We start from the raw sequence: 449,090 nt of genomic DNA, 5'->3' as shown, positions 1-449,090 counted from the left end.
CCCTAGAGGCTGCCGGCAACCTCTACGTCATGCTAATGCATGATCCCGGCCTTCTCCAGAACAAAGCATAGTCATCGACACGAGGGGACGGTGTTTTGCTTGAAGGCTCCTGGCTCCGCTGCTAGCCTTCCATCCCTCTCCTCGCGGAAGGAAGACGCTGATGCTCCGCCTTGCGCCGGCGCTTCTGCTGTTGGGTCTGGCCGTGGCGATGCCGCTGGCCGGAGCGTCGGCGCAGGAACGCGCCCGGCAGCGCAGCCCGGCCCCTGCCACCGCGCGTCTTTCCTTCATCGGTCTCGCCGACAAGGCGCAGGTTCCCGCCAAGCTCACGGTGCGGTTCGCGATCACCGGCATGGAGGTCGTCCCGGCGGGGCAGGCGGCGCGCAATGGCGGGCATCACCACCTGCTGATCGACACCGAATTGCCGCCGCTCGACCAGCCGATCCCCAGCGACTTCAACCATATCCATTTCGGCGGCGGCCAGACCGAGGCCGAGATCGCGCTGACGCCGGGCAAGCACACGCTGCAACTGCTCTTCGCCGACCACAATCACGTGCCTCATGATCCGCCTGTCATGTCCGAGCGCATCACGGTCGAGGTTCCGGCGGCGGCGCCTGAGAAGCCGCGCTCGGCTGCCGCGCCCGGCGCGCGTGTCTTCTTCATCGACCTGCAGGACGGCGCGACGATCCCGAGCCACGCCAGGATCCGCTTTGGGGCGGAAGGCATCACGGTGACGCCGGCCGGGACCGCCAGCCCGAATGGCGGCCACCACCATCTCCTCGTCGATACCGAATTGCCGGCGCTCGATCGCGAGATCCCCAGCGATTTCAACCATCTGCATTTCGGGCGCGGGCAGACCGAGGCCGAGCTCTCGCTGCCGCCCGGCGAACACACGCTGCAATTGCTGATGGGCGATCACGAGCATGTGCCGCACGATCCTCCCGTGATGTCGGCGCGTATCCGGGTCCGCGTCGTCGCCGATGGGCAACCCGTTGTTGCTGCGCAGCCGGCGCCGCATGCCCATGGCGCTGGCGCTGCCCGCACGCCGTCGCCCAACGATGCGGCTGTCTATTTCGTTTATCCGCGGGATGGCGACCGGATCTACCCGACATCGACCATCCGCTTCGGCCTGCGCAATATGGGCGTGGCGCCGGCTGGCGTCGCCAAGCCGAATACCGGCCATCACCATCTGCTGGTCGACGTCGGGCCGCCTTCCTTCGATGCACCGATTCCGGCCGATCTCAACCATATCCATCTCGGCGGCGGCCAGACCGAGTACAAGCTGACCCTGCCGAACGGGCGGCACACGTTGCAACTCCTGCTCGCCGACGAGAACCATCTGCCACATGATCCGCCGGTGATCTCGGAGCGCATCACGGTGATCGTGGCGCCGGGCGGGCCGAACGCGAGGAGGCGCCGGTGATGTCGCGAGCCCGCATCGCAGCCGCCGGCCTTTTCGCGCTGGCAGCGTGGCAGGGCCTTCCCGCGGAAGCCGTCGCGCAGACGCCCGCGCGCCAACCCGCGCCGCCGGGCGCGCAGGTCTATTTCCACTATCCGATCGATGGCCTGAGCGTGCCCGAGCGCTTCACTGTGCGGATCGGCCTGCGCGGCATGGGCGTCGCGCCGGCTGGCGTCAACCACGCGCGGACCGGCCATCACCACCTGCTGATCGACACCGAGCCCGGACCGCCGGACCAGCCGATCCCGTCCGACTACAACCATATCCATCTGGGCAACGGCCAGACCGAGGTGGTGGTGACCCTGCCCAAGGGCCGGCACACGCTGCAATTGCTGCTCGGCGACTACACCCATACGCCGCATGATCCGCCCGTGATGTCGCCGAAGATCACGATCAATGTCCGCTAGCTGGGGGGCTTTCGTCTGAAGATGGCCTGGTTACGCGTCCTGATCGCCGTCGTGCTGCTGCCGATGCTGGCCGCTTCCGGGCTTGCCCAGCAGCCGAGCGAGGTCGCGCGTGTCGCACTCGTCATCGCCAACGAAGCCTATCCGGAGGCGCCGATGGCGGGCGCCGCCCAGCGGGGTCGCGCCGTCGCGCAGGTGTTGAGCGCCGGCGGCTTCGATGTCGTCTCGGTCGAGAATGCCGACCGCAACGCCTTGCGGCAGGCGATCGCCAGCTTCGCGAGCAAGCTCCGGCGCGGTGCGCAGGCCGTGGTGTTCTATAGCGGCCATGCCATTCAGGAGCGGAACCGCAATTTCTTGCTGTCGGTGCAGAACGGCGCTGAGGGCGCGGTCGATCTCGACGAGATCGTCGATCCGCTGATCGTCGCCCGGCCGGCGAGCGCGCTGATCTTCCTCGATGCCGGCCGCGACAATCCCTGGCAAGGCAAGGCCAAGGGGCTCCTGCCGCTCGAACCGATGGAGGGGATCGCGGTGCTGTTCCCGACGGCGCCGGGCAAGCCGCTGCCGGGCGGTCCCGACCGCGCCGTCGAGGCCTGGCTCAAGGCGATCCGGACGCCGGGGCTGGAGATGGCGCAGGCGCTGAAGCAGGTGCGGGACACGGTTTCGCGCGAAACCCGGCGCAGCCAGCAGGTCTGGCTCTCGGCGGAGCCGCCGAAGGGGCTCGTCGTCACGCCGGTCTTTCAGCCGGTCGCCGTGGCGCTCGGCAGCCGCGCCGTCATCCCGCCGCCGCAGACGCCGGGCGTAACCCAGGATGCGGCCTATGATCTCGCCTTCTGGGAATCGATCCGCAACAGCCGGAACGCGGCGGAGTACCGCGCCTATCTCGATGCCTTTCCGAACGGGCGCTTCGCTTCGCTGGCCCGGGCCCGCGAGCAGGAATATCGCGCCGGCCCGGTTGCACCTGCTGCCACAGCCGTTGCAATCGCCACCCCGCCGGCATCGCCCCAGCCAGCAGGCGCGCCGCAGCGCGACTGCACAGGCTGCCCGGAGCTGGTCGCGATCCCAGCCGGCAGCTTCCAGATGGGCTCGAACGATCTCTACGAATTCGAGAAGCCGGTGCATCCAGTGACCGTCCGCGGCTTCTATCTCGGCGCCCGCGAGGTGACCTTCGAGGAGTGGGATCTCTGCGTCGACCAGGGCGGCTGCAATTACCGGCCGGATGATCGCGGGCTCGGCCGCGGCAAGCGGCCGGTCACCGACATCCACTGGAACGATGCCAATGCCTATCTTACCTGGCTCTCGGCCCGGACCGGCAAGCCTTATCGCCTGCCGACCGAAAGCGAGTGGGAATACGCGGCGCGCGCCGGCACGACGACGACCTACCCTTGGGGCCAGACGCTGGTGAAGGAGCGGGCGAACTGCCTCGGCTGCAACGACCAGAAGCGCGGCAGCGCCACTCCGGCCGGCCAGTTCCCTCCCAACGCGTTCGGCCTCTACGACATGGCCGGCAACGCCGCCGAATGGGTCGCCGATTGCTGGAGCGAGAATTATCGCAGCGCGCCCCGCGATGGCAGCGCCTATACGGTCGCGAATTGCCGCGAGCGCGTGCTGCGTGGCGGCTCGTTCAACAACGATCCGCGCTATCTGCGCTCGGCCGCGCGCTTCAAATACGAGCCCGATGTGCGCTTCTACACCAACGGCTTCCGCGTCGCGCGTGACCGATAGGCCTGTCCGTTCCACCTCGAATTGCAAGAGCGTCGTGTTCGCGCGGTCATCGACTCCTACGCTCGCATGCGCAGCGGCCTCTTAATCGGCGGCGAGCCTGACCTGCGGACTGAAGACGTTCGTCTTCACCAGCCATCCTTGACGTCGCAGTTCGCGTCTTGCCATCGCGGATGCGTCTGCCGATATCCAGATTTCCTTCCTGATCCGAGAATTGCTGCTGCTCGCCAGTGCGGTACCGAGCTGCGAGAGCTGAGCCGCGTTTTCCGATGTCCAGGCAAGGTCGTCGGCTGTGAACAGAGCCACTCTCCTGTTCGCGCCGACCGAAATGACCGGAATGCGTTCGACGATTTCCACGCCACTGATACCGTCGTTGCCAAAGGGACGTGCCGAGAGATAGGCGAGCGTCTGCAGCGCCGTGAAGGCGTCCACTCTTGTTTCGCTTGACGCGACGAAGGAGGCGAGCGCCTCGAGGCCCGGTGCGCCCGACATGCCGCTCAGGAAACCCACCGTCCGTGTCTTTTCGGTCGGCGTGAGTTTGTCGCTCAGCAGCAATCGTTGGATCGTGTCCTCCGGGATGTTCAGCTTTTCCAAGCGCTCGCGGTTGACCGCCGCCGTTTCATCCGGCGGCATGTCGAGCGTTCCGAGGCCCGAAAAGACGGTACCCGCTCCGCCGGGAACGAAGCCAAGTGCACGGTTGACGCCGAAGGATCCAGCGGCCGAGTAGGATGCGACCTTGTTGAGTTCGCGCGAGAGCGGGATGAAATGAGTGTAGGGATCGACGCGCAATGCCTCGGCCAGACGCCGCTTCTCTTTCGGTCTGTCGACGAACTTCTCAAACAAGTTCTCGTTCTCGCGCTCCGGCCGTCGCTTCTCTGGCTTGCCGAAGGTGGTGACGAATTCGCCAGCGTCGGACAGGGTACGCCGCACCGAACCGACCCGCCGGGAAACGTTGCTGTATGTTCCTTGCGCGCCGCCGATCGGGTCCCTCACCGTATTGACGACACCTCGGATCGGGCTGAGGACGGCTTTGCCGGCGGCGTGCACGAATTCCCCTGACAAAGACTGTTTCTTGAGCGCGTCCAGGGCGACGAGCTCCCGGAGATGATTGCGTGCGAGATCGTCGCCGGTCACCGGGTAGGTGCCGAACTCCGTGGCAAAGACGTAGGTGTTGTATCGTCCGTCGCTTCTGGCGTCGCTTTCTACGGTGTAACCGGGGCCTGTCTGGAGCGTTCCCAGAACAGCGGTTGCAGGCTTGGCTCGCGGTTGTTCGTGCTGGCCCGTCGTCCTGCCGGATGGAAGCGCAGCGGCCGCCGATGTCACCGGGGCATAGTCGAAGACCTGTCCGGGAGCGTTGCTCTGGGCGCAGCCTGCGAGAAGCGTGAGCAGCGCGACCGATCCGACGCTGCCAATCCTGGCACGGGCCGCGACCGCGGATAGGCCAGCGCAATGGAAGCCGCTCGCGAGCTGCGTTGCTTGGGCCGTTTGAAGGAGGCCGCCGGGGCAACTCTTTGCATTGCGCGACCGGCGCACTGAACGTTGGAAAAGTATCGGCGGGACAGTCATTCGACCTCGCAATAAGACACATTTATGCATCTGCACGAGTTCTTGGCCAGATAAGACGCAATAACGCATCTTATCTGCCGATCGCGAATGCTTCGTGCCGCCCCGTCGCTTTCGATGGTTCCATGATTCGCAAGGGTTCGCGTCAATAAAATGGCAGGACGTGTGGACGATGCGGGCCCCTAGCCGGCGCTGTTCGGCGCCCCTCGGGTAGAAGCCGGAGCGCTGCGATTGCCAGCACGACGAGCCCGTGCAGCGCCGAATTTCGATATCGCGCGCAGCCAAGAAGGCTACCGCCCGTCAGACCCGGTTAGGTTGTTTTGTGTTATTTGGTTCTATTTTTCTCAGCTAAGTAGTATTCAGAAAGTTATGTCGATAATTTGATCATAAATGTATATATTACTTAACGATTCATGCGGATAAATGTATTTGTAATATCAAAATCGAGAATCTGGATTTGTATGAGATATTGATATTTATATTGCCTCGGTGATCGCGGGTGCCCTCGGTTATGCCTGTGACTCTACGCCGATGCGGATCCACAAAACGCAACCGGTTGCGCGTTTGAGCGGTTCGAAGATCTCCACTCTCGTCTCCGTGCCATTCCGGGATCGCTGCGTGTTTTCACGCCGCGCGTGCTGCGTCCACGCTCGCGCAATTGCGCCAAGACCTCCCGGACATCCCGACCCCACCAGGATTATTCCGAGAGCGGCGTGCCGTAACGGCATGTTGCCGCGTTTCTAGAGGCAGCTGTCCACTCGCGAAAGCGGTTTGCGACGGCCAGGAGGGCTTGCACTCGATCGAGGCCTGGCATGCAAGAACCCATTCTCAAACGGCCCGCCGTCCTGTTGGGATCGGCGTCCTCGGGAGGAACGATCGCGGCCGTGCGCCACCTCGCCGGCTACGGCATCGGCGCCAATGTCATCGTCGATCACCGCTTCTGCCCGGCCGGATGGTCGCGCCATGTCGGGCGCCGCTATGCGGCGCCGGTCGAAAGCGACAGCATGCGCTATCTCGACCGGCTGCTCGCGATCGGAAAGTCCGACCCTGGTCAGGTGCTGCTGCCGACCTCCGACGAGCTGGTCTGGCTTTACAGTTCAAACGCGCCGCTCCTCGCGCGCTATTTCCGGCTGTACCAGCCGCCGATCGAGACGATCAGGCGCATCCTCGACAAGGCGCTGCTCGAACAGGCCGCAACGAGCGCCGGTGTTGCTGTCCTGCCGAGCTGGGATCCCCAGAACCTGGACGAGCTTGCCGAATGGGCGCCGCACCTTCCTTATCCGGTCCTGATCAAGCCGCGGACCCATGTCCATCGCCTGCGCAACGACAAGGGCGTCGTCGTGCATTCGGCGGAAGAGCTCCTCGCGGAATATCCACGCTTCCTCGCCCGCGAGCGGTACCGCTTCGATGAAACGCCGCGCGAGCCCGGCTCGGTGCGGCCGGTGATCCAGAAGTTCGTCGAGATCGGGCGCGAAGGCGTGGTTTCCATCTCCGGCTTCATCGGGCGGAGCGCGGATGTGTTCGTGACCCGGCGCTCGACCAAGATCCTCCAGCGGTCACGGCCGGTGGGGGTCGGCGTGTGCTACGAGTCGCGCCCGGCCGACCCCGCATTGTCGCAGGCTGTCCATCGCCTGTGCCGCGAGCTCGACTATTTCGGACTGTTCGAGGTCGAGTTCATCCTGCACGACGGCGCCTGGGCGATCATCGATTTCAATCCGCGCCTGTTCAACCAGATCGGCCTCGATCTGCGCCGCGGGCTGCCTCTGCCGCTGCTGGCCTATCTGGACGCGCTCGGCGAAGCCGAAGCCCTTCGAAGCCTCGCGGCCGAGGCGCAAGATGAGAACCCGGCCGAGAAGGTCGTCTTCTGCGACAACTTCACCCTTCATGCGATCCTTCTGGCGCAGACGCTCTGCATGCGGGCGCGCCTCGGGGATCTCGCGCATTGGCGCAGCTGGGCGCGGCAGAACCGCGCGCATATGGTCCATTTCGCCTCCGATCCCAGCGACCCCATGCCGGGCATCGTCCATATTCTGTCCGAGCTCTATCTCGGATTTCGGGCGGCGCCGCGGTTCGTGCGGACCATGCTTCCGTCTTCTCCCCTGGTCGCGCGCGGGCTTTGACGATGAGCAAGCAACTCGTGGCGATCATCGGCGGCGGACCTTACGGGCTCTCGCTTGCGAGCCATCTCGCGGCCCGCAATGTCCCGCACCGGATCTTCGGCCAACCCATGGCCTTCTGGAGCCAGATCGCCCGCGCCGGATCCCGGCGCTACCTTAAATCCTATTGCTTCGGGACGAACATCTCGTCGCCGCAACCGGGCTCGACCTTCGCCGATTACAACGAGCCGCGAGGCCTGGAGACGTTCGAGCCCTGCTCCATCGCGAATTTCGCCGAATACGGCCTTTGGTTCCAGGCACGGCATGTCGATTGGATCGAGCCCGTCGATGTCGCGAATGTCTCCCGGCGGGGACAGGGTTACCTCCTGACGCTCAGCAATGGTGACGCGGTCGAGGCATCGGATGTCATCGTCGCCACGGGGCTGGCGAACTTCGCAAAGATGCCGCACGCCTTGCGAGCGCTGCCCGGCGCCCTCGCCACGCATACTGCCAGGGTCGAGAGCTTCGCCGCTTTCCAGGGTCTCGAGGTCGCCGTCCTCGGCTCCGGCCAGTCCTCCCTCGAAGCGGCCGCGCTGCTCCATGAAGCCGGCGCGTCGCCGCGCTTGCTGATCCGCAAGCCGTCCACTCTTTGGATGACCCGCGGGAGCCGCACACCGACGCTCTGGCAGCGGATCCGCTGGCCGGTCTCGGCGCTGGGCGGCAGTCCGAAAGCATGGGCCCTGACGCAGTTGCCCGGCGCGTTCCATCGGCTGCCGGCCTGCGGGCGCGCGCTCTTCCTCAGGAATTTCCTGCCGCCCGAGGGCGCATGGTGGCTGCGCGAGCGGGTCGAGGCGCTCGTGCCGGTCGAATACGATACCAGCGCGGTCGCGGGGCAGGCGATCGGCAATCGTGTGTCGCTGCGCTTGCGGGGCGCGGACAAGCAGGATCGCGAATTGCTCGTCGACCGGGTGATCGCTGGCACCGGCTACGAGGTGAATGTCGAGCGCATCCCGTTTCTGGCGCCCGAATTGCGCAGCGCCATTGCCCGGCAAGGCTGCGCGCCACGGCTCGATGCATCCTTCCAGTCTTCCGTCCGGGGGCTGCGCTTCGCCGGTCCGGCATCGTCGATGAGCTTCGGCCCGGTGTTCCGCTTCGTCGCCGGGGCCGAGTACACCGCGCGCACGATCGCGGCGGCCTTGTCCCGAACGGCCATGGTCCGCACATGAACGCCGCGGGCCTGCCGCTCATCGTCCTGCCGGGCGCGAGCGGCCACGCGCCGGATTGCTCACCATTCTGCGCCCAGCCGTCGGACCGGGATCGCGTCATCGCGCTGCGCTATCCAGGCTGGCGGAATTCCGTCGATGCCGGCCTCACCGGAGAGGCCCTGGTCGACGCCTTCGCGGCGGAGATCATGGAACGCGTCCCGCAGATGCCGGTCGTGCTGCTCGGCGTCTCGATCGGCGGCCATTTCGCCTATGCGACCGCACTCCGTCTCGAGAGCCTTGGGCGTACCGTCGCGGGTTTGTGCATCATCGATTCCGGGAGCATCACGGCGGCACGATCGGCGCAATGGAAGGCACGCCTCGCCTCCCACGCGGCCGATCTTCTGCGGCGCGGGCGCCCGGGCGCGCTGGTGCTTCACGCCCGACATCTCGCTTGGCGCGGCCTGTTTCGCCTCGCCGGAGATGGATTGCCCGTGCTCGCGCGCGAGCACGCCGCGCCGCTTCATCGGATCGGCACGATCGATCCGGCATTCGCGGAAGAGCTGAGCATGCGGCTCCGGATCCGCATGACCGCGGCATGGATGCGCAACCTCGACGACCGCACCACGTCTCTGCACGCGCCGGCGGCTCTGCTGCGAACTGCAGCGATGGCAGCGAATGACGGTCTTTGGCGCAAGCGTTGCCCCGAGCTTCGCATCATCGATCTTCCCGGCAACCATGAGACGCTGTTCGAGGCCGAGAACGCCGCCGCGTTGCGCGCCGCCTTTCTCGCGGCGACCGCGGAGTGGAACGACGCCGATCACGCACTTCATTGATGCGTCGGAGTTGGAGTATCGCAGTCGTTTATAGAAATATTGGCGTGTATTTCTCTATAATACCGAAATTATACTTAGAATTTACCAGTTGATGATTTCCTTGAGGTCGCTGTGGGCGACGATTCGTGAGAATTATACGCGATAACGCATGGATATAGTTTCGTTATCGTATCCGATGGGCGCGCGGCGATCTATGCCGCCCGGTCCGCGAATCTTCGCGCGGCGGCCGCGAGCAGGCCCGCTCCCAGCAAGGCCGAAGCGATCGAGGCCGCAAAGACCGCGATCTTGGCTGCGGCGAAGTCGCCCGGATCGGCAAAGGCCTGGCCGGCGATGAAGAGCGACATGGTGAAGCCGATGCCGGCGAGCGCGCTTGCTCCGGCGAGCTGGAGCCAGGAATATTCGGCGGGCTTGAGCGCGACGCCGAGGCGGACGGCGAGGGCGGCGGCTCCGAGCATGCCGAGCGGCTTGCCGAGGACCAGCCCAGCCGCGATCGCGAGCACCAGCATCCCGCGTCCCTCGAGGACGTCCGGCGCGATGACGACGCCGGCATTGGCCAGGGCGAAGAGCGGCAGGACGAGATAGCTCGACCGGGCGCCGGCGTGGCGCAGCAGCCGGTCGGCCGGCGATTCCAGACGGTCATGGATCGCGTCGAGCGCGCGCAGGGCGGGGGTCGATGGGCCGTGCCGCAGCACCTCGCCGCCATGGGCCGCTTCGCCCAGCATGATCGAGTTGGCCTGCGCCGTGAGGGCGGCGAGATTGGCCGGCGGCCGGGTCGGGATGAACAGCGCCAGCACGACGCCGGCGAGCGTCGCGTGCAGCCCCCCGGCATGGACGCAGGCCCAGAGCGCGAGGCCGATCAGCGCATAGGGCGCGACGCGATAGACATGCGCGCGGTTGAGGGCGGCAAGCCCGCCGGTCAGGACGAGTGCGGCGATCAGGTAGCCGAGCTGGAGCTTGCCCGAATAGAACAGCGCGACCACGACGATCGCCCCGATGTCGTCGACGATGGCGGCGGCGGTGAGGAAGATGCGCAGCTCGATCGGCACCCGCGAGCCCATCATGACGATGATGGCGATGGCGAAGGCGGTGTCGGTCGCCATCGGCACGCCCCAGCCATGGGACCAGGGCCCGCCTGGCAGGACGAGGATGTACAGCAATGCCGGGACGACCATGCCGCCGATCGCGCCGGCGATGGGGAGTGCGGCGGAACGCCGCCCGGCGAGGTGGCCGACGGTGAACTCGCGCTTGATCTCCAGGCCGACGACCAGGAAGAAGATCGTGAGCAGGCCGTCATTCACCCAGTGCTGGAGCGACATGCCGAAGCGGGCATCGCCGAAAGAGAGCGCCGCCTCGCGATGCCAGAAGGCCTCGAAGCCGTGCCCCAGCGGCGAATTCGTCAGCGCGATGGCGAGGACGGTCGCGAGCAGCAGCAGGATGCCGGCCGAAGGGCCCCAGCTCGCGAAATCGAGCGCGGCGGTGCGGAAGCGATGGCCGAGCGTCCCCAGCATCGCATCGAGGAAGGAACTCTCGTCCCAGGGGCCGTCATAGCGGCGCTCGTTGATGAAGAATGTCGGGGTGAAGCGCACGCCGCTGGCATGGGAGCTCTCGATGTCGGATTCGACGCGGGCGGCGGCCTGCTGCGCCTCCTGCGCGGCTTGATCGGGAGCCTGCTCGGCGAGGCCGAGATCGCGGGCGACCGCCTCGAGATCGTCCTCGGTCAGCACCTGCGAGCGCGTCATCAGCTTGACATGCGCGTCCCAGAACTGCTCGGCGGTCCGGGCGCGTTCGACGAGCTCTGCGGCGCGCAGCGCGATGTCGCTGTCGGTCAGCGGCCGGTGACGGAAGACATAGCGCACGCGTTCGCCGAGCTGGTCGCGGATCTCGGCGATGCGCTCATTGGCGGCCCGGCAATGGGGGCAGGCGTAGCTGCCATATTCGACGAGCGTGATCTGCGCGCGGCCGGGGCCGAGGACGTGATCGGCTGCATCGTCGACCGGGCGGTCCAGACGGTTGGCAATCGCGGCCTGCGACATTCCTGTGATTCCCTTTGTCCGGCGGGGCGTTCGACCAGACACCAGCATCGGCTGTCCGAGGCAAGCGCTTCCCGGCCATGGTAGCCACAGCATCCGGCGCGCGTCAGCCATCGGGGCTCGCAGATGCGCGATACCTGCCGGATCGAGCCGATGCGCGCTGTGGAGAGAATGTGGACTCCCGCTGGCTGCGCCAGGGACGATTTACACTCCGTTAACCATTCCCTCGATACACCGAAGCAACCGAAAATTTACCAAGATGACCGACGTGTTAACTCAACCCCGGCCTATCCGCCTCAAGGGGCGGTCCTATCTCGCGCTGACGCTGACCCCGGAGCAGCCCTTCGAGGACTGGCTGGCTCGGCTCGACGATCTGGCCTCCCGCTCCGCCGGCTTCTTCCTGCGGCGACCCGTGGTGCTCGACGTTTCCGGCCTGGAGATCGACCGCGCTGAGTTGCGGGAGCTCGTCGGCAAGCTCGGCTCACGGCAGGTACGGATCATGGGGATCGAGGGCGCGTCTCCGTCGCTGCTCGGCTCGGACCTGCCGCCTGCCATGGCCGATGGGCGCCCCACCTCGGATTTCGAGGCCCCGGTCGCAGCCGAGAGCCCCAAGGCCGATGCCGTCGCCAGCAGCGAGCCGGTCGCGCCGCAGCTGCCGAAAGCCGTGCCGTCCATTATCGTCACGCAGCCGGTGCGCTCGGGGCAGTCGCTGGTCTTCCTGGAAGGCGACGTGACCGTCATCGGCTCGGTCGCATCGGGAGCGGAGATCGTCGCGGGCGGCTCGGTCCATGTCTACGGCACCCTGCGCGGACGGGCGATGGCGGGCACGATGGGCAACGGCGCGGCACGCATCTTCTGCCGCAAGCTCGAGGCGGAGCTGATCGCCATCGACGGCTACTACAAGACGGCGGAGGACATGGAGCCCGGGCTCCGCGGCAAATCCGTCCAGATCTGGCTCGAGAACGAAGCGTTCAAGGTCGAAGCGCTCGCCTGAGCCGCAGGCATCAACATTCAAAGGAGCGGTCAATGGGCAAGGTCATCGTGGTCACATCGGGCAAGGGCGGCGTCGGTAAGACGACCTCCTCCGCCGCGCTGGGCGCTGCACTCGCACAGGGCGGCGAGAAGGTCGTCGTGATCGATTTCGACGTCGGCCTGCGCAATCTCGACCTCGTCATGGGCGCCGAAAGGCGCGTGGTCTACGACATCGTCAACGTCATCCAGGGCGAGGCCAAGCTGACGCAGGCGCTGATCCGCGACAAACGGGTCGAGACGCTCTATCTGCTGCCGGCCTCGCAGACGCGCGACAAGGACAATCTGACGGCCGAGGGCGTCGCGGCGGTGATCGGCGCGCTGAAGCAGAGCTTCGACTGGGTCATCTGCGACAGCCCGGCCGGCATCGAGCGCGGGGCGACGCTGGCCATGCGCCATGCGGACATCGCCATCGTCGTGACCAATCCGGAAGTCTCATCGGTGCGCGATTCCGACCGCATCATCGGCCTGCTCGACTCCAAGACGCTGAGGGCCGAGAACGGCGAGCGCGTCGAGAAGCACCTGCTGCTCACCCGCTACGACCCCGCCCGCGCCGAGCGCGGCGACATGCTCAAGGTGGATGACGTCCTCGAGATCCTGTCGATCCCGCTGCTGGGCATCATCCCGGAGAGCATGGACGTGCTGCGCGCCTCCAATATCGGCTCGCCCGTCACGCTTGCCGACGACCGCAGCGCCCCGGCTATCGCCTATTTCGAGGCCGTGCGCCGGCTCAAGGGTGAAAGCCTGCCGGTCGCGATCCCCGGCGAGAAGCGAGGCTTCTTCGGCAAGTTCTTCGGAAGGAAAGCGGCATGAATCTGCTCCGTCTTTTCTCCCGCTCGCCATCGGCTCCGGCAGCTCGCGAGCGACTGCAGGTCCTGCTGGCGCATGAGCGCGCCGCCGTCGGCGATTCCGACCTCGTCACCAAGCTGCGGGATGAAATCCTGCGCGCCATCTCGAAGCACATGCAGGTGGATGACGAGAAGGTCACGGTCAGGATGGAGCGCGGCGCCCAGGTCTCGACGCTGGCCGTCGACATCGAGATCCCGTTCGACGCGGGCAAGAAGGCGGCCTGAGGGCCGCCTTTCACACATCGCGCTGTGGGGTCCTTTCAGGCGACGACGAAGCCGTGGGCGAAGGGGTCGCGATCGTCGATGAAGATGGTGTTGTAGCCGGTCATCCGGGCCCAGCCGGCGACGGAGGGGATGATGGCCTCGCGGTTCGCCACCGTCGCCGCCGCCTCGACGCGGCCCTTGAACAGCGATCCGATGATCGATTCGTGCACGAACTCGTCGCCGACCTTGAGCTTCCCCTTGGCGGCGAGCTGCGCCATGCGGGCCGAGGTGCCGGTGCCGCAGGGCGAACGGTCGATCGCCTTCTCGCCGTAGAACACGGCGTTGCGGGCATGGGCTTCCGGCCTGGTCGCCTGGCCGGTCCACAGGATGTGGCGGAGGCCCGTGATCTCGGGGTGTTCCGGGTGGACGAACTCGTATTTGGCGTTGAGCGCGGCGCGCAGCCTCGGTGACCAGCCGACCAACTCGCCGGCGGTGTGGTCGGCGATGTCGCGGAAGTTCTTCTGCGGATCGACGATGGCGTAGAAATTGCCGCCATAGGCGATGTCGACGACGATCTCGCCAAGGCCTTCGACATCCACGGTCAGTCCCTCGGCATGGAGGAAGCCCGGCACATTGGTCAGGCGGACTTCCTCGACGAAGCGGCCCTCCTGGCGATAGCTGATATCGACCTTGCCTGCGGGGGCGTCGATCGAGAGCCTGCCAGGCTCGCGCGGGGTGATCAGCCCGTTCTCGATGCCCATGGTGATCGTGCCGATGGTGCCGTGGCCGCACATCGGCAGGCAGCCCGAGGTTTCGATGAAGAGCACGGCGACGTCGCAATCGGGCCGGGTCGGCGGGTAGAGGATCGAGCCCGACATCATGTCGTGGCCGCGCGGCTCGAACATCAGACCGGTGCGGATCCAGTCGAACTCGCGCATGAAATGGGCGCGCTTCTCGAGCATGTTCGCGCCCTCCAGCAGCGGGCCGCCGCCGGAAACGAGGCGCACCGGATTGCCGCAGGTATGGCCGTCGATGCAGGAGAAGGTATGGCTGGCCATGGGATACGCCTCTCAGAAGCGCTGCGGGGAGAAGGGGGTGATGTCGACGGCGGTTGGCCGGTCTGTCAACAGGTCAGCGACGAGCCGGGCGGTGCCGGCCGATTGCGTCAGGCCGAGATGGCCATGGCCGAAGGCATAGACCACGCGGGCTGAGGCCCGCGCCCGGCCGATCGCCGGCAGGCTGTCCGGCAGCGAGGGGCGGAAGCCCATCCATTGCACACCGCCCTCGGGGTTGAGGCCCGGCAGGAAGGTTCGGGCCTTGGCCAGCATCGCCTCCGAACGGCGGAAATTCGGCGGCAAATCCAATCCGCCGAGCTCGACGGCGCCGCCGACGCGGATGCCGGTCGAAAGCTGGGAGACGACGAAGCCGTGGCCGCCGAAGGTGATCTGCGTGCGCAGGTCGAAGGCGCCGGAGGGCAGGGTGGTGTTGTAGCCGCGCTCGGTTTCGAGCGGGATGCGCTCGCCGAGGCTGCGGGCAATGCGGTGGGAGAAGGCGCCGGCGGCGAGGACGACCTTCGCGGCCTGACGGTGGATACCGTCACGGGCGCGGATTTCGATGCCGTCGCCCTGCGGCGCCAGACCCACGACGTCCAGCCGCTCGATCGTGCCGCCCTTGCGCTGGAAATGCTCGGCCAGAGCGAGCGTGTAGAGCTTGGGATCGGCGATCGAATACCAGCCCGGCGTGAAGGTGCCGTGGCTGAAGCGCGGTGCGAGGCCGGGCTGGATGTCGGCGATGCCGGCGGCATCGAGGTGGCGGAATTCGATACCGTGCGCCTCGCGGGCGCGCCAGCCGGGGAGGGAGGCCTTGAGCTCGGCTTCGCCCTCATAGACCTGGAGATTGCCGTCCTTGCGCAGCATGCCGAGCGTGCCGCTCTCGCGCAGGAAGGCTTCGAGCTCGGCTTTGGACAGGTCCATCAACGCGGTCTGCGCGGTCGTGGAATGCGCGACGCGGGCGGGCGCGCAGGCTCGCCAGAAGCGGAACATCCAGGGTGCGATCCGCAGCGCATAGGCCGGTGGCACCGAGAGCGGCCCGAGCGGGTCGAGCAGCCATTGCGGCGCCTTGCGCAGAATGCCGGGCGAGGCGAGCGGCAGGATGTCGGTGAAGGCGAAGGCGCCGGCATTGCCGGCCGAGGCGCCTGCCGCCGGTCCCTCGCGATCCAGCACGACGACGGAGAGGCCGCGCCCCTGCGCCGCGATCGCGGCGGAGAGGCCGACCACGCCGGCGCCTATGACGATGACATCGGGAGCGGCCATCGGGTGGGCGCTGCCGTCAGGCGGCGTGCTTCCGCGCGGCGCCCGGCTGCTTCGACCAATCCGCATACCAGGCGTCGAAGAGCTTGAGTTGCGTCTCGGCATAGCCGCGCTGGCTGTCGCTCAACGCATCGGTTTCGTTGAAGTGCAGCGCGTATTCCGCATCGCCCTTCAGCACCATCATGTGCTTGAAGAAGAGGACGAGGTCCGGGCCTTCGTCGAAAGAGGAGAGCACGGTCAGCGCCTGCTCCAGCTCCAGCGCGAGCCGGCGCGCCTCGGCATCGCCCTTGGCGGCGGCTTCGGACAGCTTGCAGAGATGGATCACCTCCTTCGGCAGCACATTGCCGATGCCGGTGATCGCGCCGGTGGCGCCGCAGTTCACATAGCCGTGGAAGACGGCGGTATCGACGCCGATCATCAGCGAGACGCCGTCATCGCGGCTGGTGATGTTCTCGGCCGCGTATCGCATGTCGGCCGGGCCGCCGAATTCCTTGAAGCCGACGAGGTTGGGATGCTCGGCGCGGAGCGCAAAGAACAGCTCGGCGCGGGTGGCGAAGCCGTAATAGGGGCTGTTGTAGATCACCGCCGGCAGGTCGGTGGCAGCGGTGAGGATCGCCTTGAAATGAGCCTTCTGGGCGGCGATGACCGAACCGCGCGAGAGCACGCGCGGGATTACCATCAGGCCCTGGGCGCCGACCTTCTGGGCATGGGCGGCATGGGCGACGGCGGAGGCGGTGTTGACCGCGCCCGTGCCGACGATGACCGGGATGCCGGCCTTCACCAGACGCTCGACGCCTTCCATGCGCTGGGCGTCGGTGAGCAGCGGCCAATCACCCATCGAGCCGCAATAGACGACCGCGGACATGCCCGCGGCGATGAGCTCCTTGCCCTTGCGCACCAGCGCGTCGAAATCGGGCGTGCGGTCCGCCTTGCAGGGCGTCATCAGCGCGGGGATCACGCCGGAGAAAATCTTGGCCTTCATCTCGATCTCCTTCTGGCTGCCGGTCGGCGGAGGCTCGCGCCGCGTCGGGGCGCCTGTCCATGCCCCTTCCTAGCATCTTGCATATTATTTGTCGACAAGAATTCCGCCGAGTGTTCTAGAGCGGGATTTCGAGTCGTTTCTCGCCGACCATAAGCTTCTGAATTTGCTCGACGATCTGCTCGGCATGGGCCTTGCCGAGACGCTCCGCCGCTGCCGTGTCGCGCGCGACGATCGCGGCGATCATCGCCTCGTGCTCATCGACGAATTGCTGCGGCAGCCGGTCGTCATAGGATTGGTAGTAGAGCCTGAGGAAGCGGCGGCCCTCGTCGAGGAGGCGGCTGAACAGGCTGTTGAAATAGGGGTTGCGGCCGGCTTCCGCGATCGCGGCATGGAAGGCGGCGTTGGTCGCGATCATCGCCAGCGCATCCTGTGCCGCGACGGCGGCGGCGAACTCGGCCTGCCGGGCGCGGATCGCCTCCAGATCGGCGGGCCGGTGGTTCTGGGCGGCGAGCTGGGTCGTGACCCGATACATCAGCGTCAGCGCGTCGAAGAAGGGCGCCATGTTGAGGAAGTCGAGATTTGCCACCATGGTCGAGCGGTTCGGCAGCGTGTCGATCAATCCTTCGCCGGCCAGCCGCACCAGCGCCTCGCGGATCGGCGTGCGCGACATCTGGAAGCGCTCGGCGAGCTGCACCTCGTCGATCGGGCTGCCCGGCGGCAGGACGAGGTCGAGGATCTCGTCGCGCAGCAGGTCGTAGACGACTTTGACGCCCGAGCCGCGCTTGCGCTCCGGGGCGGGGGCTGGTGTCTTCGTCGCGCTCATCCACAGTCCTCTTGCGGGCCCTCTTGTCGACAAGAGGCATACGGGTGGGATGGCGGCGGATCAATCGGCGCGGCGAGGGCATCGGACCCTGCTCACAGGGTGAGGTCCGCGGCATGCCGGGCAAAGGCGGCGGCGAGGCGCCCGGTTTCGGCTGCGTTGTCGGCGGAAGCGTTGCCGGCCCGGGCGCGCGCCGCGATGCCCTCGAAGATCACGGCCCAGCGGAACAGGGCGAAGGCGAGGTGGAAGGGCTGCAGCGTCTGGCCGTGGCGGGCTTCGGCTGCATAGAGGGAGGTGAAGCCAGCGAGATCGGGCAGGCCGAGCGCTGCGAGATCGAGCCCTTCGATGCCGCCATACTCGTCCGGCCGCGACAGCCAGGCGATGGCGGAATGGGCGAGGTCGGCGAGCGGGTGGCCGAGCGTCGAGAGTTCCCAGTCGAGCAGGGCGACGATGCGCGGTTCGGTCGGATGGAACATGGCATTGCCGATGCGATAGTCGCCATGGACGAGGCTGACGGTCTCGTCGGCCGGGATATGCTCCGGCAGCCAGGCACGGAGCCGGTCGATATGGGCGTCGTCGCGGCTGCGGGACAATTCCCATTGCCGGCCCCAGCGCGCGATCTGGCGGGCGAAGTAATTGCCGGGCTTGCCGTAATCGGCGAGACCCACCGCCGCGACATCGACATTGTGCAGCGCCGCCAGCGTGGTCGCGAGCGAGGCGTACATCGCGCTGCGCTCTGCGGGGGAAAGGCCGGGCAAAGTGCAGTCGTGGAAGACGCGGCCCTCGACCTTCTCCATCAGGTAGAAGGGCGTGCCGAGGATGGTGCGATCGTCGCAATAGAGCAGAGCGGGGGGCACCGGCACATCGGTTTGGGCGAGCGCGCTGATCACGCGATATTCGCGGTCGATGGCGTGAGCTGAAGGCAGAAGATCGCCCGGCGGCTGCTTGCGCAGCACCAGCGCGCGCTCGTCATAGGTGACGAAGAAGGTCGGGTTGGATTGGCCGCCGCTGATCTGTTGCAGCCGCATGGGGCCGGACAGCCCCTCCACGGCACCGCGCAGGAAGCGGTCGAGGATGGCGGCGTCGAAGCCGGGATCTGGCTGTCCGGCGGGAGCGGTCATGCGCCAGCGACCGGCCAACGCCAGAAGGCGTCGCCTTCCTTGTCGAGGAAGCGATTGAGGACCATCTGGTGGACCTCGTCGGCGCCGTCGACCAGCCGTGCCTGGCGGGCGTAGCGGTAGATCCATTCGAGGACGGTGTCCTTGGAATAGCCGCGCGCGCCGTTGATCTGGATCGCCATGTCTGCTGCCTCATGCAACGTGTTGGCGGCCTGAACCTTGGCCATCGAGACCTCCTTGCGCGCCTGCCCGCCACGGTCGAGCTCCCAGGCCGCCTTCATCACCAGGAGGCGGCCGATCTCGATCGCCATGGCGGTGCGGCCGAGCTTGAGCTGGATGCTTTCACGGTCGGCGAGGCGGATGCCGAAGCCCTCGCGCGTCGCGGCATAGGCGCGGGCGATCTCGACGCTGCGCTTGGCGAGGCCGAGCCAGCGCATGCAATGGGTCAGGCGGGCGGGGCCGAGCCGGATCTGCGTGACCTTGAAGCCGTCGCCCTCGCCCATCAGCACATCCTCGGCCGGGACGCGCAGACCGTCGAAGGCGATCTCGCAATGGCCGCCATGCTCTTCGGGCCCCATGATCGGGATGCGGCGGACGATCTCCCAGCCGGGCTGGTCGCGGTGGAAGAGGAAGGCGGTCAGGCCGCGGCGCGGATCGTCGGAGGTGCGGGCGATGACGATCAGATGCGCCGCCTCTTCCGCGCCGGTGATGAACCATTTGCGGCCGTAGAGCTTCCAGGAGCCATCGGCCTGCTTCTCGGCTCGGGTGCGGATCATGGTCGGATCGGAGCCGCCGCCGGGATGCGGCTCAGTCATGGCGAAGGCCGAGCGGACCTCGCCGGCCACGATCGGTGCGAGCCAGCGGCGCTTCTGGTCGGGCGTCGCCACCGCTTCCAGCACCATCATGTTGCCGTCGTCGGGCGCGGCCGAGTTGAACACGACCGGGCCGAAGATCGAGCGGTTCATTTCCTCGTAGCAGACCGCCATGCCGACGCGCCCGACACCGAGCCCACCCGTCTCCGGCTTGAGCTGAAGGCACCAGAGCCCGGCTGCGCGGGCTTTCGCCCGCAGTTCCGCCAGCGCCGGCAAGGCGATGTTCTCATGCGCGTCCCAGCTCGCGGGATCGGCCTCGCGCGGGATGATCTCGCTCTCGACGAAGGCCGCGATCCGCTGCCTCAGATCCTCGAGCTCCGGTGAAATCGTGAAATCCATCGTCGGTCCAGGCTGATGAGGGAGGGAGAGGCGGCAGGCCGCTAGGCGCTCTCGCCAGCCGTGAGATAGGCGGCGAGGCCCGCTGTCGAGGAATCATGCCTGGCGCCGGGCGCCTTGCCCTCGATCACCGGCAGCAACGCCGTCGCCAGCTCCTTGCCGAGTTCGACGCCCCATTGGTCGAAGGCGTTGATGTCCCAGATCGCCGCCTCGACGAAGACGCGGTGCTCGAACAGCGCGACGATCCGGCCGAGCGCGAAGGGATCGAGTTTGCGATAGGCGATGGTCAGCGAGGGACGATTGCCGGGGAAGACCATATGCGGGGCGAGCGCTTCCAGCTTTTCGGGAGCAAGGCCCCGTTTGGCGAGCTGCGCCTTCGTCTCGTCGAGCGTGCGGCCTTTCATCAGGGCTTCGCTCTGGGCGAGACAATTGGCGATCAGCAGGCGCTGATGGTGGGCGAGGTCGGGATGATGGCCCTCGGCCGCGATCAGGAACTCGCAAGGCACGACGTCGGTGCCTTGGTGGATGAGCTGGTAGAAGGCGTGCTGGCCGTTGGTGCCGGGCTCGCCCCAGACCACGGGGCCGGTCGGTCGCTCCACCGGCGTGCCGTCCTTGCGCACGCGCTTGCCGTTCGATTCCATGTCGAGCTGCTGGAGATAGGCGGGCAGCCGGACGAGGTGCTGGTCGTAAGGCAGGATGGCGCGGGAGGGATAGCCGCAGACGTCGCGATGCCACAGGCCGATCAGGCCCATGAGGACAGGCAGGTTCTTGTCGAGCGGCGCGGTGCGGAAATGCTCGTCGACCGCATGGGCCCCGGCCAGGAAGGCGCGGAAGTTCTCCGACCCGATCGCGATCATCACCGGCAGGCCGATCGCCGACCAGACCGAATAGCGGCCGCCGACCCAGTCCCAGAAGCCGAAGACGCGTTCCGGCTGGATGCCGAAGGCGGCGACCTTGTCGAGTGCGGTCGAGACCGCGGCGAAATGGGCGCCGACCGCCGCCTCGCCGAGCGCGCCGGCCAGCCATTTGCGCGCGGTGGCGGCGTTGGTCATGGTCTCGACGGTGGTGAAGGTCTTGGACGCCACGATCACCAGCGTCCGCGCCGGATCGAGCTTCGCGATCGTGTCGGCGATATGGGCGCCGTCGACATTGGAGACGTAGTGCAGGCGCGGGCCGTCATGATAGGGCGCCAGCGCCGCCGTCGCCATCACCGGCCCGAGATCGGAGCCGCCGATGCCGATGTTCACGACATCGGTGAAGCGCCCGCCATCGGCGGCGGCGATGCTGCCGTCGCGCACGCCCTCGGCGAAGGCGAAGAGACGGTCCAGTGTCGCACGCACCTCGGGCATCACGTCGATGCCGTCGACCAGGATCGGGCGGTCCGACAGGTTGCGCAGCGCGACATGCAGCACGGCGCGGTTTTCCGTGGTGTTGATCGCGGTGCCGGCGAACATGGCGTCTCGCTTGGCCTCGACCTCCGCGGTCTGCGCGAGCTTCAGGAGAAGAGCCAAGGCGTCCGGGGTGACCGAGGTCTTGGAATAGTCCAGCAGCAGATCGTCGAGCCGGGCCGAGAAGGCGGCGAAGCGCTCAGCGTCCTCGGCGAAAAAAGCGCGCAGATGGCGTCCTTTCGTCGCGTCGCGGCAGGCCGCCAACGCGCTCCAGATCTCTTCCAACCGCTTCGGCATAGTCGATGCTCCGTTCGTCATGCGCAGGACCATACGACAAGAGCGGCCCGTGCCGACACCTCGACTTGCAACCTTGCCATGCATGGCGGTTTCCGGTCGGCTTCCGCGGCGTGCCCCGCATGCGCCCGGCCGCAAAAAATTCTGCTGACCGGCAACCGAGATCGGTTATTCCTCGGTGTCGTTCGAGGCGGCTGGGCAGCCGGCCGCCACGGATGCCTCAACCGGAGCCGCCGCCTTGAATCCTGTCGCCTTCTCCCGCAACGCGGCGGTTGCCGTCATCACGCTCGACAGTCCTCCGGTGAACGCGCTCGGCGCGGCGGTCCGGGCAGGGCTGGTCGAGGCGATCGGGCGAGCCAATGCGGATGAGGCGGTCAGCGCGATCGTGATCGCGGCGGCGGGCAAGGCCTTCATCGCCGGCGCGGATATCAGCGAGTTCGGCAAGCCGCCGGTGCCGCCGTTCCTGCCCGATGTGCTCGACACGATCGAGCGTTCGCCGAAGCCGGTCGTTGCCGCGATCCAGGGCGTGGCGCTCGGCGGCGGGCTCGAGGTCGCGCTCGCCTGCCATGCTCGGGTCGCCCTGCCGTCAGCGCAGCTCGGCCTGCCCGAAATCAAGCTCGGCCTCATTCCCGGCGCGGGTGGCACGCAGCGCCTGCCGCGGCTGATCGGCGCGGCAAAGGCGTTTCCGATGATGCTCTCGGGTGACCCGACCCCGGCGGGGCGCGGGCTCGAATGGGGGCTGCTCGACGAGGTGGTGTCGAGCGATCTCCTCGCCACGGCGATCCGCGTCGCCGAAGGGCTCGCCGGGGAGGGGCGCCGCCCCGTCACCAGCGCTGCCGTCGACAAGCTCACCGAAGCCGACCGCGCCGCTTTCGAGGTTCAGGCGAAAGACGCGCTGCGCAAGGCGGGCGAGATGCCGAATGTGCCGGCGCTGGTCGAGGCGGTCCGCAACGTCTTCCTGCTGCCGTTCGAGGAGGGATTGGCGGCCGAGCGCAAGCTGTTCCTCGCGCTCGTTGACGACCCGCGCTCGAAGGCTCTGCGCCATGTCTTCTTCGCCGAGCGCGAGATCGCGAAGGTGCCGGGCATCGGGCCCGAGGTGAAGCCGCGCCCCATCGCCAGCGCCGCCGTGATCGGCGCGGGCACGATGGGCGGCGGCATCGCCATGTGCTTCGCCAATGCCGGCATCCCGGTGACGCTGATCGAGACGGCGCAGGCACCGCTCGACAACGGCGTGAACCGCATCGCCGCGATCTACGATATCTCCGTCCAGCGCGGTTCGCTGACGCCGGAGGCGCGGGCGGCGCGGCTGGCGCTGATCAAGCCCGTGGTCGGTCTCGCCGGGGCGGCTGGAGCCGATATCGTGGTCGAGGCGGCTTTCGAGGAGATGGGCGTCAAGCAGCAGATCTTCGGCGAGCTCGACAAGGTGGCCAAGCCCGGCGCGATCCTGGCCAGCAACACCTCCTATCTCGACGTGCCCACCATCGCGGCCGCGACGAAACGCCCGCAGGACGTGCTCGGCATGCATTTCTTCAGCCCGGCCAATGTGATGAAGCTGCTTGAAGTGGTCAGGCCGAAGGGCGTGGCGGACGATGCGATCGCGACTGCCGTCGCGCTCGGGCGCAAGCTCGGCAAGGTGCCTGTCGTCGTCGGAAACGGCTTCGGCTTCGTCGGCAACCGGATGCTGGAGCAGCGCACGCGCGCGGCCGAGCGTTTGCTCGTCGCGGGCGCGTTGCCCTACGAGGTCGACCAGGCGCTGGTCGATTTCGGCTTCAAGATGGGCCCCTTCGCCATGGCCGATCTCGCCGGCAACGATATCGGCTGGCGCTCGCGCAAGGCGCGGGGCCTGAAGGCTCCCGTCGCGGATGCGATCTGCGAGGCCGGCTGGTTCGGGCAGAAGACCGGGCGCGGCTATTATCTCTACCCGCAGAGCGCGCGCGCCGGCCAGCGCTGCCCGGAGGTCGAGGCGCTGATCCAGCGCATCTCGGCCGAGCAGGGCGTGACGCGCCGGGCCTTCTCGCAGGCGGAGATCCTGGCACGGCTGCTCGACCCGATGGTGAACGAGGGCGCGCGTATCCTCGAAGAAGGCATTGCGGCGCGGCCGGGCGACATCGATGTCGTCTGGATCAACGGCTACAACTGGCCGGCCTGGCGCGGCGGGCCGATGTACTGGGCCGACGGCGTCGGGCTCGACGCGATCGCCAAGCGGTTGGAAGCCCAGGCGGCCGAGAGCGGCGACAAGGCGTTGGAGCCGGCACCGCTGCTCAGGCGCCTCGCGGCCGAAGGCAAGGGATTCGCCAGCCTCGATAACGCGGCTGGCTGAAGCCTCCCACTCTGGAATGGCCATGCGCAGCGCTGTCGAAAACCCGCCGGCCGGCTATTGACCCTCCCGTCGCGAAGGAACAGAAGGGGCCGTTTGCGAACTTGACAGGTGCCTCGTCTCACGCCGCGCGCGGCGAACGATGGCGCTCAGACCGGAGAAATCGACGCCATGGCCAATCTGTTCACCGCCGCCGACCGGTCGGTCCTCGCGCGCGAAGCGGCCAAGATGTTCCTCGAAATCAATGCGGTCCATTTCTACAAGGACAAGCCCTTCGTCTTCACCTCCGGCTGGGCAAGCCCGGTCTATACCGACTCGCGCAAGATCATCTCCTATCCGCGCCTGCGCTCGGCGCTGATGGATTTCGCCGCCTCGACCATCGTGCGCGATATCGGCTACGAATCGATCGACAATATCGCCGGTGGCGAGACCGCCGGCATTCCCTTCGCCGCCTGGATCGCTGAACGGCTGATGCTGCCGATGCAGTATGTCCGCAAGAAGCCGAAGGGCTTCGGGCGCAATGCCCAGATCGAGGGCGAGGTCGTGGTCGGCGCGCGCACGCTGCTGGTCGAAGATCTCGCGACGGACGGGCGCAGCAAGGTCAATTTCTGCCAGGCGCTGCGCGATGCCGGCGCCGTCGTCGATCATTGCTTCGTGCTGTTCTACTACGACATCTTCCCGAAGAGCCGCGAGCTCATGGCCGAGATCGGCGTGAACCTGCACTATCTGACGACCTGGTGGGACGTGCTGGCGGTCGCCAAGGAGAGCGGCCATTTCGAGCCGAAGGTGCTGGCCGAGGTCGAGAGCTTCCTGAACGACCCGGCGAGCTGGTCGGCCAGGCATGGCGGCATCTCCGAGTTCGGCCAGGAGAAGTCGGCCTGACGCGGATGGAGCCGGGCAAGCCACTGCGCCTCGATGCCGGCCGCCGCGTTTTGCACGACGGGACCGGGCGCTGCTTCGATCCGGCGGCCCGCATCTGGGGCGCCGGGGCCGGGGTTTCCGACGATGTGGCGATCTCTCCCACCGAGGCCCTGCGCTGGCTGCAGCGGGAGAGCGGCAAGGCCGTGCGTGTCCCCGTCGCGGTGATCGGGACGCGGACGCCGACCGCATCGCAAGATGCCATGGCGGAGCATATGGGCGCCCTGCTCGCCGGGCACGGAGTCACGGTGCTCTGCGGCGGCCGCTCGGGCGTGATGGAGGCGGTCTGCCGCGGCGTCGACGGAGCCGGAGGATTGTCGATCGGTTTGCTGCCTGACGACGAGCCGGAAGCGGCCAATCCTTACGTCACCGTGCCATTGGCGACCGGCATCGGCGTGGCGCGCAATGCGCTGATCGCGCGGGCGGCCTTCTGTCTCGTCGCTATCGGCGGCGGCTACGGCACCCTGTCGGAAATCGCCTTCGCGCTTCAGTTCAAGCGGCCGGTCTTCCTGCTCGATGGGGCGCCGGCGGTCGAAGGCGCGATGCGCTGCGCCGATGCCGAGGAGGCGCTTGCGCAGGTCGCGCGGGTTTTTCTCGCGCTCTGAGGTGAACGGCATATCGCCCGGTTGACGCGGCAGCCGGTGCCGCTCCACCCTCCGGCGCGATGCTTCGTGCCGGGCCTTCTGTTCCCGGCGGGGGCGGATGAGCGGATGGAGATCATGGCTGCAGCTTCCCCGACGGTGGTTTTCGATGTGGGCAACGTGCTGATCCGGTGGGATCCGCGCCTGCTCTACCGGGACCTGATTCCCGATCCGGAGCGGCTCGACTGGTTCATGCAGAATGTCTGCACCGCCGCCTGGAACATCGAGCAGGATCGCGGCCGCTCCTGGGAAGAGGCGGTGGCGTTGCTGGTGGCTGAGCACCCGGAATGGGAGCGCGAGATCAGGGCCTATGACGAGCGCTGGCATGAGACCGTACCCGGCATCATCGAGGACAGCGTCGCGACGCTGAAGGAGCTGAAGGCGCGCGGCGACAAGGTCTACGCCGTCACCAATTTCTCGCGTGAGAAATGGGCGGAGAGCCTGATCCGCTTCCCCTTCCTGCAATCCTTCGACGGGGTCGTGGTCTCGGCGCATGAGCGGCTGATCAAGCCGGACCCGGCGATCTTCCATGTGCTGCTGGAGCGCTACGGCCTCGCTGCCGGTGACTGCATCTTCGTCGACGACAGCGCCAAGAACATCGCCGCCGCCGACGGTGTCGGCATGCGGACGGTGCATTTCGTCGAGCCGATCGATCTGCGCGCAGCGCTGCGGGAGCGCGGATTGGCGCTCTGACCGTCGCGACAAAATTTTCGGGAGGAACGCATGGGCGATGGGCAAGCGAAGGGGCGCGGCATCGCCGGCGGCCTCACCAATTACGGCGACCCGGAGTTCGCCGCCTATCTGCGACGCTCCTTCGCGCGTTCGATGGGCTATTCCGACGAGGCGCTGGCGCGGCCGATCGTCGGCATCGCCAACACCTATAGCGGCTTCAACAACTGCCACCGCCACTTCCCGGAATTGCTGGAGGCGGTAAAGCGCGGCGTGCTGATGGCCGGCGGCTTGCCGCTGGAATTCCCGACGATCTCGCTGGGCGAGGTCTTCCTCAATCCGACCAGCCTCAAATTCCGCAATTTGATGGCGATGGACACCGAGGAGATGATCCGCGCCCAGCCGATCGACGCCGTGGTGCTGATGGGCGGCTGCGATAAGACCGTGCCGGCGCAGCTCATGGCGGCGCTCTCCGCCAATGTGCCGACGGTGCAGCTCGTCGGCGGGCCGATGTCGACCGGGCGCCATCGCGGCGAGCGTCTCGGCGCCTGCACCGATTGCCGCCGCTTCTGGGCGCGCTACCGCGCCAGCGAGATCGACGCCGCCGAGATCGAGGCCGTCGAGGGGCGGCTCGCCACCACCGCGGGCACTTGCGCGGTGATGGGAACGGCGAGCACGATGGCCTGCATCGCCGAGACCCTGGGGCTGGCGCTGCCGCGCTCGGCGGCGATCCCGGCCGTTCATGCCGATCGGCTGCGCTGCGCCGAGGAGAGCGGCCGGCGGGCGGTGGAACTGATCGGCACCCAGACGCTGCGGCCGCGCCAGATCGTCACTGAAAAGGCGATCGAGAATGCCTGGCGGGTGCTGCTGGCGATCTCGGGCTCGACCAACGCCGTCATCCATCTGACCGCCGTCGCGCGGCGCGCCGGGGTCAAGGTCGACCTCGACCGCCTCAACCGACTCTCGGACGAGACGCCGGTGCTGGTCAATCTGAAGCCGGTCGGCGCCAATTACATGGAGGACTTCTTCGCGGCCGGCGGCGTGCCGGCGGTCCTGCGCGAATTGCGCGACCTGCTGCATCTCGATGCGCTGAGCGTCACCGGCAAGACGCTGGGCGAGCTCATCGATGCGCCGCTGGTCGAGGCGCTCGATCGCGGCGTCATCCGGTCGCGAGCGGAGCCGGTCGATCCCGATGGCGGCCTCGTCGCGGTTTTCGGGACACTGGCGCCGCGCGGCGCGATCGTGAAGCGGGCGGCGGCCGAGAAGCGCCTGCTGGAGCATGAAGGTCGCGCCGTCGTCTTCGCCTCGCTGGAGGATCTCGCGGCCCGGATCGACGATCCCGACCTCGATGTCGAGCCCGATGACGTGCTGGTGCTGCAGAATGCCGGGCCGCGCAGCAGCGCGGCGATGCCGGAAGCCGGCTATCTGCCGATTCCGCGCAAGCTCGCGGCGCGCGGCGTCAAGGACATGGTCCGCATCTCGGATGCGCGCATGTCCGGCACCGCCTATGGCGCCATCGTCCTGCATGTCGCGCCGGAAGCGGCTGTCGGCGGGCCGCTCGCGCTGGTGCGCAATGGCGACCGGATCAGGCTCAGCGTTTCCGAGAGGCGGCTCGACCTGCTGGTCGGCGAGGCGGAGCTGACGGTGCGGCGCACGGCACGGCCGCCTGCGGGCGAGGTCGAACGGCGCGGCTACGACAAGCTCTATGACAGCCATGTGCTGCAAGCGGACGAGGGCGTCGATTTCGATTTCTGCTGAGGAGGTCGTCAGAGCCGGATCGTCGCGGCGTCGGGCAGGCCGGTAGTATTGTGGCTCGACATCACGACGATGCGGTCGTCGAGACGCTCGACGAGGCGTGCCAGGATGCGCTGCCCCTGATCGGCGCGCAGATGCTCGGTCGGCTCGTCGAGCAGGATAAGCGGCTTCGTCGAAAGCCAGGCGCGGGCGAGGTTGAGCCGCTGCGCCTCGCCGAGCGAGAGCATGTCCTGCGCGATCCAGCCGTCCAGACCGCCGGCGGCATCGATGCGATCGGCCAACTCGACGGCTTCGAGCGCCTGCCAGAGCTCTTCGTCGGGGAGGGCGGGTGCGAAGAGATTGGCCCGCACCGTGTCCGTGAGGATCGCGGCGTCATGCGGGCAGAACATCGCCATCCTGCGCCGGTCCTCGGCCGATAGCGGGCCGGTCTCGCTCTCCATGCTGTCCTGCCCGATCCAGCCGGCGATCTGCTTGAGCAGGCTGGTCTTGCCGGCACCGCTCGCGCCGGTGAGGATCGTCGGCCGACCGGCCGTCAGCGCGAGCGTGAGCCTGGCGCCGAGCGGGTGCCCGTCCGGGGCGCGGCGCTGCATCGACGTGTGGAGGGCTGTGAGCCCTGCCGGTGACCGTGTCGGAGAGTGCGCCGGTTGCGTCGCTGTGCCGATCCAGCGCTCGATCTCCGCCTTCGCGGCCCGGCGGCGCAAGGCGGCGACGACCATGCGCGAGGGGCCTTGTGCCGTCTCGGCGAGCGCGATCCAGGAAAAGGCGAGGAAGGCCGGGATCAGCAGAGCCTCGCCCCGCGCGCCGGCGAACCAGGCCGCGGCGAAGATGCTGACGCCAGCGACGGGGCCAAGCAGCGAGGCCAGCGCATCGAGGCCGGCCTGAGCGAGCCGCAGGGCGCGCTGGGCTTCCTCGGCTTGCGAGAAGCGGCCGAGCGCATCGGAGCAGCGGCCGGCCCAGGCTTTTTCCGCTTGCAGCGGGACGGCCGAGGTCAGGGCCGCCCCGAATTGCTGCGCGGCCTGGCGCCGCAACAGGCGGGTTTGCGCCCATGAGGTGGCACCGGCTTGCGCGAGCCGATGCGCCATGGTGGCGAGCGCGCAGAGCAACGCGATGATGGGGATGAGAGCCAGCGGCGCGACGAAAGCGGTCGCGATCAAGGCGCCGATCAGGCCGGCGGCGAGGAGAAGGGCCGGGAGATCGGCCCGCAGCCGGGCGAAGTCGAGATCCTCGACATCGTCGAGATAGTCGGCGAGACGCGCCTGATCGGCGAGCTGCCAGCCGGCACCGCGCACGGTCGGGGCCGCGGCCATCGCCTCGAACAATCCGACCCGATGCGTCGTCTGGTCCACCAGCGCCGCGTGGTGGCCGGTGAGGCGCTCGCCATAGCGTGCGGCCGTCCGGCCGACCGCGAAGAGGCGCACCAGGGCTCCGGGGATATGGAAATTGAAGCTGTAGGCGGCGCTTGTGAGCCCCGCAATGGCGACCGAGCCGAGGAACCAGGCCGACAGCCCGCCCAGCAGGACACCGCATAGCAGCGCCGCGGAGGCAAGCATCCCGGCATAGCGCCACAGCTTGCGAGCGGCGGCGCCGCGCGTTGCCGCGTTGTCCCTCATGCCGCTTCCTCCAGAGAGGCGGTCGCATCGAGCGCGATGCGCCGATCGGCCAGCGCGATCAGCTCGGGGTCGTGGCTCGCGACGATGACGAGCCGGCTGTTCGCCATGTCGAGCAGGGCGCGGCGCACCGCATCGGCCGTCGCCGGGTCGAGCTTGGCGGTCGGCTCGTCGGCGATGACCGTGCGCTGGCTGACGAGCGCGCGGGCGAGCGCAATCCGCAGCCTCTGGCCGCCGGAGAGATTGGCGCCGCCCTCGCCGATACGGGCCGCAAGGCCGCCGGGCAGCAAGGCGTCGTCGAGCAGGCCGACGCTGGCTGCCGCCGCGCGCAGGCGGGTCGGGCAGGGGGCGTCGAGCCCGTTGCCGATGGCCTCGGCCAAGGTGCCGGTCGCGACGAAGCTGTCGGTCGCGACCCAGACGCAGCCCTGCGGCATTGTCCATGGCGAAGGCGTCGGCCCCGCCTCGATGCCGGCGAGCCGGCGCAGCAAGGTCGATTTACCGACCCCGCTTGGACCGGAGATGACGAGGAGGCCGCTGGGCGGCATCGTCATTTTCGACAATGCCCGTTCGACTGCCGGCAGGGCTGGCGCGGGAGCAGGTTCGGCGTCGAGCAGGTGGTCGAGCGCGGCCGCGGCGGCGAGCCCCTCGGCCTTGGCGTGGTACTGCTCGGAAAAGCGGCGGAAGGGCGCGAAATAGTCCGGTGCGATCATCAGGATGAAGAGGCTCTGCCAGAGTTCGAGACCGGAGAAGCCGGGAATCGTGGCGAGGCCGAGATGGCCGAGGCCGAGGAAGACGGCGAGCATCGCGATCGAGAGCGAGGCGAAGAAGTCGATCAGCCCGGCATTGATGAAGGCGATGCGCAGCACGCCCATGGTCTTGGCCGTATAGGCGTCGAGGCGGATGGCGAGCTTGGCCTCCTCCCCTGCCAGCGCATCGTTGGCGAGGATGGTCGGGAGCGTGCGGATGCGGTCGGCGAACTGGCCGGCGAGATGGCTGAAGGCCTTCTCCTGGGCGTCGGCGCGGCTGCGGATGGTTTCGCCGACCAGCGCGAAGAACAGGATCATCACCGGCGTCAGGACGAGAACGAGCAAGGCCGCCTGCCAGGAGACGACGGCGAGCGCGACCGCCGCCATGAGCGGACCGATCGCCATCATCAGGCTGGCGGCGCGGTGACCGATGACGAGGCTCGCCACCGCCTCGGGATGGCGCTGGAGGCCGACCGTGACGCTGCCGGCCGCGAGCGCGCGCACCCGGCCTGCCGGCATGGCTTGCAGCCTTCCGATGGCGTCGTTGCGCAGTGCCGTCGAAACCTCCGTCTCGGCCCGTGCCTGCGCGCGATCGGCCATCAGCCCGGCGACAGCAGCGCCCGGCACGGAGATCGCCAGCGCGATCAGGAGCGAGCCCTCGAATGGCTGCTCCATGATCAGCCTGCCGAAGAGCACGGCCATCGACGCCGCGGCGGCGAGGCGCAGCGCGGTGCGGGCGAGCTGCCAGCCGAGCAGGCGGCCGAGCCCTGCGCTGCCGAGACGCCGCGCCCGGGCGAGCGCCGCGAAGGCGTCATGGCTTCCGCCGCGACGGTCAGGCCGGTCTTCCGCTGTGACGGGCTGCTCCATGTCCCTTCTCTCGCATGACGCGGCGCATGCTCGCTTGATCCAGATCAAGAGGCTCGACGGCGAGCGCGGCTACAAGAGAGCGTCCCGAAAGGATGATGCCATGGTCGATCCGCTCCTCGTCGATTTATCCCGCCTGCAGTTCGCGCTGACGGCCCTCTATCATTTCCTCTTCGTGCCGCTGACGCTCGGCCTCTCCATCCTGATCGCGATGATGGAGACGGTCTATGTCATGACCCGCCGGCCGATCTGGCGCGACATGACGAAGTTCTGGGGCGTGCTGTTCGGCATCAACTTCGCGCTCGGCGTCGCGACCGGCATCACCATGGAATTCCAGTTCGGGATGAACTGGGCCTATTACTCGCATTATGTCGGCGACGTGTTCGGGGCGCCGCTGGCGATCGAAGGGCTGATGGCCTTCTTCCTCGAGGCGACCTTCGTCGGCCTGTTCTTCTTCGGCTGGGACAGGCTCTCGCCGCGCGCCCATCTGATCGTGACCTGGCTGATGGCGCTGGGCACGAACTTCTCGGCGCTGTGGATCCTCATCGCCAATGGCTGGATGCAGAACCCGGTCGGCGCCGCCTTCAACCCCGACACGATGCGCATGGAAGTCACCGACTTCATGGCGGTGATCTTCAACCCCGTCGCGCAGGCGAAGTTCGTGCACACCGTCTCGGCCGGCTATGTCTGCGCCGCCACCTTCGTGCTCGGCGTCTCCGGCTGGTACATGCTGCGTGGTCGGCATGTGCAGCTCGCCAAGCGCTCCTTCGTCATCGCCTCGGCCTTCGGCCTCGCCTCGGCGCTCTCGGTCATCGTGCTCGGCGACGAGAGCGGCTATGCGCTTACCGACAACCAGAAGATGAAGCTCGCCGCGATCGAGGCGATGTGGGAGACCGAGCCGGCGCCGGCCTCCTTCACCGCCATCGGCATCCCCAGCCTTACCGATCGCAAGACCCATTTCGCCATCCATATCCCCTGGGTGATGGGGCTTATCGGCACGCGCTCGGTCGACACGCCGATCCCCGGCATCAACGAGCTGGTGCAGCGGGCCGAGGCGCGCATTCGCGACGGGCTCGTCGCCTATGACGCGCTGGAGAAGATGAAGGCGGACCGCAATGACGGCGTCGCCCGCGCGGCCTTCAAGGCCTCCTCGCATGATCTCGGCTACGCGCTGCTGTTGAAGCAGTTCGTCGCGGATCCACGGCAGGCGACCGAGCAGCACATCAAGGACGCCGCCTGGTCGACCGTGCCGGGCGTGCCCTGGCTGTTCTTCGGTTTCCGCCTGATGGTGCTGTGCGCCTTCATCCTGCTCGGCGTCTTCGCGGTCTCGCTCTGGCACACCATCCGCGAGTCGGAAGCGCCGCGCTGGCTGTTCCGCATGGCGCTGCTGGCGATGCCGCTGCCCTGGATCGCGATCGAGGTCGGCTGGTTCGTCGCCGAGTTCGGACGCCAACCCTGGATCATCGAGGGCGTGCTGCCGACCTTCCTCGCGACCTCCGAGCTCGGCGTCTACAACCTGCTGCTCACGATCGCCGGCTTCACCCTGCTCTACGGCACGCTCGCCGTCATCGAGGTCAAGCTGATGCTCGCCGCCATCCGCAAAGGGCCCGATGTCGCCGATATGGTCGAGGGGCTGCGGCCGAGGCGACCGGGGCAGCCGGGGCCGCACGCCGTCGCGCCCTATCCCGCCGAGTGACCGGACGCCAAGCCAAGGATCACGATGATGATCGACTTTCTCTTCTCCTATGAAACGCTGCGGCTGGTCTGGTGGGTGCTGCTCGGCGTCCTGCTGATCGGGTTCGCCGTGATGGACGGCTTCGACATGGGCGTGGGCACGCTCCTGCCCTTCGTCGCGAAGGAAGACATCGAGCGGCGGGTGGCGATCAACACGATCGGCCCGGTCTGGGAGGGCAACCAAGTCTGGTTCATCCTGGGCGGCGGCGCGATCTTCGCGGCCTGGCCGGCGCTCTACGCGATGAGCTTCTCGGGCTTCTACCTCGCGATGTTCCTGGTGCTGTGCGCGCTTATCCTCAGGCCCGTCGGCTTCAAATACCGCTCCAAGAAGCCCGATCCGGCCTGGCGCGAGCGTTGGGACTGGGCGCTGTTCATCGGCGGCGCGGTTCCCTCGCTGATCTTCGGCGTCGCGGTCGGCAACACGCTGCAGGGCGTGCCCTTCCATTTCACGCCGGATCTGCGACCGATCTACGAGGGCAATCTCTTCGGCCTGCTCAATCCGCTCGCCTTGTATTGCGGGCTGGTCTCGCTGGCGATGCTGACGATGCATGGCGCGGCGTGGCTGACCTTCAAGGCCGACGGGGCCGTCGCCGGCCGGGCCCGCGATTTCGGCACGATGGCGGCGTTCCTGACGGCCCTGCTGTTCGCGGGCGGCGGGGTGCTGGTCTGGCTCGGGCTGCTCGGCGGCTATCGCGTGACCACGCCGATCGTCTGGGACGGGCCGTCGAATCCGCTGCTCAAGACCGTCGTCGCCGATCCCGCCGCCTGGCTTGCGAATTTCCGGGCGCATCCCGCGCTCTGGGCGGTGCCGGCGCTCGGCGTCGCGGCGCCGCTGCTGGCGGCGATCGGCTTCCGGGCGCGGTGGGAGGGGCTGACCTTCCTCGCCTCCAAGCTCGGTGTCGCCATGATCGTGGCGACGGTCGGCGTCGCGATGTTCCCGATCCTGCTGCCCTCGAGCAGCAATCCCGGCCATTCGCTCGCGGTGTTCGATGCCTCGTCGAGCCGCGCCACGCTGCGCAACATGCTGCTGGCGACGGTGATTTTCATGCCGCTGATCCTGGCCTACACCGCCTGGGTCTACAGCGTATTGTGGGGCAAGGTCACCGAGAAGAGCGTCGAGGACGCCGGCCATTCGGCCTATTGATCCGGACAGGAGTGAACGCGCCATGTGGTATTTCGCCTGGATTCTCGGCCTCGGCCTCGCCGCCTCCGTCGGCATCCTGAACGCGCTGTGGTACGAACTGCGCACCGTGCGTGAGGAGCCGGCGAAGGCAACCGTGCCGCTGCCGACGCCCTGACCGGCGGGCCGGCCATGGCGCGGCATGCAGCCAGCGGCGGCGGACAGAGCGGGGCCGGCTTCGTCCCGCATATCGACATGGCGCGCGGCCATGCGCGGATGCTGGAAATCTGCGATGCGCTGGAGCAGCTCGCCGACGACCTGCCCTCCCATGTCGACCGGCTGCGCTGCCTGATGCTGGGGAACAGTCTGGTGCCGCTCATCGACGCCTGCCACCGCTTCGAGGAGCGCTCGGTCTTTCCGGCTTTCGCGACGTCGCGGCGCAGCGCCGGGATCGTGAACCGGCTTAGGGCCGAGCATGTGCAGGATCGCTGTGCCGCCGAGGATCTCAGCGAAGCGCTGCTGGCCTATGGCAATGGCCGGCCGATCGCGAATCCGGAGGCCTTCGGCTACATGCTGCGGGCGCTGTTCGATTCGATGCGCCGGCACATCGCCTTCGAGCAGGACTGCATCCTGTCGGCGCTGCCCGGGCCGGATGGGCGCTGAGGCGCGCGACCGTCCGGTCAATCCCCCGAAGAGGCGGCGAGCTTGCGGATGTCGTCGAGGATGACGTGGCGGTTGTGCTCGATGCTGATCGCGCCCTCGGTGCGCAGGCGCGTGAATTGTCGGCTGACGGTCTCGATGGTCAGCCCGAGGAAATCGGCGATCTCGGCCCGCGACAGCGGCAGGTCGAAGGCGACGGCGCGCTGCCCCGGCTGCATCGTCGGGTCGATATTGCGCGCGATCATCAGCAGGAAGCTCGCGACCTTCTCCGCGGCGGTCTTGCGGCCGAGCGTCACCATCCAGTCCCGCGCCTGATCGAGCTCCTTCAGGGTCTGCTGCAGCAGGCGATGCTCCAGATCGGGCTGCGCCACCATCATCCGCTCGACGGCCGCGCGCGGGAAGGAGCAGAGCTCGACATCGGTCGCGGCCTCGGCGGTGAGCGTGCTCTCGGTCCGGAAGGGCCTGCCGACGAAATCCGGCGCGAATTGCAGGCCGACGATCTGCTGCCGGCCGTCGGAGAGCATCTTCGTCAGCTTCACCACGCCGGACAGGACGTTCGCGTAGCTCTCGACGTTCTCGGCCTCGCCGATCAGCTCGGCACCCTGCTCGGCTCTTCGCTTCGAGGAGGATTTCGCCAGCTGGGTGAGCTGCTCGGCCGTCAGCGAGCCGCAGATGCCGCGGTGGCGCGCCTCGCAGGAGGCGCAAAGGACCGGAAAGCCGGTTGTATGAATGTCTTCGCGCACGGTGAAGTACCTTATCCCGATCCGCGCTGCGCGGCCAACTCGGCAGGCCGTCCACGATGCCGCAGGATGAGACCCATCGTTATGACACCGGGGAAAACTCTCTCGATCCGCCGCGCACGGCACGGGTTTCCTGGCGCGGGGCCGGGCCGCTATGCTCAACCATCGGCCTCAGGATCAATTTCAGGATCATCCCGGACGTGACGATGCCCCGCCCTGTTCCGCTGAACGGTCGAATCAAGCTGCGCCATCTGGTGTGCTTCCTGGAGGTGGCCCGGCTGAAGAGCGTGGTGAAGGCGGCCGCTCTGCTTGGATTGAGCCAGCCGGCCATCTCCAAGACGGTTCAGGAGCTGGAGGACGCGCTCGGGGTTTCGCTGTTCGAGCAGAACCGCCGGCCGATGATGCTGACCGGGCCGGGGGAGGTCTTCCTGCGCTATGCCGGATCGAGCGTGACGGCGCTCAGGCAAGGCATCAGCATGGTCGGGCGCGACGGCGCCAATACGGATATCGCCTTCTCCGTCGGGGCGCTGCCGACGGTTTCGGCGCATATGCTGCCGCGCGCGCTCGCGCAGGTCATGGAGCGCCATGGCGCGATGCGCCCGCGTGTCGTGACCGGGCCGAACGACGTGCTGATGTCCCAGCTCAGGCTAGGCGATCTCGATCTCGTCATCGGCCGCATGGCGGACCCGGAGACGATGCGGGGCTTCGCCTTCGAGCATCTCTATTCCGAGCGGATCGCACTGGTGGTCGGTCCGCACCACCCGCTGCTGGCATCCTCGCCTTTCGACATCGCCGAGGTCGCCCGCCATCAATGGCTGCTGCCGCCGCCCGGCTCGGTGATCAGTTCCACGGTGGAGCGCTATCTCGTCGCCCATGCGCTGGAGCCGGCCGCCGGGGTGATCGAGACGGTCTCGGACGCCTTCGCGCGCAATTATCTGCGCCTGACCGACGGAATCTGGTTCATCTCGGAAGGCGTCGTCGCGGAGGATGTCAGGACGGGCTGGCTGTCCGTGCTGCCGGCCGATACGGGCGATACCTTCGGCCCGGTCGGCCTGACGACGCGGACCGATACGGCATTGCCGCTGCCGGCGCAGCTTCTGGCCGCGGCGCTGCGGGAGCTCGTGGCGCAGCGGGCCATGGACACGGCCCCGCACGGTTGAGTGCGACCACAAGCGGGGTTGCCCTCGCCGGCCCGGACCCTATATCGGCGCGGTGACCATGCCCGATAGCCTCATGTCCGATACGCCGATCCAGAGCCGCTCCTTCCGTTTTCCCGGAGTGCTGAACTCCAGCGAACTGCTCGTCGCCGAAGCGGTCCATGCCCGCGCCTGGGCGTCGCTCGACCATGACGGACGGCTGGATCCGGAGCTGGAAACCGATGCCAAGGCCCGTCTCGGGCGGATCGTGCTGCGCCTCATCGGCGCGCCGCCTGCTTCCGTCACGGACCTCGCCACCGCGGCCGTCGAGGAATTCAAGGCGACCCGCCCGACCGGCCCCGAAGCGTAGAGCCGGCCGAGCCGAATCGACTCAGTGAGCGGCCATGTCGAGCGGCGGCTCGACATCATCCGTGATCGGATTGGCGAAGGGATTGCCCGCGCGGAAGCTGGCGAACTCATCCTTCGCGGCCTTGAGCAGGGCCGGATCGTTCAGCACGTCCTGGGCGACGCCGGCCATGGCCTTGGCCGCGAGGGCAAGGCCCTTATGCGCCGCCGGCGCCAGGCCTTGCGCGACAAGCTGCCAGGAATGGCCGGGCGTGCCGACCGCATAGCAGGCGGTGCGGCACTGGACGGTGGGGACGACCCAGCTCACCGTGCCGACATCGGTGGAGCCGACGAAGGAATCGCTGCCGGAGCCGAGCGGGTAGATCTCGTCGCTCAGCGATTCGCCCGCCTTCGGCTTCAAGCCGAAGCGGGCATAGGAGGAGGCGATATCCTCGCCATTGAGGGTCTTCTGGAACTTTGCCGCGAAAGCCTGATCGGCCGCGTCGAAGCCGGGCCCGCCCAGCGCCTGCAGATTGGCATGCATCGCTTCCTCGAGCGGGCGGTTGCCGACGAGATTGGCGTCGCCCGAAAGCTGCTTGGCTGCGACCTGCGTCTCCGTCATCAGCGCGGCGCCCTCGGCGATCTTCTTCACGCGGGCGACGAGGCTCCACATCTCCGACAGGTTGGCGGCCCGGATGAGCTGGCGTGTCGTCGCCGTCGCCTGCACCACGTTCGGCGCGATGCCGCCGGCGTTGATGATGGCGTAGTGCACGCGGGCCGTCGATGGCATGTGCTCGCGCATGTAGTTGACGCCGATATGCATCAATTCGACCGCATCGAGCGCCGAGCGGCCGAGATGGGGCGCGGCGGCGGCGTGCGAGGCCCGTCCGGTGAAGGTGAACTCGACCTCGACGCAGGCCAGCGAGAACGGCCGGTTGACCCCGGTGAAGGAGGCCGGGTGCCAGCACAGGGCGATGTCGACATCGTCGAAGGCGCCGGCGCGGACCATGAAGCCCTTGGCGGAGCCGCCTTCCTCGGCGGGGCAGCCATAATAGCGCACCCGGCCCTTGAACCCGTTGGCCGCGAGATAGTCCTTGACCGCGGCGGCCGCGAGCAGCGAGGCGGAACCCAGCATGTTGTGGCCGCAGCCATGGCCATTGCCGCCCTTCTGAACCGGCGTCTCGCTCGCGATGCCGGCCTCCTGGCTCAGGCCCGGCAGGGCATCGTACTCGCCCATGATCGCGATGACCGGGCCGTCCTCTCCCGCTTCGCCGATCAGCGCGGTCGGGATGCCGGCGACATTCTCGGTGATGCGGAAGCCTTCGCGCTCCAGCATGGCGCGGTGCTCGGCGGCGGAACGGACCTCCTGATAATTGAGCTCGGGCATGTGCCAGATGCGGTCGGACAACGCGAAATAGCCCGGCGCCTTGTCGTCCACGCGCTGCCAGACTTCCTTGCTGTTGCTCATCGGAGTTCCTGTTCCCGGATGTAAGTCATCTTTGATATTGGCGCCAATTTCTCGCATAAGGGTCATGGCGCGACAAGCCGAGCCGGATGCGGGGCGGCCGATCGAACGGTGCATGGGGCGACGATGTCTGAGAGCGAGCTGAGCGGTGGGGCCGTTCGCGGCAAGAATCGCGGCAAGAGCGCGAAGGCGCGTGCGGAGCGTCACGAAGCCCTGGCGAATCTCCTCGCGGCGGAGATCCAGTCCGGTGCGCTTTCCCCCGGCCAATGGCTCAAGCAGATCGACATCGAGGAACGCCATGGAGCCAAGCGCATGGATGTCCGCCGGGCGCTCGACCGGCTGGTGCAGAAGCGGCTGGTCGTGCATCTGCCCAATCGCGGCTACCACGTCTTCAAGCCGGATGGGCGGCTGGCGCAGGAGATCCGGGCCGTGCGGGTCATCCTGGAAACCAGCGCGGTTGACGGCATCGTGGCGCGGGCGCGGGAAGAGGATATCGCGCAGGCGATGCGGCTGGCGCGGCACTTCGAGGCGCTGCTGCTGAACGGCACGGCCATCGACCTGCACGATGCGAACATCGCCTTCCACGAGCATCTGCTCGGGCTGTGCGGCAATCTCGAACTGGCGGCGCTGGTGAAGGAGCTGCGCGGGCGCATCTCCTCGGCCGTGGCCGGGCAATGGCAGAAGCGCAGCCGCATCGAGCAGTCGAACCGCGAACATCTGGCGATGGTCGAGGCGCTGGCCGCGCGCGACACGGAGGCGCTGCGGCGGCTGGTGGGGGAGCATATCCAGCAGAGCGCGGAATAGGCGCGGGATTCCGCCGATGGCTCATCGGTCCGATTTCGAACGCAAGCGTCATTCTCTTCGGCCGCCGCTGGCATCTGGAGATTGAAGTTTAGATTTGATCGAATTCAGTTTCCTTGCCGAAAAGACACATGGCGAGATCTTGTTGGGGGCGTGGTGCATCGGGTTTTGACGCTGCCCGGGTGCCTTGCTACCTGTCGTTCCAGGCCCTCTTGCTGAACTGAGCCGTCATGAATCTTTCTTGCCGCCTGACCTTGGTTTCCTCCGCAGCGCTTCTGATCTCGGCGCTTTGGTTCGGCATCGGGCCGCTGCAAGCGCAGGAAGAGCCCTCTGCCGCGCCTGCGGCGCCTACGGTCCCGCGCCAGGCTCCCAGGCCAGCCGCGCCGGCACGGCCGGTGGCCAAGCCCGCCACTCCGGCTCCTTCCGCGCAAGGGGCGCCAGCCGTCACGCAGCCCGCGACGCAGGCCGCGACGCTGCCCAACGGCGCCAGCGCCATCAACGAGACCTATGGCGACTGGACGGTCGATTGCCGCATCCTCAACGGCCAGCGGCTCTGCGTGCTCAGCCAGTCGCAAGGCAACAGCCAGACAGGCCAGCGCGTCTTCGCCATCGAATTGCGCACGCCGCGCGAGGGCCGGGCGGAAGGCACGATCCTGATGCCGTTCGGCATGAAGCTCGACAATGGCGCGGTGCTGCGGCTCGACGACAAGAATCTGGGTCAGGGCCTGCGCTTCTCGACCTGTCTGGCGCAGGGCTGCCTCCTGCCGATCTCCTTCCCGACGGTCGCGACCGATGCGATGAAGACGGGCAAGACGCTGACGGTGGCGGCGCTCAACCTCTCCACCAGCGAGCCGGCTTCCTTCAATGTGTCGCTCAACGGCTTTGCCGCGGCGCTCGACCGCATCGCCCAGATCGATCGATAGCCGGCATTCGGCTCACAGGAGCAGATTGGCAGCTTCCGGCTTTCATGCCGCCTCGATTGGCGGAATCCGCCAAGTCGGGCGGGCCTGTCGCTGAAAATTGGTTCGCTTAGCCAGAGGCTTCGATGCATGATCGGAGTTCTGGGGAGTTCGAGCCAATCATGACGACCGATCCGCGCCTGCCGTTTCTCGCCGAGCTGGAGAGGAAGATCCTCTGGCTGGCCTCATGGACGATCCACAACGCCAATCATCTGCGCGACAACGGCGACGGCATGAAGGTCGGTGGGCATCAGGCCTCCTCGGCTTCGCTCGCCACGATCATGACCGCGCTCTACATGGCGGCGCTACGCCCGCAGGACCGGGTCGCGGTGAAGCCGCATGCCTCGCCGATCTTCCACGCCATCAACTATCTGATGGGGCTTCAGACGCGCGAGAAGCTGGAGAATTTCCGCGGCTACAAAGGCGCGCAGAGCTATCCGTCCCGCACCAAGGACATCGACGACGTCGATTTCTCGACCGGATCGGTCGGCCTCGGCGTCGCGCAGACGCTGTTCTCCTCGCTGACGCAGGATTACGTGAAGGCGCATGGCTGGGCGAAGGATCGCCCCGAAGGCCGCATGGTCTCGCTGATCGGCGATGCCGAGCTCGACGAGGGCAACATCTTCGAGGCCCTGATGGAGGGCTGGAAGCACGGGTTGCGCAACACCTGGTGGATCATCGACTACAACCGCCAGTCGCTCGACGCCGTCATCCGCGAGGGGCTCTACGACCGCTTCGAGACGATGTTCCGCAATTTCGGCTGGGACGTTGTCACGCTGAAATACGGCTCGCTGCAGCAGGCGGCCTTCAAGGAGAAGGGCGGCGAGCGGCTGAAGGCCTGGATCGATTCCTGCCCGAACCAGCTCTATTCAGCCCTGACCTTCCAGGGCGGTGCGGCCTGGCGCAAGCGGCTGATGGACGATCTCGGCGATCAGGGGCCGGTGACGAAGCTGATCGAGAAGCGTTCCGACGCGGAGCTCTCGAAGCTGATGTGCAATCTCGGCGGCCATGATCTGCCGTCGCTGTTGGAAGCCTTCGAGAGCATCGACCATGACAGGCCGGTCTGCTTCCTCGCCTATACGGTGAAAGGCTTTGGCCTGCCGCTCGCTGGCCACAAGGACAATCATGCCGGGCTGATGACCAAGGAGCAGCTCGACGGCTTCCGCAAGGCCAACGATATCCGCCCCGGCCATGAATGGGATTTGTTCGAGGGGCTCGACCTGCCCGAGAGCGAGATCCGGGCGTTCCTCGACAAGGTGCCGTTCTTCTCGCAGGGGCGGCGGCGCTTCTCGGCCGCGAAACTGCCGGTTCCGGAGAAGCTGGAGGCCGGCATCCAGGCCACGATGTCCACCCAGATGGGCTTCGGCAAGGTGCTCGACGATCTCGCCAAGACGGGTGGCCCGCTTGCCGACCGCATCGTGACGACGGCGCCGGACGTCACCGTCTCGACCAATCTCGGCCCCTGGGTGAACCGGCGCGGGCTCTTCGCCAAGGCCTCGATGGCGGACACCTTCAAGGACGAGCGCATTCCCTCGATGCAGAAATGGGAATTCTCGCAGAGCGGCCAGCATATCGAGCTGGGCATCGCCGAGATGAACCTGTTCATCAACCTGTCGGCGCTCGGCCTGTCGCATTCGATCTTCGGCGAGCGATTGATCCCGATCGGCACGCTCTACGATCCCTTCATCTCGCGCGGGCTCGATGCGCTGAACTATGCCTGCTACCAGGATGCGCGCTTCATGGTGGTGGCGACGCCGTCGGGCGTGACGCTGGCGCCGGAAGGCGGGGCGCATCAATCGATCGCGACGCCATTGATCGGCATGAGCCAGGACGGGCTCTGCGCCTTCGAGCCCGCCTTCGTCGACGAACTCGCGGTGATGATGCGCTGGTCCTTCGACTACATGCAGCGCGATGGCGAGGGCGATCCGGACGAGAGCACCTGGTTGCGCGACGAGACCGGCGGCTCGGTCTATCTCAGGCTCTCGACCCGACAGGTCGAGCAGCCGAGCCGGACGATGACGCCGGAGCTGGAGCGCGAGATCATCGACGGCGCCTACTGGCTGCGTAAGCCCGGTCCGAACGCCTCGGTCGTCATCGCCTATACCGGTGCGGTGGCACCCGAGGCGATTGAGGCGGTGGGGCTGCTCAGCGAGGACCGGCGCGATGTCGGCCTGCTCGCCATCACCTCGGCCGATCGGCTCAATGCCGGCTGGCAGGCGGCGGAGCGGGCGCGCCAGCGCGGCAACCACGCGGCGACAAGCCATATCGAGCGGCTGCTCGGAGAGCTGTCGCGGGATTGCGGCATCGTCTCGGTGCTGGACGGGCATCCGGCGACTTTGGCCTGGCTCGGCAGCGTGCATGGCCATCGGCAAAAGGCGCTCGGCGTCGAGCATTTCGGCCAGACCGGCACGGTCGCCGATCTCTACCGGCATTTCGGCATCGACGCGAACGCGATCGTGCACGCGGCGAATGCGGCCGCGCCGGGGCGGCCGGTGCGCTATCTCAAGGCGCTGCCCTGACAGGAATGCGTCATGGTCGGGCTTGGCCCGACCATCTCGGAAACCAGAAGACACTGGTCAGGTGATGTTCGGGTCAAGCCCGAGCATCACGACGATTGGTCCGCTCAGAAGCGGGGCGTCTCGATCGTATTGGCGAAGGGATTTGCGCCGGAGCCGACACGGCCGGGCAGGGTGCTCTCGCCATAGAGCGAGCCGGTGTTCACATAGACCGGCGCCGCCGCGAAGTGCTGGCTGGCATAGTTGTTCATCGAGCCGACCGGCACGACGTTCCCGGCGTCGAAATAGCTGCGCTTCTGGACGATGATGCGCAGCGGCTCGCGGCGGCTCTGGGCCTCGGCGATGCCCGCCATGACGGTCGACGCCGCCAGTGCGATGGTGAGGGCAGTGGCAACGCGCTTGAACGACATCATGACGGCGATCTCCGGGAGTGGCGCTACCCACCCGATGTAAGCATGCTGAACACGAAGCAAAGCCTAGCGCCTGCCTGTTAACAATATTGTTAGCATGGCGGCCGCTGCGCGGATTCAACGCTTCCGGCGCGTGGCCTTTGGGCGGACCGGTCGCGCGGGCGGCGTGGCTTTCGCCGGTTCGGCCGTCGCCGTCTTCACGCGCAGGGCCGGCACGGAGCCGTCGGTGTCGAGCCAGGACGCCTTGCGGCCCGCCGTGGCGAGGAAAGGCGTTGCGCAGGCCGCGTCGCGCTTGAGCTCGCTTTTCGTGAAAGACTGGCGCAGTTCCTCGTTGCCTGCGGCATTGGCGAGGTCGAGGCGGTCGATCAGGCAGGTGAGCTGACGCCGGTCAGCCGGCTTGCCGCCAGCGCACCACCAGCCGCTCATCGCGAAGCCTGTTTCGGCGCCGGTGGAACGGAAGGCGAGGCAATTACGGCTGGTATTGCCGTCGTCGAGGAGGACGTCGGCCGTTTCGAGCGGGCCGAAGCGTGTCGGGATCGCAGCCGGCGCGCTGCTGCGCCCGACCGAGAGGGAACGCAGCGCGGCCTCGCGGACGAGATCGATCGTGAAGGGTCGCGTGCTGGCCATGTCGAGCGGCCCGGTGCGCAGGCGCAGGACGAGATGCGGCCCGGCTTCCGCGAAGGCGGCGAAGGTCATGACATCCTCGCGGCGCCCATCCTCCGTGCGCTGGGCCTCATAGGCCGGCGTCGCACGCCCGAGCTCAGGGGAGCTGAGGTGGAACATCGCGATCGGCCGCGGAATCGCCATCCAGTTCGCGGGGCCGGGGCGGTCGGAACGGGTCGCGGCCGGGCGCGACAGCTCAGAAGGCGTCCGATCGATCGTGAGGCTGGCAAGTTGGGGCTGGTCCTCATCCTTGGCCGACAGGCCGGTGATGAGCGCGGCTGTCAGGCCGAGGCCGGCCAGCGCGGCAGCACTGCGCCAGAGCAGGGCGCCGGCGAAGCCGAGGCCGCGGCGTGGCGCGAGGCGGCGCATGCCTTGCCAGAAGGCACGAGCGAAGCGCTCGCCGTGATCGGCGGCGCTGATCAGACCGGGAACGAGATCGAGACTCTTGAGACGTGCCGCGAGCATGTGAGCCCAATCGCGCGCCGTCGCGAGACCGGGCCGCATCCGCGCGAGCCCCTCCCGGACCGCCTTTTCCGCCATGCTTGAAACCAGACGCAACCCGTCACTCCCGCGCGGCATCGCCGCCCCTGCACCATCCCAGCCCGTGCCGAGCTTGCCCGTGGGGAGTCGCCCGGCGGTTACCGAGCGGGCGGAATCGACCGGCAGCGTGAACAGGCGGTCAAGAAGCAGGGTTAACGGGCGGGCGGCCGAACCGGGCAGGAGTGGGAGGGAGATTGACTTTTCGACGCAACGGGTGTTCTCACGGGTCTCGGCGCATCCTCGCGCCGCCTGCGAAGTTTGCAGCCCTTTGGGATTGGTTCCGTGACTGTCGGCCTGACGACGAAACACACGACCAAAACGACGACCGGGAAAGCCGGTACGTCGCGCTGACGCTTCGCCTCGGTTCCGGGTCCATCTCCCCCCGGCGGGGGCAGATCGCCGAACCAGCCCGAAGACCGGGCGGGTCGGCTCCCAAAGGGAGATCCGAACCGATCTATCCGCAAAGGATCATATCAATGAGCTTCAAGGTCGCAGTGGTCGGGGCTACCGGCAATGTGGGCCGCGAGATGCTGGACATCCTGGCCGAGCGCGCTTTTCCCGTCGGCGAGGTGGTGGCGCTGGCCTCATCCCGCTCCATCGGCACCGAGGTCTCCTTCGGCGACAAGACGCTGAAGTGCCGGGCGCTGGAGCATTACGACTTCTCCGACACGGATATCTGCCTGATGTCGGCCGGCGGCGACGTTTCCAAGGAATGGTCGCCGAAGATCGGTGCGCAGGGCGCGGTGGTGATCGACAACTCCTCCGCCTGGCGCATGCATCCGGATGTGCCGCTGATCGTGCCGGAAGTGAACGCCGCCGCAGCAGCCGGCTTCACCAAGATGAACATCATCGCGAACCCGAACTGCTCGACCGCGCAACTCGTCGTGGCGCTGAAGCCGCTGCATGACAAGTTCGGCGTCAAGCGCGTGGTCGTCTCGACCTACCAGTCGGTGTCCGGGGCCGGCAAGGAGGGCATGGACGAGCTCTTCAACCAGACCCGCGCGGTGTTCTCGGCCGGCGAGGTCCTCACCAAGAAGTTCCCCAAGCGCATCTCCTTCAACCTCATCCCGCAGATCGACGTCTTCATGGAGGACGGCTTCACCAAGGAAGAGTGGAAGATGATGGTCGAGACCAAGAAGATCCTCGACCCGAAGATCAAGCTGACCGCGACCTGCGTGCGCGTGCCGGTCTTCATCGGCCATTCCGAGAGCGTCAACATCGAATGCGAGAAGCCGGTCACCGTCGACGAGGCGCGCGAGGTGCTGCGCACGGCGCCGGGCATCCTCGTCATCGACAAGCACGAGCCCGGCGGCTACATCACCCCGCATGAGGCGGCCGGCGAGGATGCGACCTATATCTCGCGCATCCGCGAGGATGCGACCGTCGAGAACGGCCTCGCCTTCTGGTGCGTCTCCGACAATCTGCGCAAGGGCGCGGCGCTGAACGCGATCCAGATCGCCGAGGTGCTGGTCAACCGCAAGCTGATCCAGCCGCGCAAGCAGGCGGCCTGACCGGCGCGGCCGCGTTCTTCGGGTGGTTTCCAAGGCGGGCTTCGGCCCGCCTTTTTGCTGCCAATCGTCATTCCGGGCGACCGAAGGGAGACCCGGAATCCATCGTAGAGCACGGAACTTTACGATGGATTCCGGATCGGTGCCGCTTCGCGGCTTGTCCGGAATGACGGTGATGTCGCTGCCGATCGAGGACCGGCGTCTGAAACCGACACTGCATAAGGCGCCTGTGATCTTTGCGCAGCGACGCGGCTCTCAAATCGATTAGACTATGGTTCCCCTCGCGATTTTCCGCCCTGTGCCCAGCCCCATTCCGCCCGGACCTGCTTCCGAAACCGCGCATCCGACCTCAGCCGGATCGCTGCGGCACGACAATGCCCTGCTCGGCATCGGCATCATGCTGCTGGCGACGGTCTTCCTGTCGGCCGGCGATGCGGCCTCGAAATATCTCGCGGCGAGCGTGCCGGCGCTGCATATCGTCTGGCTGCGTTACGCCACCTCGGCGCTCATCTTGCTCGCGATCATCGGCTTCCAGCGCGGCAAGATCTCGTTGCGGACGCGCCGGCCGGGCCTGCAATTGCTGCGCGGGATCGGGCTGATCGGCTCGTCGATCTTCTTCGTCTCGTCCCTGAAATACCTCAAGATCGCCGATGCGACGGCAACCAGCTTCGTCGCGCCGCTCTTCGTCACCGCCCTATCGATCCCGCTGCTCGGCGAAAGCGTCGGCTGGCGGCGCTGGCTCGCCACGATCGTCGGGTTGATCGGCGTGCTGATCGTGGTCAGGCCGGGCGGCAGCGGCTTCCAGCTCGCCTCGCTGCTGCCGGTGGTCTCGTCGCTGAGCTGGGCGTTTGCCCTCATCGTGACGAGGATGATGAGCGGAACCGAGAATCCGATCGCGACGATCACCTATTCGACCGTGTTCGGTGCGATCGTCTCGAGCCTGCTGCTCCCGGTGCACTGGGTCGAGCCGAATTGGACGATCGCGCTGGTCGGCCTCTTTATCGGCGCCGTCTCGACGGCGGGGCACTGGCTGGTGATCGTCGCCTTCCGCTATGCGGCGGCCTCGCTGCTCGCACCCTTCTCCTATATCCAGCTCTTCTGGGCCGCGCTCTTCGGCTTCCTGTTGTTCGCGGCGTTGCCGGACCTGTGGACCTGGGTTGGGGCTGCTGTCATCGCGGGCTCGGGCCTCTACACCGCCCATCGCGAGCGGATTCGGGCGCGGCAGGTCACGGCTGGTAACCAAGGCTCGCGATAGGGCGGCCGCTCCGCCTTTGGAGGAATGGCATTGCGGCCGAGTTGCTGTAGGGTGACGTTACGCCAACCGGCGCCCTTTTTTGCCAGGATCCCCCTATGCCGATGCATCTCGCACGCGCGGTTCTCGCCGCGAGCCTCCTCCTGCTGCCGGGGCTTGCGAGCGCCAAGACCTATTCGATCCCCGATCCCAATCCCGTCGCGGTCATCACGATGCCGGACGATTGGGAATCCACAGAGATCGACAAGGGTGTCGAATCGACGTCCGACGACGAGGCGGTCTACGTCTCGGTCGAGGTGACGGAGCTGAAGGACGCCGCACAGGCCATCGCCGAAGCGGTCACCTGGCTGAAGAGCAAGGGCGTCGTCGTCGATCCCGCGACGCAAGAGAAGAAGCCGTTCTCCAACAATGGCATGGAAGGCGTCCAGGTGCAGTGGACCGGCAAGGACGAAGACGGTCCCACCCATGTCAGCCTGACCCTGCTGCAGGTCACCGAGACCAAGGGCCTCGTCGTGACCTACTGGGCCTCTCCCGAAGGCGAGAAGGAGAACCTCAAGGAGCTCGCCTCGATCATCGACAGCCTGAAGGGCCTCAAATAGAGCGTAACGGCCGGCGCGCGGCAGGCTGTGCGCTGGCCGCGCGGGCGTAACGCGCCATGAACATCGTGACCGCCTCACTGACGATGCGGTGCACCTCCTCGTCGCTCGGGGGCGTCTGGATGGCGTTGAACAGACGCGGCCGCGTCAGGGTCGACTGGCAGAGATCAAGGAACTGCATCGCGGCAAGTTGGGTATCCTCGATGTCGAGCTTGCCCTCGCCGACCATGCGGTCGAGATATCGCGCGATCATGTTCGCGCCCGTTAGGGGACCGTTCTCGTAGAATTCCCGACCGAGATCCGGCATCCGCTCGGCGACGCCGATAACGATGCGATGGGCGCTGACCGCGAATTCCTGGTTGATCATGCGCACGAGGCATTGGCCGAAATTCTGCAGCGCGCGCGCCGGCTCTGGATCCTCGTTCAGGGCCGCGATGGCGCCACGCTTCTGGGCCTCGCGCTCGCGCTCGATCAGCGCGACGAAGAGATGTTCCTTGTCCTCGAAATAGACATAGAGCGTGCCCTTCGAGACATTGGCGGCGATGGCGATGTCGCTCATGCTGGCGGCGTCGAAGCCACGGGCCGTGAAGACCTGATAGGCGCCGTCGAGAATCTGGCGCCGCTTCTCGGGGTCGGTCCCGGCAACGCGTCGATTGCGCCGGTCCACCTTAACCTCCGGCTTGGAGTTCTCTGCCATGCTTCTCCGCCGGGCGGTCCGGCCATGCAATGCTGCTTTGCAAAAATAATCGAACCAATCAGTTCGATTTCACTTGATATGCATCATCACTGGCGCTATTTCAACCGCAATCGAACCAATCGGTTCGAATTGTTCTCATCAGGATAGCTCATGTCCGCCGAGATCACAGAACAGCGCCGGGACCGCCTCAAGCTGGTCGACCCGGCCCTGGAGACGGCACAGCCCACCGAGGCGCGCCAGCCCGTCGAAACCGCACCGGCCGCTCCTGTCGAGGCCGCGCAGCCGGCTTCGAAGCGCAATACCGTCCGCCGCGCCGGGCTGATCCTGCTCGCCGGCGTCGTACTCGGTGCCGGCCTCTGGTACGGCATCGACTGGTGGCGCAACGGCCGCTTCATCGTCTCCACCGACGACGCCTATGTCGGCGCGGAGATGGCGACGGTGTCGGCCAAGCTCTCGGCCAATGTCGCCAAGGTTTCGGTGCTGCAGAACCAGGAAGTGAAGGCCGGGCAGTCGCTCGTCACGCTCGATGACGGCGACCAGCGCATCGCGCTCGCCGCCGCGCAGGCGAAGACGGCGACCGCGCAGGCCACGCTCGGGCGCATCGACAGCCAGATCGAGGCCGGCCGCGCCAGCCTGCTGCAGGCCAAGGCGCAGCAGAACTCGGCCCAGGCCGGCGTGACCCGCACGGCGGCCGATTTCGATCGCGCCAAGAGCCTCGCGGCCAAGTCCTATGGCTCGCAGGCGACGCTCGATGCCGCGACGGCGGCGCGCGACCAGGCCCAGGCGGCGCTGGTCAGCGCCAATGCCGGCGTCACCGCCGCGGAAGCGAACATCAAGGTGCTGGAGGCGCAGCGCGTCGAGGCCGCAAGGCAGATCGACGAGCTCAAGGTGGCCGAGGACAAGGCCGCCCGCGACCTGACCTTCATGAAGATCGACGCGCCGATCGACGGCCTCGTCGCCAACACCAATGTCCAGCTCGGCGACCTCGTCGGCGCCGGCAAGCGGCTGATGTCGATCGTCCCGCTCGATCAGGTCTATGTCGACGCCAACTTCAAGGAGACCCAGATCGGTCCGCTGAAGATCGGCGACAAGGCGAGCGTCACGGTCGATGCGCTGCCGGGGCAGGTCTTCCACGGCACGGTCAGCGGCATCGCCGGCGGCACGGGCTCGGTCTTCACGCTGCTGCCGCCCGACAACGCGACCGGCAATTTCACCAAGGTCGTCCAGCGCGTGCCGGTGCGCATCGCGCTCGACCGGGAATCGACGGGCAAGCATGTGCTGCGCCCCGGCATGTCGGTCATCGTGTCCATCGATCCGCGTCCCGCCGGCCAGCGCTGACGCTGCAAGGAGGCCGTCATGGCCACCGCGACCCTGAACGCGCCGGCGGGTGCCCCGCCGGCCTCGGACGCCATCCCGCTACGCCGGATCTTCGCCTTCATCGCGATGGTCTTCGGCATGTTCATGGCGATCCTGGACATCCAGATCGTCTCGGCCTCGCTGGCGGAGATCCAGGCCGGACTCTCGGCGTCCTCGGATGAGATCGCCTGGGTGCAGACGGCCTATCTGATCGCGGAAGTGATCATGATCCCGCTCTCGGGCTATCTCAGCCGCGCCCTGTCGACGCGGGTGTTCTTCTCCATCGCGGCCGCCGGCTTCACGATCTCCAGCGTGCTCTGCGCCCAGGCCTCCTCGATCAACGAGATGATCCTGTGGCGCGCCGTGCAGGGCTTCATCGGCGGCGGCATGATCCCCGGCGTCTTCGCGGCCGCCTTCACGATCTTCCCGCCCTCCAAGCGGCCGATCGTCTCGCCGATCATCGGCCTCGTGGCGACGCTGGCGCCGACCATCGGGCCGACCGTCGGCGGCTATCTCAGCCATGCCTTCTCCTGGCACTGGCTGTTCCTCGTCAATGTCGTCCCCGGCATCGCCGTCACCATCGCGGCCTGGACGCTGATCGACTTCGACAAGCCGGATCGCGGCCTGCTGAAGCGCTTCGACTGGCTGGGCCTCGCCGGCATGGCCGCCTTCCTCGGCAGCCTCGAATATGTGCTCGAGGAAGGCACGCGGCTCGACTGGTTCGAGAGCCACGAGATCGTCTTCTTCTCGGTGGTCATGGTCTTCGGCGCGGTGCTGTTCTTCTGGCGTGCGCTGACGCGCGACGATCCCCTGGTCGATCTCTATGCCTTCCGGAACCGCAACTTCGCCTTCGGCTCGCTGTTCTCCTTCTGCATGGGCATCGGCCTTTACGGGCTGACCTATCTCTACCCGGTCTATCTCGGGCGCATCCGCGGCTATGACGCGCTGATGATCGGCGAAACCATGTTCGTCACGGGACTGGCCATGTTCCTGACGGCGCCGATCGCCGGCCGGCTCTCGGCCAAGCTCGATCCGCGCATCATGATGATCATCGGGTTCAGCGCCTTCGCCCTCGGAACCTGGATCGTTTCGCACATCACCGCGGATTGGGACTTCTACGAGCTGCTGCTGCCGCAGATCCTGCGCGGCTGCGGGCTGATGCTGTGCATGGTGCCGATCAACAACGTCGCGCTCGGCACCTTGCCGCCGCAGCAGCTCAAGAACGCCTCCGGGCTCTACAACCTGACCCGCAATCTCGGCGGCGCGGTCGGGCTCGCCGTCATCAACACCATGCTGAACACGCGCACCGACGTGCACATCACCCGGCTGCACGAATGGGTCGCGGCCGGGCGGCAGGTCGCCGAAGAGGCACTGGCGAACACGGCGCAGCGCTTCGGCGACTTCGGCGATGCCGCCAATACGATGGCTCTGGCCCTGCTCAACCAGCGTGCCCACAAGCAGGCGCTGATCATGGCGTTCGGCGACGTCTTCCTCGGGCTGACGGCGATCTTCGCCTGCCTCGTGGTGTTGTCGCTGTTCCTCAGCAAGCCGAAACCGGCACCGACCGGCGCGGGCGGCGGGCACTGAGCCTGCGATCCCGCCCGCTGGACCTCCTGGAATCGTTTCCGTCATGATCCCCAGTTTCGAACGCGTCTTCGGCCGCCTGCTGCGGCCTATCCGGGGCCATGACGCGGACCTGCTTTGCAACGATCCGCGCCTTGCCGTCGCGGCCGGGACGATGCAGCTGACCAGCCCGGCCTTTGCCGAGGGCGGCGATATCCCGAGCCGATATGCCGGGCGCGGGGTCGGCGAGAATGTGTCGCCGCCGCTGGCCTGGAGCGGCGTCCCGGCCGAGACGGTGGAACTCGTCCTCGTCATGCAGGATCCGGACGCACCGCTGCCGCGGCCGGTGACGCATCTCATCGCGACGGACATCGCCGTCGACAGCGAAGGCGTGGAGGAGGGCATGCTCCGGCCCGAGACGAATCCGCAGATCGCCTTCCTGCCGGGTTCGCTCGGCCGCATCGGCTATGAGGGGCCGCGGCCGATCCGCGGCCATGGCCCGCACCGCTATGTCTTCCAGCTCTTCGCCCTGGCACGAGTCCTGCCCGCTCTCGATGACGTGATGCTTCCCGAGCTGGCATCGGGGATGGCGGGATGGGTGCTGGCGCGCGCGGTTCTGACCGGAATTTTCGAGCTCATCTAGGCGGATTGCAGCCGCGGATGGCGGTGGACGGAGCGGTGCTGCAGCGGAATGTCGCAAACCGCGCGATTGACATTGCGATGCCGGCAAGGCAAATATGGCAGTAATATCAGTAGTTTAGATGTTTTCTAAACTGCGAGGCCGCAAGGCCCCATGGTGGAAGGCGTTTCGATGAGCGTTCTGGTGAGCAAGGATCGGGAGCAGGCTGTCGCGGCGGAGCATATCCCGTGGCCGCAGAAAAGCCCGGCCTCCTGCCCGATCAGCGCGGTGAAGGCGCGCCTGCGTATGGCGGGTCTTCGCCCGACGCGGCAGCGCATGGCGTTGGGCTGGCTGCTCTTCGCCAAGGGCGACCGCCATGTCAGCGCCGAGATGCTCTATGAGGAGGCGATCCGCGCCCGCGAGCCGCTGTCCCTCGCCACGGTCTACAACACGCTGCGCCAGTTCTCGGAAGCCGGGCTGCTGCGCCAGGTTTCGGTGTCCGGCCCCAAGACCTTCTTCGACACCAATGTCTCGGAGCACCACCACTTCTACAACGAGGACGACGAGACGGTCACCGACATCCCCGGCTCGACGATCCATGTCTCGGGCCTGCCGGATGCGCCGGAGGGCATGATGATCGCCTCGGTCGAGGTCATCGTCCGGCTGCGCAGCGCGGATGGCGAAGAGGTCACGACGACGAAGCGGGTGGCGGGCCATCACGCGTGATCGTCTGTTCCTGCAACGTCATTTCGTGCCGGCAGATCAAGGGCACCGTCGGCGCTGACGGCAGCGGGCCGCGGACGGCCGGCGAGGCGTATGACTGCCTCGGTTGCAGCCCCGATTGCGGGCGTTGCGCGCGCGCGGTCCGTGCGATCCTGGCCGAGGCCCATGCCGCATGCGCGACGCAGTGCGGCAGTTGCGCCAGCCGCGAGATCGCGTGCGCCGTCCATGTCAGCGTGGGCCGCATGCTGGACGGCATCGCGCCGTCAGAGGATGTCTCGCAGGCCGCGTAAGCGACGCGCTGCCGGGATCGGGCGGCGTTGGATGATTGCAGCCGCCTTCGTTTTCCCTCTTTCCTTCCCGGATGCACCTCTCTACATTAGTATCATTCTAATGTAGATTGCGAGGAGCGACGCCATGAAGGGCGACAAGAAGGTCATCGAATATCTCAACAAGGGGCTGCGCTCGGAGCTCACCGCGATCAACCAGTACTGGCTGCATTACCGGATGCTCGACAATTGGGGGCTGAAGGAGATGGCCAAGACCTGGAAGAAGGAGTCGATCGAGGAAATGGTCCATGCCGACCGCTTCGTCGACCGCATCCTCTTCCTCGAGGGCTTCCCGAACCTCCAGACGCTCGACCAGCTCCGCATCGGCGAGACCGTCACCGAGGTCATCGAATGCGACCTCAAGGCCGAGATCGAGGCGCGGAAGCTCTATCAGGAAGCGGCCAAATATTGCCGCGAGGTCGGCGATTTCCCGTCCGAGGATCTGTTCAAGGCCCTGATGAAGGATGAGGAAGGCCATATCGACTTCCTCGAGACGCAGCTCGACCTGATCAGCCGCATCGGCCTGGAACTCTACACCCAGAAGCATATCGGCGGCCTCGAAGGCGACGATCACGCGCATTGATCGAGGTGCTGCCTGCGTGGCACGCCGTCATGCTTGGGCTTGATCCGAGCATCTCAGGAACGAAAAGCGTTCGATCCTGCACGAGATTCTCGGGTCGCCGCCATGCGGCGCCCGAGAATGACGAGCCCGGTTGATCATGATCCAACAAAAAAGGCCCGCCATTGGCGGGCCTTCGTCTTTTGCGGCAGAAGCCGTCTCAGATGAAGCTGATGTTCGCGGCCTCCGGCCCCTTCCGGCCGGCACGGATCGAGAAGCGCACGCGCTGGCCGTCCATCGGCGGCTGCAGGCCGCTGCGGCTCAGCGAGGAGACATGCAGGAAGACGTCCGGGCCGCCCTTATCGGGAGCGATGAAGCCGAAACCGCGATCCGAGTTGAAGAATTTCACGGCGCCGTCATAGGGGCCTTCGACCGGTCCGCTGTCGCGATCCTGGAAACCGCCACCGCCATTGCGGTCCTGAAAGCCGCCGCCGCGGGGACCGCGGTCCTGGTAGCCGCCACCGAAATCGTCGCGCGGCGGACGCGCGCCGAAGCCACCGCCGCGCGGCGCGGGCGCCGCCGTCTGGGTCGCCGTCGACGGGTCGATCTCGTGGACTGCAACCACCTGCAGCCCCCGGCGGCCTTCACCGAGGTCGGCGACGATGGTTGCGCCGGGGAGCAGATCCTGCTGGTCCAGCGGGCCGATCGCCGAGATGTGCAGGAAAACGTCGGCAGAACCATCGGCCGGCGAGGCGAAACCGAACCCCTTCTCAGGGTCGAACCATTTGACTTTGGCTTCGATATTTTCGTGCGTGACGAAAGGCTGGGCAGCAGGAGGCTTGCGACGATCGAACATGGGGCTTCAGATATGAGTGACCGGGAGCACACAACTTAGCTCATGCCGGGCGCGCCGTCATCGGGGTCAGTGTGAAATTATCGCACGACAATTTCGGGGGTTATAGTGCTTTTTTTCGCGGCATCCCCAAGCTGATGAGGCCGCTTGCTATGCATCAAGGGCATGGGTTTTCGGCATTTTCGCCTGTTTCTTCGGGGGTTACGGCGAAAATGCCGCAGGTCTGCCTCTTGCAATCGCCGCATTCAGACGCGATCTGAGGCCGCGGATGCAATAACAAGTCGATAGATCACCGTCGCCGCGTCCTGTCGGATGCGCGACGCTTCAGGGAAGAACGCCTCCTGTTCGATCGCGCCTCAGGGCGCTGTTCGGGAGATGATAATGGCTCGATCAACACAAGCTCGCGGCAAGGCCGGCCGCGGGGAAATTCGCCGGCTCTGGCTGGCAGAACGCGATCTCTTCAGGGAGCATCTGCTCAGGCTCGATCCGCTGACGCGCCAGCAGCGCTTCGGCACGGCCGTGAACGATGCCTTCCTCGAGAATTATGCCACGACGACCTTTGGGGTCGGCGGGCTGGTCTATGCCTATGTCGAGGACGGGGTGGTCCGCGGCGCGGCCGAGTTGCGCGGTCTCGACGACATCGTCGCGCAGACAGGTGAGGCCGCCTTCAGCGTGGAGACGGGCTGGCGTCGTGCCGGTATCGGCGGCCAGCTGTTCTCGCGGCTGATCACGGCGGCCCGCAATCGCGGGATCAGGACGCTCTACATGACCTGCCTGCCGGAGAACGCGGCGATGAGGCGGCTCGCGCAGAAGTTCGAGGCCGATCTGGCCGGCGGCTACGCCGATATCGAGGGCGTGATCGCGACCGGCGGTCCGACACCCTTCACCATCCTGGACGAAGCCTTCGACAATGCGAAGGGCTTCGCGACGCTTGCCCTGTCGCTCCAGAAGACCTTCTGGCCGACGCGGATCCTGGCTCGCGCCTTCGGCGCCTGACGAGCGCTGCCCTCAGCGGTTGAGCGAGAGGGCGGCGCCCGATTTCGTCACGGCGCCGTCTAGCGCGTTGCCGCCCGAGGCGCGCAGCCGCGCCGCGACCGTGCCGCCTTGCTGGTAGAGATAGACCTCGCCGTCGCGATAGTCCCAGGCGGTGATCTTCTGCAGATCGCGATTGGCGCAGCCCGACGAGCTGGCGCGGTAGAGATCGAGGGTCGGCGAGCTCGAAAGCTGGACGCGGCAGGTGCCGCCGGTGGCCTCGCGCGCGGTCCAGCTCCCGATCACGTTGTCACGCGTCGCGGCCGGGCGGGCCGGGGCGGAGGGCGCCGGACCGAGGCCCGCAACCTGGTTGTTGCCGGGAGCGACCGGCGCGGGCGCCGGCTGGCCGGCGGGCGGCAGGCCCTGGCCCTGTGGCGTTCCGGCATTGGGATCGAAGAACGGATCCTGCGGCGGCGGCAGACCGGCGCCCGCCCCCGGCGGCGGGGCAGCGGCGGTCGGATAGCCGCCGGGCGGCGGCAGCGGCTCGGAGGTGATGGGGGCCGAGGTGACCGGCGGCGCGGAGGGCAGGGCCGGCTGATTGTAGGAAGGCGGATTCATCACCGGTCCGGAGAAGCGCTGGGAGCCGGCACAGGCCGTCAGGGCGAGGAGCGGGAGGAGTGCGGTCGCCTTCAGCGCCGGGATGGCGGTTTTCGTCGTCGTCATGCGGCGCGGTTCCGATTCCGATCAATCTTACGTGGCGTCAATATCATAGAGGCATAATGAACGCGGCATGAGCATGGTTTAGCTCAGCCGGGCCCGCTTGCGAACCCGCGAAGTCCGATCTGGTTCCGCTGTCACGCCAAAGGCATAGTGCGGCCTTCCCGGAAGGACCCGTCATGACGCCGCTCACACCTGCCAGCATCGCTGCTCCCTTCGCCCGCTACAGCCACGGCATGGAAGTGCCGGCGGGCTGGCGCCTCGTCGTCTGCTCGGGGCAACTCGGCGTCGCGGCGGATGGGAGCGTGCCCGAGGATGCGCGCGCGCAGGCCGATCTCTGCTTCGCCAACATCGCCGCGATCCTCGCCGAGGCGCGGATGACGCTCGCCGATATCGTGCGGATCAATGCCTATGTCACCGACCGCGCCCATATGAAGGGCTATATGGATTCGCGCGACGCCCATGCCGGCGCGCCGCCGCCGGCCTCGACCCTGATGATCGTCTCGGGCTTCACCCGGCCGGAGTTCAAGGTCGAGATCGAGGTGATCGCGGCCGCGCCCTGAGACGCGACCGCGCTGCGGTTCAGCCCGCCTTGCGCTTGTTCTGGCGATTGGCGACGAGGTCGTCGACCACGGCGGGGTCGGCCAGCGTCGAGGTGTCGCCGAGCGCGCCATGCTCGTCCTCGGCGATCTTGCGCAGGATGCGGCGCATGATCTTGCCGGAGCGGGTCTTGGGCAGGCCCGGCGCGAACTGGATCAGGTCCGGCGAGGCGATCGGGCCGATCTCCTTACGGACATGGGCGACGAGGTCCTTGCGCAGATCCTCGGACGGCTTCTCGCCCGCCATCAGCGTGACATAGGCGTAGATGCCCTGGCCCTTGATGTCGTGCGGGTAGCCGACGACCGCCGCCTCCGAGACGGCGGGGTGCGCGACCAGCGCCGATTCGACTTCCGCCGTGCCCATGCGGTGGCCGGAGACGTTGATGACGTCGTCGACGCGGCCGGTGATCCAGTAATAGCCGTCGGCGTCGCGCCGGCAGCCGTCGCCGGTGAAGTACTTGTTCGGATAGGTCGCGAAATAAGTCTCCTCGAAGCGCTTATGGTCGCCATAGACCGTGCGCATCTGGCCGGGCCAGCTTTCGGCGATGACGAGATTGCCCTCGCAGGCGCCGGTCAGCACCTTGCCTTCGGCGTCGACGATCTGGGGCTCGACGCCGAAGAAGGGCCGCGTCGCCGAGCCGGGCTTGAGGGCGGTGGCGCCGGGCAGCGGCGTGATCAGGATGCCGCCGGTCTCGGTCTGCCACCAGGTATCGACGATCGGGCAGCGGCGCTCGCCGACGACGCGATGGTACCATTCCCAGGCCTCGGGATTGATCGGCTCGCCGACCGAGCCGAGCAGGCGCAGCGACTTGCGCTTGGTCTTCTTCACCGGCTCCTCGCCGGCGCCCATCAGCGAGCGGATCGCGGTCGGGGCGGTGTAGAAGGTGTTGACCTTGTGCTTGTCGATGACCTCCCAGAAGCGCGAGATCGTCGGATAGGTCGGGATGCCCTCGAACATCAGCGTCGTCGCGCCGTTGGCGAGCGGCCCGTAGAGGATGTAGCTGTGGCCCGTCACCCAGCCGACATCGGCGGTGCACCAGTAAATGTCGCCGTCATGGTAGTCGAAGACGTACTGATGGGTGATCGAGGTGTAGACGAGATAGCCGGCGGTGGTGTGGAGCACGCCCTTCGGCTTGCCGGTCGAGCCCGAGGTGTAGAGAATGAAGAGAGGGTCCTCCGCCTTCATTTCGACCGGCGGGCAATGGGTCGAGACCTTCTCCGCCTCCTCGTGATACCAGACGTCGCGGCCTTCCTTCATGGTGACATGGCCGCCGGTGCGCTTGACGACGATGACGGTGCCGATGCCACCCTTCACCTTGTCGTCGGCGGCGTCGACATTCTTCTTGAGCGGCACGGCGCGGCCGCCGCGCAGGCCTTCGTCGGCGGTGATGACGACCTTGGAATCGGCATCCTCGATGCGGTTCGAGAGGGAATCCGGCGAGAAGCCGCCGAAGACCACCGAATGGACGGCGCCGATGCGCGCGCAGGCGAGCATCGCATAGGCCGCCTCCGGGATCATCGGCAGGTAGATGGTGACGCGGTCGCCCTTCTTGACGCCATGCGCCTTCAGCACGTTGGCGAATTTGCAGACTTCGGCGTGGAGCTGGCCGTAGCTGATCTTCTTCGATTCGGAGGGGTCGTCGCCTTCCCAGATGATCGCGGTCTGTTTGGCGCGCGTGGCAAGGTGCCGATCGACGCAGTTATAGGCGACGTTGGTGGTGCCGTCCTCGTACCATTTGATCGAGACCTTGCCCGGCTTGTAGCTGACGTTGCGGACCTTGCTGAACGGCTTGAACCAGTCGATCCGCTTGCCCTGCTCGGCCCAGAACTTGTCGGGATCCTTGACCGATGCCGCGTACATTTTCTTGTACTTAGCGTCGTTGGCCCAGGCCTTCTTCGCCCAGGCGGCGGGCACGTCGTAGATGATCTCGGTCATTGGCAGGCATCTCCCCGGACAGGGTTCTTTGTCGCGTTCCCGTGTCCGCCTGCCGGCGGGCGCGGTCCCGCTTCGTTTGAATTGGGCGCATCATAGGGTGCGTGTGCGGCGCGGCAAGCGCTTCGCGCTCGCACTTTCGTGTCACAGACTTTCGGCGATGTCGGCCTTGGGTCCGGATCGGTTCAGAGCCCGCCCATCTTGCAGACGAGGTCCCATTCCTCATCCGTCACCGGCTGGACCGAGAGGCGGAAGGAGGTGACGAGCGACATCTTGGCGAGCTTCGGCTCTTCCTTGACGGCGGCGAGCGTCACCGGCCTGGGCAGCGGCTTCACCGCCTTGAAGTCGACCAGCACCCAGGGCGGGCCGGCGGCCTCCCAGGGGTAGGCCTCGCGGATGACCTCGACGATGCCGACCACCTCGAGGCCTTCGTTGGAGTGGTAGAAGAAGACCTGCTCGCCCTTCTTCATGGCCATCAGGTTGAGCTTGGCGGTGTGGTTCTTCACCCCGTCCCAATGCGTGCCCTTGGCGCCGGCCTTGACCTGGTCGTCCCAGGACCAGACCGAGGGTTCGGATTTGATCAGCCAGTGAGCCATCAGGCCTCGTCCTCCTTCAACGGCACGGGCGGCTTGGAGGCCGCTTCGCCCTGTTCGTTCCAGAACCGCACCATCTCGCGCGTCAGCGCGGCGTAATCCTTCGGGTCGAGCTCGACCCGGACCTCGCCCTCGCCGAAAGGCAGGATCAGCACGAAGCGATGCGTGCCCTCGGCCTTTCGCCGGCGATGCTGGATGACGGGCGTGGCGATGCGGCCGGCCAACGGCACCGGGCCGCTTTCGGCGACGAGCTCGGAGCCGGTCGTCTTCCTGACCTCCGCGATGCCGCGCGCGATGCGCTTGCCGAGATCGTTGAGCTCTCCCGCCATGGCTTCCTCCGTCATTCCGCCCTGAGCGGCCGGGCGAGCAGCGCCGCCACGGCTTCACGCACGCCGATCCTGCCCGCGATGACCGCCGCGACGGCCTCGGCGATCGGCATCTCCTTGCCCTCCCGCCGCGCCATCTCGGCAAGGACGGGGGCGGTGAAGGCGCCTTCCGCGAGCTTGCCGCCGGCGGCTTCAGCCGGGCTCCTGCCCTGGCCCAGCGCCAGACCATAGGCGAAATTGCGCGATTGCGGCGAGGCGCAGCTCAGCACCACGTCGCCCAATCCCGAAAGGCCCATCAGCGTCTCGGGATCGGCGCCATGCGCCTCGCCGAAGCGGCGCAGTTCGGCGAAACCGCGCGCCACCAGCGCGGCGCGGGCGCTCTCGCCGAAGCCGAGCCCGATGGCGATGCCGGCGGCGATGGCGAGCACGTTCTTGGCCGCGCCGCCGATCTCGACGCCGCGCGGATCGCCCGAATGATAGATGCGGAAAGCGGGCGAGCTCAGCGCCTCGGCGAGGCTGCGCGCCAGCGCGGGATCGGCAGCGGCGAGCGTCACCGCGGTCGGCAGGCCGTGCCCGATATCGGTGGCGAAGCTCGGGCCGGAGAGGATGGCGGTCGGGGCTTGCGGCCAGCTTCCGGCGATGATCTCGGTCGGGAACAGCCCGCTCGCCTGCTCGATGCCCTTGGCGGCCGAGATCACCGGCGCGCCGGCGGGCAATGCGGTTGCCATCGCGGTGCAGGCCGCGCGCAGGTTCTGGGTCGGCACGGCGACGACCAGCGCGTCGCAGGAAGCGAGATCGGCCAGCGTCGAAGTGGCGCGGATTGCTTCGGGCAGATCGATGCCGGGCAGGCGTGGGGCCTGCCGCGTCGCGCGAATCGCCTCGACCGTCGCGGTGTCGCGCGCCCAGAGGAGTACCTCGCGGCCGGCGCGATGGGCGGCGAGCGCCAGCGCGGCGCCATAGGAGCCGGCGCCGACGACGCCGACCGTCGCGAAGCCCGGATTCTGACTCATGCGGCGGTCGCGGGCTTGGCCGCGAGTTCGTCGAGCGGCCAGCGCGGACGGGCGACGGCCGACATGTCGTCGACGAGGCCGAGCCGCAGCCGCTCCAGCCCGGCCCATGCGATCATCGCGCCATTGTCGCCGCACAGCGCCAGCGGCGGGGCGACCATCGGCAGGCCGGCCTCGGTGGCCAGCCGCGTCAGCCCGCTGCGGATTGCCTGGTTGGCCGCGACGCCGCCGGCGACGACCAGCGTCGTGGGCGTGATGCCGGCCTCGCGGCAGGCGCGCAGGCCGGCGCGGGTCCGGTCGACCATGACGTCGACGATCGCGGCCTGGAAGGAGGCACAGAGATCGGCGACGTCGTTGTGGGAGAGCGGCGCGATGCGTTCGGCGACGAGGCGCACGGCCGTCTTGAGGCCGGAGAGCGAGAAATCCGGCGTCGGCCGGCCCTGCAGCGGGCGCGGGAAGTCGAAGCGTTCGGGGTCGCCCTTCGCCGCCTCGCGCTCGACCGAGGGGCCGCCGGGATAGGACAGGGCCAGCATCTTGGCGATCTTGTCGAAAGCCTCGCCGACCGCGTCGTCGATGGTGCCGCCGAGCTTGAGATAATCGCCGACGCCGCGCACGGCGAGCAATTGGGTATGGCCGCCGGAGACGAGCAGCAGGAGATAGGGAAAGGCGAGATCGTCGGTGAGGCGTGCCGTCAGCGCATGGGCCTCGAGATGGTTGACGGCGATGAAGGGCTTGCTCGTCGCCAGTGCGATCGCCTTGCCGGCAGTGAGGCCGACCATGACGCCGCCGACCAGGCCGGGACCGGCGGCGGCGGCGACGGCGTCGATATCGCCGGGCTTGAGGTCGGCATGGGCGAAGGCGCGCGCGATGATGCGATCGATCGCCTCGACATGGGCGCGCGCCGCGATCTCCGGCACGACGCCGCCATAGGCGGCATGCGCCGCGATCTGGCTCAGCACCTCGTTGGACAGGATCCTGCTCTCGCCCGAACGCTCGATGGAGACGATCGCCGCTGCCGTTTCGTCGCAGGTCGTCTCTATCCCTAGAACACGCATGATCGGTCGACTTGTCCCGCGGAATGGAGGATCAGGTGATGAAGCTTCGCGGCTGGCGGTGGCCCGCCGGCAATTCCTTCGTATAGTGCGTGCCATGGCCCAAGGCCAAGGGCAATGCAGCGGGTGCCGTCAGCGGGTCCGTGGCGCCGGAAAGAAAAAGGAGAGGGAATGGCCGGCATCATCGTTCCGCCTCAATACGCCCTGATCGCCTTGGCCGATGCCGTTCGCGGTTCGGCCTGTGACCGGTGGTTGCCTCGCTAGAGCGCCGCGCGTCCTGCGGGACGCGATGACGGTGGTCTATGTATTTGTTATCGCATGGGATTGTTCCGGAAGCTGGATTCCGCGTTTCGGTCCGATGCCATAGGAGCTGCGAATGCGCGTCTTCGTCTTCCGACCCCGCCCCGATGCCGACCGGACGGCGCAGGCGATCGCCGCCCATGGCTTCGAGCCGCTGGTCGCGCCGCTGTTCGAGGTGGTCAGGCTGCCGGGGGAGGCACCGGCCGGCGATTTCGCCGCCATCGTCCTGACCAGCGGCAATGCCGTTCCCGTGCTCGCTGAGGGACCTGAGGGCTGGCGCGACCTGCCGGTGTTCACCGTCGGCGCCCGCACGGCGGCGAAGGTCCGTGAGGCCGGCCTCGACGACGCCCGCAGTGCCGATGGCGACCGCAACGACCTGATCGAGCTGATCACGCGGACGGTGCCGGCGCCGGCGCGGCTGCTGCTGATCCTCGGCCGCGACCGCAAGGAGGACGTACCACAGCGGCTGAAGGACGCAGGCTACGACATCACGCTCTGGGAGGCTTATGCCGCCGAGCCTGTCTCGGTATTGCCGGAGGACACGCAGGCCGCGCTGCGGCACGGCCGGGCCGACGCCGCCCTGCATTATTCGGCGCGCGGGGCGCGGACTTTCCTGAGCCTCGCGCAAGCGGCCGGCGTCGGCGCGGAAGCGCTCGAGCTCACCCATGTCGCGCTCTCGGCCGATGTCGCCTCGCCCTTGATTTCGGCCGGCGCCAGTACTGTGCTCGTCGCCGAGCATCCCGAGGAGGCCGCGATGCTGGCGGCGCTGGAGGAGGTTTCCCGGCGGCAGAAGCCGGACGGGTCGGCGCAGGCGGAGCCGCGCGGCAGCCTGAAGCGCACGCCGCCGACGATAGACCTCAAGGCGCAGCCGGAAGCCGATGTGGCTGAGGCCGCACCCGCGCGGCCCTCGCCGGAAGCGGTGGCGCCCACCGAGGCCTTGCCGCAGGAATTCTCGCCGCCGCCTCCTGAGCCGCCGCGGACCGCGGCCGCCGCGCCGGTCGCGAAGGCGACGATGCCCTGGCCGGCTTTGGCCATTGCAGGCGTCGTCGGCGGCGTTCTCGGCGCGGGGCTGATGCTCTACGCACTGCGGGCGAGCAGCCCGGCCGTCACGCCCGAACAGCTCGCCGATCTGAGTGGGCGGGTCGACGGGCTTCAGGCCTCCGTCACCGCCGCCGACCGCAAGGCCGGCACCGCCGGGGATGCCGCGGCGAAGGCAGGCTCGGAACTGCAAGCGCTTTCGGGCAGGATCGGCTCGCTTGCCAAGGCGCCAGCGGCCGATACGGGCGCCCTCACGGAGCAACTCCAGCGTACCGAGGCGGCGCTCGCCGCCACAAGCGAGCGGTTCGACAAGCTCACCGGGCGGGTCTCCGCCATCGAGACGCAGGCGAAGGCCGCTCCCACTGCGAATCCGGAGGGGATGGCGGCGGCGCGAATCGTGCTGGCCGAGCGGGTCCAGCGGGCTCTGGCGGCCGGGCGCTCCTTCGGGAGCGACGTCGCCGCCCTGGTCAAGGCCGGCGTCCCGCAGGCCGATGTCGCCGCTCTCTCCGCTGTCGCGGCATCGGGGGCGGCGACGCGGGAGGCGCTGCTGGCGGGCTTCCGCACGCATGGCGCGATGTTCCAGCGCGAAGTCACGCCGCAATCGGATAGCTGGACGGACAAGCTGATCGGTTTGACGAGCCGCATCGTCACGGTCCGTCCGGTCGGCGACAACGGCTCGAATGATCCCGCCACGCTGCCGCTGCGGCTGGAGAGCGCGGTTGCGGCCGGCGACATGCCGAAGGCGGCGGCGCTCTGGGGCCAATTACCCGAGCCGGCGCGTCGCGCCAGCGCGGAATTCGGCGCCGATCTGCAAAAGCGGGCGGCGGCGGATGCAGCCATCGCCAAAATCGCGCAGGATGCGGTCGCAGCGCTTGGCGCCGCCGGCTGACGGAGGATAGAGAGGTCCATGGTTCGCGTTCTCGTCTACCTCGCCGTCTTCGCCTGCCTTGCCTTCGGCGCGGTATGGCTCGCCGATCGGCCGGGCGAAATCTCGGTGATCTGGCAGGGCTACCGCATCGACACCAGCGTCGCGATCGGCGCGATCGGCGTGGTCCTGCTCGCCTTCCTGGTGTTGCTGGCCTGGGCCATCATCCGCTTCGTCTTCGGCCTGCCTTCCGCCTTCAGCCTCTCCTCGCGGGCGCGGCGCCGGGCACGCGGCTTCGAGGCCGTTTCGCGCGGCATGGTCGCGATCGGCGCGGGCGATCCCGTCGCGGCCGGACGTTATACCGGCGAGGCGCGCCGCTTCGTGCCGAACGAGCCGCTGACCTTGCTGCTGGAGGCGCAGACGGCGCAGCTCACCGGCAATCGCGCTCACGCAGAGGCCGCCTTCAAGGCGATGCTGGACCGCTCGGAGACGCGGGTGCTCGGCCTGCGCGGGCTCTTCGTCGAGGCCAAGCGCCGCGGCGACATGGCGGCGGCGCGCGCCTTCGCCGACGATGCCGTGCGCCGCTCGCCCTCGCTCGCCTGGGCGAACGATGCGCTGCTCGATTTCCACACCAATGCCGGCGACTGGCAGGCGGCACGCACCGCCGTCGAGCGTCGTGCGGCCCTGCGCCTCGCGGACAAGGCGGAGGCGCGCCGGCAGCGCGCCGTGCTGCTTGCGGCCGAAGCGCTGGAAGCCCGCGACAAGGAGCCGGAGCGGGCGCTCGCCGCGGCGCTGGAAGCGGTGAAGCTCGCGCCGGCGCTGACCCCGGCGGCGGCGCTTGCCGGCCGGATGTTGGCCGAGCGTGGTGATGTGCGCAAGGCGTCGAAGCTGCTGGAGGCGGCCTGGCGGGAGGCGCCGCATCCCGATGTCGCGGCGGCCTATCTCGATGTCCGCCTCGGCGACAGCGCACTCGACCGGCTGAATCGCGCCATGACGCTGTCGAAGCTTCGCCCGGCCGACCCGGAAAGCGTACTGGTGTTGGCCGGCGCGGCCATTCAGGCGCGCGAGTTCCAGAAGGCGCGCGACACGCTGAAGCCTCTGCTCGCGGGTGGGGCCTCGGTGCGGGCCTGCCTGCTGATGGCGGAGCTGGAAGAGGCCGAACATGGCGCCGCCGGCAGGGTGCGCGAGTGGCTGGGGCGGGCAACGCGCGCACCGCATGACGCGGCCTGGGTGGCGGACGGGCTCGTCTCCGATCACTGGATGCCGGTCTCGCCGATCACCGGGCGGCTCGACGCCTTCGTCTGGACGGTGCCACCAGCGACGCTCGGCAGCCCGCCGCAGGCGCTGGACGACGTGCTCGCGGATCTCGACGATTCGACCAAGCTGATCGAGGTGAAGCCGGAGAGCGTCACCGTCGTCGAGCCGGCTGCGGTCGTGGTGTCCGCACCGCCGAAGGAGGAGCCGAAGCCCGCTCCTGCGGTTCCGGTCGAGGCCAAGGTCGAGATCAAGAGCGAGCCGGCTGTGAAGCCGGAGCCGGAAGCACAGCCCGCTCCGGTGCCGAAGCCTGCCGGGGCGGCCAACTCTACGGCCTCCGCGGCCCATGGCGCTGTGGCCCGTGAAGCGGTGCCGCCGAAGCCGGTGATCTTCCCCGTTCCGCACGCGCCCGACGATCCCGGGCCGGATGAGGAGCCGCCGGGCGAACCGAAGAAGAGCGGTTTCCGCCTGTTCGGCTGAGCGGGGCCTTCCCTTCTCCCCTTGCGGGAGAAGGTGGCAGCGCGCAGCGCTGACGGATGAGGGGTCGGGCGCCCCCTTGCTCCAGCCTTCTCCCGCGAGGGGAGAGGAGGCAGGTTGCGGTTCGCTCGTGCCTCGCCTTCCTGAGACGATACCGGGTCAAGCCCTGGCATGACGATGGGTGTTCGCGGAAAAGGCGTGCGGCCGGCCGTCATGCACCTTATAGCGACGGCATGGATTGTGATCAGGACGGCCAGAGCGGCCAGGACAACGGCATGGTGACCCTGCAGGTCGGGGCGGAGCAGGCGGGCCTTCGGCTCGACAAGGCGCTCGCCATGCTTGCCGGCGAGATTTCGCGGGCGCGGCTGCAGCAGGTGATCAAGGAAGGCGGTGTCGGCCTCAACGGAACCCCCGTCAGCGATGGCAGCCGCAAGGTGGCCGAAGGCGACGCCATCACCCTGGTGATGCCGGAGGCGAAGCCGCCCGATCCGGTCGGGCAGGACATCCCGCTCGACGTCGTCTACGAGGACGAGCACCTGATCGTGATCGACAAGCCGGCGGGGCTCGTCGTGCACCCTGCGGGAGGGCATGAGGACGGCACGCTCGTCAATGCGCTGATCGCCCATTGCGGCGAGAGCCTTTCCGGCATCGGCGGGGTCAGGCGGCCGGGCATCGTCCACCGGCTCGACAAGGATACCAGCGGCCTGCTCGTCGTCGCCAAGAACGACCGTGCGCATCAGAAGCTCGCCAAGCAGTTCGCCGACCATGGCCGTACCGGGCCGCTGCAGCGTGCCTATCTCGCCATGGTCTGGGGCACGCCGCGCCTGCGCGAGGGCACGATCGACGCCCCGCTCGAGCGCTCCAACCGCAATCGTGAAAAAATGGCGGTGGTGAAGGAGGGGCGCGGCCGCGAGGCGATCACGCATATTCGCCTGATCGAGCGCTACCCGCCGCTTCTGAAGGGGCTCGACGAGACCGAGCCGCTGGCGAGCCTGATCGAATGCCGGCTCGAAACCGGGCGCACGCATCAGATTCGCGTGCATATGAGTCATATCGGCCATCCGCTTCTGGGCGACCAGCTCTACGGTTCCGGTTTCGCGACCAAGGCGGTGCGCTTGCCGGAGGAGGCGCGCGAGGCCCTGGCGGCGCTCGGACGGCAGGCGCTGCATGCGGCGGTGCTCGGTTTCGCGCATCCGGCGACGGGCGAGGAGATGCTGTTCGAATCCGATCCGCCCGAGGATTTTGCGAAACTGCAAACAGCGCTCGCGAGGCTGTGAGCCAATCGGGCGTTCCTGCCACCTTTCCGCCAGAGTGAGTTCGCATATACTGGGGTTGTCGGATGCGGATGGCCAAGGGGGCGCCGCACGCAATCGATCCCGCCGAACTCCCGACCGGTTTCTGCGTTGGATCAATTCGCATTGTCCGAAACCTGCGCGAAGGTTGATCGCGCGGTGGGCCCGCCGCACAGCGGGGGCCTCGACGAGGAGACACGCGCATGGCGAGTGCTTCGCTGCCTGTCCTGTCCGCCGAGGGTGGACTCTCACGTTATCTCGATGAAATCCGCAAGTTCCCGATGCTGGAACCGAGCGAGGAATACATGCTGGCCAAGCGCTGGCGCGAGCATGGCGACCGCGACGCGGCGCATAAGCTCGTCACCTCGCATTTGCGCCTCGTCGCCAAGATCGCCATGGGCTATCGCGGCTACGGCCTGCCGATCGGCGAAGTCGTGTCCGAGGGCAATGTCGGCCTGATGCAGGCGGTCAAGCGCTTCGAGCCCGAGAAGGGCTTCAGGCTCGCGACCTATGCGATGTGGTGGATCAAGGCCTCGATCCAGGAATACATCCTGCGCTCCTGGTCGCTGGTGAAGATGGGCACCACGGCCAATCAGAAGAAGCTGTTCTTCAACCTGCGCAAGGCCAAGAGCAAGATCGCGGCGCTGGGCGAGGGCGATCTGCGCCCCGATCAGGTCAAGCAGATCGCGACCAAGCTCGGCGTCAACGAGCAGGACGTGGTCGAGATGAACCGCCGCCTCGGCGGCGACGCTTCGCTCAACACCCCGCTGCGCGAGGATGGCGAAGGCGAATGGCAGGACTGGCTGGTCGACGATTCCGAGAGCCAGGAGCGGCGCCTCGCCGATTCGGAGGAGGCCAGCAACCGCCATACGGCGCTGCACGAGGCGCTGGAGGTGCTGAATCCGCGCGAGCGGCGCATCTTCGAGGCGCGCCGCCTCGCCGAGGATCCGATCACGCTGGAGGAGCTCTCCGAGGAGTTCGGGGTGTCGCGCGAGCGCGTCCGCCAGATCGAGGTCCGTGCCTTCGAGAAGGTGCAGGACGCGGTGAAGAAGGCGATCACCCGCATCGAGGCACCGCGCGCGGCGTTGCCGGCGGCGTGACCGCGATCATCGACGTCGAGAGAATTTAAAAAGGGGCACTTCGGCGCCCCTTTTCATTTGCTCGACATTTTCAACGAGCACCTGGCTGCGGCTCGGCAAGCTTCTGCCGGAGAAGGCGTTGACCCCTCCGCTTCCCGAGATGGTCGGGTCGAGCCCGACCATGACGAGGGGAGGCGCGCCGCCTCAATACAGCGGCTGCAGCGGCTTCAGCGGCAGGCGGATCGGGCCGAGGAAGACGCGGCCCTCCCGCAGCGAGACCGGCGGCAGCGGCGTGAGGCCGGGAGCCGTGGCGGCGGCGCTGCCGCCGCGCCCGCCCAGCAGGCCGCCGAGCCCGCCCAGCAGATTGCCGACGCGGACGCCGCCGATCTGCTGGATGCCCGCAGCGGCCAGTTGCAGATCGCCGCCGACATGGTGGGTCGGGTCGAGCAGCAATTGCCCGCTGCCGTCGATGCGGGCCGCGCCCTTGGTCGTGGCGAGGCGCGTGATGTCGAGGACGCCGTTGGCGTTACGCCAGGCTTCGAGCGCATCGGGATTGAAGCCCTGGCGGAAGGCCTCTGACTGGGTCAGCGTCGCCTGCAGGTCGATCGTGCCGGCATCGGTCGTGCCGAGCAGGGCATCGATCACCGGCAGCACGGTCCCCTTGGCGGAGAGCGCGATATCGACGGCCTGATCGGTTGCCGGGCGGTCCGGATTGCGGCGCAGATGCGTTTCCAGCGAAGCGGCGCGCCAATTCTCGGCGGCCTGCCCCGGCGTGGTGAGGGTGGCGTTCGGCTCCGCCGCGACCAGCGCGAAGCGCTGCGGATCGCGCCAGGCCAGGCTGGCGTCGAGCTGCTTCCAGGTGATGTCGAGGCTGCGGCCTTCCGGCAGGGAGACGCGGGCGGGGCTGGTCGCTTCGAGGATGACGAGGCCCGGCGAATAGATTTGCCCGACAGCCAGCGCCGGGCCGGTCTCGACCCGCACGGCATCGCCCCAGCGCGTCGAGGTCAGGGCGAGCGAATCGCAGCGGACCTCGATGCGGAAGGGAAAGCCGCGAACGGTCCGGTTGTTGCAGGTCCAGCTCCGGCCGCGCTCGGCCTCCTTGGCGAGAGCCTTGTCGATCTCGGCGACGGTGCGGCCATGGACATAGAACCAGAAGCCCGACCAGGCCGCCGCCAGCACGACGAGGAGGCCGAAGGGGGCATAGAGCCAGAAGCGGCTCTGGCGGCGCGTCGGGGAGAGGTCGGTCATGCGGCAGGCGTTCCTTGCGCGAAGGCGGGCCGATTGTTAGCTCGCCAGAACGGCGGATGCCAGAGTGGCGGATGCCCGCCACCAAGCAGGCCGGCATGGCCAAATGATGAGACGGCGATGACGAGCGAAAGCGATGCGGCGGATCTCTGGGTCTTCGGCTACGGGTCGCTGATCTGGCGGCCGGGATTCGCCTTTGCGGAAAGCGTTCCGGCGAAGCTCCATGGCTATCACCGCTCGCTTTGCGTCTTCTCGCATGTCCATCGCGGCACGCCGGACCGGCCGGGCCTCGTGCTCGGGCTCGATCGCGGCGGGGTGTGCCGGGGATTGGCGTTCCGGGTCGAGGCCGGCCGGGCGGAGGAGACGGTCGCCTATCTCAGGGCGCGCGAGCAGGCGACGGCGGTCTATCTCGAGCGCCGTGTTCCGTTGCGGCTGGACGATGGCCGGCGGGTCGAGGGGCTGGTCTATGTCGCGGACCGCCATCACCTGCAATATGCCGGCAAGCTGCCGCCCGCCGCCTTGCTGAAGCTGGTTCGCCAGGGGCGCGGCCAGTCGGGCGAGAATCCCGATTATGTGCTGCAGACCCATGAGCATCTGCGCAAGATGGGGGTCTATGATCCCGTGCTCGCCGCGCTGGCGCAGGAGCTGGCGCCGGGCCTCCACGCGACGCATCCGCCGGTGAAGGGCTGATCGCCACGCCATGCGCCCGCAACCGGGCACTGTGGGACGGGCGTCCCCGCCGATTTGTTAGGGGTGCGCATCATCATTCCGGGTCTAGCCCGGAATGACGATGCGTTTCCATGCGATGCGCGGCGCGGAACCGGCTCAGGCGCCCTTCAGGCGGGCGTTGCACTGGCTGTAATAGCCGCCGCCCTTCTGGATCCATTTCAGGCCGCCATTGCCATTGGTGGCCTTGTTGGCGTTGTACTGGTCGTCGCAGGTCTTGAAGCGCTGCTTGCCGGCCGAGAGCTGCGAATATTTCGGATCGACCTTGCTCGGGAACACGGCGTTGCCGGCCGGGGCGGGGGCCGCCATCGGCTTCGGCGCTGCCGGTGCGGCGGCGGTCGTGGCGGCGGGTTTCGGCGCGGCCGGAGCGGGCGCCGTCGTGGCTGCCGGGGCGGAGGCAGGGGCCGCGGTGGCGCTGTCGCCGCATTGCGTCTTGCGGAAGTCGTTCCAGGACTGGCCGTTGAGCGCGTTGCCCGTTTTGGCCGCCTGATACTTGGTGCTGCATTCCTTCATCGTCAGCGCGAGCGCCGGCGTCGAAGCCTGGATCATGAACCCGCCGGCGAGCGCGAGAAGGCCGGCAGCAAGCGCGAATCTGGTCTGTGTCATGATGATCCTCCCCCGTATGGGGTGCTTGTCGATGCCGCTGCGGCCGGACGGATCATTCCGGGCGGTCGGGCAGCAAGGATGAGGCTAGTCCCGCGAAGATGAACTGTCGCTGACGATTTTGGCCGGATTTCGGCCATGTTTCGTAAGGTAAACCCGCGCCGCATTGCCGCCGAAGATTGCGGCCCGCTCGGCGTCCGAGAGCGTCGCGGTGAGACGTTCGGCGGCTGCGAGCCATTCGGCGTAGGGCGCGCGCAGCGTCGCGACCGGCCAGTCGCTGCCCCAGAGCAGGCGTTCCGGCCCGAAACAGGCGAGGAGATGCGCCACCGCAGGCGCCAGCGTCGCGTCCGTCCAGTCCGGCCCGGCTTCGGTGACGAGGCCGGAGAGCTTGCAGACCGTGTTCGGCCTTGCAGCCAGCTTGGCGATGCCGTCGCGCCAGGCGGCAAGGTCGGCGCCGGCCACGCCTGTTGATGTGAGATCAGGTTTGGCGCCGTGGTCGATGACGACGGGAAGCTCCTTCTCGCGCTCCAGCAGGGCAAGCAGTGCCGGGATCTGCGGCAGCTTCACCAGCGCGTCGAAGACGAGATTGTGCTCGCGCAGTGCCGCGAAGGCGGGGGCGAGATCCGGCCGGGCGAGCCAGTGCGGATCGGGAATATCCTGCGCCATGGGTCTGAGGCCCACCAGCAGCGGGTCGGCGGCCAGCGCGGTGATGCGGGCGGGGGCGTCGGGCGCCGCGAAATCGGCCCAGCCGACGACGCCGGCGATGAAGGGCGTGGCGGCTGCGGTTTCGAGCAGGAAGCGCGTTTCCGCCTCGCTCGGCGCGGCCTGGACGAGGATGGTGGCATCGATGTCGTGGGTGGCCAAAAGCGGTGCGAGATCGGCCGGGGCGAAGTCGCGGTGGATGGCCTCGAGCGCGGGCGTGAGCCAGCCATAGTCGCCGCGGTCGAGCCGCCAGAGATGCTGGTGGGAATCGATGCGCGGCGGGACAGGCGGCTTGCTGGGAGAGGGGCTCGTCATGCGCGTCGCCATGCGGATCCTGGGCTCTGCGGCGGCAGCGTTCGGCCGGCGCGGTCCCCTATGTGCACGCCAACATGTTAGCTTGCAACCGGCTTGAAAGCAGATTAGCGTCCTGCCCGGGTCGCTGTCGCGGCGGAGCCCAAAAGCTTGCCGCGACGGAGACGAAAGCCCGAAAATGGGCCGCCTGCAAGTGGGCGAAATACCGTTTCACAGGTCCTGGGGAGGACGCCGATGACCGACAGCATTCTCAAGCCGACTCGCCGTGCGCTGTTGCGCGGCGCCGCCGCGACCGGCGCGGGCGTCATCGCCGCGCCGCTGGTGCTGCGCGAGGCGCGTGCGCAGGCGCCGTTCAACTGGAAGCGCTTCTCCGGCCAGTCGATCGACGTGCTCTTGGTCAAGAACCCCCGCTCCGAGCTGATGCAGGCGGCGGAGAAGGAATTCACCGAGCTGACCGGCATCAAGGTCTCCTCCGAGCAGGTGCCGGAGCAGCAGCAGCGCCAGAAGGCGGTGATCGAGTTCGCATCGGGCAAGCCGAGCTTCGACGTCAGCGGCATCTCGCTGCATGTGCAGAAGCGCATGGCGGCCAAGGGCAAGTGGTTCGAGAACCTCGACCCCTACATCAAGGACGCCTCGCTGACGGCGCCGGATTTCGACTTCGCCGATTTCGGCGCCGGGCCGGTCGCCTATGCCCGGCAGGCCGACGGCTCGCTCGATACCGTGCCGTTCTTCGTCGATTACTGGATCGTCTACTACAACAAGGAACTCTTCGACGCGAAGGGCGTCGCCTATCCGAAGTCGATGGACGAGATGTTCATCGTCGCGCAGAAGCTGCACGATCCCGCCAAGGGCATCGCCGGCTTCGTCTCGCGCGGGCTGAAGAACGCCAATGTCCCGGTCTGGACATCGCTGATGCTCGGCCAGGGCTCGGAGACGACCTCGCCCGACGGCAAGCTGCTCACCGACACGCCGGAGGCGATCTGGGCCGGCGAGCTCTACAAGAAGCTCAACAAGGAGACCGGGCCGGTGGGTTCGGTCGGCTTCAACTGGAACGAGTGCCAGACCACTTTCATGCAGGGGCGGGCGGCGATGTGGCTCGACGGCGTCGGCTTCGCCACGCCGCTGGAGGACCCGTCGAAGTCGCGCATCGTCGGCAAGGTCGGCTACGGCATCACCCCGCCGGGGCCGAAGGCGCATCACGCCGGCATGTTCGCCGACGGCATGGGCATCTCGCGCGGCTCCTCGAAGAAGGAGGCGGCCTGGCTCTATGTGCAGTTCATGACCAACAAGAAGAACCAGATCGCCATGCTGAAGGCCGGCGCCGGCGCGCCCGGACGCTCCTCGGCCTATCTCGACACCGAGACGATCCAGCAGTCGAAGTTCGGCAAGCAGTATTTCGATTGCCTGCTCGGCTCGGCCAAGATCGCCCGGGCCGGCCTGCCGCAGATCGTGCCGGTGACCGAGTTCCGCGACGTCTTCGGCGTGGGTCTGACCAACATGATCGGCGGGGCCGATGTCGCGAGCGAGCTCAAGAAGGCGACGGAAACCTTCGCCCCGGTGCTGGCCAAGAGCGAGCTGGGGTGAGCGCAAGAGGCGTCATGGCCGGGCTTGACCCGGCCATCTCGTCACCAATGCACACTCTCGAAGAGGTGCTCGGGTCAAGCCCGGGCATGACGGTTCCAGACGCATGACCAGTACATCCCTGCCAGCCAATCTCGCCAGCGCGGCGCCCGCGACCTCCACAACGTCGCAGGATTTCACGCCGCGCTACTGGCTGTTCTCGTTGCCGGCGGTGCTGGTGATCGCGGCGGTGATCGTGTTCCCGTGGCTGTTCACGCTGTTCATGTCCACGCAGGACTGGAAGATCGGCGGCGGCGCGGAGTTCGTCGGCCTCGGCAACTTTGTCGAACTGGCCAGGGACCAGCGCTTCCTCGAATCGATGGGGCACACGGCCTATTTCACGATCCTCGCGGTGGTGCTCCCGATCGTGTTCGGCACGGCGGCGGCGCTGGTGTTCCATCGCGAATTTCCCTTTCGCGGGCTACTGCGCACGATCTTCGTGATGCCGATGATGGCGACGCCGGTCGCGGTCGCGCTGGTCTGGACGATGATGTTCCACCCGCAGCTCGGCGTGCTGAATTACCTGCTTTCGCTGTTCGGCATCGGCCCCTCGGCCTGGGTCTACGATCCCGCGACGGTGATCCCGACGCTGGTGATGGTCGAGGTCTGGCACTGGACGCCGCTCGTCATGCTGATCGTGCTCGGCGGTCTCGCCGGGCTGCCACGCGAACCCTATGAATCCGCGCTGATCGACGGCGCCAATGACTGGCACATGTTCCGGCACATCACGCTGCCGCTGGTCTGGCCCTTCATCATGGTGGCGATCGTGATCCGCACCATCGATGCGCTGAAGGCCTTCGACACGATCTTCGTGATCACCCAGGGCGGGCCGGGCACGGCGTCGGAGACGCTGAACATCTTCCTCTATCTGCAGGCCTTCCAGTTCTACAAGATCGGCTACGCGTCCTCGGTCGTGGTGATCTTCTTCGTCATCATCATCATGCTCTCGCTGTTGCTGCTCTATGCGCGGCAGAAGTCGAAGTGGAACGCGTGATGGGCCGCTTCGCCAAAAAGCTCGGCTTCTGGGCCTCGGTCTTCGTGCTGGTGTCGCCGGCGGTGCTGGTCTTCCTCTGGATGATCTCGCTGTCGCTCAAGAACGAGCTCGACAACACCGCCTTCCCGCCGGTCTTCATCCCGGATCCGCCGACGCTGAAGAACTATGTCGACGTCTTCGCGCAGAACAATTTCGGGCTCTATCTCTGGAACTCGATCCTGGTCACGGGCGGTGCGGTGCTGCTCGGCCTCATCGTCGGCGTGCCCGCGGGCTATGGCATCGCACGCGGCAAGGCGCATAAATTCGCGATCCTGATCCTGATCGCGCGGATGACGCCGGCCTTGTCCTATCTCATCCCGCTCTTCCTGCTCTTTCAGATCACGGGACTGGTAGGCACGATCACGGCGCTGGTCATCACCCATCTCGTCATCACCATCCCGATCATCGTCTGGATCATGATCGGCTACTTTGAGAACATCCCGATGGAGCTGGAGGACGCCTCGCGCATCGACGGTGCCACGAGCTGGCAGGCCTTCCGCCATGTCGCGCTGCCGCTGGCGAAGCCGGGCATCGTCGTCGGCGGCATCCTCGCCTTCATCTTCTCCTGGAACAACTTCATCTTCTCGGTGGTGCTCGGCGGCAAGGCGAGCCGCACCCTGCCTTCGGCTGTCTACAACTCCCTGACCTTCGAGCAGATCTCCTGGGGCCCGCTGGCAGCGGCGGCGCTGCTGGTGACCCTGCCGGTGCTCCTGGTGACCGTGATCGCGCAGCGCCAGATCGTCGCGGGATTGTCGGCCGGAGGCCTCAAGGACGGCTAGCCGGAACCATCGCAAGGACGCTGCGGAGCCCTTGCGAGTCGATCTGTCTTCGTACTAACATGTCAGTCACTGTTCAGCTCTGAAAGTTCCCTCCATGGCCTCCGAAAAGACCCGCTTCGGCCTTTCCTGCGCGATCACGACCCCGATGCGGGAGGGCGGCGGCATCGACCTGCCGCGCCTCGTCCGCCATGCCAAGCATGTGCTCGCGCAGGGCTGCGACTCGGTCACGCTGTTCGGCACCACGGGCGAGGGTGCGGCGCTCGGCCTGCCGGCGCGGACCGCGATGATGGGCGCGCTGATCGGCGCAGGGATCGATCCGGCCAAGCAGATCTATGCCGGTATTGCCGCGGCCTCGATGCAGGAGGCGGTGGAGCAGTCCAGGCTCGCGCTCGATGCCGGGGCGAAGGGGCTGCTGGTCGCGCCGCCCTTCTACTTCAAGGGCGTCAGCGACGAAGGGCTCTATGTCTGGTTCTCGCAGTTCTTCGAGAAGCTGGGCGCTTCGGCCCGCAATGTCATCCTCTACCACATCCCGTCGGTGACGGCGGTCGAGATCAGCGTCGGGCTGGTGCAGCGGCTGAAGACGGCCTTCCCCGGGCTCGTTGCCGGCGTCAAGGATTCCTCCGGCGACTATGCCAACACCGAGGCGCTGCTGAAGGCGCATGGCGAGCTCGCCATTCTCGTCGGCGACGAGCGCCAGCTCGCGAGGGCGGTGCGCAACGGTGCGCAGGGCTCGATCTGCGGCGTCGCCAATCTGGTGCCGGCATTGTTGCGACCGATGGTCTACGAGGGCAAGGACAGCCCGGTGGTGAATGCGCTCGTCGACGAGATCTGCTCCTATCCGGTGCTGGCGGCGGTGAAGGCGCTGACGGGTCATGTCCATGGCGATCCGGGCTATGGGGCAATGCGCCCGCCGCTGGAAGCACTGGACGAGGCCACCCGCAAGCGGCTCTTTGCAGCCTTCGATTCGATCACGCAGGCGAAAGCCGCCTGAAGGAGGCGGCCCGAGGGAGGGACATGTGACCCAGCCGGAGCAGGAACCGCGCGAAGGCGAGCCGCTGAAGCTGAGGGAGCGCGCCTATGCCTCCTTCACCGAGCGGCTGCTGGCGCGCGAGATCAAGCCCGGCCAGTTCGTGACCCAGCGCGAGCTCGTGGCGATGACCGGCTTTCCGCTCGGCGCCATTCGCGAGCTGATTCCGCGTCTCGAAGCCGAGGGGTTGATCAAGACCGTGCCGCAGCGCGGCATGCAGGTCGCCCATGTCGACCTGAACCTGATCCGCAACGCCTTCCAGTTCCGGCTCTTCCTCGAGAAGGAGGCGACGGCGCTCTATGCGCAGAACGCGACCGACGCCGAGATCGCCGAGCAGCGGGCCCGGCACGAGGCGATCGTCGCCCGAGCCGAGGCCGGCGGCGACGAGCGGCTGATCGAGGATGCCGAGGACATCGACCGGCTGATGCACGAGGCGATCATCGACCATCTCGACAACGAGATCGTTGCCCAAGCCTTCCGGGTCACCTGGCTCAAGATCCGGCTGATCCGGCAATACGAGACCCGCATCCACAACAGCATCATCATCCCGGTGATGCAGGACCATCTCGCCATCATCGCGGCGATCGAGACGCGCGATCCCGAGCGCGCCGCTGCGGCGATGGCCACCCATATCGGCAACGCCCGGACGCGGGCGATGCAATACTGAGAGCGAAGACCATAACGAGCCGGAACACCGGCCGCCTCCGGAGGAAACAGAGATGATCAAGCAGAGCAGACGCGATTTCCTGGCCGCCGCTGCCGCAGGCTCGGCAGCCATCGCCGCCCCCTCGATCCTGCGGGCGCAGGCCCTCGTCCTGCGCTGGGCCGACGGCCAGCCGGCGACCCACCCCTCGCCGCAGAGCGCGGTGAAGGCCGGCGCCGAGATCAAGGAAAAGACAAGCGGGCGCATCGATGTGCAGTCCTTCCCGAACGGGCAGCTCGGCTCGTCGCGGGACATGGTCGAGTCGGTCGCATCGGGCGCGCTGACCATGGTGACGGAAGGCGCGGCGCAGCTCGGCCAGTTCGTGCCGCAGCTCTCGATCATCGAGGCGCCCTATATCTGGAAGGACGCGGCGCATATGACGCGGGCGCTGAAATCCCCGCTGATCGACGAGCTCAACAAGGCGCTGGTCGAGAAGCGCGGCATGCGCATGATCGGCGTCAATTATTATGGCGTGCGCCACCTCACCAGCGGCAAGAAGCCGATCAACTCCGTCGAGGACATGAAGGGCTTCAAGCTGCGCGTGCCGGAGGTCGACACCTTCCGCGCCATGGCCGAGGCCTGGGGCGCACGGCCGACGCCGCTGAACTTCTCCGAGCTCTACCTCGCGCTGTCGCAGGGCGCGGTCGACGGGCAGGAGAACCCGCTCCCGACCATCGCCTCGGCCAAGTTGGCGGAGGTGCAGAAATACCTCGTGCTGACGGCGCACATCATCACGCCGCGCCTCGTGATCGTGAACGAGGCCGCCTGGCAGAAGATCCCGCAGGCCGATCGCGCCGTCATCGTCGCCGCCGTCGACAAAGCCGCGGCCTGGCAGGACAACGAGATCCTGGAGCAGGAGAAGAGCCTGGCTGAGAGCCTCGGCAAGCAGGGCATGACGGTGACGACGCCGGACAACGAGGCTTTCCGCAAGCCGGTGCTGGCAACGGTCCCGGCCAAGTTCGAGAGCAAATGGGGCAAGGGGCTCTGGGATCGCATCCAGGCGCTGTGACCTTTCCCTGTGCTCAGCCCTCATCCTGAGGAGCCGCGAAGCGGCGTCTCGAAGGATGTTCCCGGAGACTCCGGAACCAACTGGACCATCCTTCGAGACGCGCTCCTTAGGAGCGCTCATCAGGACGAGGGCTGAGCTCGGGCTTCCAGGTATCGAGAAAAGGCAATCCGCATGACGCTCTGGCCCAGGCTGTTCGACCGGGTGATGGAGGTGATCGCCGCGATTCTCCTCGTTGCGCTCTTGGTCACGGTGTCGCTCGGCATCGTCACCCGCGCCGTCGGCGAGCCGCTGATCTGGACCGACGAGGTCTCGCGTTTCCTGATGCTGTGGGTCGCGGTCGTGGGCTGGATCCTTGCCAGCCGGCGGCGCGCCCATATCCGTATCCGCTTCTTCCACGACATGCTGCCGGCGCGGGGATGGCGCTCGGCGGAAGCGCTCATGCAGCTCGCCATGGTCGTCTTCGGCGGCCTGACCGTCTGGTATTCCATCCATCTCGTGCAGGCCAATTACGATCTCGAGGCGACGACCGTGCCGCTCTCGATGGGGCTGCTCTACGCGCCGATGGTGCTGGCCGGCATCGTGACCGTGCTGCAGGGCCTCACGGAATTCGTCGGCAACCTCATGAACTGGCGGACCTCTCCCTATGAGCCGGTCGCGGCGACGCTGCAGGAGCCGGCCGAATGAGCGCGCTGATCTTCAAGATCTCGGCCGTCTGGCTGCTGTCGATCCTGGCGGGCTTCCCGCTCTTCGCCTCGATGGGGCTCGCCGCCTTCGCCTTCGTGCTGATCGGCGAACTCTCGGCCTCGATCGTGCCGCAGAAGATGGCGCAGGCGATGAACTCCTTCCCGATCGTCGCGGCGCCGCTCTTCATCCTGATGGGCAACATCCTCGCGGCGGCGCGCATCACCGACCGCATCGTCGCTTTCGCGACCTCGGTGATCGGCTGGCTGCGCGGCGGTTATGCCCATGCCTCGATCCTGACCAGCATGATCTTCGCCGGCATGGTCGGCTCGGCGGTGGCGGATGCGGCGGGTTCGGGCGCCATCGAGATCCGCGCCATGCAGAAAGCCGGCTACCGGCCGGAGACGGCGGCGGCGATCACCGCCGCGGCGGCGACGATCGGGCCGATCATCCCGCCTTCGCTGCCGATGGTGATCTACGGCGTCACGGCGGATGTCTCGATCGGGCGGCTGTTCATCGGCGGCGTCATCCCCGGCATCCTGATGGGCTTGTCGCTGATGGTGATGGTGATGTTCATCGCCAAGCGACAGGGCTTCCGGAAGGAAGGGTTCAAGGGCTTCCGCGAGATCGGCCGCAGCTTCCTGAACGGCTTCTTCGCGCTGATGACGCCGCCGATCATCCTGGGCGGCATGTTCTCGGGCCTCGTCACGCCGACGGAAGCGGCGGCCGTCGCCTGCCTCTACGCGCTCTTCCTCGGCTTCTTCGTCTACCGAACGCTGGAGGTGAAGCAGCTCTGGCCGATCCTGATCGACACGGTCGAGACGATGGGGCTCGTCGCCGTGCTGGTGATGGCCGCGGGCGCTCTCGGCTGGTGCATGTCGATCTCGCGCGTGCCGCAGACGCTGACGCCGCTGATCGTCGAGACGATCGCGCATCCGCTCGTCTTCCTGCTGGTCTGCAACCTCATCCTGCTCGTCGTCGGCTGCTTCATGGAGGCGTTGGCGGCGATGCTGATCCTGATCCCGATCCTGGTGCCGGCGGCGAACAGCTTTGGCATCGACCCGGTTCAGTTCGGCATCATCATGATCCTGAACCTGATCCTGGGGACGATCCATCCGCCGATCGGCGTCGTGCTCTTCGTGGTGACGCGCATCGCCAACGTCTCCTTCGAGGCGATGTCGAAGGCGATCCTGCCCTGGCTCGTGCCGCTGCTGGTGGTGCTGGCCGCGATCACGCTCTGGCCGCCGCTGACGACCTGGCTGCCGAACCATATCATGGGGCCGTGAGGTCGGGCCGATGCGCTAGCCCGCCGTTTCCGCCTGGGGCATCAGGTCGAGCAGGGCCGCGCGGCGGCTGGCGCCGTCCTCCGCGAGGAGATGGACGTGGATCTCCTTCGCGCCAGCCTCGGAGACGGCGCGCTGCCAGCGTGCCAGCGCCGCCTCGACGCCGAAGGGACCGGAATCGCGGGCCGCGATGATCTGCCGCTCGGCCGAGACGGCGAGCAGCACCGCATCGGTGAAGCTCAGGGGATGGGTGTCGTCGGCGGCGAAGACCGAGGCGACATAGCGCCGGCCCGAGCGGCCGCGCCAGGCGGTGAAGCGACGCTCGCTCAGCGCAGCCGTGCTGCGCAACGGCATCTCGCGGGCCACTGTCTCCGGCGCCGGGGCCGGTTCATCGAACAGGTCCGGGGTGAAGCGATAGGCGAGGGCAGCCATATTCGTTCCTCCTGCAATAGGAACAAAATGGGAACGCTGTGGGGATAAGTCAACCGGGCCCGGTTTGGGCGAGATGATGCTGCTGTCAGGATATGTCAGGAGTTCGCGAGTGGATCCAGGCCGCGGGCGGCCAACTCGGCGCGGCCCTGGGCGAGCAGCCGGTCGCTGGCCGTCTCGATGCGCTCCTGCAATTCGTGCTGGAAGCTCGTCTTGTCGAGGCCCGGCATGATCGGCGGCAGGATCTCCAGCCGGATCGTCCCCGGGCGCCGCAGAAACTGGCGGCGCGGCCAATACAGACCCGAATTCACCGCGACGGGCAGGCAGGGCACACCCATCTCGGCATAGAGATGGGCGACGCCGAATTTGTAGGCCGGCGGCGCGCCGGGCGGCCGGCGGGTTCCCTCCGGAAAGATCAGGAGCTGGCGGCCCTTCTGGCCCAGCTCGATCTTGGCGAGGCGCGTGACGTCCTTGAGCGCGCGGGCGCGGGCGCCGCGATCGACCGGGATCATCCTGAGCTTGGCGAGGCACCAGCCGAAGACCGGGATGCGCATCAGTTCCCGCTTCAGGATGAAGACCGGGTCCGGAAAGAGGGTGAAGAGGGTAAAGGTCTCCCAGAAGGACTGGTGCTTGGCGGCGACCATCAACCCGCCTTCGGGAATGTTCTCGCGCCCGATGATCTCGTAGCGCGTGCCGGCGACGACGCGCATCAGCCAGAGCGAGCTGTGCGACCAGGCCGCGGCGACGTTCCGAAGCACCGCCTGCGGCAGCAGCAGCGCCGGCAACACCACGAAGATCAGCCAGAGGATGAGATTGGCATAGAACAGGACGTTGAAGGCGAGCGAGCGCAGGATCAGCATGGGCCCGCAATGAGCCCGAGACGCGGCGCCGGTCAAGCGCTTCCCGGACCGCGCTCGAAAACTTCTCGAGTCCTCATCCGGAGGCGCCATTTCGCCGGAAGCGACGTCTCGGAACAGAGCGCGAAACGTCAGCCTGCCGGCTCAGCCGTCGCGGTGGGTGGCCCCGCGCAGATGCGAGCGCCTTTCGGCCTCCGGGCCCAGGACTTCGGCCGGCTTCGGCGAGACCGGCTTGCGGCCGCCGATGATGACCGAAAGCCGGGAATATTCCGGGTCGTCCTCGACGAAGCTGCGCAGCCGCGCCACGAGATATTTGACGTATTCCGGGGCGAGCAGCCTGATCGTCGACCAGCGGTACCACCAGCCCGCGGTGTCGAGCTGATCGGTGACGACGGGATGGGCGATGAAACGCAGGCCCGGCATGGCATGGGAAAACTCGGCCAGGGTGCGCGGCATGTGATAGTTCGACGTCACCACCAGCAGCGAGCGGAAGCCGTGCCGGCGCACCCAGCGGCGGGTCTCGATCGCGTTGCCGATGGTATTGCGCGCGCGGTAGTCGAGATCGACGCAGCAGGCGAGCAGGTCACGCGATGCCGGGTTGAGCCGGGCGAGCTCCTCGCGGCTGGTCTTCTCGTTGACGCCGCTGATGAGGAGGCGCGCGCCGCGATCGGCTCCGAGCAGGCCGATGGCGTCGCCGATGCGCTGCGAGCCGCCGGTGACGACGACGATCGCATCGGTCTGCGGTGTCGCGACCGGCTCACGGGCCTCGATCCCGGCCGCGAAGCGGGCATAGCCGCAGACGAAAAGGACCGCACCGAGGGTGGTGGTCGCGATGGCCGCGAGCGCCAGGATACGACGACGCGACAGCCCGCCGCGCGAAACGGACGTCACCGTAGCGCCCACCGCGAGATGGTCGTTGCTGCTGCCAATCATGGCCATGGCGCGAACCTAACCGGCCAATCGGGCATAACGGCGGCACGAGGCAAATTGTCGTTGCGCCGCGTCGTCATGCCAGCACCTTCAGGTAATGGCGCACGGTGAAGCGCGAGACGAGCCCGGCGATGGCGGCGACGACCAGGGCGACGAGCACGACCGCGGCATAGCCGGCCCAGCCGATCTCGAAGGCGCCGAACAGGGCCTGCAACTGCTCCGCCTCCGGCGCCGTCGACCAGAAGGACGAGACGAAGCCCAGAAGCGCGATCGCGACGATGGCGGCGAGGCCGCCCATCGCGCCGCCGCGCAGGCCGAGCCGGATGAAGCGGCTCTGGAACTCGCGCGCGATGAAATCGTCGCCGGCGCCGACGAAATGCAGCACCTCGACGCTTTCGCGGCTGCCCGCCATGGCGCCCCGCGTCGCGAAGGCGACGGCCAGTGCCGCCGCCGTCAGCACGAGCAGCACGATGACGAAGCCGGAGACGATGATCGTGCTCGCCATCGCCGAAAGCCGCCTGATCCAGACCCGGTGATCGTCGAGGATCGCCGTCGACACCTCGTTGCGCAGGGCCGGGCCGAAGCGGGCGATGTCGGGAGAGGCGCCGGGCTTGAGCTTCAGCACGATGAGCCGGGGCACCGGCAATTCGACGAGGTCGAGGCCGGTGCCGAGCCAGGGTTCGAGCAGCTTGTCGGATTCCGCCTTGGGCACGGCACGCACGCTCTCGATGCCGTCGAGCGCCTGGGCCATCGCCACGGCCTTGGCGACGTCTTCCTCGATGTTGCGGCGCGCCTCCGGGCGGATCTGGATGGTCATCTCGTCGGAGACGGCACCGCGCCACTGGTCGGAGGCGCGCGCGGCGAGCACGGCCGCCCCGGCGCTCAGCGCGGCGAGAAAGGTCAGGATCGCGATCACGGCCATCAGCGCGCGGCCGGCCACCGTGTCGACCGGCACGAGCGGCTGGCCGCGCCGGAGATTGGTCGGCAGGGCCTTCTCCTCGCGTGCCTCGTGGTCGTATTCGATGGCTTCAGGCATCGACATGCAGATGCCCGTCGGCCAGGACGAGACGCGGCGCGTCGTAGATGTCCATGAGGTTGAGGTCGTGGGTCGCGATGATCACGGCGGTGCCGAGCTGCTGCAACTCCATGAACAGGCGCAGCAGGCGGCGGCCGAGGCCGGGATCGACATTGCCGGTCGGCTCGTCGGCCAGGAGCAGCTCGGGCCGCGCGATCAGGGCGCGGGCGATGGCCGCGCGCTGCTTCTCGCCGCCGGAGAGAACCGCCGGCACGGCATGCATGCGCTCGCCGAGGCCGACCCAGCGCAGAAGCTCGACGACCTCGGCGCGATAGCTCGCCTCTTCCTTGCCGAGCACGCGCAGCGGCAGCGCGACATTCTCGTAGACGGTGAGATGGTCGAGCAGGCGGAAATCCTGGAAGACTACGCCCATGCGGCGGCGGAAGGCCGTCAGCGTCGATCCGTCGAGGCGCGAGACATCCTGCCCGAAAAGGTTGACGAGGCCGCGCGTCGGCTTCAGCGCCATCAGGATGAGGCGCATCAGCGTCGTCTTGCCGGCGCCGGACGGCCCGGTCAGATACTGGAACGAGCGCGGCGCAATGCTGAAGTTGATGTCCTTCAGCACCTCCGGGCCCATGCCGTAACGCAGGCCGACATTCTCGAAACGAACCAAGCCGTCTTCCTCGTCCCATAGCGCACGGCCGGCAGAAATCCCGGCCGGCGCAGCAATGCTATATCGTAAGCGGCGGCGCACCGAGCCGCTGCGCACGCCTCAACATGCCCCCAAGATTCTTCACGCGACGTTAACCATAAATCGCGTCAATGAAGCCGGTTGCCTCGGTTGGCCGAAGCAATGCTTCGCCGTGGCTTGCCGCCGGCGAAAGGCCCGGAAAGACTCGGTGCCGACTGCCGGTGCCGTTCATCGCAGGAAACCACGCTGCCTTCATGCTGATCGTCTGTCCCTCCTGCGCCAGTCAGTATGAGCTCGACGCGGCCAAACTGGGGCCGGGCGGGCGCAAGGTGCGCTGCGCCCAATGCAAGACGCTGTGGCATGTCGATGCGGCGAGCGAGATGCCGCCGGCGCCGAGCGTCGAGGAGACGCAGGCCCTGCTGGCCGAGGAGCTGGAGCGAGCAGCCGCGATCGAGGCGGAGATCGCCGCAGTCGTTGCCGAGGACGCCACGGCGGGCGAGGCGGGCGTGCCTGAGGAGGAGCCGCCGCCGGTCGTGCCGCCGGAAACCCGTCCTTCGGCGGGATACAGGGCGCGCTTCGGCAAAGCCGTGGTCGTGGGGCGCAAGGGGCTCGCGCTGCCCGCCGTCGCGGCGCTGGCCGGCGTCACGCTCCTGGCCGGACTGGCCTGGCAACGCAATCTCGTGGTTCAGGCCGCGCCGCAGCTCGCAGGTCTGTTCGAGCGGATCGGCCTGCCGGTGAATGTCCGGGGCCTGAGCTTGACGGCCGTCGAGAGCGGCTTGATCGACGATGGGCAAAGCCGTTTCCTCGTCGTCGAGGGCGACGTCACCAATATCGCGAAAGGCAGGACCAAGGTGCCGCCGATCCAGGTTTCGGTAAAGGACGAGGCCGGGCAGACCCTCTATAGCTGGACCACGGAGCCGCCGCGCGGCGTGCTGGAGCCGGCCGAGCTGATGCGCTTCCGCGCAAGGCTGGCGTCCCCGCCGGAAAAGGGGCGCTCGGTGCAGGTGCGCTTCACTTCCACGGCGGGCACGGCCAATATCGCGAGCGCGCATTAATCTTGCAACGATGCCCCCGCCCTGCGGTTTGCGGCGGCCCGAACGTACGATATCAACCCGCCGCGAACGTTCTCGGCGCAAGCCCTGCGCGGGAACCTTCGCGGCCATAAGTCACGAAAGCAGGAGTCATTATGCCGGAACGGCGGATCAGGGTGCTCTATGACGAGGCTGCGATCGCGCAGCGCAATGCGGAGATCGCGCAGGCGGTCGCCGACAGCCAGCCGAAGGACTTGCTCGTCGTCGCCGTCCTCAAGGGCAGCTTCATGTTTGCCGCCGATCTGATCCGCGCCATGCATCGTGTCGGCCTCGCGCCCCAGGTCGAGTTCATCCACCTGTCGAGCTACCGGACGGGGACCGTCTCCACCGGCCAGGTCGAAATCCTGCGCGACGTGCAGAGCGAGGTGCGCGGGCGCGACGTGCTGCTGGTCGACGACATCCTCGAATCCGGCCGCACGCTCGCCTTCGCCAAGGATCTGCTGGCGGCGCGCGGCGCCCGCTCGGTCTCGACCGCCGTGTTGCTGGAGAAGCCGAACAAGCGTGCCGTCAACATCGTGGCTGATCATGTCGGCTTCGAATGTCCGGATTATTTCGTCGTGGGCTACGGCATGGATGTCGCCCATTCCTATCGGCAACTGCCCTTCGTCGGCGTCATCGAAACCGAGGATCAGGCCGGTCTGCCAGGCATCTGAGGAACTGCCATGTCGCGTATTCTGGTCGTCGATGACGAGGAGCCGTTGCGCGCGCTGGTCGCGCGCGGGCTCGGCATGGATGGTCACACCTGCATCACCGCTGCGGACGGAGCCGAGGCGCTCGACATCCTCATCGCCGAGCAGGGCCATTTCGACCTGCTGCTGACCGATATCCGCATGCCGCTGATGGACGGCATTGCGCTGGCGCTCGCCGCCAAGCAGCAGTTCCCGGAGCTGACCATCATGCTGATGACCGGCTATGCCGAGCAGCGCGAGCGGGCGAAGAGCCTCGAGGCGATCGTGGAGGAGGTGATGACGAAACCCTTCACCATTGCCGAGCTGCGCGCCACGGTGCTGAAGGTGATCGAGCGTTCGATCGGGTAGGCGAGCGTCTTAACGACTGTCCTATGAGGTGCGCCTCGGCAGCGGGGAGGCGCGACGTTCCTGTGGGCCTTTCCGCAGCGGGCCGACCACTTCGCGCATGGCGACATAGGTGTAGAACGACGCGACATTGGGATCGTCGTGGAAGACCTCGCGGGCAAAGGCGGCATAGGCTTCCATGCTCTCCACCTGGAGGTGGAGGACGAAATCGGCGCCTCCGGTCACATAGGATGCCTGCCTGATCTCGGGGCGCGAACCCAGCTTGCGCGCGAATGCGTCGGCGAGCTGCGAGCCCTGCACCAGCGAGACCAGCACATGGATCGTGACGGGCACGCCGAGCACGGCCGGGCTCACGACCGAGACGTCCGCGGTGATGATCTTCTCCGCCCGCAGCCGGCGTAACCGACGCAGCACGGCGCTTTGCGACAGCCCGACCCGTTCGGCTAGGATGCGCGCCGGGGTCTGGTTGTCGCGCTGCATTTCCTCCAGCAGCGCATGATCGAAGCGGTCGAGATCGGCGATTTTCGTCACGTTGGATCCTTTGATGACGAAAATAGTCGTATGCCGGCGAAAAACGCCAATTAAAATTACGATCGCGCGCTAGAGTGTGGTCAGCCGTCGATATAGGCGAGAGCGCCGCGCAAAGCAGGAAGGCCCGGAGAGACAATGAGCACGAAGAGCTGGAGCCCGCGGAGCCTCACGGCGCAGGCCATGGGGAAGATCGATCCCGTCACCAAGGCTGTGGTGCCGCCGATCCATGTCGCGACGACCTATATCCGCGACGAGGACAACGGCTATTCGACCGGCTTCATCTACGGGCGGCCGGACAATGAGACGACACGCGAGGCCGAAAGCCTGCTCGCGATGCTGGAGGAGGCGAAGGGCGGGGCGCTGCTGTTCGGTTCGGGCTCTGCGGCGGCGACGGCCGTGTTCCTGGCGCTCTCGCCCGGCGACCATGTCGTCGCCTCCAAGGTGATGTACTGGGCGCTGCGCAACTGGCTGATGACCGAGGCGAAGCGCTGGGGCCTGAATGTCGAGTTCGTCGAGACCGACGATCTCGCCGCGCTGAAGGCCGCCGTGAAGCCCGGCGTGACCAAGCTCATCTGGGCCGAGACGCCCTCCAACCCGCTCTGGACAATCACCGACATCGCCGCCGTCGCCGAGATCGCGCGCAAGGCCGGGGCCAAGCTCGCGGTCGATTCGACCTGCGCCTCGCCGGTGCATACGCGGCCGCTGACGCTCGGCGCCGACATCGTCATGCATTCGGCGACGAAGGTGCTGAACGGCCATTCCGATGTCATCGCCGGCGCGCTCTGCGCCCGCGAGGATGATGAATTCTGGAACCGCATCAAGACGGTGCGGAGGGGGCAGGGCGGCATCCTCGGGCCGTTCGAGGCCTATCTGCTGATGCGCGGCATGCGCACGCTCCATGTCCGGCAGGAGCGCCAGTCGGCTTCGGCCATGGCGCTGGCGCAGCGGCTTTCGGCGCATCCGCTGGTGGCGCGCGTGCTCTATCCCGGCCTGCCACAGCATCCCGGCCACGACATCGCGGCGCGGCAGATGGAGAACGGCTTCGGCTTCATGCTCTCGGTCCAGGTCACGGGCGGCGAACAGGCGGCGATCCGGACGGCGGCGCATGTCGAGCTCTACAAGCGGGCGACCTCGCTTGGCGGCGTCGAGAGCCTGATCGAGCATCGCGCCTCGATCGAGGGCGCCGGCTCGCCTTGCCCGACAGACCTGCTCAGGCTGTCGACCGGCATCGAGGATGTCGAGGATCTCTACGCCGATTTCGACCAGGCGCTGAAGGCGGGGCACGGTTGAGCGGCTACCGCCTGCCGTCATGGTCGGGCCTGACCCGACCATCTCTGAAACCAGCTTTCTGGTCACGAGATTATCGGGTCTGCGCTTCGCTTCGCCCGAGAATGACGCGTGCGCCAGGGGATCACACCCAAATCCCTTTTGCCTTTTCCAGATAGCGCGCCCGTTCCGCCAACCCGTTGCGGCCGCCATTGATCAACTTCGTCACGGCGGCGACGTCGTCGGCGTCGGCGGCATTGTTGATCGCGCGCTCGCTCCAATAGGCGAAGGCAACGAGGAGCGAGATGTCCGGCTCCTTGGCGCGCTCCGGCTCGGCTTCGAGGTCGATGCCGATGATCTCTCCGAAGCGGCGGTAATTGGCGCGACCGGTGAGCTGGAAGATACTGCGGCCGTGATAGCGGATGCCGTCGCCGGCCTGGGTGTTGCCGAGGTCCTGCCGGCCCTCATAGCGCAGGAAATAGCTCGCGCCGCCATATTCCTCCAGCGTGCGGAAGCCGTCGGTCTCATGGGCGGCCTGGGCGAGGAAGTGGCATAGACGCAGCCGCGTCGAGACATCGTGCTCGCGGGCGAGAGCGTCGAAGCGCAGGGCAATACCGTTGACGATATGCGCCTTGCCGTTCGGGGCGAGGCGCAGAAGACGCTCGCGGGTGACGGCGAGTTCGGGTTGCGGCGATGTCCCGGAGATGTATGCGACGATGCCTCTGAGCGACATGGCTGGCCTCCTGCAAAGGAGGCCATCATCGCGTGGCGGTGCATCGCGGGGATAAGTTGCCGGGAGCGTCCGGCCCGAGATCAGCCGCCGACGGCGGTGTATTCGGTCTCGATCGAGGAGGCATGGGCCTCGTGGTCGAAGCCGTAGATGTGGATCGAGATCGCCTCGCCCGGCCCGAAATTGCGCATCCGGTGGATATTCGGTCCCGAGGGCAGCATGCAGGCGACATAGCCGGGCTGCCGCTGCTGTTCCTCGGTCGGGACGGCGCGGCTGGCGTCGATGGCGCGATACCAGGTCTCGGTGACGACGCCCGAGACGACGCCGAAGCAGCAGGAGCAGTGGTGATCATGGATTGAGGTCGCGGAGCCCTCGCCCCAGACGATCGCCCAGATGCTGACATTCTCGTCGCCGGCGAGCAGGTTGCGGGCGTAACAGCCGGGCTTACGCTCGAGCGGCAGGCGCTGGATCAGATCGGGCATGGCGACGAGCTCGCGCAGTACATCGCGGGCCGCCGCGAGATAGTCCCGCGAGAGCGTTCCCTCGTCGCTACGCAGGCTGCGAAGCACCGCGCCCTGCCGCTCCGCGCTCAGAAAACCCTGCATCCCGTCACCCTCTCGATCCGACCAGGAGAATGGTACCGGGAGAGGGCGGGCAGCGGTTTGCAGAGATCGAGAATTTTTTGCTCTTATCGAAATTTTGTACCCTTGATTTCAGAAAATGTGGAAAAATAAACCCGGTGTATGCTTCGCTTAAGAAGCTGGTTCCGAATCTGCTGAGGGCATATGGCCAAGCTCGATGCTTTCGACCTGCGCATTCTCGCGCGTTTGCAGGAGGATGCGAGCCTGCCGCTGGCGGAGCTGGCGGAGTCGGTCGGGCTTTCGCCCTCGCCATGCTGGCGGCGGGTGCAGAAGCTGGAGGAGGGCGGATACATCAAGCGCCGCGTCGCGCTGCTCGACCGGGAAAAGCTCAATGCCGGCGTCACCGTCTTCATCGCGGTCAGGACGGCGCGGCATTCGATGGAATGGCTGGAACGCTTCCATTCCGCCGTCCAGGACCTGCCGGAGATCGTCGATTTCTACCGGATGAGCGGGGAGATCGACTATCTGCTCAAGGCCTGCGTCTCCGATATCGCCGCCTATGACGCGCTCTACAAGAAGCTGATCTCGCGCATCGATCTCTCCGATGTGACCTCGATGTTCGCCATGGAGGAGCTGAAGTCGACGACAGCGGTCCCGCTGGGATTCGCGCTGCCGGGACATTGAGGGTCGGACCGGTTCGCGGAAAGCGGATGCGTGGCATGTCACAGCACTGAGACAGCTTGGCGCTACCTCCCGCGCGGGCCGTCCCAGGAGATCATGAACATGTCGAACCCGGTTCCTCAGACCAGCCGCCGTGCGCTGTTGCTCGGCCTCGGGGCCGCCGCGCTGGCGGGGCCGGTTCTTGCGCGTTCGCTGCCGGCATTGCCGACATCGAACCTCGGGGCGGATACGGGCTACTGGCAGGCCGTGCGCGGCCTCTACAGCGTCACGCCCGACATGGTGAACCTCGAGAACGGCTATTGGGGCATCATGGCGGAGCCGGTGAAGGCGGAATACAAGCGCCTGACCGATTTCGTGAATTTCGAGAACACGGTCTATGCCCGGACCAAGATCGGGGCGGATCTCGACAATGTTCGGACTCCGCTCGCGGAGTTTCTCGGCGTCGCGCGTGAGGAGATCGCGCTGTCGCGTGGCGCGACCGAGGCGCTGCAAGCCTTGATCTCGGGCTACAACAAGCTGAAGCCCGGCGACACCGTGCTCTATGCCGATCTCGACTACGATTCGATGCAGTATGCGATGAACTGGCTGAAGGATCGGCGCGGTGTCGCGGTGGCGAAGTTCGACATTCCGGAACCCGCGACGCGCCAGGCCGTGCTCGACGCCTATGACGCTGCCCTGAAAGCGAATCCGAAGACCAAGCTTCTCCTGCTGACCCATGTCAGCCACCGCACCGGCCTGATGATGCCGGTGAAGGAGATCGCGGCCATGGCCAAGGCGCGCGGCGCCGACGTCATCCTCGACGCGGCCCATAGCTGGGGCCAGATCGACTTCCAGGCCAAGGATCTGGGCGTCGATTTCATCGGCTTCAACCTGCACAAGTGGATCGGAGCCCCGCTCGGCGTCGGCATGATCTACATCGCCCGGGAGCGCCTCGCCGATATCGACCCCTATATGGCCGACGAGGATTTCAAGGCCGACGACATCCGCTCGCGCCTGCATACGGGCACGCCGAACTTCGCCGCTCAGCTCACCGTTCCGGCGGCGCTCGCCCTGCACCGGGAGATCGGGCCGCAGGCCAAGGAAGCGCGCTACCGCCATCTGCGCAATTACTGGGTCGCTAAGGCGCGCGAGCTCAAGGGCGTCGAAATCCAGACGCCGGACGATCCGAGCATGGTCGCCGGCATCACCTCCTTCGCGCTGACCGGCAAGCGCTCGCCCGCCGACACCAACGCAATCGTCGCGGCGCTGCGCGACCGGCACAAGGTGATGACGGTGCGTCGCGGCGGCGTCGCCAAGGGCAACACGATCCGCATCTCGCCGGCGCCCTACATCATGGAAGCCGATCTCGACAGGTTCGTCGCGGCGCTGGCGGTGGTGTCCGGCAATCGGGCTGGCTGACGTCGGACCTTTCCTCTGCCGTCATGGTCGGGCTTGTCCCGACCATCCACGGAGAGCCGTGTTCAAGACGTGGATGCTCGCCACAAGGGCGAGCATGATGCTGAGCCCGGATCAGGCCTTCGTGACCTTCTGGTAGTCCTTCACGTCCGAGAAGGTGATGTCGGGCGCGCGCTCGGCATCGTATTTCAGCGTGAACTGGCTCGACGCCATGAAGACCGGGTCGCCGTCGAGGTCATCGGCCATGGCCGAGGGCTTGTGGCCGACGAACTTGGCCAGCGCGACCTTGTCCTCCGAGGAGACCCAGCGCGCGATCGAGAACTGGCAGGGCTCGAAATCGACGGGGAGCGAGTATTCCGCGTCCATGCGCTCCTTGAGCACGTCGAGCTGAAGCGCGCCGACGACGCCGACAATGGCGGGCGCGCCGTCATGCGGTAGGAAGAGCTGGACGACGCCTTCCTCGGCCATCTGCTGCAGCGCCTCGCGCAGCTTCTTGGCCTTCATCGCGTCCTTCAATTTGACGCGGCGCAGGATTTCCGGGGCGAAGCTCGGCACGCCCTTGAAGACGATGTCCTCGCCCTCGGTCAGCGTGTCGCCGATGCGCAAGGTGCCGTGGTTCGGCAAGCCGACGATGTCGCCGGCGAAAGCCTCCTCGGCGATCGAGCGGTCGCGGGCGAAGAAGAATTGCGGGGCGTTGAGCGGCATCGGCTTGCCGGTGCGGACCAGCTTGGCCTTCATGCCGCGCGACAGCTTGCCCGAGCAGATGCGCATGAAGGCGATGCGGTCGCGGTGGTTCGGATCCATGTTCGCCTGGATCTTGAAGACGAAGCCGGTCATCTTCGGCTCGTCCGCCTCGATCGGGCGCTTGTCGGATGCTTGCGCGCGCGGGCTCGGGGCATAGGCGCCGAGCGCGTCGATCAGGTCGCGCACGCCGTAGTCACGGAGCGCCGCGCCGAAATAGAGCGGCGTCAGATGGCCCTCGCGGAAGGCCTGGAGATCGAAGGGCTTCAGCCCCTCGGCGGCCAGGAAGACCTCCTCGCGCCAGGTCTCGGCGGCGCCATGCGGCAGCAGCTCGTCGAAGAGCGGATCGTCCCAGCCGGAGACCTGGCGGTCCTCGGCGCGCTCGTCGCCCTTCTGGTTGCGGCGGAAGGTATTGGCCTTGAGATCGTAGGTGCCGACGAATTCGCGGCCGCGGCCGACCGGCCAGGTCATCGGCGCGACGTCGAGCGCCAGCGTCGTCTCGATCTCGTTGATCAGGTCGAAGGGATCGCGCGTCTCGCGGTCGACCTTGTTGATGAAGGTGACGATCGGGATGTCGCGGAGACGGCAGACCTCGAACAGCTTCTTGGTGCGGTCCTCGATGCCCTTGGCGGCGTCGATCACCATGACGGCGGCGTCGACGGCGGTCAGCGTGCGATAGGTGTCTTCCGAGAAGTCCTCGTGGCCTGGCGTATCGAGCAGGTTGAAGACGTGGCCGCCGTACTCGAAGGTCATCACCGAGGTGACGACCGAGATGCCGCGCTGGCGCTCGATCTTCATCCAGTCCGAGGAGGTCTGGCGGCGGCCCTGCTTGGCGCGCACCTCGCCGGCGAGCTGAATGGCGCCGCCGAAATAGAGCAGCTTCTCGGTGAGCGTCGTTTTGCCCGCGTCCGGGTGCGAGATGATGGCGAAGGTGCGCCGGCGCGCGTGCGGCGCCTCGGCCGCCGGGGCCTGAAGGGTCGAAAGATCGGTCATGGCCGGTTTGAAGACAGGATGAGGCGGGCGAAGTCAATCATTCTCGCCGCGCCGTGGCGGCGCGTGCCGAATTCCGCGCCGCTCACGGCTCCGTGAGGATTGCCGACCGCTTTGTGAGCGGAACAACCGCCATTCCCGCCGCATTCTCCCCTTCGACTTCCGTCGTACGACTCTTCATGCCAGCCGAGGGGACCGGAATGCCCGCAGCCGTCAAGGCCGAGCCGCAGCCGAGCTTGTCCGTATTCGATGCCGTGACGATCATGGTCGGCATCGTCGTCGGCATCGGCATCTTCAAGACGCCGGCCGTGGTCGCCGCGAATGTCGGCAGCGAGGCGGCCTTCATCGGCGTCTGGATCATGGGCGGCGTGGCGACGCTGATCGGTGCGCTCTGCTATGCCGAGCTCGCCGCCGCGCATCCTCACGCCGGCGGCGAATATCATTTCCTCGCCCGTGCCTATGGCCGCTCCGTCGCGATGTTGTTCGGCTGGGCGCGCGGCGCCGTGATCCAGACCGGGGCGATCGCGGCGGTCGCCTTCGTACTCGGCGACTACGCCGCGCAGGTCGCGCCGATCGGACCGATGGGACCGGCGCTCTATGCCGCGCTTTCGGTGGTGGCGCTGACGGCGCTCAACGTCATCGGCACGGTGCAGAGCAAGAGGTTGCAGATCCTCATGACCTTCATCGAGGTCGGGGCGCTCGCCGCCATCATCCTGCTCGGCCTGTGCTTCGGCGGCGATGCTCCGGCGCAGCCGGCTGCCCCTGCGCCCGGGACGGCGGCGATCGGCCTCGCCATGGTCTTCGTGCTCCTGACCTATGGCGGCTGGAACGAGGCGGCCTATCTTTCGGGCGAGCTGGAGAACCCGGCGCGCAACATGGCGCGCGTGCTGGCCATCGGCACGGCGATCCTCGTCGCGATCTACGTGCTCGCCAATCTCGCCTTGCTCGCGATCCTCGGCCTCGACGGCCTGCGGACTTCGGAGGCGGTGGCGGCTGATATGATGCGGCAGGTGGCCGGCGAGCCGGGCGCCGTGATCGTCAGCCTCGCCATCGTCGTCGCCGCGCTCTCGACGCTCAACGCCACCATTTTCACGGGCGCGCGGGTTTATTTCGCCATGGCGCGGGATCTCACCCTGCTGCCGCGCGTCGGGGAATGGGACGAGCGCGGCCGCGCCCCGGCGAACGGGCTCCTGCTGCAAGGTGCCGTCGCACTGCTGCTCGTCGGTTTCGGCGCGGCGAGCCGGGACGGCTTCCAGTCCATGGTCGACTACAGCGCGCCGGTGTTCTGGGCCTTCCTGCTGCTGGTTGGCGCAGCGCTGCCGATCCTGCGCTGGCGCGAGCCCAAGCGGAATCTGCCGTTCCGTGTGCCGCTCTACCCGCTGACGCCGATCCTGTTCTGTCTGGGCTGCGCCTACATGCTGCATGCCAGCCTCGCCTATACCGGCAGCGGCGCGCTGGTGGGGCTCGCGGTGGTGCTCGCGGGCCTGCCGCTCCTGCTGTTCCGGCGCAAGCAGGGGGATGAGGGGGAGGTCATTCCCGGCGCCGCGAGGCCAGCAGCGGCCGAGTGAGTGCGCCCCATCAAGCCCAACCCGTCACGTTTCGCCCACCGACGCTTTCGACAACGGAGACAGATGATGAAGAGGCTTCACATTCTAGCCACCGCTTGCGCCCTCGGCTTGCTCGCGCCTGCGGCACCTTACGCCCAGCCCGTGCAGGCCACGCAGAATCCGGCTGCCGCTCCCGACTACGTGCCGCGTTCGGGCCAGGCCGGGAAGGACGTCGTCTGGGTGCCGACCCAGCAGGCGCTGGTCGACAGCATGCTGAACATGGCCAAGGTGACGAAGGACGACTATCTGATCGATCTCGGCTCGGGCGATGGGCGCACCGTCATCACCGCCGCCAAGCGCGGCGTGCGAGCCATGGGCATCGAATACAATCCCGACATGGTGACGCTGTCGCAGCGCAACGCCGAGGCGGAGGGCGTGACCGACAGGGCGCGGTTCGTCCGGGGCGACATCTTCGAATCGGACTTCTCGCAGGCGACGGTGCTGACGCTGTTCCTGCTGCCTGAACTCAACCTCAAGCTCCGGCCGACCATCCTCGACATGAAGCCCGGCACGCGGGTCGTCTCGAACACCTTCACCATGGACGATTGGGAGCCGGACCAGAGCGTCGTGCTGGCCGAGAACTGCTCGAGCTTCTGCCGCGCCTATCACTGGATCGTGCCCGCCAAGGTCGCCGGCACATGGCGGCTCGGCGATGGCGAACTCAGGCTCTCGCAGAGCTTCCAGATGCTGTCGGGCACGCTGACGCGCAACGGCAAGTCCGTGCCGATCTCCGAGGCCAAGATGACGGGCAGCGAGATCAGCTTCCTGGCGGACGGGCAGCGCTATACAGGCCGCGTCGAGGAAAATCGCATGATCGGACGGGCTGAAGGCGGCGGTCAGGACTGGCTGGCGACGCGCTCTAGCACTTGACCGTGCAGGAGACCCTGCCGGCTCAGTTCTTGAGCCGGTAGCCGGTCCTGAAGATCCAGCCGACGATGCCGATGCAGAGCACGAGGAAGAAGAGCGTCATGCCCAGACTCACGCCGAGGCTGACGTCGGCGATCCCGTAGAAGCTCCAGCGGAAGCCACTGATCAGATAGACCACGGGGTTGAACAGCGTCACCTTCTGCCAGAAGGGCGGCAGCATCGCGATCGAGTAGAAGGAGCCGCCCAGGAAAGCCAGCGGCGTCACGATCAGCAGGGGTATGACCTGCAATTTCTCGAAGCCATCGGCCCAGATGCCGATGATGAAGCCGAACAGGCTGAAGGTCGTCGCCGTCAGCACGAGGAAAAGCAGCATCATCGCCGGATGCTCGATGCGCAGCGGCACGAAGAAGGTGGCCGTCAGCAGGATGATCAGCCCGAGCAGCATCGATTTCGATGCGGCTGCGCCGACATAGCCGATCACCGCCTCCCACCAGGCGACGGGGGCGGAGAGCAATTCGTAGATCGTGCCGGTAAATTTCGGGAAATAGATCGCGAAGGACGCATTGGCGATGCTCTGCGTCAGCAGGGACATCATGATCAGGCCGGGCACGATGAAGGCGCCATAGGGTACGCCGTCGATCGATTGCATGCGCGAGCCGATAGCGCCGCCGAAGACGACGAAATAGAGCGCGGTCGAGAGCACCGGCGAGACGATGCTCTGCGAGGGGGTGCGCCATGTCCGCGCCATCTCGAAGCGGTAGATCGCGGCAATGGCGCGGAAGTTGAGGCGCATGCCGGCCTCGGCGTCGCGGTTCGTCGTGACAGTGGTCATGCGCGCTCCCTCACCAGGCTGACGAAGATGTCTTCGAGCGAACTTTGGCTGGTGCTGAGGTCGCGGAAGCGGATGCCCGCCTCGGCGAGGCCCTGCAGCAAGGTGGTGATGCCGGTTCGCTCGGCCTGGGTGTCGTAGGTGTAGACGAGCTCGTCGCCGGCGGGCGACAGGCTGAGATTGAAGGCGGCGAGCGTGGCAGGAACGGCCTCGATCGGCTGCTGGAGCTGAAGGCTGAGCTGTTTCTTGCCGAGCTTGCGCATCAGCTCCGCCTTTTCCTCGACGAGGATGATCTCGCCCTTGGAGATGACGCCGATGCGGTCGGCCATCTCCTCCGCCTCCTCGATGTAATGCGTCGTCAGGATGATGGTGACGCCGGATTCCTTGAGCCGGCGCACCATCTGCCACATGTCCTGCCTGAGCTCGACATCGACGCCGGCGGTCGGCTCGTCGAGGAAGAGGATGCGCGGCTCATGGGCGAGCGCCTTGGCGATGAGCACGCGCCGCTTCATGCCGCCGGAGAGCCGGCGGATCTGCGTGTCCTTCTTGTCCCAGAGCGACAGCTCCTTGAGAATCCGCTCGATGAAGGCCGGGTCCTTCGGCTTGCCGAACAGGCCGCGGCTGAAGCTCACCGTGCTCCAGACCGTCTCGAAGGCGTCGGTGGTCAATTCCTGCGGCACGAGGCCGATGGTCGCGCGGGCGGCGCGATAGTCGCGGATGATGTCGTAGCCGTCGGCGAGGACGGTGCCGGTGCTGGGCTTGACCAGCCCGCAGATGATGCTGATCAGCGTCGTCTTGCCGGCGCCGTTGGGGCCGAGCAGGGCGAAGATCTCGCCGCGCCTGATCTCCAGATCGACGGATTTGAGCGCGCTGAAGCCGGTCGCATAGGTCTTGGAGAGCCCGGAGACCGAGATGATCGGGGATGTCGAGGACATGAGCATGGCCGCCATATAGGCCTGTTCGTCGCCGGTTGCGATGGCTGACAGGGCTGGAGACGCGCGAATTCCTGCCAAGGTGTGGCGGCAACGATCATGCAAAGGGCCGGGCGCGAGGCCCGGCCCTGCACGTTCCTCGGTTCGTTCGAGGCTATTTCATGAAGAACCACAACAGGATGATGATCGGGATGGGAACCCCGACGAGCCACAGGATGATCGAACGCATGGACAGCCCCTTTTGGGAAAGGATGATGCTGTGCCAACGCCTTTTGTGGCGTGAAAGTTCCTACTCGCCGGTGCCGGGTGGCGGCGTGAAGGCATCGGCGCTCGGATGCCAGAGGGGCCTATAACCTTGTCTCAACACGGCGAGCGTGGCCGGAGGCGTCAGGACGGTCACGATTCCCGCCGGGCGGTCGCAGCGCGCGGCATAGCCGGCCGGCGCCCAGAGCAGGGCGGAGCCGCCGCGCAGCGCCAGGAATTCCCTTCCGTTCTCGGCGAGCAGCATCGCGCCGTCCGGCAGATTCTCCACCGGCAGGCGATGCGTGCGCTTGCCCCGGCCGTCGCGGCGCTCGCCGTCGAGAATGCGATCGATCTCCGGGAAGAACGGCGTCTGCGTCATGCCGAGGCCGCTCACCAGTGCTGCGCGATAGGCGAGGGCGTCGTGCCGCCGGCATTCCATGCAGGGGCGGTGGCCAGCGGCGAAGGCAGTGACCTCATCGCAGAAGAAGAGGTCGGTGTAGCCGGGACCCCAGACCTGATGCCGGCGCCCCTTGAAGGACAGCACGCAGCAGATCCACTGGCGGCTGGCCTGGATGCGACGCGGCAGGGCTTGCGTCCGCGGATCGTGGAAGCGCCCGCCGCGATTACCGAACAGGGTGCCGCGGGCCGGATCGGCAAAGAGCGCGCCGTCGGGCCTGACGCGATTGGGCAGGGGCATGAGACCTTCCGAGCGAGGTGATAACCCTAACCACGGTAACGACCGCCGCGACAGGCTGAGACAGCAATGGCCCGCGTCACTCCTCCTTGAAGCCGTAATCGGGAATGCCCTGCTCGTTGCCGTAGTACTTGTACGGCAGGAATTTGCCCGACATGCCGATCTTGACCCGGTCTCCCTTCGGATTGGGCTCGCGCTCGAACGAGATGTTGAAATCGATCGCGGACATGATCCCGTCGCCGAATTCCTCCTCGATCAGCGCCTTCCAGGCCGGCCCGTTGACCATCACCATCTCGTAGAAGCGGTAGATCAGCGGGTCGGTCGGCGGCATCGGCGTGCCGGTGCCGCGATAGGGCACCTCGTTGAGCATGCGCTTTTCGTTTTCGGACAGGCCGAACAGCGCGGCCGCGCGCTCGGCCAGCGGCCGGACCAGCTTCATCTGGCCAAGCAGCGCGCCGACCACCAGCACCTCGGACATGCCGCCGATCTCGTCGGTGATGTATTTCCAGCTCCAGCCCTTCTCGCGCTTGATGTCGAGAATCTTCTCGGTCAGCTCTTCGCGCTTCATCGTCACCCTCTCCGGACACCTTGACCGCCAGAGCTCAGGCAAGGATCGGGCCGGTGCCCGGATGACGCAGGGTTTCGTCGATCGCGGCAGGATCGTCTTAACGTTATGATGAAGTAGGGTTCGCGCACTAAGGCATTTGAAGTTTTTTTCTCGGCATCTGGAGGCTGAAAAGCGACGCAGGAAATCCCGGCACGACGATGAGTTCCTATATTCCTCTGATCCTGTTCACGGTGCTGACCAATGCGGCGGCGCAACTCATGCTCAAGCGCGGCATGAGCAGTTTCGGCTCCTTCGACATCGCCGGCGACGGGATCGTCGCCACGGTTTTCCGGGTCGTCTTCAACCCGTTCGTCTTCGCGGGCCTGTGCACCTTCGTCGTCAGCATGGCCTCGCATCTGGTCGTGCTGTCCAAGGTGCAGATCAGCTACGCCTACCCGTTCCTGAGCCTCGCCTATGTCGTGGTCGCGGCCTATGCCTATTTCGCCTTCCATGAGGATCTGAGCCCGAGCCGCATCGCCGGGATCGGCTTCATCGTCATCGGCACCATCTTCATCGCACAAAGCTGAGGGGTACCATGGACCTGATCGTTCGCCTGTTCCTGCGCCTCGGCGCCCTGTTCGAGCCGCGGCCCGAGACCATGCTGACGCCGGTTCCCGTGCCGGTGCGGGTTCGTCCGGCGCCCCGGTCGCGCCGATAGGAGCCGGTCATGAAGCATATCATCATCGGCGGCGACGGCTTCGTCGGCTCGCGCCTGGCGGCTGATCTTGCGGCGATGGGCGAGGACGTCCTCGTCGCCGACATCCACAAGAGCAGCCATGCGCATTACGCCAAGGTGCCCTTCGTCCAGATCGACGTGACCAAGGCGGAGAGCGTGGACACGATCCCGCTCTCGCCTGAAGACGTGGTCTACAACCTCTCGGCCAAGATGCTCTCGCCGATTGTCACGCGGGCCGAGCGACACGATTTCTTCTGGCCGGTCAATTTTCACGGCACGCAGAACATCCTGAGCTGGATGGAGAAGCGCGGCGCCGACCGGCTGGTGCATTTCACCACGGACATGATCTACGGTCATTCGGTCACGGTGCCGCAGGACGAGACCCATCCGGCGCATCCGCTCGGCGAATATGGCGAGAGCAAGCTCGCGACCGAGCGGCTCGCCGAGGAATACCGCGCCAAGGGCTTCAAGATCCCGATCTTCCGGCCGCGCCTGATCATCGGGCCCGGCCGGCTCGGCATCCTGGTGAAGCTGTTCAAGCTGATCGACCTCAACCTGCCGGTGCCGATGATCGGCTCGGGGCGTAATCCCTACCAGTTCATCTCGGTGTTCGACTGCGCCAGCGCCTGTGTCTGCGCCTGGAAGGCGGGCTTCCCGAACGAGGCCTATAATCTCGGCTCCGACGAGCCGCCGCCGGTGAAGAAGCTGCTCGGCGACCTGATCAAGCATGCCGGCTCGAAATCGATCCTGCTGCCGACGCCGGCCTCGCTGGTGAAGCTCACGCTCGATGCGCTCGACGCGGTGAACATGCCGATCATGGATCCCGAGCAATACAAGATCGCCGACGAGATCTGTATTCTCGACACGTCCAAGGCCAAGCGCGAGCTCGGCTGGCACCCGCAATACCGCGACGAGGATATGCTGCTCGCCGCCTATACCGAGTATCGCAAGGGCAAGGACGCCCACAAACAGGCGCAGAGGAGCCTCGCCGCATGAGCATGCCCGCTTTCAGCCAGGAGGATGCGCCGGTGAGCGGAGCGCGCCCGCAACTCATCAGCGTCGAGGCTGCCAAGCAGCTCGACGCCGCCCAGGTGAAGGATTTCTTCGCCGCCCACATCAACCCCGGCCAGCTTCATTTCCTCAAGCTGCTCGGCTTCGACAAGATCCTCGTCGATCGCGCCGAGGGCCTGCACTACATCACCAGGGACGGCCGGAAGATCCTCGATTTCTTCGGCGGCTTTTGCTCGGTTGCCTTCGGCCACAACCATCCGCGCATCATCGCGGCCCGGCAGAAGTTCCAGGACGAGAACCGCCATGAGATCTGCATGGCGTTCATGTCGCAATATGCGGCGGCGCTGGCGAAAAACCTCGCCACCATCGCGCCGGGCGATCTCGACATGGTCTTCCTCGGCTCGACCGGCTCGGAGGCGATGGAGGCGGCGCTGAAGGTCGCCGAGCAGGCGCAGGGTCCGGGCAAGTCCAAGATCCTGCATGCGGCGAACTCCTTCCACGGCAAGACCAAGGGCGTGCTCTCGGTCACCGATTCGACGCTCTACCAGTCGCAGTTCAAGCTGGTCGAGAACCGCGTCAAGGTGCCCTTCGGCGACATCCATGCGGTCCGGCAGGCGCTGGAGAACGACCCCTCGATCGGCATCGTCGTGATGGAGACGATCCAGGGCGGCGGCGGCATCGTCGAGGCGCCGGAGGGTTTCTGGCGCGAGTTGCGCGCGCTCTGCGACAAGCACGGCGTGCTCTGGGTCGCCGACGAGGTGCAGTGCGGGCTTGGCCGCACCGGTCAGTTCTTCGCCTTCGAGCGCGACGGGGTGGTGCCGGATGTGACCGCGCTCGCCAAGGCGCTCGGCGGCTCCAAGGCGGCGATGGGCGCGATGATTGCCCGTCGCGAGATCTACATGAAGGCCTATGGCAAGCCGAAGACCGCGCTGATCCATGCGCAGGCGACTTTCGGCGGCATGGGCGAGGCCTGCGTCTCCGCCATCGAGGCCCTCAACGTCCTCTATGACGAGGATCTGATGGGCAATGCGAAGCGGCAGGGCGACTATCTGATCGAGCGCCTGAACGGCCTGCGAGCGAAATACCCGACGCTGCTCAAGGAAATCCGTGGGCGCGGGCTGATGATCGGCATCGAGTTCCAGGACATCAGCGAGACCATGCCTTTCGGGGTCAAGCACATGGTCGCACTGCTCGACGACAAGCTGAAAGGCTCGCTCTGCGGCTTCGTCGGCGCGCTCTTGCTGAAGGAGCACGACGTGCTCGTCGCCTTCACCGAATACAACCGCAACGTCATCCGGCTCGAGCCGCCCTTGATCGTCACGCGCGAGCAGTGCGATCAGTTCCTCGCGGCGTTCGAGGATGTGCTGTCGCGCGGCGTCACCGGCATCGTCACCGGCTACCTGCGCAAGGTCGCTGCTGCCAAGGGCTGAGCGCCCCGATCGACCCGCAACAAAAAAAGAGGCCGGCGTGAGCCGGCCTTTTGAGTCTGGGGTCTCGAAACAGGGGCGTCCAGGGAAGCTCAGTAGTAGCCGCAGACCCGGCGGTAGCCGATGACGTTGCCCCAGCGGTCGAAGCGCTCGACCAGGTCGCAGGAGCGAACGGGGGCAGGAGCGTCATAGTAGCCGTAGCCATAGGCGGGGCGGGTGGCGCCGGCGATGATCGCGCCTGCGGCGAGCGCGCCGACCACACCGGCTCCGACGCCCCAGCCATAGCCCCGGTGCCAGCGCGGGCGCGCTTCGGCGCCGGACGCGATCAAGGTGGTGGCCAGGGTCACGGCCGCGAGGGTCGCGGTCAGCGTCTTGCGGAACGTGGTCATGCTCGTCTCTCCCGATCGTTGCGAGAGCGAAGGTCTCGCTCTTCATGCTCATTGGTCGCAGGGAGGAGCGGGGAGGTTCAAAGGCGGTGACGATTATTTTCGCGCGGCCTCAGCCGTCGCTGACGCGCCGCCAGAAATCCGAGGAGAAGCCCGGATCGATATGGGTGGCGAAATCGCGCCATTGCGGAAAGGAGGCCTGGAAGGTCGCCGCCGACATGCGGGCATCCTTGTAGGGGTTCACCCGGCCCCCGGCCTCGATCGCGATCCGGTCCAATTCCCTCAGCAGCGCCTCGGTCCGGGCGCCGCGATTGGGGAAATCGAGCGTCAGCGTCGCGCCCGGGATCGGGAAGGACATCAGCCCCGGCGAGCGCTTGGCGCCGAAGAGCTTGAGCACGGTCAGGAACGAGGCCTCGCCGGCAGCGAGCGTCCGGCTCAGCATCTCCTCGACGGCGCGGCGGGCGCCGGCCATCGGCACGGCGCATTGGAACTGCCTCAGGCCCTGCGGGCCATAGGCGCGGTTCCAGTCGCGGATCCGGTCGAGCGGGTAGAAGAACGGCCGATAAGGCACACGCCGCGGCGCCGCCCCGCGCGGCTGGCTGTGACGATAGAGCCAGTTGAAGGCACTGAGCGTCACCCGGTTGATCAGGGGAAAGGGCGGTTCGATCGGAAAGCGCAGGCTGCGGCCGGGCTGTGGCGGCAGGAAGCCGAAATCGGGCGCATGGTTGGCGCGGAAGAAGACGCCGCGGCCGAAATGCCGGCCGCTCGCGAGGGCGTCGATCCAGGCCACGGTGTAGTCATGCGTCGAGTCGGATTCGGCCGCCAGTCCGAAGAAGCCGTCGAGGCTGTCGAAATGCAGGACCTCCTGCTCCATCGCGGCCGAGCGGATCGGCATGAGCTGGAGCGTCACCTGCGTGATGAGCCCGGTCAGCCCGAAGCCTCCGATGGTGGCGGCGAAGAGATCGGCATTCATGTCCGGCGCGCAAAGGATGCGCTGGCCGTCGGAGCGCATCAGCTCGAAGGCGCGGACATGGCAGCCGAAGGTGCCGGCGGCATGATGGTTCTTGCCATGGACGTCGTTGGCGAGTGCGCCGCCGATGGTCACGAAGCTCGTTCCGGGCGTGACGCAGGGGAACCAGCCGGCCGGAACCACGATATCGAGCAGGCGGTCGAGCAGGAGTCCCGCGCCGCAGGTCAGCAGACCGGTTTCCCGGTCGAAGGTCTGCACGTTGGCGAGCGAACGCGCGTCGATCAGCGAGCCCCGGCTGTTCAGGCAGGAATCGCCATAGGAGCGGCCATTGCCGTAGGCGAGGACGGGGCGGCGAAAGCGATCGGGCCGCTCGATCCAGTCCGCCGCATCGACGATCTCGCTGCCCTGTGCCGAGAGCCCGCCCCAGGAGCGATACGCACCGCGGGGGACGGTCATGGCAGGATCGTCGCCAGGACCATGATGGCGATGACGACGAGGCCCATGAGCTGGCTGCGCCAGTCGCGGATCATGAAGACCAGCGGATCGTCGGGCATGCCGCCGCGGCGGGCCATGAACCAGATACGCGCCATCTGGTAGAGGACGATCGGGCAGAGCAGCCAGATCAGCTCGGGGTGGCGGTAGAGCTGTTTCACATTGGCGCTGTCGACATAGAGCGCCATGATCAGCGCACAAGTGCAGCCCGAGGCCATGCCGAGCTGCGAGAGCGCCTCGATATCCTCGACCTGATAGCCGCGCCCGGCCTTTTTCAGGCCGGACTGGTCCGCGGTGATGCGCAATTCGGCATAGCGCTTCACCAGCGCGAGGCTGAGGAAGAGGAACATCGAGAAGGCCAATAGCCAGGACGAGATCGGGACGGCCGCGGCCGCGTTGCCGGCCAGGATGCGCAGCGTGTGCATCGCCGCCAGGCCGAGAACGTCGACCAGCAGCCTGCGCTTGAGAAAGAGGAGATAGGTCAGCGCCAGGAAGAGATAGGCCAGCAGCGCCAGCATGAAGCTCTGTGGCTGCGGCACGAGAAGGACGGTCGAGAACGCAGCGAGCAGGAGCACGGGCGCCGCGGCATAGGCCTGGGCGGTGGTGATCTCGCCGGCGGCGAGGGGGCGCTTGCGCTTGGTCGGATGCAGGCGATCCGCCTCGACATCCTTGATGTCGTTGAGGAGATAGATCGCGGAGGCGATCAGGCTGAAGGCGATGAAGGCGACGACGCCGTGCCAGAGGGCCGCCGGGTCGAAGACATCGTGATTAAGCAGGATCGGGACAAAGACGAGCCCGTTCTTGAGCCAGTGATGGGGGCGCATGGCCCGGATCATGGCGGACGCAGACATGTTCGGGCTCCCAGCGCTCCTGCGACATGCGCTGCTTCCCGCCGTACGGGGCAGCAACGGCCGGTTGTACCGGCGCCGGGGTTTTGAGCGGAAAACTCCTAAGCTGACGTGCATGAGCCGCAAAAACGGGCAATGAATTCAACGCCATGCTTAACAGGCGGCTTCCACGATCGCGGAAACCGGCTCCGGAGGCGAAGCCGGCTCCGGGGCATCGGGCACGGACGCTGCCGCCCATGCCCGTCATTCGTTACGCCGCGGGCGCGCGCAGCCGCCGCCGAGCGAAGCGAGGTCGGCTCAGACCTTCGCGGCGCTCGCGGCGGCGTCGATATTGGCGACGAGCTCGGCGTCGAGCCCGAGAGAGCCGGCCAGACCCGCCAGGAAGTCCTTCTCGGCGGGCGTATCCGGATTGATGGCGATGCGTGCGGCCGTATAGATCTGCGCCGCCATCTCCGGTGATGTGGCGGCATCGGCGAGCTGATCGATCGAGGCGGGCTTGGCCATCTCCTTCGTCAGCCAGTCATGCGCTTCGGCATCGAGCCCGGCGTCCTTGAGGCCGCCGAGGATGGCGCCGCGCTCCTGCGCATCGATGTTGCCGTCGGCCGCCGCGGCGGCGATCATGGCGCGAATGAGGGTGAGGGCCGTCGCCTCCGTGGCGGCCTGCGGCTCAAAGCCGCTGCCGGCGGGCGCGGGCAGGATCTGCTGATGATTGCCGTCGAGGAGCGGCTTGCCGGCCTGGTAATTCTGGTAGGCCCTGTAGGCGAGGCCGCCGATAAGGGCCATGCCGCCGAGCTTGGCGGCCGACGCCGCGACCGAGCGGCCAGCGCCGGTGCCGAAGACGAGAGCGCCGAGGCCACCCAGAACGGCGGTCGCCAGGGCCGGATTGCTGGTGAGGACGCCCTTGGCCTGCGCGAGCAACTCGTCGGGCGTCCGTCCGCCGGTGGCGCGGCCGAGCGCATCCGAGGCGCCCTGCTGCACGCCCGTCTGGCGTGCGGCGTCGCCGAGCCCTTGCGTGGCCTGGGTGAGGATCTGACCGGCGAGGCCGCCGAGCCCGCCCGAGCGCTGAACCTGCTCCGCCAGCCCGCCGAGCACGCCGCTAAGACCGCCCTGCTGGCCCGTCTGCCCGGCAGCCTGGCTGCCGGCGTTGACCAGCGCATCGAGCAGCGATTTGGCGTTGAACATGTCGGTTCTCCCTGACGATTTCGGCTAGGCGCGGATGCGGCCGGTCGGATCAGCCATGCAAAGACGGCCTGACGAAGGCAGGAGTTTGCACAGCTTCGCGCTCAAGTCATCGGCAGCGGCAACAGGCCCGGCTCCTTCAGCGTTTCGAGGGCGATCTCGGAGCGCACGCGGGCCACGCTCTCATGCGGCATCAGCACTTCGTTCACGAGTCGGGCGAGCTCCTTGAGATCGCCGACGGCGACCTTGAGCAGGTAGTCGGCCTCGCCCGTCAGCGCATGGGCTTCGAGGATCGCCGGGGTCAGACGCACGAGATCGCGGAAGCGACGGGCATTGTCGCGGGAATGGGTGTCGAGCGCGACATGGATGAAGACGATGACGCCGAGGCCGACCGCCGAGGGATCGAGCGCCGCGCGATAGCCCTGGATCACGCCCTCCTGCTCGAGCCGCTGGCGGCGGCGCGAGACCTGGCTCGCGGACAGGCCGACCCGCTCCGCCAGAGCCGCGTTGGTCAGGGACGCATCCTGCTGCAAGGCATCGAGCAGGCGCCAGTCGAATGCGTCGAGAGCGGTCATTTCGTGCGGCCTTCTCGCTTTGAATGCGAGTATCGTGCGTCATTTTCGGATTTGCAATTGAGTTTGCACGCCACATGCCGCCGGGTCGCGCGATCATGGCGATCATCTCGAGGAGGAGATCGCTATGGGACCGTTTCCGCATGATGCCGCGCCGCCTGAAATCTCCGAGGCGAATCCGATGGGCACCGATGGCTTCGAGTTCGTCGAGTTCGCGCATCCGGAGCCGGAAAAGCTCGGCGCGCTGTTCGAGACGATGGGTTTCGTGCCGGTCGCGCGCCACCGCTCGAAGCGCGTGACGCTCTACCGGCAGGGTGACGTGAATTTCGTCGTCAATGCCGAGCCGAATTCCTTCGCGCAGGATTTCGCCGCTGCGCATGGGCCTTGCGCCTGCGCGATGGCCTTCCGCGTCGTCGATGCGAAGCAGGCCTTCGATCGCGCCGTCTCGCTCGGCGCCGAGCCCTATGTGAGCAGGATCGGCCCCGGCGAGCTCGCCATTCCGGCGGTGAAAGGCATCGGCGGCTCGCTGCTCTATTTCGTCGATCGCTATGGCGAGAAGGGCTCGATCTGGGATGTCGATTTCGAATGGATCGGCGAGAAGAACCCACATCCCGAGCCGGCGGGGCTGTATTATCTCGATCACCTCACCCACAACGTCCATCGTGGCCGCATGGACCATTGGGCCGGCTGGTACGGCAAGCTCTTCAATTTCCGCGAGATTCGCTTCTTCAACATCGAGGGCAAGCTGACCGGCCTGATCTCGCGGGCGCTGACCTCGCCTTGCGGCAAGATCCGCATCCCGATCAACGAATCCCTCGACGACAGGAGCCAGATCGAAGAATACCTGCGCCAGTACAAGGGCGAGGGCATCCAGCATGTCGCCATGGGCTCGCGCGACATCTATGCCAGCGTCGAGGCCCTGCGCGGCAACGGCTTGCCGTTCATGCCCTCGCCGCCCGCGACCTATTACGAGAAGGTCGATGCCCGCGTGCCGAACCATGGCGAGCCGGTCGAGCGGCTCAAGGCCAACGGCATCTTGATCGATGGCGAGGGGGCAGTGGCGCTTGGCGAGAAGGCGGGCCGGATGAGCAAGGTCCTGCTGCAGATATTCTCCGGCACGGTGCTCGGGCCGATCTTCTTCGAGTTCATCGAGCGCAAGGGCGATGACGGCTTCGGCGAGGGCAACTTCCGGGCCCTGTTCGAATCGATCGAGGAGGACCAGGTCCGGCGCGGTGTATTGAAGCCGGCTACCGCGGCCGAATGACGCCGTCGGCCGTCGCCGTCAGGGCGCGAGCTTGCGCATCAGCAGCGGCGCGCCGATGGCGGGGTCCTTGCGCCACTGGCCGTTCTCGAAGACGAGCTCGGTGCCGTGGCCCCGGCGGGCGACGAGCGACAGCCGCCCGCCGGCATAGCGCCAGCCGACGGGGTCGAAGATGGTGAGGCCGACATCCTGGCAGGAGCCCTCGAAGGCGGTGCCGCCCTGCTGCCCGCCTGCGGCCGGGGCCGAGAGCACGAGGCGGCAGGCCTCGCGGTTCTGCTGGCGCATCAGGATGTAGCGGCCGGGGACCGTCTCGGGCGCGGGTGCCTGGGCCGGATCGACCGTCGTCTGCCGTTGCGCGGCTTCGGATGCAGCTGCGGCGGCGCCCTGCGGGGCACGGGCGGCGAGGCGCGGATGCCCCTTCCCGGAGAGGCGATAGCCCTTGCCGTCGCTGCCTTTGCCCTCCACCCCGGTTTCGGCGGAGCCGCCCTGAAAGCTCAACACGGCCTTGCCGCCGGCGTCGAGCAGTTGCGGCTGGCCGCTCGCATTCAGCGTCCAGGCCGTCGCGCTGTCCAGGATGGGCAGGGCGCGGCGGCAGGTCGCGGGGAAGCGCAACTGGCGGCCGTTTGCGGTCGCTTCCGTGCCGAAGGTGAGGGTGCAGCGGCGCGGCGCGTCGGCGAGTTCGAGCTCCCAGGCGCCGAGCCAGCGCCGGATCGCGTCCGGAGCCTTGTCGGCGCCACGCGGAAGCGGCGCCGACTGGGCGGCGGCCGGCAAGCTGCCGGCGCCGAGAAGGAGAAGCGGCAGCAGCCGGCGAATCAGGCCTTTTTCCATGGTGTCTCCGGCACGGGCGTCAGCGGACCCTTGCCATCGAACCATGAAACCATGTTGTCGACCAGAAGCTGGCCCATCGCCTCGCGGGTGTGGACGGAGGCCGAGCCGACATGGGGCAGCAGCACGGCATGCTCGATGGCGATCAGCTCTGCGGGCACACGCGGCTCATCCTCGAAGACGTCGAGGCCGGCGGAGAGGATGGTCCTCTCCTTGAGCGCCTTGATCAGCGCCTGCTCGTCGACGACCGTGCCACGTCCGACATTGACCAGGATGCCATTGGGACCCAGTGCCTTCAGCACCTCGGCGTTGATGATGTGGTGGGTCGAGGCGCCGCCCGGCGCGACCGAGATCAGCGTGTCGACATCGGCGGCCATGTCGACCAGCGAGGGATAGTAGGGATAGGACACGTCCGGCTGGCGCGAGCGGCCGTGATAGACGACCGGCAGGCCGAAGGCCTCGACGCGTTGCGCCACCGCCTTGCCGATGCGGCCGAGGCCGACGATGCCGACCTTGCGGCCGCGCAGCGAGGTGGTGAGCGGGTAATTGCCCTTGAGCCACTTGCCCTCGCGCAGATAGCGATCGACCTGCGGGAGCTGGCGGACCGTGGCGATCAGCAGGCCTATGGCGAGGTCGGCGACCTCGTCGGTCAGCACGTCGGGCGTGTTGGTGACGACGAGGCCGCGCCGGCCGGCTTCGGCCGCGTCGACATGGTCGTAGCCGACGCCGAAGCTGGAGATGACCTCGAGCTTGGGCAGCGCGTCGAACAGCGCGCCGTCGACCCGGTTGTGGCCGCCGCCCGCGGCGACCCCGCGCACGCGATCCGCGACCTCGCGCAGCAGGCCGGCGCGGTCGGCCGCCTTCCACAATTCGTGGACGGTGAAGTGCTGCTTGAGCTGATCGGCGGCATGGGCGATCAGCGGGCCGGTCTGGATGATCTCGGTGCGGTCGGAGGCTGGCATCGTCGTCTGGTCCATCTCTGCGTTGATTCGTGTCTTGTGAATCGATTAAATTCGAATTTAGCCGCCGGGTACCCCTCGGACGGCCTGTGATCGGGCTGTCAGCGTCACGCCGTATCGGCGGGGCTGTTATTTAGTATGCTTTATTCGGGTGATTTTGTCGGGTTCGGCCTGGCTGACATTCACCGATGCCAGCGTCGTGTTCAAGCTGTCGATGACCAGTCCCGCCATGCGCACGGCGGCGAGATCGCCATCGCGCTCGACGATCGCGGCGAGGATGTTCTCGTGATCGGGAAGGGAGGCGATGAAGGCCTCGTCGACGCCTTTCTTCAGCACGAGCGACCATTGCAGGGTGGCGATGACCGCGCTCGACAGGCATTGCAGCGGAGCGTTCTGCGAGGCCGCGAAGATGGCCTCGTGAAAGGCGAGATCGCCGCGCACGCAAGCATCCGAATAGGGCGGATTGTCGATCATGGCCCGCAACGCGGCCTCGATGCGGGCGATGTCGGCGGCGGTGCGGCGCTGGGCCGCCAGCCGCGCCACGCTGGGCTCGACGAATCGGCGTAACTCGAAGAGATCACGGATGAATTTCTCGTTCGGGTCGGCCTCGAAATGCCAGGCCAGGACATCGGTGTCGAGCAGGTTCCAGCGGTCGCGCGGGGCGGCGCGCGTGCCGCTTTTCGGACGTGCTTCGACGAGCCCCTTGGCGGTGAGCACCTTGACCGCTTCGCGATAGGCCGTGCGCGAAACCGAGATGTCGGCGCGCAGGTCGTCCTCGTTGGGCAGGAGCTCGCCCGCGCCGATCCGGCCGCTGATGATCGCGACCGCCAGCCTCTGGGCAACCTGGCCGAAAAGCCTGTCGGGATTGAGCGTCGTCGGCCGCGAGAAATCGCGCATCCGCATCGATCGACCCGTCCTCTCGCTCTGTGCCAATCGCGTTTCCCCTGAACTCGGTTCGACCTGTGTCGCGCTTGACAGCTTTCCGGCTATCGTATGACTTTATCGCAGACGCATGGGGACACAACCGCTCAGGAGAGGCGGGGCCATATGCATCAATCGGTCACAAGAAGCCGATAGGCGACAGCGATGCTCGCGCAGTTGCGAGGATCAAGGGAACGGAAGCAGGGAAGAAAACATGGCATCTGTCCAGATTGCCGACGTGCGCAAGGCCTATGGCTCGACGCAGGTCATCCACGGCGTGGACATCGATATCGACGATGGCGAGTTCGTCATTCTCGTCGGGCCGTCGGGCTGCGGGAAGTCGACGCTGCTGCGCATGATCGCGGGGCTGGAGAACATCTCCGGCGGCGAGATCCGCATCGGCCCCAAGGTGGTGAACGACGTTCCGCCGAAGGAGCGCGACATCGCCATGGTGTTCCAGAACTATGCGCTCTATCCACATATGACGGTCGCCGACAACATGGCCTTCTCGATGAAGCTCCGGAAGGCGCCGAAGGCCGAGATCGAGGAGCGCGTCAGCAAGGCCGCGCAGATCCTGGGCCTCGGCAATCTGCTCGAGCGCTACCCGCGCCAGCTCTCAGGCGGCCAGCGCCAGCGCGTCGCCATGGGGCGCGCGATCGTGCGCGACCCGCAGGTGTTCCTGTTCGACGAGCCGCTCTCCAACCTCGATGCCAAGCTGCGCGTGCAGATGCGCACCGAGATCAAGGAGCTGCACCAGCGCCTGAAGACCACGACCGTCTATGTCACGCACGACCAGATCGAGGCCATGACCATGGCCGACAAGATCGTCGTGATGCATGACGGCATCATCGAGCAGATGGGCGCGCCGCTCGACCTTTACGACAAGCCCGCCAATCTGTTCGTCGCGGCCTTCATCGGCTCGCCCTCGATGAACCTGCTCAAGGGCAAGATCCTGGCGTCGGGCTTCGAGACGGAGGGTGGGGTGGTCTGGCCGGTCGGTCAGCATCCGGCCGATTCGAACGGCAAGGCCGCCGTGTTCGGCATCCGCCCGGAGCATATCCATCTCGATGCCAACGGGCTTGAGGCGGAGGTCGTGGTGATCGAGCCGATGGGCTCGGAGACCCAGGTGGTGGTCCGCTGCGGCGGGCAGAACCTGACCTGCGTGTTCCGCGAGCGCATCACGGCCAAGCCGGGCGAGACTATCCGCATCACGCCCGACACCAGCGTGACCCATCTCTTCGACGCGGCCACCGGCAAGCGTCTTTAGAGGCAATCGCGCGCGGGCCCGTCGCCCGGGCCGCGCGCGGGCGCAGTTTTACGGCGACAATCATGCATGACGAGGGTCCGATGCAGGCCCTCGCGGCTTTTCACGGAGGGAATATCATCATGAGCATTTCGAGACGTGACGTATTGATCGGCGGCGCCGGGCTTGCCGCGGGGGCGAGCCTGCCGCTGGCACCGGCGATCGCGCAGGCCAAGATCGAGCAGGGCGCGACGCTGCGCGTGCTGCGCCCCACCAAGTTCGTCGATCCCGACCAGGCGATCTTCAACGAGAATACCGAAGCCTTCACCAAGGCGACCGGCGTGCCGGTGCGCGTCGACTATGCCGGCTGGGAGGATCTGCGCCCGCAGACGGCGGTGACCGCCAATACCGGCGCCGGCCCCGATGTCGTGGTCGGCTGGGCCGACGATCCGCACATCTTCTCCGACAAGCTGATCGACCTGACCGATATCGCCGAGGATCTCGGCAAGAAATATGGCGGCTGGTACCCGATCGCCGAGAAATACGGCAAGAAGGACAAGACCAACCAGTGGGTTTCGATCCCGATGGGCGCGTCGGGCGCACCGGCGGTCTATCGTGAATCCTGGGTCAAGGAAGCGGGCTTCGATACCTTCCCGAAGGATCTCGACGGTTTCCTCAAGCTCTGCCGCAAGCTCAAGGAAAACGGCCACCCTGCCGGCTTCGCGCTCGGCAATGCGGTGGGCGACGGCAACGCCTACTGCAACTGGCTCGTCTGGACCCATGGCGGCTACATGGTCGACGAGAACAACAAGGTCGCGATCAACTCGAAGGAGACGATCGAGGCGCTGAAATACGCCAAGGCGCTCTATGAGACCTTCATCCCCGGCACGCTCTCCTGGCTCGACATCAGCAACAACAAGGCGCTGACGGCGGGCGAGATCGGCGTCACCCAGAACGGCGTCTCGCTCTATTTCTCGATCAAGAATTCGAAGGACGAGAAGACCGCCGCCATCGGCAAGGACCTGAACCACGCGACCATGCCGGTCGGTCCGCTCGGGCGGCCGTCGGAGCCGGCGCTGATCATCAACGCCATGGCGTTCAAGCACACCAAATTCCCGAACGCGGCCAAGGAATATCTCCGCTTCATGATGGAGAAGGAGCAGTACGACAAGTGGCTGACCGGCTGCTACGGCTACTGGACCCAGCCGCTGAAGGGCTATGCCGAGAGCAAGGTGTGGTCGAGCGACCCCAAGATCGTGGTCTATCGCGACACCTGGGAGCGGGCGCTGTGGAGCGGCTACAAGGGCTCGATCAACGAGGCCGCCGGCACGGTCAACGCCGAATACGTCGTCGTCCAGATGGTCGCCTCGGTCTGCGCCGGTCAGGCGACGCCTGAGGAGGCGGCGGCGGAAGCCGAGCGCCGCGCCAAGCGCTACTACCGGACCTGAGCCGGAAGCCTTACGGCCGCCGGTTCGTCCGGCGGCCGATGCGAGATCGTCGCGCATCCGATCGGACGCAACAACGATGATCTCCTGATGTGTTGTCGCATCCGGTTGTTCCGAAAGATGGGTTCCCCTTTTCGGTCCGATGCCGTAGCCGACCCCAACGCGAGAGCGCCATGGCCGTAGCTGCCGCCGAATTGCGAACCGTCCACAGCCTGCAGCAAAACTGGCTGGTGCGTCTGTTCGACTACAAGCCTTTCCTGGTCTTCCTCTGCCTGCTGCCCGCGGCCGGGTTCCTGCTCGTCTTCCTGAGCTATCCGCTGGGCCTGGGCATCTGGCTCGCCTTCACCGATACGCGCATCGGCCGGGTCGGCCATTTCATCGGTTTCGAGAACTTCCAGTCGCTCTGGTACGACCGGGTCTTCATCACCTCGGTCTGGAACACGATGCTCTATACGGGCGTGGCGACCATTGGGAAATTCGCGCTCGGCCTGTGGCTGGCGCTGCTGCTCAACAACCACCTGCCGATGAAGTCGCTGCTCAGGGCGATCATCCTGATTCCCTGGATCGTGCCCACGGTGCTCTCGGCGATCGCCTTCTGGTGGATCTACGATCCGCAGTTCTCGATCATTTCCTATGTGCTGGTCGACGTGCTCGGCTGGCGCGACAGCTATATCGACTTTCTCGGCCAGCCCTGGCCGGCGCGTTTTTCGCTGATCGCGGCGAATATCTGGCGCGGCATCCCCTTCGTCGCGATCTCGCTGCTCGCCGGCCTGCAAACCATCTCGCCGTCGCTCTACGAGGCGGCGATGCTGGACGGTGCCAATGCCTGGCAACGCTTCCGGCACGTGACCTTCCCGATGCTGATGCCGATCCTGGCGATCGTGCTGACCTTCTCGGTGCTGTTCACCTTCACCGATTTCCAGCTCGTCTACGCCATCACACGCGGCGGGCCGGTGAACGCCACGCATCTGATGGCGACGCTCGCCTTCCAGCGCGGCATCCCGGGTGGCCAGCTCGGCGAGGGCGCGGCGATCGCGGTGGCGATGATCCCGTTCCTCGTGATGGCGACGCTGTTCAGCTATTTCGGCCTGTCCCGGCGCAAATGGCAGCAGGGGGAAGAGAATGACTGATCAAACCCTCAGTGCGCGTCCGCATCTCAAGGACAAGGAGCGCGAAGGCGTTATCGACTGGTCGTCCGGCCCGCGGCGCCTCCTCACGCTCTACCTGCCGCTGTCGCTTTTCCTCCTCGTGCTGCTGTTCCCGTTCTACTGGATGGCGATCACGGCGATCAAACCGAACGCCGAGCTGCTCGACTACAAGAACAACAACCCGTTCTGGGTGAAGTCGCCGACGCTCGAGAACATCAACAGGCTGCTGTTCCAGACCGATTATCCGCAATGGCTCTGGACCACGATGATGGTCGCGGCGGTGGCGACGGCGCTCTCGCTGTTCTCCAGCGTGCTCGCCGCCTATGCGATCCAGCGGCTTAGGTTCAAGGGCTCGCAATATGTCGGCCTGGCGATCTATCTCGCCTATCTCGTGCCGCCCTCGATCCTGTTCATTCCGCTGGCGACGCTGATTTTCCAGTTCGGCCTGTTCGACTCGCCGCTGGCGCTGATCCTGACCTACCCGACCTTCCTGATCCCGTTCTGCACCTGGCTCCTGATCGGCTATTTCAAGTCGATCCCCTACGAGCTCGAGGAATGCGCGATGATCGACGGGGCGACGCGGCTGCAGACGTTGTGGCGCATCACCTTGCCGCTCGCCATGCCCGGCCTGATCTCGGCCGGCATCTTCGCCTTCACCCTGTCCTGGAACGAGTTCATCTATGCGCTCGCCTTCATCCAGTCTGCGGAGAAGAAGACGGTGCCGGTCGCGGTGCTGACCCAGCTCGTCGAGGGCGACGTCTATCACTGGGGCTCGTTGATGGCCGGCGCGCTGCTGGGCTCGATTCCCGTGGCGATCCTCTACTCCTTCTTCGTCGACTACTACGTGGCGTCGATGACGGGTGCGGTGAAGGAATGAGGCCGATGCGCCGGCGCCGCTTGTCCGGCGCCGGGCATCCGCGCTCAACTCATGGTGCTGCATGCGTGGCATGCGAGCTCCGAGAAAGTACCTGACTTATGCCAGACACGCCGATTTCCAGCATCGCCTTCATCGGGCTTGGCGCGATGGGTGCGCCGATGGCCGAGAACCTGGTCAAGCGGCAGTTCCGGGTCACCGGCTTCGACATGCGGGAGGCGGCGCGCGACGCGCTGGCTGCAGCTGGCGGACAGGCTGCCCCAAATGCGGCCGAGGCGGCCAAGGGCGCCGATGCACTGGTGCTGATGGTGGTCAATGCCGCGCAGGCGCGCGCGGTGCTCTTCGAAGCCGGGGCGCTCGCGGCGCTGGCGCCGGACGCCACGGTGATCCTGATGGCGACCTGTCCGCCGGGCGAGGCCGAGGCGATCGCGGCGGAGGTCGCGAAGACCGGCCGGCATTTCATCGACGCGCCGGTCTCCGGCGGCGTCAAAGGCGCGCAGGGCGGGACGCTGACCATCATGGTCGGCGCGGCGCCGGAGAGTTTCGCACGGGCAAAGCCGGTGCTCGATGCGCTCGGCGACAAGGTCTTCCATGTCGGCGAGAAGCCGGGGCAGGGCGCGACGGTGAAGACCGTCAACCAGCTCCTCTGCGGCGTGCATATCGCGGTGGCGGCGGAGGCGCTGTCGCTGGCTGAGAAGGCCGGCATCGACGGGCGGCTGCTGTTCGAGATCATGGGCGGCTCGGCGGCATCCTCCTGGATGCTCAGGGATCGCGGTCCGCGCATGCAGGAACCCGACCCGGTCGTCGCCAGCGCCGTCGACATCTTCGTCAAGGATCTCGGCATCGTGCTCGATGCCGGGCGCGCGGCGAAGGTCGCGCTGCCGCTGGCGGCATCGGCCCATCAGATGTTCCTCGCGGCCTCGGGGCTGGGCCATGGCGGGCGCGACGATTCGCAGGTCGTGCGGGCCTATCGCGCCCTCAACGCCAAGCCCGCGAACGATGCCTGAAGGCTCAGCGGGGCGGACAGGTCGTCCCGCGCAGGACGAGTTCGGGCGTCAGCAGCAGGCGCTGCTGCGGCGCGGCGGGCTCGGCGATGCGGCGCAGCAGGAATTCCGCCGATTTGGCGCCCATCTGGTTCTGGAAATTGTGGATCGTGGTGAGCGCGGGAAACCATTGGGCCGCCTCCTTCACGTCGTCGCAGCCGACGATGGAGAAGTCGACGCCGGCCTCGCGTCCGCGATGGCGCAGGCCGAGCATCGCGCCGAAGGCCGAGAGGTCGTTCATGCAGATGGCGGCGGTCGGCGGTGCGGGAGCGTCGAGCACCTGCTGGATGCCCTTGAGCCCGTTCTCGCGCGTGCCGTAGGCGAAATAGATCAGCGCGGGGTCGATCGACAGGCCATGAGCCGTCAGGCCCTCGCGATAGGCGTGATAGCGGTTGCGCCCGGTCGAGATGCTCTCATTGGCGCAGAGGAAGGCGATCCGGCGGTGGCCGAGCCCGATCAGATGCTCCATCGCCTGGAGGATGCCATGGCGGTCGTCCGCGCCGACGAAATCGAGGCCGAGCCCCGGCACTTCGCGCGAGAGCTGCACGATGGGCACGCCCGCATCGACGAGGTGGCGCAGGCTGTCGGCCGTGCTGCCGCCCGCCGGGCAGAGGATCATCCCGTCGGGCCTGTACTCGGCCAGGGAGTTCAGCACGCGCTCCTGCCGCTCAAGATCCTCGGCATAGGTGCCGAGCAGGATCGAGCGGCCATAGGCTGCCGTGGCTCCGTCGATCGCCGCCAGAAGCTCGGCGAAATACGGATTGGTGATGTCGTGAAAGCCGACGCCGATGATGTTGGTGCGGTCGGTGCGGAGCGCCGCGGCACTGCGGTTGTAGCTGTAGCCCATCTGGCGCGCGATCTCGCGCACGCGGCCGCGCGTCGCCTCGGCGACCAGCGGCGAATCCCGCAGGGCCAGCGAGACCGTCGCCGTCGAGACCGACAGATGGTCGGCGATGATCTGAAGAGTGACGCGGCTGCGGCCGGCGGGGGGCGTGGGGCTTGGCGGGGACGGGCCGTCGGCGTTCATCAGGGGTCCAGGTCAAGGGCTGGCCTCGTCAAGCGTCCCGAAGCCAGTCGTTTCGTCGATATCTCTGCCGTTCGCATACTCATACAGACAAGCAGGAGAATATGAAAATGAGCGCTGGCAAGGAAGCGATCGGCTTTATCGGCGTCGGGCTGATGGGCCAGGGCATGGCCGCCAATCTGGTCGCGAAGGGCTTCTCCCTGACCGTGATGGGTCACCGCAACCGCAAGCCGGTCGAGGATCTCGTTGCGGCCGGCGCCGTCGAGGCGAAGACGCCGGCGGAGCTGGCGGCGCGCTCGGACATCATCTTCCTGTGTGTCACCGGCTCGGCGCAGGTCGAGGAGGTGCTCAAGGGCGAGAGCGGCATCATCGCCGGGGCGAAGCCCGGCACGATCGTGGTCGATTGCTCGACCTCCGATCCGACCGTCACGGTCCGGCTCGCCGCCGAGCTCGAGGCCAAGGGGTTGCACCTTGCCGATGCGCCGCTCGGCGGCACGCCGGCCCAGGCCGCGCAGGGCCAGCTCTCGGCGATGATCGGCGCCGCGCCCGAGGTGTTCGCCCGGATCAGGCCGGCCTGCGAGGCCTGGGCGCAGAAGATCGTCCATCTCGGTCCGGTCGGCGACGGGCACAAGATGAAGCTGATCAACAACTTCCTCTCGATGGGCTATGCCGCGATCTATGCCGAGGCGCTGACGCTCAGTCAGAAGATCGGCATCACGCCGCAGACCTTCGACAGTGTGATCCGGGGCAGCCGGATGGATTGCGGCTTCTACCAGACCTTCATGCAATATGTGCTGGAGCGCGACCGCGACGCGCACAAATTCACCCTCGTCAACGCGTTGAAGGATGTGCGCTATCTGGAAGGCGTCGCCAATGCGGCCGGCGTCGCGAACCCGATCGGCAATGCCGTGAAGAACAGCTACGCCACCGCCGTCGCCGGCGGGCGGGGCGGGGATTACGTGCCGATGATCTCGGACTGGATCGCGGAACTCAACGGCGTCTCGCTCGCCGCGAAGGGGTGACGCTTCAGGGGTTTGCCAGCAGCCGCGAGAGGCTGTCGGAGAGGCCGGTGCTGCCGACGGGGGCGGGGAGGGCGAAATCGCCGCTCTGCGGTTTCGCCGGCGGCTCTCGCAGCGTTTCGAGCAGCATCGTCACTCCGGCCTCGGCCGAGCAGATCACCGGCACGGAGACATGCGGCTGGACGCGCGCGGCAAGGCCGGCGAGCCCGGCTCCGCCGAGGATGACGGCGCCGGCACCGTCACGCGCCACGGTCCGGTTGCAGGCTTCCGCGAGCAGGGTGACAGAGCCGTCGGGATCGCGCGCGATGTCGGCGCCGGTCGGCGCCACGGTCTCGACCGCGGCGAGCCGGCCAGCAAGCCCGAGCGAGCCGAGGAACTCCCGCAGCATCGGCCCCCAGCGCTCGCCGCCGGTCACGATCGAGAAGCGTTCCGCCTGCCGGGCCGCGAGCCGGCTCGATGCCTCCGCCATGCCGATCACGGGCACGCGCGCCAGCTCCTTGAGGGCGAGGAGGCCGGGATCGCCGAAGCAGGCGAGATAGACGCCGTCGCAATCCGCGCCGTGCTCGGCGAAGGCGTCGAGCGCCGCATGGGCCGCGATGGCGGCGGCGCTGCGGCTGGCGATGTATTGCGCGCCGAAGCGGCCCGTGACCGGGACGAGCGTCGTCTCCGGCGGCAGATGCGGCTGGATAGCCCGCACGACCAGCGCCGTCATCTCCGGCATCGTATTCGGGTTGATGAGGAGGAGGCGCATCTGGGCTTTCGGGGAAGCGTCGAGAGGAGGCAAGGCGGGCTGCTCGCAGCCCCGGTGAGCTCAAGCGCCGGCACCATAATGCGGATCCAGGCGGCCGTCAGCTCAGCCGTGGCCGTGGCCTGCCCCTTGGGGCGATGATGCGCCTAGAAGCGATCGGCCGCGAAGGGCTTGAGATCGCAGAAGGGTGGGGTGCCGGTCATCGCTTCCGCCAGAAGCCGACCGGTGGCCGGACCCAAGGTGAAGCCGTGATGAGCGTGGCCGAATGCAAACCACAGGCTGCGATGCCGGGGAGCCCGGCCGATGATCGGCAGCATGTCGGGCAGGCAAGGGCGCGCGCCGCGCCAGGGCTCGGCATCGAGACGCTGGCCGAGCGGCATGATCCGCCGTGCGATCTTCTCCGCGCGATCGAGCTGCCAAGTGTCCGACGGCTCGTCGCGGCCGGCCAGCTCGATGCCGGTGGTCAGGCGAATGCCGCGCTGCATCCGGCTCAGAACGAAACCCGCCTGCGCATCGCAGAGCGGATATTGCGGCGCCGATTCGTCCGCGGCGGCGTAATGCATATGATAGCCGCGCTTGAAGCCGAGCGGGAAACGGTAGCCGAAGCCTTTACAGACATCGCCTGACCAGGGCCCCAGCGCGACGACGACCTCGGAGCCCCGCCAGGTTCCGGCATTGGTTGGGAGGTGCCATTCCGCGCCTTCCTGACGCAAGGCGAACGCATCCGCCTTCGCCAGCGCGCCGCCGCGCGCGGAGAAGAGTTCGGCATAGGCGCGCGTCACCGCGCCGGGATCGCGGACCGTCACCGGATCGCGCCAATGCACGGCGCCGGCTGCGGCATCGGGCAGCAAGGCAGGCTCCAGGCTGCGCAGGGCCTCACGCTGGAGCACGTCATAAGCAAGCCCGTAGCCACTCAGCTCTGCCGCCGTTCGAACCGCCTGGGCGAGGGCGCGCGGGTCGCGATAGAGCTCGATCCAGCCCTCGCTCCGCATCAGCGCCTCCGTGCCGGCGGCTTTCGTCCAGTGCCGGTGCTCGTCGATGCTGCGCTCGATCAGGGGCAGGACGGCGCGGCCCAGCCTGTCGAGTCGGTCCGGCGCCGAGTTCCACCAGTAGCGCGCCAGCCAGGGCGCCATCCGCAGCAATGTCGCCGGCCGGTAGCGCACGGCGATGGAGCGGTTCGAGGCGAAGGCGGCGAGTGTCGCGAGATCGCGGGGAAAGGCATAGGGAACGACGGAAGAGCGCTCGATCAGCCCGGCATTGCCATGACTGGTTTCGGCTCCCGGCTCGCCGCGATCGACCAGCAGGACGGTGCGGCCGCGCTCCTGCAGATGCAGGGCGGTGCTGACGCCGATGATGCCGGCTCCGAGCACGATGACATCGGCCTGTCCTGTCGCCATCGCCATCGCCAGTCGAATCCGTCCCCGAAGCCCATGTTCGGGGCATAGCCGAGCCCTAATTGAATCGTCTTTGCAAGCCGTTCACCGACATCAAGATGCGCGAGGCGACCGCCTTCGCCGTCAACCGGAAGGAGATCCTGACCAGCCTCTCTGGCGGCAATCTCCTCGCGGCTAATATGTGGGGGGCGTGATGGCGCTGACGATCTCGCTCGGCTCGTCGGCTGCATTGCGGAAGCGGTGCGGTTCGCGGCTGTCGAAATAATAACCATCGCCGGGGTGCAGGATCGCCGTCCGGCCCGAGACGGTCACCTCGACCGCGCCGCGGATGACGAGGCCGCCCTCCTGGGCCGAATGAAAGAAGGCCTCGCCCGTATCGGCCCCGGGAGCGTAGGTTTCATGCAGCATCAGCATCGAGCGGTTGGGGAATCCGGTCCCGATCACGCGGTAGGAAATGGCGTCCGCACGACCGATTTCCGCCATCTCCGCAGCTCGGCAGAACGGATTTGGCGGCGACATCGCATTAAAATCCAGGAAAAAGCCCGATAGGGTCGTGCCGAGCGCGTCGAGCACCGCATGCAGCGTGTCGAGGGACGGGCTGATCAGGTCCCGCTCGATCAGCGAAATCGAAGAGTGGGACACGCCCGAGCGCAGGGCGACGGCGCGCACGCTGAGCTTGCGGCGCTGGCGCAGCTCCCTCAACCGGTCGCCGATTTTCATGGAAGGCCTCCTTCATGCGGGCGCCGCATCTGAGCGCAATTGGTGATTATCTTCAACACACCCAGGTGCCCTCCTTGCGTCGCTGCCATGCGGCGGGGAAGCTTGCCGCCCATTCCCGCCCACTGGAACACGCCGCATGCCCAACTCCGCCCCCGCCCTGGACGCCCGGATCACGCGCATCAAGGCCCCCCAGCGCAGCGCCTGGAGCGACAACACTCCCGTCGAGACCACGGTGAAGGCCGTTCTGGATCGTGTGCGGCGCGATGGCGACGACGCTCTGCGGCATTATTCACGCGAGTTCGACAAGCTCGATATCGAGGCTTTCGAGATCACGCCGGCGGAGCGCGCCGCTGCGCTCGACGGGCTCGAGAAGCAGACCCGTGCCGATACGGAATTCGCCATCGAGCGTGTGCGGGCCTTCGCCGAGGCGCAGCGCAAGACGCTGCTTCCCCTGGAGATCGAGGCGCTGCCGGGGCTGCATCTCGGCCATCGCATCATTCCGATCGCGCGCATCGGCGCCTATGTGCCGGGCGGACGCTATCCGCTGCTCTCGGCGCCGATCATGACGATCGTGCCGGCCAAGGTCGCCGGCTGCGACGAGGTCGTCGCCTGCCTGCCCCCGGGAGCGCATCCGGCGATGATCGCGGGCTGTCACCTTTCAGGCGCCGACCGGATCTTCCGCGTCGGCGGCGCGCAGGCGATCGCCGCCATGGCCTTCGGCACCGAAAGCATCCCCGCGGTCGACAAGATCGTCGGCCCGGGAAACGCCTATGTGAACGAGGCCAAGCGGCAGGTCTTCGGCCTGGTCGGCATCGATCAGCTCGCCGGGCCGAGCGAGATCTTCGTCGTCGCCGACGAGACCGGCGATGCGGTGACGATCGCGGTCGATCTGCTGGCACAGGCGGAGCATGACGTGCGCACCCGCGTCGGCCTGATCACCACGGATCGCGGCCTGGCGGAGAAGGTGCTCGTCGAGATCGAGCGCCAGCTCGGCAACCTCTCGACGGCGCCGGTCGCCGCCGCGGCCTGGCGCGACTATGGCGAGATCGCCGTTTGTGCCGACGAGGCGACGATGCTGGCCTATTCCGACCAGATCGCCGCCGAGCATCTGGAGGTGCATACGCGCGATGCGCATGCAACGGCCGCGAAGCTGCGCAATTACGGCTCGATCTTCATCGGCGTTGCCGCGAGCGTGGTCTATTCGGACAAATGCTGCGGCACGAACCACACGCTGCCGACCATGGCGGCCGGGCGCTATACCGGCGGCCTCTGGGTCGGCTCCTACCTCAAGACCTGCACGCATCAATGGCTGGACGAGCGTGGCGTCGCGGCCGTGGCCCCGCCGGCCATGCGCCAGAGCGCCAGCGAGGGGCTCGAAGGGCACCGCCGCGCGGCGGCGCTGCGTCTGGCGCCCGCGCAATTGTTGAGCGAGATCGGCGCCTGATCAGCAAGAAGATTTCCGTAGCGTGAGGCTGCGAAGCGAGGTCCAATACGGGCAAGGTAGCCGGCATTCCGCGAGGGGCGGAGCAGCCGGATCAGAACGGGAGAAGACCATGACATCGTTGAAGGCCCTATTCGCAGGCTCGACGCTCGCGGCTGGACTGATGCTCGCCGGCCTCGGCACGGCGGCTGCCCGCGACCTCACCGTCGTCTCCTGGGGCGGCAACTACCAGGACGCGCAGCGCAAGATCTACTTCAAGCCCTTCGCCGAGAAGACCGGCAAGCCGGTGCTCGACGAATCCTGGGATGGCGGCGTCGGCGTCGTCCAGGCGAAGGTGAAGGCGGGGACGCCGAACTGGGACGCCGTGCAGGTCGAGGCCGACGAGCTCGCCATCGGCTGCGCCGACGGCCTCTACGAAAAGCTCGACTGGAACAAGCTCGGCGGCAAGGACAAGTTCCTGCCGAGCGCCGTCAGCGATTGCGGCGTCGGGGCGATCGTCTGGTCGACGCTCTTGTCCTACGATTCCGAGAAGCTGAAGACCGCGCCGACCTCCTGGGCGGATTTCTGGGACACCAAGAAGTTCCCGGGCAAGAGGGCCCTGCGTCGCGGGCCGAAATATGCGCTCGAATTCGCGCTGATCGCCGATGGCGTCGCGCCGAAGGACGTCTACAAGGTGCTGCGCGACAAGGGCGGCGTCGACCGCGCCTTCAAGAAGCTCGACGAAATCAAGTCCGATATCGTCTGGTGGGAGTCGGGCGCGCAGCCGCTGCAACTGCTGAAATCCGGGCAGGTCGTGATGACCTCGGCCTATAACGGCCGCATCAGCGGCATCAACAAGACCGAGGGCACCAAGTTCAAGACCGTCTGGCCGGGCAGCATCTACGCGGTCGATAGCTGGGTGATCCTGAAGGGCAGCCCGAACAAGGACCAGGCGATGGATTTCATCGCTTTCGCCAGCCTGCCGGAAAACCAGTCCAAGCTGCCGCAGGACATCGCCTACGGCCTGCCCAACAAGGCCGCCGCGGCCGCCGTCCCGGCCGACCTCGCCGCGGACCTGCCGACCGCGCCGCAGAATCTCGAGAATGCGATCGCGATCGACGTCGACTACTGGAACGACAACATTGAAGACCTGACCAAGCGCTTCAACGCCTGGGTCGGCAAGTAGGTCGGCAAGCGGATCGGCGAGCGGGGCGGCCAGCAGCCGTCTCCGCTTCGCCGTGCTTCATGCAGAGAGCCCCCGGGCGCGCCACGTGCGTCCGAGGTCGCTCCAGCCGATCGCCCGGTGTGGCATCGTCCTTGCGAAGGGCTCCTCGCCGCGGCCAAGACGGCTTCGCCTCATCCGTCACGAGAAGATTGATCCTTTGCGAGATTCGAATCCGTTCATTCATTTCGAGGCCATCAGCAAGGTATTCGGCACGGTCACGGTGGTCGATTCGCTCGACTTCCATGTCGCGCAGGGCGAGTTCGTCAGCCTTCTCGGCCCTTCGGGCTCGGGCAAGACGACACTTCTGATGATGCTCGCCGGCTTCGAGACCCCCACCGGCGGGAGCATCCATGTCGATGGGCGGCGTGTCGAGCATCTGCCGCCGCACAAGCGCGAGATGGGCGTGGTCTTCCAGAACTATGCCCTGTTCCCGCATATGACGATCGCCGAGAATGTCGGCTTTCCGCTCAAGATGCGCGGCGTCGCCCGGGCCGAGCGCGAGGCAAGGGTGAAGCGCGCGCTCGAGCTGGTGCGCCTCGGCCATCTCGCCGACCGCAAGCCCTCGCAGCTCTCCGGCGGCCAGCAGCAGCGCATCGCTTTGTCCCGCGCCCTCGTCTACGAGCCCAAGGTCGTGCTGATGGATGAGCCGCTGAGCGCGCTCGACAAGCAATTGCGCGAGCATATGCAGCTCGAGATCCGCGCCTTGCATCGTGAACTCGGGCTGACGGTCATCTTCGTCACGCATGATCAGGGCGAGGCGCTGACCATGTCGGACCGTGTCGCCGTGCTCAACCGCGGCAAGATCGAGCAGTTCGATACGCCGTCGGGCCTCTATGACAGGCCGCGGACACGCTTCGTCGCCGAGTTCATCGGGGAGACGAACCTGCTCGCCGGGCGTGTCTCGCAGCGCCAGGGCGAGACCGCGACGATCCTGCTCGCATCCGGTGCGCGCGTGACCTGCGACAGCGCGGCGGCCTTCGAGACCGGCCACGACGTGATGATCTCGGTTCGTCCGGAAATGCTGCATCTCGTGCAGGATGCCGCCGCTGCCAACGCCTTGCCGGTGACGATCGAGGACCATGTCTATCATGGCGATCACATTCGCCTGCACCTCGCCTGCGGCGAGAGCCGGCTCGTCGCCCGGGCCGGGCGACGCGATGCGGCGCCGCCGATCGGCAGCAAGGCATTCGCCAGCTTCGCCCAGGGCGATTGCTCCCTGGTGGCGCCATGAGCGCGCGCCTCAAAGCCCTGCTGCTGATCCTGCCGCTGGTGATCTTCCTCGGCCTGTTCTTCCTCTGGCCGCTCTGGATGATGGTTTCGACTGCGGTGCAGGGCGGCACCGTGCGCCTGGCCTTCCCCCAGACGGCGATCGCGATCGCGAGCTGGGACGGCAGCGGCCCGCCGCCGGCCCCGCTGCAGGCGGCGCTCGTCCGGGATTTGCGGGCCGATACGCCGCAGGAGCGCTTCGGCGATGCCGTGCGGACGCTCAACAGTCAGCAGGCCGGCTTCCGCACGCTTCTCCCGCGCACGGCGCGTGCGGTGCGGGAGAGCGGCGAAACCGATGCGATCGATCTTCAGGCCGTCGATCCGCGCTGGAGCGATCAGGGCTATTGGCTGGCGCTGAAGCGCAGCATGCCGGCCTATACCGACGCCAACCTGCTGGCGGCGGTCGACCTCAAGCGCAATGACGAGGCGCGGATCGAGCCGGTCGAGCCCGATTTCGCCGTCAACCGCGCGATCATGCTGCGCACCTTCACCATCGCGACACAGGTCACGCTGCTTTGCGCCGCGATCGGGCTGCCCTTCGCGATGCTGGCGGCGAGCGTGACGGGCTGGAAGCGCAATGCGCTGCTCATCGCCGTGCTGCTGCCGCTATGGACGTCGTTGCTGGTGCGCACGGCGGCCTGGCTGATCCTGCTGCAGGATAACGGGCTCATCAACCAGATGCTGCGGGCGATCGGGCTGATCGATTCCCCGCTTGCGCTCATCTACAACCGCACCGGCGTGCTGATCGCGATGACGCATGTGCTGCTGCCGCTGATGGTGCTGCCGATCTATGCCAGCCTGATCGCGATCCCGCGCAATCTGATGCCGGCCGCCGCGGCGCTGGGCGCCGCGCCGCTGCAGGCCTTTCGCCACGTCCTGCTGCCGCTCGCCATGCCGGGCCTGCTCTCGGGCTCGTTGCTCGTCTTCATGGTGGCGCTCGGCTACTACATCACCCCGGCCCTGACCGGCGGAGCGGGTGATCAGATGATCAGCTCGGTCATCGCCTTCTACGCCACCGGAACGGCGAATTGGGGGATGGCGGGTGCGCTCGGCCTGTTCCTGCTGGTGCCGACGACCGTGCTCTACATCGTCTACAACCGGCTCTCGCGCACGCCGCTGGTGCCGGCATGAGCGTCGCCGCGGTTCGTCCGGGCGGCGCGGCCTTCAACGCGCTGCGGCTCGCCTTCGGGGCTCTGGCTGTCGCCTTCCTGCTGCTGCCGCTGGTCGCAATCCTCCCGCTGGCCTTCACCGACAGCGTCTTCCTCGTCTATCCGATCAGCGGCCCCTCGATGCGCTGGTTCGGGGCGCTGGCGGAAAGCCAGGCCTGGACCCGCGCGATCGTCAATTCGCTGATCATCGGTACGGGCGCGACCGTCGTCGCGACGGTGATCGGGACGTTGGCGGCGCTCGGCCTGAGGCGTGAGCTCGTGCCCTTTTCGGGGCTGCTGCGCTCGATCTTTCTGCTGCCGATGGTGGTGCCGGCGGTCGTGCTCGGCGTCGGCATGCAGATCCTCTATGCCCGCATGGGGCTGGCCTCGAGCTATCTCGGGGTGATCATCGCGCATGCCGTGCTGTGCGTGCCCTTCGTCCTCGTCAATGTCTCGGGCTCGCTCGCCAGCATGGACCCGGCGCTGGAGCGCGCGGCGGCCAGTCTCGGCGCCTCCCCGGTCGATGTTTTCCGGAATGTGACCCTGCCGCTGGCCATGCCGGGCATCCTCACCGGCGCGGTCTTCGCCTTCGCCACCTCGCTCGACGAGGTGGTGATCACGCTGTTCGTCGCCGGCCCCAACCAGACGACGCTCGCCCGACAGATGTTCTCCTCCCTGCGCGAGAACATCAGCCCGGCCATCGCCGCAGCCGCCTTCATCATCATGATCCTCACCTTCCTCCTCCTCCTCGCAGTGAAGGGAGCTGTGCTTGTCCAGGCACTGCGCCGGAAGCGGGGCATCGAGGGCAGCTAGGAGTGTGGCCTGCGGCGTGATCGTGCGGATGCAGGTTGCGAACCGGGTTCACGCTTTTCAGCGGCGAAGCCAGGTGCGGGATCATGGAGAGCCGAACTCCACAAGCTCCGTGAAGTGGCCTGCCGCCGGTTTCGTGGACATGTGGTTAGGCTAATCTCACCTTCTTTTCGAACTCGACCGGGCTGATGTAGCCGATGGTCGAGTGCCTACGAACAGCGTTGTAGAACCGTTCGATGTAATCGAACACGTCGGCACGAGCATCGTCGCGTGTCCGGTAAACCCTGCCTCTGATCCGCTCTGTGTTCAGCGATGAGACCCGAAGGGCCGCGCGAAGCAGCGAACAAGCTCTCCATCGCGGCATTGTCCCAGACATTGCCGGAGCGGCTCATCGAGCAGGTGACGCCGTTGTCGGCCATGAGCTTCTGGAACGGCTCGCTGGCGTACTGGCTGCCCTGATCCGAATGGTGCAGCAGGGCATCAGGCTTTCCCCGGCGCCAGATCGCCATCATCAGCGCATCGGTCACGAGCCCGGCGGTCATCTCGGCTTTCATCGACCAGCCCACCACCCGGCGGGAGAAGAGGTCGATGACGGCTGCAACGTAGAGCCAACCCTCCGCGGTCCATATGTAGGTGAAGTCCGCGATCCAGCGCTGGTTCGGACGCTCGGCATGGAACTCCCGGCCGAGCCTATTCGGCGCGATGGTCGATCGCTGGCCATCAACCCCGGGCAGGCTGCGCCGACGCGGCCTGGCACGCAAAGCCTGGGCACGCATCAGCCGCTCGATGCGATGCAGGCCGCAATCGACGCCTTCCGCCAGCACGTCCCGCCAGACACGCCTGGCACCATAGGTCCGATCCGAACCAGTTGCCGATCTCCTCGTCGTCGCGTGCACGCCGGCTCGGTGATCGGTTGAGCCAGGCATGGAAGCCCGAGCGCGACACATCCAGCGCTTCGCAAAGCCATGCCACCGGCCAGATCCCCCGGTGCTTCGCAATGAACGTGAACCTCATGTCACGTCCTTCGCGAAGTAGGCTGCGGCCTTTTTTTAGGATGTCGCGCTCCGCCTTGAGCTTGGCCACCTCTCGCCGCAGCTTCTCGATCTCAAGCTGCTCCGGCTTCATCTGACCATGGCCTGGAAAAGCCTGAGCAGGATCGGCAGAAAAGAGCTTCACCCATTTGCGAAGCTGGTTCTCATGGACATCCAAATCCCGAGACGCCTGCGCCACACTCACTCCGCGATCCTTGATCAGGCGCACCGCCTCGATCTTGAGCTCACGCCCAAACTGTCTTCGCCGCATACGCCACCTCCGGTTTCATGAAACACCCAATCTCGGTGCCCACGAAACCGGCTGCAGGCCACCTCGTTTCACCTGGCGTCCGCTGAGTGCGGCAATAAGTGGCGTAGCGCGGCGCCCTCCAAAGGGCCCCGGCGAATCTTGGCGAGTTTGGATGCGACGGCATCCGGCGAAGCATCGTCCTCCGCCCTGAACGCACGCCGCAGCCAACCGGTCCTTGCCAATATGCTGTTACTCCGACCCACGCTCGAAAGAGCGCGAACGCACCGCGATAATCGCAATCGCGCTGATCGCGCAGCAGAGCATCAGATAGGCGACGACCAAGATCGGCTTGCCGCCGGCTTGCGCGACCAGCGCCGAGGCGATGAAGGGCGTGGGCCCGGCAATGAGCAAGCTGTTCAACTCGCGCGTCATCGCGATGCCGGAGAAGCGGTAGCGCGTCGGGAACAGGTTCGCGAGGAACGCGCCCTGGGCGCTGGCGAGCCCGGCGAAGCCGATGCCATATCCGATGCTGAGCGCGATCGAGGCGAGCACGACATTCTTCGTATCGAGCAGCGCGAACATCGGGAATGCGTAGAGGAAAACAAAAATCGCGCCAAAGAGATAGACTCGCGCATGGCCGACACGATCGGCAAGCGCCCCCATCGGCGGTGTCAGGACGATGCCTGTGAGCGTCGCAATCATCACCGCGGTCAGCGAATCCGTGCGGCTCATATGGAGCGTATTGGTCATGTAGCTGAGGCTGAAGGCGCTCAGGATATAGGCGTTGGCATTGTGGCCGGTGACCGACAGGAAGCCGAAGAGCAGCTCCTTCGGGCTTTTGGTGATCAACTCACCAAGCGGGACGCGCGCCTCGTGGCGCTTCTCGGCGGCCCTTTCCATCGCCGCGACATATTCCGGGGTCTCGTCGAGGTTCTTCCGGATATAGAGCGCGACGAAGAACAGCAGCGCCGAGATTAGGAAGGGTACGCGCCAGGCCCAGCCGAACAGCGTCTCCTCCGGCAGATAGGACACCAGCAGGAACATCAGCGTCGCGAGCATAATGCCGACCACCGTCGCGGCCTGGAGATAGGCGGTATAGTAGCCCTTGCGCTCCGGCGGCACATATTCCGCGACCAAGGTCACCGCTCCGGCATATTCCGCACCGGCCCCGAAGCCCTGGAGCAAGCGCAGGATGACGAGGAGGACCGGAGCCCAGAGACCGGCCTGCGCATAGGTCGGCAACAATCCCATGGCCACGGTCGACGCGCCCATCAGCGCGATCGTGAAGATGAGAGCGGGCTTGCGTCCAAACCGGTCTCCCATATGCGAGATCAGCACGCCACCAAGCGGCCGGCTGAAGAAGCCGACGGCGAAGGTCGCGAAAGCCGCCAACACGCCTGCGGATTCCGAGAACTGGGGAAAGAACAGCTTGTTGATGATCAAGCCGGCAGCGGCTCCGTAAAGCGCATAGTCGAACCATTCGATGATGGTCCCGATCGTCGCTGCCGCGACCGCGCGTCGGATATTGGTTTGCTCGGCCGGGGCACGGCCTGCCGCGATTGATATCGTCATTTGGGGTTCCCTCAATATTGTTGTTGAGATTGGCTAAGCTGCTTCGAATGACTTCAGGTGACGGTTTCCGGCATTACGAACCCGAACCGCCTCGCGCTCTCGGCAAGTCCCGCGACAATTCCTGCCGAGAGCAGGACGCCATCGCTTCGCTGCCAATCCCGCCGTGCGAGCGCCCGAGAGCCGGGCAAATCCACATGATCGAAGCCGGGTCGCGGCGCCGATGCGCGGCAAAGGCCGACGAGCGCTTCGACCTGTCGATCAAAGTCATCAGCTCCGCCGAAGGCGGACGGATCGATTACGAGGATGAACACCGCCGCGCTCCAACCGTCGCCACCCTCGGCCCGCCCGCGCCCGCAGAGACAGCCGGTCAGGAGCTCGACGATGAGCCCGATCGAGAAGCCTTTGTGCCCGGCCTCCAGGCCGCCGAGCGGCAGGATCGAGCCCGGCGGATCAGCAGCGATGACATTCGGATCGACGGTCGACCGTCCCTGAGCATCCATTAGAAAGGGATGCGGCAGCGGCTCGCCGCGCTGGCGAAACGCTGCGACGCCGCCATTGGTCATCAGCGCCGTCGACATGTCGATCAGGATCGGCCCCCCGGGCGCCTGCGCGCCGAAAGCGATCGGATTGGAGGTCAGCGCCGGCGTCACCCCGCCGAAGGGCGCGACGCTGCTGTGGCCGGGATCGGTCAGCGTGAGCAGCATCATGCAGCCGGCATCGACGGCTGGTTGGAGATAGGCGCCGAGGCAGGCGGTGTGGTGGCTGCGCTGAATGGCTACCGCGCCGAGGCCGAAACGCTTCGCCCGTTCGATAGCCGCAGCGGTGGCGCGGCGCGCCAGCCAGGGACCGGGCAACTTGCGCCCGTCCCAGGTCAGGCATGCCCCGAAATCGTTGAGAACTTTCGGGTCGCCCGCGACCATCAAGCCGCCTGTTTCGATCTCGCGCAGATAAAGCGGCAGCAAGGCAAGGCCATGCGTCGACTTGCCGAACAAATCGCCCTCGACCAGCACCTCCGCCACGTCGGCGGCCTTGTCGGCCGGCATACCGGCGCGTTCCAGCAGGCCGCGTGCGAGGGCGACGAGGTCGTCGGCGCGGTAGCGGCTGCCCGTCGTGCTCGCGGGCTTCTGCGATGAGGCCTCACTCATGCGTTGTCCTCCTGTTCCCGCCCGCTTGTTCTTCTGTTTCGGGCGTGTGCCGGTCAGATGGTCCAGCCACCGTCGATGATGTGAGCCTGCCCGGTGGTGTAGGTGGCGCCGGCGAGATAGACGACGAGATCGGCGATCTCCTGCGGCGTGCCGATGCGGCCGATCGGTTGGCGGGCAACGAAGGCAGCGCGCGCCGCCTCGTAGTCGCCTTGCGTGCTCAAGCGCTGCTGCAAGGACGGGCTTTCGACCGTGCCGGGGCAGATCGCGTTGCAGCGGATGCCTTGCGCGACATAGTCGGCTGCGATCGACTTGGTCAGGCCGATCACAGCCGCCTTGGTCACGCCATAGGCGAAGCGGTTCGGCACGCCCTTCACGCTGGAGGCGACCGAGGCCATGTTGACGATGCAACCGGCCTTGCGTTCGAGCATGCCGGGCAGCGCGGCCTTGATCGTGCGCGTCATAGCCTTGACGTTGAGGTCGTAGGCGAAATCGAGATCGGCCTCGCTCGCCTCCAGCACCGTGCCATTCTGGACGATGCCGGCGCAGTTGAAGAGCACGTCGACCCGGCCGATCTCGGCGAAGCAGGCGGCGACGGCCGCTGCATCGAGCACGTCGAGCCTGCGGCGCTGCAATTGTGGCCCGGCCTCGATCCCGGCCAGCGCCGCCTCGTTGATATCCGTCGCCCAGACGATGGCGCCCTCGCGGCCGAAGGCTTCGGCGGTCGCCCGACCGATGCCCTGCCCCGCGGCGGTTATGACGACGACCTGTCCGTTGAGCGCACCCATCTCAGGCTCCCGCCTTCAGGCCCGGTGCCGTGCCATGGCTCTTGCGGTGGACGATGGTCTTGTCGAGCGCCTCCCAGTCCCAGTCGATGCCGAGGCCCGGCTTGTCGGAGGGGATCGCCTTGCCGTTCTCGATCCGGATTGGCGAGGAGGTCACGAGGTCGAGCTGCGGGATGTATTCGAGCCAGCGGCTGTTCGGCACGGCGCAGCACAGGCCGAGATGGATCTCCATCAGGAAGTGCGGGCAGACCGGCACATTGAAGGCCTCGGCCATATGCGCGACCTTGAGCCAGGGCGTGATGCCGCCGATACGGCCTACATCGACCTGCACGATCGAGCAGGCGCCGGCTTCGAGATAGTCCTTGAACTGCGAGAGCGAATACATCGATTCGCCGACCGCGATCGGCACCGTCGTTGACTGCGAGAGCCGGCGATGCGCGCCGACATCATCAGCATGGATCGGCTCCTCGAACCAGGCGACGTCCAACTTCTCATAGTGCCGCGCACGGCGGATGGCCTCGTCAAGCGAGAGGCCCTGATTGGCATCGGTCATCACCTCCCAATCCCAGCCGACCTTGTCGCGCACGGCGGAAAGGCGCTTCACGTCTTCGGCGACATGCGGGCGGCCGACCTTGACCTTGGTCCCGCCGAAGCCGCGCTCCTTGGCCTTGAGCGCCTCCTCGACCAGCTCGGACTGCTCCATATGGAGCCAGCCGCCCTCGGTATAGTAGAGGTCGATCGCGTTCTTGGCACCGCCGGCGATGCGGTGCAGCGGCAGTCCGGCCTTGCGCGCGCGTAAATCCCAGAGCGCCGTGTCGATCGCGGCCAACGCGATCGAGGTGATGGCGCCGACTGTCGTGGCATGCACGCGGAAGAACAGGCTGCGCCAGATCCCCTCGATCTCGTCGGCGTCGCGGCCGATCAGGACCGGTGCGAGATGGTCATCGATCAGCTTACTGACCGACGAGCCGCCTGTACCAATGGTGTAGCTGTAGCCCGTGCCGGTCACCCCATCCGCATCGGTTATGCGGACCATCGGCGTCTCCTGCAGCTCGAAGCTCTGCACGGCGTCGGTGCGCTTGACCTTCGGCTTCAGGTCAGCCTGCAACACTTCGATGGATACGATCTTGGCCACTATCGGCTCCCTTTTCTAATTGTCGCTCGGCATTGCGTTGCCGCTCTTGTTGCGGCGGGCCTGCTATCGGCCGCCGGTCACAAGCTCTTGCCGTAACGCTCCATGCTGGCGGGCAGTGGCGTCGTGCCTGCTCCCGGCTGCTGGGGCAGCGCGTAAATGCCGCTCTCGACTCTGATAGGTTCCTGAAAGTGATCTTTGATCCACGGGATGTACTCGAGGATCGTCGCGGCCGGATGCCAGTAAGAGAGATGGACATGGACCTGGCTCATCTCGCCGGCATGAGGCACCACCGGCAGACGATGCGCATGAGCGAGATCCGCGACCTGGATGTATTCAGTGATGCCGGCGAGCCGGGTCACATCGGGCTGGACAAAGGTCAGGGCGCCGGCTGTCAGGAATGCCCTGAAGGCGTCCAGCGTGTAGAGCTGCTCGCCGAGCGCGACGGGGATCGAGGTGGAGCGGGCAAGCGCCGCATGACCCGCAACATCGTCATACCAAAGCGGCTCCTCGAACCAAAAAATGTCGAGCGGCTCAGCCTGCGCGCAGAAGCGCAGGCAGGTTGGCAGATCCCATTTGCCGTTTCCGTCGACCGCCACGCGGATGCCGGGTCCGATCGCCTTGCGCACGGCCGAGAGACGCTCAATGTCGACAGAGAGGTCGTCATGTCCGACCTTGATCTTGATGCGCGTGAAACCGTCGACCTCGACAGCCTTCCTCGCGCCCGAGATCAGGGCTTCCTTCGAGAAGGACAGCCAGCCGATATCCGTGTTGTAGGCCTCTAGTTTCTTGATGTTCTGGCCACCGAGGAATTTCCACAGCGGCAGGCCTGCTTTCTTTGCCGCAAGGTCCCACAAGGCGACATCGATGGCGGCCAGTGCCAGATGGGTGATCCCGGCCCGCCCGACCCATTGAAGCGCCGGATAGCGTGCGAGCTTCGTCCAGAGTCGCGAGCGGTCATTCGCATCCTCGCCGATCAGCAGCGGTGCATAGGAGGTCGCTATGCAGGAGGTGATCAGCCGGTCGGATTCGAGATGCGCATGCGTGCCCGTGAAGCCATAGCCTTCCAGGCCGTCGTCGGTGCGGATGCGGGCGCCGACCACGCCCCAATGGGTGATGTTGTGGGTCGAATCGGAGATCGAGCTTTCCGTCAGAGGTAAGTGCAGGATGAATGGTTCTACGGCGACGATCTTCATCGGCTGGGGGCCTTCCGGTTCCTGAAAAATGGGGAGGGGGCGCAGCATCTCACGCGTCAGCGCAGGGGCTGTGCGAGGCAGCTGCGAGACTGCTCGTGGCGCGGCACGCGAAGAGTTCGGCGAGCGGCGCGCCCTCAACGATCGCGCCCGCATCCATGAAGACGCCGCCATCGGCGATTTGCCGAGCGAAGCCCTTTTCGTGGGCGACGCAGATTATCGTCATGCCGTCGCCGGGGAGCGGTCGAGGGCCGAGTGTCGCTCGCCGCTGCCAACACGACGATCGACACCGTCTTGTATCTGGAGCGCATCACACGTCTCGGCCGTTGCCCGAAGGCTTGCGAGTGCAACTCGGTCTGCAAGCTCGCTTGTCATTGTCGTCCTCCCTCACGAGGCGTGACGTTACTCAGCACGACGGAAATGTAAAATAAAAAATTTTCTATTTTTTAGATTGCACTCCCAGAGAGATTGCGCGATGATGGCGCGCATGAGCTCAGTCGTTCGCGCCACCTTGTCCGATCAGGCCTATGAGGAACTGCGAGCGCGCATCCTCTCGGGGGTACTACCGGGCGGGAGGCGACTTCTCCCCGAGGAGCTGGCGCTTAACCTTGCGATCAGCCAAACCCCCATCAAGGAAGCGCTGCTGCGGCTGGAGGCCGATGGTCTTGTCGTCTCGCCGATGCGCAAAGGGGCGGTCGTGCGCCAATTCACGCGCGCCGACGTCGAGGAGCTCTACGAAGCGCGCATGTTGATCGAGTTGAACGCTGTCGGCCAGATCTTCGAAAAGGGACCGATTGCGCCCGAGCTGATCACCGATCTGTCACGCTGCCTCGACGCCCACGAATTCTATGCGCGGCGCGGTACGCTTGACGACATCACTACCGCCCTCGTCCACGATCGCAAGTTCCACAGCGCGCTGATGACGGCGGCCGGCAACCAAATGATCTGCGAATGGCACCAGCGCATTCTCGGACAGACCCATACCGTGTTCGTCTATCTTGCCGGCAATTACAGCCGCTCGGCCGACGAACACCGCGACATTCTCGATGCGCTGAAGGCCGGTTCGTCCGACCAGACGCGAGAAGCTTTACGCCGACATCTCCTGCACAGCCACGACAACGCCTTGGACAATGTCCGGCGCTCAGGACTGGCCGAAATAAAGGGGCCTTGAACAGGCCGCGTGCACTCTGTTGCACATCCGGGAGAAGCGAGGAGGTCTCCGGGCTTTGCTGGCACTCTCTCGCGCTTTGCCGTGGCCGCCGTCAGCGCCCTTGAGACCATTTCGGGTTTTCGAAAGAGCGTTTCTCGGGATCATCGCAGCCACTCAGGAGCGCAGATGAGACAACCCCGAAGGACCGCGTCATCGATCCAGGCCGCGAAGGCATCATCATGAGACCGAAGAATTAGGAGAAGTTCAGCTTCGGAAACTGGTTGAAGGGAGCAGCGCCTTAGCAACAAGCTCCCTACCGCCCTCGTCAACAAGCTGCCTCGCATCAGCTGGAGCTCCCTGCGCAATGACTGGTTGCTCGATACGCGCGGGAGCGTCCGCTACGGGTTTCGTCATCAGCCGGCAGCGTCGCGCCAAATGCCGACATTGGGCGGTTGCCCGAAAGCAGCCCTTGCGCATTGTAGCGGCATATCCTCACCCAGCCTCTTCCCGCACGAGACGATGCATGGCGCCCCTCATGGCCTGTTGAATGCCTGTTTCAACGCCTGCGTCAGGCTGGAGACATATGCATCGAGGAATTGCTTACCCTTGTCCGCGGTCGCCGCTATCGCGGTGTTAAGCACGCCATCGGAAGGAACGGCTTCGGTATCGTAGGGCCAGAGCTCATAGCCGGGTACGCGGGAGGGGGCATGTTCGACGAGGCGGTCCATATGGACGAGGTCCGGGCGCAGATGCAGCATCATCGACGTTTCCATGATGCCGGCGTGTTCGAGATCCCAGTCGATCTGCGTCGTGCCGAAGATGGCGCTCGCGGTTTCTGCCGGCAGGAACTGCCAGTACCCGACATTGAGGATACGAAGCCCTTCCGCCAGACGCGCATTCTCGCGATAGGCGAGATCGCAACCTTCGCTGACATGCCAGAGATTCTCGGTATGGCCGACGATGAATGCGATCTTGCGAACGCCATGCCTGACGAACTCGCGCGTCAGATCTTTGACTTGCGCAATCAGGCTCGCCGCATCGAGGCTCGTCGTCCCCGGGAAATGCTGTCCGCCGCCGGAGCGAGGCATCGACTTGTAGCCATAGGCAATTGGCGGGGCGACGAGATGGCCTCCGCTCGCGGCAACGCCTTCGCAGACCGCCGCCGGCAGGATGACATCGACCGAGAGCGGTAGATGCGGGCCGTGCTGCTCGGTCGCTCCGACGGGGATCAGCAGGATCGGATCCTGCGCAATCGCGTCGCGATACTCGAACCAGGTCATCTCGGTCATGCGAAAGCTAGTCACGTCGTTCCCTCATGCGCTGGCGGGCTGTCATTGTTCGAGGAGATAGGCGTTTGCCGGTTGCCAACCGGCAAACAGCGCCTCGCCATGGCTCGGCGCGAGCTGCTCGAACTGATGCAGCGGCAACTGGGCCCGCAGACTGCGATCATCGCCTGCGTCGAGATGGACGACCACCACCGAACCGACGAACTGCTCGCCGACCACGCGCACCGGCACGACGTTCGGCAGTTCCGGGCGCTGGCGCGACAGCGCCAGGAAATCGGCGCCGATCACCAGCTCGACCTTGCGCCCCGGTGTCAGGTCGCTGCTGCGAGGAAGCTGCAGGATACCGAAGCCGGACTCGATCATCGCGCCGCCGCCATCGCTGCGAACCTTGCCGGAAATGATGTTGTTGGTGCCGATGAACTCCGCCACGAAACGGTTCGCCGGTTTGCGGAAGATCTCTCGCGGCGCGCCGACCTGCTGGATCGTGCCGCCGTTCATGATCACCACCCGGTCGGCCATCGCAAAGGCTTCCGACTGGCTGTGGGTGACATAACAGAAGGTGATGCCGAGCTGCTTCTGCAACTGGATCAACTCGGCTTGCATCTTCACCACCAGATGGGCGTCGAGCGCGCTCAGGGGCTCGTCCAACAGCAGCAACTCGGGCTCGAGCACGAGCGAGCGAGCGAGGGCGACCCGCTGGCGCTGCCCGCCCGATAATTGCGTGACGGGGCGCGTCGCGAAGGCTCCGAGACCGAGGCGTTCGAGCCAGCTATCGGCCTTTGCGCGCCGGGTTGCGGCGTCGACGCCCCGCATCTTGAGGCCGAACTCGACGTTCTGGCGGACGTTGAGAAAGGGGAAAAGAGCCAAGCTCTGCCAGACCAGCGGGGTCTGTCGCTGCCAGGGATCGACATGGTTCAACACCTTGTCGCGCAGCCGGATCTCCCCTGCGGTCGGAACTTCGAGCCCGGCGATCATGCGCAGCGTCGTCGTCTTACCGCAGCCGCTGGGGCCCATGATGGCGATGAACTCGCCGGATTCGACGACCAGATCGATCGACTTGACCGCGACGAAGCCGCCATAGTCCTTTTCAACCTTGTCGAGAACGAGCAGGGGCGAGTTCATCAGGTATCGCTTTTGTTCGGGGAAAGGGGGGAGCCCTCTGGACGGTCTCCGGCCCGACGCCAGGAGAATAAGGCCAGCGCCACCAGCGCCAGAACGATGGTGACGAAGAAGACGATGCTGCCGATGGCGTTGACCCGAGGGCTGACCTCACGCTGCAGCAAGACCAGGATGCGCACCGGCAGCGTCTCGTTGAATCCGGAAACGAACCAAGCCATCGCGAATTCATCGAAGGAGACGGCCATCGTCAGGAAGAAGGCCGCCAGGATGGACGGCAGCGCGAAGGGCAAGATGACATGCCGTAGCGCCTGTGTCTGGCCGGCCCCGAGATTCCAGGCGGCGGCTTCGAGGTCGGGATCCATCTGCGACAGGCGCAGGCGTATCAGCGCCATGGCGAAGGGCGCGCAATAGATCACGTGGGCGATGATGACTGAGTGCAGGCCGCCCGCGAGCGAGAGCTGGCTTTGGTAGACGAGCATGGCTAGGCCGAGGATCATCACCGGCACGTTGGGCGGCAGCATCGCCAGCGCGACATAGACCGCCTTGCCGGTGAAATTGTAGCGATAGTCGGTATAGGCGGCGCTGAAGCCGAGAACTGTCGCGATCGCCGCCGAACACACGGCCACGATCAGGCTGTTGCCAAGTCCCGACCGGATGGACGGCTCCGTCAGCACCGCCGCGTACCAATCCGTGCTGAACCCCTGCCAGGGCAGGCTTGGAAAGCGTCCCGCATTGAAGGAGAACACGAAGCTGGAGAGGATCGGCGCCAGGATGAAGGCGATCATCAGCCCGACATAGCCGAGCAGCGCCCAGCCGATGAGGCGGTTGGTCATCGTCCCACTCCCTGCTTTCCATAGGCGAGCTTGAGCGCGCCCAGCCCGGCCGCCAGCAGCGTCACGACCATGACCATGGCGACGACCGAGGCGCGCGGCCAATCGGACCCCGAACGCACCGTATCAACCATGAAGTTGCTGAGCACGGGCGGCTTGCTGCCGCCGAGGAGCGTCGGGCTGACGAAATCCCCGAAGGACAGGACGAAGGCAAAGGTGGCGGCCAGGACGAGCCCGACCTTGGCTGAGGGGATGACGACCGCGAACACCGTGCGCAGGCGGCCGCACCCCAGATTATGCGCGGCCTCGATCAGGCGTCGATCGACATTGGACAGGCTGATGAGCTGGATCAGCAGCACCAGCGGGAAACACAACGTCACATAGCCGATCATCGTGCCGAAGAGGTTATTGTACATGCGAAAGGGGCCGAGCCCGACGCTGCCGAGCGCGAGATTGATCAGGCCCTGATCGGTGAGAAGGATCTTCCAGGAATAGATGCGCACCAGATAGCTGGTGAAATACGGCGTGATCAGCAGGAAGACGACGACGCGCCGCAAGCCCGCCGAGGCTCGATAGGCGAGGTAGAACGCTCCCGGAAAGCTCACAAGACTCGTGATGAGCGCGGCCAGGAGGCCGTAGAGCAGCGTCCTTAGATAGATGTCCCAGAAATAGCCGGTCGAGAGCACCTTGCTCCAGTTTGCGAAGGTGAAATCGGGGGACAGCGTGAAGTTTCGGACGCTCCAGAACGTCATCATGACGAGGAAGCCGAGTGGCACAACGAACAGGAGCACCTGGCAGATCAGCATCGGAGCGCCCAGAGCGATCCCGAACACGCTTATTCCGCCGCTGGCGCGGCCGTTGCGGGGCGCGTCGCCTGGCATTGTCTTGAATTCCCGTATGCAAGGACAGAGATCCCGGCGGCAGGGCAACTGCCGCCGGGCGGGCTGATGATCAGGCGTTCTTGAACCGGGTCCAGACGTCCGTCCACTCCTCGATGGACTGCTGCACCGGCAGGCCACGGATCTGGATCTTGCCCTCGGTGATTTCGGTCATCACGTTGCGCGTATCGAGGCGATGTTCCAGCAGATCGGCCATCTTGGGGTCGGTCTTGTTGAGCAGCTCCCAGGCGGCCTTGTTCGGCATCGACGCGACATAGGACGATTTCGTCGCCGTCTGCACCTGCCCCTCGGGGGAGGCACGGTACTGCAGGAACTTGACCGCGAGATCCTTTTTCCGCGACGAGGAGACGATCGACAGCGACTCCGTCCATTGCACCGCGCCTTCATCGGGAATGGAGGCGGTGATCGGCACGCCGTTCTTCTGCAGGAGGATCGCCGCCCAGGCGCCGACGCCCGGCATGACCCAGGCCTCGCCATTGGTCAGCGAAGAGAAGACGGACGACCACGGGCCGATCCCTGACATCTGCGGCGACAGCGACAGCAGGCTCTGGCTGAGCTTCTGGAACTGCGCCTTGTCCAAATTGGAGGGCGGCTTGTTGCCGTCATACATGCTCAGGCACGACATGTTCGGAAGGTACCAATCGTACATGCCGACCTTCTTGGCGACCTTCTTGTCCCAGAGAATCTTGTAGGACTTGGCCTCCTCGGCGGAGAGCTTGGTGTTGTTGTACACCAGACCGAGATAGCCGAAGCTGTTCATCAGCGAGTAGAGCTTGCCGTCCTTCCAGTGCGTCGGGAATTTCTGGAACTGCGGCCAGAAGTCATTCAGCGGATATTGCACCGGATCGAGCGCATCGATCTTTCCGGCCTGCGCCAGCATGGTGACGTATTCGGCATCGGTCAGGACCACGTCGAAGGTTCCGGGCGGAGAGGATTGCAGCAACGCCAGCATCTCCTCGCCGCCGGTATATTCCTTGGCCTGGACCTTGACGTTGTATTTCTTCTCGAATGCGCCGACGACCTCCGGACCGGCGTGGCCGGGCCAGCTCAGCAGGTTTAGGACCTGATCATCAGCAGCCATGACCGGCCCGAGGGACGCGGCAGCCGAAGCACCGAAGCCGAGAGCGGCGCCGGTCCGGATGAAGGAGCGGCGCGAAATCTGATGATTGAAGAAGCCACGCCCTTCGAATTTGTTCATTGTCTTGATCCCCTCTTACAAGCAACCGATTGTTGTTATCGCGGCTTTTCGCCGTTCTTGAGCGCGACCAGGCAGAGCAGTTCGAACAGCATCTGGGCGGCGACCTGGGCGGTATTGCTGGTCGCGTCATATTGGGGGGCGACCTCGACGACGTCGGCGCCTATGATGTCGAGTCCGGCAAAGCCGCGCAGAAGCTGCAAGGCCTCCCGCGGCAGCAATCCGCCGACCTCGGGCGTCCCCGTGCCCGGCGCAAATGCAGGGTCGAGACTGTCGACGTCGAAGGTGATGTAGGTCGGACCGGTGCCGACGATCTCCCGAGCCCTTGCGATCACCGCCGGAATGCCCTGCTCGACGAGCTCTTCGGTGTGGATGACGGTCATGCCCGAAGCGTAGGAGAACTCCCAGAGATATTCGGCTCCGCCGCGGATGCCGATCTGGACCGTCCGCCGAGGATCCAGGACGCCGGCCAGGACGGCCTCGCGGAACGGGCCGCCATGATGGAATTTCGAGCCCTCGTAAGGGCCGGCGGTGTCGCAATGCGCATCGATCTGGATCATCCCGACCGGCCGCTCCGCGCCCAGCGCCTTGAGGATGGAACCGGTCATCGAATGGTCTCCGCCGACCGAAAGCGGGATTGCCCGTGTTTTCGACACCATTCGATAGCAGGCTTGGATATCGGCATGGCACTCGGCCAAGTCGAAGCGACTGCGCATCGGCACGTCGCCGACATCAGCGACGGCGAGCGAACCCATGGGGGCCAGCCCCAGGATATGCTCGTAAGGACCGACGCGGTCGATAGCCCTAACCGCGCGTGGTCCGAAGCGGGCGCCATTGCGGTTCGTCACACCGAGGTCCATCGGCACCCCGATCAGCGCCACGTCCAGAGTTTCGAGAACTTCCGGCTTCAGGCCATTGGCGATGAAGGGCGCAGCCAGAAGCGTCGCGGGATCGGCGAAGGGCCATTTGCGGCCGTCCGAATCGCGAAAGATTTGCCGCGCGACGTCCCGGAAATGCGGATCGAACATGTCTCCGCCACCGGCACTGCCATAGCGCGTCCGCAAGTCTTCCAAATCGAGAACATCAATGGGCATGATCGTCGCTTGTCGTCAGGGTTCTGTTGCGCTGGAACGGAGTTCGCAAGAGCAACGAACTATCTTCCCGGACGGTGGCATTGCGGCTCTGACCCGCATAGCCTCAAAAGGCTGGTGGCGATATAACGAAAACTGAACGCGGCAGCGCCGGCTCCAAAAAACGATACGACCGGGCATGAGCATGTAATTGCCAGAAAACCAAGGGATTTCGAGCTTGCGAGCCGAGGTTCGATATAATGATATGTGAACGATGAATCTTGACCCCTATCTCCTGCGTGCCTTTTTAACCGCTGCCGAAATAGGCACGGTCAACGGTGCGGCGAACGCTCTGAACCGCACTCAAGCCGCCGTGAGCATGCAGATTCGCAAGCTGGAGGATATCCTCGGGAAAGGTTTGTTCGAGCGATCTTCCCGTGGTTTGACCCTCACCGCGGACGGCCAGCTTTTCGCCAGCTATGCGCGTGAGATGGTCGCCCTCAATGAGGAGGTGCGGCGACGGTTTCAGGGCAACGAGATCGAAGGACGGGTGAGGCTCGGCGTCGTCGAGGATTTCGCGGCGACACGGCTGATCCAGATCCTCAAGGCGTTCCGCGACCAGAACCCGCGGATCGACATCGACATCATCGTCGAACCCAACCGCCGCCTCGCTACCCTGTTCGAGACCGACAAACTCGATGTGACGATCTGCGATGTTTCTCAGATCGCTCGGAAGCCGATCCTGGTCTGGAACGAGGAGCTGCATTGGATCGCCCGTTCGGATCTCGTTTTGCCCGCCGATGCGCCGCTGCCGGTTATCATGTTCGAGGAATCTTGCCCGTGGCGCGCGCCGACGATGGCCGCTCTGGCCGGCCTCAAACGACGATGGAGCGTCGTCTGCGAAGCATCGACGCTGGTTGCGATGATCACCGCCGTGCGTGTCGGAATCGGCATCGGACCAATGATCGCTGCGACGGTCCCCAATGACTGCCGAGTCCTGGATAGCTCGGGCTCGTTTCCTCGGTCTCCCTTTATCGATGTCGGTCTATACGCTCATTCTGCAGCTTCCAGCGAAGCTTCCTATCTCGCTGACTTCATCGCGCGAAATAGTCGCCTGAGAAAATTTTGATGTTTTCGACCGGTCGCGGCTATGCACGTTCCTTTGCGCCACGAGCGGACATTGCGATGTTTCCGGAAACTAGACCTTCAAAGACATAGATCCTGGACCGACGTTGCGGCCTACGGTCGTGCTCGGGCGGTTGGCCGCGATTTGGACGCATCGCTGGCCGACCCACAGTGTCGCTGCGCCCATGGAAGACGCAGTCCCTTCCGCTAGAAAATGCTCTGGCTTGGGCGGTGCTGGTTGGATTGCACCGCCCACAGACATTAGAAAATCGAATTCTACGGCCTGATGGTGGCGCAATTCGAAATGCTGGCGTCTACAGGCGATGTTTGTGGCGTGGCATCAGGGCAGGGGCCGATTGAAGAAGCTTCATCGTTTTCCCGCTTCTCCGCGGCAGATATCGCTGATGATGCCGTGCCGTTTCAGGTTACTACAATCGGGTCGCTCTCGGCGCTGACCCGCCCGAACAGATCGCGCGCCCGCACACGGTAGAAGCCGGCCGCGGCTCCGGGATGCAGGTATACGCTCGACAGCAAGCCAACCGGATTGATCACCTGCCAGGGCCCCTCTTCGTGCGCGCTCAAGAGCACGTCGAAAAGCTGGATGCCCTCATAAGCTGCCGGCTCCCAGAACAGGACGCGATTGCCGCCGTTCAAGCCACCGAAATGGCTGATCTTGAGCGCGGAGGGCGCGGCGGGAACGGCATCGTCCCGCCGCACAAGCGCTACCAGCGCCACAGAGGGCAGCGGCATGTCGAGCTTGAATGCATGCCCGGCAACGGTTCTGCCGATCTGGAGATGCTCGACCGCCAGGGCGGGTTCCTGCGCCAAGCGCATCGCTTCGAGCTCAGCCGCGTTCGGCAGGTCGGGCGCGCCGAGATCCTCCCAGACGGTGAAGGGATCGCCCTTGCCATGGGCGATGCGGAAGCTGGCGAGCGCATAGGCGCCGGGCTGCAATCCGGAAAAGGCAAGCTCCACCGCGCTCTCGCCGGACTGCCAGATGCGGTCGACGCTGTTGTAGAGGAGCACGCTGGCGCCGGAGGGTTCTGCGGCGCTTCCGAGAGCGGTCGCGATCGCGCCGAGGCCGTTGCGGTCGGGATCGAGCCCCTGGCCGTCGAGCGCGAAGCGACGCTCGCTCAGCAGGCCGAGCAATTCCATGACGCTGAGCGCCGGCTTCTTGACGAGGTCGAACGGCTCGGGCTCGATGCGGCGTGCTTCCAGCGCGGCGATGTCGGTCTTGTGCTCGGACTGGGCCGCGCGCACCGGACGCTTGCCGAAATAGGTCAGATGCGTGCGGTGGCCCCAATGGCCGACGAAGCCGTTATCGTTGCTGAGCACCTCGTAATCGACGCCTTCGCCATCGATCATCAGGCGCTGGTGCTGGTCGATGATCTTGGCGGCGAGCCCGGCGAAATAGGGCATGCCGTGCCAGGTATGGTAGAGATGCCAGCCGATCTGCGGGTCGCATTCGTCATTGACGAAAGGCAGGTTGGCGAAGCGCGGATGATGCTCGCGGATATAGTCGACCGCCATCATCTCGTGCCGGATGATCGAGAGGCTGTTCGGCGTCAGATCCTCGGCATGTTTCTTCGCCCCCTTCTCATGCACAGAGATGAAATCGAGCCGCACGCCGGTCTCGCCGGTGAAGAGATTGGTGCCGGTGTCGCAATGGGCGAGGAAGCTCTTGAAGATCGGCGGGATGCGTCGGGCCACGCCGGGGCCGCCGAGCCGGAGCTTGGGATCGACCGCCTTCAGCGCTTCCGAACAGGCGTCGTAATAGTTGTTGAAGCCGGTCTCGCCGCCGAGCTTCCACCAGATGTCCGGCTCGTTCCAGGTCTCGAAATACCACTGGCGCAATTCCTCGGCGCCATAGCGGGCGCGATAACGCTCGGCCATCTCGCCCATGAAGTCGCGCCAGTGATGCGCCTGCGCGACGTCGTTGAAGTCGGTGTAGATGTAGGAGGGATTGCCCATCAGCTCGAAGAAGGGCCGGATGCGATGCTCCAGCATGACGTCGAGCGCCGCATCGAGCCGCGACCAGTCGTATTTGCCGAAGGCGGAGGCGGTGACGAGGTCGAGCATGTAATGCACGCGCATGTATTCGATGCCGCGATTGGGTACGCCGCCGACATAGGCGAGCGTCTGCCGCATCTCCGGCTCCAGCAGCAGTTCGGCGGGCGAGAAGCCCGTGCTGTGCCAGAAGCGCCGGAAAGGTTTGGTCGGAGCCGAGAGGTCGACATGGATGCGGGTCTTGTCGGGCATGACGGGTCCTTCGCTGAGGAGCAGGAGCGAGAAAATTGCCGGCTAAATTGATGGGGTGATTTACTTGAACTTGTCGCGCATCGACTGGATGCCGGGGATCGCGGACATCAGATGGGCATGGCGGTCGTCGAAATGCTGGACGAGCCCGCGCTGCGTCTTCCCGACCAGGATGGTGAAGATGTAGCAGCGGTGGCCGGGCGAGGTGACGGTCGGGTGATAGCCACGATCGACCAGGATCGTGTCTCGATCCTGCACCATGAAACATTCGGACCGGCCGTCGGCATAGATGATCTGGGCGCCGAAGCCGGTGCCGGGCTCGTAGCGGTAGTGGTAGAGCTCGTCATGAGCCGTCTCGCCCTGCCGATCGTCGTCGTGCTTGTGCGGCGGATAGCCGGACCAGCAGCCGGGGTCGGCATAGAGCTCGCTGACCAGGAGATTGCCGGCGCGACCTTGGCCGTTCTGGCCGAGGATATGGAAGATGCGGCGGCGGCTATGGGTGTCGGGCGAGCCGACATCGACCATCGCGACCTCGTCCGGCGCGATACGGAAGGGTTTCAGCCCCTCATCGTCGCAGAGCCCGCCGGCCACGGCGACCTCGACGGGGCCAGTGGCGTTCTCCAGCCGGACCGCGCTGCCCGGCGGGGCATAGACCGAATCCGCCTCGCCCGACCAGATGTCGCGCCGCTTGCCAACGGCCGCGAAGCGTTCGCCGTCGACGACGATGTCGACCGTGCCGGACAGCACGACATAGACGCTCTCATGCCGCGGCAGGTTCTGCTCGATCGTTTCGCCCGGCGGCAATCGCAGCAGGTTGAAATGGACATGCGGCAGGGCCGGATCGTCCGAGACGATGGCGTGGTTGGCGTTGTCGCGGGCGCGGATGTGCTTAGGCATGGGTAGCTTGTCCGGTCTGGATGGCGTCGACGCCGCGCAGCGTGAGCGTCTCGGCGTGATGGCAGGCGACGCTGCGGTCGCCGAGATCGCGCAAGGGCGGCTGCGTGGTGCGGCAGGTCTCGGTGGCGAAGCGGCAGCGTGGGTGGAAGGCGCAGCCGCTCGGGCGGTTCGCGGGATCGGCGACCTCGCCCGACAGGCGAATGCGGCGGTTCTGCCGGCGATGGGCGGGGTCGGGGATCGGCAGGGCCGAGAGCAAGGCCTCGGTGTAGGGGTGCAAGGGCCTGGCGAAGAGCGCCTCGGAGCTCGCGATCTCGACGACCTGGCCGACATACATCACGACGACGCGGTCGCAGATATACTCGATCACGCTGAGGTCGTGGCTGACGAAGAGATAGGTCAGGCCGAACTCCTCCTGCAGGTCGCGCAGCAGGTTGAGCGTCTGCGCCCGGACGCTGACGTCGAGCGCCGAGACGGCCTCGTCGAGCACGACGAGGCGGGGATGGGTCGCCAGCGCCCGGGCGATGCCGACGCGCTGGCGCTCGCCGCCGGAGAAGGCGTGTGGGTAGCGCCGGGCGTATTCCGGTCGCAGGCCGACCTTGGCGAGCAATTCGCGGACCTTGGCCTCGATCTCGCCCGACGGCACCAGCCGGTTGACCTTCAGCACCTCGCCGACGATGTCGCGGACCTGCAGGCGCGGATTGAGCGAGGATTGCGGGTCCTGGAAGACGATGCGCAGATCGGTGCAATAGGCGAGCCGCTCATCCTCCGAGAGCCGGTCGAGATCGACGGCGCCGCCATCCTTGCGGCGATAGCGCATGGTGCCGGCTGTCGGCTGGTGGATGCCGAGCAGCAGGCGCGTCACCGTCGACTTGCCGCAGCCGGATTCGCCGACGAGGCCGAGCGTCTCGCCTTGCCGGATCGCGAAGGAGACATCCTCGACCGCGCGGACCGGATTGGCGGCCTTGCGCTGGAACAGCGTCCGGCGCGGCGGAAACAGCTTGGTCAGCCCGCGCACTTCGAGCAGCACGTCGGGAGCAAGCGAAGTGGGATCAGCCATGACGGGCGCCCTCCATGGCAGATGGCTGGCGCGCGAGGATGCAGCGCACGTCCCGCCGGGGGCTGATCGAGACCGTGCCGGGATCGGCGACGTCGCAGACGCCCTTGAGCGCTGCGTCGCAGCGCGGGTGGAAGTCGCAGCCCGACGGCCGGTCGAAAGGCGAGGGCACCATGCCGCGGATGGCGGCGAGGCGCGTGCCGCGCCCGGCGCCGAGCCTGGGCACGGAATTCAGCAACGCCCGCGTATAGGGATGGCGCGGATCGGCGAAGATCTCCTCGACCGTGCCGCGCTCGACGATCTTGCCGAGATACATCACCGCGACATCGTCGGCGATCTCGGCGACCACGCCGAGATCATGGGTGATGAACAGGATCGAGAGGCCGTCCTCGCGCTGTAATTCCTGCAGCAGGTCGATGATGTTGGCCTGGGTGGTGACGTCGAGCGCGGTGGTCGGCTCGTCGGCGATGAGGAGGCGTGGCCGGCAGGACAAAGCGAGCGCGATGCAGACGCGCTGGCGCATGCCGCCGGAAAACTCGAACGGGTAGTTGTTCAGCCGCTCCGCCGGCTTGGGGATGCCGACCCGGCCGAGCATCTCGACGGCGCGCGCCTCGGCCGTCTTCTTCGAGAGGTTGAGGTGCCGACGGATCACCGGAACGAGCTGCTGGCCGATGGTGTGGACCGGCGAGAGCGCCGCCATCGGCTCCTGCGAGATCAGCGAGATCTCCTTGCCGCGCAAGGCGCGGATCCGGCGGCCACGGGGATCGAGCGCGGTGACGTCGAGAGCCTCGCCGTCGCTGCCGGAATAGATGATGCTGCCGGCTGCGATGCGCCCGCTCGGCGGCAGCAGGCTCATCAGCGCCCGCCCGGTGACGCTCTTGCCCGAGCCGGACTCGCCGACGATGCAGAGGGTGCGCCCGCGCGGCACGTCGAAGGTGACGCCGTCGACCGCACGCACCAGCCCGTCATCGGTGCCGATCTGGACCTTGAGGTCACGGACGGTGACGAGCGGTGGCGCCGCTCCATCCTCCGGCGCCGGTCTTCCGTGGAAACCGGGCTCAAGCATAGGGATCGGCCGCATCGCGAATTCCGTCACCGAGGAAGTTGAGGGCGAGCACCGTGACGACCACCGCGGCGCCCGGCGCAAGCAGCCAGGGCGCCGTGGTCAGGGCCATGATGCTCTGTGCGTCCTTGAGCAGCACGCCCCAGCTCACCACCGGCTCCTTCAGCCCGATGCCGAGGAAGGACAGCGCCGTCTCGGCCAGGATCATGCTGGGGATCGCCAGCGTCACCGAGGCGACGATATGGCTGGTGAAGGAGGGCACCATGTGCCGCCAGATGACGCGCTGGCGCGAGCAGCCGTCGAGCCGCGCCGCCAGCACGAAATCCTCGGTCCTGAGCGACAGGAAACGGCCGCGCACGACGCGCGCCAGATCCGTCCAGCCGATCAGCGAAAGGATGATGGTGATCCAGAGATAGACCAGCAGCGGGTCCACGCTCGCCGGCACCGCGGCGGCGAGCCCCATCCAGAGCGGGATGGTCGGGATCGATTTCAGGAAGTCGATGCAGCGCTGGACGACCTCGTCGATCCAGCCGCCGTAATAGCCGGAGATGCCGCCGAGCAGCAGGCCGAGGAAGAGGCTGACCGCGACGCCGACGAGGCCGATCGACATCGAGATGCGTGCTCCGTGGATGGTGCGCGACAGCACGTCCCGCCCGAGCCTGTCGGCGCCCCAGAGATACATCGGCTGGGACGGGTCGGCCGGGCCGATCAGGTGCCGGTCCCAGGGGATCAGCCCGAAGAGCTTGTAGGGTTCGCCCTGGGCGAAGAAGACGATCGGATTGACCGATTTCTCGTCGACCACGAAGCTCCGCTTCAGCGCCACCGGATCGAAGCTCATCCGGTAGCCGTTGACATACATGAAGTGCGTCTCGCCGGACGCATCCGTGCCGAAGAACTTCAGGGCCTGCGGCGGCCCGTAGGTGAAGCGGGCGTTGTAGGTGTCGGGCGAGAAGGGGGCGATGAACTCGGCGAGCAGCGCGACGAGATAGATGCCGAGCACCACGAAGAGACTGGCATGGGCCAGCCGGTGCCGGCGGAAGCGGCGGAAGATCAGCCGCCACTGGCTCGCTTCGGCCAGCCGGCGGCCAGCCGGGGCAACGGTTTCCGGAACGGTGGGCGCGGCGATATCGGTCATGCGCGCACCTCAGGCGTAACGCACGCGCGGATCGAGCCACGCGAGCAGGATGTCGGAGATCAGGGTGCCAATCACGGTGAGCGCGCTCAGCATCAGGATGAAGCTGCCGGCGAGGTACATGTCCTGCGCCAGCAGCGCCGAGAGCAGCAGCGGGCCCGCGGTCGGCAAGCTCATCACCACCGAGGTCACGATCGCGCCCGAGACGAGGTTCGGCAGCACCCAGCCGATGGTCGAGACGAAGGGGTTGAGGGCGACCCTGACCGGGTATTTGAACAGCAGTTCCATCTCGCCGAGCCCGTTGGCGCGGGCGGTCTGGACATAGGGTTTGTAGAGCTCGTCGATCAGATTGGCGCGCATGACGCGGATCAGCGCCGCCGTGCCATGGGTCGCCAGCACGAAGACCGGCAGCCATAAGTGCATCGCGAGATCGCCGACCTTGGCCAGATTCCAGGGCGCGTTGACATATTGCGGCGAGAACAGCCCGCTGACGCTCATGCCGAAATAGCGCGAGAACACGTACATCAGCGCCAGGGCCAGCAGGAAGCTCGGCACGGCGAGGCCGAGGAAGCCGAGGAAGGTCACGACATAGTCGAGCCAGGAATAGCGGCGGACCGCGCTGTAGATGCCGATCGGCAGGGCGACGAGCCAGGTGACGATCAGGGTGATGCCGGAGAGCAGGACGGTGAGGCCGAAACGGTCCCACATCAATTCGGAGACCGGCTTGTTCCATTCGAAGGATTCGCCGAAATCGCCGCGGAACAGGATGCCGGAGATCCAGAGCCAGTATTGCACATACCAGGGCTGATCGAGCCCGTAGCGCAGCTTGAGCGCAGCCAGCGTGTCGTTGTCGAGCGAGCCGCCCTGCTCGGCGAATTTGGCGCTGAACGAGGTCAGGAAATCGCCTGGCGGCAACTGGATGACCAGGAAGGCGACGACCGACACGGCGGCCAGCGTGGCCAGCGTATAGACGAGCCGTCTCAGCATGTAGCGGAGCATCTCGAGCCTCCGGTGCAATCGGGCGGGGCGAATGGCCAGGAGCGGAGGCTCCGGGCCAGATGACGATAGCTGGAGCTATTCGTAGAAATACTGTTCCGGATTGGTCGGGCCCGGCGTCATGTAGAAGAACGTGTCCGGCATCAGGTCAGGCACGTTGCGCATGTTGTTCTTCACGACGCCGTAATTATCGGCGTCCATATTCGTGCCGATCACGTAGAACTGGTCACGGGCGATCGCGAGGATCTTCTTCATGACCTCGATCTGGCCGGCGGTGCCAGGCGTCTTCTGCATCTGGACGTAGAGCGCCTGCTGCTGCTTGGCTGCCTCCGGCGGCTCCTCGGCGTTGGGATCTTTCGGGTTCTGGAAATAGATCCCCCAGGCCGAGGCAAAGGCCGCCTGGTTCTCGTAAGGGAAGTACCATTTCGGGTCGAGGATGCCGAGGAAGTCGTAGCCGCCGCCGCCGATCCAGACCATCGCATCGTGCTCATTGGCGAGCATGCGGGCGAAGGCGAAGGATTCCTCGACGGTCTTCACCTGCATCTCGATGCCGACCGCGGCCCAGTATTTCTTGATCAGCTCGAGCGCGTCGATTTGGTAGCGGCGCGAGGTCGCGGCATCGACGGCGAAGGAGATGCGCTTGCCATCCGGCCCGAGCCTGAATTTCTGCGCGTCGCGCTTGGCGAAGCCCGCCTTGTCGAGCAGCGCGTTGGCGGTTTTCGGATCGAACTTGGTGTACTGCGTGGCCATCTGCTCGTCGTAGAGCGCGGTGCCCGGGCGCGGGGCCGCCTGATAGGGCTGCGACTGGCCGGCATAGATCAGGTCGTTGATCTCGTCGCGGTTGATGGCGAGCGAGAGCGCGACACGGAAGTCCTTGTTGCGGAAGACCTCGCGCAGCACCGGGTTCTTGCTGGTTTGATTGAGCGAGATGCACATCGCGTTCGACCAGGCCGGCTGCGCCTTGAACAGGCGGTAGCCGCTACGCTGGCGGTTCTGGGCCAGCACGATGCGCGTCTCCAGCCCGTTGAGGCGCTGGTTCTGCATGTCGAGCTCGCCATTGATCGCCTTGAGTACGATCGCCTGCTGGTCGCCCATGATGTCGAAGGTGACGCGGTCGATATAGGGCAGTTGCCGCCCCTCCGGATCGACCTTGAAGTAATAGGGATTACGCTCCAGCACGACCTGCGTCGTGCCGCCATAGGGCACGGTGAGCTTCCACGGGTCGAGCACGGGCCGGCCGGTGTCGCGCCAGCGGCCGGGGAAGCTGGTCTTGTTGAGGAAGAGGGCGGCCCAGTTCGCCGCCTTGGCTTCCGCGACCAGCTTGTCGACGCCGTCCGGATTATACGTCTTGTGAAACTGCTTGAGGTAATGCGCCGGCGCCGCGGCGAGGATGTCGGACCCGAACGTCGTCGCCATGTTCTCCAGCAGCATGCCGTTGGGACCGGTGAAGCGGAAGCGGACGGTGTCGTCGTCGATCTTCTCGACGATGACGGGGTCGCTGCCGCTGCGCAGCCAACGCGGCACCGACGGCGTCAGCTCCTTGTTCATCAGCACGTCCCGGTACCAGAACAGGATGTCGTCGGCGGTGAACGGCGCGCCGTCCGACCAGCGCGTGCCCTTGCGCAGATGGAAGACATATTCGGTGCCGTCCGGCTTGACGTCGATCTTTTCGGCAACATCGGGCTCGACCGCAGTCCAGTCCCGGTTCCAGCGAACGAGGCGTGTGTAGCCGACCGAGCGCTCGATCAGCGAGTCGCTGCCGCCCATCAGGGCCTGGCGCCAGGTGCCGCCATATTTGCCGGCCTTCTCGACCGGGCTGAGCACCAGCGGCTTCTCGGGCAGGCGCTGCTCGACCGGCGGCAGCTTGCCGCCCTTGACCAGCTCGGAGAGGCTCGGCGCCTCCTTGTAGTCGGTCGCCCCGGCCGCTCCCGAGAGGGTCAGAATGAGGGACAGCGCAACGCCACGCAGGGCGCGCCTAGGGAAAACTGCCATCGTCTCCTCCACTGCGCCTTCTGCTCGGTGGCGGGCGCTATGAAGCTACGTTATCGTTATCTCAATCGAAGCGTCAAGCCTGCTTGCACCGATTGACGCATGGTGTCGCTTTGCGGCGTTTCGGCACATTCATGCGGAAAAATCTTATGCTTTTGGCGAAAGAGAAGTCTCTGGAAAAAGATATCGTTATCGTGAGATAAGACGACATGGACATGAAACCCACCTTGCGGTCGCCGACGATCATCGATGTCGCCACGGCGGCCGGCGTCTCGCCGATGACCGTGTCGCGCGTGCTCAACGGCCGTGGCGGCGCCGGCGAGGAAACACGCCAGCGCGTGCTGGAAACGGCCCAGGCGCTGAATTACCGCCCCAACGCTTTCGCCCAAAGCCTGAAGAGCGATCGCTCGCATACGGTGGGCATCGTGGTGCCGGATATCGTCAACCCGTTCTTTCCCGAGATCATCCGCGGCGCCGAGCTTGTGGCGCGGCCGGCCGGTTACACGCTGCTGTCCTGCAACGTGATCGAGGATCCGGAGCGCGAGGAGGAGGTGCTCAGGACGCTGCTCGACAAGCGCGTCGACGGGGTCATCATCTGCAGCGCCCGCCTCGACGAGGAGCGGCTCCTGCGCGCGATCGCGCCGCACCGGGCCGTGGTGCTGATCAACCGCACGGCCGCCAAGCGCCATGCCGGCACCATCGAGGTCGATTATCGTGCCGGTGTCGAGGCCGCCGTAGCGCAGCTTGTCGCCCAGGGGCGGCGGCGCTTCGGCTTTGCGGCCGGACTGGCTTCGTCGCATGGCGGGCGCAAGCGGCGGGAGGGCATCGAGGCGGCTTTGGCGCGCCATGGCCTCTCCCTCGCCTTCGACATGCCCTGCTCACCGGACCTGCAGGGCGGGGCCGACATCGCCGCCCGACTCCTGCCCGAGGCCGGGCAGCTCGACGCCATCATCTGCTACAACGATCTGATCGCGCTCGGGCTGATGAAGCCACTCGAGCGTGCGGGCGTCAAAGTGCCGGACGATATTGCCATCGTCGGCTGCGACGACATTCCGGCAGCGTCGCTGGTCTCTCCGGCCCTGACCACGCTGAGGATCGCCAAACAGGACCTGGGCGAGATGGCGATGCAGATGCTGCTCGACCGGATCGCCGGCCGCAACGCCCAGCAAGGCATCGTCATCGAACCCGACCTGATCTGGCGGGCGACGACACCGACCCTATGAAGACCCTTGAGGATGAGAACGCCCGCCTCAAGAAGCTGCTGGCCGAACAGCTGCTCGACAACGCGATCCTGAAGGGTGTCGCCGCAAAAAAATGGTGACGCCCGATGCGAACGGAAGGCGGTGGCTCATGCCTGCACGGTGCACGCAGTGAGCCAGCGTCGGGCGTGCCTGGCCTTGACGATCGACCGCTCGACGGTGCGCTACACGAGCGCCCGCCCGGACGATGCCCTGTTGTGCGAGGCGATGAAGGCCGTGGCGGAAGAGCGCCGGCGGTTCGGCTGTCGCAGGATCCACATCATGCTGGACCGTCAGGGCATCGTGATGAACCAGAAGAAGCTGCAGCGGCTCTATCGCGAGGAGAAGCTGCAGGTGCGCCGGCGCGGCGGCCGGGTCCTTGCCGTCGCTAGGCAAGGCGCAAGAGCTTCCCGCCCTTTGGTTCGATCCAGAGTTGAAGGCCGCCGCCATCCGAGAGCTTCACAGTGGTCTCCTGCGGCTTGGCGTTCCGAATTGCGACGTCTGTCAGCGGCATGTGTTAGCCTGAAAAAGTCAGCCTGTTGGCCTTGGCGCTCCAAAAGGCCAACAATTCTTGCGGTTATCAACGAAAGCGGGGGAAGCCCAGTGAACACCGGCTCGTTGATATTGCGAGATTTTCTCAGGAAGGCGAAGGCTGACGAACCTTGGCGAATAAGCTTTTGGTGCCCCTGGCCGGGATCGAACCAGCACTCCTTGCGGAACTCGATTTTGAGTCGAGCGCGTCTACCAATTCCGCCACAGGGGCCCCGACGGGCCGGCGGACTATAGCGATCGATCGATACCGGTCAATCGCCGCGGCGACGCAGCCGAGAGGTTTTTCGGTCCCGGCGCAAGATGGCGATGTTTCGGCCTGCCGAAGCCGTTGCGTCACCGGCCGACGCATGCTCTAGAGCCGGATGATTTCAGAGGGCACCACAAGGCGATCCCATCCGAAATCTGAATCCGTCTCTCACCAGGGAGTTAGAGCAGGATTATCGCGAAAAAACCGGTTCCCGCTTTTTCGCATCCTGCTCCAGAGCCGCCATGCTGAAGCGCCTCTACGAATGGACCATGTCGCTCGCCGCCCGCCCCCGGGCCGAGCTGTGGCTCGCGGTCGTCGCTTTCGTCGAAAGCTCGTTCTTCCTGATCCCGGCCGATGTGCTGTTCGTGCCGATGGCGCTGGCGCGGCCGATGCGGGCCTATCGGCTGGCCTTCATCGCGACGCTGTTCTCGGTGCTGGGCGGCATCATGGGCTACGCCATCGGCTATTATGCCTTCGAGGCGCTGGCGAAGCCGGTGCTCGCCTTCTACGGCAAGCTCGATGCCTTCGACACTCTGCGCGCCTGCGCCGGCCCCGACACGACGCTGATCCTGCTGACGACCTCGGGGCTGGCCCATCTGCCGCCGATCAAGGTGGTGACGATCCTGGCCGGCGCGGTCCATATCGGGCTGACCTTCTTCGTCGTCTCCTGCATCCTTGCCCGCGGGGCGCGCTTCTTTGCGCTCGCCTTCCTGCTTAGGCGCTATGGCGACACGATCCGCCACTTCATCGAACGTCGCCTGAAAGTGATCGCCGTCGTCGCGGCCGCCGTGCTGATTCTGCTTTATTTCGGCCTCAAGCTGGTCGCAGGGTCGGGACAGCTTCTGTCCTGCTGAGCCGACGCCCATGACCAGTTCCACTTTCGAGACCGTCCCCGACCGGAGCCGGATGCTGACGCCGCTGCGGCTCATCGGCGCGATCGGCCTCATCAGCGCCGCGCTGATCGCCGGTGCCTGGTATTTCCAGCTCGTGCTCGGGCTGGTGCCGTGCAAGCTCTGCCTTGAACAGCGCGTGCCGCATTACGCCGCCATCGGCCTCGCGCTCGCGGCGCTGTTGCTGGCCCGCTCAGCGCGGCTGCAATGGCTGGCGCTGCTGGCGCTGGCGGTGCTGATGGCCTGGAGCGCCGGGCTCGGCGTCTATCATTCCGGCGTGGAATGGGGCTGGTTCCTGGGGCCGAGCGATTGCGGTGGCGGCTCTTCCGCTGCGGCCGGCGTCCAGGACTTCATGAAGCAGTTGCAGAGCGTGCGCGTGGTCTCCTGCGGCGAGGCGGCGTGGCGCTTTCTCGGCCTGTCGCTTGCTGGCTGGAACGCCGTGGTTTCGGCCGGGCTCTTCCTGCTCGCGGTCTTCGGGCTGACGCGACGCGCCCAGATCGCGGGTCCGGCGCGGTAGCCTCTTTTCCGAAAACCACTTTCCGCTTTTCGGGCCGGGCTCTAGAGCATTTCCGCGTTTCTCTGAAACGCGGAAATGCTCTAGCTCCTTGTTTTTCTGCATTTTCTTCACGCGAACCGGCATCCACTTCGCTCGAAAATGCTCTAGCGAAAGAAGGTCCAGAGCAGGCTCTCGCTCAGTTCCTTGAGCGCCTCGACCGCGTCCGGCCGTTCGCGCGCGACGGCCGCGATCAGCGCATCCGCCAGGGCAAAGACCGCGGTCGGCGAATTGGGCAGGAGATGGCTGCGGGCGGGGGCGAAGAGCGTGACGTCGGCGATCGGCGTCAATGGCGAGGTCGGGCTGTCGGTGAGCGCGAGCACCCGGGCGCCGCGCTTCTTGGCGAAGCTCGCGAGATCCAGGGTCGCGCGGGAGTAGCGCGGCACCGAGATCGCCACGACGAGATCGTCGGGGCCCGCCGACATCATGTGCCGGATGGCGCGCTCAGGCCCGGTGCGGGATGAGGCGAAGATGACATTGGCGTCGAGATAGAGCGCCAGCCCGTCCTCGAGGAAGGACGCGACATGGTGGCTCGCGCCGGACGCCGCGATGAAGACGCGCGGCGCCTTCAGCAGCAGTTCCACCGCCCGCGTCACGGCGTCTTCCGAGAGCCCGTCGCGCGCTGCCTGGAGGTTTCCGGCCTGATCGGCAAGCGCGGTCGCGAAGGTGGCGAAGCTCGAGCCGGCCTCGGCGCGGGCGCCGGCGAAGCTGTCGACCGGGGCATGGGCGAATTTCAGCGCCGCCGAGAGCGCGCCGCGAAACTCGCCATAGCCGCCATAGCCGAGCGCCCGGACGAAGCGCGTCACCGTGGCGTTGGAGGTGCCGCTGCCTTCCGCCAGCCCCTCGATGGTCATGGTGGCGACGTCGAGCGGATGCTGCAGCACGAAATCGGCCGCACGGCGATGGCCGCTGCTGAGCGACGGGTAGATCTGCGCGATCCGGTTCGAGAGATCCGTCGACGGCTTCAAGCCCTGGGACATGTGCCTCCGACCGGTTGACGTTCAAAAATTTTCATGTTTGCTACTCGACGAAAATAAACCTGTCAAAACGACAAGCGGGAGCGGTTATCGTCATGCGCACATCCTTGTTCCGCGCGGCCCTTGCGGTTGCGTGCCTGTCCACCACGGCGGTCTCCGCGCAAACCCTGCGCATTGCGCTGGCCTCCGAGCCGACGGCTGTCGATCCGCATTATCACGACCTCACGCCGAACAATGCGCTGGCGCAGCATATCTTCGATTCGCTCGTCAGCCAGGACGCGCAGCAGAAGCTGCATCCGAGCCTCGCGGCTTCGTGGGAGAACGACGGCAAGAACCGCTGGACCTTCAAGCTGCGCGACGGCGTGAAATTCTCCAACGGCAAGCCCTTCACGTCCGAGGATGTGGTCTTCACCTTCTGCCGCACGCTGAAGAACGAGACCAAGGTCTCGGATTCCTTCGCAGACGTCACCGGCAATTTCGCGGCCGTCGAGGCGCCCGATCCGCAGACGCTGGTGATCACCACCACCAATCCCGAGCCGCTGCTGCCGAACCTGCTTTCGGCGCTCCCCATCCTCTCGGCCTCCATCGTCGAGCACGGCCCGATCAGCTACGACGTCGCCAAGAACTGCGGCGTCACCGGTGCTTGGCCGACGGTCAGCGGCTTCAATGACGGCACGCTCGCCATCGGGACCGGCCCCTACAAGCTCAAGTCCTATGTGCGGGGATCGGCGATCGAGCTCGAGCGCAACCCGAGCTATTGGGGCAAGGCCGAGCCCTGGGCGACGGTCCGCCTGCTGCCGGTGACCAATGCCGGCCCGCGTCTCGCCGGGCTGCTCGCTGGCGACTATGACGTGATCGAGAACCCGGCGGCGCGCGACCTCGGCCGGATCAAGGACGACAAGCGCTTCGGCCATGTCATCACGCCCTCGACGCGCGTCGTCTATTTCCAGCTCGACGTCGCCCGCGACCAGAGCCCCTTCGTCAAGTCGGAGGACGGCAAGAACCCGCTCAAGGACCTGCGCGTCCGCAAGGCGATGTCGCTGGCCATCGACCGCGACGCCATCGTCAAGCGCATCATGGACGGCGCGGCCGAGCCGGCCTACCAGTACCTGCCGACCGGCATGTTCGGCACGCAGGCCAAGCCGGAGAAGCTGGCCTATGACCCGGCGCAAGCGAAGAAGCTGCTGGCCGAAGCCGGCTATGCCAAGGGCTTCCAGCTCACGCTCTCGACCACCAACGACCGCTACATCAACGACAGCCAGATCACCCAGGCCGTCGCGCAGTACCTGACCCAGGTCGGGATCAAGGCCGAGGTCGATGCGATGACGCGGGCGATCTACTTCCCGCGCCGCGCCAAGAAGGAATTCTCGGTCGCGATCGGCGGCTGGGGCTCCGGCACCGGCGAGGCGGCCTCCTTCCTGCGGCAGTGGCCGCCGACCCCGAACGAGGCCAAGACGCTCGGCGGCTCGAATTATGGCGGCTACAAGAACGACCAGTTCGACAAGGTCATCCGCGAGGCCGTCACCACGCTCGACGACGCCAAGCGCGACCAGCTCCTGCAGGAAGCCGGCAAGCTCGTCCTCGCCGACTACGCCTTCATCCCGATCCATTTCGAGAGCGGCATCTGGGCCTTCAAGTCCGAGCTCGACGTCACGGGCCGCGCCGACCAGTACATGCTGGCGATGTCGGTCAAGCCGAAGGCCAAGTAAGCCGCCGGCCGACAGGCCATCGACAAGCCGGGCCGCCTCTTTCAGGGCGGCCCGCGAACCATTGAGCGGAGCCGGTCGAGCATCATGACCGCCTATGTCCTGCAGCGACTGATCCAGAGCGTGCTCGTGCTGCTCGCGGTCTCGGTCGTGGTGTTCTTCGCCGTCTACGGTATCGGCGACCCCGTCGAACTGCTCGTCTCGCCATCGGCCAGCGCGGCCGAGCGCGAGGCGCTGGTCCGGCGCCTTGGCCTCGACCTGCCGGTCTGGCAGCAATATTTCGTCTTCATGGGCAATGCGCTCAAGGGCGATCTCGGCCGTTCTTTCGTGCATGGCGTGCCGGCGATCGAGCTCATTCTCGGGCGCCTGCCGGCGACCTTCGAACTCGTCCTGCTCTCTATGACGCTGGCCATCGTCACCGGCGTGCCGCTCGGGCTCTATGCCGGGCTCGACCAGGACAGCCGGCCCTCGCGCATCATCATGGGCGCCACCGTCCTCGGCTTCTCGCTGCCGAGCTTCTGGAAGGGCATGATGCTGATCCTGCTCTTCGCGGTGGTCCTTCACTGGCTGCCGACGGCCGGGCGCGGCGAGACGGTCTCGGTCCTGGGCATCCGGACCAGCCTCGTGACCTGGGACGGGCTCGTCCATCTCGCCTTGCCCGCGATCAACCTCGCCATTCCCCAGATCGCGCTGATGACCCGCCTCGTCGCGGCCGGCACGAGCGAGGCGATGACGCAGGACTACGTCAAATATGCCCGCGCCAAGGGCGTCAGACCGCGCCGCGTCGTCGGGCGGCACGTGCTGCGCAACATCCTGATCCCGGTCGTCACCGTCGTCGGCATCGAGTTCGGCAGTCTCGTCGCCTTCTCGACCATCACCGAGACGGTCTTCGCCTGGCCCGGCATGGGCAAGCTCCTGATCGACTCGGTCTACCAGCTCGATCGGCCGGTGGTCGTCGCCTATGTGCTCTTGGCGACGCTGCTCTTCGTCACCGTGAACTTCCTCGTCGACATCCTCTATGCCGCGCTCGATCCGCGTGTGAAGCTGACCGGAGAGATGGCATGAGCGCCCCAGCGAAAGCTCCCGCCGTCCCGGCCTATGCCGACACGCCGCTGCGCGAGAAGGTGCTGCGCCGCATCCGCAGCCGGCCGACGACGCGCGGCGCCGCGATCCTGCTCGGCATCATGGTTGCGCTGGCCCTGCTCGCCCCGGTCATCGCGCCGCAGAACCCGCATGACCTCGCCTCGCTCAGCGTGATGGACAACCGCCTGCCGCCGGGGGATGCCGGCATGAACGGCATGACCTATTGGCTCGGCACGGATTCGCAGGGCCGCGACATGCTGAGCGCGATCCTCTACGGACTACGCACCAGCCTGATGGTCGGACTCATCGCGACGCTGGGCGCGCTCTTCATCGGTATCTCGGCCGGGCTCGTGGCGGCGCAGTTCGGCGGTGTGGTCGATGCCGTGATCATGCGCGTCGTCGATTTCATGCTCGGCTTCCCCTCGATTCTGATCGCGCTCGTGCTGCTCGCCTCGATCGGGCGCGGGGTCGACAAGGTCATCCTCGCCATCGTCCTGGTGCAATGGGCGCAATATGCCCGGCTGATGCGCGCCTCCGCCTTGGTCGAGCGGCGCAAGGAATATATCGAGGCCGCGCTCAATTTCGGCCTGCCGACCCGGCACATCATGATCGCGCATCTGCTGCCGAACTCGGTCGGCTCGGTGCTGGTCGTCGCCTCGATCAGCATCGCTGGGGCGATCACGCTGGAGGCGACGCTCTCCTTCCTCGGCGTCGGCGTGCCGGTGACGCAGCCTTCGCTCGGCCTGCTCATCGCCAATGGCTTCGAGTTCCTGCTCTCCGGCGAATACTGGATCGCGGTCTTCCCCGGTATCGCGCTGGTGCTGCTGATCGGCTCGCTCAACCTCGTCGGCGACCGGCTGCGCCGCAGCTTCAACGTGCGCTCATGAGTGAACCCTTGCTCGATGTCCGCGGCTTGCGGACCGTCTTCCACGCGCTCGACGGCGCCTGGCCCGCCGTCGACGGCGTCGATCTCAGCGTCTCGCGCGGCGAGGTGCTAGGCTTGGTCGGCGAATCCGGCTCCGGCAAGTCCGTGACCGGCTTCTCGCTGGTGCGCCTGATCGATCCGCCGGGCGAGATCGTCGCCGGCACGGTGAGCTTCGGCGGCGAGGATCTGCGTGCGGCTTCCGAGGAGCGTCTGCGGAGCCTCCGCGGCGACCGCATCGCCATGATCTTCCAGGACCCGCTGATGACGCTGAACCCGGTGCTCAGCATCGGCGAGCAGATGAGCGAGGCGATTCTGGAGCATCGCGATTGCAGCCGCGAGGAAGCGCTCAGTGAAGCCGCCAAGGCGCTCGCCCGCGTCGGCATCTCCTCGCCGGAAGCGCGGCTCAAGCAATTCCCGCACGAATTCTCCGGCGGCATGCGCCAGCGCGTCGCGATCGCGACCGCTTTGCTCAATGCGCCCGACCTGATCATCGCCGACGAGCCGACGACGGCGCTCGACGTCACCATCCAGAGCCAAATCCTGTTCGAGGTGCAGAAGCTCGCCCGCGAGACCGGGACGGCGGTGCTCTGGATCACGCATGACCTCGCCGTGGTGGCCGAGCTCGCTGACCGGGTGGCGGTGATGTATGCCGGCCGCGTCGTTGAGATTGGGCCGGTCGACGAAGTGCTCGATGCACCGCGCCATCCCTATACGCTCGGCCTGCTCCATTCCTCGGCCGCCAACGTTCTGCCTGGCGAGCGGCTGAACCAGATCGACGGCGTCGCGCCGCGCATCGACGCCCGCCCGAGCGGCTGCCCGTTCCGCCCGCGCTGCCCGCGCGTCCAGCCGGTCTGTGCCATCAGTGACCCCGAGACGACAGGCGAGGGGGCGCATCGCTTCCGCTGCCACAATCCGGTGCCGGTGGGAGAAGCGGCATGAGTGCCCCGACCAGCGCCCAGAGCGACGCCCCGATCATCGAGCTCAAGGGCATCACCAAGCATTTCCGCCGCAAGCCGACGCTGGCGGAGCGCATCCTGATGGCGACCGGGCGCGGCAAGGCGCCACCGGTGCTGCGCGCCGTCGACGGCATCGATCTCAGCGTCAAGCGCGGCGAGGTGCTCGGCCTCGTCGGGGAATCCGGCTGTGGCAAGTCCACGCTGGCGCGTGTCGTCACCGGCATCCTGAAGCCGACGACCGGCGAGGTCGTTTACGAGCAACGGCCGGTGGTGGGGCTCAAGGGCAAGGAGCGGCTCGATTTCCTGCTGAAGGTCCAGATGATCTTCCAGGACCCTTACGCTTCGCTCGACCCGCGCATGAAGGTCAGCCGCATCGTCGGCGAGGCGCTCAGCGTTCACAAGCTGCTGCCGAAGGCGGAGATCGATGGGGCGGTCGACCAGGCGTTGAGCGAGGTCGGGCTCGATCTCGCCTATCGCGAGCGCTATCCGCACCAGTTCTCGGGCGGACAGCGCCAGCGTATCGGCATCGCGCGAGCTCTTGCCGTGAAGCCGGATTTCCTGGTCTGCGACGAGCCGGTCTCGGCGCTCGACGTCTCGATCCAGGCGCAGGTCATCAACCTGTTCATGGATGTGCGCGAACGCCATGGCCTGACCTATCTCTTCGTCAGCCATGATCTCGGCCTCGTCCGCCATATCAGCGACCGCGTCGCGATCATGTATCTCGGCCGCATCGTCGAGGTCGGCACGGCGGCTGAGATCTTCGCCGAGCCGGCGCATCCCTATAGCGCAGCGCTGATCGCGGCGATTCCGTCAGCAGCGCGGCGCAAGCGCGCCTTCCAGCCGCTCAAGGGTGAGTTGCCCTCGCCATTGGCGCCGCCGCCGGGCTGTCCGTTCCATCCGCGCTGCGAGCAGGCCATGCCCGTCTGCCGCGAAGTCCGGCCGAAGCTCATCGAGATCGCGCCCGGCCGCAGCGCCGCCTGCCATCTGCACAAGGCTCCGGAGGCCGCATGATCACCACCACCCTCAACCCGGCGGTCGGCCGGGGCGAGCTGCCCTTCGTCGATGGCTTCCATCCCGGCCGGCCACTCGTGGTGAACTTCTATCGGCCGGCGGGTCACCGGCCGAACGATCCGGTCATCGTCGTGCAGCACGGCATGCTGCGCAATGGCGACGATTACCGCGATTTCTGGATCGATGCGGCCGAGAAGCACAACCTGCTGATCGTCGCGCCGACCTTTCCCGACGAGGCGTTCCCCAAGGCCGAGAGCTACAATAACGGTCTTGTCGTTTCGGAGGACGGGACCATCGCTCCGCGCGGGCAGTGGCTCTACACCGTGCCGGAACGCGTGCTCGACGCGCTGCGTGCCGGCGGCGCGATCGACAGCCCCGTCATCCGCATCTTCGGCCATTCGGCCGGCGGCCAGTTCGTGCATCGCATGCTGGCGATCGAGGGCGGCGAGCTCTTCGCGGCGGCGATGGCCTCCAATCCGGGCTGGTACACTTTGCCCACACTGGAACGCCGCTTCCCGGAAGGGCTCGGCGGGCTCGGGCTCGACCGGGAGGCGCTGGCGCGCTGGCTCGCCTATCCGATGATCCTCTTCGCCGGCGATCAGGACATCGTCACCGACGACCCCAACCTGCCGGCGCAGCCCGAGGCGCTGGCGCAGGGACCGCATCGCTACGGCCGCGCCCATTTCATGCTGGACTTCGCGCGGGCCGAAGCCGCGCGGCTCGGCACCGCCTGCAACTGGAGCCTCATCACGGTGGCAGGTGTCGGCCATGACGGGGCTGCGATGTCGCGCGCGGCCGCGGCCTACTGGTTCGAGGGCCGGATACCGGAAGTCGAAGAACTGAAGCCTCAAGGCGCGGTGGCCTGAGCCTTCGGGTCGGTAGAGCCGGGCGCCTCGGTGCCCGGCCGTCGCGAGCGCCGGGCGATGTCGGCCTCTACGGCTCTGGTCTCGCCAATGCGACGGAATCGCGCAGGACGAGCTCGAAGGGCATGATCTTGCGGATGGGTCCGGGGACCTTCCCCTCGATCAGGTCGATCAGGATGAGCGCAAGCTCCTCGCCTGCGCTGCGGATCGAGGTCGCTGTCGCCGTCAGCGACGGCACGAAGTCGGCCGCGCTGAAGCCTCTGACGCCGTCGTCGTGGCACACCACCGATACGTCGATGCCGACCTTCAGCCCGTGCTCGCCCAGGGCGCGATAGACGCCGCGCGCCTGGAAAACCGAACCGCACAGGAAGGCGGTCGGCCGTTTCGCATCGGAAAGCCGACGCATCGCGGTCTCGTAGCCCGTCGCTTCGGTCATCGAGACGAACTCGATCGCATCCGGCGGCGGGGTCAGCCCGCGCGCGGCGAAGGCACGCCGGAAGCTCGCCGCGCGCGCCGCGACATAGCGGAACTGCGCGAGGCCGTTGATCGCGACGATGTGCCGATGCCCGTAATCGAGGAGCAGGGTCGTCAGGCGCTCGAAGGCGTTGTCATTGTCCGTGTCGACGAAGGAATAGGGCTCCTCCACCTCGCTGCGCCCATGCACGACGAAGGGCAGGCGAAGCTCGTTCAGCAGGGCGATGCGGGGATCGTCGACAAGGGGGCGCGTGATGATGATGCCGTCGACCGCCTTCGACGAGGCGAGCCGGCGCAGGACGGCGGCCTCGTCGCCCTGGAAAGGAGACAGCAGCAAATTGTAGTTGCGGCTGGTGATGGCGGTCGAGATGCCCGCCAGCACATCGACGAAATTGGTCTCGGGCAGTTGCAGGCGCTCGAGCGGAAAGGACAGCCCGATCGTCTCGGCCCGGCCGAGCGCGAGGCTGCGGGCACGCGCATTCGGCCGATAGCCGGCCGCCTCGGCCGCCGAGACGACGCGCAGGCGGGTCGTCTCGGGAATGCCGGGATGGGCCCGCAAGGCGCGGCTCACGGTGGATTGCGACAGACCGAGCTGCAGGGCGAGCGTCTTCAGATCGGCGGCATTCTTGTGCAAGCGCTTGCTTTCATCATGCGGCAAGGTGTCAGTCGCTTGCCGGGTACTTGCCAGAAATAGCCCATATCAGGGCCGGTTGACAAATCCACGCATCTCCGTAGCATGCAAGCGCTTGCATAATACACTGGCAAACAGTGATGCTCCCGGGAGGATGCCCCAGATGAATTTCATGAAGGTCGCCCGCCGATCGTTTCTGGCCTCTGCGCTGGCGCTCGGCGTCTTCGCCGCCGGCTCCGGCCGCGCGCAGGCCGTCGAGATCCAGTACTGGCAATACGTCTTCGACACCCGCGTCCAGGCGATGACTGAGCTGATCAAGCAGTTCGAGGCCGAGAACCCCGGCATCACCGTCAAGCAGGTCACCTTCCCCTATGCCGACTACCAGACGCGCCTGATCGCGGCCAAGGCGGCCGGGCGCGGCCCGGAGGTGATGCAGCTCTTCTATGGCTGGCTCGACACCTTCATCGCCGGCAAGCTGGTCCAGCCGCTGCCGCAGACGGCCTTCAAGAATGCCGAGATCGAGCGCGATTTCTTCCCGATCGTCTCGGCGATGAAGCGCGGCGACCAGTATTACGGCTTGCCGACGGCCGTGCGCTCCATGGCCTTGTTCTACAACAAGGACCTGTTCCAGAAGGCCGGCCTCGACCCGGAAAAGCCGCCGCGGACGCTGGACGAGTTCGTCGCGGCCGCCAAGGCGATCGCCAAGCGCGACGCGGCCGGGAATTTCCAGCAGGTCGGCATCGCGCTCGACATCGCCCGGCAGGACCATAACTGGTGGCGCGAGATCCTGGTGCGCCAGTATGGCGGCGAATCCTATTCCGCCGATGGCAGCAAGGTCGCCTACAACACCGAGGCCGGAGAAAAGGCGCTCGCCTTCTACACCGGCCTGCAGAAGGTGCACCGTGTCGGCCAGGAGAGCTTCATGGACGAGGGCCAGGCGGCCTTCCGTGCGGGCCTCGCCGGCATGGTGGTGGACGGCACCTTCCGCGTCGCCTCCTACAAGACGATCCAGAGCTTCAAATGGGGCGTGGTCGAGCTGCCGACCCACGACGGCAAGAAGGCCAATTTCGGCAGCTATTTCGCCAATGCCATCGGCGCTTCGGCGGCGGGCGAGAAGCTCGCGGCGGCCGAGAAGTTCATGGCCTTCATCTCCTCCGAGAAGGCGATGAACATCTGGCTGGAGAAGGTCGGCGAATTGCCGGCCCGGCGCGTCGTCGCGCTGACGGAGGCCAATATCAAGGACCCGATCTACGGCCCCTTCATCCGCGGGCTCGACTATGCGGCGACGCCGCCGATGGTCGACGAGGCGGCCCAGCGCCAGGTCTCGATCGACATGATCAACGCCGTGCTGCTGAAGGACACGCCGATCAAGGACGCGCTGAATGCGGCGGCCACGCGTGAGCAGGCCATCCTCGACAAGTTCAAGGCCAAATAAGAGGCCCGCGCATGTCCGTGACATTATCGCCCCGGAGCGCCGGCGCCAGCGGGGTCTGGGCGCGGCTGTCGATTTCGACGAAGCAGATCGTCTGGGCCTGGACCTTCCTCGCCCTGCCGGTGCTGTTCTTCGCCATCGTCCGCTTCTACCCGACGCTGGAAGGCTTCTACCTGTCGACGACCGACTGGGATTTGCTGAACGAGGCGCGCTTCGTCGGCCTCGACAATTATCGCAAGCTCTTCGCCGATCCGGTGTTCTGGCAGGTTTTCCGCAACACCTTCGCCTATCTCGTCTTCGGCACGCCGATCGCGATCCTGCTCTCCTTCGCCATCGCCTATTATCTCGACCGGGTGACCTTCCTGCACGGGCTGATCCGGGCGCTCTACTTCCTGCCCTATCTCACGACGGCGGCGGCGATGGCCTGGGTCTGGCGCTGGTTCTACCAGCCGCCGCCGATCGGCGTGATCAACAGCATTCTCGGCTCCGTCGGCATCCCGGCCCAGCCCTTCCTGCGCTCGATCGACCAGGCGCTGCCGGCGATCATGCTGACCGCGATCTGGGCGCATCTCGGCTTCCAGATCATCATCTTCATGGCGGGTCTGCGCGCCATTCCGACGAGCTATTACGAGGCGGCGCGCATCGACGGGCTGGGGGAGGGGGCGATCCTGACCCGCATCACCATCCCGCTCCTGAAGCCGACCACCGTCTTCCTGGTCGTGTTCTCGTCGATCGGCTTCCTGCGGATCTTCGACCAGGTCTACAACATGACCAGCAACGACCCCGGCGGGCCGCTCAACTCGACCAAGCCGCTGGTGCTGATGATCTACCAGACGGCCTTTTCCTCCTACCAGATGGGCTATGCCGCGGCCCAGACCGTCGTGCTGTTCGTGATCCTGTTCTCGATTTCGATGGCGCAGCTCTGGATCCTGAGGAGCCGCTGAGATGAGCGAGAGCGCAAAGCCCTCCTACGCCTATGGCAGCACCATCCGCCCCGGCCGGATCGTCGCCTGGACGATCCTCTTCCTCGGCGGCATCGTCATGATGACGCCGCTGCTCTTCATGTTCTCGACATCGCTCAAGACGGCCGGCCATGTCTACGATCTGCGGCTGATCCCCGAGCAGCCGACGCTCGCCAACTACGTCAAGGTCCTGTCCGACGGGCGCTTCGTCCGCTGGTTCCTGAACTCGACGCTGATCGCGACGATCGTCACGCTGTCCTGTCTGTTCTTCGACAGCCTCGTCGCCTACACGCTGGCGAAATTCGACTTTCCCGGCCGCCGCCTGGTTTTCCTGGCGATCCTGTCGACGCTGATGATCCCGACCGAGATGCTGGTCATTCCCTGGTATCTGATGGCGAGCAAGCTCGGCTGGATCGACACCTATTGGGGCATCATGTTCCCGGGGCTGGTCACCGCCTTCGGCGTCTTCCTGATGCGGCAATTCTTCGAGACGGTGCCGAACGATTTCCTCGAGGCGGCCCGCGTCGATGGCCTCAACGAATTCGCGATCTGGTGGAAGGTGGCGCTGCCGCTGGTCACGCCCGCGCTCTCGGCACTGGCGATCTTCACCTTCCTCGGCAATTGGACAGCCTTCTTCTGGCCGCTGATCGTCACCACTGACCCGTCGCTCTACACGCTGCCGGTCGGCCTTTCGAGTTTCGCCGTCGAGCAGTCGATCCAGTGGGAGTTGATCATGACGGGGGCGGCGCTCGCCACCATCCCGACGCTGGCGATCTTCCTGTTCTTCCAACGCTACATCGTACGCGGCGTCATGCTCGCCGGGGTCAAAGGCTAGGCTATGGGTTCCTTACAGACCAACGACCGATCGCGCTTTCCCGATCCGGTCTATCGCGAGACCGTGCTGAGGCCGCTCTTCGACGGCGCGCGCCACCACCATGCCGGGGCGCTGCGCCGGATCGACCGCGCCCATCTCGTCATGCTGGTCGAAACCGGCATTCTCGACGCCGGCCAGGGCGCGGCGATCGCCCGCGCGCTGCTGGCGATGGAGCGCGAGATCGACCCCGCCGCGCTCGCCTATGGCGGGGATGTCGAGGATTACTTCTTCTACATGGAGCGCGAGTTGAAGGCGCGCGCCGGGACCGATATCGGCGGGCGGCTGCACACGGCGCGCTCGCGCAACGACATCGACCACACCTTCCTCAAGCTCGACCTGCTGCCGCGCATCGACCGGCTGCTCGCGGCCTGCCGACAATTGCTGGCGGCGCTGATCGAGACCGCCACGCGCGACCGCGACGTGCTGATCGTCGCCTATACCCATGGCCAGCCGGCCCAGCCGACGACCTATGGGCATTATCTCGCAGCGATCATCGAGATCCTGATCCGCGACATCGAGCGGATCGAGGCCGCGCGCGGCATCGTCGATCTCTGCCCGCTCGGCGCGGCCGCGATCACCACTTCGGGCTTTCCGATCGACCGGCAGCGCGTGGCCGACCTTCTCGGCTTTGCCGCGCCACTGCAGAACTCCTATTCCTGCATCGCCGCGACCGACTACCTGACCTCGATCTACAGCGCGGTCTCGCTGCTGTTCCTGCATCTTGGCCGGCCGGTCCAGGATTTCCAGTTCTGGTCGAGCTTCGAGGTCGGGCAGCTCTATCTGCCGAACGCCTTCGTGCAGATCTCCTCGATCATGCCGCAGAAGCGCAATCCGGTGCCGTTCGAGCATCTGCGCCATCTCTCGGGCCAGGCGGTTGGGCGTGCCCGTGCCGTGGTCGACGTGATGCACAACACCCCCTTCACCGACATGACCGACAGCGAGTCCGAGACCCATGAGATGGGTTATCAGGCGATCGATGTCGGGCTTCGCGTCCTCGACCTGCTGACCGCGACGATCCGCGCCGGGCAGATCGACCCGGACCGGGTCGCGGTCAATCTCAGCCGCTCCTGCGCCACGATCACCGAGCTTGCCGACTGGCTGGTGCGCAGCGAGGGGCTGTCCTTCCGGCTCGGCCACGAGATTGCCGCCGATGTCGCCCGGGCCGTCGTGGCCATGGCCGGCGATTTGCCGACCGACGGCTATCCGGCCTTCACCACGGCTTTCGAGCACCATGTCGGGCGCAAGCCGGCGGCGGATGCGGCCGAATTCGCCCGGATGGTCTCGCCGGAGCATTTCGTCGCGGTTCGCGACCGCTTCGGCGGCCCGGCGCCGGCAGCGCTCGATGCCGCCTTTGCCGGCTATCGCGAGGCGCTCGATGGATTCGACCGGCACGCGACGGACATCGCCCAACGGCAAAGCGCCGCGGCCGCCGAGCTCGAACGCCGCGTTCACGAGATCGCAAAGGGTGGATGATGGCACGCATCGAGCTGGAGCAGATCGTCAAGCGCTATGGCAGCATCACCACGGTCCACGGCATCGACCTGACGATCGATGACGGCGAGTTCGTCGTGCTCGTCGGCCCCTCGGGCTGCGGCAAGTCGACGACGCTGCGCATGATCGCCGGGCTGGAGGCGATTTCGGGCGGGACGCTGCGCATCGGCGGGCAGGTGGTCAATGACCGCGAGCCCAAGCACCGCAACATCGCGATGGTCTTCCAGAACTACGCGATCTACCCGCATCTGACCGTGGCGCAGAATATCGGCTTCGGGCTCTACACCTCCAAGCTCTCCAAGGCCGAGAAGCAGGCCCGGATCCGCGAGACGGCGAAGACCCTGAGCCTGGAGCCCTATCTCGAACGGCGCCCCGCCGCGCTCTCCGGCGGGCAGCGGCAGCGCGTGGCGATCGGCCGGGCGATGGTGCGCGATCCCGTCGCCTTCCTCTTCGACGAGCCGCTCTCGAACCTCGACGCCCAGCTGCGCGGCCAGATGCGGCTGGAGATCAAGCAGCTCCACCAGCGGCTCGGCAGCACCATCGTCTTCGTCACCCATGATCAGGTCGAGGCGATGTCGCTTGCCGACCGGATCGTCGTGATGCGCGACGGCCGCATCCTGCAGGTCGGCGCGCCGATGGATCTCTACAACCGGCCGGCGGACATCTTCACCGCGCGCTTCATCGGCACGCCGGAGATGAACATGATCGACGGGATTGTCGCCGACGGCCATGTGGAGCTGGAGGCCAATGCCGCTGCCGTCGATCTTTCCGGCCTCGGCGGCTTGCCGCGCGGTGTCGAGGCCGGCCAGCCCATCGTTCTCGGCGTCAGGCCGCAGGAGCTGCATCTGCTTACCGGCGGGCGCGGCGACCTCCCCATTCGGATCGAAGGCAGGGTCCGGGTGGCCGAGCCGCACGGCTCCGAAACCTTCGTCCTGCTCGACTTGCCGGCCGGCCAGCTGGTTGCCCGCGCGCCCTCGACGGTCTCGTTCAAGCCCGGCGATGCGGTCGCCTTCGGGGCCGAGGCGAACAGCCTGCGGGTCTTCGACAAGCGGACGGAGAAGCTCGTCAACTGAGCCCGCGCAGACCGACGCCAGCGAGGCATTGGCCGTTCCGCCGCCGTTGCCGGCCTCATGGATTTCGCAGGAATCCACCCCATATGGATTCCACGGAGTTCTGAGCGTGAGACTCGCGCGGGTGGCCCTTTTCGCGGCGGCCGTCGCGGCCGCGGCGATCCTCTCCTCCTTCTCTCCCGCGCAAACGGTGGCGGGCAGGGTCGCTTTGAGTGTCGCGATCGACGGCGCCATCGGTCCGGCAAGCTCCCGCCAGCTCAAGCGGGCGCTGAACGTCGCTGCCGAGCGGAAGGTCGCGGTCCTCATCCTGCAGTTGAACACGCCGGGCGGGCTGGTCACCTCGATGCGCGAGATGATCGCCGACATCCTGGCCTCTCCCGTTCCCGTCATCGGCTATGTCGCTCCGGCGGGGGGCCATGCGGCGAGCGCCGGCACCTACATCCTCTACGCCACCCATGTCGCGGCGATGGCACCCGGCACCAATCTCGGGGCCGCCACCCCGGTGCAGATCGGCGGGCTGCCCTCGCTTCCCGGCGGCGAGAAGGATAACGGCCCGGGCGGCATCGGGAAGGACACCGGCGCGCGGGCGCCCGTCGATGCCATGACGACCAAGGTCACCAATGACGCGGTCGCGCTGATCCGCTCGCTTGCCGAGTTGCGCGGGCGCAATGGCGACTGGGGCGAAAAGGCCGTGCGCGAGGGGGCGAGCCTCTCGGCCAGCGCAGCGCTCGATCAGCGTGTCATCGACTTCGTCGCCCGCGACACGGCCGAACTCCTGCAACTGGCCGATGGCCGCACCGTCGAGGTGGCCGGCAAGAAGGAGGTTCTGGCCACGAAGGGCCTGGCCGTCGAGACGCTGGAGCCCGGCTGGTTCATCCGGCTTCTCGCCGTCATCACCAACCCGAACACCGCCGTCATCCTCATGCTGGTCGGCTTCTATGGCCTCGTCTTCGAATTCGTCAGCCCCGGCGCGGTGGCGCCCGGTGTCGTCGGAGCCATCTGCCTCGTGCTCGGCCTCTACGCGCTCGATCAGCTGCCGATCAACTATACCGGGCTGGCCCTGATGCTGCTCGGCGTTGCCTTCCTCATCATCGAGACCTTCAATCCGACGGTCGTGCTGGGGCTCGGCGGCGCAGCCGCCTTCCTGCTCGGCTCCACCATGCTGCTTCAGACCGAAGGGCCGGGCTTCGGCGTGTCCTGGGCCGTCATCGGCCCCGCCGCTGCGCTCAGCCTGGCACTCGCCCTGCTTGCCGGAACCTATTTCTGGACGGCGCGTCGCAATCCGCCGCGCATCGGCGGCGAGGCCATGCGCGGCCTTGCCGTGGACGTCCTCGACTGGAACGGCGGCGAGGGCCATGTGCTGGCGCTCGGCGAACGCTGGCGGGCGAAGGCCGACGAGCCCATCGCACCGGGGGGCAGCGCGGAGGTGACCGCCGTCAGCGGCCTCGTGCTGACAGTGCGGCGGCGCGATGCGGCAAATGACGGAGCAAAGCGATGATCGTCAGTTATGTGGCCTATCTGATCATAGCGCTGCTGGCAGCGCTGTTCCTGTCGGCTGCGATCCGCATCCTGAGGGAATATGAGCGCGGCGTGGTCTTCACGCTCGGCCGCTTCACCGGGGTCAAGGGGCCGGGCCTCATCATCCTCGTCCCGTTCGTCCAGCAGATGGTGCGCGTGGACCTGCGCGTCGTGGTGCAGGACGTGCCGCCGCAGGATGTCATCTCGCGCGACAACGTCTCGGTGAAGGTCAATGCAGTGCTCTATTTCCGCATTGTCGATGCCGAGCGCGCGATCATCCAGGTCGAGGATTTCATGACGGCCACCAACCAGCTGGCGCAGACGACTTTGCGCTCGGTGCTCGGCAAGCATGAGCTCGACGAGATGCTGGCTGAGCGCGACAGGCTCAACAGCGACATCCAGGAGATTCTCGACCAGCGCACCGATGCCTGGGGCATCAAGGTCTCCAATGTCGAGATCAAGCATGTCGATCTCAACGAGAGCATGGTCCGCGCCATCGCCAAGCAGGCCGAGGCGGAGCGGCTGCGGCGGGCCAAGGTGATCAACGCCGATGGCGAGCAGCAGGCGGCGGCAAAGCTGGTCGAGGCGGGACGCATGCTGGCGGCCGAGCCGCAAGCCATGCAACTGCGCTATTTCGAAGCCCTGCACGACATCGCCGGCGAGCGCACCTCGACGGTGGTGTTCCCCTTGCCGATGGATTTGCTGAGGCAGTTCCTGCAGCAGCCGGGCGATGATGGAGGGGCGCGATGAAGGATGCGGCTTACGGCTCCAGCTCGGAATCCCAGTAGAGATAGTCGAGCCAGCTCTCATGCAGGTAGTTCGGCGGGAAGAGCTTGCCGTTGCGATGGAGGTCGTTGACCGTCGGCGCATAGGGCTTCTGGGCCGGGAACATCTCGACATAGGCCGGCATCTTGTCGCCCTTGCGCAGGTTGCAGGGCGAGCAGGCCGCGACGACGTTCTCCCAGGTGGTGAGCCCGCCCTTCGAGCGCGGCACGACATGGTCGAAGGTCAGCTCGTCGCGCGTGCCGCAATATTGGCAGGCGAAGCGGTCACGCAGGAAGACGTTGAAGCGGGTGAAGGCCGGTGTCCGCGATGGCTTGATGTAGCTCTTCAGCGAGACGACCGAGGGCAGCCGCATGTCGAAGCTCGGACTGCGGACCACCGTATCGTATTCCGAGACGATGTTGACGCGGTCCATGAAGACCGCCTTGATCGCGTCCTGCCAGCTCCAGAGAGATAGCGGATAGTAGCTCAGTGGCCGAAAATCGGCATTGAGGACGAGAGCCGGACAGCCGTCCGGCGACGCCATCGGATGCATCACATGCGCCGTCAAACCCGTCGCACCTCCGCTTCGTCAGCGGGACGAATCCCGCCTGACGATCAATGTAAGCGCGAGACGACAGGAATGTGAAGGAACTTGTTGCGGGTGCGACATGCCTGCGCGTGACCGAGAGGCATTTCCCCTCGCCATGGCGGGCAGGGAAACCCGCCATCTTCGCGGCGCAGGAGGTGCCGCAAGGCTCGCTCAGCGGGTCGGGACGGGTTTCTCGCCGCGATAATCGTAGAATCCGCGCTTGGTCTTGCGGCCGAGCCAGCCGGCCTCGACATATTTCACCAACAGCGGGCAGGGGCGATATTTCGAGTCGGCGAGACCGTCATGCAGCACCTGCATCACCGACAGACAGGTGTCGAGGCCGATAAAGTCGGCGAGCTGGAGCGGCCCCATCGGATGGTTGGCGCCGAGCCGCATGGCGACGTCGATCGCCTCGACCGAGCCGACGCCCTCATAGAGCGTGTAGACGGCTTCGTTGATCATCGGCAGCAGGATGCGGTTGACGATGAAGGCCGGGAAATCCTCCGACACCGAAGCCGTCTTGTGCAGCTTGCCGACGAAGTCCTTGGCGAGCTCGAAAGTGCCGTCATCGGTGGCGATGCCGCGAATCAGCTCGACGAGCTGCATCAGCGGCACCGGGTTCATGAAATGAATGCCGATGAAGTGCTCGGGCCGGTCGGTCGCGGCCGCGAGCCGGGTGATCGAGATCGAGGAGGTGTTGGAGGCCAGGATCGCCTTCGGCCGCAAATGCGGACAGACGGCGGTGAAGATCTTGCGCTTGACCTCCTCGTTCTCGGTCGCGGCCTCGATGACGAGGTCGCACTCGCCGAGATTCTCCAGCCCCGGGGCCGCCTCGATCCGGCCGATGGCCGCGCGGCGCTCGTCCTCGGCAAGCGCGCCTTTCATCACCTGACGCGCCATGTTGCCGTCGATCGTCGCCAGCGCCGCATTGATGCGCTCCTCGGCGAGGTCGTGCAGCTTCACGTCGAACCCGGCCACCGCCGCCACATGGGCGATGCCGTTGCCCATCTGGCCCGCCCCGATGATGCCGATCTTCCTGATCGCCTGGTCCGACATGATCCGATCCCGATATCTTTCCCGCTCCCCGCGGGAGCGAACGGGCCGCCCATGGGGGCGGCCCGGCACGTTCAGTCCAAGTCTTACTTGCCGGCCTTGCCGAGTTCGGCGTCGAGCTCCGGCAGGACGGTGAAGAGGTCGCCGACGAGGCCGTAATCGGCGATCTGGAAGATCGGCGCCTCCTCGTCCTTGTTGATGGCGACGATGACCTTGCTATCCTTCATGCCGGCGAGATGCTGGATCGCGCCGGAAATGCCGACCGCGATGTAGAGCTCGGGCGCGACCACCTTGCCGGTCTGGCCGACCTGCCAGTCGTTGGGGGCGTAGCCGGCATCGACCGCGGCGCGCGAGGCGCCCATCGCGGCGCCGAGCTTGTCGGCGACGGGCTCGATCACCTTGGTGAAATTCTCGGCCGAAGCCAGCGCCCGCCCGCCCGAGATGATGATCTTGGCCGAGGCCAGCTCCGGACGGTCGGACTTGGCGACCTCCTCGCCCTTGAAGGACGAGTTGCCGGGGTTCTCGGCGGCCGAGACGCTCTCGACGGCAGCCGAGCCGCCTTCTCCGGCCGCCTGGAAGGAGGCGGTGCGGATCGTGAGCAGCTTCTTCGCGTCGGCGGATTGTACTGTCTGGATGGCGTTGCCGGCATAGACCGGGCGCTCGAAGGTGTCGGGCGAGACGACCTTGGTGACGTCCGAGACCTGCATCACGTCGAGCAGGGCGGCGACGCGCGGCAGCACGTTCTTGCCGGTGGTGGTGGAGGGGGCGACGATGGCGTCGTAGGCGCCTGCCAGCTTGACGATCAGCGCGGCCAGCGGCTCGGCCAGCGCGCGGCCGTAGGCCGCGTCGTCGGCGAGCAGCACCTTCTCGACGCCCGCGAGCTTCGCAGCCGCATCGGCCGCGGCCTTGGCGCCCTCACCGGCGACGAGGATATGGACGGGTGCGCCGAGCTGGGCGGCGGCGGTCAGCGCCTTGGCGGTGGCGTCCTTGACGGAAACGTTGTCGTGTTCGGCGATCAGCAGCGTGGTCATCAGATCACCCCGGCGGTCTTGAGTTTGGAGACGAGTTCGGCGGCATTGGCCACCTTGATGCCGGCGGAGCGGCCGGCCGGCTCCTCGGTCTTCAGCACCTTCAGGCGCGGCGAAACATCGACGCCAAGCGTCTCGGCCGAGGTCTCGTCGAGCGGCTTCTTCTTCGCCTTCATGATGTTGGGCAGCGAGGCGTAACGCGGCTCGTTCAGGCGCAGATCCGTGGTGACGATCGCCGGCAGCTTGAGCTGGACCGTCTGCAGGCCGCCATCGACCTCGCGGGTGACGTCGACCGAGCCGTCGCCGACCACGACCTTCGAGGCGAAGGTGCCCTGCGGCCAGCCGAGCAGCGCGGCGAGCATCTGGCCGGTCTGGTTGGCGTCATCGTCGATCGCCTGCTTGCCGAGGATGACGAGGCCGGGGGCCTCCTGCTCGACCACTTTCTTCAGGAGCTTGGCCACCGCCAGCGGCTCGACCAGCCCATCGACCTTCACGAGGATGCCGCGGTCGGCGCCCATGGCCAGGCCCGTGCGGATCGTCTCGGCGGCTTGAGCCGGGCCGATCGAAACCACGATCACCTCGGTCGCCTTGCCGGCTTCCTTCAGGCGCAGCGCCTCTTCGACGGCGATCTCGTCGAACGGGTTCATCGACATCTTGACGTTCGCAAGCTCGACGCCAGACCCATCCGCCTTCACGCGGATCTTCACGTTGTAATCAACAACCCGCTTCACGGGCACCAAGATCTTCATCGTCAGATCACCGTTCAGAAGAAATGCGCCTTGCGCCGCGCCGCCGGAGAGAGCGGGATGGCGGCATCGCGGCCTTCGGCTGGAATGCGGTCGGACCGTAGCGATGGGCATTTGCGCTTGTCAACGCCGTCAGCCGGCGCAATCCGGGCGGAATCGAAGCCGGGACGGGCAGTGTCATGGCTGCGCGGCCCGACGCCCGAACAGGGTGACGCCGCGGCGGATGAACAGGGGCGTCAGCGCCGCTCCGGTGGCGAGCCCGCCGAGATGGGCCCACCAGCCGATATTGCCTTGCGGATCGAACCAGGCCGAGGCGGCTTGGAAGACGATCCAGCCACCGAGCGTATAGACGGCCGGGACGTGGACCGGGATCCATTTGAAGGCGAGACCCCAGATCCGAACGCGCGGATAAAGCATCAGATAGGCGGCGATGACGCCCGAGATCGCGCCGGATGCGCCGACCAGCGGCTGCTCCGAATCCGGATAGACCAGCGCGTGCGCGAGCGAGCCGCCGAGCCCGCAGAGGAAGAAGAAGGCGAGGAAGCGGGCATGGCCCATCGCGTCCTCGACATTGTCGCCGAAGACCCAGAGGAACAGCATGTTGCCGATGAGATGTGCGAAGCTGGCATGGAGCAGGATGTTGCTGAAGGGGGTCAGCCAGGCCGGCGCGTGAACCAGCCCTTCCGGCAGTACGGCCGTGCCGAACAGCACCGAGGGGATCATCCCGAAGCCGGCCATCATGGCGATGTCGCTCTCCTGATGCGGCCAGTACCGGAGCGCGATCTGGATCACCGTGCAGGCCGCGACCAGCCCGTAGGTGATGAAGGCTGAGCGGGTGAAGCGCAGCGGCACGCCATCATAGATCGGGACGAACATGGCCGGCTCTAGCGGTTCTGTCCGGGAATCCAGAGAACGTCGCCACCGGCCTTCGCATTGAGGAAGCGGGATGCAACGAACAGGAAATCCGAGAGCCGGTTGATGTATTTAAGGGCCGGGCCCGAGACCGCCTCGCCCTCGATGGCGGCGAGCTCCGCCATCAGGCGTTCGGCCCGGCGGCTGACGGTGCGGGCGAGATGCAGATGCGTTGCCGCAGGCGTGCCGCCCGGCAGCACGAAGGAACGCAGCGGCGCCAACGTCCCGTTAAGCTGGTCGATCTCGTTTTCGAGCCGGTCGACCTGGGACTGCACGATGCGCAGCGGCTCGAAGGTGAGGGGCTTGTCGGTCTCCGGCGTCGAGAGATCCGCGCCGAGATCGAAGAGGTCGTTGCTGATGCGGCCGAGCATCGCGTCGACCTCGGCATCCTCGGCTGCGGCATGAAGCCGCGCCAGGCCGATGCAAGCATTGGTCTCGTCGACGGTGCCGTAGGCCGCGACCCGCAGGTCGAATTTCGGGCGGCGCGGGCCGGATGTCAGGCCGGTGGTGCCGTCGTCGCCGGTGCGGGTGTAGATGCGGTTGAGCTTGACCATGCACCGCTTATAGCGCGGCGCGGGTTCGACGGAAGCAGGCTCTTCGCCGCCCCGTCCTCATCCTGATGTCAGAAGGTGTAGCCGAGCTTGGCGCCGATATTGGCCGGGCCGCGCGGCGACGCCGTGCCGGGCTGGCTTGAGCAGCCCGCCGTGCTGAAATGCTCGAGCGTCGTGACGAGGTTCCAGCGATCGGACAGGCGGAAGCCGAGCGCCGCCGCCTCGCGCGTGCCGGCGTTGCAGCCGAGGCTCAGGCGATTTTCCGGGATGATCGCTCCGGTCTTGCCGTCATGGACCGCCGCCGCGAGGCTCGCTTCGACGAAGATGTCCTTGCTGATGTCAAAGGTCCAGGCCGCGCCGGCATAGGCGTAGCGGGTGCCGTTGAGGTTCACGCTGGAGCCGATGTTGAAGCGCGGGATGAAGGCGGCGGCGATGCGGTCGCTGAGCGGGACGAGGCGCGGCGACAGGACCTCGCCGGCGATATTGGCCAATCCGCCCTCGCGGCCGCCCGGATTCGCGAGGCCTCCGCCGATGCGCGCCTCCCAGGCGGGAGCGGGCGGTTCCGCGGCGGGCGCGTAGCTCGACACGGCCGGCGACAGTGATCTCGATTGTGCCCAGCCCGGCGAGCTGAGCAGGCAACCGGCAACAAGAAGCAACGCGACGCGAACCATGATCACCGGCGGAGAAGGGAAACTGGCGTTAGTGAAGCGCACACACTCGTGTTCGGATTGTGGCAAAGCCCTTCCTGAAGGCCTCGATCCACAGCGCCTTCGATTCGGAAAGTCAAATTGATTCAAATGTTTGCAACATCGTGGCCAATCACGGCCCGCTGCGCCACCAGAGCACGAAGACGACGATGACGATGGCAAGGAACTGAAGCTGGACGCGCAGTTGCATCAGCTTCTGCGAGGTGTTGGCGCTGCCGCCGCGCATCATGTTGATCAGGCCGAGCAGCAGCACCACCGCAACGGCACCGACGGCGATGGGGACGAGCGAATTCGAGAGCGTCATGACTGAGGCTTAATCCGCCGACCGGCACTTTGCCAGCATCGAGATGGCTGCCGCGGTGGTTGCAAGATGTCGCAGCTCAGCTCAAGGCCACGCTCGGCGCCAGGGCACGCGTCCGCACCGGCGAGGAGAGGTTCTCGGCGAGCGCGCGACAGATCGCGGGCAGGCCGTCGAGCAGATCGGGCACGAAGGCCTGTGACGGCGGCAGCCGCTTCGGCAGGGCGTGGAGCGCTGCCGCCATGACCATGGGGTCGCGTACACCGTCGCCGTCCTGGGCGGGGTCGGCCAGGACGTCGATCAGCCCCAGCTCCTCGGCGCGATGGGCGCGGATCGCCTGTTCCAGCCGCGGCCGGACTCGCGGCACGACGAGCGCCGGCTTGTCGAAGGACAGGATCTCGCAAAAGGTGTTGTAGCCGCCCATGGCGACGACGCAGTGGGCGCGGTTCATCAGCAGTTCGAGGCGCGGCTCGAAGCCGAGCCCTTCGAGCTTGGGATTGCGCGCGATGCGCTCGGCGAAATCCTTGCGCTTCTCGCGGGACATGAACGGACCGAAGACGATCAGCGCCGGCAGCGCGATCGTCGGGTCCGCCTCATAGGCCGAGATCACCCAGTCGATGACACCGGCACCGTCGCCGCCGCCGCCGGGCGTGACGAGGATGAAGGGCTGCTTGGTGATGCGCGGATAGCGGTTGGGCGGCATGGGCGAGGGCACCGCGCGCTTGAGATAGCCGAGATAGCGGGTCTTGGCCGAGAAGCGCTGTTGATCCGGCAGGCCGGCGAGCGGCTCGTAGACGCTCTCCAGCCCATAGACGAAGACGTCGTCATAGATGGTGTCGAGCGCTTCCAGCGCACCGCTGTGGCGCCATTCCTCGAGCAGCTTGCCTGGCTCGTCGAGCACGTCGCGCAGGCCGAGCACGATACGGGCGCCGCGCCGGCGCAGGATGTCGAGCGCGGGCTTGAGCTCGCCGCGCAGGCCGACGGGCTCCTTGTCGACGATCACGACGTCCGGATCGAAGGAGAGCACCGTCTGCTTGATGATGTCGGTGCGCAGGCGGATCGTGTCGTCGAGCTCGAGATTGAGGTGATGCGGGCCGTAATGGCCGTCGCTCTGCTTCTCGACGCCGGGGATGCGGACATAGTCGACGCCGTCGCCGAACTGGAAGCTCGAGATCACCGAGGAACCCGAGACGATGATGACCGAGATGTGCGGAAAGCTCGCGACCAGCGCGTTGGCGATGGCGCGGCAACGCCGGATATGGCCCAGCCCGAAGGTGTCGTGGCTGTAGATCAGCACACGCGGGGCGTGGGAACTGCGCGGGCTCCGTTCGGGGCCCACCAGATCAATGACATTGGACGACATGGGAACGCCGGCCTCCACAACGGGTCAGACGACTTCCTGGCGGGGCCGAGCACACCAGACAGCCATGCTGCAGCATGGTTGTACCCACCTATAGCGTGGCGCCGAGGGCGATCCAAGCCTGCCTGACCGAGGGAGATGCCGCTTTTTTCATGCCGTGCCGCCCCGGCCTATCAGGCTGCGCGGATCGGCGAGCGCGACGGCAGAGTGGCTGTCCGCCAGCGCAAGCAGGTCGCTGAGAAAAGCCCAGGCGGTTTCGTCGTGATCGCGATGGTGCAGGAGGAGGCCGAGCGTGTCGGGCCCTTGCGGCCGCCCGCGCCATTCCATCAGCAGATCCACGATTTCGGCGATCAATCCGGCGGGATTCCGGCCGATGCGCCCGCCATGCCAGTCCATCACGTCGATATGGGTGTTGAGGAGTTGAGGCCCGCCATCGGGGCCGTTGCGATGATCGCGGAAGCAGGACAGCGCCGTGAAGCCGAGCTCCGGCAGGCGGGCAGCATGGCCCGGATCGATGCGGTTCCAGGGTGGCACGAAGACCGGCAGGATGGCCTCGCCCAGCACGTCGCGCAGGCGCAACGAGGCTTTCACGATCTCGGTATCGACAGCCTCTGGCGCGCGATCCGGCCCGAATTCGGATTTCTTCGCCCCGGCGGGGGCATGGTTGCGATGCCAGCAGCCGTGCTGGCAGGGCAGGAGCGCCGGGCTGTCGCGCAGGCTCCCGGCAAGGGCGGTTTCCGCCAGCATGGGGATGACGGCGAGCAGGACCGGCACATGGAAGCGCTCGGCACAGGTTGCGAGCCGGTCGAGCGCGGCGCTGGGACCGACGGCGTCGTCATCGCGCAGCCAGAGCCGGAGTTGCCGGCCGGCGGCGTGCCAGTGGTCAAGTTCCTCGATGAGGGGAGACCAGAGGGCGGCGCTCATGGAGCCTCCCTTCCGGTCGCGGCGCGGCGCTTCAGGCTGCGGTTGCGGCAGGCGATGGCGAGGCCCGCCGCCAGCCTTTCGGCGGCCCGCTCCGTGGTGCGCTCGGTCAGCACGAAGCGACGCGCCTGCGCCCCCATGGCAGCGCGCCTGGCGCCGTCGCGCAACAGGGCCGAGAGCGTGGCGGCGAAGGCGGCCTCGTCGCCTTCCGGCACCAGCAGGGCGGTTTTCTCGGCCTCGACGGTGGTCGAGACGCCGCCGCTGTCGAAGGCGACGACCGGCAGTCCTGTCGCCTGCGCTTCGAGATAGACCAGCCCGTAAGCCTCGCGCATGCCCGGCCAGACGAAGACGTCATGAGCCGCGAGCTCGGCCAGCGCCCGTTCGCGGTCCAGCAAGCCGAGCCAGGCGATGCGCCCGGCGGGCAAGCCGGCGAAAGCCCGTTCGATCTCGCCGCGCTTGCGCCCGTCGCCGATGACGCTGAGGCTCCAGTCCTCGTCGCGGATGCGTTCGAGAATGCGGGCCAGCGCGAGATAGCTGTTCAGCTTGGTGCCCTCGCGCATCATCGCGATGGTCACGAGGCGCGGCGCGCCGCTGCGGGCGATGTGCCGGGGCGGCTCGCGGTCGAAGGCGACGAAGGGCGGCAGCGGCAGGAGCGCGGTCCCTTCCTGGCGCCAGGGCTCGAGCCCTTGCCGGTCGCGGTCGGTGAAGAAGAAATGCGTGTCGGCGGCCTCGAGCCCATGGCGCACGAGCGCCGTGTGGCGTGCCCATTCGCCTTGGGCGCGCTGCGCGGCGTCGCTTGCTTCGGCCGTGACATAGGGGATGCCGAGCGCGGCCGCGATCTCCGGGCCGAGCAGGTCCGGGGCGCGATAGTAGTTGTGGTAGGTGAACCAGAGATCGGGGGGCTCGGCCGCCCCGTCCCGCCAGGAGGTGAGCAGGCGCTCGCGCAATCCGGCGGCGTCGGCTTCGAGCCGGGCGAGGGCGGTCGCGTCTGAACCGGCCAGATAGCCCCGTCCCGCCTTCACCGGCTCGACGACATGGCCGAGCGAGCGCAGGGCCGCGACGAGCTGGCGCGCCATGCGGCGGTCGCCGGAGACGCCGTCATCGTCGTACAGGTTGAGCGGAGTGTGGAAAGCGATGCGCAAAGTCGGTTCGCAGGCGGCGTGGCGATGTCTCAGCGATAAGGATCGGCCGCGTCGCGCAGGCCGTCGCCGAGGAAGTTGAAGGCAAGGATGATCACGATCACCGGGATGACCGGATAGAGCAGCCAGGGATAGAGCGCCACCACATTGATGTTCTGGGCCTCGTTCAGCATCACGCCCCAGCTCGTGATCGGGGGCCGCAAGCCCAGGCCGAGGAAGGAGAGCGCCGTTTCGCCGAGGATGGTGCGGGGGATGGTGATCGTCGCCGAGGCGATGAGATGGCTCATGAAGCCCGGCACCAGATGCAGCGCGATGATGCGCCGCGGCCGCGCGCCCATGAGCTGGGCGGCAACGACATAATCCTCCTCGCGCAGAGAGAGCAGCTTGGAGCGCACCGAGCGGGCGAGCCCCGTCCAGTCCATCAGGCCGAGGATCACGGTGATGCCGAAATAGACCACCACCGGGCTCCAGGACGGCGGCATGATCGAGGCCAGCGCCAGCCAGAGCGGGATATGCGGCAGCGACTGCACGATCTCGATGATGCGCTGGACAACGAGGTCGACCCGGCCGCCATAGTAGCCGGCGATGCCGCCGATGATGACGCCGAGCACGAAGGAGATGCTGACGCCGATCAGGCCGATCGAGAGCGAGATGCGTCCGCCATAGAGGATGCGGGAGAGCATGTCGCGGCCGAGCCGGTCCGAGCCGAGCCAGAAGAAGGTGCCGCCCTCCGGCGGGCAGACGAGGTGCAGATTGCCCGGCACGAGCCCCCAGAAGCTGTAGCTGTCGCCGCGGCAGAAGAAGCGCAGCTTCTCCGGCCGTTCGCGATCCTCGGCATATTCGCGCTTCAGGTTCTCCATGTTGAGATGGAGCTTGAAGGGATAGACGAAGGGGCCGACGAACGCGCCCTCGTGGAAGAGGCGGACCTGCTGGCCGGGCGCGCGGATGAAATCCGTGTTGCGCGTGCTGTAGTGATAGGGCGCAAGGAACTCGGCGAAGGCCGCCATCGCATAGATCACGAAGATGAGGACGGCCGAGATCACCGCGAGCCTGTGCTTGCGGAACTTCCACCACATCAACTGCCATTGCGAGGCGAGATAGACCCGCTCCTGCTCGGCGGTCATCTCCTCGGTGGCATAGGGCTCGAACGGGGCCGTCGAGACCGCATGCGGCAGCGGCGCGCCCTCGGGCGGCAGATCCTTGAGCGAGTTCGCGGTCACTTCGTTGCAGCCCCCTGCAAGCGAATGCGCGGATCGAGGATGGCCAGCGCGATGTCCGAGATCAGCACGCCAATCACGGTGAGGAAGGAGAGGAACATCAGGAAGGAGCCGGCGAGATACATGTCCTGGCTCTGCAGGGCGCGGATCAACAGCGGGCCCGTCGTCTGCAGCGACAGCACGATCGCCACGACCTCCGCGCCCGAGACGATCGAGGGCAGGATGTCGCCGATATCGGAGATGAAGAAATTGAGCGACATGCGCAACGGGTATTTGCGCAGCGCCTTGCCCGGCGGCAGGCCCTTGGCGCGGGCGGTGGTGTAGTACTGCTTCTGCAATTCGTCGAGCAGGTTGGCGCGCAGCGCCCGGATCATGCCCGCGGTGCCGCCGGCACCGATGATGATGACCGGGATCCAGAGATGCTCCAGCACCGATCTGAGCTTCGCCCAGCTCATCGGCTGGTTGAGATATTGCGGATCGACGAGACCGCCGATCGAGAGGCCGAACCAGAGATTGGCGAAGTACATGAAGACGAGCGCCAGCAGGAAGTGCGGCACGGCAAGCCCGATCAGGCCGAGGAAGGTCAGGCCGTAATCGCCCCAGCTATATTGATGCGTCGCGGAATAGATCCCGATCGGGAAGGCCACGATCCAGGTGAACAGGATCGTGGCGAAGGAGACGATCATCGTCAGCAGGAGCCGGTCGCCGACGATCTCCCGCACCGGGCGCTGGTATTCGAAGGAATAGCCCATATCGCCGTGGAGCAGGCCCGCGACCCACCAGGCATAGCGCTCCACCGGGGGCCTGTCGAAGCCGTACTCCTTCTTCAGGAACTCGATGCGGCTCATATCGGCCTTCTCGCCCTGCGCCTGCATCTCGGCGGCGAGGGTCTCGAAATAATCGCCTTCGGGCAGGTTGATCACGGTGAAGATCAGCGCGCTGGTGACCAGCAGCGTCGGGATCATGATCAGGATGCGCTTGAAGATGTAGCGAAAGAGCACCGCTCAGCCCTCGCCGTCTTTCTTTCTACGAAACCAGAAGGTGTCTGGCATGTAGCGGCCGAGGAAGGCCCCGGGCTCGAAGCTGTAAAGCCCGTGATCGGGAACGTTGTTGAGGTCGCGCGACACCACGATGGGCTGCAGCGTGCTGTTGATGACGCCGATGGTGAAGAGCTGCTCGGCGTTGATCCGCAGCATCTTCTGCCAGATTTCGCGGCGCTGCGCCGTCGTCACGCTCATCCGCCATTCGTTGTAGAGCCTGACGAGCTCGTTCGCCTCGGGGAGCGACGGGCGCTCGCCTTCGCGGCCATTGGTCTCGATGAACTGGCCCCAGCGCGGCCACTGGAACTGGGCGGTGGAGGTCGGGGCGAGCGCGTCCGGCTCCATCTCCGGCGTGACCAGCGCGTTGTCCATGCCGGCCCAGGCCGACATGATCGTCTGCCCGGCGACGATGCGACGCCGGAAGACGTCACGCTGGCTCGAGCGCGGATAGATCTTGATGCCGACATCGAGAAAGTTCTGCTTCAGCAGGTCGAGGATGTCGGTCTCCTCGGTGTTCTCGCCTGCGGTCTCGATGGTGAATTCGAGCCGTCTCCCGTCGGGCAGGAGGCGCACGCCGTCATCGTCCCGCTTGGTCAGGCCGATCTCGTCGAGGAGCTGGTTGGCGAGGCCGGGATCGTGCTGGATCCAGAGCGAGGCGAGGGCCGGGTCGTAGAGCGGGCTTTCCGGCAAGGCCGTGTTGCCGCTTTCGCGGGCGAGGCCGAAGAAGATCACCTTGTTGACGTCGGTCCGGCTGATCGCGACCGAGATCGCCCGCCGGTAGCGGACGTCGCGGTTGAGGTCGCGCCAGACGGGGTCGATGGCGTTGAGATTGGGCAGCAGCGCGAAATAGGCGCCCTCGGCCCGTTTCCAGAGCTTGACCTCGAAATTCATCCGCTTCGAGGCTTCCTTGAGGAAGGTGTAGTTGTCGAAGCGGATGTAGCGCACCTGCAGGTCGGCCTCGCCGGCCGCGGCCTTGGCCGGGATGAGCGCGCTCGTCCCGATCGTCATCGTCACCTCGTCGGCATAGGGCAATTGCCGGCCGTTCTCGTCGATGCGGTGGAAATAGGCGTTGCGCTCGAAAACGAACTGCTCGGCGGGCAGGGGCGTGGTGTTGCGCCAGGGCTCGAGGGTCGGAAGCTTGGGGTTCTCGGGCCGGTACATGCGGGAGTTGCGCTCGTGCAGGGCGCCCCAGTCGCGAACCCGGTTCTCCTTGATCTTCGCGGCGAGCTCCTGCTTCAGCGCGTGGCGCTCGTGGAATTGCCGCAGATATTGCGAGGGCATGAAGATATAGGTCGGCTGGGCGGCGGCCAGAGCCGGCAGGAAGATCGGGTTGGGCGCCTTCCAGCTATAGCGGACCTCGGTCTCGCTCACGATCTCGAAGACCGGCGGTTCGCCCGCCGAGAACAGCGCCTGAGGCGGCCCGCCCGGCGACAGGCGCTTGTTGTTGGCGACATCCTCCCACCAGTAGCGGAAATCCTCGCTCGTCAGCGGTGATCCGTCCGACCAGCAATGCCCGGGCCGCAGGCGCAGCGTGAAGATGCGCCCCTCATCGACGTTGAAGCTCTCCAGCACGTCGGGGACGAGCTCGAGCTTGTCGTCGTAGACGACCAGGCGCGTATAGCCATAGAGCGTCATCATGCGCAGGTCGCGCTGGTCGCCCATCAGCAGGCGGATATTGCCACGGTGCCGGCCGGCCCTGCGCCCGAGGCTCGCCATGTCGATGACGCGCGGAACGTCCGGAATCCGGTCGCCGACCGGGGGCAGCGCGCCGGCCGCCACGCGGTCGGCGAAGAACGGGCTGTCGATCGCGGCAGGGGTCTGGGCGGCGGGAGCCTGGGCAGAGGAAGGCTGGACGGGAGGCTGCTCGGGCGCGGCGCGCAAGGCGCGCGGCAGGCCGAGGCCGGCGGCGGTGGCCGTTCCCAGAAGCAGCGCCGAGCGGCGCGTCGGAGGAAGGCGGCGCTTCGTCACGACACCAGCTCCTTCACATCGGCATTCGGCCGCGCCAGCACATAATGGCCGTCGCCGAGGGCCAGGTGCGTGAGCTCGCGGTCGTCCGCCCCGTGCTTGAAGGCGCTGCCCCAGCCGCTATCGTCCGAGGCGCCGCCGGGCGCGGCCAGCTTGAAGTCGAGCTTGCGGTCGAGATCGGCGAAGGGCACCGAGCGCAGCAGCGCCTTGGTGTAGGGATGGACGGGCCGGGTGAACAGCGTGTGGCGCGGCGCGAGCTCGACGATGCGGCCGTTGGCCATCACCGCGATGCGGTCGGCCATGTAGTTCACGACCGCGAGGTTGTGCGAGATGAACAGGAAGGTCAGGCCGCGCTCGGCCTGCAGGTCCTTCAGCAGGTTGAGGATCTGCGCCTGGACTGAGACGTCGAGCGCCGAGACCGGCTCGTCGCAGATGATGAGGTCGGGATCGAGCGCGAGCGCGCGGGCGATGCCGATGCGCTGGCGCTGTCCGCCGGAGAAGGAATGCGGATAGCGGTTGAGGAAGCGGGTATCGAGGCCGACATCCTGCATCAGCGCCTTGACCCGCTCGGCCTGTCCGGGCGCCTCGCCGCGCTCGTGGATGACCAGCGGCTCGCGCAGGATGCTCTTCACGGTCATGCGCGGCGAGAGCGACGAGACCGGGTCCTGGAAGATCATCTGGACGCGCGGGCGGAAAGCGCGCAGCGCCTCGCCCTCGAGTGCCAGCACATCGGTCCGCCGATGGCCGTCATCGAAGATCACCTCGCCGGAATCGGCGGTGACGGCGCGCATGACGATCTTGCTGACGGTGGTCTTGCCGCAGCCGCTCTCGCCGACGAGGCCGAGGCATTCGCCGCGGCGGATATCGAAGCCGACATCGTTGACCGCCTTGACGACGGAAAGGCTGCCCTTGCCGAAGAAGCCGCGCGAGCCGGTGACATAGGTCTTGTTCAGGTTGCGCACGCGCAGGAGCGGAGCCGCATCGGCGGCCGGCGCGGGCGCTGGCTTCGCCGCGGCGGGCGGACGGGCCCGGGCCTCGCGCAGGGCCACGAGCCGCTCGCCCTCCTGCATGTCGAAATGCGGCGAGGCTTTCAGCAGCGCCTTCAGATAGGGGTGGCGCGGGCGCCTGAAGATGTCCTCGACCTGGCCGCGCTCCATGATCTCGCCGTGGAAGATGACGACGACCTCGTCGGCCATGTTGGCGACGACGCCGAGATCGTGGGTGATCAGCAGGATCGCCATGCCCATCTCGGCCTGGAGATCGCGCATCAGGTCGAGGACCTGCGCCTGGATGGTGACGTCGAGCGCGGTGGTCGGCTCGTCGGCGATGAGCAGCGCCGGCTGGCAGATCAGCGCCATCGCCAGCATGGCACGCTGGCGCAGGCCGCCGGACAATTCGAAGGGGTAGAGCCCGGAGGCGCGATGCGGGTTCTTGAAGCCGACGCGCTTGAGCATCGCCTCGATCAGCTCGCGCGCCTGCGCCTTCGGCATCGGGCGGTGCAGGAGCAGGGCTTCCTCGATCTGGTTGCCGATGGTGTGGACCGGCGAGAGCGAGGACATCGGCTCCTGAAAGATCATGCCGATGCGGCCGCCGCGCAGCGCGCGGATGCCCGGGCCTTCCCGCGGCAGGGCGGCGATGTCGATCACGGCGTCGGGCGCGAGCGGGTCGCGGAACAGGATCTCGCCGCCGGTGACGGAGCCCGCGCGCGGCAGAAGCCCCATGATCGCCTGCGAGATCACCGATTTGCCTGAGCCGGATTCGCCGACCAGCGCGACCGTCTTGCCGGCGGGAACACGCAGGCCGACGCCCTTCACCACGTCGCGGGCGAGGCCGTGGACTGTGAAACCGATACGCAGATCGCTGACGCGAAGAATGTCCATGAACCGAACTTGTACTTCCCCTCGGGAGGTCCTTACCCTCACCTGACGTCACTAGACGTCGAAAGTTCCGTCTTGCCAATGGCTTTCGGCAGGCCGGATCACTCGGACGGACATTGGCCGGCGCGGATGACATCGCTGCAACGCGGGCCGCGGCGGAAATCGTCGTAGCTGATGCTCCAGGGCTGTACGTTCGGGGCGCGATAGGGACCGAATTTGAAATATTGATTACGGTCGAGGCCTGGTGCCGCGTGCCCGATGTGGCCTTTGACCGTGACGATCGGGATGCCGTCGGCCAGAATCTCGATATGGCCGTCGCCGGACGGGCCGGGCTGCGAGCGGACCACGAAATCGATCCAGCCTTTCTGGGCCGCAGGCAGGTCGGCATGGCGCGTCACCCGGATTCCGGGGGCGCAGGCGCCGAAATAGGAGGGATATTCCTCCGGCACCGAGCCGCTTTCGATGGCGACCAGCGCCCGTGTCTGGTGGACCTGCGGTCGGCTGAGCACGCGCGCCTCTCCGGGCAGGCAGCCTTGCGGGCGCTGCGGGCCGCCGATCGGATAGGATTCGACCAGGTCGGTCTCGACGGTGAAGCCGAGACGGCCCCGGTAGAGCCGCAGAGCCAGGAAGGGCGAGAAGTCGCCCTGCGCGTCGCGCAGGATCTCGCGCTTCCACTGCGCCATCACATATCTGCGATCATCCTGCGGCAGCGGATCGTTCAGCCGCATGGCGAAGCCGTACCAGACGGTCCGCGAGTAGGGGGCGAGAACCTCCGGGCGCTCCCAGACTTCGGCGCGCTCGCTGCATGCCTTGGCGCGCGGATCGCAGGACGGCATCGCCGTCAGGGTCAGCTCGCCCCGCCCGCGCAAGGGCGAGCGCGTGCCGAAAACAACCTGCCCGCCACGCTGTTCGGGGTTGTCCTTGTAGAAAAGGCCGCCTTCGGGCGCGAAACCGCGCTGCTCGAAGCCATCGGTCAGGACGAGGTCGGCCGGATCGGTCGGGGGTGTCGTCGCAGCGGGCTGCGCCGCCGAGAGCAGGAGCAGCGACAGCAACGCCGCGCGCCCGAGCCGATGCCTGACGGCAAGATCGCCCATATATCCCCCCGCATGCGACCGGCCCCGTCGCCGATCCACGCTTTCGCCGCTAACCGACGCACATTGTACAGCACCGCGTACTAACCATATATGGACACCCGCGGGGTGCGGTCTGCGGGGCATAATACAATCGGGCGCGTGTCCGCGCCGAACAGGATCGTCTCCTTTGGAGCCCAACCTTTTCCGCTACATCTGGCAGAAGAGTCGCGGCGAGCAGATCGTCGTCCTGGCGATCATCCTCGTGTCGATCCCGTTCAACTGGGCTTCGTTCGACGTTCCCAAGCGCATCGTCAACGACGCGATCCAGGGCGGCGCCTTCAAGGGCGGCCACACCACCGCGACCCTGATGGACCTCACGCTGCGCCTGCCGTCCTGGCTGGGCGGCGCCAGCGTCAAGCTGTTCGAGGGCTTCCAGGTCGGGCAGCTCGGCCTGCTGATCGGGCTTTCCAGCTATTTCCTGCTGCTCGTCCTGATCAACGGCGCCTTCAAATACGTCATCAACGTGCGCAAGGGCATCCTCGGCGAGCGCATGCTGCGGCGCATGCGCTACGACCTCTTCAGCCAGCTCATGCGCTTCCGGCCGGAGGATATCCGGGCGGTCAAGCCGGCCGAGATCGCGAGCATGATCAAGGACGAGGTCGAGCCGGTCGGCAGCTTCGTCGGCGACGCCTTCATCCAGCCGGTCTTCCTGCTCAGCCAGGCACTGACGGCGCTCGTCTTCATCATGGCGCAGAGCTTCTGGCTGGGCTCGATCGCGCTGCTGATCGTTCTGGCGCAGGCGATCATCATCCCGATCCTGCGGCGCGAGCAGCTTCGGCTCGGGCGCCAGCGGCAGATCGTCTCGCGCCAGCTCGCCGGGCGCATCGGCGAGATCGTCGATGCCGGTCCGATGATCCAGGCGCATGGCGCGACGGCCTATGTCCAGTCCGACATCGCCGGGCGGCTCGGGCGTCTCTTCGACATCCGCTACGCGCTCTACAAGCGCAAATTCGCGGTCAAGTTCCTGAACAACCTGCTGGCTCAGGTCACGCCGTTCTTCTTCTACGCGATCGGCGGCTATTTCGCGTTGCAGGGGCGGCTCGACATCGGCCAGCTCGTCGCCGTGATCGCCGCCTATCGCGACCTGCCACCGCCGATCAAGGAACTGATCGACTGGGACCAGCAGCGCAACGACGTCACCATCAAATACGATCAGGTCATCTCGCAGTTCAACAGCGACGACACGCTGGTGCTCGACGAGGAGAAGGCGGTGGCGCCGCTGCCGGCGACCGGCGAGGTCCAGGTCGAGGCGCTGCAATTGCTCGACAATCGCGGCCAGCCCCTGCTGACGCCGCTCTCCTTCGGCGTGCCACGCCCCGGCATCGTCGCGGTCGTCGGGCCCCATGGCGGCGGCAAGGATGTGCTCGGGCGCATCCTCGGCCGCCAGGCCACCAACTATACCGGCCGCGTCCTGATCGACGGGGAGCCGCTCGCGGCCATGTCGGTCGAGCGTGCGAGCCACATTATCGGCTATGCCGGCGACGAGGCCGAGATCATCGCGGGGTCGATGCGCGACAACATCCTGCTGCCGCTGCAGCGGCACCGCCCGGCCCTGAAGCCGGTGGGTGCGGTCACGCCGGCCGAGCATCGCCACTTCGTCGAGGCGATACGCTCGGGCAATTCGCCCTTTCCGTTCGAGGCGGACTGGACCGATTACGACGGCGCGGGCCTGGGCGACCGGGGCGCGCTCGCCAAGCGGGTGCGCGAGCTCCTCGACGTGCTGGGCTGCACCGAGGACGTCTACAGCCTCGGCCTTGGCGGCAAGGTGATGCCGCCGCTCAGCGAGGAGGGGACGCAGCGCTTGATCGAGGCGCGTCGCGCGGTCGCCCACGAGCTCGCGCGCACCGATCTCGGCGAGCTGATCGAGCCCTTCGTCGCCGATCGCTACAACGCCAATGCGAGCGTGGCGGAAAACCTGATCTTCGGGACGCGGACGACGCCGCGCTTCGACAATGCGACCTTGCTGTTCGAGCCCTATGCCCATGCGATCCTGAAGGCGGAGGCCTTGATCGAGCCGCTGGCGGAGATCGGGGCGCGGATCGTCGCGACCGTGGTCGAAATCTTCGCAGGGCTGCCGCAGGGCCACGCGCTGTTCGAGCGCTATTCCTTCGGGGCCAATTTCGAGCTGGAGCGGCTGGGCGAGCTTTCGGATATCCTGGCGAAGCAGGACATGCGCTCGCCGCTCGATCAGGAGAGCGAGCGCGATCTCGTCGCGCTTGCACTCGGCTATATCGAGCCCAAGCACAGGCTGAACCTGATCGACCAGCGCCTGCAAAGGCGGATTCTGCGGGCCCGCGCCAGCTTCCGCAAGCATCTGCCGGCCAATGCGGTGGACGATGTCGATTTCTACGACCCTGACAAGGTGATGTTCGGCGCCAGCGTGCGCGACAACCTGCTGTTCGGCCGTATCGGCTACGGGGTGGTCGATGCCGAGCGCAAGGTCGCCGATGTGGTCCATCGGGCGCTGTCGCGCGCCGGGCTCGAGGGCGCGCTCTATCGCCTGGGGCTCGACACGGAAAGCGGCATCCGGGGGCGTTATCTGCCGGCGCGGCTGCGCCAGGCGATCCCGCTGATGCAGGCCCTGATCAAGGCGCCGCAGATCGCGGTGCTCGACGTCACCGGGCTTTTGGCGATATCGGACGATCCCGCCGGCATCGTCGCCCGCCTGCGCGGCTATTGCAGCGGCATGACGCTGTTTCTTCTTGTGGGAGATGCTAATCTGGTCGAGGACGTTCCGTTGCGGGTGGTCTTCCACGGCTCGACCGGCTCGGTCGAGGCCGGAGCCTTGCCGGAGGCGGCGAACGATGCCGGCCGGCAGCCGCCTCGCTTCGAGGACGTCCAGCGGATGGAGGTACGGTCATGACGCTCGAAACCGATATCGCCTGCCTGCGTGAACTGCCGCTGTTCCGCGAGCTGCCGCCGTCCCGCCTCAAGCTCGTGGCGCTGATGGGCGAGCGGCTGAGCTTTCCCGCCGGAACGCTGCTCGTCCGCGACCAGGACCGGCCCGACGGGGTCTATGTCATCCTCCGGGGTGAAGTTGAGTTCTCGCAGAAGCGCGAGGACGGCGGCGGCCGCCGCTTCCAGAAGGAGGCGGGCAGCATCATCGGCGACGTCTCGCTGCTGAGCGGCAAGCGCTTCCTCGGCAAGGTCACGGCCGGCTCCGACGTGCTGGCCCTGCGGATCCCGAAGGATCTGTTCTTCGAGCTGCTGCAGACCGTGCCGGAGTTCAGCCTTGCCATCTGCCGGGATCTGGCCGACCGCGTGGCGCGCCTGGCAAACGTCCTGCTGCACGAGGACGAACCGGTTTTATGAAGCAGGCCAGCATATGAGTTTGCCACAGATCGCCGGCGCCAGGCGGGCAGCCATGGACGCCGGCATGCAGCAGGTATCGTCCTGGAGCCGCGACATCCGCCTGGTTTCCGGGCTGATCCTGCTGGCTTTCGCGACCACGCATTTCATCAATCACGCCGTCGGCATCTTCGGGCTGCAGGCCATGGAGGCGGTGCAGAACTGGCGTTACTGGCTCTGGCACACCTGGCCCGGCACGGTGGCGCTCTACGGTTCTTTCATCGTCCATCCGCTCTTCGCACTGGTGCGGGTCGCGCAGCGCCGAACCTTCAAGATGCCGGTCCGGGAGATGCTCCAGATCGCGCTCGGCCTCGCGATCCCGCTGCTGCTCGTCGATCACATCATCAGCACGCGGGTGATGGGGGCCTATTTCCAGGTCGACGAGAGCTATCATTCGATGCTGCGGCGGCTGTGGCCGCGCCTGGCCCTGTCGCAGTCCCTCCTGCTTCTGCTGGTCTGGACGCATGGGATGATCGGGATCCATTTCCTGCTGCGCTCGCGGGACAGCTACCGGCACTGGCGCGACGTCTTCCTGCTGGCGGCGATCCTGGTACCGCTGCTGGCGCTGATCGGCTTCGCGGTCGGCGCACGCGAGGCGCTGCAGATGGCGCTGCCGCCCGAGCGGATCAGCCAGGCGCAGGAGTCGATGTTCGACTTCAACGTGACCTGGGCGAAGGGGCTGTTCTACGGCCTCGTCGGCTCTTTCGTGCTGTTCGTCGGCGCGCGCGAGATCAGGGTGCGGACCACGCGGCAGATCACGATGCGCTTCGTCGGGCACGGCACGCGGCGATTGGCTCCGGGCCCGACCGTGCTGGAGATGTTCCGCCGTTTCGGCATTCCCCATGCGGCGCTCTGCGGCGGCAGGGCGCGCTGCGCCACCTGCCGCGTCTTGGTGATCGACGGCGCGGACACCCTGCCGCCGCCGACGGCCAACGAGGCCAAGCTGCTGCGGCGAATCTCGGCGCCCGATCGCGTCAGGTTGGCATGCCAGATCCGGCCGCGCGACGATCTCCAGGTCCAGATCCTGCTCGCCTCGCGCCTCAACGCCGCGCCGGGGCGCGGCCTCGAGCCGGACGCGACCATGGGCAAGCGCGACCTGACCGTGGTGGTGGCGGATCTCAGGGCCTTCTCCGCCCTGTCTGAGCGGCAATTGCCGCAGGAGCTCATCGGCCTGCTGAATCGCTTCTTCGACGAGATGGGCCAGGCGATCACCGCCCATGAGGGGCGCATCGACGCCTTCTATGGCGACGGCTTCATGGCGGTTTTCGGCCTGGAGGGCTCGCAGGCCAGGGCCGCGCAGGCGGCGATCGCGGCCGCGGCCGACATCGTGCGCGCCGTCGAGGCGCTCAACCGCGAGTTCGGCGCCGCGCTGCCTTTGCCGCTCAGGATCGGCATCGGCATTCACACCGGCAACGCCATCACCGGCGCGGTCGGGAACGACAATCTCGGCCGGCGCGAGATCACGGTCGGCGAGACGGTGATGATCGCGAGCCAGCTCGAATCGGCGACGCGCCGGGTGCTCTCCGATGTCGTCGTCTCGGAGGACACCATCCGGGCGAGCGGGCGCAGCTATGCCGGCACGACCGCTCTCAAGATCGCGATCAAGGGGCGCGAGAAGCCCCTCATCGCCTATGGCTTCGCCAGCGCGCCCGAGATCGCCAAGCGCAAGCGGGAGAGCGCGGCCGTTGCGGCGGCCCCGTCGGGCGCCACGGCCGGCGGCGAGGTGGCTGCGGTCGCAGAGGCAGGACCGGAGGGGGCTTCCGACGCTGCGCCCCCGAAGCCGCCCGCGCCCTGAGCCTGCCGGCTCGGGCTTTCGCGCCCCCTATCCATGGGTCATGACCGCCTCTATGGTCCGCCCGCCCTCATCCTATCCGAACGAACCATGACGCCAGAACCGCCCGTCGAGGCTTTCCACGACCTGCTGAAGGGCATGGCGGCCCTGTCGGGCAACCGTATCGTCGGCGACATCGCCCGGCTCTACGGCAAGGGCGCGCCGCCCGACCTCTCGATCGCCTGCAACCACAAGCAGATCGCCTCGAAGCAGTGGCTGGTCGAGGCCCTGGCCGAGACCTTGCCCAGGCCCGATGGCCCGGTCTGGGTGCTCGGCGCCTGGTATGGCGTGCTCGGCGCGCTGCTGCTCGACGACGACCGGCTCGATATCGGGCAGGTCGTCAGCCTCGACATTGATCCCACCTGCGCTCCGGTGGCCGAGACGCTGAACCATCGCCATGTCGCCACCGGCCGCTTCCGGGCCGTGACCGCGGATATGACGGAGCTGGATTTCGCCGCGCTTTCGCCGGCACCGGGGCTCGTCGTCAACACGAGCTGCGAGCATCTCGACGACGTGCCGGGCTGGCTTGCAAGCTTGCCGGCCGGGCTGCCGCTGCTGCTGCAGTCGAACGACTATTATCGGGAGCCCGACCATCGCAGCTGCGTGCCTTCGCTCGACGCCTTTCGCGAGCAGGCGGGATTGGCGGAGATCTGCTTCGCCGGAGCGCGGCCGACGAAGAACTACACCCGCTTCATGCTGATCGGCCGGCGATGAGCCGTTCTGCTCCGCCGCGCATCGCGATCGCGATGAAAGGTTATCCGCGCCTGTCGGAAACCTTCATCGCGCAGGAGCTGCTGGGATTGCAGCAGCGCGACGTCCCCTTCGAGATCTGGTCGCTGCGCCACCCGACCGATGCTGACCGGCATCTGATGCACAAGCAGATCACGGCACCGCTGCGCTATCTGCCGGAATATCTGCATGACGAGTGGGCGCGCGTGGCGCGCGGCATCCTTGCCGCGCTGCGGCGGCGGGGGCTGGTGCGACTGCTGCCGGTCTTCCTGCGCGATCTCGCCCGCGACCGCACGCGCAACCGCTGGCGCCGCTTCGGCCAGGCCTGCGTCATGGCGCGGGAATTGCCGGCCGATATCCGGCATCTGCATGTGCATTATCTGCACACACCGGCCTCGGTCATCCGCTACGCGGCGATGCTTCGGGGCCTGAGCTGGTCCTTCTCCGCTCATGCCAAGGACATCTGGACGACGCCCGACTGGGAGAAGCGCGAGAAGATCGCTGATGCCGCCTGGGGCGTCACCTGCACGCAGGATGGGCATGGCGAGCTGGAGCGGCTCTCCGATCCGCCCGGCAAGGTCGCATTGGTCTATCACGGGCTGGACCTCGCGCGCTTTCCAGCGCCCGTCGCCCGTTCGGTGCGTGATGGATCGGATGCGGCCGATCCGGTGCGTTTCGTCACGGTCGGGCGCGCCGTCGCCAAGAAAGGCTTCGACGATCTGCTGAACGCGTTGGCACGACTGCCCCGCCTGCTGCAGTGGCGGCTGACCCATATCGGCGGCGGCGAGATGCTGAAGGCGCTCAAGGAACAGGCGCGGGCGCTTGGCCTCGCGGACCGGATCAGCTGGGCGGGGCCGAAGGCGCAAGGCGAGGTGATCGCCGCCTTGCAGGAGGCGGACATCTTCGTGCTGCCTTCCAAACAGGCGGGAGATGGCGACCGCGACGGCCTGCCCAATGTCGTGATGGAGGCGGCGAGCCAGAAGCTGCCGATCGTCGCGACCGATTTCGCCGGCATTCCCGAATTCGTGCGGCCGGGCGTCGAAGGGCTGCTCGTGCCGCCCGGCGATGTCGATGGATTGGCGATGGCGCTGGCCGAGCTCGCCGGCTCGCCGGAGAAGCGCGCGGTGTTGGGGGAGGCCGCTTTCCTGCGATTGACGACATCCTTCTCGGCTGCCGCCGGGCTGGACCGGATCGCCGGCATGCTGCGGGCCTCGTCGGGCGAGGGCGCATGAGCGGTACGGTCCTGATTGTCGTCACGCATCTGCTCGGCAGCGGGCATCTGGTGCGGGCGGCGCATCTGGCCCGGGCGCTGGTGCGCGGCGGCTTCGCGGTGACGCTCGCCAGCGGCGGCATGACGCTGCGGTCGATGGAGGGGGAGCCCTTCGCTTTCGTGCAATTGCCGCCGGTCAGGACCGAGGGCGTCGATTTCCGCAGCTTGCTCGATGAGGCGGGGCGGCCAGTCGAGGCCGGGCGGATGGCCGCGCGCATCGCCATGCTGGAAGCGCTGGCGGCGCGTTTGCGGCCGGACGTCGTCATCACCGAGCATTTCCCCTTCGGCCGGCGGCAACTGGCGGAGGAGTTCCTGGCTGCGATTGCGGCCGCGAAGGCGGCGAACTCGGCTGCTCTGGTACTGGCCTCGGTGCGGGACGTGCTGGTGACGCCCAAGCCCACGCGCATCGCCGAGGCGCATGAGCGTATCGCAGGGCTGTTCGATGCCGTGCTGGTCCATGGCGAGGACGATTTCCTGCCGCTGGATCGATCCTGGCCGGTCGATGCCGGGCTCAGGGCCAAGCTGCGCTATACGGGCTATCTCGCGGACAGGCCGAAGCCTGCTCCAAGCATCCTTCGAGACGCCATCTCCGGCGAAATGGCTCCTCAGGATGAAGGCCTGGAGGGGAGGGGCGAAATCGTCGTCTCCGGCGGCGGTTCGGCTGCGGCCATGCCGCTGTTCGAGCTTGCTCTCGCCGCCGCGCGTTTGGGGCCGGCGACGCGGCGTTGGCGCATTCTCGTCGGGCGCGGCGTGTCGGAGGAGGCGTTCGGGCGCCTGATGGCCGGGGCGCCGGACCATGCCATCGTCGAACGCGCGCGGCCCGATTTCCCCGCTTTGCTCGCCGGCTGCGCGCTGTCGATCAGCCAGGCCGGCTACAACACTGTGCTCGATCTGATCGCGGCGCGGAGGCCGGCCATCGTCGTGCCTTTCGATGCGGGGGCGGAGACGGAGCAGGCTGTCCGGGCCGAGGCGCTGGAACGGGCCGGGCTTGCCCTGTGCCTGCGGCTGTCGGGCGCCGAGCCATTGACGGCCGAGGGGCTGGCTCGCGCCGTCGAGACGCAGATCGGGCGCCCCGTTCCGGCCGGCGGGTTTCGGCCCGATGACGGAGGACGCGCCGTCGCGGCGGTGAAACGGCTGCTGCGGGAGCGGCGTTGAGATGTCCGGGACACTGAGCCGGCATGCCCTTTGCGAGGGCTGGGGTGCAGCTTTGCGAATTGCCGCTTCCGGTCTTTCGCTCTAATGAGGGATGATCCGCCTCCCTCCTCGGTCGGCACTGGGTAACCGGCAACTTCCGGTCAAGGCCCTGCGCCCGGAGACACGATGATGACGACGACGACCGCGCCCGGATTGCCCGACATGAAACTGTCGGTGCGCCAGACCTTCGGGATCGACACAGACCTCGAGGTGCCGGCCTTTTCGGTAGCCGATCCGCATGTGCCGGATTTCGACCCGGATTACCGTTTTGATCGCGACACCACGATCGCGATCCTCGCCGGCTTCGCGCATAACCGCCGCGTCATGATCTCGGGCTATCACGGCACCGGCAAGTCGACCCATATCGAGCAGGTCGCCGCCCGGCTGAACTGGCCCTGCGTGCGCGTCAACCTCGACAGCCATGTCTCGCGCCTCGACCTCGTCGGCAAGGACGCGATCGTGCTGAAGGAGGGCAAGCAGATCACGGAGTTCCAGGACGGCATCCTGCCCTGGGCGCTGCAGAACAACATCGCGCTCGTCTTCGACGAGTACGATGCCGGCCGCCCGGACGTGATGTTCGTGATCCAGCGCGTACTGGAGCAATCCGGCAAGCTCACCCTGCTCGACCAGAAGCGCGTCATCCGCCCGCATGGGGCGTTCCGGCTGTTCGCCACCGCCAATACGGTCGGGCTCGGCGACACGTCCGGCCTCTATCACGGCACGCAGCAGATCAACCAGGGCCAGATGGACCGCTGGTCGATCGTGACCACGCTGAACTACCTGCCTCATGACAACGAGGTCGCGATCGTGCTCGCCAAGTCGAAGCACTACCAGAAGAGCCCGGAGGGCAAGGACATCGTCAACAAGATGGTCCGCGTCGCCGATCTCACCCGCAACGCCTTCATGAACGGCGATCTCTCGACCGTGATGAGCCCGCGTACCGTCATCACCTGGGCCGAGAACGCGGCGATCTTCGGCGATATCGGCTTCGCCTTCCGCGTCACCTTCCTGAACAAGTGCGACGAGATGGAGCGCACGCTGGTGGCCGAGTTCTTCCAGCGCTCCTTCGGCAAGGAACTGCCCGAGAGCGCCGCGAACGTGGTGCTGAGCTAACGAGAGGACGCGCGCCATGGCGCAGTATCAGGGAAGCTGCCACTGCGGGCGGGTCGCCTACGAGGTCGAGGCCGATCTCGGGCAGACGCTCACCTGCAACTGCTCCTACTGCCAGCGCCGTGGCTCGATTCTCGCGTTCTCGCCCGCGAGCTCATTTGCCCTGACCAAGGGCGAGGATGCGCTGACCGAGTACCGCTTCCATACGCAGAAGATCCAGCATCTGTTCTGCGAGAGCTGCGGCATCGAATCCTTTGCCAAGGCGAATGGGCCCGACGGCACGCCGATGGTCGCGGTGAATGTGCGCTGCCTCGTCGGCGTCGAGCCGACCGAATTGTCGCCGACGGCCTATGACGGGCGCTCGCGCTAGGGGGAGCGATGGTCGCGATCACGGTCGAGCCCGAGCAGGACGAGACGCGTGCCGCGGTGTTGCGCGGCCTGAGCGCCCATAATCAGTCGAGGGTCGGCCCGCGCAACGGCAAGCCGCTGACGATTAGCCTGCGCGATGCGGATGGCGCGATCCTCGGTGGGCTGGTCGGCGAGCTGAAGTGGGAATGGCTCCATGTCGACCTGTTCTGGATCGACGAAAGCCAGCGCGGTGCGGGACAGGGCGCGGCCATCATGGCCGAGGCCGAGCAGCGGGCGAGGGATTATGGCGCACATGGCGTCTATCTCTCGACGATGAGCATCCAGGCTCCTGATTTCTACCCCAAGCTGGGCTATCGCGAGTGCGGTCGGATGGAGAACTATCCGGTGGCCGGTCAAACGCTGCATCATTTCACGAAGGCGCTATGAGCATCTCGAACCGCAAGCCCGGAACGCCGAAGGAAGCCCCGGCCGAGCCGCTGAAGCGGGCGATTTCCGGTGCGATGAAGGCCATCGCGCGCAAGCCGGAGATGGAAATCGTCTTCGCCGCCGACAAGCCTTCTCTGGTCGGCGAGCGGGCACGCCTGCCCGAGCCGCCGCGCAAGCTGACGGCCGGCGATGTCGCGGTGTTGCGCGGGCACGCCGATTCGATGGCGTTGCGCCTCGCCTGCCATGATGCTGCGATCCACCGCCGCGCCGCGCCGGAGGGCGATGCGGCGCGCGCCGTCTTCGACGCGGTCGAGCAGGCGCGGGTCGAGTGCATCGGCGCGCGGCGCATGTCCGGCATGGCCGGCAACATCTCCGCGATGCTGGAGGACCGCTATCACCGCGGCGGGCGCTATGAGGAGATCACCGACCGGGCCGATGCGCCGCTCGAGGATGCGGTGGCGCTCATGGTGCGCGAGCGGCTGACGGGGCTGAAGCCGCCCAAGGCGGCCGAAAAGATCGTCGAGCTCTGGCGCGAGCAGATCGAGGCCAAGGCCGGGGACGATCTCGACCGGCTGTCGAAGACCATCGAGGACCAGCGCGGCTTCGCCCGCACGGTGCGCGACATGTTGGCGGCGCTCGACATGGCCGACCAGAGCGCGCAGGGCGACGAATCCGAGGAGGACGAGGACAATCAGGATCAGTCCTCCGAGGATCAGCAGCAGCAGGAAGGCGAGTCCGACCAGGAGAGCGGCTCCGACCGCTCCGAGGTCGAGGTCAGCGAGGATGCGACCGAGGAATTGCAGGAGGGCGCCTCCGAATCATCCGACGCGCCGGCGGGCGACTGGGAGGAGGAGGACGAGAACTCCGAATCCGAGGAGGCCGGCGAGGCGCCACGCCCGCGCGAAGGCAAGAATGACGGCCGCCTGGCGACGGACTACAAGGCCTATACGGTCAAGTTCGACGAGATCGTCACGGCCGAGGAGCTCTGCGACGCCGAGGAGCTGACCCGCCTGCGCGCCTATCTCGACAAGCAGCTCGCGCATTTGCAGGGCGTCGTCGCGAGGCTTGCAAACCGGCTGCAGCGCCGCCTGATGGCGCAGCAGAACCGTTCTTGGCAGTTCGACCTGGAGGAGGGTGCGCTCGACCCGGCTAGGCTGCCGCGCATCATCATCGACCCGTTCCAGCCGCTCTCCTTCCGGCAGGAATCGGATGTGAATTTCCGCGACACGGTCGTCACGCTGCTGATCGACAATTCCGGCTCGATGCGCGGCCGGCCGATCACGGTCGCGGCGACCTGCGCCGACATCCTGGCGCGGACGCTGGAGCGCTGCGGCGTCAAGGTCGAATTGCTCGGCTTCACCACGCGCGCCTGGAAGGGCGGGTTGTCGCGCGAGGCCTGGCTGCAATCGGGCAAGCCGGCCAATCCGGGCCGCCTGAACGATCTCAGGCACATCATCTACAAGGCCGCCGATGCGCCCTGGCGCCGTGCCCGCAAGAACCTCGGGCTGATGATGCGCGAGGGGCTGCTCAAGGAGAATATCGACGGCGAGGCGCTGGACTGGGCACATAAGCGCCTGCTCGGCCGGCCCGAGCAGCGCAAGATCCTGATGGTGATCTCGGACGGCGCGCCGGTCGATGATTCCACGCTGTCGGTCAATGCCGGCAACTATCTGGAGCGGCATCTGCGCCATGTCATCGCCGAGATCGAGACGCGCTCGCCGGTCGAGCTGATCGCCATCGGCATCGGCCATGACGTCACGCGCTATTACCGCCGCGCCGTCACCATCGTCGATGCCGAGGAGCTCGGCGGTGTCATGACCGAGAAGCTCGCAGAGCTGTTCGAGGAAGATGGCCCGGCTTCCGGATCCGCTTCCGGCTCGCGCCGCCTGCACTGATGCGCCTTAGCCGTCGTGGCCTGCTGGCAGGGCTGGGTTCGCTCGCGCTGCCACCGGCGGCGCAAGCGATCGAGCAGAATCGCTTTTCCGTCGAGATCGGCGCGCGGCGCATCGCCGCCTTCGAGCCGCGCAGCCCGGAGAAGCGGCGCTTCGGCGCCTTGCAGTTTCGCGGCGGGCTCGTGCTGTCCTGCAGCCATCCGCGCTTCGGCGGGTTCTCCGGGCTGTGGCGTTCCGTCGATGGGCGCGAACTCGTTTCGGTCAGTGATCGCGGCTATTGGCTGACGGCGAAGGTCGCCTCGGACGCTGGGCGGCCGGTCGGGCTGGGGAGCGCCGAGATGGCACCCATCCTCGGCGCCTCGGGGCGGCCGCTGGCGCGCACGCGCTCCTTCGACACGGAGAGCCTCGCGATTGCCGGTGGCGTCGCCTATGTCGGCGTCGAGCGCACGCATGAGGTGCTGCGCTTCGACTGGGCCGGGGAGGGCGTCGAGGCGCGGGCGCGCTCGCTGCCGGTGCCGCCCGAGGTCAAGCGCCTGCCGAGCAACCGCAGCCTGGAGGCGGTCGGCGTGGTGCCGGCGGGGCCGCTTGCCGGCACCGTGGTCGCGATCGCCGAGCGCTCCGGCCGCGAGAACGAGCCGACGCTGGGGGTGATCCTGAGCCCCGGCCGGCCGGGGCTGTTCAAGGTCGTGCGCCATGACGGCTACGACATCACCGATCTCGCCTTCCTGCCCTCCGGCGACATGCTGGTGCTGGAGCGCTGGTACAGGCCGTGGCGTGGCGTCGGCATGCGGATCCGGCGAATCGCCGGGCGCGACCTCAAGCCCGGCGCGCTGCTCGACGGGCCCTACCTGATCGAGGCCGATCTCGGTTTTGAGATCGACAATATGGAAGGGCTCTCTGTCCATCTGGATCAGGGGCGGACGATTCTCACCCTGATCTCGGACGATAATTTCTCGATCCTGCAGCGCACGCTGCTGCTGGAATTCGAGCTGGTCGCATAGTGGGCGTCATGGTCGGGCTTGACCCGACCATCTCTTGCCGAATGAAGTTCCGATGCCTTCTCGTCCCGAGATTCTCGGGTCTGCACTACGCTTCGCCCGAGAATGACGCCTCATTCGCCAACGAAAAAAGCGGCCTTGCGGCCGCTTCGTTCAAACCCGAGATGAAAACCCGCTCAGTTGGCAGCGAGCTTCTTCTCGAGGTCGCGCTTCAGGCCGAGAGCGCCGACCGAGAGGTCGTCGGCCGCAGCCTTGAGCAGGAAGGCGTCGAGGCCGCCGCGATGCTCGACCGAACGCAGGGCGTTGGCCGAGATGCGCAGGCGCACCGAACGACCGAGCGCGTCCGACTGCAGCGTCACATTGACGAGGTTCGGGCGGAAGACGGTCTTCGTCTTGCGGTTCGAGTGGCTGACGAGGTGGCCGCTCTGGGTGGCTTTCCCGGTCAGTTCGCAACGGCGGGCCATGGCAATCGTTCCTTGCATCCCCGGTTCGCTCAAATAAAAATGCCGACACGCGACGTGCCGGCCATCGAGCACCGGAAGTCAAATTGAGTTGGCGGTTCCATAGCCAAGGCTGTGAGCCACGTCAAGAAAAACTCCAAGCACCGCGATGGCAATCCATCAGCGTTAAGGGATCGTAAAGCGCCGGGCCGGATGCTTTCATCGGAAAGCTGCCCGAGGGCGGCGCTGCGGTCACGATTCGGACCGATTCACAATGCATGTCGCGGCATGATCGCGCCGCTCCGGAGGAACTGGATGAAGCCCGCCGTCGCATCGTCCCTGGCAGGTCTGATCCTCTCGATCTCTTTCGCCACCGCGGCGGTGGAGGCGGCGTCGCTCGACGCCAGATACGATGTCTCGCTGCTCGGCATCACCTTCGGCAAGGCCGGCCTGAGCGGCAGCATCGACGGCGCCAACTACAAGCTCGACCTCGTCGCCAAGCTGACCGGCGTGGTCGGCGGGGTGACCGGCGGCCGCGGCTCGGGCGCCGCGACGGGGGCGCTCGTCGGCGGCAAGCTCTCGCCCAAGACCTTCGCTGTGAGCGCGGCCAACTCCAGCGAGAGCCGCACCGTGCGGATGGCGCTCGCCGACAACAGCGTCGCCGGCATCGACATCGAGCCGCCGATCGACGAGAAGCCGGATCGCGTGCCGCTGACCGATGGCAACAAGCGCAACATCGTCGACCCGCTCAGCGCTTTCATCATGCCGGTCAACGGCAAGGGTAAGGACGCCTGCAACCGCACCCTGCCGATCTTCGACGGCGCGGCGCGCTACGACATCAAGCTCTCGAGCGCGGGCACCCGCCACGTCAAGCTCGACGGCTATAGCGGGCCGGTCTCGATCTGCCAGGCGCGCTATGTCCCCATCGCCGGCCACCGGGCGCTCCGGCCCAGCACCAAGTTCATGGCCGAGAACAAGGATATCACCACCTGGCTCGCGCCCGTGGCGGGCACCGATGTGATGGTGCCGGTGCGCATCTCGGTGAAGACGATGATTGGCACGGCGGTGATCGAGGCGTCGAGCTTCAAGGTCGACCCGGGCGTGACGGCGAGCGCGGCTCGGAACTGACGGGATCTGCCGTCGTGCTCGGGCTTGACCCGAGCATCTCTGAAACAAGAGCCTTCCCGTCATGAGATTCTCGGGTCGAAGCCGTGCTTCGCCCGAGAATGACGCCCGGCAGCAAGCCTTCAATGCGCCGCCGACTTCGAGAACAGGTTGATCACCATGACACCGGCGACGATCAGCGCCATGCCGCCGAGCGCGGGCAGGTCGAGCTTCTGGTCGAAAAGCACCAGCGCGATCAGGCTGATCAGCACGATCCCGACGCCCGACCAGATCGCATAGGCGATGCCGACGGGGATCGTCCGCAGGCACAGCGACAGGAAATAAAACGCGCAGAAGAAGGCCGCGACGGTGATCAGAGACGGCACCAGCCGCGTGAACTCGTTCGAGGCCTTCAGCGCCGAGGTGCCGATCACCTCGCTGACGATGGCGATGGCCAGGTAGAGATAGCTCATGCGGTCACGGCGTTCGTCCGGCGTTCCGAGGGAGCGCGGGACGCGCCGCGGTCATCCTCGAAAACCGGCCGGAAGAAGGAGCGCTCATAGCTGACGATGAAGCGGTCCTTTTCGTTCATCGCGAAGGCGGCCTGACATTCCGGGTCCGTGGCTGCGCGCTCGCGATACTCTTCATAGGCTGCGAGCGACGGGAAACTGAACATCGCCAGCGCGACGTTGGAGGTTCCTTCCGACGGCATGAAATAGCCGTGATGCACGCCGCCGAACTTCTCGACGAGCCGGATCCAGAGCTTGCCATAGGCCTCGAAGGCCGGAAGCTGATAGGGATCGACGATATAGCGCAGATGGCAGGTTATCATGCTCAGGCCACCTGCCGGCTTTCGAGGAAAGCGCGCATCCGTTCCAGCGCCTTCTCGATGTTCTCCAGCGAGTTGGCATAGGAGAGGCGGATATAGCCCTCGCCATGGACGCCAAAATCCGGGCCGCCGATGGTGGCGACGCCGGCATCCTCCAGCAGGGCGGAGGCGAGCTTCTTCGCTTTCCAGCCGGTCCTGGAGACGTTCGGGAAGGCGTAGAAGGCGCCCTTCGGTACGGCGCAGGAGACGCCGGGCAGGCCGTTCAGCCCCTTCACCACCGCCTTCCGGCGCCTGTCGAACTCGGCCACCATGGCGTGGACGGCATCCTGCGGGCCGGTCAGCGCCGCCAGCCCCGCCCATTGCGCGGGGGCGTTGACGCAGGAATGCGAGTTGACCGCGAGCTTGCGGGCGTTGTCGTAGAGCGGCTTCGGCCAGACCGAGTAGCCCAGCCGCCAGCCGGTCATGGCGTAGGTCTTCGACCAGCCGTTGAGCAGGATCAGCCGGTCGCGGATCTCGGGATAGCTGAGCAGGCAGACGTGGCTTTCGCCGTCATAGACCATCTGGTCGTAGATCTCGTCCGACATGACCGCGACGTCGGGAAACTTCGCCAGGCCTGCGACGAGCTTGTCGACCTCGCTCTTGGGCGTGACGCCGCCGGTCGGGTTGGCCGGCGAATTGACGATGAGCAGGCGCGTCCTCGGCGTGATCAGCGAGAGCGTCTCCTCGGCGGAGAAGGCGAAGCCGTTCTCCTCGCGGACCGGCACCGGGATCGGCGTCGCGCCAGTGTATTCGATCATCGAGCGGTAGATCGGGAAGCCGGGGTCGGGATACAGAATTTCCGCGCCGGGCTCGCCGAACATCAGGATCGCCATGAACATGGTGACCTTGCCGCCGGGCACGATCATCACGTTCTCCGGCGAGACCTCCACGGAAAAGCGCTTGTGCAGATCGGCAGCGACGGCCTCGCGCAGCGGCAGGATGCCATTCGCCGGGGTGTAGCCGTGATGGCCGTCGCGCAGCGCCTTCACCGCCGCCTCGACGATATGCTCCGGCGTCGCGAAATCGGGCTGGCCGATGCCGAGATTGATGATGTCCTTGCCCTGCCGCTGCAGTTCCGTCGCCCGTGCCAGCACGGCGAAGGCGTTCTCCTCGCCGATTCGGGCGAAGGCGGGGGCGACATGGAGGGTCATGATGGCCTCGGGCGTGATCGTTTCCGGCGGCCTGCTTGCCAGCGGCCTTAGGCCACAGTCTTCGCCGGAAAGGGCGCTGCGATGCAAGCCCGCGCGGTCGGTCGCGCCCCGACCATGCAAGGCGCGCATGAAAAATAGTATGATTTATCGTGACGGGCCCTCTTGCGGGCGAAGGGGCCGGACCGGATAATCGTCAAATCATTCTAAGAAAAGGCGCTGCCGCAAGGCCTTGACGGCAGCGCGGGAGAGGAGCGTTCGATGGCAAAGACCCCGGAGAGCAATGTGCCGCGGCAGGACCGCCCGGTGGCGGTTGCGAAGCGCAAGGCAAAGCGGCGCATCAAACCGGAACAGCTCCGCTCGAAAGCCTGGTTCGATAACCCCGCCAATGCCGACATGACCGCGCTCTATATCGAGCGCACCATGAATTTCGGCCTGTCGCGCGAGGAGTTGCAGTCCGGCCGGCCGATCATCGGCATCGCCCAGACCGGCTCCGACATCGCCCCGTGCAACCGGCATCATCTCGAGCTCGCCCCGCGCATCCGCGACGGCATTCGCGAGATGGGCGGCGTTCCCTTCGAGTTCCCGATCCATCCGATCCAGGAAACCTGCAAGCGCCCGACCGCCTCGCTCGACCGCAACCTGCAATATCTCTCGCTCGTCGAGATCCTCTACGGCTATCCGCTCGATGCCGTGGTGCTGACCACCGGCTGCGACAAGACCACACCGGCGCAGATCATGGCTGCCGCGACGGTCGACATCCCTGCGATCGCGCTGCCGGGCGGGCCGATGCTGAACGGCTCCTTCCGCGGTGAGCGCACCGGCTCGGGCACCATCGTCTGGAAGGCGCGCCAGATGATGGCCGCCGGCGAGATCGACTATAAGGGCTTCGTCGACCTGGTCGCGTCGTCGGCACCGTCGGCCGGCCACTGCAACACCATGGGCACGGCCTCGACGATGAACGCGCTGGCCGAGGCGATGGGCATGACGCTGCCCGGCGCTGCCGCGATCCCCGCGCCCTACCGCGACCGCTACGAGATGGCCTATCTCACCGGCAAGCGCATCGTCGAGATGGTCTGGGAGGATCTGAAGCCTTCGGACATCCTGACCCGCGAGGCCTTCGAGAACACCATCGTCATCAACTCGGCGATCGGTGGCTCGACCAATGCGCCGATCCACGTCAACGCCATCGCCAAGCATATCGGCGTCAAGCTCGACAACGAGGACTGGACGAAGATCGGCTACGACACGCCGCTGCTGGTCAACATGCAGCCGGCCGGCGAATATCTCGGCGAGGATTATTACCGCGCCGGCGGCCTGCCGGCAGTGATCGCGGAGCTGCTCGCCAAGGGCAAGCTCAAGCCCGCCATCACCGCGAATGGCCGCACCCATGAGGAGAACTGCGCCGGGGCCTTCTCGGGCGATCGCGAGGTCATCAAGACCTATGACGCGCCGATGAAGAAGGAGGCTGGCTTCCTCAACCTCTCCGGCAACCTGTTCGACTCGGCGATCATGAAGACCAGCGTGATCACGCCGGAATTCCGCAAGCGCTATCTGGAGAACCCGAAGGACCCGATGGCCTTCGAGGGCCGCGCCATCGTCTTCGACGGGCCGGAGGACTACCACCACCGCATCGACGATCCGGCGCTCGCCATCGACGAGCACTGCATCCTGTTCATCCGCGGCGTGGGGCCGATCGGTTACCCCGGCGCGGCGGAGGTCGTGAACATGCGGCCGCCGGATTATCTCATCAAGAAGGGCGTCACCGCGCTCGCCTGCGTCGGCGACGGGCGCCAGTCCGGCACCTCGGGCTCGCCCTCGATCCTCAACGCCTCGCCGGAAGCGGCGACGGGCGGCGGGCTCGCGCTCCTCAAGATGGGGGACAAGGTCCGCATCGACCTGAAGAAGCGGACGGCCGACATCCTCATCTCCGAGGCGGAACTGGCCGAGCGCAAGGCCGCGTTCAAGGCGGCGGGCGGCTACAAATATCCGAAGAGCCAGACGCCCTGGCAGGAGATCCAGCGCAAGATCGTCGATGAGCTCTCCGAGGGCATGGTGCTGAAACCGGCGGTCAAGTACCAGAAGATCAACAAGAAATTCGGTATTCCGCGCGACAATCATTGAGCGAGGCGCCACAGGCGCCGTCATGCTCGGGCGAAGACCCGAGCATCTCTCGACGAAGAGGCTCCAGTGCCTGCTCCGGTCAGAGTTTCTCGGGTCGCTGCTTCGCATCGCCCGAGAATGACGGACCAGGTGGCATTCGCCGCGCGCAACGGCCCCCGCCTGCCAATGCGCGCGGATGGGGCTGACAAACGGGCCGGCGCTCGACACTATGCCAGCCCGCAGCTCCCGCTGATCTGAAACGATTTAAAATGAGCTATTCCCCGCAGGTCGAAACTTTCCGCAAGCTGCATGAGAGCGGCTGCTTCGTGATGCCCAACCCCTGGGATCTCGGCTCGGCGCGCTGGCTGCGCGGGCAGGGATTCAAGGCGCTGGCTTCGACCAGCGCGGGCTTCGCCTTCACGCAAGCGCGGGCCGATCAGGATGTGCCGCGCGACATGATGCTCGCCCATCTCGCCGAATTGGTGAAGGCGGTGCCGGACCTGCCGGTCAATGCCGATTTCGAGAACGGCTATGCCGATACGCCCGATGGCGTCGGGGCCAACGTCAAGCTCTGCGTCGCGACCGGCGTCGCCGGGCTCTCGATCGAGGATGCCACGGGCCGCGAGGCAGAGCCGCTCTATCCGTTCGAGCTTGCGGTCGCGCGGGTGAAGGCGGCGCGCAAGGCGATCGACGAGACCGGCTCGGGCGTGCTGCTGACGGCGCGCGCCGAATGCTTCCTGACCGGCCATCCCGAGCCGCTGAAGGAAGCGGTGCGCCGCATCGAGGCCTATGCGGCGGCGGGCGCCGACGTGCTCTACGCGCCGGGCCCGAAGACGACCGACGACATCCGCACGATCGTCGATGCGGCCGGCGGCAAGCCGGTCAATGCGCTGGTCTATGGCGATTTCGGGCTAACCGTCTCCGATATCGCGGCGGCCGGTGCGCGGCGTATCTCGATCGGCGGCGCGCTGGCGCGGGCGGCCTGGGCCGCCTTCATCGAGGCGACGCGGCTGATCGCCGAGGAGGGCAGCTTCAAGGGCTTCGCCAATAATGGCCCCTCGGCGCCGCTCAATCCCTTCTTCCGTGGGGATCTCGAGGCGCGTTCGTGAGCGGCGTGCTGCTGATCGCGCCGGAGTGGCTTGGCCATAGCGGGCTCTGGCAGATCGACGCCAAGGGCAAGCGCAAGGCTGTCGATGCCGAGGATATTGGATTGTCGGAGAAGCTTGCCGACCGGCTCGAAGCCTGGATGGATTCCTTCGACGCGATCTATGACGAAGACGACGAGGCGGCCTCCGATTTCCCAAGCGAGGTCGAGCGGTTGGCCTGGGAGGCCGAAGGGCACGCCATCGCGGATGCGATCGCACGCGAGCTGGGCGCGGGCTGGGACATCCGGCAGGATTTGACCGGCTGGCGGGAAAAGGGAAAGTCATGACCTCGTTGCAGAACTGGAAGCCCGTGCCGTTCCCGCCGGCGAAGGTGCTGGAAGGGCGCTATTGCCGGCTGGAGCCGCTCGACGTCGGCAGGCATCTCGACGACATCTGGGCCGCGACGACCGGCCACGATCAGATCTGGGACTGGCTGCCGGCCGCGCCGCCGAAGAGCAAGGACGAATACCGCGCTTTGCTCGAATCGATGGTAGCGAAAGCCGGCATCGTGCCGCTCGCGGTGATCGACAAGGCCGATGGCAAGGCCAAGGGCCATCTCTGGATCATGGAGATCCGCCCCGAGCAAGGCGTCTTCGAAGTCGGCTGGATCACCTATTCGCCGGCGCTGCAGCGTACGCGGGTGGCGACGGAAGCGATCTATCTCGTCGGCGATTACGGCTTCTCGCTCGGCTATCGCCGCTATGAATGGAAGTGCAACAATCTGAACGAGCCCTCGAAGCGCGCGGCTTTGCGCTTCGGCTTCCAGTATGAGGGGCTGTTCCGCCAGCACATGGTGGTGAAGGGCGCGAACCGGGATACGGCCTGGTTCTCCATCATCGATTCCGAGTGGCCGGCGCGTGCGCGCGCTTTCCAGGCCTGGCTCGCGCCCGACAATTTCGATGCGCAGGGCCAGCAGAAGGCGTCGCTCACCGATCTCGCCAAGGTCCAGGCCTGACGATGACGCCGCGCCGCGCCGCGCCTGCCGATATTCCGGCGATCGTCGCGCTGACGGAGGCAGCCTATCTGCCGAACGAGGCGATCATCGGCGTGCCCTCGCTGCCGCGCCTCGCGGACTATCACGAGGTGCTGGCCAAGCACGAGGTCTGGCTGCTCGATGGCGAAGCGGGGCTCGATGCCGCGCTGGTGCTGGAGATCGAGCCGGAGGATTTCACGATCTGGAGCATTGCGGTTTCGCCGCAGGCCGCGGGCCGCAAGCTCGGCGCGGCGCTGATGAACTTTGCCGAGGAGCGGGCGAAGGTGCTCGGCTACGCCTCGATCCATCTCTATACGCACGCGAAGCTCAGCCAGCGCATCGGTTGGTATGAGCGTCTCGGTTTCACCATCACGCATCATGAGGACATGGCCGACCGGCGCCTCACCCATATGCGCAAGACATTTTCCAAAGCCGGCTAAAAAGAGGACGAAGGCATGGCGGGTCGTTTGAAGGGCAAGGTCGCGGTGGTCACCGCTGCGGGGCAGGGCATTGGCCGTGCGATCGCCGAGGCCTTCGTGGCGGAAGGCGCCACGGTCTGGGCGACGGACAAGGACGTCACCCTGCTCGAAGGCATTCCGAAGGCGAAGAAGCGCAAGCTCGACGTGCTTTCGACCAAGGCCGTCAACGCCTTCGCCGAGAAGGTCGGGCCGATCGACATCCTCGTCAACGCTGCCGGCTTCGTCCATCATGGCACGGTGCTCGACACCGACGACAAGGCCTGGGACTTCTCCTTCGACCTCAACGTCAAGGCGATGCACCGCACGATCCAGGCTTTCCTCCCGGGCATGCTGGCCAAGGGCGCAGGCTCGATCGTCAACATCGCCTCCGGCGCCGGCTCGGTGCGCGGCATCCCGAACCGCTATGCCTATGGCGCGACCAAGGCGGCCGTGATCGGGCTGACCAAGGCCGTCGCGGCCGACTTCATCAAGAAGGGCATCCGCTCGAATGCGATCTGCCCGGGGACGATCCAGTCGCCCTCGCTCGACCAGCGCATCAAGGATCTGGCAGCGGCGACCAACGTCACCGAGGCTGCGGCGCGGCAGGCCTTCATCGATCGCCAGCCGATGGGCCGGCTCGGCACGGCCGAGGAGATCGCCTGGCTCGCGGTCTATCTCGCCTCCGACGAAGCGAGCTACACCACCGGCCAGATCCACCTCGCCGATGGCGGCTTCGCGCTCTGACGCGCACACAAAAACTCAAGGGAGGTCAGGGTGCATATCCTCGTTCTCGGCGGCGCCGGCATGGTCGGGCGCAAATTCATCGAGCGGCTGGCGCGCGATGGCGGGCTGGGCGGCAAGCCGGTCACCCGCGTGACGGCGCAGGACGTCGTGCCGGCCTCACCGCCGCCGGCTGCGCCCTTCGATTTCGAGGCGGTGGTCTCCGATCTGTCGGTCGAGGGCGCGGCCGAGACGCTGATCGCGACGCGGCCCGAATTGATCGTCCATCTTGCGGCGATCGTCTCCGGCGAGGCGGAGGCCGATTTCGACAAGGGTTATCGGATCAATCTCGACGGCACGCGCTACCTGTTCGAGGCGATCCGTCGAATCGAGGGCTATACGCCGCGCCTCGTCTTCACCTCCTCCGTCGCGGTGTTCGGTGCGCCCTTCCACGACAAGATCGAGGATGAGTTCTTCACCACGCCGCTGACCAGCTACGGCACGCAGAAGGCGATCGGCGAGCTTCTGCTCTGCGACTATTCGCGGCGCGGCTTCTTCGACGGCATCGGCATCCGCCTGCCGACGATCTGCGTGAGGCCGGGCAAGCCGAACAAGGCGGCCTCGGGCTTCTTTTCCAACATCATCCGCGAGCCCCTGAACGGCGAGGAGGCCGTGCTGCCGGTCTCCGACCAGGTGCGGCACTGGCACGCCTCGCCCCGTTCGGCCGTCGGCTTCCTCGTCCATGCCGCGACGATGGACACCACGGCAATCGGCCCGCGCCGGGCGCTGACCATGCCGGGCTATTCCTGCACCGTTGCCGAGCAGATCGAGACGCTGCGCAAGGTTGCGGGCGAGAACGTCGTGAAGCGGATCAAGCGGGTGCCTGATCCGGTGATCGATGGGATCGTCGCCGGCTGGCCGCGCAATTTCGACCCCCAGCGCGCGCTGGCGCTCGGCTTCAAGGCGGAGTCGAATTTCGAGGAGATCATCCGCGTGCATATCGAGGACGAACTGCACGGGACCTTCGTGAAGTGACTTTGCCGGCCTCAGGGCCGTTAGCATCACGCTTCCATCTGCGGCACGCCCGGCCTTGAGCCGGGCGTGTTCTTTTTCAGGCTCCGGCGCGCTCAGGCCGCACAGGTCTCGCTCTGCGACTGCTGGAGCCGTGCCGGAAGCTCCGGCTCCGTATCGGCGGATGTCCTGGCCTCGAGCTCGGGCGCATGGGCCCAGCCGGTGGCGCCCCAGCTCTTCAGCGCCGCCCAGGTCGAGCGGTCGAGCCGGAACTGCTCGCAAGGGAACAGCCCGCCCCGCGCCGGCAGCGACTTGAGGAAGGAGCCCTCCGGCCGGAAGCCGGACTTCTCCAGCACCCGCCGCGAAGCCGGATTGATGACGCGGGTATCGGCCTCGATCGCCGGCACGTCGACCAGCGAGAACAAGGTGTCGATCAGCCCCTGCACCGCCTCCGTCGCGTAGCCCTTGCCCCAATGCTGGGTGCCGAGCCAGTAGCCGATGAAGGGCGTGCCCGAGGCCTGCCGGTGCGCGCCGATCATGCCGATCAATTCGTTGGGCTTCGCGCGCGGGGTGACCGCCAGCACGAGGTGCTCGCCCAGCGCATTGCCCTTGCGCATCGCGAAGATGAAGGGCTCGACCGCCTCGGGCGGGTAGGGATGCGGGATATTGGCCGTCATCTCCGCCACGGCCTTCTCACCGGCCTGGCGCAGGATGGCGGCGGCGTCCGCCATACGCGGCCAGCGCAGCCAGAGACGGCGGGTCTCGAGCCGGAAGACGTCGTCGCGGGTCAGTTCGGGGAACATTCTCGTCTCTCCGTCGGCGCAAACGAAAAAAGGGAGCTGGGACTTCGGTCCCATCTCCCCTTCGCTGACCTTCGGGAGACCCATTTCGGGCCTTCAACCCTTGATCCGTTCGGTTCGATGGAACCGGCGGATCGAGAGAATTCCCTATCCGCCTTTTACTCTGCGGCCTCTTGGGCCGGGACTACGTTCACGAAAGCTCGGCCGAGTTTCGTCGTGAATCGGACGCGGCCATTCGTCGTCGCAAAGAGGGTATGGTCTTTGCCCATGCCAACGTTCGCGCCGGCATGCCACTTGGTGCCGCGCTGACGAATAATGATGTTGCCGGCAACGACGGCCTGATCGCCGAAGCGCTTCACGCCGAGTCGCTTGCTTTCGGAATCGCGGCCGTTACGCGACGAGCCGCCTGCCTTTTTGTGAGCCATAACGCCCTACCTCAAAACTTCTCGTGTCTCTCTAACCCGAATCGGCGGCGAAAGCCACCCGGTTCGGATACGAAATGCCGGAGCACCATTCTGTCAGGAGCGACAGGCCGAGGACGTAAGCCTTCGGCGATGGCGATCCGGCGTGGATATCGACGCCGGGAAACCCGGTCTCAGGCCTCGGACGCCTCGTCCTTGGCCTTCTTGGCAGGGGCCTTCTTGGCCGCGGCCTTCTTCGGCTTCTCGGCATCCTCGCCGGCCTCGGCCTTGGCGGCCTTCGGAGCAGCCTTCGCCTTGGCGGCGACCGGAGCAGCGGCGGCGGCATCGCCCTTCTTCATCTCCGGCTGCTTGCCGCCGGTGAGGATGTCGGTGATGCGGATGACGGTCAGCTCGGCGCGGAAGCCGCGCTTGCGCTTCGAGTTCTGGCGGCGGCGCTTCTTGAAGGCGATGACCTTCTCGCCACGGGCCTGCTCGACGATCTCACCGACGACGGTGATCTCGGAGAGGGCCTTGGCGTCGAGCGTGGTCTTCTCACCTTCGGTGAGCATCAGCACGGAGCCGAAAGCGACGGTGTCGCCCGGGTTGCCCTCGATCTTGGCAGCGGTGATCTTGTCGTTGGCGGCGACGCGGAACTGCTTCCCGCCGGTCTTGATGACTGCGAACATTTTGTCCTCCATGTTCGGCCCCGCCCTGTCACGGCCTCCGGACTGGAAGCGCATGCGGGACGGCTTTTTGGCAGTCGATTGCGTGGTCTGGTTTGCTCTTGCCGGCATGCGACGCAGCGCACATGCCAAAAGAGATCGGGCGCGGGTTTCCCCACGCCGGACGGTGCTCGATAGTCGGGCTCTCCGCGAAGGTCAAGCGAAAGCGGCGGGGGACGGTCGATTTCTCCCGCCCGGGAGGCTTGCCCCTCGGGCGTGGCTTGTGTAGTAAGCGCCTCGCTTCGACCGATAGCGACCGCGGACAGGTGGCAGAGTGGTTGAATGCACCGCACTCGAAATGCGGCATACCTGCAAGGGTATCGGGGGTTCAAATCCCTCCCTGTCCGCCATCATCCCGCCAAGGGATTGAGACCATCGATATCACCGCGCCTGACCTGATCCGTTCCCGGCTTGCGCTGGGAAAGTGGGCGAAAGCCCGCAAAGGTTGACGCAATCATCATGCGTGCGCGCCGACCGCGTCCTCGTTCTTTTTCAGCACGCCGAACGACGCATGCAGCAGCTCTCCTCAGGCCGGCGCGGAATGCGCTTCGGCGCCAAATGGGACAACATTTAGGAAGCGGGAATGGCCAAGCGTACGAAATCCAAAGCTCTCGATACCGAGTTCACGATGTTCGATGTCATCTATGAGGATGGGTCGAGAACCTCCAACCGACGCGTTCCGACAGCGCTGCTCGGGGGGCTCGATGGCGATGAGCCGGCCAAGGCGGCAATCCTGGAGCAGGACCAGATCATCTCCGAGAAGTCGGGCAAGCCGCCCTTGGCGATCGCGACCCTCGTCCGGTCGACGAAGGCAGCGGCCGAGCCAGAGAAGCGCAAGGATGACCGCAAGAAGCGCAGTGCGTGATCGGCGAGGAGTTGGATAGGCCAGCAGATGCCGGCGAATCGCCACCGGCCGCAGAGAGGATGTGCGGAGTCGGTTTTTCTTTCCGCCGGTCCATTGGAAGAAGCCGAGGCCGGAATTGAGCCGCCCTGGGTTCGCCGGAGGTGCCAACTTCTGAGAGACTGGGGCTATGAGACCCCAGGGCCCGCTTCCTATGCCAGCGGAGGGCCTATCGCTGGAGCTTCGCGGTGATTGGCGCGGATTCTGGCGCGGTGTTCCCAACAAACGAAAGCCCCGTCTCGTGGGGAAACGGGGTTTGCACAATTATGTAAATTTGGTTGCCGGGCCTGAAACCACCGACAGTTGCCTCAAGTGCTTTCTCGAAAGAGATCCCCGCTTCCGCGCAGCGCCAATTGCAGACATTGGGCTTTTGCCTGGAAGCGGACATCACCAATCGGTAACAATGAAGGCTTGAGGATGAGCCGCGCTGCCCTGGGAAGGTTCGTGGCAGAGGTCCTCTTTCCAGCTCTCGAACCGATCTTGCCAGATCGTTTCAAGATTTAGCGGCGCGCTCGCCCCAAAAAACTAGATTTTTCTGCGAGGAATGGCGGTCGCATAGGTGTTCAGCGAGAGCAGGTGGCGGTCGGCGCGATGAAGCGCAGCGAGCGCCGCATTGCGATCCTTGTTGGCCAGCAATCCGCAGAGCACCTCGGAGATCGCCAGCGCCGGTGCCAGCGTGTGGAAGAAGCTCTGGCTCTCGGTGGAGCAGAGGATGGCCTGATCGGCGATGCCGACCAGCGGCGAAACCTCGCTGTCGGTGATCGCGATGATGCCGAGCCCCTTTTCGCGAGCGAGCTCGGCGAGCTCCAGGCTGTGGCGCGCGTAAGGATTGATCGAGATGGCGAGCAGCACGTCCTCGGCGTCGGCTCGGATCAACCCGTCGCCCACCGTGTCGGCCGGCCCGTCGAGATGGATCGTCTTCTCCCCGAGCAGCGCCATCACATAGTGGAAATGCCAGGCGACCGAATGGCAGGAGCGCAGGCCCAGCACATAGATCCGGCGCGCCTGCGCCAGCCGGTCGGCCGCCGCCGAGAGACGTTCCAGCGAGGCCGGTTCCGACAGGCGCGCGATCTGGGCGGCGAGCCCTTGCAGCATGCGCCGCGACAATTGCGCGGCAGCCATGTCCTGCTCGCTCTCGTCGGTCTTCATCGCGCGTGCCGCGAAGCCGTCGACGCGGAAGCGGATCGCCTCGGCATGATGGGCGCGGATATCGTCATAACCGGCGAGGCCCAGGAACTTCGCGAGCCGCGTCATCGTCGAGGGCTGCACACCGGCATTGCGCGCCAGCTCGCGCATCGAGACCAGCGCCACCTCCTGCGGATGCTCGATGATGTAACGCGCCGCCTGCTGCAATTGCGGGGACATGGCGTCGAAGAGGCTGACGATGCGCTCGCGCAAGGGATCCGCCTGCAACATTTGAATCGCACCCTCTTTGCCCCGTCGCGACCATTCCCGCGCGCCGGTCGGATTTCAAACGGTTTCTCGGCTTTCCCTCAGCCTTTGAGGGCGTTGCGCTGGACTGTTCCGTCGCGAGAGTTTTAGCGTCAATCGTTTCCGATTTGTATCATATAAAACAAATGTTGCATCACTCGATGAGGCGTGTCATGAGGCTGCGCGTCGCGGCGGCCTGTCCGCGCCAATCCGGGAAGCTTGAGATGACCAGGATTCTCCATCGCTCGATCGGCGGCCGGTTGCCGCAAGCGGTTGCGGGGCAGGGCGTCACGATCACCGACGCGGATGGCCGCAGCTATATCGACGGATCGGGCGGCGCCGCCGTCTCCTGTCTTGGCCACGGCCATCCCGAGGTCATGGCGGCGATGCGCGCGCAGATGGACCGCATCGCCTACGCCCATACTTCCTTCTTCACCACCGATGTCGCCGAGGAGCTGGCCGAGCGCCTGGTCGGGCTGGCGCCGGAGGGGCTCGATTACGTCTATCTCGTCTCCGGCGGCTCCGAGGCCGTCGAGGCCGCCATGAAGATGGCGCGGCAGTATTTCGTCGAGATCGGCCAGCCACAGCGCCGCCATTTCATCGCGCGCCGGCAGAGCTATCACGGCAATACGCTGGGCGCGCTTGCCGCCGGCGGCAATGCCTGGCGGCGGGCGCAGTTCCAGCCGATCCTGCCGCAGACCCACCATGTCTCGCCCTGCTACGCCTATCGCGGCCAGAAGGCCGGCGAGACGCCGGAAGCCTATGCCGCCCGTCTTGCCGACGAGCTGGAGGCCAAGATCCTCGAGCTCGGCGCGGAAGAGGTCATCGCCTTCATCGCCGAGCCGGTGGTTGGCGCGACGCTCGGCGCTGTCGGGCCGGTCGCGGACTACTTCGCCCGCATCCGCCGCATCTGCGACAAATATGGCGTCCTGCTGATCCTCGACGAGGTGATGTGCGGCATGGGCCGCACCGGCACGATGTTCGCCTGCGAGCAGGAGGGCATCTCGCCCGATCTCGTCACCATCGCCAAGGGGCTGGGGGGCGGCTACCAGCCGATCGGCGCGGTGCTGCTCTCGGACAGGATCTACCGCGCCTTCGCCGAAGGTTCCGGCCTGTTCCAGCACGGCCACACCTATATCTGCCATCCGATGGCGGCGGCGGCGGCCAACAAGGTCGTTGAGCTGATCTCGCAGCCGGAGATGCTGGAAAACGTCCGCCTGATGGGCGAGCGCCTTCAGGCCGGGCTCGATGCACGGCTGGGCCAGTCTCCCCATGTCGGTGATATCCGCGGCCGCGGCCTGTTCCGAGGCATCGAGATCGTTGCTGACAAGGAGACCAAGACGCCCTTCGCCCCGGCGCTGAAGGTGCATGCCCGGATCAAGAAGGAGGCGATGGCGCGCGGCCTGATGAGCTACCCGATGGGCGGCACAATCGACGGGCGGATCGGCGATCATGTCCTGCTGGCGCCGCCCTATATCATCACGCCCGAGGAAATCGATCTGATCGTCGAGCGGATCGGCGGCGCGATCGACGCGGCGGTCAGGGTCTGACCGCTGCCATGGCGTTCCGCATCGCCTTCGCCGGCTTCAATCTCGAATCGGTCACGGCCGTTCCGCAGATCGTGGAGCTGGCGGAGTTCGAGCGCGTCTGCGTGCGCGGGGCTGAACTGACGGAACGGTTCCGCGGTACCAACACTGTACCCGGCGGCTGCCTGAAGATCTGCGAGGCGGAAGGCGCGGAGTTCGTGCCGCTGTTCCACACGCTGCTCGGCGCGCTCGGGCCGACTGCGGATGAGGCGGTTGCGCACTACACCGGCGAGATCGCCGAGGGCCTCCGCAAGAATGGCCCGCTCGACGGCGCCATCCTGTTCTTGCACGGTGCCTGCTGGGCGCCCGGCTATGCCGATGTCGAGCGGCACGTCATCGATGCGGTGCGCGCGGCCTTTCCGGCGCTGCCGATCGCCGTCGCGCTCGACTATCACGGCAATATCGACCGCGAGACGCTGCGCGGCGCCGATATCGCCGTCGCCTATCGCCATTCCCCGCATATCGACATGGGCGAGACCGGCGAGCGGGCGGCCCGCGCGCTGCTCAGGTTCCGGCGCGAGGGCCGTCGGCCGGGTCTCGCGGTGGCACGGCCGGATGTCGTCATCCCCTCGATCATGTCGGCGACGGCGCTGGCACCGCTGGCCTCGATCATCGCCGAGGCGCGGGCCGCCGAGCAGGACGGCGATTGCGACATCTCGATCATGGCCGGCTTCTCCTATGCCGACAGCGCCAATACCGGCATGTCGGTGATCTGCCTGGACTGGGACGGGCAGGAGGCGGCCGAGGCCAAGGCGCAGGCCTTCTCGGGCCGGTTGCGCTCGGCGCGCAAGGCCATCGCCAACGCTATCCCGATCCTGAGCGTCGAGGACGCCCTGGCCGATATCGAGCGCAGTCCCGCGACGGGCCGGCCGATCGTGCTGCTCGAGCATGCCGACCGGATGAACGATTCCACCCATCTGCTGCGGGCTTTGCTCGGCCGCGATGTCGGGAGGGTCAACGTGCCTTTCCTGCTCGACCCCGAGACGGCCGCGCAGGCCAATGCAGCGGGCGAAGGCGCCGAGATCACGGTCGCGCTCGCCGGCAAGACGGCGCCGGAGACTGGTGGGCCGGTCGAGGCGGTGGCACGCGTCCTCTGGTCGGGGCCGAAATCCTTCAACGTCTCCGGCCGCTACCAGCGCGGTTCCTTCGTCGATCTCGGGCTGACGGCACTCCTCCAGATTGGCGCGGTCCGGATCTCCGTGGTCTCGCATTTCGCCTTCGCCGTCGATGGCGACCCATTCTTCATCTTCGGCGAGCGACCAGAAGATTACGACGTCATCCTGCTGCGCTCGAAGACGCATTTCCGCGACTACTACGAGCCGCTGGCCGACCGCGTCCTGGTGGTCGACACGCCCGATCTCGGCCCCGCCAATGTCAGGCTGATCCCATACCGCCAGCTCGACACGGCACGCGCCTATCCATGGAGCGACGCTCTCGCCTGACGACACGCGCCAATCCAAGCAACCAAAAACGAGGGGATAACAATGACGTTTCGGTTCAGGACTTTCGGGGCTGCGGCGCTGCTCGCCGGCTCCCTGCACGCATTGCCGGCTTTTGCCGAGACGACGCTCAATGTCGTCATGCAGGCGCCGCTCAGGTCGCTCGATCCGATCCTGAGCACCGCCCAGATCGTGCGCACGCATGGCTTCATGGTGTTCGACACGCTGCTCGGCATGGATGCCAAGTACAACCCGCAGCCGCAGATGGCCGACTACGCCGTCTCAGCCGACAAGATGACCTATACCTTCACCTTGCGCGACGGCTTGAAATGGCATGACGGCACGCCGGTGACCGCGGCCGATTGCGTCGCCTCGCTGAAGCGCTGGGCCGCGAATGACGGCGCCGGGCGCACGATGATGGGCTCGGTCGCCTCGATCGAGGCGACCTCTGACAAGGTGCTCGTCATCAAGCTGGCGAAGCCTTTCGGCCAGGTGCTGGAACTGCTGGCGAAGCCCTCGCCGGTGCCGCCCTTCATGATGCCGAAGCGTCTTGCCGAGACGCCTGCCGGCCAGCAGGTGACGGAGATGGTCGGCTCCGGCCCGTTCAAGTTCGTCGCGGCCCAGTATCGTCCCGGCGATCAGGCCGTCTATGTCAAAAACACCGACTACAAGCCGCGCGCCGAGCCGATGAGCTGGACCGCCGGCGGCAAGACCGTGAATGTCGACAAGGTCGTGTGGAAGGCGATGCCGGACATGCAGACCTCGATCAATGCGCTGCAATCCGGCGATGTCGACCTGATCGAGCAGGTGACGATCGACCTGCTGCCGCTGCTCAAGGCCAATGACGAGATCAAGACCGGCGCGATCAATGCGTTGGGCAGCCAGGTCACCGGCCGCTTCAATCATCGCCTGCCGCCCTTCGACAATCCCAAGGTCCGCCAGGCGGCGATGTATGCGCTCGACCAAGAGCAGCTGATGCAGACCGCGATCGGCGACAGCCAGTATTACAAGCTCTGCGCCTCAGTCTATGGCTGCGACGTGCCGCTCGCCTCGGATGCCGGCTCGAAATATCTCAAAGGCAGCGCCAAGGAGCGCATGGCCAAGGCGAAGGAGCTGTTGAAGGCCTCCGGCTATGACGGCACGCCGGTGCTGATGATGCAGCCGACGGACCTGACGATCCTGTCGACCCAGCCGATCGTCGCGGCCGAGCGCCTGCGCGAGGCCGGCTTCAAGGTCGATGTCGCCGCGATGGATTGGGCGACGCTGCAGTCGCGCAAGAACAGCACGCAACCCGTGGCACAGGGCGGCTGGAACATGTTGTTCACCTATTGGGGCGTCTCCGGCATCTGGAACCCGACCGTGCATGCCCTGCTCGACGGCTCGGGCGCGGAGACGGCGTGGTCGGGCTGGCCGAAAAGCGCCCGCGTCGAGGAACTGCGCGCTGCCTTCCTCACCGCGCCGACGCTCGACGAACAGAAGACAATCGCCCACGAGATCCAGCAGATCGCCTATGACGAGGGCTTCTACTTCAATGCCGGCGAGTTCCAGTCCGTCGCCGCCTGGAGCGCCAAGCTGAAGAACCTCCAGCCCGGCCCGCTCACCCTGTTCTGGGGCGTGAGCAAGTAACCTCGCGAACCGGGCGGCATTGCCGCCCGGCTGGCTTGACCGAGCGCTGGCTGTCCGGCCAGCGCCCAGGCGCGGAGCACCACATGGCTTCCTACTTCCTGCGCAGGCTGGCGATGGCGATCCCCGTCATGTTCTTCGTGGCGCTGTTCGTCTTCCTGTTGCTGCGCCTGACGCCGGGCGATCCGGCCCAGGCCATTGCCGGCGATCAGGCGACGCCGGCCCAGCTGGCCGCGATCCGTGAGAATCTCGGCCTCGACAAGCCGCTCGCCGGCCAGTTCGCCACCTGGCTTGGCGGCATGGCGCAGGGCGATTTCGGGCATTCGCTGATCTCGCAACGCCCGGTTCTGGAGATGATCGGCCAGCGCATCGGCCCGACGCTGGCGCTCGCGGTGATGGCGATGATCTTCACGGTCGTCATCTCGCTGCCGCTCGGCGTGCTCGCCGCCTGGCGCCATGGCGGCATGGTCGACCGCTTCGTCATGGCGCTCTCGGTCGTCGGCTTCTCCGTCCCGATCTTCGTGATCGGCTATGTGCTGATCGCGGTCTTCGCGGTGGACCTGAAATGGTTCCCGGTGCAGGGCTACAAGCCGCTCGCCGAGGGCTTCGGCCAGTTCCTCCACCGCATCCTGCTGCCGGGGCTGGCACTTTCCTTCTTCTACATCGCGCTGGTCTCGCGGATGACGCGAGCCTCGATGCTGGAAGTGCTGCGCGAGGATTATGTCCGCACGGCGCGGGCGAAAGGGTTGGGCGAGCGCATCGTCCTGTTCCGCCACGCCCTGCGCAACGCCGCAATCCCGATCCTCACCGTGGTCGGAACCGGCTTCGCCATGATGGTCTCCGGCGTCGTCGTCACCGAGACGGTCTTCAACATCCCCGGTCTCGGACGGCTGGTCGTCGACGGCGTGCTCGCCCGCGACTACCCGCTGATCCAGGCGATCATCCTGCTGACGGCCGGAACCTATGTGCTGATCAACCTGCTGATCGATCTCTCCTACGCGCTGAGCGACCCGAGGATCCGCTACCAATGAGCGCCGCATCGAACCCCGCGCAAGGCGGCCTCCCGCGCCGCCGCCTGCTCAGAAACCCGCCGCACTGGACGACGGTGCTCGCCATTCTCGTCCTCATCATCGTCGTTGCGATGGCTGTCTTCGCGCCGTTCATCGCGAATTTCGAGCCGACCAAGCTCAACGCGGCGATGCGGCTCAAGCCTTCCTCGAACCTCTATTGGCTGGGCACCGACAGCTTCGGCCGCGACCTCTTTTCGCGCGTGGTCTATGGCGCGCGGGTCTCGCTGCTGGTGGGGGCCGGCGTCGCCATCGGCGCCATCGTGATCGGCCTTCCGCTCGGTCTGATCGCTGGCTGGTACCGCAGCGTCGACGGCGTGCTGATGCGGATGATGGACGGGCTGATGGCGATCCCCGGCATCCTGCTCGCCATCGCCATCGTCGCGCTGGTCCGTGGCGGGCTCACCACCGTCATCATCGCGATCATGATCCCGGCGATTCCTCAGGTCGTCCGGCTGGTCCGCGCGCGCGTCATCGCCGCCCGCGAGGAGACCTATGTCGATGCGGCGATGCTGCTCGGCACGCCGCCTGCCAAGCTGATCTGGAAGCATCTGCTGCCGACGACGATCGCCCCGCTGATCGTGCAGGGGACCTATATGTATGCCTCCGCCATCCTGACGGAGGCGGCTTTGTCCTTCCTCGGCGTCGGCATCGGCACGGAGATCCCGAGCTGGGGCAACATCATGGCCGAGGGGCGGCTCTATTTCGCGATCAACCACTGGCTGGTGTTCTGGCCGGCGATCGTGCTGTCGGCCTGCATCCTGTCGATCAACCTGCTGGGCGACGCGCTGCGCGACCGGCTCGACCCGAAGATGCAGGGGAGAGCCCCGTGACGACGACATCCTCCAGCCAGCCGGTGCTCTCGATCCGCGACCTCAAGGTCGCGACGCGCGGCCGCGAGCCCAGCGAGATTCTGAAGGGCATCAGCTTCGACATCATGCCGGGCGAGACGCTCTGCCTCGTCGGCGAATCCGGCTCCGGCAAATCGGTGACCTCGCTGGTGACGATGGACCTGCTGCCGCGCGACGAATTGCGGGCGACGGGCGGCACGGTGCGCCTCAACGGCGAGGACATCCTCACAGTGACGCCGTCCCGCACCAAGGCGCTGCGCGGCGCCGAGATGGCGATGATCTTCCAGGAGCCGATGACCGCGCTGAACCCGGTGCTGACCATCGGCCTCCAGATGGACGAGGTCTACTGGGCGCACACGGCAATGCGTCCTAAGGAACGCAAGGAAGCTGCGCTCGCCGCCTTCGAGGCCGTGCATCTGCCCGATCCGGCGCGGATCTATGACAGCTATCCGCACCAGCTCTCGGGCGGACAGCGCCAGCGCGTGATGATCGCGATGGCGCTCGCCTTGAAGCCGAAGCTCCTGATCGCCGACGAGCCGACCACCGCGCTCGACGTCACCACGCAGAAGCAGATTCTCAGCCTGATCCGCGAGTTGCAGGACAAGCAGAACACCGCCGTCCTGTTCATCACCCATGACATGGGCGTGGTCGTCGACATCGCCGACCGGGTCTGTGTCATGCGCCGCGGCGAGATCGTCGAGACCGGCCCGGTCGAGCAGGTGCTCAGCCGGCCGCGCGAGGATTACACGCGCGACCTGCTGCAGGCCGTGCCATCGCTGGTGCCTCGCGCTCCTCGTGCTGCGGCGAAGCAGGCCGAGGCCGTGGTCGAGATCCGCAATCTCGAAAAGACCTTCAGCTTCGGTTCTCTGCTTGGGAAGCTGATGGGGCGGGATATCCGCACTGTCCGCGCCGTGAACGATGTCAGCTTCAGGCTGGAGCGTGGGCGCACGCTCGGCATCGTCGGCGAAAGCGGCTCGGGCAAGTCGACGGTCGCGCGCTGCCTGATGCGCCTGGAACATCCGACCGGCGGCGAGATCCGGGTCAACGGCCAGGACATCGCCCCGCTCCAGGGCCAGAAGGCGCTGGCCCCGGCGCGTCGGCGCGTGCAGATGGTGTTCCAGGACCCCAATCGCTCGCTCAATCCGCGCCTGCGCATCGGTGAGAGCCTGATCGAGGGGCCGCTCAATCTCGGCGAGGAGCGGGGCTCTGCGCTGAAGCGCGCGGGCGAATTGCTCGAGGTGGTCGGCCTGCCTGGCACAAGCCTCGAACGCTTTCCCCATCAGTTCTCCGGCGGCCAACGCCAGCGCATCGCCATCGCGCGCGCCCTGATGATGGAGCCCGAGGTGATCGTCGCGGACGAGGCCGTCTCTGCCCTCGACGTCTCCGTGCAGGCGCAGGTGCTCGCGCTGCTGGCGGAGATCCAGGAGCGGCGCAATCTCGCCGTGCTGTTCATCACCCATGACCTGCGCGTCGCCGCCCAGATCTGCGACGAGGTGATGGTGATGCAGCGCGGCCGCGTCGTCGAGGACGGGCCGGCCGCCGAAGTGCTGGCGCGGCCGCGCCATGAGTATACACGGGCCTTGATCAACGCGGCGCCGGGGCGAGACTGGGATTTCGCCACCGGGCGCCGCATCGCCGGAGCCGACGCATGATTTCCGCCAGCCTCGTCCAGCTCGACGTCCAGTCTCTGGCGCCGGCCGAGAACTTCCGCCGCATCCACGACTTCGTCGCGGCCGAGGCGGCGAAAGGCGCCCAGCTCATCCTGTTCCCCGAACTCGCCAACACCGGCTATGTCGAGCCACTGGTGCCGGGCGGGGCGCTCGTCAGCGACGTCCCTCATTTCGGAGCGGCGCTCTACGAGGCCTGCGCCGCGCCGGATGGCGAGGAGGTGAGGGCGCTCGTCGCACTCGCCGCGCGGCACCGCGTACATATCGTCATCGGCCTCGGCCTGCGCGATCGCCTGCGCGCCGGCGTGATGCGCAATGCCTCGCTCTTGATCGGCCCGGAGGGCGTGCTCGGCGACTACACCAAGATTCACCAGTGGCAGAACGAGAAGCTGTTCTTCAGCGGCGGCGACAGCATCGACACCTACCCGGTCTTCGGCACGCGGCTCGGCATGCAGGTCTGCTACGATATCCGCTTCCCCGAGATCACCCGCATCCTCGCGCTTCAGGGCGCGAGCATCGTGACCTCGGTCTGGGCTTCGTTCGGGGCGGAGAATGCGCCGGTGACCGACGAGGGGCTCTTCATCCACCGCGCCTATACGCGGGCGACCGAGAACGGCGTCTTCTTCCTGAGCTGCAACCGCAGCGGCAGCCGCGGCGGGCAGCGCTTCTTCGGCCGCTCCTGCGCGGTGGCGCCGGATGGCCGCGTGCTCGGCACGCTCGATCATGATCGCGAGGACGTGCTGCGGGTCGAGATCGACCTCGCCGAGGTCGCGCGCTATCGCAGCTTCACCGGCATCTGGGCTGATCGCGTGCCGGCCCTCTACGCCAAGTACCTCACGCCCTGAGCCTCGCGAGACCTCCGATGACGACCTCTCCCTGTCCGCCGATCAGCGATGCCGACTGGCCCGAAGCCATCGCCGAGATGAAGACCGGCTTTGCCGGCGCGCTCAATGTTTACCGGACGATGGCGCATCATCCGGCCTTGCTGAAGGCCTGGGCGCCCTTGCGCCAGCATATCGTCAAGGACAGCGCGCTCGGGCCGGTGCGTTCGGAGGTGGTGATCCTGCGCGCGGCGCATCGCATGGGCTCGCCCTATGAATGGGCGCATCATGTCAGCAGGGCGCGGGCGCTCGGCATGAGCGATGCCCGCATCGCGGCGCTGCGGGGCCAGCCGGAAGGCGAGGACGGGCTGATCGTACGCGCGGTCGATGCGCTCTTCGACGACAAGCGCCTGTCGCTATCGCTCGAAGCGGAGCTCGCCGCGGCGATCGGGCGCGAGGCGGTGTTCGACCTGCTCGCGACGGTCGGCTTCTATTCGGTGCTCGGCTACATGCTGATGACCTATGAGACGCCGATCGATGAGGCGATCACGACCGAGATGTCCGAAAAGCCGCTGGCCGCCACTGCTGACCGCTAAACGCAGAAGATTGCCGCTTAATGCAAGCGGGATTCGTTCCGCCGAGAAGCGCCATGACCAGACATTGAGTGTATGCCCAGAACCGGACATCCAACACGTTTCGGAGGATTGAGCGTCGGTAAGTGGGCAGCTAGCCCCCTCACTATGTTTGGCCGGCTGCTGCTCAATCCTTTCGTCAACAGGCATCCCAACAGCCGCGTCAATGAGCAGTTGTCCTGAGCCTATCCGCCACAGCCCACTCTCAGGGGCCTAGCGTCAGAACGACGCTTCCCACGCCCCATTCACGGCTCCGTGCGACATCTGCTTCGTTTCCGGAACCCGCCCGACCATGGTGGATGTCGTACAGCGTAGCGTCCCCTCAATCCGCCGGCGAATTGCCTGCGCTGTTCACCGGTACGGGCGGATCAATCAGCTCCGAATTCAGTGCGACAGCACCGCCATGCGGTCGAGGGCGGTAGCGAAGCCTTGCAACGAGATCGAAAATGGCGTGGCGCCACCACCATCGGCGACAGCTCTCACCTTCAGCGCCGTGCCCGCGCGCAGCGCGACCAGCGTTGGGGCCTCGAAGGTCACTGAAACGAGGCAACCAGCCGGCACGCAAGTGCGGAAGCGCAGCGGCTGCATCGCAGGCTTGTCATCGATCTGGAAGGTCACGCCGGAATCGAGCGCAAGGCCGAACGGCAGGACCAGCGTCCCTGACATGGTGTTGCCGTTCGGCGCGTTGAGCTCGATGGCGAGCACCCGCTGACCGTTCTGCTGCGCCTGAACCTGCGACAGCACACAACGCTTCTGATTGCCCTGCTGCGCACAGGTGGCACGCCAGTCCTTGTAGGTCTCGTTCAGCGAGGATGCCCCACCGGGAAGACCGGACGCAGTGTTCCCGCCAGCCGGTTGACCACTGGATTGGGCCTGTGCGAGCTCGAAGCGTTGTGGGGTAGGATTGTCGTGGCTGTCGGTGATCGAATCCGCCTGGCTTGGCGTGGAGACGGCGACGCCCGCCACCATATGCACTGTCACGCCCGCAGCGATCGTCAGTGCGGCCACCGAGCCGGTTCCAAAAAAGCGGACTTTGCTGGTCATCATGCGAGCGCCTTTCGTTCGTTTGCGCGCTGCACATTGAGATCGAGCAGACCCTGAAAGCTCTGAAGCGAAGCAAGGTGGAGCGTGGCGAGATCGAGCCAGCCCTTCGCGTACCAGTCGGTGTCGGTTCTAGCGGGCAACGCCCGGAATGCCTTCTCATCCACCGCCCAGAAGCCGTTCAGCATCTGTTGGGCACCATCGGGAAACTGTATCTGGACTGGTTCGGCGTGGGCAGCTTCGCCTCGCCAAGCGCTCTGACGAACGCGAGCGTGTTGACGACATCGACATGGTAGGCGCGGCAGAAGGCCATGGCCGCCTGCGCCGTCGAAGTTGGCTTGCCTTCTCCGTCGAACCGGCGCTTCCGCGTCCGATCGCATCGATATCCAAGCAACAAAACGGTCTGACTTCCGGTCGATGGCCAGTAGCTGCGCCTTGTCGGGTGTCTCGGTCCCGATGAAGGGGGAGCGGCGCACATAGGCCGGAACATAGCTGCGCACGCCATCGGTCGCGAAGACGATCGGATAGTGGCGTATGGCGAGGGCAAACGCGCCGATGCAAAGGGGAACGGCGACGGCCTCGCTTGCAAACCCGAAATTGGTGGACGGTTCGAGACCCACATCGCTATGGTCTTCAAAGCGCAGGAGCACGGGGGCTCTGTAGAAGATTGGAAGCGCCGACGTCCCTGTCCCTGCTTGCGTGTCTTTGCTCACAGTCAACTCAGTTTCCACTTTCAGAACTTGACGTCGAGGTTCAAGCGAGCGGACTGGTCCGAGAGACCTGAGCCGAACTGGCCGCCATAGGTGACGCCGAGCGTCGCGTTTGGCGAGAGAGCGTAGTCGAGGCCGGCTTCAACCACCGCTGCATTGCGCGCGATCGGAACCCCGCCGGTCGAGAAGGCGTCGCCGCCACCGGCAAAGCGCATCGTCGAGAGCGGCGTCGCATCGCCGAAGGCGTGACGCCAGCCTGCCATACCCTTGACCGTCACAGCCGCGCCGTTGAGGTCGAAGCTGGTCGAGGCGCGAAGGCCCAATGTCGTGAAGGTCGCATCCGTGGTGGCCCCCTGGCTGGTCAGCGCAGCCGCCCCGCCCCTCTCGGTGAAGCCATCGGTATGGACACTCACATGAGTGAGGTTGGCGAAGGGCTCGAACCGGGTCGCGCCCATGGTGAAGCCGTAGCCGAGCTCGCCGAAGACCTGCGCCGTGCTGGCGTTGTAGTCGCCCTTCAGGCCATTGCCAAAGCCCGGGAACATCACGTTCCGTGAGGTCGAGACGTCATGCCAAGTGTAGGCGGCGCCGGTCCGGAAGGTGAGATCACCCCAGTTCGTGCCGCCATAAAAGCCGACATGGTAATTGTCGCTCGAGCCGGACGAGTGACGGTCCTTCACGTCGAAGCTGACGCGGCTGTAGCCCGCGACCGCGCCGAAGCGCCAGCTGTCGAGCACCGGCGCATCCGCGCCGATGAAGAATCCACCGGTCGAGCGGTTGAGGCGCGCGGCATTGCTGTCGCCATTGGTGTGCCCCCAGGAGCCGAAGCCCTGGCCCCAGACCGCCAGACGATCCGTCGTCGCGCCGACCGCAACCGGCTTGCCGTCGACATAGGTCGTGACCATGCCCTTCGCGGCGCCGGCACTCTCGAAGGCCGCACGGATGCGGTCGTTGATGGCGTTGCGAATGAAGCGGCTATCCTCGACCAGCGCCGACTTCGCCGAAGCGTGGATCTCGCCCGAGAGCTGGTCGAAGGCGTACTGCGCCTGCGGAGCCGACAGGTTCAGCACCGCATTGTAGACCGGGTTGCCTCCCCCAAGGCTCTCGACGCCGCCGCCGGTGGCGATCTGGTTCGGGGTCAGGCCGACGTTCTGGAAGCTGACGACATTCCGCGTCAGCGTCAGATAGACGTTGTTGGCGTCGTAACTGAGCGAGGGATCGAGGAAGGCGAGGTTCGAGGTCACGCTGCTGAAGGTGCCGCTCCGGCCGCCATTGGCGGTGAGGATCGTGTACTGGGTCTGCGGCGCATAGTTGCCCATGTCCGCCAGCACTCTGACCGAGCTGCCGGCGATGGTCGCCGTGCCGCTGGCGACGATCTTGTCCGACTGCCTCGCCGCGTTCACCTCGACCTCGTAGATCGAGCCCGCCGCAAAGATGACGTTTCCGGCGATGTTCAGCGTGCCGATCGAATTGCCTGGCGCAATCGTGCCCAAAACGTTCACATTGCTCACCACGCCGCTGCCTTGCAGGCGGCCGCCGGCCAGCACGTCGACGGTGCCGCCGAGTGAGCCGTTGACTGCCAGCGTGCCGTTCTCGGCCGTGGTCGTCCCGGAGAAGGCTGAGGAATTGCCGTTCAGGATGAGAAAACCCGCGCCGGTCTTGTTGAAGCGGCCATCGCCCGTCAGCACGCCGGCATAGGTGGCATCGACGCTCTGGTCGAAGGTCAGCGAGGCGCCCGAGGCAATCGCGACATTGCCGCCGAAGTGCGTGGCTGAGGTGACCAGCCTGCCGGCTTCGACCGTCCAGTCGAGCGACGACATGCCGGTCAGGCTGAGAACACCCGCGCCGCGCTTGACCATCATGCCGCCCGAGCCATTGAGCGCCGCTATGTCGCCGGCAAAGACGGCGTCGGTCGTCTGATTGAAGACGACCGTGCCGGCGTTGCCGACATTGCCCGAGATCGAACCGGCGGTGCCGATCAGCGTCCCCTCCGTCACGAGGGTGTTGCCGAAGGCGTTGGCAACATTGTCGAGCCGCAGTATGCCGGCGCCCTGCTTGATCAGATCGCCACTCCCCGACACCGTGCCGGTCAGGCCGAGGCTGGTTCCGGCGGCGATGTCGAAGCGCCCTGTCTGCGTCAGCGCGATCGACCGGGCGGTATCGAAGCTCCCCGTGGTCGCGAGGGCGCCACCGGTGAAGGACAGACCCCCTGCCGCTGCGCCGAGATTGGCGTCGCGCGACACCGACAGCACACCGCCCGCGATCGTCGTGCCACCGGTATAGGTGTTGTCGCCGGTCAGGGTGAGTGTGCCGGCGCCGGCCTTGGTGAGCGAGGTGCCGTTCCAGCCCGTCGCCAGGTTTGCCGCCCGGTCGGCGAGCACCGCTCCGACCGTGAAGGAGTCGGTCGCACTGGTCAGGGTGAAGGTGCCGTTGGCGAGATTGTTGCCGGCGGTCCAGCTCAGGCCATAGCTCGCGAGATATTGCAGGCCATCGTCCGATTTGCGGGTGGATAGGGTGAGATAATCCACCGTGCCGCTAAAGCCGCCCACGCTGACATTAGCGAAGTCGCCCACGATCCCCAGGGGGGTGTCGATCAGCACTTTGTCGAGCTGGCTCGCATCGCTGATGCCGGTGAGGTTGAAGGTAACGCCGTTGCCGATCGTGACGCTACGGGCCGACAGCGTCGGGCTGGCCGGGCCGGCGGCGATGGACAGCCCGGTGCCGTCGGCAAAGGTTGCGGCTCGTTCAAGGTTCACGGTCGCCGGTGTCTGTATCGCCAGCATGCCGCCGGTCACGGTCAGGTTGCCGCCGAGATTGTTGCTGCTGCCCGCGCTGCCGTCGCCGAACTGCAACCGGCCGCCGGAGACGGTGGTGTCGCCGATGTAGCTGTTGCTCCCGGTCAGGATCGTCGTGCCGGAGCCGATCTGCTGCAGGGCGCCGCTGCCGGAGATCGCGCCGGAGAAAGTCACCGCGTCCGAGCGGTTGAAGGCGAGCGTGCCGTTGTTGAGGACATCACCGACGATCGAGCCGCTGGTGCCGCCATTGCCGAGCTGCAGCATGCCGCCGCTGATCGTCGTGCCGCCCGTGTAGCTGTTGGTTCCGGTCAGGGTTGTCGTGCCCGAACCGATCTGCCGCACCGCACCGCTGCCGGAAATGCCGCCGGAGAAAGTCACCGCGTCCGAGCGGTTGAAGGCGAGCGTGCCGTTGTTGGCGACATCGCCGGCGATCGAGCCGCTCGTGCCGCCATTGCCGAGCTGCAAAGTGCCGTCGCTGATCGTCGTGCCGCCCGTGTAACCGCTGTTTCCGGTCAGGAGCGTCGTGCCCGAACCGACCTGGCGCACGGCGCCGCTGCCGGAGATGGCGCCGGAGAAAGTCACCGCGTCGGAGCGGTTGAAGGCGAGCGTGCCGTTGTTGAGGACATCACCGACGATCGAGCCGCTCGTGCCGCCATTGCCGAGCTGCAAAGTGCCGCCGCTGATCGTCGTGCCGCCCGCGTAGCTGTTGGTTCCGGTCAGGAGCGTCGTGCCTGAGCCAATCTGCTGCACCATGCCGCTGCCGGAAATATCGCCGGAGAAGGTCATCGCATCGCTGCGGTTAAAGGCGAACGTGCCGTTGTTGAGGACATCACCGACGATCGAGCCGTTGGTGCCGCCATTGCCGAGTTGCAGCGTGCCTCCAGAGATGGCCGTGCCGCCTGTATAGGAATTGTCCGTCGAGAGGATCAGCGTGCCCGAACCGGCCTTGGTCAGCGATCTGCCATCCCAGCCGGTTGCAGGATTGGCGGCCTGATCGGTGAGCGCCACCCCCATCGTGAAGGTGTCGGAGGGATTGGTCAGCGTGAAGGTGCCATGCGCCAGATTGTTGTTGGCCGTCCAGCTCAGGCCGAAACTGGCGAGATATTGCAGATGATCTGCCGATAAGTGGGTCGAGAGGGTGAGATAGTCCACCGTCCCGCTGAACCCGCCCACTGTCACCGTGCCGAAATCGCCGTCGAAGCCGTTGCGCGTGTCGATCAGCACCTTGTCGAGCTGACTTGCATCGCTGACGCCGCTGAGATTGAAGGCGACGCCCGTTCCAAGCATGAGGCTATCGGCGGTAAGCGAGGGAACGCCGGCAGTGGCGCCGATCGACAGCGTGGTGTTGTCGCCAAAGGTCGCAACCTGAGCGACGCTCACGGTCGCCGGCGTCTGGATCGCCAGCATGCCGCCGGTCACGGTCAGGTTGCCGCCGAGATTGTTGCTGCTGCCCGCGCTGCCGTCGCCGAACTGCAACCGGCCGCCGGAAACGAGGGTGTCGCCGGCATAGGTGTTCGTGCCTGTCAGGATCGTGGTGCCCGCACCGGTCTGGCGCACCATGCCGCTGCCGGAAATATCGCCGGAGAAAATCATCGCATCGCTGCGGTTGAAGGCGAGTGTGCCGTTGTTGAGGACATCACCGACGATCGAGCCGCCCGCGCCACCACTGCCGAGCTGCAGCATGCCGCCGCTGATCGTCGTGCCACCCGTGTAGCTGTTGGTTCCGGTCAGGGTTGTCGTGCCCGTGCCGATCTGCTGCACGGCGCCGCTGCCGGAGATGCCGCCGGAGAAGGTCACCGCATCGCTGCGGTTGAAGGCGAGCATACCGTTGTTGACGACATCACCGACGATCGAGCCGCTGGTGCCGCCATTGCCGAGCTGCAGCATGCCGCCGCTGATCGTCGTGCCGCCCGTGTAGCTGTTGGTTCCGGTCAGGGTCGTCGTGCCCGTACCGATCTGCTGCACCGCGCCGCTGCCGGAGATGGCGCCGGAGAAGGTCACCGCATCGCTGCGGTTGAAGGCGAGCGTGCCATTGTTGACGACATCGCCGACGATCGAGCCGCTCGTGCCGCCACTGCCGAGTTGCAGCATCCCGCCGCTGATCGTCGTGCCGCCCGCGTAGCTGTTGGTTCCGGTCAGGGTTATCGTGCCCGAACCGACCTGGCGCACGGCGCCGCTGCCGGAGATGGCGCCGGAGAAAGTCACCGCGTCCGAGCGGTTGAAAGCGAGCACGCCATTGTTGACGACATCGCCCAGAATAGAGCCACTCATGCCGCCATTGCCGAGCTGCAAGGTGCCGCCGTTGATCGTGGTGCCGCCGGTATAAGTATTGATCCCCGACAGCGTCAGCGTGCCGGTGCCAGTTTTGACCAGCGAGCCGCCTGTGCCGGAGATCACGCCGCTCACCTCTGTCGAGAGATTGTTCGAGCCGACAGTCAGTTCGTTGGCGCCAAGCAGATAGGAGCCGCCACCTGCGATCGAGCCGGCGGTGAGTTTTTTGTCACCGGCGGCACCCGTCGAGCCCGAGAAATCGACAGTGCCAGCCGAGCCATTGATGATCTCGGCGCCACCGGCGTTGCTGTTGTGGAGAAACACAAGGCTGGAGTTGTTGATCATCCTGGCGTTGCCGGCCGCGCTGGTGGAGCGGAACGTCAGGCTGCCGTTGTTGGTGATCGCCGAGCTGCCGGCGCCGCTCGCGTCGTAGAATGTGAGATCGCTATTGTTGGTGATGCTGGCGCCGCCGGCCGTACTCGTGTCGTAGAAGGACAGCGTGGCGCCATTTGTGATGATGGCATTGGCTGCGGAGCTTGCATTGTGGAAGTTCAGCAAACCGCTGTTGTTGGCAATCGTGGCGGTGCCGGCAAGGCTGTCGTTGTAGAATAACAGATTGCTGTTGTTGGTGATGTTGCTGCCGCCGGCCGAGCTCGTATCGTGAAATTCGAGGACATTGTTGTTGGTCCCGACAGCACTGCCGGCGCTGCTGGTATTGTAGAAATAGAGTTCGCCGCTGTTGGTTATGGTGGCGTTGCCGGCACTGGTTCCATTCTGGAAGTTGGTTGTGCCGGTATTCGTGATGCCGGTGATGCCCGTGGTGGTGGCATTGGTGACGGTGAATGTACCAGCGCCGTTCACATTGACCTGGCCCTGGATCGAGCCGGCGGTGCCAGCGGTGCCAAGTTGCAATATGCCGGCGTTGATCGTGGTGCCGCCGGTGTAGCTGTGGCTGCCGGTGAGAATTGTCGTCCCGGGACCGCCTCTGGTCAGCTGCGCTGCGCCGGAGAGTGTTGCGCCAACCGTGCCGTCGCCCCAGAGGTTGAACGCGTTCGCGGCTTCGATTGTGCCAGTGCCGCTTATGCTGCCGCCATTGAAAGCGAGGATTTGCAGGCTGAGCTTGCGGCCTGCGCCGATATTGAGGATCGCCGCGCCTGAATTTGTGAATGTGGAGACGCCAAACATGTCGCGGCCAGTGAGCGACACCGAACCGTTGCCCTGGTTGTTGATGTTGCTTGTCTGGACATCAACATCGCCGCCGAGAACCTTGATCTGGCCGCTGTTGTTGACGTTGTAACCAGCCCCAGGGGAAAGTATCGCCGTGCCGCCGGGGCCATTGAAGTTGATGATGCCGCCAGCGTTGTTGTTGATGTCGCCATTGTCCATCACGACGCCGTCGGTACCGACATTGATGGTGGCATCGTTATTCAGCGTGTTGCCGGTGCCGAAAAGTGTGGCACCGGTCCCCAGGTTGATTATCCCTCCCCCGGCATTCCAGATGGTTCCGGCGGACAGCATGTTGCCGTCACCGATGTTGATCGTGCCGCCCGCATTGTTGAGGCTGGTAAAGCCGGTGGCATTTCCGGCAGCACCCAAGGCGAGCGTGACACCTGCATTTGCATTGAGAACATTGTTGTAAGTGCCGGAAATCTCCGTGGTGCCGCCGAGCAGTTCGATCACGCCGATATTGCTGCCGGTCAGCGCCGTGATGCTGTTCGTGCCGCCGGTGATGACGATCGCGGAGGAGGGGTTTCCCGACAGACCGCCGGCGCCGCCGCGCGCGCCGCCCTGAATGCTCCCGCTGTTGATGATCGTCAGGTTCTGGCCAATGATGCCGTAGCCGCCGGCCTGCGGGCGATAGGGCTGGGAGTTTAGGAAGTCCGTTCCACCGCCGCCGCCTTGGATCGTACCGGAATTGGTGATCGTCAGTCCGCTGGAGGCGGTGGCGGTGACGCCGTTGCCGCCATTGCCGCCCGCGCCGTTGCCCGAGAAGTCGGCGAAGGGATTGGCGATGCCCGGCCCGATAACGGCCGCGCCGCCGCCGCCCTTGCCGCCCGCTATCACGCCTGAATTGGCGAGGCTGGTTCCGGTCGTAACGATGATGCCGGACCCACCGCCGCCGCCACCGCCGCCGCCCGCATAGTTCCACGACTGCGCATAGTTCGCGGAGCCGGACCCGCCATTGCCGCCATTGCCACCCTTGATCGTAGCGTTGTTGGTAAGGTCCGTCGTCAGCGTGAGGCCCGCCCCACCCGCGCCGCCGCCGCCGCCGCCGGCGCCCAGGCCGTAGCCTCCGCCACCGCCGCCGCCGCTGTCCGATCCTCCTCCCGAGCCGCCACGGTTGCCCGAGCCGCCGGTCGAGCCCCCGCCGCCGTTCGACCCGGTCGTCGAGCCGTCCCCTCCGAGGCCCGCCGACGCGCCGCTGCCTGCAGTCGAAGAGTTCGGCGCATTGCCGCCGGTCCCGCCGTTCTGGCCGATGCTGTCCGCCAGCGCAGGTCCCGCCGCGAGGATCAGCGCCAACGGCGCGACGGAGTTCGCAAGCGCCGCAGCCAAAGAGGCGACGACGACACCCGATGCGGGCACACGCAGTGCGGAGCGGCTGGCGCGCACCTCGGAAATTCTGACTGCCCTCACCGCGATGCCCCGCGTGCTTTGGTGCCGGTATCGCCGCTGCCGGGAGAAGGTACCCAGGTAGCACCGCGTCGGAGCCGGATGCCGGTCACCGTCAGCGCCGTGGAGGCCAGCAACGCGGCGCGCAACAGGTTGCCCATGACGCCGCGGGCCGAAGCCGAATGCACCCCTGAAGACATCGTTCCCCCAGCCTGGAATCGGGACTTGTGTTCCCGCAGCGCATCCAGGCGTCATGCCTTTTCCGCGCTTCCCGTGATCGAGCCCCGCGAGCGCGTTCGTTGTGCTCCAGCGCCTTATGTCAGCGCGGGCCGGAAGGGTCCTGAAAGGGCGGCGGGGGAATTCTGAAATTTCGCTGAAATTTTCTTTTCCTGAGGGAATCGGGGTGGCTTTTGAGGAATCTGCGTGCTTTTGGCAGGATACCGCGGTTCTGTGGCAACGCTGGAGAAGGGGGGCAGGTGCTCAGATTCGCAGGATTTGAAGTCGATCAGCGGCGTTCCGAGCTGCGGGGCCCCGATGGCGGGACGATCAAGCTGCGGCCGAAGGCTTTCGATCTGCTGTGGCTGTTCGCCGCCAACCCCAGGCGAATCATCAGCAAGAACGAGCTAATGGAGGCGGTCTGGCCGGACGTCCATGTCAGCGACGACAGCCTGTTTCAGTGTATCCGAGAGCTTCGGACCGCGCTGGGCGATGACAGGCGCCAGTTGATCCGAGCCGTCTCCGGTCGGGGCTATCTGTTAGAGGCTGAGGTATCGGACACAACGGATACGAGCGCGCGGGAAGACGCCGCCTCGACTGTTGGCCCCGAAACGGAAAGCGAACTGGCCGGAAGCTGGCTCGATCTCAAGATGCGGCGCCGCGCCGCACTCTTGACCATGGCGGGGCTCGGCGTGTCGGCTTTGGCGGCGGCCGCGACGCGGCTTCCCCATCTCTTCGCAGGCGCGCGCCCGACCGTCGCCGTGATCCCCGTGACAACCGCGAGCAATGACCCCCTGGCCGCCCGGATGGCGGCCGGCGTCACCCGCGACCTGACCGACGGCCTGGCGAAAATCGAGACGATCCAGGTGGTGATCCCGCCCGGCGGCGCCGTACCAGCCACCGATCTCGTCGTGAGCAGTGAACTGGAGAAGACCGAAGCAGCGTGGAATTTGCGTGTGCGCATGACCGAGCCGACGACCGGCGCGGTCAAGTGGACCACATCGGTGTCGGTCGGCCTGACCGACACCGACGTGCAACTCCAGCAGACCCGCCTCACGGCCGGCATGGGCCACGCGCTGGCGCTGCGCATCAACGTGCTTCTGAATTCAGGAGAACGCTCGGCCGACGGCTTGCCGGCGGGCAGCACCAAAGTCGCCATAGAACAAGCAACGGCCTCGATCAACCAAACGACGCTGGAGCGCTTTCGTGTCGCGCAGGCGATGCTGGAACAAGCCCTCGCCGACGACGCCGGCAATGTCGACCTGCAAGTTGCGCTCGCGGCATTTCAACTGCGCGGGATTCAGATGGCCTGGTTCCCTGCTGCGGAGCGCGTGTCGGTCGAGAACCGCGTCGGCGTGGTCATGGAACGCGCGTTGCGCGCGCAGCCCAATTACATCCCGGTGCTCCAAACGCATTGCCGGTTTCTGTCGACGACTAACCGCTTCGTCGAAAGCCTGGTGGCATGCGGTAAGGTGCTCGCCCTCAATCCGTGGGACGGAAGCGCTTTGTACCTTACCGGACTTTCCCAGATCTTCTTGGGCCGTTTCGACGACGCGCTCGCAACATTCAAGCAAGCGGATCGGTTCGATACGCCACAGGTCGCTCGCTGGACATGGGCGATCGGAGCGGGCTTGGCCTGCCTGCTCATGGGGCGCGCCGAAGAAGCATTGCCCTGGCTGCAGCGATCGATAGCCATCACGTCGGCCAGCGGACGCACGCATTTGCTGCTGGCCGCCGCCTATCAGCAATTGGGCCGAACCGACGACGCCAGGGCAGCCATCGCCAAGGCCCTCGAACTGAGACCAGGTTCGACGGCACGCAATGCGCCGCCGCCCACCCGCAATACGAGCCCGGTGTATCTCAAGGCCTCCGAACGAGTCGTGAGCCTTATGATCGCCGCCGGGTTGCCTGAGAGCTGACAACACGCGACAGCGCGGGCCATTGGACGATCCTGCTTCCCAATGTGGCATGACCGCGCGGTGCCCGCTAAGTCTCGGCCGGGCGTTTTACACGCTGGCGCGGAGCCGGCGCCAGATCTCGGACAAACGGGCTCCAAAGCAGCCGGAAACGAACCGGGGCCGGACCGATATTGGCAGGCAACACCAGATCCGAGCGCCGGCAGTTGCTGTGACGCATTAACCATTAACGGGGTTTTAACTTTTCGAAAGCCCGAAAGCCGCGCTATTTTGTTAAGGAGTTGTTAACCATACGGCGGCCCCGGCATGCGTATCAGAGCCAGGTTGATCCTTTCGATTGTTGCTCTGCTTGCGCATTTTTCGATGCCGATCTCCTCGGCCGCTGCCGGTGCGACCCAAGCCGAGGGCCTGCCAGTCGCAGAGCCCGCCGCATTCGCCCGGATCGGCGGGCAAGCGAAGCCGATGATCGGCTGGACCCTGTTTTGCCAGGCGCAGCCGCTCGAGTGCAGCGAAACGCGGCTCGCTCCGGTGGCGGTGATCCTGACGCCGGGCTCATGGGCGGAGCTCAACGCCATCAACGCCTTGGCCAACAAGCAGATCAAGCCGATCGGCGACGACGACCATTACGGGATCTCAAAAATGGGGGTCCCCAATTGGTGGACTTACCCCGATGACGGATCGGGTAATTGCAATGACTATGTGCTGCTCAAGCGACGGCTCCTCATCGAGGCCGGGTGGCCGAAATCCGCGCTGCTCATGACGGTCGTCGTTACCCCCGAGGGTGAAGGGCATCTGGTTCTGACAGTCCGGACGGACCGGGGCGACCTCATCCTCGACAATGTCCGCGAGAAGATTCTGGTCTGGAACAAGGTCGGCTACCGCTTTGTGAAGCGGCAGTCCGCCGCGAACCACAATGTCTGGCTTTCGATCGAGGCCGACGAGCTTGCTCCCGCGACATCCGCGGCCTCGTCGCGGGTCAGCAGTCGTTGAGGCTCCAGTATTTGCTCACGAGCTCTCTGTCATCGTCGTCCAGGACGGCGAAAGTACCGGGGATCACGACGAAAAACCGTTGAGCCGATTTTCCCGACGCGGCGACCCGGCCGCATACGGCGAACCCCGGCATCCGCCTGCTCGGGCGAATTCTCAGATCGGACATCCTGGCTGCCGGCCCCAGTCGCCGGTTCAGTGCTTCCTGAGTGAGGCGCGGAACGTCGCCGCGCGTCGCGGGAGCTTCTCCTGGAGCAGCGGCAAGCGTGATCTGCAGGGCTGTGAGGATGGCCGCGGTCCAGCTCGTCATGGCGAAAGCATCTTTGCTGTGGTGGCGCCGGGCAAGAGCAGGGCTCCAGCCCAGAGAAATGCGGACGCCCAGTTCGAGAGATGGAAGGCGAGGGGTGGCATAGCCGACAGACCCGCGACGAGCGGGACCGTCGCGCGCAACGGCCCGAAAAAGCGGCAGCCGACGATACCGAGCCAACCCCATTGCCGAAAGAATGCTTCTGCGCGGCCCATCAATGCAGGATGGCGCAATGCGAAGCGCGAGCGCCGCATCGTTGTCTCGTACCGCCTTCCGAGCCAGTAGGAGACCCAGTCTCCCAGCGCAGCCCCTATGGAGATCGCGATCCAGATGGGCAGAAAGGCGATGCCGCTGGCGCCTATCAGGCCGCCGATCGCCAGCAATAAAGCTGTGCCGGGAATGATCAGGGAGACGAAGGCAAGGGATTTGAGGAAAGCCAGAAGAAACGCAATCGGCGCCGCCCAGGCTTCGTGAGCCTGAATAAAGGACAGAACGGGCGCAATCCATTCATTGAGAAACGCGAGGGCGCCGTGGTTTGCGAGGGTGTCCTTCAATCCGTCAGCCCCGCTGGCGCTTGTGTCGTTATGGCTCCAGCAGGCCGGTTGATCCGGGCAAGCGGCGTGCCGGGAGATGAAGAGCTGCCTTCCGTTGCCACCTTTAGTCCTCGCCTCGCGCGGCCGCAAACGTCGTCACGGCACCCTCGGCTGCAGGCGCGCATTCATGCAATCGGATCCGGCTGCTGAAGCGGGAGATGAGCCTGTAAAGTCCAGGCTCGGGGTGGCTCGACGGTGAGCTGCCGGAGTGCTACACACGGTCGATAGGCATTAAGCTATTGATCTTACTCGGTAAGAGGCGCGGAAAGCCACATCCATCCCTCTCCGCCTCTTCCGCATTGCGCGCAGTTGCCATGGGGTTGCTGTGCACGGGCTGTTTTCATGCGCGTTGACGTCCTGGGACTTCAGGCTTTCGTCGCCATAGCCGAGCGCGGCAGCTTCCGCGCTGCCGCCTCCCATCTCAATCTCTCCCAGACCGCGCTCAGCCATCGCATCCGCAAGCTGGAGGAGATGCTCGGCACGCCGCTTTTTCTGCGTACGACCCGGCAGGTCTCCCTGACCGCCGCCGGCACGACGCTGCTGCCGCGGGCGCGGCGCATCTTCGAGGATCTGGGTTCCGCACTCGACGAAGTCCGGATCGATCTGCAGGAAGGGGACGAGCAGGTCTCGGTCGGCTGCCTGCCGACCGTCGCGGTGCATTGCATGCCGTCGGTCATCGCCGCCTTCGCCAGGCGCCATCCCGGCGTCGGGGTGAGGGTCCATGACAATTCGGCGTCCGAGATCGCCGGCAAGGTCCAGTCCGGCGAGGTTGAGTTCGGCGTCACCATCGTTGCCGCCAATCGCTGGGATCTGGAGCTGAAGCCGGTCGTGAAGGAGCCCTTCGTTCTGGTCAGCCATCGCGACATGCCGCTGGCCCAGGCCGCTTCGCTGACATGGGCGCAGTTGCAAGGCGAGCCGCTGGTGCGGATCAGCGCCGAAACCGGCAACCGCATCCTCATCGACGATGCGCTGGGCGCACGGCGCGAGAGCCTGACCTGGCGCTACGAGGTCCAGCGGGTGGTCACCGCGGTCAGCCTGGTGCGCTCCGGCATCGGCTACGCGATCGTCCCTCAGCTCGCGCTCGACGCGGTCGAGGCCGGCGGGCTGGTGGCGGTGCCGCTGCGTTCGCCGACCGTCACGCGCACGCTGGGCATCGTCACGCGCAAGACCGTGCCGCTGCGGCCCGTGGCGCGCGATCTTCTCTCGTTGCTGAGCCAGGCCCTGAAGCGCAGCGTCACGCCGCGCCGAGATGAATGAAATTAATCAATCGCTGCATTCTTATCATTTGATGAGGGAATGAGGCTGCTCCACCTTTGCTGCGGGAGAAAACGCACAAGGGAGTGGCGGCGATGGCTGGTTCGGCCAGGATCGCATTCATCGGCTATGGCGAGGTCGGCCAGACGTTCTCGCGCGGATTCCTGACCCATGGCGTGGCCGGGATTCACGCCTATGACCTGCTTTTCGGCAGCGGGCCGGGCAGCCGGCTCGAGGAAGCGGCGCGCCGGATCGGCGTGACCTGCGCCGACACAGCCGAACGGGCCTGTGCCGATGCTGTGTTCATCTTCTCGGCCGTCACGGCGGACCGCACCGAGGCCGTGGCCGCCGAGGCTGCAAGCTGGCTGAAGCCCGGCCAGATCTTCGTCGATGTCAATTCGGCCGCGCCCACGACCAAGCAGCGGGCGGCGCAGGCGATTGCGGCAAGCGGCGCCGATTATGTCGAGGCGGCGGTGATGGCTCCGGTGCTGAAGCCCGGCCTGCGCGTCCCGATCCTTGCCGGCGGCCCGAAGGCGGTGGACGCGGCCGAGGTGCTCAACCGACTCGGTATGAACCTGACACCGGTCTCCGAAATCTTCGGACGGGCATCGGCGATGAAGCTCTGCCGCAGCATCGTCATCAAGGGACTGGAGGCGCTGATGGTGGATTGCGCCGCCGCCTGCGAGGCCTGGGACGTCAAGGATCCCGTCTTCGCCAGCCTGCACGAGACCTTTCCCTCCATCGATTTCCATGCGCTCGCCGCCGATATGCGCGAGCGCGTCGCGACCCACGGCATCCGGCGGGCGGCGGAGATGCGCGAGGCCGCCGAGATGCTCGCCGCCGCCGGCCTCGAACCCGGCCTCGCCAGCGCCATCGCGGACGCCCAGCAGCGCGGGGCGCGCGCCAAGCCGGCGGCAGGAGCCTGAGGCCATGGCCCAGATCGCCATTCCCTGCATGCTGATCCGCGGCGGCACCTCGAAGGGAGCCTATTTCCTGCGCGGCGACCTGCCGGCCGACAATGCGGCGCGGGACGCATTCCTGCTTGCGGTGATGGGCTCGCCCGACAAGCGGCAGGTCGACGGGCTCGGCGGCGCGCATCCGCTGACGAGCAAGGTCGCGATCATCTCGCCGTCCAGCGAGCCGGGCTGCGACATCGATTTCCTGTTCGCGCAGGTCGGCATCGAGACGGCGCAAGTCGATACGACACCGAATTGCGGCAACATCCTCGCCGGCATCGGGCCCTTTGCCCTGGCGCGCGGTTTGGTCAAGGCGCAGGGCGCGCGCACGACCGTCCGGGTCCGCACCATCAACACCGGCACCATCGCCGATCTGACCATGGATACGCCCGATGGCGAGGCGAGCACCGAGGGCAGCGCGCGCATCGATGGCGTGCCGGGGACCTCGGCGCCGATCGATATCGGCTTTCTCGATGCCGAGGGCTCGGTCTGCGGCGCGCTGCTGCCGACCGGCCATGTCGTCGATGTGATCGAGAGCGTGCCGTGCACGCTGATCGACAATGGCATGCCGGTGATCGTGATGCGCGCGGCCGATATCGGACGCAGCGGCTACGAGTCGCGCGAAGAGCTCGACAAGGATAGGGAGCTGAAGCAGCGGATCGAGCGTATCAGGCTCGCAGCCGGGCCGCTGATGAATCTGGGCGATGTTTCCGGGAAGGTCGTGCCGAAGATCGCGCTCGTCGCGCCGCCGCAGGCCGGTGGCGCGATCTGCACGCGCAGCTTCATCCCGCATGAATGCCACGCCTCGATCGGTGTTTTCGCGGCAGTGACGGTCGCGACCGCGGCCGTGCTGCCGGGTTCGCCGGCGGCGTCCGTCGCGGCGATGCCCGAGGGCCGCGAGCGCTCGCTCTCAGTCGAGCATCCCACGGGGGAGTTCACCGTGACACTCACGGTCGGCGGCACGGCCGAGCGACCTGTGGTCGAGCGGGCCGGGCTCCTGCGCACCGCACGCATCCTGATGGAGGGCCGCTCCTTCGTGCCGGCGAGCGCCCTGGCCGCACATGCGGACAGCGCCCGCCATGCCGCCGAATGAGTTGAGAGAGGGTTGAGGCTTCGATGGCGAACGCGCAGAAGACGGGTCTCGTGATCACCGCCCATCCGGGTGATTTCGTCTGGCGCGCGGGCGGCGCCATCGCGCTGCATGCGAAGCGCGGGATGCGGGTGAAGATCCTCTGCCTGTCCTATGGCGAGCGCGGTGAGAGCCAGTTCGCCTGGAAGAAGGCTGGCGTCAGGATGGAGGAGGTCAAGGCCCAGCGCCGGGAGGAGGCCGAGGCCGCGGCCGAACTGCTCGGCGCCGAGATCGAGTTCATGGACGCAGGCGACTATCCGCTGCGCACCACGCCGGAGATGCTCGACCGCGCCATCGACATCTTCCACGAATTGGGGCCGAGCTTCGTGCTGACCCATGCGCTCGAAGACCCCTACAATGTCGACCATCCCGAGGCGGCGCGCTTCGCCCAGGAAGCCCGCATCATCGCGCAGGCGGCCGGCCACAAGCCCGATCCGGAGCGTGCCTATGCCGCCCCGCCGGTCTTCCTGTTCGAGCCGCACCAGCCCGAGCAATGCGACTTCAAGCCGAATGTCATCCTCAACATCGACGAGGTCTGGCAGGTGAAGCGCCGGGCCTTCGAGATCCTCGCCGCGCAGAAGCATCTCTGGGAATATTACACCCGCGTCGCGCTCAATCGCGGCATGCAGGGCGGCCGCAACTCCGGCAAGGCGATGACCTATGGCGAGGCCTATCAGCGGCTCTTCCCGGAAGCGCTGGAGGCGCTGGCGTGACCCCGTGGGCATCCGCGCCGGGAAGAGTGGCGGCCGGCCATGCGTGCGAGGCCAACGAAGACGAAAAGCCTAGACGATTGGCGGCTGGCGAAGGCGGACGGGATATGTAGGCTATGCGCAAAGGCCCTGCCAAAGCGGGCCGCGTCCATCGCGACGACGATGGGGACGAAGAACGGCTTCGCAGAGAGCCAATTCAGGGGAAGGGAACGGACATGACGGTTCGCAGGACGTTACTCGGTGGCATGCTCGGGCTGGCGCTGGCCGCCTCGACGAGCGGGTTTGCGCTGGCGCAGGAGGCGGTGAAGATCGGTCTGATCCTGCCGATGACGGGGCCTTTCGCCTCGACCGGCAAGCAGATCGATGCCGCGGTGAAGCTCTTCCTCGCCAGGGAAGGCGCCACCCATGGCGGTCGCAAGCTCGAAGTGATCCTCAAGGACGATGCCGGCAACGCCGATGCGACGCGGCGCCTCGCCCAGGAGCTGGTCGTCAACGAAAAGGTCTCGGTGCTTGCCGGCTTCGGGCTGACGCCGCTTGCCATGGCGACCGCACAGATCGCGACGCAGGCCAAGGTGCCGGAGATCGTGATGGCGGCGGCGACCGCCTCGATCACCGAGGCCTCGCCCTATATCGTGCGGACCTCCTTCACCTTGCCGCAGGCTTCCGAGCCGATGGCCAACTGGGCCGCCAAGAACGGCATCAAGAAGGTCTTCACCGTCGTCACCGATTACGGGCCGGGCATCGATGCCGAAACCTCCTTCGCCAACACGTTCAAGGAGGCCGGTGGGACCGTCGAGAGCGTGCGCATCCCGCTGCGCAATCCGGATTTCGCGCCCTTCCTCCAGCGCGTCTCGGAGGCCAAGCCCGACGCGCTCTTCGTCTTCGTGCCGTCGGGCGTCGGCGCGCAGTTCATGAAGCAGTTCATCGAGCGCGGCCTCGACAAGGCCGGCGTCAAGCTGATCGGCACCGGCGACGTGGTCGATGACGACATCCTCGAAGGCATGGGCGATGTCGCGCTCGGCGCCATCACCACGCACCACTATTCGGCCGCACATGACAGCCCGGCGAACAAGGCCTTCGTCGAAGCCTTCCAGAAGGCCAATCCCGGCATGCGCCCGAACTTCATGGCGGTCGGCGGCTATGACGGGATGAAGCTGATCGCCAAGGCGCTCGACGCGACCAAAGGCGACGCCAGCGGCGACAAGCTGATCGCGGCGATGAAAGGCGCCTCCTGGGAGAGCGTGCGCGGGCCTGTGAAGATCGACCCCGACACCCGCGACATCATCCAGAACATCTATGTCCGCAAGACGCAGAAGCTCGGCTCCGAGCTGCACAATGTCGAGTTCGAGACGATCAAGGACGTCAAGGACCCGGTGAAGGCCCGCAAGTGACGGGCTTTCCGACGGCAGCGGATCGACGCGCATGCTGACCATCCTGTTCGACGGCATCGCCTATGGGATGGTGCTGTTCGTTCTCGGCTGCGGGCTCTCCGTGACCATGGGGTTGATGAATTTCGTCAACCTCGCCCACGGCGCCTTCGCGATGCTCGGCGGCTATGTCGCCGTGCTGGCGATGCAGCGGCTCGGCCTGCCGTTCCTGGCGAGCCTGCCGCTCGCCTTCCTCGCGGCGGCGCTGGTCGGCGTCGTGCTGGAGCAGCTGATCTACCGGCCGATGTACACGAAAAGCCATCTCGACCAGGTGATGTTCTCGATCGGGCTGGTCTTCATGGCGGTGGCCGGCACGGACTGGCTGATGGGCTCGACCCAGCAATTCATCCGCCTGCCGGACTGGCTGCAGGGGCGCTTCGAGGTCGCTGGCATCGGCATCGGCCGCTACCGGCTCTTCGTCATTGTCGTCTGCGGCCTGCTCGCCGTCTCGCTGCAATGGGGCTTCACACGCACCCGCTTCGGCAGCCGGCTGCGCGCGGCGGTCGACGATGCGCGGGTGGCGCGTGGCCTCGGCATCCCCGTCAACCGCCTGTTCGCGCTGACCTTCGCGCTCGGATCGGGGCTGGCCGGATTGGGCGGCGCGCTCGGCATCGAGCTCATGGGCCTAGACCCGACCTTCCCGCTGAAATTCATGATCTACTTCCTGATCGTCGTCACGGTCGGCGGCACGTCCAGCATCACCGGGCCGTTCTTCGCCGCGATGCTGCTCGGCGTCGCCGATGTCGTCGGCAAGTATTTCGTGCCGCAGGTCGGCGCCTTCATCATCTACGCGCTGATGGTCGTGCTGCTGATCACCCGGCCGCATGGGCTGTTCGCGAGGGCGCGGGCATGACGATGCCCGTGTTCGAGACACGCGTCCGGCAGGCGCTGTTCGCCTCGCGGCGCTGGCATCCGGCCGAAATCGTTTTCTGGTGTCTCGCCTTCGCGGCCTTCCTGCTGTTCCCGCGCAACCTGCTGCTGCTCAACGAGATTGCGATCCTCGCCCTCTTCGCGCTCTCGCTCGACCTGATCCTCGGCTATGCCGGCATCGTCTCGCTGGGACACGCCGCCTTCCTCGGCATGGGCGCCTATGCGGCCGGGTTGCTCGCCAAACATGTCTCGGCCGATCCGTTCGCCGGGCTGTTGGCCGGCATGGGAGCGGCCGGGCTGCTCGGCCTCGTCACCAGCCCGCTCGTCTTGCGCGGCACCGATCTCACCCGGCTGATGATCACGCTCGGCGTGGCGCTGATCCTCTACGAGCTGGCGAATTCGTTCAGCACGCTGACCGGCGGCGCCGACGGTTTGCAGGGCATCATGATGGCGCCTGTGCTCGGCCTGTTCGATTTCGATATTTTCGGCCGCACCGCCTATTTCTATTCGCTCTCGGTCCTCTTCCTGCTGTTCCTGATCGCAAGGCGGGTCGTGCATTCGCCCTTCGGCCTGAGCCTGCGCGCGATCCGCGACAATCCGCTGCGGGCCGCGGCCTCGGGAGTTCCGAATGATCGGCGTCTTGCCGCCGTCTACACGCTCGCGGCGGCCTATGCCGGGGCGGCGGGCGCGCTGCTTGCCCAGACGACGCAATTCGTCTCGCTCGACGTGCTCGATTTCCACCGCTCGGCCGATCTGATGCTCGTGCTGATCATTGGCGGCGCCGGCTATCTCTATGGCGGGCTGATCGGGGCGATCGCTTTCAAGCTGCTGCAGGACCTGATCGCGAGCTTCACGCCGCAATACTGGATGTTCTGGATCGGGCTCTTCCTCGTGCTCTTCGTGCTCGGTGGACGCGAGATGATCCATGGCGCGGTCAAGGCCGTTGCGGCACGCTTCGCCCGGCTCGGCAAGGGAGCGGCCCGATGAGCGCGGTGCTGCAAACCTTCGACCTGTCCAAGAGCTTCGGCGGCATCACCGCGACCGATCATGTCGATTTCACGCTCGCGAAGGGCGCGCGCCATGCGCTGATCGGCCCGAACGGCGCCGGCAAGACCACCTTCGTCAATCAGCTCACCGGCGTGCTCCGGCCGAGCTCCGGCCGCATCGAACTGATGGGCGAGGACATTACCGCGTTGCCGCGCGAGGCGCGGGTGAAGCGCGGGCTCGCCCGCACCTTCCAGATCAACCAGCTTTTCGGGACGATGACGCCGCTCGAGATGATCGCGCTCGTCACCTCCGAGCGGCTCGGCCGGGGGAGCCATCCGTTTCGCGCGCTCGACCGCGATCTGGAGCTGGTGGGTCAGACTGCCGAGATTCTGACGCGCTTCCGGCTCGACGACATCATGGACCGGCGCATCGCGACGCTGCCCTATGGCAAGCAGCGCCAGATCGAGATCGCCGCCGCCTTCGCCGCAAGGCCGAGCGTGCTGCTGCTCGACGAGCCGGCGGCCGGCGTGCCGGAGGCCGAGCGGCGCGAATTGATGCAGACCGTTGCCGCACTCCCGGACGACGTCTCCGTGCTGCTGATCGAGCACGACATGGATCTCGTCTTCCGTTTCGCCACGCGCATCACGGTGCTGGTCAATGGCCGCGTGCTGGCGGAGGGGACGCCGGAGGAGATGGCGCGCGACAGCAGCGTGCGCGCGGCCTATCTCGGCGAGGGCGCCCATGCCTGACGCATCGCTGCCTGAGCTGCTCAAGATCGAGAAGCTGAGCGCCGGCTATGGCGAGGCGCAGGTGCTGTTCGACATCGACCTCACGCTTGCACAGGGGCAGTCGCTGGCGCTGCTCGGCCGTAACGGCGTCGGCAAGACGACTTTGGTCAACAGCATCATTGGCGTCACCCGGCGGCGCGGCGGGCGGATCGTGCTGGCCGGGCGTGATCTCACCGCCGCCTCGCCGGAGCAGAGGGCGCATGCCGGCATCGGCTGGGTTCCGCAGGAGCGCAACATCTTCAAGTCGCTGACCGTGCTGGAGAACCTGACGGCGGTGGCCCGGCCAGGGCCCTGGGATGCCGCCCGCGTCTTCGGCATGTTCCCGCGATTGGCGGAGCGGAAGACCAATCTCGGCAACCAGCTTTCCGGCGGCGAGCAGCAGATGCTGGCGATCGGCCGGGCCTTGATGCTCAACCCGAAGCTCTTGCTGCTCGACGAGCCGACCGAGGGGCTGGCGCCGATTATCGTCGAGGAACTGCTCAAGGCGCTGAAGGCCCTGTTCCGCGAGGAGGGGCTTTCCGCCATCGTGATCGAGCAGCATGCGCGCAAGATCCTCGAGCTGACGGACGAGACGATCGTGCTCGAACGCGGCCGCGTGGTCCTCGCCGAGCGCAGTGCTACGCTCATCGCCGAGCCCGAACGGCTCGAACACCATCTCGGCCTCGCCGCCGCAGCCTGACCGTCAAGAACCGGAGGAAACGCGATGACCCAGAGGAAGAAGCCACCGTTCCGGGGCGACATGGTGGGAAGCCTGCTGCGCAGCGCGCCCGTCAAGGAAGCCCGCGCCAAGGTCGCTGCGGGCGAGATGGCGCAGGCCGAGCTGACGAAGATCGAGGACGAGGAGATCAAAAAGCTCGTCCGCAAGCAGGAGGAGATCGGCTTGCAGGCGGTGACCGACGGCGAATACCGCCGCGCCTTCTGGCATTTCGACTTCCTCGACGGCTTGACCGGCGTCACGACCTACGAGACCGATGCCGGCATCCAGTTCAAGGGCGTCGCCACGAAGGGGCATGGCATCCGTGTCACCGGTAAGCTCGACTTCCCGGCCGACCACCCGCATCTGGCCCATTTCAAGTTCCTGGCCTCGGTGACCAGCCGTGTGCCGAAGATGACCATCCCGAGCCCGTCCATGCTGCATTACCGCGGCGGGCGGAAGGCGATCGATCCGAGCGCCTATCTCAAGATGGAGGATTACTACGACGATCTCGGCAAGGCTTACGCCAAGGCGATCAAGGCCTTCTACGATGCCGGCTGCCGCTATCTGCAGCTCGACGATACCAGCCTGTCCTATTTCTGTGATCCCGAGCAGCGCAAGATGCTGGCCGAGCGCGGCGACGATCCGGACAAGCTGATCTTCGTCTATCGCGACGTGCTCAACGCGGCGTTGAAGGCGAAGCCCGCCGACATGCAGATCACCACCCATACCTGCCGCGGCAACTTCAAATCGACCTTCATCGCGTCCGGCGGCTACGAGCCGGTGGCCGATCTCGTCTTCAACCAGATCGATGTCGACGGCTATTTCATGGAGTGGGACGACGACCGCTCGGGCGGCTTCGAGCCGCTGCGCTTCCTGCCCAAGGGCGACAAGCAGGTCGTGCTTGGCCTCGTCACCTCGAAGTTTGGCACGGTCGAGAGCAAGGACAATCTCAAGCGCCGGATCGAGGAGGCCGCGAAATTCGCGCCGCTCGAGCAGCTCTGCCTGTCGCCGCAATGCGGCTTCGCCTCGACGGAAGAAGGCAATGTGCTGGCCGAGGACGAGCAATGGGCCAAGCTCTCGCGCATTCTCGAAGTGGCGAAGGAAGTCTGGGGCTGAAAGCGCCTTTGGGGGAAATCTGGTCATCCCGGACGGAGCGAAGCGAAGATCCGGGATCCATGCCTGAACATTGATCGGAAACGCTCCGGCATGGATCCCGGGTCAAGCCCGGGATGACCGCGTGGCTCCGTGCAAAATCAGCTTGCTCCAGAGGACACCAGACATGAGCGCCGAGCCCTGCTTCGACATCGCCCATCTCGGCCATGTCGAGCTCTTCACCAACAAGCCGCAGGAGAGCCTCGACTTCTTCGTCAACATCTTCGGACTGACGGAGAGCGGGCGCGCGGGCGACTCCGTTTATCTGCGCGCCTGGGACGATTACGAGTTCCACACGCTGAAGCTGACGGCCTCGAATACGACCGGCGTCGGCCATATCGGCTATCGCGCTGCGAGCGAGGCGGCGCTCCTGCGCCGCGTCGCGGGAATCGAGGAGATGGGCGCGGGCATCGGTTGGGTCGAGGGCGACCTCGGCCATGGCCGCGCCTATCGCTTCCGCGACCCCGACAACCATGTCTTCGAGATCTATTTCGACACGAACAAATATGTGGCGCCCGAAGGCGAGCGGCCGGCGCTGAAGAACCAGGCGCAGCGCAACCATGGCCGGGGCTGCGCCGTGCGCCGGATCGATCACGTCAACCTGCTGGCGCAGGACGTCGCCGCGATCCGCGACTTCATGCCGAAGGCGCTGGGCAGCCGCGTCACCGAGCAGATCGTGCTGGATTCCGGCGAGGTCGGCGGCTGCTGGTTCACCGTCAACAACAAGAGCTACGACATCGCCTATACGCGCGACCACACGCCGGCGCAGGGGCGCTTCCACCATGTCACCTATGCAGTGGACCAGCGCGAGCACATCCTGGAGGCGGCCGATCTCTTCCTGGAGAACGGCGTCTTCATCGAGACCGGCCCGCACAAGCATGCGGTGCAGCAGACCTTCTTCCTCTATGTCTATGAGCCGGCCGGCAACCGCGTCGAGATCGCCAATGCCGGCGCGCGCCTGATCCTGGACCCGGACTGGCAGACCGTGACCTGGACCGAGACAGAGCGGAAGAAGGGCCAGGCCTGGGGGCTCAAGACGATCGAGAGCTTCCACACGCATGGTACGCCGCCGGCGGCGTAGCGCGCGCCACAGGCTCTGTCTCAGGGAGAGATGTCTGGGATGCCGTTATGGCGGCATCTGCATAGCTTCCGCCGGAAGTCCTGCTTCGACTTGGTCGGATCGTCGGCCAATGATCGGGCTGCGGCGACGACAAGAAAATGTCGATGGTCCAGATCGCTGTCGGGTTCCGTTCAGAATCGCGATTCTAAACTGCATCGTGTTCTCGAAAGCGGTGCCATCGATTTCGGTCGAGCGCCGTTAACGAAACATTCTTGCTCATCACCCGTTTTGGGCAATAGCCTTGTCTCGTTTGATTCGACTGGGCTTTGTTCATGCGATTTGGAGAAACGCTTATGGAACGACGTTCTTTCCTGCTCGGGCTGTTTGCCCTTTCCGCTGGCGCCGCCACCGTCGCTGTCGCTGGCAAGGCTGATGCGGCTGGGCTCGGCGCTGCCGGCCAGGCGCTCGGCGCCATGCCCTCCGAGAAGGCCGCGACGCTGCCTGACGGCACCCCGATCGAGCAGGTGCAGTATTCTCACCGTCCTCACCCCGGCCACCGCCCGCGTCCTCCCTACCATCGCCCGCGTCCGCGGCGTCAGGTCTGCACGGTGCACCGCAACCGCTTCGGCCGTCCGGTCCGCGTTTGCCGCTGGGTCTACTGAGCGTTTTGACCGTTTCGGCGGAAATGGCTTTCGAGCTATCTTTCGCCGCGTGAGTATCGGGCGATGGCGGAGGCGCCATCGCCCTTTCGGTTTCCTCGTCGACGCGGCACAGGTGAGGTCATGATCAGGACATCGGTAACCCTTGGAGCTCTGGCGGTCCTCGTTGCGGGCTGCGTTTCAAATCGCCCGGAACCTGCACCTGTCCCGCAGGGCGGCACGGCGAAGCAGATCCTTCGCGATGGCGGCCAGCTCGTCCTTCCCGACGGGACGCGGGTCACGCCCGATCCCACCGGAGGCTTTCAGCTGCCGAACGGCGACTATGTCCGGCGCGATCGCGGCGGCGCGCTCATCCTGCCGACCGGCGCACGCTGCGCGGCGACGCCCAGCGGCTATATCTGCCCCTGACAACAGGCTTTTGCTGGCCTGAACCCTTGCCGGTGCATCCCCACCGGCCTGCGGGCGCGCAGCCTTACATCGCACGGCCGCGCGGCGGGCGGCGGCGTTCGTGCCGGTCGGTCAGATCGGGCGGCATCGGCCGGGCTGCGCCGAACGAGTCCTCGTTCTCGTCGGTGAGGACATGGTTGTGGCTGCGGAAGGCCCAGATTTCCTTGGCGGCCTCCCAATGCTCGCGGTCACGGCCTTCCGGCTGGCCTTCCTGCATCCAGATGCCGTAGGCGATCTTCCTGATCTCGCGCTGTGCCTTCTCGTCCTTGCTCATGCAATCCTCCATCGTGAGCGACGGCCGGGCTTCACCCTATGGCGACCAGCCGCCATGATGCCGCTTCAAGGCGGGCCGCAGCAGCGGCCGTTGCGGCTTTTCAGCGGTGACATCCGGCGAGGCCAGCCCGGATCGCGTTGGGCCTCGCCCTGTCTCCACGGCGCCCTTCCATGAAGGCGCTCGCTTCCGGGAGAGCGACGTCCTTTCATGTGGGGGCAGGCAGGGGATCAACAAGGCTGAAGCCCGGCTTGTTCCGGTGGAGCGAGGTGAGACGTAAGCGCGCAGATCGCGCGCCCGGCTTCGTTCAGGCCTTTGCCGGGCCGAGCATGGGCTGGGATTCCGGCTCGGGATGGGTCTCGACGGGACGCTTGGCGTAACGCTGCGCCAATGTGGCGCAGGCGAAGAGCTGGATCTGGTGGAACAGCATCAGCGGCAGGACGATGAGGCCGAGCGCCTGGCCGGGGAAGAGGATGTTGGCCATCGGAATGCCGCTCGCCAGGCTTTTCTTCGAGCCGCAGAAGACGATGGCGATCTCGTCCTCCTTGGAGAAGCCGAAGCGGCGGCTGACGACCGTCGTGATCACCAGAACGGCCGCGAGCAGGACCATGTCGAGCAGCACGACGGCGACGAGGTCGCCCGCCGTGACCTGCGACCAGATGCCGGCCGCCATGCCTTCGCTGAAGGCAGCGTAGACGACGAGCAGGATCGAGCCGCGATCGACCAGCGAGATCACCGCCTTGTGCCGCTGCAGGAATGTGCCGATCCAGGGGCGCAGGATCTGGCCGACCGCGAAGGGCGCCAGGAGCTGGAGCGCGATGCTCTCCACCGCCGCGGTGCTGAAGCCCCCGCCGTTCGCGTTGAGCAGCAGCATGACGAGCAGCGGCGTCACCACCATGCCGAACAGGTTCGAGACCGAGGCGCTGCACAGAGCGGCGGCGACATTGCCGCGCGCGATCGAGGTGAAGGCGATGGAGGATTGCACCGTCGAGGGCAGCACGCAGACGAACATCAGCCCGAGAATCAGAGTGGGGGAGAGAAAGTTTCCGAACGCCTTGGTCAGGCCGAGCCCGAGCAGCGGGAACAGCACATAGGTGCTGGCGAAGACGAGGGATTGCAGCCGCCAGTGCAGCAGACCGTCCCAGACCGCCTTCGGCGAGAGCCGTGCGCCATAGAGGAAGAACAGCAGCGCGACCGCCACGGAGACCGCGTCATTGGCGACCACGGCGCCCCGGCCGGTGGCCGGCAGGATGATCGCGATCGCGACGGTGGCGAGGAGCGCAAGCAGATAGGGGTCGATGCCGAAACGGGCGAGGGTGCGGCGGAGCATCTGATGCCCTCCTGAATGAGCGGCTTCTGCGGCATCGGCCTGTTCCGAAAATCGCCTGCCACTTTCGGGCCGATGCTGTAACAGATCGCCGGCTCATTTTGATCCGGACTGGACATGATATTGCTCATCATGAATCATGATGAGGTGACATCCGATCCGAAACCGCTCGATCCCGTGCTGCTGCGCAGCTTCCTCAAGGTCTGCGAGACGCTGAGCTTCACCGAAGCGGCGCGGCAGCTCGGCTTACGGCAATCCTCGGTCAGCCAGCATGTGGCGCGGCTGGAGAAGCGGGTGGGGCGCAAGCTGCTAGCGCGGGATACGCATGAGGTCCGCCCGACGCCGGATGGCGATGCGATCCAGCCCTTCGCCCGGCAGGTGCTCGAGGCCGGCAGCCGCATCGAGCACTATCTCAAGGGCTCGACGCTACGGGGGCGCCTGCGGCTCGGCGTCTCCGAGGATTTCGCCTTCACGGCGCTGCCGGACATCCTCGCGGAATTCGCGATGCAGCATCACGCCGTCGATCTGGAGCTGACGGTGGGCTTAAGCGGCCGGCTCTACGAGCAATACGATGCGGGCGATCTCGACCTCATCTTCGTCAAGCGCCGCAATGGCGACGCGCGCGGCGTCGTCGCCTGGGAGGAGCGGCTGGTCTGGGTCGGGCGGCCGGGCTCGCGGCTGGCCGAGCAACCGGTGGTGCCGCTGGTGCTCTATCCGCCGCCGAGCATCACGCGCATCCATGCGATCGAGACGCTGGAACAGGCCGGCCGGGCCTGGCGCGTCGCCTGCACCAGCGGAAGCCTTGCGGGCCTGCGTGCCGCCACAGTGGCGGGGCTCGGCGTCACCGCGCATTCGGCGCGCTTGATCCCGCCCGGGCTGGCCGAGGCCGAGCCGCGCGAGGCATTGCCGCGGCTGGGCTCGATCGAGTTCGTCGTGGTCGGCGGGCAGTCGCATGAGGAAGCGGCGCGGGCGCTCGCCGCCAGCATCCTCTCCGGCGCCGGCCGGCTGCTACCGGCCGAGAGTTCCACGGGGCGGCGGGGCAGGGCATAGAGCCTGCCGAGCTTCGGGAACGCGTCAGACGAGCTCGAAGCTCTGCACCAGGACGTCGTGCGAATCGAGGCCGAGCTGCACGTCGAAGCGCCCGTTCTCGACCACTTCCTTGAGCTCGCCATTGATGAATTTGAGCTCATCCTCGCCGATCTCGAAACGCACGACGCGGCTCTCCCCCGGCTTGAGCGTGACCTTCTGGAAGCCCTTCAGCTCCTTCACCGGCCGCGCGATCGAGGCGTAGGGGTCGGCGATGTAGAGCTGCACGACATTAGCGCCCTCATAGCTGCCCTCATTGGTCAGCGTCGCCTCGGCGCTCAGCTTCTCGCCGCGCTTGAGGCGCGTGGCCGAGAGCTTCAGATCCTTCAGCGTGAAGCGGCTGTAGCTCAGGCCGAAGCCGAAGGGATAGAGCGGGCCTTGCGCCTCCTCGAAATATTGCGAGGTGTAGTTGCCCGGCTTGCCCTCGGTATAGGGCCGGCCGATGCGCAGGGCGTTGTAATAGGTCGGGATCTGACCGACCGAGCGCGGGAAGCTGATCGGCAGCTTGGCGGAGGGGTTGTGATCGCCGAACAGCACGTCGGCGATGGCGTTGCCGCCTTCGGTGCCGGTGTACCAGGTCTCCAGCAGCGCGTCGGCATTGTCCTTCTCCCAGCCGATCGCGAGCGGCCGGCCGTTCATCAGCACGACGACGAGCGGCTTGCCGGTCGCCTTGAGCGCCTGCAGCAGCCGGCGCTGCGAGCCGGGCATGTCGATGCTGACGCGGCTTGAGGATTCATGCGACATCCCGCGCAACTCGCCGACGGCGGCGATCACCACATCGGCCTGGCTGGCGACCGAGACGGCTTCCTCTATCATCGCCTCGATGCTGCGCGGGTCCTGGACGACCTCGGGTTTGTCCCAGTTCAGGAAGTTGAGGTACTCGACGACCTTCTGGTCGTCGATGACGTTGGAGCCGCGGGCGGTGACGAGGCGCGCCTTGCCCTCGATCGCCGCCTCGAGGCCGGCGCGCAGCGTCACCGCCTGCTCGGGCACACCCTGGGCCGACCAGCTTCCGAGGATGTCGAGCCCGGAATCGGCCAGCGGGCCGATCAGCGCGATGGTGCCTTGCTTCTTCAGCGGCAGGGTCTGGTTGCGGTTCTCCAGCAGCACGATGGTCTCGCGGGCGATCTCGCGGGCCGGCTGGCGGTTGAGGCGGCTGTCGGCCTTGACGTCGACGGGATCGTCCTCGGGCTTGCCCATGCGCAGGAACGGGTCGGCGAACAGGCCCATATCGTATTTCGCGCCCAGCACCTCGCGGACGCAGGCGTCGATCTCGGCCATCTTGATCTCGCCCGAGGCGATCAGCCCCGGCAATTCGGCGAGATAGACCTGATCGGCCATGCTGAGGTCGATGCCGGCCTTGACGGAGAGCTTGGCCGCCTCGCGATTGTCGCGCGCGACGCCGTGCCGCGTCAGCTCGGTGATCGCGCCGTGATCGCTGACGGTGACGCCCTTGAAGCCCCATTCCTTGCGCAGGAGATCCTGCAGCAGCCAGGTATTCGAGGTCGCGGGCACGCCGTTGATGGAGTTGAGCGCGACCATGACGCCGCCGGCGCCGGCATCGATCGCGGCCTTGTAAGGCGGCAGATAGGTCTGGCGCATCCGCAGCGGGCTCATATCGACCGTGTTGTAGTCGCGCCCGCCCTCGACCGCGCCGTAAAGCGCGAAATGCTTGACCGCCGCCATGATGGTGTCGGGCTTGTCGGGCGAGGTGCCCTGGAAGCCGCGCACGCTGGCGCGGGCGCATTCGGAGACGAGATAGGGGTCCTCGCCGAAGCCTTCGGAGGTGCGGCCCCAGCGCGGGTCGTGGCTGATATCGACCATCGGCGCGAAGGTCATGTCGACGCCGTCATTGCAGGCCTCGACGGCCGAGACGCGGGCCATCCGCTCGATCACGGCCATGTCGAAGCTCGACGCCAGCCCGAGCGGGATGGGGAAGGTGGTGCGGTGGCCGTGGACCACGTCATAGGCGAAGAATAGCGGAATCTTGAGGCGGCTGCGCTTGACGGCGGCCTCCTGCAGCGGCCGATTGTCGCGCCGGATGACGGTGTTGAAGGAGCCTGCGATGCGCCCGGCCGCGACCTCGTCCATCAGCTTGGCATGCGGCATTTCGGGGCCGATGCTGATCAGGCGGAGCTGGCCGATCTTCTCGTCGACGGTCATGCGTTTGATGAGGTCGTCGACGAACGCCTTCTTGGCGGCGTCAGAGGGCTTTCCGGCCCGTTTCGGCGTTGCCAGTGCGGGATTCGCGGTCATTCCCACCGCCAGCGCGGCCCATGAGATGGCCCCGAGCGCCTGCCGCCGGGACAGGCCGTTCCTGCTCTCCTCCATGCGGGAACCATCCCCTCGCCGGTCGGCGACTGGCACGCTGTTCTGATTGTCCATGCTGTGTTCGTTCACTTCGATCGAGGTTGGCGGGGGAGGCGCGGGCGCGGGTCGAATTGGTCGGCGCTCATTCCTTGACCCTTGTCCCCACGATGGGCATGTGTGCTCGGACGCGCCTCTGCCAGTGCAGGACCGGCGCATATCCTGCCATTCGTTATGTAAGGGAGCTTCTGTGAACTTGTCGACCCGTCCCGCGGCCGCACCCTGCGATCCGACCCGACGTTTCTCGATCCGGTCCACCCAGGCTTCGTTCGGATTCAAGCCTTCCCGGCGGAGGCCCGGCCTTGCAAGGCTGCAGGTGGCTCTGGGCTGGCTGGTGGCCGGCACGCTCGCCTTCTGCGCCTCGGCGATGGCGCAGGAACGCCCGGCCTTCGGGCTGGGCGAGGTGGTGGCGCGGGCGAAGGCGCTGGCGGCGGCCCCCTATGCCGCGCCGGTCAGCAACCTGCCCGACGTCTTCAGCAAGATGCAGTTCTTCGACTACCAGAAGATGCAGCCCCGGCGCGATCGCTTCGCCTGGTCCGAGCTGGACACGCCGTTCAAGCTGTCCTTCTACCACCAGGGCATGCAGTTCAACACGCCGGTCAGGATCAACGAGATCGTCGACGGCGCTGTGAAGGAGATCCCCTACGATCCCGGCCGCTTCGATTTCGGCGACCTGCATTTCGACCGCGAGCAGACCAGCAAGCTCGGCTGGGCCGGGTTCCGGGTGTTGTTTCCGGTCAACGAGCCCGGCAAGAACGACGAGATCATGAGCGTGCTGGGCGCGAGCTATTTCCGCGTCATCGGCAAGGGCCAGATCTATGGGCTGTCCGGGCGCGGGCTCGGCATCGACACCGGCCTGTCGATTCCGGAGGAGTTCCCTGCCTTCCGCGAATTCTGGATCCGCCGCCCGGCGGCGCTGGACACGTCGCTGACCTTCTATGCCCTGCTCGATTCCCCGCGTGCGACCGGCGCCTATGAATTCACCCTGACGCCCGGTTCCGACGCGGTGCTCGCCGTCAAGGCGCGCGTCTTCCAGCGCCCGGGCGGGAAGCCGGCCCTGTTCGGCGTCGCACCGCTCACCAGCATGTTCCTGTACGGCCCCAACCAGCCGTCGCCGGTCTATAATTTCCGCCCCGCGATCCATGATTCCAACGGGCTCGCGATTCATGCCGGCAATGGCGAATGGATCTGGCGCCCGCTCAACAACCCGCCGATGGTCGCGCTCAGCAGCTTCGCGGCCGAGAATCCGAAAGGTTTCGGCCTGCTCCAGCGCGGCCGCTCGTTCTCGCGCTACGAAGATCTGAAGGACCGTTACGATTTGCGCCCGAGCGCCTGGATCGAGCCGATGAACGACTGGGGCAAGGGCTCGGTCCGCCTCGTCGAGATTCCGACCGCGGACGAGACCAACGACAACATCGTCGCCTTCTGGGCGCCGGACACGCTTCCGCCCCCCGGCCAGCCGATGCAGTTCGACTACCGCATGCACTGGACCATGGATGAGCCGGCCATCATGAAGGACGGCCCGGCCCATGTGCTGCAGACGCTGCGTGCCACGGGCGAAATCTATCAGTCCAACCTGATCCGCGCCGGCGACGGCACGCTCGCCTTCCTCGTCGATTTCAAGGGGGAGCGGCTGCGCGACCTGCCTCAGGGTGCGCCGGTCACGGCGCTCGTCAGCGCCAACGACAATGTCGAGGTCGTGGGCACGCTGCTCCAGCCCAACCCGGCCATCCAGGGCTGGCGCCTGACCTACCGGATCAAGGTCAAGGACTCCACCAAGGTGTCCGAGCTGCGGGCCGCGCTGGAGGCGGATGGGCGCACGCTTACCGAGACCTGGAGCTTCCAGCTTCCGCCGCTGCCGGCCAGCATGTCGCCCGGCGACAGGGAGCGTTATCTCAATCTCCTGCGGATTGGGCAGCAGTAGTGCTGCGAGCCGGGGGCATCCGCCCTCGAAGCGATGATCCCGCGCCGGGCACCGACCCCGCGCGGGGAGGCGCCGGATCGGCTGGGCGCGCTGTCATGCCGGTGCCATGTCCCGCTGCCTGCCGGCGAACGGCCGGAAGGTCATCAGGACCAGCATCGCCGCCAGCCCCAGGGCCCAGGAGGCGGCATACATCGGCACATAGCTGGCGAAATGGTCATAGATCATGCCGCCGAAGAGGGGGCCGATGGACATGCCAAGGCTGCCGGCCATCGCCGTGCCGCCGATGATCGTGCCCATCATCCTGAGCGGGAAGTTCTCGCGGATGATCACGGCGTAGAGCGGCATCGTGCCGGCATAGATGAAGCCGACCACCACCGCGACGGCATAGAAGCCGGCGAGCTCCCCGACGAAGGCATAGGCGAGCACGCCGAAGGCCTGCGCCAGCAATCCGATGACGAGAACGCGCTGGGCGCCGAAGCGGTCGCCCGCGACACCAAAGCCGATGCGGCCGAACATGCCGGCCAGCCCCTCGACGCTGTAGATCGAGACCGCCGCGATCATCGGGATGCCGCAGGTCACGGCGTAGCTCACCGTGTGGAAGATCGGGCCGGAATGGGTGGCGCAGCAGAAGAAATTCGCCAGCATCAGCGTGATGAACTGCGGCGAGCGCACGGCCTGCCTGACCGTCATCCCTTCTTGCGGGCCCTCCGTCATCGCCCCGGCCTCGGCGTGATCGAGCGCGGGCGGCCGGCGCACGAGGAGCGCGGCCGGGATCATCAGCGCCGCCGCAATGCCGGCGATGATCAGCATGGCGCCGCGCCAGTCATGAATGGTCACCAGCCAGGCCGCGAGCGGCGCCATGGTCATCGGCGCCATGCCCATGCCGGCGGAGACGAGCGAGACGGCAAGCGCGCGCTGCGTCTCGAACCAGCCGGTGACGCAGGCCATCATCGGCGCGAAGACAGCGGCCGTCGCGCCGCCGACCAGGAGACCGAACAGGAGCTGGAACTCGACCAGCGACTGTGCCCGGCTGGCGAGCGCGAGGCTCGATGTCAGCACGATCGATCCCGTCAGCACCACCGGGCGCGGCCCGAACCGGTCGGAGAGGTTGCCCCAGACCATGCTGGCGCCCGCCATGGCGAGGAAGCCGATCGTCATCGCCGTGGAGATGCCGGTCACCGACCAGCCGGTGTCCTGCGACATCGGCCTCAGGAAGACGGGCAGCGAGAACATGGCGCCGACCGCGGCGCAGCCCAGCAGGGCACCCGCAGCGACGATCACCCAGCGATAGGGATGGTTCATGACATTCTCCGGGATGCGCCGGCGCCGGCATCCATATCCTTCAACCGGTGTTTCGGGGCGGATCAGCTCTGCGGCGGCCGCCAATCGGCCGAGGGCAGGGTGTTGACCATCCAGGGGATGCCGAACTTGTCGACGAGCGAGCCGAAGCCGGGCGACCAGAAGGTCTCGGCGAACGGCATGCCCACCTTGCCGCCTTCCGAGAGCTGCTCGAACCAGCGCTGGCTCTGCGCCTTGTCGGTGCCGTGCAAGGTGACGTCGAAGCCGTTCTTGGGCTTGTCGATGTTGGAGGCCCAGCCGACATCCATGTCGGCGCCCATCAGGGCCTGGTCGCCGACCTCCAGCCAGCAATGCATCAGCCAGCTCTTGTACTTCTCGTCGGTGATCGGCATGCCGGGAGGCGCGTCGGCATAGGGGATGGCGGCGGTGATCTTGCCGCCCAAGACCTTGGCGTAGAATTCGAACGCCTCGCGGCACTGACCGCGGAAGCTCAGGCTGGTCACGATCTTCATGGTCGTCTCCTTTGTGATCGGGCTTCGGCGCGCGTCAGGCGAGATCGATGGGGCCTTCCGCACCGGGCTCGCCTGTCGGCCGGCGCGTCACCTCGACGATCCGCACCGTCGTCGAAGAGCGAGGCGCAAAGGGGCGTCGCGTCTTGGGCGTGGCCGCCCCGGAACATCAGGACGTGCAGCATCGTGGACACGGTCCGATTCCTTCCAGGCGGGCGCGGAGAACGGTTGCCCTAGCCGGTCGGCGGTTTCTTCTTCGTTGATATCAACGTAATGATCGCGCCGATGTCAACCTTGCGGCCGCGCGTTCCTGCCAGCTCCTGTCAGTGGGGAGACGGTGCCCAGGCTGGCCGCGTTTCCGGGGCGGCGGGGCAGTCCCCATGGTGTTCGCAGATGAGGTCGAGTCCTCGTCCGGCGGTGCGATCGCCATCGCGTCGAGGCAAGAAAAAACCCTGCAAGACCAGGGTCTTGCAGGGTTCGAAAATGGTGGGCGCGACAGGGATCGAACCTGTGACCCCTACGATGTCAACGTAGTGCTCTCCCGCTGAGCTACGCGCCCGTCAGCCGCCCTTGGCGACTTTCGGAAGCGTGTCCGGGCCTTGCGGCCGCAGTCACGCTGCGAGGTGAGGGGGCTATAGCGGCTCGCCTCGCGGCTTGCAAGGCGTTTGCCGCATAAATTCTCACAGGCCATCCGACACCCCGTTGCAGGGTGCCGAACAGGCTTCAGGCGGCCAGCAATTTCTCGACTTCGTTGACGAGCTCGCGCAGGTGGAAGGGCTTGGAGAGCACCTTCGCATCCTTCGGTGTCTGCGAATCGGGGTTGAGCGCCACGGCGGCGAAGCCGGTGATGAACATCACCTTGATGTCGGGATCGAGCTCGGTGGCGCGGCGCGCCAGCTCGATGCCGTCCATCTCCGGCATGACGATGTCCGTCAGCAGGAGCTCGAAGGGTTCCTCGCGCAGACGATTATAGGCCGACAGGCCGTTATCGAAGGAGGCGACGTCATAGCCTGCATTCTGCAGGGCCTTGACCAGGAAGCGACGCATATCGTTGTCGTCTTCCGCGAGCAAAATCTTCGTCATGGGCCTGTTCTGTCCGTCCCCGAGGCCGGTCTCTCCCGGCGCTGCCCGGGCGATGCCGCGTCCGTTTCAATGCGTCTGGCGCCCGCGCCGCCGTCGGGGCCGATGCGGCTGGGTAGCGACCCCGCCGCTTCGTTGGAACCATGCCCTCTTATAAGGCCAGATCGTGGTAAACAACGCGTGAATCCACTGTTGCACGACAGCCACTCTTTCGGCGCCGCTTCAACCCGTTCGGTTTGTGTGCTTCAGTCAGGTGAAATGAGCTTTTCCTCTGCCCCGTTTCCGCCCGCGCCCGACGATGTCGTCGGCGAGATCGACCGTCCCTACAGCCTGTACCAGCCGGCGCTGCAGGTGGTGCCGGTGGTCGTCGATGTGCCCCATGCCGGGAGGCGTTATCCGCCGGGCTTCGTCGAGCAGGCGCGCTTGCCGCTCAAGGGGCTCAGGCGCTCCGAGGACGCTTTCGTCGACCGGCTGTTCGCGCAGAGCGTCGCGCTGGGCGCTCCGCTGCTCGTCGCGGAATTTCCCCGCGCCTATCTCGACGTGAACCGCGAGCCCTACGAGCTCGATCCGCGGATGTTCGACGGGCGGGTGCCACCCTTCGCCAATACGCGCTCGATGCGGGTCGCCGGCGGGCTCGGCACGATTCCGCGAATCGTCGGCGATGCGCAGGAGATCTATTTCGGGCGCATCCCGATCGCGGAGGGCCTTGGCCGGATCGACGCGCTCTATCGCCCCTATCACGCCGGGCTGCGCGGGCTCGTGCAGCGGACGCAAGGGGCGTTCGGCACCTGCATCCTGGTCGATGCCCATTCGATGCCTTCGGCCGGGCTCGATCGCGAGGGATCCGCGAAATCGGACATCATCCTGGGCGACCGATTCGGCACCAGCGCGGCCGGCTACATCATCGACATCGCCGAGGAGGCTTTCGCCCGGCTGGGCCTGAGCGTCACGCGCAACCGGCCCTATGCTGGCGGCTTCATCACGGAGCATTACGGCGCCCCCGCTGCCGGCGTGCATGCGCTGCAGATCGAGGTCAACCGTGCGCTCTACATGAACGAGGCGACGCTCGAGCCGCATGACGGCTTCGAGACCTTGCGCGACGCCATATCCCGCGCGCTTGCCGATTGCTTCGCCCGCTGGAGCGGCTGGCTCGACGAATGGCGCGAGGCGGCCGAGTAGCCGCGCCCCGTGGCCGCGACGCGGCATCGGCCAGCCAAGAAAAAAGGGCCGCACACTTGCGTGGCGGCCCAAGTCTAGGGAGGAAACGCCCAAGGAGGGCAAGCGAAGGTTTGAAGCGATCTCCCCTTCGCAGATGCACAATAAGACTGTGCGGCGCAAAAACGCAAGCGGATTTGTCGGATATCAAAGCAGCCATGCGTTGGTTGCATGGTTGACCCCGAAAATCGTTGCAAACAAAACGATCTATGACATTTGGCAGAGGGCTGCGATCTCGCCGGGATCGGACTATGGGCAAGGTTATGTTGCAGAGCACAATAATCCAGCAAGGGACGTCCCGATGAGTGCGGTCGATTTCGGTGCCTTCGTGGCGGATCTGGCGACGCAGTCAGGCCAGGCGATCCTGCCGTTCTTCCGGGCGCATCATACGGCCGAGGACAAGTCGGGCGGGGGCGTGTTCGACCCGGTCACCGAGGCCGACCGCGCCGGCGAGACGGTCATGCGCCGCCTCATCGGCCAGCATTTCCCGGAGCATGGCCTGCTCGGCGAGGAGTTCGGCAGCGAGAACACCGATGCGGACTATGTCTGGGTGCTCGACCCGATCGACGGCACGCGGGCCTTCATCTCAGGCATTCCGGTTTGGGGCACGCTGATCGGGCTGACGCGCAAGGGCGTGCCGGTCTATGGCATGATGCACCAGCCCTTCACGGGCGAGCGCTACTCCGGCGACGGGCGCGAGGCACGCTATGAGGGTCCCGGCGGGCCGCGGCGGCTCAGGACGCGGCAGGTGCCGGACCTTGCGGCGGCGACGCTGATGACGACCTCGCCCGCGCTGTTCCAGGGTGAGGAGGCGCAAGCCTTCCAGCGCGTCGAGCGCGCGGTGCGGCTCTCGCGCTATGGCTGCGACTGCTACGCCTATTGCATGCTCGCCGCCGGCCATGTCGATCTGGTGATCGAGAGCGGCCTGAAGCCCTATGACATCGTCGCGCTGATCCCGGTCATCGAGGGCGCCGGCGGCGTCGTCACCTCATGGGATGGCGGGAGCGCTGCCGGGGGAGGCCGCATCGTCGCCGCCGCCAGCGAGGCGCTGCATGAGGCCGCGCTCGATCTTCTCGCCGGCTGAGGCGGCCTCTGCCTGGTCCTCGCCGGGGATGAAGGCGTCGAAGGCGGCCCAGAACCGGGCGCGGATCGCATCGCTCTCCATCAGGATCTCGTGGCGCGCCTCGGGGAAGACCAGCGCCGAACCGGTCTTGAGGCGGGCCGCGAAGCGTTCGATCGCCGGTGTCGAGACGACGGGGTCCTGTCCGGCGGCGATGATCAGGGTCGGCACCTTGACGTCGAGCGCAGCGGAGGGGGCGTTGAGCCGGGCCATCAGCCGGAAGGCGTTGCGGACCCAGGCGATGGTCGGGTCGCCGATGCTGAGATGGCGCGCCTGCGCCGACAGCTTGCTGTTGCGCGCATAGCGAACCGGATCGCTGGTCAACCGGTTGCCCGCGAAGGGTTTCGTCGCGATGGCGGTGTCGCCGCCGCCGGGGACGAAGGCGCGGCCGAAGCCGAGCCAGTACAGGATGCTGGCGAGCCGGCTCGCCCCTGCAGGGTTCTTCACCATGGTGAGGCCGAGCATGGGGGCGAGCGCGACCATGCGCGAGACCGGCAGGGCGCCGTGACGCGCGGCATCGAGACAGAGCGCGGCGCCCATCGAATGGGCCAGAACGAAATAGGGCGGCGGGAACTTCGCCTGCATCTCCGCCATCGCCAGGGCGAGATCGGCCTCGTAATGCTTCAGCCGGCCGACATGGCCCTTGCGCTCGCGGCGGACGAAGCGCTGCGAGCCGCCCTGGCCGCGCCAGTCGAAGGCGAGGACATGGAAGCCGCGCCGGCGCAATTCGGCGATCGTCTCGCTGTAGCGCTCGATGAATTCGGCCCGGCCCTGGACGAGGACGATCGTGCCGCGCACCGGTTTCACGGTCGGGTGCCAGCTCGCGAGGCGCAAGGCGGCGCCGTCGCGCGTCGTCGCCAGCCAGACCTTGCCATGGCCCGGGACGGGATAGTCGGGATCGGCGAAAAAGGCGGCCTCGGCCATTGCTGCTCCGGGCAATGACGCCGGACCGAAAAGTGGACATCACCCTTCGAAAAAATCCGATGCCATCGCGATTAGATCGATCGCCGTCATCACGTCCGGTGGGGCGCAAGGCAACCTGAGCTCACGCCGCCTGCCGGCCACGCGAACTCGTATCGGGCTTTGTCAGGCCCCGTTTATGCCCTTGGCGCGAGGCTCTTGAAAAGCCGAAAACGCTTCCCCAGATCACTTCTGCGCAGGCCGGAACCGGCTGCGTGAAACCCAACAGGGCCCGCGCTCAGGCGAGGCGGGCCGCAATGCATGTCGCTTTCCGGAGGACACATCATGCGTCATTTCGATCTCTCCCCCCTCTACCGCTCGACCGTCGGCTTCGACCGCCTGTTCTCGATTCTCGACCAGGCGACCAGCAATGATTCGGCCCCGAGCTATCCGCCCTACAATATCGAGCGTACCGCCGAGAACGCCTACCGCATCACCATCGCGGTCGCGGGCTTCGGCGAGGCCGACCTCTCGATCGAGAGCAAGGAAAACGCGCTGACCGTCAAGGGCGAGAAGCAGGCCTCCGACACGGCCGAGAAGCGCGAAGTCCTGCATCAGGGCATCGCCGCACGCGCCTTCGAGCGTCGCTTCCAGCTTGCCGATTATGTGCAGGTGACGGGCGCCAGCCTCGAGAACGGCCTGCTCCATATCGACCTCGTGCGCGAAATCCCCGAGGCCAAGAAGCCGCGTCAGATTCCGATCGGCGCCGGTTCGGCCAAGGTCATCGAGGCCAGGGTCGGGACCGCCAAGGCGGCGTAGTTCCTCACGCCCCGACGGTTTGAAGAGCGAGGGCTCCCGGTGACGGGGGCCCTTTTCGTTTGGCTGCGGAAACACAGCCGTCATGGTCGGCCTTGTGCCGGCCATCCCCGTCTTCCCTGATCGAGGGCGGTGTCCAAGACATGGGTGCTCGCCACAAGCGCGAGCATGACGAGGGTGGAGCCGGTGTCCCGTTGACCGGCTGGGGACTTCGTGAGCCCCCAAAAGTCACTGCAGCGGCGTGACCGGCGCGATCGGCGTTTCAGGCTTGGGGTTGGCCGTGCCGGTATCCTGCCCCTGCACCGGAGCCAGCGGTACGGCGGCCTCGGCGGAGGCCGGCGGTGGCGCTGAGAGCGGCGGCTGGCGTTCGGCCGTGTCGGTGCCGCGCACATCCTGCGGATTCACCAGCTTGGGTTTTTCGGTGCCGTTGTCCGGGTTGACCGGGCCGGGCGAAGGCTCGGCGGGGGCGGCGGCCGGGGGCGGCGTCTGCGTCGCCGGCGCGCTGGCCTCGACCGGGGGCTGCGGTGCGGGTGGGGTCGGCGCCTGCTCCGGCGCGGGCGGGGCGGCCGGCGCGGGTGGAACGATGGTCGCGGGGGCGCTCGCCTCGGCCGGGGGCCTCAATTCGGCCGGGCGCTGCGGCGGCTTCGGCACGAGTCGCGGTCGCGGCGGCTCGCGCTCCTCGCGTGGGTCGACGCGGGCGATATTCGGCCCCAGGTCGGCCTGGCCGTTGCGCAGCGGCACGCGGCGGATCAGGTTGCCGGCGAAGGCATCGAGGATCAGCCGCTGCCGCTGGCCGTTCGCCCGCATGCCGTCGACGACATAGGCGTCCTCGCTCCGATAGAGGCGGTCGATCCGGACGAAGCCGTAATTCTCGGCGGCGATGCGGCGGATGTCGTAGGCCGTCACCGGCTCGGCGATGCGGGGCGCGGAACGGTAGCCATATCCGTAGCCATAGACATAGGCTGGCGGATAGGGCGCCGGCTCTTCGTAATAATAAAACTGGGCGGCGGCGCCTCCCGCCGAGCCGGCGAGTGCACCGGCCACGGCCAGACCCATCAGGCCGATGTGCCTCGACGCGGTCGAACGTTGTGCCATGCCATCTTCCTTAACGAGGTGTCGCGCCTTTCAGTCTTCCTTAGCGATTGCGGCAGGCATGGGGCCGGACCGGGCCGAAAAATCCCTGTGTCAGTCGGAGATCGCCGCGATCAGCCGGCCGACCTCGCCGGGATCGGTCGCAAAGGACATGACGAAGCGGCCGACGATCTCACCGTCCTGCAAGGCATTGTCGGGGGCGAGCGAGCGGCCGGGCCAGGAATGGTAGCGCACCTCAGCCGCGGTCAGCCGTTCCTGCGTGGCGGGAGGCAGGATCAGGAAAACCTCGTTGGCCTGGCAGGGCCAAGCGAGGCGCGCCTCGCCACCGTTGCCGACCGCATCCGCAAGACGCTTCGCCTGCGCATTGGCGTGGCGGGCGAGATCGAGCCAATGGTCGTCGGCCAGCAGGGCCTCGAACTGCGCGCCGAGGAAGCGGCCCTTCGACAGGGTCTGGCCGGCGCGCTTGCGGCGCCATTTCATCTCCTCCGCGCGGCCGGGGTCGAAGAAGACCACTGCCTCGACCGCCCAGGCGCCGTTCTTGGTGCCGCCGAAGGAGAGCACGTCGACACCGGCCTTCCAGGTGATCTCGGCCGGCGTGCAGCCCAGCGTGACCAGCGCATTGGCGAAGCGCGCTCCGTCCATATGGACCGTCAGATTGCGGGCCGTGACGGCTTCTTTCAGCGTGCGGATTTCGGCCGGGGTGTAGATCGTGCCGCATTCCGTCGCCTGGGTGACGGAGAGGGCCTGGGCCTGGACATTGTGGAAGCTGCCCTCGTTCAGGTTGCCCAGAGCCCGCGTCACCGCCTCTGGCGTCAGCTTCCCGCCGATGCCGGGGAGATCGACCAGCTTGGCGCCGTCGCTGAAGAATTCCGGCGCGCCGCATTCGTCCTCGACGATGTGGCTTTCCTCATGGGTGATGACGGCCCCCCAGGGCCTGACCACGCTGGCGAGCGCCAGGGCATTGGCCGCGGTACCCGTGGTGACCAGGAAGGCGGCGACCTCCCGCTCGAACAGCGCTGAGAGGCGCTCCTCGACGCGCTTCGTCCAGTCATCCGCGCCATACCCCGCTGCGGGGCCGCCATTGGCGGCGGCGAGGGCGGCCATGACGCGGGGGCTGGCGCCGGCGGTGTTGTCGCTGATGAAGTTCATGGAGGAAAGGGTTATGGGGCGACCCAGCTTCTGCCAAGCGACGAAGGCGGGGAGGGGGCTTGCACGCCGTGCCGGTCGGGACAGGCTCAGAACAAGAAGCGTATCGCCGGAGTCGGGCTTTCATACCGGAAATGTCTCGTGGGAATCGGGTATCGCAATAAAATTTCGTTTCTGCCTCAAATCGGTGCTTGTGCGCAGATTGGAATTCTGGCAAATTCGTCTCGATAGGACAGTGTTGCTGTCCCATTTTTCATCGCGCCGACCAAAAGCCGTCCCAGGCTGAGGTCGCGCCGTCGCAACGGAGGCGAGCATGACGAGGGGCCGGGCTGCTAATGCCAAAGCCGACCGTACGCGCGCCGTCCGTAAAACGACGGCCTAAGACAGGCGCGACCGGGCGATAGCCGCCCGAAGCGCCTGCGGAGGACGCGGGCGCGGTGGAAACAAAGCGCAAGCAAGCCTCTGACAAAAGACAAGGCCGATCCGTTCTGGCCCTTTCCTTGCTGCCGGCTTCCGGCCGGCTCGGAAAGACCGGCGCGGAAAGGGATGGTGTGGGCTTGATACGCCTGCCTGCCGGCATCGCGCCGGTGGGTTCCGGCGAGCGGGGTTTGACGATGAGCGCGACCAGCCAATCGAACGAGGATATCGGGCGCTTCCCGGCCGTGCGCGACCCGGCGCTGCCGACGCATCAGGGCCTCTACAACCCGGCCAATGAGAAAGATTCCTGCGGCGTCGGCTTCATCGCCGACATGAAGAACCGCAAGAGCCACGCCATCGTGCAGCAGGGCCTGCAGATCCTGCACAATCTCGACCATCGCGGCGCTGTCGGCGCCGATCCGAAGCTCGGTGACGGCTGCGGCATCCTTACCCAGATCCCGCATCGCTTCTTCAAGGAAGAGACCGCGAAGCTCGGCATCGATCTGCCCGAGCCCGGCTTCTACGCCATCGGTCAGTTCTTCATGCCGCGCGATCCGGCGATCCGCGCGCTCTGCGAGGAGATCATCTCCCAGGCCGTCGAGGAGGAGGGCCTGAATTTCCTCGGCTGGCGCGATGTGCCGGTCGACAATGCCGATCTCGGCAAGGCGGTACTGGAGACCGAGCCGGTGCATCGCCAGCTCTTCGTCGGCCGCCCGGACGACATCACGGACGAGGACGAGTTCGAGCGGCAGATCTATGTCCTCAGAAAGTCCGTCTCGAACAAGGTCTACCGGCATCAGGAGCGCAAGACGGCGGAGTACTACCCCGTCTCGATGTCCTGCCGCACCATCGTCTACAAGGGCATGGTGCTGGTGAACCAGCTCGGCTCCTACTTCAAGGATCTGCAGGATGAGCGCTTCGACAGCGCGCTCGCCCTGGTGCATCAGCGCTTCGCGACCAACACCTTCCCGTCCTGGCGCCTCGCGCACCCCTACCGGATGGTGGCGCATAACGGCGAGATCAACACGCTGCGCGGCAACGTCAACTGGATGGCGGCGCGGCAGGCGAGCGTCGATTCCGACCTGTTCGGCTCGGATATCTCGAAGCTCTGGCCGATCTCCTATGAGGGCCAGTCGGACACCGCCTGCTTCGACAACGCGCTCGAATTCCTGGTGCAGGGCGGCTATTCGCTCACCCACGCCATGATGATGCTCGTGCCGGAGGCGTGGAACGGCAACCCGCTGATGGATGAGGAGCGGCGCGCCTTCTACGAGTATCACGCCGCGCTGATGGAGCCCTGGGACGGGCCAGCCGCGATCGCCTTCACCGACGGGCGCCAGATCGGCGCGACGCTCGACCGCAACGGCCTGCGCCCCGCGCGCTATCTCGTCACCGATGACGGGCTCGTGGTGCTGGCTTCCGAGTTCGGCGTGCTGCCGATCCCGGAGGAGAAGATCGTCGAGAAGTGGCGCCTCCAGCCCGGCAAGATGCTGCTGATCGACCTCGAGCAGGGCCGCATCATCGGCGATGACGAGATCAAGACGAGCCTTTGCCTCGCCAACCCCTACAAGGACTGGCTGAAGCGCACCCAGATCGTGCTGGAGGATCTGCCGCCGGTCGAGGCGCGGGCCTCGCGCACCGACGTGCCGCTGCTCGATCGCCAGCAGGCCTTCGGCTACACCACCGAGGATGTCCGCCTGCTGATGGCGCCGATGGCGGTGACCGGGCAGGAAGCGGTCGGCTCTATGGGCACGGACACGCCGATCTCGGCGCTCTCGTTCAAGTCGAAGCTGCTCTACACCTATTTCAAGCAGAACTTCGCGCAGGTCACGAACCCGCCGATCGATCCGATCCGCGAGGAGCTGGTGATGAGCCTGCTCTCCTTCATCGGGCCGCGGCCGAACATCCTCGATCTGGAAGGCACCTCGCGCCGCAAGCGCCTGGAAGTGCGCACCCCGATCCTGACCAATGACGATCTCGAGAAGATCCGCTGCATCGGTCATTACGAGGATCGCTTCGACACCAAGACCATCGACTTCACCTATCCGGCGCGCGAGGGCGCGGCCGGCATGGATGGCGCGCTGGAGCGGCTCTGCGAGCGCGCCGAGGCGGCGGTCCATGGCGGCTACAACATCATCATCCTGTCCGACCGGCAGGTCGGCGCCGACCGCATCCCGATCCCGGCGCTCCTGGCGACGGCGGCGGTGCATCATCACCTGATCCGCAAGGGCCTGCGCACCTCGGTCGGCCTCGTCGTCGAATCCGGCGAGCCGCGCGAGATCCATCATTTCTGCTGCCTCGCCGGCTATGGCGCCGAGGCGATCAACCCCTATCTCGCCTTCGACACCCTGCTCGACCAGCATGCGCAGGGCGCCTTCCCCGAGGAGGTCGATGCCGACGAGGTGGTGAAGCGCTACATCAAGTCGGTCGGCAAGGGCGTGCTGAAGGTGATGTCCAAGATGGGCATCTCGACCTATCAGTCCTATTGCGGCGCGCAGATCTTCGACGCCGTCGGCCTGAAGAGCGCCTTCGTCGACAAGTTCTTCTTCGGCACGGGCACGGCGATCGAGGGCGTCGGCCTCGACGAGATCGCCGAGGAGAGCCTGCGCCGTCACCGCGACGCCTTCGGCGACTCGCCGCTCTACCGTGACAGCCTCGATATCGGCGGCGAGTACATGTACCGCGTCCGCGGCGAGGACCATGTCTGGAAGCCGGATGTCGTCGCCTCGCTCCAGCACGCCGTGCGTCTCAACGCGCAGGACCGCTACGAGGAGTTCGCCCGGCAGGTGAATGACGACGAGCAACGGCTCAGCACCATCCGCGGCCTGTTCAAGCTCAAGATGGCGGCCGATGAGGGCCGGGCGCCCGTGCCGCTGGAGAGCGTCGAGCCTGCGTCCGAGATCGTGAAGCGTTTTGCCACCGGCGCGATGTCCTTCGGCTCGATCTCGCGCGAGGCGCATGAGACGATGGCGCTCGCGATGAACCAGATCGGCGGCAAGTCGAACACCGGCGAGGGCGGCGAGGAAGCGATCCGGTTCAAGCCGATGCCGGACGGGCGCTCGAAGCGCTCGGCGATCAAGCAGATTGCGTCGGGCCGCTTCGGCGTCACGGCCGAGTATCTCGTCAATGCGGACGTGATGCAGATCAAGGTGGCGCAGGGTGCCAAGCCTGGCGAGGGGGGGCAGCTTCCCGGCCACAAGGTCGACGCCAAGATCGCCCGGACCCGGCATTCGACGCCGGGCGTCGGCCTGATCTCGCCGCCGCCGCATCACGACATCTATTCGATCGAGGATCTCGCCCAGCTGATCTTCGACCTGAAGAACGTCAACCCGGCGGCCGATGTCTCGGTCAAGCTCGTCTCCGAGATCGGCGTCGGCACGGTGGCGGCCGGCGTCGCCAAGTCGCGCGCCGACCACATCACCATCTCCGGCTTCGAGGGCGGCACCGGCGCGAGCCCGCTGACCTCGCTGAAGCATGCCGGTTCGCCCTGGGAGATCGGCCTCGCCGAGACGCAGCAGACCCTGGTGCTGAACCATCTGCGCGGGCGCATCGCGCTGCAGGTCGATGGCGGCCTGCGCACCGGCCGCGACGTGGTGATCGGCGCTCTGCTCGGGGCCGACGAGTTCGGCTTCTCGACCGCGCCGCTGATCGCGGCGGGCTGCATCATGATGCGCAAGTGCCACCTCAACACCTGCCCGGTCGGCGTCGCGACGCAGGACCCGGTGCTGCGCAAGCGCTTCAAGGGCCTGCCCGAGCATGTGGTGAACTACTTCTTCTTCGTCGCCGAGGATGTCCGCAAGATCATGGCGGAGATGGGCTTCACCAGCCTCGACGAGATCGTCGGCCGCTCGGACCTGCTCGACAAGCGCGAGGCGATCGAGCACTGGAAGGCGAAGGGGCTCGACTTCAGCAGGCTGTTCCACAAGGTCGACCTGCCGGGCGTGGCGATCCGCCATGTCGAGTTGCAGAAGCACCCGATCGACGATGTGCTCGACCGCAAGCTGATCAAGGCGGCGCAGGGCGCGGTCGAGACCGGCACGCCGGTCGTGATCGAGGAAAGCATCTGCAATGTCGACCGCTCGACCGGCGCGATGCTCTCGGGCGTCGTCGCCAAGAAATACGGCCATGCCGGCCTGCCGGACGACACCATCACGGTGAAGCTGAAGGGTACCTCGGGCCAGAGCTTCGCGGCCTTCCTGGCGGCTGGCGTTACGGTCGAGCTCACCGGCCAGGCCAATGACTATGTCGGCAAGGGGCTCTCCGGCGGCAAGCTGATCGTCCGGCCCGATCCCGCGACCCGGGCCGTGGCCGAACGCTCGATTATCGTCGGCAACACCGTGCTCTACGGCGCGATCTCGGGCGAGGCCTATTTCCGCGGCGTCGCGGGCGAGCGCTTCGCGGTGCGCAACTCCGGCGCCATCGCGGTGGTCGAGGGCACGGGCGACCATGGCTGCGAATACATGACCGGCGGCGTCGTCGCCGTCATCGGCCAGACCGGGCGCAACTTCGCCGCGGGCATGTCGGGCGGCATCGCCTATGTGCTGGACGAGGACGGCACCTTCAAGTCGCGCTGCAACCTCTCGATGGTCGATCTCGAACCGGTCGAGGAGGAAGAGGAGCTGATGGAACGGCTGCACCATCACGGTGGCGACCTCGAGCATAAGGGCCGCATCGACATGACCAACATGTCGGGCCATGACGAGGAGCGCCTGATGCAGATGCTGACGAACCACGCGAACTACACCGGTTCGGAGCGTGCCCGCACGATCCTCGACAACTGGGCGGATTACCGCACCAAGTTCGTCAAGGTGATGCCGGTCGAGTACCGCCGCGCGCTACGCGAAATGGAGCAGGCCCGCACCTTGCAGGCCGCGGAATAAGCGAAACGCCACCTGCCGGGGCCGTCACGGTCCCGGCACCCGGAACAGGTTAAGGCATGCGCGCGGGGCGACCCGGGCACAGGGCGAGAGAAACGGCATGGGCAAGGTCACGGGCTTTCTCGAATACGACCGGCAGGAGCAGAAGTATCAGCTCGCCGGCGATCGCATTCGCCACTTCCGAGAGTTCACGCTCCCGCAGGAGGAGCGCGATATCAAGAAGCAGGCGGCGCGCTGCATGGATTGCGGCATCCCCTTCTGCCACGGCCCGACCGGCTGCCCGGTGCACAACCAGATCCCGGACTGGAACGAGCTGGTCTATTCCGGCGGCTGGGAGGATGCGCTGCGTAACCTCCACTCCACCAACAACTTCCCGGAGTTCACCGGCCGCATCTGCCCCGCGCCTTGCGAGGAAGCCTGCACGCTGAACCTCGAGAATATGCCGGTGACGATCAAGACGATCGAGCAGGCGATTGCCGACAAGGGCTGGCAAGAAGGCTGGATCGCGCCCGAGATCCCGGCCAGGCGCACCGGCAAGCGCATCGCCATCGTGGGCTCGGGGCCTGCCGGCATGGCGGCCGCGCAGCAGCTCGCCCGCGTCGGCCACGACGTCCATCTCTATGAGCGCGAAGCCAAGGCCGGCGGTCTGCTGCGCTACGGCATTCCCGACTTCAAGATGGAGAAGAAGCATATCGACCGCCGGGTGAAGCAGATGGAGGCGGAGGGCGTCACCTTCCACTACAACGCCAATGTCGGCGTGACGCTGCCCTTCGCGACGCTCCTTGCCGAGCACGACGCGGTGCTGATGACGGGCGGGGCGGAAGCGCCGCGCGATCCCGGCCTGCCGGACACCAACCTCGCCGGCGTGCATTACGCGATGCCCTACCTCACCCAGCAGAACAAGCGCGTCGGCGGCGAGGACGTCTCCGGCGAGGCGCCGATCCTGGCTGCGGGCAAGCATGTCGTCGTGGTCGGCGGCGGCGATACGGCTTCGGACTGCGTCGGCACCGCCTTCCGGCAGGGGGCGCTCTCGGTGACGCAGCTCGACATCCGGCCGATGGCGCCGGAGATCGAGGACAAGCTCACGGTCTGGCCCTATTGGCCGACGAAGTTCCGCACCTCCTCCTCGCAGGCCGAGGGCGCGGAGCGCGAGTTCCAGGCGGCGACGCTCGGGCTGGAGGGCCGCAACGGGCGGCTGACCGGTGTGAAATGCGCGCGCGTCGATGAGAAGCGCAAGCCCATCCCCGGCACGGAATTCGTGCTCCAGGCCGATCTCTGCTTCCTCGCCATCGGCTTCGCCGGCTCGGTGATCGAGGGCATGATCGCGCAGTCGGGCGCGGCCGTGGACAAGCGCGCCAATGTCGTCGCCAACGACCGCGACTACGCCACCAGCGTCGACAAGGTCTTCGTCGCCGGCGACATGCGCCGCGGCCAGTCCCTGGTCGTCTGGGCGATCCGCGAGGGCCGCCAGGCGGCGCATGCCATCGACAAGCATCTGATGGGCGAGACCATCCTGCCGATGTGACGGGGGCGCCCTCCATTGCGGGAGCTTGCCGATTTTCGGTAGAAACACGCCGTCATCCCGGGCTTGACCCGGAATCCATCGTAGAGTGCTCAAGCACCAAATGCCGGGACCAGCCGCCCTCGGACCCGCGTGGCGTAATCCGAGCAGCCGGCAAGCTGGCCTGAAGAACGCGATCCTCCGCGATCGTGCGATGGAGCAGGGAACGGCAGGCTGAAGATCACGATGAGCGCCGCCGCGAGGCACGATCCGAGTACAGCCCGCTTGCCACGATGATCGGAATCCCGGCGGTGTCTCCGGGACGGCGGACGATCCGCCGGCGCACACTTACCGCTTAGTGTCCGCAACAGGATATGCGATCAGCCGACGCCGCAATCGGAGTTGGGGGCGCCGGGCGGGGAAGCGGTGACGGTGAAGTCCTTCCGCGCGATCTCCTGCCCGCCGGCCGAGACGATGAAGGTCCAGCTGCCCGGCTCCATTTCCCATTCGTGATCGAAGGTGAAGCCGATATGGGTGACGCCCTCGATCACCGCGCTCGGGAAGCGGTCCTGCGTGCTGGTCTTGCCATCGGGGCTGGTGAACTGGGGGTGCAGGACGCGGACGGAGACCTGGCGCGGCAGGATCTGGGGAATGGCGTCGCTCAGCTTGAGCGTGAGGCCGAAATTCCGGCATAGCCGCGCCTCGATGCGGTCCGCGCGCTCGAGGTAGCGGATGTTCTTCATTTCGCGAGCCGGTTCGAGACCGGTTCCGCCGGGCGTCGGGGCCGCCATCATGCGGCGACCCACCGTGACCCCGAAATCGACGATCTCGGCTTTCGGCGCGGCGACCGCGGAGCCGGAAACGGCGGCAAGAATCATCGCGGCCATCGCGGCCATATATAGGCGTTTGCTCATGAGACCTCGGGGGCGCTCCGCTGCCTCGCATGTTGAACTTTGCAAAAACGCCAGTCAAAGATGGAGTGTCGGGCTCCGGCGCCGCGGCCGGCCATCCCGGCGGTCGAGCATCAGGATAGCCCTTCGCCTGAGGCCGCCGCATGCCGAAGCAAGCGATCCCGCATCCGGTCCTTGCGACGCCCCGCCTGCGCCTGCGCCAGTTCCGCGCCGATGACGTGGATGCGATGCATGCCTGCTTCGCCGACCCCGAGGCGATGCGGTTCTGGAACCAGCCGACCTACACGAAGCGCATCGAAACCGAGCGCTCCGTGCGCAGCTTCGTCGATTGCACGCCGTCCTATTACCGGTTCTGGGCGGTTGCCGATGCCGGGACCGATCGCTGCCTGGGGCTCGTCAATTATCACGACGGGCATATCCGCAGCAGGCGGGCGAGCATCGGCTACATGATCGATCCCGCTCTCCACCGGCAGGGCATCGCGACGGAGGCGGTCACGGCGATGCTCGATTTCTGCTTCTCGGAGCTCGGTCTGCATCGCCTCCAGGCCTTCATCCATCCGGACAACCGCGCCTCGATCCGGCTGATCGAGAAGCTCGGGTTCCGCCGCGAGGGCCTGCTGCGCGACAATCTGCGCGTGGGGGAGGTCTGGCGGGACGATCTGCTCTATGCGCTGCTCGCGACGGAGTGGCGCGGCGCGGCCTGATGCCGGGCAGCATGCCGGGGCAGCGGTCCGGTCCTCACCGCGGCCAGCGATAGTCGTCGATGCGGCCCGGCACGGGCTCGGGCGCGATGCCCTGTCCGAAGACGCGCTCGAGCTGGTCGGCCGCATCGCCGCGACCGCGCGCTTCCGTGATCGAGGCGAGCAGCGGCTGTGCCGAGGGCGCCGCCTGTCCGGTTAGCGGCTGAATCGGCCCGGCCAGGGGGCGGGCCTGCAGGGCCTGCGGCAAGCCGATCGCCGGCAAGCCGGCGGCCATCTGGTCGATCAGGCGCTCGACACCGCCGGGCTGCAGCTCGGGCGCGGTCGGGGCGCCGGTGTCGGGCGCGACGGGCAGGGCGATCACATTGCTCTGCGGCGCCTGCTCGATGATCCGGCGGATGACGAGGTCAACGAAATGCGCGGCCTTGCGGGCGCCGGCCTTGGTGAAGTGCACGCCGTCGCCGAGTCGCAGGCGCGTCGGCTGGCCGGAGACGTCCGGGCCGGTCGCGGTATAGCGGTTCTCGGAATCGACGAAGCCGCCCCAGAGGTCGACATATTGGCCGCCGGCCTTCTCGGCCCGTTCGCGGTAAAGCTCGTTCAGCGTGACGAGATCGGCCGAGAGGCGGGCGTTCTGCACGGGCGGGACGCCGACCCAGATCAGCGGGATGCGCTTGGCCGCGAAGGCGGTGGCGAGCGCGTCGACGCGGTCGCGATAGAGCTCCAGCCAGCGCGGGCTCAGCGGCTCCTGCACGATGTCGCCTTCGCGGATCGGCTGCCGGTCGTTGAGCCCGACCATCATGACCGCGATGGTGATCTTCTGGTCGCTGGCGAGCAGATCCGTGACGGCCTTCTGCCAATCGTAGAAATCGGTGCGGACGAGGCCTGAATCCGGCTTCGTCCGGTGGGTGACCTCGACATCGGGGCGGTCGTTCAGCGCCTCGTCGAGGCCGTCGGCGAGCAGGTTGGCGAGGGAATCGCCCATCACCACGATGTGGTTGGTGACATCGACCTTCGGGATGACGGGATCGTCGCGAACGACGACGGGGGCCGCCGCCCTGCTGCGCCGAACGACCGGGGCCGGGCTGGGGCGCAGGCGCGGCTGCTGCGGCTGCACGGCCGGTCTGGCGGGCAATTGCCAGAAGAGCTGGAACAGGCTGCGCTGCTGTTGCGGCGGCTGCTGGGCAAGCGAAACGGGGCCGCCGGTCAGGAGGAGCAGGCAGGCGGAGCAGAGAACCATGACGAGCGAGCGCAGGCGCATCAGCCATCCGATCCAGCGGCTCGGGACAGGTTCAATATAGGGCCGGATGGGCCAAAAGTCAGCGGGAGCCGCGCATCCGGGTGAGCAGGGCCGGCGTCGGATAGCCGTCCGCGATCTCGCCGACGCTGATCTGGTAGCGCCGCACCGCCTCGCGCGTGCCGGTGCCGATGCGCCCGTCCGCGTCGTGGTCGTAGAGTCCCAGCGCCTTCAGGCGGCGCTGCACGTCCTTGGTGCCGGCCATGTCGAGGCGGGCGGCCTTGAGCGGCCAATCGGCCTGGATCGCCGCCCGGCCCATGATGCGGTCGCCGAGATGGCCGACGGCCAGCGCATAGGCGTCGGAGGAATTGTATTTCTTGATGACGTCGAAATTCGCGGTCAGCAGCAGCACCGGGCCGGTATGGCCGGCGGGGTAGAACAGGCGGCCCTCGCCGGAGGAGGGCAGGGCGCGGCCATCGGCCCGGCGCACGCCGGCGGAGCGGAAGGCGGCGAAACTCGCCTTGTCCAGGCGATGGTCGAAGCCGTCCGGCAGCGAAACCTCCATGCCCCAGGGCAGGCCGGGGACCCAGCCATAGCTCTTCAGGTAGTTGGCGGTGGAGGCGATGGCGTCGCTGGACGAGTTCCAGATGTCGGCATGGCCGTTGCCGGTCCAGTCGACGGCGTATTTCATGTAGCTCGACGGCATGAACTGGGTGTGGCCCATGGCGCCGGCCCAGGAGCCGCGCAATTCGTCGCGCTCGACATAGCCCTTCTGGATCAGCTCGAGCGCGGTCAGCAATTCGTCGCGGAAGAAGTCGCCGCGGTAGCGGATCGCGGCGAGCGTCGCCAGCGAGCGGATGACGTCCTTGCTGCCCTTGAAGGAGCCGAAATTGGTTTCCATGCCCCAGACGCCGAGCACGACCTCCTTCGGCACGCCGTAGCGGGCCTCGACCTGGGCCAGCACGGCCGCGTTCTCCGCCGCCACCGCCTGGCCGCGCTGGACGCGGCCGCCGCCGACGGCGTTGTTGAGATAGCTCCAGATCGGCGCGCTGAACTCGGACTGCTTCTTGGTCAGCGCGACAATCGAGGCGTCGGGCGTCACGCCGCGGAAGGCGAGATCGAAGGTCGTGCGCGAGATGCCGCGCGCCTGCGCCTGTGGCCAGAGCCGTTGCAGGAAGATGTCGAAGGAGGCGCTGGCGGGGCTTGCCTGCGCGCTGCCGGCCGGCGCGCGCGACACGTTGATCGAGCCCGTGGTCTGCGCGAGCGCCGGCGCCAGGCTCAGCAAGGCCGAAGCAGCGAGGACGGACAGGCGCATGGGGGCTCCCGACGGCTGAGGGATGAAAACACCTCCAGAGCGCCCGAACAAGATTAACCAAGCGTTAAATCGGGGAATACTGCGGCAAATTGCGCGCAATTTGACAAGCCGCGGCGATTGTCCGACCCTGATCGGATGCACAGCGCCTTTTCCTTCGCTCGCGGCCGGCATCGGTCGGGTAACGTCATCGCGGGCTTATAGCCCCGGGCCTGTCGCGCTTGGCGCCTCCGGTCCGGGGGCGCCTCCACTTGATCCCCATCTTCCAGCGACGGCGTTCGTCCGGGCCTGTTTCGCGCCTGGCCGCCTGCGCTGATTTCTCCGAGAGACAGACATGACCGACAAGACCAGGAAGGCGCCCGCGCGCCCTGCCATCACCGTGACCGCCGCCGACCATGCGATGCTCAGCCGCATCGCGGCGGGGGCCGCCAACACCATGCCGGAACTCGCCGCCGAGCTGACGCATGAGCTCGACCGCGCCCGCATCCTGCCGGAAGGCCGGGTCTCGGCCGAGCATGTGCATATCGGCAGCGAAGTCACCTATCGCGACGAGAGCACCGGGCGGGAGACCAAGGTCACGCTGGTCTGGCCTGAGCATGCGGATATCGAGAAGAACCGGATCTCGGTGATGACGCCGATCGGCGTCGCGCTGATCGGCATGGCTTCCGGCCGCTCGATCGACTGGACGACGCGCTCCGGCGATGTGAAGCGCCTGACCGTCGTGGCGGTCGGCCAGCCTGTCGGGGAAACGGCGGCGGCCTGAGGTCGGATGCGTGCTGCCTTCCCGGACACGCACCGTCATTCCGGGCGAAGGCCCGGAATCCATCACAGAGCGCGGTGCTTCTCGATGGATTCCGGATCGGCGCCGCTGACGCGGCTTGTCCGCAATGACGGTGGGTTTTCGGAAGACGGCGTGATGTGAAGTTCAGGCCGAGGCGTTCTTCATCCTGAGCTTCTCCTCCCAGGCGAGGGCCTGGCCGACGATCTCCTCCAGATCGTCATGCTGCGGCCGCCAGCCGAGTTCGGCCTGGATGCGGTCGGCGCGGGCGATGAGCGAGGCCGGGTCACCGGGCCGGCGCGCGGCGAGCGTCACCGGGAAGTCGATGCCGGAGACCTTCTTCACCACCTCGGTGACCTCCTTCACCGAATAGCCGCGGCCATAGCCGCAGTTCAGCGTCAGGCTCGTGCCGCCGTCGCGCAGATGGTCGAGCGCGGCGAGATGGGCGCGGGCGAGATCGGTGACATGGATGTAGTCGCGCACGCAGGTGCCGTCGGGCGTCGCGTAATCCGTGCCGAAGATGGTGAGCCCGTCGCGCTGGCCGAGCGCGGCCTGGCTCGCGACCTTGATCAGATGGGTGGCGTTGGGCGAGGACTGGCCGGAACGCCCCTTCGGGTCGGCGCCGGCGACGTTGAAATAGCGCAGGGCGATGTAGGAGAAGCCATGGGCCTTCGCGGCGTCCTGCAGCATCCATTCGCTCATCAGCTTGGAGCGGCCATAGGGGTTGATCGGGTTGAGCGCGATCTCCTCGGGCACGGGCGAGACGGCGGGCTCGCCATAGACCGCCGCCGTCGAGGAGAAGATCACGTGCTTGACGCCGCCGCGCACGGCGCTTTCAATCAATGCTCGGGTTTTGACAGTATTATTGAAATAATAACCAAGCGGATCACTCACCGATTCAGGAACAACGATTCGCGCCGCGAAATGCGCCAGCGCCGTTACGCCATGCTCGGCGATCAGCTTCTCGACCAGCTCCTGATCGCCGACATCCCCTTGAATGAAGGTCGCTTCGGGCGGAACGGCCCACCAGAAACCGGTCGAGAGATTGTCGAGAACCACGACCTTTTCGCCGCGATCGAGCAATTCCAGCACCATATGACTGCCGATGTAGCCGGCGCCGCCTGAGACCAATACCGCCATTGTCACTCTTGCCTCATCTTCGTCTGGAACTCTGCCTATCCGAAACCGGTTGACGGGTTCTCAAGGCCTGTCAGCTAATACGCTCCTGATGGCCGACGACAGTGACAGTTGTGCGGCCCACCCCATCAAAGCCTCGCTTCGGCAAAGGCACTCGCGTCAAGGACCCTTCATGACGAAACGCATCCGCAAGGCCGTTCTCCCTGTCGCTGGTCTCGGCACCCGCTTCCTGCCCGCCACCAAGGCGATCCCGAAGGAGATGCTGACCATCGTCGACCGTCCGGTCGTGCAGCATGTCGTCGATGAGGCGCGCGCCGCCGGCATCGAGCATTTCATCTTCGTCACCGGCCGCAACAAGGCGGTGATCGAGGATCATTTCGACATGGCCTACGAGCTGGACGATACCCTCGCCAAGCGCAACAAGACCAGGGAATTGGAGGCGCTGAAGCACGATCTGCCGGCAGCGGGCGCGACCAGCTTCACCCGCCAGCAGGCGCCGCTCGGCCTCGGCCATGCGGTCTGGTGCGCGCGCGAGATCGTCGGCGACGAGCCTTTCGCGCTGCTGCTGCCGGACATGCTGCACTACAGCGCGGGCAAGGGCTGCCTCGCCGAGATGATCGAGGCCTATGACCAGCATGGCGGCAACCACATCGCCGTCGCGCCGGTGCCGGACGATCAGACGCATCAATACGGCATCGTCGGCGTCGAGGACGCCAGGGCCAAAGTCTCGAAGATCACCGGCATGGTCGAGAAGCCGCCGAAGGGCACCGCTCCGTCCAACCTGCACATCACTGGCCGCTACATCCTGCAGCCGACGATCTTCAACCTGCTCGCCAACCAGGAGAAGGGTGCGGGCGGCGAGATCCAGCTCACCGATTCGATGATCGCGCTGTCGCATCAGGAGCCGTTCTTCGCGGTGCGCTTCGATGGCGAGATCTACGACACCGGCTCGAAGATCGGCTTCCTGACGGCGAATGTGGCCTATGCGCTCGACCGCGGCGATCTCGGCCCGCAACTGCGCGCGGAAATCGAGAAGCTGCTCGATCGCTGAAGCGGACAGGAAGAGCGTGGGTCATCCCGGGCGACCACAGGTCGACCCGGGAGCCATGTCGGACCGGTTCAGGCGGGGATTCCGGATCTCCGCTTCGCTCCGTCCGGGACGCCCCGCGTTTGATAGGCATGGGAAACCGCCTCCCGCAGTCGATTTGCCGGGTGGCCATTCCCTGGAAAATGCCGGATGAGGGGCCATGCAGGAGATGCCCCGTTGAGTGACCAGAGCCTCGTGTTCGATCGTGCGCTCGGCCGGTCGCGGCTGAAGCGCGCGCTTGCCGGTGACTACCCGGATTTCCTGCTGCAACGCGCGGCCGGCGATCTGGAGGAGCGGCTCGGCGCGGTGCTGCGCGAATTCGGGGTGGCGGTCGATCTCGGCACGCCGCTGCCGGTCGTCGCGCCGGTCCTTGCCGGCAAGGCGGGTCGGGTGTGGCGCATGGCGGAGGCGGACGGTGCGTCGGCCGATCTGGTCGGCGATCTCGAACGGCTGCCCTTCGCGGCCGGCTCGCTCGATCTGGCCGTCTCGCTGCTGGCGCTGCACGGCGTCAACGACCTGCCCGGCGCGCTCATCCAGATCAAGCGGGCGCTCAAGCCCGACGGGCTGTTCATGGCCTGCCTGCTCGGCGGGCGCTCCCTGCAGGAGCTCCGGCAGACGCTGCTCGAAGCCGAGAGCGAGACGACTGGCGGGGTCAGCCCGCGCGTCGCGCCCTTCGCCGATCTGCGCGACCTCGGCGGGCTCCTCCAGCGAGCCGGTTTCGCCCTGCCCGTCATCGACAGCGAGACCGTGACCGTGCGCTATCGCGACGCCTTCGGTCTCTTCCGCGATCTCAGGGCGATGGGCTGGGCCAACACCCTCGTCGCGCGCCGCAAGGCACCGCTGAAGCGGGAGACCTTGCTGCGGGCGGCGTCGCTCTATGCCGAGCGCTTCGCCGATGCCGATGGACGCCTGCCGGCGACCTTCGAGTTCGTGTGGCTCTCCGGCTGGGCGCCGCATGAGAGCCAGCAGAAGCCCTTGCGGCCGGGTTCGGCCAAGGTGCGGCTGGCCGATGCGCTCGGCGTGCCGGAGATCAAGACCGGCGAGAAGCCGGGAGGCGAAGGCTGATGGCCGAGCGTGCATCCCGCCTGACTCGCGGCGATTTCCGCATCTTCCGCGCCATTCCGACGCGCTGGCACGACAATGACGTCTATGGCCACGTCAACAACGTCGTCTATTACGGCTGGTTCGACACGGCGGTGAATGGCTGGCTGATCGAGAACGGCTTCCTCGATCCGGCGACGAGCGAGATCGTCGGGCTCGTGGTCGAGACCGGCTGCAGCTATTTCGAGAGCGTCGCCTTTCCCGAAACCGTCGAAGCGGGCATCGCGGTGGAACGGCTCGGCACCAGCTCCGTGACCTATCGCATCGGAATCTTCAGGCAGGGGAGCGAGCAGGCGGCGGCGCAAGGACGCTTCACCCATGTCTATGTCGCGCGGGCGAGCCAGAAGCCGGTGCCGATTCCGGCGCCGCTCAGGGCCGCGTTGACTGCCATCCAGAGCTGAAAACGGCGTCTCAGCCGCGAATGCGTTGTCTCGCACGTTAAGGCAGGCTATGCCCCTGCCAACCCCTTGCCGGACCGCCAGGAAGCCTGAGCCCGTGATTCCGAACGACATCAAGATCACCCCGCAACTCGTCGCCGAGCACGGCCTGAAGCCGGACGAGTACCAGCGCTTCCTGCATCTGATCGGCCGCGAGCCGACGATCACCGAGCTCGGCATCGTCTCGGCGATGTGGAACGAGCACTGCTCCTACAAATCCTCGAAGATCCATCTGAAGACGCTGCCGACCAAGGCGCCCTGGGTGATCCAGGGTCCCGGCGAGAATGCCGGCGTCATCGATATCGGCGAGGGCACGGCCATCGTCTTCAAGATGGAGAGCCACAACCACCCGTCCTTCATCGAGCCCTATCAGGGCGCGACGACGGGCGTCGGCGGCATCCTGCGCGACGTCTTCACCATGGGCGCGCGCCCGATCGCCGTCCTCGACGCGCTGCGCTTCGGCGATCCGGCGCATCCGAAGACCCGCCACCTCGTCTCCGGCGTCGTTGCCGGCATCGGCGGCTACGGCAATTCCTTCGGCGTGCCGAATGTCGGCGGCGCCACCGGCTTCCACACGCGCTATGACGGCAACATCCTCGTCAACGCCATGGCGGTCGGCATCGCCAAGGCCGACGAGATCTTCTACGCCAAGGCCTCCGGCGTCGGTAAGGCGATCGTCTATCTGGGATCCAAGACCGGCCGTGACGGCATCCATGGCGCGACCATGGCCTCGGCCGAATTCGACGACAAGTCGGAGGAGAAGCGCCCGACCGTGCAGGTCGGCGACCCCTTCGCCGAGAAGCTGCTGCTCGAAGCCTGCCTCGAGATCATGGCCGCCGGCCATGTCGACGCGATCCAGGACATGGGCGCTGCCGGCCTGACCTGCTCGGCCGTCGAGATGGGCGCCAAGGGCGATCTCGGCGTCGAGCTCGACCTCGACAAGGTGCCCTGCCGCGAGGAGGGCATGAGCGCCTATGAGATGATGCTCTCGGAGAGCCAGGAGCGCATGCTCATGGTGATCAAGCCGGGCCATGAGGAGGCCGCCGAGGCGATCTTCACCAAATGGGGGCTCGACTTCGCCGTCATCGGCCACACCACCGACACGCTGCGTTTCGTCGTGAAGCATCAGGGCGAGGTCATGGCCGACCTGCCGATCAAGGAGCTTGGCGACGAGGCCCCCGAATATGACCGGCCCTGGATCGAGACCCCGCCGCAGCAGCGCATCGCGCCGGAAAGCGTGACGCCGCCCTGCGGCAACGCCGAGGCGCTGAAGAGGCTGATCGGCTCGCCGGACCTGTCGTCGAAGCGCTGGATCTGGGAGCAGTACGACACGCTGATCCTCGGTAATTCGGTGGTGCGGCCCGGCGGTGATTCCGGCGTCATCCGCATCGAGGAGGGGCCGCGGGGCCTCGCCATGACGGCTGATGTCACGCCGCGCTATTGCGAGGCCGATCCCTTCGAGGGTGGCAAGCAGGCGGTGGCGGAAGCCTGGCGCAATCTCACCGCGGTGGGCGCGACGCCGCTCGCCATCACCGACAACCTCAACTTCGGCAATCCCGAGAAGCCGGAGGTCATGGGCCAGTTCGTCGGTTGCGTCCGCGGCATCGGCGAGGCCTGCAAGGCGCTCGATTTCCCGGTCGTCTCGGGCAATGTCTCGCTCTACAACGAGACCAACGGCGTCTCGATCCTGCCGACCCCGACCATTGGCGGCGTCGGCGTCATGGCCGATGTCACGAAGCACGCCACCATTGCCTTCAAGGGCGAGCGCGAGGCCATCATCCTGATCGGCGAGACCGCGGGCTGGCTCGGCCAGAGCTCTTATCTCGCGACCATCTGCGGCCGGGAGGAAGGCGCCCCGCCGCCTGTCGATCTCGCGATCGAGCGCCGCAACGGCGATTTCGTGCGCGGGCTGATCGCGTCGGGCACGGTCTCGACCTGCCATGATGTGTCGGATGGCGGGCTTGCGGTTGCGCTTGCCGAGATGGCGATGGCCAAGGGCGTCGGCGCGACCATCGAGACGCTGCCGGCCGGCTCGGCCCACGCCGCACTCTTCGGCGAGGATCAGGCGCGCTATGTCCTGACGGTCCCGGCTGCCGAGGCCGATGCGGTGATCGCGGCGGCGAAGGCGGCTGGCGTGCCGGCGCTTACCATCGGCAAGACGGGCGGCACGGCGCTCAGCCTTCCGGGCGAGCCGGCCCTGGCTGTCGCCGATCTGCGCAAGATCCATGAAGACTGGCTGCCGTCCTACATGGCCGGCAAAGCGGCCTGAGGAGGCAAGACCATGGCGATGGACGCGCACGAGATCGAGCGCATGATCAAGGCGGCGCTGCCGGATGCGGCGGTCGAGATCAAGGATCTGGCTGGGGACGGCGACCACTATGCCGCGACCGTCACCTCGGCGGCCTTCAAGGGCAAGACCCGGGTGCAGCAGCACCAGATGGTCTATGCCGCGCTGCAGGGGAATATGGGCGGCGTGCTGCACGCCCTTGCGCTGACGACGGCGGTGGCGGAATGAGCCGGCCGGCGCCGGGGGGGCTGCGCCTCGCGCCGTGGCGCGCCGGCCTGGCTGCCGCTGGGTTCTGCATCGCGCTGGGCGCTAGTCCGGTCATGGCCCAGATCATGCCGCCGGTGGAGGATCCGGCCGCGAATTCGCGTGCCTTGCTCGACAAGCTCCAGAGTGACGGCGGCGAGCCTTTCGTCGCCGAGGTGATGCGGCTTCTGAGGAAGAAGGGCGAGAACACCGAGCTCTCCACCAATCTCAGGCCGTTCAGCAAGAAGAAGCCCGACGTCCTCGGCCTCGCCTATGACCGGAACTTCAACGACCTGATCCGGGTGATGGTGTTCTACGCACAGTACGACGATAACCGCTATCCGTTCATGTACTTCCAGTTCACCTACAAGAAGATCAAAGAGGGCTGGGCGATGACCAATTTCCGCTTCGAGAACGAGGCGTCGCGCGCCTTCCCCGAGGGGTATGCCGCGCCCTGAGGGCCGATGAGCGGCCGGGGCTGGTGCGAGGTGCTCTGGAATCTGCTAACGCTCGCCCCGATATAAGGCGGACCGCACCAGCGAGCGCCATCAGATCGTCCGGCAGAAAGGCCGTTATCCCATGTCCGACATCAATGCCCGTATCGATGCCGAAGTGAAGAGCAACGACGTCGTGCTGTTCATGAAGGGCACGCCGCAATTCCCGATGTGCGGCTTCTCCGGCCAGGTCGTGCAGATCCTCGGCTATATCGGCGTGCCGTTCAAAGGCGTGAACGTGCTGGAGGATCAGGAGATCCGCGAGGGCATCAAGGCCTATTCGAACTGGCCGACGATCCCGCAGCTCTACGTCAAGGGCGAGTTCGTCGGCGGCTGCGACATCACCCGTGAGATGTTCCAGGCCGGCGAATTGCAGGCGCTCTTCGAGGAGAAGGGCATTTCGGTGAAGCAGGCGAGCTGAGGGCTCGCCGGTTTCCCAATCAGCTTTCTGACCTGACGGTGCTTCTCAGGCCGCCGCGCATTGCGGGTGCGGCTTGCGGACGCGTTCTGTCGATGCCGGGTGTTTCGCCAGCATGCGCTCCGGCCTGATCGGCCGGCGCGTGAAGTCGCCGCCGCAGTTCGGGCAGATGCCGGCGAAGCGCGTCTCGGCGCAATCGGTGCAAAAGGTGCATTCATAGGTGCAGATCAGGGCGTCGCGCGACTGGGGCGGCAGGTCCCGGTCGCAGCATTCGCAGTTCGGGCGCAGTTGCAGCATGGCGTCGTCTCCTTTTGCGGGTGGCGGAAGAATGACCGCAAACCGGGACGACGCCAGCGACTTCGCGTGATCCGACCGATCAATGGCGCGGATCGATTTTTCTCGACCTTGGAATTTTGCACTGTCATCCCGGGCGACCGCAGGGAGACCCGGGATGACGGCGTGTTTTTGGGAATGCCTGACTGCGCCGGCTATTTCACCAGCAGCCAGTCGTCGATCACCAGCGCGTCGAGCCCGCTCGTATAGAACATCAGGATGGCGTCCTCCGCCGTGTGCAGGATCGGCTTGCCCATGATGTTGAAGGAGGTGTTGAGGATCACCGGCACGCCCGTCAGTTCATGGAAGGCCGAGATCAGCGCGTGATAGCGCGGGTTGCGCTCGGCCTTGACGCTCTGGAGGCGGCCCGTCGCGTCCTCATGGACCACGGCCGGGACGCGGTCACGCACCGTCTCCTTCCAGGTGAGGGTGCGCTCCATATAGGGTGCGTCCTGGTAGTTCTCGAACCAGTCGGCGGCGTGCTCGGCCAGGATCGAGGGGGCGAAGGGGCGGAAGGCCTCGCGGTACTTCACCTTGGCGTTGAGGATGTCCTTGGCGTCGGCCGGGCGCGGATCGGCGATAATCGAGCGGTTGCCCAGCGCGCGCGGGCCGAACTCGGCGCGGCCCTGCACCCAGCCGATCAATTTGCCCTCGGTGAGCAGTTTGGCGGTGACCGGCGCGATCTCGTCGGCGCTGAGCTTGCGCAGGCGCGGCTCCCAAGCCTGCATGCGTTTGAAGGGCTCGGTCGAGACCGTCGAACCGAGATAGGGCGAAAGCGGCCCCTTCGGCGCGCGCCAATCCGGGTTCGCCTCTGCGTGGCTGAGCCACGCCGCGCCGATCGCATTGCCGTCATCGGCGGGCGCCGAGGGAACGAAGACCGTCCGGAAGCCATGCCGGCCAACGATCTTGCCGTTGAAGGAGGAGTTCAGCGCGCAGCCGCCGGCCATGACGAGGTTTTCGCTTGGGACCAGAGCGGCGGTCTCGGCGAGCAGCGCCTCCATCATCTCGGCGAAGACATCCTGCCCGCAGCGGGCGAGGTCGGCCCAGCCCTTGTCGAGCGCGTCGGCCGGGCGGCGGGCGAGGATTTCGGCGGCAACCGCCTGCACGATATCCGCCTTGGCGAAGGAGAGCTTGTGGCCCTCGATCGCATAGAGCCTGCGCAATAGCGCCATCAATTCCGGATCGGTCTTGCCATAGGGGGCGAGCCCCATGATCTTCCATTCCTCGCCCTTGGCTTGGTCGAAGCCGGCGAGGTCGGTGACGAGGCCGAAATAGAAGCCGATCGATTCCCGGCCGCGATGGCGCTTCACCTCGCGCAGCTTGCCGTTCTCCAGTGCGAAGATGGCCGAGGCGCCGGTCTCGCCCATGCCGTCGACGACGAGGCAGGCGGCGTTGTCGAAGGGCGAGGACCAGCAGGCATAGGCTGCGTGGCTGAGATGGTGGCCGTAGCGCTTCAAGCCAGTGACATTGGCCTTGCCATAGGCGCGGTCGAGGCCGAGCAGCACGCCCATGCCGGCGCGCTGTTGGGCGTGGTGGAGCGAGGCGATGAGCGCGCGCTCGGTGCGTTCCGGCACGAGCGAGCGGTTGAGCTCGGGCGAGAGTTTGAGCAGCGCCTCAAGGCTGAGGGAGCCGGCGCGCGCCATCTGGTCGAGGAAGCCGGTGAAGTCCTCGCCCCAGCTCGTGGCGATCGCGACCTCGGCGCCGTCCGGGATGTAGCGCTTCAGCAGCCCTTCCATGCGCGGGGCCGAATCCGGCTCGCAGTTCGGCGCGCGCTTGTACTGCAGATAGCGCTCGGTCGCCTCGGCGAAGAGAACCTCGCCATTCGGGCCGATGATCGCGAGGGCGGGGTCGTGGAAGGTGGTGGCGAGGCCGATCGTGTAACGCATGGACATGCCTTTACCCGTGCCGGGGCGCCGCGCCAATCCGAATGGCGCGGGCCGTCGCTGCGCGCGGGGGAGGGTTGCTATTTGTCCTTGAAGGAGATGCTCGCTGCCGTCTGGTCGATGGCTGGCTGGAGTTGCGGCATCTCGCTTTCGTCGGCCATGACGATCAGCCGCACGAAGCGGCTATCCGGCCCGATCGCCAGATACTGGGCAAAGCTCTTGTTGCTGCCATTCGGGTGCTTGAACGAGCCCGTGAGCAGCATGCCGTTCTGGCCGGCGAAGGGCACGCGCTTGCGCTCGGCGACCGTGGCGTTTTCCAGATTATGCGTGCCCTTGAGCAGGCTTTCGGAAAGGGCGTCCTCCTGGCCGGGCTTGACCGGCCCGGTGGGCTGGTAGGCGACGACCAGCAATGGCTGCGTGCCGGAAGGATCGGTGTTCTTGTCGCCGACCGTCATCAGCAGGCCGGAGCCGCCGATGCTGTCGATCACGCGGAAGGGCGCGGCCGCCTTGATGGCGAAGGGCAGGGCGGCGAGCTTCTCGTCGAGCGACGGCTCCTTGCCGAGCGAGACCGAGGCGATCATCGCCTTGATCTGCGCCGGGGCGAGCTTGGCCTTCTGCGGTGCCTGCACCGTCAGCATCACGGTCTTCTCGCCCTTGAGCAGGACGATCCATTTGTCGAAGGTGTCGCCGGTCGGTGCGATCTGCGAGCCTGTCAGCAAGGGCACCTTGTCGCCGCCGACAGTGATCTGTTCCACCGATTTGATCGTGATGTTCTGGCGGGCGAAGTTCGCCTTGGCCACATCGGCATTGCCGAACAGGGTGGAGAGCTGCGCATGGGCCTCGGGCGGCAGCTCGACGATCAGCACGCTCGCCTGGTTCGCCTTGTTCACCAGACCGGAGAAGCCGGTGGCCGGCTCGAAGCCCTTCGGTGCGGCGAGCGAGACGCTGGTGCCGGGGATCGGCTTGCGCTCCTGCGCGACGGCCGGCGCCAGCGCCAGCCAGGCGATGCAGGCGAGCGCGACGGCACCGGACTTGCCGAGCCGGGACTTGCCGGATCCGGAGCTGCCGAATCGGCTCGCGCGGCTGCGTGGATGGGTCATGGCTCGTCCTTCCGGTCTTCGATGTCGTCCGCAACAGAACGCCGCAATGCGACAAGAGTTCGTCATGCCGCCGGCTCTGCGGTCCATCCGGTCTTTGGTCAGGTGGAATTGGTCAGGGTCGGCCCGTGGCCGCGGCCATCAGTGCCTTCGAATCGGCGCTCGCCCAATCGGCCGGGCCCTGGATGATGCCGAGCTCGCAGCCCGTCTTGTCGACGATGATGCTGACCGGCATGCCCTCGACCTTATGCGCCTTGCGCAGCGCCTGGAAGGTCGAAGCCTGCGGGTCGCCGTAGAAGGGCAGGGTGGTGACCTTGTTCTCGGCCAGCCAGGCCTTCGGCTTGTCGAGGTTGCGCGTGTCGATATTGATGGCGACGACCGCGAAATCGGGGCCGCCCATCTCGCGCTCCAGCACGTCGAGCGCCGGCATTTCCTTTAGGCAGGGCGCGCACCAGGTCGCCCAGAGATTGACCAGCACGGTCTTGCCCTTGAAGTCGGCGAGCGTCAGCGGCTTACCGTCCGGCCCGCTGAAGGCGAGCTCGGGCGCCGGCTCGGGCCGGGGGCGGATCTCGACCGCCGCGACCTCGCCCTTCGCCAGCGGCGCCATGCGCGCTGCGGTCTTGGCGGCCGCGCTGCATGATCCGTTGCCGGCATCGCCCAGCCCGGAGTAGAAGGCTGCCACGCCAGCGAGGCCGAGCGCCGCCACGACCCCGAGGGCCAGTCCGATCTTCGTTCCTGACGTCATCGTGCGTCCTCAAAAGCAGGAAAGACCGCCGTGAGCAACCGCATGTGGGGTGGGCGTTTCGCCACAGGTCCCGACGCCATCATGGAGGAGATCAACGCCTCCATCGATTTCGACAAGAGGCTCTGGCGCCAGGACATCCGCGGTTCGCTGGCGCATGCCGCCATGCTGGCCGAAACCGGCATCCTGACCAAGGAAGACGTCGCGACGATCACCGCCGGCCTCAAGCAGGTCGAAGGCGAAATCGAGAGCGGCGCCTTCACGTTTTCGCGTGCGCTCGAAGACGTCCACATGAACGTCGAGTCGAACCTCAAGGACAAGATTGGCCTGGCCGCCGGCCGGCTGCACACCGCCCGCTCGCGCAACGACCAGGTCGCGACCGACATGCGGCTCTGGGTGCGCGACACGCTCGACGAGCTCGACGGGCAGATGGCCGATCTCCAGCGCGCGCTGGCCGAGAAGGCCGATACCTATGCCGGCGCCGTGATGCCGGGCTTCACCCATCTGCAATCGGCGCAGCCGGTCACCTTCGGCCATCATCTGCTCGCCTATGTCGAGATGCTCGGCCGCGACCGCGGCCGGGTGCGCGATGCCCGTGTCCGCCTCAACGAATGCCCGCTGGGCGCGGCCGCGCTCGCCGGCACCTCTTTCCCGATCGACCGGCATATGACGGCGAAGGCGCTCGGCTTCGACCGGCCGACGGCGAACTCGCTCGATTCGGTCTCGGATCGCGATTTCGCGCTGGAGACGCTGTCGACGGCCTCGATCTGCGCCATGCATCTCTCGCGGCTGGCCGAGGAGATCGTGCTCTGGGCGACGCCGCAATTCGGCTTCGTCAGGCTCTCCGACGCCTTCTCGACGGGATCCTCGATCATGCCGCAGAAGCGCAACCCCGACGCGGCCGAGCTGGTGCGCGGCAAGGCGGGGCGCGTCTTCGGCGCGCTGCAGGCGCTGCTGACGATGATGAAGGGCCTGCCGCTGAGCTATTCCAAGGACATGCAGGAGGACAAGGAAGGGACATTCGACGCCCTCCAGACGCTTTCGCTGTGCCTCGCCGCGATGGCCGGCATGGTCCGGGACATGCAGCCCGACCTCAAGGCGATGAAGAAGGCGGCGGGCGCCGGCTATGCCACGGCGACCGACCTCGCCGACTGGCTTGTGCGCGTGCTGAAGATGCCGTTCCGCGACGCCCATCACGTCACCGGCCGGCTCGTCGGCATCGCCTCGGAGAAGAAGGTCGGGCTGGAGAAGCTGACGCTCGCCGAGATGCAGGCGGTCGAGCCGCAGATCACCGAGGCCGTCTTCGCCGTGCTCGGCGTCGACCAGTCGGTGAAGAGCCGCGTCAGCTATGGCGGCACGGCCCCGGCCAATGTCCGCAAGCAGGCCAGGCGCTGGCTGAAGCAGCTCGCGAAAGGCTAGTCGGACGGCGAAACGCCACGTCATCCCGGGCTTGACCCGGGATCCATCGACGGGCGTTGGTGCTCTACGATGGATTCCGGATCTCCGCTTCGCGGCGTCCGGAATGGCGGCGAAGGATTAATGGCGGCGAAGGATTGTCGCAACCGCTCGCGCTTCGCCGCATCCTCCGCTACTGTCCCGCCACGTTTCGTTCGAGGGTTCGTCTTCGTGCTTCCATCCCGTCTGAATCTTGCCCGCCTGAAATTCGGCCGCACCCTCCTGGTCGTCGGCCTCCTCGGCGTGGCGCTCGCCGCCTGCGGGCGCAAGGGGCCGCTCGAAGCGCCGCCGAACGTCTCCGGCGCCGTCGACCTGCCGGACAACCAGATCGGCGCGCAGTCGAACGATGTGTCGGATTACGGTTCGGCCTCGGTGCTGGCCAAGCCGGCCAAGGCGAACCGGGCGATCACCGTGCCGGAAAAACCGTTCCTGCTCGATCCGCTGATGTGAGCGGCGGCGCCCTCATCAGCTTGCCGCGAAGTCATCCCGGCCAAGCGTAGCGCAGAGCCGGGATCCATGCCTGAGCCTCGACCGGAAGCGCTCCGGCAGGGATTCCGGGTCTCCTTTCGGTCGCCCGGGATGACGGCGACGGTTCAACAGATCTCGTTCCGGGGTTCCGCCCATGCATCATTTCGCCTATCGCGACGGCTCGCTCCATGCCGAGGGCGTCGACCTCAACCGGATCGCGGCCGAAATCGGCACGCCGGTCTATGTCTATTCGAGCGCGACGATCGAGCGGCACTACAAGCTCTTCGAGCAGGCACTGAAGAAGGCCGTGCCGGCGGGCAAGGCGCATGTCTTCTACGCCATGAAGGCGAACGGCAATCTCGGCGTGCTGAAGACGCTGGGCGGGCTCGGCGCGGGCGTCGATACCGTCTCCGAGGGCGAGGTGCGCAAGGCGCTGGCCGCCGGCATCCCGCCCGAGAAGATCGTGTTTTCCGGTGTCGGCAAGAGCGAGCAGGAATTGCGTTTCGCCGTCGAGGCCGGGATCTACCAGGTCAATATCGAGAGCGAGAGCGAGCTCGACCTGCTCTCGAAGGTTTCGGCCTCGCTCGGCAAGCGGCAGGAGGCGGTGTTCCGGGTCAATCCCGATATCGGCGCCGGCGGCCATGCCAAGATCACGACGGGCTCCTCCGAGAACAAGTTCGGCGTCTCCTTCGAGGAGGTCGGGCGGCTCTATGGGCGGGCGGCCAACATGCCGGGCGTGCGGATCATGGGGCTTGCCGTGCATATCGGCAGCCAGATCCGCGAGATCGACGCCTTCGAGGCGGCCTATGCCAAGATGGTGGCGCTGGTCGGCGCGCTGAAGGGGGAGGGGCACCGCGTCGAGCGGCTCGATCTCGGCGGCGGGCTGGGCATTCCCTACGACATCCCGAAGAGCTTCGATTACGGCCCGGGGCTGATCGAGGCCTATGCCGAGATGGTGGGACGGGTGACGAAGGGGCTCGATGTCGAGCTCGGCTTCGAGCCGGGACGTCTCATCGTCGGCAATGCCGGCATCCTGCTGACGCGGGTACTGCATCTCAATCCGCGCCCGACCAAGCAGTTCCTCATCGTCGACGCGGCGATGAACGACCTCGTCCGGCCGGCGATGTACGAGGCCTATCACGAGATCTGGCCGGTGGCCGAGCCGGCGATCGGGGCGCCGGACGTCGCTTATGACGTGGTCGGGCCGATCTGCGAATCGGGCGACACCTTCACCACCGGGCGGGTGCTGTCGGCGCTGAAGCAGGGCGATCTCATCGCCTTCATGACCGCCGGCGCCTATGGCGCCTCGATGTCCTCGACCTACAATCAGCGCCTGCTCGTGGCCGAGGTGATGGTCAAGGGCGACCAATATGCCGTGACCCGTCCGCGCCAGAGCTATGAGGAGCTGATCGGGGCGGACAGGTTGCCGGGGTGGTTCGCGTAGATTCACGCGTCATGCTCGGGCTTGACCCGAGAATCTCATGACCAGTTGGCTCTGGTTTCAGCGATGCTCGGGTCAAGCCCGGGCATGACGGCCTGTGTGCCCGTTCACGAAACGTCGAGCGCGGTGCAAAGGCCGGTCCGGGGACTGGCAATGCCACATTCCCGTGTTAGCCTGCTTCAGTAAGGCGATGAACCGACGGAAATGGGGGCTGCCCGGAGCGATGGCATGAGCGAGGCAGAGCGCCGCAAGGCGCCCGACACGATGGACGGCATCCGGCAACGGTTGCGCCGCCTCACGCTGGCCTCGCGGGTTTCGCTCGGCTGGGAACGGCTGTGGCCGCGGCTGTGGTTGCCGCTCGGCGTCGTCCTCGCCTTCCTCGCCTTGTCCTGGTTCGGACTGTGGACCCATCTGCCTTGGTATGGGCGGATCGCGGGCGTGCTCGCCTTTGCGGGGGCCCTTCTCGCCAGCCTCTGGCACGTCGCCCGCATCGTGCTGCCGACGCATCGCGACGCGCTGACCCGGCTCGATCGCTCCTTCGCCGGCGGGCATCGTCCCGCTTCGGCGCTGCAGGACAGCCTCGCCGTCGGCTCCAGCGATCCGGTTTCGCAAGCTCTCTGGAAGCTGCATGTCGAGCGCCAGAGCCGGCAGGTCGCGGCGCTCAGGATCGAGGCGCCGCATCCGCTGATGGCGGCTCGCGACCGGCGGGCGCTGCGCGCGGTGCCGCTGCTCGCCGCCATTGCGGCCTTCTTCGTCGCCGGGCCCGAGACGACGCAGCGCCTCTCAGCCGCCTTCGACTGGCAGGGTCCGCCGGGCGCCTCGCCCTCGACCCGCATCGACGCCTGGATCGACCCGCCGGCCTATACCCGCCTGCCGCCGATCCTGATCGACTTCGCCAAGCTCGCGAGCCCGCGTCTCAGCGCGCCGGAGAAGTCGACGATCGTCGTGCGCATCGCCGGCAAGACCAATATGGACGTCGTCACCACCGGAAAGCTCGAGACCAAGCCGGCCGAGGCCCAAGACGGCAAGGCCCAAGATGGCGAGGCGGGCGCCCAGCCGGCCCGGCAGGCACAAGGTAGCGACCCGCAGCAGGCGGTGCTGGAGAAGCGCTATGTGCTCGCCGGCAACGGCACGCTGAGATTGACCGGCAGCGGCGCGCCCGGCACCACGCTCAGCATCACCGCCATTCCCGACCTGCCGCCGACCATCGCCTTCGTCGATACGCCGAAGCCGGTCGTCGGCGCCCAGTCTGGCGGCTTGAGCATCACCTACAAGGCCAAGGACGATTACGGCATCGCCTCGATCGAGGTCGATGTCTCGCGCCCCGACGCCGCTGCCGGCGGCCGCTCGCTGGTCGATCCGCCGAAGCAGAACCTCGCCGTGCCCTCCTCCGCCACTGGCGAGGAGGAACTCAAGGGCACCGTCGATTTCTCGGCGCATCCCTGGGCTGGCGCCAAGGTCCGGATGGTGCTGATCGCCAAGGACGAGGCCGGGCAGGAGGGGCATAGCCAGCCGGTCGAGGTCGTGCTGCCGCAGCGCACCTTCACCAATCCGCTGGCCAAGGCGCTGGTCGAGCAGCGGCGCAAGCTCGTGATGAATGTCGACGACCGCTCCAGGGTGCAGCTCGCCATGGATGCGCTGATGATCGAGCCCGGGCTCTTCATGAAGGAGATGGGGACCTATCTCGGCATGCGCATGCTGACGGAGCGGCTGCGCAAATCCGGCAGCGACGACGAGTTGCGCGAGGTGTCCGAGCTGATGTGGGCGATGGCGCTCCAGCTCGAGGACGGCGACATGTCCGATGCCGAGCGGGCGCTGCGGCAGGCGCAGGAGAATCTGCAGCAGGCGCTGGAGCGTGGCGCCTCCGAGGAGGAGATCAAGAAGCTCACCGAGGAGATGCGGCGGGCGATGGACAACTACATGCGCCAGCTCGCCGAGCAGATGATGCGCCAGCAGCAGAACGGCCAGCAGAACCAGGCGCAGCTGCCGGAGAATTTCCGGACGGTGACGCCGCGCGACCTGCAGAACATGCTCGATCGCATCGAGGAATTGTCGCGGCGCGGCGACATGGCCGAGGCGCAGCGGCTGATGGAAGAGCTCAACCGGATGCTCAACAATCTGCAGATGGCGCGGCCCGGCCAGGGCGATCCGCGCCAGAACCAGATGAACCAGGCGCTGGGCGATCTCGACCGGATGACGCGCGACCAGCAGAACCTGCGCGACGAGACCTATCAGAACCAGCAGCGCGGGCAGGGGCAGACCCAGCGCGGCCAGCGCCCCGGCCAGCAGCAGGCGCGCCCCGGTCAGCGTGGCCAGCAGGGCCAGCAAGGGCAACGCGGCCAGCAGGGCCAGCGCGGTCAGCAGCCGGGCCAGCAACCGGGCGACCAGGGCGATGATGGCGAAGGCGGCGAGGGCATGCAGGGCCAGAACGGCCAGGGGCAGGGTGGCCTGTCCCAGCGCCAGCAGGCCCTGCGCGAGCGGCTGCAGGATTTGCAGCGGCGCATGCGCGGCATGGGCGCGCCGCAGAATGGCGAGCTCGGCGAGGCCGAGGAGGCGATGCGCGAGGCCGAACGGCAGCTCGGGCAAGGCGATGGGGAAGGGGCGCTGGACGCGCAGGGCCGCGCGCTCGACGCGCTGCGCCGCGGCGGCCAGAACCTCGCCCAGCAGATGCAGGGCCAGCCCGGCGAGGGCGACGGCGAGGGCCAGGCCTATGGCGAGCCGGACGGGCGCCAGCAGGGCCGCCCTTCGGCCCAGCAGCGCGGCAGCGAGGATCCGCTCGGCCGCCCGCAGCGTCAGCGCGACTGGGCCGATGGCCGGGTCAAGGTTCCCGGTGCCGACGAGAGCGCGACGCAGCGGGCGCGGCGCATCCTGGAGGAGCTGCGCAAGCGCCTCGGCGATCCGCTGCGGCCGCAGGAGGAACTGGATTATCTGGAGCGGCTGCTCCGGCGGAACTGAGCGGACCGCTCCCCGCGCCTCTCAGCTCTTTCGCTGCGCGGCGAAGCGCGCCGCGGCCCTGAGCGTGTCCGCCGTGGCCCCGAAGCCGTCGAGCGCCTTCACCGCCGCTTCGCTCAGCCGGTCGCGCTCGCGCTTGGCGCCGTCGAGCCCCAGCACGCCGATCAGCGTCGCCTTGCCCTTGTCCTCGTCCTTCGCCGTCGCCTTGCCCATTTGGGCCGCATCGGCCTCGACGTCGAGAATGTCGTCGGCGATCTGGAAGGTCGCGCCCAGCGCCCGGCCATAGGCGTCGAGCGCCGCCAGCGCCGCCGCATCGGCGCCGCCCAGCCGCGCGCCGATCTCGACGCTGGCCGCCAGCAGCGCCCCGGTCTTCATCGCCTGCAGGCGCCGGATCTCCGCCTCGGCCAAGGCATGCTTCTGGGCCTCGAAGCGGCCCTCGGCGGCGAGATCGAGCATCTGGCCGCCGACCATGCCGCCAAGCCCGGAGGCGCGGGCGAGGCAGCGCACCAGCGCCACCCTGATCTCACCCGATTCATGCGTCTCCGGATCGGCCAGCACGTCGAAGGCGAGCGTCAGCAGGGCATCGCCTGCCAGGATCGCGGTTGCCTCGTCATAGGCCTTGTGGACGGTGGGGCGCCCCCGGCGCAGATCGTCGTCGTCCATCGCCGGCAGGTCGTCATGAACAAGCGAATAGCAATGCAGCAGTTCGACCGCGGCGCCGGCCCGCAGCGCCTGTGCCGAGGGAACGCCGAGAAGCCGGGCCGTCTCCACCGTCAGGAACGGCCGCAGCCGCTTGCCGCCCGCGAGCGCGCCGTGGCGCATCGCGGCGACCAGACGCGGCGGACGCAGGATTTCGCCGGCCGCCGGCGTCTCGGACAGGAGGCTCTCGAGCAGCGTCTCGACCGCCGCGGCATTCTGCGCCAGCCGGGCATCGAGATCGGCGTGGCTGGCCTGTGACGGGACGGAACTCATGCGTGGGTCTCGCGTTCGCTGCCGGGACGGGGGCCTTGCCGGACGTTTGCCGCATCGTCAAGGTGCGGGGCCATGGCGGATGCGTCGGCGGAGCGGCGGGAAACAGGGAGCGGTCTCCTGGCTTGGGTTTTCGGATGGTGCCTGAGGCTGACCTTCTGGCTCGTCCTCGCCCTCGTCGTTGCTCTGGTGCTCTATCGATTCGTGCCCGTGCCCTCGACGCTGATGCTCGGCCGCTGGCTGACGCTGCGGCCGGTCGAGCGCGAATGGGTGCCGCTGGAGCGGATTTCGCCCAATCTGATCCGCGCTGTCATCGCCTCCGAGGACCAGCGCTTCTGCAGCCATCGCGGCGTCGACTGGGTCGAGCTCAACGCGGTGATGGAAGATGAGGATGGGCCGAGCCGCGGCGCATCGACGCTGACCATGCAGACCGCCAAGAACGTCTTCCTCTGGCCGGGGCGCTCCTACATCCGCAAGGGGCTGGAAATCCCGCTCGCGATGGTGAGCGACCTCGCCTGGGGCAAGCCGCGCGTCATCGAGGTCTATCTCAACGTCGCGGAATGGGGCGAGGGCCTGTTCGGGGCCGAGGCCGCGGCGCAGCATTATTTCCGCAAATCCGCCGCCCGGCTCACCCCGGTGGAGGCGGCGCGTCTTGCCGGGGCCCTGCCGAATCCGATCCTGCGCAATCCGGGCAAGCCGAGTCGCGCGCTGCAATCGGCCTCCGGGCGCGTTCTGCGCCGCATGGGCCAGCTCGGCTCCCTTGGCAATTGCGCCTTGCCCGGCTAACTCCTCCGCGAAGACGAAGCCGGCTCCGGCGCCCGACATCGTTATGGGCAAAGGTCAGTCAGCCACTTTTTCACATGAGGCTCTAGCCAGCGCACGCCTGAGCGTGTATGGGCAACGCCTCACGAGATTGATCCGTCGTCGTGGCGGTGGCGCAGCTTTGGCGAGCGGCGCTCCGAGCGGCGGCACGATGGAGAGTACAATGGCCGTTCCGAAGAAGAAGACGTCGCCGTCGAAGCGCGGCATGCGCCGCTCGGCCGACGCGCTGAAGCAGCCCACCTATATCGAGGACAAGAACTCCGGCGAACTGCGCCGCCCGCACCATGTCGATCTGAAGAGCGGCATGTATCGCGGCCGCCAGGTTCTCAAGGTCAAGGCCGACGCCTGAGCCGGAATGGCCGGATCGCCTCCGGCCTTCGCTCGAATCTGATGAAACCGGCCGAAAGGCCGGTTTTTTCTTTGTCTTGCCGGGCCGAGAGTCGCGCTCGGGACCTGTGAGCATGACGGCGCCGGAATGGCTGCCCTACCGCGATATGCCGGGGGCGGGGCTGTAAGCCCTTCAGCGCCTCGCCGACGACAACGCCGCCAGCCGCGCCGCGGCGCGATAAAGCAGCACGGCCGATTGCGACGTCGCCAGGCCCTTGAGCGCGAAGGGCCCGATCCGCGCTTTGAAGGCCGCGGCCTGCAGCAGCACGAGCGCGGACGCGCTGAGGTTCAACCCCTCAGGCGCTGGCCTCTCTCCGTTACGCATATGTCTCACTCCGGCACAGGCACTCTGTGACGGGGCGGAAGTTGCAAGACGGTCGCCACGCTTAACGGGGCGTTAAGCAAAAACCCTTCATCATTTCGAAACACTTCCCCAACCAGCCGGACATGGCGGGGCCGCACCAGAACGATGCGGCGCGAACAGTCCGATGAGGCCGCCCGCGATGCCTTCCCCCGCGCTTTTCAGCTTCCGCAAGGACAATGCGGCTGATCCGAGGGGATTGCTCTCGTCGATCGGCGAGGTGGTCTATAGCTGGGACATCCAGAGCGACGCGCTGAGCCTGGGCCCGAATGCTACGGATGTTTTCGGCACGCTCCCGGAGCGGGCGATGACGCGGGGCATCGGCTTCGCCGCACTCGTCGAGCCCGGCAGCGGCCCGAGCCGCTACGACGCGATCTTCGGCTCGAGCGAGCAGGATCAGGGCGAGGGCGTGCTCTACCGCACCCGCTACGCCATCGATCTCGGCGGCCGGAAGATGTGGGCCGAGGATACCGGCCGCTGGTTCGCCGGCAGCGACGGCCGCCCGGCCTGCGCCCGCGGCGTGCTGCGGCTCGACCGCGCGGTGCGCAGCGAGGAATTCGGCTCTTCCGGCAGCGATCTCTGCGACCGCCCGGCCCTGGTCGAGCAGATCGGCCTCAGCCTGCAGGAGCATCTGCCGCAGGACCGGCCGGTGGTCGTCCTCGTCGCGGCGATCGACGAGCTTGCGCGCCTCAACGACGATTTCGGCCATGAGGCGACCGACGAGATCGTCATCACGGCGCATGAGCGGCTGCGCTCGGTGACGCGCCAGCGCGACCATCTCGTTCGCTATGCCGGCAACAGCTTCGCGATCATCCTGTCCGGCTGCCCGCGCGACCAGATCGATTCGGCGGCCCGCCGCTTCATCAAGGTGGTCGCGGAATCCGCCATCGAGACCAGCCATGGCATCGCGCTGGTGCGGCTGCGCGTCGGCGCGGCCCATGCGCCCGAGCTCGGCAGCCATGCCGGCGAATTGCTGGCGGCGGCCGAGGGCGCGCTGGCGGCGGCGCGGGCCGGCGCCTGCGAGGATGCCGTCATCGCCCGCCCGCAGCGCCGGCGCCAGGACAGGGCCGACCATGGCGGGCTCGACGTCCAGGCCGTCACCGCGCTGAACGAGCGGCGGGTGCGGCTGGCCCTGCAGCCTGTCGTCTCGGCCCGCACCCGCGAGGTCGCCTTCCACGAAGCGCTGCTGCGCGTCGGGCAGCCCGAGGCCGGCCTGTTCTTCGCTTCGGCCGAGCTGGTGCCCCTGCTCGAGCGGCGCGGCCTCGTGCGGCTGTTCGACCATCGCGTGTTCGAGTTGGCGCTGGCGATGCTGGCCGGGGACCCGGCGCTCACGCTGTCGATCAACGTCTCGCCGGTCTCGCTCGGCGACCCCGAATGGCTCGACGCCTTCCTGACGCTGGCCGGCTCGTCGCGCGGCCTCGCCTCACGGCTGATCGTCGAGATCACCGAGACGGCGACCATCCAGGACCCGGTCCGGATCGCGAAGCTGCTCGCCCGGATCAAGCAGCATGGCTGCCGCATCGCGCTCGACGATTTCGGCGCGGGGCATACCTCGCTCAAGCATCTGCGCGCCTTCCCGATCGACATCCTGAAGATCGACGGGGCCTTTACGCAGAATCTGCGCCGCTCGACCGACGACCGCTTCTATGTCCGCACGCTGATCGATCTCGCGCGCCATCTCGAGGTCGAGACCGTCGCCGAATGGGTCGATGACGAGTTGCAGGCGACGATGCTGCGCGACTGGGGCGTCACCTATCTGCAGGGCCATCTCGTCGGTCGCGCCGAGCTCGTGACGGAAACCCAGCCGGAGCGCCGCCGCGCCGTCGGCTGATGCAGGCCGGGGCTGCGGCGGGCAACGCCCGCCGCCTTCGGCTCACTTGCTGCGGGAAAGCTTGTCCAGCCGCTCGCGCATTTCGGTGAGCTCGCGCTTGAGATCGCCGAGATCGTCGGCCTTGGCCGGCTCCGACGCGGCTTCCTGCTTCGCCTTCGCGGCCGCCGCGGCGGTGAAGGGATTGAACATCCGGAAGGCCTCGGTGAAGATCTGCATGTTCGCGCGGGTCTGCGCCTGGATGGCGTCGAGCGCGGGCGCTCCGAAGGCGGTGCCGCCGAAGGCCGGGCTGCCGAAAGCCTTGCTCATCTGCTCGCGGAATTTGCTCTGCTCCTGGGCGAAATTCTCCATCGAGAATTCGAGATAGCGCGGCACCAGCGCCTGCATGCTGTCGCCGTAGAAGCGGATCAGTTGACGCAGGAACGCGATCGGCAGCAGGTTCTGACCGTCCTTGGCTTCCTCGTCGAAGATGATCTGCGCCAGCACCGAGCGGGTGATGTCCTCTCCCGACTTGGCATCGTAGACGACGAAATCCTCGCCGCCGCGCACCAGCCCGGCCAGATCCTCCAAGGTGACGTAGGAACTCGTACCCGTATGGTAGAGGCGCCGATTGGCGTATTTCTTGATGACGGTCGGTTCTTTTTCGCTGGCCATCATGTCCTGCTAGACGTTGATCCGCCCCGTGCCGGCGGTGCCGGCGCCGTTTGGCGGAACGTTCTCCCTGCGGTGACGATAGCCTCTCGGTGCTGCGCCGCAAGCTTTTTGAGCGTGCGGCGCAAAAACCGGTCGGAATTGAGGCGATGTCTCCGCCGCGACCGCGCGCTCCACAGCCGGGAGGCCCTGCCAAACGCCGGATATGGCAGTAGGGCTGACTTGACGGCGTCACGGCGGCCTTCGAAGGTGGGCGAAGGTTGCGCCGGCGGGAGCGGCGCGGCAGGTCAACATCAGAATAGCAGCAAGGAATTCCCCCATGGCAGATACGGACATCGTGATCGTCGGCGCAGCGCGCACGGCGGTAGGCGCCTTCAACGGCGCTTTTGCCAACACTCCCGCCCATGATCTTGGCGCCGCCGCGATCAAGGAAGCGCTGAAGCGCGCCAAGGTCGAGGCGGCCGAGGTCGACGAGGTCGTGCTGGGCCAGGTGCTCGCCGCCGGCCAGGGCCAGAACCCCGCCCGCCAGGCCGCGATGGCCGCCGGCATCCCGCAGGAGAAGACCGCCTGGGGCCTCAACCAGCTCTGCGGCTCGGGCCTGCGCACGGTCGCCATCGGCCTGCAGCAGATCGCCAATGGCGATGCCGACATCATCGTTGCCGGCGGCATGGAATCGATGTCGCTGGCGCCGCATGCCTCGCATCTGCGCGCGGGCACCAAGATGGGCGACACCAAATTCATCGACACCATGATCAAGGACGGGCTCTGGGACGCCTTCCACGGCTACCATATGGGCACCACGGCCGAGAACGTCGCGACCAAGTACCAGATCAGCCGCGAGGAGCAGGACCGCTTCGCCGTGGGTTCGCAGAACAAGGCCGAGGCTGCCCAGAAGGCTGGCCGGTTCAAGGACGAGATCGTTCCCTTCACCATCTCGACCCGCAAGGGCGACGTGGTCGTCGACAGCGACGAGTATCCCCGCCACGGCGCGACGCTGGAAGCCATGGCCAAGCTCAAGCCCGCCTTCTCCAAGGACGGCACGGTGACCGCCGGCAACGCCTCGGGCCTCAATGACGGCGCCGCCGCCCTCGTCATCATGACGGCCAAGGAAGCGGCCCGCCGCGGCCTCACCCCGCTCGCCCGCATCGCCTCCTGGGCGACGGCCGGCGTCGATCCGGCGATCATGGGCACGGGCCCGATCCCCTCGACCCGCAAGGCGCTGGAAAAGGCCGGCTGGAAGGTCGCCGATCTCGATCTCGTCGAGGCCAACGAGGCCTTCGCCGCGCAGGCGCTCGCGGTCAACAAGGATCTCGGCTGGAACCCTGACATCGTCAACGTCAATGGCGGCGCCATCGCGATCGGCCACCCGATCGGCGCGTCGGGCGCCCGCGTGCTGGTGACGCTGTTGCACGAGATGGCCAAGCGCGACGCCAAGAAGGGCCTCGCCACGCTCTGCATCGGCGGCGGCATGGGCGTCGCCTTGGCCGTGGAGCGCTGAGACAAGCGCCTCTGCTCATGGCGAAGCGCACGACGCTCTACCGCTATCTCACCGGGCCCGATGACGCTGCGTTCTGTCATCGGGTCACCGAAGCCTTGAGCCAGGGCTGGTCGCTCTACGGCCAGCCGACGCTCACCTTCGACGCCGCGCAAGGCCGCGTCATCTGCGGACAGGCCATCACCAAGGACGTGGACGTGCCCTACACGCCCGCGTTGAAGCTATCCGAACAATAGCGGCGGCAAGCCGCGCAAGACTTCACAAGAGGGAGAATGGCTATGACGAAGGTGGCGCTGGTGACGGGGGGCACGCGCGGGATCGGCGCGGCGATCTGCAAGGCCTTGAAAGAGGCCGGATACAAGGTCGCGGCCAGCTATGCCGGCAATGACGAGGCGGCCGCCAAGTTCAAGGCCGAGACCGGCGTTTCCGTCTATAAATGGGACGTCGGCGACTATGAGTCCTGCGTCGCCGGCATCGCCAAGGTCGAGGCTGAGCTCGGGCCTGTCGACGTCCTCGTCAACAATGCCGGCATCACCCGCGACGGCATGTTCCACAAGATGACCAGGGATCAGTGGGACGCGGTGATCAACACCAACCTAAACTCGCTCTTCAACATGACCCGCCCGGTCTGGGAAGGCATGCGCGCCCGCAAATTCGGTCGCGTCATCTGCATCTCCTCCATCAACGGCCAGAAGGGCCAGATGGGTCAGGTGAACTACTCCGCCGCCAAGGCCGGCGATATCGGCTTCGTCAAGGCGCTGGCGCAGGAGGGCGCACGCGCCGGCATCACCGTGAACGCGATCTGCCCCGGCTACATCGCCACCGAAATGGTCAAGGCGATCGATCCCGCCGTGATTGAGAAGTCGATCCTGCCGCATATCCCGGTCGGGCGACTCGGCGAGCCCGAGGAGATCGCCCGGGCGGTCGTGTTCCTCGCCGGCCCGGATGCGGGCTTCATCACCGGCTCGACCCTCTCGGCCAATGGCGGCCAGTACATGGCGTGAGCCGCCCGGCAATCCGCCGTCGTTCTCGGGCGCCGCAAGGCGGTGACCCGAGAATCTCGCACCGGAGGGGGAGCTCTTCCGCCAAGAGATGCCCGGGGCGCTCCCAGGCCTGAGGCCGCCCGCAGAAGCTGCGCTTCCGTACTTGTATATTTCCATATTTCCTATATCGTGGAATTATGGAAATTACAGATGCCGTCACGCGCCTTTCCGCGCTCGCTCATGAAGGTCGCCTGGCGGTCTTCCGCATGCTCGTCCAGACAGGCCCCGACGGCATTGCCGCGGGCGAGATCGCGCGCCGCCTCGGCGTACCTCCCAGCAGCCTTTCAGCCAATCTGACCGTGCTCAGCCATGCCGGCCTGATCGCGGCGCGGCGGGAGGGCCGCTCGATCGTCTATACCGCCGGGTATGACGAGATGACGCGGCTGCTCGGTTATCTCCTCGACGATTGCTGCGGCGGATCCCCCGAGATCTGCCGGCCGCTCGCCGAGAAATTCGCGCAAGCGGCTTGCTGCGCCCATGACACCGCCTCAGCGTAACTTCGCCATGCACGCGGCGGTCAGACCCCTTGCGGAGGCGACGCTGGCGCGCCGCCTGGCAGCGGAGGGGCTGGGAACGATGGCCCTGCTCGCCATCGTCATTGGCTCCGGCATCATGGGCGAAAGGCTGGCCGGCGGAAACATCGCGATCGCGCTTATGGGCAATACGCTGGCGACCGGGGCAGGGCTGGTCGTGCTCATCACCATCTTCGGCCCGGTGTCGGGCGCGCATTTCAACCCGGCCGTCACCCTGGTCGCGACGCTTCGGCGCGAACTGCCCCGGAGGGTGGCTTGCGCCTATGTCGCAACGCAGCTCATCGGCGCCGTTCTCGGCGTCTGGCTCGCCCATGCCATGTTTGCCGAGCCGCTTCTGCAGGTTTCGGGCAAGCTGCGCGACGGTCCGGGCCAGGCCTTGTCGGAATTCGTGGCCACTTTCGGCCTCATCGCCGCCATTTGCGGGGCAGCGCGCTTGAGGCCGCAGGCCGTGCCGTCGATCGTCGGCCTCTACATCGTGTCGGCTTACTGGTTCACGGCCTCGACCTCTTTCGCCAACCCCGCCGTCACGCTGGCGCGCAGCCTGTCCGACAGCTTCGCGGGGATCGCTCCTGGCTCCGTGCCGGTTTTCCTTGCGGTGCAGCTGGCGGGTGCCGCGGCAGCCTCGATGGTCTTCCACTGGCTTCTTCAGGAGAATGCGGCGCCATGACTGCCGGCTTTCCGATCACCATCTTCCACAATCCCGCCTGCGGCACCTCGCGCAATGCGCTCGCGATGATCCGCGCCGCCGGCTACGAACCGACGGTTGTCCATTATCTCGACACGGGTTGGACTCTGGCGCAGCTCCGGCAATTGCTCGACGCGATGGCGGCACCGCCGCGCGACATCCTGCGCGAGAAAGGCACGCCGGCTGCCGAGCTCGGCCTGCTCGATCCGGGAATCTCCGAGGATCGGATTCTGGACGCGATGGTCGCCCTGCCCATCCTGGTGAACCGCCCGATCGTCGTTACGCCGAAGGGCGTGAAGCTGGCGCGCCCTTCCGAAGTCGTGCTCGAGCTTCTGGAACGCCGCCCCGACTCGTTCACAAAGGAAGACGGCGAGGTCGTCCGCTTGGCGGCGATCTAGAGTACGATGGAGCCACGCAGTCATCCCGGGCCTGACCGGGAATCCATGCCGGAGCGCTTCCGATGGACGTTCAGGCCTTCCGCGCTCCCCTCGGCAGCAGGAAGGTCAGGAGCCCCAGTGCCGGCAGCCAGGCGCAGAGCTTGAAGACCTGGATGATGCCGACCTGGTCGGCGAGCGCGCCGAGCGCCGCCGCGGCGACGCCGCCGAGCCCGAAGGACAGGCCGTAGAACAGACCGCCGACGAGGCCGATGCGGTGCGGTACCAGATCGATGGCGTAGATCAGGATCGCCGAGAAGGCGCTCGCCATGATGAAGCTGACGACGATGCTGAGCACGCCCGTCCAGAACAAATCCGCGTAGGGCAGCGCGAGCGCGAAGGGCAGCGAACCCAGGATCGACAGCCAGATCACCCGGTCGCGGCCGATCCGGTCGCCGATCATGCCGCCGAGGATGACGCCGATGGCGCCGACCACGAGATAGAGGAACAGCATGATCTGCGAGAGCTGCACCTCCACGCCGAAGCGCGTGATCAGGTAGAAGGTGTAGTAGGAGGTGAAGGCGGCCGTGTAGCCGTTCTTCGAGATCAGCAGCACGACCAGTACGGTCATGGCCAGGATGATGCGCCCGCGCGGCAGGCCGTGGCTCGCGGTCTCCTCGACATGCTCCTTGGACGATGTCTGCTCGCGCCGCATCGCCGCATAGCGCGCGCCGATCCAGCCCATCAGCCCCATCGCCAGCAGCACGACCAGCGAGAACCAGGACAGGCTCTCCTGCCCGCGCGGCACCACCACCATCGCCGCCAGCAGCGGGCCGATGGCGTAACCGACATGGCCGCCGACCTGGAACACGCCCTGCGCCAGCCCCTGCCGCCCCGCGGCGGCGTGACGCGCCATGCGCGTCGCTTCCGGGTGGAACACCGCCGAGCCGAGGCCGATCAGCCCGGCCGCCAGCAGCACGACGGCATAGCTGTGGGCGAAGGAGAGCAGCAGCAGCCCGGTCAGCGTCGAGCACATTCCGGCGACCATCGCATAGGGCCAGGGCCTGCGGTCGGTGACATAGCCGAGCAGCGGCTGCAGCAGCGACGACGTCACCTGGAAGGCGAGCGTGATGAAGCCGATCTGCATGAAGTCGAGCCGATAGGCATCCTTGATCAGAGGATACAGCGCCGGGATCATCGACTGGACAAGGTCGTTCAGCAGATGGGCGACGCTGAGCGCCGCCAGAACCGGCATCAACGGGCGGCGGACGACGCCTTCTATCGGGATCGTGGTCATGAATGAGGCATGATGCGAGCCGGCGTCGCGGTCAACGGTTTCCGGAACATGGCGCCCATGGCTGCCGTGCTGAGGTGCAATGCAGCATGATGCCGGGGGCTGCCGGACAAACTGGCGCCGGCCCATCGGCAAGCCCGGCGAAACCTGCTATCGCCGCCCTGTTTCGAGCCCGGCTTTTCGTCATGACCTCCCGCACCGCCACTCTCATCGGCTTCTGCGCCATCCTGCTCTGGTCGACGCTCGCGCTGTTCACCGCGATGTCGGGGCGGGTGCCTCCGTTCCAGCTCGTCGCCATGACCTTCGTCATCGGCGGCCTGCTGATCCTCGCCATCACGGCGCTGCGCGGCGAGCTCAGCCGGATCAGGCCGACGCCGGCCTCCTTCGCACTGGGCCTCTACGGTCCGTTCGGCGACAGCGCGCTCTACTATGCCGCGGTGAAGACGGCGCCGCCGGCGGAAGCGAACCTGATCCATTATCTCTGGCCGCTGCTGATCGTGCTCTTCGCCGCGCTCCTGCCCGGCGGCGGGCTGAAGACTCGCCATCTCGTCGGCGCCTTCATCGGGCTCGTCGCGACCGGGCTCCTCGTTTCCGGCGGCCTCGGCAGCGGCGGCGGGCTCGCTTTCGGCCATGTGCTGGCCGCGCTCGGCGCCTTCGTCTGGGCGAGCTATTCGGTGGTCTCGCGCCGCTTCGCCGACGTGCCGTCGGAAAGCCTCTGCGTCACCATGCTGGGTTGCGCCGTGCCGGCTCTCCTCTGCCATTCCGCCTTCGAGACGACGCTGTGGTCGCTCACGGGGGTGGAGTGGGCCGGTGTTCTCGGCCTCGGGCTCGGCTCGATCGGGCTCGCCTTCGTCGTCTGGGACATCGGCATGAAGCAGGGCGATGTCGCGCTGCTCGGCGTCGCCTCCTACGCCGCCCCGGTGCTCTCGACGCTGGTGCTGGTGCTGTTCGGCTATGCGCAGGCGAGCTGGCTGCTGGCGGCCTCCTGCGCGCTCATCGTCATCGGCGCGCTGGTGGCGAGCGGGGCCGGGCGGCCGTCCCGGAAATAGAGGCGCGGGTGCCTCTCTCCTTGTGGAGACCGGGCGTCTCCGGAGCCGGAAGGAAGGGGCTACTGCCAGCGGCCGAAGGCGTCGCCCAGCGTCTGGGCGCCCGAGACGCCCTTCTCGAAAGTGATGATGCCGCGGCGACCGGAGGTGAACAGCACGGGCAGGTCGATCCAGCTCCGGTTCAGGATGAGATCGGTGTTGCGTTCGACCTCGACCGGAACATTGGACAGGGCCGCGACGAAGAGATTGTCGCCGAGCGCCGAGTTGATCGCCGAGAGCGGCGCGCCGCGCTCGCCTTCCGCGGTCTTGAACTGCGGTACGCCGACTTCCTTGATCCCCTGCGTCGCCGGGTCGCCGGTGGCGGTGAAGCGCATGCCGACGATGTGCGAGGCGGGGAAGGCCGAATCGGTGTTGCGCCGGATGGTGAAATCGAGATTGACGCCCGCTTCCGGGATTTCGATGGTGGCGCGCACGATGGTTTCGACGGGCCGGCCCTGGCCAGCGCTCTCGCTGTCGAGCCGCCAGAAGACGCGGCCATTGACGGTGCGCGGCTGCTGGGGGTTGTCCGGGTTCTCGACATAGAGGATGGCGCGCTGGGCGACGGCGATCTCGCCGCCCGGCTGCTGCACCGGCGTGCCGGCCGCGTTGTTGCCGCCCGCATTGTTGGGGCGGCCCTGCGCCGGCGCATTGGCGTCGCCGACGCGGTCGCCGATCTTGCCGGCATTTTCCGGCTGGGCCGGCTGCTGCCGGGCCGCGGTTTCCGCGCCGGGATGCGTCGCGTCCTGCGGCTTGAGCTTGTGGACATAGATCGCGGTGCCGGCGATGGCGGCCACCGCGACGGCGACGACCACGCCGACCACGCCGGTGCGGATGTGGCCGGGCTTCACCCGGGACTCGCGCGGCGGCATGATGCGCGGGCGGGCCGGCTGGCTCTCGGCCGGCTCGGGCAGGGGCTCGCCGAATTCCTGGCCCTCGGCGGGCGGCAGGGGGGCGAATTCGGGCTGCTGCTTCGGCTCGGGCGGGCGCGGAGGCTTCGCCGCCGGCTCCTGGGGGCGAATCACCGGGCCGCGAGCGGGCGGCAGCGGCGCCTCGCTGTATTCGGCCTCGATCCGGGCGACGGCCTCGTCGAGCGTCAGGCGCTCGCGCATGATCTCGGCCTCGCTCAGCGGCGGATCGAGACCGCGCAACTGCGCGACGAGGGCTGCCCGCGCCCGGTCGAAGATGGCGCGGCGCGCCTCGGGTGAGTTGTCGGGCAGCCCGGCGACGGCGCGTGCCAGGATCGGGTAGAAATCGGCCATTGGCCTCACTTGTCGCTGATGACGAGCCGCGTCAACCCTCGAACGGATTATGAACGAGGATGGTGTCGTCGCGTTCCGGGCTGGTCGACAGCACGGCGACGGTGGCGCCGATCAGTTCCTCGATGCGGCGGACATATTTGATCGCCTGGGCCGGCAGATCGGCCCAGGAGCGGGCGTTGGCGGTCGAGCCTTCCCAGCCTTCGATCGTCTCATAGACCGGCTCGACGCGGGCCTGGTCGCTCTGGCCGGCAGGCAGGTGCTCGATGATCTGGCCGTCGAGCTTGTAGCCGACGCAGACCTTGATCTCCTTGAAGCCGTCGAGGATGTCGAGCTTGGTCAGCGCGATGCCGTCGATGCCGGAGGTCTTGACTGTCTGGCGCACGAGGCAGGCATCGAACCAGCCGCAGCGGCGTTTGCGGCCGGTGACGACGCCGAATTCCTTGCCCTTCTGGCCGATCAATTCGCCGATCTCGTCGAAGAGTTCGGTCGGGAAGGGGCCTTCGCCGACGCGGGTGGTGTAGGCCTTGGCAATGCCCAGCACATAGCCGACGGCGGAGGGGCCCATCCCAGAGCCGGTCGCGGCCTGGCCGGCGACGATGTTCGAGGAGGTGACGAAGGGGTAGGTGCCGTGGTCGACGTCGAGCAGCGCGCCCTGCGCGCCCTCGAACAGGATGCGCTTGCCGGCGCGGCGCTGCGCATCGAGCAGCGCCCAGACGGTGTCGGCATAGGGCAGGATTTCTGGCGCGATCGCCTTGAGCTGGCCGAGCAGTTCGCGGCCGTCGACCTCGGCGATGCCGAGACCGCGGCGCAGCGCGTTGTGATGGGCGAGCAGGCGCTCGATCTTGGCTTCGAGCAGGGCCTCGTCCTTGAGATCGATGACGCGGATGGCGCGGCGGCCGACCTTGTCCTCATAGGCCGGGCCGATGCCGCGCTTGGTCGTGCCGATCTTCATGCCGGCATTCGAGGTCTCGCGGAAATGGTCGAGCTCGCGATGCAGCGGCAGGATCAGCGTGGCGTTGTCGGCGATGCGCAGGTTGTCAGGGGTGATCGCGACGCCCTGCGCGCGCAGCTTCCCGATCTCCTCGACGAGGTGCCAGGGATCGACGACGACGCCGTTGCCGATGACCGAGAGCTTGCCGGGGCGCACGATGCCCGAAGGCAGAAGCGAAAGCTTGTAGACGACGCCATCGATGACGAGCGTATGGCCGGCATTATGGCCGCCCTGGAACCTGACGACGACATCGGCCTGGCTGGAGAGCCAGTCGACGATCTTGCCCTTGCCCTCGTCGCCCCACTGGGCGCCGACCACCACAACATTCGCCATGAGCGAGGTGTCCCTGCTTGTTCCGCGTTGCCTCACGCAAGCGGCCCGCGCAAATGCAAAACCCCGGCGCAAGGCCGGGGTTTCGGGGCAGGTCCTTGCAAGCCCTCATGGGCCAACACGGCGCGAAGGTCAAGTTTTGCGTAGGTCTGTTTGAGGACCCCCAGCCCTTATCCTGAGGAGCCATTGCCATGGGAATGGCGTCTCGAAGGATGGTCCGGGAGGCTCCGGAGCGATCTGCGGCATCCTTCGAGACGCCGCTACGGCTGCTCCTCAGGATGGGAACTTGAGCGGCCCGGACAGGTGCAAAATGGGGGGCGGATCCATGGTAAACAGCCGGAGCATGGCGGATCTGCAGGATCTGCGCAGTAATGCTGCCGCAATCGCGCGTAAGGGCAAAGGGGCATCGTCGGCGCGTGGCAGGAATCGTGCTTGCCGGCGCGGGCCGCAGAAGGGGAAGAACAGCAATATGACCAAGCTCGACGACTGGCTCGGCCAGCACCATGCCGCGTTCACGGCGATCCGCCGCGACATCCACGCCCATCCCGAACTCGGCCTGGAAGAGCAGCGCACCGCCAAGCTCGTCGCCGACAGCTTGCGCGAATGGGGCATCGAGGTCACCGAGAAGGTCGGCCAGACCGGCGTCGTCGGGGTCATCCGCGGCAAGCAGCCGGGCGAGCGCGCCATCGGCCTGCGCGCCGATATGGACTGCCTGGCGCTGGAGGAGACGACCAATCTCCCCTATTCCTCGAAGAATCACGGCCGGATGCATGCCTGCGGCCATGACGGGCACACCACCATGCTGCTCGCGGCGGCGCGCTATCTCGCCGAGAACCGGGATTTCGCCGGCACCGTCAACCTGATCTTCCAGCCGGCCGAGGAAGGCCGCGGCGGCGCCAACGCCATGCTGGCCGACGGTCTCTTCGACCGCTTCCCCTGCGACGCGATCTACGGGCTGCACAACACGCCGGGCATGCCGACCGGCAGCTTCGGCACCACCGTCGGCCCGTTCCTGGCGGCGGCGGATAGCTGGAAGGTGACCTTCCGCGGCCTCGGCGGCCATGGCGGCTCGCAGCCGCATCGCTCGACCGACATCACCTATGCGCAGGCGCATTTCGTGCTCGGCCTTCAGGGCATCGTCGGCCGCAATGTCGCCCCGCTGGACACCGCCGTGATCAGCGTCGGTTACATCCATGGCGGCGACGTCAACGCCTCGAACGTGATCCCCTCCGAGCTCGTCATCGGCGGCACGGCCCGCACCTATTCGCAGGAGGTCCGCGACACGGTGGAGCGGCGCATCGCCGAGCTCGCTCTGGCCACGGCGCAGGCCTGGGGCTGCCAAGCGGAGCCGTATTATCACCGCGGCACCAGCCCGCTGGTCAACGAGGCCGAGCAGGTTCGCGTTGCGGTCGCCGCGGCGACGCAGGCCGCCGGCGCTGAGCATGTCAACGGCCAGCTCCGCCCCGGCACGGGCGGCGAGGACTTCGCCGAGATGATGCTGGTGCGGCCCGGCGCCTTCATGCGCATCGGCAACGGCGTCAATCCCGACGGCTCCTTCGTCGGCCTGCACACGCCGCTCTACGACTTCAACGACGCGATCATCCCGGCCGGCGTGCGCTACTGGGTCGGCCTCGTCGACCAGGAGCTCGGCCAGGGCCTGCGGGCCGTCGCGGCCGAGTAACGGGGCGCCTGCACGGGAACTGTCATGCCCGCCCTTGTGGCGGGCATCCACGTCTTTGGCTCCCCTTGGTGAGCGATGCGGGCTAAAGACGTGGATGGTCGGGACGAGCCCGACCATGACGGTATGCGGAATGATGCCATGAAAACCCTCGCCATCTCGACCCTGACCATCTGCGGCATCGAGGAACTGCCGGGCAACAGCGCCCGCGAGGTCACGCATGTGCTCTCGGTGCTCGATCCCGACCGGGCCGAAATCGAGGCCTTCGGCGCCTATGGCACGCATGAGCGGGTGACGCTGCGCTTCCACGACATCATCGATCCGGCCCCGGACAGGATCATGCCGGCGCCGGGGCATGTTGCGGAGATCCTCGGCTTCGGCGAGGGCTTGCGCGCCTCGGCGGTGGGCCGGAAGGCCGGCCATCTGCTGGTGCATTGCCATATGGGCATCTCGCGCTCGACGGCGGCGATGCTGACCCTGATGGCGCAGGCCGATCCGCATGAGGGCGAGGATGCGCTGTTCGCTCGTCTGCGCGAGATCCGGCCGCAGGCCTGGCCGAATTCGGTGATGATCGGCTTCGCCGACGAGCAGCTCGGCCGCCATGGCCGGCTGACCGAGGCCCTGGGCCGGCATTATGCGCACCAGATCGCGGCGCAGCCGAAATTCCGGACCTGGATGAACGATCTCGGCCGCAAGCGCGAGCTGGAAATGGCGCTTTAGCTCCCCGACGGGGCGGCGCGTCCGGGCCTATCGACCCGAGAGGGCCGCTAACATGAAAACGGCCCCGCCGAAGCAGGGCCGTCATCGACTTACGGCAAGGACTTACTTTGCCCAGCGGCCTTCATATTTGAACTGCGGCGCGGCCTTGAGAGCGTCCTTCGTGGTCTCCATCGTGGCCGACCACTTCTTGTCGTTCTCGGAATAGTTCACCTTCACGGCGGCCGGCGAGACGATCACATAGTGCTCGCCCATGCCGAGGAAGCCGCCGGCGGAAACGATGTAGCCGGCGACCTGGCCATTCGACATGACGATGTCCTTGATCTCGCCGATCTTGTCCTTGGCGGAGTTCTGGACATTGAGGCCGATCAGGTTGCTGCTCAGTACGTCGGTCGGCTTGGCGGCGACATAGACTTCCTTCACCGCCGTCGTGCTGGTAGCCGTTTGCGCATAGGCGCTGGTCGAAAGAACAGTTGCAGAAATGATGGCGATGGCGACATTGCGCATGAAAGTAAACTCCAAACTATGAATTCCCCAGGTGATAGAGACAACGCCGCCTCTCGCCATGGGTTCCTGATTCGGGCATTCTTTTATTTCAGATCATTTGCGCGATCGGCTCCGGTTGCCGATGCAAGGTGCCTTCACGCCCCGGAGCGAGGCGCTCCGGGGCCGGTGGCGCTGGCCTCTGGCCTCAATCCGTCGCCTGCGGCAGCGCCTGCTCGTCATAGGAGAGCTCGCGGTCGCCCGGCGATTTGATGCGGTAGGCGAGCCGGAGTTCCTTCTCGCCGCCCGGTGCGAGATCGAAGGTCCAGGAGGAGACGCCGCGCTTGTCGCCGACCTGCTTCTCGGTCGGTGGCGTGCTCTGGGCCGCGATCGTCTCGACCGTGATCGCGCTGTTCTCGGAATAGGGGGTGCGCTGCAGCACGGTGACCTTGACGGCTTGAGCATGCAGGCTCTTCACCACCGTGCGGAACTCGCGCTGGTCGGTGCGGGTCTGGTTGAGCCAGCGCGGCTCGTTCTCGCGGCGCTTCACCGGGGCGAAGCTGACCTTGATCCGGTCGTCGGCGCCGAAGCCGAGCGCGACCTCGTCACCCGGCGCGACGAGCCCGATCCGGCCCGTGCCGACATAAGTGCCGTCGCGATGCAGCGCGACCTTGCCCGGCAGGAGCGGGGCTTCCTCGTCATGATTGAAGGCGGCTTCGAGGAAGGCCTTCTGTTCCAGCTCCGGCACGCTGCGGGCCGACAGCGTCGGCTCGGCCTTGCGCTGCGTGAGCACGACCGTCTTCACCGTGCCGTCCTGCGGAATGGTGGCGCGGCCGGGCACCTGGAAGCTCGCCTGGTAAGGACCGGCTTCGATCCGGGCGGTCTGGACTTCCGCCGGTGTGGGCGGCGCTGCGGCGCGTTGCGACGCGGCCTTTGCCTCTGCCTGCTCGGCCAGAGCCTCGGCCTCCGCCTTTGCGCGAGCGGCGGCCATCGGCGCAGGCGCAACCTTGCGCAAACGGCTTTCATAGATCGCCGGCGGCTCGAAGAACGCGATCTGCATCGGCTGGAGATCGGGCGCGCCGGTGCCGCCGGCCGAGCGCGTCGTCGACAGGGTCAGCGCGACGTCGCCCCAGTCCTCGCCGGTGCGCTGGCGGATCTCGGCGCGGCGGGTCAGCGCCAGTTCCGGCTTCGCCGTCGTGGTCGTCAATCGCGCCTCGTAGGCGGGCACCCATTGCGCGCCGCTGACGCGATAGCTGACCGTGAACTCGGCCGCGACCGGCTGCGGGGCCTCGACCGCGATGGCGACGTCGCGCTTCGGCGCGCCGGGGCGGCTGCCTTGCGGGCGGGCGCTTTCGAGCGCGGCGATCTCGGCCTCGACATCCGCGAGCTTGCCGCGCTCGCCGCGCAGATCGTTCTGGACCTTGACCAAAGCGGTGCCGATCGCCTCGAACACTGTCGGCCAGTCGGCGACGGGCAGGGCCTTGCCGTCCGGGCCGAGCTTGTCGGGGCCGGTCTGGGCGAAACGTTCGATGGTGGCGCGCTGGGCTTCGATCGCGGCGATGCGGCCCTCATGCGCGCCCTTCTCGTCGCGCAGCGCCTTGAGCTTGTCCTCGACGGTCTTGTCGAGCACCGGCTTCGCCTCGCCCGGGGTGACGCGGACATCGATGGCGCCGACCGAGAACGAGCCGTCGCCTTTCCCCTCGATGCGGATGGAGGCCGGGTCGATCGTCGCCGGCAGGCCACGCAGCACGATCTGCGAGGCACCCTGCAGCAGGTCGGCCTTGCCCAGGCGGGTGACGATGGCGCCGTCGGGATAGACCGTGACGCGGTCGATGCGGCTCGAAAGCTCCGTCTCGGCGGCGCTGGCGAGGCCAGGCGCGATCACGAGGGCGGCGGCGAGGCCGTATTTCATGAAGTTTCCCCCTCCAAATCAAAGTCACGAGGCCGTGATAGACGGTGCCGAATCCGGCGCGCCCAAGGCGAAATCGAGCCTAACTGCGGATAGGCCCGCTGGGCCATGGCCTCGTCCTCCATTCGCAGGAGCGTCGGCCGGCCGCGAAGCGCTTTCCGGCGGTGGCGACAAGACGTCAGCCTCAGGGCTCGTCAGTGACGGTTGCCCCCGCAGCGGATGCGCGCCGGTCGCTTCAAGGGTCAGGCGCCGGCGTCCCCGCGGTCGCGCCGGTGCTGCTCGGTGCCCTGCCGAGGCGCCAGCCATGGCTCCCGGCGGATGGTCCAGAGCTCATAGGCGGGCACGAGCGCGCTCGGCGGGCTGTCCAGGGTGCCGAGCTTGATCTCGATCTCGTCCGAACCTTCCGCCCAGCAGAACAGCGGCGAGCCGCATCGCGGGCAGAAGCGCTCGCCGCCCGCCCGGCTCTGCCAGCAGCCGAGCTCGCCGGAGAGCGTCGCGCCGGCCCGGGGCCAGATTCCGAAGAAGGAGAAGGCCGAGCCGGAGCCCTTCCGGCAGGTTTCGCAATGGCAGATGCCGACGCGGATCGGCTCGCCGTCGAGTTCGTAGCGGACCTGTCCGCAATTGCAGCCGCCTGAAAGTCTCATCGTGGTCTCGCGCGTGTGTCCCCAGTTTCGCCAGCATGGGCAGCAGAGCAACGGTGCTTCGTGCGGAACGGTTCCGGCGAACTGTGCCGGACGGCGCGGGTTTTCTGCAAGGGTTTGCGGATGTGCGGGAGTGCCAAGGCAGGTCGGCGCTCGGTCCGAAATCAGCACTACGTCCCGGACGACCGGCGGTGGTCCGCGATGACCTCGGTGACGATCCTCCCGGCTTTTTCAATCGAGCGAGCATCCTGACCGGCGCTTGCGATGGTGATGAGGGCCTTCCACAAGGCCCATCCGCGAGCACGACTCCAGGTGTTGTCGTCAAGCGCGAGTTCGGCGCGGAACGCAGCGCGGCTGTCTCCGGAGAACTCTGTCCAGGCCATCACGAGATCGCAGGCGGGGTCGCCTACAGCCGAGCTTCCGAAATCAATGACCGCACAAAGGGCTCCGTCCTTGACGAGCAGATTGCCCGAGGCGATGTCGCCGTGAACCCATAGCGGCTGGCCGCTCCATTCCGACGAGAGCGCCGTTTCCCACACCTCGGCGGCGGAGGCGGCGTCAATCCGTCCGGTGAGGGCCGTCAAAGCGGACCGCGTTTCCGAGTCGTAGACGGCAAGGCGCCCGCCACGATGAAAATTGTGGTTCCCGGCGGCAGGTCCGCCGGTGGCATCGATCCGGTGCAATGCAGCCAGGAAGGAGCCCAATGATCGGGCCAAAGCAGGCAGGTCGGCAATATCGCCGGTCGTTGCAGGCTCGCCTTGAAGCCATCGATAGATCGACCAGGGCCAAGGGTAACCTTCGCCTGGCGCGCCCATCGCCAACGGAACCGGGATCGGAAGGGGCAAGTTCGGAGCCAGCCTCGGCAGCCAGCGGTGCTCCTTTTCGACCTGCGGGACATAGCGTTCTGCGCTCGGCAAGCGAATGGACAGCTCCTGGCCAAGGCGAAAGGTTCGATTGTCCCAGCCTCCCGGCTGGACGGCTTCCAGTGCCAGCGTCGCGTATTGCGGAAACTGGGCCTTGATCAGGCGACCAACCAGCTCAACGCCGATCGTTGCAGGCAGGTGCTTCTCCGGGTGTGGCATCGCCGCTTCCAATAACACCGGTTTCGGCTTCCCGCCCGTTGCGGACGCCTCCGGTTCATGAGAAGCCGCGCCCATGCTGAAACGGATCACGCAATGGGCAGGACGGGTCAAGCGTGACGCCGTCGCTCTTTGGATTGCCGCGCGCGATCCGCGGACGCCGTTGATCGCGAAAGCCGTCGCTGCCGCGGTCGCCGCTTACGCCCTCAGTCCGATCGACCTCATCCCGGATTTCATTCCGGTCCTGGGCTATCTGGACGATCTGCTCATCGTGCCCGCCGGGATCGCTCTGGCGGTCCGCCTCATCCCGGCCGAGCTCATGAGCGAGTTTCGAGGGCAGGCCGATGAGCGCGCGGGCCGACCGCGCAGCGCCGTCGGGGCTGCGATCATCGTCCTGATCTGGTTGCTGGGCTTGGCCGCTCTCGGCTTCTGGGCTTTCCAGCGGTTCCGCTAACCGGCCTCACGCCCGGCCGCGTTCGCTCGCATGCGGCTTGACGCGACGGTCGAGGAAATTGCGCAGCTCCGTGACGCGGCGCTCGGCGTCCAGCACCTCGCGGTCGAGGCCATGGGCCCAGGCGAGGTCCTGGCGGGCGGGGTCGGCGTCGAGCGTCTCGAGGTCCGCGAGCCAATCCTTCGCGGTGGCCTCGTCCTTGCGGAAGCCTTCCTCGATCAGCAGCGGCACCATGCGGCCGAGGATGGAGGCGACCTGTTTCAGCGGGAATTCGGGGTGATACTGCACGCCCCAGAAGGTGCCGCCATTATGCTTGATCTCGGCGGCCTGGACCTGGCTGATGGCGTTCGAGGCGAGGATCGTCGTGCCATGCGGCGGCAGGGCGACGCTGTCGAGATGGATCGCCGGGGCGTCGAAGGCGGCGGGGCGGCCGGCCAGCAGCGCGTGGCCGCGGCCGATCTCGGTCGGCGCGATGCGCCGGGCGAAGCCGACCTCGCGCCCGTTCGGATTGGCGGTGACGGTGCCGCCGGCCGCGACCGCGCCCATCTGGATGCCCCAGCAGGAGCCGAAGCTGGGCGTGCCGCTGGCATAGATCGCGCGCATCAGTTCGATCTGCCGGGTCACGGCCGGCTCGATCTTGTAGATGTGCAGGGCCGAGCCGGTGAGGAAAATGCCGTCATAGGATTCCAGCCCTGCGGCATCCGGCAGATTGGCGCCCTCATCCGCCGGCAGGCAGATATCCGAGACGATGCCGGGGGCGATCGCGGCGATTTCGGCCGCATAGGCCTCGGCCGGGGTCGCGCCATAGCCGGCGACATGCTCCTCGCGATGCTCGCGCGTATTGCCTTCGACGAAGAGCAGGCGGAGGGGACGGTGGCCGGTCTGGATCATGGGCAGGGTTCCGAGGGATGCATCGGGCGACGGGCAGGTGTGCGCGCAATCTCATAGGAGGGGCGGGTTGCGCAAGGTTATGCAAAGCTCCTTCCTCGCGACAGGGCCGAAACGTGTACCCCTCCCAGACATGGCTGCATCGGGCCTGGGCGAATGCCTATCTTCTGATGATCCTGACGACGCTGATGTGGGCCGGCAACGCCGTGGCGAGCCGGCTCGCCGTCGGCAACATCTCGCCCATGGCGCTGACCTCGTTCCGGTGGATCGCGGTCTGCGCGGTCTTGCCCTGGCTGCTGCGCGACCAGCTCCGCGTCCATTGGCCGGCGCTGCGGGCGCGCTGGGGGTTCATCGCCCTGCTCGGCATGGGCGGTTTCACCATGTTCAACATGCTGATGTATCTCGCTGCCTATTCGACCTCGGCGATCAATATCGGCATTCTTCAGGGCTCGATCCCGATCTTCGTGCTGATCGGCGCCTTCCTGGCCTATCGCACGCGGATCGGCCTGATGCAGGCGCTCGGCGTCGCGGTGACGCTGATCGGTGTCGCGGTCACGGCGAGCCGGGGCGATTTCCATGTCCTGACCGGCCTGCGCTTCGCGGCAGGAGACCTGTTCATGATCCTCGCCTGTGTGTTCTACGCGGGCTACACGGTCGCCGTGCGCAATCGGCCTCCGATGCCGGGGCTGGTCTTCTTCACCGCGGTCGCCTGCTTCGCCTGCGTGATCTCGCTGCCGCTGCTCGCGGCCGAGATCGCGCTCGGCCAGTACTACGCGCCGACGCCGAAGGGCTGGCTCATCCTCGCTTTCGTCGTGATCGGCCCCTCGCTCCTGTCGCAGCTCGCCTTCCTGCGCGCGGTCGAGCTGATCGGGCCCGGCCGGGCCGGCGTCTTCGTCAATCTCGTGCCGGTCTTCGCGCCGATTCTCGCCGTGGCGATCATCGGCGAGCCTTTCGGCCTCTACCATGCGGTCGCGCTCGCGCTGGTGCTCGGCGGCATCTTCATCGCCGAGCGGCTGGGGCGATAGAGCATTTCCGCCTTTCTGCGAAAACGCTCCATCTCCTTGTTTGATCGGATTTTCTTCACGCGAGCCGGTGTCCATCTCGCTCGACAAGGCTCAAGCCGCCGCGCGGCCTTTCAGCGGGCGTCCATGGGGCTGGCTTCCCGCGACAGGCGCCTGCCGATCCGCACCAGCAGGTTCTTCAGCTCGCTTTTGAGTTCCTCGTCGCCAGCGTCCTTCGCGACGCGGTAAGCCTGCATGACATGGTCGGCGACGTTTGCGGTCGGCGTCTCCGTGCCGACCGTCTCCGTGATGTCGAGCGCGATCCCGACATAATGCGTGGCGCTGCCATCCGCCATGCGGTGGCAGCGTGCGAACGCCGCAATGAGCCGCTCGCCTTCGGCCGTCGAGACGCGGTATTGGCTGCTGAAATCGATGCCGGCCCTCGTGCAGTGCGCGACTTCCCGCGCGACCCGCTCGCGATCCCCGGAATGGATGCCGTTGACATAGGCATCGACCGGCGCGCCGCGGATCGCTTCCTCGGGATCGACAGAAAACAGCGCGGCGAATTGTGCATCGGCGTAGAGCCGATCCTGTTTTACATCCCAGTACCACATGCCGAGTATTGTATTGTCGTTGAGGCAGGCACTGCCCGGAAACGACATAAACTCCGACCTGCCGCCCTTGAAGACTGCGTCAGACATGTCAGCCTCTCCCTCGTTATTGAGAATGAGAGAGAATCTCCGGCGATACAAGCGCGGGCTCGCCAAAAACAGCGGTTCTCAACGCAAGGCTGAAACCGCCAGCCGCGCCGCCTCGGCGAGTGCGGCTTCCCGCTTCGGGGCATCGGCGCGCGAGCCGGCAAGATAGGTGACGATGACGAAGCGCCGCCCGTCCGGCAGCGTCGCGATGCCGATGTCGTTGGTGGCGTGGTTGATGCCGTCCGTGGTCAGGCCGAGCCCGGTGCGATGAGCGAGGACGGAGCCCGGCGGCAGCCCGGCCTTGATGCGGCCGGTGCCGATCTTCGATTCGCTGATGACCTTGGTCAGGAAGGCGGTGTGCGCGGGGTTGCGCAGCCAGTTGCCTTCGGCGAAGCCCTCGAGGAAGCGCGCGCTCGCCTCCGGCGTCGCGGCGTCGCGCTTGTCCTTCAGAGCGGCGGCCAGCGCCGCGATGCGCAATTCGGGGTTCAGGGCGCGCAGATCGGCGCGGAAGCGCTGCTCGTCGACGACCTCGTTCCAGCCGAAGCCCTTGAGCCCGTAGATCTCCGGCTGGAACTGGCGCTCGTAGCGGTCGACCGACATGTTCTCGATGCCACCGTCGCGCAGCATCTTCGTCACCACCTGCGGGCCGCCGATCTCGCGCATCAGCCGGTCGGCGGCCGTGTTGTCGCTCTGGCCGGCGGCAAGGCGGATCAAGTCCCGCACCGGGTAGGTCGCGCTCTCGCCCTTGAATTGCCGGGCGATGGGGCTGTTGAAGAGCGACAAATCCTTGCGGGTGATGGTGATCGGCTGGTCGAGCTTGAACTTCCCCGCCTCGACCTGCTGCAACACCGCGACCGCCAGCGGCAGCTTGAAGACGCTCTGCATCGGGAAGGTCTCGGCTCCGCGCCAGGACCAGAGCTTGTGGTCCTTCAGGTCGATCAGCGCGACGCCGAGCCGGCCCTCAGTGCGGCGCTCGAGCTTGGCGATGCCCTTGTCGAGGCTGGGCCGATCCCAATCGGCGAAGGCGGGTGGAATGGCCAGGCCGACGAAAGCGAGGGCGGCGGCAAGGCGAAGGCGGGCAGGCATGGACGTTTCCTCGTGATGTCCGCATCAGAGAGAATGGACATTACGGCGGGGTTACGGCGGTGCGTCAGGCCGGTCCGTTATTCTCGCTGTCGCAGAGTTCGAGCTCCACAGGGCAGTTCTCGATGCCGAAACATTCCGGCAGGAGCTGCTTCACCCGCTCGCGCAGGGCATCGAGCGTGTCGGCCTCGGTGACGATGCCGAGCTCGCCCACATCCATGGCGTACCAGAGGCCCGCCGCCTCGTCGCGGCGGACCTCGAAGCGGATCGGCTCCATCGCCCCGGCGGGCGCGGCGACGAGAGCCTTCAGCGGATTGATCAAGATGTTAAAACCTCAGGCGCCTGGCGCGCTTGACCATGGGGATCTCGTGGATCTTGGCCAGTAGCTCATCCGAGATGGGCTCGTCCACCGCGACATAGCAGATCGCGTCGCCGCCCGGCTTGTCGCGGCCGAGCGCGAAGGTCGCGACATTGACGCCGGCGCCGCCGAGCAGCGAGCCGAAAGCGCCGATGAAGCCGGGCTTGTCGGCGTTGCGGACATAGAGCATGTGTGGCGCGAACTCGGCGTCGACGGCGATGTCGCGGATCTCGACGATGCGCGGCTTGCCGTCATGGAAGACGGTGCCGGAGGCATGGCGCGGCATGTCCTCGGCATCGACGACGATGCGGATGACGCTTTCGAGGTTGCCGGCGACGTCGCGGGTCAGCTCCTCGACGACGATGCCCTTCTCCTTGGCGATCAGTGCGGCGTTGACCATGTTGATCTCGGGCAGGAAGGGCCTGAGCACGCCGGTGATGGCGGCGGCCGAGATCGCCTTGAGGTTCAGGCTCGCGACCGCGCCCTCATACTCGATGCGGATGCCCTTGACCGGTGCCTCGGTGAGCTGGCCGAGGAAGGAGCCGAGCTTTTCGGCGAGATCGACGAAGGGCTTGATGCGCGGGGCTTCTTCCGCCGAGATCGAGGGGAAGTTGACCGCGTTGGTGATGGCGCCCTTGAGCAGGTAGTCGCTCATCTGCTCGGCGACCTGCAGGGCGACATTCTCCTGCGCCTCGTTGGTGCTGGCGCCGAGATGCGGCGTGCAGACGACGTTTTCCAGCCCGAAGAGCGGGTTCGATTCAGCCGGCTCCTGCGAGAACACGTCGAAGGCGGCACCGGCGACATGGCCGGACTTGATCAGGTCCGCCAGCGCCTGCTCATCGACGAGGCCGCCGCGGGCGCAGTTGATGATCCGCACGCCCTTCTTCGTCCTGGCGAGGTTCTCGGCCGAGAGGATGTTCTTCGTCTTCTCGGTCATCGGCACGTGCAGCGTGATGAAGTCCGCGCGCTTCAGGAGGTCGTCGAGCTCGACCTTCTCGACGCCGAGCGCCACCGCGCGTTCCGGCGAGAGATAGGGATCATAGGCGATGACGCGCATCTTGAGGCCGACGGCGCGCTCGGCGACGATCGAGCCGATATTGCCGGCGCCGATCAGGCCCAGCGTCTTGGCCGTGATCTCGACGCCCATGAAGCGGTTCTTCTCCCATTTGCCGGCCTGGGTGGAAGTGTCGGCCGCCGGAATCTGGCGGGCGAGCGCGAACATCATGGCGATGGCGTGCTCGGCGGTGGTGATCGAATTGCCGAAGGGCGTGTTCATCACGATGATGCCGCGGGCCGTCGCGGCGGGGATCTCGACATTGTCGACGCCGATGCCGGCGCGGCCGATGACCTTCAGGTTCTTGGCCTGCTCCAGCAGCTTGGCGGTCGCCTTGGTGGCCGAGCGGATGGCGAGGCCGTCATAGTCGCCGATGATCGCGGCGAGCTTGTCCTTGTCCTTGCCGAGGTTGGGATCGAAGGTCACGTCGATGCCGCGATCCTTGAAGATCTGGACGGCGGCGGGGGAGAGGGCGTCGGAAATCAGGACCTTTGGTGCGGGCATGGGAGGCTCCGGCTGGCGCCGCGCTGCACGGGGAGCGTTCGGCGCGTAAAGAGGAGGAGAGCGTCATGGCCGGGCTTGACCCGGCCATCTCGGGACGCGGAGGCGCAGGGCGGCGCCTCTTCTGGAAAGAGATGGTCGGGTCAAGCCCGACCATGGCGGCAGCTTGTTACGCCGCCTTCTTGCCCAACGCCGCCTTGGCCTCGGCGAAGGCGTATTCGATCCAGGGCAGCAGCGCCTTGACGTCGCGCGACTGTACGGTCGCGCCGCACCAGATGCGCAGGCCGGGAGGGGCGTCGCGGTAATGGCCGAGATCGTAGCCGGCGCCGGCCTTCTCGATGATCGAGACGACCTGCTTGGCGAAGGCCGCCTGCGCATCCGCCGGCAGGGCGGTGACCGCCGGGTCGGTGAACTTCAGGCACACGCTCGTGTTGGAGCGTGTCTTCGGCTTCACGGCCAGGAAGTCGATCCAGTCGTTCTCGCGCACGAACTTGGCGATGACGCGGGCATTGCCGTCGGCGCGCTTCACCAGCCCGTCGAGCCCGCCGACCTTCTTCGCCCAGTTCAGCGCGTCGAGATAATCCTCGACCGCGAGCATGGAGGGGGTGTTGATGGTCTCGCCGGAGAAGATGCCCTCGATCAGCTTGCCGCCGGAGGTCATGCGGAAGATCTTCGGCAGCGGCCAGGCCGGCTTGTAGGTCAGCAGCCGCTCGACCGCGCGGGGCGAGAGCACGATCATGCCATGCGCGGCCTCGCCGCCGAGCACCTTCTGCCAGGAGAAGGTGACGACATCGAGTTTTTGCCAGTCGAGGCGCTGGGCGAAGGCGGCGGAGGTGGCGTCGCAGATGGTCAGCCCCTCGCGATCGTCAGCGATCCAGCTCGCGTCGACGACGCGCACGCCCGAGGTGGTGCCGTTCCAGGTGAAGACGACGTCGCGGTTCTTCGTGTCGACCTTCTTGAGGTTCGGCAATTCGCCATAGGGGGCGTCGAAGGTGCGGACATCGGCGAGCTTGAGCTGCTTGACGACATCGGTGACCCAGCCGGCGCCGAAGCTTTCCCAGCTCACCATGTCGACGCCGCGGGCGCCCAACAAGGACCAGAGCGCCATCTCGACGGCGCCGGTATCGGAGGCCGGCACGATGCCGATGCGGTAATCGGCGGGAACCTGCAGCACCTCGCGGGTGAGGTCGATCGCGGCTTTGAGCTTGTCCTTGCCGATCTTGGCGCGGTGCGAGCGGCCGAGCGGGGCGTCGGAGAGGTTCTTGAGGGCCCAGCCGGGGCGCTTGGCGCAGGGGCCGGACGAGAAATTAGGCACGCGCGGGCGCGTGCTAGGTGCGGTATTCGCCATCGATGTCTCCATCCTTACAGATGGGCGCGCCCCGTTGGGGGGGCGTGTCCCGTCGATGGGGGTAGGATGGGAGGGGGAGGGAGTCAAGCGGGGCTTGGTGCAGTGCGAACTTTCAAACGGCAACGAGCTAACGATCAAATGGCCACAGACTAAGTTTTTGGTCTCCTATGCCACCACTGTCGGCCCGGCTCCCTCGGCGACGGCAGATGGTGGGGCTTAAGTGCCTCCCGAGCCAGCTTCAGGATCTCGCGATTCCCATCGCTCTCAGCAGCTAGCTGCTCCGTCCAGAAGTGCGCGCCATCGAGCTTATTGTTCTGCCCCTGCCGGTTCACCCTGGCCTCGTGAGCCTTGATCACCGGGTCGGGCAGGAACAGCATCTGAGAAAGTACAGCGTGACGTAGGGCATCTTGCGCCTCGTTGTATTTCTTCTGGAGCGGCACCACGTCGGGGAGCTGTTTACCCTGCCTCAGAGCCCAGCAAACAGCGAAGCAAGCTGACCGGCAGAGCTCGCTCTTCAAGAGCACGTCTGCCAAAGCACCCCTCCGGTGTTCAAATAGCTTCTCTTCCCAAGATTGGCGGGCAGCGAAAATTCGCGTCTGCGAGCCCGTAAGATAGTTAAATATGCCGGTTAGAAGGACACCCGTTAGGGCGGAGCCTGCAGCAATTAGCGCAGTCCAAAATGTGTCGCTCATGTGCAGCCCACTAGCGATACCGTGGTGGTTGAACTAATGGCCAGCAGCCCAATGGCGCTTCCAAGGAAAAACTTCGCGGCCGCCTGGAGAAAGCCGCGGCTGGTGGGGAAACTGAGCCCTATTCTCGACTACCAGCTGCCAGATGTGTTCGGGAATTTCGACCGGGCGCCTATTGGCGGTGAAAGCCTGATTAGGGGCGCCGATAAAACGGGCAAATCCAAGCGCAATCAGGCCACTTGCCAGTTCTCCGCTCAGATCCGTTTCGAAGGTTCGGCGGCTATGGTGCAGGAGATATCCGAGGATTTGCTTCTCCTCCTGAGTCAGCAGGGGAATATGGCGACGAAACCGCTCGCGATCAGCTCTTTTGCTCCAGAGGGCAGCGACGCTTCGATTTGGATAGCTGGTCGGTGACGCAAACCATGTTATCAAGGCGGCGGCTGCTAGCGCTCCCGCGAAAACTCCAGCGATCGCCAGACCTGCAGAGACAATCGGTCCGAAAACAGGCCCGAAAAGCCAAAGCCCAAGGAAGCTTGCACAGCTGACCATGACCAGCTGCCAGCCCGACAGCTTCAACAGCCCCCAGATCTTATCGAGATAGTCTGTCACTGCGCCCCGAAGTTTACCATCGTTGGGACTAGATGATCATTCCGAACGTGCCAATTCAAGCCACAGCCAAAGTTCAACACGCGATTCTTTGTAGCTAACTGTTGGCATCCAGAAAACTTATCCCCGCCCTCGCACCCCGCGCCTATCCTCACCCCACCTCGTCCCCGAGGGGCAGCCATCCGGAGGTATGCCGTTGGCGGGGCGGGGGCGGCGCCTGCGGGTGGGGTTACGACCCACTCCCGGGAGGCTTCGGGGCACCGCCCTGGGGATAATACGGTCCCTGTGCGAGGAGCTCGCTGGACGGTTCGGGGTGTCCAGGCCCCGATGCGGAGCGGATGACGAGGCGATGAGCCGAGCTGATCCGCGAGGCGTCGGGCCCGAGGAGCCCCAGACCTTATAAGCGCGGCCCGGAGACTTAAGAACGCCGGCAAGCGGAGCGCCACGGGGCGTGCGGATGGTGGCTCAATCCTTCCGCGCCGTTTCCTGGCTCAACGGAAGCGGCCCGATACCCAACCGCGCCTCGCGGCGCTCCGTTGCCCCTCATCTCTCAACGCCCACGCCCGGCGGCGCGGGCGGCGATGATGCGCGTCCTTTCGCGGTGAAGCGCGGGCAACCCGCTCCCGCAGCGAAGCCGACCGTCGCCGCGTTCGACGCTTCGCTTGCCGGTCCCGGACAAGCCCGCGATCGGCGGGGAGGGCAGGACGGGAGAGCGCCGCCGACGAGCGAGGTGGCGACAGGGCGGCCGCGCCCTGCCCGGTGACGGCTGGCCCGCCCTTCTCCACACGGGAAACCGGTTCCCCGCGCCTTTTCGGGCCCGATTGAGGTAAGCTCACCGCTCAAAGCGATTCACGGAACCCTCCCCATGGCCAAAAAGACCCCCGAACAGCTCGCCCAGGAATTCGAGGGCCGCAAGGCCAAGGGGCTGGCCAAGGGCGGGGCGGCGTATTGGCCCAACATCATCGCCAATGCCGTGCTGAAGCTCACCGCGGCGCGGGCCGAGATTTCGCCGGAAACGCTGATCGAGATGATCGAGCGCGAGGCGCCGTCGCTGGAGATCACGGTCCGGTCCGGCGCGACGGAGGCGGTCGCGCGGCTGAAGCAGGCCATCGCCAAGGGAGCTTGAGGCGCGGGCTTGAGGCGCGACGGGCGTGAGGCGCGATCTCTTGGGGGCGGTGGCGGATGGATAATCGCGCAGGTGAGATGGATGTCTTCGTCACGGCGGCGGATGCCGGCAGCTTCTCGGCGGCCGGGCGCAAGCTCAACCTCTCGCCCTCGGCCGTCAGCAAGCTGATCAGCCGCGTCGAGGACCGGCTCGGCACGCGGCTTCTGGTGCGCACGACGCGCGCCCTGCAGCTCACGCCGGAGGGCGAGGTCTATCTGGCGCGGGCGCGGCGCATCCTCGCCGAGATCGAGGAGACCGAGAGCGCGCTCTCCAGCGGGGCGCGGGCGGTGCCGCGCGGCCGGCTCAGGGTCAGCGTCTCCGTCGGGTTCGGGGTGATGTATGTCCTGCCGCGGGTGCAGGAATTCCTGACGCTCTATCCCGAGATCGAGCTGGACATCTCGCTGAACGACGAGGTGATCGACCTGGTCGAGGAGCGCGCGGACATCGCGATCCGCGCCGGCATCCTGCGGGATTCCCGGCTCAAGGCGCGCAAGCTGCTGGAGACGCGCCGCATCGTCATCGCCTCGCCCGCCTATCTGGAACGGCACGGCACGCCCCGGACCCCGGACGATCTCGAGCGGTTCAACTGCCTGCGCTTCAATTTCCGCTCGAGCTTCGACGAATGGCTGTTCCGCGATCCGGCGAGCGGCGAGCGCTTCAGCCGCACGGTCGCCGGGAATTTCCTGGCCAATAGCGGCGCCACCCTGCGCAATCTCTGCCTGCGCGGCATGGGGCTGGCGCGGCTCGGCCGGTTCCATGTCGAGCCGGATCTCGCCGCGGGCCGGCTCGTGCCGGTGCTGGAGGCCTATGATGCGGATGACCGTGAGCTGATCCACGCCGTCTTCGCCGGCCACGAGCATATGGCGGGGCGCATCCGCGCCTTCGTCGATTTTCTCGCCGAGCGGATGAGAGAGCCTCAGGCGGTTTCCGGCTCGCCGCCCTTGGCGAGATAGCGCTCGACCGAGACGACGACCTTGTCGTCGAGCGGGCCGATCGCCGCCTCGTCCTTGTCCTTGTAGGGGATCGCCCGCAGGACATGGCGGATGGCGTTGAGCCGCGCGCGCAGCTTGTCGTTGCTGCGCACGACGACCCAGGGCGCGTCTTTCGTCGAGGTGCGGCCGAGCATCTCGTCGAAGGCGCGGGAATAATCGTCGAAGCGCGGGATCGCCTCGAAGTCGATCGGCGAGAGCTTCCAGCGCTTGAGCGGATCGTGCCAGCGGGCATGCAGCCGCATCATCTGCATCTCGCGGCCGATGGTCAGGAAGAGCTTGACGATGCGGATGCCGCCGCGCGTCAGCATGCCCTCGAAGACGGGGGCCTCGCGCAGGAAGCTCTCGGTCTGCTCCGGCGTGCAGAAGCCCATGACGCGCTCGACGCCGGCGCGGTTGTACCAGGAGCGGTCGAAGAAGACGATCTCGCCGGCCGTCGGCATCTCGGCGGCGTAGCGCTGGAAATACCACTGCCCCTTCTCGGTGTCGGAGGGCTTGGGCAGGGCGACGATGCGGGCCTGGCGCGGATTGAGATGCTGGGTGAAGCGGGCGATGGTGCCGCCCTTGCCGGCGCCGTCGCGGCCCTCGAAGACGACGACGATGCGCTCGCCATGCTTCTGGGCCCAGCGCGTCAGCTTCTGCAGTTCGATCTGCAGCGGCTCCAATTCGCGGTTGTAGCGCTTGCGCTTCATCCGCTTGCCATAGGGGTAGTCGCCGCTGTGATAGGCGGCGTCGACGATCGATTCAGGCAGGGTATCGGCCTCGATGTCGAAGCCCTTGGCCTTGCCGGCATTCCGGGCCTTGCCGATGCTCTTGGACTTGCCCGGCTTGGGCGGCCGCTTCTCCTTCGGGGTCGATTGCGTCGCCGGCAGCTGGATCAGGTTTTCGATCTCGGCGCCTGAGAATTTCTTCGCCATCGTTTCTGTCTCCTCGCCGGGACGAGCCCGTTTCTTCCCCGGTGGAGCCTAGCCGGCTACTGCGCCGAAGGGAATTGACGCCCTCTGCCGTTCCGCGCAGGAAGGGCCGAGCCGGCAACGGCCGGCAGCTTCGGACGTTCCATGATCGACACCGCCGTTTTCCCCATCGCCGCTGCGCGCGGCTTCGTCGAGGCGCTCGGCACCGCCGTCGTGCTGCTCGACGAGCTCGGCGTCGCGCAGGCGCTGAGCCCGGCGATGCGCGCGCTGATCCCGGGGCTCGAGACCGGCAAGCTCCTGGCGCTGGTGCTGCGCGACCCCGACCTGATCGAGGCGATCGAGGCGGTGGCGCTGGATGGTGGGCGCAAGACGATCGAGCTCGTCGAGCGCGTTCCGGTGGAGCGGACCTTCCGCATCCACATCGCCGCGCTTGCCGGGCGGGCCGAGCGCCGTCCGACGCTCCTGACCTTCGAGGATCTGAGCGAGCAGCGCGTCATCGAGCGCATGCGCGTCGATTTCGTCGCCAATGCCAGCCATGAATTGCGCACGCCGCTGGCCTCGCTGCTCGGCTTCGTCGAGACGCTGCAGGGGCCGGCGCGCAACGACGAGAAGGCCCGCGAGCGCTTTCTCGGGATCATGCGCGAGCAGGGGCTGCGCATGGCGCGGCTCGTCGACGACCTGCTCTCGCTGTCGCGGATCGAGCAGCGCGCCCATGTCGCGCCCGACGCGCCGGTGGATCTCGCCGGCATCGCGCGCGAGATCGTCGATTCCCTCGCGCTGCTGGCGCGCGAGCGCGAGGTGACCCTCAAGCTGAAGGCGCCGTCCGAACCGCTGCAGGTGCCGGGGGACCGGGACGAGTTGCTGCGGCTGATGGAGAACCTGGTCGAGAACGCGATCAAATACGGCAAGCGCGGCGGCGAGGTCGCAATCGCGGTCGAGATTCATGACGGGGAGGCCAGCGTCTGCGTCCGCGACGACGGGCCGGGCATCGCGCCTGAGCATCTTCCGCGCCTGACCGAGCGCTTCTACCGTGTCGATACGGCGGCCAGCCGCGAGGCCGGCGGCACGGGACTGGGGCTCGCCATCGTCAAGCACATCGTGCTGCGCCATCGCGGCCGGCTCACCATCGAGAGCAAGCCGGGGCAGGGCGCTGCCTTCAAGGCGATCCTGCCCCGCTACGGAACGGGCCGCAGCGCGGCCTGAGCCCTGACAATCCGGAACGGCCCGAGCCTTTGTGACAGTTTTCATGACGGAATGTCATGTGGCTGTCATACTGAGGGTGTTCTGACGAGGTCGCTGCAAACAGCGACCCAGAGAGGACATCTCAATGCGCAAGATTCTCGTTCTCGCGGCCGTTGCCGCCGGGATCGCCGGTTCCGCCCAGGCTGCCGACATCACCGGCGCCGGCGCGACCTTCCCCTTCCCGATCTATTCGAAATGGGCCGAGGCCTATCAGAAGGAAGCCGGCGTCGGCCTGAACTATCAGTCGATCGGCTCGGGTGGCGGCATCCGCCAGATCAAGGCGAAGACCGTCGCCTTCGGTGCGACCGACGCCCCGCTCAAGGGCGAGGAGCTCTCCAAGGACGGCCTGATCCAGTTCCCGACCGTGATGGGCGGCGTCGTTCCGGCCGTGAACATCGCCGGCATCGAGCCGGGCAAGCTCAAGCTCTCGGGCGAAATCGTCGCCGGGATCTATCTCGGCGAGATCAAGAAGTGGAACGACCCGAAGATCGTCGCGCTCAACGGCGATCTGAAGCTCCCCGACGCCAACATCAACCCGGTCTACCGTTCGGACGGCTCGGGCACGACCTTCGTCTTCACCGACTACCTCTCCAAGGTTTCGGCCGAGTGGAAGACCAAGATCGGCAACAACACCGCCGTGCAGTGGCCGGTCGGTATCGGCGGCAAGGGCAATGAGGGCGTTTCCGCTTCGGTGAAGCAGGTCGCGAACTCGATTGGCTATGTCGAGTACGCCTATGCCAAGCAGAACAAGCTCTCCTACGCCCTGGTGAAGAATGCCGACGGCAACTTCCCGATGCCGACGATCGAGGCCTTCCAGGCCGCGGCCGCCAATGCCGACTGGAAAGAGCAGCCGGGCTTCGGCATCTCGCTCAACAACCAGAAGGGCAAGGATGCCTGGCCGATCACCTCGGCGACCTTCATCCTGGTCCATGCCAAGCCGGAAAGCCCGGCCGACGTGCAGGCCGCGCTGAAGTTCTTCGACTGGGCCTACAAGAGCGGCGACAAGCTGGCGAGCGATCTCGACTACGTGCCGCTCCCGGCCAACGTCAAGGACGAGGTCCGCGCCGCCTGGAAGGGCGTGACCGACAACTCCGGCAAGCCGATCTTCTGATCGCAGCCTGACCGACAGGGCGAGGCGGGTTATCCCGCCTTGCCCGACCACGCTCAGCCTTCATCCTGAGGAGCCGCCGGTCGCGGCACCGGAGGCTCTTCAGGATGAGGGCTGAGGCCGATCGAACCGGACCGGCTCGAGCAGCCTCGGCGACATTATCGGAGCCTCGCGGAATGACCGCCGTAACCGACATGAAAAGCATTCCCCCGGCACCGGTGATCCGGAAGACGCCGAAGGCGACCTTCGACCTCGTCTTCCGCAATGCGAGCTTCCTCGCGGCGCTGCTGGTGCTGGTGCTGCTCGCCGGCATCATGCTCTCGATGATCGTCGGCGGCTGGCCCGCCTTCCGCGAATTCGGCCTCGGCTTCATCACCTCCAGCGTCTGGGATACGCAGAACGAGCAGTACGGCGCCTGGCCGGCGATCGTCGGCACGCTCTCGACGGCGCTGATCGCGCTCGTCATCGGCGTGCCGCTCTCGCTCGGCATCGCCGTGTTCCTGACGCAGCTCGCCCCGCCCTGGTTCAAGCGGCCGGTCGCGACCGCGATCGAGCTGCTCGCCGCCGTACCCTCGATCATCTACGGCATGTGGGGGCTGTTCGTCTTCGCGCCGCTCTTCGCGGCCTATGTCCAGATCCCGCTCTCGAATATCGTCGAGGGCATCCCGATCGTCGGCACGGTGCTCTATTCGCGCTCGCCCTCGGGCCTCGGCATCTTCACCGCGGGCATCATCCTCGCCTTCATGATCGTGCCCTTCATCGCCTCGATCACCCGCGACATGCTGGAGCAGATCCCCTCGGTGCTGCGCGAGAGCGCCTATGGAATTGGGGCGACCACCTGGGAAGTCGTGCGCCATGTGCTGGTGCCGCAGGCCGGCGTCTCGATCATCGGCGCGATCATGCTCGGGCTCGGCCGTGCGCTCGGCGAGACGATGGCGGTGACCTTCGTGGTCGGCAACGCCAACCGGCTCTCGGCCTCGATCCTCGACCCCGGCTCGACCATAGCCTCGCGCATCGCCAACGAGTTCAACGAGGCGATGGGCCTGCAGCTCAATTCGCTGATCGCGCTGGGCTGCATCCTGTTCTTCGTCACCTTCGTCGTCCTCGTCATCGCGCGGCTGCTGGTCGCCCGGGTCAAGAAATTCTGAGGTCTGGGTCAGATGAGCATGTCCACCTCTTCCGCACCGGCCGCATCGCACATCGCCTGGGGGCGCGTGCGCCAGTCGCGCCGCACCGCCGACCGCGCGATGAAGGTCATCGCCACCGGCTTCACCTTCTGCGCCATCTTCGTGCTGTTCTGGATTCTCGGCATGCTGCTGGTGAAGGGCATCGGCGGGCTCTCGCTCGCGACCTTCACCCATGTCACGCCCGGGCCGGGCTCCGAGGGCGGCGGCCTCGCCAACGCCATCGTCGGCTCGATCGTGCTGACCTTCCTGGGCATTGCGGTGGCGACGCCGATCGGCGTGCTCGCCGGCACCTGGCTGGCGGAATACGGCCGCGGCTCCAAGCTCGCCAACATCATCCGCTTCATCAACGACATCCTGCTTTCGGCGCCGTCGATCCTGATCGGCCTGTTCGTCTACGTCATCCTGGTCGAGCCCTTCCGCGGCTATTCCGGCTGGGCCGGCGGCGTCGCGCTCGGCATCATCGCGATCCCGGTCATCGTGCGCACCACCGAGGACATGCTCAGCCTCGTGCCCGGCCCGCTGCGCGAGGCAGGCTCGGCGCTCGGCGCGCCGCCTTCCGTCGTCATCACCAGCGTGACCTGGCGCGCGGCGAAGGCCGGCATGGTCACTGGCATCCTGCTGGCACTCGCCCGCATCGCCGGCGAGACGGCGCCGCTGATCTTCACCGCGCTGAACAACAATTTCTGGTTCTCGCCCAATCTCGTCGGCGGCGTTTCCAACCTGCCGGTCACGATCTACCAGTTCGCCTCCGCCCCTTACGAGAACTGGCAGCAACTCGCCTGGGCTGGTTCGCTGATCATCACGATCTCGATCCTGCTGCTCTCGATCATCGCCCGGCGCGTCGTCGCCGGCGGCAAATAAGACTTGAATCCAGCCCGGTCGCGCCCGACCTTGAGGACCATGTCGATGCTTTCGACCCTTGAACTCTCCCCGCAGTCGCTCGATGCCGAGGCTCCCGTCCGGATCGCGGTGAAAAACCTCGATTTCTACTACGGCGAGCACAAGGCGCTGAAGAACATCAATCTCGACTTCCGTGACCGCCATGTCACGGCGCTGATCGGGCCTTCGGGCTGCGGCAAGTCGACCCTGCTGCGCATCTTCAACCGGATCTACTCGCTCTATCCGGAGCAGAAGGCGACCGGCGAGATCATGCTCGACGGACGCAACATCATCTCCAACGACGTCGATGTGAACGAGCTGCGCTCGCGCGTCGGCATGGTGTTCCAGAAGCCGACGCCGTTCCCGATGTCGATCTACGACAACGTCGCCTTCGGCATCCGCCTCTACGAGAAGCCGCCGAAGTCGGAGCTCGACGACCGCGTCGAGGGCGCACTGCGCCGCGCCGCGCTCTGGGACGAGGTCAAGGACAAGCTGAAGAGCTCCGGCATGGGCCTCTCCGGCGGCCAGCAGCAGCGCCTGTGCATCGCGCGCACCATCGCGCAGAAGCCGGAAGTGATCCTGTTCGACGAGCCGACCTCGGCGCTCGACCCGATCTCGACCGGCAAGATCGAGGACCTGCTGGAGCAGCTCAAGAGCGACTTCACCATCGCCATCGTGACGCACAACATGCAGCAGGCGGCGCGCATCTCGCAGTACACGGCCTTCATGTATCTCGGCGAGGTCATCGAGTTCGCGCCGACCAACACGATCTTCATGAACCCGGCGAAGAAGCAGACGCAGGATTACGTCACCGGCCGGTTCGGCTGAGCGGCGACGGAGGAGGAACCCCATGACCGACCATATCGTCCGCTCCTACGACGCCGATCTCGAAGGCCTTCGCCGCAGCCTCGCCGAAATGGGCGGGATGGCCGAGCGCATGCTCGGCGATGCGACCGTGGCGCTGGTGCGCCGCGACACCACGCTGGCCCAGAAGATCATCTCCGCCGATCAGCGCCTCGACAATCTCCAGCGCGAGGTCGAGGAGAAGGCGGTGCTGACCATCGCCCGGCGCCAGCCGCTGGCCAACGATCTGCGCGAGCTGATCTCCGCCATCCGCATCGCGGCGGATGTCGAGCGTGTCGGCGATCTCGCCAAGAACATCGCCAAGCGCGCCGTCGCCATCTCCGGGCAGTTCCAGCCGCCGCACCGCGCCGTGGTCGGGCTGGAGCACATCAGCCGCCTCGTTCAGGCGCAGCTCAAGGACGTGCTCGACGCCTATGCCGCCGGCAACGAGCAGAAGGCGCTCGAGGTCTGGCGCCGCGACGACGAGATCGACGCGCTCTACACCTCGCTGTTCCGCGAGCTCCTGACCTATATGATGGAAGATCCGCGCAACATCACCTTCTGCACGCATCTCCTGTTCTGCGCCAAGAACATCGAGCGCATCGGCGACCACACCACCAACATCGCCGAGACGATCCACTATCTCATCACCGGTGACTCGCTCGACGCGAACCGGCCGAAGCTCGACACGACCAATATCGAGGTCGAGGCGATCACGGGTAGCTGAGGCTAAGGAATCATGGCGGCACGCATCCTGATCGTCGAGGACGAAGAGCCTCTCACCCTGCTGCTGCGCTACAACCTCGAAGCCGAGGGCTTCGAGGTCGACAGCGTGGCGCGGGGGGACGACGCCGAACTGCATCTGCGCGACCACACGCCCGATCTGGTGCTGCTGGACTGGATGCTGCCGGGCCTTTCCGGCATCGAGCTCTGCCGCCGGCTGCGCTCGCGGCGCGACACCGAGCGGGTGCCGATCATCATGTTGACGGCGCGCGGCGAGGAGACCGAGCGGGTGCGCGGGCTCGCGACCGGCGCCGACGACTATGTCGTGAAGCCGTTCTCCCTGCCGGAGCTGACGGCGCGCATCCAGGCGCTGCTGCGCCGGGCGAAGCCCGGCCATGTCGCCGGTCTTCTGCAGGCGGGCGACCTTGAGCTCGACCGCACCACCCGGCGCGTCCGCCGCGCCGGCAGCGAGCTGCATCTGGGGCCGACCGAGTTCCGCCTGCTCGAGTTCCTGATGCAGGCACCGGGCCGCGTCTATTCCCGCGCCCAGCTCCTCGACGCCGTCTGGGGCCGGGACGTCTATATCGACGAGCGCACCGTCGACGTGCATGTCGGCCGCCTGCGCAAGGCGATCACGCCTGCCGACGCCAAGGACCCGCTCCGGACCGTGCGCGGCGCGGGCTATGCCTTCGACGAGACGTTCGCCAGAAGCTGACCGCCGCCGGAGCTGACACGCGAGCCGAGCCCCGGCTCGCAGCGCCCGTGCTTCAGGTGTCGGGGCCGCCCTCGATATCGGCGGCCCAGGCCAGCGCGGCTTCGCGCTCGGCCGGCGGGAAGGTGCGGATCTCGACGAAGGGGACCACCGGGGCGAAGAGCCGCGCGACGCGATCGAGCCAGCCCTTCTCGACGATGATCGCCTCCTTGGGGAAGCGCCTGAGTTCCCAGAGCTTGCCGAAGCTGTAGCGCGCGTCCTTCCAGGCGGCGGCGAAGGTCATGTCGTCGAAGGCGGTGATATCGGCGAGGATCGCGACCTTCTCGTGCCGGCTCAGCCGGTCTTCGACATCGGCGGCGACGCGCTCGATATCGGCCGGCTCGATGGTGCCGCTGAACGCGATGGCGAGAACATGGTCGGGAGCCGGAAGAATGGTGATCATGGCGGCCTCCTCCTGTGCCGATGTCAACGCATGGCCGGCCGGGAGGTTGCGGGCGCTCAGGCTGCTCGCGTCGCCGCGTCGAAAGCCGCGGCCTCCGTCCTCAGCCAGGCGATGAAGGCGTCGAGGCCGGGGCGCGAGGGCTGGTCCAGGCGGCGGGTCAGCCAGCAGCCGGTGACGCTGGTGAAGCCGATATCGAGCGGGTTGACCAATGCGCCCGAAGCCAGTTCCTCGGCGACATAGCAGCGTGGCGCCAGCGCGACGCCGAGCCCCGCGACCGCGGCGCGGATGATGACGGAGTAATAGCCGTATCGGACGGTATGGGCCGGCACCGCGCCGCGCAGGCCATGCGCCTCGGTGAACTCGGCCCAGAAGGCCGGCATCTGGTAATGCTGCAGCAGCGTCATCTTCTGGATGTCGGCGGCGCGGCGGAAACCGCCCATGCGCTCCAGCAATTCGGGCGCGGCGACGAGGGCGACATCGCGGCCGAACAGATAATGCGCCTCCTTGCCGGGCCAGGGCGGGGTGCCGTGGTTGATCTCGATGTCGGGCTCTTCCGTCTCGTTTTCGCTGACATAGTTGGTGAACTGGACATCGACGCCGGGATGGGCCTCGGCGAAGACGGGGAAGCGCTCCATCAGCCAGCGCTCGCCGGCGATGGCGACCATGTGCAACCGGATCGGCCGGGCGATGGCGACGCGCTCGGCCAGGCGCATCGCACCGCGTTCCATCTGCTCCAGGGCGGCCTCGGCATAGGGCAGGTAGATTGCGCCGGCCTCGGTGAGCTTGAGGCCGACCGGATTGCGCTCGAACAGCACGGTGCCGAGATGGTGCTCGAGCGACAGGATCTGCTTGGAGACCGCGCTCTGCGTCAGGTTGACGACGCCTGCGGCGCGGGCGGTCGAGCCCAGTCGCGCGACGGTGACGAAGGCGCGCATGGCGGTGGAGGAGGGCGGGGGCCGCAAGGCCATGGGTATTCCGTTTTGGACTAGGCTACCGGAGATCGTTTCGTTTGCTGGCTGCCGGGTCAAGAGGTCATTCTTACGCTTGGGGAGGAGGGGCTCGCATGAATTTGACAATCTGCCCGTGCTGCGGTGGTTTCCGCGGACCAACGGCATCGCGGTCGATGGCGCTTTCGAGAGCCGCCGGCAAGCCTGTCCGGGAGCGCCGTCGATGAGCCATGCCGTCACCTCGCCGGTCGCCAGCCGCGATCTGGCCGCGATCGCGCGACTCAGGATCGTGCCGCGTCGTTTCTATGGGCGTTGGGTCGCGGCGGCGCTCATCATCGCTGTCCTCGCCTGGATCGTCGCCGCCTTCGTCAAGGGCGACATCGCCTGGCCGGTGGTCGGGCAGTTCTTCACCGCGCCCGCGATCCTCTCCGGTCTCGGCAACACGCTGATCATGACGGTCTGCGCAATGACGCTGGGCATCGTGCTCGGGGTCGTCTTCGCGATCATGTATATGTCGCCGAACCCGGTGCTGCGCAGCGTCGCGCTGTTCTACATCTGGTTCTTCCGCGGCACGCCGCTGCTGCTGCAGCTCCTGATCTGGTTCAACCTGGCGCTGGTCTTCCCGACCATCGGCATTCCCGGGCTGTTCTCCTGGCGCACCATCGACATCATCGGTCCGTTCATGGCGACGCTGCTCGGGCTCGGCATGAACCAGGGCGCCTATACCGCCGAGGTGGTGCGCGGCGGCATCCTCTCCGTCGATACCGGGCAGACCGAAGCCGCCAAGGCGATCGGCATGACGCGGCTGACGGCGCTGCGTCGCATCGTGCTGCCGCAGGCGATGCGCGTCATCATTCCGCCGGTCGGCAACGAGGTGATCAGCATGGTGAAGCTGACCTCGGTGGCGAGCGTGATCCAGTATGCCGAGATCCTGCGCAACGCCCAGACGATCTATTTCGCCAATGCCCGCGTCATCGAATTGCTGATCGTCGCCGCCGGCTGGTATCTGCTCGTGGTGACGCTGCTGCAGATCGGGCAGTATTTCCTCGAGCGCCATTTCTCGAAGGGACGCGGCGAGAGGCGGGCGAAACGCACCGTCAAGATCGAGGAGGAGCCGGCATGAGCGCGGCGCAGAACCAGGCGGATGCGGATACCGCCATCGTCACCGTCGCCAATGTCAGCAAGTTCTTCGGCGATCTGAAGGCGCTGAACGACGTCTCGCTCTCGGTCGAGCCCGGCATGGTCCAGTGCATCATCGGGCCGTCTGGCTCGGGCAAGTCCACGCTGCTGCGCTGCATCAACCAGCTCGAGAAGATCGACCAGGGCGCGATCCGCGTCGATGGCGAACTGATCGGCTATCGCCGCGTCGGCGACGAGCTGCACGAGCTGACCGACCCGGAGATCGCGCGCCAGCGCCTCGTCACCGGCATGGTGTTCCAGCGCTTCAACCTGTTCAACCACATGACGGCGCTGCAGAACATCATCGAGGGGCCGCTCACGGTGCTGAAGCGGCCGCGCAAGGAGATCGTCGCGGATGCCATGGCGCTGCTGGAGCGTGTCGGCCTCGCCGAGAAGCGCGACGCCTATCCGAGCGAGCTCTCGGGCGGGCAGCAGCAGCGCATCGCCATCGCCAGGGCGCTGGCGATGAAGCCCAAGCTGATGCTGTTCGACGAGCCGACCTCGGCGCTCGATCCCGAGCTCGTCGGCGAGGTGCTGAACGTGATGCGCGACCTCGCCGCCAGCGGCATGACGATGATCGTCGTCACCCATGAGCTCGGCTTCGCGCGAGAGGTGGCGAACGACGTCGTCTTCATGGACAAGGGCGAGATCGTCGAGCGCGGCACGCCCGACACGGTCCTGGTCGCACCGACCCAGGTCCGCACCCGGGATTTCATCGCAGCCGTCCTGAAGTGACGACCGGCGGGATTCTTGTCGTTTTGCGCATGGCTTCAGCGAAAAACCGGTTCCCGTTTCTTCGCGCAATGCTTTGAGTTCATAAGAGGGAGAGACCACATGCTTCGTTTGACACTGACGGCGGCGCTGCTCGCCGCGACCACGCTGGCCGCTCAGGCGCAGACCGTGCCGGACCGGATCAAGACCGCCGGCAAGCTCGTGATCGGGACCCAGCCGAACTATCCGCCGATCACCTCGAAGGACCCGGCGACCAACCAGCTCATCGGCTTCGACATCGAGCTGGGCGAGGCCATCGCCAAGGAACTCGGCCTCAAGGTCGAATGGCAGGAAACGGCCTTCGCCCAGATGCTGCCCTCGATCCAGACCGGCCGCGTCGACATGGCGCTGGCCGGCATGAGCGATCTGCCGGCCCGGCGCGAGCAGGTCGACTTCGTCGATTATCTCGAATCCGGCGCGCAGTTCTACACGGTCACCCCGTTCAAGGACACGGTGAAGAGCCCTGACGACCTCTGCGGCAAGAGCGTCGGCGCCAGTCGCTCGACCAACTGGCCGCAGCAGATCGGCGATTGGAGCCAGGCCAATTGCGTCGCCAAGGGCAAGCCCGCGATCAACGTCGTCGGCACCGAGGGCTCGGTCGATGCCCGCACCCAGCTCAAGACGCAGCGCCTGCAGGGCGGCGTCCAGGGCAGCGAGACGATGAGCCATTTCCAGAAGCTCGAGCCCAACACCTACATCCCGCTCGGCAAGCCGTTCACGACGACGCTGATGGGCATCCCCTTCGCGAAGACGGCCGAGGGCGCGCAGCTGCGCGACGCCGTGAAGGCCGCGCTGGAGAAGCTCCAGGCCAACGGCACCTATGACGCGCTGATCCAGAAATACGGCCTCCTCGACAACCCGCTGAAGCCGGTCTCGGTCAACAAGGGCCAGTAGTTCCCTCGCGAATGCGCGGCGGCCTCGAAGCCGCAAGCCGAGGTTCGCTTCGCTACCGTCATCCCGGCCGGTCCGTCCGTGCCGGGATGACGTGTTTTCGGACCGGTGAAGCCGGGTGCGGGCCGCGGAGATGGCGGGCGCGATCTCGCCGGGCTTGCGATGGCGGCCGGGCTGCCGTAACCCGGAAGCCTCTTTCCGCGACCCGTCATTCCCAGCCGCCATGCCAGCCTCGATCACCGACCGCTATGCCGCCCTGGTCGAGGCGGGCGCCATCGAGCGCGATCCGGCCCAGGTCGCCGTCGTCAGGAAGCTGGAGGCGCTGAACGCGGCGCTCGCCGCCCGCCGCCTCGCCCGCAAGGGCAGCGCGCTCGGCTGGCTCTTCGGCAAGAAGCCCGACACCGCCGAGGCGCCGAAGGGGCTCTACATCTGGGGCTCGGTCGGCCGCGGCAAGACCATGCTGATGGACATGTTCTTCGAGTCCGCGCCGGTGAAGCGCAAGCTGCGGGTGCATTTCCACGAGTTCCTGGCCGCGGTGCATGGCCGCATCAACGCCCATCGCCAGAAGATCAAGACGGGCGAGGTCAAGGACGGCGATCCGATCGCGCCGGTCGCGGCGGAACTGGCTGAGGAAGCCTATCTGCTCTGCTTCGACGAGTTCACGGTGACCGACATCGCCGATGCGATGATCCTCGGGCGCTTGTTCACGGCGCTCTTCGCCGCCGGCGTCGTCGTGGTCGCGACCTCGAATGTCGAGCCGTCGCGGCTCTATGAGGGCGGGCTCAACCGGGCGCTGTTCCTGCCCTTCATCGATTTGCTTCAGACCAAGGTCGAGGTGCTCAAGCTCGATGCGCGCACCGATTTCCGGCTGGAGAAGCTCGGTGGCGCGCCGGTCTATCACGTGCCGGCCGATGCGAAGGCGAAAGCTGCGCTCGATGCTGCCTTCAAGGGGCTCTCCGGCGTGGCGCAGGGGCCGCGGACCGTGCTCAACGTCCACGGGCACGAACTCGTGCTGCCGCAGGCGGCCGGCGGCGTAGCGCGGGCAAACTTCGTCGATCTCTGCGCCCAGGCCTATGGCGCCTCCGACTATATCGCGCTGGCGCAGCGCTTCCACACGCTGGTGCTCGACGATATCCCGATCCTCGATTTCGACCGGCGCAACGAGGCCAAGCGCTTCATCATCCTGATCGACACGCTCTACGAACATCATGTGAAGCTCGTCGCCTCGGCGGCGGCCGAGCCGCATGAGCTCTATCGCGCGAACAAGGGGCGCGAGGCCTTCGAGTTCGACCGCACCGTCTCGCGCCTGATCGAGATGCGCTCCGAAGAGTATCTCGCGATGCCGCATGGCCGGCCCGACTCGGCGGCGAGCGGCGACACCACCGGGCTGGTCGAGACGTGAGTTTCACCGCCGACAATGGATGGGTGGTCATCCCGGGCAAGCTGCGCAGCAGCGCCGACCCGGGATCCATGCCTGAACCTTCGTCGGAAACGCTCTGGCATGGATCCCGGGTCAAGCCCGGGATGGCGGCGTGGTTGCGTGCGAACCCTAAATCGGAGCGCCGCTGAGCCATGCCGCAGCGCGAGCCGAGCGAGACACGCATCCTCACGGTCGCCAGCGAGCACCTGCGGACGTTCGGGCTGAAGCGCTTCACCGTCGTCGCCGTGGCGGAAGAGGCGGGCATGACCCATGCCAATGTCTATCGCTATTTTCCGTCCAAGGGGGCGCTGATCGATGCGGTGGTCGATCTCTGGCTCAAGGCGACGGAGCGGCGGCTCGCCGACATCGCCGATGGCCCCGACCCGGCCGACGACAAGCTCGAGCGGCTGATCCTGGCGCTCGCCAAGGCCAATCGCGACCTGCTGAGCGAGGATCCGCATCTCTTCGCGGCGCTGTCGCTCGCCGTCGCCAAGCGCCATGCCATCAGCCGGCGCAACCGGACGCGGGTCAGAGCGCTGTTCGAGCGCGTCGTCGACGAGGGAATCGCCACCGGCGTGTTCGAGCCGCGCGATCGCGACCGGGCCATTGCCTTCGTCATCGATGCGACGCATCGCTTCATCCATCCGGCCTCGCTGGCGCTGGAAGCCGACGTGCCGCTGGCCTCGGTCGATACCCGCCTCTCGACGCTGATCCGCGTCATCCTGCGGGTGCTCGGTAGCGGCATCGTGTGAAAAAATTTGGTGACCAATTACAATTTTTGTAAATTGTAATTGCCCGATTTTTGCCCCAAACGACTGAAAGTCGACATGGAGCCTCTTGCAAGTCATTGAAAAAAAAGAGGCCGCCTGTTTCGCCGCGCGAATGGGAGCGCCTCGCCCCGCAAAAGCCGTGTTTTCTGCGAGGGTTGCGGCAAAAGGGCGGTTTGGGCCAAAGGAAACCACGGTTTGGCCGGCCCGCTGGCCATCGTAGCGCCAAGGTATTTTGGCCAAGGCATTCCGGATGTCGAAAGCCGGCCGCAGCCGGCTTCGATCGAAGCGCCAGAAGAGAAGGACTAGGCTATGGCCCGCAAGAAGATTGCCCTCATCGGTTCAGGCCAGATCGGCGGCACACTCGCCCACCTCGCCGGCCTGAAGGAACTCGGGGACGTCGTCCTCTTCGACATCGCCGAGGGCATCCCGCAGGGCAAGGGCCTCGACATCGCCGAATCCGCGCCGGTCGACGGCTTCGACGCCGGCTACAAGGGCACGAACTCCTACGAGGACATCAAGGGCGCCGACGTGATCATCGTCACCGCCGGCGTGCCCCGGAAGCCCGGCATGAGCCGCGACGACCTGATCGGCATCAACCTCAAGGTGATGAAGGCGGTCGGCGAAGGCATCAAGCAATATGCGCCGAAGGCCTTCGTGATCTGCATCACCAACCCGCTCGACGCGATGGTCTGGGCGCTGCAGAAGTTCTCGGGCGTCAAGCCGAACATGATCTGCGGCATGGCCGGCGTGCTCGATAGCGCCCGCTTCCGCTACTTCCTCGCCGAAGAGTTCAACGTCTCGGTCAAGGACGTCTCGGCCTTCGTGCTCGGCGGCCATGGAGACGACATGGTGCCGCTGGTCCGTTACTCCGGCGTCGCCGGCATCCCGCTGCCCGACCTCGTCAAGATGAAGTGGACCACGCAGGAGAAGCTGGACGCCATCGTCGAGCGCACCCGCAAGGGCGGCGGCGAGATCGTCAACCTGCTCAAGACCGGCTCGGCCTTCTATGCGCCTGCCGCTTCCGCCATCGCGATGGCCGAGAGCTATCTCAAGGACCAGAAGCGCGTGCTGCCGGCGGCCGCCGCGCTGAAGGGCCAGTACGGCGTCAAGGACATGTTCGTCGGCGTGCCGGTGGTGATCGGCGCCAAGGGCGTCGAGCGCGTCGTGAAGATCCGCCTCAACGGCGCCGAGAAGGAGATGCTGGCGAAGTCGGTGGCTTCGGTGCAGAGCCTGATCGACGCCTGCAAGAGCGTCGATCCGTCGCTGGCCGGCTGAGGCATGCGCCCGGCGCAGGCACATATCCGGCAGGTGTTCGGGGGACGGCTCAGCCCGTCACCCGAACCGCAGCACCTTCTTGACCAGATGGGTGAAGGAGCCGCGGCTCTTCTTGCGTTCGACGTCGGCCTGGCTTCTGAGCCAGGTCATCTGGACGACGCGCCGCTCGCCGACGAAGGATGTGTGTCCGTGCCAGGAGTTGTCGGCGCGACGGAACGCGAAGAGCGAGCCGGTGATCGGGCTGATCTCTTCCTTCATATTCTCGAAATCGGTGCCGTTGTAGAGCACCCGCAGACGTCCGGCCGGCGAATCCTGCCAGGCGTCGTTGAGATAGACGAGCAAGGTCGCGATCTTCGACTCGCTGTCGGTGTGGATGCGTCCATCCTTGGCGGCGGAGAGCTTGCGGATCGTGATCATCTTCGGCTTGTCGACGAGGTCGATGTCGAGCTTTTCGGAGACGATTTCGGCCATCTCGCGGCTCTTCATCTCCTCCAGGAGTTTCGCGAAGGTGCCGTGCCGGTTGACGTCCTCTTCGGGGTGGTAGCCGGACTCGCGGATGTCGGGGAAGTCGTTGCGCAGGCCGTTCACCGCACCGGGCAGGATGACATCGCTGGCGATGAGATAGTTGTAGGGCTCGCGTTCAGTTCGCGCCGCGCGGACGGAATCGAGGTTGATACAGGAATACGACGTCGCCATTTCACTGTCCTCCCGTCAGATGTTTCATCTGATTGTGGATTTTTATCACCGGAATTCGGACGCGCGCAATCGCAGGCGATGCTCCGCCGCGCCGGGGTTTCGCCATCTTCGATCGCATGGGGCGCCGCACCCGGTGCCGGCCCCTTTTTCTTCAAAGCCCAGTCAGGAGCTACCGGATGAACATCCACGAATACCAGGGCAAGGCCATTCTGAAAGAGTATGGCGCGCCCGTCTCCGCCGGCTTCCCGGCGTTGACGGTGGCTGAAGCGGTCGAGGCCGCCAGGAAGCTGCCGGGTCCGCTCTATGTCGTGAAGTCGCAGATCCACGCCGGTGGCCGCGGCAAGGGCAAGTTCAAGGAGCTCGGCCCCGACGCGAAGGGCGGCGTGCGCCTGGCCAAGTCGGTCGAGGAAGTCGAGGCCCACGCCAAGGAAATGCTCGGCAACACGCTGGTCACCGTGCAGACCGGCGAAACCGGCAAGCAGGTCAACCGCCTCTATATCGAGGACGGCTCGGACATCGAGAAGGAGTTCTACCTCTCGGCGCTGGTCGACCGCGAGACCTCCCGCATCGCCTTCGTCGTCTCGACCGAGGGCGGCATGGACATCGAAGCCGTCGCCCATGACACGCCCGAGAAGATCGAGACGTTCTCGGTCGATCCCGCGACCGGCATCATGCCGCATCACGGCCGCGCCATGGCGCGCATCCTCGGGCTCTCCGGCGACCTCGCCAAGCAGGCCGGCACCGTGCTCGGCCAGATCTACAACGCGTTCGTGGCCAAGGACATGGACATGCTGGAGATCAACCCGCTGATCGTGACCACCCAGGGCCAGATCAAGTGCCTGGACGCCAAGATCTCGTTCGACTCGAACGCGCTCTATCGCCATCCCGAGATCGTCGCGCTGCGCGATACGACGGAAGAGGACGAGAAGGAGATCGAGGCCTCCAAATACGATCTCGCCTACATCGCGCTCGACGGCACGATCGGCTGCATGGTCAACGGCGCCGGCCTCGCCATGGCGACGCTCGACATCATCCAGCTCTACGGTGAGAGCCCGGCGAACTTCCTCGACGTCGGCGGCGGCGCCAGCGAAGAGAAGGTGACGGCGGCGTTCAAGATCATCACCGCCGATCCGAAGGTGAAGGGCATCCTCGTCAACATCTTCGGCGGCATCATGAAGTGCGACGTCATCGCGCGCGGCGTCATCGCGGCGGTGAAGGCGGTCGGCCTTCAGGTTCCGCTGGTGGTGCGCCTCGAAGGCACCAATGTCGAGGAAGGCAAGCAGATCATCCGCGAGTCCGGCCTCAACGTCATCCCCGCCGATGACCTCGACGACGCCGCGCAGAAGATCGTCGCTGCGGTCAAGAAGGCCTGAGGAGCAGATATGTCCATCCTGATCGACAAGAACACCAAGGTCATCACCCAGGGCTTCACCGGCAAGAACGGGACCTTCCATTCCGAGCAGGCGATCGCCTATGGCACGCAGATGGTCGGCGGCACCTCGCCGGGTAAGGGCGGCGCGATCCATCTGGGTCTGCCCGTCTTCGACACCGTCGCCGAGGCGAAGGAGAAGACCGGCGCCACCGCTTCGGTCGTCTATGTTCCGCCGCCGGGCGCGGCCGATGCGATCTGCGAGGCGATCGACGCCGAGATCCCGCTGATCATCTGCATCACCGAGGGCATTCCGGTGCTCGACATGGTGCGCGTCAAGCGCTCGCTTTCGGGCTCGAAGTCGCGCCTGATCGGCCCGAACTGCCCCGGCGTCGTCACCGCCGGCCAGTCGAAGATCGGCATCATGCCGGCCAACATCTTCAAGCCGGGCTCGGTGGGCATCGTCTCGCGCTCGGGCACGCTGACCTATGAGGCGGTGTTCCAGACCACGCGCGAAGGCCTCGGCCAGACCACGGCCGTCGGCATCGGCGGCGACCCGGTCAAGGGCACCGAGTTCATCGACATGCTCGAGATGTTCCTCGCGGACGACAAGACCGAGTCGATCGTGATGATCGGCGAGATCGGTGGCTCGGCCGAAGAGGACGCGGCGCAGTTCATCAAGGACGAAGCCAAGCGCGGCCGCAAGAAGCCGATGGTCGGCTTCATCGCCGGCCGCACGGCGCCTCCGGGCCGCCGCATGGGCCATGCCGGCGCGATCATCTCGGGCGGCAAGGGCGGCGCCGAGGACAAGATCGCCGCGATGGAAGCGGCCGGCATCCGGGTTTCGCCCTCGCCGGCGCGCCTTGGAAAGACCTTGGTCGAAGTGTTGAAGGGCTGAGGCCCTGGTGCCTTTCCGGGGCGCGTCATGGTCGGGCTTGACCCGAACATGACGTCCCCGAGGAAGCGACGGCAAAACGGCATGAGATGGTCGGCTCAAGGCCGGCCATGACGGAAGACCAAATGCTCAGGGCGCAGACCCGAGCATGACGGCAAGTTGAAGGATGTCCGGGCAAGGGTTCGGACATGTCGCAAGCGGTGAAGGAAGGCAGGAGCATCATGGCTCGCCAGGACATCAACGAGGCTCTCGCACAGACCGGGTTCCTCTACGGCGGCAACGCGGCCTATATCGAGGATCTCTACGCCCGCTACGAGGCCGATCCCAAATCGGTCGACGAGCAGTGGCAGAGCTTCTTCGGCGCGCTGCAGGACGACAAGCAGTCGGTGCTGGACAACGCCAAGGGCGCCTCCTGGAAGAAGCCGAACTGGCCGGTCGTCGCCAATGGCGAGCTGATCTCGGCGCTCGACGGCAACTGGGCCGTGGTCGAGAAGGTGATCTCCGACAAGCTCGGCGCCAAGGCCAAGGCTGCCGGCACGACGCTCTCCCCCGCCGACGTCCAGCAGGCGACGCGCGATTCCGTGCGCGCGATCATGCTGATCCGCGCCTATCGCATGCGCGGCCATCTCCATGCCAAGCTCGACCCGCTCGGCATCGAGAGCCGCAACGACCCCGAGGAATTGTCGCCGGCCGCCTTCGGCTTCGGCGAGGCCGATCTCGACCGCAAGATCTTCATCGACAACGTGCTCGGCATGGAGTTCGCCACCATCCGCGAGATGGTCTCGATCCTGCAGCGCACCTATTGCGGCACGGTCGGCATCGAGTTCATGCACATCTCCGACCCCGAGCAGAAGGCCTGGCTGCAGGAGCGCATCGAGGGGCCGGACAAGGAGATCGCCTTCACCAAGGAAGGCAAGAAGGCGATCCTCAACAAGCTGGTCGAGACCGAGGGCTTCGAGAAGTTCCTCGACCTGAAGTTCACCGGCACCAAGCGCTTCGGCCTGGACGGCGGCGAGGCGCTGGTTCCGGCGCTGGAGCAGATCATCAAGCGCGGCGGCGCGCTCGGCGTGCGCGACATCGTCTTCGGCATGGCCCATCGCGGCCGCCTCAACGTGCTGACGCAGGTGCTGGGCAAGCCGCATCGCGCGCTGTTCCACGAGTTCAAGGGCGGCTCCTTCGCGCCCGACGACGTCGAGGGCTCGGGCGACGTGAAGTACCATCTTGGTGCCTCCAGCGACCGCGAGTTCGACGGCAACAACGTCCATATCTCGCTGACCGCCAACCCGTCGCATCTCGAGATCGTCGATCCCGTCGTGCTCGGCAAGGTGCGCGCCAAGCAGGATCAGTTCGGCGACGTCGTCGAGCGTTCCAAGGTGCTGCCGCTGCTGATCCATGGCGACGCGGCCTTCGCCGGCCAGGGCGTGGTGGCGGAGTGCCTCGGCCTCTCCGGGCTGAAGGGCCACCGCACCGGCGGCTCGCTGCACTTCATCATCAACAACCAGATCGGCTTCACCACCTATCCGCGCTATTCGCGCTCCTCGCCCTATCCGTCCGACGTGGCGAAGATGGTCGAGGCGCCGGTCTTCCATGTGAATGGCGACGATCCGGAGGCGGTGGTCTTCGCCGCCAAGATCGCGATCGAGTTCCGGCAGAAGTTCCACAAGCCGGTCGTGGTCGACATGTTCTGCTATCGCCGCTTCGGCCATAACGAGGGCGACGAGCCGGGCTTCACCCAGCCGCTGATGTACCGCAAGATCCGCGGCCACAAGACGACGCTGGAGCTTTACGGCGCCAAGCTCGAGGCCGAGGGCGTGGTTCAAGCCGGCGAGCTCGACGAGATGCGCGCCGCCTGGAAGGCGAAGCTGGAGGTCGAGTTCGACGCCGGCCAGGCCTTCAAGCCGAACAAGGCCGACTGGCTCGACGGCCGCTGGGCCGGCATGAAGGCGATCCGCGCCGACGAGGACGATCCGCGCCGCGGCGCCACCGGCGTGCCGGCGGAGACGCTGAAGGAGATCACCGAGAAGATCACGGCCGTTCCGGCCGGCTTCAACGTCCACAAGACGATCCAGCGCTTCCTCGACAACCGCAAGAAGGCGGTCGAGAGCGGCGAGGGCATCGACTGGGCGACGGCCGAAGCGCTGGCCTTCGGTTCGCTGCTGCTCGACGGCAATCCGGTGCGGCTCTCCGGCCAGGATTGCGAGCGCGGCACCTTCTCGCAGCGCCATTCGGTGCTGATCGACCAGGAGACCGAAGCCCGCCACACCTCGCTCAACCATATCCGCGAGGACCAGGCCCGCTACGAGGTCATCAACTCGATGCTCTCGGAAGAGGCGGTGCTCGGCTTCGAATACGGCTACACCCTGTCGGAGCCGAACGCGCTGACGATGTGGGAGGCGCAGTTCGGCGACTTCGCCAATGGCGCGCAGGTGGTGTTCGACCAGTTCATCTCGTCCGGCGAACGCAAATGGCTGCGCATGTCCGGCCTCGTCTGCCTGCTGCCGCATGGCTATGAGGGCCAGGGTCCGGAGCACTCCTCCGCCCGCCTCGAGCGCTTCCTGCAGATGTGCGCCGAGGACAACATGCAGGTGGCGAACTGCTCGACGCCGGCGAGCTACTTCCACATCCTGCGCCGCCAGCTGAAGCGCGACTTCCGCAAGCCGCTGATCCTGATGACGCCGAAGTCGCTGCTGCGCCACAAGCGCGCCGTCTCCGACCTCGCCGACCTCGCCGAGGGCTCGACCTTCCACCGCGTGCTGGCGGATGATGCCGAGCGCGGCAAGTCGACCACCAAGCTGGTCAAGGATTCGAAGATCCGCCGCGTCGTGCTCTGCTCGGGCAAGGTCTATTACGACTTGCTGGAGGAGCGCGAGAAGCGCGGCATCGACGATGTCTATCTGATGCGCGTCGAGCAGCTCTACCCGTTCCCGCTGAAGACGCTGGCGCAGGAGCTGGCGCGCTTCAAGGGCGCCGATGTGGTCTGGTGCCAGGAGGAGCCGAAGAACATGGGCTCCTGGACCTTCGTCGAGCCCTATCTGGAATGGGTGCTGGGCCATGCCGGCTCGAAGTCGAAGCGGCCGCGCTATGTCGGCCGCCCGGCCTCGGCCGCGACGGCGACCGGCCTGATGTCCAAGCATCTCGCCCAGCTCAACGCCTTCCTCGACGAGGCCTTCGCGGCCTGACGACCCTCCCGGCGATGCTTTGCGCACTGCCGGATTTCCCTGCCGCATCGGCGTTTCCGCCGGTGCCGATCCGACCGCCAGAGAACGAGACAACAGAGGCCTGACATGGCGACCGAAATCCGCGTACCCACCCTCGGCGAATCCGTTTCCGAGGCGACCATCGGCAAGTGGTTCAAGAAGCCGGGCGAGGCTGTGAAGGCCGACGAGCCTTTGGTCGAGCTCGAGACCGACAAGGTGACGCTGGAGGTCAACGCCCCGGCCGCCGGCGTGCTCGGCGAGATCGTCGCCAAGGAAGGTGATACGGTCGGCGTCAGCGCGCTGCTCGGCATGATCGCTGAAGGCGGTGCGGCTGCTGCCGCGCCCGCTCCGAAGAAGGAAGAGAAGCCCGCCGCCGCGCCGGCTCCGGCCACTGAGGCTCCGAAGGCTGCCGCTACCAAGGCCGCCGATTCCGGCCCGGCCGTGGCGCGGCTGGCCGCCGAGAGCGGCATCGACGCCTCGTCGGTCCAGGCCTCGGGCAAGGATGGCCGCGTCACCAAGGGCGACATGCTCGCTGCGATCGCGACCGGCGCCAGTGCCGCCCCGGCGGCGCCTGCCGCTCCGGTGCAGGTCCGCGCCCCGTCGGCGCCGGACGACGCCTCGCGCGAAGAGCGCGTCAAGATGACGAAGCTGCGCCAGACCATCGCGCGCCGCCTCAAGGAGGCCCAGTCCACCGCCGCGATGCTGACGACCTTCAACGAGGTCGACATGACCAACGTCATGGCGCTGCGCAACCAGTACAAGGATGCCTTCGAGAAGAAGCACGGCGTCAAGCTCGGCTTCATGGGCTTCTTCGTGAAGGCCTGCGTGCAGGCGCTGAAGGAGATCCCGGCCGTCAACGCCGAGATCGACGGCACCGACATCGTCTACAAGAACTACTACCATATCGGCGTCGCCGTCGGCACCGAGAAGGGCCTGGTGGTTCCGGTGGTGCGCGATGCCGACCAGCTCTCCATCGCCGGCGTCGAGAAGAAGATCGGCGAGTTCGGCCGCAAGGCCCGCGACGGCAAGCTCTCGATCGAGGAGATGCAGGGCGGCACCTTCACCATCTCGAATGGCGGCGTCTACGGCTCGCTGATGTCGACCCCGATCCTGAACGCGCCGCAATCGGCGATCCTGGGCATGCACAAGATCCAGGAGCGCCCGATGGTGGTGAACGGCAAGATCGAGGCCCGGCCGATGATGTATCTCGCGGTCAGCTACGACCACCGCATCATCGACGGCAAGGAGGCCGTGACCTTCCTCGTCCGCATCAAGGAAGGCCTGGAGGATCCGGCGCGCCTCGTGCTCGACCTCTGATCGCGTTTCGCGACGTTCACTTCGACGTCATGCCCGGGCTCGTCCCGGGCACCCACGACTTTTCTCCCGGCCTCCCGAGACGTGGATGGTCGGGACAAGCCCGACCATGACGGGCACTGCGAGGCTATAGAGATGTCCTACGATCTCGTCGTCATCGGAACCGGCCCCGGGGGCTATGTCTGCGCCATCCGCGCCGCCCAGCTCGGCCTCAAGGTCGCGGTGGTCGAGAAGCGCGCCACCCATGGCGGCACCTGCCTGAATGTCGGCTGCATTCCCTCCAAGGCGCTGCTGCACGCTTCCGAGATGTTCGAGGAGGCCGGCCACACCTTCGAGAAGCTCGGCATCGTCGTCGGCAAGCCGAAGCTCGACCTCAAGGCGATGATGGCGCACAAGCAGGAGACCATCGACGCGAACGTCAATGGCGTCGGCTTCCTGCTGAAGAAGAACAAGATCGACGCCTTCCGCGGCACGGCCTCGATCCCCGCCGCCGGAAAGGTCGTCGTCACCGCCGAGGACGGCAAGGCGCAGGAGATCGAGACCAGGAACATCGTCATCGCGACGGGTTCGGAATCCGCGCCGCTGCCGGGCGTGGCCATCGACGAGAAGACCGTCGTCACCTCGACCGGCGCGCTCGAAATCGGCTCCGTGCCGAAGGAGCTCGTCGTGGTCGGCGCCGGCGTGATCGGGCTCGAGATCGGCTCGGTCTGGGCCCGGCTCGGCGCCAAGGTCACCGTCGTCGAGTTCCTCGACCGCATCCTGCCCGGCATGGATGGCGAGGTCGCCAAGCAGTTCCAGCGCATCCTGGAGAAGCAGGGCTTCACCTTCCAGCTCGGCTCCAAGGTCACCAAGGTCGACGTGGCCAAGAAGGGCGGTGCGACCGTCACCGTCGAGCCTGCCGCAGGCGGAGAGGCCAGGACGCTCAACGCCGATATCGTGCTGGTCGCGATCGGCCGCCGTCCCAACACCGATGGTCTCGGCCTCGACAAGGCGGGTGTCGCCACCGAGCGCGGCCGCGTCGTCATCGACGACCATTTCAAGACCAATGTCGCCGGCATCTACGCGATCGGCGACGTGGTGCGCGGGCCGATGCTGGCGCACAAGGCGGAGGATGAGGGCGTCGCGGTCGCCGAGATCATCGCCGGCAAGCATGGCCATGTGAACTACGACGCCATCCCCGGCATCGTCTACACCGCGCCGGAAGTGGCTGCGATCGGCAAGACCGAGGAGGAGCTGAAGGCGGCCGGCGTCGCCTACAAGATCGGCAAGTTCCCGTTCACGGCCAATGGCCGCGCCCGCGCCATCCGCCACACCGAGGGCTTCGTGAAGGTCCTGGCCGATGCCGCGACCGACCGCGTGCTCGGCTGCCACATCATCGGCCCGCATGCCGGCGACCTGATCGCGGAAGTGACCGTGCTGATGGAGTTCGGCGGCTCGTCCGAGGATCTCGCCCGTACCTGCCACGCCCATCCGACGCTGGCCGAGGCTGTGAAGGAAGCCGCGATGGCGGTGGAGAAGCGCCAGATCCATATGTGATCGGGTTGGCGGGCCGTGCCTCTGGCGCGGCCCTGCTGCAGGAACGAAAAAAGGAGCTGCAGGATTGCAGCTCCTTTTTTTAGGGGCTAACCGAGGAAGGGCCGGGCCGCCCGTGGCGGTCTCGCTGATTGCTGCGCTCAACCTCGTCGGGCGTGGAAGGCCGTCAGCGTGTTCTTGAGCAGGCAGGCGATGGTCATCGGGCCGACGCCGCCGGGGACGGGCGTGATCGCGCCCGCGACCTCTACCGCCTCGGCGAAATCGACATCGCCCGTCAACTTGCCGTCGGGCAGGCGGTTGATGCCGACATCGATCACGGTTGCGCCGGGCTTGATCCAGTCGCCCTTGACCATGCGCGGGCGGCCGACTGCGGCGATGACGATATCGGCGCGCTTCACCACCGCGGGCAGATCACGCGTGCGCGAATGGGCGATGGTAACCGTGCAGTCGGCCTGCAACAGGAGCTGCGCGACCGGGCGGCCGACCAGTTCCGAGCGGCCGATCACCACGGCATCGAGACCCGAAAGCGACGGAAGCGCCTGCTTCAGCAGCAGCATGCTGCCGAGCGGCGTGCAGGGTACGAGGCCGTTCTTGCCGCCGGCGAGCAGGCCGGCATTGATCGGGTGCAGGCCGTCGACATCCTTGGCCGGGTCGATGGCGTCGATGATGCGGCCGGTGTCGATATGCTTCGGCAGGGGCAACTGGACGAGGATGCCGTCGACGCTGTCATCGGCGTTGAGTTCGGCGAGCTTGGCGAGGAGCTGTGCCTCGGTCGTCTCGGCCGGCAGGCGATGGGCGACCGAGTTCATGCCGACCTCGACGGCGAGCTTCTCCTTGGAGGCGACATAGACCTTGCTCGCCGGGTCCTCGCCGACGAGGACGACATGGAGGCCGGGGACGATGCCGCGCGCTGCCTTGAGTGCGGCGACCTCGCGGGCGATGCCGGCGCGCAATTCCGCTGCTACGGCTTTGCCGTCGATGATGCGTGCCTGTTGCGTCATGATGCGTCCTCCTGCCGGAAGCCGCTCTCATGCGCGATCCCGCCCGCACGGACAAGCCCGGATGCGACGGCTGCGTGGCCTTCTGCGCCATGGGCCCTGCGGCGGTCGCGCTTGCGGGGCACAGGGCGGGCCGATATCCAGTAGCGGAGGGCCGATGCGGGAGGTGCGGAAGTGACGTTGGGTTTCGCCACGCTTCCGGATGCATCCGCCTTCCGCCTGCTCAATATGAGCGCGCCGCTTTGCCTGATCGATGGCGGCTCCTTCGCCGCGGATCGTGACGGGTTTGCCCGGATCGACCTTGCGATTGCCGATGGTCGGATCGAATCGCTGCTGCCGGCGGGAACCGAGACGCTGAGGGACGATCGGCCGGCGCTCGACCTCGAGGGCGGCATCGTGCTGCCGCGTCTGGTCGACTGCCACACCCATCTCGACAAGGGTCATATCTGGCCGCGCAGTCCCAATCCGGACGGGACGTTTCCGGGCGCGCTCACTGCCGTCGCCAATGACCGCGAGGCCAACTGGTCGGCGCTGGATGTCCGGACGCGCATGGATTTCTCGCTGCGCACGGCCTTTGCCCATGGCACCGCTGCGATCCGGACGCATCTCGATTCGCTCGGCAAACAGATCGGTATTTCCTGGCCGGTCTATGCGGAGATGCGGGAACGCTGGGCCGGGCACATCGCCTTGCAGGCCTCGCCGCTGTTCGGCGTCGAGCAGGCGCTCGATCCGGCGCATATGGCGGCGGTGATCGCGGCGGTGAAGATGCATGGCGACGGGCTTCTCGGCTGCGTCACCTACATGATCCCGGAGCTTGACCGGGCGCTCGACATCCTGTTCCGGGCGGCGAGCGAGAACGGCTTCGATCTCGATTTCCATGTCGATGAGAGCAACGACCCGGCAGCCCGCTCGCTCGAGCACATCGCCGATGCGGCGCTGCGGCACCGCTTCACCGGTAAGATCCTGTGCGGGCATTGTTGCTCGCTCAGCTTGCAGGCACCGGAGGACGAGGCGCGGATCATCGGCAAGGTGAAGGAGGCCGGCATCGGGGTGGTTTCGCTGCCGCTCTGCAACCTGTATCTGCAGGACCGGCAGGCGGGCCGCACGCCGCGCTGGCGCGGCGTTACGGCGCTGCACGAGCTGAAGGCGGCCGGCGTGCCGGTGATGGTCGCCTCCGACAACACGCGTGATCCGTTCTACGCCTATGGCGATCTCGACCTCGTGGAGGTGCTGCGCGAGGCGACGCGCATCCTTCAGCTCGATCATTCCGGTTCGGACTGGCCTTGCGCCGTGGCACGGACGCCGGCGGCCGTGATGGGGCTTGACGGTGTCGGCGTGCTGGCGGCGGGCGGGCCAGCCGATCTCATCTTGACGCGGGCGCGGAGCTGGACCGAGTTCTTCGCCCGGCCGCAGGGGGACCGCAGCGTCCTGGTCGCGGGCAGGGCGATCGACCGGACCCTCCCGGATTACCGCGAGCTGGATCATCTGATGGGTAGAGCATCATGACGAGCCGCTACGACATCGCGGGGCTAAAAGCCCGCATCAGTGGCGTCCGCACCGAGGAGAACCCGGCGCTGGTGAAACAGAAGAGCCGCGACTTCTTCTGGTACTCGCCGGTGCTGAAGCGCCAGCTCGATCAGGTCGTGGCCGATATCGTGGTTTCTCCAACGAGCGAGGCGGAGGTCGTTCAGACGCTCGCCGCCTGCCACGCGCTCGGCATTCCCGTGACGCCGCGCGGCACCGGCACCGGCAATTACGGGCAGGCGATGCCGCTTTCGGGCGGCGTGCTGCTCGATCTCTCCGGCTTCAACAAGGTCAAGGAGATCGGCGCCGGCCGCTATGTCGCCGAGCCCGGCGCGATCATGGCCCGCATCGACGACGAGACACGGGCGCATTCGCGGCAGGAACTCAGGCTGCACCCCTCGACCTATCAGACTGCCTCGATCGGCGGCTTCATCGCCGGCGGGTCGGGCGGCGTCGGCTCGATCAAATGGGGCGGGCTGCGCGACTGGGGCAACATCATCCGGCTCAAGGTCGCGACGATGGAGGCAAGCCCGCGCCTGCTCGAATTCGCGGGCGAGGACCTGCACAAGGTCGCCCATGCCTATGGCACCAACGGCATCATCACCGAGGTCGAGATGCCGCTCGGTCCGGCCTATGATTGGGTCGATGTCATCGTCGGCTTCGAAAACCTGCGCGTTGCGACCGAATTCGCCAATGCGGTCGGCGAGCAGGACGGGCTCGCGCTCAAGAACCTCAGCGTCTTCGCCGCGCCGGCGCCGCATGATTATTTCCTGCGCCATCGCAAGTTCCTGCCGCGCGACAGCCATCTCGTCGTTGTCATGGCCGCCGATTTCGCCGTCGATGCGCTCACGGCCTATGCGCGGCGCTTCCGGGGCGCGGAGCTTCTGCTGCGCTCGGACACGCTCTCACCGGAGGATGCCAAGGGCCTGCCGCCGGCCTATGAGCTCGGTTGGAACCACACGACGCTGCGCGCGCTGCGGGTCGATCCGGCGATCACCTATCTCCAGGTGCTCTATCCCTTCCCGGATCAGGTCGAGCTGGTCGAGGCCATCCATCGGCGCTTCGGCGAGGAGCTCATCGCGCATCTCGAATTCGTGCGCTTCGATGGCAAGATCACCTGTTTCGGCCTGCCGCTATTGCGGTTCACGACGGAGGAGCGGCTGGACGAGATCATCGCCATCCATGAGGAGATGGGTGCGCCGATCTTCAATCCGCATCGCTACACGCTGGAGGAGGGCGGCATGAAGCAGACCGACGAGACGCAGCTCGCCTTCAAGCGCGAGGCCGATCCGCAGGGGCTGCTCAACCCCGGCAAGATGATCGCCTGGGAGGACCCGGATTACGACTACCGCTCGGGCAAGACCTTCCTGTTCCGCAGCCTGTCCGAAGCCGGGGCCGGCTGACGATGCGCGTGCTCGTCCTCTTCGCCCATCCCGACCCGGAGAGCTATGGCGCCGCCCTGCACCGGACGGTGGTCGAGGGGCTCAGGCAGGCCGGGCACGAGGTCGATGACTGCGACCTCTATGCCGAGGGGTTCGATCCGGTTCTGAGCCCCGACGAGCGCCGCTCCTATCACGACACAGCCAGCAACAGATCGAACGTTGCCGGCTATGTCGCGCGATTGCAGGCGGCCGACGCGCTGGTGCTGTGCTTTCCGGTCTGGAATTTCGGCTATCCGGCGATCCTGAAGGGGTTCTTCGACCGGGTCTTCCTGCCGGGCGTCTCCTTCGAGCTCGTCGGCGGCAAGGTCGAGCCGGCGCTCGGCAACATTCGCAAACTCGTCGCAGTGACGAGCTATGGAGCCACGCGCTGGACGGCTTTTCTGATGGGAAATCCGCCGCGCAGGCTGGTTTGCCGGGCGTTGCGGGCCGTCTGCCATCCGACGGTGCGCCCCGTTTATCTGGCGCATTACGGCATGAATCGCGCCACGCCCGAAAGCCGCGCCGCTTTCCTGCAAAAAGTCGCGGCAAAAGTCGCGGTCTTTTAAGACCGACATGGGATTGTCATCTGTCTGTCATGTTGGCGGGCGAATACGCAGCCGGCGAAGCGTCTTCCTTATCCGCGCAAGGATCCGCCGAAGGATGGCTCCATGACCAAGGCTCTCGAGAAAAGCGTCGGTCGCGCCCTGCTCGTGACGGCGCGGCTGCATCGCTCGCGGATGGGCGAAAAGCTGAACGGGCTCGGCCTCTTCCCCGGGCAGGAGCAGGCGCTGAAGGCGCTGCAGCCGGCACCGATGACGATGGGCGAGCTCGCCTCGCTGCTCAGGGTCAAGCCGCCGACCGTCTCGAAGACGATCGGCCGGCTCTCGCTGCAGGGTCTGGTGACGCGCGAGGGCGGCAATCGGGACGGCAGGCTGGTGCAGGTCGCCCTGACGGAAGCCGGGCAGAAGACGGCGGCCGAGCTCGACGCGGTCTGGAACGATGTCGAGGAGGAGCTGCTCGACAAGCTCGACGGCAAGGAGCGCAAGCAATTGCGCAAGCTGCTGCGCAAGGCGGCCAAGGGCCTCTCCAAGGCCGGCGCCGACCATGACGATCCCGAGATCGATGGTGAAGAGGCCGATAGCGACGCCTGATTGATGCATGGAGCGCATGCGTTCCGGTGCTGGCAGGCCGCCTCAAATCGTTTAAGCCTGATCTCCTCATTCGCTCAGATCATAGCGAGGCGGGCTTGCCTGCGCCTTCCCAGACTGTCGACGAGGCGCGCCGCGCGCGCCTGACGGCCATTGGCCTGATGTGCGCTGCCGTCATCTGCTTCGCTCTGCTCGACACCAACGCGAAATGGCTCGGCCTCCACGGCATGGACCCGCTGCTCGTCGCCTTCGCGCGTTACGGCGTCAGCGTCACGCTGGTCTCCTTCGTGATCAATCCGTGGAGCCATCCCGGCGTACTCAGGGCAAAGCGGCCCTGGCTGCAATTCTTCCGCTCGCTGATGCTGCTTGCCTCGACGGTGCTGAACTTCTTCGCGCTGCGCTATCTGCAGCTTGCTGAGACGATCTCGATCATGTTCGCGGCGCCCTTCCTGGTCGCGCTGGCGTCGGGGCCGCTGCTCGGCGAATGGCCCGGACCGCGCCGGCTCATGGCCATCGGCATCGGTTTCCTCGGCGTGCTGGTGGTGACGCGCCCGGGCGTGGGCGGGATGCATCCGGCGGCGCTGCTCTCGGTCGCCGGCTGCTTCTGCTACGCCTTCTATGCGCTGTCGACACGGGTGCTGGCGGCCTCCGACTCCTCGGAGACCACGATGGTCTATTCCGGGCTCGCCGGCACGCTGGCGCTGCTGCCGGTCCTGCCTTTCGTCTGGACGACGCCGCAGGAACCTCTCGCCTGGGCGGCGCTGTTCGCGACCGGCTTCTTCGGCGCCGTCGGGCACTGGATGCTGATCCTGGCGCATCGGCTGGCGCCGGCGACGGTCCTGGCGCCCTTCATCTATTCGCAGCTCGTCTGGATGGTGCTGATGGGCTGGCTCGTCTTCGGGCAATTGCCCGATCGCTGGACCTTCATCGGCGGCGGCATCGTCATCGCCTCGGGCCTCTACCTGCTCTATCGCGAGCGGGTGCGGCATGTGCCCGAAGAGGCGAGTTCGGCGCGGCTGGACTGAGAGGCTCCCGGCAACCATGCTGCGGTGTCCGACTGGCGGCGTTTTCTGCGCGTCCGGTGCTCACGTGCGAAGAGGCGACACGGTGCGGCTAGATCGAGCGCAGCGGGTCGTCATGCTCGGGCTTGACCCGAGCATTTCCTGAGCGAGATATTCTCGGATCTGCGCTTCGCTCCGCCCGAGAATGACGAGGCGCGTCCGGACTTCCGCTCAGACCGTGACCTGCGTGCCGACCTCGACGACGCGGCCGGTCGGGATCTGGAAGAAGCTCGTCGCGTCGGTCGCGCTCTTGGTCAGGCTGATGAAGAGATTGTCCTGCCAGACCGGCATGCCCGATTGCGGCGAGGGCTTGATCGAGCGGCGTGAGAGGAAGAACGAGGTCGACATGATGTCGAACTTGAAGCCCTGCTTGCGCAGCATGGCGAGCCCCTTGGGCACGTTCGGGCTCTCCATGTAGCCGTAGACCAGATCGACGCGCCAGAAATCGTCGGTGATGCGGGAGAGGCGCACGCGCTCCTCCTCGGCGACGCGGGGCGTGTCGACCGAGCGCACGGTCAGGATGACGTTGCGCTCATGCAGCACCTTGTTGTGCTTGAGGTTGTGCAGAAGCGAGGCCGGCGCCGTCTCAGGATCGCTGGTCAGGAAGACCGCCATGCCCTTGACGCGGGCGGGCGGGCTCTTCGACAGCATGCCGACGAGTTCGAGCAGCGGCACATCCGTCTTACGGGTCTTGTCGAACAGGATCTTGGTGCCACGCATCCAGGTCCACATTACCACCGTCAGCGCCATGGCGAGCAGCACCGGCACATAGCCGCCATGGAACAGCTTCAGCATGTTGGCCGAGAAGAAGGAGAGGTCGACCAGCAGGAAGGGCAGAATGATCGCCGCGGTGGCCGGCAGGCTCCAGCCCCAGTGGCGCCGGATGACGATCGCCGCGAGCATGGAGGAGACCACCATCGTGCCGAAGACCGAGATGCCGTAGGCGTGTGACAGGCTCGACGAGGTCCGGAACGACCAGACCAGGATCAGGACGACGATGAGCAGCATCAGGTTGACGCGCGGCACGTAGATCTGGCCCGAGGTCTGCTCGGAGGTGTGGCGGATCTCCATGCGCGGCAGCAGCCCCAGCTGGATCGCCTGACGGGTCAGCGAGAAGGCGCCGGTGATCACCGACTGGCTGGCGATGATGGTCGCGACCGTCGCCAGCACGACGAAGGGCAGCAGGAAGCCCTCCGGCGCCAGCCGGTAGAACGGGTTGTCGATGGCGCTCGGGTCGGACAGGATCAGCGCTCCCTGGCCGAGATAGTTGAGCCAGAGCGCCGGGAAGACGACATAGAGCCAGGCGCCACGGATCGGCCCGCGCCCGAAATGACCCATATCGCCATAGAGCGCCTCGGCCCCGGTCACCGCCAGGCAGACCGAGCCGAGCACCGCAAGAGCCACGCCGGCATGGTCGTGGAAGAACATCAGGGCGTAATAGGGGTTGATCGAGCGGAAAATCGTGAGGTCGTCGGCGATGTGGTAGATGCCGAGGCCGGCCAGCGTCACGAACCAGATCAGCATGATCGGGCCGAAGAAGGTCGCCACGCGCTGGGTGCCGTGACTCTGCACGACGAACAGGCCGATCAGGATCGCCGAGGCGATCCACAGGATGTAGTCGTCGAGCACGGGCGTGACCAGCTTGACGCCCTCGACGGCCGAGAGCACCGAAATCGCCGGGGTGATGACGGTGTCGCCATAGAACAGGCCGGCGCCGATCATGCCGAGCAGCAGAGCGGCCCGGCTGCGGTTGCGGCCCAAGGCGCGCTGCGCCAGCGCCACGAGCGTGAGGATGCCGCCTTCGCCGTTGTTGTCGGCCCGCATCAGCAGGACGACATATTTCAGCGTCACGACGATGACGAGCGACCAGAGGATCAGGGACAGAACGCCGATGACGACCGTCGGCGGAATGACGACATTCTCCTGCCCGCCGGTGGCCGCCAGCAGGGTTTCGCGCAGCGCGTAGAGCGGGCTCGTGCCGATGTCGCCATAGACGACCCCCAGCGCCCCGAGGGCCAGCGCGGTATAGCCGTGCTTGCCGTGGCCGTGGCCGGGGCCGCCGGCGGCACCATGGCCATCGTCCAGACCGAAACGGGAGTCTTCCGGCCTGACGGTCGAAAGACCCGTTTGTTCATGCCCCATTGGGGATCTCCGCTCGTGCTGCAGTGCAGCGGAAGGCCGGGGCCTCTACCATAACGCAGGCGGCTGGCAAAGGGAGCGGTCAGCCGGCTGCGCCGAGCCCGGTACCGAAGCGGTGGGCGATATAGCTTGCGACCATGGCCTTGAACTCCTCCGCGATGCCGGCGCCCCTGAGGGTCGCAACCTTCTTGCCGTCGACGAAGACGGGGGCCGTCGGTGCCTCGCCGGTGCCCGGCAGCGAGATGCCGATATCGGCATGCTTCGACTCGCCGGGGCCGTTGACGATGCAGCCCATCACCGCGACGTTGAGGTTCTCGACGCCGGGATATTGCGTCTTCCATTCGGGCATGGAGTTCGAGATCCAGTTCTGGATGTCGCGGGCGAGCTCCTGGAACACGGTCGAGGTCGTGCGGCCACAGCCGGGGCAGGCGGCGACGAGCGGCACGAAGGCCCGGAAGCCCATGGTCTGGAGCAGCTCCTGCGCCGTCTTGACCTCGAGCGTGCGGTCGCCGCCCGGCTCCGGCGTCAGCGAATAGCGGATGGTGTCGCCGATGCCTTCCTGCAGCAGGATGCCGAGCGCGGCCGAGGAGGCGACGATGCCCTTCGAGCCCATGCCGGCCTCGGTCAGGCCGAGATGGATGGCGTAGTTCGCCCGGCTCGCCAGCATGCGATAGACCGTGATCAGGTCCTGCACGCCGGAGACCTTGGCCGAAAGGATGATGTATTCGCGGCCGAGCCCGATCTCCTCGGCGCGCTCGGCCGAGAGCAGGGCCGACTGGACCATGGCCTCGCGCATGATGGCGCGGGCATCGAGCGGGCGGGGCGAACGGGCGTTCTCGTCCATCAGCGCCGTCAGCAGCTCCTGGTCGAGCGAGCCCCAATTGGCGCCGATGCGGACCGGCTTGCCGTGCTTGATCGCCATCTCGACGATCTGGCCGAACTGCTTGTCCTTCTTGTCCTTGAAGCCGACATTGCCCGGATTGATCCGGTATTTCGCCAGCGCCTCGGCACAGGCCGGATGGTCGGCCAGCAGCTTGTGGCCGATATAGTGGAAGTCGCCGACGAGGGGCACGTCGACGCCGATGCGGTCGAGCCTTTCGCGGATCTTCGGCACGGCGGCGGCGGCCTCGTCGCGATCGACCGTGATGCGCACGAGCTCCGAGCCCTGCCGGGCCAGCGCCGCGACCTGCGCGACGGTGGCGGCGATATCGGCCGTGTCGGTATTGGTCATAGACTGGACGACGATCGGCGCGCCGCCGCCGACCGTGACGTGGCCGACCTTGACCGGGACGGTGAGCTGGCGGGCCAGCGGGCCTGCGTGTTCCGGCGTCAGATAGGAAAAGGCGCGCTCGTTCATGCGGGCTGCTCTATCACGGGCCGGCGTTCCGGCAATGCTCGCAGCGGCCGACGATCTCGACCATCTGATGCGAGGGCGAGAATTGCCGTGTTTCCGCGATCGCCGCCACCGCTTTCTTCATCGCGGGCGAAGAATCCTCATCGACGCCGCCGCAGACCTCGCAGATCAGGAAGGCGACGACCTCGTTCGCACCATGCCCGTGCAGGCAGGCGACATAGGCGTTCTTCGAGGAGAGCCGGTGGACGAAGCCCTGCTCGACGAGGAAGTCCAGCGCCCGGTAGATCGAGATCGGCGCCAGCCTGCGCCCGCCTTCCGGCGAGATGCGGTCGGCCAGATCATAGGCGCCGACCGGCCGGTGGTCGGCATGGAGCGCTTCCAGCGCCTTGCGCCGGATCGGGGTGAGGCGCAGGCCGCGTTCCCGGCAGATCCTTTCGGCGCGGGCCAGAGCCTCCGCCGCGTGCTGGCGGTGGTCCACCGCATGGCGGCAGGCTTCGTCGCCATGCGTATGCGACGCATGGTCATGTTCGCCGTGATGATGCGCGTTCGACTGCATTTTCGTCATGTTGCGTTGCAAAGACTCATCGGGCAACGTGCGGCGATATCGTGTCGGTGCATTGCCTCGTTCGAACCCGAACCTAAGCATTTTCTCCCCGATTGTCAGGAGCCTTGACGCTCATGTTCCTCAAAGACCGTACTGCCGCCATTACCGGGTCGACCTCCGGCATCGGGCTCGCCTATGCCCGCGCACTGGCCAAGGAAGGCGCCAATCTCGTCATCAACGGCATCATGCCCCCAGCCGATGCCGAGAAGCTGCGCACCGATCTCGAGCAGGAATTCGGCATCAAGGTGGTGTTCTCGCCCGCCGACATGACCAAGCCCGCCGAGATCGCCGGCTTCATCGCCGAGGGCGAGAAGGCCTTCGGCGCCATCGACATCCTGATCAACAATGCCGGCATCCAGTATGTCGCGCCGATCGACGAGTTCCCGCCGGAGAAATGGGATCAGATCATCGCGATCAACCTGTCCTCGGCCTTCCATACGATCCGCGCCGCGCTGCCGAAGATGAAGGAAAAGGGCTGGGGCCGCATCATCAACACCGCTTCGGCACATGCCTTCGTCGCCTCGCCGTTCAAGAGCGCCTATGTCTCGGCCAAGCACGGCATCGCCGGCCTGACCAAGACGGTGGCGCTCGAGGTCGCGACCAAGGGCATCACCGTCAACGCCATCGCGCCGGGCTATGTCTGGACCCCGCTGGTCGAGAAGCAGATCCCCGACACGATGAAGGCGCGCAACATGACCAAGGAGCAGGTCATCAACGACGTGCTGCTCGACGCCCAGCCGACCAAGGAATTCGTCACGGTCGAGCAGGTGGCGGCGCTCGCCCTGTTCCTCTGCACCGATGCGGCGAAGTCGATCACGGGCGCGACCTTGCCGATCGATGGCGGCTGGACCGCCGCGTGAGCGGGCGCCCGCACCGCCGCTCGGAGCCGGTCAAGGGCCTGGCGGGACCGAAAGCGGAGAAGACCGTCTCGCTCGCCTTGCAGGGTGGTGGCGCGCATGGCGCCTTCACCTGGGGCGTGCTCGACGTCATCCTCGAAGATGGGCGCCTCGGCATCGAGGCGCTGACCGGGACGAGCGCCGGCGCGATGAACGCCGTCGTGCTGGCCGAGGGCTGGCTCGACGGCGGAGCGGACGGTGCGCGCGCCAAGCTGGAGGCCTTCTGGCGGGCAATCAGCGTCGACGGCAAATATGGCGGCTCGGAGCGCTCGCTGATCGACACCATGCTCGGCGCCTGGGGCAATAGCACGGGAACACCGCCGGGCATGCTGTTCTTCGAGATGTTTTCGAAGGTGGCGAGCCCCTACGACGTCAATCCGCTCAACATCAATCCGCTGCGGGGCGTCGTCGCCGACCTGATCGACTTTGAGAAGGTCAGGGCGCAGGACGCCGTGAAGCTGTTCATCGCCGCCACCAATGTGCGAACCGGCAAGATCGCGGTGTTCGACGGCGAGCAATTGACGCCGGACCATGTAATGGCCTCGGCCTGCCTGCCGATGGTGTTCCAGGCGGTCGAGATCGACGGCGAAGCCTATTGGGACGGCGGCTATATGGGCAATCCCGCCCTGTTCCCGCTGTTCTACAAGGCGCATTGCGACGACATCCTGCTCGTCCAGATCAACCCGATCCAGCGGCGGGAATTGCCGACCAAGGCACGGGAAATCCAGGACCGGCTGAACGAGATCACCTTCAACGCTTCGCTTTTGCGCGAGCTGAGGGCGATCGATTTCGTCAATCGCCTCATCGACGACGGCAAGCTGCCGCGCGACGAATACAAGCGCGTGCTGATGCATCGCATCGACGGCGGCCCGCCCCTGGCGGAGCTGACCTCCTCCTCCCGCATGAACGCGGAATGGGACTTCCTGCTCCGGCTCAGGGATATGGGCCGGGCGGCGGCGAAGCGCTGGCTGAAACGCAACTACGACGCCATCGGCAAGGTCGGCACGCTCGACCTGAAGGAGGCGATTACCTGAAGGCTCCGGCTGCCCGGACCTTCAGTCCTCATCCTTCGAGACGCCGCTTTGCGGCTCCTCAGGATGAGGGCTCGATGCATTCGCGGATGGCGCACGCAGCGAATTCTTCGCTTTTCGGCCTCGCACCTGTTCCGTCGCCACCGCTTGCGCCAGACTGGCCCGCAATGCCATTCACCGGAACCTCAGGCTCCCTTTCAGAGAGACGATCATCCCATGCAGAAACTGGTCATCACCGCCGGCCCGTACACCTTCGGCGGAAAGTTCGAGCTCGAGGCGGCCCCGAAGACCTGCGCCGCCTTCCTGCGGCATCTGCCCTTCGTCAGCAAGATCGTCCATGTCCGCTGGAGCGGCGAGGGCGTGTGGATGCCGCTCGGCGATCTCGACTTCGGCGTCGGCTACGAGAACAACACCAGCTATCCCGCGCCGGGGCACATCATCCTCTATCCGGGCGGCGTCAGCGAGACCGAGATCCTGCTCGCCTATGGCGGCGTGCAGTTCGCCAGCAAGGCGGGCCAGCTCTCCGGCAACCACTTCATCACCCTGACCGAGGGGCTGGAGAACCTCTACGCGCTCGGCCGCAAGACGCTCTACGAAGGCGCACACGACATCCGCTTCGAACTCGTCGGCTGAGGGCGGTCAGGCCGCCATCGCGGCGGCGGTCGCCGGCTCGCTGTCGAGCCTCACCGTCATCCCGGGCTTGACCCGGGATCCATGCCGGAGCGCTTCCGGTCGGGGTTCAGGCATGGATCCCGGCCCTCCGCTTCGCTGCGGCCGGGATGACGCTTCAAGCCGCCGTCGAGGTATCCGCCGGCGGTGGCAATTCCGCCCTGGTGTTCGGCTTCTCCCGCATGGCGGGAGCGTCGGCCGGAGGGGCGACATCGGGTCGGGCCTGCGCGTCCGCCGCAGCCTCGCCGTCGCCGCTTCGGGGCGCGCCCGTGGCGGCGTTCAGATTGCCGCACAGCGAGAGCATGGCGCGTGCGATCTCGGCCTCGCCCATGATGGTCAGCGTCGCGCCGCATTTCGTCAGATGCTCGACCTCCGCGTCCGAATGGGCGCGGGCGACGATCGGCAGGGTGGTGTTTTCCGTGCGCGCCTGCTGGCAGACCTGCCCGGCCTCGAAGCTGCCGGGGATGGCGACGAAGAGCCGCGTGGCACGGCCGACCGCGGCGGCCGCGAGCACCTCGGGGTCGGCCGCGTTGCCGATGAGAAGCTCGGCGCCGTCGCGCTTCGCCGTCGCGATGGCGTCCGGGTTGTCCTCGATCACCAGGAGCTTGGCGCCTTGCGCCAGCAGCCCCGCGCCGAGCAGGCTGCCGACGCGGCCATAGCCGACCACCACGATATGGTTCGACAGGCTCGTCGGGATGACGTCGCGCTCCGGTTCCACGGCCGGCGCAGGCTGGGCGGCGGGCGCCGCGGCATCGGCCTCGGGCGCGTCGGCCGCGGGCTTGGGCTTGGCGCCGGTGTCGGCACCAAGCCGGTCGATCAGCGCGAACATCAGCGGGTTGAGCAGGATCGACAGGATCGCGCCGGCGAGGATCAGGTCGCGCCCCTGCGACGGCAGGATGCCGAGGCTGGCGGCGAGGCCGGCGAGGATGAAGGAGAATTCGCCGATCTGCGCCAGCGAGGCCGAGATCGTCAGCGCCACCGCGTTCGAGCGGCCAAAGGCGCGCACGATCAGCCAGGCTGCGACCGATTTGCCGATCAGGATGATGGCGAGCGTTCCGAGCAGCGCCCACGGCGCCCGCAGCAGGATGCCAGGGTCGAACAGCATGCCGACCGAGACGAAGAACAGCACCGCGAAGGCGTCCCGCAGCGGCAGCGTCTCCTCGGCGGCGCGCTGGGAGAGCGGCGATTCCGAGAGGATCATGCCGGCGAAGAAGGCGCCGAGTGCGAAGGAGACGCCGAACAGCGTCGCCGACAGGAAGGCGACGCCGAGCGCGACCGCCAGCACGGCGAGCCGGAACAGCTCGCGGGAGCCGGTATGGGCGACCCAGTGCAGCACCCAGGGAATGACCCTGCGCCCGACGATGAGCATGAAGGCGATGAAGGCGGCGACCTTGGCGACGGTGACGCCGAGTACGCCCCACAGGCCGAGATCGAACTGTGCCGAGAGCGGGGAGGGGCCGCCGGACTGTCCGCCGTTGATCGCACTGGCGACGGCGGGGATCGCGACCAGCGCCAGCACCATCGCGAGATCCTCGACGATCAGCCAGCCGACGGCGATCCTGCCCTTTTCCGTCTGCACCAGCCGGCGCTCCTGCAGCGCGCGCAGCAGCACCACGGTGCTGGCGACCGAGAGCGCGAGGCCGAAGACGAGGCCGGCAACCCAGTTCCAGCCGAGCAGCAGGCCGAGGCCAAGCCCGAGCAGGGTCGCGACCGCGATCTGGGCGATGGCGCCGGGAACGGCGATGGTTTTGACCGACAGCAGATCCTTCAGCGAGAAATGCAGGCCGACGCCGAACATCAGCAGGATCACGCCGATCTCAGCCAGTTCGTTGGCCAGGTTCTGGTCGGCGACGAAGCCCGGCGTGAACGGGCCGGCAGCGACGCCGGCGAGCAGATATCCCACCAGCGGGGAAATGCGCAGTTTCTGGGCGATGGCCCCGAAGACGAAAGCAAGGCCGAGGCCCGCGACAATGATGGCGATCAGCGGGCCGTGATGCATGTCTCTCCCGAAATCCGAACGTAAAAATCAAGCCTGTGGAATGATTTCGAGGATGGGGATTTGCGGCGGCGATTTCAACCGAAAGACGTAGAACCTTTTTGCGTGGGCGGCAGTTTTTTTGGGCGCGGGTCAAAGCGTTCGCCGCGGCGGGAGAGGCCGGCGCGATGCGGGCGGGCGGCGGGGCCGGCCTGGCTCAGGCCCTTGGCTTCTCCAGCAGGATCTGTCCCTGCTTCTCGACGCCGATCTTCAGCTTCTCGGCGAAGACGGCGAGCATCCAGGGCAGCGTCACTTCGACGCGCACCAGGGCGTCCTCGACATCCAGCCGCCCATGGACGGTATGACCGAGCGCCGCGACGCCGAAATACAGGCTGTCGCCTTCCCAGCGCTCCTCGACGAGCTGCATCTTGACCATGCCGAGCCGGTCACGGATGCGGTCGATGCCGCCCCGCAGGCGATCCAGCGCAGCTGCGCGGCCGAGATCATGCGAGATGGTGATCGAGACAGGCTTCGCCATGGCATTCCGGAAGAGGTTTCGGTTCACGGGGCTTGCCTGCACATGGCAACGGCGCTGGAGGATGTCCAGCGCCGGTGCAGCGATCGGCAGGTTTCCGGGCCCGCGCTTCAGATCCGCGCCAGCCCGTCCGAGGCCAAAGAGGCGGATCAGCTCCGCTCGCTCAGCCGCTTCTGACCTGTTTCGGTGACACGCCAGATCGAGCCGTCGGACTTGACCAGGCCGCGGCCTTCCAGAGCGTGAAGCATGGTTTCATCGAAGATGAAATGCCGGGTTTCTTCCTCGATGCTCTCGAGCGCGATCCATTCGGGATCCGAGAGGATGGAGGGATGCGCGATCTGGAGGTGCTGAACGTGCATAAGCGTCTCCTTCTCGTTTGATGCCCCTGTTGCAGGCTCAGATCGCATCCAATCTTGACGCGGTGATGGCCGAAACATCCTGCATCGATGACGGTGCGTTTTTCTGCCTCGGGCGGAACCCATCTTCCGATCGCCGGTTCACCTCGTAACCCTGTCCAGAAACGGAGTGTTCCCGATGGCGATGACCAACAGCTTCCCGCCCGATGTGCCGAAGGATGCGGAGGAGATGCGCGAGGAGGCGGGTGCCACCGTGCGCAGCCTGCGCAGCAAGGCGAGCGAGATGGCCGACAAGGCCGGCGAGGTGGTCAAGGACCATTACACCCGCGCGAAAGAGGCCGTGACCGATGCCGTCAGCGAGGCCGATCCGATGGAGACGGCCCGCCAGGGTGGGCAGGCCGTGGCCGGCGCTGTCGGGCGGCACCCGCTGGCGGCTTTTGGGCTCGGTGCGCTGAGCGTCGGGCTGATCGCCTGGGCTGCCCTGCGCAGCCGTGAGCCTGCTTCGCGCTGGGAACGCTACCAGCCGGATTACGGACGCTGGCGTAGCTGGCTGCAAGACCAGGGATCGGAAGCGGCCGATGCCGGGAACCAGGTGTTGCGGGCCGGCGGCAAATGGCTGCGCTCCCAGCGGGGCCAGGTCGACGACTATGCCGACCAGGCCAGCGACTATGCGGCGCGGGCACGCGGCTATGCCGATCTCGGCGGGCGCATGCTGGCGAAGCGGGCCGAACGCGAGCCGGTGGCGGCGCTGATCGGCCTGGGGCTTGCCGTTTATGTGATCGGTTCGCTGTTGGCGTCTGCCTCGGCCAGCGAACCGGCCACGGCTCCGGCGCGCAAGCGGGCCGCGCGGCGCTGACGTTTTCCGATAGGCCACAAAAAAGTCCTGCGACGCCGAGCGCCGCAGGACCTGGATATCCTGGAAGAAGGAGGTGCCTTCCGAAAGAAGGCGCCTCGCTATCTCACCACCAGTAGCCACGGCGGCCGTAATAACCACGGCCGTAGTAAGCGCGGTTGTCGGCGGCAACGAGGGCGCCGCCGATGACGCCGGCGGCCACGCCGGCCGCAACCGCATTGCCGGTCTCGTTCGAGGCCCGGCGATTCTCGACATAGTTCGCCGAACGGCACTGCTGGTAGGCGCGGGTGCCGGGGCGGAAGCCCTGGGACTCGCAGGTGACTTCGGCGTCGGCCATCGATTCCTGCGCGGTCTGGCAACCGGCGAGAAGAGCGGCCATCGCACCAACGATCAAAATGCTACGCATTATTTATTCCTTTTCAGCCTCCCATTGGCCTGCTGGAGACTTAAGAGCAGCCGCGTTGGCAGGTCAAGAATGGGCATCGTGTTTGAGTGAAGTTCGCACGGCTGTTTTGTGACAATAGTGTCGTATCCGGTTCTTGGCGGGAGGTGGCGAAGGTCTTCCGCTTTGGAGACTTGCAACCGTCAGCCGCCGGAGCATTTCCCGATTGGCGTCGGGCTTGCTTTTGTGTCAAAGCGGCGGATCATGCGTTCGATACCTCCGAGAGAGACCATCCGGCCGTGACGATGAAGCCGCGTTTCCTGATCCTTCTGCCCGTGCTTCTGCTCGGCGCCTGCGCCTACCAGACCTCGCGCACCAGCATCGTGGTGGTCACCAACACGCAGGGCGTGATCGAGAACTGCCAGAAGCTCGGCGAGATCGACGGCGATTCGGGTTTCGGTTCGGTCGTGCCGCTCGACAAGATGCGCGAGCTGACGCTGAACCGGCTGAAGATTCGCGGCGCCGATATGGGCGGCACGCATGTCTTCTCCGACGTCGCCGACATCAAATGGTCGGGCGGCAAGACGACCGGCACCGTCTACAAGTGCAATCCGGGCTAGGGTTTCGCCTCCGGCTGCTACGGCGACGATGCTTTGACGCTTCATTCCTCTCGCTTCCCGCCGATCGCTGGGTGACAGCCCGGATCAAAGCGGCAAAGCGGAACGAAGCCGTCCTTTATTCGAAGGACCGGTGCGGCGAGCGGAGAATCGCGCCGCGAGGCGGGCTCATCCCTTCAGCAGCCATTCGTGCTCGGCCGCGTTGTGGAATTTCCAGCTCCGCTTCGGGCCGGCCATCACGTTGAGATAGTAGAGGTCGTAGCCGTGGCAGGTCGCGCAGGGGTGATAGCCCTTGGGCACCAGCACGACGTCGCCGTCCTCGATCGCCATGGCCTCGTCCAGGCTGCGGTCGTCGGTATAGACGCGCTGGAAGCCGAAGCCCTGCGGCGGGTTGAGGCGGTGGTAGTAGGTCTCTTCCAGATAGGTTTCGCGCGGCAGGTCGTCCTGGTCGTGCTTGTGCGGCGGATAGCTCGAGGTGTTGCCGGCGGGGGTGATGACCTCGACGACGAGCAGCGAATCGGCCGGTTCGGTCTCTGGCAGGATATTGGTGACGTGGCGGGTGTTGGAGCCCTTGCCACGGACCTCCTGACCGAGCTCGTCGGGGCGGATGACGCGCACGGGAAGTCCGCCGCCGAGACCCGGTGCCGTGCAGATGGCGAGTTCCAGATCGGTGGTGGCGGTGACGGACCAGGCGGAGCCTTCCGGGAGATAGACCGACCAGGGCTTGCCCTCGAAGGGGCTCATGCGCTGGCCGAGTTCGCCGAGGCTCTGGCCGCCGGCCGTGGCTTCGCCCTTGCCGGTGACGAAGACGAGGCAGGTCTCGCGGTCGCCGGTCTGCGCCGAAACGGTCTCGCCCGGCTTCAGGCGATGCAGGTCGAAGCCGACATAGGTCCAGCCGGCGCTTTCCGGCGTGACATGGGTGACGCGGCCATGGCTGCCGTTGGGCTTGACCTTGAGACGGGACATCGGTGCTTCCTCAAGCAGTCAGATTCAATCAGGGGCGTCATTCCGGGCGCAGCGCAGCGGAGGCCCGGAATCCATCGTAAAGCGCATCGACCTCCGGTGGATTCCAGATCGGCGCCGCTTTCGCGGCTTGTCCGGAATGACCGTGGAGGATGTTCAGGCCAGCCCGGCTTCCTTGATGAAGCGCACCAGATTGGCATGCCCCAGCTTGGCATAGGCCGCGGGCTCGGCCTTTTTCGGGTCCTGCTCGGCCTCGACCACGATCCAGCCGGAATAGCCCTGCAGTTCCCTGAGCACGCGGACATAGTCGATCAGCCCGTCACCCGGCACGGTGTAGACGCCGGCGAGCACGGATTCGAGGAAGGACCAGTCCTCGCGATTCGAGCGCCACATCACGGCTTCGCGGATGTCCTTGCAGTGAACATGGTGGATGCGCGCCTTCCAGTGGCGGGCGATGCGGGCGGGATCGCCACCGCCCCAGGTCGCGTGGCCGGTGTCGAGCAGGAGGCCGACAACCGGGCCGGTGACGCCCATGAAGCGGTCGATCTCGGCCTCGGTCTGCACGACCGTGCCCATATGGTGGTGGTAGACGAGCTGGAGGCCGTATTCCGCCTTCACCGCCTCGGCGAAGTTGGTGTAGCGCGCGCCGAACTCGTCCCAGCGCGTCTTCGGCAGGACGGGCCTGGCCGAGAGCGGCTTGGCGATGTCGGAATGGATCGCGTTCGAGGTCTCGGCCGCGATCAGGACCGCGCAGCCCATGTCGCGCAGCAGCGTCGCATGGGCCTTCACGGCCGCCATCTCGGCGGCGACGTCGCGGACGAGCAGTTCGGTCGAATACCAGCCGGAGACGAGCGCATGGCCGTGAGCATCGAGGATGGGCTTCAGCTTGGCCGCCTCGCGCGGGAACTTGTTGCCGAGCTCCATGCCGGTGAAGCCGGCTTCGCGCGCCTCCTTCAGGCAGGTTTCGAGCGGAATGTCGCCGCCGATCTCCAGCATGTCGTCATTCGACCAGCCGATGGGGTTCGCGCCGATGCGGATCATGTCAGGGGTCTTTCTCGCCTAGGGAAACGGCTTCAATTGCCGATGTTCTGGTGTTTGCGCAGCTTCTCATAACTCGCCCGCGCCGCGCGGACCTGCTCGCGCTCGCTGACCTCAGGCACCGCGACATCCCACCAGGCGCCGCCGGCCCCCGTCGAGATCAGCGGGTCGGTGTCGATGACGACGACGGTCGTGCGGGTGTTGGCCTTGGCCTGCGCCAGCGCGGCTTCGAGCTCGGCGATGGAGGCCGCCTTCACCGCGATCGCGCCCATGCTGGCGGCGTGGGCGACGAAGTCGATCTCCGGCAGGGTCTCGTGCCGGGCGTCCTTGAGCAGGTTGTTGAAACTCTGGCCGCCGGTCGCGTTCTGCAGGCGGTTGATGCAGCCGAAGCCCCGATTGTCGAGCAGGACGATGGTGAGCTTGAGGCCCAGCATCACCGAGGTCGCGATCTCGGAATTGAGCATCAGGTAGGAGCCGTCGCCGACCATGACGACGACCTCTTCGTCGGGCCGCGCCATCTTGGCGCCGAGCCCGCCTGCAATCTCGTAGCCCATGCAGGAGAAGCCGTATTCGGCATGGTAGGAGCCGGGGGCGCCGGCCTGCCATAGCTTGTGCAATTCGCCGGGCAGGCCGCCTGCTGCATGGAGCAGGATGACGTCGGAGCCCAGCGTGCGCTGGACCGCGCCGATGACCTGGGCATCCGAGGGCAGGGCGGCGTTGCTGGCGCCGGTCGCCTGATCTGCTTCCTTCCGCCACTCGGCCTTGCCGGACTTGGCATTGTTGGTCCAGCTCTCCGGCGCTTTCCAGCTGCCGATGGCATCGGCCAGCTCGGCCAGGCCCTCGCGGGCGTCGGCAACCAGCGGCAAGGCACAGTGCTTGCCGGCATCGAAGGGCTGGACGTTGAGGCCGATGATCGTCTTTCCGGGAGCGCCGAACAGCGCCCAGGAGCCGGTGGTGAAGTCCTGCAGGCGCGAACCGACCGCGAGGATCAAGTCGGCTTCCGCCGCGAGACGATTCGCGGCCGCGGTGCCGGTCACGCCGACGGCCGCCATGTTCAATGGATGATTGTCCGGTAGGGAGGACTTGCCCCCTTGCGTCTCGCAGACCGGAATGCCGGTCGCGGCGGAGAAGCGGGCCAATTCGTCACTCGCGCCGGAATAGAGCACGCCGCCGCCGGCGACGATCAGGGGCTTCTTGGCGGCTTTCAACGCCTCGGCAGCGGCTTTCAGTTCGTCACGGTCGGCGCGCGGACGGCGCGGCGTCCAGAGACGCTCGTCGAAGAAACTCTCTGGGTAATCGTAAGCTTCGGCCTGCACGTCCTGGCAGAGCGCGAGGGTGACGGGTCCGCATTCGGCCGGATCGGTCAGCACCTGCATGGCCCGGGTCAGCGCCGGGATGATCTGCTCGGGCCGAGTGATGCGGTCGAAATAGCGCGAGACGGGCTTGAAGCAGTCATTCGCCGAGATCGTACCATCGCCGAAAGCTTCGACCTGCTGCAGGACGGGATCGGGAATGCGATTGGCGAAGACGTCGCCCGGCAGCAGCAGCACCGGCAGTCGGTTGACATGAGCGAGCGCCGCAGCCGTGACGAGGTTGGTCGCGCCGGGGCCGATCGAGGTGGTCGCAGCCATGAAGCGGCGGCGCATGTGCGCCTTGGCATAGGCGATGGCCGCATGGGCCATGGCCTGCTCGTTATGGGCGCGGAAGGTCGGCAGGCGTTCGCGCTCGTGCCAGAGCGCTTCGCCGAGCCCCGCGACATTACCATGTCCGAAGATCGCCCAGACGCCGCCGAAGATCGGCAGGCGCTCTCCGTCGATCTCGGTCATCTGCGCAGCGAGGAAGCGCGTCAGCGCCTGCGCCATGGTGAGGCGGACGGTGCTCATGATCTGTCTCCGGTCGGGAGTCTTTTTAGCATCGGCTTGGTCCGAAAACCGGTTCCCACTTTTCGGGCCGATGCGCTAGGCCGCCTTGCGGCCGCGCGTGGCAAGCCAGAGGCCGGTCAGCGCCTCGAAACGCCCCGCCATGTCCGCGATGGCCGCTTCGTCGTCGAGCTTGCCCGAAAGCCAGCCTTCCGCCGCATTCATGAAGATGGTGCGGCCCACGGCGAAGCCCTTGACGATCGGAGTGCCGGCCGTGGCGGCGAAGCCGGCCTCCAGCTCCTCGGCGGGAGCATCGAGTCCGAGCAGCAGCACGCCGCGGCACCAGGGATCGTGCCTCGCAATCGTCTTCTCGATCGCGGTCCAGGCGGCGGGGGAGGATTGCGGCTCGAGCTTCCACCAGTCGGGCTTGATGCCCAGCGCGTAGAGCTCTTCCAGCGCGCGGGCGACGGTGTCGGATCCGAGCGGGCCGTTCTTGCCGGCGATGATCTCGACCAGCAATTCGCGGCCGACCTTGCGCGCCGCCTCGAACAGCCCGCGCAGCTTCTCCTGCTGCTCGCGCTTCAGCTCGGGTGCATCGTCGGGATGGTAGAAGCACAGGCATTTGATGCAGTGATCGACCGGCCATTCCGGCAGGAGCGAACCGATATCCTGGCTCGTCTCGAAGCGCAGCGGGCGCGAGCCCGGCAGTTCGACCGGGCGGCCGAGCCAGGAGAAGGGGTGGCGGGCGAATTCGAACAGCGCTTCGCGGCCATGCTTCTCGTCGAGCAGCATGCCATAGCCGGGGCGGCCATCGGCGACGCGGGCCGCGGCCTTGACCGCCAGAACCTTGAAGTCGCGGATGCGGGCCGGGTCGGCACCGAGCTTGTCGGCGAGCTCTTCCAGTTGGGAGCGATGGTCGCAGGCAAATGCCATCAGCGAGGGGATGTCGCGCCGGCGTGTCGTCGCCCAGTGGATGTGGTTGATGTCCTCATCCTTGCGGAGCGCGCGATGCGGGCTGCCGTTCTTCAGAAAATATTGAAGCTCCTCGAAGGTCGGAATCTCCGGCGCGCAGAGCAGGCGCGAAACGGCGAAGGCGCCGCAGGCATTGGCCCAGGTCGCGGCGGTGGCGAGGCTTTCGCCGCCGAGCCAGCCGCGCAGGAAGCCGGACATGAAGGCGTCGCCGGCACCGAGGACATTGTAGACCTCGATCGGAAAGCCCTTGCCGACGATGCCGTCCTCCAGATCCTCCGAGATCGCCCCCTCATAGACGATGCAGCCCATCGGGCCGCGCTTGAGCACGATCGTCGCCGGGGTCAGCGAGCGGATCGTCTTCAGCGCCGGCAGCAGTTCGCTCTCGCCGGAGGCGATCAGCACCTCCTCCTCCGTGCCGACGATCAGGTCGCAGCCGGGCAGGACCGTCTTCATCCGCTCGGAGACGGCCTGCGAGGCGATATAGCGGTTGTCGCCGGCATCGTGCCCGGCGAGGCCCCAGAGATTGGGGCGGTAGTCGATGTCGAGCACGACCTTGCCGCCGTTCTCGCGCATCAGCCGCATCGCCTTGCGCTGGGCGGCCTCTGGCTTGGCCTGAGCGAAATGCGTGCCGGTGACGACGACGGCGCGGGCGCGCGCGATGAAGGCGGGGTCGATATCGCCTTCCTCCAGCGCGATGTCGGCGCAGTTGTCGCGGTAGAACAGCAGCGGGAAGGATTTGTCGCTCTCGACCGAGAGGATGGCCAGCGCGGTCAGCCGCTCGGGGTCGGTCTTGAGGCCGTCGAGATTGACGCCCTCGCGAGCGAGCTGTTCGCGCAGGAAGCGGCCGAACTGCTCGTTGCCGACGCGGGTGAGCAGGGCGGAGCGCAGGCCGAGCCGCGCCGTGCCGATGGCGATGTTGGCCGGGCAGCCGCCGACCGACTTGGCGAAGGAGGTGATATCCTCCAGCCGCGAGCCGATCTGCTGGCCGTAGAGATCGACCGAGGCGCGGCCGATGGTGATGACGTCGAGCGCCTGCGCCGATCCGCTGAGCGGTCCCGTCATATGCTCCTCCCGGCTGCGATGCTTCTCAGGCCGAACGGCCCTGGCTGCCGGCATGAAATAATAATTCCATTATTTCGTCAATGCGGAATGGATATTCCTATGCTTTTCCGGGCTGGCTGCGGCGGCGGCTCCTGCCGCGGCCGTCGCGGCGCGCCTCGCCGATGCCGACGGTCAGCGCCATCGCCAGCGCCATGGTCGAGGCCAGCGTCCGGAAGCCGCCGAAATCGGCTTCCGCGACCTCGAACCAGAGCTGCGCGAAGCTCGCGAGCGGCGAGAAGGCGCTGTCGGTGATGGCGACGAGCGGCACGCCGCGCTCGGCAAGGCCGCGGGCATCCTCGACGGTGGCCGGCGCGTAGGGCGAGAAGCTGACGACGAGCACGGCGTCTTTCGGCGTGGCGAAGGCGATCATCTCGGGGTCGAGCCCGGCCGCCGATTCGACGAGCTGGTAGCGCACGCCGAGCTTGCCGAGCGCATAGGCGAGATAGCTCGCGACGGGGTAGGAGCGACGGCGGGCGAGGATGTAGATCGTCTCGGCGCCGGCCAGCAATTCGATCGCCCGGTCGAGCGTCCCCTCGTCGAGGCTGCGGCTCATCACATCCAGCGATTTGCGCGAGGCGGTGAGGAAACCGTCGAGAATGTGATGGTTGCCGGCCGGGCCTTCGCCACTCCGCAAGGTGCTGAGGCGTTCCTCATAGCTGGAATTGCGCTCGCGCAGGCGCTCGCGGAAGACGCCCTGCAGGCTGGTGAAGCCGTCGAAGCCGAGATGCTGGGCGAAGCGAATCAGCGTCGAGGGCTGGACACCGGCGGAAACGGCGATGCTGGCCGCGGTGCCGAAAGCGATTTCGTCGGGATTGTCGAGCGCATAGGCGGCGATCTGCGCGATGCGTTTGGGCAAACTCTCACGCTGGGCGAGGATCAGTGTGCGCAGGCCGTCGAAATCACGCGGCAGTTCCGTCGTCGCCATATCGCTCATGCGTCGTTCGTGCTCGCGGCGGATTCTCTATGCGCGACAGTTCTGGCAGCGATGACGAAATGGAGCAAGCGTTCCAATGGGGGAATGAACGGTCGATGGGGAGAGGGGGAACGTCATGCTCGGGCCTGACCTGAGCAGCTCTTGCCGGGGCGGTTCCTGCGCCTCTTCCTGCCAGAGATTCTCGGGTCTCCGCTCCGCTTCGCCCGAGAATGACGCGAATGCTCTTGTTCAACCCAGCGGAGCGGTGGCGCAGCTCTGGCCGCCATCGACCGGCAGGCAGACGCCCGTGATGAATTTCGCCTCGTCCGAAGCCAGGAAGATTGCGGCGTTGGCGATGTCCCAGGCGGTGCCCATCTGGCCGAGCGGCACCAGCGCATTGCGGGCGGCGACCATCTCCTCGACGGAAGCGTATTGCGCGGATATCTGCTTGTAGATCAGCGGCGTGTCGATCAGGCCTGGCATGATGCAGTTCGCGCGGATGTTCTGCCTTGCATACTGCATCGCGAGCGCGACCGTCGCCTGGTTCACCGCCGCCTTGGTCGCGTAGTAGGCGAAGTACGGATAGCCGGTCCAACGGATGGCGGCGAGCGAGGAGATGTTGACGATGGCGCCGCCGCCACTCTTCAGCATCTCAGGGATCGCGGCCTTAGCGCAGCGATAGACCGAGCCGAGATTGAGCTGGAGCGAGGCCTCGAACTGATCCTCCGAAAGCTCGACCGGGCCGCCCATATGGGTGACGCCGACATTGTTGTGGAGGATGTCGATGCGGCCGAAATGGCTCACGGTCTCGGCGACGCAGGCCTCGACCGAAGCGAGATTCGTGACGTCGGCCGCAAGCGCCAGAGCCTTGCCGCCTTCGCCGGCGATGATCGCGGCGGTTTCCTCGGCGGCCTCGCGATTGAGGTCGATGCAGGCGACGCCGGCGCCCTCGCGGGCATAGGCTACGGCCGCGGCCTTGCCGTTGCCCCAGCCGGGCCCGGAGGATCCTGCGCCGAAGACGATGGCGATCTTGCCCTTCAGCCGGTCGGCCATGATGATCAGTCTCTCGCTATCGGAAATATCCGCGGGTCATCCCGGACAAGCGGCGAAGCCGCGCCGATCCGGGATCCATGCCTGAACTCTTCCGGCATGGATCCCGGGTCTCCGCTTCGCTCCGCCCGGGATGACCCGCGTGTGGTGGCTGGCGCCGATCAGCTCAGCGAGCTGCCGACGGCCTTCTCCAGGATCGCCCAGGCCTCATCGCCGTATTTCTTCTTCCACTCGGCGTAGAAGCCGGCCTTGCGCAGCGCGTCGCGGAAGGCTTCGGCCTTGGTCTCGTTGATCGCCATGCCCTTGGAGGCGAGCTCGCCCTGCAGGCCGGCATTGAGCTTGGCGACGTCGTCGCGCTCCAGCAGCGCGGCGGCGTTGATGTTCTTGGCGACGATGGCGCGCAGGTCTTCCGGCAGCTTCTCCCAGGCGCGACGGTTCGCCAGGAACCAGAAGCCGTCCCACATATGGTTGGTCAGCGAGAGGTACTTCTGCACCTCGAACAGCTTCGCGGTCGAGATGATCGCGAGCGGGTTCTCCTGGCCGTCGACGATCTTGGTCTGCAGCGCGGTGTAGACCTCGGCGAAGTTGATCGAGGCCGGGGCCGACTGGAAGGCGGTGAACATCGAGGTCCAGAGTGGCGAGACCGGCACGCGGATCTTGAAGCCCTTGAGGTCGTCAGGCGTGGCGACCGGGCCCTTGGACGAGGTGATCTGGCGGAAGCCGTTGTCCCAGATCTTGTCCATGACGACGAGATTGGCCTTGTTGATCTGGCCGCGGACATAGGCGCCGAGCTCGCCGTCCATCGCCTTCCAGACGGCGTCATAGTTCGGGAAGGCGAAGCCGATGCCGGAGAGCGAGGCGTTGGCGACCAGTGTCGAGAGGATCAGCGGCGAGAGCGTGAAGAACTCGACGCCGCCCGAGCGGACCTGGCTCAGCATGTCCGTGTCGGAGCCGAGCTGGTTGTTCGGGAAGATCTGGATGTCGACGCGGCCCTTGGTCTCTTCCTTGATCTTGGCCACAGCCTCGTTGGCGCGCATGTTCATCGGGTGCGCGACGGGCAGGTTGTTGGCGTATTTATAGGTGAACTCGGCGGCCTGGGCGTTGGCGCGGCCGATATGGAAGGTGCCGATGGCAGAGGCGGCGGCTGTCGCCTGGAGCAGGGTACGGCGCGAGATGGTCATGGGCGTTTTCTCCTTGAGAGCGTCTGTTGTTTGTTTCTTGTGGTTGGCAATGAGCTTCACAGCACCCAGGTCGAGAGGCCGGGGACGAGGGCGATGACGACGAGGCCGACGAGCAGGGCGATGAGATAGGGCCAGATCGCGCCCATCGCCTCGTCCGGCGAGACGTTGCCGATCTTGCAGGCGATGTAGAAGCCGATGCCGATCGGCGGCGCCATCAGGCCGATATTCATCGCGGTGACCACGACCATCGCATAATGCACGTCGTTGATGCCGAGGCTCTTGGCGATCGGGAACATCAGGGGCGCCAGCAGCACGATCGCCGGCAGGCCTTCCAGCACGCAGCCGAGGATCATGAAGACGACGATCGACACCGCCATGAAGCCGAGCCAGCCGCCGGGCAGATGCGCCATGAAGCTGGCGAGGTCGCGGGCGAAGCCGGTCTGGGTCAAGGCCCAGGCCATGGCGAGCGCCGTGCCGAGGATCATCAGGATGGCGCCCGAGAGCGCCGCCGTCTCGACCAGCATCTGGTAGAACTTGCGCGGGCTGATGCCGCCATAGAGCACGATGCCGATGACCAGGGCATAGAGCACGGCGATGGTCGAGACCTCGGTCGCGGTGGCGACGCCACCCCCGACCGCGGCACGGATGATGAAGGGCAGGACCAGCGCGGGAGCGGCGACGAGCGCGACCTTGCCGATCACCGCGAGCGGGGCGCGGCGCACGCCCTTCATATCCTCCGCCGCCGCCTTCCAGCGGGCGAGACCGGCAAGCGCCACCAGCAGCACGCCGGCGATGACGAAGCCGGCGTTGAACAGGCCCGCGATCGAGACGCCGGCGACGGAGCCGAGCACGATCAGCACGATCGAGGGCGGTACGGTGTCGGCCATCGCGGCGCCGGTGGAGAGCAGCGCGATCAGGTCCTTGGGCTTGTAGCCACGCCGCTTCATCTCCGGGAACAGCGCGGGCGCGACCGTCGCCATGTCCGAGACCTTTGAGCCCGAAATCCCCGAGACGAGATAGAGCGAGCCGAGCAGCACATAGGACATGCCAGCGCGGACATGGCCGAGCAGCGAGGCCAGGAAATCGACGATCGCCTTGCCCATGCCGGTGGCGTCGAGGATGCAGCCGAGCAGGACGAAGATCGGCACGGAGAGCAGGATGAGGCTCGACATGCCCTCGTCCATGCGTCCGATCATCACGAGCATCGGGACGTTGGTCGAGAAGGCGAGGAAGGCGAGCGTGCCCAGCCCGAAGCAGAAGGCGATCGGCACGCCCGCGACGAGGCAGGCGGCGACGACGCCGATCAGGAAGATCAGGATGTTGTAGTAGCCGAGGCCCTTGAGCGTCGGCCCGAGCAGCCAGAAGGCGAGGCCGAAGCCGCCGATGATTGCGGCCGCAGCGGCGATGTCGACGAGGCGCGCGGTCTTGAAGAGATAGCGCAGGGTCAACAGCCCCATCAGCGCGATGCCGACGGCGATGGCCGAGACGCGCCAGCTCACGGGGATGTTGAGCGCGGCCGAGGTGACGTAGCTTTCCTCCACCGCATATTCGATGGCCGGGTCGACCATCGCGGCGAGGAAGGCGGCGACGGCGGTCAGCGCCAGCGTCTCGACGAATTCGCGCAGGCGCGGCGGCATCATGCCGACGAAGAGCGTCAGGCGCAGATGTTCGTTGCGGTCGACGGCGATGGCGGCGCCGAGCATGGCGAGCCAGATGAAGGCGATCGAGGCGACCTCGTCGACCCAGACAAATGGCAGCGCGAAGACATAGCGCGAGACGACGCCGAGCAGCAGCACGCCGATGATGAAGGCAACCAGCGCGGCGGCGACCGCCTCGACCGGCCGCATGATGGCGGAGCCCGGACGCGCATCCGCGTTCTCGCTCAGGTTCTCGGGGATCGTCAGGGTATCGGCGATATCGCTCATGCGCCGGCCTCAGATGCCGGTCGCAAGATCGTCGCGCGTCCTACCGGACGCGACGTGACGATCTAGCCTTTTGCTTTGGCATCGGATTCTCCCGAAAAGCGCGTTCCGCTTTTCGGTCCGATGCTCAAGGCGCAATCCGCCCGTGATGCAGGATGCCCAAAGGGCCATCATTCCGTTCCTCCCTTCGCGCCGATCTTGTGTGTCGCCGGCGTCGATTGTGGTCCACACTGTGAATAGCCAGGCAGCGGGACGGCCGGCAGATTACACGAGGGGTGCGGCATTGCAATCCGCAAAGCGCCCATCTAGGGTTGGGATACAAGAATAAGGTCCATATCATGGACTATCTGGAGGAGCGCTTGCCGCAGAATTCCGCGCCCGAAGCCGGCCTGTCCGGCTCGCAGAGCGTCGACCGGGCGCTTGGGCTGCTCTCGCTGATCGGGCGGGAGCCGGCCGAAGGCCTGCCGCTCGGCGAGATCGTCGCCGGAAGCGGGCTCAACAAGCCGACGACGCGGCGCCTGCTGCTGGCCTTGATGCGCGCAGGCCTGGTCGAGCAGGAGCCGCAGACGCGGCGCTATTGCCTCGGCGAAGAGGCCTTCGTGCTGGGTGTTCTGGCGGCGCGGCGCCACGGCCTGCTCGAAATCGCGATGGACGGCCTGCGCCGGTTGTCGGCGGAGACGCAGGACACGAGCTTCCTGACCGTCCGGCGCGAGAATTACGCGATCTGCCTGCATCGGGAGGAAGGGACGTACCCGGTGCGGACCCATGCCTTGCAGGCGGGCGACCAGCATCCGCTCGGGGTCGGCGCCGGTTCGCTCGCGATGCTGGCGGCCCTGCCCAACGACGATGTGGACCGGGTGATCGCGGCCAACGAAGCGGCGCTGCTGGCGCGCTATCCCGGCTTTGCCCCGGATGCGATGCGGGCCGATATCGCGGAGACCCGGGAGCGCGGCTTCTCGCTCAATCCCGGCCGGCTCGTCGCCAGCTCCTGGGGGATCGGCCGAGCCTTTCGCTATCCGGATGGGCGGGTCGCGGGCGCCCTCTCCATCGCCGCGATCGACAGCCGCATGACGCCGGGCCGGCAGGCGGAGCTTGCCGTGCCGCTGGCGCGCGAGGCGGAGCGCATGGAAGCGCTCCTGGCTGAAATGTTCGTATCCAAGCGGGCCGGCAGGCCCATGGCGGCCGCTATGCCGCGATCCATCGAGACAGGGAGAGCCGTACGATGAGCTCTGCAACAGCCGCCCCGACCGGGGGCGTCGTGCCGATGACCCGGCGCGTGATGAACCTCGCCCATATCGCGACGCAGAATGCGCGTCGCCTGTCCGCGCATCCGGCTTTCATCTGGGGCGAGAAGACGCTCGACTGGGCCGAGATCGATGCGCAGGTCTCGGCGCTTGCCGCGGGTTTGAAGGCGCGCGGCATCGGCAAGGGCGACCGCCTGCTCGTCCATTCCAAGAACTGCGATGCGATGTTCGTCTCGATGTTCGCGACCTTCCGGCTCGGCGCCGTCTGGGTGCCCACCAATTTCCGCCTGCTGCCGGACGAGGTCGCCTATCTCGCGACGGCCTCCGGCGCGAAAGGCTTCCTCTGTCATGGCGACTTCCCGGAACATGCGGCGGCTGTCGCGGCTGCGAGCCCGTCGCCGGAATTCACCTGGCGGATCGGCGAGGGGGCTTTCGGCGAGAATGAGGTCGGCGCCGTGATCGCGCGCCATCGCGGCGAAAGGGTCGAGAATGTCGCGGTCGAGCATGACGATCCCTGCTGGTTCTTCTTCACCTCCGGCACGACCGGGCGCTCCAAGGCGGCCGTGCTGACCCATGGCCAGATGGGCTTCGTCATCACCAACCATCTCTGCGACCTTGTGCCGGGCTCGACCGAAAAAGACGCGTCGCTGGTGGTGGCGCCGCTCTCGCATGGCGCGGGTGTGCACCAGCTCATGATCTCGGCACGCGGCGCGACCTCGATCCTGCTGCCGACCGAGCGCTTCGATATCGACGAGGCCTACCGCCTGATCGCGAAGCACCGGATCAGCAACATCTTCACCGTGCCGACGATCCTGAAGATGCTGGTCGAGCATCCGGCCGTGGACCAGCACGATCATTCCAGCCTGCGCTACATCATCTATGCGGGCGCGCCGATGTATCGCGAGGACCAGAAGGCGGCGCTCAGGAAGCTCGGCAAGGTGATCGTGCAGTATTTCGGGCTGGGCGAGGTGACCGGCAACATCACCGTGCTGCCGCCGGCGCTGCATGAGGCCGAGGACGGGCCGAATGCCCGCATCGGCACCTGCGGCTTCGAGCGCACGGGCATGCAGGTGCAGATCCAGGACGAGGACGGCCGGGAGGTCGAGGCCGGCGTGCAGGGCGAGATCTGCGTGATCGGCCCGGCCGTCTTCGCCGGCTATTACGACAATCCGGAAGCCAATGCGAAATCCTTCCGCAATGGCTGGTTCCGCACCGGCGACCTCGGCCATATGGACGAACAGGGCTTCGTCTACATCACCGGCCGGGCCTCGGACATGTACATCTCCGGCGGCTCGAACATCTATCCGCGGGAGATCGAGGAGAAGATCCTGACCCATCCGGCGATCGCCGAAGTCGCCGTGCTGGGCGTGCCCGATCCGGTCTGGGGCGAGATCGGCATCGCGGTCTGCGTCAACCGCCCCGGCCAGAATGCGACGGAAGGCGAGATCGCGGATTTCCTTGGGCCCAAGATCGCCCGCTACAAGATGCCGAAGCGCTTCCTGTTCTGGGAGGCCCTGCCGAAATCGGGCTATGGCAAGGTGCCGAAGCGCCTCGTCAAGGACGAGCTGGAGAAGCGCGGGGAGCTCGACTTTCTGAAGGGGAAGGCGTCGTGAGGCGGGTCGAGCAGCCCGGCACCGGAACTCCCGAACGCATCCAGTGGGTGGAATGCGGCGGGCGCGCCTTCTCGCTGACGCTGCCGGCTGGCGTGCCGTTGCTGGAGGCGGTGAGGAGCGGTTTCGCGGCCGAGGGCTTCACCTCGGGCGTGGTGAAGCTCGACGGACTGAAGCTTGCACCCTTCGCCTATGTGATGCCGGCTTTATCGAAGACGCCGGAGCATGCCGCCTTCTATAGCGAGACCTTCCGGCTGGAGGGCGGGGCGCGCATCGAGGTCGGCGCGATGACCTTCGGCCAGCGCGACGGGGCGCCGTTCTTCCATGCGCATGCCTTGTGGGTGGAAGGAGACGGCAAGCGCAGCGGCGGGCATATCCTCCCGGACGAGACGACCGTGGCCGAGACGATCACGCTGCAGGCGGTCGGACTCGATGGTGCGGCTTTCACGGCTGAGCCGGATGGCGAGACGCATTTCAAGCTGTTCGGACCGGTGGCGGCTGCGGCAGGTGGCGCCGGGGATGGACGCTTCTTCGCGTTGCGCGTGAAGCCGAATGTCGATTTCTGCGGAGCTCTGGAGACGTTCTGTGCGGAGCGCGGGGTTCGCGAGGCCGCGATCCATGGCGGGGTCGGCTCGACCATTGGCGCGCGGTTGACGGATGGTGGGGTGGTCGAGAATTTCGCGACGGAGGTCGCCATCACCGATGGTCGGATCGCTCCGGGCGTGGGGGGCTTCGAAGCAGCAATCGATGTCGCGCTGGTCGACTATAGCGGCGCGCTGGCGAGCGGGCGGTTGGTTCGGGGCGACAACCCGGTGCTGATGACCTTCGAGCTGGTGCTGGAGGCGCGCTGACGGCTCTTCAGAACCAGCGGGAAAGCCTCTCCCGGAGGGAGAGGGCAGGGTGAGGGGTAGGCCGCTCACCGTGTTTGCCGTGAGGTGGTCGCTGCGTAGCGGTGAGGTCGCAGTTCACTGCTCCAGGGGCCTACACCTCACCCCTGCACTCTCCTTACAGGAGAGGGGTTCCCGCGCTCTTCCGGCTCGTTGTCAGCCCTTCAACCGCCCTGCTGCTTCTCGATTTCGCGATTCCGCAGATCCTTGCGCATGATCTTGCCCGTCGCGGTCAGCGGCAGTTCCGTTACGAACTCGACCTCGCGCGGATATTGATAGGCGGCCAGCCGGTCACGCACGAAGGCCTGGATTTCAGTCGCCAGTTCCGCCGTCGGCGCCACATCCGGCTTCGGCAGGACGAAGGCCTTGACGATCTCGGTGCGGACGGGATCGGGCACGCCGACGACGGCGACCATCAGCACGGCGGGATGGCGGATGATGCAGTCCTCGATATCGCCGGGACCGATGCGATAGGAGCCCGAGGAGATGATGTCGTCGTCGCGGCCCTGGAACCAGAAATAGCCGTCCTCGTCGCGCGCACCGCTATCGCCGGTGACAAGCCAGTCGCCGATGAATTTCGCCGCCGTGGCCTCGGGCTGGTTCCAGTATTCCAGCATCATCACCGGATCGGGTCGTGCCACCGCGATCAGCCCCTGCTCGCCATCAGGCAATTGCTGGCCTTCCGGCGATATCACCGCGACGCGATGGCCAGGCACGGCGCGGCCCATCGAGCCAGGCTTCACGGGGTAGAGGCTCGCGCAGTTGGCGACGAGCAGGTTCGCTTCGGTCTGGCCGTAGAATTCGTTGACCGGGAAGCCGAAGGTCTCGCGGCTCCAGTCGAGCATGTCGGCGCCGAGCGTCTCGCCACCGGTGCCGATCGAGCGCATGGCATAGCCGAAGCGTCGGGGATCGCGGACCTGCCGCATCAGCTTCAGCGCCGTCGGCGGCAGGAAGGCGTTGCGGACCTTGTGCCTGTTCATCAGCGCGAAGGCGGCCTCGGGATCGAATTTGCGGGCACGCGATGCCAGCACCGGCACGCCGCAATAGAGGCTCGGCAGGAGCACGTCGAGCAGGCCGCCGATCCAGGCCCAGTCAGCTGGCGTCCAGAACAGGTCGCCCGGCTGCGGGAAGAATTCCTGCGGCAATTGCACGCCCGGCAGATGGCCGAGCAGGACGCGATGGGCATGCAGCGCGCCCTTCGGCTTACCCGTCGTGCCGGAGGTGTAGATGATCACGGCCGGGTCGTCGGCGCGCGTATCGGCTGGGGTGAAGCGGTCTGAGGCCTTCGCCATCTCCGCCTCGAAATCGAGATGGCCGGCGCCGCCGACGACGAAGATCTTGCGCAGATTCGGCAATGCGTCGCGGATCGCCTCGACCTTGCCGATATTCTCCGCGTCGGTGACGAGCACGCTGGCGCCGCTATGGCCGAGGCGATGCTCCAGCGCCTCGGGCCCGAACAGGATGAAGAGCGGCAGCGCGATGGCGCCCAGCTTATAGGCGCCGAGATGGGCGATCGCGGTCTGCGGCGATTGCGGCAGGAGGATGCCGACGCGTTCGCCCGGCCCGATGCCGTGAGCGCTCAACAGGTTGGCGAAGCGGTTCGAGGCGCGGGCGAGATCGTCGAAGGAGAGCGTCGCGAGTTTTCCGCCTTCCTCCTCGAAGATCAGTGCCGGTTTGCCGGTGCCGTCGGCATGGGCGTCCGAGCAGGCCGTGCCGATGTTGAAGCGCTCGGGCACACGCCAAGCGAAACGGCGCAGCGTGTCTTCATAGGTGGTGCCGCGTTCGAGCATGTCGGGCCTCGGCGTTCTGGCAGAGACTCGATTAGGCGTGCGACGCGGTGAACTGGCAAGCTGCGGACAGGCTCATCGGATTTTGGGAGAAGGGCACCCTGCTCTGAAATCGTGAAAGGGTCGCGGCGATACTCATTTTATGTTATACGTTCTGTATAACAGGAGGGCGGGGTCATGAGCGAACTGAAAAAGGTCGAGGAGACCGAGGCGACGGTGCTGCAGATCCGCAAGATCGGCAATTCGCTCGGGCTGATCCTGCCCAAGGATCTGTTGGCGCAACTCGGTTTCAGCGAGGGAGACAAGCTCGAGCTCGTTCGGCAGCCGGAGGGAGCGCTCAAGCTGCAGCGGCATGAGGATTTGCATGCCCGTGGCATGGCGATCGCCCGCAAGTCGTTCAAGAAATATGCCGCCACTTATCGCGAGCTCGCCAAGTGAGCGAGCCGCTCTGGGTGAGTGTCGAGCTCGCTCTCGATATCCATGCGGAGCAACTCGCCATCTTCGGAGGGCCGGAAGGCGTCCGTGATCGCGGCCTGCTCGAATCGGCCTTGGCCCGTGCCCCGAACAGGTTCTCCTATGGCGAAACCAGCCTCGCAGCGCTGGCGGCAGCTTACGCTTTCGGTATCACCCGGAACCATCCGTTCGTTGATGGCAACAAGCGTGCAGCCTTCGCCTGCATGTTCGTTTTCCTGGGCCTCAACGGCATCGATTTCGACGTCGAGCCAGCAATGGCCGCAGCCGCCATCCTCGCACTCGCGGCCGGCGAGGTCGATGAGGAAGGCCTGACGCGCTGGATCCGCGACAATTGGCCGAAGGATATGCCGGCATGACCACCCCGATCTGGATCGAGGCTGCGATCAACGGCCCCTGGGGCAAGGAGCGCCAGCCCGGCATCCCGATCAGCATCCCCGACATCATCGCGGACGGCATCGCGGCGGTCGAGGCGGGCGCGGCGATCGTGCATCTGCATGTCTATGACGTCGAAACCGGGCGCCAGCGCGACGATTGGGAGCTCTATGCGCGGGCGATCGAGGGCATCCGCGCCAAGGTCGACGCCATCGTCTACCCGACGATCCCGATCCTCGGTTCCTCCTATGCCGGCGACATGATCAATTCCGGGCGCTACACCCATCTGGAAGAGCTGGCGAAGCGCGGCCTCGCCGAATGGGGCGTGCTCGATCCCGGCTCCTGCAACTGGACGAGTTTTGCCGGTATTCCGCAGGGCGAGGCCGGTTTCATCTACCAGAACCCCGGCGAGCATATCCGCGAGGGCATCGATGTCGCGCGGCGCAACAAGGTGCATCCGAGCTATGCGATCTACGAGCCCGGTTTCACGCGGCTCGGTGCCGCCCTGGCGCGGGCCCATCCCGACCTGCCCGTGCCGATCTACCGGCTGATGTTCTCGGATGCCTTCGCCTGGGGCTTTCCGCCGCGCGAATGGGCGCTCGAAGCGCATCTGAAGCTGCTGGCCGAAGATGCTCCTGGCGCTCCGGTGATGATCGCGGGGCTCGGCGTGGATCTGTCCGAGCTGATCGGGCCAGCGGTGGCGCGCGGCGTCCATGTTCGCGGCGGGCTGGAGGACGCGCCCTTCGGCTGCGCGAAAACGAATGCGCAGTTGATCGCGGAGACGGTCCGCCGGGTCGAGGCGGCAGGTGGTCGCGCGGCTGACGTCGACGAGGTACGAAGCAGCCTCGCCCGAGCGGGCGGAAGCTGAGAATCAGGGAATTGCGTTCGATGAGCCTGCGAGACGAGTTGCTGGAGCGGTTCTTCCGCTATGTCGCGGTCGAGAGCCAGAGCGATGGCGCGGCGACGACGCTGCCGAGCACGCCGGGCCAGCAGGAGCTGGCGGAATTGCTCGCGGGTGAACTGCGCGCGCTCGGGCTTGAGGATGTCGTTATCGACGCGCATGCGACGGTCACCGCAGTGAAGCGTGGCACGCGCCCGAACGCCCCGCGCATCGGCTTCATCGCCCATGTCGATACGGTCGATGTGGGCTTGTCGCCGGTCGTCAAGCCGCAATTGCTGCGCTTCGCGGGCGAGGATCTTCGTCTGAACGAGGCGCAGGACATCTGGCTGCGCGTGGCGGAGCATCCGGAGATCCTGCCCTGGAAGGGCCATGACGTCGTCTTCAGCGACGGCACCAGCGTGCTCGGAGCGGACAACAAGGCGGCGGTCGCGATCGTGATGACGCTGCTCGCGCGGCTTAAGGCCGAGGACGAGCATGGCGATATCCATGTCGCCTTCGTGCCCGACGAGGAGATCGGGCTGCGCGGCGCCAAGGCGCTCGATCTCGCCCGCTTCCCCTGCGATTTCGCCTATACGATCGATAGCTGCGAACTCGGCGAAGTCGTCTACGAGAACTTCAATGCCGCCGGCGCCGAGATCGTCTTCACTGGCGTCACCGCCCATCCGATGTCGGCCAAGGGCGTGCTGGTGAACCCGCTGCTGATGGCGCAGGATTTCATCGCCGCCTTCGACAGGGCGCAGACGCCCGAGAACACCGAAGGGCGCGAGGGGTATGTCTGGTTTACCGGCCTCGACGCGAATGCATCACAGGCGGTGCTCAAGGCCAATATCCGCGATTTCGACCGCGACTCCTTCGCGGCGCGCAAGCGCAGGATCGGTGAGGTCGCTGAGGATATCGCCGGCCGCTATCCGACCGGCAAGGTGACCTGGAAGGTGAGCGACACCTACGGCAATATCAGCGACAGCCTGGGCGAGGACCGCCGCTCGGTCGAGCTGCTGATGACCGCGCTGAAGGAACTCCAGATCGCGCCGAAGCTCATCCCGATGCGCGGCGGCACCGATGGCGCGGCGCTTTCGGCACGCGGGTTGCCGACGCCGAACTTCTTCACCGGCGGCCTCAATTTCCATTCGCGCTTCGAGTGCCTGCCGGTGCCGGCTTTCGAAGCCTCCTATGAGGTGGCGCGGCGGATCTGCCTGCTGGCGGGGAGGGGCACCTAGAGCATCGGACCGAAAAGCGGATTCCCCTTTTCGATCCGATGAGACGGAGGTCGGGCGTAAGGGATCGTCGACCCTGCGGCGGCCCCCGGGCCGCGAAGGATTACCAGGTCACCTGGAGCCCGACATTGCCCGAGACGCCACGGCTGCGCTCGGAGGAGGCGTTCGTCAGATAGCTCGCCTTGGCAAAGAGGCTGACATTGCTTGCGACCTCCGCGGCGACGCCGCCGCCGATCTCGACAGCCGTCGCGCCGTAGCGCGTGGTGATCAGATTGGCGTCGAACAGGGTTTTGTCGTTGCCGTCGAAGGTATGCCAGAGATCGACGGTGAGATAGGGCCGCACCGGAATCGCCCCCCAGGCGAAACTGCCCTGCAGGCGCGCGCCGATGCGGCCGGAGACGACATTCGCATCGCGGTGGTCGATCGATGAGAACAGGTCGTTCGCCCGGTCGAGCATCGACCGCTGCCAGACGAGCTGTGCCTGCGGCTCCAGCACGAGGCCGGCGCCGAGCGCGATCGGATAGCCGCCCTCGATCGACCCGGTGAGGACCGAGCCCGTCGCATCCGCCTTCAGGCCGCGGTCCGAGCGCGGATTGCCGTCGAGCCAGCTATGCATCGCGACCGCGTCGACATACCAGCCGCTTGGGCCGATATGGGTCCAGTAGCCGCCGAGGCTGTAGCTGTTGAGCGAGAGCTTGCCGGCCCGCGCGCGGAGCTGCCCGAGCGCGAAGCCGCGGGTGTCGCCTTCGGCCCGGCCGTAGCCGAAGAACAGGCCGAAGCGGTCGCGATGCCCGTCCGGCCTGTCGATGCCGTAGAGATCGAGACCGGTCTGGAGCCCGACGATATTGCCCTTGAACTCCGGGCTGACGGTGCCGGACTGGCTCTGTTCGCGATGCTCGCCGAAGATGCGGCCCCAGGCGGCTGAGCTCTGCTCGCCGCGGTTCAGCAGATACTGGTCGCCCCGGCGCTGGTGGAAGGTGCCGAGCGTGCTCAGCGCGACCATGCGGGCCGTGGATGGCGTCAGCGTGTTGGCGGCGACCTCGGGCCGATAGAGCGGGACCGTCGCACCTGCCGGGGCCGGCGCGACGGCGGGCATGCCGGGCGCCTGCTGCGGTACAGGCGGTTCAGGCACCCCGGGAGGAGTAGGTGTTGCAGGCGCCGCGGGAGGGGCAGTCGAGCGCAGATACCAGTTCTGCTCGCTGCCCGGCGTCACGCCGCCATGATACAGCAGATATTCGAAGGCGCCGGCGGCGATCGGCCCCGCTTGCGTGAAGGCTCCTGCGGTGGTCGCGCCGTTGACGGCGCTGACGACCTCGATGCCGTTGCCGAGCGTCGGGGCGCCAGGGCCGCCCAGATTGACGACGCCAATGGCCGTGCTCCCATTGGCCGTGCCGTTGGAGATGATCAGCCGGTCGGAGGGGGAGGCGCTGTCGCCAAGGACGGTCTGAAGGCTGAGCCTGCCGTTCTGGCCCGTATAGTTGCCGAGGATGGTGAGGCTGTCCGTCGCCGCTGCGGGCCCGTTGGTGAGATCGATCAGGCCGGCATTGGTCACGGTCGCGAGCTGCCCGGCCGTGAACGGCACGATGGCGTGGCTGCCATTGCCGGCGAAGACCGTGCTGGTCGCATCCACCGTCAGCGTTCCGGTTCCCGTGCCCGCGTCGCCGAGCGTGAGCGTGCTGGCGAAGGTCAGGCGGGAGTTGTTCGTCAGCTCGATCAGCTCCCAGTTGATGAAGCGGGCGACGCCTGTGGCGCTTGTGTTCACCCAGGTCAGACGGTCGGTCCCGGTGCCGCCGTCGATCACGGCCGTCGGCACCAGATTGGCGTCCGTCAGGTTGGTGAAGATGGCGGTGTCGTTGCCGGCGCCGAGCTGGAAGCCCGAGGACAGCACGCCGCCGCCGTTCCAGTTGACGATGTCCCTGCCGTTGCCGCTGATGAGCGCGCCGGCGACGGTACCGCCGCTGACGTTGAAGACGTTGTCGCCATTGCCGAAATTGACGAAGCCGCCGATCGAGCCGCCCGAGAGGTTGAGCGTGTCGTTGTTCTGCGCGGCCAGGATGTTGCCGACGACCGTGCCGCCCGACATGGTCACGACGTTGTTGGCGAGCGTCATGTTGATCGAGCCGATCTGGCCGCCGGTGATCGTCACGAAGTCACCCTCGTTCAGGCCACCCGTGATGACGCCGCCGGAAATCGTCGCGAAGTCGAGCTCGCCGCCCTGATCGACCGAGCCGTTGATCGTGCCGCCGGTCATGATGAAGGTGTCGACGCCGTCGCCAAGGCCGCTGCCCTGGTCGAGATTCCCGTTCAGGGTGCCGCCGCGCATGATGAAGGTGTCGTTATTGTTGCCCTGGCTGACATTGCCGTTGATGGTTCCGGCGTTGTCGATCGTGAGCCTGTCATTGCCAGAGCTGAGGATCGCGCCGTTGATGGTTCCGCTGGCCAGATTGGTGACGGTGTAGACACCGTTCCCGGCGAAGTTGAGCGCGGCTCCCGTGCCGCCATTGATCTGGGCGGCGCTGCCGCCGACGCCGTTGGTGATGGCGATGGTCTGTGCCGCGCCGGCGGCGCCTGTGCCGGCTGCGATGCCGTCGGTCGTTCCCTGGATGATGCCGCTGTTGTCGATCACCAGCGCCCGCGCCGCGGCGCCCGCCGCGAAGGTCTGGCTGATGCCCGCGCCAGCGCCGCCTGCCGCCGTGCCGGCGATCGTGGCGCCGGCATTGTTGACGATCCGGATCGTCGAGGCCGCATTGCCCTGCAGGATCGCGATGCCGGTCGCGGCACCTGCTCCGGTGTTCGTCGCGGATATCGTGCCCCAATTATTGAAGAGATTGCTTCCCGCGCCGGTCCCCGACGAAAAGCTCAGGCCGGTGAAAGCTCCCGCGCCATTGCCCGTCGCGACGATGGAGCCGTTGTTGTTCAGCGTGTTCCCGAACGTGTTGGTCCCGAATGTCAGCGCCTGGCCGCTCGGGGCCTGCTGGATCGTCGCGCCGGGGTTGACGTTAACGATGACCGGCACGCCTGCAGGCGCCGCGAATCCGTCAGGGTCGGTGCCCGAACAGGTGACCGTCGCGCCCGCGCCGGGTGGGTCCGGCAAGCATTGCGCCTGAACAGGCAGCGCCGCGAGGAGGCTGCTCATGCCGGCCGCCAGTGCGATGGGGCTGCTTTCCAAGAACGGAAGCCGGAAACGCCGCTTTCTCAGCCGCGCATCACGCGTCTGGACTTGTCCAGACCGTTCGGTGCCAGAGCATCGCCGCATGCTCGCCTCACATCTGCTGATCCTGCACGCAAGATGCAGTGCGAATCGCTCGCAAGCAACCAAAGCGCGAGCATCAGCGTCGTGCTTCGGTGGCAACCGTCTCCAAAAAGTTAAAAGGCGTGGTGGGCTTGGTCGCGGCGGTGGCGATCCCTAGATGGCTGTTGTGGATCGAGGCGAACCCGAGAGACCGATGTCCGAACGCGATAGCGAAGCCAACCGATTCTCCGCCCGCGCGGCACGCTATGCCCGGGTGGGCGCGAATGTCGGCGGGGTGGCGGCGCGGATCGCGGGCGCCAGGCTGTTCGGCGTCGAGGGGCGCGACGCCTCCAATGCCGAGGCGCTGGCCAAGGCGCTGGGCGGGCTGAAGGGCCCGATCATGAAGGTGGCGCAGCTCGTCGCCACCATTCCCGACGTGGTGCCGCCGGAATATGCCGCCGAGCTGCAGAAGCTGCAGTCGCAGGCGCCGCCGATGGGCGCAGCCTTCGTCAAGCGCCGGATGATGGCCGAGCTCGGCGCCAATTGGCGCGAGCGCTTCGGCGAATTCGACCTGAAGCCGGCGGCGGCCGCTTCACTGGGGCAGGTGCATCGCGCGACGACGCTGGAAGGCACTCCGCTCGCCTGCAAGCTGCAATATCCCGACATGGAATCGGCGGTGGAGGCCGATATCGCCCAGCTCGAGGTGCTGTTCTCGCTGCACCGGCGCATGGGCGCGGTGATCGACACCAGCGAGATCGCCAAGGAGATCGGCGCCCGCGTCCGCGAGGAGCTCGATTACAAGCGCGAAGCCAGGCATGTCGCGCTCTATCAGGCGATCCTGGCGGAGACGCCGCAAGTGCGCGTGCCGGCTCTGGAGCCGGCGCTCTCGACCCGGCGGCTGCTGACCATGCACTGGCTCGACGGCAGTCCGATCCTCTCGCACAAGCAGGACGGGCAGGCGGTGCGCGACCGCATCTCGATCGCGATGTTCAAGGCCTGGTGGCGGCCCTTCAGCCATCACGGCGTCATCCATGGCGACCCGCATCTCGGGAACTACACGGTGTTCTCGGAGGGCGGCGAGCCGCAGGGCATCAACCTGCTCGACTATGGCTGCATCCGCATCTTCCCGCCTTCATTCGTCGGTGGCGTGGTCGACCTCTATCGCGGCCTGCAGCAGGGTGACGATGCCCGCGTCGTCCATGCCTATGAGACCTGGGGCTTCAAGGGGCTGACCAAGGAGCTGGTCGACACGCTCAACATCTGGGCGCGCTTCATCTATGGGCCGTTGCTGGAGGACCGCGTCAGGCGCATCGCGGAGGATGTCAGCCCTGCCGAATACGGTCGCAAGCAGGCCTTCCAGGTGCACCAGGCGCTGAAGAAGCGCGGGCCGGTGACGGTGCCGCGCGAATTCGTCTTCATGGACCGGGCCGCGATCGGGCTCGGCGGCGTCTTCCTGCATCTCGATGCCGAATTGAATTTCCACCAGCTGTTCGAGGCGGAGATCGAGGGGTTCACGGTGGAGGGCGTCGCGCAGCGGCAGCACGCGGCGTTGGTCGAGGTCGGGTTGAAACCCTAGGCTCGCGCGGCTCAGTCGCCACCACCGCCGCAATCGCCGCCGCCGCTGTCGTCGCCGAAGCCTCCGCTTCCTCCGTCACCGCCGCCGGAGGTGCGGCGCCAGGCCGCGATGTCCTCCTCGTCGCGCTTGGTCTGCTCGCGCGCCTCGGCGAACCAGCGCCTGGCCCTCTCGCGCAGGGCAGGGTCGAGCGCGAAGGGATCATTCCCTTCGGTATCCTTGCGCGGGTCGTCCACGAAAAGCGCCTCCCTTCGATTGCGAGAATTTAGCCGAATCCGGAGGAGTCGTCCTCGCCGTCGCCGAAATGGCGTTAATCGCGGTCGCACGCAGGTTGTAAATTGCGCATGGTTGGCGTTGTTAAATCGATTTAAATTTCGTATTTTCACCGAAACTGGACAGAAGGCCGCGAGGGCGCTGTTCATTTCACCGGCGCGCGACGCTGCCGCGTTGCCCGTCCGTCGCGGGTGCGCTACAGGCTAGAGAGACTGTGTCTTTTTCAGGATCGAGACCATGGCCGACCACGCCCATCACGCCGACATTCCCGCGATGGACTATCCCGAGCATGAGCGCACTTATGGCGGCTTCGTGCACATGGCCGAAGTCGGCACGGTGGCCTGCCTCGCCATCGTCGCGGTGCTCGCGGTCGGCGGCACCAAGCACGCCTGGGGCACCGCTCTTGTTGGCACGCTCCTCACGGTGATCGGAACCGGCGTCGGCATCGCGTCGGAGAAGATCTCCTGGCGCGCGCCGCTCGTGGCGCTCGTGCTGATGCTGCTCGCGCTGCTCCTCTACTGATCCGCTTCCCGTAACGCCGGAAAGGCCTGCCCCGCCATGCGCATTGCTGTCCCAGCCGAAACGCAAGGGGCGGAGACCCGCGTCGCCGCGACGCCGGAAACCGTCCGCAAGTTCAAGGGCCTCGGCGCCGAGATCGTCGTCGAGACCGGCGCCGGCAAAGCCTCCGGCATCCTCGATGCCGATTACGAGGCGGCGGGCGCGACGATTGCGAAGACGGCGGCGGAGGCGCTTGCCGGGGCGAATATCGTGCTGAAGGTGCGTCGTCCGGGCGAAAGCGAGATCGCCGGGCTGCCGGCGGGCGCGCTCGTCATCGCGACGATGGACCCTTACGGCAACGAGGCACAGGTCGAGGCGCTGGCCAAGGCCAATGTCGCCGCCTTCGCCATGGAGTTCATGCCGCGCATCACTCGCGCGCAGGTGATGGACGTGCTGTCGTCGCAGGCCAACCTCGCTGGCTACCGCGCCGTGATCGACGGCGCTGCCGAATACGGCCGGGCGCTGCCGATGATGATGACGGCGGCGGGCACCGTGCCGGCCGCGAAGATCTTCGTGATGGGCGTCGGCGTCGCCGGCCTGCAGGCGATCGCGACGGCGCGGCGCCTTGGCGCCATCGTGACCGCGACCGATGTGCGCCCCGCGACCAAGGAGCAGGTCGAGTCGCTCGGCGCCAAGTTCCTCGCCGTCGAGGACGAGGAGTTCAAGCAGGCGCAGACGGCCGGCGGCTACGCCAAGGAGATGTCCAAGGAATACCAGGCCAAGCAGGCGGAACTGACCGCCAGCCACATCGCCAAGCAGGACATCGTCATCACCACCGCGCTGATCCCGGGCCGCCCGGCGCCGAAGCTGATCTCGGCGGCGATGGTCGAGAGCATGAAGCCCGGCTCCGTCATCGTCGATCTCGCCGTCGAGCGCGGCGGCAATTGCGAGCTGGCCAAGCCCGGCGAAGTCGTTGTCACGCCGAACGGCGTCAAGATCGTCGGCCATCTCAACGTGCCGGGCCGGCTCGCCGCAACCTCTTCGGCGCTCTACGCCAAGAACCTCTACGCCTTCGTCGAGACGCTGATCGACAAGGCCGAGAAGAAGCTCGCAGTGAACTGGGACGACGAGCTGGTGAAGGCGACCGCCCTGACGAAGGACGGCGCCGTCATCCATCCGAATTTCGCGCCGAAGGCCTGAGCGAAGGAATTCCGACCATGGCAAATCCCTCTCCCGAACAGGCCATCGAAAGCGCCCGCAACGCCGCGGCGCTGGCCAGGCAGGCGGCCGAGCTCGCCGAGCGCTATGCCGACCAGGCGGCGGCGGCGGCCAGCATCGCCACCGGCGGCGTCGATCCGACGATCTTCCGCCTCGCCATCTTCGTGCTCGCCGTCTTCGTCGGCTACTACGTCGTCTGGTCGGTGACGCCGGCGCTGCACACGCCGCTGATGTCCGTCACCAACGCGATCTCCTCGGTCATCGTCGTCGGCGCGCTGCTCGCCGTCGGCGTCGAGGCTCTTCCGGCGCTCGGCGACGGGCCGATCTGGGCCAAGATCTTCGGCTTCGTCGCCCTCGTGCTCGCCTCGGTGAACATCTTCGGCGGCTTCCTCGTCACCGAGCGCATGCTCGCGATGTACAAGAAGAAGGGCTGACGCATGGCCGCCAACCTCTCAGCCCTGCTCTACGTCGTTTCCGGCGTCCTGTTCATCATGGCCCTGCGGGGCCTGTCGCATCCGACCAGCTCCCGCCAGGGCAACCGCTACGGCATGATCGGCATGGGGCTCGCCATCCTGACGACGGTGGTGTTCTTCCCGCCGTCGGGCTTCTCGGGCTGGCTGCTCGTCATCCTCGGCATCGCCATCGGCGGCGGCATCGGCGCCTTCATGGCCAAGCGCGTGCAGATGACGCAGATGCCGCAGCTCGTCGCCTTCTTCCACTCGCTGGTCGGCCTCGCAGCCGTGCTGGTGGCGGCGGCCGCGCTCTATGCGCCGGAGGCCTTCGGCATCGGCCATGTCGGCTCGATCCACGGCGCGAGCCTGTTCGAGATGGCGCTCGGCGTCGCGATCGGCGCGGTCACCTTCACCGGCTCGATCATCGCCTTCCTCAAGCTCGACGGGCGCATGAGCGGCAAGCCGATCATGCTGCCGCAGCGCCATGGCATCAATATCGGCCTCGCCATCGCGCTCGTCGTCCTACTGGCGATCTTCATCAAGACCGAGAGCCACGGCGTCTTCTGGCTGATCGTGCTGGTTTCGCTGGTGCTCGGCGTGCTGCTGATCGTGCCGATCGGCGGCGCGGACATGCCGGTCGTCGTGTCCATGCTGAACTCCTATTCCGGCTGGGCCGCCGCCGGCATCGGCTTCACGCTCGGCAACATGGCGCTGATCATCACCGGCGCACTGGTTGGCTCCTCCGGCGCGATCCTGTCCTACATCATGTGCAAGGGCATGAACCGCTCCTTCATCTCGGTGATCCTCGGCGGCTTCGGCGGCGAGACGGCTGCCGCCGGCGCGGCCGGGGCGGTCGAGGCGCGGCCGGTGAAGCAGGGCTCGCCGGACGATGCCGCCTACATCATGAAGAACGCCGCCAAGGTCATCATCGTGCCGGGCTACGGCATGGCGGTGGCGCAGGCGCAACACGCTCTGCGCGAGATGGCGGACACGCTCAAGAAGGAAGGCGTCGAGGTCAAATACGCGATCCATCCGGTTGCGGGCCGCATGCCCGGCCATATGAACGTGCTGCTGGCCGAGGCCAACGTGCCCTATGACGAGGTCTTCGAGCTTGAGGACATCAACTCGGAATTCGGCCAAGCCGACGTCGCCTTCGTCATCGGCGCCAACGACGTCACCAACCCGGCGGCGAAGACCGATCCGCAATCGCCGATCTACGGCATGCCGATCCTCGACGTCGAGAAGGCCAAGACGGTGCTGTTCATCAAGCGCGGCATGGGCTCCGGCTATGCGGGCGTCGAGAACGAGCTGTTCTTCAAGCCCAACACCATGATGCTGTTCGGCGACGCCAAGAAGGTCACCGACGAGATCGTCAAGGCGCTGGCGCACTGAAGGACCCGCAAAAGCGGGCGCCGCTTTTGCGATGAGGGCTGTTCGAGACCAAACCCGCGCGCCGTCATCGGAATGCTGCAATGGGCCGGCTTGATCGCCGGCCCCTTTGCTTTCCGGATCCCCCGCCCGATGCTTCTGCGCCTGACCAGGATTGTGCTGCTGCTGGCGCTGGCGGCCTATCTCGCCACGCTCGGCCTGCTTTATGCCTACCAGCGCGACCTGGTCTTTCCGCTCAATCCGGCGAAGGCGGATATCGCCTCGGCGGGACTTCCGGCGGCCGAGGAGGTGTCGGTGACGACCGCCGATGGCGAGCGGCTCGTCGCCTGGGCGGTGGCGCCGCGGGGCGACAAGCCGGTGCTGCTCTATTTCCAGGGCAATGCCGGCAATCTCGGCGGGCGGGGCCGTGCAGAGAGGCTGAGGGCGCTGACCGCGGACGGGACCGGTCTTTTCGCGATCAGCTATCGCGGCTATGGCGGCTCGACCGGCAGCCCGAGCGAGGAAGGCCTGCAGCAGGATGCCCGGGCCGCCTATGCGGCGGCGGCGCAGCGCTACGGGGCCGACCGGCTGATAGGCTATGGCGAGTCGCTGGGAACCGGCGTGGTGCTGAAGCTCGCGGCCGAGAGGCCGCTCAAGGCGGTGGTGCTGGAGGCACCCTATCTTTCGGCGCTGGCGGTGGCCGAGGCGCGCTATCCCTATCTGCCGCTCGGTCCCTTCATGCGAGACCCTTTCCGCTCGGACACGGTCATCGAGGAGATCAACGCACCGCTGCTGGTCATGCATGGCGAGCGCGACGGCGTCATTCCCATCGCCCAGGGGCAGGCGCTCTACGATCTCGCCAAGCCGCCCAAGCGCTTCCTGCGCTTCCCGGAGGGCCGGCATGCGGACCTGCCGGACCATGGCGCGATCCCGGAAGTGCGGCGCTTTCTGGCGGATGTCGCGCAGGGGCAGTTCAGCGGAGCGCAGGTCCGGACCGTACCATGACAAAGGCCGCCGGATCCGATCCGGCGGCCTCGATCTTCACAGCGCTTCGCCCGCGCTCAGCTCCTGAAGAGACCGCCGCCGCCACCGCCGCCGAGGCGGGACTGGCCGGCGCGGGCCTGGGCATTGTTGCCGTCTAGGCTGAGCGCGCGCTGATAAGCCTGCTGGGCTTCGGATCTCTGGCCGAGCTTCTCCTGGGCGAAGCCACGGCCGGCCCAGGCATCGGCGTTGCGGTTGTCGACATTGAGGGCTGCGGTGAAGTCCTCCAGCGCGGCATCGTATTTGCCCAGCGCGTTCAGGCTCTGGCCGCGCGCGACATAGGGCGGGGCGGTGTAGGGGTTGCGGTCGATCACCGAGTCGAAATCGGTGACGGCGTGCTGGTGCTGGCCTTCCTTCTGATAGACGAGGCCGCGCGAATGGAAGGCTTCGGGCGATTCCGGGTTCAGCCGGATCGCGGTGTTGAGGTCGCTGAGCGCCTGCTGCAGGTTGCCTTGCTGGCGCAGCAGATTGGCCCGGGCGACATAGGCCGGACCGTAATTGGGGTTGACGGTGGTGGCCTTGTTGAAATCGGCCATGGCCGCATCGTTGCGACCGCTCTGGCGCAGGGCCAGGCCGCGATTCGTATAAGCCGAGGCGAGGTTCGGATCGAGCTGGACCGCCTTGGTGAAATCGCCGATCGCGTCCGAGAAGCGGCCGATGCGGGCATAGGCGGCGCCGCGGGTGTTGTAGGCGCCGGGATCGTTCTGGTTGCGGCTGATGACCTCGCTCAGCGAGCCGATATTGACGCTGGCATCAGCGTTGTCGCTGGTGTCGAGCACGGCCACGGCTGGCTGGGAGGAGAGACCGGATACGCTGTCGCATCCGGCCAGAGCCACCGCCATGCCAGCGGCCGCCAGCCAATAACTGCCTCGGATCATGCTTCGCCTCATCGATCTCGGCCTCATCGGTCTCGTGCTTCGTCTGCCGCTGAGTCCCAAGCCTCAAGCCCAGGCTCCTTGCGGCGTGATCGCGCTCCCCAGCCGAACAGCGCCTCGTCAGACAAGACGCCCCAAACCCGCCAAAACTTGGTTAACTCCGGCAAAAACAAGAGCGCCCGGAGCGGACTCCAGGCGCCTGTCATTCTCGGACCCGCCCAGCGCCGCACAAGGCGGCTTGGCCAGGCTCAGGGGCGCTTCGGCTTCACCGGCGCGGGCAGGAGGCCTTCGCGCTGCAGCTTCTTGCGGACCAGCTTGCGGGCGCGGCGGACGGCCTCGGCCTTCTCGCGCGCCTTCTTCTCGGAAGGCTTCTCGTAATGGCCGCGGAGCTTCATCTCGCGGAAAATGCCCTCGCGCTGCATCTTCTTCTTGAGGGCGCGGAGAGCCTGGTCGACATTGTTGTCGCGAACGAGAACCTGCACGTGAAACGTCCGTCCTTAGCGGGTTGATCCAAAAATACGGGCCGGCGATGCCGCATGCGGATCGCTCGAAGGTTCGTGCGGATAACAGAATTCGATTTGGCTGTCCACGGCGCGATGCCGCGAAAATGCAGCCGTGGCACGCTTTTTCGCCGGATCGGGGCGAGCGCTCAGCCGCGCTCGGACAAAACCCGGGTGACATGGCCCATCTTGCGGCCCGGACGAGCGTCGCGCTTGCCGTAGAGATGCAGATGCGCGCCGGGCTCGGCGAGGATCTCGCGCCAGCGCAAAGCGGCGTCGCCGATCAGGTTCTCCATCTCGACGCGGCCGCGCAGCGCGGCGGAGCCGAGCGGAAAGCCGCAGACGGCGCGGACATGCTGATGGAACTGCGAGGTCTCGGCGCCCTCGCTGGTCCAATGCCCGGAATTATGCACGCGCGGGGCGATTTCGTTGACGATGACGCGCTCGGTGCCGCCATCCTCCAGCACGAACATCTCGACGGCGAAGACGCCGACATAGCCGAGCGCCTCGCCGATCCGACGCGCCGCATCGATGGCGGCGTCGGAGGCTGTCCTGCCGAGCTTCGCCGGCACGCGGGTGAAGGCGAGGATATGGTCGCGATGCTCGTTCTCGCAGACGTCGAAGGCAGCAAAGGCGCCATCGAGCCCGCGAGCGGCGACGACCGAGACCTCGCGCTCGAAGGGCACGAAACCTTCGAGGATCGCGGGAAAGCGGCCGATCGCCTCATAGGCCTCGGCGAGGTCGGTGCCGGGAGCGATCTTGACCTGCCCCTTGCCGTCATAGCCGAAGCGGCGTGTCTTCAGGATCGAGGGGCGGCCGAGCGCGGCGACGGCGGCCTCGAGATCGGCCAGCGAATCGACGGCGCGGAACGGCGCGACCGCAAGGCCGAGATCGGCGACGAAGCTCTTCTCGCTCAGCCGGTCCTGCGTCACGGCAAGCGCGCGGGCTCCGGGATGCAGCGGCGTGCGCGCGGCGAGGAACGCGGCGGTCGCCGCCGGCACGTTCTCGAATTCATAGGTCACGACGTCGACGGCGTCGGCGAAGTTGGCGAGGGCCGCCTCGTCGTCATAATCGGCGACGGTATGGCGGGTGGCCACGTCGAAGGCCGGGCTGTCCGCCTCCGGCGCGAAGACATGGCAGCGTATGCCGAGATCGGCGGCGGCGAGCGCCATCATCCGGGCGAGCTGGCCGCCGCCGAGGATGCCGAGCATGGCGCCCGGCGCGAGGCCGGTCGGAACAGGCGCGCTCATGCCTCGTTCCGATTCGGGCGCTCGGCGATGCCGGCGCTCTGGCGGGCGCGATAGGCCTCGAGACGTTCCGCCAGGGCCTCGTCCGAGAGTGCGAGCACGGCGGCCGCCAGGAGCGCGGCATTGACCGCGCCGGCACGGCCGATGGCGAGGGTGCCGACCGGGATGCCGGCGGGCATCTGCACGATGGAGAGCAGGCTGTCCTGCCCCGAGAGCGCCTTGGATTCGACGGGGACGCCGAAGACCGGCAGCGGCGTCAGCGAGGCGGTCATCCCCGGCAGATGGGCGGCGCCGCCGGCACCGGCGATCACCACCTTGAAGCCTTCGGCCTTGGCGCCCTTGGCGAAGGAAAACAGCCGGTCCGGCGTGCGATGGGCCGAGACGATGCGGGCGTCATAGGGGATGGCGAGGGCGTCGAGCGCTTCGGCAGCATGACGCATCGTCGCCCAGTCGGACTGGCTGCCCATGATGATGGCGACGGGTGGGCTGGTCTTGGCCATGGATGCGCTCGGGCTTCGCCTTGGGAAGCGCGCGATCTAGACTGCCCGGCGCCCGATAAGCAAGGGCGAATCGGGTCTGGCGCCCATCGAATCGCCGTGCTCAGGCGATGATGTCGGGCGTCAGCGCATCCTCGATCTGCGAAATGCGGTCCTTCAGGTAGAGCTTGCGCTTCTTCAGCCGCTGCACCTGGATCTGGTTGATCGCGCCGACCCGCTCCAGCGCGTCGATGGCGCTGTCGAGATCGCGGTGCTCCTCGCGCAGCCGCGCCAGCTCCGCGGTGAAGGTCTCGACCTCTTCCGGGCTGAGCTCGAATCCCATGGCCATCTCATCATCGCCGCACTTGGCCGCGACTATGCCTTCGCCGCGATGCGCCTCGCAAGAGCGCGTGTCGCTGCCCAAGCCTCCGGGAGCCTTCTATTCACGGCTTCCGGGAAGGGAGCCGGAGTTGATCACAGAATCTCATGAATGCCGTGTGACAGTGCAGGGCAGACGTGAAGCCGGCTTTCTGTCAGATTGGTACGTCAACTGTTCATCAGGAGGATCCCAGATGTCGTTGCAGACCCGTCTTGTCGAACTCGAGCGCAAGCATCGCCAACTCGAGGACGCGATCGCCCGAGCCGTGGCGAGCCCTTCCTCCAGCGACCTCAGCGTGGCCGAGCTCAAGCGGAAGAAGTTGCAACTGAAGGATGAGATCGAACGCGTAAGGCTGACCATGCCGGGGCGAACCCTGCACTGAGACGACATTCCGCTTCGCCCGCGGGGCGTTACATGGATGCGGACTCGAACCGGCCCGAAAGGGCCGGTTCTTTTTTGCGCTATGGAACCTTCCCGCGATGTCGCATGTTGAAGCGTGGCGTTTCAACATGGGAGGGATAGCATGGGCATTATCTGGACCATCATCATCGGCTTTGTCGCCGGGATCATCGCCAAATTCATCACGCCGGGCTCGAACGAGCCGTCCGGCTTCATTCTGACAACAATCCTCGGCATCGTCGGCGCCTTCGTGGCGACCTATCTCGGTCAATCGCTCGGCTGGTATGCGCCGGGGCAGGGGGCAGGGCTGGTCGGCGCGGTGATCGGCGCCGTCATCGTCCTGTTGGTTTGGGCGATGATCAATGGCCGCCGCGGTTCTGTCTGATCCTGATCGAGTCCAGAAAAGGAGTTCCTGCCATGAGCAATGACAACGGGACCAGCAGCGGTTTTCCGTCGATGACTGCCCTGCTTGGGCTGCTCGCCGTCGCGGGCTACCAGCATCGCGACCAGATCTCGGAGTGGATCAGCAACAAGATGGGCGGCGGGCAGGGCGCCGCTCCGCCGGCCCCAGGGCAGGCGGGGGCCGCGCCCGGTCAGCAGCAGGCTGGCGGTGGCCTTCTCGGTAGCCTGGGCGGCTTGCTCGGCGCTGGCGGCGCCGGAGCGATCCTGAACAGCGGCCTTGGCGAACTGGTCGACCGCTTCAACCAATCCGGGCAGGGCGACAAGGCCAATTCCTGGGTCGGGACGGGCCCCAACCAGGATGTCGCGCCGGGCGATCTCGAGCAGGCGCTGGGACCGGAGGTGCTCGACGCCATCGCCAAGCAGACCGGCCTCTCGCGCGAGGACCTGCTGGCCCGGCTCTCGAAAGTCCTGCCCGATGCGGTCGATCGCTATACGCCGGGCGGCAATCTCGGCAGCGCCAGGGGCTGAACGCTCCGGACGTAAGAGACATCGCCATGGCAGTGGCGCGGGCTAGAGGGCCCGCGCCATTTCGCGCAGGCGGAATTTCTGGATCTTGCCGGTCGAGGTCTTGGGGATCTCGGTGAAGATCACGGTCCTCGGGCATTTGAACGAGGCCAGATGCTGCTTGCACCAGGCGATCAGCTCCGCCTCGGTCGCAGGCTTGCCCGGCTTGAGCTCGATGAAGGCGCAGGGCGTCTCGCCCCATTTCTCGTCCGGCCGGGCGACGACCGCGGCGGCCTGCACCGCCGGATGCTTGTAGAGCGCATCCTCGACCTCGATCGAGGAGATGTTCTCGCCGCCGGAGATGATGATGTCCTTGGAGCGGTCCTTGAGCTGGATGTAGCCGTCGGGATAGCGCACGCCGAGGTCGCCGGTGTGGAACCAGCCGCCGGCGAAGGCGGCGCCGGTCGATCTCGGGTTCTTCAAATAGCCCTTCATCACGACGTTGCCGCGCATCATCACCTCACCGAGCGTCTGGCCGTCGCGCGGGACGGGCTGCATCGTGTCGGGATCGAGCACGTCGAGCCCCTCCAATGCGGGATAACGCACGCCCTGGCGGGCTTTCTTCGCGGCCTGCTCGGCCGGCGGGAGCGTGTCCCAGTCGTCGTTCCACTCATTGACCACGGCCGGGCCATAGCACTCGGTCAGCCCGTAGAGATGGGTGACCTCGAAGCCGGCCTGCTTCATGCCGGCGAGCACCGCTTCGGGCGGCGGGGCGGCGGCGGTGAAGAAGGAAACGGTCTGCGGGAAGTCGCGGCGCTCCTCTTCCGGGGCGTTGAGCAGCGTCGACATCACGATCGGCGCGCCGCAGAGATGGGTCACGCCATGGTCGGCGAGCGCGTCATACATCGCCTTGGCCCGGACCTGGCGCAGGCAGACATGGGTGCCGGCGACGATCGAGATCGTCCAGGGGAAGCACCAGCCGTTGCAGTGGAACATCGGCAGCGTCCAGAGATAGACCGGATGGCGGCCGAGATTGCCGGTGATGACGTTGGAGGTGGCCAGCAGATTGGCGCCGCGATGGTGATAGACCACGCCCTTGGGGTCGCCGGTGGTGCCGGAGGTGTAGTTCAGCGCGATCGCGTCCCATTCATCGTCCGGCATCCGCCACGCGAATTCCGGATCGCCGGAGGCGACGAAATCCTCGTAGTCGACGCTGCCGAGGCGCTCGCCCGGCCCGTCATAGACCGGGTCGTCATAGTCGATGACGAGCGGCTTCGCCTTGCAGAGCGCCAGCGCCTCCCGGATCGTGCCGGAGAACTCGCGGTCGGTGATCAGCACCTTCGCTTCGCCATGGTCGAGCGAGAAGGCGATGATGGCGGCATCGAGCCTGGTGTTGAGCGTGTTGAGCACGGCACCGGCCATCGGCACGCCGTAATGGCATTCCAGCATGGCGGGCGTGTTCGGCAGCATCGCTGCGACCGTGTCGTTCTTGCCGATGCCGTGTTTCGCCAGCGCCGAGGCGAGGCGGCGGGAGCGAGCATAGAACTCGGCATAGGAGCGGGCGAGCGGGCCGTGGACGATCGCGGTGTGGCTGGGGAAGATCGCGGCGGCGCGCTCGAGGAAGGTGAGCGGCGTCAGCGGCTGGTGATTGGCCGGGTTGCGGTCGAGATCGGTGTCATAGGGCGTGGTCTTCATCTTGGGCCTTCCGCCGTCGTGTCGCCGCAGGATTAGCCGCTCGCCGGCTCAACCGTAATCCATCCCTTTTGCCGATGCGGCGCAATCGTCGATGGCGGCGGGCTTGCGGTGCGGAAGGCTTCTCGCCACGATGCCATGGAACCGGTCTGGAGAGAGACGATGCGGGTCTTTGCTGCCCTGGCGGGGATGACCGGCTGGGTGGCGCTGGCGCTCCAGTTCTACCTGAGCGCGGTCAACGGCAGCGCGCGGGGGCTGCCTGCCGGCGAGATGGTGCTGCGTTATTTCAGCTTCTTCACGATCCTGACCAACATGCTGGTCGCGCTCGTCCTGACGCAGGCCGTGCTCGCTCCCGGTCGCGGCATCCTCGGCCGGCCCGCAGTGCAGGCGGCGACAGCCGGCTATATCGCCGTTGTCGGCCTGATCTATGTCGTCATCCTGCGCCACACATGGGCGCCGACCGGCCTGCAATGGTGGGTGGATGTGGCGTTGCACTATGCCATGCCGCTGCTCTATCTCGCCTTCTGGCTGGCCTTCGCGGCCAAGGGCAGGCTGCGCTGGGCGATGCCGCTGGGCTGGCTCGCCTATCCCGGGCTCTATCTCGCCTGGGTGCTGGCACGTGGTGCGGCTTCGGGCTTCTACCCCTATCCGTTCATCGACGTGGCGAGGCTTGGCTATGGCCGGATGGCCGCGAACGCGCTCGGCATGATGCTGCTGTTCCTGCTGGTCGGTTTCGCCTTCGTCGCGCTCGATCGCCTTCTGGCGCGGGGCCGGGCGCTCACCCCCACAAGCGCAGACCCAGACCGCCGAGCCCATCGAAGACGAGCTTGAGCCCCACCACGACCAGCAGCCAGTAGATGATGCCGTAGAAGCGCTCGGCCGGGACGCGACGGACCAGCCAGACCCCGGCGAAGGTCGCGGCGATGGCGAAGGGCAGCAGCGCGGCGGAGGCGATGAGGTTTGCGGCGCTGAACTGCCCGAGCGCGATATAGGGAATGATCTTCACCCAGTTCATCGCGGCGAAGAAGATCGCGCCGGTGCCGACGAAGACGGCGGGCGGCAGCTTCTGCGGCATGGCGTAGATCTGGAAGGGCGGGCCGCCGGCATGGGCGACCATGCTGGTGAACCCGCAGAAGAAACCCCAGAAGCTGCCCGCGCCCCAGCTCGCCTGCGTCGCGACAGTCGGCTTCTTGCCGTCGCTCAGCATGCGGCGCAGCGCGAAGCCGACCGAGATCAGCCCGACCGCCAGGACGACGGCTGCGTCCGAGACCTTCGCCGCCAGCAGATAACCCATGAGGATGCCCAGGAGCGCGCCGGGCGCCAGCGTCGCCAGATTGCGGCGATCGAATTCGCGCCGGTAGGACCAGACCGAGACCACATCCTGCGCGATCAGCAGCGGCAGCATGATCGCCGCCGCCGTCACCGGCGAGACGACCAGCGCCATCAGCGGCAGGGACAAGAGGCCGATCCCGGAAAAGCCGCCTTTCGCCAGCCCGGTCAGGACGACGGCCGGCACCATGGCGGCGAAGAAGACGAGATCGAAGGGCATGGAGGAATGCTGCGCCGCAGGGCCGAGAGGTTCGGAATGGGGTGGGCGAAAGTCTTAAAGCAGCGCGCTTGCACTGGCTGAGGGGAGTGCGCAGGATTCCGCGCAAAACCAGCCCCGCCAACGCCGGCTCGCCACGGGGCTTTAGGATGAAACCCGGCGCAGAGGAACGCTTCCCATGAATGGCTCCCATGCGGCGCCCGCCCGCCCGGCGCAAGGCTATCGCGAAACCTATGCAAGCTGGCAGGCCGACCCCGATGCCTATTGGCTCGACATCGCCAAGGGGATCGACTGGATCAAGCCGCCGCAAAAGGCCTTCGACGCCGCTGCCGGTATCTATGGCCGCTGGTTCCCGGATGCGACCTGCAACACCTGCTTCAACGCGCTCGACCGGCATGTGCGCGACGGGCGCGGTGAGCAGGTCGCGCTGATCCATGACAGTCCCGTCACCGGAACGAAGGCGAAATACACCTATGCCGAGATGCTCGACGAGGTCGCGACGCTCGCCGCCGTGCTGCAGGACCTTGGCGTCGGCAAGGGCGACCGCGTCCTGATCTACATGCCGATGGTGCCGGAGGCGGCCTTCGCCATGCTCGCCTGCGCGCGGATCGGCGCCGTGCATTCGGTGGTGTTCGGCGGCTTCGCTGCCAAGGAACTGGCGACGCGCATCGACGATGCCGAGCCCAAGGTGATCCTGAGCGCAACCTGCGGCATCGAGCCGACGCGGGTGGTCGAGTACAAGCCGCTGCTCGACGGCGCGATCGCAATGGCCCGGCACAAGCCGCAGGCTTGCGTGATTCTGCAGCGGCCGCAGGCCGAGGCCTCGATGCATGCGGCGCGCGACAAGAACTGGCGCATGCTGGTCGCGGCCGCGAAGGCCACCGGGCGCAAGGCCGATTGCGTCGAGGTCGCCGCGACCGACCCGCTCTACATCCTCTACACCTCCGGCACGACCGGCCGGCCCAAGGGCGTGGTCCGCGACAATGGCGGCCACATGGTCGTGCTCAAGGCGACGATGGACCAGCTCTTCGATGTCGGGCCGGGCGAGGTGATGTTCTGCGCCTCCGATGTCGGCTGGGTCGTCGGGCACGGCTATATCGTCTATGCGCCGCTGATCCAGGGCGCGACCAGCGTGCTCTATGAAGGCAAGCCGGTCGGCACGCCCGATCCCGGCGCCTTCTGGCGGGTGATCGCCGAGCATGGCGTGAAGGTGCTGTTCACGGCCCCGACCGCCTTCCGCGCCATCCGCAAGGAGGACCCCGAAGGCAAGCACCTCGCCGGGCACGATCTCTCGCGCTTCAGGGCGCTGTTCCTCGCCGGCGAACGGGCCGATCCCGAGACACTGAAATGGGCCGAGGCGCTGCTGAAGGTGCCGGTGATCGACCATTGGTGGCAGACGGAAAGCGGCTCGCCGATCGTCGGCGACCCGATGGGCCTGGGCCTGCTGCCGATCAAGCACGGCTCGCCGACCGTGCCGCTGCCGGGCTGGGACGTGCAGTGCCTCGACGAGGGCGGCCGGCCGGTCGAGGCGGGCAAGATGGGTGCGATCGTGCTGAAGCTGCCGCTGCCGCCGGGCGCGCTGCCGACGCTGTGGAACGACGATGCGCGCTTCCGGGAGGCCTACCTCACGACTTATCCGGGCTACTACAACACTTCGGATGCCGGTTTTATCGATGAAGACGGCTATGTCTTCATCATGGGCCGCACCGACGACATCATCAATGTCGCCGGCCACCGGCTCTCGACCGGCGGCATGGAGGAGGTTCTGGCAGCCCATCCGGCCGTGGCTGAATGCGCGGTCGTCGGCATCCGCGACGCGCTCAAGGGCGAGCAGCCCTGCGGCTTCGTGGTGCTCAAGGCCGGCGCGACGGTGTCGCCCGAGCAGGTCGAGAAGGAGCTGGTGGCGCTGGTGCGCGAGCGGATCGGGCCGGTGGCGGCCTTCAAGCTGGCGGTGACGGTCAACCGGCTGCCGAAGACGCGCTCCGGCAAGATCCTGCGGGCGACGATGAAGAAGATCGCCGATGGCGAGGATTATGCGGTGCCGGCGACGATCGAGGATGTCGGGGTGCTCGACGAGATCGGCGCGGTGCTGAAGGGCAGGGGGCTGGGCTGACCACGCACATCGCCGTTGCGTGAGGTTTCGCAACGGCAATACAACTTCACGTTGAATTTACGGTTTGGTGGCAAGATCGACTGTGGTGGGGATAGCCGCAGGCGCTGAATATGGCTGCTTTGCAAGCTGGCCGGATCTTGTTGCCATTGATCGTCGCTCTGGCGCCGTTCGCGCTGGTGCTGGCGCCGCGCGATAACGCGTCGGTGATTGTCTTCGCAGCCGATGGGCGGGCAGCGGCGGCCGCGATCGCGCATGCCGGCGGTACGGTGCTGGCGCGCTTCAGCTCGTTCGGATTCGTTGCCCGCGCCGAGAGCCCGGGCTTTGCGACGCGTCTCTATCTCGCAGGAGCCCTTCTCGTCCTGGACGGCGCCGGTCGCGGCGGCTGCCTGGCCTCGACAGGGCGTTCATGACTCGTGACGGAAGGGTGGATCCGGTGAGCCGCAGCCTCAATGACATTCGTCAGGCCTTCACGACGCCGCTGATGTACGGGCAATGGGGGTTCGTTCCGATCGTCGCCCTCGTCGCCTGGTTCAACGGGCATTCCATGGTTGCGGTCGCTCTGGTCTCCGCGCTTCTCGCGGGTGGCGGAGCGCTGGCCTGGGCGCAGGACAGGACCGGCCTCTCGACGCGGATCACCTCGACGGTCGCGCTGTGCGGGCAGGTCGCCCTGCTGGTGCTGGCCTGCGAAGGCACGCGCTACCAGATCGACATGCACATGGCCTTTTTCGCTGCGCTCGCGGTCACGACGGCGTGGTGCTGCTGGCGGGCGATCCTGGCTGCGACGGCGGTGGTCGCAGTCCACCATCTCGTCCTCAACCTGATCTATCCGCTGGCGGTGTTTCCGGACGGGGCGGAATTCCTGCGCGTCGTCACCCATGCCGTGATCCTGCTGGCCGAGGCCGGCGCGCTCGTCTGGCTGGCGCTGCGGCTCGAAAAGGCATTGTTTACGGCCGATGTGGCGACGGATACAGCCATTGCGAACCAGCAGCGCGAAGATGACCTGCGGCGCGAGGCCGGGCTTGCCGACGACCGGCGCGGCATCGTGGAAGCGCGGCTGCTTGCCGCCGTCGGAACGACGGTCGAGGCGGCGCGGCGCGGCGACTTCTCGGTCCGGACGACGCAAGCCTCCGATCTCGGCCGGCTGAGCTCGCTCGTGCAGGGCGTCGACGAACTCGCCGGCGTCTGCGAAGGCTTTCTCGACGAGACGGACCGGGCGCTGGCGGCGCTGGCGGCGGGCGATCTGACGGCGCGGATGGCGACCGGGTTCGAGGGGCGGCTGGCCGGGGTGGCGGTGAATTTCAACCGCTCGGCCGAGGCGCTGGGCAGCCTGCTGGCTGATGTCACGCAGAGCGCTTCCGATACGCGTCAGGCCGCCGATGCGATCCTGTCGGCGACGGACGACCTGTCGCAACGCGGCGAAAGTCAGGCCGCGGCTCTGGAAGACACGTCCACCGCGATCGAGGGGATTGCCGCGACGATCCGGGCGACGGCGGAGAAGGTTTCCTCAGCCGCCAGCAAGGCCCGCAGCACGGCCGACAGCGCCGATGCAGGCGCGGCCGTTGCCGGCAGCGCCGTGGCGGCGATCGACAGGATCGACGATCAGGCAAGGCGGATCGTCGATATCGTCGAGGTGATGGACGGGCTTGCCTTCCAGACCAATCTGCTTGCGCTCAACGCCTCGGTCGAGGCGGCACGCGCCGGCGAGGGCGGGCGCGGTTTCGCCGTGGTCGCCACCGAGGTCCGGCGGCTGGCTCAGCAATCGGCCGATGCGGCGCGGGATGTCCGGCTGCTGATCGACGAGACCAAGACGCAGGTCGATGAAGGCGTCAGATTGGTGCGCGAGGTTGGGCAAAGCCTGAACCTCGTCTCGGGCGACGCGGCCACGGTGGCGCGGGTCTTCGAGGAAATCAGCGACTCCACACGGGAGCAGACCCGGGCGGTGGGCGCGATCGAGCAGACGCTGGCGCAGATGGGCGCTCTGACTCAGGACGGCGCGCTCGCGGCTGCCCGTACCAGCGCTGCCGGGCATGGCATGGTGGCGACCGCGGAAACGTTGACGCGGCAGACGGAGCGCTTCCGGAGTGCCGCGATCTCCACTCTCGAGCGTGAACGCCAGCGGCGCGTGGCATAGTCACCGAGCCGTCCCGGGGGAGCGGCTCGGTCACGCATCGGTCGAGCCTCAGTCCTCGTCGTCCTCGTCGGCCGGGCGCTTGATCTGCTTCAGCTTGGCGAAGACGGAATCGACGTCGATCGCGGCTTCCTCCTCGCGCTTCGGCCGGCTCATGTCGGCGAAGGGCTGGGTCTCCGTCCGCACGGGCTCCGGAGCGGTCGCTTCCTCGACCGAGAGCAGGGTCGAGCCGGCTTCGGCCAGCGCGGCCGGGCGGTCCTTGGCGGCGCGGGCGACCTCGAAGTCCAGGTCGATCTGCGAGCATAGGCCGAGGCTGACCGGGTCGATCGGATTGAGCTGCTGGGCGTTCCAATGCGTCCGGTCGCGGATCTGCGCGATGGTCGACTTGGTGGTGCCGATCAGGCGGATGATCTGCGCGTCCTTGAGCTCGGGGTGGTTGCGCAGCAGCCAGAGGATGGCGTTCGGACGGTCCTGGCGCTTCGAGACCGGGGTGTAGCGCGGGCCCTTGGTGCGCTTGATCTCCGGCACCTTCACCTTGCGCTCGGCGAGGCGCAGATGGTGGTTCGGGTTCGCGGCGGCGCGCTCGAGCTCCTCGCGGGTGAGCTGGCCGGAGGTGATCGGGTCGAGACCCTTGATGCCGGCCGCCACTTCGCCATCGGCAATGCCGCGCACTTCGAGCGGGTGCAGCTTGCAGAACTCGGCGATCTGCTCGAAGGTCAGCGAGGTGTTCTCGACCAGCCAGACCGCAGTGGCCTTGGGCATCAGCGGGGGTTGTGACACGGGGGGCGTCTCCTGAATTGCCCTGGCGCCGTCTCAGGCTCGGCAGGGCAGGGTCGCGGACAATAGCTCTCATGCGCCGACCGGCCTCCTCGGCCGGCCATCCAAATCATCGACGATGAGCAGGATGGCGCGCCTTATAGGCGAGCGCGTGGCAGGTGTCCATGGAAAGTGACGTTCATATCGTCAGCACGATCTTGCCGATATGGGCGCTCGATTCCATCAGACGGTGCGCCTGCGCCGCTTCCGCCAGCGGGAAGGTCGCGCTGATCAGCGGCTTGCAGCGTCCGGCGTCCAGCAGCGGCCAGACCTTCTCCTGCAATTCCGCTGCGATGGCGGCCTTCTCGGCGACGGTGCGGGGCCGTAGCGTCGAGCCGGTGTGGGTCAGACGCTTCAGCATCAGCCGGCTGAAATTGACCGTCGCTTTCGGCCCGTTGAGGAAGGCGATCTGGACGATGCGGCCCTGATCGGCGGCGGCCTCGTAATTGCGGTCGATATAGTCCCCGCCGACCATGTCGAGGGTCAGGTTCACGCCGCGCCCGGCGGTCGCGGCCTTCGTCGCCGCGACGAAATCCTCCGTGCGGTAGTTGATGGCGTGGTCGGCGCCGAGCTCGCGGCAGGCCTGGCACTTCTCGTCCGAACCCGCGGTCGCCAGCACGGTCGCGCCGAAGGCCTTGGCGAGCTGGATCGCCGTGGTGCCGATGCCCGACGAGCCGCCATGGACGAGGAAGCTCTCGCCCGCCTGCAGGCGCCCGCGCTGGAAGACATTGGTCCAGACGGTGAAATAGGTCTCGGGAACGGCGCCCGCCTCGATCAGCGAAAGCCCTTTCGGCACGGGCAGGGCGTTGCTCTCATGGGCGACGGCGTATTGCGCATAGCCGCCGCCGGCGACGAGGCCGCAAACCTGGTCGCCGAGCGCGAAGCGCGTCGCGCCCTCGCCGAGCGCGACGACCGTGCCGGCGATCTCGAGGCCCGGGATGTCGGAAGCGCCCGGCGGCGGGTTGTAGCCGCCCTGCCTCTGTAGCACGTCGGGCCGGTTGACCCCGGCTGCCGCGACCGCGACGAGGATCTCGCCGGCAGCCGGCTGCGGGACGGGGCGCGTCTGCGGTTTCAGCACGTCGGGGCCGCCGGGGGCCTCCATGCCGATCGCGATCATGGTCCGGGGAACGATGCTCGAAGCGGTGTTCATGAGGCTCTCCTGCTATGGCATCGGGTTGAACGGCGTATTCGATCCGAGACGATAGGTCTTTGTTTTTACGTCGGCTTTGCCCGAAAACCGCATTTGGTTTTCGGGCCGCTGCCCCCGGCATGTTGCGGCGCAGCTTGGCGGCATGGGTCAGAGTTGTTTAGCCTACCCGTTCGAGTTTGGTGAGATGCGAGGCCGCCATGTCGTTATTCCCGGAGGATGATCGCCCGAAGCCGAAGCGCGTCCATGAGATCGGGCAGGATCTGTCGACCCTGTCGCTGGGCGAGCTGGAGGAGCGGATTGCCGCGCTGAAGGCCGAAATCGAGCGGCTGACCGAGGCGCGGGCGAGCAAGAGCGCGTCGCGCGCGGCGGCGGACGCCTTCTTCCGCCGGCCGGCCTGAAAATCGGGCGGGCAGGGTGCCATTAAGGGATCATTAATGATTCCAAAGTATGAATCGCATCATCCAGTTTGTCTGGATGTGAGTGGCTCCTGCCTACTCTGTTTGACGCCTCCCTGTTGACCTTCACGAGCCGCCTTTGGCGGCTCTTTTTTTATCCGGGGGGCATCCGGGGTACCGGGGCGGGCCGCCTTGTTGCCGCCATGGATGTCTACCTCCATTAAGGTTAACGACATCTTACCGGGGCCGGTCATCGTTAACGGCGCTATCCTTGCGGTGTCGTGGGCATGATCCGCGTTGCGTTCCAGAGGCGCACGCGATTGTGCCGATGGGAGACACCGTATGAACGACGCCCAGTTGCTCGAACTGCCCCGGGAAGGAACGATCTCCTTCGCGCGCGGCTTCGTTCGATCCGACGCCTTCATGATCCTGTTCCGCGAGGGCATGGGGCTGGTCGAGCAGACCGCGGCCTATCTCGATGGCGAGGGCCGCAAGGAATCGGCGGCGCTGCCGCGCGAGGTCGCGCTGACCTATGCCACCGAGAGCATGCGCCTGACCACGCGGCTGATGCAGATCGCTTCCTGGCTGCTGGTGCAGCGAGCCGTCGCGGAGGGCGAGATGACGGCCGAGCAGGCGCGGGCCGAGCACAGCAAGGTCAAGATCGGCGATCCGATGATCCCGCCGGCCGAGCATATCGTCGCCCGGCTGCCCGAGCGGCTGCGCCAATTGATGGACCATTCGGTCCGCCTTCAGGCGCGCATCCGCCATCTCGAGGAGCAGATGTCGGGCCATGCCCCGCTGCCGGAGACCGCGAACCCGGTGCAGGACCAGCTCGCCAGCCTGCAGGCGCGGCTTGAGCTGCGGAGCTGAGAGCTAGAGGCCTGCCCCGTCATGCTCGGGCTTGACCCGAGCATGACGGAAAACAGTCCGTTCCGTCCCGAGATTCTCGGATCTTCGCTTCGCTGCGTCCGAGTATGACGGCGAGGCTTCCGAAACAAAAAACCCGGCCGCGAGGCCGGGTTTTTGCATTTTCGGAGGAAGCAGCCTTGCGACCGCCTCGACTTACTTCTTGCCGATCGTGCCGAGGCCAGCGAAGCGCGAGTTGAAGCGCGAGACACGGCCGCCGCGGTCCAGCATATGCTGCGTGCCGCCTGTCCAGGCCGGGTGGGTCTTCGGGTCGATGTCGAGGTTCAGCGTGTCGCCTTCCTTGCCGTAGGTCGAGCGCGTCGCATACTCGCTGCCATCGGTCATGACGACCTTGATGGTGTGGTAGTCGGGGTGGATGCCGGCCTTGGCCATGACGAAATCCTCGAAGCTTACAAAAACGGGCGTGTCGACAAGCAGGCGGACCTGCCCGGCCCGTCGAAAGAATTCGGATGAGCCTGTCGTGAAGTCGCGAGCACATATCGCAGACGCAGGCGCAGCGCAAGTTTGACGGTGCCGAACCACGCCTGCGGCGTTGCGACATTTGCCAAGGCTTGCCCGATCGGCTTTGTCCGGTGTTGAAGATTGCTATCGTTCCAGGGCGCGCGAAGCGCGCGATTGCAGCAGGAGTTCCGGCGCGTGGCCGAAGCTGACGGGAAAGACGACAAGGCGCGGCCGGATTTCCGTTCGCTGGCGACCTTCTGGCCCTATGCGCGGGCGCAGAAGCGGCGCATCGCCGCGGCTCTGGTCGCGCTCATCGTGGCCTCGCTGGCGACGCTGATCCTGCCCGTCGCGGTCCGGCGCGTCATCGATGTCGGCTTTGCCGGCGGGGAGCAGCAGCTCGCCAACAGCTATTTCATCCTGCTGATCGGCGTCGTCGCCGTGCTGGCGCTGGCGAGCTCGGCGCGATTCTATCTGGTGATGACGGTCGGCGAGCGCATCGTCGCCTCGCTGCGCGCCGACGTCTTCCGGCATCTGACACGGCTGGAGCCCGCCTTCTTCGATTCGAGCAAGGCGGGCGACCTCGTCTCGCGGCTCACCGCCGACACGACGCAGATCAAGTCCACCTTTGCCTCGACCGCCTCGATCGCTCTGCGCAACGCCATCATGGCGCTGGGCGCGCTCGGGCTGATGGTGGCGACGAGCCCGCGGCTCTCGGCCATCGTCATCGGCGTGATCCCGCTGATCGTGATTCCGCTGGTGATGTCGGGCCGCTCGGTCAGGCGCCGCGCCCGGATGGCGCAGGACCGGCTGGCCGAGGCTTCCGCCTTCGCGGCGGAGGCGGTCGGCGCCATCCGCACCATGCAATCCTTCGGCGCGGCGGCGCAGACATCGGCCCGCTTCGAGGCGGCCTCGGACGGGGCCTATGGTGCCTCGCGGGAGGCGACGGCCTCGCGGGCGCTGCTGTCGGGCGTGGCGATCTTCCTGGTCTCGGCCAGCGTCGTCTGCGTGCTGTGGGTCGGCGCGACCGAGGTGTTCGACGGGCGCATGACCGGCGGACGGCTGTCGCAGTTCATCCTCTATGCGGTGCTGGCGGCGAGCTCGCTCGGCCAGCTCTCGGAGGTCTATGGCGATATCAGCGCCGCGGCGGGCGCCTCCGGCCGGCTTGGCGAAATCCTGGCGATGAAGCCTGCCATCGCCGCGCCGCCGATGCCTAAGCCGATGCCCGAGGCCTCGCTCGGCGAGCTCGCCTTCGAGGATGTTTCGTTCAGCTATCCCGGGCGGGACGCCTCGGCGCTCCATCATCTCAGCTTCTCGATCCGGCCGGGCGAGCGCATCGCGCTGGTCGGCCCGTCCGGCGCGGGCAAGAGCACGGTGCTGCAGCTGGCACTGCGCTTCTACGATCCGCAGGGCGGGCGCGTCGTCGTCGATGGCGTGGCCGGGCCCGAAGCCGATCCGGAGGTCTGGCGGCAGCGTTTCGCGCTGGTGCCGCAGGAGCCGACCGTCTTCGGTGTCTCGGTTCGGGACAATATCGCCTATGGCCGCCCCGATGCCACGCAGGCCGAGGTCGAGGAGGCGGCGCGGCTCGCGGCGGCGGACGGCTTCATCCGGGCCCTGCCGCAGGGCTACGACACCATCGTCGGCGAGCGCGGGGTGACGCTCTCGGGCGGGCAGCGCCAGCGGCTCGCGATTGCGCGGGCGGTGCTGAAGGACGCGCCGATCCTGCTGCTCGACGAGGCGACGAGCGCGCTCGATTCCGAAAGCGAGCGGGCTGTGCAGGATGCGCTCGACCGGTTGATGCTGGGGCGCACGACGCTGGTCGTCGCGCATCGCCTCGCGACCATCCTCTCGGCCGACCGCATCCTGGTGATGGAGGAAGGGCGCATCGTCGAGCAAGGCACCCACGCCGAGCTCAAGGCGCGCGGCGGGCTCTATGCGAGGCTGGCAGCGTTGCAGTTCGGGCTGGAGGCGGCCTGAGGCCAGCCCTCAGCGCGGCAGCGAGGCGTAATAGGCCGAAAGCGCCTGAGCCTCGGCCAGGGAGATCGAGCGGGCCATGTAGCGCATCTCCTTGTGCGGGCGCTTGCCGGAGCGGAAGGCCAGCATCTGGTTGTACATGTAGAGTTCGTTCTGGGCGGCGAGATGCGGTACGTCGGCGCTGCGGGCGATGCCGTCGAGACCGTGACAGAGCGCGCATTCCTCGGCCGGCGAGGTCCGTGGCTCGGCCGATGCAGGATAGGCCCCCAGCAGCGCAAGGATGGCGAGCAGCGGCCGCGCGGCCGCAAGCCTGCGGGACATGGCCTCAGCGCTCCGTGATCTTGAACTCGATGCGCCGGTTGCGGCGATGGGCCTCGTCGGTGTTGGCGAGGTCGAGCGGCTGGTATTCGCCGAAGCCGGTCGCCGCGACGCGGTCATTGGGCAGGCCGCGCGACATCAGATACTCCACCACCGCGATGGCGCGGGCCGCGGAGAGATACCAGTTCGACGGGAACTGCGCCGTCTTGATCGGGCGGTTATCGGTGTGGCCGTCTACGCGCAGGATCCAGGGCAGGTCCGGTGGCATCTCGCGGGCGAGGTCGAGCAGGACCGTGGCGAATTTGTCGAGCTCGGCCTGGCCCTCCGGCTTCAGCACCGCCTGGCCGGCATCGAAGAAGATCTCGGACTGGAAGACGAAGCGGTCGCCGACGGTGCGGATGTCCGGCCGCGTGCCGAGCACTTGCCGCAGCCGCCCGAAGAAATCGGAGCGGTAGCGCGCCAGCTCCTGCACGCGCTGGGCCAGCGCCACGTTGAGGCGCGAGCCGAGATCGGCGATGCGGGTCTGCGAATCCCTGTCCTTGGCCTCGGAGGCGGCGAGCGCCTCCTCCAGCGCCGCGAGCTGGCGGCGCATGGCGATGATCTGCTGGTTGACGAGGTCGACCGATGCCTGGGCACGGGCTGAGAGCTGCTTCTCGCTCTCCAGCGCCTTCTGCGTCTCGGCGAGCTGGGCGCCGGCATTGCCGTTCTGCTGCGTGTCGAGCAGGCCCTGCAGGCGGCTGCGCTCGCCCTGCGTCTGGGCGAGCGTCGACTGCATGAGCTGGAGGCTCTCCTGCGCCTGCCGGTTGGAGGAACGCTCCAGGGCGAGCAGGTCGGTGAGCTCCGAGATCTGCTTGTTGAGCCGCTCCAGCGCCGTGTCCTTGCCGGTCAGCTCCTGCGAGAGGAAGAACTGGCCGAGCACGAAGACGGTGAGCAGGAAGACGATGCCGATCAGCATCGTCGAGAGCGCGTCGACGAAGCCGGGCCAGAAATTCACGTCCTCGCGGCGGTGGGCGCGGGAAAGGGCCATCGTCAGTTTCCTGCTGCGGTTGCGGGGCGGATCATGGCTCCGTGATGTGGTCCGCGGTGAGGCGCTCGATGAGCCGCTTCATATCCTTCTCGCGGGTGGCCTGCGCCTCGACCCAGTCGCGGATCATCTGCTGCTCGGAACGCATGTGCTGGACGAGCCCCTGGATGCCTTCGGCGAGATTGGCGAGCGCCTGCGTCGCCGCCCGGTTGTTGGCGGCGCCGTCGGCCATCGCCGCGCTCAGCTTGTCGAAGCGGTCGGCCAGCGGGTTGCCGGTCGGCAGGAGCGGGGTCACGCCCGGCAAGGCGGTGCGCGTGCCGAGCCAGCTTTCGATCTCGTTGCGGAAGCGGCGCTGCGCCTGCGCGACCTGCAGGTCGAGAAAGCCGAGAATCAGCGAGCCGGCGATGCCGAAGAGCGAGGACGAGAAGGACAGGCCCATGCCGGCCAGCGGCGCCGAGAGCCCGGCCTTGAGATCGTCGAAGAGCACGCCGGCTTCCGCCCCGGTGCGCAGCGAGTTGATGACCGAGCCGACCGAGCCGACCGTCTCGAGCAGGCCCCAGAAGGTGCCGAGCAGGCCGAGGAAGACGAGCAGGCCGGCGAGATAGCGCAGCACCTCGCGCCCGTCATCGAGTCGGACGGAGACCGATTCGACGATGGAGACGGCCTGGGCCGGCGCGAGGCTGGCCTCGTCCAGCGCCGGCAGCACGGAGCCGAGCGGCGCGATGACCTCGCCGCGGCGGATTTCGGCATGGCGCGGCGCGGCGGCGAGGCGGGTGGCGGCGCGCGCCTCGCTGTGCAGCCGCCAGAGCTCGCGCAGCGCGACCAGCACGCCGACGAGCAGCGCGCCGAGGATGAGGCCGTTCAGCCCCGGATTGGTCATGAAGGCCTTGGCCAGCCCGGCTTGGAGGATGTAGCCGAGGAAGCCGATCAGCGCGAGGAAGACCAGCGCGCGGACGACATAGCGGAGAGGCCGGGAGAAGCGGGTGTCGTCTCGCGGGGGTGCGACCGTGATCTCTTCGGCCGCCAGATCCTCGTTCGCCATGCTTCGTCTTCCGTTCGCCTCGGATCGCAGAGCGCGCGATTCCCCGACCAGGCTGGTTCAACCCGGTCGGATCCTGCTCGCAGGGAACTGTCGCCTCCCCTACGGACAGGATCAAGCCTGAAAGATCAAGGTTCTATGTCAGCCGGCCGTCTTGAGGGCCGCGCGCAGCGCCTGTTCACAGGCTTCGTTGCCGCAGATGACGTCCTTCGCGCTGGTCACCTGCTTGCCGTCGAGCGTGCCGAAGGTGCCGCCGGCTTCGCGGATCAGCACGCTGCCGGCCGCGAAATCCCAGGTGTTGAGCCCGCGCTCCCAGTAGCCGTCGAGGCGGCCTGCGGCGACATAGGCAATGTCGAGCGCGGCCGAGCCCAGGCGGCGGACATTGGCGAAGCGTGGCATCACGGCCGCAAGTTCACGCAGGAACTGGCCGTGCCCGCCCTTGCCGATATGCGGAATGCCCGTGCCGACCAGCATCTCCGTCGGCTCGCGGAGGCCGGAGACGCGCAGGCGGCGGTTGTTGACATAGGCGCCCTTGCCCTTCTCGGCCATGAACAGCTCGTCCTTGGCCGCGTCATAGACGATGCCGGCGATGAACTGGTTATCGCGCTCCAGCGCGACCGAGATGTTCCAGTGCGGGATGCCGCGCAGGAAGTTGTGGGTGCCGTCGAGCGGGTCGATATGCCAGCGGTTGCTCTCGTCCGTGCCGTGGACGACGCCGCTCTCCTCCATGACGAAGCCGTAGCCGGGACGGGCCTTCTCCAGCGACTCGCGCAGGATCTGTTCGGCCTTGTGATCCGCCTTGGAGACGAAGTCGCCCGGTCCCTTGGCGAGCACCTGCAGATTCTCGACCTCGCCGAAATCGCGCTTCAGCGAACGGGACGCCTTCATCACGGCGTCGGTCATCACGGTCATCAACGGAGAACGAATCATCTGAACCTCTTGCGCGCCGTCACGGCACGGTGAGCCTGCGGCAGCGTAGCGCGCGGCGAAAATAGCGTGCCGTCACTTGCGCGGCTCTTAGGGCGCCGTCAAGACGAAGCTGCTGATGCGGGAGGCGGCCATGCCGGCGGCGCGGCCCTTCTGCTCGGGATTGAGACGGTCGAACAGCTCGTCCAGGGCCGCATCGTCGAGCCCTTGTGAGCGGGCGGCGAGATGCCAGGCGGCGGCCTCGATCGTGTCGGGCGCGATGCCGAGGCCGAACTGATAGAGTTTGGCGAGGCGGTTCTGGGCGATGGCGTTGCCCTGATAGGCGGCGTGCAGGAAAAGTTTCGCCGCGGCGGCTTCGTCCTTCGGCACGCCGGTGCCGTTGAACAGCATGATGGCGTATTCGACCTCGCCCGGCACATTGCCGGCGGCGGCGGCCTTCTTCAGCCAGCCGGCCGCGACCTCCCCGGATTGCGGCAGGCCGCGACCCTGCCTGGCAAGGACGCCGAGCGCATGCATCGCATCGCCGATCTGGGCCTTCGCGGCGACCTGAAGGCAGGCGATGGCGCGCTTGTCGTCAGCCTCCCGGCCCGTCGCCAGCAGCGCGAGGGCGAGGTTGTAGTTGGCCAGCGGGTGGCCGGCGGCGGCGGCCTTCTCCAGCAATTGCCCGGCGCGGACGGGATCGGGCTTGCCGCTGTTCGGGTCGAGCAACTCGGTCGCCAGCGCGAAGGTGGCGTTGATGTCGCCGCGCGCATCCGCCTGCTGGTACCATTCGGTGGCCGCCTTCTGGTCGGGCGCCACGCCGAGGCCCTGGCGGTAGATCTCGCCCAGCAGCGTCATCGCGGCGGCGTCGTTGTGATCGGCCTCGACGCGCTTCAGCGCCTCGGTCTGGGCGCGCCGGTAGTGGCCGGCTTGATAGGCGCCATAGGCGAGGTCCTCGAACGGCGCGCCGGCGGCGCTCGTCGTGCCCGCGGCGCCGAGCGAGGCTGCCAGCAGGATCGCGCAGCCCGCTCGCTTCATCGGGCGGCCTTCCGCGCCGCGCAGGCGGACATGGCGGCATTGGCGGCCTCGACCAGGGCGCGGATGTCCTGCCCCTCGGCAAAGGCCCAGGCGCCGAGGGCCACGAATTCGGCCCCGGTTTCGATCAGCGGCTCGATCGAGTCGGCATCCGGCGCATAGGCGACGCAGGGCGTCTCGAAGATCTCGGCCCACCAGCCGGCGCGCTCGATCACCGCCGGCAGGGGCGGCATGCTGCCGTCCGGCCGCGGCTCGCCGAACATGACGTAGTCGACGCCGGCCTCGCCGGCATCCATGGCGTCATGGCGCGCCCTGAGGCCGCCGACGCCGATGATGCGCTCGGTCTTGAGGCTGGCGCGCGCCTCCGCGATCGCCTGCGGGCCGCCGGTGATATGCACGCCGTCAGCGCCGCCGCGCGCGGCGACCAGCGCATTGTCCTCGACGATGAGGGCGACGCTGTTGCCTTGTACCGGGCCGGCGAGGCGCTTGACGCGCTCGATGCGGCTGCGGTCGTCGCCGGGCGTCAGCCGGAGCAGGATGGCCGCGACATCGCCGCCGGCCATCGCCTGCATCAGGCGGAAGGCCATGGCGTCGGCGTCCTCGACCGGCGGGGTGACGAGCATCAGGCGAGTGGGGGAAGGATGTGTTGTCATGATCGGCTGCGCAAACGGCCCGCAGCGAAGTCCAATGTCAAGACCGCAAGCCCGGCAACGAGGCTCCAGAAGGCCGAGCCGATGCCGAAAAGCGAAAGACTCGACGCCGCGACGCAGAATGCGATCGCCGCGGCGAAGCGCTCCCGGTCCGACGACATCGATTGCGCAAGCGCGCCGGTGAAGGAGCCGGCGAGGCCCAAGCCCGCCACGGCGACGATCAGCGCCTTCGGCAGCGCCAGCAGGAGCGCGATCAGCAGGCCGGTGCAGCCGGCGATGACGAGATAGGAAAAGCCGTAGATCACGCCCGCCTTCCAGCGCTGCTTCGGATCGGGATGGGTGTCGCTGCCGGTGCAGATCGAGGCCGATATTGCCGCCATGTTGGACATATGCGCGCCGAAGGGCGCGGTCAGCAGCGAGACGAGCCCGGTGGCGAACAGGGCCGGCGCCGTCGGAGGATTGTAGCCGGCGGCGCGCAGCACGGCGAAGCCCGGCAGGTTCTGGGCTGCCATGGTGACGAGATAGAGCGGGACGCCGATACCGAGCATGGCGCCAATATCGAAGCGTGGCGTGACGAATTCGAGGCTGGTGAGCGCGATCCCGCCTGCCGGCCAGTGGGCGAGCCCGCCCAGGAAGCTGATGACGACGCCGGCGACCAGCGCCGCGACGACGCCCAGGAACGGGTTGAGAAGCCGCGCGACGAAGAAGATCGCGAGCAGGGGCAGCACGAGCAGCGGCGATATCCGCATTTCGTCGAAGACGGCGACGACGAAACGGAAGATCACGCCGGCCAGCATCGCCGAGGCGATTGGCATCGGGATGCGCTCGATCAGCCGGCCGAGCGGGCGGAAGGCGGCGGTCAGCATCATCAGGAGGGCCGCGACGAGGAAGGCGCCGACGGCAGAGGCCATGTCGAAGCCGCTGGCGGCGGCGATCAGCGCCGCACCCGGCGTCGACCAGGCGCAGATCATCGGCATGCGGTAGCGCCAGGACAGCCAGATGCTGGGCAGGCCGGTGCCGATGGCGAGGGCGGCGACCATGGAAACGGTCTGCTCGGGCGTGGCGCCGAGCGCCTGCGCGGCCGAAAGAATGACCGCGACCGAGGCGGCGAAGCCGACGAAGACCGCAACGAGGGCGGAGAAGACGATCGACATGGGGTTGCGGGGACCAGCGGGGCAGGGACAGCGCTGCCCTTGGATCAGAAATCGCACCGCGCGGAAAGGGCGCTCCCGGCATGGCTGCAGCGAGCGCGACGTACGACGAGCGCGGTCGTCAGGGCAGAAACCGCCCGACCTTGGCTTCGAGCAGGTGGACGAGGGCTGGGTCCATGAACGCGTAGTTGTCGGGAATGTCGAGGCAGATCACCCGCGCCGATTTCAGATATTTGCCGAAACGCCGCTGCAGCTTGGCGCGCTGCTCGCGCTCCATCACGAAGATCAGGTCGGCCCAGGCAACGAGATCGCTTGTCAACGGCACGTCCGCATCGTGGTTCGTGCCGGCGGACGCGACCTCAAGGTCACGCCTCTCAGAGAAGATCTGTTCGGCCGTGGGGCTGCGCAACCGATTCCGGCTGCAGACGAACAGAACTTTCTTCATGGGATGGAGGCCTTGCGGGTGAAGCGATGCTCCACCCGCCCGAAATCGTCTTTCACGCCGCCTTCTTCGCGCCGAAGGTCGGGTCGAGCTCGCCCTTGGCGTAGCGCTTGGCCATCTCGGCGAGCGTGATCACGCGCTTGATCTTGGAAGCCTGGCCGGCGGTGTTGAACTCCTCGAGCCGCTTCTTGCAGAGCGCGGTCATCGCCTCCATGGCGGGCTTCAGATACTTGCGCGGATCGAACTCGCCGGGGTTCTCGGACAGAATCTTGCGGATCTGGCCGGTCATCGCCATGCGGTTGTCGGTGTCGATGTTGATCTTGCGCACGCCGTGCTTGATGCCGCGCTGGATCTCCTCGACCGGCACGCCCCAGGTCTGGGGCATCTTGCCGCCATACTGGTTGATGATGTCCTGAAGGTCCTGCGGAACGCTGGACGAGCCGTGCATGACGAGATGCATGTTCGGCAGCTTCTTGTGGATCTCCTCGATGACGTTCATCGCGAGGATCGCGCCGTCGGGCTTGCGGGTGAATTTGTAGGCGCCGTGCGAGGTGCCCATGGCGATGGCGAGCGCATCGACCTTGGTCTCGGCGACGAACTTCACCGCCTCGTCGGGATTGGTCAGGAGCTGGTCGTGGCTGAGCTTGCCCTCGAAGCCGTGGCCGTCCTCCTTCTCGCCTTCGCCGGATTCGAGCGAGCCGAGCACGCCGAGCTCGCCCTCGACGGAGATGCCGCCGAGATGGGCCATGTCGGTGACGGTCTTGGTCACGCCGACATTGTAGTCCCAGTCGCCCGGGGTCTTGCCGTCGGCCTTGAGCGAGCCGTCCATCATCACCGAGGTGAAGCCGGCCTGGATCGCGGTCATGCAGGTCGCCGGCTCGTTGCCGTGGTCGAGATGCACGCAGACCGGGATATGCGGATAGATCTCGGTGACGGCGTCCATCATGTGCTTGAGCATGATGTCGTTGGCGTAGCTGCGGGCGCCGCGTGAGGCCTGGATGATCACCGGCGCGTCGGTGGCGTCCGCTGCCGCCATGATCGCCAGCGCCTGCTCCATGTTGTTGATGTTGAAGGCGGGCACGCCGTAGTCGTTCTCGGCGGCATGGTCGAGCAACTGGCGAAGCGTGATACGGGCCACGATGGCACTCCCCTTTAGCTAAATCGGTATGATGGTTGGATTTAGTGCGTAAGCGCCGCTCGCGCAAAGCCAAAGCGGCGACGTGCTGAAAATGCAAAGGGCCGCCCGTTGCCGGGCGGCCCCTGAAAAACAGCCGGAATCAGGCCTTCCGAAGCGCCTCGACGCCCGGCAGGGGCTTGCCTTCCATCCATTCGAGGAAGGCGCCGCCCGCCGTCGAGACATAGGTCAGCTCGTCGGCGACGCCGGCATGGTTCATCGCCGAGACGGTGTCGCCGCCGCCGGCAACGGCAACCAGCTCGCCGGCCGCGACCCGCTTGGCGACGGCCTTGGCGACAGCGACGGTCGCGGTATCGAAGGGCGGCAATTCGAAGGCGCCGAAGGGCCCGTTCCAGACCAGCGTCTTCACCTTGCCGAGCCGCAGCACGACCTCGGCGATCGAGAGCGGGCCGGCATCGAGGATCATCTCGTCGGCCTCGACCCCATCGACCGGCACGACGCGATAGCCCGGATGGGCCTTGAACTCGCGGGCCACCAGCGCATCGACCGGCAGCAGGATCTCGCAGCCGGCGGCCTTGGCCTTCTCCTCGATCTCGCGGGCGGTGCCGGCGAGATCGTGCTCGCACAGCGACTTGCCGACATCGACGCCGCGGGCGGCGAGGAAGGTGTTGGCCATGCCGCCGCCGATGACGAGGACGTCGACCTTCTTCACGAGATTGCCGAGCAGGTCGAGCTTGGTCGAGACCTTGGCGCCGCCGACGATGGCCATCACCGGGCGGGCGGGGTTGTCGAGACCGGCGGAGAGCGCCTCCAGCTCGGCCTGCATGGTGCGGCCGGCATAGGCCGGCAGGACATGGGCGAGGCCCTCGGTCGAGGCGTGCGCCCGGTGTGCGGCCGAGAAGGCGTCGTTGACATAGAGATCGCCATTGGCGGCGATCGCCCTCACGAAGTCCGGATCGTTCTTCTCGTCGCCTGCGTGGAAGCGGGTGTTCTCCAGCAGCAGAACGTCGCCGTTCTTTGCAGCCGTCACGGCCTTGGCGACGTCGTCGCCGATGCAGTCCTCGACGAAGGTGACGGGCCGGCCGAGCGCATGCGCCAGCGCCGGCACGACCTGCTTCAGGCTGTTCTTGTCGTCGCGGCCCTTGGGACGGCCGAAATGGGCGAGGAGGATGACCTTGCCGCCCTTGTCGGCGATCTCGCGAATGGTCGGCAGCACGCGGTCGATGCGGGTGGTGTCGCTGACCTCGCCGTCCTCCATCGGGACGTTGAGATCGACGCGGACGAGGACGCGCTTGCCGGCGACATCGGCATCGTCGAGGGTGCGGAAGGCGCTCATCGCGACAGCAGGCCCCCGAACAGGCCGGGCACGCCGAATTTCAGCACGAGGATGGTGAGGATGACCGTCAGCACCGCGGTGACGATCGCGGTCATGAACAGGGTGCCGGCGCGCGGCGTCGCGTCGACGCGGCTGCGCAGATTGGAGATCTCGCCGCGGATCGCGGCGAAGTCCATGGTGCCGGCCGCAGCGTCGACCTTGTGGGCACTGCGCTCCAGCGAGGCCTCGGCGCGGGTCAGCACCGCCTCGTAACGGGCGAACTTCTCCTCGATGCGGGCGGCCTTCTCCTCGATGCGGGAGAGCTGGTCGAGGCCACGCGGCTCCTGCCTGGAAGCGGGTTCGGCGGAGGCCGGCACCGCGGAGCCGACGATCGCGGCCGGGGCAGGCGTCGCCGGCGCAGGAGCGGCCGGGGCCGGGCTCGGTGCGGGGGGCGGCGTCACGGCGGGCGTCTCGACAGGGGCCGGGGACGTGACGGTCGGCTCGATCTTGGCCATGGGCTCTCCGCAGTTTGAAGGAAACGGGCGAGGCCGCGCCGGAACGCGGCCTCGCTTTCAGAGGTCGATCAGAGCAGCGCGCCCATGGCGACGGCGGTGTCGCTCATGCGGTTCGAGAAGCCCCATTCGTTGTCGTACCAGGACAGCACGCGCACGAACTTGTCGTCCATGACCTTGGTCTGGTCGAGGGCGAAGGTCGAGGAATGCGGATCGTGGTTGAAGTCGATCGAGACGTTCGGCTGGTCGGTGACGCCGAGGATGCCCTTCAGCGGGCCGCGCTTCGAGGCCTTGATGATGGCCTCGTTCACCTTCTCGACCGTGGTCTTGCGCTTCGAGATGAACTTGAAGTCGACGACCGAGACGTTCGGGGTGGGAACGCGGATCGAGGTGCCGTCGAGACGACCCTTGAGCTCGGGGATGACGAGGCCGATCGCCTTGGCGGCACCGGTCGAGGTCGGGATCATCGACATGGCGGCGGCGCGGGCGCGGTAGAGATCCTTGTGCATCGTGTCCAGCGTCGGCTGGTCGCCGGTATAGGCGTGGATCGTGGTCATGAAGCCCTTGTCGATGCCGACGGCGTCATGGAGCACGCGCACGACCGGCGCGAGGCAGTTCGTCGTGCAGGAGGCGTTCGAGACGATCAGGTGGTCCTTGGTCAGCTCGTGCTGGTTGACGCCGAAGACGACGGTCAGGTCGGCGCCGTCGCAGGGAGCCGAGACCAGGACGCGCTTGGCGCCGGCGGCGAGATGGGCGGCGGCCTTCTCCTTGGTGGTGAAGAGGCCGGTGCATTCCAGCGCGATGTCGACGCCGAGCGCCTTGTGCGGCAGCTCCTTCGGGTCGCGGATGGCGGTGACCTTGATCGGGCCGCGGCCGACATCGATCGTGTCGCCGGAGACGGTCACCGTGCCGGGGAAGCGGCCATGGACGGAGTCGAAGCGGAAGAGATGGGCGTTGGTCTCGACCGGGCCGAGATCGTTGATCGCCACGACCTCGATGTCCTTGCGCTTCGACTCGATGATCGCGCGCAGAACGTTGCGCCCGATGCGGCCGAAGCCGTTGATCGCTACCTTCACCGTCATGTCTTCCTCTCCTTCGCCGAGCGTCCGGCGTGAGCCGTCGCTATCCACGCGGGCAATTCGGCCAAAGCATGGCCGAATGCAAGACTTGTCTCGGGAAACTCAGCCCGGTGGCCTGAAAATCAGGCGTTATGCTTCTTCATCGCGGCATCGGCGACGGCTTCCGCCGTGATGCCGAAATGCTTGTAGACGTCCTTGTAGGGGCCGCTCGCCCCGAAGGAGTGCATGCCGACGAAGCCGCCATCATGCCCGATCACCGCATCCCAGCCGAAGCGGACGCCGGCCTCGACCGCGACCTTGACGGGCGCCGAGCCGATGATCGCGGCTTGGGTCGCCTCGTCCTGCGCCAGCAGCAGTTCGAGCGAGGGCACCGAGACGACGCGCGCGCGCACGCCCTTTTCCGCCAGCAGTTTGCGCGCGGCGACCGCGAGCTCGACCTCGGAGCCGGAGGCGAAGAGCGAGACCTGGGCCTTGCCGCCCTCGGCCGCCAGCAATTCATAGGCGCCAGCCGCCGAGCGGTTCTTCGCCGAGGCGTCGGTGCGCAGCTGCGGCAGGTTCTGGCGCGTGAGGGCCAGAACCGTCGGGCCATCCGTGCGCTCCAGCGCGATCTGCCAGGCCTCCGCCGTTTCGATCGTATCGGCCGGGCGGAAGACGCGCATGTTCGGCATGGCGCGCAACGAGGCGATCTGCTCGACCGGCTGGTGGGTCGGGCCGTCCTCGCCGAGCCCGATCGAGTCATGCGTCATGACGTAGACCACCGGAACGCCCATCAGCGCGGCAAGCCGCATCGAGGGGCGGGCATAGTCGGCAAAGACCAGGAAGGTGCCGCCAGCGGTGCGGAAGCCGCCATGCAGGGTGATGCCGTTCATCGCGGCGGCCATGCCGTGCTCGCGGATGCCGTAGCGGACGTAGCGGCCCTTCGGGGTCTTCGGGGTGAAGTCCTCCGCCGCCTTGGTGCGGGTGTTGTTCGACGGCGTCAGGTCGGCCGAGCCCATCACCAGCTCCGGCATCACCGGGATGATGGCTTCGAGCGCCAGCTCCGAGGCCTTGCGGGTGGCCACAGCCTGCGGCGCGGCGATCAGCGCCTTCTTATGGGCGAGGATCGCCTTGTCGAGCTTGGCCGGCACGATATGCGCCAGACGGCGCTCGAACTCGGCGCGCTTGCGCTCGGAGAGCAGGCCGAAACGGCTCCTCCAGCTGGCGTGGGCATTCGCGCCGGCCGCGCCGGCGGCGCGCCAGGCCTTCAGCACATCTGCCGGGACCTCGAAGGGGCCGCCGGTGATGCCGAGCGCCTTTTTGGCGGCGGCAAGCTCCTCGGCGCCGAGCGGCTCGCCATGGGCCTTGGAGGTGCCCGCCTTCTTCGGCGCGCCGAAGCCGATCACGGTCTTGCAGGCGATCATGGTCGGCTTGTTCGACTTCTGGGCGCGGCGGATCGCGGCCTCGATCGCGTCGGGATCATGGCCGTCGACGCGCTCGGAGCGCCAGCCGCAGGCCTTGAAGCGCGCGACCTGGTCGACATTGTCGGTGATGGTCAGCGGGCCGTCGATCGAGATGCCGTTATCGTCCCAGAACACGATCAGCTTGTTGAGCTTCTGATGGCCAGCGAGCGCGATCGCCTCCTGGCTGATGCCTTCCATCAGGTCGCCGTCGGATGCCAGCACATAGGTGTGGTGGTCGACGACCTTCTTGCCGAACTCGGCGGCGAGCATGCGCTCGGCCATCGCCATGCCGACGGCGGTGGCGAGGCCCTGGCCGAGCGGGCCGGTGGTGGTCTCGACGCCGGCGGTCTCGAAATTCTCGGGGTGGCCGGGAGTCCGGGAGCCGAGCTGGCGGAACTTCTCGAGGTCGGCGAGCTCCATGCCGGGCGTGCCGGTGAGATAGAGCAGGGCGTAGAGCAGCATCGAGCCGTGGCCGGCGGAGAGCACGAAGCGGTCACGATCCGGCCAGCGCGGATCGGCGGCGTCGTATTTCATCACGCGGGTGAACAACACGGTCGCGACGTCGGCGGCGCCCATCGGCAGGCCGGGATGGCCGGACTTGGCCTTCTCGACGCCGTCCATCGCCAAGCCGCGGATGGCATTGGCGAGCTTGTCGTGCTGGGCGCGGTCGATGGTGGTCATGGTGATCTCGTGGCTCCGTCTGGCGGGCGGGGCGGTCCGGCCCGACCCCGCGCGAGGCGGGCAGGACGGTCCGACAAAGGCAAGCGCAGATGACTTCGAAAGGACGGCTGGATTAGGCCCGGCGCTCGCCTTGAGTCAATTCGCGGCGGGCGGTTTCGTGCCTCGGAAGGCGCGGCGCAGGGTCGTTTCCGCAAGCTTTGCCTCAGCGCATGTGGACAAGCCCTTGGCAATTGCAGGTTTCCTGCGGCCGGGATTCACGTTTCCCACGCTTCTGCTGTAAATTCAGGCACGAATCGCGTGAGCCGGCTTCGATCTGAAAGGAGAGCGATGGTGGCGAGCCTGATGCTGGACAATGCGCTGGCGCGCCTCGATGCGGCGCTGGGGCAGTTGGAAGCGGCGGCACGGCGACGGGTCGAGGCCGAGCGCGGCCGGGCCAATCTCGAGACCGAGCTGGCGCTGATGCAGGACGACCGGGCGCGGCTGGCGGCCGAGCTCGACGGGACGATGGCCCGGCTCGGCCATGTCGAGGCGGCGGCTGGTGACGTCGACCAGCGCCTGATGCGGGCGATGAACGTGATCGGCGCGGTTATCGAGCGGGTGCAGGCCCAGCAGCCGGCGGAGGTCGAGGCCGAGGAGACGGAGTGATCTGTCCCGCATGGGAGGTCACGGGAAGGAGAGGCGATGCCGCAAGTCAACGTCACGATCGCCGGCAAGGCCTATCGGATGGCCTGCGGGGAGGGCGAGGAAGCGCATCTGGAAGAGCTCGCGCGCTTCTATGACGGCAAGATCGGCGAGATGCGGGAGGCCTTCGGTGAGATCGGAGACATGCGCCTGCATGTCATGGCGGCGCTGATGGTGGCCGACGAGATGTCCGAGCTGAGACAGCGGCTCGCCAAGCTGGAATCCGATCTGGCGGCGACGCAGGGCGATGCCGGCGCGGCAGACCAGCGACTCAGCGAGGTCGAGGACCGGGCCGCGGAAGCCCTTGTCGGCGCGGCCGAACGGATCGAGGGCGTGGCACGGAGCCTGATCCCGACGCCGGTGGGGTGAGACGCTGATCGAGAGCGTCATGCTCGGGCTTGATCTGAGAATGACGGCCAGAGCGTATCCTTTGCAAAAGCCCCGGACGTTGCCGTCCGGGGCTTCGTGTTTTCAGAGGGTCGCGGCGCTCAGACGCCGGGGGCGCCGCCGGCGCCGTCCAGGACCGTCACGGCGCGGCGGTTCTGCGACCAGCAGGAGATGTCGTTGCAGACCGCGACCGGGCGCTCCTTGCCGTAGGAGATGGTGCGGATGCGGTTGGCCTGGATGCCGCGCGAGGCGAGGTAGTCGCGCACGGTCTGGGCGCGGCGGGCGCCGAGCGAGTAGTTGTATTCGCGGGTGCCGCGCTCGTCGGCGTGACCCTCGACGACGAAGCTGTAGCGCGGATAACGCTGCAGCCAGGAAGCCTGCTTGTCGAGGGTTGCGGTCGCAGTCGAGGTCAGGTCGGTGGAGTCGGTCTCGAAGAAGACGCGGTCGCCGACATTGACGACGAAGTCCTGCGCGCTGCCGGGCGTCGCGGCGCCGCCGGCGCCGAAGCCCGACGCATCCGCGTTCTGGTTGTTGTTGGCACAGGCGCCGAGCGCGAGCGTGGCTGCGAGGGCGGCGGCGAAGCGGACGGTGCGGCCGCCGGCGAGGAGGGTGGTCAACATGGCTGAACTCCGGGCGATCGAAATCATATGGCGGCGCGCTTCAGGACAGCGTTGCCTCGCTGCCATCAATGAAGCGTCAACCTAAACGAGACCTTGCCAGATCAAGGCGAAGTGGCGGCATTGCGGCGTATGGTTAACCAAATGTGGCGAAGGGCCATTTGCGGGCTTGGCTGTAGCGTGGCGGACACAGGAAGGCGAGGCGCGCTCGCGCTGGTCGGGCTACCTGCAATGCAACGAGAAGAGGGCATCCGGCTTTCGATTGACAGATTCATAACTCAGTGGTTATCGATATAACTCATAGCCAGGCAGTTATGGATTTCAGATGCCGGACACACCTGATGCGCTCTTCAGAACGCTTGCCGACCCGACCCGGCGGGGCATCTTCGAGCGCCTTTGTCGCCAGGGGGAGCAGACCGTCGCGGCTCTGACGGCCCAGGCCGGTGTCTCGCAGCCTGCTGTCTCGAAACATCTCGCGGTGCTGAAGCAGGTCGGGTTGGTGCGAGACCGCCATGAAGGCCGCCAGACGCATTACAGCGCCCAGCTCGGCGCGCTTGCGCCCCTGGTCGATTGGACGAGCCGGATGGCCGGGTATTGGGAAAGCCGGTTCGACGATCTCGAAGATTTGCTGAAGAGGATGGATCAATGACCGAAACCCGCTCCGTCGTCGTCGAGCGAGAGATGCCCCATGCGCCGGAGAAGCTCTGGCGTGCCCTGACGCAGCCTCATCTGATCGGGGAATGGCTGATGAGGAACGATTTCGTGCCGGCCGTCGGGCACCGCTTCAAGTTGAGCGGCGACTGGGGCGGCGTGCTGGATTGCGAGGTGCTCGCGGTCGAGCCGAACCGGTCATTATCCTATACGTGGAACTTCGCGCATGACGACGCGGCCTATGCCCTGCAGAGCGTCGTGACCTTCACACTCACCCCTTCTCCGAAGGGCACGCATCTGCGCATGGAGCAGGTCGGCTTCCGGCCGGAGCAGAAGCAGGCCTTCGGTGGCGCCAAGGCCGGCTGGCAGCAGTTCTTCGCGAAGCTGGAAGAGGTCATGGCGCGCGAGGGCTGAAAATCGCCGCCTTCACTTCAATGGCTCGAAAAGGAGGTTCCATGGCTTGGAGCACTTCGATCCGGCAAGGCCATCGCTGGCTGTCGATTATCTTCACGGTCACGGTCATTGCGAACTTCGTCGCCATGGCGCGCGGGGAGCCGCCGGCGTGGATCGTCTATTCGCCATTGCTCCCGCTTTTCCTGCTGCTGTTCAGCGGGCTCTACATGTTCATCCTGCCCTATGCCGTCAGATGGCGCGGCAGGGGGCGGGCCGAGGGGTAGGCCGAAGCCTTTCCGGGAGCTGCCCGGACCGGCTTTGCGTGGCGGCATGAAAAAAATGCGCAAACGGCGCGGGTAATTGCAGCGCATCTTTCGCCCTCTCCGCTCTATCCTGACGGGATCGCGGCCCGAGGCTTGCTTCGGTTTGCGCCCTGTCCTGACTGGAGATTGCGATGGCCCATTCCCTCAAGCCCGGCGTTTCGAGCACGGCGCCTGCGCGGGGCCCCAACCAACCCGATCTCGACTCGGACGTGGTGTGGGAGGCCCGCCGGGATCTCGCCGCGACGTTCCGGATGGCGGCGCGCTATGGCTTCGAGGAGGGCATCTGCAACCATTTCTCGGCGCTGGTGCCGGGCTATGACGACCTGTTCATCGTCAACCCCTATGGCTGGGCCTTTCGGGAGCTGACCGCCTCGAAGCTGCTGATCTGCGACTTCCACGGCAACGTCGTCTCGGGCGAGGGCCAGCCGGAGGCGACGGCCTTCTACATCCATGCCCGGATCCATAAGAACCTCCCGCGCGCCAAGGTCGCCTTCCACACCCATATGCCCTATGCGACGGCACTCTCGATGACGGAGGGTGAGCCGCTGATCTTCGCCGGTCAGACGGCGCTCAAGTTCTACGGCCGCACGGCGGTCGACCGGGATTATAACGGCCTTGCCCTCGACGAGAGCGAGGGCGATCGCATCGCCGCCGCAGTTGGCGACGCCGATATCGTCTTCATGAAGCATCACGGCGTCATGGTGCTCGGACCGACGATCGCCGAAGCCTGGGACGATCTCTATTATCTGGAGCGCGCCTGCGAGGTGCAGGCGCTGGCGCTCTCGACGGGGCGCGAGGTTCTGCCGGTCAAGCCCGAGATCGCCGAGGCCGCCTATCGCCAGATGCGCGAGGGCGATCCGGAATCGGCGCGCCTGCACCTGGCCTCGATCCGCCGGCAGCTCGATGCCGAGGAGCCGATCTACCGCGACTGAGCGACCGACTCCACACAAGCAAAAGCCGCCCGGCGCAGGCCGGGCGGCGCGTTCGTCTTCGCCGATGCTCGTCTCAGCGCGCCGGGCCGCTCAGCAGCGGCGACCAGGTCGGGTCGGAGGCATAGGCCGGAGTCGGTACCGGCACTTCGACGCGGCCGGTGATGTCGACCATGTAGAGCTTGCCGCCGGTCTCGCCGCCGGGGTCGCGGAAAAACATCAGGTACTGGCCGTTCGGCGCCCAGTTCGGCGCCTCGTTGTGGAAGCCTTCCGTCAGGATGCGCTCGCCCGAGCCGTCGGGCCGCATCACGCCGATGGCGAAGCCGTTAGGGCTCTGCCGGGTGAAGGCGATGAGGTCTCCGCGCGGCGACCAGGTGGGCTGCGAATAGCGGCCCTGGCCGAAGGAGATGCGCTGGCCCTCGCCGCCGCCGGCCGGCATCACATAGAGCTGCTGCGAGCCGCCGCGGTCGCTCTCGAAGACGATCTTGGAACCGTCGGGCGCATAGGAGGGCGAGGTGTCGATCGCCGCCGTCGAGGTCAGCCGCGTCGTCGAGCGCGAGGCGATGTCGATGGCGTAGAGATTGGCGTTGCCGCCCTGCTGCAGCGAGAGCGCGATGCGCTGGCCGTTCGGCGCGAAGCGCGGGCTCGAGGTCATGTCGGGGAAGTTGCCGACGATCTGGCGCTGGCCGGTCTCGATGTTGAGCACCTGCACGCGCGGCTGCTCGCCATGGCGCTGCGACATGAAGGTCACATCCTGCCCGACCGGCGAATAGCGCGGGGTCACGACCGAGACGTCGCCATTGGTCAGGTAGCGCACATTGGCGCCGTCCTGATCCATGATGGCGAGGCGCTTGCGACGGTTCTCCTTGGTGCCGGATTCATCGACGAAGACGATGCGGGTGTCGAAGAAGCCGCCGAGCCCGGTGATCTTCGAGAAGATCGCGTCCGAGATGATGTGACCGACGCGGCGGCTGTTGCTCGGGTCGGTGAAATACTGCTGGCCGTCGGTCTGGGTGCCCGTGCCGACGTCCCAGAGGCGGAATTCGGCGCGGATGCGGCCGGCCTCGCGGGCGACGCGGCCGGTGACCAGCGCCTGCACGCCGGCGGCCTGCCAGGCCTGGAATTGCGGGGCGGCGTCGAAGGGCGGGTTCTTCTCGGGGAAGCGGCCCTTGTCGACGGGCAGGAAATAGCCGCAGCGCTTCAGGTTGTTGGTGATGACGCTGGAGACGAGAACGCCGCCCTCGCCGGCGAAATCCGCGATCGCGATCGGCATCGGCTGGAAGGTGCCGCCGCGCAGGTCGATGACGAGCTCGGCTCTCGCCGCCGCGGGCACGAGCAGGCTCGCGCCGGCCATGGCGAGGAGGCCGCGGCGCGTCGGGGCCGAAGCGAGGAAGGGGAGGGGAGTGCGGTCGATCAGGGTCACAGTACGTCCCTTGCGTCGAAATTGACGACGACGTCACGCCAGTCGTCATAATAGGCGGCAAATTGAGCCGGAATGCGCAAAGGCGCGCAGCGGCGGGTCGCGGTCAATGCCGAGCTGGCCGCGACCTGGAAGAGCGGATCGGCAGACCGGTTGATCACCCCGGGCTCGGCGGCGAGCGAGCCGTCGGTGTTCAGTTTCATGCGCACCGTCGGCACGACATTGGCGTTGCCATGCGCGTTGGCAAGCGCGATCGGCACGTTCCAGCACTTCAGCAACTGATCCTGGATGATGCCGATGAGCTGCGCCTTGAGCGAGGGGCTGAGCTTCTGCGAGGAGCCGGTCTGGGTGCCAAGCGAGGCGGTGCGGTTGACCTGCGGCGCCGAGGAGCCGGTGGACTGCGCCTTTTCCTTCGACTGCAGCAGGCGCTCGATGTCGGTGGCGTTGAAGTTCTTGGCGATCTGCGCCTCTTTCTTCGCCTTGGCCTCGGCCTCCTGCTTGGCCTTCGCCTCGGCGGCGAGCTTGGCCTTCGCGGCCGCCTCCGCCTTGGCCTTCGCGGCGGCCTCGGCCTGTTCCTTGGCGGCCTTGTCGGCTTCGGCCTTGGCGAGCGCGTCGGCCTTGGCCTTCGCGTCTGCCTTGGCTTTCGCCTGCTGGGCGTCAGCCTCGGCCTTCGCCTTGGCGGCGGCCTTGGCCTGTTCCTCGGCCTGCTTGGCCTTGGAGGCGATTTCGGCGTCTTCGGCGAGCTTGGCCAGCTCCTGGCGCTTCTGCTCGGCCTCCTGCGCGGCGGCGGCCTCCGATTTCTGCGGCGGCTTGACGGGCTCGGGCGGCTTCGCCTCGGGCTTGGGCTGCTCGACCGGGCGGGCCGGCGGCAGCGGCGCGGCGGCATTCTCGTCGGCCGTCTTCAGCTCGGGCGGGCGCGTGGGCGGGGCGGGGTTGTCGGCCTTGGCCTCGCCGGCCTCCTTGCGCTCGACCACGTCGGACTGGCGCTCGGCGCGCGGGGTCGGCTTTTCCTCGACCTTCTGCGCGTTGCGCTCGCCGCGGGTGATCTGGTTCAGCGCGTTGGGATCGACGAGCTCGACGGCGATCGCCTCCTGATGCTCCGGCAGCGGCGCAGGCGACGAGAACGCCAGCAGCCCGACGACGAGCGCCGTCGTGTGGCCAAGCGCCGACACCAGCATGCCAGGTTCGGAGGTCGAAAGCTTCACGCCCTGAGTACCCTTACTTCCATCGTCCTCAGCGGTTCGCCGGTTCCGTCACCAGAGCGACCCGCTTGAAGCCGGCGGCGGTGATGGTCGACATGACCGAAGCGACGCGGCCGTAATCGACCAGCTTGTCGGCGCGCACATAGATGCGCTCGTCGAAACCCTGCTTGGCGAGGCCCTGCAATTTGGTGACGAGGTCGGGCTCGAGCGTCGCCTCGTCCTGCAGGAAGATCTGGCCCTTGCCGTCGATGGCGATCGTGACCGGCTTCTGGTCGACATTGATCGGCTTCGCCCCGGTCTGCGGCAGGTCGAGCGGCACGCCGGTGGCGATCAGCGGCGCCGCGACCATGAAGATGATGAGCAACACCAGCATGACGTCGATGAACGGCGTCATGTTGATCTCGGCGATGGCGCGGTGGCGGCGCGAGCGGCGGCCCCGACGGCCCCCGCCCTGTTGCGCTCCGGCTGCGGACATTCCCATCGTTCAGCCCCTCACGCCGCCATGCGCTCGTCGATCTGCCGCGACAGGATCGCGGAGAACTCGTCGGCGAAGGCTTCGAGGCGCCCTTGCGCCTTGGCGACCTCGGATTGCAACTTGTTGTAGGCCATCAGCGCGGGAATGGCGGCGAAGAGGCCGATGGCGGTGGCGAAGAGCGCCTCCGCGATGCCGGGCGCCACCACGGCGAGCGAGGAGTTCTTGGAGACGGCGATGGCGGTGAAGGAGGTCATGATGCCCCAGACCGTGCCGAACAGGCCGATGAAGGGCGCGGCCGAGGCGATGGTCGAAAGCACGAGCAGTCCCGATTCCAGCCGCTCCGTTTCGCGCTGGATGGTGACGTCGAGCACCTTGTCGATGCGCTGGGGGAGGCTGGCGACCGAGCGCCCGCCATTCTCGAAGGAGCGCTTCCACTCCCGCATCGCCGCGACGAAGACGGCCGCCATGTCGGCGACGGGCTTGCTGGCGAGGTCGCGATAGAGCTCCTCGAGCGAGCGGCCAGACCAGAACACCTCCTCGAAGGCGTCCATATCCTTGCGGGTGCGCCGGTAGAGCAGCGTCTTGTCGATGATGATCGACCAGCACCAGATCGAGGCGCCGAGCAGGCCCATCATGACGAGCTTGACGACGATATGAGCGTGCCAGAACAGCGTCCAGAACGACATGTCGATCTGCGGCGCGGCCTGCGCGACGTCGGCGGGGTTCATCCTGTCATCCTTCCAACCCAGGCGGTGCGACCAGAAGCTTGGCCTAGAGGCTCACGGTCCTGATCCAAACCCCGCCGTTCGCGTCGCGGAAGACCCACGCCGCCGCCCTTTTCACGATCCGGGGAAATGCCGTACCCTGTCTTTCGCGCGCGAATCCGGCGAAAGATGGGCCGAACCGGGGTTTCCCACGAAACGCATGCTCCGGTTCGAGTTAAGCCCCCGGCAAGGTTAATGTCCGGTATACGGACGATGCAGGCTGACGGCCCGCGAGGGACAAGGCAGCAGAAAGCCCGCCCTGGTTGATCAGGGCGGGCTCGTTTCGCGTTCCGATGGTGGTCGTGCCGGGCCTCAGGCCGCGTCGGGCTGGGCCGGGGGATTGGCCGGCGGGTTGTTGCGGCGGTCGTTCATGAACTGATCGAACTCGGCCTTGTCGCGGGCCATGCGCAGGCGGCCCAGGAAATCGTGGAACTCGCGCTGCTCGTCCTCGAGCCGGCGCAGCGTCTCGGCCTTATACTCGTCGAAGGCACGGTTGCCGCTCGAGGGCTCGCGGCCCCAGCCGCCGAAGCCGCCGCCGAAACCGCGGCCCTCACGGCCCGCCATGCGCTCGCGCATCCGGTCCATCTTGCCCTGCAGGCGGCTCATCCGATGTTCGTAACGGTCTCCGGCATATCCGCAACCCATGCGTCCACTCCCAAACAGAAAGGCCAGGGTCGCCAGACCCAGCGGCCACCACACGATGAAGCCGAGCACCGCGAAGGCGATCCAGGCTCCTCTTCCGTATTCGTCAAGCTTCGTGACGATCGGCATCTTTCTCCTCCGCTCATCGACGTGAATGTAAATCACATTCACATAGATGCTCGCGAGGGTCCGGCTTGTCAAGAATGGCCGGCGAAAAATCGTCAGACGGCGGGTGGGGGCGCGGTTTCCGGGCCGATTCCCAGGCCCTGGAGGTAAATCAGCATGCCCGCCTCGAGCAGTTCCGCGGCCGACATGGGCAGCGGCCGCCGGCCGCCATCGGCGCGGCCGAACAGGGCGGCGATGCCATGCGACATCGCCCAGATGTGCAGCGCCATCATCAGCGCGGGCGGGCGCTTGTTCTGCGGCAGCCGGGCGATCAAGGCCTCGGCCGCCTGCCGCAGATTGGCGAAGGCGCGGTCGGCAGCGGCCCGCAATTCCGGGCTTGCATCGAGCGACACGCCGGCCTCGAACATGGCGGAATAATAGGCCGGCTCGTCATGGGCGAAAGCCAGATAGGCACGGCCGAGCCGGTGGAAGGCAGATTCGGGGTCGGGACGCCCCTGGTCCCAGGCACGCGACAGCGACGCCTCGAAGGCCTGGAAGCCGCGCGCGGCCACATCGGCCAGCAACTCGTCGCGGTCACGGAAATGCCGATAGGGCGCGGCCGGGCTGACGCCGGCCATGCGCGCGGCCTCGGCGAAGGTGAAGCCGTTCGGTCCCTTCTCTCCGATCAGCCCCAGCGCGGCCCGCACCAGCTCCTCCTTGAGGTTGCCATGGTGATAGCCGCGGGGCGTTTCGGGTCTGTCGCGCTTCCAGCTCATGTTAAGAGCGCTAACATGCGGGTGGGCCTTACGTCGATGGTCATGCGCGGCAGCGTCAGTCGTCGAGCATCAGCCGTTTGCGCAAGCCGTCGGGAATGCGCCGTGCCCGGCCGCCGCCGATGCAGGCGACCATGACCTGCGCCGCGATCAGCACCTCCTCGCCGCGCAGCACGCGCTGCTCGAGATCCATGGTGGCGCCGCGCGCGGCGGTGCAGTGCGTCTCGACCGTCAGCAGGTCGTCCATCACGGCGGGGCGCAGGAAGTCGATCGTCATCTTGCGGACGGCGAAGCCCAGCGCCGTCTCGCCGTCGAAGAGCTCGCGCTGCTCGATGCCGAGCGCGCGGATGAGCTCGGTGCGGCCACGCTCCATGAAGCGCAGATAGGAGGCGTGATAGACCACGCCGGAGAAGTCGGTGTCCTCATAGTAGACGCGGATGTCGAGGCGATGGACCCTGCTCATGGTGCTCCGGAGGGGTATCGAACGGTTGCCGCTGCCATAGACCAATCGATACGGCTTCGGAAAGGCTGGAACTGCTCAGCCGAAGCGGCGTTACCCGTTGCGTGACCCATGGGAGGACAAGTGATGGCGCAATCCAGCAAGGCGACCGCGCGGCTGCTCGACAAGACCGAGCTCGATCTCGTCGCACGCACCCAGCGCGGTGCGATCGGTGCTCTTCCGGACGATGAATTGCGCGATCTCGCCGCCAAGCTGCGCGAGCGCCGCGACAAGGCGCGCGACGGTGCCCGCCGGCAGAAGCGCGAGATGCGCGGCAAGGCCGAGCCCAAAGGCGCGAAGCCGGCGAGCGACAACAGCGGCACCAAGGCCAAGGCCGACGCGCTGACCGCGGCGCTGAAGCGCGTCGGAGCCGAGCGTACGCGCCGGGCCGAGAAGGAAAAGGCTCCGAGCCAGCGCAGCCTCGCCCGCAAGGCGCTGGCACTGAAACAACGCCAGAGCGCGGCGCAACGTCCCGCCAGCCGCACGGCCGGCAAGGGCATGCGGCCGGTCGAAAACCCCAAGGCGGTCAAGTCCGGCGCGCTGAACGATGCCGGCGCCCGCCCGGCGATGATGCGCTCCAAGATCGCGCGTCAGCCGTAGCGGGGTGCCGATTTCCGACGGAGACGTGGCGTCATCCCGGACAAGCTGCGTAGCAGCGCAGATTCGGGATCCGTCGTCATCGAGCCCTGCAGACGCTCAGCGCTTGCAGGGCTTGTTCATGAAGGAGCCGCAGTCATAGGGCTGCGAGAGCTGCTCGCGGATCGAATAGTCCTTGCCTTCGAAGCGGTTGACGATGTCGTCGATGCGCCAGCCGCCGTCCTCCCTGATCATCTGGAATTGGACGGTCACGGGCTTGCCGAAGCTGCGGAAATTGGCCAGCACCGTGGCCTTTCCGGCCGCGACCGGGATCGTGTCGAAGTTCAGCTTCTTGATCTCGCCGTCCTGGCCGTTGAGGAAGGGGTCGGCGCCGATCTGGCCCATATCGCCGCTCTCGTCCTGATAAAGGTCGTCGCGGGCGAAGAGCGCGGCGAGGCTCTTGCTCATCAGCCGGTCGCGATGTGGCGGGCGCCAGGCCGGCGGCCGGGCCTTGCCCTTGGCGGCGAGCATCTTGATCGTGATGGCGTAGCCTTCTTCCACCGGCCCGCGCGGCACGTCGTCACCGGCGCGAGCCGAAACCGCCAGGACGGCGAACAGGCCGGTCAGGGCGAGCGCCAGCGCGACATTCCGAAGGATCTGCCTCACGCCTCGTCCTCGTCGTTTCCAAACAAGCCGAACTGCGCCGTCTCGCGCGAGGGTTCGGGCATGCCGAGATGGCGGAAGGCGTGCGGCGTCAGCAGGCGCCCGCGCGGCGTGCGCTGGATGAAGCCCTGCTGGAGCAGGAAGGGCTCGATGATCTCCTCGATCGCGTCGCGCGGCTCGGAGAGCGAGGCGGCGATGGTCTCGATCCCGACCGGGCCGCCGCCGAAATTGATCGCGACGGTGGTGAGATAGCGCCGGTCCATCTGGTCGAGGCCGATCGCGTCGACGTCGAGCAGGGAGAGCGCCTTGTCGGCGACCTTGCGGGTGACGATCGGGTCGCCGTCGACGATGGCGAAATCGCGCACGCGGCGGAGCAGGCGCCCGGCGATGCGCGGCGTGCCGCGGGAGCGCTTGGCGATCTCGTTGGCGCCATCGTCGGACATCGGCACGCCGAGCACGCGGGCGCCGCGCGAGACGATGCCCTGCAATTCCTCGACCGTGTAGAACTGCAGGCGGATCGGGATGCCGAAGCGGTCGCGCAGCGGCGTGGTCAGCAGGCCGGCGCGGGTGGTGGCGCCGACGAGGGTGAATTTGGGCAGGTCGATCTTGACCGAACGCGCGGCCGGGCCTTCGCCGATGATCAGATCGAGCTGATAGTCCTCCATCGCCGGATAGAGGATTTCCTCGACCGCCGGGTTGAGGCGGTGGATCTCGTCGATGAAGAGCACGTCGCGCTCTTCGAGATTGGTGAGCTGGGCCGCGAGATCGCCGGCCTTGGCGATGACGGGGCCGGAGGTCGAGCGGAAATTGACGCCGAGCTCGCGCGCCACGATCTGCGCCAGCGTCGTCTTGCCGAGACCGGGCGGGCCGACGAAGAGGACATGGTCGAGCGCGTCGCCACGGGTCCTGGCTGCATTGATGAAGACCTGGAGATTGGCGCGCGCCGCTGCCTGGCCGGTGAAATCGGACAGCGAAAGCGGGCGCAGCGAGGTCTCGCTGTCGTCCTCGCGGCGTTCGGCCGTCATCAGCCCGGAGCGCTTGGGTTCGCTCACAGTGCGATCTCCAGCTCGATGGCGTCGTGGATCGGAATGTCCTTGTATCCCGTCTTGATGATGGTCGGCACGACGGAGCGATAGGCGTCGATCGCGTCGAGATAAAGCCCGGACAGCCGAAAGCCGCGCCGCTGATAGAAGACGAGGCCCGGCATGTTGTCGTTGGTCAGCATGGCCTTGAGCCGTTTCGCCCCCGCCGCTCTCGCGGCCGCGATCACCGCATCGAGCATCTGGATGGCGACGCCTTCGCCGGGTCTCAGCGAATGCAGGGCGCAGAGATAGGCCGTCTCGCCCCGGATCGTCCAGCTCGCGAGTGCCGCCGTGCGCCCATTCGGTTCGTAGAGGCCGAGCGCGTCGATCTCGGCCACGTCATAGACGTGGAGGTCGATCATCATGCGGTGCGAGCCCCAGGCCACCATCATGATCTTGAGCAGTTCGCCCTTGTCGGTGACGACGCGCAGTTCGAGATCGTCCGGCTCGCCGGCCGGGCTCACTTCGCCAGCTCCTTCAGGCCGAGCTTGATGAGCTGGGCGGTGCCGGCGCCGTCCCCGGCCTCCTTCGCCGCCGCGGCGATTGCGGCGATGGCCTGGGCCTGCGGGTAGCCGAGATTGGCCAGCGCCGAGACGGCATCGGCCACGGGCTGGGGCAGCTTCCTGTCCTCGAGCGCGCCGGAGAGCTGGGCGAGACTCGGATCGACATGGCCGAAGGCCGGCGCCTTGTCCTTCAGCTCGGCGCAGAGGCGCTGCGCCAGCTTGGGGCCGACGCCCGGTGCGCGGGCGATGGCCGCCTTGTCATTGGTGGCGATGGCGGTGGCGAGGCCGCCGGGGTCGAGCGTCGAGAGGATGGCGAGCGCGACCTTGGCGCCGACCCCCTGCACCACCTGCATCAGCCGGAACCAGTCGCGCTCGACATCGGACATGAAGCCGTAGAGGCGGATCGCATCTTCGCGGACATGGGTCTCGATCGAGAGCACGGCCGCCTCGCCGGGCTTGGGCAGCCGCTGGAGCGTGCGCGAGGAGCATTGCACGACATAGCCGACGCCCTGCACGTCGATGATGACGTGATCCTCGCCATAGGAGTCGATCAGGCCCTTGAGCTTGCCGATCATCGTGTGGATTCCCCGGCCGTCATTCAGCCCGCCGCGCGCATCTGCGCGACCAGGGCCCTCATGCCGCGATGCTGGGCATGGCAGATCGCGACGGCCAGCGCATCCGCGGCGTCGGCGGAGCTGGTCTCGGCCTTGGGCAGCAGCACGCGGATCATCGCCTGGACTTGCTTCTTGTCGGCATGGCCGACGCCGACCACGGTCTTCTTGACGAGATTGGCGGCATATTCCGCCACGCTCAGCCCTGCCAGCGATGGCACCACCAGCGCGATGCCGCGGGCCTGTCCGAGCTTCAGCGCCGATTGCGGGTCGCGGTTGACGAAGGTCTCCTCCACCGCCGCCTCATGCGGCTTGTGGGCGGCGATCACCTTGCCGATGCCTTCGTGAAGCTGCCGCAGCCGGTCGCCGAGCGGCAGCGCGCCATCGCTCTCGATACAGCCGCAGGCGACGAAGGAGAGCTTGCTGCCCTCCGATATGACGATCCCCCAGCCGGTCTTCCGGAGGCCGGGATCGATGCCGAGGATGCGAATCGGAGGTGCCATGGTGCCTCAAACTAGCGGGTGTTTCGGATTTGTCCCATGCGATGCGCCGGCATGGATGAATTCTCCTCATCGGACGCATCAGAAAGGACGATTTCCTTTTCCGGCCGGGCAAGGACATGGTGCAGTTCGTTTCCCTCCTCGCATTTCTCCCGTGATGTCCGGCCTGCAAAACCTGTTCTTTCCGGCTCTCGCCGGCGGCGGCGTCGCCGTTCTCCTCGCCGCTACATTGCTCGGGGGGCTGGTACGCGGCTTCACCGGCTTCGGCTTCGCGATGGTGTTCATGCCGCTCGCCTCGGTGGTGTTGGGGCCGGTCGCGGCGCTGGGGCTGATCTGGTTCATCGACCTGCCCGTGGCCCTGCCGGTCGCTGCCCGGAGCGCGAGACAAGCCGAATGGCGGGAGATCGTGCCGCTGCTCGTGACCGCGACGCTCGCCTTGCCGGCCGGCGTCTGGCTGCTCACCTGGCTCGATCGCGAAACGATGCGCTGGGTGCTGGCGCTGCTGGTGCTGGCGGCCGTCGGGCTGATGGCCTCGGGCTGGCGCTATCACGGGCGGCCGACCGTCTCGCTCTCGCTCGGCGTCGGCGCGCTCTCCGGCTTGTGCAACGGCATGGCCTCGATCGGCGGGATGCCGCTCGCCGTGTTCTGGCTCGGCGCGCAGCGCAATGACCGCCACAAGACGCGTGCCAACCTGCAGACCTTTTTCGGGATCTCGACCTTCATCAGCGGCGCGGTGCTGTGGTGGAAGGGCATCCTCACCCTGCAGGCGCTGCTGACGGCGGTGCCGCTTTTCGCCGTCTACGCGATCGGCTTCTGGGGCGGCGTGCATGGCTTCCGCCTCGCCTCGGAGGCGAGCTTCCGGCGCGGCGCCTATCTGGTGATCTTCCTCAGCGCCCTGATCAGCCTGCCGCTCTGGGATGCGATGATCGGACGCTGAAGGACGTCATGCTCGGGCTCGCCCCGAGCATCTCATCGAAAGGGAGGCTCTAGAGCCTCCTTCGGCCCGGGATTCTCGGGTCTGCGCTCCGCTTCGCCCGAGAATGACGCCGTGAAGCGAGCCGGCTCCCCTCAGGCGCTGAGCTTGGCCATGATGTCGTCGGCGATCTCGAAATTGGCGAAGACGTTCTGGACGTCGTCGTCATTGTCGAGCGCTTCCATCAATCGCATCATCGAGGCGGCCTTCTCCTCGTCGAGCGGGGCCGAAGTCGTCGGCCGCCAGACGGGCTTCGCCGAAGCCGGCGCGCCGAGCGCGGCTTCGAGGGCCTTCGAGACCTCGTTCAGGGCGTCGAAGGCGCAGAGGATGGTGTGGCCGTTCTCGTCCGAGATCACGTCGTCGGCGCCGGCCTCGATCGCGGCTTCCATCACGGTGTCGGCGTCGCCGGCCTCCGGCGGATAGCTGATCTCGCCGACGCGGTTGAACATGAAGGAGACGGAGTTGCTTTCGCCGAGCGCGCCGCCCGACTTGGTGAAGTAGGAGCGCACGGCGGAAGCCGTGCGGTTGCGGTTGTCGGTCAGCGCCTCGACGATGACGGCGGCGCCGCCCGGGCCGTAGCCCTCATAGCGGACCTCGTCATAGTTATCGCCCTCGCCGCCGGCCGCCTTGTTGATGGCGCGCTGGATGTTGTCCTTGGGCATGTTCTCGGCCCGGGCGGCGAGCACGGCCATGCGCAGGCGCGGGTTCATGTTGGGATCCGGCATGCCCATCTTGGCGGCGACGGTGATTTCGCGGGCCAGTTTCGAGAACAGCTTGGAACGCACCGCGTCCTGCTTGCCCTTGCGGTGCATGATGTTCTTGAACTGTGAATGGCCGGCCATGGGCTTCCGTTGCCTTCTGCGATTGATCCGTAACGCGCCTGGTCCGGGCGGCGTTCCAGCCCAGCGATCCAGCAAAGCGGCCTTATAGGCGGCGGATTTGCCCGCAGGCAAGCGGGATGCGGCCCTGTCCGAGCCTCCCATTAGATGAATCTTTACCGTGCAAGCGCAGCATTCAGGGCAGTACCGACCCGCGCCCCGCTACCGCTCCCGCCATCCCGAGTGACACCTTGACCACCAAAACGATCGCCGGGCAGGAGCACCGTTTTCGCGCCTTCCAGATCTCGGAGCGCGACCTGGCGCTGCTGGCGGCGCTGGCGGGTTTCGCGCGCGCACGCCTGCCCTCGCTATTGCCGCAACTGCACGAACAGTTCGCGCCCTGGCCTGAGATCGCCAAGGCGCTGAGCCAGCCGCAGGTTCACGAGCGACGGCTGGCACACTGGATCCGGTTGGCCTCGGGCGATTTCGGCGAAGGGTTCACGGAGTCGGCCCGTAGCCTGGCGACGGCTTTCCACGAGCATGGTGTCCCGATCTATGCGGTCGTCATCTGCCACGGCATCGTGGTCAACGCCCTGATCGCCGAACTCGGGCTCGACCAGCGCAGATTGACGAGCCTGAGCGGGCGCTGGCGCCGCGCGCGCCTCGATACCGGGATCGCCACGCGTGCGGCCCTGTCCAAGGCCGCCCAGTTCGACCTCGAACTCCTCCTCGAGACCTATGCGCTGGTCGAGCAGGACCGCCGTGACGCCACGCGCCGGCAGATCGAAGCCTTCGAGGGCACGGTCCGCGACGTCGTGAGCGCCGTCGGCTCGGGCGCGGTGAAGGTCGAGAGCCTGGCCGCTACCATGGAGGCCGTCGTCGGCGAGACCAGCGCGCAGGCTTTCATGGCCGTGCGGACCGCGGACGACGCGTCGAGCAATGTCAGCAATGTCGCGGCGGCCACGAACGAGCTGTCGATCTCGCTCGACCATGTCGCGGCGGAGGTCGTCCGCGCCTCGGAACTGGCCCATGAGGCCGATGCGGCCGCGCAGCAGACGGATGCGATCGTCCAGAGCCTGTCGCGCTCGGCCAACACGATCGGCTCGGTCGTCGAGCTGATCCAGATGATCGCGAGCCAGACCAATCTGCTCGCCCTCAACGCCACGATCGAGGCGGCGCGCGCCGGCGAGGCCGGGCGCGGCTTCGCCGTCGTCGCGACGGAGGTGAAGCAGTTGTCGGCCCGGACGGCGCAGGCGACAGGCGAGATCGCCGCGCAGGTGCCGGCGATGCAGGCGGCGACGCGCGAGGCGGTCGCGGCGCTCGAACGCATCGTCGCTTTCGTCAGCCAGGTCAGCGGGATCGCCTCGGTCGTCGCCGCCAGCATCGACGAGCAGCGGGCTGCGACGCAGGAGATCGCCCGCAGCGCGCATCAGGCCGCGGTGGGCACGGAGGCGAATGCCGATGCGATCGGCAAGCTGAGCACGCGGGCGCAGGAGGCGGGCAATGCCGTCTCCGAGGTGCTGGGTGTCGCCGGCGCGCTCTCCCGGCACGCGGCCGGCATGAGCGAGGCCTTCGAGACCTTGATCCGGCAGTCCCGCGCCGTCGCTTCCGACCGGAAAGCGGAGCCGGCTTTCCGGAATCATAGGTTGCAATGACAAGCAGATAGATCGCCGCTCATGGGTCCGCTGGGACGCGCGGCGATCTAACCGAGCGGGCCTTGGCTCAGGCGGCCCAGCCGGGCAGGGCCTCGCTCAGATGCGGGCCGATGCGGACCGCCCAAGTGGCTTTGGCCAGCCCGGTCGCGTCGTCGATCTCGACGGCGATGCCCGAGAGCGTGCCTTCGCCGGTGGCCGGCTCCAGTCGCGCGCCGGGCACCTTCTGCAGGAAGCGGCGCACCGGTTCGTCCTTCTGCATGCCGAGCACGGAATCATAATCGCCGCACATGCCGGCATCGGATTGATAGGCGGTTCCGGCCGGCAGGATGCGCGTGTCCGAGGTCGGCGCATGGGTATGCGTGCCGACGACGAGGCTGGCGCGGCCATCGAGGAAATAGGCCATGGCCTGTTTCTCGCTCGTCGCCTCGGCATGAACATCGACGATGACGGCATCCGCGACCTCGCCGAGCGGGCAAGCGGCAAGCTCGCGCTCGACGGCGGCGAAGGGGTCGTCCAGCGGGTCCATGAAGAGCCGGCCCATGACGTTGACGACGAGCACCCGGGCGCCGTTGCGGGCTTCGACGACCGTGGCGCCACGGCCGGGCGTGCCGGGCGGATAATTGGCCGGGCGGATCAGCCTGTCCTGCCTGTTGATGAAGACGAGGGCCTCGCGCTGGTCCCAGGAATGGTTGCCCAGCGTGATCACATCGGCGCCGGCGGCGAGGATCTCGTCGCAGATCGCCTCGGTGATGCCGAAGCCGCCGGCGGAATTCTCGCCGTTGATGACGACGCAGTCGAGCTTCCAGGCTTCGCGCAGGGCAGGCAGGCGCTCCTGCACCGCAATCCGGCCCGGGCGGCCGACGATGTCACCGAGGAAGAGAAGACGCATGAAACCGGTCCGCAGGCTGTTATGCTTCCTCCGTGGCCCGAAAGCCCGGCAGAATCAACCGCAGCGGATGGTTTCGCGCTCGGTCACGATCCAGTCGAGGCGCCGGTCATGCGGCTGGTCGGGCACGGCTTCGATCTCCTGCGCCGCATAGGCGATGCCGATGCTGACGGTCGGGCCGAGCTCGGCCAGCGCGCGATCGTAATAGCCCCGGCCGTAGCCGATGCGGTAGCCGCGCCGGTCGAAGGCGGCCAGCGGCACGATCAGGATGCGCGGCGCGATCTCGGGCTGCTGCGGGGACGGAACGAGTGTGCCGAAACCACCCGGAACGATCGGCTCATAGGGCGCCCATCGGCGGAAGATCATGCGCTCGGCGACGATCGCGGGCAGGCAGAGCGGCAGGCCGCGCCGGTGCAGCTCTTCCAGGACCGGGCGTGGATCGGCCTCCGAGCGCATCGGCCAATAGGCAGAAACCGGGCCGTCCGCATTCCAGAGCGGCAAAGCCAGCGTCCGTTCCGCGATGTCGGGGTCCCATTCGAGGCGGTCGTCGATCTCGAGCGCATCACGCCGGGCGAGCGCCGACGCGCGTAGCGCCGCCTTGACGGCGGAAGGCTGGGGAAGGGTCTCGGACGCCATGCTGGTCATAAAGGCTGCGGAGCCACCTCGGCCGTGGAGTTTTGAATCCCGGGACACCTACAGAAGTAGGTGGGCGCCGTGTGTCCGGATCCAGGGACCCGGTCAGGGACAGCTCCCTAGGGAGTCGTATGGGCCCGGGGAATGCTGTCTCGCACGCACCAGGCAGCCCCGCCCAACCAATGTAGGCAACGCGCCGGCAAAGCGCCAGAGGCGTTTTGCCGGCGCCAGCCGAATTTCGCAGGCGGCTCATGAAGTTGTTCATATTTTGGCCGTGGTGCGTGAGTGATATAAGAGATGCGCGACAGTTTCAGTTAAGGAACCGGTTTTTCAGATGCCTGGCTTTTCCCTTGCCCGCCTCCTCGCCCGTCCGGCATTGCCGGCGCTCGCGCTCGCTGCGGGGCTTTTCGGAGCGGCCCTGCCGGCTTCGGCGCAGGATGCCGCCGATCTGCTGGTGCGCACCACCCGGCTCGAAAACCAGCTCCGCCAGATGGCCGGACAGATCGAGCAGCTCCAGTTCGAGAACAAGCGCCTGAGCGACCAGCTCAGCCGCTTTCAGCAGGATGTCGATTTCCGCCTGAACGAAAAGGGCGGTGCGCGTCCCTCCGCCACGCCTCCCGCCGGCGGGACGCCGCAGCGCCAGCGCCGCGGCGATGCCTTCGACCCGACGACCCAGCAGGGCGCGGCCGGGGCCCCCCAACAGCTTGGCGGTGGCATCGCCGGCATCATCGAGGACGAGTATTCCGGAGGCCCGGCGACGGGCCAGCCGCTCGATCTGCAAGGCGTCGGGCGCCCGGTCCAGCAGGGCGGGGCGGCTCCGGGCGTCCCGCGCGGCCAGAGCGTCGCCGCAGCGAGCGGTCCGGCCACGGCCAAGGAGGCCTATGACGGCGCCTATGCGGCGTTCCAGCGCCGCGAATACGAGCAGGCCGAGATGGGCTTTCGCCAGTTCCTGCAGAGCTATCCGCG

427 protein-coding genes, 3 tRNA genes, 1 other RNA gene and 2 pseudogenes (1 of these 433 running past the window's edge) are annotated in these 449,090 nt (G+C 66.8%); 232 read left to right on the top strand and 201 right to left on the bottom strand.

Going from position 1 to position 449,090, the window contains the following annotated elements:
* Positions 1–160 precede the first annotated feature (160 nt).
* Genes GGC47_RS11550 through GGC47_RS11540 form a run of 3 tightly spaced genes read left to right on the top strand, consistent with a single transcriptional unit; the run spans position 161 to position 3,582 of the window.
* Entirely contained in the window at positions 161–1,420 is a 1,260-nt protein-coding gene (locus GGC47_RS11550) for a DUF4399 domain-containing protein (protein ID WP_370954644.1), read from the top strand.
* Positions 1,420–1,863, top strand: a complete 444-nt coding sequence (locus tag GGC47_RS11545) for a DUF4399 domain-containing protein (protein ID WP_142022148.1) — start codon at positions 1,420–1,422, stop codon at positions 1,861–1,863. Before GGC47_RS11550 ends, GGC47_RS11545 begins: the two co-directional genes overlap by 1 nt.
* Positions 1,864–1,884: 21 nt before the next feature.
* The gene (locus GGC47_RS11540; RefSeq protein WP_429068090.1) at positions 1,885–3,582 is read left to right on the top strand and encodes an SUMF1/EgtB/PvdO family nonheme iron enzyme; all 1,698 of its coding nucleotides are present in this window, start codon (positions 1,885–1,887) and stop codon (positions 3,580–3,582) included.
* 81 nt (positions 3,583–3,663) lie between these two features.
* On the opposite strand, the gene GGC47_RS11535 is transcribed toward GGC47_RS11540, so the two are convergent.
* Entirely contained in the window at positions 3,664–5,145 is a 1,482-nt protein-coding gene (locus GGC47_RS11535) for a hypothetical protein (RefSeq protein WP_429068088.1), read from the bottom strand.
* An 809-nt stretch (positions 5,146–5,954) separates the two neighbouring features.
* Between GGC47_RS11535 and GGC47_RS11530 the strand changes: the two genes are divergently transcribed.
* The 3 genes from GGC47_RS11530 to GGC47_RS11520 are packed head-to-tail and all read left to right on the top strand — an operon-like array spanning position 5,955 to position 9,276.
* On the top strand, positions 5,955–7,262 hold the full coding sequence (locus tag GGC47_RS11530) for an ATP-grasp domain-containing protein (RefSeq protein WP_429068085.1): 1,308 nt from the start codon (positions 5,955–5,957) through the stop codon (positions 7,260–7,262).
* A gap of 2 nt (positions 7,263–7,264) precedes the next feature.
* Entirely contained in the window at positions 7,265–8,464 is a 1,200-nt protein-coding gene (locus GGC47_RS11525) for an NAD(P)-binding domain-containing protein (protein WP_429068082.1), read from the top strand.
* Entirely contained in the window at positions 8,461–9,276 is an 816-nt protein-coding gene (locus tag GGC47_RS11520) for a thioesterase domain-containing protein (RefSeq protein WP_429068079.1), read from the top strand. The genes GGC47_RS11525 and GGC47_RS11520 overlap by 4 nt, the downstream gene beginning before the upstream one ends.
* A 191-nt stretch (positions 9,277–9,467) precedes the next feature.
* Here GGC47_RS11520 and nhaA read toward each other — a convergent pair whose 3' ends face one another.
* Positions 9,468–11,309, bottom strand: a complete 1,842-nt coding sequence (gene nhaA, locus GGC47_RS11515) for a Na+/H+ antiporter NhaA (protein WP_429068077.1) — start codon at positions 11,307–11,309, stop codon at positions 9,468–9,470.
* Positions 11,310–11,565: 256 nt separating this feature from the next.
* Here nhaA and minC point away from each other — a divergent pair, with 256 nt between their 5' ends.
* From minC to minE, 3 genes are read left to right on the top strand one after another with little or no spacing between them, the layout of a single operon-like run.
* On the top strand, positions 11,566–12,300 hold the full coding sequence (gene minC, locus GGC47_RS11510; protein ID WP_038363485.1) for a septum site-determining protein MinC: 735 nt from the start codon (positions 11,566–11,568) through the stop codon (positions 12,298–12,300).
* Positions 12,301–12,332: 32 nt separating this feature from the next.
* On the top strand, positions 12,333–13,148 hold the full coding sequence (gene minD / locus GGC47_RS11505) for a septum site-determining protein MinD (RefSeq protein ID WP_038363487.1): 816 nt from the start codon (positions 12,333–12,335) through the stop codon (positions 13,146–13,148).
* Positions 13,145–13,408: a cell division topological specificity factor MinE gene (gene minE / locus GGC47_RS11500; protein ID WP_038363490.1), complete on the top strand. Its 264-nt coding sequence runs from the start codon at positions 13,145–13,147 to the stop codon at positions 13,406–13,408. Before minD ends, minE begins: the two co-directional genes overlap by 4 nt.
* Positions 13,409–13,443: 35 nt before the next feature.
* Here minE and GGC47_RS11495 read toward each other — a convergent pair whose 3' ends face one another.
* The 7 genes from GGC47_RS11495 to pgi all read right to left on the bottom strand — a co-directional run bounded on the left by GGC47_RS11495 (position 13,444) and on the right by pgi (position 21,509).
* Complete coding sequence (locus GGC47_RS11495) at positions 13,444–14,445, bottom strand: 4-hydroxyproline epimerase (protein ID WP_142022141.1); 1,002 nt, start codon at positions 14,443–14,445, stop codon at positions 13,444–13,446.
* 12 nt (positions 14,446–14,457) lie between these two features.
* Complete coding sequence (locus tag GGC47_RS11490) at positions 14,458–15,699, bottom strand: NAD(P)/FAD-dependent oxidoreductase (protein WP_142022140.1); 1,242 nt, start codon at positions 15,697–15,699, stop codon at positions 14,458–14,460.
* 16 nt (positions 15,700–15,715) lie between these two features.
* Entirely contained in the window at positions 15,716–16,678 is a 963-nt protein-coding gene (locus GGC47_RS11485) for a dihydrodipicolinate synthase family protein (RefSeq protein ID WP_429068073.1), read from the bottom strand.
* Between the two features lie 115 nt (positions 16,679–16,793).
* Positions 16,794–17,501, bottom strand: a complete 708-nt coding sequence (locus GGC47_RS11480; protein WP_113254575.1) for a GntR family transcriptional regulator — start codon at positions 17,499–17,501, stop codon at positions 16,794–16,796.
* A gap of 92 nt (positions 17,502–17,593) precedes the next feature.
* Positions 17,594–18,619 (bottom strand): phosphotransferase family protein, encoded by a 1,026-nt coding sequence (locus tag GGC47_RS11475; RefSeq protein WP_142022139.1) that lies wholly within the window; start codon positions 18,617–18,619, stop codon positions 17,594–17,596.
* Entirely contained in the window at positions 18,616–19,827 is a 1,212-nt protein-coding gene (locus GGC47_RS11470; RefSeq protein WP_038363498.1) for an acyl-CoA dehydrogenase family protein, read from the bottom strand. The genes GGC47_RS11475 and GGC47_RS11470 overlap by 4 nt, the downstream gene beginning before the upstream one ends.
* 41 nt (positions 19,828–19,868) lie before the next feature.
* On the bottom strand, positions 19,869–21,509 hold the full coding sequence (pgi, locus tag GGC47_RS11465) for a glucose-6-phosphate isomerase (protein WP_142022138.1): 1,641 nt from the start codon (positions 21,507–21,509) through the stop codon (positions 19,869–19,871).
* Between the two features lie 235 nt (positions 21,510–21,744).
* Here pgi and GGC47_RS11460 point away from each other — a divergent pair, with 235 nt between their 5' ends.
* From GGC47_RS11460 to GGC47_RS11440, 5 genes are all read left to right on the top strand, one after another.
* Positions 21,745–23,826: a 3-hydroxyacyl-CoA dehydrogenase NAD-binding domain-containing protein gene (locus GGC47_RS11460; RefSeq protein WP_142022137.1), complete on the top strand. Its 2,082-nt coding sequence runs from the start codon at positions 21,745–21,747 to the stop codon at positions 23,824–23,826.
* 168 nt (positions 23,827–23,994) lie between these two features.
* The gene (locus GGC47_RS11455) at positions 23,995–24,705 is read left to right on the top strand and encodes an orotate phosphoribosyltransferase (RefSeq protein WP_038363505.1); all 711 of its coding nucleotides are present in this window, start codon (positions 23,995–23,997) and stop codon (positions 24,703–24,705) included.
* A 5-nt stretch (positions 24,706–24,710) separates the two neighbouring features.
* A complete protein-coding gene (locus GGC47_RS11450) occupies positions 24,711–25,346 on the top strand; it encodes a TIGR00725 family protein (protein ID WP_142022136.1) in 636 nt (211 codons plus the stop codon).
* Positions 25,347–25,460: 114 nt separating this feature from the next.
* Positions 25,461–26,075, top strand: a complete 615-nt coding sequence (locus GGC47_RS11445; RefSeq protein ID WP_112763755.1) for an HAD family hydrolase — start codon at positions 25,461–25,463, stop codon at positions 26,073–26,075.
* A 30-nt stretch (positions 26,076–26,105) separates the two neighbouring features.
* The gene (locus GGC47_RS11440; RefSeq protein ID WP_370954637.1) at positions 26,106–27,809 is read left to right on the top strand and encodes an IlvD/Edd family dehydratase; all 1,704 of its coding nucleotides are present in this window, start codon (positions 26,106–26,108) and stop codon (positions 27,807–27,809) included.
* A gap of 8 nt (positions 27,810–27,817) precedes the next feature.
* On the opposite strand, the gene GGC47_RS11435 is transcribed toward GGC47_RS11440, so the two are convergent.
* Together GGC47_RS11435 and GGC47_RS11430 are read right to left on the bottom strand one after the other, a co-directional pair.
* Positions 27,818–29,416, bottom strand: coding sequence for an ATP-binding cassette domain-containing protein (locus tag GGC47_RS11435; RefSeq protein WP_142022134.1), 1,599 nt, complete (start codon positions 29,414–29,416; stop codon positions 27,818–27,820).
* Positions 29,413–31,026, bottom strand: coding sequence for an ATP-binding cassette domain-containing protein (locus GGC47_RS11430; protein WP_142022133.1), 1,614 nt, complete (start codon positions 31,024–31,026; stop codon positions 29,413–29,415). Before GGC47_RS11430 ends, GGC47_RS11435 begins: the two co-directional genes overlap by 4 nt.
* A 100-nt stretch (positions 31,027–31,126) precedes the next feature.
* Between GGC47_RS11430 and GGC47_RS11425 the strand changes: the two genes are divergently transcribed.
* From GGC47_RS11425 to GGC47_RS11410, 4 genes are read left to right on the top strand one after another with little or no spacing between them, the layout of a single operon-like run.
* Entirely contained in the window at positions 31,127–32,719 is a 1,593-nt protein-coding gene (locus GGC47_RS11425; RefSeq protein WP_142022132.1) for a cytochrome ubiquinol oxidase subunit I, read from the top strand.
* A 24-nt stretch (positions 32,720–32,743) separates the two neighbouring features.
* A complete protein-coding gene (gene cydB / locus GGC47_RS11420) occupies positions 32,744–33,901 on the top strand; it encodes a cytochrome d ubiquinol oxidase subunit II (protein ID WP_142022131.1) in 1,158 nt (385 codons plus the stop codon).
* A 22-nt stretch (positions 33,902–33,923) separates the two neighbouring features.
* Positions 33,924–34,055 carry a cytochrome bd-I oxidase subunit CydX gene (gene cydX / locus GGC47_RS11415; protein ID WP_112763656.1) on the top strand — a complete coding sequence of 44 codons (132 nt, stop codon included), beginning with the start codon at positions 33,924–33,926 and terminating at the stop codon, positions 34,053–34,055.
* 14 nt (positions 34,056–34,069) lie between these two features.
* Entirely contained in the window at positions 34,070–34,540 is a 471-nt protein-coding gene (locus GGC47_RS11410; protein ID WP_370954635.1) for a hemerythrin domain-containing protein, read from the top strand.
* A 17-nt stretch (positions 34,541–34,557) separates the two neighbouring features.
* Here GGC47_RS11410 and GGC47_RS11405 read toward each other — a convergent pair whose 3' ends face one another.
* Positions 34,558–35,280: a Crp/Fnr family transcriptional regulator gene (locus tag GGC47_RS11405; protein WP_349236406.1), complete on the bottom strand. Its 723-nt coding sequence runs from the start codon at positions 35,278–35,280 to the stop codon at positions 34,558–34,560.
* 203 nt (positions 35,281–35,483) lie between these two features.
* Here GGC47_RS11405 and pcaQ point away from each other — a divergent pair, with 203 nt between their 5' ends.
* Complete coding sequence (pcaQ, locus tag GGC47_RS11400) at positions 35,484–36,437, top strand: pca operon transcription factor PcaQ (protein WP_142022130.1); 954 nt, start codon at positions 35,484–35,486, stop codon at positions 36,435–36,437.
* A gap of 58 nt (positions 36,438–36,495) precedes the next feature.
* Positions 36,496–36,783: a hypothetical protein gene (locus tag GGC47_RS11395; RefSeq protein WP_133560661.1), complete on the top strand. Its 288-nt coding sequence runs from the start codon at positions 36,496–36,498 to the stop codon at positions 36,781–36,783.
* A 21-nt stretch (positions 36,784–36,804) separates the two neighbouring features.
* On the opposite strand, the gene GGC47_RS11390 is transcribed toward GGC47_RS11395, so the two are convergent.
* A complete protein-coding gene (locus GGC47_RS11390; RefSeq protein ID WP_142022128.1) occupies positions 36,805–38,226 on the bottom strand; it encodes an amidohydrolase in 1,422 nt (473 codons plus the stop codon).
* Positions 38,227–38,349: 123 nt separating this feature from the next.
* Between GGC47_RS11390 and GGC47_RS11385 the strand changes: the two genes are divergently transcribed.
* The 3 genes from GGC47_RS11385 (at position 38,350) to GGC47_RS11375 (ending at position 42,502) form a co-directional block, all read left to right on the top strand.
* Entirely contained in the window at positions 38,350–39,027 is a 678-nt protein-coding gene (locus tag GGC47_RS11385; protein ID WP_081925417.1) for a GntR family transcriptional regulator, read from the top strand.
* A 227-nt stretch (positions 39,028–39,254) separates the two neighbouring features.
* Positions 39,255–39,947, top strand: coding sequence for an invasion associated locus B family protein (locus GGC47_RS11380; protein WP_112763651.1), 693 nt, complete (start codon positions 39,255–39,257; stop codon positions 39,945–39,947).
* A gap of 158 nt (positions 39,948–40,105) precedes the next feature.
* Positions 40,106–42,502, top strand: coding sequence for a transketolase-like TK C-terminal-containing protein (locus tag GGC47_RS11375; protein ID WP_142022127.1), 2,397 nt, complete (start codon positions 40,106–40,108; stop codon positions 42,500–42,502).
* A gap of 104 nt (positions 42,503–42,606) precedes the next feature.
* On the opposite strand, the gene GGC47_RS11370 is transcribed toward GGC47_RS11375, so the two are convergent.
* Together GGC47_RS11370 and GGC47_RS11365 are read right to left on the bottom strand one after the other, a co-directional pair.
* The gene (locus tag GGC47_RS11370) at positions 42,607–42,912 is read right to left on the bottom strand and encodes a hypothetical protein (RefSeq protein ID WP_038363524.1); all 306 of its coding nucleotides are present in this window, start codon (positions 42,910–42,912) and stop codon (positions 42,607–42,609) included.
* A gap of 114 nt (positions 42,913–43,026) precedes the next feature.
* On the bottom strand, positions 43,027–44,130 hold the full coding sequence (locus tag GGC47_RS11365) for a hypothetical protein (protein ID WP_142022126.1): 1,104 nt from the start codon (positions 44,128–44,130) through the stop codon (positions 43,027–43,029).
* A gap of 458 nt (positions 44,131–44,588) precedes the next feature.
* On the opposite strand from GGC47_RS11365, the gene GGC47_RS11360 reads away from it, so the two are divergent.
* From GGC47_RS11360 to GGC47_RS11350, 3 genes are all read left to right on the top strand, one after another.
* A complete protein-coding gene (locus GGC47_RS11360; protein WP_112763648.1) occupies positions 44,589–45,623 on the top strand; it encodes an aspartate-semialdehyde dehydrogenase in 1,035 nt (344 codons plus the stop codon).
* A 295-nt stretch (positions 45,624–45,918) separates the two neighbouring features.
* Positions 45,919–46,875, top strand: coding sequence for a DMT family transporter (locus GGC47_RS11355; RefSeq protein ID WP_370954634.1), 957 nt, complete (start codon positions 45,919–45,921; stop codon positions 46,873–46,875).
* A 95-nt stretch (positions 46,876–46,970) separates the two neighbouring features.
* Positions 46,971–47,471 carry a hypothetical protein gene (locus GGC47_RS11350; protein WP_038363530.1) on the top strand — a complete coding sequence of 167 codons (501 nt, stop codon included), beginning with the start codon at positions 46,971–46,973 and terminating at the stop codon, positions 47,469–47,471.
* Here GGC47_RS11350 and GGC47_RS11345 read toward each other — a convergent pair.
* On the bottom strand, positions 47,464–48,165 hold the full coding sequence (locus GGC47_RS11345) for a TetR/AcrR family transcriptional regulator (protein ID WP_142022125.1): 702 nt from the start codon (positions 48,163–48,165) through the stop codon (positions 47,464–47,466). The two genes, GGC47_RS11350 and GGC47_RS11345, sit on opposite strands and share 8 nt — an antisense overlap.
* A gap of 150 nt (positions 48,166–48,315) precedes the next feature.
* Here GGC47_RS11345 and GGC47_RS11340 point away from each other — a divergent pair, with 150 nt between their 5' ends.
* The 6 genes from GGC47_RS11340 (at position 48,316) to bfr (ending at position 53,335) form a co-directional block, all read left to right on the top strand.
* Positions 48,316–49,503 (top strand): HlyD family secretion protein, encoded by a 1,188-nt coding sequence (locus tag GGC47_RS11340; RefSeq protein ID WP_142022124.1) that lies wholly within the window; start codon positions 48,316–48,318, stop codon positions 49,501–49,503.
* A gap of 18 nt (positions 49,504–49,521) precedes the next feature.
* Entirely contained in the window at positions 49,522–51,108 is a 1,587-nt protein-coding gene (locus GGC47_RS11335) for a DHA2 family efflux MFS transporter permease subunit (RefSeq protein WP_133560647.1), read from the top strand.
* A 43-nt stretch (positions 51,109–51,151) separates the two neighbouring features.
* Positions 51,152–51,727 (top strand): YbhB/YbcL family Raf kinase inhibitor-like protein, encoded by a 576-nt coding sequence (locus tag GGC47_RS11330; RefSeq protein WP_429068058.1) that lies wholly within the window; start codon positions 51,152–51,154, stop codon positions 51,725–51,727.
* A 168-nt stretch (positions 51,728–51,895) separates the two neighbouring features.
* Entirely contained in the window at positions 51,896–52,429 is a 534-nt protein-coding gene (irrA, locus tag GGC47_RS11325) for an iron response transcriptional regulator IrrA (protein WP_051988175.1), read from the top strand.
* The gene (locus GGC47_RS11320) at positions 52,426–52,716 is read left to right on the top strand and encodes a (2Fe-2S)-binding protein (RefSeq protein WP_038363536.1); all 291 of its coding nucleotides are present in this window, start codon (positions 52,426–52,428) and stop codon (positions 52,714–52,716) included. The genes irrA and GGC47_RS11320 overlap by 4 nt, the downstream gene beginning before the upstream one ends.
* Before the next feature lie 124 nt (positions 52,717–52,840).
* Positions 52,841–53,335, top strand: coding sequence for a bacterioferritin (bfr, locus tag GGC47_RS11315; protein WP_429068055.1), 495 nt, complete (start codon positions 52,841–52,843; stop codon positions 53,333–53,335).
* A gap of 196 nt (positions 53,336–53,531) precedes the next feature.
* Here the strand turns inward: bfr and GGC47_RS11310 are convergent, their stop codons facing one another.
* A complete protein-coding gene (locus GGC47_RS11310; RefSeq protein ID WP_038363542.1) occupies positions 53,532–54,167 on the bottom strand; it encodes a cold-shock protein in 636 nt (211 codons plus the stop codon).
* A gap of 378 nt (positions 54,168–54,545) precedes the next feature.
* On the opposite strand from GGC47_RS11310, the gene GGC47_RS11305 reads away from it, so the two are divergent.
* Positions 54,546–55,160, top strand: coding sequence for a GNAT family N-acetyltransferase (locus GGC47_RS11305; protein WP_051988081.1), 615 nt, complete (start codon positions 54,546–54,548; stop codon positions 55,158–55,160).
* A gap of 12 nt (positions 55,161–55,172) precedes the next feature.
* Here the strand turns inward: GGC47_RS11305 and GGC47_RS11300 are convergent, their stop codons facing one another.
* Positions 55,173–55,859, bottom strand: coding sequence for an AprI/Inh family metalloprotease inhibitor (locus GGC47_RS11300; RefSeq protein ID WP_142022123.1), 687 nt, complete (start codon positions 55,857–55,859; stop codon positions 55,173–55,175).
* Positions 55,860–56,032: 173 nt separating this feature from the next.
* On the opposite strand from GGC47_RS11300, the gene GGC47_RS11295 reads away from it, so the two are divergent.
* Positions 56,033–56,416, top strand: coding sequence for a RidA family protein (locus GGC47_RS11295; RefSeq protein WP_113253641.1), 384 nt, complete (start codon positions 56,033–56,035; stop codon positions 56,414–56,416).
* Between the two features lie 19 nt (positions 56,417–56,435).
* Here GGC47_RS11295 and acs read toward each other — a convergent pair whose 3' ends face one another.
* From acs to tsaD, 5 genes are all read right to left on the bottom strand, one after another.
* Positions 56,436–58,388: an acetate--CoA ligase gene (gene acs / locus GGC47_RS11290; RefSeq protein WP_038363550.1), complete on the bottom strand. Its 1,953-nt coding sequence runs from the start codon at positions 58,386–58,388 to the stop codon at positions 56,436–56,438.
* A 182-nt stretch (positions 58,389–58,570) separates the two neighbouring features.
* Positions 58,571–58,981 (bottom strand): EVE domain-containing protein, encoded by a 411-nt coding sequence (locus tag GGC47_RS11285; protein WP_142022122.1) that lies wholly within the window; start codon positions 58,979–58,981, stop codon positions 58,571–58,573.
* Positions 58,981–59,307: a hypothetical protein gene (locus GGC47_RS11280; protein WP_038363555.1), complete on the bottom strand. Its 327-nt coding sequence runs from the start codon at positions 59,305–59,307 to the stop codon at positions 58,981–58,983. Before GGC47_RS11280 ends, GGC47_RS11285 begins: the two co-directional genes overlap by 1 nt.
* An 11-nt stretch (positions 59,308–59,318) precedes the next feature.
* Positions 59,319–60,314 (bottom strand): NAD(P)H-dependent glycerol-3-phosphate dehydrogenase, encoded by a 996-nt coding sequence (locus tag GGC47_RS11275; protein WP_142022121.1) that lies wholly within the window; start codon positions 60,312–60,314, stop codon positions 59,319–59,321.
* Positions 60,311–61,366 (bottom strand): tRNA (adenosine(37)-N6)-threonylcarbamoyltransferase complex transferase subunit TsaD, encoded by a 1,056-nt coding sequence (gene tsaD, locus GGC47_RS11270; RefSeq protein WP_429068047.1) that lies wholly within the window; start codon positions 61,364–61,366, stop codon positions 60,311–60,313. The genes GGC47_RS11275 and tsaD overlap by 4 nt, the downstream gene beginning before the upstream one ends.
* Positions 61,367–61,739: 373 nt before the next feature.
* Here tsaD and GGC47_RS11265 point away from each other — a divergent pair, with 373 nt between their 5' ends.
* The 4 genes from GGC47_RS11265 to rpoH all read left to right on the top strand — a co-directional run bounded on the left by GGC47_RS11265 (position 61,740) and on the right by rpoH (position 67,689).
* The gene (locus tag GGC47_RS11265) at positions 61,740–63,590 is read left to right on the top strand and encodes a uroporphyrinogen-III synthase (RefSeq protein ID WP_142022119.1); all 1,851 of its coding nucleotides are present in this window, start codon (positions 61,740–61,742) and stop codon (positions 63,588–63,590) included.
* An 18-nt stretch (positions 63,591–63,608) separates the two neighbouring features.
* Positions 63,609–65,300, top strand: a complete 1,692-nt coding sequence (locus tag GGC47_RS11260; RefSeq protein WP_429068045.1) for a heme biosynthesis protein HemY — start codon at positions 63,609–63,611, stop codon at positions 65,298–65,300.
* Positions 65,301–65,572: 272 nt separating this feature from the next.
* Positions 65,573–66,574 carry an RluA family pseudouridine synthase gene (locus GGC47_RS11255; protein ID WP_248311178.1) on the top strand — a complete coding sequence of 334 codons (1,002 nt, stop codon included), beginning with the start codon at positions 65,573–65,575 and terminating at the stop codon, positions 66,572–66,574.
* 218 nt (positions 66,575–66,792) lie between these two features.
* Entirely contained in the window at positions 66,793–67,689 is an 897-nt protein-coding gene (rpoH, locus tag GGC47_RS11250) for an RNA polymerase sigma factor RpoH (protein ID WP_038363562.1), read from the top strand.
* A 183-nt stretch (positions 67,690–67,872) separates the two neighbouring features.
* Here the strand turns inward: rpoH and GGC47_RS11245 are convergent, their stop codons facing one another.
* Positions 67,873–68,916 carry a DUF2125 domain-containing protein gene (locus GGC47_RS11245; protein WP_429068041.1) on the bottom strand — a complete coding sequence of 348 codons (1,044 nt, stop codon included), beginning with the start codon at positions 68,914–68,916 and terminating at the stop codon, positions 67,873–67,875.
* A gap of 117 nt (positions 68,917–69,033) precedes the next feature.
* Here GGC47_RS11245 and GGC47_RS11240 point away from each other — a divergent pair, with 117 nt between their 5' ends.
* Positions 69,034–69,603, top strand: coding sequence for a gamma-glutamylcyclotransferase (locus GGC47_RS11240; RefSeq protein ID WP_038363565.1), 570 nt, complete (start codon positions 69,034–69,036; stop codon positions 69,601–69,603).
* 135 nt (positions 69,604–69,738) lie between these two features.
* On the opposite strand, the gene GGC47_RS11235 is transcribed toward GGC47_RS11240, so the two are convergent.
* Together GGC47_RS11235 and GGC47_RS11230 are read right to left on the bottom strand one after the other, a co-directional pair.
* Positions 69,739–70,245 carry a hypothetical protein gene (locus tag GGC47_RS11235; RefSeq protein WP_166652890.1) on the bottom strand — a complete coding sequence of 169 codons (507 nt, stop codon included), beginning with the start codon at positions 70,243–70,245 and terminating at the stop codon, positions 69,739–69,741.
* A gap of 84 nt (positions 70,246–70,329) precedes the next feature.
* On the bottom strand, positions 70,330–71,259 hold the full coding sequence (locus tag GGC47_RS11230) for an amidohydrolase family protein (protein WP_429068038.1): 930 nt from the start codon (positions 71,257–71,259) through the stop codon (positions 70,330–70,332).
* A 231-nt stretch (positions 71,260–71,490) separates the two neighbouring features.
* Here GGC47_RS11230 and GGC47_RS11225 point away from each other — a divergent pair, with 231 nt between their 5' ends.
* From GGC47_RS11225 to GGC47_RS11190, 8 genes are all read left to right on the top strand, one after another.
* Positions 71,491–72,840 carry an ABC transporter substrate-binding protein gene (locus GGC47_RS11225; protein ID WP_429068035.1) on the top strand — a complete coding sequence of 450 codons (1,350 nt, stop codon included), beginning with the start codon at positions 71,491–71,493 and terminating at the stop codon, positions 72,838–72,840.
* A 103-nt stretch (positions 72,841–72,943) separates the two neighbouring features.
* Positions 72,944–73,870 carry a carbohydrate ABC transporter permease gene (locus GGC47_RS11220; protein ID WP_370954629.1) on the top strand — a complete coding sequence of 309 codons (927 nt, stop codon included), beginning with the start codon at positions 72,944–72,946 and terminating at the stop codon, positions 73,868–73,870.
* Positions 73,870–74,688, top strand: coding sequence for a carbohydrate ABC transporter permease (locus GGC47_RS11215; RefSeq protein WP_038363572.1), 819 nt, complete (start codon positions 73,870–73,872; stop codon positions 74,686–74,688). The genes GGC47_RS11220 and GGC47_RS11215 overlap by 1 nt, the downstream gene beginning before the upstream one ends.
* A gap of 94 nt (positions 74,689–74,782) precedes the next feature.
* Entirely contained in the window at positions 74,783–75,679 is an 897-nt protein-coding gene (locus tag GGC47_RS11210) for a dihydrodipicolinate synthase family protein (protein ID WP_112763629.1), read from the top strand.
* A 25-nt stretch (positions 75,680–75,704) separates the two neighbouring features.
* Complete coding sequence (locus tag GGC47_RS11205) at positions 75,705–76,382, top strand: GntR family transcriptional regulator (RefSeq protein WP_038363576.1); 678 nt, start codon at positions 75,705–75,707, stop codon at positions 76,380–76,382.
* Between the two features lie 52 nt (positions 76,383–76,434).
* Entirely contained in the window at positions 76,435–77,427 is a 993-nt protein-coding gene (locus GGC47_RS11200; RefSeq protein ID WP_142022113.1) for a sialic acid TRAP transporter substrate-binding protein SiaP, read from the top strand.
* A gap of 171 nt (positions 77,428–77,598) precedes the next feature.
* On the top strand, positions 77,599–78,111 hold the full coding sequence (locus GGC47_RS11195) for a TRAP transporter small permease (RefSeq protein ID WP_142022112.1): 513 nt from the start codon (positions 77,599–77,601) through the stop codon (positions 78,109–78,111).
* Entirely contained in the window at positions 78,108–79,394 is a 1,287-nt protein-coding gene (locus GGC47_RS11190) for a TRAP transporter large permease (RefSeq protein WP_142022111.1), read from the top strand. Before GGC47_RS11195 ends, GGC47_RS11190 begins: the two co-directional genes overlap by 4 nt.
* Before the next feature lie 15 nt (positions 79,395–79,409).
* Here GGC47_RS11190 and GGC47_RS11185 read toward each other — a convergent pair whose 3' ends face one another.
* The 5 genes from GGC47_RS11185 to ftsE all read right to left on the bottom strand — a co-directional run bounded on the left by GGC47_RS11185 (position 79,410) and on the right by ftsE (position 83,295).
* Entirely contained in the window at positions 79,410–79,823 is a 414-nt protein-coding gene (locus GGC47_RS11185; protein ID WP_133560612.1) for a hypothetical protein, read from the bottom strand.
* Positions 79,824–79,918: 95 nt separating this feature from the next.
* Entirely contained in the window at positions 79,919–80,680 is a 762-nt protein-coding gene (locus tag GGC47_RS11180; protein WP_038363582.1) for a lysophospholipid acyltransferase family protein, read from the bottom strand.
* A 141-nt stretch (positions 80,681–80,821) separates the two neighbouring features.
* On the bottom strand, positions 80,822–81,616 hold the full coding sequence (locus tag GGC47_RS11175; protein ID WP_112763624.1) for a YdcF family protein: 795 nt from the start codon (positions 81,614–81,616) through the stop codon (positions 80,822–80,824).
* A 67-nt stretch (positions 81,617–81,683) separates the two neighbouring features.
* Complete coding sequence (locus GGC47_RS11170; protein WP_142022110.1) at positions 81,684–82,649, bottom strand: cell division protein FtsX; 966 nt, start codon at positions 82,647–82,649, stop codon at positions 81,684–81,686.
* Entirely contained in the window at positions 82,636–83,295 is a 660-nt protein-coding gene (ftsE, locus tag GGC47_RS11165; protein ID WP_038363585.1) for a cell division ATP-binding protein FtsE, read from the bottom strand. The genes GGC47_RS11170 and ftsE overlap by 14 nt, the downstream gene beginning before the upstream one ends.
* Positions 83,296–83,567: 272 nt before the next feature.
* Here ftsE and GGC47_RS11160 point away from each other — a divergent pair, with 272 nt between their 5' ends.
* From GGC47_RS11160 to GGC47_RS11150, 3 genes are all read left to right on the top strand, one after another.
* Positions 83,568–84,368, top strand: coding sequence for a zinc-ribbon domain-containing protein (locus GGC47_RS11160; protein ID WP_185747959.1), 801 nt, complete (start codon positions 83,568–83,570; stop codon positions 84,366–84,368).
* 131 nt (positions 84,369–84,499) lie between these two features.
* Positions 84,500–85,057: a hypoxanthine phosphoribosyltransferase gene (gene hpt / locus GGC47_RS11155; RefSeq protein ID WP_038363587.1), complete on the top strand. Its 558-nt coding sequence runs from the start codon at positions 84,500–84,502 to the stop codon at positions 85,055–85,057.
* Positions 85,058–85,066: 9 nt separating this feature from the next.
* Positions 85,067–85,441: a response regulator gene (locus GGC47_RS11150; protein WP_038363589.1), complete on the top strand. Its 375-nt coding sequence runs from the start codon at positions 85,067–85,069 to the stop codon at positions 85,439–85,441.
* Positions 85,442–85,462: 21 nt separating this feature from the next.
* Here GGC47_RS11150 and GGC47_RS11145 read toward each other — a convergent pair whose 3' ends face one another.
* Positions 85,463–85,969 carry an Lrp/AsnC family transcriptional regulator gene (locus GGC47_RS11145; RefSeq protein WP_038363591.1) on the bottom strand — a complete coding sequence of 169 codons (507 nt, stop codon included), beginning with the start codon at positions 85,967–85,969 and terminating at the stop codon, positions 85,463–85,465.
* 135 nt (positions 85,970–86,104) lie between these two features.
* Here GGC47_RS11145 and GGC47_RS11140 point away from each other — a divergent pair, with 135 nt between their 5' ends.
* Positions 86,105–87,259 (top strand): trans-sulfuration enzyme family protein, encoded by a 1,155-nt coding sequence (locus tag GGC47_RS11140; RefSeq protein WP_142022108.1) that lies wholly within the window; start codon positions 86,105–86,107, stop codon positions 87,257–87,259.
* Between the two features lie 121 nt (positions 87,260–87,380).
* Here GGC47_RS11140 and GGC47_RS11135 read toward each other — a convergent pair whose 3' ends face one another.
* On the bottom strand, positions 87,381–87,968 hold the full coding sequence (locus GGC47_RS11135) for a glycoside hydrolase family 19 protein (protein ID WP_142022107.1): 588 nt from the start codon (positions 87,966–87,968) through the stop codon (positions 87,381–87,383).
* 80 nt (positions 87,969–88,048) lie between these two features.
* Positions 88,049–88,570 (bottom strand): cysteine dioxygenase, encoded by a 522-nt coding sequence (locus GGC47_RS11130; protein WP_051988091.1) that lies wholly within the window; start codon positions 88,568–88,570, stop codon positions 88,049–88,051.
* A 180-nt stretch (positions 88,571–88,750) separates the two neighbouring features.
* On the opposite strand from GGC47_RS11130, the gene GGC47_RS11125 reads away from it, so the two are divergent.
* Entirely contained in the window at positions 88,751–89,230 is a 480-nt protein-coding gene (locus GGC47_RS11125) for an Lrp/AsnC family transcriptional regulator (RefSeq protein WP_038363596.1), read from the top strand.
* A gap of 99 nt (positions 89,231–89,329) precedes the next feature.
* Entirely contained in the window at positions 89,330–90,625 is a 1,296-nt protein-coding gene (locus tag GGC47_RS11120; RefSeq protein ID WP_370954628.1) for an aminotransferase class V-fold PLP-dependent enzyme, read from the top strand.
* Between the two features lie 111 nt (positions 90,626–90,736).
* Here the strand turns inward: GGC47_RS11120 and GGC47_RS11115 are convergent, their stop codons facing one another.
* Complete coding sequence (locus GGC47_RS11115; protein ID WP_038363602.1) at positions 90,737–92,356, bottom strand: peptide chain release factor 3; 1,620 nt, start codon at positions 92,354–92,356, stop codon at positions 90,737–90,739.
* 197 nt (positions 92,357–92,553) lie between these two features.
* Between GGC47_RS11115 and GGC47_RS11110 the strand changes: the two genes are divergently transcribed.
* Positions 92,554–93,921, top strand: coding sequence for an APC family permease (locus GGC47_RS11110; RefSeq protein ID WP_142022105.1), 1,368 nt, complete (start codon positions 92,554–92,556; stop codon positions 93,919–93,921).
* 66 nt (positions 93,922–93,987) lie between these two features.
* Positions 93,988–94,830 (top strand): SAM-dependent methyltransferase, encoded by an 843-nt coding sequence (locus GGC47_RS11105; RefSeq protein WP_142022186.1) that lies wholly within the window; start codon positions 93,988–93,990, stop codon positions 94,828–94,830.
* Between the two features lie 22 nt (positions 94,831–94,852).
* On the opposite strand, the gene GGC47_RS11100 is transcribed toward GGC47_RS11105, so the two are convergent.
* The 4 genes from GGC47_RS11100 to cynS all read right to left on the bottom strand — a co-directional run bounded on the left by GGC47_RS11100 (position 94,853) and on the right by cynS (position 98,093).
* Positions 94,853–95,659 (bottom strand): ABC transporter permease, encoded by an 807-nt coding sequence (locus GGC47_RS11100; RefSeq protein ID WP_248311179.1) that lies wholly within the window; start codon positions 95,657–95,659, stop codon positions 94,853–94,855.
* Positions 95,656–96,591, bottom strand: a complete 936-nt coding sequence (locus GGC47_RS11095; RefSeq protein WP_038364367.1) for an ABC transporter ATP-binding protein — start codon at positions 96,589–96,591, stop codon at positions 95,656–95,658. Before GGC47_RS11095 ends, GGC47_RS11100 begins: the two co-directional genes overlap by 4 nt.
* Before the next feature lie 286 nt (positions 96,592–96,877).
* Positions 96,878–97,528 carry a hypothetical protein gene (locus tag GGC47_RS11090; protein ID WP_142022104.1) on the bottom strand — a complete coding sequence of 217 codons (651 nt, stop codon included), beginning with the start codon at positions 97,526–97,528 and terminating at the stop codon, positions 96,878–96,880.
* A 76-nt stretch (positions 97,529–97,604) separates the two neighbouring features.
* Positions 97,605–98,093 (bottom strand): cyanase, encoded by a 489-nt coding sequence (cynS, locus tag GGC47_RS11085; protein ID WP_112763614.1) that lies wholly within the window; start codon positions 98,091–98,093, stop codon positions 97,605–97,607.
* A 197-nt stretch (positions 98,094–98,290) separates the two neighbouring features.
* On the opposite strand from cynS, the gene GGC47_RS11080 reads away from it, so the two are divergent.
* From GGC47_RS11080 to GGC47_RS11065, 4 genes are read left to right on the top strand one after another with little or no spacing between them, the layout of a single operon-like run.
* Positions 98,291–98,659, top strand: coding sequence for a DMT family transporter (locus tag GGC47_RS11080; protein ID WP_038364371.1), 369 nt, complete (start codon positions 98,291–98,293; stop codon positions 98,657–98,659).
* 8 nt (positions 98,660–98,667) lie between these two features.
* The gene (locus GGC47_RS11075) at positions 98,668–98,790 is read left to right on the top strand and encodes a hypothetical protein (protein WP_260368443.1); all 123 of its coding nucleotides are present in this window, start codon (positions 98,668–98,670) and stop codon (positions 98,788–98,790) included.
* A 9-nt stretch (positions 98,791–98,799) separates the two neighbouring features.
* Positions 98,800–99,804 carry an NAD-dependent epimerase/dehydratase family protein gene (locus GGC47_RS11070; protein ID WP_112763613.1) on the top strand — a complete coding sequence of 335 codons (1,005 nt, stop codon included), beginning with the start codon at positions 98,800–98,802 and terminating at the stop codon, positions 99,802–99,804.
* On the top strand, positions 99,801–101,249 hold the full coding sequence (locus GGC47_RS11065; RefSeq protein ID WP_142022103.1) for an aspartate aminotransferase family protein: 1,449 nt from the start codon (positions 99,801–99,803) through the stop codon (positions 101,247–101,249). Before GGC47_RS11070 ends, GGC47_RS11065 begins: the two co-directional genes overlap by 4 nt.
* Before the next feature lie 89 nt (positions 101,250–101,338).
* On the opposite strand, the gene GGC47_RS11060 is transcribed toward GGC47_RS11065, so the two are convergent.
* The 5 genes from GGC47_RS11060 to GGC47_RS11040 form a co-directional block, all read right to left on the bottom strand.
* The gene (locus GGC47_RS11060) at positions 101,339–101,635 is read right to left on the bottom strand and encodes a hypothetical protein (protein WP_038363611.1); all 297 of its coding nucleotides are present in this window, start codon (positions 101,633–101,635) and stop codon (positions 101,339–101,341) included.
* Between the two features lie 109 nt (positions 101,636–101,744).
* Positions 101,745–103,058: an FAD-binding oxidoreductase gene (locus GGC47_RS11055; RefSeq protein WP_142022102.1), complete on the bottom strand. Its 1,314-nt coding sequence runs from the start codon at positions 103,056–103,058 to the stop codon at positions 101,745–101,747.
* On the bottom strand, positions 103,055–104,059 hold the full coding sequence (locus GGC47_RS11050; protein WP_142022101.1) for a UbiA family prenyltransferase: 1,005 nt from the start codon (positions 104,057–104,059) through the stop codon (positions 103,055–103,057). The genes GGC47_RS11055 and GGC47_RS11050 overlap by 4 nt, the downstream gene beginning before the upstream one ends.
* A 180-nt stretch (positions 104,060–104,239) precedes the next feature.
* Positions 104,240–105,124, bottom strand: a complete 885-nt coding sequence (locus GGC47_RS11045) for a tellurite resistance TerB family protein (RefSeq protein ID WP_142022100.1) — start codon at positions 105,122–105,124, stop codon at positions 104,240–104,242.
* A 101-nt stretch (positions 105,125–105,225) separates the two neighbouring features.
* A complete protein-coding gene (locus GGC47_RS11040) occupies positions 105,226–105,696 on the bottom strand; it encodes an Lrp/AsnC family transcriptional regulator (RefSeq protein ID WP_113253667.1) in 471 nt (156 codons plus the stop codon).
* Positions 105,697–105,820: 124 nt separating this feature from the next.
* Between GGC47_RS11040 and hppD the strand changes: the two genes are divergently transcribed.
* Positions 105,821–106,957, top strand: coding sequence for a 4-hydroxyphenylpyruvate dioxygenase (gene hppD / locus GGC47_RS11035; RefSeq protein ID WP_113253668.1), 1,137 nt, complete (start codon positions 105,821–105,823; stop codon positions 106,955–106,957).
* A gap of 18 nt (positions 106,958–106,975) precedes the next feature.
* On the opposite strand, the gene GGC47_RS11030 is transcribed toward hppD, so the two are convergent.
* The 3 genes from GGC47_RS11030 to GGC47_RS11020 form a co-directional block, all read right to left on the bottom strand.
* Positions 106,976–107,782 (bottom strand): AprI/Inh family metalloprotease inhibitor, encoded by an 807-nt coding sequence (locus tag GGC47_RS11030; RefSeq protein WP_185747957.1) that lies wholly within the window; start codon positions 107,780–107,782, stop codon positions 106,976–106,978.
* Positions 107,767–108,756 carry a 2-hydroxyacid dehydrogenase gene (locus GGC47_RS11025; RefSeq protein WP_429068012.1) on the bottom strand — a complete coding sequence of 330 codons (990 nt, stop codon included), beginning with the start codon at positions 108,754–108,756 and terminating at the stop codon, positions 107,767–107,769. The genes GGC47_RS11030 and GGC47_RS11025 overlap by 16 nt, the downstream gene beginning before the upstream one ends.
* A gap of 111 nt (positions 108,757–108,867) precedes the next feature.
* Positions 108,868–109,641: a FadR/GntR family transcriptional regulator gene (locus GGC47_RS11020; protein ID WP_081925426.1), complete on the bottom strand. Its 774-nt coding sequence runs from the start codon at positions 109,639–109,641 to the stop codon at positions 108,868–108,870.
* Positions 109,642–109,873: 232 nt separating this feature from the next.
* Between GGC47_RS11020 and GGC47_RS11015 the strand changes: the two genes are divergently transcribed.
* From GGC47_RS11015 to GGC47_RS10995, 5 genes are all read left to right on the top strand, one after another.
* Positions 109,874–110,926 carry an ABC transporter ATP-binding protein gene (locus GGC47_RS11015; protein ID WP_038363631.1) on the top strand — a complete coding sequence of 351 codons (1,053 nt, stop codon included), beginning with the start codon at positions 109,874–109,876 and terminating at the stop codon, positions 110,924–110,926.
* A gap of 119 nt (positions 110,927–111,045) precedes the next feature.
* Complete coding sequence (locus GGC47_RS11010) at positions 111,046–112,350, top strand: ABC transporter substrate-binding protein (protein ID WP_038364377.1); 1,305 nt, start codon at positions 111,046–111,048, stop codon at positions 112,348–112,350.
* Between the two features lie 170 nt (positions 112,351–112,520).
* Positions 112,521–113,477 (top strand): carbohydrate ABC transporter permease, encoded by a 957-nt coding sequence (locus GGC47_RS11005; RefSeq protein WP_038363634.1) that lies wholly within the window; start codon positions 112,521–112,523, stop codon positions 113,475–113,477.
* Complete coding sequence (locus GGC47_RS11000; RefSeq protein ID WP_112763606.1) at positions 113,470–114,372, top strand: carbohydrate ABC transporter permease; 903 nt, start codon at positions 113,470–113,472, stop codon at positions 114,370–114,372. Before GGC47_RS11005 ends, GGC47_RS11000 begins: the two co-directional genes overlap by 8 nt.
* A gap of 98 nt (positions 114,373–114,470) precedes the next feature.
* On the top strand, positions 114,471–115,376 hold the full coding sequence (locus tag GGC47_RS10995) for an NAD(P)-dependent oxidoreductase (RefSeq protein ID WP_142022098.1): 906 nt from the start codon (positions 114,471–114,473) through the stop codon (positions 115,374–115,376).
* A 4-nt stretch (positions 115,377–115,380) separates the two neighbouring features.
* Here GGC47_RS10995 and GGC47_RS10990 read toward each other — a convergent pair whose 3' ends face one another.
* Positions 115,381–116,439, bottom strand: coding sequence for a LacI family DNA-binding transcriptional regulator (locus tag GGC47_RS10990; RefSeq protein WP_038363641.1), 1,059 nt, complete (start codon positions 116,437–116,439; stop codon positions 115,381–115,383).
* On the opposite strand from GGC47_RS10990, the gene GGC47_RS10985 reads away from it, so the two are divergent.
* Positions 116,412–117,458: an NAD(P)-dependent oxidoreductase gene (locus GGC47_RS10985; RefSeq protein ID WP_429068005.1), complete on the top strand. Its 1,047-nt coding sequence runs from the start codon at positions 116,412–116,414 to the stop codon at positions 117,456–117,458. The two genes, GGC47_RS10990 and GGC47_RS10985, sit on opposite strands and share 28 nt — an antisense overlap.
* A 4-nt stretch (positions 117,459–117,462) precedes the next feature.
* Here GGC47_RS10985 and GGC47_RS10980 read toward each other — a convergent pair whose 3' ends face one another.
* Positions 117,463–118,206 carry an aspartate/glutamate racemase family protein gene (locus GGC47_RS10980; protein ID WP_142022096.1) on the bottom strand — a complete coding sequence of 248 codons (744 nt, stop codon included), beginning with the start codon at positions 118,204–118,206 and terminating at the stop codon, positions 117,463–117,465.
* Between the two features lie 143 nt (positions 118,207–118,349).
* Entirely contained in the window at positions 118,350–119,600 is a 1,251-nt protein-coding gene (locus GGC47_RS10975) for an NAD(P)/FAD-dependent oxidoreductase (protein WP_142022184.1), read from the bottom strand.
* A gap of 59 nt (positions 119,601–119,659) precedes the next feature.
* Here GGC47_RS10975 and GGC47_RS10970 point away from each other — a divergent pair, with 59 nt between their 5' ends.
* Positions 119,660–119,791 carry a hypothetical protein gene (locus tag GGC47_RS10970; protein WP_260368441.1) on the top strand — a complete coding sequence of 44 codons (132 nt, stop codon included), beginning with the start codon at positions 119,660–119,662 and terminating at the stop codon, positions 119,789–119,791.
* On the opposite strand, the gene GGC47_RS10965 is transcribed toward GGC47_RS10970, so the two are convergent.
* Positions 119,772–120,317: a cupin domain-containing protein gene (locus GGC47_RS10965; protein ID WP_142022095.1), complete on the bottom strand. Its 546-nt coding sequence runs from the start codon at positions 120,315–120,317 to the stop codon at positions 119,772–119,774. The genes GGC47_RS10970 and GGC47_RS10965 overlap by 20 nt on opposite strands.
* Before the next feature lie 136 nt (positions 120,318–120,453).
* Between GGC47_RS10965 and hisD the strand changes: the two genes are divergently transcribed.
* From hisD to GGC47_RS10940, 5 genes are all read left to right on the top strand, one after another.
* The gene (gene hisD / locus GGC47_RS10960; RefSeq protein ID WP_112763601.1) at positions 120,454–121,761 is read left to right on the top strand and encodes a histidinol dehydrogenase; all 1,308 of its coding nucleotides are present in this window, start codon (positions 120,454–120,456) and stop codon (positions 121,759–121,761) included.
* A gap of 160 nt (positions 121,762–121,921) precedes the next feature.
* Complete coding sequence (locus GGC47_RS10955) at positions 121,922–122,923, top strand: ABC transporter substrate-binding protein (protein WP_051988178.1); 1,002 nt, start codon at positions 121,922–121,924, stop codon at positions 122,921–122,923.
* Between the two features lie 196 nt (positions 122,924–123,119).
* Entirely contained in the window at positions 123,120–124,193 is a 1,074-nt protein-coding gene (locus GGC47_RS10950; protein ID WP_142022094.1) for an ABC transporter ATP-binding protein, read from the top strand.
* Entirely contained in the window at positions 124,190–125,359 is a 1,170-nt protein-coding gene (locus GGC47_RS10945) for an ABC transporter permease (protein ID WP_142022093.1), read from the top strand. The genes GGC47_RS10950 and GGC47_RS10945 overlap by 4 nt, the downstream gene beginning before the upstream one ends.
* Positions 125,356–126,189, top strand: a complete 834-nt coding sequence (locus tag GGC47_RS10940; protein WP_142022092.1) for an ABC transporter permease — start codon at positions 125,356–125,358, stop codon at positions 126,187–126,189. The genes GGC47_RS10945 and GGC47_RS10940 overlap by 4 nt, the downstream gene beginning before the upstream one ends.
* 145 nt (positions 126,190–126,334) lie before the next feature.
* Here GGC47_RS10940 and GGC47_RS10935 read toward each other — a convergent pair.
* From GGC47_RS10935 to GGC47_RS10910, 6 genes and pseudogenes are all read right to left on the bottom strand, one after another.
* Positions 126,335–127,488, bottom strand: a pseudogene (locus GGC47_RS10935) (IS3 family transposase).
* A 228-nt stretch (positions 127,489–127,716) separates the two neighbouring features.
* Positions 127,717–129,039, bottom strand: coding sequence for an MFS transporter (locus GGC47_RS10930; RefSeq protein WP_142022091.1), 1,323 nt, complete (start codon positions 129,037–129,039; stop codon positions 127,717–127,719).
* Between the two features lie 53 nt (positions 129,040–129,092).
* A complete protein-coding gene (locus tag GGC47_RS10925) occupies positions 129,093–130,184 on the bottom strand; it encodes an Ldh family oxidoreductase (RefSeq protein WP_142022090.1) in 1,092 nt (363 codons plus the stop codon).
* Between the two features lie 53 nt (positions 130,185–130,237).
* Positions 130,238–130,969, bottom strand: coding sequence for an SDR family oxidoreductase (locus GGC47_RS10920; RefSeq protein ID WP_133564872.1), 732 nt, complete (start codon positions 130,967–130,969; stop codon positions 130,238–130,240).
* A gap of 1 nt (position 130,970) precedes the next feature.
* Entirely contained in the window at positions 130,971–132,101 is a 1,131-nt protein-coding gene (locus GGC47_RS10915) for a mandelate racemase/muconate lactonizing enzyme family protein (RefSeq protein WP_142022089.1), read from the bottom strand.
* Positions 132,102–132,178: 77 nt separating this feature from the next.
* Entirely contained in the window at positions 132,179–133,294 is a 1,116-nt protein-coding gene (locus GGC47_RS10910; protein WP_142022088.1) for a mandelate racemase/muconate lactonizing enzyme family protein, read from the bottom strand.
* A 484-nt stretch (positions 133,295–133,778) separates the two neighbouring features.
* On the opposite strand from GGC47_RS10910, the gene GGC47_RS10905 reads away from it, so the two are divergent.
* Positions 133,779–134,462 (top strand): GntR family transcriptional regulator, encoded by a 684-nt coding sequence (locus GGC47_RS10905; RefSeq protein ID WP_142022183.1) that lies wholly within the window; start codon positions 133,779–133,781, stop codon positions 134,460–134,462.
* 512 nt (positions 134,463–134,974) lie between these two features.
* Here GGC47_RS10905 and GGC47_RS10900 read toward each other — a convergent pair.
* From GGC47_RS10900 to speB, 6 genes are all read right to left on the bottom strand, one after another.
* On the bottom strand, positions 134,975–135,745 hold the full coding sequence (locus GGC47_RS10900) for a creatininase (protein ID WP_142022087.1): 771 nt from the start codon (positions 135,743–135,745) through the stop codon (positions 134,975–134,977).
* A gap of 27 nt (positions 135,746–135,772) precedes the next feature.
* Positions 135,773–136,849: an ABC transporter ATP-binding protein gene (locus GGC47_RS10895; RefSeq protein WP_142022086.1), complete on the bottom strand. Its 1,077-nt coding sequence runs from the start codon at positions 136,847–136,849 to the stop codon at positions 135,773–135,775.
* Positions 136,849–137,679 carry an ABC transporter permease gene (locus GGC47_RS10890; protein ID WP_142022085.1) on the bottom strand — a complete coding sequence of 277 codons (831 nt, stop codon included), beginning with the start codon at positions 137,677–137,679 and terminating at the stop codon, positions 136,849–136,851. The genes GGC47_RS10895 and GGC47_RS10890 overlap by 1 nt, the downstream gene beginning before the upstream one ends.
* Positions 137,676–138,509 carry an ABC transporter permease gene (locus GGC47_RS10885; protein ID WP_370954620.1) on the bottom strand — a complete coding sequence of 278 codons (834 nt, stop codon included), beginning with the start codon at positions 138,507–138,509 and terminating at the stop codon, positions 137,676–137,678. The genes GGC47_RS10890 and GGC47_RS10885 overlap by 4 nt, the downstream gene beginning before the upstream one ends.
* Positions 138,510–138,627: 118 nt before the next feature.
* Positions 138,628–139,773, bottom strand: coding sequence for an ABC transporter substrate-binding protein (locus GGC47_RS10880; RefSeq protein WP_142022083.1), 1,146 nt, complete (start codon positions 139,771–139,773; stop codon positions 138,628–138,630).
* 35 nt (positions 139,774–139,808) lie between these two features.
* Entirely contained in the window at positions 139,809–140,864 is a 1,056-nt protein-coding gene (gene speB, locus GGC47_RS10875; RefSeq protein ID WP_142022082.1) for an agmatinase, read from the bottom strand.
* 250 nt (positions 140,865–141,114) lie between these two features.
* Between speB and GGC47_RS10870 the strand changes: the two genes are divergently transcribed.
* On the top strand, positions 141,115–141,969 hold the full coding sequence (locus GGC47_RS10870; protein ID WP_133564849.1) for a LysR family transcriptional regulator: 855 nt from the start codon (positions 141,115–141,117) through the stop codon (positions 141,967–141,969).
* Between the two features lie 416 nt (positions 141,970–142,385).
* Here GGC47_RS10870 and GGC47_RS10865 read toward each other — a convergent pair whose 3' ends face one another.
* The 7 genes from GGC47_RS10865 to GGC47_RS10835 all read right to left on the bottom strand — a co-directional run bounded on the left by GGC47_RS10865 (position 142,386) and on the right by GGC47_RS10835 (position 151,355).
* Entirely contained in the window at positions 142,386–144,224 is a 1,839-nt protein-coding gene (locus GGC47_RS10865; protein WP_133564848.1) for a GH39 family glycosyl hydrolase, read from the bottom strand.
* A gap of 60 nt (positions 144,225–144,284) precedes the next feature.
* Positions 144,285–145,118, bottom strand: coding sequence for a 5-deoxy-glucuronate isomerase (locus tag GGC47_RS10860; RefSeq protein ID WP_142022081.1), 834 nt, complete (start codon positions 145,116–145,118; stop codon positions 144,285–144,287).
* A complete protein-coding gene (locus GGC47_RS10855) occupies positions 145,111–146,175 on the bottom strand; it encodes an ABC transporter ATP-binding protein (protein ID WP_142022080.1) in 1,065 nt (354 codons plus the stop codon). The genes GGC47_RS10860 and GGC47_RS10855 overlap by 8 nt, the downstream gene beginning before the upstream one ends.
* Positions 146,168–147,253 (bottom strand): ABC transporter ATP-binding protein, encoded by a 1,086-nt coding sequence (locus GGC47_RS10850; protein WP_429067990.1) that lies wholly within the window; start codon positions 147,251–147,253, stop codon positions 146,168–146,170. Before GGC47_RS10850 ends, GGC47_RS10855 begins: the two co-directional genes overlap by 8 nt.
* Positions 147,231–148,370 carry an ABC transporter permease gene (locus tag GGC47_RS10845; protein WP_142022078.1) on the bottom strand — a complete coding sequence of 380 codons (1,140 nt, stop codon included), beginning with the start codon at positions 148,368–148,370 and terminating at the stop codon, positions 147,231–147,233. Before GGC47_RS10845 ends, GGC47_RS10850 begins: the two co-directional genes overlap by 23 nt.
* A 9-nt stretch (positions 148,371–148,379) precedes the next feature.
* Positions 148,380–149,366, bottom strand: a complete 987-nt coding sequence (locus GGC47_RS10840; RefSeq protein WP_133564838.1) for an ABC transporter permease — start codon at positions 149,364–149,366, stop codon at positions 148,380–148,382.
* 75 nt (positions 149,367–149,441) lie between these two features.
* A complete protein-coding gene (locus tag GGC47_RS10835) occupies positions 149,442–151,355 on the bottom strand; it encodes an ABC transporter substrate-binding protein (RefSeq protein WP_142022077.1) in 1,914 nt (637 codons plus the stop codon).
* A gap of 206 nt (positions 151,356–151,561) precedes the next feature.
* On the opposite strand from GGC47_RS10835, the gene GGC47_RS10830 reads away from it, so the two are divergent.
* On the top strand, positions 151,562–152,575 hold the full coding sequence (locus tag GGC47_RS10830; protein WP_370954617.1) for a LacI family DNA-binding transcriptional regulator: 1,014 nt from the start codon (positions 151,562–151,564) through the stop codon (positions 152,573–152,575).
* A gap of 75 nt (positions 152,576–152,650) precedes the next feature.
* Positions 152,651–152,947, top strand: a pseudogene (locus tag GGC47_RS10825) (IS3 family transposase); the annotation flags it as partial.
* Between the two features lie 31 nt (positions 152,948–152,978).
* On the opposite strand, the gene GGC47_RS10820 reads toward GGC47_RS10825, so the two are convergent.
* The gene (locus tag GGC47_RS10820) at positions 152,979–153,104 is read right to left on the bottom strand and encodes an Arm DNA-binding domain-containing protein (RefSeq protein WP_370954616.1); all 126 of its coding nucleotides are present in this window, start codon (positions 153,102–153,104) and stop codon (positions 152,979–152,981) included.
* A 164-nt stretch (positions 153,105–153,268) separates the two neighbouring features.
* Positions 153,269–153,353, bottom strand: a tRNA-Leu gene (locus tag GGC47_RS10815).
* 278 nt (positions 153,354–153,631) lie between these two features.
* Between GGC47_RS10815 and GGC47_RS10810 the strand changes: the two genes are divergently transcribed.
* Both GGC47_RS10810 and GGC47_RS10805 read left to right on the top strand, forming a co-directional pair.
* Positions 153,632–154,243 (top strand): YqaA family protein, encoded by a 612-nt coding sequence (locus GGC47_RS10810; protein WP_113253678.1) that lies wholly within the window; start codon positions 153,632–153,634, stop codon positions 154,241–154,243.
* Between the two features lie 52 nt (positions 154,244–154,295).
* Positions 154,296–154,796 carry a disulfide bond formation protein B gene (locus GGC47_RS10805; RefSeq protein WP_210245669.1) on the top strand — a complete coding sequence of 167 codons (501 nt, stop codon included), beginning with the start codon at positions 154,296–154,298 and terminating at the stop codon, positions 154,794–154,796.
* A 143-nt stretch (positions 154,797–154,939) separates the two neighbouring features.
* On the opposite strand, the gene GGC47_RS10800 is transcribed toward GGC47_RS10805, so the two are convergent.
* On the bottom strand, positions 154,940–155,812 hold the full coding sequence (locus tag GGC47_RS10800) for a MurR/RpiR family transcriptional regulator (RefSeq protein WP_038363658.1): 873 nt from the start codon (positions 155,810–155,812) through the stop codon (positions 154,940–154,942).
* A 92-nt stretch (positions 155,813–155,904) separates the two neighbouring features.
* Between GGC47_RS10800 and GGC47_RS10795 the strand changes: the two genes are divergently transcribed.
* From GGC47_RS10795 to GGC47_RS10770, 6 genes are all read left to right on the top strand, one after another.
* Positions 155,905–157,518 (top strand): ABC transporter substrate-binding protein, encoded by a 1,614-nt coding sequence (locus tag GGC47_RS10795; protein ID WP_142022074.1) that lies wholly within the window; start codon positions 155,905–155,907, stop codon positions 157,516–157,518.
* An 84-nt stretch (positions 157,519–157,602) separates the two neighbouring features.
* A complete protein-coding gene (locus tag GGC47_RS10790; protein WP_142022073.1) occupies positions 157,603–158,580 on the top strand; it encodes an ABC transporter permease in 978 nt (325 codons plus the stop codon).
* Positions 158,577–159,485: an ABC transporter permease gene (locus GGC47_RS10785; protein ID WP_142022072.1), complete on the top strand. Its 909-nt coding sequence runs from the start codon at positions 158,577–158,579 to the stop codon at positions 159,483–159,485. Before GGC47_RS10790 ends, GGC47_RS10785 begins: the two co-directional genes overlap by 4 nt.
* Positions 159,482–160,462, top strand: coding sequence for an ABC transporter ATP-binding protein (locus GGC47_RS10780; RefSeq protein ID WP_142022071.1), 981 nt, complete (start codon positions 159,482–159,484; stop codon positions 160,460–160,462). Before GGC47_RS10785 ends, GGC47_RS10780 begins: the two co-directional genes overlap by 4 nt.
* Entirely contained in the window at positions 160,459–161,490 is a 1,032-nt protein-coding gene (locus GGC47_RS10775; protein ID WP_142022070.1) for an ABC transporter ATP-binding protein, read from the top strand. Before GGC47_RS10780 ends, GGC47_RS10775 begins: the two co-directional genes overlap by 4 nt.
* Positions 161,487–162,356, top strand: coding sequence for an alpha/beta hydrolase (locus GGC47_RS10770; RefSeq protein ID WP_142022069.1), 870 nt, complete (start codon positions 161,487–161,489; stop codon positions 162,354–162,356). Before GGC47_RS10775 ends, GGC47_RS10770 begins: the two co-directional genes overlap by 4 nt.
* A gap of 67 nt (positions 162,357–162,423) precedes the next feature.
* On the opposite strand, the gene GGC47_RS10765 is transcribed toward GGC47_RS10770, so the two are convergent.
* Positions 162,424–163,461, bottom strand: a complete 1,038-nt coding sequence (locus tag GGC47_RS10765; protein ID WP_051988111.1) for a substrate-binding domain-containing protein — start codon at positions 163,459–163,461, stop codon at positions 162,424–162,426.
* 169 nt (positions 163,462–163,630) lie between these two features.
* Between GGC47_RS10765 and GGC47_RS10760 the strand changes: the two genes are divergently transcribed.
* The 7 genes from GGC47_RS10760 (at position 163,631) to GGC47_RS10730 (ending at position 171,555) form a co-directional block, all read left to right on the top strand.
* Positions 163,631–164,893, top strand: coding sequence for an extracellular solute-binding protein (locus GGC47_RS10760; RefSeq protein WP_142022182.1), 1,263 nt, complete (start codon positions 163,631–163,633; stop codon positions 164,891–164,893).
* An 11-nt stretch (positions 164,894–164,904) separates the two neighbouring features.
* A complete protein-coding gene (locus GGC47_RS10755; RefSeq protein WP_142022068.1) occupies positions 164,905–165,834 on the top strand; it encodes a carbohydrate ABC transporter permease in 930 nt (309 codons plus the stop codon).
* Between the two features lies 1 nt (position 165,835).
* Entirely contained in the window at positions 165,836–166,687 is an 852-nt protein-coding gene (locus GGC47_RS10750; protein WP_038363673.1) for a carbohydrate ABC transporter permease, read from the top strand.
* A gap of 3 nt (positions 166,688–166,690) precedes the next feature.
* Positions 166,691–168,199, top strand: a complete 1,509-nt coding sequence (locus GGC47_RS10745; protein WP_142022067.1) for an argininosuccinate lyase — start codon at positions 166,691–166,693, stop codon at positions 168,197–168,199.
* Complete coding sequence (locus GGC47_RS10740) at positions 168,199–169,290, top strand: ABC transporter ATP-binding protein (protein WP_429068115.1); 1,092 nt, start codon at positions 168,199–168,201, stop codon at positions 169,288–169,290. Before GGC47_RS10745 ends, GGC47_RS10740 begins: the two co-directional genes overlap by 1 nt.
* A gap of 106 nt (positions 169,291–169,396) precedes the next feature.
* A complete protein-coding gene (locus GGC47_RS10735; RefSeq protein ID WP_142022066.1) occupies positions 169,397–170,785 on the top strand; it encodes an NfeD family protein in 1,389 nt (462 codons plus the stop codon).
* Entirely contained in the window at positions 170,782–171,555 is a 774-nt protein-coding gene (locus GGC47_RS10730; RefSeq protein WP_142022065.1) for a slipin family protein, read from the top strand. Before GGC47_RS10735 ends, GGC47_RS10730 begins: the two co-directional genes overlap by 4 nt.
* Positions 171,556–171,565: 10 nt before the next feature.
* Here the strand turns inward: GGC47_RS10730 and GGC47_RS10725 are convergent, their stop codons facing one another.
* From GGC47_RS10725 to GGC47_RS10650, 16 genes are all read right to left on the bottom strand, one after another.
* Positions 171,566–172,123 (bottom strand): HNH endonuclease, encoded by a 558-nt coding sequence (locus tag GGC47_RS10725; RefSeq protein WP_038364399.1) that lies wholly within the window; start codon positions 172,121–172,123, stop codon positions 171,566–171,568.
* Between the two features lie 207 nt (positions 172,124–172,330).
* Positions 172,331–173,215 carry a 3-hydroxybutyryl-CoA dehydrogenase gene (locus GGC47_RS10720; protein ID WP_038363715.1) on the bottom strand — a complete coding sequence of 295 codons (885 nt, stop codon included), beginning with the start codon at positions 173,213–173,215 and terminating at the stop codon, positions 172,331–172,333.
* Positions 173,216–173,298: 83 nt separating this feature from the next.
* Positions 173,299–174,243: an electron transfer flavoprotein subunit alpha/FixB family protein gene (locus GGC47_RS10715; protein ID WP_142022064.1), complete on the bottom strand. Its 945-nt coding sequence runs from the start codon at positions 174,241–174,243 to the stop codon at positions 173,299–173,301.
* On the bottom strand, positions 174,243–174,989 hold the full coding sequence (locus tag GGC47_RS10710) for an electron transfer flavoprotein subunit beta/FixA family protein (RefSeq protein ID WP_133564806.1): 747 nt from the start codon (positions 174,987–174,989) through the stop codon (positions 174,243–174,245). Before GGC47_RS10710 ends, GGC47_RS10715 begins: the two co-directional genes overlap by 1 nt.
* 174 nt (positions 174,990–175,163) lie before the next feature.
* Positions 175,164–175,862, bottom strand: a complete 699-nt coding sequence (locus GGC47_RS10705; protein ID WP_038363723.1) for a rhomboid family intramembrane serine protease — start codon at positions 175,860–175,862, stop codon at positions 175,164–175,166.
* An 8-nt stretch (positions 175,863–175,870) separates the two neighbouring features.
* On the bottom strand, positions 175,871–176,452 hold the full coding sequence (locus GGC47_RS10700; RefSeq protein WP_142022063.1) for a cob(I)yrinic acid a,c-diamide adenosyltransferase: 582 nt from the start codon (positions 176,450–176,452) through the stop codon (positions 175,871–175,873).
* 68 nt (positions 176,453–176,520) lie between these two features.
* Positions 176,521–177,036, bottom strand: a complete 516-nt coding sequence (locus tag GGC47_RS10695; RefSeq protein WP_185747956.1) for an acyloxyacyl hydrolase — start codon at positions 177,034–177,036, stop codon at positions 176,521–176,523.
* 232 nt (positions 177,037–177,268) lie between these two features.
* Positions 177,269–177,460 (bottom strand): twin transmembrane helix small protein, encoded by a 192-nt coding sequence (locus GGC47_RS10690; RefSeq protein WP_038363727.1) that lies wholly within the window; start codon positions 177,458–177,460, stop codon positions 177,269–177,271.
* Positions 177,461–177,536: 76 nt separating this feature from the next.
* Entirely contained in the window at positions 177,537–178,817 is a 1,281-nt protein-coding gene (locus GGC47_RS10685; protein WP_051988119.1) for a glycosyltransferase family protein, read from the bottom strand.
* Between the two features lie 147 nt (positions 178,818–178,964).
* Positions 178,965–179,738, bottom strand: coding sequence for a polysaccharide deacetylase family protein (locus GGC47_RS10680; RefSeq protein ID WP_185747955.1), 774 nt, complete (start codon positions 179,736–179,738; stop codon positions 178,965–178,967).
* Entirely contained in the window at positions 179,735–180,877 is a 1,143-nt protein-coding gene (locus tag GGC47_RS10675) for a glycosyltransferase family 4 protein (protein WP_142022062.1), read from the bottom strand. The genes GGC47_RS10680 and GGC47_RS10675 overlap by 4 nt, the downstream gene beginning before the upstream one ends.
* A 29-nt stretch (positions 180,878–180,906) precedes the next feature.
* On the bottom strand, positions 180,907–182,094 hold the full coding sequence (locus tag GGC47_RS10670; protein WP_370954576.1) for an ABC transporter permease: 1,188 nt from the start codon (positions 182,092–182,094) through the stop codon (positions 180,907–180,909).
* Positions 182,091–183,056: an ABC transporter permease gene (locus GGC47_RS10665; RefSeq protein WP_038364407.1), complete on the bottom strand. Its 966-nt coding sequence runs from the start codon at positions 183,054–183,056 to the stop codon at positions 182,091–182,093. Before GGC47_RS10665 ends, GGC47_RS10670 begins: the two co-directional genes overlap by 4 nt.
* 39 nt (positions 183,057–183,095) lie before the next feature.
* Entirely contained in the window at positions 183,096–185,012 is a 1,917-nt protein-coding gene (locus GGC47_RS10660; protein WP_370954660.1) for an ABC transporter substrate-binding protein, read from the bottom strand.
* Positions 185,013–185,095: 83 nt separating this feature from the next.
* Positions 185,096–186,976, bottom strand: a complete 1,881-nt coding sequence (locus GGC47_RS10655; RefSeq protein ID WP_038363734.1) for an ABC transporter ATP-binding protein — start codon at positions 186,974–186,976, stop codon at positions 185,096–185,098.
* 98 nt (positions 186,977–187,074) lie between these two features.
* Complete coding sequence (locus tag GGC47_RS10650; RefSeq protein ID WP_142022060.1) at positions 187,075–188,067, bottom strand: heparin lyase I family protein; 993 nt, start codon at positions 188,065–188,067, stop codon at positions 187,075–187,077.
* A gap of 166 nt (positions 188,068–188,233) precedes the next feature.
* Between GGC47_RS10650 and GGC47_RS10645 the strand changes: the two genes are divergently transcribed.
* The 11 genes from GGC47_RS10645 (at position 188,234) to GGC47_RS10595 (ending at position 201,276) form a co-directional block, all read left to right on the top strand.
* Positions 188,234–190,969, top strand: coding sequence for an ABC transporter transmembrane domain-containing protein (locus GGC47_RS10645; RefSeq protein WP_051988122.1), 2,736 nt, complete (start codon positions 188,234–188,236; stop codon positions 190,967–190,969).
* A complete protein-coding gene (locus tag GGC47_RS10640) occupies positions 190,966–191,418 on the top strand; it encodes a Crp/Fnr family transcriptional regulator (protein ID WP_038363736.1) in 453 nt (150 codons plus the stop codon). Before GGC47_RS10645 ends, GGC47_RS10640 begins: the two co-directional genes overlap by 4 nt.
* Before the next feature lie 13 nt (positions 191,419–191,431).
* Entirely contained in the window at positions 191,432–193,249 is a 1,818-nt protein-coding gene (locus GGC47_RS10635; RefSeq protein ID WP_142022059.1) for an adenylate/guanylate cyclase domain-containing protein, read from the top strand.
* An 87-nt stretch (positions 193,250–193,336) separates the two neighbouring features.
* On the top strand, positions 193,337–193,999 hold the full coding sequence (locus GGC47_RS10630) for a hypothetical protein (RefSeq protein ID WP_038363740.1): 663 nt from the start codon (positions 193,337–193,339) through the stop codon (positions 193,997–193,999).
* A complete protein-coding gene (locus tag GGC47_RS10625; protein ID WP_142022058.1) occupies positions 193,996–195,246 on the top strand; it encodes a glycosyltransferase family 4 protein in 1,251 nt (416 codons plus the stop codon). The genes GGC47_RS10630 and GGC47_RS10625 overlap by 4 nt, the downstream gene beginning before the upstream one ends.
* Positions 195,243–196,439 (top strand): glycosyltransferase family protein, encoded by a 1,197-nt coding sequence (locus GGC47_RS10620; protein WP_142022057.1) that lies wholly within the window; start codon positions 195,243–195,245, stop codon positions 196,437–196,439. Before GGC47_RS10625 ends, GGC47_RS10620 begins: the two co-directional genes overlap by 4 nt.
* A gap of 168 nt (positions 196,440–196,607) precedes the next feature.
* Positions 196,608–197,591 (top strand): cobaltochelatase subunit CobS, encoded by a 984-nt coding sequence (gene cobS, locus GGC47_RS10615; RefSeq protein ID WP_185747962.1) that lies wholly within the window; start codon positions 196,608–196,610, stop codon positions 197,589–197,591.
* 16 nt (positions 197,592–197,607) lie between these two features.
* Positions 197,608–197,958, top strand: coding sequence for a GFA family protein (locus GGC47_RS10610; RefSeq protein WP_142022056.1), 351 nt, complete (start codon positions 197,608–197,610; stop codon positions 197,956–197,958).
* An 8-nt stretch (positions 197,959–197,966) separates the two neighbouring features.
* Positions 197,967–198,383, top strand: a complete 417-nt coding sequence (locus tag GGC47_RS10605; protein ID WP_142022055.1) for a GNAT family N-acetyltransferase — start codon at positions 197,967–197,969, stop codon at positions 198,381–198,383.
* Positions 198,380–200,278, top strand: coding sequence for a cobaltochelatase subunit CobT (gene cobT, locus GGC47_RS10600; protein ID WP_038363748.1), 1,899 nt, complete (start codon positions 198,380–198,382; stop codon positions 200,276–200,278). The genes GGC47_RS10605 and cobT overlap by 4 nt, the downstream gene beginning before the upstream one ends.
* On the top strand, positions 200,278–201,276 hold the full coding sequence (locus GGC47_RS10595; protein WP_142022054.1) for an esterase-like activity of phytase family protein: 999 nt from the start codon (positions 200,278–200,280) through the stop codon (positions 201,274–201,276). Before cobT ends, GGC47_RS10595 begins: the two co-directional genes overlap by 1 nt.
* A gap of 173 nt (positions 201,277–201,449) precedes the next feature.
* Here the strand turns inward: GGC47_RS10595 and rpmB are convergent, their stop codons facing one another.
* On the bottom strand, positions 201,450–201,737 hold the full coding sequence (gene rpmB, locus GGC47_RS10590; RefSeq protein ID WP_038363751.1) for a 50S ribosomal protein L28: 288 nt from the start codon (positions 201,735–201,737) through the stop codon (positions 201,450–201,452).
* A gap of 291 nt (positions 201,738–202,028) precedes the next feature.
* On the opposite strand from rpmB, the gene GGC47_RS10585 reads away from it, so the two are divergent.
* Entirely contained in the window at positions 202,029–202,841 is an 813-nt protein-coding gene (locus tag GGC47_RS10585; protein WP_038364412.1) for a DUF3108 domain-containing protein, read from the top strand.
* Between the two features lie 119 nt (positions 202,842–202,960).
* Here GGC47_RS10585 and GGC47_RS10580 read toward each other — a convergent pair whose 3' ends face one another.
* From GGC47_RS10580 to GGC47_RS10570, 3 genes are read right to left on the bottom strand one after another with little or no spacing between them, the layout of a single operon-like run.
* Positions 202,961–203,290: a DMT family transporter gene (locus tag GGC47_RS10580; protein WP_112763569.1), complete on the bottom strand. Its 330-nt coding sequence runs from the start codon at positions 203,288–203,290 to the stop codon at positions 202,961–202,963.
* Positions 203,287–203,649: an NIPSNAP family protein gene (locus tag GGC47_RS10575; protein ID WP_133564782.1), complete on the bottom strand. Its 363-nt coding sequence runs from the start codon at positions 203,647–203,649 to the stop codon at positions 203,287–203,289. Before GGC47_RS10575 ends, GGC47_RS10580 begins: the two co-directional genes overlap by 4 nt.
* 2 nt (positions 203,650–203,651) lie before the next feature.
* Positions 203,652–204,836: a pyridoxal phosphate-dependent aminotransferase gene (locus tag GGC47_RS10570; protein WP_113254962.1), complete on the bottom strand. Its 1,185-nt coding sequence runs from the start codon at positions 204,834–204,836 to the stop codon at positions 203,652–203,654.
* A 258-nt stretch (positions 204,837–205,094) separates the two neighbouring features.
* Here GGC47_RS10570 and GGC47_RS10565 point away from each other — a divergent pair, with 258 nt between their 5' ends.
* The 7 genes from GGC47_RS10565 to denD all read left to right on the top strand — a co-directional run bounded on the left by GGC47_RS10565 (position 205,095) and on the right by denD (position 211,267).
* The gene (locus tag GGC47_RS10565) at positions 205,095–206,957 is read left to right on the top strand and encodes an IlvD/Edd family dehydratase (RefSeq protein WP_112763566.1); all 1,863 of its coding nucleotides are present in this window, start codon (positions 205,095–205,097) and stop codon (positions 206,955–206,957) included.
* A gap of 248 nt (positions 206,958–207,205) precedes the next feature.
* Complete coding sequence (locus GGC47_RS10560; protein ID WP_142022053.1) at positions 207,206–208,045, top strand: isocitrate lyase/PEP mutase family protein; 840 nt, start codon at positions 207,206–207,208, stop codon at positions 208,043–208,045.
* Positions 208,042–208,368, top strand: coding sequence for a hypothetical protein (locus GGC47_RS10555; protein ID WP_133564777.1), 327 nt, complete (start codon positions 208,042–208,044; stop codon positions 208,366–208,368). Before GGC47_RS10560 ends, GGC47_RS10555 begins: the two co-directional genes overlap by 4 nt.
* Positions 208,365–209,036, top strand: coding sequence for a GNAT family N-acetyltransferase (locus GGC47_RS10550; protein WP_133564775.1), 672 nt, complete (start codon positions 208,365–208,367; stop codon positions 209,034–209,036). The genes GGC47_RS10555 and GGC47_RS10550 overlap by 4 nt, the downstream gene beginning before the upstream one ends.
* A 2-nt stretch (positions 209,037–209,038) precedes the next feature.
* Complete coding sequence (locus tag GGC47_RS10545) at positions 209,039–209,494, top strand: GNAT family N-acetyltransferase (RefSeq protein ID WP_142022052.1); 456 nt, start codon at positions 209,039–209,041, stop codon at positions 209,492–209,494.
* 15 nt (positions 209,495–209,509) lie between these two features.
* Positions 209,510–210,256, top strand: a complete 747-nt coding sequence (locus GGC47_RS10540) for an SDR family oxidoreductase (protein WP_142022051.1) — start codon at positions 209,510–209,512, stop codon at positions 210,254–210,256.
* 30 nt (positions 210,257–210,286) lie between these two features.
* Positions 210,287–211,267, top strand: coding sequence for a D-erythronate dehydrogenase (denD, locus tag GGC47_RS10535; protein WP_142022050.1), 981 nt, complete (start codon positions 210,287–210,289; stop codon positions 211,265–211,267).
* Positions 211,268–211,359: 92 nt separating this feature from the next.
* Here the strand turns inward: denD and GGC47_RS10530 are convergent, their stop codons facing one another.
* From GGC47_RS10530 to rplU, 3 genes are all read right to left on the bottom strand, one after another.
* Positions 211,360–212,046 carry a GNAT family N-acetyltransferase gene (locus GGC47_RS10530; protein WP_142022049.1) on the bottom strand — a complete coding sequence of 229 codons (687 nt, stop codon included), beginning with the start codon at positions 212,044–212,046 and terminating at the stop codon, positions 211,360–211,362.
* Between the two features lie 155 nt (positions 212,047–212,201).
* Positions 212,202–212,468 (bottom strand): 50S ribosomal protein L27, encoded by a 267-nt coding sequence (gene rpmA, locus GGC47_RS10525; protein WP_038363769.1) that lies wholly within the window; start codon positions 212,466–212,468, stop codon positions 212,202–212,204.
* Between the two features lie 170 nt (positions 212,469–212,638).
* Complete coding sequence (gene rplU, locus GGC47_RS10520; RefSeq protein ID WP_038364421.1) at positions 212,639–213,130, bottom strand: 50S ribosomal protein L21; 492 nt, start codon at positions 213,128–213,130, stop codon at positions 212,639–212,641.
* Positions 213,131–213,426: 296 nt separating this feature from the next.
* On the opposite strand from rplU, the gene GGC47_RS10515 reads away from it, so the two are divergent.
* Positions 213,427–213,516 (top strand) — tRNA-Ser (locus tag GGC47_RS10515).
* Positions 213,517–213,749: 233 nt separating this feature from the next.
* Positions 213,750–214,031, top strand: coding sequence for a hypothetical protein (locus GGC47_RS10510; protein WP_113254946.1), 282 nt, complete (start codon positions 213,750–213,752; stop codon positions 214,029–214,031).
* Positions 214,032–214,592: 561 nt separating this feature from the next.
* On the opposite strand, the gene GGC47_RS10505 is transcribed toward GGC47_RS10510, so the two are convergent.
* A complete protein-coding gene (locus GGC47_RS10505) occupies positions 214,593–215,483 on the bottom strand; it encodes a MurR/RpiR family transcriptional regulator (protein ID WP_142022048.1) in 891 nt (296 codons plus the stop codon).
* A gap of 239 nt (positions 215,484–215,722) precedes the next feature.
* Between GGC47_RS10505 and GGC47_RS10500 the strand changes: the two genes are divergently transcribed.
* The 8 genes from GGC47_RS10500 (at position 215,723) to GGC47_RS10465 (ending at position 225,148) form a co-directional block, all read left to right on the top strand.
* Positions 215,723–217,048: an aspartate aminotransferase family protein gene (locus GGC47_RS10500; RefSeq protein ID WP_038362630.1), complete on the top strand. Its 1,326-nt coding sequence runs from the start codon at positions 215,723–215,725 to the stop codon at positions 217,046–217,048.
* Positions 217,049–217,056: 8 nt separating this feature from the next.
* A complete protein-coding gene (locus GGC47_RS10495) occupies positions 217,057–218,526 on the top strand; it encodes a M81 family metallopeptidase (protein ID WP_142022047.1) in 1,470 nt (489 codons plus the stop codon).
* A gap of 42 nt (positions 218,527–218,568) precedes the next feature.
* Positions 218,569–220,149 (top strand): ABC transporter substrate-binding protein, encoded by a 1,581-nt coding sequence (locus GGC47_RS10490; protein ID WP_142022046.1) that lies wholly within the window; start codon positions 218,569–218,571, stop codon positions 220,147–220,149.
* Positions 220,150–220,232: 83 nt separating this feature from the next.
* Complete coding sequence (locus tag GGC47_RS10485) at positions 220,233–221,177, top strand: ABC transporter permease (protein WP_112763556.1); 945 nt, start codon at positions 220,233–220,235, stop codon at positions 221,175–221,177.
* Positions 221,174–222,046, top strand: coding sequence for an ABC transporter permease (locus GGC47_RS10480; RefSeq protein WP_038362130.1), 873 nt, complete (start codon positions 221,174–221,176; stop codon positions 222,044–222,046). Before GGC47_RS10485 ends, GGC47_RS10480 begins: the two co-directional genes overlap by 4 nt.
* A complete protein-coding gene (locus GGC47_RS10475) occupies positions 222,043–223,716 on the top strand; it encodes an ABC transporter ATP-binding protein (RefSeq protein WP_142022045.1) in 1,674 nt (557 codons plus the stop codon). The genes GGC47_RS10480 and GGC47_RS10475 overlap by 4 nt, the downstream gene beginning before the upstream one ends.
* Complete coding sequence (locus tag GGC47_RS10470) at positions 223,713–224,576, top strand: carbon-nitrogen hydrolase family protein (RefSeq protein ID WP_142022044.1); 864 nt, start codon at positions 223,713–223,715, stop codon at positions 224,574–224,576. The genes GGC47_RS10475 and GGC47_RS10470 overlap by 4 nt, the downstream gene beginning before the upstream one ends.
* A 17-nt stretch (positions 224,577–224,593) precedes the next feature.
* Positions 224,594–225,148 (top strand): carboxymuconolactone decarboxylase family protein, encoded by a 555-nt coding sequence (locus tag GGC47_RS10465; RefSeq protein ID WP_142022043.1) that lies wholly within the window; start codon positions 224,594–224,596, stop codon positions 225,146–225,148.
* A 420-nt stretch (positions 225,149–225,568) separates the two neighbouring features.
* Here GGC47_RS10465 and GGC47_RS10460 read toward each other — a convergent pair whose 3' ends face one another.
* From GGC47_RS10460 to GGC47_RS10450, 3 genes are all read right to left on the bottom strand, one after another.
* The gene (locus GGC47_RS10460) at positions 225,569–226,231 is read right to left on the bottom strand and encodes an invasion associated locus B family protein (protein ID WP_370954564.1); all 663 of its coding nucleotides are present in this window, start codon (positions 226,229–226,231) and stop codon (positions 225,569–225,571) included.
* Entirely contained in the window at positions 226,228–226,875 is a 648-nt protein-coding gene (locus GGC47_RS10455) for a SapC family protein (protein ID WP_142022042.1), read from the bottom strand. Before GGC47_RS10455 ends, GGC47_RS10460 begins: the two co-directional genes overlap by 4 nt.
* A gap of 83 nt (positions 226,876–226,958) precedes the next feature.
* Positions 226,959–234,632 carry an autotransporter-associated beta strand repeat-containing protein gene (locus GGC47_RS10450; RefSeq protein WP_429067947.1) on the bottom strand — a complete coding sequence of 2,558 codons (7,674 nt, stop codon included), beginning with the start codon at positions 234,630–234,632 and terminating at the stop codon, positions 226,959–226,961.
* A 452-nt stretch (positions 234,633–235,084) separates the two neighbouring features.
* Here GGC47_RS10450 and GGC47_RS10445 point away from each other — a divergent pair, with 452 nt between their 5' ends.
* The gene (locus tag GGC47_RS10445) at positions 235,085–236,743 is read left to right on the top strand and encodes a winged helix-turn-helix domain-containing protein (protein ID WP_142022040.1); all 1,659 of its coding nucleotides are present in this window, start codon (positions 235,085–235,087) and stop codon (positions 236,741–236,743) included.
* Between the two features lie 303 nt (positions 236,744–237,046).
* Positions 237,047–237,730, top strand: coding sequence for a transglutaminase-like cysteine peptidase (locus GGC47_RS10440; RefSeq protein ID WP_142022039.1), 684 nt, complete (start codon positions 237,047–237,049; stop codon positions 237,728–237,730).
* Here the strand turns inward: GGC47_RS10440 and GGC47_RS10435 are convergent.
* A complete protein-coding gene (locus tag GGC47_RS10435) occupies positions 237,717–238,037 on the bottom strand; it encodes a hypothetical protein (RefSeq protein WP_133564751.1) in 321 nt (106 codons plus the stop codon). The two genes, GGC47_RS10440 and GGC47_RS10435, sit on opposite strands and share 14 nt — an antisense overlap.
* Complete coding sequence (locus GGC47_RS10430; RefSeq protein ID WP_185747953.1) at positions 238,034–238,588, bottom strand: DedA family protein; 555 nt, start codon at positions 238,586–238,588, stop codon at positions 238,034–238,036. Before GGC47_RS10430 ends, GGC47_RS10435 begins: the two co-directional genes overlap by 4 nt.
* A 381-nt stretch (positions 238,589–238,969) precedes the next feature.
* On the opposite strand from GGC47_RS10430, the gene GGC47_RS10425 reads away from it, so the two are divergent.
* The 13 genes from GGC47_RS10425 to GGC47_RS10365 all read left to right on the top strand — a co-directional run bounded on the left by GGC47_RS10425 (position 238,970) and on the right by GGC47_RS10365 (position 250,724).
* Positions 238,970–239,884 carry a LysR family transcriptional regulator gene (locus GGC47_RS10425; protein ID WP_142022038.1) on the top strand — a complete coding sequence of 305 codons (915 nt, stop codon included), beginning with the start codon at positions 238,970–238,972 and terminating at the stop codon, positions 239,882–239,884.
* Between the two features lie 92 nt (positions 239,885–239,976).
* Entirely contained in the window at positions 239,977–240,807 is an 831-nt protein-coding gene (locus tag GGC47_RS10420) for an NAD(P)-dependent oxidoreductase (protein WP_142022037.1), read from the top strand.
* 4 nt (positions 240,808–240,811) lie between these two features.
* Positions 240,812–241,930: a 4-oxalomesaconate tautomerase gene (locus tag GGC47_RS10415; protein WP_370954562.1), complete on the top strand. Its 1,119-nt coding sequence runs from the start codon at positions 240,812–240,814 to the stop codon at positions 241,928–241,930.
* A 23-nt stretch (positions 241,931–241,953) separates the two neighbouring features.
* Positions 241,954–242,679: a PIG-L deacetylase family protein gene (locus GGC47_RS10410; protein ID WP_429067941.1), complete on the top strand. Its 726-nt coding sequence runs from the start codon at positions 241,954–241,956 to the stop codon at positions 242,677–242,679.
* Between the two features lie 212 nt (positions 242,680–242,891).
* Entirely contained in the window at positions 242,892–244,067 is a 1,176-nt protein-coding gene (locus GGC47_RS10405; RefSeq protein WP_113254952.1) for an ABC transporter substrate-binding protein, read from the top strand.
* 31 nt (positions 244,068–244,098) lie between these two features.
* Positions 244,099–244,956, top strand: a complete 858-nt coding sequence (locus tag GGC47_RS10400; RefSeq protein WP_370954561.1) for a branched-chain amino acid ABC transporter permease — start codon at positions 244,099–244,101, stop codon at positions 244,954–244,956.
* The gene (locus GGC47_RS10395) at positions 244,953–245,960 is read left to right on the top strand and encodes a branched-chain amino acid ABC transporter permease (protein ID WP_370954560.1); all 1,008 of its coding nucleotides are present in this window, start codon (positions 244,953–244,955) and stop codon (positions 245,958–245,960) included. Before GGC47_RS10400 ends, GGC47_RS10395 begins: the two co-directional genes overlap by 4 nt.
* Complete coding sequence (locus GGC47_RS10390; RefSeq protein ID WP_191124923.1) at positions 245,957–246,709, top strand: ABC transporter ATP-binding protein; 753 nt, start codon at positions 245,957–245,959, stop codon at positions 246,707–246,709. The genes GGC47_RS10395 and GGC47_RS10390 overlap by 4 nt, the downstream gene beginning before the upstream one ends.
* A 7-nt stretch (positions 246,710–246,716) precedes the next feature.
* A complete protein-coding gene (locus GGC47_RS10385) occupies positions 246,717–247,427 on the top strand; it encodes an ABC transporter ATP-binding protein (RefSeq protein ID WP_370954659.1) in 711 nt (236 codons plus the stop codon).
* A 24-nt stretch (positions 247,428–247,451) separates the two neighbouring features.
* On the top strand, positions 247,452–248,561 hold the full coding sequence (locus GGC47_RS10380; protein WP_370954559.1) for a 5-methyltetrahydropteroyltriglutamate--homocysteine S-methyltransferase: 1,110 nt from the start codon (positions 247,452–247,454) through the stop codon (positions 248,559–248,561).
* A 163-nt stretch (positions 248,562–248,724) separates the two neighbouring features.
* Positions 248,725–249,678, top strand: coding sequence for a catechol 2,3-dioxygenase (locus GGC47_RS10375; protein WP_370954558.1), 954 nt, complete (start codon positions 248,725–248,727; stop codon positions 249,676–249,678).
* Positions 249,679–250,010: 332 nt separating this feature from the next.
* Positions 250,011–250,319 (top strand): hypothetical protein, encoded by a 309-nt coding sequence (locus tag GGC47_RS10370; protein WP_038363791.1) that lies wholly within the window; start codon positions 250,011–250,013, stop codon positions 250,317–250,319.
* Positions 250,320–250,439: 120 nt separating this feature from the next.
* Positions 250,440–250,724, top strand: a complete 285-nt coding sequence (locus tag GGC47_RS10365; RefSeq protein ID WP_038363793.1) for a hypothetical protein — start codon at positions 250,440–250,442, stop codon at positions 250,722–250,724.
* A gap of 64 nt (positions 250,725–250,788) precedes the next feature.
* Here GGC47_RS10365 and GGC47_RS10360 read toward each other — a convergent pair whose 3' ends face one another.
* Both GGC47_RS10360 and GGC47_RS10355 read right to left on the bottom strand, forming a co-directional pair.
* On the bottom strand, positions 250,789–251,037 hold the full coding sequence (locus tag GGC47_RS10360; protein WP_038363796.1) for a DUF2934 domain-containing protein: 249 nt from the start codon (positions 251,035–251,037) through the stop codon (positions 250,789–250,791).
* A 304-nt stretch (positions 251,038–251,341) separates the two neighbouring features.
* Positions 251,342–252,364 (bottom strand): bile acid:sodium symporter family protein, encoded by a 1,023-nt coding sequence (locus GGC47_RS10355; RefSeq protein WP_142022033.1) that lies wholly within the window; start codon positions 252,362–252,364, stop codon positions 251,342–251,344.
* A gap of 129 nt (positions 252,365–252,493) precedes the next feature.
* Between GGC47_RS10355 and GGC47_RS10350 the strand changes: the two genes are divergently transcribed.
* On the top strand, positions 252,494–253,411 hold the full coding sequence (locus GGC47_RS10350; RefSeq protein WP_142022032.1) for a LysR family transcriptional regulator: 918 nt from the start codon (positions 252,494–252,496) through the stop codon (positions 253,409–253,411).
* Positions 253,412–253,435: 24 nt separating this feature from the next.
* Here GGC47_RS10350 and bglX read toward each other — a convergent pair whose 3' ends face one another.
* Positions 253,436–255,778: a beta-glucosidase BglX gene (gene bglX, locus GGC47_RS10345; protein WP_142022031.1), complete on the bottom strand. Its 2,343-nt coding sequence runs from the start codon at positions 255,776–255,778 to the stop codon at positions 253,436–253,438.
* A 352-nt stretch (positions 255,779–256,130) separates the two neighbouring features.
* Between bglX and GGC47_RS10340 the strand changes: the two genes are divergently transcribed.
* Complete coding sequence (locus GGC47_RS10340) at positions 256,131–257,738, top strand: glucan biosynthesis protein G (RefSeq protein ID WP_282568287.1); 1,608 nt, start codon at positions 256,131–256,133, stop codon at positions 257,736–257,738.
* A gap of 93 nt (positions 257,739–257,831) precedes the next feature.
* Here GGC47_RS10340 and GGC47_RS10335 read toward each other — a convergent pair whose 3' ends face one another.
* The 4 genes from GGC47_RS10335 to cpdR all read right to left on the bottom strand — a co-directional run bounded on the left by GGC47_RS10335 (position 257,832) and on the right by cpdR (position 260,629).
* A complete protein-coding gene (locus GGC47_RS10335; protein ID WP_113254959.1) occupies positions 257,832–259,040 on the bottom strand; it encodes an MFS transporter in 1,209 nt (402 codons plus the stop codon).
* Between the two features lie 62 nt (positions 259,041–259,102).
* Positions 259,103–259,549: a VOC family protein gene (locus GGC47_RS10330; RefSeq protein WP_112764863.1), complete on the bottom strand. Its 447-nt coding sequence runs from the start codon at positions 259,547–259,549 to the stop codon at positions 259,103–259,105.
* A gap of 481 nt (positions 259,550–260,030) precedes the next feature.
* A tRNA-Val gene (locus GGC47_RS10325) sits at positions 260,031–260,105 on the bottom strand.
* 164 nt (positions 260,106–260,269) lie between these two features.
* A complete protein-coding gene (cpdR, locus tag GGC47_RS10320; protein WP_038363805.1) occupies positions 260,270–260,629 on the bottom strand; it encodes a cell cycle two-component system response regulator CpdR in 360 nt (119 codons plus the stop codon).
* Positions 260,630–260,884: 255 nt separating this feature from the next.
* On the opposite strand from cpdR, the gene GGC47_RS10315 reads away from it, so the two are divergent.
* Entirely contained in the window at positions 260,885–261,805 is a 921-nt protein-coding gene (locus tag GGC47_RS10315) for an N-formylglutamate amidohydrolase (RefSeq protein WP_370954555.1), read from the top strand.
* 337 nt (positions 261,806–262,142) lie between these two features.
* Complete coding sequence (gene hisN, locus GGC47_RS10310; protein WP_370954554.1) at positions 262,143–262,925, top strand: histidinol-phosphatase; 783 nt, start codon at positions 262,143–262,145, stop codon at positions 262,923–262,925.
* Here the strand turns inward: hisN and GGC47_RS10305 are convergent.
* Positions 262,830–263,885: an alpha/beta fold hydrolase gene (locus GGC47_RS10305; RefSeq protein ID WP_370954553.1), complete on the bottom strand. Its 1,056-nt coding sequence runs from the start codon at positions 263,883–263,885 to the stop codon at positions 262,830–262,832. The two genes, hisN and GGC47_RS10305, sit on opposite strands and share 96 nt — an antisense overlap.
* A 321-nt stretch (positions 263,886–264,206) precedes the next feature.
* On the opposite strand from GGC47_RS10305, the gene GGC47_RS10300 reads away from it, so the two are divergent.
* Complete coding sequence (locus GGC47_RS10300) at positions 264,207–264,680, top strand: Hsp20 family protein (RefSeq protein WP_038363810.1); 474 nt, start codon at positions 264,207–264,209, stop codon at positions 264,678–264,680.
* Between the two features lie 225 nt (positions 264,681–264,905).
* Here GGC47_RS10300 and GGC47_RS10295 read toward each other — a convergent pair whose 3' ends face one another.
* The gene (locus GGC47_RS10295; protein ID WP_260368465.1) at positions 264,906–265,772 is read right to left on the bottom strand and encodes a hypothetical protein; all 867 of its coding nucleotides are present in this window, start codon (positions 265,770–265,772) and stop codon (positions 264,906–264,908) included.
* 90 nt (positions 265,773–265,862) lie between these two features.
* A complete protein-coding gene (locus tag GGC47_RS10290) occupies positions 265,863–266,918 on the bottom strand; it encodes a threonine aldolase family protein (protein ID WP_370954552.1) in 1,056 nt (351 codons plus the stop codon).
* Between the two features lie 611 nt (positions 266,919–267,529).
* Here GGC47_RS10290 and gltB point away from each other — a divergent pair.
* The gene (gene gltB, locus GGC47_RS10285; protein ID WP_113254916.1) at positions 267,530–272,212 is read left to right on the top strand and encodes a glutamate synthase large subunit; all 4,683 of its coding nucleotides are present in this window, start codon (positions 267,530–267,532) and stop codon (positions 272,210–272,212) included.
* A gap of 97 nt (positions 272,213–272,309) precedes the next feature.
* Entirely contained in the window at positions 272,310–273,734 is a 1,425-nt protein-coding gene (locus GGC47_RS10280) for a glutamate synthase subunit beta (protein WP_142022027.1), read from the top strand.
* Between the two features lie 356 nt (positions 273,735–274,090).
* On the opposite strand, the gene GGC47_RS10275 is transcribed toward GGC47_RS10280, so the two are convergent.
* Entirely contained in the window at positions 274,091–274,624 is a 534-nt protein-coding gene (locus GGC47_RS10275) for a DUF3859 domain-containing protein (protein ID WP_142022026.1), read from the bottom strand.
* A gap of 140 nt (positions 274,625–274,764) precedes the next feature.
* On the opposite strand from GGC47_RS10275, the gene GGC47_RS10270 reads away from it, so the two are divergent.
* Positions 274,765–275,325, top strand: coding sequence for a GNAT family N-acetyltransferase (locus GGC47_RS10270; protein WP_142022025.1), 561 nt, complete (start codon positions 274,765–274,767; stop codon positions 275,323–275,325).
* A 34-nt stretch (positions 275,326–275,359) separates the two neighbouring features.
* Here the strand turns inward: GGC47_RS10270 and GGC47_RS10265 are convergent, their stop codons facing one another.
* Positions 275,360–276,577 carry an SGNH/GDSL hydrolase family protein gene (locus GGC47_RS10265; protein WP_113254911.1) on the bottom strand — a complete coding sequence of 406 codons (1,218 nt, stop codon included), beginning with the start codon at positions 276,575–276,577 and terminating at the stop codon, positions 275,360–275,362.
* 58 nt (positions 276,578–276,635) lie between these two features.
* Positions 276,636–277,868, bottom strand: a complete 1,233-nt coding sequence (locus GGC47_RS10260) for a lytic murein transglycosylase (RefSeq protein WP_081925441.1) — start codon at positions 277,866–277,868, stop codon at positions 276,636–276,638.
* 331 nt (positions 277,869–278,199) lie between these two features.
* Here GGC47_RS10260 and rnk point away from each other — a divergent pair, with 331 nt between their 5' ends.
* Positions 278,200–278,628 carry a nucleoside diphosphate kinase regulator gene (rnk, locus tag GGC47_RS10255; RefSeq protein WP_142022024.1) on the top strand — a complete coding sequence of 143 codons (429 nt, stop codon included), beginning with the start codon at positions 278,200–278,202 and terminating at the stop codon, positions 278,626–278,628.
* Between the two features lie 162 nt (positions 278,629–278,790).
* On the opposite strand, the gene galE is transcribed toward rnk, so the two are convergent.
* On the bottom strand, positions 278,791–279,783 hold the full coding sequence (gene galE / locus GGC47_RS10250) for a UDP-glucose 4-epimerase GalE (protein ID WP_113254908.1): 993 nt from the start codon (positions 279,781–279,783) through the stop codon (positions 278,791–278,793).
* 169 nt (positions 279,784–279,952) lie between these two features.
* On the opposite strand from galE, the gene galU reads away from it, so the two are divergent.
* From galU to grxD, 7 genes are all read left to right on the top strand, one after another.
* Positions 279,953–280,831, top strand: coding sequence for a UTP--glucose-1-phosphate uridylyltransferase GalU (gene galU, locus GGC47_RS10245; protein WP_112765230.1), 879 nt, complete (start codon positions 279,953–279,955; stop codon positions 280,829–280,831).
* A gap of 213 nt (positions 280,832–281,044) precedes the next feature.
* A complete protein-coding gene (locus tag GGC47_RS10240) occupies positions 281,045–281,932 on the top strand; it encodes a methyltransferase domain-containing protein (protein WP_142022023.1) in 888 nt (295 codons plus the stop codon).
* Positions 281,932–282,369: an acyl-CoA thioesterase gene (locus GGC47_RS10235; RefSeq protein WP_142022022.1), complete on the top strand. Its 438-nt coding sequence runs from the start codon at positions 281,932–281,934 to the stop codon at positions 282,367–282,369. Before GGC47_RS10240 ends, GGC47_RS10235 begins: the two co-directional genes overlap by 1 nt.
* 94 nt (positions 282,370–282,463) lie before the next feature.
* Positions 282,464–284,674, top strand: coding sequence for a phosphoribosylformylglycinamidine synthase subunit PurL (purL, locus tag GGC47_RS10230; protein WP_142022021.1), 2,211 nt, complete (start codon positions 282,464–282,466; stop codon positions 284,672–284,674).
* 12 nt (positions 284,675–284,686) lie between these two features.
* Positions 284,687–284,920 (top strand): BolA/IbaG family iron-sulfur metabolism protein, encoded by a 234-nt coding sequence (locus GGC47_RS10225; protein WP_038363838.1) that lies wholly within the window; start codon positions 284,687–284,689, stop codon positions 284,918–284,920.
* Positions 284,917–285,393, top strand: coding sequence for a hypothetical protein (locus GGC47_RS10220; protein WP_142022020.1), 477 nt, complete (start codon positions 284,917–284,919; stop codon positions 285,391–285,393). The genes GGC47_RS10225 and GGC47_RS10220 overlap by 4 nt, the downstream gene beginning before the upstream one ends.
* 121 nt (positions 285,394–285,514) lie before the next feature.
* Positions 285,515–285,850 carry a Grx4 family monothiol glutaredoxin gene (gene grxD, locus GGC47_RS10215; protein ID WP_112765233.1) on the top strand — a complete coding sequence of 112 codons (336 nt, stop codon included), beginning with the start codon at positions 285,515–285,517 and terminating at the stop codon, positions 285,848–285,850.
* A gap of 45 nt (positions 285,851–285,895) precedes the next feature.
* Here grxD and GGC47_RS10210 read toward each other — a convergent pair whose 3' ends face one another.
* The 4 genes from GGC47_RS10210 to tlpA form a co-directional block, all read right to left on the bottom strand.
* Positions 285,896–286,144 (bottom strand): DUF1272 domain-containing protein, encoded by a 249-nt coding sequence (locus GGC47_RS10210; RefSeq protein ID WP_142022019.1) that lies wholly within the window; start codon positions 286,142–286,144, stop codon positions 285,896–285,898.
* A gap of 191 nt (positions 286,145–286,335) precedes the next feature.
* Entirely contained in the window at positions 286,336–288,066 is a 1,731-nt protein-coding gene (locus tag GGC47_RS10205) for a carbamoyltransferase family protein (protein ID WP_142022176.1), read from the bottom strand.
* Positions 288,067–288,143: 77 nt separating this feature from the next.
* Positions 288,144–289,163, bottom strand: a complete 1,020-nt coding sequence (locus tag GGC47_RS10200) for a hypothetical protein (protein ID WP_142022018.1) — start codon at positions 289,161–289,163, stop codon at positions 288,144–288,146.
* Positions 289,164–289,275: 112 nt separating this feature from the next.
* Positions 289,276–289,905, bottom strand: coding sequence for a thiol:disulfide interchange protein TlpA (gene tlpA / locus GGC47_RS10195; protein WP_112765236.1), 630 nt, complete (start codon positions 289,903–289,905; stop codon positions 289,276–289,278).
* A gap of 30 nt (positions 289,906–289,935) precedes the next feature.
* Here tlpA and argH point away from each other — a divergent pair, with 30 nt between their 5' ends.
* The 4 genes from argH to GGC47_RS10175 all read left to right on the top strand — a co-directional run bounded on the left by argH (position 289,936) and on the right by GGC47_RS10175 (position 296,221).
* The gene (gene argH / locus GGC47_RS10190; RefSeq protein WP_142022017.1) at positions 289,936–291,321 is read left to right on the top strand and encodes an argininosuccinate lyase; all 1,386 of its coding nucleotides are present in this window, start codon (positions 289,936–289,938) and stop codon (positions 291,319–291,321) included.
* 207 nt (positions 291,322–291,528) lie between these two features.
* Positions 291,529–291,807, top strand: a complete 279-nt coding sequence (lptM, locus tag GGC47_RS10185) for an LPS translocon maturation chaperone LptM (protein WP_133564704.1) — start codon at positions 291,529–291,531, stop codon at positions 291,805–291,807.
* Positions 291,808–291,979: 172 nt separating this feature from the next.
* Positions 291,980–293,269 carry a diaminopimelate decarboxylase gene (gene lysA, locus GGC47_RS10180; RefSeq protein ID WP_142022016.1) on the top strand — a complete coding sequence of 430 codons (1,290 nt, stop codon included), beginning with the start codon at positions 291,980–291,982 and terminating at the stop codon, positions 293,267–293,269.
* Between the two features lie 225 nt (positions 293,270–293,494).
* Complete coding sequence (locus GGC47_RS10175; RefSeq protein ID WP_142022015.1) at positions 293,495–296,221, top strand: TIGR02302 family protein; 2,727 nt, start codon at positions 293,495–293,497, stop codon at positions 296,219–296,221.
* Positions 296,222–296,242: 21 nt separating this feature from the next.
* Here GGC47_RS10175 and GGC47_RS10170 read toward each other — a convergent pair whose 3' ends face one another.
* Positions 296,243–297,190 (bottom strand): polyprenyl synthetase family protein, encoded by a 948-nt coding sequence (locus tag GGC47_RS10170; RefSeq protein WP_142022014.1) that lies wholly within the window; start codon positions 297,188–297,190, stop codon positions 296,243–296,245.
* 72 nt (positions 297,191–297,262) lie between these two features.
* Here GGC47_RS10170 and mtgA point away from each other — a divergent pair, with 72 nt between their 5' ends.
* Together mtgA and rpmF are read left to right on the top strand one after the other, a co-directional pair.
* A complete protein-coding gene (gene mtgA / locus GGC47_RS10165; protein ID WP_081925442.1) occupies positions 297,263–297,973 on the top strand; it encodes a monofunctional biosynthetic peptidoglycan transglycosylase in 711 nt (236 codons plus the stop codon).
* A gap of 199 nt (positions 297,974–298,172) precedes the next feature.
* Complete coding sequence (gene rpmF, locus GGC47_RS10160) at positions 298,173–298,358, top strand: 50S ribosomal protein L32 (RefSeq protein WP_038363858.1); 186 nt, start codon at positions 298,173–298,175, stop codon at positions 298,356–298,358.
* 171 nt (positions 298,359–298,529) lie between these two features.
* Here rpmF and GGC47_RS10155 read toward each other — a convergent pair whose 3' ends face one another.
* Positions 298,530–298,688, bottom strand: a complete 159-nt coding sequence (locus GGC47_RS10155; RefSeq protein WP_162720285.1) for a hypothetical protein — start codon at positions 298,686–298,688, stop codon at positions 298,530–298,532.
* Positions 298,689–298,899: 211 nt separating this feature from the next.
* On the opposite strand from GGC47_RS10155, the gene GGC47_RS10150 reads away from it, so the two are divergent.
* The gene (locus GGC47_RS10150) at positions 298,900–300,588 is read left to right on the top strand and encodes a GGDEF domain-containing phosphodiesterase (RefSeq protein ID WP_051988132.1); all 1,689 of its coding nucleotides are present in this window, start codon (positions 298,900–298,902) and stop codon (positions 300,586–300,588) included.
* A 42-nt stretch (positions 300,589–300,630) separates the two neighbouring features.
* On the opposite strand, the gene phaR is transcribed toward GGC47_RS10150, so the two are convergent.
* Positions 300,631–301,239, bottom strand: coding sequence for a polyhydroxyalkanoate synthesis repressor PhaR (gene phaR, locus GGC47_RS10145; RefSeq protein WP_112765267.1), 609 nt, complete (start codon positions 301,237–301,239; stop codon positions 300,631–300,633).
* 316 nt (positions 301,240–301,555) lie between these two features.
* On the opposite strand from phaR, the gene GGC47_RS10140 reads away from it, so the two are divergent.
* The 6 genes from GGC47_RS10140 (at position 301,556) to arsC (ending at position 305,390) form a co-directional block, all read left to right on the top strand.
* Positions 301,556–302,734 carry an acetyl-CoA C-acetyltransferase gene (locus GGC47_RS10140; RefSeq protein ID WP_112765244.1) on the top strand — a complete coding sequence of 393 codons (1,179 nt, stop codon included), beginning with the start codon at positions 301,556–301,558 and terminating at the stop codon, positions 302,732–302,734.
* Between the two features lie 17 nt (positions 302,735–302,751).
* A complete protein-coding gene (locus GGC47_RS10135; RefSeq protein WP_112765245.1) occupies positions 302,752–302,967 on the top strand; it encodes a DUF1737 domain-containing protein in 216 nt (71 codons plus the stop codon).
* A gap of 42 nt (positions 302,968–303,009) precedes the next feature.
* Positions 303,010–303,735, top strand: a complete 726-nt coding sequence (phbB, locus tag GGC47_RS10130; RefSeq protein WP_038363868.1) for a beta-ketoacyl-ACP reductase — start codon at positions 303,010–303,012, stop codon at positions 303,733–303,735.
* A 176-nt stretch (positions 303,736–303,911) separates the two neighbouring features.
* Entirely contained in the window at positions 303,912–304,271 is a 360-nt protein-coding gene (locus GGC47_RS10125) for an ArsR/SmtB family transcription factor (RefSeq protein ID WP_112765246.1), read from the top strand.
* Positions 304,252–304,974 (top strand): aquaporin, encoded by a 723-nt coding sequence (locus tag GGC47_RS10120; protein ID WP_429067916.1) that lies wholly within the window; start codon positions 304,252–304,254, stop codon positions 304,972–304,974. The genes GGC47_RS10125 and GGC47_RS10120 overlap by 20 nt, the downstream gene beginning before the upstream one ends.
* Positions 304,971–305,390 carry an arsenate reductase (glutaredoxin) gene (arsC, locus tag GGC47_RS10115; protein ID WP_133564691.1) on the top strand — a complete coding sequence of 140 codons (420 nt, stop codon included), beginning with the start codon at positions 304,971–304,973 and terminating at the stop codon, positions 305,388–305,390. The genes GGC47_RS10120 and arsC overlap by 4 nt, the downstream gene beginning before the upstream one ends.
* Before the next feature lie 70 nt (positions 305,391–305,460).
* On the opposite strand, the gene GGC47_RS10110 is transcribed toward arsC, so the two are convergent.
* Positions 305,461–306,663 (bottom strand): MFS transporter, encoded by a 1,203-nt coding sequence (locus tag GGC47_RS10110; RefSeq protein ID WP_142022013.1) that lies wholly within the window; start codon positions 306,661–306,663, stop codon positions 305,461–305,463.
* Between the two features lie 182 nt (positions 306,664–306,845).
* Between GGC47_RS10110 and yddG the strand changes: the two genes are divergently transcribed.
* Positions 306,846–307,709 (top strand): aromatic amino acid exporter YddG, encoded by an 864-nt coding sequence (gene yddG / locus GGC47_RS10105; RefSeq protein ID WP_142022012.1) that lies wholly within the window; start codon positions 306,846–306,848, stop codon positions 307,707–307,709.
* A gap of 59 nt (positions 307,710–307,768) precedes the next feature.
* Here yddG and GGC47_RS10100 read toward each other — a convergent pair whose 3' ends face one another.
* Together GGC47_RS10100 and GGC47_RS10095 are read right to left on the bottom strand one after the other, a co-directional pair.
* Positions 307,769–309,004, bottom strand: a complete 1,236-nt coding sequence (locus GGC47_RS10100; RefSeq protein ID WP_370954542.1) for a histidine kinase — start codon at positions 309,002–309,004, stop codon at positions 307,769–307,771.
* A gap of 31 nt (positions 309,005–309,035) precedes the next feature.
* Positions 309,036–310,328, bottom strand: coding sequence for an adenylosuccinate synthase (locus GGC47_RS10095; protein WP_370954541.1), 1,293 nt, complete (start codon positions 310,326–310,328; stop codon positions 309,036–309,038).
* A 466-nt stretch (positions 310,329–310,794) separates the two neighbouring features.
* Here GGC47_RS10095 and GGC47_RS10090 point away from each other — a divergent pair, with 466 nt between their 5' ends.
* Positions 310,795–312,006, top strand: coding sequence for a M20 aminoacylase family protein (locus tag GGC47_RS10090; protein WP_142022009.1), 1,212 nt, complete (start codon positions 310,795–310,797; stop codon positions 312,004–312,006).
* A gap of 138 nt (positions 312,007–312,144) precedes the next feature.
* On the top strand, positions 312,145–312,723 hold the full coding sequence (locus GGC47_RS10085; RefSeq protein ID WP_429067911.1) for a tyrosine phosphatase family protein: 579 nt from the start codon (positions 312,145–312,147) through the stop codon (positions 312,721–312,723).
* Positions 312,724–312,825: 102 nt separating this feature from the next.
* Here GGC47_RS10085 and GGC47_RS10080 read toward each other — a convergent pair whose 3' ends face one another.
* From GGC47_RS10080 to GGC47_RS10065, 4 genes are all read right to left on the bottom strand, one after another.
* Positions 312,826–313,227, bottom strand: a complete 402-nt coding sequence (locus GGC47_RS10080; RefSeq protein WP_112765253.1) for a PRC-barrel domain-containing protein — start codon at positions 313,225–313,227, stop codon at positions 312,826–312,828.
* A 184-nt stretch (positions 313,228–313,411) separates the two neighbouring features.
* Complete coding sequence (locus GGC47_RS10075) at positions 313,412–315,115, bottom strand: mucoidy inhibitor MuiA family protein (RefSeq protein ID WP_429067908.1); 1,704 nt, start codon at positions 315,113–315,115, stop codon at positions 313,412–313,414.
* Between the two features lie 239 nt (positions 315,116–315,354).
* Positions 315,355–315,756, bottom strand: a complete 402-nt coding sequence (locus GGC47_RS10070; RefSeq protein ID WP_142022005.1) for a GFA family protein — start codon at positions 315,754–315,756, stop codon at positions 315,355–315,357.
* A gap of 167 nt (positions 315,757–315,923) precedes the next feature.
* Positions 315,924–316,835 carry an aminoglycoside phosphotransferase family protein gene (locus GGC47_RS10065; protein WP_142022174.1) on the bottom strand — a complete coding sequence of 304 codons (912 nt, stop codon included), beginning with the start codon at positions 316,833–316,835 and terminating at the stop codon, positions 315,924–315,926.
* A gap of 73 nt (positions 316,836–316,908) precedes the next feature.
* On the opposite strand from GGC47_RS10065, the gene GGC47_RS10060 reads away from it, so the two are divergent.
* A complete protein-coding gene (locus GGC47_RS10060) occupies positions 316,909–317,286 on the top strand; it encodes a YkvA family protein (RefSeq protein WP_142022004.1) in 378 nt (125 codons plus the stop codon).
* Between the two features lie 6 nt (positions 317,287–317,292).
* On the opposite strand, the gene GGC47_RS10055 is transcribed toward GGC47_RS10060, so the two are convergent.
* On the bottom strand, positions 317,293–318,174 hold the full coding sequence (locus GGC47_RS10055; protein ID WP_038363893.1) for a type 1 glutamine amidotransferase: 882 nt from the start codon (positions 318,172–318,174) through the stop codon (positions 317,293–317,295).
* Between the two features lie 113 nt (positions 318,175–318,287).
* On the opposite strand from GGC47_RS10055, the gene GGC47_RS10050 reads away from it, so the two are divergent.
* The gene (locus tag GGC47_RS10050) at positions 318,288–319,196 is read left to right on the top strand and encodes a DMT family transporter (RefSeq protein ID WP_260368464.1); all 909 of its coding nucleotides are present in this window, start codon (positions 318,288–318,290) and stop codon (positions 319,194–319,196) included.
* 110 nt (positions 319,197–319,306) lie between these two features.
* Here GGC47_RS10050 and GGC47_RS10045 read toward each other — a convergent pair whose 3' ends face one another.
* The 6 genes from GGC47_RS10045 to GGC47_RS10020 all read right to left on the bottom strand — a co-directional run bounded on the left by GGC47_RS10045 (position 319,307) and on the right by GGC47_RS10020 (position 325,512).
* The gene (locus GGC47_RS10045) at positions 319,307–319,873 is read right to left on the bottom strand and encodes a PAS domain-containing protein (RefSeq protein WP_081925445.1); all 567 of its coding nucleotides are present in this window, start codon (positions 319,871–319,873) and stop codon (positions 319,307–319,309) included.
* A 78-nt stretch (positions 319,874–319,951) separates the two neighbouring features.
* Positions 319,952–320,956, bottom strand: a complete 1,005-nt coding sequence (bla, locus tag GGC47_RS10040; RefSeq protein ID WP_142022003.1) for a class A beta-lactamase — start codon at positions 320,954–320,956, stop codon at positions 319,952–319,954.
* Positions 320,957–321,020: 64 nt separating this feature from the next.
* Positions 321,021–321,275 carry a DUF1902 domain-containing protein gene (locus GGC47_RS10035; RefSeq protein ID WP_038363897.1) on the bottom strand — a complete coding sequence of 85 codons (255 nt, stop codon included), beginning with the start codon at positions 321,273–321,275 and terminating at the stop codon, positions 321,021–321,023.
* A gap of 4 nt (positions 321,276–321,279) precedes the next feature.
* On the bottom strand, positions 321,280–322,869 hold the full coding sequence (gene serA, locus GGC47_RS10030; protein WP_429067901.1) for a phosphoglycerate dehydrogenase: 1,590 nt from the start codon (positions 322,867–322,869) through the stop codon (positions 321,280–321,282).
* 166 nt (positions 322,870–323,035) lie between these two features.
* Positions 323,036–324,214: a phosphoserine transaminase gene (locus tag GGC47_RS10025; RefSeq protein ID WP_429067898.1), complete on the bottom strand. Its 1,179-nt coding sequence runs from the start codon at positions 324,212–324,214 to the stop codon at positions 323,036–323,038.
* 725 nt (positions 324,215–324,939) lie between these two features.
* A complete protein-coding gene (locus tag GGC47_RS10020) occupies positions 324,940–325,512 on the bottom strand; it encodes a hypothetical protein (RefSeq protein WP_429067895.1) in 573 nt (190 codons plus the stop codon).
* A gap of 862 nt (positions 325,513–326,374) precedes the next feature.
* Between GGC47_RS10020 and GGC47_RS10015 the strand changes: the two genes are divergently transcribed.
* A complete protein-coding gene (locus GGC47_RS10015; protein ID WP_112761450.1) occupies positions 326,375–326,635 on the top strand; it encodes a hypothetical protein in 261 nt (86 codons plus the stop codon).
* A 56-nt stretch (positions 326,636–326,691) separates the two neighbouring features.
* Positions 326,692–327,627, top strand: coding sequence for a LysR family transcriptional regulator (locus tag GGC47_RS10010; RefSeq protein ID WP_038359830.1), 936 nt, complete (start codon positions 326,692–326,694; stop codon positions 327,625–327,627).
* Here the strand turns inward: GGC47_RS10010 and ppk2 are convergent.
* Positions 327,591–328,535, bottom strand: a complete 945-nt coding sequence (gene ppk2 / locus GGC47_RS10005) for a polyphosphate kinase 2 (RefSeq protein WP_429068107.1) — start codon at positions 328,533–328,535, stop codon at positions 327,591–327,593. The genes GGC47_RS10010 and ppk2 overlap by 37 nt on opposite strands.
* Positions 328,536–328,721: 186 nt before the next feature.
* Between ppk2 and GGC47_RS10000 the strand changes: the two genes are divergently transcribed.
* From GGC47_RS10000 to phoB, 7 genes are all read left to right on the top strand, one after another.
* Entirely contained in the window at positions 328,722–329,780 is a 1,059-nt protein-coding gene (locus GGC47_RS10000) for an ATP-binding protein (protein ID WP_038359828.1), read from the top strand.
* Positions 329,781–329,904: 124 nt separating this feature from the next.
* Positions 329,905–330,930, top strand: a complete 1,026-nt coding sequence (gene pstS / locus GGC47_RS09995) for a phosphate ABC transporter substrate-binding protein PstS (RefSeq protein ID WP_113254534.1) — start codon at positions 329,905–329,907, stop codon at positions 330,928–330,930.
* A 173-nt stretch (positions 330,931–331,103) separates the two neighbouring features.
* Entirely contained in the window at positions 331,104–332,075 is a 972-nt protein-coding gene (gene pstC, locus GGC47_RS09990) for a phosphate ABC transporter permease subunit PstC (protein WP_038359776.1), read from the top strand.
* 18 nt (positions 332,076–332,093) lie between these two features.
* On the top strand, positions 332,094–332,975 hold the full coding sequence (pstA, locus tag GGC47_RS09985; protein ID WP_038360388.1) for a phosphate ABC transporter permease PstA: 882 nt from the start codon (positions 332,094–332,096) through the stop codon (positions 332,973–332,975).
* Positions 332,976–333,014: 39 nt separating this feature from the next.
* Positions 333,015–333,821, top strand: coding sequence for a phosphate ABC transporter ATP-binding protein PstB (gene pstB / locus GGC47_RS09980; RefSeq protein WP_038359773.1), 807 nt, complete (start codon positions 333,015–333,017; stop codon positions 333,819–333,821).
* Between the two features lie 22 nt (positions 333,822–333,843).
* Entirely contained in the window at positions 333,844–334,563 is a 720-nt protein-coding gene (phoU, locus tag GGC47_RS09975; protein ID WP_038359770.1) for a phosphate signaling complex protein PhoU, read from the top strand.
* A gap of 12 nt (positions 334,564–334,575) precedes the next feature.
* Positions 334,576–335,274 carry a phosphate regulon transcriptional regulator PhoB gene (phoB, locus tag GGC47_RS09970; RefSeq protein WP_038359768.1) on the top strand — a complete coding sequence of 233 codons (699 nt, stop codon included), beginning with the start codon at positions 334,576–334,578 and terminating at the stop codon, positions 335,272–335,274.
* A gap of 52 nt (positions 335,275–335,326) precedes the next feature.
* Here the strand turns inward: phoB and GGC47_RS09965 are convergent, their stop codons facing one another.
* Entirely contained in the window at positions 335,327–335,713 is a 387-nt protein-coding gene (locus GGC47_RS09965) for a SpoIIAA family protein (RefSeq protein WP_142021995.1), read from the bottom strand.
* Between the two features lie 56 nt (positions 335,714–335,769).
* Positions 335,770–336,681, bottom strand: coding sequence for a LysR substrate-binding domain-containing protein (locus tag GGC47_RS09960; RefSeq protein ID WP_038359764.1), 912 nt, complete (start codon positions 336,679–336,681; stop codon positions 335,770–335,772).
* Between the two features lie 202 nt (positions 336,682–336,883).
* On the opposite strand from GGC47_RS09960, the gene GGC47_RS09955 reads away from it, so the two are divergent.
* From GGC47_RS09955 to mdh, 6 genes are all read left to right on the top strand, one after another.
* Positions 336,884–337,783 carry an amino acid ABC transporter permease gene (locus GGC47_RS09955; protein ID WP_112761481.1) on the top strand — a complete coding sequence of 300 codons (900 nt, stop codon included), beginning with the start codon at positions 336,884–336,886 and terminating at the stop codon, positions 337,781–337,783.
* On the top strand, positions 337,780–338,574 hold the full coding sequence (locus tag GGC47_RS09950; RefSeq protein ID WP_142021993.1) for an amino acid ABC transporter ATP-binding protein: 795 nt from the start codon (positions 337,780–337,782) through the stop codon (positions 338,572–338,574). Before GGC47_RS09955 ends, GGC47_RS09950 begins: the two co-directional genes overlap by 4 nt.
* A 99-nt stretch (positions 338,575–338,673) precedes the next feature.
* The gene (locus tag GGC47_RS09945) at positions 338,674–339,504 is read left to right on the top strand and encodes an ABC transporter substrate-binding protein (protein ID WP_142021992.1); all 831 of its coding nucleotides are present in this window, start codon (positions 338,674–338,676) and stop codon (positions 339,502–339,504) included.
* A gap of 220 nt (positions 339,505–339,724) precedes the next feature.
* Complete coding sequence (gene zapE / locus GGC47_RS09940) at positions 339,725–340,903, top strand: cell division protein ZapE (protein ID WP_429067885.1); 1,179 nt, start codon at positions 339,725–339,727, stop codon at positions 340,901–340,903.
* 170 nt (positions 340,904–341,073) lie between these two features.
* Positions 341,074–341,673, top strand: coding sequence for a TetR/AcrR family transcriptional regulator (locus tag GGC47_RS09935; RefSeq protein ID WP_038359756.1), 600 nt, complete (start codon positions 341,074–341,076; stop codon positions 341,671–341,673).
* A 327-nt stretch (positions 341,674–342,000) separates the two neighbouring features.
* Positions 342,001–342,966 carry a malate dehydrogenase gene (mdh, locus tag GGC47_RS09930; RefSeq protein ID WP_038359754.1) on the top strand — a complete coding sequence of 322 codons (966 nt, stop codon included), beginning with the start codon at positions 342,001–342,003 and terminating at the stop codon, positions 342,964–342,966.
* 57 nt (positions 342,967–343,023) lie between these two features.
* Here the strand turns inward: mdh and GGC47_RS09925 are convergent, their stop codons facing one another.
* Positions 343,024–343,662 carry a 2OG-Fe(II) oxygenase family protein gene (locus tag GGC47_RS09925; protein ID WP_142021991.1) on the bottom strand — a complete coding sequence of 213 codons (639 nt, stop codon included), beginning with the start codon at positions 343,660–343,662 and terminating at the stop codon, positions 343,024–343,026.
* A gap of 176 nt (positions 343,663–343,838) precedes the next feature.
* On the opposite strand from GGC47_RS09925, the gene sucC reads away from it, so the two are divergent.
* From sucC to lpdA, 5 genes are all read left to right on the top strand, one after another.
* The gene (sucC, locus tag GGC47_RS09920) at positions 343,839–345,035 is read left to right on the top strand and encodes an ADP-forming succinate--CoA ligase subunit beta (protein WP_112761486.1); all 1,197 of its coding nucleotides are present in this window, start codon (positions 343,839–343,841) and stop codon (positions 345,033–345,035) included.
* A 9-nt stretch (positions 345,036–345,044) separates the two neighbouring features.
* Entirely contained in the window at positions 345,045–345,929 is an 885-nt protein-coding gene (sucD, locus tag GGC47_RS09915; RefSeq protein ID WP_038359746.1) for a succinate--CoA ligase subunit alpha, read from the top strand.
* 218 nt (positions 345,930–346,147) lie between these two features.
* Complete coding sequence (locus GGC47_RS09910) at positions 346,148–349,105, top strand: 2-oxoglutarate dehydrogenase E1 component (RefSeq protein ID WP_038360384.1); 2,958 nt, start codon at positions 346,148–346,150, stop codon at positions 349,103–349,105.
* A 105-nt stretch (positions 349,106–349,210) separates the two neighbouring features.
* Positions 349,211–350,440, top strand: a complete 1,230-nt coding sequence (gene odhB, locus GGC47_RS09905; RefSeq protein WP_142021990.1) for a 2-oxoglutarate dehydrogenase complex dihydrolipoyllysine-residue succinyltransferase — start codon at positions 349,211–349,213, stop codon at positions 350,438–350,440.
* Positions 350,441–350,572: 132 nt separating this feature from the next.
* Positions 350,573–351,973, top strand: a complete 1,401-nt coding sequence (lpdA, locus tag GGC47_RS09900; protein ID WP_142021989.1) for a dihydrolipoyl dehydrogenase — start codon at positions 350,573–350,575, stop codon at positions 351,971–351,973.
* 137 nt (positions 351,974–352,110) lie between these two features.
* Here lpdA and folD read toward each other — a convergent pair whose 3' ends face one another.
* Positions 352,111–352,971: a bifunctional methylenetetrahydrofolate dehydrogenase/methenyltetrahydrofolate cyclohydrolase FolD gene (folD, locus tag GGC47_RS09895; protein ID WP_142021988.1), complete on the bottom strand. Its 861-nt coding sequence runs from the start codon at positions 352,969–352,971 to the stop codon at positions 352,111–352,113.
* A gap of 171 nt (positions 352,972–353,142) precedes the next feature.
* Between folD and GGC47_RS09890 the strand changes: the two genes are divergently transcribed.
* From GGC47_RS09890 to GGC47_RS09870, 5 genes are all read left to right on the top strand, one after another.
* On the top strand, positions 353,143–354,474 hold the full coding sequence (locus GGC47_RS09890; protein ID WP_142021987.1) for a cytosine deaminase: 1,332 nt from the start codon (positions 353,143–353,145) through the stop codon (positions 354,472–354,474).
* Entirely contained in the window at positions 354,471–355,895 is a 1,425-nt protein-coding gene (locus GGC47_RS09885) for an FAD-binding oxidoreductase (RefSeq protein WP_142021986.1), read from the top strand. The genes GGC47_RS09890 and GGC47_RS09885 overlap by 4 nt, the downstream gene beginning before the upstream one ends.
* A gap of 2 nt (positions 355,896–355,897) precedes the next feature.
* Positions 355,898–356,479, top strand: coding sequence for an NAD(P)H-dependent oxidoreductase (locus tag GGC47_RS09880; RefSeq protein ID WP_142021985.1), 582 nt, complete (start codon positions 355,898–355,900; stop codon positions 356,477–356,479).
* Between the two features lie 102 nt (positions 356,480–356,581).
* Positions 356,582–357,064 carry a MarR family winged helix-turn-helix transcriptional regulator gene (locus GGC47_RS09875; protein WP_038359732.1) on the top strand — a complete coding sequence of 161 codons (483 nt, stop codon included), beginning with the start codon at positions 356,582–356,584 and terminating at the stop codon, positions 357,062–357,064.
* Between the two features lie 95 nt (positions 357,065–357,159).
* Complete coding sequence (locus GGC47_RS09870) at positions 357,160–358,086, top strand: DMT family transporter (RefSeq protein WP_370954527.1); 927 nt, start codon at positions 357,160–357,162, stop codon at positions 358,084–358,086.
* 207 nt (positions 358,087–358,293) lie between these two features.
* Here GGC47_RS09870 and GGC47_RS09865 read toward each other — a convergent pair whose 3' ends face one another.
* From GGC47_RS09865 to GGC47_RS09855, 3 genes are all read right to left on the bottom strand, one after another.
* On the bottom strand, positions 358,294–360,264 hold the full coding sequence (locus GGC47_RS09865) for a potassium transporter Kup (protein WP_370954526.1): 1,971 nt from the start codon (positions 360,262–360,264) through the stop codon (positions 358,294–358,296).
* A 79-nt stretch (positions 360,265–360,343) separates the two neighbouring features.
* Positions 360,344–361,618: a flavodoxin-dependent (E)-4-hydroxy-3-methylbut-2-enyl-diphosphate synthase gene (ispG, locus tag GGC47_RS09860; RefSeq protein WP_142021983.1), complete on the bottom strand. Its 1,275-nt coding sequence runs from the start codon at positions 361,616–361,618 to the stop codon at positions 360,344–360,346.
* Positions 361,619–361,631: 13 nt separating this feature from the next.
* Positions 361,632–362,180 carry a Fur family transcriptional regulator gene (locus GGC47_RS09855; protein WP_038359728.1) on the bottom strand — a complete coding sequence of 183 codons (549 nt, stop codon included), beginning with the start codon at positions 362,178–362,180 and terminating at the stop codon, positions 361,632–361,634.
* A gap of 113 nt (positions 362,181–362,293) precedes the next feature.
* Between GGC47_RS09855 and GGC47_RS09850 the strand changes: the two genes are divergently transcribed.
* The 3 genes from GGC47_RS09850 (at position 362,294) to GGC47_RS09840 (ending at position 364,779) form a co-directional block, all read left to right on the top strand.
* Positions 362,294–363,079, top strand: a complete 786-nt coding sequence (locus GGC47_RS09850; protein ID WP_038359726.1) for a 3-hydroxybutyrate dehydrogenase — start codon at positions 362,294–362,296, stop codon at positions 363,077–363,079.
* Positions 363,076–364,149, top strand: coding sequence for a patatin-like phospholipase family protein (locus GGC47_RS09845; protein WP_142021982.1), 1,074 nt, complete (start codon positions 363,076–363,078; stop codon positions 364,147–364,149). Before GGC47_RS09850 ends, GGC47_RS09845 begins: the two co-directional genes overlap by 4 nt.
* 213 nt (positions 364,150–364,362) lie before the next feature.
* Complete coding sequence (locus tag GGC47_RS09840; RefSeq protein ID WP_112761495.1) at positions 364,363–364,779, top strand: DUF3830 family protein; 417 nt, start codon at positions 364,363–364,365, stop codon at positions 364,777–364,779.
* A gap of 154 nt (positions 364,780–364,933) precedes the next feature.
* On the opposite strand, the gene ybaL is transcribed toward GGC47_RS09840, so the two are convergent.
* From ybaL to GGC47_RS09825, 3 genes are all read right to left on the bottom strand, one after another.
* Complete coding sequence (ybaL, locus tag GGC47_RS09835; RefSeq protein WP_081925197.1) at positions 364,934–366,814, bottom strand: YbaL family putative K(+) efflux transporter; 1,881 nt, start codon at positions 366,812–366,814, stop codon at positions 364,934–364,936.
* Positions 366,815–367,007: 193 nt separating this feature from the next.
* The gene (locus tag GGC47_RS09830; RefSeq protein ID WP_038359722.1) at positions 367,008–367,328 is read right to left on the bottom strand and encodes a polyhydroxyalkanoic acid system family protein; all 321 of its coding nucleotides are present in this window, start codon (positions 367,326–367,328) and stop codon (positions 367,008–367,010) included.
* Between the two features lie 146 nt (positions 367,329–367,474).
* On the bottom strand, positions 367,475–367,684 hold the full coding sequence (locus GGC47_RS09825) for a hypothetical protein (RefSeq protein ID WP_038359720.1): 210 nt from the start codon (positions 367,682–367,684) through the stop codon (positions 367,475–367,477).
* 175 nt (positions 367,685–367,859) lie between these two features.
* Between GGC47_RS09825 and GGC47_RS09820 the strand changes: the two genes are divergently transcribed.
* Positions 367,860–368,537: a hypothetical protein gene (locus GGC47_RS09820; protein ID WP_142021981.1), complete on the top strand. Its 678-nt coding sequence runs from the start codon at positions 367,860–367,862 to the stop codon at positions 368,535–368,537.
* A 103-nt stretch (positions 368,538–368,640) separates the two neighbouring features.
* Here GGC47_RS09820 and GGC47_RS09815 read toward each other — a convergent pair whose 3' ends face one another.
* Complete coding sequence (locus tag GGC47_RS09815) at positions 368,641–368,940, bottom strand: hypothetical protein (protein ID WP_038359716.1); 300 nt, start codon at positions 368,938–368,940, stop codon at positions 368,641–368,643.
* A 281-nt stretch (positions 368,941–369,221) separates the two neighbouring features.
* Between GGC47_RS09815 and GGC47_RS09810 the strand changes: the two genes are divergently transcribed.
* Complete coding sequence (locus GGC47_RS09810; protein ID WP_113254514.1) at positions 369,222–369,536, top strand: DUF4156 domain-containing protein; 315 nt, start codon at positions 369,222–369,224, stop codon at positions 369,534–369,536.
* A gap of 165 nt (positions 369,537–369,701) precedes the next feature.
* Here GGC47_RS09810 and iolB read toward each other — a convergent pair whose 3' ends face one another.
* From iolB to GGC47_RS09770, 8 genes are all read right to left on the bottom strand, one after another.
* Positions 369,702–370,499, bottom strand: a complete 798-nt coding sequence (iolB, locus tag GGC47_RS09805; protein ID WP_142021979.1) for a 5-deoxy-glucuronate isomerase — start codon at positions 370,497–370,499, stop codon at positions 369,702–369,704.
* 153 nt (positions 370,500–370,652) lie between these two features.
* Positions 370,653–371,537 (bottom strand): myo-inosose-2 dehydratase, encoded by an 885-nt coding sequence (gene iolE, locus GGC47_RS09800; protein ID WP_142021978.1) that lies wholly within the window; start codon positions 371,535–371,537, stop codon positions 370,653–370,655.
* A gap of 32 nt (positions 371,538–371,569) precedes the next feature.
* Positions 371,570–373,420, bottom strand: coding sequence for a 3D-(3,5/4)-trihydroxycyclohexane-1,2-dione acylhydrolase (decyclizing) (gene iolD, locus GGC47_RS09795; RefSeq protein WP_370954656.1), 1,851 nt, complete (start codon positions 373,418–373,420; stop codon positions 371,570–371,572).
* Positions 373,421–373,492: 72 nt separating this feature from the next.
* Entirely contained in the window at positions 373,493–375,427 is a 1,935-nt protein-coding gene (locus GGC47_RS09790) for a bifunctional 5-dehydro-2-deoxygluconokinase/5-dehydro-2-deoxyphosphogluconate aldolase (RefSeq protein WP_429067871.1), read from the bottom strand.
* Between the two features lie 97 nt (positions 375,428–375,524).
* The gene (locus GGC47_RS09785; protein ID WP_429067869.1) at positions 375,525–376,400 is read right to left on the bottom strand and encodes a MurR/RpiR family transcriptional regulator; all 876 of its coding nucleotides are present in this window, start codon (positions 376,398–376,400) and stop codon (positions 375,525–375,527) included.
* 228 nt (positions 376,401–376,628) lie between these two features.
* Complete coding sequence (locus GGC47_RS09780; RefSeq protein ID WP_429067866.1) at positions 376,629–377,432, bottom strand: SDR family NAD(P)-dependent oxidoreductase; 804 nt, start codon at positions 377,430–377,432, stop codon at positions 376,629–376,631.
* A 158-nt stretch (positions 377,433–377,590) separates the two neighbouring features.
* The gene (locus GGC47_RS09775; RefSeq protein WP_429067863.1) at positions 377,591–378,610 is read right to left on the bottom strand and encodes a TRAP transporter substrate-binding protein; all 1,020 of its coding nucleotides are present in this window, start codon (positions 378,608–378,610) and stop codon (positions 377,591–377,593) included.
* Between the two features lie 56 nt (positions 378,611–378,666).
* A complete protein-coding gene (locus GGC47_RS09770; RefSeq protein WP_429067860.1) occupies positions 378,667–380,535 on the bottom strand; it encodes a TRAP transporter large permease in 1,869 nt (622 codons plus the stop codon).
* A gap of 335 nt (positions 380,536–380,870) precedes the next feature.
* Between GGC47_RS09770 and GGC47_RS09765 the strand changes: the two genes are divergently transcribed.
* The 3 genes from GGC47_RS09765 to GGC47_RS09755 are packed head-to-tail and all read left to right on the top strand — an operon-like array spanning position 380,871 to position 384,237.
* Entirely contained in the window at positions 380,871–381,758 is an 888-nt protein-coding gene (locus tag GGC47_RS09765) for an IclR family transcriptional regulator (protein WP_429067857.1), read from the top strand.
* A complete protein-coding gene (locus GGC47_RS09760) occupies positions 381,755–383,389 on the top strand; it encodes an acyl-CoA synthetase (RefSeq protein WP_429067854.1) in 1,635 nt (544 codons plus the stop codon). The genes GGC47_RS09765 and GGC47_RS09760 overlap by 4 nt, the downstream gene beginning before the upstream one ends.
* Entirely contained in the window at positions 383,386–384,237 is an 852-nt protein-coding gene (locus GGC47_RS09755; protein ID WP_142021970.1) for a PCC domain-containing protein, read from the top strand. Before GGC47_RS09760 ends, GGC47_RS09755 begins: the two co-directional genes overlap by 4 nt.
* Positions 384,238–384,437: 200 nt before the next feature.
* On the opposite strand, the gene GGC47_RS09750 is transcribed toward GGC47_RS09755, so the two are convergent.
* Positions 384,438–386,063: an acyl-CoA synthetase gene (locus tag GGC47_RS09750; protein ID WP_142021969.1), complete on the bottom strand. Its 1,626-nt coding sequence runs from the start codon at positions 386,061–386,063 to the stop codon at positions 384,438–384,440.
* Positions 386,064–386,237: 174 nt separating this feature from the next.
* Here GGC47_RS09750 and GGC47_RS09745 point away from each other — a divergent pair, with 174 nt between their 5' ends.
* Genes GGC47_RS09745 through pepT form a run of 4 tightly spaced genes read left to right on the top strand, consistent with a single transcriptional unit; the run spans position 386,238 to position 389,024 of the window.
* Positions 386,238–386,498: an AbrB/MazE/SpoVT family DNA-binding domain-containing protein gene (locus tag GGC47_RS09745; protein WP_113254502.1), complete on the top strand. Its 261-nt coding sequence runs from the start codon at positions 386,238–386,240 to the stop codon at positions 386,496–386,498.
* Positions 386,495–386,890: a type II toxin-antitoxin system death-on-curing family toxin gene (locus GGC47_RS09740; RefSeq protein WP_142021968.1), complete on the top strand. Its 396-nt coding sequence runs from the start codon at positions 386,495–386,497 to the stop codon at positions 386,888–386,890. The genes GGC47_RS09745 and GGC47_RS09740 overlap by 4 nt, the downstream gene beginning before the upstream one ends.
* The gene (locus tag GGC47_RS09735; protein WP_142021967.1) at positions 386,887–387,774 is read left to right on the top strand and encodes a beta-keto acid cleavage family enzyme; all 888 of its coding nucleotides are present in this window, start codon (positions 386,887–386,889) and stop codon (positions 387,772–387,774) included. The genes GGC47_RS09740 and GGC47_RS09735 overlap by 4 nt, the downstream gene beginning before the upstream one ends.
* 20 nt (positions 387,775–387,794) lie before the next feature.
* On the top strand, positions 387,795–389,024 hold the full coding sequence (pepT, locus tag GGC47_RS09730) for a peptidase T (RefSeq protein ID WP_142021966.1): 1,230 nt from the start codon (positions 387,795–387,797) through the stop codon (positions 389,022–389,024).
* A gap of 100 nt (positions 389,025–389,124) precedes the next feature.
* On the opposite strand, the gene GGC47_RS09725 is transcribed toward pepT, so the two are convergent.
* Complete coding sequence (locus tag GGC47_RS09725; protein ID WP_185747951.1) at positions 389,125–392,157, bottom strand: autotransporter family protein; 3,033 nt, start codon at positions 392,155–392,157, stop codon at positions 389,125–389,127.
* Between the two features lie 310 nt (positions 392,158–392,467).
* Between GGC47_RS09725 and GGC47_RS09720 the strand changes: the two genes are divergently transcribed.
* Positions 392,468–393,829 carry an ABC1 kinase family protein gene (locus GGC47_RS09720; protein WP_429067846.1) on the top strand — a complete coding sequence of 454 codons (1,362 nt, stop codon included), beginning with the start codon at positions 392,468–392,470 and terminating at the stop codon, positions 393,827–393,829.
* Positions 393,830–393,840: 11 nt separating this feature from the next.
* Here the strand turns inward: GGC47_RS09720 and GGC47_RS09715 are convergent, their stop codons facing one another.
* Positions 393,841–394,062 (bottom strand): hypothetical protein, encoded by a 222-nt coding sequence (locus GGC47_RS09715; protein ID WP_429067843.1) that lies wholly within the window; start codon positions 394,060–394,062, stop codon positions 393,841–393,843.
* 274 nt (positions 394,063–394,336) lie between these two features.
* Between GGC47_RS09715 and GGC47_RS09710 the strand changes: the two genes are divergently transcribed.
* The 5 genes from GGC47_RS09710 (at position 394,337) to GGC47_RS09690 (ending at position 398,640) form a co-directional block, all read left to right on the top strand.
* On the top strand, positions 394,337–394,621 hold the full coding sequence (locus tag GGC47_RS09710) for an aa3-type cytochrome c oxidase subunit IV (protein ID WP_038359690.1): 285 nt from the start codon (positions 394,337–394,339) through the stop codon (positions 394,619–394,621).
* A gap of 36 nt (positions 394,622–394,657) precedes the next feature.
* Positions 394,658–395,797 carry a Re/Si-specific NAD(P)(+) transhydrogenase subunit alpha gene (locus tag GGC47_RS09705; RefSeq protein WP_113254496.1) on the top strand — a complete coding sequence of 380 codons (1,140 nt, stop codon included), beginning with the start codon at positions 394,658–394,660 and terminating at the stop codon, positions 395,795–395,797.
* A gap of 17 nt (positions 395,798–395,814) precedes the next feature.
* Positions 395,815–396,249, top strand: coding sequence for an NAD(P) transhydrogenase subunit alpha part 2 (locus GGC47_RS09700; RefSeq protein WP_038359688.1), 435 nt, complete (start codon positions 395,815–395,817; stop codon positions 396,247–396,249).
* A 3-nt stretch (positions 396,250–396,252) separates the two neighbouring features.
* Positions 396,253–397,659 carry an NAD(P)(+) transhydrogenase (Re/Si-specific) subunit beta gene (locus GGC47_RS09695; RefSeq protein WP_113254495.1) on the top strand — a complete coding sequence of 469 codons (1,407 nt, stop codon included), beginning with the start codon at positions 396,253–396,255 and terminating at the stop codon, positions 397,657–397,659.
* Between the two features lie 129 nt (positions 397,660–397,788).
* Positions 397,789–398,640: an alpha/beta hydrolase gene (locus GGC47_RS09690; protein WP_370954521.1), complete on the top strand. Its 852-nt coding sequence runs from the start codon at positions 397,789–397,791 to the stop codon at positions 398,638–398,640.
* A gap of 56 nt (positions 398,641–398,696) precedes the next feature.
* Here the strand turns inward: GGC47_RS09690 and GGC47_RS09685 are convergent, their stop codons facing one another.
* From GGC47_RS09685 to GGC47_RS09665, 5 genes are all read right to left on the bottom strand, one after another.
* Positions 398,697–399,554 carry a tetratricopeptide repeat protein gene (locus GGC47_RS09685; protein ID WP_248312782.1) on the bottom strand — a complete coding sequence of 286 codons (858 nt, stop codon included), beginning with the start codon at positions 399,552–399,554 and terminating at the stop codon, positions 398,697–398,699.
* A 245-nt stretch (positions 399,555–399,799) separates the two neighbouring features.
* Positions 399,800–400,033: a 30S ribosomal protein S21 gene (rpsU, locus tag GGC47_RS09680; RefSeq protein WP_038359685.1), complete on the bottom strand. Its 234-nt coding sequence runs from the start codon at positions 400,031–400,033 to the stop codon at positions 399,800–399,802.
* Positions 400,034–400,200: 167 nt separating this feature from the next.
* Positions 400,201–401,301: a 5-(carboxyamino)imidazole ribonucleotide synthase gene (locus GGC47_RS09675; RefSeq protein ID WP_038359684.1), complete on the bottom strand. Its 1,101-nt coding sequence runs from the start codon at positions 401,299–401,301 to the stop codon at positions 400,201–400,203.
* Complete coding sequence (purE, locus tag GGC47_RS09670; protein WP_142021963.1) at positions 401,298–401,798, bottom strand: 5-(carboxyamino)imidazole ribonucleotide mutase; 501 nt, start codon at positions 401,796–401,798, stop codon at positions 401,298–401,300. Before purE ends, GGC47_RS09675 begins: the two co-directional genes overlap by 4 nt.
* Before the next feature lie 100 nt (positions 401,799–401,898).
* Positions 401,899–402,117, bottom strand: coding sequence for a YdcH family protein (locus GGC47_RS09665; protein ID WP_038360360.1), 219 nt, complete (start codon positions 402,115–402,117; stop codon positions 401,899–401,901).
* A gap of 229 nt (positions 402,118–402,346) precedes the next feature.
* Between GGC47_RS09665 and GGC47_RS09660 the strand changes: the two genes are divergently transcribed.
* The 3 genes from GGC47_RS09660 (at position 402,347) to GGC47_RS09650 (ending at position 403,482) form a co-directional block, all read left to right on the top strand.
* On the top strand, positions 402,347–402,535 hold the full coding sequence (locus tag GGC47_RS09660; protein ID WP_038359682.1) for a YdcH family protein: 189 nt from the start codon (positions 402,347–402,349) through the stop codon (positions 402,533–402,535).
* Positions 402,536–402,676: 141 nt separating this feature from the next.
* Entirely contained in the window at positions 402,677–402,937 is a 261-nt protein-coding gene (locus tag GGC47_RS09655) for a GlsB/YeaQ/YmgE family stress response membrane protein (protein ID WP_038359681.1), read from the top strand.
* A gap of 32 nt (positions 402,938–402,969) precedes the next feature.
* Positions 402,970–403,482, top strand: a complete 513-nt coding sequence (locus tag GGC47_RS09650; protein WP_248311103.1) for a YidB family protein — start codon at positions 402,970–402,972, stop codon at positions 403,480–403,482.
* Between the two features lie 42 nt (positions 403,483–403,524).
* Here GGC47_RS09650 and GGC47_RS09645 read toward each other — a convergent pair whose 3' ends face one another.
* On the bottom strand, positions 403,525–405,153 hold the full coding sequence (locus GGC47_RS09645; protein ID WP_112764732.1) for an acyl-CoA synthetase: 1,629 nt from the start codon (positions 405,151–405,153) through the stop codon (positions 403,525–403,527).
* Positions 405,154–405,312: 159 nt separating this feature from the next.
* On the opposite strand from GGC47_RS09645, the gene GGC47_RS09640 reads away from it, so the two are divergent.
* Positions 405,313–405,981, top strand: coding sequence for a Pr6Pr family membrane protein (locus GGC47_RS09640; protein WP_142021962.1), 669 nt, complete (start codon positions 405,313–405,315; stop codon positions 405,979–405,981).
* Here the strand turns inward: GGC47_RS09640 and GGC47_RS09635 are convergent.
* A complete protein-coding gene (locus tag GGC47_RS09635) occupies positions 405,929–406,699 on the bottom strand; it encodes a sulfite exporter TauE/SafE family protein (RefSeq protein WP_142021961.1) in 771 nt (256 codons plus the stop codon). The genes GGC47_RS09640 and GGC47_RS09635 overlap by 53 nt on opposite strands.
* A 175-nt stretch (positions 406,700–406,874) precedes the next feature.
* Here GGC47_RS09635 and GGC47_RS09630 point away from each other — a divergent pair, with 175 nt between their 5' ends.
* From GGC47_RS09630 to GGC47_RS09620, 3 genes are all read left to right on the top strand, one after another.
* Positions 406,875–408,809, top strand: a complete 1,935-nt coding sequence (locus GGC47_RS09630) for a propionyl-CoA synthetase (RefSeq protein ID WP_142021960.1) — start codon at positions 406,875–406,877, stop codon at positions 408,807–408,809.
* Between the two features lie 146 nt (positions 408,810–408,955).
* The gene (locus GGC47_RS09625; protein WP_142021959.1) at positions 408,956–409,219 is read left to right on the top strand and encodes a hypothetical protein; all 264 of its coding nucleotides are present in this window, start codon (positions 408,956–408,958) and stop codon (positions 409,217–409,219) included.
* A 23-nt stretch (positions 409,220–409,242) separates the two neighbouring features.
* Complete coding sequence (locus GGC47_RS09620; RefSeq protein ID WP_185747950.1) at positions 409,243–410,940, top strand: methyl-accepting chemotaxis protein; 1,698 nt, start codon at positions 409,243–409,245, stop codon at positions 410,938–410,940.
* 48 nt (positions 410,941–410,988) lie between these two features.
* Here GGC47_RS09620 and GGC47_RS09615 read toward each other — a convergent pair whose 3' ends face one another.
* Together GGC47_RS09615 and GGC47_RS09610 are read right to left on the bottom strand one after the other, a co-directional pair.
* Positions 410,989–411,717, bottom strand: coding sequence for a DUF1013 domain-containing protein (locus GGC47_RS09615; RefSeq protein ID WP_038359672.1), 729 nt, complete (start codon positions 411,715–411,717; stop codon positions 410,989–410,991).
* Positions 411,718–411,892: 175 nt separating this feature from the next.
* On the bottom strand, positions 411,893–412,903 hold the full coding sequence (locus tag GGC47_RS09610) for an NAD(P)H-quinone oxidoreductase (protein ID WP_370954519.1): 1,011 nt from the start codon (positions 412,901–412,903) through the stop codon (positions 411,893–411,895).
* 197 nt (positions 412,904–413,100) lie between these two features.
* On the opposite strand from GGC47_RS09610, the gene GGC47_RS09605 reads away from it, so the two are divergent.
* Together GGC47_RS09605 and rcdA are read left to right on the top strand one after the other, a co-directional pair.
* The gene (locus tag GGC47_RS09605) at positions 413,101–413,301 is read left to right on the top strand and encodes a DUF1192 domain-containing protein (protein ID WP_038359669.1); all 201 of its coding nucleotides are present in this window, start codon (positions 413,101–413,103) and stop codon (positions 413,299–413,301) included.
* 339 nt (positions 413,302–413,640) lie between these two features.
* Entirely contained in the window at positions 413,641–414,168 is a 528-nt protein-coding gene (gene rcdA / locus GGC47_RS09600) for a protease adaptor protein RcdA (RefSeq protein ID WP_113254489.1), read from the top strand.
* Positions 414,169–414,360: 192 nt separating this feature from the next.
* Here the strand turns inward: rcdA and rpmE are convergent, their stop codons facing one another.
* Positions 414,361–414,597: a 50S ribosomal protein L31 gene (gene rpmE / locus GGC47_RS09595; protein ID WP_038359667.1), complete on the bottom strand. Its 237-nt coding sequence runs from the start codon at positions 414,595–414,597 to the stop codon at positions 414,361–414,363.
* Between the two features lie 264 nt (positions 414,598–414,861).
* Between rpmE and GGC47_RS09590 the strand changes: the two genes are divergently transcribed.
* Positions 414,862–416,640 (top strand): ABC transporter transmembrane domain-containing protein, encoded by a 1,779-nt coding sequence (locus GGC47_RS09590; protein ID WP_370954518.1) that lies wholly within the window; start codon positions 414,862–414,864, stop codon positions 416,638–416,640.
* 9 nt (positions 416,641–416,649) lie between these two features.
* On the opposite strand, the gene GGC47_RS09585 is transcribed toward GGC47_RS09590, so the two are convergent.
* The 13 genes from GGC47_RS09585 to tkt form a co-directional block, all read right to left on the bottom strand.
* Positions 416,650–416,958, bottom strand: a complete 309-nt coding sequence (locus GGC47_RS09585; RefSeq protein ID WP_112764738.1) for a c-type cytochrome — start codon at positions 416,956–416,958, stop codon at positions 416,650–416,652.
* A 4-nt stretch (positions 416,959–416,962) separates the two neighbouring features.
* On the bottom strand, positions 416,963–417,982 hold the full coding sequence (locus tag GGC47_RS09580; RefSeq protein WP_133564549.1) for a peptidoglycan -binding protein: 1,020 nt from the start codon (positions 417,980–417,982) through the stop codon (positions 416,963–416,965).
* 31 nt (positions 417,983–418,013) lie between these two features.
* The gene (locus tag GGC47_RS09575; protein ID WP_133564547.1) at positions 418,014–419,021 is read right to left on the bottom strand and encodes a flagellar motor protein MotA; all 1,008 of its coding nucleotides are present in this window, start codon (positions 419,019–419,021) and stop codon (positions 418,014–418,016) included.
* Between the two features lie 138 nt (positions 419,022–419,159).
* Positions 419,160–419,948, bottom strand: coding sequence for an inositol monophosphatase family protein (locus GGC47_RS09570; RefSeq protein WP_038359662.1), 789 nt, complete (start codon positions 419,946–419,948; stop codon positions 419,160–419,162).
* A gap of 87 nt (positions 419,949–420,035) precedes the next feature.
* Positions 420,036–420,962 carry a tetratricopeptide repeat protein gene (locus tag GGC47_RS09565; protein WP_429067824.1) on the bottom strand — a complete coding sequence of 309 codons (927 nt, stop codon included), beginning with the start codon at positions 420,960–420,962 and terminating at the stop codon, positions 420,036–420,038.
* A complete protein-coding gene (locus GGC47_RS09560) occupies positions 420,959–421,612 on the bottom strand; it encodes a thiamine phosphate synthase (protein WP_038359659.1) in 654 nt (217 codons plus the stop codon). The genes GGC47_RS09565 and GGC47_RS09560 overlap by 4 nt, the downstream gene beginning before the upstream one ends.
* Positions 421,609–422,763, bottom strand: coding sequence for a benzoate/H(+) symporter BenE family transporter (locus tag GGC47_RS09555; protein ID WP_113254486.1), 1,155 nt, complete (start codon positions 422,761–422,763; stop codon positions 421,609–421,611). The genes GGC47_RS09560 and GGC47_RS09555 overlap by 4 nt, the downstream gene beginning before the upstream one ends.
* Before the next feature lie 118 nt (positions 422,764–422,881).
* Positions 422,882–423,205, bottom strand: coding sequence for a low molecular weight protein tyrosine phosphatase family protein (locus GGC47_RS09550; RefSeq protein WP_113254485.1), 324 nt, complete (start codon positions 423,203–423,205; stop codon positions 422,882–422,884).
* A 52-nt stretch (positions 423,206–423,257) separates the two neighbouring features.
* Positions 423,258–424,340, bottom strand: coding sequence for a class II fructose-bisphosphate aldolase (gene fba, locus GGC47_RS09545; protein ID WP_038359656.1), 1,083 nt, complete (start codon positions 424,338–424,340; stop codon positions 423,258–423,260).
* 139 nt (positions 424,341–424,479) lie between these two features.
* Positions 424,480–425,673 (bottom strand): phosphoglycerate kinase, encoded by a 1,194-nt coding sequence (locus tag GGC47_RS09540; protein WP_142021953.1) that lies wholly within the window; start codon positions 425,671–425,673, stop codon positions 424,480–424,482.
* Positions 425,670–426,167, bottom strand: coding sequence for a hypothetical protein (locus GGC47_RS09535; protein WP_185747949.1), 498 nt, complete (start codon positions 426,165–426,167; stop codon positions 425,670–425,672). The genes GGC47_RS09540 and GGC47_RS09535 overlap by 4 nt, the downstream gene beginning before the upstream one ends.
* Positions 426,168–426,235: 68 nt before the next feature.
* A complete protein-coding gene (gene gap / locus GGC47_RS09530) occupies positions 426,236–427,246 on the bottom strand; it encodes a type I glyceraldehyde-3-phosphate dehydrogenase (protein WP_038359654.1) in 1,011 nt (336 codons plus the stop codon).
* Positions 427,247–427,365: 119 nt separating this feature from the next.
* Positions 427,366–429,363 (bottom strand): transketolase, encoded by a 1,998-nt coding sequence (tkt, locus tag GGC47_RS09525; protein WP_370954516.1) that lies wholly within the window; start codon positions 429,361–429,363, stop codon positions 427,366–427,368.
* 327 nt (positions 429,364–429,690) lie between these two features.
* On the opposite strand from tkt, the gene GGC47_RS09520 reads away from it, so the two are divergent.
* Positions 429,691–430,008: a DUF4164 domain-containing protein gene (locus tag GGC47_RS09520; protein ID WP_260368427.1), complete on the top strand. Its 318-nt coding sequence runs from the start codon at positions 429,691–429,693 to the stop codon at positions 430,006–430,008.
* Between the two features lie 36 nt (positions 430,009–430,044).
* Positions 430,045–430,413 (top strand): cell division protein ZapA, encoded by a 369-nt coding sequence (locus GGC47_RS09515; RefSeq protein ID WP_038359650.1) that lies wholly within the window; start codon positions 430,045–430,047, stop codon positions 430,411–430,413.
* Positions 430,414–430,532: 119 nt separating this feature from the next.
* Here the strand turns inward: GGC47_RS09515 and pal are convergent, their stop codons facing one another.
* Positions 430,533–431,051: a peptidoglycan-associated lipoprotein Pal gene (pal, locus tag GGC47_RS09510; RefSeq protein WP_112764491.1), complete on the bottom strand. Its 519-nt coding sequence runs from the start codon at positions 431,049–431,051 to the stop codon at positions 430,533–430,535.
* 322 nt (positions 431,052–431,373) lie between these two features.
* Between pal and GGC47_RS09505 the strand changes: the two genes are divergently transcribed.
* The 4 genes from GGC47_RS09505 to GGC47_RS09490 all read left to right on the top strand — a co-directional run bounded on the left by GGC47_RS09505 (position 431,374) and on the right by GGC47_RS09490 (position 433,347).
* The gene (locus GGC47_RS09505; protein ID WP_113253735.1) at positions 431,374–431,697 is read left to right on the top strand and encodes an ArsR/SmtB family transcription factor; all 324 of its coding nucleotides are present in this window, start codon (positions 431,374–431,376) and stop codon (positions 431,695–431,697) included.
* Complete coding sequence (locus GGC47_RS09500; RefSeq protein ID WP_370954515.1) at positions 431,694–432,113, top strand: SRPBCC family protein; 420 nt, start codon at positions 431,694–431,696, stop codon at positions 432,111–432,113. Before GGC47_RS09505 ends, GGC47_RS09500 begins: the two co-directional genes overlap by 4 nt.
* A gap of 41 nt (positions 432,114–432,154) precedes the next feature.
* Positions 432,155–432,376: a hypothetical protein gene (locus tag GGC47_RS09495; protein WP_370954514.1), complete on the top strand. Its 222-nt coding sequence runs from the start codon at positions 432,155–432,157 to the stop codon at positions 432,374–432,376.
* Positions 432,377–432,546: 170 nt separating this feature from the next.
* Entirely contained in the window at positions 432,547–433,347 is an 801-nt protein-coding gene (locus GGC47_RS09490; RefSeq protein ID WP_142021950.1) for an aldolase, read from the top strand.
* Between the two features lie 73 nt (positions 433,348–433,420).
* On the opposite strand, the gene tolB is transcribed toward GGC47_RS09490, so the two are convergent.
* The 7 genes from tolB to ybgC form a co-directional block, all read right to left on the bottom strand.
* A complete protein-coding gene (tolB, locus tag GGC47_RS09485; RefSeq protein WP_051987632.1) occupies positions 433,421–434,698 on the bottom strand; it encodes a Tol-Pal system beta propeller repeat protein TolB in 1,278 nt (425 codons plus the stop codon).
* A 65-nt stretch (positions 434,699–434,763) separates the two neighbouring features.
* Positions 434,764–435,969, bottom strand: a complete 1,206-nt coding sequence (tolA, locus tag GGC47_RS09480) for a cell envelope integrity protein TolA (protein WP_133564532.1) — start codon at positions 435,967–435,969, stop codon at positions 434,764–434,766.
* A gap of 28 nt (positions 435,970–435,997) precedes the next feature.
* Positions 435,998–436,447 (bottom strand): ExbD/TolR family protein, encoded by a 450-nt coding sequence (locus GGC47_RS09475; RefSeq protein ID WP_038359644.1) that lies wholly within the window; start codon positions 436,445–436,447, stop codon positions 435,998–436,000.
* A gap of 11 nt (positions 436,448–436,458) precedes the next feature.
* Positions 436,459–437,169, bottom strand: a complete 711-nt coding sequence (tolQ, locus tag GGC47_RS09470; RefSeq protein ID WP_038359641.1) for a protein TolQ — start codon at positions 437,167–437,169, stop codon at positions 436,459–436,461.
* Positions 437,170–437,517: 348 nt separating this feature from the next.
* Positions 437,518–437,976, bottom strand: a complete 459-nt coding sequence (locus GGC47_RS09465) for a DUF2852 domain-containing protein (RefSeq protein WP_038359637.1) — start codon at positions 437,974–437,976, stop codon at positions 437,518–437,520.
* 92 nt (positions 437,977–438,068) lie between these two features.
* A complete protein-coding gene (locus GGC47_RS09460; protein ID WP_038359635.1) occupies positions 438,069–438,728 on the bottom strand; it encodes a TetR/AcrR family transcriptional regulator in 660 nt (219 codons plus the stop codon).
* A 55-nt stretch (positions 438,729–438,783) separates the two neighbouring features.
* Positions 438,784–439,188 carry a tol-pal system-associated acyl-CoA thioesterase gene (ybgC, locus tag GGC47_RS09455; protein ID WP_038359633.1) on the bottom strand — a complete coding sequence of 135 codons (405 nt, stop codon included), beginning with the start codon at positions 439,186–439,188 and terminating at the stop codon, positions 438,784–438,786.
* A gap of 123 nt (positions 439,189–439,311) precedes the next feature.
* Here ybgC and GGC47_RS09450 point away from each other — a divergent pair, with 123 nt between their 5' ends.
* The gene (locus GGC47_RS09450; RefSeq protein WP_429067809.1) at positions 439,312–439,824 is read left to right on the top strand and encodes a hypothetical protein; all 513 of its coding nucleotides are present in this window, start codon (positions 439,312–439,314) and stop codon (positions 439,822–439,824) included.
* Positions 439,825–439,920: 96 nt separating this feature from the next.
* Here GGC47_RS09450 and GGC47_RS09445 read toward each other — a convergent pair whose 3' ends face one another.
* Genes GGC47_RS09445 through ruvC form a run of 5 tightly spaced genes read right to left on the bottom strand, consistent with a single transcriptional unit; the run spans position 439,921 to position 443,162 of the window.
* Positions 439,921–440,466, bottom strand: coding sequence for a DUF3828 domain-containing protein (locus GGC47_RS09445; protein ID WP_429067807.1), 546 nt, complete (start codon positions 440,464–440,466; stop codon positions 439,921–439,923).
* Positions 440,463–441,488 carry a Holliday junction branch migration DNA helicase RuvB gene (ruvB, locus tag GGC47_RS09440; protein WP_051987631.1) on the bottom strand — a complete coding sequence of 342 codons (1,026 nt, stop codon included), beginning with the start codon at positions 441,486–441,488 and terminating at the stop codon, positions 440,463–440,465. The genes GGC47_RS09445 and ruvB overlap by 4 nt, the downstream gene beginning before the upstream one ends.
* A gap of 23 nt (positions 441,489–441,511) precedes the next feature.
* A complete protein-coding gene (locus GGC47_RS09435; protein WP_191125660.1) occupies positions 441,512–442,009 on the bottom strand; it encodes a hypothetical protein in 498 nt (165 codons plus the stop codon).
* Entirely contained in the window at positions 442,006–442,623 is a 618-nt protein-coding gene (gene ruvA, locus GGC47_RS09430; RefSeq protein WP_038359624.1) for a Holliday junction branch migration protein RuvA, read from the bottom strand. Before ruvA ends, GGC47_RS09435 begins: the two co-directional genes overlap by 4 nt.
* Before the next feature lie 23 nt (positions 442,624–442,646).
* Positions 442,647–443,162 carry a crossover junction endodeoxyribonuclease RuvC gene (gene ruvC, locus GGC47_RS09425; protein WP_112764481.1) on the bottom strand — a complete coding sequence of 172 codons (516 nt, stop codon included), beginning with the start codon at positions 443,160–443,162 and terminating at the stop codon, positions 442,647–442,649.
* 154 nt (positions 443,163–443,316) lie between these two features.
* Here ruvC and GGC47_RS09420 point away from each other — a divergent pair, with 154 nt between their 5' ends.
* Entirely contained in the window at positions 443,317–444,096 is a 780-nt protein-coding gene (locus tag GGC47_RS09420) for a TSUP family transporter (protein WP_429067803.1), read from the top strand.
* 131 nt (positions 444,097–444,227) lie between these two features.
* Here the strand turns inward: GGC47_RS09420 and GGC47_RS09415 are convergent, their stop codons facing one another.
* Positions 444,228–444,974: a YebC/PmpR family DNA-binding transcriptional regulator gene (locus tag GGC47_RS09415; protein WP_038359618.1), complete on the bottom strand. Its 747-nt coding sequence runs from the start codon at positions 444,972–444,974 to the stop codon at positions 444,228–444,230.
* 227 nt (positions 444,975–445,201) lie between these two features.
* Here GGC47_RS09415 and GGC47_RS09410 point away from each other — a divergent pair, with 227 nt between their 5' ends.
* Complete coding sequence (locus GGC47_RS09410; protein ID WP_162737876.1) at positions 445,202–446,605, top strand: methyl-accepting chemotaxis protein; 1,404 nt, start codon at positions 445,202–445,204, stop codon at positions 446,603–446,605.
* A 67-nt stretch (positions 446,606–446,672) separates the two neighbouring features.
* Here GGC47_RS09410 and GGC47_RS09405 read toward each other — a convergent pair whose 3' ends face one another.
* The 3 genes from GGC47_RS09405 to ssrS all read right to left on the bottom strand — a co-directional run bounded on the left by GGC47_RS09405 (position 446,673) and on the right by ssrS (position 448,299).
* Positions 446,673–447,494 carry a TIGR00282 family metallophosphoesterase gene (locus GGC47_RS09405; RefSeq protein WP_038359615.1) on the bottom strand — a complete coding sequence of 274 codons (822 nt, stop codon included), beginning with the start codon at positions 447,492–447,494 and terminating at the stop codon, positions 446,673–446,675.
* A gap of 54 nt (positions 447,495–447,548) precedes the next feature.
* Positions 447,549–448,136 carry a 5-formyltetrahydrofolate cyclo-ligase gene (locus GGC47_RS09400; protein ID WP_370954511.1) on the bottom strand — a complete coding sequence of 196 codons (588 nt, stop codon included), beginning with the start codon at positions 448,134–448,136 and terminating at the stop codon, positions 447,549–447,551.
* A 6-nt stretch (positions 448,137–448,142) separates the two neighbouring features.
* A non-coding RNA gene (gene ssrS, locus GGC47_RS09395) (6S RNA) lies at positions 448,143–448,299 on the bottom strand.
* 159 nt (positions 448,300–448,458) lie between these two features.
* Between ssrS and ybgF the strand changes: the two genes are divergently transcribed.
* Positions 448,459–449,090: the 5' portion of a tol-pal system protein YbgF gene (gene ybgF / locus GGC47_RS09390; RefSeq protein WP_051987575.1), read on the top strand. 283 nt of this gene lie beyond the right edge of the window; the window shows 632 of its 915 coding nt (coding positions 1–632); it begins with the start codon at positions 448,459–448,461; the stop codon falls past the right edge of the window.

This window comes from Allobosea sp. OAE752 (assembly GCF_050433265.1).
GTDB classification, from domain to species: domain Bacteria; phylum Pseudomonadota; class Alphaproteobacteria; order Rhizobiales; family Beijerinckiaceae; genus Allobosea; species Allobosea spartocytisi.
Note: the sequence above shows the minus strand (reverse complement) of the source record. Positions and strands in the feature narration are given on the sequence as shown.

Excerpts from the sequence above, each read along its gene's own strand:
- GGC47_RS11550 (WP_370954644.1), top strand. The coding sequence starts at position 161 with ATGCTCCGCCTTGCGCCGGCGCTTCTGCTGTTGGGTCTGGCCGTGGCG.
- GGC47_RS11545 (WP_142022148.1), top strand. The coding sequence starts at position 1,420 with ATGTCGCGAGCCCGCATCGCAGCCGCCGGCCTTTTCGCGCTGGCAGCG.
- GGC47_RS11540 (WP_429068090.1), top strand. The coding sequence starts at position 1,885 with ATGGCCTGGTTACGCGTCCTGATCGCCGTCGTGCTGCTGCCGATGCTG.
- GGC47_RS11535 (WP_429068088.1), bottom strand. The coding sequence starts at position 5,145 with ATGACTGTCCCGCCGATACTTTTCCAACGTTCAGTGCGCCGGTCGCGC.
- GGC47_RS11530 (WP_429068085.1), top strand. The coding sequence starts at position 5,955 with ATGCAAGAACCCATTCTCAAACGGCCCGCCGTCCTGTTGGGATCGGCG.
- GGC47_RS11525 (WP_429068082.1), top strand. The coding sequence starts at position 7,265 with ATGAGCAAGCAACTCGTGGCGATCATCGGCGGCGGACCTTACGGGCTC.
- GGC47_RS11520 (WP_429068079.1), top strand. The coding sequence starts at position 8,461 with ATGAACGCCGCGGGCCTGCCGCTCATCGTCCTGCCGGGCGCGAGCGGC.
- nhaA (WP_429068077.1), bottom strand. The coding sequence starts at position 11,309 with ATGTCGCAGGCCGCGATTGCCAACCGTCTGGACCGCCCGGTCGACGAT.
- minC (WP_038363485.1), top strand. The coding sequence starts at position 11,566 with ATGACCGACGTGTTAACTCAACCCCGGCCTATCCGCCTCAAGGGGCGG.
- minD (WP_038363487.1), top strand. The coding sequence starts at position 12,333 with ATGGGCAAGGTCATCGTGGTCACATCGGGCAAGGGCGGCGTCGGTAAG.
- minE (WP_038363490.1), top strand. The coding sequence starts at position 13,145 with ATGAATCTGCTCCGTCTTTTCTCCCGCTCGCCATCGGCTCCGGCAGCT.
- GGC47_RS11495 (WP_142022141.1), bottom strand. The coding sequence starts at position 14,445 with ATGGCCAGCCATACCTTCTCCTGCATCGACGGCCATACCTGCGGCAAT.
- GGC47_RS11490 (WP_142022140.1), bottom strand. The coding sequence starts at position 15,699 with ATGGCCGCTCCCGATGTCATCGTCATAGGCGCCGGCGTGGTCGGCCTC.
- GGC47_RS11485 (WP_429068073.1), bottom strand. The coding sequence starts at position 16,678 with ATGAAGGCCAAGATTTTCTCCGGCGTGATCCCCGCGCTGATGACGCCC.
- GGC47_RS11480 (WP_113254575.1), bottom strand. The coding sequence starts at position 17,501 with ATGAGCGCGACGAAGACACCAGCCCCCGCCCCGGAGCGCAAGCGCGGC.
- GGC47_RS11475 (WP_142022139.1), bottom strand. The coding sequence starts at position 18,619 with ATGACCGCTCCCGCCGGACAGCCAGATCCCGGCTTCGACGCCGCCATC.
- GGC47_RS11470 (WP_038363498.1), bottom strand. The coding sequence starts at position 19,827 with ATGGATTTCACGATTTCACCGGAGCTCGAGGATCTGAGGCAGCGGATC.
- pgi (WP_142022138.1), bottom strand. The coding sequence starts at position 21,509 with ATGCCGAAGCGGTTGGAAGAGATCTGGAGCGCGTTGGCGGCCTGCCGC.
- GGC47_RS11455 (WP_038363505.1), top strand. The coding sequence starts at position 23,995 with ATGGCCAATCTGTTCACCGCCGCCGACCGGTCGGTCCTCGCGCGCGAA.
- GGC47_RS11450 (WP_142022136.1), top strand. The coding sequence starts at position 24,711 with ATGGAGCCGGGCAAGCCACTGCGCCTCGATGCCGGCCGCCGCGTTTTG.
- GGC47_RS11445 (WP_112763755.1), top strand. The coding sequence starts at position 25,461 with ATGGCTGCAGCTTCCCCGACGGTGGTTTTCGATGTGGGCAACGTGCTG.
- GGC47_RS11440 (WP_370954637.1), top strand. The coding sequence starts at position 26,106 with ATGGGCGATGGGCAAGCGAAGGGGCGCGGCATCGCCGGCGGCCTCACC.
- GGC47_RS11435 (WP_142022134.1), bottom strand. The coding sequence starts at position 29,416 with ATGAGGGACAACGCGGCAACGCGCGGCGCCGCCGCTCGCAAGCTGTGG.
- GGC47_RS11430 (WP_142022133.1), bottom strand. The coding sequence starts at position 31,026 with ATGGAGCAGCCCGTCACAGCGGAAGACCGGCCTGACCGTCGCGGCGGA.
- GGC47_RS11425 (WP_142022132.1), top strand. The coding sequence starts at position 31,127 with ATGGTCGATCCGCTCCTCGTCGATTTATCCCGCCTGCAGTTCGCGCTG.
- cydB (WP_142022131.1), top strand. The coding sequence starts at position 32,744 with ATGATGATCGACTTTCTCTTCTCCTATGAAACGCTGCGGCTGGTCTGG.
- cydX (WP_112763656.1), top strand. The coding sequence starts at position 33,924 with ATGTGGTATTTCGCCTGGATTCTCGGCCTCGGCCTCGCCGCCTCCGTC.
- GGC47_RS11410 (WP_370954635.1), top strand. The coding sequence starts at position 34,070 with ATGGCGCGGCATGCAGCCAGCGGCGGCGGACAGAGCGGGGCCGGCTTC.
- pcaQ (WP_142022130.1), top strand. The coding sequence starts at position 35,484 with ATGCCCCGCCCTGTTCCGCTGAACGGTCGAATCAAGCTGCGCCATCTG.
- GGC47_RS11395 (WP_133560661.1), top strand. The coding sequence starts at position 36,496 with ATGCCCGATAGCCTCATGTCCGATACGCCGATCCAGAGCCGCTCCTTC.
- GGC47_RS11390 (WP_142022128.1), bottom strand. The coding sequence starts at position 38,226 with ATGAGCAACAGCAAGGAAGTCTGGCAGCGCGTGGACGACAAGGCGCCG.
- GGC47_RS11385 (WP_081925417.1), top strand. The coding sequence starts at position 38,350 with ATGTCTGAGAGCGAGCTGAGCGGTGGGGCCGTTCGCGGCAAGAATCGC.
- GGC47_RS11380 (WP_112763651.1), top strand. The coding sequence starts at position 39,255 with ATGAATCTTTCTTGCCGCCTGACCTTGGTTTCCTCCGCAGCGCTTCTG.
- GGC47_RS11375 (WP_142022127.1), top strand. The coding sequence starts at position 40,106 with ATGACGACCGATCCGCGCCTGCCGTTTCTCGCCGAGCTGGAGAGGAAG.
- GGC47_RS11370 (WP_038363524.1), bottom strand. The coding sequence starts at position 42,912 with ATGATGTCGTTCAAGCGCGTTGCCACTGCCCTCACCATCGCACTGGCG.
- GGC47_RS11360 (WP_112763648.1), top strand. The coding sequence starts at position 44,589 with ATGAGCTTCAAGGTCGCAGTGGTCGGGGCTACCGGCAATGTGGGCCGC.
- GGC47_RS11350 (WP_038363530.1), top strand. The coding sequence starts at position 46,971 with ATGCCGATGCATCTCGCACGCGCGGTTCTCGCCGCGAGCCTCCTCCTG.
- GGC47_RS11345 (WP_142022125.1), bottom strand. The coding sequence starts at position 48,165 with ATGGCAGAGAACTCCAAGCCGGAGGTTAAGGTGGACCGGCGCAATCGA.
- GGC47_RS11340 (WP_142022124.1), top strand. The coding sequence starts at position 48,316 with ATGTCCGCCGAGATCACAGAACAGCGCCGGGACCGCCTCAAGCTGGTC.
- GGC47_RS11335 (WP_133560647.1), top strand. The coding sequence starts at position 49,522 with ATGGCCACCGCGACCCTGAACGCGCCGGCGGGTGCCCCGCCGGCCTCG.
- GGC47_RS11330 (WP_429068058.1), top strand. The coding sequence starts at position 51,152 with ATGATCCCCAGTTTCGAACGCGTCTTCGGCCGCCTGCTGCGGCCTATC.
- irrA (WP_051988175.1), top strand. The coding sequence starts at position 51,896 with ATGAGCGTTCTGGTGAGCAAGGATCGGGAGCAGGCTGTCGCGGCGGAG.
- bfr (WP_429068055.1), top strand. The coding sequence starts at position 52,841 with ATGAAGGGCGACAAGAAGGTCATCGAATATCTCAACAAGGGGCTGCGC.
- GGC47_RS11310 (WP_038363542.1), bottom strand. The coding sequence starts at position 54,167 with ATGTTCGATCGTCGCAAGCCTCCTGCTGCCCAGCCTTTCGTCACGCAC.
- GGC47_RS11305 (WP_051988081.1), top strand. The coding sequence starts at position 54,546 with ATGGCTCGATCAACACAAGCTCGCGGCAAGGCCGGCCGCGGGGAAATT.
- GGC47_RS11300 (WP_142022123.1), bottom strand. The coding sequence starts at position 55,859 with ATGACGACGACGAAAACCGCCATCCCGGCGCTGAAGGCGACCGCACTC.
- GGC47_RS11295 (WP_113253641.1), top strand. The coding sequence starts at position 56,033 with ATGACGCCGCTCACACCTGCCAGCATCGCTGCTCCCTTCGCCCGCTAC.
- acs (WP_038363550.1), bottom strand. The coding sequence starts at position 58,388 with ATGACCGAGATCATCTACGACGTGCCCGCCGCCTGGGCGAAGAAGGCC.
- GGC47_RS11285 (WP_142022122.1), bottom strand. The coding sequence starts at position 58,981 with ATGGCTCACTGGCTGATCAAATCCGAACCCTCGGTCTGGTCCTGGGAC.
- GGC47_RS11280 (WP_038363555.1), bottom strand. The coding sequence starts at position 59,307 with ATGGCGGGAGAGCTCAACGATCTCGGCAAGCGCATCGCGCGCGGCATC.
- GGC47_RS11275 (WP_142022121.1), bottom strand. The coding sequence starts at position 60,314 with ATGAGTCAGAATCCGGGCTTCGCGACGGTCGGCGTCGTCGGCGCCGGC.
- tsaD (WP_429068047.1), bottom strand. The coding sequence starts at position 61,366 with ATGCGTGTTCTAGGGATAGAGACGACCTGCGACGAAACGGCAGCGGCG.
- GGC47_RS11265 (WP_142022119.1), top strand. The coding sequence starts at position 61,740 with ATGCGCGTCTTCGTCTTCCGACCCCGCCCCGATGCCGACCGGACGGCG.
- GGC47_RS11260 (WP_429068045.1), top strand. The coding sequence starts at position 63,609 with ATGGTTCGCGTTCTCGTCTACCTCGCCGTCTTCGCCTGCCTTGCCTTC.
- GGC47_RS11255 (WP_248311178.1), top strand. The coding sequence starts at position 65,573 with ATGGTGACCCTGCAGGTCGGGGCGGAGCAGGCGGGCCTTCGGCTCGAC.
- rpoH (WP_038363562.1), top strand. The coding sequence starts at position 66,793 with ATGGCGAGTGCTTCGCTGCCTGTCCTGTCCGCCGAGGGTGGACTCTCA.
- GGC47_RS11245 (WP_429068041.1), bottom strand. The coding sequence starts at position 68,916 with ATGACCGACCTCTCCCCGACGCGCCGCCAGAGCCGCTTCTGGCTCTAT.
- GGC47_RS11240 (WP_038363565.1), top strand. The coding sequence starts at position 69,034 with ATGACGAGCGAAAGCGATGCGGCGGATCTCTGGGTCTTCGGCTACGGG.
- GGC47_RS11235 (WP_166652890.1), bottom strand. The coding sequence starts at position 70,245 with ATGACACAGACCAGATTCGCGCTTGCTGCCGGCCTTCTCGCGCTCGCC.
- GGC47_RS11230 (WP_429068038.1), bottom strand. The coding sequence starts at position 71,259 with ATGACGAGCCCCTCTCCCAGCAAGCCGCCTGTCCCGCCGCGCATCGAT.
- GGC47_RS11225 (WP_429068035.1), top strand. The coding sequence starts at position 71,491 with ATGACCGACAGCATTCTCAAGCCGACTCGCCGTGCGCTGTTGCGCGGC.
- GGC47_RS11220 (WP_370954629.1), top strand. The coding sequence starts at position 72,944 with ATGACCAGTACATCCCTGCCAGCCAATCTCGCCAGCGCGGCGCCCGCG.
- GGC47_RS11215 (WP_038363572.1), top strand. The coding sequence starts at position 73,870 with ATGGGCCGCTTCGCCAAAAAGCTCGGCTTCTGGGCCTCGGTCTTCGTG.
- GGC47_RS11210 (WP_112763629.1), top strand. The coding sequence starts at position 74,783 with ATGGCCTCCGAAAAGACCCGCTTCGGCCTTTCCTGCGCGATCACGACC.
- GGC47_RS11200 (WP_142022113.1), top strand. The coding sequence starts at position 76,435 with ATGATCAAGCAGAGCAGACGCGATTTCCTGGCCGCCGCTGCCGCAGGC.
- GGC47_RS11195 (WP_142022112.1), top strand. The coding sequence starts at position 77,599 with ATGACGCTCTGGCCCAGGCTGTTCGACCGGGTGATGGAGGTGATCGCC.
- GGC47_RS11190 (WP_142022111.1), top strand. The coding sequence starts at position 78,108 with ATGAGCGCGCTGATCTTCAAGATCTCGGCCGTCTGGCTGCTGTCGATC.
- GGC47_RS11185 (WP_133560612.1), bottom strand. The coding sequence starts at position 79,823 with ATGGCTGCCCTCGCCTATCGCTTCACCCCGGACCTGTTCGATGAACCG.
- GGC47_RS11180 (WP_038363582.1), bottom strand. The coding sequence starts at position 80,680 with ATGCTGATCCTGCGCTCGCTCGCCTTCAACGTCCTGTTCTATGCCAAT.
- GGC47_RS11175 (WP_112763624.1), bottom strand. The coding sequence starts at position 81,616 with ATGGCCATGATTGGCAGCAGCAACGACCATCTCGCGGTGGGCGCTACG.
- GGC47_RS11170 (WP_142022110.1), bottom strand. The coding sequence starts at position 82,649 with ATGTCGATGCCTGAAGCCATCGAATACGACCACGAGGCACGCGAGGAG.
- GGC47_RS11160 (WP_185747959.1), top strand. The coding sequence starts at position 83,568 with ATGCTGATCGTCTGTCCCTCCTGCGCCAGTCAGTATGAGCTCGACGCG.
- hpt (WP_038363587.1), top strand. The coding sequence starts at position 84,500 with ATGCCGGAACGGCGGATCAGGGTGCTCTATGACGAGGCTGCGATCGCG.
- GGC47_RS11150 (WP_038363589.1), top strand. The coding sequence starts at position 85,067 with ATGTCGCGTATTCTGGTCGTCGATGACGAGGAGCCGTTGCGCGCGCTG.
- GGC47_RS11140 (WP_142022108.1), top strand. The coding sequence starts at position 86,105 with ATGAGCACGAAGAGCTGGAGCCCGCGGAGCCTCACGGCGCAGGCCATG.
- GGC47_RS11135 (WP_142022107.1), bottom strand. The coding sequence starts at position 87,968 with ATGTCGCTCAGAGGCATCGTCGCATACATCTCCGGGACATCGCCGCAA.
- GGC47_RS11130 (WP_051988091.1), bottom strand. The coding sequence starts at position 88,570 with ATGCAGGGTTTTCTGAGCGCGGAGCGGCAGGGCGCGGTGCTTCGCAGC.
- GGC47_RS11125 (WP_038363596.1), top strand. The coding sequence starts at position 88,751 with ATGGCCAAGCTCGATGCTTTCGACCTGCGCATTCTCGCGCGTTTGCAG.
- GGC47_RS11120 (WP_370954628.1), top strand. The coding sequence starts at position 89,330 with ATGTCGAACCCGGTTCCTCAGACCAGCCGCCGTGCGCTGTTGCTCGGC.
- GGC47_RS11115 (WP_038363602.1), bottom strand. The coding sequence starts at position 92,356 with ATGACCGATCTTTCGACCCTTCAGGCCCCGGCGGCCGAGGCGCCGCAC.
- GGC47_RS11110 (WP_142022105.1), top strand. The coding sequence starts at position 92,554 with ATGCCCGCAGCCGTCAAGGCCGAGCCGCAGCCGAGCTTGTCCGTATTC.
- GGC47_RS11105 (WP_142022186.1), top strand. The coding sequence starts at position 93,988 with ATGAAGAGGCTTCACATTCTAGCCACCGCTTGCGCCCTCGGCTTGCTC.
- GGC47_RS11100 (WP_248311179.1), bottom strand. The coding sequence starts at position 95,659 with ATGACCACTGTCACGACGAACCGCGACGCCGAGGCCGGCATGCGCCTC.
- GGC47_RS11095 (WP_038364367.1), bottom strand. The coding sequence starts at position 96,591 with ATGTCCTCGACATCCCCGATCATCTCGGTCTCCGGGCTCTCCAAGACC.
- GGC47_RS11090 (WP_142022104.1), bottom strand. The coding sequence starts at position 97,528 with ATGCCCCTGCCCAATCGCGTCAGGCCCGACGGCGCGCTCTTTGCCGAT.
- cynS (WP_112763614.1), bottom strand. The coding sequence starts at position 98,093 with ATGAAGCGCGAAGAGCTGACCGAGAAGATTCTCGACATCAAGCGCGAG.
- GGC47_RS11080 (WP_038364371.1), top strand. The coding sequence starts at position 98,291 with ATGAGTTCCTATATTCCTCTGATCCTGTTCACGGTGCTGACCAATGCG.
- GGC47_RS11075 (WP_260368443.1), top strand. The coding sequence starts at position 98,668 with ATGGACCTGATCGTTCGCCTGTTCCTGCGCCTCGGCGCCCTGTTCGAG.
- GGC47_RS11070 (WP_112763613.1), top strand. The coding sequence starts at position 98,800 with ATGAAGCATATCATCATCGGCGGCGACGGCTTCGTCGGCTCGCGCCTG.
- GGC47_RS11065 (WP_142022103.1), top strand. The coding sequence starts at position 99,801 with ATGAGCATGCCCGCTTTCAGCCAGGAGGATGCGCCGGTGAGCGGAGCG.
- GGC47_RS11060 (WP_038363611.1), bottom strand. The coding sequence starts at position 101,635 with ATGACCACGTTCCGCAAGACGCTGACCGCGACCCTCGCGGCCGTGACC.
- GGC47_RS11055 (WP_142022102.1), bottom strand. The coding sequence starts at position 103,058 with ATGACCGTCCCCCGCGGTGCGTATCGCTCCTGGGGCGGGCTCTCGGCA.
- GGC47_RS11050 (WP_142022101.1), bottom strand. The coding sequence starts at position 104,059 with ATGCACGTCAGCTTAGGAGTTTTCCGCTCAAAACCCCGGCGCCGGTAC.
- GGC47_RS11045 (WP_142022100.1), bottom strand. The coding sequence starts at position 105,124 with ATGTTCAACGCCAAATCGCTGCTCGATGCGCTGGTCAACGCCGGCAGC.
- GGC47_RS11040 (WP_113253667.1), bottom strand. The coding sequence starts at position 105,696 with ATGACCGCTCTCGACGCATTCGACTGGCGCCTGCTCGATGCCTTGCAG.
- hppD (WP_113253668.1), top strand. The coding sequence starts at position 105,821 with ATGGGACCGTTTCCGCATGATGCCGCGCCGCCTGAAATCTCCGAGGCG.
- GGC47_RS11030 (WP_185747957.1), bottom strand. The coding sequence starts at position 107,782 with ATGGAAAAAGGCCTGATTCGCCGGCTGCTGCCGCTTCTCCTTCTCGGC.
- GGC47_RS11025 (WP_429068012.1), bottom strand. The coding sequence starts at position 108,756 with ATGGACCAGACGACGATGCCAGCCTCCGACCGCACCGAGATCATCCAG.
- GGC47_RS11020 (WP_081925426.1), bottom strand. The coding sequence starts at position 109,641 with ATGCGGATGCGCGATTTCTCGCGGCCGACGACGCTCAATCCCGACAGG.
- GGC47_RS11015 (WP_038363631.1), top strand. The coding sequence starts at position 109,874 with ATGGCATCTGTCCAGATTGCCGACGTGCGCAAGGCCTATGGCTCGACG.
- GGC47_RS11010 (WP_038364377.1), top strand. The coding sequence starts at position 111,046 with ATGAGCATTTCGAGACGTGACGTATTGATCGGCGGCGCCGGGCTTGCC.
- GGC47_RS11005 (WP_038363634.1), top strand. The coding sequence starts at position 112,521 with ATGGCCGTAGCTGCCGCCGAATTGCGAACCGTCCACAGCCTGCAGCAA.
- GGC47_RS11000 (WP_112763606.1), top strand. The coding sequence starts at position 113,470 with ATGACTGATCAAACCCTCAGTGCGCGTCCGCATCTCAAGGACAAGGAG.
- GGC47_RS10995 (WP_142022098.1), top strand. The coding sequence starts at position 114,471 with ATGCCAGACACGCCGATTTCCAGCATCGCCTTCATCGGGCTTGGCGCG.
- GGC47_RS10990 (WP_038363641.1), bottom strand. The coding sequence starts at position 116,439 with ATGAACGCCGACGGCCCGTCCCCGCCAAGCCCCACGCCCCCCGCCGGC.
- GGC47_RS10980 (WP_142022096.1), bottom strand. The coding sequence starts at position 118,206 with ATGCGCCTCCTCCTCATCAACCCGAATACGATGCCGGAGATGACGGCG.
- GGC47_RS10975 (WP_142022184.1), bottom strand. The coding sequence starts at position 119,600 with ATGGCGACAGGACAGGCCGATGTCATCGTGCTCGGAGCCGGCATCATC.
- GGC47_RS10965 (WP_142022095.1), bottom strand. The coding sequence starts at position 120,317 with ATGAAAATCGGCGACCGGTTGAGGGAGCTGCGCCAGCGCCGCAAGCTC.
- hisD (WP_112763601.1), top strand. The coding sequence starts at position 120,454 with ATGCCCAACTCCGCCCCCGCCCTGGACGCCCGGATCACGCGCATCAAG.
- GGC47_RS10955 (WP_051988178.1), top strand. The coding sequence starts at position 121,922 with ATGCTCGCCGGCCTCGGCACGGCGGCTGCCCGCGACCTCACCGTCGTC.
- GGC47_RS10945 (WP_142022093.1), top strand. The coding sequence starts at position 124,190 with ATGAGCGCGCGCCTCAAAGCCCTGCTGCTGATCCTGCCGCTGGTGATC.
- GGC47_RS10940 (WP_142022092.1), top strand. The coding sequence starts at position 125,356 with ATGAGCGTCGCCGCGGTTCGTCCGGGCGGCGCGGCCTTCAACGCGCTG.
- GGC47_RS10930 (WP_142022091.1), bottom strand. The coding sequence starts at position 129,039 with ATGACGATATCAATCGCGGCAGGCCGTGCCCCGGCCGAGCAAACCAAT.
- GGC47_RS10925 (WP_142022090.1), bottom strand. The coding sequence starts at position 130,184 with ATGAGTGAGGCCTCATCGCAGAAGCCCGCGAGCACGACGGGCAGCCGC.
- GGC47_RS10920 (WP_133564872.1), bottom strand. The coding sequence starts at position 130,969 with ATGGGTGCGCTCAACGGACAGGTCGTCGTCATAACCGCCGCGGGGCAG.
- GGC47_RS10910 (WP_142022088.1), bottom strand. The coding sequence starts at position 133,294 with ATGAAGATCGTCGCCGTAGAACCATTCATCCTGCACTTACCTCTGACG.
- GGC47_RS10905 (WP_142022183.1), top strand. The coding sequence starts at position 133,779 with ATGAGCTCAGTCGTTCGCGCCACCTTGTCCGATCAGGCCTATGAGGAA.
- GGC47_RS10895 (WP_142022086.1), bottom strand. The coding sequence starts at position 136,849 with ATGAACTCGCCCCTGCTCGTTCTCGACAAGGTTGAAAAGGACTATGGC.
- GGC47_RS10890 (WP_142022085.1), bottom strand. The coding sequence starts at position 137,679 with ATGACCAACCGCCTCATCGGCTGGGCGCTGCTCGGCTATGTCGGGCTG.
- GGC47_RS10880 (WP_142022083.1), bottom strand. The coding sequence starts at position 139,773 with ATGAACAAATTCGAAGGGCGTGGCTTCTTCAATCATCAGATTTCGCGC.
- speB (WP_142022082.1), bottom strand. The coding sequence starts at position 140,864 with ATGCCCATTGATGTTCTCGATTTGGAAGACTTGCGGACGCGCTATGGC.
- GGC47_RS10870 (WP_133564849.1), top strand. The coding sequence starts at position 141,115 with ATGAATCTTGACCCCTATCTCCTGCGTGCCTTTTTAACCGCTGCCGAA.
- GGC47_RS10865 (WP_133564848.1), bottom strand. The coding sequence starts at position 144,224 with ATGCCCGACAAGACCCGCATCCATGTCGACCTCTCGGCTCCGACCAAA.
- GGC47_RS10860 (WP_142022081.1), bottom strand. The coding sequence starts at position 145,118 with ATGCCTAAGCACATCCGCGCCCGCGACAACGCCAACCACGCCATCGTC.
- GGC47_RS10855 (WP_142022080.1), bottom strand. The coding sequence starts at position 146,175 with ATGGCTGATCCCACTTCGCTTGCTCCCGACGTGCTGCTCGAAGTGCGC.
- GGC47_RS10850 (WP_429067990.1), bottom strand. The coding sequence starts at position 147,253 with ATGCGGCCGATCCCTATGCTTGAGCCCGGTTTCCACGGAAGACCGGCG.
- GGC47_RS10845 (WP_142022078.1), bottom strand. The coding sequence starts at position 148,370 with ATGACCGATATCGCCGCGCCCACCGTTCCGGAAACCGTTGCCCCGGCT.
- GGC47_RS10840 (WP_133564838.1), bottom strand. The coding sequence starts at position 149,366 with ATGCTCCGCTACATGCTGAGACGGCTCGTCTATACGCTGGCCACGCTG.
- GGC47_RS10835 (WP_142022077.1), bottom strand. The coding sequence starts at position 151,355 with ATGGCAGTTTTCCCTAGGCGCGCCCTGCGTGGCGTTGCGCTGTCCCTC.
- GGC47_RS10830 (WP_370954617.1), top strand. The coding sequence starts at position 151,562 with ATGGACATGAAACCCACCTTGCGGTCGCCGACGATCATCGATGTCGCC.
- GGC47_RS10820 (WP_370954616.1), bottom strand. The coding sequence starts at position 153,104 with ATGCCGCTGACAGACGTCGCAATTCGGAACGCCAAGCCGCAGGAGACC.
- GGC47_RS10810 (WP_113253678.1), top strand. The coding sequence starts at position 153,632 with ATGCTGAAGCGCCTCTACGAATGGACCATGTCGCTCGCCGCCCGCCCC.
- GGC47_RS10805 (WP_210245669.1), top strand. The coding sequence starts at position 154,296 with ATGCTGACGCCGCTGCGGCTCATCGGCGCGATCGGCCTCATCAGCGCC.
- GGC47_RS10800 (WP_038363658.1), bottom strand. The coding sequence starts at position 155,812 with ATGTCCCAGGGCTTGAAGCCGTCGACGGATCTCTCGAACCGGATCGCG.
- GGC47_RS10795 (WP_142022074.1), top strand. The coding sequence starts at position 155,905 with ATGCGCACATCCTTGTTCCGCGCGGCCCTTGCGGTTGCGTGCCTGTCC.
- GGC47_RS10790 (WP_142022073.1), top strand. The coding sequence starts at position 157,603 with ATGACCGCCTATGTCCTGCAGCGACTGATCCAGAGCGTGCTCGTGCTG.
- GGC47_RS10785 (WP_142022072.1), top strand. The coding sequence starts at position 158,577 with ATGAGCGCCCCAGCGAAAGCTCCCGCCGTCCCGGCCTATGCCGACACG.
- GGC47_RS10780 (WP_142022071.1), top strand. The coding sequence starts at position 159,482 with ATGAGTGAACCCTTGCTCGATGTCCGCGGCTTGCGGACCGTCTTCCAC.
- GGC47_RS10775 (WP_142022070.1), top strand. The coding sequence starts at position 160,459 with ATGAGTGCCCCGACCAGCGCCCAGAGCGACGCCCCGATCATCGAGCTC.
- GGC47_RS10770 (WP_142022069.1), top strand. The coding sequence starts at position 161,487 with ATGATCACCACCACCCTCAACCCGGCGGTCGGCCGGGGCGAGCTGCCC.
- GGC47_RS10760 (WP_142022182.1), top strand. The coding sequence starts at position 163,631 with ATGAAGGTCGCCCGCCGATCGTTTCTGGCCTCTGCGCTGGCGCTCGGC.
- GGC47_RS10755 (WP_142022068.1), top strand. The coding sequence starts at position 164,905 with ATGTCCGTGACATTATCGCCCCGGAGCGCCGGCGCCAGCGGGGTCTGG.
- GGC47_RS10750 (WP_038363673.1), top strand. The coding sequence starts at position 165,836 with ATGAGCGAGAGCGCAAAGCCCTCCTACGCCTATGGCAGCACCATCCGC.
- GGC47_RS10745 (WP_142022067.1), top strand. The coding sequence starts at position 166,691 with ATGGGTTCCTTACAGACCAACGACCGATCGCGCTTTCCCGATCCGGTC.
- GGC47_RS10740 (WP_429068115.1), top strand. The coding sequence starts at position 168,199 with ATGGCACGCATCGAGCTGGAGCAGATCGTCAAGCGCTATGGCAGCATC.
- GGC47_RS10730 (WP_142022065.1), top strand. The coding sequence starts at position 170,782 with ATGATCGTCAGTTATGTGGCCTATCTGATCATAGCGCTGCTGGCAGCG.
- GGC47_RS10725 (WP_038364399.1), bottom strand. The coding sequence starts at position 172,123 with ATGCATCCGATGGCGTCGCCGGACGGCTGTCCGGCTCTCGTCCTCAAT.
- GGC47_RS10720 (WP_038363715.1), bottom strand. The coding sequence starts at position 173,215 with ATGTCGGACCAGGCGATCAGGAAGATCGGCATCATCGGGGCGGGCCAG.
- GGC47_RS10715 (WP_142022064.1), bottom strand. The coding sequence starts at position 174,243 with ATGACCACGCTGCTGATCGCCGAACACGACAACGTTTCCGTCAAGGAC.
- GGC47_RS10710 (WP_133564806.1), bottom strand. The coding sequence starts at position 174,989 with ATGAAGATCTTGGTGCCCGTGAAGCGGGTTGTTGATTACAACGTGAAG.
- GGC47_RS10705 (WP_038363723.1), bottom strand. The coding sequence starts at position 175,862 with ATGTTCGTCCCGATCTATGATGGCGTGCCGCTGCGCTTCACCCGCTCA.
- GGC47_RS10700 (WP_142022063.1), bottom strand. The coding sequence starts at position 176,452 with ATGGTCAAGCTCAACCGCATCTACACCCGCACCGGCGACGACGGCACC.
- GGC47_RS10690 (WP_038363727.1), bottom strand. The coding sequence starts at position 177,460 with ATGACGCTCTCGAATTCGCTCGTCCCCATCGCCGTCGGTGCCGTTGCG.
- GGC47_RS10685 (WP_051988119.1), bottom strand. The coding sequence starts at position 178,817 with ATGTCGTCCAATGTCATTGATCTGGTGGGCCCCGAACGGAGCCCGCGC.
- GGC47_RS10680 (WP_185747955.1), bottom strand. The coding sequence starts at position 179,738 with ATGAGCGCCGCCCTCTGGTCTCCCCTCATCGAGGAACTTGACCACTGG.
- GGC47_RS10665 (WP_038364407.1), bottom strand. The coding sequence starts at position 183,056 with ATGATCCCGACGCTGCTGGTCACCAGCGCGCTGATCTTCACCGTGATC.
- GGC47_RS10655 (WP_038363734.1), bottom strand. The coding sequence starts at position 186,976 with ATGGACATTCTTCGCGTCAGCGATCTGCGTATCGGTTTCACAGTCCAC.
- GGC47_RS10650 (WP_142022060.1), bottom strand. The coding sequence starts at position 188,067 with ATGGGCGATCTTGCCGTCAGGCATCGGCTCGGGCGCGCGGCGTTGCTG.
- GGC47_RS10640 (WP_038363736.1), top strand. The coding sequence starts at position 190,966 with ATGACGCTCGAAACCGATATCGCCTGCCTGCGTGAACTGCCGCTGTTC.
- GGC47_RS10635 (WP_142022059.1), top strand. The coding sequence starts at position 191,432 with ATGAGTTTGCCACAGATCGCCGGCGCCAGGCGGGCAGCCATGGACGCC.
- GGC47_RS10630 (WP_038363740.1), top strand. The coding sequence starts at position 193,337 with ATGACGCCAGAACCGCCCGTCGAGGCTTTCCACGACCTGCTGAAGGGC.
- GGC47_RS10625 (WP_142022058.1), top strand. The coding sequence starts at position 193,996 with ATGAGCCGTTCTGCTCCGCCGCGCATCGCGATCGCGATGAAAGGTTAT.
- GGC47_RS10620 (WP_142022057.1), top strand. The coding sequence starts at position 195,243 with ATGAGCGGTACGGTCCTGATTGTCGTCACGCATCTGCTCGGCAGCGGG.
- cobS (WP_185747962.1), top strand. The coding sequence starts at position 196,608 with ATGACGACGACGACCGCGCCCGGATTGCCCGACATGAAACTGTCGGTG.
- GGC47_RS10610 (WP_142022056.1), top strand. The coding sequence starts at position 197,608 with ATGGCGCAGTATCAGGGAAGCTGCCACTGCGGGCGGGTCGCCTACGAG.
- GGC47_RS10605 (WP_142022055.1), top strand. The coding sequence starts at position 197,967 with ATGGTCGCGATCACGGTCGAGCCCGAGCAGGACGAGACGCGTGCCGCG.
- cobT (WP_038363748.1), top strand. The coding sequence starts at position 198,380 with ATGAGCATCTCGAACCGCAAGCCCGGAACGCCGAAGGAAGCCCCGGCC.
- GGC47_RS10595 (WP_142022054.1), top strand. The coding sequence starts at position 200,278 with ATGCGCCTTAGCCGTCGTGGCCTGCTGGCAGGGCTGGGTTCGCTCGCG.
- rpmB (WP_038363751.1), bottom strand. The coding sequence starts at position 201,737 with ATGGCCCGCCGTTGCGAACTGACCGGGAAAGCCACCCAGAGCGGCCAC.
- GGC47_RS10585 (WP_038364412.1), top strand. The coding sequence starts at position 202,029 with ATGAAGCCCGCCGTCGCATCGTCCCTGGCAGGTCTGATCCTCTCGATC.
- GGC47_RS10580 (WP_112763569.1), bottom strand. The coding sequence starts at position 203,290 with ATGAGCTATCTCTACCTGGCCATCGCCATCGTCAGCGAGGTGATCGGC.
- GGC47_RS10575 (WP_133564782.1), bottom strand. The coding sequence starts at position 203,649 with ATGATAACCTGCCATCTGCGCTATATCGTCGATCCCTATCAGCTTCCG.
- GGC47_RS10570 (WP_113254962.1), bottom strand. The coding sequence starts at position 204,836 with ATGACCCTCCATGTCGCCCCCGCCTTCGCCCGAATCGGCGAGGAGAAC.
- GGC47_RS10565 (WP_112763566.1), top strand. The coding sequence starts at position 205,095 with ATGGCAAAGACCCCGGAGAGCAATGTGCCGCGGCAGGACCGCCCGGTG.
- GGC47_RS10560 (WP_142022053.1), top strand. The coding sequence starts at position 207,206 with ATGAGCTATTCCCCGCAGGTCGAAACTTTCCGCAAGCTGCATGAGAGC.
- GGC47_RS10550 (WP_133564775.1), top strand. The coding sequence starts at position 208,365 with ATGACCTCGTTGCAGAACTGGAAGCCCGTGCCGTTCCCGCCGGCGAAG.
- GGC47_RS10545 (WP_142022052.1), top strand. The coding sequence starts at position 209,039 with ATGACGCCGCGCCGCGCCGCGCCTGCCGATATTCCGGCGATCGTCGCG.
- GGC47_RS10540 (WP_142022051.1), top strand. The coding sequence starts at position 209,510 with ATGGCGGGTCGTTTGAAGGGCAAGGTCGCGGTGGTCACCGCTGCGGGG.
- GGC47_RS10530 (WP_142022049.1), bottom strand. The coding sequence starts at position 212,046 with ATGTTCCCCGAACTGACCCGCGACGACGTCTTCCGGCTCGAGACCCGC.
- rpmA (WP_038363769.1), bottom strand. The coding sequence starts at position 212,468 with ATGGCTCACAAAAAGGCAGGCGGCTCGTCGCGTAACGGCCGCGATTCC.
- rplU (WP_038364421.1), bottom strand. The coding sequence starts at position 213,130 with ATGTTCGCAGTCATCAAGACCGGCGGGAAGCAGTTCCGCGTCGCCGCC.
- GGC47_RS10510 (WP_113254946.1), top strand. The coding sequence starts at position 213,750 with ATGGCCAAGCGTACGAAATCCAAAGCTCTCGATACCGAGTTCACGATG.
- GGC47_RS10505 (WP_142022048.1), bottom strand. The coding sequence starts at position 215,483 with ATGTTGCAGGCGGATCCCTTGCGCGAGCGCATCGTCAGCCTCTTCGAC.
- GGC47_RS10500 (WP_038362630.1), top strand. The coding sequence starts at position 215,723 with ATGACCAGGATTCTCCATCGCTCGATCGGCGGCCGGTTGCCGCAAGCG.
- GGC47_RS10495 (WP_142022047.1), top strand. The coding sequence starts at position 217,057 with ATGGCGTTCCGCATCGCCTTCGCCGGCTTCAATCTCGAATCGGTCACG.
- GGC47_RS10490 (WP_142022046.1), top strand. The coding sequence starts at position 218,569 with ATGACGTTTCGGTTCAGGACTTTCGGGGCTGCGGCGCTGCTCGCCGGC.
- GGC47_RS10485 (WP_112763556.1), top strand. The coding sequence starts at position 220,233 with ATGGCTTCCTACTTCCTGCGCAGGCTGGCGATGGCGATCCCCGTCATG.
- GGC47_RS10480 (WP_038362130.1), top strand. The coding sequence starts at position 221,174 with ATGAGCGCCGCATCGAACCCCGCGCAAGGCGGCCTCCCGCGCCGCCGC.
- GGC47_RS10470 (WP_142022044.1), top strand. The coding sequence starts at position 223,713 with ATGATTTCCGCCAGCCTCGTCCAGCTCGACGTCCAGTCTCTGGCGCCG.
- GGC47_RS10465 (WP_142022043.1), top strand. The coding sequence starts at position 224,594 with ATGACGACCTCTCCCTGTCCGCCGATCAGCGATGCCGACTGGCCCGAA.
- GGC47_RS10460 (WP_370954564.1), bottom strand. The coding sequence starts at position 226,231 with ATGATGACCAGCAAAGTCCGCTTTTTTGGAACCGGCTCGGTGGCCGCA.
- GGC47_RS10440 (WP_142022039.1), top strand. The coding sequence starts at position 237,047 with ATGCGTATCAGAGCCAGGTTGATCCTTTCGATTGTTGCTCTGCTTGCG.
- GGC47_RS10435 (WP_133564751.1), bottom strand. The coding sequence starts at position 238,037 with ATGACGAGCTGGACCGCGGCCATCCTCACAGCCCTGCAGATCACGCTT.
- GGC47_RS10425 (WP_142022038.1), top strand. The coding sequence starts at position 238,970 with ATGCGCGTTGACGTCCTGGGACTTCAGGCTTTCGTCGCCATAGCCGAG.
- GGC47_RS10420 (WP_142022037.1), top strand. The coding sequence starts at position 239,977 with ATGGCTGGTTCGGCCAGGATCGCATTCATCGGCTATGGCGAGGTCGGC.
- GGC47_RS10415 (WP_370954562.1), top strand. The coding sequence starts at position 240,812 with ATGGCCCAGATCGCCATTCCCTGCATGCTGATCCGCGGCGGCACCTCG.
- GGC47_RS10410 (WP_429067941.1), top strand. The coding sequence starts at position 241,954 with ATGGCGAACGCGCAGAAGACGGGTCTCGTGATCACCGCCCATCCGGGT.
- GGC47_RS10405 (WP_113254952.1), top strand. The coding sequence starts at position 242,892 with ATGACGGTTCGCAGGACGTTACTCGGTGGCATGCTCGGGCTGGCGCTG.
- GGC47_RS10400 (WP_370954561.1), top strand. The coding sequence starts at position 244,099 with ATGCTGACCATCCTGTTCGACGGCATCGCCTATGGGATGGTGCTGTTC.
- GGC47_RS10395 (WP_370954560.1), top strand. The coding sequence starts at position 244,953 with ATGACGATGCCCGTGTTCGAGACACGCGTCCGGCAGGCGCTGTTCGCC.
- GGC47_RS10390 (WP_191124923.1), top strand. The coding sequence starts at position 245,957 with ATGAGCGCGGTGCTGCAAACCTTCGACCTGTCCAAGAGCTTCGGCGGC.
- GGC47_RS10380 (WP_370954559.1), top strand. The coding sequence starts at position 247,452 with ATGACCCAGAGGAAGAAGCCACCGTTCCGGGGCGACATGGTGGGAAGC.
- GGC47_RS10375 (WP_370954558.1), top strand. The coding sequence starts at position 248,725 with ATGAGCGCCGAGCCCTGCTTCGACATCGCCCATCTCGGCCATGTCGAG.
- GGC47_RS10370 (WP_038363791.1), top strand. The coding sequence starts at position 250,011 with ATGGAACGACGTTCTTTCCTGCTCGGGCTGTTTGCCCTTTCCGCTGGC.
- GGC47_RS10365 (WP_038363793.1), top strand. The coding sequence starts at position 250,440 with ATGATCAGGACATCGGTAACCCTTGGAGCTCTGGCGGTCCTCGTTGCG.
- GGC47_RS10360 (WP_038363796.1), bottom strand. The coding sequence starts at position 251,037 with ATGAGCAAGGACGAGAAGGCACAGCGCGAGATCAGGAAGATCGCCTAC.
- GGC47_RS10355 (WP_142022033.1), bottom strand. The coding sequence starts at position 252,364 with ATGCTCCGCCGCACCCTCGCCCGTTTCGGCATCGACCCCTATCTGCTT.
- GGC47_RS10350 (WP_142022032.1), top strand. The coding sequence starts at position 252,494 with ATGAATCATGATGAGGTGACATCCGATCCGAAACCGCTCGATCCCGTG.
- bglX (WP_142022031.1), bottom strand. The coding sequence starts at position 255,778 with ATGGAGGAGAGCAGGAACGGCCTGTCCCGGCGGCAGGCGCTCGGGGCC.
- GGC47_RS10335 (WP_113254959.1), bottom strand. The coding sequence starts at position 259,040 with ATGAACCATCCCTATCGCTGGGTGATCGTCGCTGCGGGTGCCCTGCTG.
- GGC47_RS10330 (WP_112764863.1), bottom strand. The coding sequence starts at position 259,549 with ATGAAGATCGTGACCAGCCTGAGCTTCCGCGGTCAGTGCCGCGAGGCG.
- cpdR (WP_038363805.1), bottom strand. The coding sequence starts at position 260,629 with ATGACGAAGATTTTGCTCGCGGAAGACGACAACGATATGCGTCGCTTC.
- GGC47_RS10315 (WP_370954555.1), top strand. The coding sequence starts at position 260,885 with ATGAGCTTTTCCTCTGCCCCGTTTCCGCCCGCGCCCGACGATGTCGTC.
- hisN (WP_370954554.1), top strand. The coding sequence starts at position 262,143 with ATGAGTGCGGTCGATTTCGGTGCCTTCGTGGCGGATCTGGCGACGCAG.
- GGC47_RS10305 (WP_370954553.1), bottom strand. The coding sequence starts at position 263,885 with ATGGCCGAGGCCGCCTTTTTCGCCGATCCCGACTATCCCGTCCCGGGC.
- GGC47_RS10300 (WP_038363810.1), top strand. The coding sequence starts at position 264,207 with ATGCGTCATTTCGATCTCTCCCCCCTCTACCGCTCGACCGTCGGCTTC.
- GGC47_RS10295 (WP_260368465.1), bottom strand. The coding sequence starts at position 265,772 with ATGGCACAACGTTCGACCGCGTCGAGGCACATCGGCCTGATGGGTCTG.
- GGC47_RS10290 (WP_370954552.1), bottom strand. The coding sequence starts at position 266,918 with ATGAACTTCATCAGCGACAACACCGCCGGCGCCAGCCCCCGCGTCATG.
- gltB (WP_113254916.1), top strand. The coding sequence starts at position 267,530 with ATGAGCGCGACCAGCCAATCGAACGAGGATATCGGGCGCTTCCCGGCC.
- GGC47_RS10280 (WP_142022027.1), top strand. The coding sequence starts at position 272,310 with ATGGGCAAGGTCACGGGCTTTCTCGAATACGACCGGCAGGAGCAGAAG.
- GGC47_RS10275 (WP_142022026.1), bottom strand. The coding sequence starts at position 274,624 with ATGAGCAAACGCCTATATATGGCCGCGATGGCCGCGATGATTCTTGCC.
- GGC47_RS10270 (WP_142022025.1), top strand. The coding sequence starts at position 274,765 with ATGCCGAAGCAAGCGATCCCGCATCCGGTCCTTGCGACGCCCCGCCTG.
- GGC47_RS10265 (WP_113254911.1), bottom strand. The coding sequence starts at position 276,577 with ATGCGCCTGCGCTCGCTCGTCATGGTTCTCTGCTCCGCCTGCCTGCTC.
- GGC47_RS10260 (WP_081925441.1), bottom strand. The coding sequence starts at position 277,868 with ATGCGCCTGTCCGTCCTCGCTGCTTCGGCCTTGCTGAGCCTGGCGCCG.
- rnk (WP_142022024.1), top strand. The coding sequence starts at position 278,200 with ATGACCGACAAGACCAGGAAGGCGCCCGCGCGCCCTGCCATCACCGTG.
- galE (WP_113254908.1), bottom strand. The coding sequence starts at position 279,783 with ATGGCGGTATTGGTCTCAGGCGGCGCCGGCTACATCGGCAGTCATATG.
- galU (WP_112765230.1), top strand. The coding sequence starts at position 279,953 with ATGACGAAACGCATCCGCAAGGCCGTTCTCCCTGTCGCTGGTCTCGGC.
- GGC47_RS10235 (WP_142022022.1), top strand. The coding sequence starts at position 281,932 with ATGGCCGAGCGTGCATCCCGCCTGACTCGCGGCGATTTCCGCATCTTC.
- GGC47_RS10225 (WP_038363838.1), top strand. The coding sequence starts at position 284,687 with ATGGCGATGGACGCGCACGAGATCGAGCGCATGATCAAGGCGGCGCTG.
- GGC47_RS10220 (WP_142022020.1), top strand. The coding sequence starts at position 284,917 with ATGAGCCGGCCGGCGCCGGGGGGGCTGCGCCTCGCGCCGTGGCGCGCC.
- grxD (WP_112765233.1), top strand. The coding sequence starts at position 285,515 with ATGTCCGACATCAATGCCCGTATCGATGCCGAAGTGAAGAGCAACGAC.
- GGC47_RS10210 (WP_142022019.1), bottom strand. The coding sequence starts at position 286,144 with ATGCTGCAACTGCGCCCGAACTGCGAATGCTGCGACCGGGACCTGCCG.
- GGC47_RS10205 (WP_142022176.1), bottom strand. The coding sequence starts at position 288,066 with ATGCGTTACACGATCGGCCTCGCCACCACCTTCCACGACCCCGCCCTC.
- GGC47_RS10200 (WP_142022018.1), bottom strand. The coding sequence starts at position 289,163 with ATGACCCATCCACGCAGCCGCGCGAGCCGATTCGGCAGCTCCGGATCC.
- tlpA (WP_112765236.1), bottom strand. The coding sequence starts at position 289,905 with ATGACGTCAGGAACGAAGATCGGACTGGCCCTCGGGGTCGTGGCGGCG.
- lysA (WP_142022016.1), top strand. The coding sequence starts at position 291,980 with ATGCATCATTTCGCCTATCGCGACGGCTCGCTCCATGCCGAGGGCGTC.
- GGC47_RS10175 (WP_142022015.1), top strand. The coding sequence starts at position 293,495 with ATGAGCGAGGCAGAGCGCCGCAAGGCGCCCGACACGATGGACGGCATC.
- GGC47_RS10170 (WP_142022014.1), bottom strand. The coding sequence starts at position 297,190 with ATGAGTTCCGTCCCGTCACAGGCCAGCCACGCCGATCTCGATGCCCGG.
- mtgA (WP_081925442.1), top strand. The coding sequence starts at position 297,263 with ATGGCGGATGCGTCGGCGGAGCGGCGGGAAACAGGGAGCGGTCTCCTG.
- rpmF (WP_038363858.1), top strand. The coding sequence starts at position 298,173 with ATGGCCGTTCCGAAGAAGAAGACGTCGCCGTCGAAGCGCGGCATGCGC.
- GGC47_RS10150 (WP_051988132.1), top strand. The coding sequence starts at position 298,900 with ATGCCTTCCCCCGCGCTTTTCAGCTTCCGCAAGGACAATGCGGCTGAT.
- phaR (WP_112765267.1), bottom strand. The coding sequence starts at position 301,239 with ATGGCCAGCGAAAAAGAACCGACCGTCATCAAGAAATACGCCAATCGG.
- GGC47_RS10140 (WP_112765244.1), top strand. The coding sequence starts at position 301,556 with ATGGCAGATACGGACATCGTGATCGTCGGCGCAGCGCGCACGGCGGTA.
- GGC47_RS10135 (WP_112765245.1), top strand. The coding sequence starts at position 302,752 with ATGGCGAAGCGCACGACGCTCTACCGCTATCTCACCGGGCCCGATGAC.
- phbB (WP_038363868.1), top strand. The coding sequence starts at position 303,010 with ATGACGAAGGTGGCGCTGGTGACGGGGGGCACGCGCGGGATCGGCGCG.
- GGC47_RS10125 (WP_112765246.1), top strand. The coding sequence starts at position 303,912 with ATGGAAATTACAGATGCCGTCACGCGCCTTTCCGCGCTCGCTCATGAA.
- GGC47_RS10120 (WP_429067916.1), top strand. The coding sequence starts at position 304,252 with ATGACACCGCCTCAGCGTAACTTCGCCATGCACGCGGCGGTCAGACCC.
- arsC (WP_133564691.1), top strand. The coding sequence starts at position 304,971 with ATGACTGCCGGCTTTCCGATCACCATCTTCCACAATCCCGCCTGCGGC.
- GGC47_RS10110 (WP_142022013.1), bottom strand. The coding sequence starts at position 306,663 with ATGACCACGATCCCGATAGAAGGCGTCGTCCGCCGCCCGTTGATGCCG.
- yddG (WP_142022012.1), top strand. The coding sequence starts at position 306,846 with ATGACCTCCCGCACCGCCACTCTCATCGGCTTCTGCGCCATCCTGCTC.
- GGC47_RS10100 (WP_370954542.1), bottom strand. The coding sequence starts at position 309,004 with ATGGCCGATTTCTACCCGATCCTGGCACGCGCCGTCGCCGGGCTGCCC.
- GGC47_RS10095 (WP_370954541.1), bottom strand. The coding sequence starts at position 310,328 with ATGGCGAATGTTGTGGTGGTCGGCGCCCAGTGGGGCGACGAGGGCAAG.
- GGC47_RS10090 (WP_142022009.1), top strand. The coding sequence starts at position 310,795 with ATGACCAAGCTCGACGACTGGCTCGGCCAGCACCATGCCGCGTTCACG.
- GGC47_RS10085 (WP_429067911.1), top strand. The coding sequence starts at position 312,145 with ATGAAAACCCTCGCCATCTCGACCCTGACCATCTGCGGCATCGAGGAA.
- GGC47_RS10080 (WP_112765253.1), bottom strand. The coding sequence starts at position 313,227 with ATGCGCAATGTCGCCATCGCCATCATTTCTGCAACTGTTCTTTCGACC.
- GGC47_RS10075 (WP_429067908.1), bottom strand. The coding sequence starts at position 315,115 with ATGAAATACGGCCTCGCCGCCGCCCTCGTGATCGCGCCTGGCCTCGCC.
- GGC47_RS10070 (WP_142022005.1), bottom strand. The coding sequence starts at position 315,756 with ATGAGACTTTCAGGCGGCTGCAATTGCGGACAGGTCCGCTACGAACTC.
- GGC47_RS10065 (WP_142022174.1), bottom strand. The coding sequence starts at position 316,835 with ATGCCACACCCGGAGAAGCACCTGCCTGCAACGATCGGCGTTGAGCTG.
- GGC47_RS10060 (WP_142022004.1), top strand. The coding sequence starts at position 316,909 with ATGCTGAAACGGATCACGCAATGGGCAGGACGGGTCAAGCGTGACGCC.
- GGC47_RS10055 (WP_038363893.1), bottom strand. The coding sequence starts at position 318,174 with ATGATCCAGACCGGCCACCGTCCCCTCCGCCTGCTCTTCGTCGAAGGC.
- GGC47_RS10045 (WP_081925445.1), bottom strand. The coding sequence starts at position 319,873 with ATGTCTGACGCAGTCTTCAAGGGCGGCAGGTCGGAGTTTATGTCGTTT.
- bla (WP_142022003.1), bottom strand. The coding sequence starts at position 320,956 with ATGCCTGCCCGCCTTCGCCTTGCCGCCGCCCTCGCTTTCGTCGGCCTG.
- serA (WP_429067901.1), bottom strand. The coding sequence starts at position 322,869 with ATGCCCGCACCAAAGGTCCTGATTTCCGACGCCCTCTCCCCCGCCGCC.
- GGC47_RS10025 (WP_429067898.1), bottom strand. The coding sequence starts at position 324,214 with ATGGCGAATACCGCACCTAGCACGCGCCCGCGCGTGCCTAATTTCTCG.
- GGC47_RS10015 (WP_112761450.1), top strand. The coding sequence starts at position 326,375 with ATGGCCAAAAAGACCCCCGAACAGCTCGCCCAGGAATTCGAGGGCCGC.
- GGC47_RS10010 (WP_038359830.1), top strand. The coding sequence starts at position 326,692 with ATGGATAATCGCGCAGGTGAGATGGATGTCTTCGTCACGGCGGCGGAT.
- GGC47_RS10000 (WP_038359828.1), top strand. The coding sequence starts at position 328,722 with ATGATCGACACCGCCGTTTTCCCCATCGCCGCTGCGCGCGGCTTCGTC.
- pstS (WP_113254534.1), top strand. The coding sequence starts at position 329,905 with ATGCGCAAGATTCTCGTTCTCGCGGCCGTTGCCGCCGGGATCGCCGGT.
- pstC (WP_038359776.1), top strand. The coding sequence starts at position 331,104 with ATGACCGCCGTAACCGACATGAAAAGCATTCCCCCGGCACCGGTGATC.
- pstA (WP_038360388.1), top strand. The coding sequence starts at position 332,094 with ATGTCCACCTCTTCCGCACCGGCCGCATCGCACATCGCCTGGGGGCGC.
- pstB (WP_038359773.1), top strand. The coding sequence starts at position 333,015 with ATGTCGATGCTTTCGACCCTTGAACTCTCCCCGCAGTCGCTCGATGCC.
- phoU (WP_038359770.1), top strand. The coding sequence starts at position 333,844 with ATGACCGACCATATCGTCCGCTCCTACGACGCCGATCTCGAAGGCCTT.
- phoB (WP_038359768.1), top strand. The coding sequence starts at position 334,576 with ATGGCGGCACGCATCCTGATCGTCGAGGACGAAGAGCCTCTCACCCTG.
- GGC47_RS09965 (WP_142021995.1), bottom strand. The coding sequence starts at position 335,713 with ATGATCACCATTCTTCCGGCTCCCGACCATGTTCTCGCCATCGCGTTC.
- GGC47_RS09960 (WP_038359764.1), bottom strand. The coding sequence starts at position 336,681 with ATGGCCTTGCGGCCCCCGCCCTCCTCCACCGCCATGCGCGCCTTCGTC.
- GGC47_RS09955 (WP_112761481.1), top strand. The coding sequence starts at position 336,884 with ATGAGCCATGCCGTCACCTCGCCGGTCGCCAGCCGCGATCTGGCCGCG.
- GGC47_RS09950 (WP_142021993.1), top strand. The coding sequence starts at position 337,780 with ATGAGCGCGGCGCAGAACCAGGCGGATGCGGATACCGCCATCGTCACC.
- GGC47_RS09945 (WP_142021992.1), top strand. The coding sequence starts at position 338,674 with ATGCTTCGTTTGACACTGACGGCGGCGCTGCTCGCCGCGACCACGCTG.
- zapE (WP_429067885.1), top strand. The coding sequence starts at position 339,725 with ATGCCAGCCTCGATCACCGACCGCTATGCCGCCCTGGTCGAGGCGGGC.
- GGC47_RS09935 (WP_038359756.1), top strand. The coding sequence starts at position 341,074 with ATGCCGCAGCGCGAGCCGAGCGAGACACGCATCCTCACGGTCGCCAGC.
- mdh (WP_038359754.1), top strand. The coding sequence starts at position 342,001 with ATGGCCCGCAAGAAGATTGCCCTCATCGGTTCAGGCCAGATCGGCGGC.
- GGC47_RS09925 (WP_142021991.1), bottom strand. The coding sequence starts at position 343,662 with ATGGCGACGTCGTATTCCTGTATCAACCTCGATTCCGTCCGCGCGGCG.
- sucC (WP_112761486.1), top strand. The coding sequence starts at position 343,839 with ATGAACATCCACGAATACCAGGGCAAGGCCATTCTGAAAGAGTATGGC.
- sucD (WP_038359746.1), top strand. The coding sequence starts at position 345,045 with ATGTCCATCCTGATCGACAAGAACACCAAGGTCATCACCCAGGGCTTC.
- GGC47_RS09910 (WP_038360384.1), top strand. The coding sequence starts at position 346,148 with ATGGCTCGCCAGGACATCAACGAGGCTCTCGCACAGACCGGGTTCCTC.
- odhB (WP_142021990.1), top strand. The coding sequence starts at position 349,211 with ATGGCGACCGAAATCCGCGTACCCACCCTCGGCGAATCCGTTTCCGAG.
- lpdA (WP_142021989.1), top strand. The coding sequence starts at position 350,573 with ATGTCCTACGATCTCGTCGTCATCGGAACCGGCCCCGGGGGCTATGTC.
- folD (WP_142021988.1), bottom strand. The coding sequence starts at position 352,971 with ATGACGCAACAGGCACGCATCATCGACGGCAAAGCCGTAGCAGCGGAA.
- GGC47_RS09885 (WP_142021986.1), top strand. The coding sequence starts at position 354,471 with ATGACGAGCCGCTACGACATCGCGGGGCTAAAAGCCCGCATCAGTGGC.
- GGC47_RS09880 (WP_142021985.1), top strand. The coding sequence starts at position 355,898 with ATGCGCGTGCTCGTCCTCTTCGCCCATCCCGACCCGGAGAGCTATGGC.
- GGC47_RS09875 (WP_038359732.1), top strand. The coding sequence starts at position 356,582 with ATGACCAAGGCTCTCGAGAAAAGCGTCGGTCGCGCCCTGCTCGTGACG.
- GGC47_RS09865 (WP_370954526.1), bottom strand. The coding sequence starts at position 360,264 with ATGGGGCATGAACAAACGGGTCTTTCGACCGTCAGGCCGGAAGACTCC.
- ispG (WP_142021983.1), bottom strand. The coding sequence starts at position 361,618 with ATGAACGAGCGCGCCTTTTCCTATCTGACGCCGGAACACGCAGGCCCG.
- GGC47_RS09855 (WP_038359728.1), bottom strand. The coding sequence starts at position 362,180 with ATGACGAAAATGCAGTCGAACGCGCATCATCACGGCGAACATGACCAT.
- GGC47_RS09850 (WP_038359726.1), top strand. The coding sequence starts at position 362,294 with ATGTTCCTCAAAGACCGTACTGCCGCCATTACCGGGTCGACCTCCGGC.
- GGC47_RS09840 (WP_112761495.1), top strand. The coding sequence starts at position 364,363 with ATGCAGAAACTGGTCATCACCGCCGGCCCGTACACCTTCGGCGGAAAG.
- ybaL (WP_081925197.1), bottom strand. The coding sequence starts at position 366,814 with ATGCATCACGGCCCGCTGATCGCCATCATTGTCGCGGGCCTCGGCCTT.
- GGC47_RS09830 (WP_038359722.1), bottom strand. The coding sequence starts at position 367,328 with ATGGCGAAGCCTGTCTCGATCACCATCTCGCATGATCTCGGCCGCGCA.
- GGC47_RS09825 (WP_038359720.1), bottom strand. The coding sequence starts at position 367,684 with ATGCACGTTCAGCACCTCCAGATCGCGCATCCCTCCATCCTCTCGGAT.
- GGC47_RS09820 (WP_142021981.1), top strand. The coding sequence starts at position 367,860 with ATGGCGATGACCAACAGCTTCCCGCCCGATGTGCCGAAGGATGCGGAG.
- GGC47_RS09815 (WP_038359716.1), bottom strand. The coding sequence starts at position 368,940 with ATGCGTAGCATTTTGATCGTTGGTGCGATGGCCGCTCTTCTCGCCGGT.
- GGC47_RS09810 (WP_113254514.1), top strand. The coding sequence starts at position 369,222 with ATGAAGCCGCGTTTCCTGATCCTTCTGCCCGTGCTTCTGCTCGGCGCC.
- iolB (WP_142021979.1), bottom strand. The coding sequence starts at position 370,499 with ATGTCCCGTCTCAAGGTCAAGCCCAACGGCAGCCATGGCCGCGTCACC.
- iolE (WP_142021978.1), bottom strand. The coding sequence starts at position 371,537 with ATGATCCGCATCGGCGCGAACCCCATCGGCTGGTCGAATGACGACATG.
- GGC47_RS09790 (WP_429067871.1), bottom strand. The coding sequence starts at position 375,427 with ATGACGGGACCGCTCAGCGGATCGGCGCAGGCGCTCGACGTCATCACC.
- GGC47_RS09785 (WP_429067869.1), bottom strand. The coding sequence starts at position 376,400 with ATGAGCGATATGGCGACGACGGAACTGCCGCGTGATTTCGACGGCCTG.
- GGC47_RS09780 (WP_429067866.1), bottom strand. The coding sequence starts at position 377,432 with ATGGCCGACCGGCTGAAGGGCAAGATCGCCATCGTCTTCGGCGCAGGA.
- GGC47_RS09775 (WP_429067863.1), bottom strand. The coding sequence starts at position 378,610 with ATGACCATCTCGCGCCGTACCCTGCTCCAGGCGACAGCCGCCGCCTCT.
- GGC47_RS09770 (WP_429067860.1), bottom strand. The coding sequence starts at position 380,535 with ATGAGCGATATCGCCGATACCCTGACGATCCCCGAGAACCTGAGCGAG.
- GGC47_RS09765 (WP_429067857.1), top strand. The coding sequence starts at position 380,871 with ATGGACTATCTGGAGGAGCGCTTGCCGCAGAATTCCGCGCCCGAAGCC.
- GGC47_RS09760 (WP_429067854.1), top strand. The coding sequence starts at position 381,755 with ATGAGCTCTGCAACAGCCGCCCCGACCGGGGGCGTCGTGCCGATGACC.
- GGC47_RS09750 (WP_142021969.1), bottom strand. The coding sequence starts at position 386,063 with ATGCTCGAACGCGGCACCACCTATGAAGACACGCTGCGCCGTTTCGCT.
- GGC47_RS09745 (WP_113254502.1), top strand. The coding sequence starts at position 386,238 with ATGAGCGAACTGAAAAAGGTCGAGGAGACCGAGGCGACGGTGCTGCAG.
- GGC47_RS09735 (WP_142021967.1), top strand. The coding sequence starts at position 386,887 with ATGACCACCCCGATCTGGATCGAGGCTGCGATCAACGGCCCCTGGGGC.
- pepT (WP_142021966.1), top strand. The coding sequence starts at position 387,795 with ATGAGCCTGCGAGACGAGTTGCTGGAGCGGTTCTTCCGCTATGTCGCG.
- GGC47_RS09725 (WP_185747951.1), bottom strand. The coding sequence starts at position 392,157 with ATGAGCAGCCTCCTCGCGGCGCTGCCTGTTCAGGCGCAATGCTTGCCG.
- GGC47_RS09720 (WP_429067846.1), top strand. The coding sequence starts at position 392,468 with ATGTCCGAACGCGATAGCGAAGCCAACCGATTCTCCGCCCGCGCGGCA.
- GGC47_RS09710 (WP_038359690.1), top strand. The coding sequence starts at position 394,337 with ATGGCCGACCACGCCCATCACGCCGACATTCCCGCGATGGACTATCCC.
- GGC47_RS09705 (WP_113254496.1), top strand. The coding sequence starts at position 394,658 with ATGCGCATTGCTGTCCCAGCCGAAACGCAAGGGGCGGAGACCCGCGTC.
- GGC47_RS09700 (WP_038359688.1), top strand. The coding sequence starts at position 395,815 with ATGGCAAATCCCTCTCCCGAACAGGCCATCGAAAGCGCCCGCAACGCC.
- GGC47_RS09695 (WP_113254495.1), top strand. The coding sequence starts at position 396,253 with ATGGCCGCCAACCTCTCAGCCCTGCTCTACGTCGTTTCCGGCGTCCTG.
- GGC47_RS09690 (WP_370954521.1), top strand. The coding sequence starts at position 397,789 with ATGCTTCTGCGCCTGACCAGGATTGTGCTGCTGCTGGCGCTGGCGGCC.
- GGC47_RS09685 (WP_248312782.1), bottom strand. The coding sequence starts at position 399,554 with ATGATCCGAGGCAGTTATTGGCTGGCGGCCGCTGGCATGGCGGTGGCT.
- GGC47_RS09675 (WP_038359684.1), bottom strand. The coding sequence starts at position 401,301 with ATGAGCGCGCCTGTTCCGACCGGCCTCGCGCCGGGCGCCATGCTCGGC.
- purE (WP_142021963.1), bottom strand. The coding sequence starts at position 401,798 with ATGGCCAAGACCAGCCCACCCGTCGCCATCATCATGGGCAGCCAGTCC.
- GGC47_RS09665 (WP_038360360.1), bottom strand. The coding sequence starts at position 402,117 with ATGGGATTCGAGCTCAGCCCGGAAGAGGTCGAGACCTTCACCGCGGAG.
- GGC47_RS09660 (WP_038359682.1), top strand. The coding sequence starts at position 402,347 with ATGTCGTTGCAGACCCGTCTTGTCGAACTCGAGCGCAAGCATCGCCAA.
- GGC47_RS09655 (WP_038359681.1), top strand. The coding sequence starts at position 402,677 with ATGGGCATTATCTGGACCATCATCATCGGCTTTGTCGCCGGGATCATC.
- GGC47_RS09650 (WP_248311103.1), top strand. The coding sequence starts at position 402,970 with ATGAGCAATGACAACGGGACCAGCAGCGGTTTTCCGTCGATGACTGCC.
- GGC47_RS09645 (WP_112764732.1), bottom strand. The coding sequence starts at position 405,153 with ATGAAGACCACGCCCTATGACACCGATCTCGACCGCAACCCGGCCAAT.
- GGC47_RS09640 (WP_142021962.1), top strand. The coding sequence starts at position 405,313 with ATGCGGGTCTTTGCTGCCCTGGCGGGGATGACCGGCTGGGTGGCGCTG.
- GGC47_RS09635 (WP_142021961.1), bottom strand. The coding sequence starts at position 406,699 with ATGCCCTTCGATCTCGTCTTCTTCGCCGCCATGGTGCCGGCCGTCGTC.
- GGC47_RS09630 (WP_142021960.1), top strand. The coding sequence starts at position 406,875 with ATGAATGGCTCCCATGCGGCGCCCGCCCGCCCGGCGCAAGGCTATCGC.
- GGC47_RS09610 (WP_370954519.1), bottom strand. The coding sequence starts at position 412,903 with ATGAACACCGCTTCGAGCATCGTTCCCCGGACCATGATCGCGATCGGC.
- GGC47_RS09605 (WP_038359669.1), top strand. The coding sequence starts at position 413,101 with ATGTCGTTATTCCCGGAGGATGATCGCCCGAAGCCGAAGCGCGTCCAT.
- rcdA (WP_113254489.1), top strand. The coding sequence starts at position 413,641 with ATGAACGACGCCCAGTTGCTCGAACTGCCCCGGGAAGGAACGATCTCC.
- rpmE (WP_038359667.1), bottom strand. The coding sequence starts at position 414,597 with ATGGCCAAGGCCGGCATCCACCCCGACTACCACACCATCAAGGTCGTC.
- GGC47_RS09585 (WP_112764738.1), bottom strand. The coding sequence starts at position 416,958 with ATGTCCCGCAGGCTTGCGGCCGCGCGGCCGCTGCTCGCCATCCTTGCG.
- GGC47_RS09580 (WP_133564549.1), bottom strand. The coding sequence starts at position 417,982 with ATGGCCCTTTCCCGCGCCCACCGCCGCGAGGACGTGAATTTCTGGCCC.
- GGC47_RS09575 (WP_133564547.1), bottom strand. The coding sequence starts at position 419,021 with ATGGCGAACGAGGATCTGGCGGCCGAAGAGATCACGGTCGCACCCCCG.
- GGC47_RS09570 (WP_038359662.1), bottom strand. The coding sequence starts at position 419,948 with ATGATTCGTTCTCCGTTGATGACCGTGATGACCGACGCCGTGATGAAG.
- GGC47_RS09565 (WP_429067824.1), bottom strand. The coding sequence starts at position 420,962 with ATGAAGCGAGCGGGCTGCGCGATCCTGCTGGCAGCCTCGCTCGGCGCC.
- GGC47_RS09560 (WP_038359659.1), bottom strand. The coding sequence starts at position 421,612 with ATGACAACACATCCTTCCCCCACTCGCCTGATGCTCGTCACCCCGCCG.
- GGC47_RS09555 (WP_113254486.1), bottom strand. The coding sequence starts at position 422,763 with ATGTCGATCGTCTTCTCCGCCCTCGTTGCGGTCTTCGTCGGCTTCGCC.
- GGC47_RS09550 (WP_113254485.1), bottom strand. The coding sequence starts at position 423,205 with ATGAAGAAAGTTCTGTTCGTCTGCAGCCGGAATCGGTTGCGCAGCCCC.
- GGC47_RS09540 (WP_142021953.1), bottom strand. The coding sequence starts at position 425,673 with ATGAGCGCCTTCCGCACCCTCGACGATGCCGATGTCGCCGGCAAGCGC.
- GGC47_RS09535 (WP_185747949.1), bottom strand. The coding sequence starts at position 426,167 with ATGGCCAAGATCGAGCCGACCGTCACGTCCCCGGCCCCTGTCGAGACG.
- gap (WP_038359654.1), bottom strand. The coding sequence starts at position 427,246 with ATGACGGTGAAGGTAGCGATCAACGGCTTCGGCCGCATCGGGCGCAAC.
- tkt (WP_370954516.1), bottom strand. The coding sequence starts at position 429,363 with ATGACCACCATCGACCGCGCCCAGCACGACAAGCTCGCCAATGCCATC.
- GGC47_RS09520 (WP_260368427.1), top strand. The coding sequence starts at position 429,691 with ATGGTGGCGAGCCTGATGCTGGACAATGCGCTGGCGCGCCTCGATGCG.
- GGC47_RS09515 (WP_038359650.1), top strand. The coding sequence starts at position 430,045 with ATGCCGCAAGTCAACGTCACGATCGCCGGCAAGGCCTATCGGATGGCC.
- pal (WP_112764491.1), bottom strand. The coding sequence starts at position 431,051 with ATGTTGACCACCCTCCTCGCCGGCGGCCGCACCGTCCGCTTCGCCGCC.
- GGC47_RS09505 (WP_113253735.1), top strand. The coding sequence starts at position 431,374 with ATGCCGGACACACCTGATGCGCTCTTCAGAACGCTTGCCGACCCGACC.
- GGC47_RS09500 (WP_370954515.1), top strand. The coding sequence starts at position 431,694 with ATGACCGAAACCCGCTCCGTCGTCGTCGAGCGAGAGATGCCCCATGCG.
- GGC47_RS09495 (WP_370954514.1), top strand. The coding sequence starts at position 432,155 with ATGGCTTGGAGCACTTCGATCCGGCAAGGCCATCGCTGGCTGTCGATT.
- GGC47_RS09490 (WP_142021950.1), top strand. The coding sequence starts at position 432,547 with ATGGCCCATTCCCTCAAGCCCGGCGTTTCGAGCACGGCGCCTGCGCGG.
- tolB (WP_051987632.1), bottom strand. The coding sequence starts at position 434,698 with ATGGCCGGCGCGAGCCTGCTCGTGCCCGCGGCGGCGAGAGCCGAGCTC.
- GGC47_RS09475 (WP_038359644.1), bottom strand. The coding sequence starts at position 436,447 with ATGGGAATGTCCGCAGCCGGAGCGCAACAGGGCGGGGGCCGTCGGGGC.
- tolQ (WP_038359641.1), bottom strand. The coding sequence starts at position 437,169 with ATGAACCCCGCCGACGTCGCGCAGGCCGCGCCGCAGATCGACATGTCG.
- GGC47_RS09465 (WP_038359637.1), bottom strand. The coding sequence starts at position 437,976 with ATGCCGATCGTCACGAAGCTTGACGAATACGGAAGAGGAGCCTGGATC.
- GGC47_RS09460 (WP_038359635.1), bottom strand. The coding sequence starts at position 438,728 with ATGAGCTGGAAGCGCGACAGACCCGAAACGCCCCGCGGCTATCACCAT.
- ybgC (WP_038359633.1), bottom strand. The coding sequence starts at position 439,188 with ATGAGCAGGGTCCATCGCCTCGACATCCGCGTCTACTATGAGGACACC.
- GGC47_RS09450 (WP_429067809.1), top strand. The coding sequence starts at position 439,312 with ATGGCGCAATCCAGCAAGGCGACCGCGCGGCTGCTCGACAAGACCGAG.
- ruvB (WP_051987631.1), bottom strand. The coding sequence starts at position 441,488 with ATGACGGCCGAACGCCGCGAGGACGACAGCGAGACCTCGCTGCGCCCG.
- ruvA (WP_038359624.1), bottom strand. The coding sequence starts at position 442,623 with ATGATCGGCAAGCTCAAGGGCCTGATCGACTCCTATGGCGAGGATCAC.
- ruvC (WP_112764481.1), bottom strand. The coding sequence starts at position 443,162 with ATGGCACCTCCGATTCGCATCCTCGGCATCGATCCCGGCCTCCGGAAG.
- GGC47_RS09420 (WP_429067803.1), top strand. The coding sequence starts at position 443,317 with ATGTCCGGCCTGCAAAACCTGTTCTTTCCGGCTCTCGCCGGCGGCGGC.
- GGC47_RS09415 (WP_038359618.1), bottom strand. The coding sequence starts at position 444,974 with ATGGCCGGCCATTCACAGTTCAAGAACATCATGCACCGCAAGGGCAAG.
- GGC47_RS09405 (WP_038359615.1), bottom strand. The coding sequence starts at position 447,494 with ATGCGTCTTCTCTTCCTCGGTGACATCGTCGGCCGCCCGGGCCGGATT.
- GGC47_RS09400 (WP_370954511.1), bottom strand. The coding sequence starts at position 448,136 with ATGACCAGCATGGCGTCCGAGACCCTTCCCCAGCCTTCCGCCGTCAAG.